The 329,378-nt window shown below is 63.3% G+C and carries 320 protein-coding genes, 3 tRNA genes and 1 other annotated feature; of the genes, 169 read left to right on the plus strand and 154 right to left on the minus strand.

Annotated elements, in window-relative coordinates; all coding sequences use genetic code 11:
- Positions 1-146 precede the first annotated feature (146 nt).
- The 12 genes from fusA to P0X85_RS04070 all read right to left on the minus strand — a co-directional run bounded on the left by fusA (position 147) and on the right by P0X85_RS04070 (position 15,741).
- Complete coding sequence (fusA, locus tag P0X85_RS04015; protein WP_275808836.1) at positions 147-2,264, minus strand: elongation factor G; 2,118 nt, start codon at positions 2,262-2,264, stop codon at positions 147-149.
- An 18-nt stretch (positions 2,265-2,282) separates the two neighbouring features.
- Positions 2,283-2,753 carry a 30S ribosomal protein S7 gene (gene rpsG, locus P0X85_RS04020; RefSeq protein ID WP_275808839.1) on the minus strand — a complete coding sequence of 157 codons (471 nt, stop codon included), beginning with the start codon at positions 2,751-2,753 and terminating at the stop codon, positions 2,283-2,285.
- 12 nt (positions 2,754-2,765) lie between these two features.
- Positions 2,766-3,137: a 30S ribosomal protein S12 gene (rpsL, locus tag P0X85_RS04025; protein WP_038074720.1), complete on the minus strand. Its 372-nt coding sequence runs from the start codon at positions 3,135-3,137 to the stop codon at positions 2,766-2,768.
- Between the two features lie 373 nt (positions 3,138-3,510).
- Positions 3,511-7,740, minus strand: coding sequence for a DNA-directed RNA polymerase subunit beta' (gene rpoC, locus P0X85_RS04030; protein WP_275808859.1), 4,230 nt, complete (start codon positions 7,738-7,740; stop codon positions 3,511-3,513).
- Between the two features lie 50 nt (positions 7,741-7,790).
- Positions 7,791-11,927: a DNA-directed RNA polymerase subunit beta gene (rpoB, locus tag P0X85_RS04035; protein ID WP_275808862.1), complete on the minus strand. Its 4,137-nt coding sequence runs from the start codon at positions 11,925-11,927 to the stop codon at positions 7,791-7,793.
- Positions 11,928-12,171: 244 nt separating this feature from the next.
- Positions 12,172-12,543: a 50S ribosomal protein L7/L12 gene (gene rplL, locus P0X85_RS04040; protein WP_275808865.1), complete on the minus strand. Its 372-nt coding sequence runs from the start codon at positions 12,541-12,543 to the stop codon at positions 12,172-12,174.
- A gap of 66 nt (positions 12,544-12,609) precedes the next feature.
- Positions 12,610-13,122 (minus strand): 50S ribosomal protein L10, encoded by a 513-nt coding sequence (gene rplJ, locus P0X85_RS04045; RefSeq protein ID WP_275808868.1) that lies wholly within the window; start codon positions 13,120-13,122, stop codon positions 12,610-12,612.
- A gap of 226 nt (positions 13,123-13,348) precedes the next feature.
- Positions 13,349-14,047, minus strand: coding sequence for a 50S ribosomal protein L1 (gene rplA / locus P0X85_RS04050; RefSeq protein WP_275808871.1), 699 nt, complete (start codon positions 14,045-14,047; stop codon positions 13,349-13,351).
- A 3-nt stretch (positions 14,048-14,050) separates the two neighbouring features.
- Entirely contained in the window at positions 14,051-14,503 is a 453-nt protein-coding gene (gene rplK / locus P0X85_RS04055; protein ID WP_275808874.1) for a 50S ribosomal protein L11, read from the minus strand.
- A gap of 89 nt (positions 14,504-14,592) precedes the next feature.
- Positions 14,593-15,132, minus strand: a complete 540-nt coding sequence (gene nusG / locus P0X85_RS04060; RefSeq protein WP_275808877.1) for a transcription termination/antitermination protein NusG — start codon at positions 15,130-15,132, stop codon at positions 14,593-14,595.
- 218 nt (positions 15,133-15,350) lie between these two features.
- On the minus strand, positions 15,351-15,539 hold the full coding sequence (secE, locus tag P0X85_RS04065) for a preprotein translocase subunit SecE (RefSeq protein ID WP_275808880.1): 189 nt from the start codon (positions 15,537-15,539) through the stop codon (positions 15,351-15,353).
- A 126-nt stretch (positions 15,540-15,665) separates the two neighbouring features.
- A tRNA-Trp gene (locus tag P0X85_RS04070) sits at positions 15,666-15,741 on the minus strand.
- A gap of 133 nt (positions 15,742-15,874) precedes the next feature.
- On the opposite strand from P0X85_RS04070, the gene P0X85_RS04075 reads away from it, so the two are divergent.
- Positions 15,875-16,726, plus strand: coding sequence for a class I SAM-dependent methyltransferase (locus tag P0X85_RS04075; protein ID WP_275808883.1), 852 nt, complete (start codon positions 15,875-15,877; stop codon positions 16,724-16,726).
- A 19-nt stretch (positions 16,727-16,745) separates the two neighbouring features.
- Here the strand turns inward: P0X85_RS04075 and P0X85_RS04080 are convergent, their stop codons facing one another.
- Positions 16,746-18,197, minus strand: coding sequence for a UbiA family prenyltransferase (locus P0X85_RS04080; RefSeq protein WP_275808886.1), 1,452 nt, complete (start codon positions 18,195-18,197; stop codon positions 16,746-16,748).
- Positions 18,198-18,206: 9 nt separating this feature from the next.
- Positions 18,207-19,052: a lytic transglycosylase domain-containing protein gene (locus P0X85_RS04085; RefSeq protein ID WP_275808890.1), complete on the minus strand. Its 846-nt coding sequence runs from the start codon at positions 19,050-19,052 to the stop codon at positions 18,207-18,209.
- Between the two features lie 357 nt (positions 19,053-19,409).
- Here P0X85_RS04085 and P0X85_RS04090 point away from each other — a divergent pair, with 357 nt between their 5' ends.
- The 14 genes from P0X85_RS04090 (at position 19,410) to P0X85_RS04155 (ending at position 31,252) form a co-directional block, all read left to right on the plus strand.
- Positions 19,410-19,604 carry a hypothetical protein gene (locus tag P0X85_RS04090; RefSeq protein WP_275808893.1) on the plus strand — a complete coding sequence of 65 codons (195 nt, stop codon included), beginning with the start codon at positions 19,410-19,412 and terminating at the stop codon, positions 19,602-19,604.
- Positions 19,605-19,861: 257 nt separating this feature from the next.
- Complete coding sequence (locus tag P0X85_RS04095) at positions 19,862-20,056, plus strand: hypothetical protein (protein ID WP_275808896.1); 195 nt, start codon at positions 19,862-19,864, stop codon at positions 20,054-20,056.
- 272 nt (positions 20,057-20,328) lie between these two features.
- Positions 20,329-20,523, plus strand: a complete 195-nt coding sequence (locus tag P0X85_RS04100; RefSeq protein WP_275808893.1) for a hypothetical protein — start codon at positions 20,329-20,331, stop codon at positions 20,521-20,523.
- 210 nt (positions 20,524-20,733) lie between these two features.
- A complete protein-coding gene (locus tag P0X85_RS04105) occupies positions 20,734-20,919 on the plus strand; it encodes a hypothetical protein (RefSeq protein WP_338030514.1) in 186 nt (61 codons plus the stop codon).
- Between the two features lie 130 nt (positions 20,920-21,049).
- On the plus strand, positions 21,050-21,919 hold the full coding sequence (cpaB, locus tag P0X85_RS04110) for a Flp pilus assembly protein CpaB (RefSeq protein ID WP_275808900.1): 870 nt from the start codon (positions 21,050-21,052) through the stop codon (positions 21,917-21,919).
- A 215-nt stretch (positions 21,920-22,134) separates the two neighbouring features.
- Positions 22,135-23,556: a type II and III secretion system protein family protein gene (locus P0X85_RS04115; RefSeq protein WP_275808904.1), complete on the plus strand. Its 1,422-nt coding sequence runs from the start codon at positions 22,135-22,137 to the stop codon at positions 23,554-23,556.
- Between the two features lie 24 nt (positions 23,557-23,580).
- Complete coding sequence (locus P0X85_RS04120) at positions 23,581-24,237, plus strand: OmpA family protein (RefSeq protein WP_275808906.1); 657 nt, start codon at positions 23,581-23,583, stop codon at positions 24,235-24,237.
- A gap of 255 nt (positions 24,238-24,492) precedes the next feature.
- The gene (locus tag P0X85_RS04125; RefSeq protein ID WP_275808909.1) at positions 24,493-25,761 is read left to right on the plus strand and encodes a CpaE/TadZ family protein; all 1,269 of its coding nucleotides are present in this window, start codon (positions 24,493-24,495) and stop codon (positions 25,759-25,761) included.
- Positions 25,762-25,786: 25 nt separating this feature from the next.
- Complete coding sequence (locus P0X85_RS04130) at positions 25,787-27,250, plus strand: TadA family conjugal transfer-associated ATPase (RefSeq protein WP_275808912.1); 1,464 nt, start codon at positions 25,787-25,789, stop codon at positions 27,248-27,250.
- 12 nt (positions 27,251-27,262) lie between these two features.
- Entirely contained in the window at positions 27,263-28,231 is a 969-nt protein-coding gene (locus P0X85_RS04135; protein WP_275808914.1) for a type II secretion system F family protein, read from the plus strand.
- Between the two features lie 10 nt (positions 28,232-28,241).
- Positions 28,242-29,249: a type II secretion system F family protein gene (locus P0X85_RS04140; RefSeq protein ID WP_275808917.1), complete on the plus strand. Its 1,008-nt coding sequence runs from the start codon at positions 28,242-28,244 to the stop codon at positions 29,247-29,249.
- 37 nt (positions 29,250-29,286) lie between these two features.
- Positions 29,287-29,856 (plus strand): tetratricopeptide repeat protein, encoded by a 570-nt coding sequence (locus tag P0X85_RS04145; protein WP_275808920.1) that lies wholly within the window; start codon positions 29,287-29,289, stop codon positions 29,854-29,856.
- Between the two features lie 24 nt (positions 29,857-29,880).
- Complete coding sequence (locus tag P0X85_RS04150; protein WP_275808923.1) at positions 29,881-30,744, plus strand: tetratricopeptide repeat protein; 864 nt, start codon at positions 29,881-29,883, stop codon at positions 30,742-30,744.
- 4 nt (positions 30,745-30,748) lie between these two features.
- Positions 30,749-31,252 carry a prepilin peptidase gene (locus P0X85_RS04155; RefSeq protein ID WP_275808927.1) on the plus strand — a complete coding sequence of 168 codons (504 nt, stop codon included), beginning with the start codon at positions 30,749-30,751 and terminating at the stop codon, positions 31,250-31,252.
- A gap of 108 nt (positions 31,253-31,360) precedes the next feature.
- Here the strand turns inward: P0X85_RS04155 and P0X85_RS04160 are convergent, their stop codons facing one another.
- A complete protein-coding gene (locus P0X85_RS04160) occupies positions 31,361-32,989 on the minus strand; it encodes a hypothetical protein (RefSeq protein WP_275808931.1) in 1,629 nt (542 codons plus the stop codon).
- 179 nt (positions 32,990-33,168) lie between these two features.
- On the opposite strand from P0X85_RS04160, the gene P0X85_RS04165 reads away from it, so the two are divergent.
- On the plus strand, positions 33,169-34,479 hold the full coding sequence (locus tag P0X85_RS04165) for an ATPase (protein ID WP_275808934.1): 1,311 nt from the start codon (positions 33,169-33,171) through the stop codon (positions 34,477-34,479).
- 12 nt (positions 34,480-34,491) lie between these two features.
- Here the strand turns inward: P0X85_RS04165 and P0X85_RS04170 are convergent, their stop codons facing one another.
- The 16 genes from P0X85_RS04170 to P0X85_RS04245 form a co-directional block, all read right to left on the minus strand.
- Positions 34,492-35,277 (minus strand): LytTR family DNA-binding domain-containing protein, encoded by a 786-nt coding sequence (locus P0X85_RS04170; protein WP_275808937.1) that lies wholly within the window; start codon positions 35,275-35,277, stop codon positions 34,492-34,494.
- Positions 35,278-35,365: 88 nt separating this feature from the next.
- Complete coding sequence (gene folD, locus P0X85_RS04175) at positions 35,366-36,256, minus strand: bifunctional methylenetetrahydrofolate dehydrogenase/methenyltetrahydrofolate cyclohydrolase FolD (protein WP_275808940.1); 891 nt, start codon at positions 36,254-36,256, stop codon at positions 35,366-35,368.
- Positions 36,253-36,558: a chorismate mutase gene (locus P0X85_RS04180; RefSeq protein ID WP_275808943.1), complete on the minus strand. Its 306-nt coding sequence runs from the start codon at positions 36,556-36,558 to the stop codon at positions 36,253-36,255. The genes folD and P0X85_RS04180 overlap by 4 nt, the downstream gene beginning before the upstream one ends.
- Positions 36,559-36,635: 77 nt before the next feature.
- The gene (locus P0X85_RS04185; protein WP_275808946.1) at positions 36,636-38,303 is read right to left on the minus strand and encodes a formate--tetrahydrofolate ligase; all 1,668 of its coding nucleotides are present in this window, start codon (positions 38,301-38,303) and stop codon (positions 36,636-36,638) included.
- 90 nt (positions 38,304-38,393) lie between these two features.
- On the minus strand, positions 38,394-38,987 hold the full coding sequence (locus P0X85_RS04190; protein WP_275808949.1) for an MOSC domain-containing protein: 594 nt from the start codon (positions 38,985-38,987) through the stop codon (positions 38,394-38,396).
- Positions 38,987-39,793 carry a methyltransferase domain-containing protein gene (locus tag P0X85_RS04195; protein WP_275808952.1) on the minus strand — a complete coding sequence of 269 codons (807 nt, stop codon included), beginning with the start codon at positions 39,791-39,793 and terminating at the stop codon, positions 38,987-38,989. Before P0X85_RS04195 ends, P0X85_RS04190 begins: the two co-directional genes overlap by 1 nt.
- Positions 39,794-39,795: 2 nt before the next feature.
- Positions 39,796-41,697 carry an ATP-dependent zinc metalloprotease FtsH gene (gene ftsH, locus P0X85_RS04200; RefSeq protein WP_275808955.1) on the minus strand — a complete coding sequence of 634 codons (1,902 nt, stop codon included), beginning with the start codon at positions 41,695-41,697 and terminating at the stop codon, positions 39,796-39,798.
- A gap of 78 nt (positions 41,698-41,775) precedes the next feature.
- A complete protein-coding gene (tilS, locus tag P0X85_RS04205; RefSeq protein ID WP_275808958.1) occupies positions 41,776-43,071 on the minus strand; it encodes a tRNA lysidine(34) synthetase TilS in 1,296 nt (431 codons plus the stop codon).
- Positions 43,068-43,895: a tol-pal system protein YbgF gene (ybgF, locus tag P0X85_RS04210; RefSeq protein ID WP_275809786.1), complete on the minus strand. Its 828-nt coding sequence runs from the start codon at positions 43,893-43,895 to the stop codon at positions 43,068-43,070. Before ybgF ends, tilS begins: the two co-directional genes overlap by 4 nt.
- Before the next feature lie 6 nt (positions 43,896-43,901).
- A complete protein-coding gene (pal, locus tag P0X85_RS04215) occupies positions 43,902-44,423 on the minus strand; it encodes a peptidoglycan-associated lipoprotein Pal (protein WP_275808960.1) in 522 nt (173 codons plus the stop codon).
- Positions 44,424-44,498: 75 nt separating this feature from the next.
- Complete coding sequence (tolB, locus tag P0X85_RS04220; RefSeq protein ID WP_420851788.1) at positions 44,499-45,827, minus strand: Tol-Pal system beta propeller repeat protein TolB; 1,329 nt, start codon at positions 45,825-45,827, stop codon at positions 44,499-44,501.
- A 101-nt stretch (positions 45,828-45,928) separates the two neighbouring features.
- Positions 45,929-47,110 (minus strand): cell envelope biogenesis protein TolA, encoded by a 1,182-nt coding sequence (locus P0X85_RS04225; protein WP_275808963.1) that lies wholly within the window; start codon positions 47,108-47,110, stop codon positions 45,929-45,931.
- Between the two features lie 21 nt (positions 47,111-47,131).
- On the minus strand, positions 47,132-47,614 hold the full coding sequence (locus P0X85_RS04230; protein ID WP_275808966.1) for an ExbD/TolR family protein: 483 nt from the start codon (positions 47,612-47,614) through the stop codon (positions 47,132-47,134).
- A 3-nt stretch (positions 47,615-47,617) separates the two neighbouring features.
- Complete coding sequence (gene tolQ, locus P0X85_RS04235) at positions 47,618-48,313, minus strand: protein TolQ (protein WP_275808969.1); 696 nt, start codon at positions 48,311-48,313, stop codon at positions 47,618-47,620.
- A 117-nt stretch (positions 48,314-48,430) separates the two neighbouring features.
- Positions 48,431-48,832 (minus strand): tol-pal system-associated acyl-CoA thioesterase, encoded by a 402-nt coding sequence (ybgC, locus tag P0X85_RS04240; RefSeq protein ID WP_275808972.1) that lies wholly within the window; start codon positions 48,830-48,832, stop codon positions 48,431-48,433.
- A gap of 66 nt (positions 48,833-48,898) precedes the next feature.
- The gene (locus P0X85_RS04245; RefSeq protein ID WP_275808975.1) at positions 48,899-49,540 is read right to left on the minus strand and encodes a hypothetical protein; all 642 of its coding nucleotides are present in this window, start codon (positions 49,538-49,540) and stop codon (positions 48,899-48,901) included.
- A 265-nt stretch (positions 49,541-49,805) separates the two neighbouring features.
- Between P0X85_RS04245 and ileS the strand changes: the two genes are divergently transcribed.
- A complete protein-coding gene (ileS, locus tag P0X85_RS04250) occupies positions 49,806-52,790 on the plus strand; it encodes an isoleucine--tRNA ligase (protein WP_275808978.1) in 2,985 nt (994 codons plus the stop codon).
- Positions 52,791-52,998: 208 nt separating this feature from the next.
- Complete coding sequence (locus tag P0X85_RS04255) at positions 52,999-53,835, plus strand: DMT family transporter (protein WP_275808982.1); 837 nt, start codon at positions 52,999-53,001, stop codon at positions 53,833-53,835.
- 4 nt (positions 53,836-53,839) lie between these two features.
- Here P0X85_RS04255 and P0X85_RS04260 read toward each other — a convergent pair whose 3' ends face one another.
- From P0X85_RS04260 to fsa, 4 genes are all read right to left on the minus strand, one after another.
- Entirely contained in the window at positions 53,840-54,535 is a 696-nt protein-coding gene (locus P0X85_RS04260; protein WP_275808985.1) for a CDP-alcohol phosphatidyltransferase family protein, read from the minus strand.
- A 53-nt stretch (positions 54,536-54,588) separates the two neighbouring features.
- Positions 54,589-55,509: a tyrosine recombinase XerC gene (locus P0X85_RS04265; RefSeq protein WP_275808988.1), complete on the minus strand. Its 921-nt coding sequence runs from the start codon at positions 55,507-55,509 to the stop codon at positions 54,589-54,591.
- On the minus strand, positions 55,509-56,213 hold the full coding sequence (locus tag P0X85_RS04270) for a DUF484 family protein (RefSeq protein WP_275808991.1): 705 nt from the start codon (positions 56,211-56,213) through the stop codon (positions 55,509-55,511). The genes P0X85_RS04265 and P0X85_RS04270 overlap by 1 nt, the downstream gene beginning before the upstream one ends.
- 127 nt (positions 56,214-56,340) lie before the next feature.
- The gene (gene fsa, locus P0X85_RS04275) at positions 56,341-56,994 is read right to left on the minus strand and encodes a fructose-6-phosphate aldolase (RefSeq protein WP_275808994.1); all 654 of its coding nucleotides are present in this window, start codon (positions 56,992-56,994) and stop codon (positions 56,341-56,343) included.
- 171 nt (positions 56,995-57,165) lie between these two features.
- Between fsa and P0X85_RS04280 the strand changes: the two genes are divergently transcribed.
- A complete protein-coding gene (locus tag P0X85_RS04280) occupies positions 57,166-59,355 on the plus strand; it encodes a primosomal protein N' (protein ID WP_275808997.1) in 2,190 nt (729 codons plus the stop codon).
- On the opposite strand, the gene P0X85_RS04285 is transcribed toward P0X85_RS04280, so the two are convergent.
- Positions 59,356-60,423, minus strand: a complete 1,068-nt coding sequence (locus P0X85_RS04285) for a YeeE/YedE family protein (protein WP_275809000.1) — start codon at positions 60,421-60,423, stop codon at positions 59,356-59,358.
- Between the two features lie 120 nt (positions 60,424-60,543).
- Here P0X85_RS04285 and P0X85_RS04290 point away from each other — a divergent pair, with 120 nt between their 5' ends.
- The 8 genes from P0X85_RS04290 (at position 60,544) to P0X85_RS04325 (ending at position 66,819) form a co-directional block, all read left to right on the plus strand.
- The gene (locus tag P0X85_RS04290) at positions 60,544-61,761 is read left to right on the plus strand and encodes an MFS transporter (RefSeq protein WP_275809004.1); all 1,218 of its coding nucleotides are present in this window, start codon (positions 60,544-60,546) and stop codon (positions 61,759-61,761) included.
- 62 nt (positions 61,762-61,823) lie between these two features.
- Entirely contained in the window at positions 61,824-62,477 is a 654-nt protein-coding gene (gene msrA, locus P0X85_RS04295) for a peptide-methionine (S)-S-oxide reductase MsrA (protein ID WP_275809007.1), read from the plus strand.
- A gap of 50 nt (positions 62,478-62,527) precedes the next feature.
- Positions 62,528-63,397 (plus strand): 50S ribosomal protein L11 methyltransferase, encoded by an 870-nt coding sequence (locus P0X85_RS04300; RefSeq protein ID WP_275809010.1) that lies wholly within the window; start codon positions 62,528-62,530, stop codon positions 63,395-63,397.
- 91 nt (positions 63,398-63,488) lie between these two features.
- Positions 63,489-63,833: a hypothetical protein gene (locus tag P0X85_RS04305; RefSeq protein WP_275809013.1), complete on the plus strand. Its 345-nt coding sequence runs from the start codon at positions 63,489-63,491 to the stop codon at positions 63,831-63,833.
- 155 nt (positions 63,834-63,988) lie between these two features.
- The gene (gene ruvC, locus P0X85_RS04310) at positions 63,989-64,540 is read left to right on the plus strand and encodes a crossover junction endodeoxyribonuclease RuvC (protein WP_275809016.1); all 552 of its coding nucleotides are present in this window, start codon (positions 63,989-63,991) and stop codon (positions 64,538-64,540) included.
- Positions 64,537-65,208 (plus strand): Holliday junction branch migration protein RuvA, encoded by a 672-nt coding sequence (gene ruvA / locus P0X85_RS04315; RefSeq protein ID WP_275809018.1) that lies wholly within the window; start codon positions 64,537-64,539, stop codon positions 65,206-65,208. The genes ruvC and ruvA overlap by 4 nt, the downstream gene beginning before the upstream one ends.
- Before the next feature lie 100 nt (positions 65,209-65,308).
- Positions 65,309-66,343: a Holliday junction branch migration DNA helicase RuvB gene (gene ruvB, locus P0X85_RS04320; protein WP_275809022.1), complete on the plus strand. Its 1,035-nt coding sequence runs from the start codon at positions 65,309-65,311 to the stop codon at positions 66,341-66,343.
- 68 nt (positions 66,344-66,411) lie between these two features.
- Positions 66,412-66,819 (plus strand): group III truncated hemoglobin, encoded by a 408-nt coding sequence (locus tag P0X85_RS04325; protein WP_275809025.1) that lies wholly within the window; start codon positions 66,412-66,414, stop codon positions 66,817-66,819.
- Here the strand turns inward: P0X85_RS04325 and P0X85_RS04330 are convergent.
- Together P0X85_RS04330 and P0X85_RS04335 are read right to left on the minus strand one after the other, a co-directional pair.
- Positions 66,816-67,832 (minus strand): YcjF family protein, encoded by a 1,017-nt coding sequence (locus P0X85_RS04330; protein WP_275809028.1) that lies wholly within the window; start codon positions 67,830-67,832, stop codon positions 66,816-66,818. The genes P0X85_RS04325 and P0X85_RS04330 overlap by 4 nt on opposite strands.
- Entirely contained in the window at positions 67,829-69,232 is a 1,404-nt protein-coding gene (locus tag P0X85_RS04335) for a YcjX family GTP-binding protein (protein WP_275809031.1), read from the minus strand. Before P0X85_RS04335 ends, P0X85_RS04330 begins: the two co-directional genes overlap by 4 nt.
- Positions 69,233-69,341: 109 nt before the next feature.
- Here P0X85_RS04335 and truA point away from each other — a divergent pair, with 109 nt between their 5' ends.
- Positions 69,342-70,112 carry a tRNA pseudouridine(38-40) synthase TruA gene (gene truA, locus P0X85_RS04340; RefSeq protein ID WP_275809034.1) on the plus strand — a complete coding sequence of 257 codons (771 nt, stop codon included), beginning with the start codon at positions 69,342-69,344 and terminating at the stop codon, positions 70,110-70,112.
- Here the strand turns inward: truA and P0X85_RS04345 are convergent, their stop codons facing one another.
- From P0X85_RS04345 to P0X85_RS04355, 3 genes are all read right to left on the minus strand, one after another.
- Positions 70,113-72,020, minus strand: a complete 1,908-nt coding sequence (locus P0X85_RS04345; RefSeq protein WP_275809037.1) for a polysaccharide biosynthesis protein — start codon at positions 72,018-72,020, stop codon at positions 70,113-70,115.
- A 93-nt stretch (positions 72,021-72,113) separates the two neighbouring features.
- Positions 72,114-72,749, minus strand: coding sequence for a sugar transferase (locus P0X85_RS04350; RefSeq protein WP_275809040.1), 636 nt, complete (start codon positions 72,747-72,749; stop codon positions 72,114-72,116).
- Positions 72,746-73,630 (minus strand): NAD-dependent epimerase/dehydratase family protein, encoded by an 885-nt coding sequence (locus tag P0X85_RS04355; RefSeq protein WP_275809043.1) that lies wholly within the window; start codon positions 73,628-73,630, stop codon positions 72,746-72,748. Before P0X85_RS04355 ends, P0X85_RS04350 begins: the two co-directional genes overlap by 4 nt.
- A gap of 85 nt (positions 73,631-73,715) precedes the next feature.
- Here P0X85_RS04355 and P0X85_RS04360 point away from each other — a divergent pair, with 85 nt between their 5' ends.
- The 15 genes from P0X85_RS04360 to P0X85_RS04430 all read left to right on the plus strand — a co-directional run bounded on the left by P0X85_RS04360 (position 73,716) and on the right by P0X85_RS04430 (position 87,070).
- Complete coding sequence (locus tag P0X85_RS04360) at positions 73,716-74,648, plus strand: IS5 family transposase (RefSeq protein ID WP_132464603.1); 933 nt, start codon at positions 73,716-73,718, stop codon at positions 74,646-74,648.
- Positions 74,649-74,772: 124 nt separating this feature from the next.
- Complete coding sequence (locus P0X85_RS04365) at positions 74,773-75,885, plus strand: polysaccharide biosynthesis/export family protein (protein ID WP_275809052.1); 1,113 nt, start codon at positions 74,773-74,775, stop codon at positions 75,883-75,885.
- 108 nt (positions 75,886-75,993) lie between these two features.
- Positions 75,994-76,485, plus strand: a complete 492-nt coding sequence (locus P0X85_RS04370; protein WP_275809054.1) for a VOC family protein — start codon at positions 75,994-75,996, stop codon at positions 76,483-76,485.
- Between the two features lie 71 nt (positions 76,486-76,556).
- A complete protein-coding gene (locus P0X85_RS04375) occupies positions 76,557-77,423 on the plus strand; it encodes a branched-chain amino acid aminotransferase (protein ID WP_275809057.1) in 867 nt (288 codons plus the stop codon).
- A 71-nt stretch (positions 77,424-77,494) separates the two neighbouring features.
- On the plus strand, positions 77,495-77,950 hold the full coding sequence (locus tag P0X85_RS04380; protein ID WP_275809060.1) for a universal stress protein: 456 nt from the start codon (positions 77,495-77,497) through the stop codon (positions 77,948-77,950).
- 98 nt (positions 77,951-78,048) lie between these two features.
- Positions 78,049-78,612 (plus strand): NifU family protein, encoded by a 564-nt coding sequence (locus P0X85_RS04385; RefSeq protein WP_275809063.1) that lies wholly within the window; start codon positions 78,049-78,051, stop codon positions 78,610-78,612.
- 7 nt (positions 78,613-78,619) lie between these two features.
- Complete coding sequence (tsaB, locus tag P0X85_RS04390; RefSeq protein WP_275809068.1) at positions 78,620-79,312, plus strand: tRNA (adenosine(37)-N6)-threonylcarbamoyltransferase complex dimerization subunit type 1 TsaB; 693 nt, start codon at positions 78,620-78,622, stop codon at positions 79,310-79,312.
- 1 nt (position 79,313) lies between these two features.
- Entirely contained in the window at positions 79,314-79,739 is a 426-nt protein-coding gene (locus P0X85_RS04395; protein WP_275809072.1) for a GNAT family N-acetyltransferase, read from the plus strand.
- Between the two features lie 156 nt (positions 79,740-79,895).
- Positions 79,896-80,885, plus strand: coding sequence for a BMP family lipoprotein (locus P0X85_RS04400; protein WP_275809075.1), 990 nt, complete (start codon positions 79,896-79,898; stop codon positions 80,883-80,885).
- Entirely contained in the window at positions 80,885-82,474 is a 1,590-nt protein-coding gene (locus P0X85_RS04405; protein ID WP_275809078.1) for an ABC transporter ATP-binding protein, read from the plus strand. The genes P0X85_RS04400 and P0X85_RS04405 overlap by 1 nt, the downstream gene beginning before the upstream one ends.
- A complete protein-coding gene (locus P0X85_RS04410; protein ID WP_275809084.1) occupies positions 82,474-83,565 on the plus strand; it encodes an ABC transporter permease in 1,092 nt (363 codons plus the stop codon). The genes P0X85_RS04405 and P0X85_RS04410 overlap by 1 nt, the downstream gene beginning before the upstream one ends.
- Positions 83,565-84,533, plus strand: a complete 969-nt coding sequence (locus tag P0X85_RS04415; protein WP_275809087.1) for an ABC transporter permease — start codon at positions 83,565-83,567, stop codon at positions 84,531-84,533. The genes P0X85_RS04410 and P0X85_RS04415 overlap by 1 nt, the downstream gene beginning before the upstream one ends.
- The gene (locus P0X85_RS04420) at positions 84,517-85,317 is read left to right on the plus strand and encodes a purine-nucleoside phosphorylase (RefSeq protein WP_275809090.1); all 801 of its coding nucleotides are present in this window, start codon (positions 84,517-84,519) and stop codon (positions 85,315-85,317) included. Before P0X85_RS04415 ends, P0X85_RS04420 begins: the two co-directional genes overlap by 17 nt.
- A 74-nt stretch (positions 85,318-85,391) precedes the next feature.
- Positions 85,392-86,306: a sulfite exporter TauE/SafE family protein gene (locus P0X85_RS04425; protein ID WP_275809094.1), complete on the plus strand. Its 915-nt coding sequence runs from the start codon at positions 85,392-85,394 to the stop codon at positions 86,304-86,306.
- Positions 86,306-87,070 carry a TIGR02186 family protein gene (locus tag P0X85_RS04430; protein WP_275809097.1) on the plus strand — a complete coding sequence of 255 codons (765 nt, stop codon included), beginning with the start codon at positions 86,306-86,308 and terminating at the stop codon, positions 87,068-87,070. The genes P0X85_RS04425 and P0X85_RS04430 overlap by 1 nt, the downstream gene beginning before the upstream one ends.
- Here P0X85_RS04430 and P0X85_RS04435 read toward each other — a convergent pair whose 3' ends face one another.
- The 3 genes from P0X85_RS04435 to P0X85_RS04445 form a co-directional block, all read right to left on the minus strand.
- Positions 87,071-87,802 (minus strand): SDR family oxidoreductase, encoded by a 732-nt coding sequence (locus P0X85_RS04435; protein ID WP_275809100.1) that lies wholly within the window; start codon positions 87,800-87,802, stop codon positions 87,071-87,073. It lies immediately after the preceding gene.
- A 15-nt stretch (positions 87,803-87,817) separates the two neighbouring features.
- Positions 87,818-89,362, minus strand: a complete 1,545-nt coding sequence (locus tag P0X85_RS04440; RefSeq protein WP_275809102.1) for an ATP-dependent DNA helicase — start codon at positions 89,360-89,362, stop codon at positions 87,818-87,820.
- Positions 89,363-89,479: 117 nt separating this feature from the next.
- Positions 89,480-91,453 carry a protein meaA gene (locus P0X85_RS04445; protein ID WP_275809105.1) on the minus strand — a complete coding sequence of 658 codons (1,974 nt, stop codon included), beginning with the start codon at positions 91,451-91,453 and terminating at the stop codon, positions 89,480-89,482.
- A gap of 294 nt (positions 91,454-91,747) precedes the next feature.
- On the opposite strand from P0X85_RS04445, the gene ccrA reads away from it, so the two are divergent.
- The gene (gene ccrA / locus P0X85_RS04450; protein WP_275809108.1) at positions 91,748-93,040 is read left to right on the plus strand and encodes a crotonyl-CoA carboxylase/reductase; all 1,293 of its coding nucleotides are present in this window, start codon (positions 91,748-91,750) and stop codon (positions 93,038-93,040) included.
- 106 nt (positions 93,041-93,146) lie between these two features.
- On the opposite strand, the gene P0X85_RS04455 is transcribed toward ccrA, so the two are convergent.
- From P0X85_RS04455 to P0X85_RS04465, 3 genes are all read right to left on the minus strand, one after another.
- On the minus strand, positions 93,147-93,923 hold the full coding sequence (locus P0X85_RS04455) for an ATP-binding cassette domain-containing protein (protein WP_275809111.1): 777 nt from the start codon (positions 93,921-93,923) through the stop codon (positions 93,147-93,149).
- Positions 93,920-94,993 carry an ABC transporter permease gene (locus P0X85_RS04460; RefSeq protein ID WP_275809114.1) on the minus strand — a complete coding sequence of 358 codons (1,074 nt, stop codon included), beginning with the start codon at positions 94,991-94,993 and terminating at the stop codon, positions 93,920-93,922. Before P0X85_RS04460 ends, P0X85_RS04455 begins: the two co-directional genes overlap by 4 nt.
- A 97-nt stretch (positions 94,994-95,090) precedes the next feature.
- A complete protein-coding gene (locus tag P0X85_RS04465) occupies positions 95,091-96,107 on the minus strand; it encodes a sugar ABC transporter substrate-binding protein (protein WP_275809118.1) in 1,017 nt (338 codons plus the stop codon).
- A gap of 179 nt (positions 96,108-96,286) precedes the next feature.
- On the opposite strand from P0X85_RS04465, the gene P0X85_RS04470 reads away from it, so the two are divergent.
- Complete coding sequence (locus tag P0X85_RS04470) at positions 96,287-97,522, plus strand: ROK family transcriptional regulator (protein WP_275809121.1); 1,236 nt, start codon at positions 96,287-96,289, stop codon at positions 97,520-97,522.
- 6 nt (positions 97,523-97,528) lie between these two features.
- On the opposite strand, the gene P0X85_RS04475 is transcribed toward P0X85_RS04470, so the two are convergent.
- A complete protein-coding gene (locus P0X85_RS04475) occupies positions 97,529-98,290 on the minus strand; it encodes a DeoR/GlpR family DNA-binding transcription regulator (protein WP_275809124.1) in 762 nt (253 codons plus the stop codon).
- A gap of 249 nt (positions 98,291-98,539) precedes the next feature.
- Here P0X85_RS04475 and glpD point away from each other — a divergent pair, with 249 nt between their 5' ends.
- The 12 genes from glpD (at position 98,540) to P0X85_RS04535 (ending at position 111,538) form a co-directional block, all read left to right on the plus strand.
- Positions 98,540-100,138, plus strand: coding sequence for a glycerol-3-phosphate dehydrogenase (gene glpD / locus P0X85_RS04480; protein WP_275809127.1), 1,599 nt, complete (start codon positions 98,540-98,542; stop codon positions 100,136-100,138).
- Positions 100,139-100,151: 13 nt separating this feature from the next.
- Positions 100,152-101,240 carry an ABC transporter ATP-binding protein gene (locus P0X85_RS04485; protein ID WP_275809130.1) on the plus strand — a complete coding sequence of 363 codons (1,089 nt, stop codon included), beginning with the start codon at positions 100,152-100,154 and terminating at the stop codon, positions 101,238-101,240.
- An 11-nt stretch (positions 101,241-101,251) separates the two neighbouring features.
- On the plus strand, positions 101,252-102,328 hold the full coding sequence (locus tag P0X85_RS04490) for an ABC transporter ATP-binding protein (protein WP_275809133.1): 1,077 nt from the start codon (positions 101,252-101,254) through the stop codon (positions 102,326-102,328).
- Positions 102,328-103,197, plus strand: coding sequence for a carbohydrate ABC transporter permease (locus P0X85_RS04495; protein WP_275809136.1), 870 nt, complete (start codon positions 102,328-102,330; stop codon positions 103,195-103,197). The genes P0X85_RS04490 and P0X85_RS04495 overlap by 1 nt, the downstream gene beginning before the upstream one ends.
- 3 nt (positions 103,198-103,200) lie before the next feature.
- Entirely contained in the window at positions 103,201-104,055 is an 855-nt protein-coding gene (locus tag P0X85_RS04500; RefSeq protein ID WP_275809139.1) for a carbohydrate ABC transporter permease, read from the plus strand.
- Positions 104,056-104,079: 24 nt separating this feature from the next.
- Positions 104,080-104,352 (plus strand): DUF2160 domain-containing protein, encoded by a 273-nt coding sequence (locus P0X85_RS04505; RefSeq protein ID WP_275809142.1) that lies wholly within the window; start codon positions 104,080-104,082, stop codon positions 104,350-104,352.
- Positions 104,353-104,438: 86 nt separating this feature from the next.
- Positions 104,439-106,151 carry an ABC transporter substrate-binding protein gene (locus tag P0X85_RS04510; protein WP_275809145.1) on the plus strand — a complete coding sequence of 571 codons (1,713 nt, stop codon included), beginning with the start codon at positions 104,439-104,441 and terminating at the stop codon, positions 106,149-106,151.
- 103 nt (positions 106,152-106,254) lie between these two features.
- Complete coding sequence (glpK, locus tag P0X85_RS04515) at positions 106,255-107,739, plus strand: glycerol kinase GlpK (RefSeq protein WP_275809148.1); 1,485 nt, start codon at positions 106,255-106,257, stop codon at positions 107,737-107,739.
- Positions 107,703-108,884 (plus strand): iron-containing alcohol dehydrogenase, encoded by a 1,182-nt coding sequence (locus tag P0X85_RS04520; protein ID WP_275809151.1) that lies wholly within the window; start codon positions 107,703-107,705, stop codon positions 108,882-108,884. Before glpK ends, P0X85_RS04520 begins: the two co-directional genes overlap by 37 nt.
- 98 nt (positions 108,885-108,982) lie before the next feature.
- Positions 108,983-109,651: a class I SAM-dependent methyltransferase gene (locus P0X85_RS04525; RefSeq protein ID WP_275809154.1), complete on the plus strand. Its 669-nt coding sequence runs from the start codon at positions 108,983-108,985 to the stop codon at positions 109,649-109,651.
- A 58-nt stretch (positions 109,652-109,709) separates the two neighbouring features.
- Positions 109,710-110,543 (plus strand): arsenate reductase/protein-tyrosine-phosphatase family protein, encoded by an 834-nt coding sequence (locus tag P0X85_RS04530; RefSeq protein WP_275809792.1) that lies wholly within the window; start codon positions 109,710-109,712, stop codon positions 110,541-110,543.
- Positions 110,540-111,538: an ArsJ-associated glyceraldehyde-3-phosphate dehydrogenase gene (locus P0X85_RS04535; protein ID WP_275809157.1), complete on the plus strand. Its 999-nt coding sequence runs from the start codon at positions 110,540-110,542 to the stop codon at positions 111,536-111,538. The genes P0X85_RS04530 and P0X85_RS04535 overlap by 4 nt, the downstream gene beginning before the upstream one ends.
- 15 nt (positions 111,539-111,553) lie before the next feature.
- Here the strand turns inward: P0X85_RS04535 and P0X85_RS04540 are convergent, their stop codons facing one another.
- The 10 genes from P0X85_RS04540 to folK all read right to left on the minus strand — a co-directional run bounded on the left by P0X85_RS04540 (position 111,554) and on the right by folK (position 120,782).
- Positions 111,554-112,411, minus strand: a complete 858-nt coding sequence (locus P0X85_RS04540) for a universal stress protein (protein ID WP_275809160.1) — start codon at positions 112,409-112,411, stop codon at positions 111,554-111,556.
- A 14-nt stretch (positions 112,412-112,425) separates the two neighbouring features.
- Positions 112,426-113,916 (minus strand): SulP family inorganic anion transporter, encoded by a 1,491-nt coding sequence (locus P0X85_RS04545; protein WP_275809163.1) that lies wholly within the window; start codon positions 113,914-113,916, stop codon positions 112,426-112,428.
- A gap of 63 nt (positions 113,917-113,979) precedes the next feature.
- Positions 113,980-114,037 (minus strand) — a sequence feature (sul1 is cis-regulatory element that is thought to sense ions involved in sulfur or methionine metabolism; They are found in Alphaproteobacteria).
- 61 nt (positions 114,038-114,098) lie between these two features.
- Positions 114,099-114,752: a ribonuclease III gene (rnc, locus tag P0X85_RS04550; RefSeq protein ID WP_420851789.1), complete on the minus strand. Its 654-nt coding sequence runs from the start codon at positions 114,750-114,752 to the stop codon at positions 114,099-114,101.
- Between the two features lie 26 nt (positions 114,753-114,778).
- Positions 114,779-115,561, minus strand: a complete 783-nt coding sequence (gene lepB / locus P0X85_RS04555; RefSeq protein WP_275809169.1) for a signal peptidase I — start codon at positions 115,559-115,561, stop codon at positions 114,779-114,781.
- 55 nt (positions 115,562-115,616) lie between these two features.
- On the minus strand, positions 115,617-116,018 hold the full coding sequence (gene acpS, locus P0X85_RS04560; protein ID WP_275809172.1) for a holo-ACP synthase: 402 nt from the start codon (positions 116,016-116,018) through the stop codon (positions 115,617-115,619).
- Positions 116,015-116,758, minus strand: coding sequence for a pyridoxine 5'-phosphate synthase (locus tag P0X85_RS04565; protein ID WP_275809175.1), 744 nt, complete (start codon positions 116,756-116,758; stop codon positions 116,015-116,017). Before P0X85_RS04565 ends, acpS begins: the two co-directional genes overlap by 4 nt.
- Positions 116,759-116,908: 150 nt before the next feature.
- Positions 116,909-117,580, minus strand: a complete 672-nt coding sequence (locus P0X85_RS04570) for a DUF2062 domain-containing protein (RefSeq protein WP_275809178.1) — start codon at positions 117,578-117,580, stop codon at positions 116,909-116,911.
- 32 nt (positions 117,581-117,612) lie between these two features.
- Positions 117,613-119,730, minus strand: a complete 2,118-nt coding sequence (locus tag P0X85_RS04575; protein ID WP_275809181.1) for a RelA/SpoT family protein — start codon at positions 119,728-119,730, stop codon at positions 117,613-117,615.
- 37 nt (positions 119,731-119,767) lie between these two features.
- Complete coding sequence (rpoZ, locus tag P0X85_RS04580; RefSeq protein ID WP_275809184.1) at positions 119,768-120,124, minus strand: DNA-directed RNA polymerase subunit omega; 357 nt, start codon at positions 120,122-120,124, stop codon at positions 119,768-119,770.
- Positions 120,125-120,194: 70 nt separating this feature from the next.
- The gene (gene folK, locus P0X85_RS04585) at positions 120,195-120,782 is read right to left on the minus strand and encodes a 2-amino-4-hydroxy-6-hydroxymethyldihydropteridine diphosphokinase (RefSeq protein ID WP_275809187.1); all 588 of its coding nucleotides are present in this window, start codon (positions 120,780-120,782) and stop codon (positions 120,195-120,197) included.
- Between the two features lie 132 nt (positions 120,783-120,914).
- On the opposite strand from folK, the gene P0X85_RS04590 reads away from it, so the two are divergent.
- The 7 genes from P0X85_RS04590 to P0X85_RS04620 all read left to right on the plus strand — a co-directional run bounded on the left by P0X85_RS04590 (position 120,915) and on the right by P0X85_RS04620 (position 125,415).
- Positions 120,915-121,478 (plus strand): LabA-like NYN domain-containing protein, encoded by a 564-nt coding sequence (locus tag P0X85_RS04590; RefSeq protein WP_275809190.1) that lies wholly within the window; start codon positions 120,915-120,917, stop codon positions 121,476-121,478.
- Between the two features lie 72 nt (positions 121,479-121,550).
- The gene (locus P0X85_RS04595; protein WP_275809193.1) at positions 121,551-121,997 is read left to right on the plus strand and encodes a YqaA family protein; all 447 of its coding nucleotides are present in this window, start codon (positions 121,551-121,553) and stop codon (positions 121,995-121,997) included.
- A gap of 118 nt (positions 121,998-122,115) precedes the next feature.
- A complete protein-coding gene (gene ispH / locus P0X85_RS04600) occupies positions 122,116-123,069 on the plus strand; it encodes a 4-hydroxy-3-methylbut-2-enyl diphosphate reductase (RefSeq protein ID WP_275809196.1) in 954 nt (317 codons plus the stop codon).
- A 13-nt stretch (positions 123,070-123,082) separates the two neighbouring features.
- Positions 123,083-123,688, plus strand: coding sequence for a glutathione S-transferase family protein (locus P0X85_RS04605; protein WP_275809200.1), 606 nt, complete (start codon positions 123,083-123,085; stop codon positions 123,686-123,688).
- 4 nt (positions 123,689-123,692) lie between these two features.
- A complete protein-coding gene (locus P0X85_RS04610) occupies positions 123,693-124,295 on the plus strand; it encodes a LysE family translocator (protein WP_275809203.1) in 603 nt (200 codons plus the stop codon).
- On the plus strand, positions 124,292-124,756 hold the full coding sequence (gene rnhA / locus P0X85_RS04615; protein ID WP_275809795.1) for a ribonuclease HI: 465 nt from the start codon (positions 124,292-124,294) through the stop codon (positions 124,754-124,756). The genes P0X85_RS04610 and rnhA overlap by 4 nt, the downstream gene beginning before the upstream one ends.
- Complete coding sequence (locus P0X85_RS04620; protein WP_275809206.1) at positions 124,753-125,415, plus strand: trimeric intracellular cation channel family protein; 663 nt, start codon at positions 124,753-124,755, stop codon at positions 125,413-125,415. Before rnhA ends, P0X85_RS04620 begins: the two co-directional genes overlap by 4 nt.
- Here P0X85_RS04620 and P0X85_RS04625 read toward each other — a convergent pair.
- From P0X85_RS04625 to P0X85_RS04635, 3 genes are all read right to left on the minus strand, one after another.
- The gene (locus P0X85_RS04625) at positions 125,412-126,128 is read right to left on the minus strand and encodes an LrgB family protein (protein ID WP_275809210.1); all 717 of its coding nucleotides are present in this window, start codon (positions 126,126-126,128) and stop codon (positions 125,412-125,414) included. The genes P0X85_RS04620 and P0X85_RS04625 overlap by 4 nt on opposite strands.
- Positions 126,121-126,477 carry a CidA/LrgA family protein gene (locus P0X85_RS04630; protein ID WP_275809213.1) on the minus strand — a complete coding sequence of 119 codons (357 nt, stop codon included), beginning with the start codon at positions 126,475-126,477 and terminating at the stop codon, positions 126,121-126,123. The genes P0X85_RS04625 and P0X85_RS04630 overlap by 8 nt, the downstream gene beginning before the upstream one ends.
- Before the next feature lie 97 nt (positions 126,478-126,574).
- The gene (locus P0X85_RS04635; RefSeq protein ID WP_275809216.1) at positions 126,575-127,780 is read right to left on the minus strand and encodes a TsoY family (seleno)protein; all 1,206 of its coding nucleotides are present in this window, start codon (positions 127,778-127,780) and stop codon (positions 126,575-126,577) included.
- A 246-nt stretch (positions 127,781-128,026) separates the two neighbouring features.
- On the opposite strand from P0X85_RS04635, the gene smc reads away from it, so the two are divergent.
- The 7 genes from smc to P0X85_RS04670 all read left to right on the plus strand — a co-directional run bounded on the left by smc (position 128,027) and on the right by P0X85_RS04670 (position 135,836).
- Positions 128,027-131,485: a chromosome segregation protein SMC gene (gene smc / locus P0X85_RS04640; protein ID WP_275809219.1), complete on the plus strand. Its 3,459-nt coding sequence runs from the start codon at positions 128,027-128,029 to the stop codon at positions 131,483-131,485.
- Between the two features lie 96 nt (positions 131,486-131,581).
- The gene (locus P0X85_RS04645) at positions 131,582-132,043 is read left to right on the plus strand and encodes a YbjN domain-containing protein (protein ID WP_275809222.1); all 462 of its coding nucleotides are present in this window, start codon (positions 131,582-131,584) and stop codon (positions 132,041-132,043) included.
- A 24-nt stretch (positions 132,044-132,067) separates the two neighbouring features.
- On the plus strand, positions 132,068-132,529 hold the full coding sequence (locus P0X85_RS04650; protein WP_275809225.1) for a RidA family protein: 462 nt from the start codon (positions 132,068-132,070) through the stop codon (positions 132,527-132,529).
- Positions 132,529-133,317: a glycerophosphodiester phosphodiesterase family protein gene (locus P0X85_RS04655; protein WP_275809228.1), complete on the plus strand. Its 789-nt coding sequence runs from the start codon at positions 132,529-132,531 to the stop codon at positions 133,315-133,317. Before P0X85_RS04650 ends, P0X85_RS04655 begins: the two co-directional genes overlap by 1 nt.
- 41 nt (positions 133,318-133,358) lie before the next feature.
- Positions 133,359-134,528 carry a GNAT family N-acetyltransferase gene (locus P0X85_RS04660; RefSeq protein WP_275809231.1) on the plus strand — a complete coding sequence of 390 codons (1,170 nt, stop codon included), beginning with the start codon at positions 133,359-133,361 and terminating at the stop codon, positions 134,526-134,528.
- Positions 134,529-134,588: 60 nt separating this feature from the next.
- Positions 134,589-135,464, plus strand: a complete 876-nt coding sequence (locus P0X85_RS04665; protein ID WP_275809234.1) for a mechanosensitive ion channel family protein — start codon at positions 134,589-134,591, stop codon at positions 135,462-135,464.
- Between the two features lie 12 nt (positions 135,465-135,476).
- Entirely contained in the window at positions 135,477-135,836 is a 360-nt protein-coding gene (locus tag P0X85_RS04670; RefSeq protein WP_275809237.1) for a 4a-hydroxytetrahydrobiopterin dehydratase, read from the plus strand.
- Between the two features lie 52 nt (positions 135,837-135,888).
- Here P0X85_RS04670 and P0X85_RS04675 read toward each other — a convergent pair whose 3' ends face one another.
- A complete protein-coding gene (locus P0X85_RS04675) occupies positions 135,889-136,377 on the minus strand; it encodes a peroxiredoxin (protein WP_275809240.1) in 489 nt (162 codons plus the stop codon).
- Between the two features lie 76 nt (positions 136,378-136,453).
- Between P0X85_RS04675 and P0X85_RS04680 the strand changes: the two genes are divergently transcribed.
- The 3 genes from P0X85_RS04680 to P0X85_RS04690 are packed head-to-tail and all read left to right on the plus strand — an operon-like array spanning position 136,454 to position 138,857.
- Complete coding sequence (locus tag P0X85_RS04680; protein WP_275809243.1) at positions 136,454-137,650, plus strand: NAD(P)/FAD-dependent oxidoreductase; 1,197 nt, start codon at positions 136,454-136,456, stop codon at positions 137,648-137,650.
- Positions 137,647-138,210, plus strand: a complete 564-nt coding sequence (gene rsmD, locus P0X85_RS04685) for a 16S rRNA (guanine(966)-N(2))-methyltransferase RsmD (RefSeq protein WP_275809246.1) — start codon at positions 137,647-137,649, stop codon at positions 138,208-138,210. Before P0X85_RS04680 ends, rsmD begins: the two co-directional genes overlap by 4 nt.
- Complete coding sequence (locus tag P0X85_RS04690; protein ID WP_275809798.1) at positions 138,210-138,857, plus strand: HAD family hydrolase; 648 nt, start codon at positions 138,210-138,212, stop codon at positions 138,855-138,857. The genes rsmD and P0X85_RS04690 overlap by 1 nt, the downstream gene beginning before the upstream one ends.
- A gap of 126 nt (positions 138,858-138,983) precedes the next feature.
- Here P0X85_RS04690 and P0X85_RS04695 read toward each other — a convergent pair whose 3' ends face one another.
- On the minus strand, positions 138,984-140,999 hold the full coding sequence (locus P0X85_RS04695; RefSeq protein ID WP_275809249.1) for an NADPH-dependent 2,4-dienoyl-CoA reductase: 2,016 nt from the start codon (positions 140,997-140,999) through the stop codon (positions 138,984-138,986).
- A 275-nt stretch (positions 141,000-141,274) separates the two neighbouring features.
- Here P0X85_RS04695 and P0X85_RS04700 point away from each other — a divergent pair, with 275 nt between their 5' ends.
- Entirely contained in the window at positions 141,275-142,180 is a 906-nt protein-coding gene (locus P0X85_RS04700) for a LysR family transcriptional regulator (RefSeq protein WP_275809251.1), read from the plus strand.
- A gap of 42 nt (positions 142,181-142,222) precedes the next feature.
- Here the strand turns inward: P0X85_RS04700 and P0X85_RS04705 are convergent, their stop codons facing one another.
- From P0X85_RS04705 to P0X85_RS04715, 3 genes are read right to left on the minus strand one after another with little or no spacing between them, the layout of a single operon-like run.
- The gene (locus P0X85_RS04705; RefSeq protein ID WP_275809253.1) at positions 142,223-143,212 is read right to left on the minus strand and encodes an OmpA family protein; all 990 of its coding nucleotides are present in this window, start codon (positions 143,210-143,212) and stop codon (positions 142,223-142,225) included.
- The gene (locus tag P0X85_RS04710) at positions 143,209-143,916 is read right to left on the minus strand and encodes a GNAT family N-acetyltransferase (RefSeq protein ID WP_275809255.1); all 708 of its coding nucleotides are present in this window, start codon (positions 143,914-143,916) and stop codon (positions 143,209-143,211) included. The genes P0X85_RS04705 and P0X85_RS04710 overlap by 4 nt, the downstream gene beginning before the upstream one ends.
- Positions 143,913-144,641 carry a competence/damage-inducible protein A gene (locus P0X85_RS04715; RefSeq protein ID WP_275809257.1) on the minus strand — a complete coding sequence of 243 codons (729 nt, stop codon included), beginning with the start codon at positions 144,639-144,641 and terminating at the stop codon, positions 143,913-143,915. The genes P0X85_RS04710 and P0X85_RS04715 overlap by 4 nt, the downstream gene beginning before the upstream one ends.
- A gap of 112 nt (positions 144,642-144,753) precedes the next feature.
- On the opposite strand from P0X85_RS04715, the gene map reads away from it, so the two are divergent.
- Complete coding sequence (gene map / locus P0X85_RS04720) at positions 144,754-145,563, plus strand: type I methionyl aminopeptidase (RefSeq protein WP_275809259.1); 810 nt, start codon at positions 144,754-144,756, stop codon at positions 145,561-145,563.
- A gap of 93 nt (positions 145,564-145,656) precedes the next feature.
- Here map and P0X85_RS04725 read toward each other — a convergent pair whose 3' ends face one another.
- From P0X85_RS04725 to P0X85_RS04760, 8 genes are all read right to left on the minus strand, one after another.
- Positions 145,657-146,010, minus strand: coding sequence for a hypothetical protein (locus tag P0X85_RS04725; protein ID WP_275809261.1), 354 nt, complete (start codon positions 146,008-146,010; stop codon positions 145,657-145,659).
- Between the two features lie 11 nt (positions 146,011-146,021).
- Positions 146,022-146,795 carry a DUF6478 family protein gene (locus P0X85_RS04730; protein ID WP_275809263.1) on the minus strand — a complete coding sequence of 258 codons (774 nt, stop codon included), beginning with the start codon at positions 146,793-146,795 and terminating at the stop codon, positions 146,022-146,024.
- A gap of 167 nt (positions 146,796-146,962) precedes the next feature.
- Positions 146,963-147,625 (minus strand): hypothetical protein, encoded by a 663-nt coding sequence (locus P0X85_RS04735; RefSeq protein WP_275809265.1) that lies wholly within the window; start codon positions 147,623-147,625, stop codon positions 146,963-146,965.
- 88 nt (positions 147,626-147,713) lie between these two features.
- Positions 147,714-148,349 (minus strand): ATP-binding cassette domain-containing protein, encoded by a 636-nt coding sequence (locus tag P0X85_RS04740; RefSeq protein WP_275809268.1) that lies wholly within the window; start codon positions 148,347-148,349, stop codon positions 147,714-147,716.
- Positions 148,339-149,997 (minus strand): ABC transporter permease, encoded by a 1,659-nt coding sequence (locus tag P0X85_RS04745; RefSeq protein WP_275809271.1) that lies wholly within the window; start codon positions 149,995-149,997, stop codon positions 148,339-148,341. The genes P0X85_RS04740 and P0X85_RS04745 overlap by 11 nt, the downstream gene beginning before the upstream one ends.
- 7 nt (positions 149,998-150,004) lie before the next feature.
- Positions 150,005-151,189, minus strand: a complete 1,185-nt coding sequence (locus P0X85_RS04750) for an ABC transporter substrate-binding protein (protein ID WP_275809274.1) — start codon at positions 151,187-151,189, stop codon at positions 150,005-150,007.
- Positions 151,190-151,191: 2 nt separating this feature from the next.
- A complete protein-coding gene (locus P0X85_RS04755; RefSeq protein WP_275809277.1) occupies positions 151,192-151,800 on the minus strand; it encodes a CDP-alcohol phosphatidyltransferase family protein in 609 nt (202 codons plus the stop codon).
- The gene (locus tag P0X85_RS04760) at positions 151,797-153,911 is read right to left on the minus strand and encodes an FAD-dependent oxidoreductase (protein ID WP_275809280.1); all 2,115 of its coding nucleotides are present in this window, start codon (positions 153,909-153,911) and stop codon (positions 151,797-151,799) included. Before P0X85_RS04760 ends, P0X85_RS04755 begins: the two co-directional genes overlap by 4 nt.
- A 190-nt stretch (positions 153,912-154,101) precedes the next feature.
- Here P0X85_RS04760 and P0X85_RS04765 point away from each other — a divergent pair, with 190 nt between their 5' ends.
- Both P0X85_RS04765 and nagA read left to right on the plus strand, forming a co-directional pair.
- Entirely contained in the window at positions 154,102-154,932 is an 831-nt protein-coding gene (locus P0X85_RS04765) for a glucosamine kinase nucleotide-binding domain-containing protein (protein WP_275809283.1), read from the plus strand.
- Positions 154,920-156,077 carry an N-acetylglucosamine-6-phosphate deacetylase gene (nagA, locus tag P0X85_RS04770; RefSeq protein WP_275809286.1) on the plus strand — a complete coding sequence of 386 codons (1,158 nt, stop codon included), beginning with the start codon at positions 154,920-154,922 and terminating at the stop codon, positions 156,075-156,077. Before P0X85_RS04765 ends, nagA begins: the two co-directional genes overlap by 13 nt.
- Here the strand turns inward: nagA and serB are convergent.
- Both serB and P0X85_RS04780 read right to left on the minus strand, forming a co-directional pair.
- On the minus strand, positions 156,053-156,925 hold the full coding sequence (gene serB / locus P0X85_RS04775) for a phosphoserine phosphatase SerB (protein WP_275809289.1): 873 nt from the start codon (positions 156,923-156,925) through the stop codon (positions 156,053-156,055). The two genes, nagA and serB, sit on opposite strands and share 25 nt — an antisense overlap.
- A 9-nt stretch (positions 156,926-156,934) precedes the next feature.
- Positions 156,935-157,819: a Stf0 family sulfotransferase gene (locus tag P0X85_RS04780; protein WP_275809292.1), complete on the minus strand. Its 885-nt coding sequence runs from the start codon at positions 157,817-157,819 to the stop codon at positions 156,935-156,937.
- Between the two features lie 150 nt (positions 157,820-157,969).
- On the opposite strand from P0X85_RS04780, the gene P0X85_RS04785 reads away from it, so the two are divergent.
- The 5 genes from P0X85_RS04785 to P0X85_RS04805 all read left to right on the plus strand — a co-directional run bounded on the left by P0X85_RS04785 (position 157,970) and on the right by P0X85_RS04805 (position 165,256).
- Complete coding sequence (locus tag P0X85_RS04785) at positions 157,970-159,115, plus strand: phosphoserine transaminase (RefSeq protein WP_275809295.1); 1,146 nt, start codon at positions 157,970-157,972, stop codon at positions 159,113-159,115.
- A 69-nt stretch (positions 159,116-159,184) separates the two neighbouring features.
- Positions 159,185-160,777: a phosphoglycerate dehydrogenase gene (serA, locus tag P0X85_RS04790; protein ID WP_275809299.1), complete on the plus strand. Its 1,593-nt coding sequence runs from the start codon at positions 159,185-159,187 to the stop codon at positions 160,775-160,777.
- Positions 160,778-160,872: 95 nt separating this feature from the next.
- Positions 160,873-161,610: a metallophosphoesterase family protein gene (locus tag P0X85_RS04795; RefSeq protein ID WP_275809302.1), complete on the plus strand. Its 738-nt coding sequence runs from the start codon at positions 160,873-160,875 to the stop codon at positions 161,608-161,610.
- 105 nt (positions 161,611-161,715) lie between these two features.
- On the plus strand, positions 161,716-162,891 hold the full coding sequence (locus P0X85_RS04800; RefSeq protein ID WP_275809305.1) for an acetyl-CoA C-acyltransferase family protein: 1,176 nt from the start codon (positions 161,716-161,718) through the stop codon (positions 162,889-162,891).
- Between the two features lie 133 nt (positions 162,892-163,024).
- Positions 163,025-165,256, plus strand: a complete 2,232-nt coding sequence (locus tag P0X85_RS04805; protein ID WP_275809308.1) for a response regulator — start codon at positions 163,025-163,027, stop codon at positions 165,254-165,256.
- On the opposite strand, the gene recQ is transcribed toward P0X85_RS04805, so the two are convergent.
- Both recQ and P0X85_RS04815 read right to left on the minus strand, forming a co-directional pair.
- A complete protein-coding gene (gene recQ, locus P0X85_RS04810) occupies positions 165,253-167,319 on the minus strand; it encodes a DNA helicase RecQ (RefSeq protein WP_275809311.1) in 2,067 nt (688 codons plus the stop codon). The two genes, P0X85_RS04805 and recQ, sit on opposite strands and share 4 nt — an antisense overlap.
- A gap of 3 nt (positions 167,320-167,322) precedes the next feature.
- Positions 167,323-167,616, minus strand: a complete 294-nt coding sequence (locus P0X85_RS04815; RefSeq protein WP_275809314.1) for a YggT family protein — start codon at positions 167,614-167,616, stop codon at positions 167,323-167,325.
- A 154-nt stretch (positions 167,617-167,770) separates the two neighbouring features.
- Here P0X85_RS04815 and P0X85_RS04820 point away from each other — a divergent pair, with 154 nt between their 5' ends.
- The 8 genes from P0X85_RS04820 (at position 167,771) to dxs (ending at position 175,594) form a co-directional block, all read left to right on the plus strand.
- Complete coding sequence (locus P0X85_RS04820) at positions 167,771-168,301, plus strand: acyl-CoA thioesterase (RefSeq protein WP_275809317.1); 531 nt, start codon at positions 167,771-167,773, stop codon at positions 168,299-168,301.
- Between the two features lie 66 nt (positions 168,302-168,367).
- A complete protein-coding gene (locus P0X85_RS04825; protein WP_275809320.1) occupies positions 168,368-169,729 on the plus strand; it encodes an MFS transporter in 1,362 nt (453 codons plus the stop codon).
- Positions 169,726-170,622, plus strand: a complete 897-nt coding sequence (mepA, locus tag P0X85_RS04830; protein WP_275809323.1) for a penicillin-insensitive murein endopeptidase — start codon at positions 169,726-169,728, stop codon at positions 170,620-170,622. The genes P0X85_RS04825 and mepA overlap by 4 nt, the downstream gene beginning before the upstream one ends.
- Positions 170,595-171,521, plus strand: coding sequence for an esterase-like activity of phytase family protein (locus tag P0X85_RS04835; protein ID WP_275809326.1), 927 nt, complete (start codon positions 170,595-170,597; stop codon positions 171,519-171,521). The genes mepA and P0X85_RS04835 overlap by 28 nt, the downstream gene beginning before the upstream one ends.
- A 95-nt stretch (positions 171,522-171,616) precedes the next feature.
- Complete coding sequence (locus tag P0X85_RS04840; protein WP_275809329.1) at positions 171,617-172,237, plus strand: queuosine precursor transporter; 621 nt, start codon at positions 171,617-171,619, stop codon at positions 172,235-172,237.
- A 309-nt stretch (positions 172,238-172,546) separates the two neighbouring features.
- Positions 172,547-172,789, plus strand: coding sequence for an exodeoxyribonuclease VII small subunit (locus P0X85_RS04845; protein ID WP_275809332.1), 243 nt, complete (start codon positions 172,547-172,549; stop codon positions 172,787-172,789).
- The gene (locus P0X85_RS04850; RefSeq protein ID WP_275809335.1) at positions 172,789-173,655 is read left to right on the plus strand and encodes a polyprenyl synthetase family protein; all 867 of its coding nucleotides are present in this window, start codon (positions 172,789-172,791) and stop codon (positions 173,653-173,655) included. The genes P0X85_RS04845 and P0X85_RS04850 overlap by 1 nt, the downstream gene beginning before the upstream one ends.
- A gap of 28 nt (positions 173,656-173,683) precedes the next feature.
- Positions 173,684-175,594: a 1-deoxy-D-xylulose-5-phosphate synthase gene (gene dxs / locus P0X85_RS04855; RefSeq protein ID WP_275809338.1), complete on the plus strand. Its 1,911-nt coding sequence runs from the start codon at positions 173,684-173,686 to the stop codon at positions 175,592-175,594.
- Here the strand turns inward: dxs and P0X85_RS04860 are convergent.
- The 6 genes from P0X85_RS04860 to mbfA all read right to left on the minus strand — a co-directional run bounded on the left by P0X85_RS04860 (position 175,591) and on the right by mbfA (position 180,404).
- Positions 175,591-176,505, minus strand: a complete 915-nt coding sequence (locus tag P0X85_RS04860) for an ornithine cyclodeaminase family protein (RefSeq protein ID WP_275809341.1) — start codon at positions 176,503-176,505, stop codon at positions 175,591-175,593. The two genes, dxs and P0X85_RS04860, sit on opposite strands and share 4 nt — an antisense overlap.
- A complete protein-coding gene (locus P0X85_RS04865; protein ID WP_275809343.1) occupies positions 176,502-177,119 on the minus strand; it encodes an HAD family hydrolase in 618 nt (205 codons plus the stop codon). Before P0X85_RS04865 ends, P0X85_RS04860 begins: the two co-directional genes overlap by 4 nt.
- Complete coding sequence (locus P0X85_RS04870; RefSeq protein WP_275809347.1) at positions 177,112-177,570, minus strand: YaiI/YqxD family protein; 459 nt, start codon at positions 177,568-177,570, stop codon at positions 177,112-177,114. The genes P0X85_RS04865 and P0X85_RS04870 overlap by 8 nt, the downstream gene beginning before the upstream one ends.
- On the minus strand, positions 177,567-178,397 hold the full coding sequence (fghA, locus tag P0X85_RS04875) for an S-formylglutathione hydrolase (protein WP_275809350.1): 831 nt from the start codon (positions 178,395-178,397) through the stop codon (positions 177,567-177,569). Before fghA ends, P0X85_RS04870 begins: the two co-directional genes overlap by 4 nt.
- 10 nt (positions 178,398-178,407) lie before the next feature.
- Entirely contained in the window at positions 178,408-179,325 is a 918-nt protein-coding gene (locus P0X85_RS04880) for an AEC family transporter (RefSeq protein ID WP_275809353.1), read from the minus strand.
- Positions 179,326-179,426: 101 nt separating this feature from the next.
- A complete protein-coding gene (gene mbfA / locus P0X85_RS04885) occupies positions 179,427-180,404 on the minus strand; it encodes an iron exporter MbfA (protein WP_275809356.1) in 978 nt (325 codons plus the stop codon).
- A 152-nt stretch (positions 180,405-180,556) separates the two neighbouring features.
- Here mbfA and P0X85_RS04890 point away from each other — a divergent pair, with 152 nt between their 5' ends.
- On the plus strand, positions 180,557-180,718 hold the full coding sequence (locus tag P0X85_RS04890) for a hypothetical protein (RefSeq protein ID WP_275809359.1): 162 nt from the start codon (positions 180,557-180,559) through the stop codon (positions 180,716-180,718).
- Here P0X85_RS04890 and trhO read toward each other — a convergent pair.
- The gene (trhO, locus tag P0X85_RS04895; protein WP_275809362.1) at positions 180,715-181,620 is read right to left on the minus strand and encodes an oxygen-dependent tRNA uridine(34) hydroxylase TrhO; all 906 of its coding nucleotides are present in this window, start codon (positions 181,618-181,620) and stop codon (positions 180,715-180,717) included. The genes P0X85_RS04890 and trhO overlap by 4 nt on opposite strands.
- Before the next feature lie 97 nt (positions 181,621-181,717).
- Here trhO and pncA point away from each other — a divergent pair, with 97 nt between their 5' ends.
- Positions 181,718-182,323: a bifunctional nicotinamidase/pyrazinamidase gene (gene pncA / locus P0X85_RS04900; RefSeq protein ID WP_275809365.1), complete on the plus strand. Its 606-nt coding sequence runs from the start codon at positions 181,718-181,720 to the stop codon at positions 182,321-182,323.
- Positions 182,324-182,342: 19 nt separating this feature from the next.
- Positions 182,343-183,650 (plus strand): nicotinate phosphoribosyltransferase, encoded by a 1,308-nt coding sequence (pncB, locus tag P0X85_RS04905; RefSeq protein ID WP_275809802.1) that lies wholly within the window; start codon positions 182,343-182,345, stop codon positions 183,648-183,650.
- Positions 183,651-183,652: 2 nt separating this feature from the next.
- Here pncB and P0X85_RS04910 read toward each other — a convergent pair whose 3' ends face one another.
- The 7 genes from P0X85_RS04910 to dapF all read right to left on the minus strand — a co-directional run bounded on the left by P0X85_RS04910 (position 183,653) and on the right by dapF (position 190,553).
- Positions 183,653-185,134, minus strand: a complete 1,482-nt coding sequence (locus tag P0X85_RS04910; protein ID WP_275809369.1) for an inorganic phosphate transporter — start codon at positions 185,132-185,134, stop codon at positions 183,653-183,655.
- A gap of 81 nt (positions 185,135-185,215) precedes the next feature.
- The gene (locus P0X85_RS04915) at positions 185,216-185,659 is read right to left on the minus strand and encodes an NUDIX hydrolase (protein WP_275809372.1); all 444 of its coding nucleotides are present in this window, start codon (positions 185,657-185,659) and stop codon (positions 185,216-185,218) included.
- Positions 185,656-186,633 (minus strand): phosphotransferase enzyme family protein, encoded by a 978-nt coding sequence (locus P0X85_RS04920; RefSeq protein ID WP_275809375.1) that lies wholly within the window; start codon positions 186,631-186,633, stop codon positions 185,656-185,658. Before P0X85_RS04920 ends, P0X85_RS04915 begins: the two co-directional genes overlap by 4 nt.
- Positions 186,626-187,894, minus strand: coding sequence for an aspartate aminotransferase family protein (locus P0X85_RS04925; RefSeq protein WP_275809804.1), 1,269 nt, complete (start codon positions 187,892-187,894; stop codon positions 186,626-186,628). The genes P0X85_RS04920 and P0X85_RS04925 overlap by 8 nt, the downstream gene beginning before the upstream one ends.
- The gene (arfB, locus tag P0X85_RS04930; protein ID WP_275809378.1) at positions 187,887-188,309 is read right to left on the minus strand and encodes an alternative ribosome rescue aminoacyl-tRNA hydrolase ArfB; all 423 of its coding nucleotides are present in this window, start codon (positions 188,307-188,309) and stop codon (positions 187,887-187,889) included. The genes P0X85_RS04925 and arfB overlap by 8 nt, the downstream gene beginning before the upstream one ends.
- A gap of 145 nt (positions 188,310-188,454) precedes the next feature.
- A complete protein-coding gene (gene mtaB, locus P0X85_RS04935; RefSeq protein WP_275809381.1) occupies positions 188,455-189,717 on the minus strand; it encodes a tRNA (N(6)-L-threonylcarbamoyladenosine(37)-C(2))-methylthiotransferase MtaB in 1,263 nt (420 codons plus the stop codon).
- Positions 189,714-190,553, minus strand: coding sequence for a diaminopimelate epimerase (gene dapF / locus P0X85_RS04940; RefSeq protein ID WP_275809807.1), 840 nt, complete (start codon positions 190,551-190,553; stop codon positions 189,714-189,716). Before dapF ends, mtaB begins: the two co-directional genes overlap by 4 nt.
- 104 nt (positions 190,554-190,657) lie before the next feature.
- On the opposite strand from dapF, the gene P0X85_RS04945 reads away from it, so the two are divergent.
- Positions 190,658-190,733 (plus strand) — tRNA-Lys (locus P0X85_RS04945).
- Positions 190,734-190,798: 65 nt separating this feature from the next.
- Here the strand turns inward: P0X85_RS04945 and P0X85_RS04950 are convergent.
- Positions 190,799-192,127, minus strand: a complete 1,329-nt coding sequence (locus P0X85_RS04950) for a FliI/YscN family ATPase (RefSeq protein ID WP_275809383.1) — start codon at positions 192,125-192,127, stop codon at positions 190,799-190,801.
- Between the two features lie 81 nt (positions 192,128-192,208).
- Here P0X85_RS04950 and P0X85_RS04955 point away from each other — a divergent pair, with 81 nt between their 5' ends.
- The 9 genes from P0X85_RS04955 to P0X85_RS04995 are packed head-to-tail and all read left to right on the plus strand — an operon-like array spanning position 192,209 to position 196,747.
- Positions 192,209-192,592, plus strand: a complete 384-nt coding sequence (locus P0X85_RS04955) for a FlgB family protein (protein WP_275809386.1) — start codon at positions 192,209-192,211, stop codon at positions 192,590-192,592.
- Between the two features lie 2 nt (positions 192,593-192,594).
- Positions 192,595-192,987, plus strand: a complete 393-nt coding sequence (gene flgC, locus P0X85_RS04960; protein WP_275809388.1) for a flagellar basal body rod protein FlgC — start codon at positions 192,595-192,597, stop codon at positions 192,985-192,987.
- A 17-nt stretch (positions 192,988-193,004) separates the two neighbouring features.
- Entirely contained in the window at positions 193,005-193,298 is a 294-nt protein-coding gene (gene fliE, locus P0X85_RS04965) for a flagellar hook-basal body complex protein FliE (RefSeq protein ID WP_275809391.1), read from the plus strand.
- A complete protein-coding gene (locus P0X85_RS04970) occupies positions 193,298-193,567 on the plus strand; it encodes a flagellar biosynthetic protein FliQ (protein WP_275809394.1) in 270 nt (89 codons plus the stop codon). The genes fliE and P0X85_RS04970 overlap by 1 nt, the downstream gene beginning before the upstream one ends.
- A 2-nt stretch (positions 193,568-193,569) precedes the next feature.
- A complete protein-coding gene (locus P0X85_RS04975) occupies positions 193,570-194,286 on the plus strand; it encodes a flagellar hook-basal body complex protein (RefSeq protein WP_275809398.1) in 717 nt (238 codons plus the stop codon).
- A gap of 12 nt (positions 194,287-194,298) precedes the next feature.
- Complete coding sequence (gene flgG, locus P0X85_RS04980; protein WP_275809401.1) at positions 194,299-195,084, plus strand: flagellar basal-body rod protein FlgG; 786 nt, start codon at positions 194,299-194,301, stop codon at positions 195,082-195,084.
- The gene (flgA, locus tag P0X85_RS04985) at positions 195,084-195,512 is read left to right on the plus strand and encodes a flagellar basal body P-ring formation chaperone FlgA (RefSeq protein ID WP_275809404.1); all 429 of its coding nucleotides are present in this window, start codon (positions 195,084-195,086) and stop codon (positions 195,510-195,512) included. Before flgG ends, flgA begins: the two co-directional genes overlap by 1 nt.
- Positions 195,513-195,521: 9 nt before the next feature.
- A complete protein-coding gene (flgH, locus tag P0X85_RS04990; RefSeq protein ID WP_275809407.1) occupies positions 195,522-196,247 on the plus strand; it encodes a flagellar basal body L-ring protein FlgH in 726 nt (241 codons plus the stop codon).
- 8 nt (positions 196,248-196,255) lie between these two features.
- Positions 196,256-196,747 (plus strand): flagellar basal body-associated FliL family protein, encoded by a 492-nt coding sequence (locus P0X85_RS04995; RefSeq protein WP_275809410.1) that lies wholly within the window; start codon positions 196,256-196,258, stop codon positions 196,745-196,747.
- Positions 196,748-196,762: 15 nt separating this feature from the next.
- Here the strand turns inward: P0X85_RS04995 and P0X85_RS05000 are convergent, their stop codons facing one another.
- The 10 genes from P0X85_RS05000 to P0X85_RS05045 all read right to left on the minus strand — a co-directional run bounded on the left by P0X85_RS05000 (position 196,763) and on the right by P0X85_RS05045 (position 207,786).
- Positions 196,763-197,128: a hypothetical protein gene (locus P0X85_RS05000; protein WP_275809413.1), complete on the minus strand. Its 366-nt coding sequence runs from the start codon at positions 197,126-197,128 to the stop codon at positions 196,763-196,765.
- Positions 197,125-198,210, minus strand: a complete 1,086-nt coding sequence (gene flhB / locus P0X85_RS05005) for a flagellar type III secretion system protein FlhB (RefSeq protein ID WP_275809416.1) — start codon at positions 198,208-198,210, stop codon at positions 197,125-197,127. Before flhB ends, P0X85_RS05000 begins: the two co-directional genes overlap by 4 nt.
- Positions 198,207-198,983 (minus strand): flagellar biosynthetic protein FliR, encoded by a 777-nt coding sequence (locus P0X85_RS05010; RefSeq protein ID WP_275809420.1) that lies wholly within the window; start codon positions 198,981-198,983, stop codon positions 198,207-198,209. Before P0X85_RS05010 ends, flhB begins: the two co-directional genes overlap by 4 nt.
- Positions 198,980-201,067, minus strand: a complete 2,088-nt coding sequence (flhA, locus tag P0X85_RS05015; protein WP_275809423.1) for a flagellar biosynthesis protein FlhA — start codon at positions 201,065-201,067, stop codon at positions 198,980-198,982. The genes P0X85_RS05010 and flhA overlap by 4 nt, the downstream gene beginning before the upstream one ends.
- Complete coding sequence (locus tag P0X85_RS05020) at positions 201,067-201,837, minus strand: lytic transglycosylase domain-containing protein (RefSeq protein WP_275809426.1); 771 nt, start codon at positions 201,835-201,837, stop codon at positions 201,067-201,069. Before P0X85_RS05020 ends, flhA begins: the two co-directional genes overlap by 1 nt.
- 104 nt (positions 201,838-201,941) lie before the next feature.
- Positions 201,942-203,039: a flagellar basal body P-ring protein FlgI gene (locus P0X85_RS05025; RefSeq protein WP_275809429.1), complete on the minus strand. Its 1,098-nt coding sequence runs from the start codon at positions 203,037-203,039 to the stop codon at positions 201,942-201,944.
- Positions 203,039-204,052 carry a flagellin gene (locus P0X85_RS05030; RefSeq protein WP_275809431.1) on the minus strand — a complete coding sequence of 338 codons (1,014 nt, stop codon included), beginning with the start codon at positions 204,050-204,052 and terminating at the stop codon, positions 203,039-203,041. The genes P0X85_RS05025 and P0X85_RS05030 overlap by 1 nt, the downstream gene beginning before the upstream one ends.
- Before the next feature lies 1 nt (position 204,053).
- Positions 204,054-205,508 carry a flagellar hook-associated protein FlgK gene (gene flgK / locus P0X85_RS05035; RefSeq protein WP_275809434.1) on the minus strand — a complete coding sequence of 485 codons (1,455 nt, stop codon included), beginning with the start codon at positions 205,506-205,508 and terminating at the stop codon, positions 204,054-204,056.
- Positions 205,509-205,534: 26 nt separating this feature from the next.
- Positions 205,535-206,842: a flagellar hook protein FlgE gene (locus P0X85_RS05040; protein ID WP_275809437.1), complete on the minus strand. Its 1,308-nt coding sequence runs from the start codon at positions 206,840-206,842 to the stop codon at positions 205,535-205,537.
- Between the two features lie 95 nt (positions 206,843-206,937).
- Entirely contained in the window at positions 206,938-207,786 is an 849-nt protein-coding gene (locus P0X85_RS05045) for a flagellar motor protein MotB (RefSeq protein ID WP_275809440.1), read from the minus strand.
- Positions 207,787-207,911: 125 nt separating this feature from the next.
- Between P0X85_RS05045 and P0X85_RS05050 the strand changes: the two genes are divergently transcribed.
- The 4 genes from P0X85_RS05050 to P0X85_RS05065 are packed head-to-tail and all read left to right on the plus strand — an operon-like array spanning position 207,912 to position 211,755.
- A complete protein-coding gene (locus P0X85_RS05050) occupies positions 207,912-208,550 on the plus strand; it encodes a paraquat-inducible protein A (protein ID WP_275809443.1) in 639 nt (212 codons plus the stop codon).
- Entirely contained in the window at positions 208,526-209,164 is a 639-nt protein-coding gene (locus tag P0X85_RS05055) for a paraquat-inducible protein A (protein ID WP_275809446.1), read from the plus strand. Before P0X85_RS05050 ends, P0X85_RS05055 begins: the two co-directional genes overlap by 25 nt.
- A complete protein-coding gene (locus tag P0X85_RS05060; RefSeq protein WP_275809449.1) occupies positions 209,161-211,179 on the plus strand; it encodes a PqiB family protein in 2,019 nt (672 codons plus the stop codon). Before P0X85_RS05055 ends, P0X85_RS05060 begins: the two co-directional genes overlap by 4 nt.
- 12 nt (positions 211,180-211,191) lie before the next feature.
- The gene (locus P0X85_RS05065) at positions 211,192-211,755 is read left to right on the plus strand and encodes a PqiC family protein (protein ID WP_275809452.1); all 564 of its coding nucleotides are present in this window, start codon (positions 211,192-211,194) and stop codon (positions 211,753-211,755) included.
- On the opposite strand, the gene P0X85_RS05070 is transcribed toward P0X85_RS05065, so the two are convergent.
- The 4 genes from P0X85_RS05070 to P0X85_RS05085 form a co-directional block, all read right to left on the minus strand.
- Positions 211,752-212,306, minus strand: coding sequence for a flavin reductase family protein (locus P0X85_RS05070; protein WP_275809455.1), 555 nt, complete (start codon positions 212,304-212,306; stop codon positions 211,752-211,754). The genes P0X85_RS05065 and P0X85_RS05070 overlap by 4 nt on opposite strands.
- Before the next feature lie 49 nt (positions 212,307-212,355).
- On the minus strand, positions 212,356-213,156 hold the full coding sequence (locus P0X85_RS05075; RefSeq protein ID WP_275809458.1) for a 3'(2'),5'-bisphosphate nucleotidase CysQ: 801 nt from the start codon (positions 213,154-213,156) through the stop codon (positions 212,356-212,358).
- A complete protein-coding gene (locus P0X85_RS05080; protein WP_275809462.1) occupies positions 213,143-214,492 on the minus strand; it encodes a TldD/PmbA family protein in 1,350 nt (449 codons plus the stop codon). The genes P0X85_RS05075 and P0X85_RS05080 overlap by 14 nt, the downstream gene beginning before the upstream one ends.
- A 75-nt stretch (positions 214,493-214,567) precedes the next feature.
- Positions 214,568-216,061, minus strand: coding sequence for a DUF2125 domain-containing protein (locus tag P0X85_RS05085; RefSeq protein ID WP_275809465.1), 1,494 nt, complete (start codon positions 216,059-216,061; stop codon positions 214,568-214,570).
- Between the two features lie 113 nt (positions 216,062-216,174).
- Between P0X85_RS05085 and P0X85_RS05090 the strand changes: the two genes are divergently transcribed.
- A complete protein-coding gene (locus P0X85_RS05090; RefSeq protein WP_275809467.1) occupies positions 216,175-216,786 on the plus strand; it encodes an enoyl-CoA hydratase/isomerase family protein in 612 nt (203 codons plus the stop codon).
- A gap of 108 nt (positions 216,787-216,894) precedes the next feature.
- Here P0X85_RS05090 and P0X85_RS05095 read toward each other — a convergent pair whose 3' ends face one another.
- The 4 genes from P0X85_RS05095 to P0X85_RS05110 all read right to left on the minus strand — a co-directional run bounded on the left by P0X85_RS05095 (position 216,895) and on the right by P0X85_RS05110 (position 220,010).
- Complete coding sequence (locus P0X85_RS05095; protein WP_275809470.1) at positions 216,895-217,236, minus strand: DUF2853 family protein; 342 nt, start codon at positions 217,234-217,236, stop codon at positions 216,895-216,897.
- Positions 217,237-217,367: 131 nt separating this feature from the next.
- Complete coding sequence (locus P0X85_RS05100; protein ID WP_275809473.1) at positions 217,368-217,928, minus strand: class I SAM-dependent methyltransferase; 561 nt, start codon at positions 217,926-217,928, stop codon at positions 217,368-217,370.
- 139 nt (positions 217,929-218,067) lie between these two features.
- A complete protein-coding gene (gene ahcY / locus P0X85_RS05105) occupies positions 218,068-219,459 on the minus strand; it encodes an adenosylhomocysteinase (protein WP_275809476.1) in 1,392 nt (463 codons plus the stop codon).
- A 71-nt stretch (positions 219,460-219,530) separates the two neighbouring features.
- Entirely contained in the window at positions 219,531-220,010 is a 480-nt protein-coding gene (locus P0X85_RS05110; protein WP_275809479.1) for a hypothetical protein, read from the minus strand.
- Between the two features lie 129 nt (positions 220,011-220,139).
- On the opposite strand from P0X85_RS05110, the gene P0X85_RS05115 reads away from it, so the two are divergent.
- The gene (locus tag P0X85_RS05115) at positions 220,140-220,724 is read left to right on the plus strand and encodes an HD family hydrolase (protein ID WP_275809482.1); all 585 of its coding nucleotides are present in this window, start codon (positions 220,140-220,142) and stop codon (positions 220,722-220,724) included.
- 18 nt (positions 220,725-220,742) lie between these two features.
- Here the strand turns inward: P0X85_RS05115 and P0X85_RS05120 are convergent, their stop codons facing one another.
- The 3 genes from P0X85_RS05120 to P0X85_RS05130 all read right to left on the minus strand — a co-directional run bounded on the left by P0X85_RS05120 (position 220,743) and on the right by P0X85_RS05130 (position 222,394).
- Entirely contained in the window at positions 220,743-221,051 is a 309-nt protein-coding gene (locus P0X85_RS05120; protein ID WP_275809485.1) for an H-NS histone family protein, read from the minus strand.
- 77 nt (positions 221,052-221,128) lie between these two features.
- Positions 221,129-221,683, minus strand: a complete 555-nt coding sequence (locus tag P0X85_RS05125) for an ActR/PrrA/RegA family redox response regulator transcription factor (protein WP_275809488.1) — start codon at positions 221,681-221,683, stop codon at positions 221,129-221,131.
- A 69-nt stretch (positions 221,684-221,752) separates the two neighbouring features.
- Entirely contained in the window at positions 221,753-222,394 is a 642-nt protein-coding gene (locus P0X85_RS05130; RefSeq protein ID WP_275809491.1) for an SCO family protein, read from the minus strand.
- Between the two features lie 93 nt (positions 222,395-222,487).
- On the opposite strand from P0X85_RS05130, the gene regB reads away from it, so the two are divergent.
- The 8 genes from regB to trxA all read left to right on the plus strand — a co-directional run bounded on the left by regB (position 222,488) and on the right by trxA (position 234,458).
- A complete protein-coding gene (gene regB, locus P0X85_RS05135) occupies positions 222,488-223,891 on the plus strand; it encodes a sensor histidine kinase RegB (protein WP_420851782.1) in 1,404 nt (467 codons plus the stop codon).
- Positions 223,892-223,987: 96 nt separating this feature from the next.
- The gene (locus tag P0X85_RS05140) at positions 223,988-225,589 is read left to right on the plus strand and encodes a PAS-domain containing protein (RefSeq protein WP_275809494.1); all 1,602 of its coding nucleotides are present in this window, start codon (positions 223,988-223,990) and stop codon (positions 225,587-225,589) included.
- Between the two features lie 42 nt (positions 225,590-225,631).
- On the plus strand, positions 225,632-226,120 hold the full coding sequence (gene tsaE / locus P0X85_RS05145) for a tRNA (adenosine(37)-N6)-threonylcarbamoyltransferase complex ATPase subunit type 1 TsaE (protein ID WP_275809497.1): 489 nt from the start codon (positions 225,632-225,634) through the stop codon (positions 226,118-226,120).
- Positions 226,113-227,114 carry an aminoglycoside phosphotransferase family protein gene (locus P0X85_RS05150; RefSeq protein ID WP_275809500.1) on the plus strand — a complete coding sequence of 334 codons (1,002 nt, stop codon included), beginning with the start codon at positions 226,113-226,115 and terminating at the stop codon, positions 227,112-227,114. The genes tsaE and P0X85_RS05150 overlap by 8 nt, the downstream gene beginning before the upstream one ends.
- On the plus strand, positions 227,090-227,782 hold the full coding sequence (locus P0X85_RS05155; RefSeq protein ID WP_275809503.1) for a nucleotidyltransferase family protein: 693 nt from the start codon (positions 227,090-227,092) through the stop codon (positions 227,780-227,782). The genes P0X85_RS05150 and P0X85_RS05155 overlap by 25 nt, the downstream gene beginning before the upstream one ends.
- Complete coding sequence (addB, locus tag P0X85_RS05160; RefSeq protein ID WP_275809507.1) at positions 227,775-230,708, plus strand: double-strand break repair protein AddB; 2,934 nt, start codon at positions 227,775-227,777, stop codon at positions 230,706-230,708. The genes P0X85_RS05155 and addB overlap by 8 nt, the downstream gene beginning before the upstream one ends.
- Entirely contained in the window at positions 230,705-234,082 is a 3,378-nt protein-coding gene (gene addA, locus P0X85_RS05165; protein ID WP_275809510.1) for a double-strand break repair helicase AddA, read from the plus strand. Before addB ends, addA begins: the two co-directional genes overlap by 4 nt.
- A gap of 55 nt (positions 234,083-234,137) precedes the next feature.
- Positions 234,138-234,458 (plus strand): thioredoxin, encoded by a 321-nt coding sequence (gene trxA / locus P0X85_RS05170; RefSeq protein WP_275809513.1) that lies wholly within the window; start codon positions 234,138-234,140, stop codon positions 234,456-234,458.
- Positions 234,459-234,499: 41 nt separating this feature from the next.
- Here trxA and P0X85_RS05175 read toward each other — a convergent pair whose 3' ends face one another.
- Complete coding sequence (locus tag P0X85_RS05175) at positions 234,500-235,444, minus strand: aminoglycoside phosphotransferase family protein (RefSeq protein ID WP_275809516.1); 945 nt, start codon at positions 235,442-235,444, stop codon at positions 234,500-234,502.
- Between the two features lie 71 nt (positions 235,445-235,515).
- Between P0X85_RS05175 and hslV the strand changes: the two genes are divergently transcribed.
- The 4 genes from hslV to P0X85_RS05195 are packed head-to-tail and all read left to right on the plus strand — an operon-like array spanning position 235,516 to position 239,581.
- A complete protein-coding gene (gene hslV, locus P0X85_RS05180) occupies positions 235,516-236,073 on the plus strand; it encodes an ATP-dependent protease subunit HslV (protein WP_275809519.1) in 558 nt (185 codons plus the stop codon).
- Entirely contained in the window at positions 236,066-237,124 is a 1,059-nt protein-coding gene (locus P0X85_RS05185) for a hypothetical protein (protein ID WP_275809522.1), read from the plus strand. The genes hslV and P0X85_RS05185 overlap by 8 nt, the downstream gene beginning before the upstream one ends.
- 3 nt (positions 237,125-237,127) lie before the next feature.
- The gene (gene hslU, locus P0X85_RS05190; protein ID WP_275809525.1) at positions 237,128-238,432 is read left to right on the plus strand and encodes an ATP-dependent protease ATPase subunit HslU; all 1,305 of its coding nucleotides are present in this window, start codon (positions 237,128-237,130) and stop codon (positions 238,430-238,432) included.
- Positions 238,433-238,492: 60 nt separating this feature from the next.
- A complete protein-coding gene (locus tag P0X85_RS05195) occupies positions 238,493-239,581 on the plus strand; it encodes an alpha/beta hydrolase (protein ID WP_275809528.1) in 1,089 nt (362 codons plus the stop codon).
- Here the strand turns inward: P0X85_RS05195 and P0X85_RS05200 are convergent.
- The 3 genes from P0X85_RS05200 to P0X85_RS05210 are packed head-to-tail and all read right to left on the minus strand — an operon-like array spanning position 239,578 to position 241,727.
- Positions 239,578-240,177: a Smr/MutS family protein gene (locus P0X85_RS05200; protein WP_275809531.1), complete on the minus strand. Its 600-nt coding sequence runs from the start codon at positions 240,175-240,177 to the stop codon at positions 239,578-239,580. The genes P0X85_RS05195 and P0X85_RS05200 overlap by 4 nt on opposite strands.
- The gene (gene mltA / locus P0X85_RS05205; RefSeq protein WP_275809534.1) at positions 240,174-241,064 is read right to left on the minus strand and encodes a murein transglycosylase A; all 891 of its coding nucleotides are present in this window, start codon (positions 241,062-241,064) and stop codon (positions 240,174-240,176) included. Before mltA ends, P0X85_RS05200 begins: the two co-directional genes overlap by 4 nt.
- Before the next feature lie 3 nt (positions 241,065-241,067).
- Positions 241,068-241,727: a Tim44/TimA family putative adaptor protein gene (locus P0X85_RS05210; RefSeq protein ID WP_275809537.1), complete on the minus strand. Its 660-nt coding sequence runs from the start codon at positions 241,725-241,727 to the stop codon at positions 241,068-241,070.
- A 119-nt stretch (positions 241,728-241,846) separates the two neighbouring features.
- Between P0X85_RS05210 and P0X85_RS05215 the strand changes: the two genes are divergently transcribed.
- The 5 genes from P0X85_RS05215 (at position 241,847) to P0X85_RS05235 (ending at position 249,037) form a co-directional block, all read left to right on the plus strand.
- Positions 241,847-242,332, plus strand: a complete 486-nt coding sequence (locus P0X85_RS05215; RefSeq protein WP_275809540.1) for an FxsA family protein — start codon at positions 241,847-241,849, stop codon at positions 242,330-242,332.
- A 51-nt stretch (positions 242,333-242,383) separates the two neighbouring features.
- Positions 242,384-242,887 carry a protein-export chaperone SecB gene (secB, locus tag P0X85_RS05220; protein WP_275809544.1) on the plus strand — a complete coding sequence of 168 codons (504 nt, stop codon included), beginning with the start codon at positions 242,384-242,386 and terminating at the stop codon, positions 242,885-242,887.
- Between the two features lie 122 nt (positions 242,888-243,009).
- A complete protein-coding gene (gene idi, locus P0X85_RS05225; RefSeq protein WP_275809547.1) occupies positions 243,010-243,537 on the plus strand; it encodes an isopentenyl-diphosphate Delta-isomerase in 528 nt (175 codons plus the stop codon).
- 116 nt (positions 243,538-243,653) lie between these two features.
- Positions 243,654-245,453 carry an autotransporter assembly complex protein TamA gene (locus tag P0X85_RS05230; RefSeq protein WP_275809550.1) on the plus strand — a complete coding sequence of 600 codons (1,800 nt, stop codon included), beginning with the start codon at positions 243,654-243,656 and terminating at the stop codon, positions 245,451-245,453.
- Complete coding sequence (locus tag P0X85_RS05235; protein ID WP_275809553.1) at positions 245,453-249,037, plus strand: translocation/assembly module TamB domain-containing protein; 3,585 nt, start codon at positions 245,453-245,455, stop codon at positions 249,035-249,037. The genes P0X85_RS05230 and P0X85_RS05235 overlap by 1 nt, the downstream gene beginning before the upstream one ends.
- On the opposite strand, the gene P0X85_RS05240 is transcribed toward P0X85_RS05235, so the two are convergent.
- A complete protein-coding gene (locus P0X85_RS05240; RefSeq protein ID WP_275809556.1) occupies positions 249,031-249,876 on the minus strand; it encodes a YihY/virulence factor BrkB family protein in 846 nt (281 codons plus the stop codon). The genes P0X85_RS05235 and P0X85_RS05240 overlap by 7 nt on opposite strands.
- Before the next feature lie 100 nt (positions 249,877-249,976).
- Between P0X85_RS05240 and mgrA the strand changes: the two genes are divergently transcribed.
- On the plus strand, positions 249,977-251,008 hold the full coding sequence (gene mgrA / locus P0X85_RS05245) for an L-glyceraldehyde 3-phosphate reductase (protein WP_275809559.1): 1,032 nt from the start codon (positions 249,977-249,979) through the stop codon (positions 251,006-251,008).
- Positions 250,981-252,315, plus strand: a complete 1,335-nt coding sequence (locus P0X85_RS05250; protein WP_275809562.1) for a cytochrome-c peroxidase — start codon at positions 250,981-250,983, stop codon at positions 252,313-252,315. Before mgrA ends, P0X85_RS05250 begins: the two co-directional genes overlap by 28 nt.
- On the opposite strand, the gene P0X85_RS05255 is transcribed toward P0X85_RS05250, so the two are convergent.
- Positions 252,312-253,817, minus strand: coding sequence for a CRTAC1 family protein (locus P0X85_RS05255; RefSeq protein WP_275809565.1), 1,506 nt, complete (start codon positions 253,815-253,817; stop codon positions 252,312-252,314). The genes P0X85_RS05250 and P0X85_RS05255 overlap by 4 nt on opposite strands.
- The gene (locus P0X85_RS05260; protein WP_275809568.1) at positions 253,814-255,082 is read right to left on the minus strand and encodes an ROK family transcriptional regulator; all 1,269 of its coding nucleotides are present in this window, start codon (positions 255,080-255,082) and stop codon (positions 253,814-253,816) included. The genes P0X85_RS05255 and P0X85_RS05260 overlap by 4 nt, the downstream gene beginning before the upstream one ends.
- A 222-nt stretch (positions 255,083-255,304) precedes the next feature.
- Here P0X85_RS05260 and xylF point away from each other — a divergent pair, with 222 nt between their 5' ends.
- From xylF to P0X85_RS05290, 6 genes are all read left to right on the plus strand, one after another.
- Complete coding sequence (gene xylF / locus P0X85_RS05265; RefSeq protein ID WP_275809571.1) at positions 255,305-256,324, plus strand: D-xylose ABC transporter substrate-binding protein; 1,020 nt, start codon at positions 255,305-255,307, stop codon at positions 256,322-256,324.
- Between the two features lie 89 nt (positions 256,325-256,413).
- A complete protein-coding gene (locus P0X85_RS05270) occupies positions 256,414-257,703 on the plus strand; it encodes a sugar ABC transporter permease (RefSeq protein ID WP_275809574.1) in 1,290 nt (429 codons plus the stop codon).
- Positions 257,700-258,473, plus strand: coding sequence for an ATP-binding cassette domain-containing protein (locus P0X85_RS05275; protein ID WP_275809577.1), 774 nt, complete (start codon positions 257,700-257,702; stop codon positions 258,471-258,473). Before P0X85_RS05270 ends, P0X85_RS05275 begins: the two co-directional genes overlap by 4 nt.
- Positions 258,473-259,909, plus strand: coding sequence for a xylulokinase (gene xylB, locus P0X85_RS05280; RefSeq protein WP_275809580.1), 1,437 nt, complete (start codon positions 258,473-258,475; stop codon positions 259,907-259,909). The genes P0X85_RS05275 and xylB overlap by 1 nt, the downstream gene beginning before the upstream one ends.
- On the plus strand, positions 259,906-261,207 hold the full coding sequence (xylA, locus tag P0X85_RS05285; RefSeq protein ID WP_275809583.1) for a xylose isomerase: 1,302 nt from the start codon (positions 259,906-259,908) through the stop codon (positions 261,205-261,207). Before xylB ends, xylA begins: the two co-directional genes overlap by 4 nt.
- Before the next feature lie 127 nt (positions 261,208-261,334).
- Positions 261,335-261,829 (plus strand): Dps family protein, encoded by a 495-nt coding sequence (locus tag P0X85_RS05290; RefSeq protein ID WP_275809586.1) that lies wholly within the window; start codon positions 261,335-261,337, stop codon positions 261,827-261,829.
- Positions 261,830-261,939: 110 nt separating this feature from the next.
- Here P0X85_RS05290 and P0X85_RS05295 read toward each other — a convergent pair whose 3' ends face one another.
- Both P0X85_RS05295 and P0X85_RS05300 read right to left on the minus strand, forming a co-directional pair.
- The gene (locus tag P0X85_RS05295) at positions 261,940-262,437 is read right to left on the minus strand and encodes a hypothetical protein (RefSeq protein WP_275809589.1); all 498 of its coding nucleotides are present in this window, start codon (positions 262,435-262,437) and stop codon (positions 261,940-261,942) included.
- A 134-nt stretch (positions 262,438-262,571) separates the two neighbouring features.
- Positions 262,572-263,369 (minus strand): response regulator, encoded by a 798-nt coding sequence (locus P0X85_RS05300; protein ID WP_275809592.1) that lies wholly within the window; start codon positions 263,367-263,369, stop codon positions 262,572-262,574.
- Between the two features lie 104 nt (positions 263,370-263,473).
- On the opposite strand from P0X85_RS05300, the gene P0X85_RS05305 reads away from it, so the two are divergent.
- From P0X85_RS05305 to P0X85_RS05320, 4 genes are all read left to right on the plus strand, one after another.
- The gene (locus tag P0X85_RS05305; protein ID WP_275809595.1) at positions 263,474-263,620 is read left to right on the plus strand and encodes a NepR family anti-sigma factor; all 147 of its coding nucleotides are present in this window, start codon (positions 263,474-263,476) and stop codon (positions 263,618-263,620) included.
- Positions 263,617-264,207 carry an RNA polymerase sigma factor gene (locus P0X85_RS05310; RefSeq protein WP_275809598.1) on the plus strand — a complete coding sequence of 197 codons (591 nt, stop codon included), beginning with the start codon at positions 263,617-263,619 and terminating at the stop codon, positions 264,205-264,207. The genes P0X85_RS05305 and P0X85_RS05310 overlap by 4 nt, the downstream gene beginning before the upstream one ends.
- The gene (locus P0X85_RS05315) at positions 264,204-266,000 is read left to right on the plus strand and encodes a histidine kinase dimerization/phosphoacceptor domain -containing protein (RefSeq protein WP_275809601.1); all 1,797 of its coding nucleotides are present in this window, start codon (positions 264,204-264,206) and stop codon (positions 265,998-266,000) included. Before P0X85_RS05310 ends, P0X85_RS05315 begins: the two co-directional genes overlap by 4 nt.
- A gap of 78 nt (positions 266,001-266,078) precedes the next feature.
- Positions 266,079-267,653, plus strand: coding sequence for a phospholipase D family protein (locus P0X85_RS05320; protein ID WP_275809603.1), 1,575 nt, complete (start codon positions 266,079-266,081; stop codon positions 267,651-267,653).
- A gap of 3 nt (positions 267,654-267,656) precedes the next feature.
- Here the strand turns inward: P0X85_RS05320 and P0X85_RS05325 are convergent, their stop codons facing one another.
- The 3 genes from P0X85_RS05325 to P0X85_RS05335 all read right to left on the minus strand — a co-directional run bounded on the left by P0X85_RS05325 (position 267,657) and on the right by P0X85_RS05335 (position 270,219).
- Positions 267,657-268,697: an AI-2E family transporter gene (locus tag P0X85_RS05325; protein WP_275809604.1), complete on the minus strand. Its 1,041-nt coding sequence runs from the start codon at positions 268,695-268,697 to the stop codon at positions 267,657-267,659.
- Positions 268,698-268,813: 116 nt separating this feature from the next.
- Positions 268,814-269,800 (minus strand): hypothetical protein, encoded by a 987-nt coding sequence (locus P0X85_RS05330; RefSeq protein ID WP_275809606.1) that lies wholly within the window; start codon positions 269,798-269,800, stop codon positions 268,814-268,816.
- 35 nt (positions 269,801-269,835) lie between these two features.
- A complete protein-coding gene (locus P0X85_RS05335; RefSeq protein WP_275809609.1) occupies positions 269,836-270,219 on the minus strand; it encodes a phage holin family protein in 384 nt (127 codons plus the stop codon).
- A gap of 173 nt (positions 270,220-270,392) precedes the next feature.
- On the opposite strand from P0X85_RS05335, the gene P0X85_RS05340 reads away from it, so the two are divergent.
- Complete coding sequence (locus tag P0X85_RS05340) at positions 270,393-270,566, plus strand: DUF1328 domain-containing protein (protein ID WP_250043918.1); 174 nt, start codon at positions 270,393-270,395, stop codon at positions 270,564-270,566.
- Positions 270,567-270,648: 82 nt separating this feature from the next.
- Here the strand turns inward: P0X85_RS05340 and P0X85_RS05345 are convergent, their stop codons facing one another.
- The 6 genes from P0X85_RS05345 to P0X85_RS05370 all read right to left on the minus strand — a co-directional run bounded on the left by P0X85_RS05345 (position 270,649) and on the right by P0X85_RS05370 (position 275,330).
- Positions 270,649-271,422, minus strand: coding sequence for a TonB family protein (locus P0X85_RS05345; RefSeq protein ID WP_275809616.1), 774 nt, complete (start codon positions 271,420-271,422; stop codon positions 270,649-270,651).
- A complete protein-coding gene (locus P0X85_RS05350; protein ID WP_275809620.1) occupies positions 271,419-271,802 on the minus strand; it encodes an ExbD/TolR family protein in 384 nt (127 codons plus the stop codon). Before P0X85_RS05350 ends, P0X85_RS05345 begins: the two co-directional genes overlap by 4 nt.
- A gap of 4 nt (positions 271,803-271,806) precedes the next feature.
- Complete coding sequence (locus tag P0X85_RS05355; RefSeq protein WP_275809622.1) at positions 271,807-272,163, minus strand: ExbD/TolR family protein; 357 nt, start codon at positions 272,161-272,163, stop codon at positions 271,807-271,809.
- Between the two features lies 1 nt (position 272,164).
- Positions 272,165-272,836, minus strand: a complete 672-nt coding sequence (locus P0X85_RS05360) for a MotA/TolQ/ExbB proton channel family protein (RefSeq protein WP_275809625.1) — start codon at positions 272,834-272,836, stop codon at positions 272,165-272,167.
- Positions 272,833-273,171, minus strand: a complete 339-nt coding sequence (locus P0X85_RS05365; protein ID WP_275809627.1) for a hypothetical protein — start codon at positions 273,169-273,171, stop codon at positions 272,833-272,835. The genes P0X85_RS05360 and P0X85_RS05365 overlap by 4 nt, the downstream gene beginning before the upstream one ends.
- A gap of 62 nt (positions 273,172-273,233) precedes the next feature.
- The gene (locus tag P0X85_RS05370) at positions 273,234-275,330 is read right to left on the minus strand and encodes a TonB-dependent receptor domain-containing protein (protein WP_275809630.1); all 2,097 of its coding nucleotides are present in this window, start codon (positions 275,328-275,330) and stop codon (positions 273,234-273,236) included.
- Positions 275,331-275,529: 199 nt separating this feature from the next.
- Between P0X85_RS05370 and P0X85_RS05375 the strand changes: the two genes are divergently transcribed.
- The 6 genes from P0X85_RS05375 to P0X85_RS05400 all read left to right on the plus strand — a co-directional run bounded on the left by P0X85_RS05375 (position 275,530) and on the right by P0X85_RS05400 (position 280,964).
- Positions 275,530-276,573: a hemin-degrading factor gene (locus P0X85_RS05375; RefSeq protein WP_275809633.1), complete on the plus strand. Its 1,044-nt coding sequence runs from the start codon at positions 275,530-275,532 to the stop codon at positions 276,571-276,573.
- Positions 276,570-277,415 carry a heme/hemin ABC transporter substrate-binding protein gene (locus tag P0X85_RS05380; protein ID WP_275809636.1) on the plus strand — a complete coding sequence of 282 codons (846 nt, stop codon included), beginning with the start codon at positions 276,570-276,572 and terminating at the stop codon, positions 277,413-277,415. Before P0X85_RS05375 ends, P0X85_RS05380 begins: the two co-directional genes overlap by 4 nt.
- 7 nt (positions 277,416-277,422) lie before the next feature.
- Positions 277,423-278,478, plus strand: coding sequence for a FecCD family ABC transporter permease (locus P0X85_RS05385; RefSeq protein WP_275809639.1), 1,056 nt, complete (start codon positions 277,423-277,425; stop codon positions 278,476-278,478).
- Position 278,479: 1 nt separating this feature from the next.
- Positions 278,480-279,250: a heme ABC transporter ATP-binding protein gene (locus P0X85_RS05390; RefSeq protein WP_275809642.1), complete on the plus strand. Its 771-nt coding sequence runs from the start codon at positions 278,480-278,482 to the stop codon at positions 279,248-279,250.
- Between the two features lie 170 nt (positions 279,251-279,420).
- Complete coding sequence (locus P0X85_RS05395) at positions 279,421-280,074, plus strand: DUF1007 family protein (RefSeq protein WP_275809645.1); 654 nt, start codon at positions 279,421-279,423, stop codon at positions 280,072-280,074.
- A gap of 41 nt (positions 280,075-280,115) precedes the next feature.
- The gene (locus P0X85_RS05400) at positions 280,116-280,964 is read left to right on the plus strand and encodes a nickel/cobalt transporter (RefSeq protein WP_275809648.1); all 849 of its coding nucleotides are present in this window, start codon (positions 280,116-280,118) and stop codon (positions 280,962-280,964) included.
- A 116-nt stretch (positions 280,965-281,080) separates the two neighbouring features.
- Here P0X85_RS05400 and P0X85_RS05405 read toward each other — a convergent pair.
- The 4 genes from P0X85_RS05405 to P0X85_RS05420 form a co-directional block, all read right to left on the minus strand.
- Positions 281,081-281,156, minus strand: a tRNA-Thr gene (locus tag P0X85_RS05405).
- A 77-nt stretch (positions 281,157-281,233) separates the two neighbouring features.
- Positions 281,234-282,712, minus strand: a complete 1,479-nt coding sequence (locus P0X85_RS05410) for a heme biosynthesis protein HemY (RefSeq protein ID WP_275809651.1) — start codon at positions 282,710-282,712, stop codon at positions 281,234-281,236.
- A 10-nt stretch (positions 282,713-282,722) separates the two neighbouring features.
- A complete protein-coding gene (locus tag P0X85_RS05415; RefSeq protein WP_275809655.1) occupies positions 282,723-283,979 on the minus strand; it encodes a COG4223 family protein in 1,257 nt (418 codons plus the stop codon).
- A gap of 69 nt (positions 283,980-284,048) precedes the next feature.
- A complete protein-coding gene (locus tag P0X85_RS05420; protein ID WP_275809658.1) occupies positions 284,049-284,663 on the minus strand; it encodes a uroporphyrinogen-III synthase in 615 nt (204 codons plus the stop codon).
- 181 nt (positions 284,664-284,844) lie between these two features.
- On the opposite strand from P0X85_RS05420, the gene tsaD reads away from it, so the two are divergent.
- From tsaD to phoB, 11 genes are all read left to right on the plus strand, one after another.
- Positions 284,845-285,939, plus strand: coding sequence for a tRNA (adenosine(37)-N6)-threonylcarbamoyltransferase complex transferase subunit TsaD (tsaD, locus tag P0X85_RS05425; RefSeq protein ID WP_275809661.1), 1,095 nt, complete (start codon positions 284,845-284,847; stop codon positions 285,937-285,939).
- On the plus strand, positions 285,936-286,898 hold the full coding sequence (locus P0X85_RS05430) for an NAD(P)H-dependent glycerol-3-phosphate dehydrogenase (protein WP_275809664.1): 963 nt from the start codon (positions 285,936-285,938) through the stop codon (positions 286,896-286,898). The genes tsaD and P0X85_RS05430 overlap by 4 nt, the downstream gene beginning before the upstream one ends.
- A gap of 1 nt (position 286,899) precedes the next feature.
- Positions 286,900-287,169 (plus strand): YciI family protein, encoded by a 270-nt coding sequence (locus P0X85_RS05435; RefSeq protein WP_275809668.1) that lies wholly within the window; start codon positions 286,900-286,902, stop codon positions 287,167-287,169.
- Entirely contained in the window at positions 287,169-287,588 is a 420-nt protein-coding gene (locus P0X85_RS05440) for an EVE domain-containing protein (protein WP_275809670.1), read from the plus strand. Before P0X85_RS05435 ends, P0X85_RS05440 begins: the two co-directional genes overlap by 1 nt.
- 256 nt (positions 287,589-287,844) lie before the next feature.
- The gene (locus P0X85_RS05445) at positions 287,845-288,531 is read left to right on the plus strand and encodes a sirohydrochlorin chelatase (protein ID WP_275809672.1); all 687 of its coding nucleotides are present in this window, start codon (positions 287,845-287,847) and stop codon (positions 288,529-288,531) included.
- A 120-nt stretch (positions 288,532-288,651) separates the two neighbouring features.
- Complete coding sequence (locus P0X85_RS05450; RefSeq protein ID WP_275809675.1) at positions 288,652-289,692, plus strand: PstS family phosphate ABC transporter substrate-binding protein; 1,041 nt, start codon at positions 288,652-288,654, stop codon at positions 289,690-289,692.
- Positions 289,693-289,749: 57 nt separating this feature from the next.
- Positions 289,750-291,210, plus strand: a complete 1,461-nt coding sequence (gene pstC / locus P0X85_RS05455) for a phosphate ABC transporter permease subunit PstC (protein ID WP_275809678.1) — start codon at positions 289,750-289,752, stop codon at positions 291,208-291,210.
- On the plus strand, positions 291,207-292,535 hold the full coding sequence (pstA, locus tag P0X85_RS05460) for a phosphate ABC transporter permease PstA (protein ID WP_275809681.1): 1,329 nt from the start codon (positions 291,207-291,209) through the stop codon (positions 292,533-292,535). Before pstC ends, pstA begins: the two co-directional genes overlap by 4 nt.
- Before the next feature lie 11 nt (positions 292,536-292,546).
- Entirely contained in the window at positions 292,547-293,344 is a 798-nt protein-coding gene (gene pstB / locus P0X85_RS05465) for a phosphate ABC transporter ATP-binding protein PstB (protein WP_275809684.1), read from the plus strand.
- 11 nt (positions 293,345-293,355) lie between these two features.
- Positions 293,356-294,066 (plus strand): phosphate signaling complex protein PhoU, encoded by a 711-nt coding sequence (phoU, locus tag P0X85_RS05470; RefSeq protein ID WP_275809687.1) that lies wholly within the window; start codon positions 293,356-293,358, stop codon positions 294,064-294,066.
- 3 nt (positions 294,067-294,069) lie between these two features.
- Positions 294,070-294,762 carry a phosphate regulon transcriptional regulator PhoB gene (phoB, locus tag P0X85_RS05475; protein ID WP_275809690.1) on the plus strand — a complete coding sequence of 231 codons (693 nt, stop codon included), beginning with the start codon at positions 294,070-294,072 and terminating at the stop codon, positions 294,760-294,762.
- Here the strand turns inward: phoB and P0X85_RS05480 are convergent.
- Together P0X85_RS05480 and P0X85_RS05485 are read right to left on the minus strand one after the other, a co-directional pair.
- Positions 294,747-295,634, minus strand: a complete 888-nt coding sequence (locus P0X85_RS05480) for a ribokinase (RefSeq protein WP_275809693.1) — start codon at positions 295,632-295,634, stop codon at positions 294,747-294,749. The two genes, phoB and P0X85_RS05480, sit on opposite strands and share 16 nt — an antisense overlap.
- A gap of 65 nt (positions 295,635-295,699) precedes the next feature.
- A complete protein-coding gene (locus P0X85_RS05485; protein ID WP_275809696.1) occupies positions 295,700-297,967 on the minus strand; it encodes an NADP-dependent malic enzyme in 2,268 nt (755 codons plus the stop codon).
- 117 nt (positions 297,968-298,084) lie between these two features.
- On the opposite strand from P0X85_RS05485, the gene mutS reads away from it, so the two are divergent.
- Positions 298,085-300,730 (plus strand): DNA mismatch repair protein MutS, encoded by a 2,646-nt coding sequence (mutS, locus tag P0X85_RS05490; RefSeq protein WP_275809699.1) that lies wholly within the window; start codon positions 298,085-298,087, stop codon positions 300,728-300,730.
- Between the two features lie 62 nt (positions 300,731-300,792).
- On the opposite strand, the gene P0X85_RS05495 is transcribed toward mutS, so the two are convergent.
- The gene (locus P0X85_RS05495; RefSeq protein WP_275809702.1) at positions 300,793-301,341 is read right to left on the minus strand and encodes a nucleotide exchange factor GrpE; all 549 of its coding nucleotides are present in this window, start codon (positions 301,339-301,341) and stop codon (positions 300,793-300,795) included.
- 5 nt (positions 301,342-301,346) lie between these two features.
- Positions 301,347-302,408, minus strand: coding sequence for a heat-inducible transcriptional repressor HrcA (gene hrcA, locus P0X85_RS05500; RefSeq protein WP_275809705.1), 1,062 nt, complete (start codon positions 302,406-302,408; stop codon positions 301,347-301,349).
- A 120-nt stretch (positions 302,409-302,528) separates the two neighbouring features.
- Here hrcA and rph point away from each other — a divergent pair, with 120 nt between their 5' ends.
- The 5 genes from rph to P0X85_RS05525 are packed head-to-tail and all read left to right on the plus strand — an operon-like array spanning position 302,529 to position 305,736.
- On the plus strand, positions 302,529-303,242 hold the full coding sequence (gene rph / locus P0X85_RS05505; RefSeq protein ID WP_275809708.1) for a ribonuclease PH: 714 nt from the start codon (positions 302,529-302,531) through the stop codon (positions 303,240-303,242).
- Positions 303,239-303,847: an RdgB/HAM1 family non-canonical purine NTP pyrophosphatase gene (gene rdgB, locus P0X85_RS05510; protein WP_275809711.1), complete on the plus strand. Its 609-nt coding sequence runs from the start codon at positions 303,239-303,241 to the stop codon at positions 303,845-303,847. The genes rph and rdgB overlap by 4 nt, the downstream gene beginning before the upstream one ends.
- Before the next feature lie 10 nt (positions 303,848-303,857).
- Positions 303,858-304,229, plus strand: coding sequence for a RidA family protein (locus P0X85_RS05515; RefSeq protein WP_275809813.1), 372 nt, complete (start codon positions 303,858-303,860; stop codon positions 304,227-304,229).
- Positions 304,226-305,383 carry a radical SAM family heme chaperone HemW gene (hemW, locus tag P0X85_RS05520; protein ID WP_275809715.1) on the plus strand — a complete coding sequence of 386 codons (1,158 nt, stop codon included), beginning with the start codon at positions 304,226-304,228 and terminating at the stop codon, positions 305,381-305,383. Before P0X85_RS05515 ends, hemW begins: the two co-directional genes overlap by 4 nt.
- A complete protein-coding gene (locus P0X85_RS05525) occupies positions 305,383-305,736 on the plus strand; it encodes a YbaN family protein (RefSeq protein ID WP_275809816.1) in 354 nt (117 codons plus the stop codon). Before hemW ends, P0X85_RS05525 begins: the two co-directional genes overlap by 1 nt.
- Here the strand turns inward: P0X85_RS05525 and P0X85_RS05530 are convergent, their stop codons facing one another.
- The 7 genes from P0X85_RS05530 to P0X85_RS05560 form a co-directional block, all read right to left on the minus strand.
- Complete coding sequence (locus P0X85_RS05530; RefSeq protein ID WP_275809719.1) at positions 305,737-306,621, minus strand: ParB/RepB/Spo0J family partition protein; 885 nt, start codon at positions 306,619-306,621, stop codon at positions 305,737-305,739.
- Between the two features lie 4 nt (positions 306,622-306,625).
- Positions 306,626-307,441: a ParA family protein gene (locus P0X85_RS05535; protein ID WP_275809722.1), complete on the minus strand. Its 816-nt coding sequence runs from the start codon at positions 307,439-307,441 to the stop codon at positions 306,626-306,628.
- Positions 307,434-308,063, minus strand: a complete 630-nt coding sequence (rsmG, locus tag P0X85_RS05540) for a 16S rRNA (guanine(527)-N(7))-methyltransferase RsmG (RefSeq protein ID WP_275809725.1) — start codon at positions 308,061-308,063, stop codon at positions 307,434-307,436. The genes P0X85_RS05535 and rsmG overlap by 8 nt, the downstream gene beginning before the upstream one ends.
- Positions 308,060-309,931, minus strand: a complete 1,872-nt coding sequence (gene mnmG / locus P0X85_RS05545) for a tRNA uridine-5-carboxymethylaminomethyl(34) synthesis enzyme MnmG (protein WP_275809728.1) — start codon at positions 309,929-309,931, stop codon at positions 308,060-308,062. The genes rsmG and mnmG overlap by 4 nt, the downstream gene beginning before the upstream one ends.
- 3 nt (positions 309,932-309,934) lie before the next feature.
- Positions 309,935-311,218 (minus strand): tRNA uridine-5-carboxymethylaminomethyl(34) synthesis GTPase MnmE, encoded by a 1,284-nt coding sequence (mnmE, locus tag P0X85_RS05550; protein ID WP_275809732.1) that lies wholly within the window; start codon positions 311,216-311,218, stop codon positions 309,935-309,937.
- 33 nt (positions 311,219-311,251) lie between these two features.
- The gene (gene rho, locus P0X85_RS05555) at positions 311,252-312,523 is read right to left on the minus strand and encodes a transcription termination factor Rho (protein WP_275809735.1); all 1,272 of its coding nucleotides are present in this window, start codon (positions 312,521-312,523) and stop codon (positions 311,252-311,254) included.
- A gap of 135 nt (positions 312,524-312,658) precedes the next feature.
- Positions 312,659-313,123, minus strand: coding sequence for a CopD family protein (locus tag P0X85_RS05560; protein ID WP_275809738.1), 465 nt, complete (start codon positions 313,121-313,123; stop codon positions 312,659-312,661).
- A 395-nt stretch (positions 313,124-313,518) separates the two neighbouring features.
- On the opposite strand from P0X85_RS05560, the gene P0X85_RS05565 reads away from it, so the two are divergent.
- Genes P0X85_RS05565 through dnaQ form a run of 4 tightly spaced genes read left to right on the plus strand, consistent with a single transcriptional unit; the run spans position 313,519 to position 316,241 of the window.
- On the plus strand, positions 313,519-314,118 hold the full coding sequence (locus P0X85_RS05565; RefSeq protein WP_275809741.1) for a Maf family protein: 600 nt from the start codon (positions 313,519-313,521) through the stop codon (positions 314,116-314,118).
- Positions 314,115-314,954, plus strand: a complete 840-nt coding sequence (locus tag P0X85_RS05570) for a shikimate dehydrogenase (protein WP_275809745.1) — start codon at positions 314,115-314,117, stop codon at positions 314,952-314,954. Before P0X85_RS05565 ends, P0X85_RS05570 begins: the two co-directional genes overlap by 4 nt.
- Complete coding sequence (gene coaE / locus P0X85_RS05575) at positions 314,951-315,547, plus strand: dephospho-CoA kinase (protein WP_275809748.1); 597 nt, start codon at positions 314,951-314,953, stop codon at positions 315,545-315,547. Before P0X85_RS05570 ends, coaE begins: the two co-directional genes overlap by 4 nt.
- Positions 315,540-316,241: a DNA polymerase III subunit epsilon gene (gene dnaQ / locus P0X85_RS05580; RefSeq protein ID WP_275809751.1), complete on the plus strand. Its 702-nt coding sequence runs from the start codon at positions 315,540-315,542 to the stop codon at positions 316,239-316,241. Before coaE ends, dnaQ begins: the two co-directional genes overlap by 8 nt.
- A 33-nt stretch (positions 316,242-316,274) precedes the next feature.
- Here the strand turns inward: dnaQ and P0X85_RS05585 are convergent, their stop codons facing one another.
- The gene (locus tag P0X85_RS05585) at positions 316,275-318,683 is read right to left on the minus strand and encodes a M10 family metallopeptidase (RefSeq protein ID WP_275809753.1); all 2,409 of its coding nucleotides are present in this window, start codon (positions 318,681-318,683) and stop codon (positions 316,275-316,277) included.
- Between the two features lie 242 nt (positions 318,684-318,925).
- On the opposite strand from P0X85_RS05585, the gene P0X85_RS05590 reads away from it, so the two are divergent.
- On the plus strand, positions 318,926-321,628 hold the full coding sequence (locus tag P0X85_RS05590; RefSeq protein WP_275809756.1) for a calcium-binding protein: 2,703 nt from the start codon (positions 318,926-318,928) through the stop codon (positions 321,626-321,628).
- Between the two features lie 3 nt (positions 321,629-321,631).
- On the opposite strand, the gene P0X85_RS05595 is transcribed toward P0X85_RS05590, so the two are convergent.
- The 3 genes from P0X85_RS05595 to P0X85_RS05605 are packed head-to-tail and all read right to left on the minus strand — an operon-like array spanning position 321,632 to position 324,460.
- The gene (locus P0X85_RS05595; RefSeq protein ID WP_275809759.1) at positions 321,632-322,453 is read right to left on the minus strand and encodes an ABC transporter permease; all 822 of its coding nucleotides are present in this window, start codon (positions 322,451-322,453) and stop codon (positions 321,632-321,634) included.
- A 9-nt stretch (positions 322,454-322,462) separates the two neighbouring features.
- The gene (locus P0X85_RS05600) at positions 322,463-323,122 is read right to left on the minus strand and encodes an ABC transporter ATP-binding protein (protein WP_275809763.1); all 660 of its coding nucleotides are present in this window, start codon (positions 323,120-323,122) and stop codon (positions 322,463-322,465) included.
- A gap of 9 nt (positions 323,123-323,131) precedes the next feature.
- Positions 323,132-324,460: a KpsE/RkpR family capsule polysaccharide export protein gene (locus P0X85_RS05605; protein ID WP_275809766.1), complete on the minus strand. Its 1,329-nt coding sequence runs from the start codon at positions 324,458-324,460 to the stop codon at positions 323,132-323,134.
- A 78-nt stretch (positions 324,461-324,538) separates the two neighbouring features.
- Between P0X85_RS05605 and P0X85_RS05610 the strand changes: the two genes are divergently transcribed.
- Positions 324,539-325,480 (plus strand): glycosyltransferase, encoded by a 942-nt coding sequence (locus P0X85_RS05610; RefSeq protein ID WP_275809769.1) that lies wholly within the window; start codon positions 324,539-324,541, stop codon positions 325,478-325,480.
- On the opposite strand, the gene P0X85_RS05615 is transcribed toward P0X85_RS05610, so the two are convergent.
- The 3 genes from P0X85_RS05615 to P0X85_RS05625 are packed head-to-tail and all read right to left on the minus strand — an operon-like array spanning position 325,477 to position 328,900.
- On the minus strand, positions 325,477-326,223 hold the full coding sequence (locus P0X85_RS05615) for a sulfotransferase family 2 domain-containing protein (protein WP_275809772.1): 747 nt from the start codon (positions 326,221-326,223) through the stop codon (positions 325,477-325,479). The two genes, P0X85_RS05610 and P0X85_RS05615, sit on opposite strands and share 4 nt — an antisense overlap.
- Positions 326,220-326,948, minus strand: a complete 729-nt coding sequence (locus tag P0X85_RS05620) for a CatB-related O-acetyltransferase (RefSeq protein ID WP_275809775.1) — start codon at positions 326,946-326,948, stop codon at positions 326,220-326,222. Before P0X85_RS05620 ends, P0X85_RS05615 begins: the two co-directional genes overlap by 4 nt.
- The gene (locus P0X85_RS05625; RefSeq protein WP_275809778.1) at positions 326,945-328,900 is read right to left on the minus strand and encodes a glycosyltransferase; all 1,956 of its coding nucleotides are present in this window, start codon (positions 328,898-328,900) and stop codon (positions 326,945-326,947) included. The genes P0X85_RS05620 and P0X85_RS05625 overlap by 4 nt, the downstream gene beginning before the upstream one ends.
- Positions 328,901-329,378: the final 478 nt, after the last annotated feature.

Below are 329,378 nucleotides of genomic sequence, written 5' to 3' on the forward strand. Positions count from 1 at the left end.
GTTTTGCCGTGGTCAACGTGGCCGATCGTGCCGATGTTGACGTGCGGTTTCGTACGTTCAAACTTTTCCTTTGCCATTATGGCCTCCTGTCATTTCAAGCACGTAATCGGGTGCGCCCGAAGGAGTCTCCCCCGGGCGCCCGGTGATTACGCGTATTTCGCCTGGATCTCGTCCGAGATGTTCTGCGGCACGGCTTCGTAGTGATCGAAGATCATGGTGAAGACCGCACGGCCCGAGGACATCGAACGCAGCGTGTTGATGTAGCCGAACATGTTCGCGAGCGGCACGAAGGCGTTGATGACGATCGCGTTGCCGCGGGTCTCTTGGCCTTGGACCATGCCCCGACGCGAAGTCAGGTCGCCGATGATACCGCCGGTATATTCTTCCGGGGTCACCACTTCGACCTTCATCATCGGCTCGAGCAGCTTCGCGCCGGCCTTCTTGAGACCTTCACGCATTGCGGCGCGGGTCGCGATTTCGAAGGCGAGCACCGAGGAGTCGACGTCGTGGAACGCACCGTCGATCAGCGCGACCTTGAAGTCGATCACCGGGAAGCCAGCGAGCGGACCGGAGTCCATAACCGACTGGATGCCCTTTTCGACGCCCGGGATGTATTCCTTCGGAACAGCACCGCCGACGATTTTCGACTCGAACGAGTAGCCTTCGCCCGGCTCGGTCGGATCGATCACGAGCTTCACGCGTGCGAACTGGCCGGTACCACCGGTCTGTTTCTTGTGCGTGTAGTCGATCTCTGCCGAACGCGAGATGGTCTCACGGTAAGCCACCTGCGGCGCACCGATATTCGCCTCGACCTTGAACTCGCGACGCATACGGTCGACGAGGATGTCGAGGTGAAGTTCGCCCATGCCCTTCATGATGGTCTGACCGGACTCGAAGTTGGTCTCGACGCGGAAGGACGGGTCTTCGGCTGCCAGGCGAGCGAGGGCGATACCCATCTTCTCCTGGTCGGCTTTCGACTTCGGCTCCACGGCGATCTCGATCACCGGATCGGGGAAGGTCATGGTTTCGAGAACGACCGGCGCGTTGACCGCGCAGAGCGTGTCACCGGTGGTGGTCTCTTTGAGACCGGCCAGCGCGATGATGTCGCCTGCGAATGCTTCCTCGATTTCCTCGCGGTTGTTCGAGTGCATCATCATCATACGACCGACGCGCTCTTTCTTGCCCTTGGTCGAGTTCAGGATCGAGTCACCCTTCTTGATGACGCCCGAATAAATCCGGGTGAAGGTCAGCGAACCGACGAAGGGGTCGTTCATGATCTTGAACGCCAGAGCCGAGAAGGGCTGCGCGTCATCGGCCGAACGGGCGATGTTACGCTCTTCCGTCTCGTCGCCCGGCTCGAAGCCCATGTAGGCGGGCACGTCGAGCGGCGAGGGCAGGAAGTCGATCACGGCGTTGAGCAGGGGCTGAACGCCCTTGTTCTTGAACGCCGAACCGCCCAGAACCGGAACGAACGAAAGCGACAGGGTGCCTTTGCGGACCAGCTTCTTGAGCGTCTCCGCGTCCGGCTCTTCGCCTTCGAGGTAGGCCATCATGGCGTCGTCGTCTTGCTCGACCGCGTTTTCGATCAGGATCGCGCGCCATTCGTCGGCGGTATCCTTGAGCTCATCGCGGATCGGCTGACGGACCCAGCTTGCGCCGAGGTCTTCGCCCTGCCACACCCACTCTTCCATCTCGATCAGGTCAACAATGCCCTCGAGGTTCTCTTCCGAACCGATCGGGAAGTTGACCGGAACCGGGGTGGCGCCGGTGCGGTCCTTGATCATGTGCACGCACTTGAAGAAGTCGGCACCGATCTTGTCCATCTTGTTGACGAACACGAGACGCGGAACCTTGTAGCGGTCAGCCTGACGCCACACGGTTTCGGTCTGCGGTTCGACACCGGCGTTCGCGTCGAGCAGCGCAACCGCGCCGTCGAGAACCGCGAGCGAACGTTCCACCTCGATGGTGAAGTCCACGTGGCCGGGGGTGTCGATGATGTTGAAGCGGTGCTTCGGCGTTTGCGGGTTGGCGCCATCGACGGTGCGTTCCCAGAAGGTGGTCGTCGCAGCCGAGGTGATGGTGATCCCGCGCTCTTGCTCCTGCTCCATCCAGTCCATGGTCGCAGCGCCATCGTGCACTTCACCGATTTTGTGCGATTTGCCGGTGTAGTACAGGATGCGCTCGGTCGTCGTGGTTTTACCCGCGTCGATATGCGCCATGATCCCGAAGTTGCGGTAGAAGTTAAGCGGATAATCGCGAGCCATAATAGGCGTCCTTCCTTATTACCAGCGGTAGTGGCTGAACGCTTTGTTCGCGTCGGCCATCTTGTGGGTGTCTTCCCGCTTCTTGACAGCGGAACCACGCGAGTTCACCGCATCCAGAAGCTCGCCGGCGAGGCGCTCTTCCATGGTGTTCTCGTTGCGGGCGCGCGCAGCGTTGATGAGCCAGCGGATAGCCAGCGCTTCGCGGCGGGTCGGGCGGACTTCGACCGGAACCTGGTAGGTCGCACCACCGACGCGGCGCGAACGCACTTCGACGGACGGTTTCACGTTGTCGAGGGCTTCGTGGAAGACTTCAACCGGCTCGCGCTTGAGCTTCGACTCGACGCGCTCGAGCGCGTTGTAGACGATTTTCTCGGCGGCCGATTTCTTGCCGTCGATCATCAGGTTGTTCATGAATTTGGTCAGCACGCGATCGCCATATTTGGCGTCGGGCAGAACTTCGCGCTTTTCAGCGGCGTGACGACGAGACATCTGGTGATCTCCTTACTTCGGACGCTTCGCGCCGTATTTCGAACGACGTTGACGACGGTCTTTAACACCTTGGGTATCCAGCACACCGCGCAGGATGTGGTAACGGACACCCGGAAGGTCTTTGACGCGGCCGCCGCGGATCAGAACAACCGAGTGCTCTTGCAGGTTGTGCTTTTCGCCCGGGATGTAGGAGATGACCTCGAAGCCATTCGTCAGGCGCACCTTGGCGACCTTACGCATAGCGGAGTTCGGTTTCTTCGGCGTCGTGGTGTAGACGCGCGTGCAGACGCCACGCTTCTGCGGGCACTCTTGAAGGTGTTGCGACTTCGAGCGCTTCACCTTGGGCTGCCGCGGCTTGCGGATCAGCTGTTGGATAGTAGGCATTCCGGTTCCCCGTATTTGCTCTGTCAATACTCGCACCCCGATCAGGGTGCGCCACTTCTCGACGGCGCGTTGCGCGTATCGCAAAACGCCAAATCGCATTCCGCCCCGGCTTTTGGCTGGGGTGAATGCGTTGAAATCCAGAGGATCGAGGCATCAGGCCCGGATCTTGACCACTGAGTTTCGGTGTCCCGCAAGACGCACTGCGCCCGTTGGGATGCGCGGGCTATAGGGGGAGTCGCGTGGGATGTCAACACAGGCAGGCCCGGCGCCCCGAATTGCGGCTCACCACGCTCCGCACCGGACCCGGTCCCGCCCGCAATGAAAAAGGCCCCGCCGAAGCGGGGCCTTCTGTCTCAGTGGCGTGACGTCACGATCAATCGCGGCTTTCCGGCGTTTCCACCGGGCCGAAATCCTCGGCTTCGACCTCGACCGGAGCGGCAAGGGCCGCTGCGGCTTCGGCTTCGGCACGACGCTCTTCGATCACCTTGTGGTCGCGGTCGGCTGCGATCTTGCGCACGCGAGTGGTTGCGCCACCCGTGCCGGCAGGGATCAGACGACCCACAATCACGTTCTCCTTGAGACCCACGAGCTTGTCGCGCTTGCCCTGCACCGAAGCCTCGGTGAGAACGCGGGTGGTCTCTTGGAACGAGGCTGCCGAGATGAACGAGCGGGTTTGCAGCGATGCCTTGGTGATCCCAAGCAGCACCGGCTCGCCCGTCGCGGCACGACCGCCGCGCGCTTCGACCTTGGCGTTCTCTTCTTCGAACTCCGCCTTGTCGATGTGCTCGCCCTTGAGCAGCGTGGTATCGCCCGAGTCGAGGATCTCGATCTTTTGCAGCATCTGGCGAACGATCACCTCGATGTGCTTGTCGTTGATCTTCACACCTTGCAGACGATAGACGTCCTGCACTTCGTCGATGAGGTAGTCGGCCAGAGCCTCAATCCCCATGATGCGCAGAATGTCGTGCGGTGCCGGGTTGCCGTCCATGATGTAGTCACCCTTCTGCACGAAGTCGCCCTCCTGCACCGGGATGTGCTTGCCTTTCGGCACCATGTATTCGACGGGCTCCAGACCTTCCTCACGCGGCTCGATCGCGATGCGGCGCTTGTTCTTGTAGTCCTTGCCGAAGCGCACATAGCCGTCGATTTCCGCGATGATCGCGTGGTCCTTGGGACGACGCGCCTCGAAGAGTTCGGCCACGCGCGGAAGACCACCGGTAATGTCCTTGGTCTTCGCACCTTCGCGCGGAATACGCGCCACAACGTCACCAGCTTTCACGTCCTGACCGTCTTCGACCGAGAGGATCGCATCCACCGACATCTGATAGGTCACCGGGTTGCCCGCTTCGTTGCGGACCGGCTCGCCATCGGCGCCGACAATGATGATCTCCGGCTTCAGGTCGTTGCCCTTCGGCGCCGAACGCCAGTCGGACACGATCTTCTGCGTCATGCCGGTAGCATCGTCGGTCTCTTCGCGCACCGAGATGCCCGAAACGAGGTCGACGAAGCGCGCGACACCGGCCTTCTCGGCGATGATCGGCAGGGTGTAGGGGTCCCATTCGTAGAGCTTGGCGCCACGTTTGACGGCCTCACCCTCTTTCACGAAGACCTTCGAGCCGTAGGTGAGCTTGTGGCTGGCACGCTCTTCACCGTGCTCGTCCACGATCACGACCTGCATGTTGCGGCCCATGACGATCTGCTCGCCCGCTTCGTTCACCAGAAGGTTCGCGTTGCGGAACTCGATCTTGCCCTCTTGGCTGGCTTCCTGGAACGACTGCGAGCCACCCTGTGCGATACCGCCGATGTGGAAGGTCCGCATCGTCAGCTGCGTGCCGGGTTCCCCGATCGACTGTGCGGCGATGATGCCGACAGCTTCGCCCTGGTTCACCAGCGTGCCGCGTGCAAGGTCACGACCGTAGCAGAGCGCGCAAACGCCCTCTTCGGCCTCACAGGTCAGAGCCGAGCGGATCCGCACTGAGGCGATGCCCGCCTGGTCGATCTGGTCGGCCTTGCGCTCGTCGATCAGCTCGTTCTTGCGCACCAGCACCTCGTCGGTGCCCGGAACCAGAACGTCGTCTGCCGCCACACGGCCCAGAACGCGCTCGGAGAGCGGCGCCACGACTTCACCGTCATTGACGGCTGCGGTCGCGTTGATCGCACGCTCGGTACCGCAATCGTGCGAACGCACGATGCAGTCCTGCGCCACGTCCACCAGACGACGGGTCAGGTAACCCGAGTTCGCCGTCTTCAGCGCCGTATCGGCCAGACCCTTACGGGCGCCGTGGGTCGAGTTGAAGTATTCAAGAACGGTCAGACCTTCCTTGAAGTTCGAGATGATCGGCGTCTCGATGATCTCGCCGGACGGTTTGGCCATCAGGCCGCGCATACCGCCAAGCTGCTTCATCTGAGCGGGCGAACCCCGCGCCCCGGAGTGCGACATCATGTAGACCGAGTTCGGTTCCATTTCGGCACCGGCATCGTCCACGCGCACGGCGGAGATTTCCTTCATCATCTCGGCCGCAACCGCGTCCGAGCATTTCGACCAGGCGTCGACAACTTTGTTGTACTTTTCGCCCTGAGTGATCAGGCCGTCCATGTACTGTTGCTCGAACTCTTTGACCTGATCGCGCACGCCGTTCACGATGTCCCACTTGGTATCCGGGATCACCATGTCGTCCTTGCCGAACGAGATGCCGGCGCGGAATGCCTCGCGGAAGCCCATGCCCATGATCTGGTCACAGAAGATGACCGACTCTTTCTGACCGCAATAGCGGTAGACGGTGTCGATGACGTTTTGCACGTCTTTCTTCCGCAGCAGACGGTTCACAAGCTCGAACGGTGCTTTCGCGTTGAGCGGCAGCAGCGCGCCAAGGCGCACACGGCCCGGCGTGGTCTCGAAGCGTTTGAAGACTTCGTTGCCCTCTTCGTCGATCTGCTTCACGCGCGCCGAGATTTTGGTGTGCATGTGCACGACACCGGCGTTGAGCGCGTGTTCGACCTCTTCGACCGAACCGAAGACCATGCCTTCGCCCTTCATGCCTTTGCGCTCCATGGTCACGTAGTAGAGACCAAGGACCATGTCCTGCGAAGGAACGATGATCGGCGCGCCGTTGGCGGGCGAGAGAACGTTGTTGGTCGACATCATCAGCACGCGCGCTTCAAGCTGGGCTTCCAGCGAGAGCGGCACGTGGACGGCCATCTGGTCACCGTCGAAGTCGGCGTTGAAGGCCGAGCAGACGAGCGGGTGCAGCTGGATCGCCTTACCTTCGATGAGGATCGGTTCGAACGCCTGAATGCCCAGACGGTGCAGCGTCGGCGCACGGTTCAGCAGAACCGGGTGCTCGCGGATCACCTCGTCGAGGATATCCCAGACTTCGGGACGCTCTTTCTCGACCAGCTTCTTCGCTTGCTTGACGGTCGACGACAGGCCCTTCGCTTCAAGACGCGAGTAGATGAACGGCTTGAACAGTTCGAGCGCCATCTTCTTCGGCAGACCGCACTGGTGCAGCTTGAGTTCCGGACCGGTCACGATGACCGAACGGCCCGAGAAGTCGACGCGCTTACCCAGAAGGTTCTGACGGAAGCGGCCCTGCTTACCCTTGAGCATGTCCGAGAGCGACTTCAGCGGGCGCTTGTTGGTGCCCGTGATGACGCGGCCGCGACGGCCGTTGTCGAACAGGGCGTCCACCGACTCTTGCAGCATCCGCTTTTCGTTGCGCACGATGATATCGGGCGCACGCAGTTCGATCAGGCGCTTCAGACGGTTGTTCCGGTTGATGACGCGGCGATACAGATCGTTGAGATCCGAGGTCGCGAAGCGGCCACCATCGAGCGGCACGAGCGGACGCAGTTCCGGCGGGATCACCGGAAGAACGGTCAGCACCATCCATTCCGGGCGGTTGCCGGATTCGATGAAGCTTTCGACGATCTTCAGACGCTTGATGATCTTCTTCGGCTTGAGTTCGCCGGTCGCCTCTTTCAGCTCTTCGCGCAGTTGCTCCGCGGTGGCTTCGAGGTCGATCGCCTGCAGCATCTCACGGATGGCTTCCGCGCCGATATTGGCGGTGAAGGCGTCCGCGCCATACATGTCCTGCGCGTCGAGATACTCTTCCTCGGTCATAAGCTGCCCATAGGACAGGTCGGTCAGACCCGGCTCGATGACAACGTAGTTTTCGAAGTAGAGGATGCGCTCGAGATCGCGCAGCGTCATGTCCAGCATCAGGCCGATGCGCGAGGGCAGCGACTTGAGGAACCAGATATGGGCCACGGGCGAGGCCAGCTCGATGTGGCCCATGCGCTCACGACGGACCTTTTGCAGCGTGACTTCGACGCCGCATTTCTCGCAGACGACGCCGCGATATTTCATGCGCTTATATTTGCCGCAGAGGCATTCGTAATCCTTGATCGGGCCAAAGATACGCGCGCAGAACAGGCCGTCACGCTCGGGCTTGAACGTGCGGTAGTTGATGGTCTCGGGCTTTTTGATTTCGCCATAGGACCACGACAGAATCCGCTCCGGCGAAGCCAGCGAGATCTTGATCTCGTCGAATTGCTTCGGCGCCGCGAGCGGGTTGAACGGGTTTTGGGTCAGTTCCTGGTTCATCTGTTATTCCTTGAATGAGGGCAGAGGGGAGGGAATGAGGGGCGAACCCCTCACTCCTCGTCCTCCGCATCCAGGAGTTCCATGTTGAGGCCGAGGCCCCGGACCTCTTTGACGAGAACGTTGAACGACTCGGGCACGCCCGCTTCGAAGTTGTCCTCGCCCTTGACGATCGACTCGTAGACCTTGGTCCGGCCAGCCACGTCATCCGACTTGACCGTGAGCATCTCTTGGAGCGTGTAGGCGGCGCCGTAAGCTTCGAGCGCCCAGACCTCCATCTCCCCGAGACGCTGACCACCGAACTGCGCCTTACCACCCAGCGGCTGCTGCGTGACGAGCGAGTACGGACCGGTCGAGCGCGCGTGCATCTTGTCGTCGACAAGGTGGTGCAGCTTGAGGACGTACTTCATCCCCACGGTGACCTTACGCGCGAACTGCTCGCCGGTGCGGCCATCGAAGACCACCGACTGACCAGACTGATCGAAGCCCGCACGACGCAGAGCGTCGTTCACATCGGCCTCTTTCGCGCCGTCGAAGACGGGCGTCGCGATCGGAATACCGCCGCGCACCGCTTCGGCACTTTCGATCAGGTCTTCGTCCGACTTGGACGCGATCAGGTCATCATAGGTCTCGTCGCCGTAGCCCAGACGCATCGCCTCGCGCACCGGGGTCAGGTCGCCCGACTTGCGATAGGCTTGCAGCGCATCGTCGATCTGCAGGCCCAGACCACGTGCGGCCCAGCCCATATGCGTCTCGAGGATCTGACCCACGTTCATCCGCGAGGGCACGCCCAGCGGGTTGAGCACGAGGTCGACCGGCGTGCCATCGGCGAGGAAGGGCATGTCTTCCATCGGAACGACTTTGGACACGACACCCTTGTTCCCGTGACGACCGGCCATCTTGTCGCCCGCTTGCAGCTTGCGCTTCACGGCGACGAAGACCTTGACCATCTTCATCACGCCCGGAGGCAGGTCGTCGCCCTGACGGACTTTCTCGACCTTGTCTTCGAACCGGTGCTCAAGCGCGCGTTTCTGCGCGTTGAACTGGTCGTTGAGCGCCTCGACCTCTTTGGCATCGCCCTCGTCCTCGAGCGCGAGTTGCCACCATTGGCCACGGCTCAGCGTGCCGAGCAGTTCGTCATTGATCTCGGAGCCGCCCTTGACGCCCTTCGGACCCTTCACCGCGGTCTTGCCGAGGATCAGCGTCTTCAGACGCGCGTAGATGTTGCGCTCAAGGATCGCCATCTCGTCGTCCCGGTCACGGGCCAGACGTTCGACTTCCTCACGCTCGATCTGAAGCGCACGCTCGTCCTTGTCGACACCGTGACGGTTGAAGACGCGGACTTCGACGATCGTGCCATAGGCACCCGGCGGCAGGCGGAGCGAGGTATCGCGCACGTCCGACGCTTTCTCACCGAAGATGGCGCGCAGAAGCTTTTCTTCCGGCGTCATCGGGCTTTCGCCCTTCGGCGTGATCTTACCGACGAGAATATCGCCCGGGCCGACTTCGGCACCGATATAGACGATGCCCGCTTCGTCGAGGTTGCGCAGGGCTTCCTCGCCGACGTTCGGGATGTCGCGGGTGATCTCTTCCGGGCCGAGCTTGGTATCGCGGGCCGCCACTTCGTATTCGTCGATATGGATCGAGGTGAACACGTCGTCGCGGTGGATGCGCTCGGAGATCAGGATCGAGTCTTCGTAGTTGTAACCGTTCCACGGCATGAAGGCCACGATCACGTTCCGGCCGATAGCCAGTTCGCCCTGATCGGTCGAGGGACCGTCAGCGATAACCTGCCCCTTCACCACCACGTCGCCCACTTTCACGATGGGACGCTGGTTGATGGTCGAGGACTGGTTCGAACGCTTGAACTTGCGCAGACGGTAGATGTCGACGCCGGCATCGCCGGTGCCCAGATCTTCGTTCGCGCGCACAACGATACGCTGCGCGTCGACCTGGTCGATCACGCCACCGCGCGTCGCCATGATCGCCGCACCCGAGTCGCGCGCCACGACAGCTTCCATGCCGGTGCCCACGAAGGGGGCCTCGGCGCGCAGAAGCGGCACGGCCTGACGTTGCATGTTCGAGCCCATCAGAGCGCGGTTGGCGTCGTCGTTTTCGAGGAACGGGATCAGCGCCGCGGCGACCGAAACGAGCTGTTTCGGCGACACGTCGATGAGGTCCACCGAGTCCGCCGGGTTCAGCGAGTATTCGCCGGACTGACGGGTCGACACCAGATCGTTCACGAACTTGCCGTTCTCATCGAGCGTCGCGTTCGCCTGCGCCACGGTGTGACGCATCTCTTCGGTCGCGGACATGTAGACCACCTCATCGGTGACCTGACCGGCGTTGACCTTGCGATACGGAGTCTCGATGAAGCCGTATTTGTTCACCCGCGCGAAGGTGGCGAGCGAGTTGATCAGACCGATGTTCTGACCTTCTGGCGTTTCAATCGGGCACATCCGACCATAGTGGGTCGGGTGAACGTCGCGCACCTCGAAGCCAGCGCGCTCACGGGTCAGACCGCCCGGCCCGAGAGCCGAAAGACGACGCTTGTGCGTGACTTCCGACAGCGGGTTGGTTTGGTCCATGAACTGCGACAGCTGCGAGGAGCCGAAGAATTCACGCACAGCCGCCGCTGCGGGTTTCGCGTTGATGAGATCCTGCGGCATGACCGTGTCGATCTCGACCGAGGACATGCGTTCCTTGATGGCGCGTTCCATGCGCAGGAGACCCACGCGATACTGGTTCTCCATCAGCTCGCCGACCGAACGCACCCGGCGGTTGCCGAGGTGGTCGATGTCGTCGATCTCGCCCTTACCGTCGCGCAGTTCCACCAGCCCGCGGATACAGGCGATGATGTCTTCACGGCGCAGCGTGCGTTGGGTGTCCGGCGCATCGAGGTCGAGACGCATGTTCATCTTCACGCGACCAACAGCCGAAAGATCGTAGCGCTCGGCGTCGAAGAACAGCGTGTCGAAGAGCGCCGAAGCCGCCTCGACGGTCGGCGGTTCACCCGGACGCATCACGCGGTAGATGTCCATGAGCGCGGTATCGCGGTTCATGTTCTTGTCTGCCGCCATGGTGTTGCGGATGTAGGGACCGACATTGACGTTATCGATGTCGAGGATCGGAATATCGGTGATCCCGTTGTCGATCAGCGTCTTGATCGAACCGCCAGTCACCTCACCGTCTTTATCGTAATCAGCGGTCAGCTCATCGCCCGCTTCGATATAGATGAAGCCGGTGTCCTCGTTGATGATGTCCTTGGCGCAGTACCGGCCGAGGATATGCTCGAACGGTACGAGAAGCTCGGTGATCTTGCCCTCGTCGATGATCTTCTTGACGGCGCGCGGCGTCATCTTGTCGCCGGCCTTGCAGATCACCTCGCCGGTGGCGGCGTCGACCAGATCGTAGGTCGGACGGGTGCCGCGCACGCGCTCGGGGAAGAACTTGGTCACCCAGCCGCGCTTGCCCTCGGCACGGTAGGTCACGGTGTCGTAATAGGCATCCATGATGCCTTCCTGATCGAGACCAAGCGCATAGAGCAGCGTGGTCACCGGCAGTTTGCGGCGGCGGTCGATACGCGCGAACACGAGGTCCTTGGCATCGAACTCGAAGTCCAGCCACGAGCCGCGATAGGGAATGATGCGGCATGCGAACAGCAGCTTGCCCGACGAATGGGTCTTGCCGCGGTCGTGGTCGAAGAACACGCCCGGGCTCCGGTGCATCTGGCTCACGATGACCCGCTCGGTCCCGTTCACGATGAACGTGCCGTTCTTCGTCATGAGTGGCATGTCACCCATGAACACGTCTTGTTCTTTGATATCCTTGACCGAGCGTGCGCCCGTGGTCTCGTCGACATCGAACACGATCAGGCGCAGAGTGACCTTCAGCGGGGCCGAATAGGTCATGTCGCGCTGCTGACATTCATCAACGTCGTATTTCGGCTTTTCCAGCTCGTATTTCACGAATTCGAGGATCGCGTTGTCGTTGAAATCCTTGATCGGGAAAACCGACTGGAACACGCCCTGGAGGCCTTCACCGTCAGTCGGTTGTTCTGCCTCGCCCGAGCGCAGGAACAGATCATAAGAGGATTTCTGAACCTCGATGAGGTTCGGCATTTCAAGGACTTCGCGGATTTTGCCGTAGTAGCGGCGGATACGCTTCTGACCAACGTAAGCTTGAGCCATGCTCGTCGTCACCTTTCGTCTTTTCGCAGGCTGCACAGTGTCGGGGCCCACTGCGCGGCGCTTGGCGATAAGGGGGGCGGTTCCATTCATGTCTCCCCTCCCACAGGGAAACTCCCGAACCGCGAACGCCGCCTTGGAGAGGGCTCAGGGCAACCAAGCCCTCTCCGAGACAGGTTCGGCTGGGCCCGGGAGCGCCCCGGACCCAGCCCATTTTTCAGATCGGATGCAGTCGCATCCGGCTCGATTACTTGAGCTCGACTTTCGCGCCGGCTGCTTCGAGCTTGGTTTTGATGTCTTCGGCTTCTGCTTTTGCAGCGCCTTCTTTGACTTTGCCGCCAGCCTCGACGAGGTCTTTGGCTTCTTTGAGGCCCAGGCCGGTGATGCCGCGGACTTCTTTGATGACGTTGATTTTGTTGGCACCAGCGTCAACGAGAACGACGTCGAATTCGTCTTTCTCTTCAACGGCTTCAGCAGCCGCTGCCGGGCCAGCCATCATGACGGCGCCACCGGCGGCCGGCTCGATGCCGTATTCGTCTTTCAGGATGTTTTTCAGTTCCTGCGCTTCCAGAAGCGTCAGGCCCACGATTTCTTCGGCGAGTTTTTTCAGGTCAGCCATTTCTCAGTTTCCTAATTTGGGTATTCCAACGACGGGCTTCATGCCCACGAAGGGATGTTGGTTTGCTCAAGCAGCTTTCTCTTCGATGGTCGAGAGAATGCTCGCGATGTTCGAAGCAGGCGCGCCAATGGCACCGGCGATGTTCGAAGCAGGCGCCCCGATGCACGACACGATCGAAGCGATGAGCTCCTCACGCGACGGCATAGCGGCGACGGCTTTAACACCGGCGACGTCAAGTGCCGTGTCGCCCATCGAACCGCCAAGGATCACGAACTTGTCGTTCGTTTTCGCATAGGCGTCGACCACCTTCGCCGCAGCGACGGGGTCTTCCGAGTAGGACAGCACGGTCATGCCCGTCAGGTATTCAGCAATGCTTGCGCAGGGCTGACCTTCGAGGGCGATCTTGGCGAGCTTGTTCTTGGCAACGCGAACGGACCCACCCGCTTCACGCATTTTCGCGCGCAGGTCCTGCATCTGAGCAACCGTCATGCCTTCGTAGTGAGCAACCACCACGACGCCAGAGCTTGCGAAGATCTGGCCGAGTTCCTCGACCACTTTCTCTTTCTGGGCTCTATCCACAGTTACACTCCAAGTATGGGGGTTTCCCCCCGGCTCTCATTTTCCCCGGCTTGCACCGGGGGTCGGGTCCAAGTGGTTCCCGAGAAGATCGCCCGAGGTCAGATACCCCGGAAATTCTCGTTCCCCATCTCAGGAAGGATATTAAGGGGTCACCCCCACCCTCCGTCTCGGACAGGACGGGGCGCACTGAACGCCCCGTCATTCGCCGGGTTACCCCGGCAAATTCTTAGTTGCCGGTCGCCGACGTCAGGTCGAGCGACACGCCCGGGCCCATGGTCGAGCTGAGCGACACCTTCTTGAGGTAGGTGCCTTTCGCGCCCGTGGGCTTGGCTTTCGACACGGCTTCGACGAAGGCGCGAACGTTTTGCGCCAGCGCTTCATCCGAGAAGGACACCTTGCCGATACCGCCGTGGATCACGCCGGCTTTTTCGACCTTGAACTGGACTTCGCCGCCTTTTGCCGCTTCGACAGCCGCTTTCACGTCCATCGTCACGGTGCCGACTTTCGGGTTCGGCATCAGGTTGCGCGGGCCGAGGACCTTACCCAGACGGCCGACGATCGGCATCATGTCCGGGGTCGCGATGCAGCGATCGAACTCGATCTTGCCGCCTTGCACGATTTCCATCAGGTCCTCTGCACCGACGATATCGGCGCCAGCGGCCTTGGCTTCTTCGGCTTTCGGGCCGCGTGCGAACACAGCGACGCGAACCGTTTTACCGGTGCCGTTCGGCAGCGAGACAACGCCACGGACCATCTGGTCCGCGTGACGCGGGTCAACGCCGAGGTTCATTGCGATTTCGAGCGTCTCGTCGAATTTCGCCGAAGCGGCCGATTTGATCAGCGCGACTGCGTCCTCAACCGAGAGGTTCTCTTTGCCGACGAAGGCTTCGCGGGCGGCTTTGGTGCGTTTACCGAGCTTTGCCATGACTTAGCCTTTCACCTCGATGCCGATCGAGCGGGCCGAGCCGAGGATGATTTGCATCGCGGCTTCGACGTCGTTCGCGGACAGGTCTTTCATTTTCGCTTCGGCGATCTCGCGGACCTGAGCGACGGTCACGGTGCCAGCGACTTCGCGGCCCGGTTTCTCCGACCCTTTCGGGCGGTTGCGCTTGCCAACCGGCTTCAGGCCAGCGGCTTTTTTCAGGTAGAACGAAGCCGGAGCGGTCTTCAGCTCGAAGGTGAACGACTTGTCGGCGTAGTACGTGATGACGCACGGCACCGGCATGTCTTTTTCCATTTCCTGCGTCTTGGCGTTGAACGCCTTGCAGAATTCCATGATGTTGATGCCGCGCTGACCGAGCGCGGGACCGACCGGCGGGGACGGGTTGGCGCCGCCAGCCTTAATTTGCAGCTTCAGCTGCCCGATAACTTTCTTGGCCATGTGGCCTCTCCTTTATCACTGTCACATCCAAGGATGCGAAGTTTAGTGGTTCGGTCCGGACCGTAGCCCTCGCCTCCCACGGTTCACACTCAGGCGGTTTTCTGCACCTGAGTGAATTCCAGCTCGACCGGCGTCGGACGACCAAAGATCGAGACGGTGACCTTCAGGCGGCCCGACACGTCGTCGACTTCTTCGACCATGCCCGAGAAGCCCTCGAACGGGCCGTCGGTCACGCTCACATTTTCGCCCACGTCGAAGCGGATCAGGTTGCGCGGCGCAACCGCTTCACCCGACTCGTCGGCGCGTTTCAGGATCTGGTTCACCTCACCGTCGCGCATCGGCATCGGCTTGCCCTGCGGGCCGAGGAAACCGGTCACCCGGTTAATCGAGTTGATCAGGTGGTAGCCCCGATCGGTCATGTCCATCCGCACGAGCACATAGCCCGGCATGAAGCGGCGCTCCGAGGTGACTTTCTTGCCACGACGGATCTCGATCACCTCTTCGGTCGGGACCAGAACTTCTTCGATCTGATCCTCGAGGCCCTGCTCGACCACAGCCTGACGGATTTGCTCGGCCACTTTCTTCTCGAAGTTCGAGAGAACGCTCACCGAATACCAACGCTTCGCCATGCTTGCCTCAGCCCTCTGCCACCGACGGGTAACCGTCGCAAAATTCCAATTCATTCAATGGGTTGCCCCATCGCACCCAGAACAAAAAACAGCGTGCATACCGAATCGATGCACGCCGGTTCCGGGAAAGTCCCGCCCCTTTACCCCTGTCGGCCCATGAATTCAAGACCGTAGCGGGGTTTTGCGACGACCCGCAGGACAGCGGCGGCGGGCTTCCCTCAGCCGATGATCTGGCTGACGCCGAAGCGGATGACCCAGTCGACCAGCGCAAAGAACAGCGCGGTCAGAGCGGCCATGACGAACACCATACCGGTGGTGAGCATCACCTCACGGCGGCTCGGCCAGGTGATCTTGCCCACTTCCGAGCGAACCTGTTGCAGGAACTGAAGGGGGTTTGCCATGCGCATCATCCTCTTGTCGCAGGCGCGGCACCCTTGCCGCGCGACCGGGGTCAGATACGCGCTCGGGACCGCGATTTCAAGCGTTTTGCCGCGTGAAGCGGCGATCCGTTCGTCAGGTGTGGAAAAGCGGCCTGGCAGGGGCAGGGGGACTCGAACCCACGACCCTCGGTTTTGGAGACCGATGCTCTACCAACTGAGCTATACCCCTAGGCCGTGGGCGGGTGCTACGGCACCTCGGCGGCGAAATCAAGGGCCATTCTGCATCTATTTGCGTTCCCGCGTATGGCCGATGGTCACCGGACACTGGCCATGTCAGCCCTTGCGATGCTAACCCTGCACCCATGAGCTCCGACCCTGATTACACCGACGCCGAACGCCTGTTCGCCGCCCGCCCCTGGATCGGCGCGGATGCGGCCCTGCCCGAGGCTGCACGGGCGGTGCCGACCATGCTCGCCACCGAGGAGACGCAGCTTTACTATTGGCTCGCGCGGCATTGGGCCAAGGGGGCGGGGGTGATCGTCGATCTGGGCTCGTTCATCGGCGGTTCGACCGCACGGCTTGCCGCGGGCCAGGCCGATGCCGGGCGCGCCCTGCCCGTCTTTGCCTATGACAATTTCACAGCCTCGGAAGAGTTGAAAGCCAAGCTTCTCTATCCGGCGGGTATCCCTCCGTTCGCGGGCAACGATATCCTGCTCGAAGCGCATCGCCTGCTGACACCCTGGAAACCCGCGATCACCCTTCGGCAGGGGGATATTCTCGAACAAGGCTGGCATGGCGAACCAATCGAGCTGTTGGCCATCGACGCCGCGAAATCGGCTGCTCTGACCGATCACATCGCGGCGGAGTTCTTTCCCGCGCTCATCCCCGGGCGCTCCATCGTGATCCATCAGGACTTTTTGCATCGGGTGCAGCCTTGGCTCCCCGCGCAGATGACGCGGCTCAGGCGCTATTTCAAACCGCTGTCCCGCGTCGCACGCGACTGCGTCGTCTTCCTGTGCACCGAGGTCCCCTCGCCCGAAGCCCTCCGGGACGCGCGGGTCTCGGAGCTGAGCGACCGCGACCTCGCCCGTCTGGTGCGCACCGCTGCCAGCCGCTATTCACGAATGGCAGGGCGCTATTACTTTGCCTCGATGGTGCGCAAGATCAACGCCAACCCCGAAGAACGGATCGCCTGGCGCATGTGGCGCAACTGAGCGCGATTTGACGACGGAGTTAGCCCCCGAACCAATGCCCCCACAGCCCCGCGGCCCAGAACATCAGGCTCAGGATGATCATCAGGATACCCAGACCCAGCTTATCCTTGAGCGCAAAGACGATCGGGTCGTAATCCTGCTTGCCATACCAACCGAGCATCACCATGCGGATCAGCCACCATGCCATCGGGATCATCGCAAGCCACATGAGCCATGTGTCAGGATAGAGCACCCGGCCCTGATCGGACACCGAATAGAGAAAAAAGATCACCAGTGCGCCAAACACCCCGATACCGGCCACGTTCAACAGATCCCCCCGATCCGCGCGACCGTAGCCACGCCCCGGAAGGCGCTCATCCCCTTGTGCGAGTGTCAGTTCAGTCAGACGCTTCACACAGCCCAGCGCGATGAAAACCGGGAAGATGAAGATCAGCATGAAGATCGAGACATCGACTTGCCCCGCAGCCGCACCCGCGACCACCCGGATCGTGTAGAGCGAGGCCAGCGTCGTGATGTCGACCCAGCGCATCCGCTTGAGTTTGAGCGAATAGGCGAGCGACGTGAGCGTGTAGAGTACGATCACGCCGAAGAAGCCCCAGTTGAGCGCCGCCGCAATCCCGAGGGAGAGCGCCAGCAATCCGACAAAGGCGAGCATGCCCACCGGAATCGGAACGTCCCCACTTGCGAATGGACGGCGGTTCTTGGTCGGGTGGAGGCGGTCCGCTTCCAGATCGAGAAGATCGTTGATGATATAGATCGAGCTGGCCGCCCCCGAAAATGCGACGATGCCCAGAAGGATCGGGATCAAAGTCTCCAGATCGAACCGATGCGACGCGATAAGGGGCAGCAACAGCAGGACATTTTTAACCCATTGATGCGGGCGCAACGCCTTGAGCAGCTTGCGGGCGGTCCACCCCCCCGGCAGACGTATGACCTCATGCCCGCCTTCAGGCAGCGTCGTTGCGACCGCGACCTTGCCAACCACCAGCGCGGTGTCGGCATGCTCCCAGACCTGCATGTCCACCGCGGCATTCCCTGCGTAATCGAACCCACGCGGGCCGAAATCGCGGGTCAAGGCGGCAGCCTTCGCCTGCCCCTTAAGGTTCGTTTGACCATCCGAGGCATAGTAGCGCTCGGATAGCCCGTAATGCTCGGCAAGCTGGGCGACCTGATCCTGATCGGAGGCGGAAGCGAGGATCACCTCCCGCCCTTCGGCCTTGGCACTCTCTGCCGCCTCCAGCACCGCCGCGTTCACCGGCATCAGGTCAAGCCGTAGATCGGCGATCTGTGCCAGTTCCTGTTTAAGCCGCGCACGATCCCCCAGATGCGCCGCAGTCGCGCGGATCACCCCAATCGGATCTTTCGCAAGCCCGGCCCAGAAGCTTTCGAACAAGAGATCGGTCCGCAGCAGCGTGCCATCGACATCCAGAACCAGCGGCTTCGCCCGTGCGGCGCTTTCGGTATTCGGCAAGCTGACCCCCTAGCCCTTGACCGCGAAGACGCAACCATCGGTCACAAGCTCTGGCCGTGACAGGCACAGACCACGCGCGACCTCCCATGCCGCCAGCACTTTGGGCACATAGCCGCGCGTCTCGGCAAAGGGCGGAACGCCCCCGTTTTTCTTCACCGCATTCTCGCCGGCATTATAGGCTGCGATCACCATCAGCGGATCGCGGTCAAATTCCTTCATCAACCAGTCCAAATAGGCAACGCCGCCCTTGATGTTCTGGATCGGGTCACGGCTGTCGGACACCTTGAAGCGTTCGGCGGTTGCCGGAATAAGTTGCATCAACCCCACCGCACCCGCCTTGGAAACCGCATCCGCGCGCCCCCCGGATTCGGTCGCGATGACCGCCAGCACGAGCGCGGGCGACACCTCGGTGCCGATCGTCGCTGCGAGGATTTGGGCGCCATGACGTTCCGCGATCTGCTGAAGATGCGACAGGCGCGGCGCCGAAACGGATTTTCCCTGCGGCCCTTGGCTGAGCGCCGAGATCGCCTTGGTGAAGCGCCCGTCCCGCGCCCCAAGTGCCGGCGAGACAAGCCCCCAATACCATTCATAGCCACTGACCTGCGGCGCGACCGGCTTGCCGTCATCTGGCGTCTTTGTCATCGGCTCGAATGGCTTCTGCGCAGCGATTGCAAGACCGCGACGTTGTTCCTCGGGGTCAATCTGGATCGTCAGGAACCGCGTCGTGCCCGGCTTGGGCGGGACCACACGCTTAGGCTTGAAATGATGCACCGTCGGCGTCTGGGTCTCTGCCCCAGACGGTGCGACAAGACATGCCGCGAAAATCGCGATGAGTAAAACCTGTAACCCGCGCATCTGCGCTTTCCTGCTCTTTTGGGGTTTTCCCCTTTGCGCCTTTATCCCGGAAACGGGTGCAAAAATCCAGTCCGACAGGAAAATCCGGGGGTTTTTGCGGGGGATTCGCGTCCAATTCGACACAGAAAACGGGCCGGAACCCTATAACTGCAAAAATTTTTGGAAATTTTATTCATTAAAATCAAAGCAATACACAGATTTCAACCTAAAGGTTTACAATTCGTAAAAACGCCCAGAGGGCGCCCCAATCTTGCCACCTTCCAGCAGTCATATGTAGCCATGCCGCGATGCAGAGGCCCAGGTCAGAGGTGGCTGACGGTAACGCGGACCGACATTCAGACCCCAAGGAGAGATCCAATGAAACTGTTCAAACTGACCCGCAAGTTCCGCAACGAAGAAGACGGCGCTGTGACCGTTGACTGGGTTGTGCTCACCGCTGCTGTCGTCGGCCTCGGCGCCGCCGCCCTCGCGCTGATCCGCACCGAAACCGAGACCCTGACCCAAGACATCGCCGACTACCTGGCGACCGCGTCGGTCAAGACCTCGTTCTAAGAATATCGCAAGCCCCGGCTTGCAAGGCCGCGCCTCAGGGCGCGGCCTTTTCTGTGGCTTGGGGCGCGGCGCAACCCAATCGAGCTGATGTTGCGGCACCATCTGTCAATTGTTGCAAACGCCCCCAAGACTTCCCGAACGCGCCAAATTCAGGACATTATTTACCACGATAACATCGTCATACCGCGATGAAGGGCCAAGCAGAGCCGCCCAAGACGCTGCGGGGCGACCCGCAGGGCTAAACTACGGAGAATGACATGAAACTGTTCAAACTGACCCGCAAGTTCCGCAACGAAGAAGACGGCGCCGTGACCGTTGACTGGGTTGTGCTCACCGCCGCCGTCGTCGGCCTCGGCGCCGCCGCCCTCGCGCTGATCCGCACCGAAACCGAGACCCTGACCCAAGACATCGCCGACTACCTGGCGACCTCGTCGGTCAAGACCTCGTTCTAAGAATATCGCAAGCCCCGGCTTGCAAGGCCGCGCCCAAGGGTGCGGCCTTTTCTGTTGTTGCACGTCGATGTCAGGCCGCGCGCGGCAAGAAGCATCAGGTTGACGTTAAGGTAATCTTAAAATCATCCCCTAAAAGCCCCGAACAATTCTTCAACCCGCCCCATTCAAGACACGATTCACCGCGATAACAGGGCCATACCGCGATGCAGGGCCAGCAGAGATGCCCAAGACGCTCCGCGGCGACCCTGCAAACTTAAGCTCTGGAGAGTGACATGAAACTGTTCAAACTGACCCGCAAGTTCCGCAACGAAGAAGACGGCGCCGTGACCGTTGACTGGGTTGTGCTCACCGCCGCCGTCGTCGGCCTCGGCGCCGCCGCCCTCGCGCTGATCCGCACCGAAACCGAGACCCTGACCCAAGACATCGCCGACTACCTGGCGACCGCGTCGGTCAAGACCTCGTTCTAAGAATATCGCAAGCCCCGGCTTGCAAGGCCGCGCCCAAGGGCGCGGCCTTTTCTGTTGCTTGGGGTGCGAATTTTCTGCCCCTGGGAACCGCAAAGCCCAAACAAATCCCGAATTCGCCCCATTTCCGCCGCACGCGCCCCCGATAAAGGGTGCAAGTGGGCGGTCAACCGCCACAGTGACACAAGAAAGGTCTGAAGGATGAGCATGGAAATGGGACAGCTCCGCAAACGTTTCGCCGAGGAAGACGGCGCCGTGACAGTTGACTGGGTCGTTCTGACCGCATCGATCGTCTCCCTGGGGATGATTGTGGGCGGCGTGATCTGGGGTGAAGCCGACAACGCCGCGATGGATGTCGCCTCGTTCCTCGGCAGCCAATCGGTTTCGACCAGCTTCTGAAGCACGCCCACGATTGTATCGGGCCCAAAATTGTTGCCCGAGCGTCAACAATTTGCCGCATTTGGCGGTGAGACTCGTTTTCGAGGCGTGAACTCTGTCGCGTTCGCCTCAAACGTGGAAGGGACTGACGATGCGTATGGTATTTGCTTTATTTCTGGCGGTCGGGCTCGGGCTCGCGGGGATTGCGGTCTACATGGCCCAAAATCAGATCTCCCGCTATCAGGCCGAACGTGACTATCTGCGCGAGGCGCAGAAGAACGCGCCGCTTCTCGTCGATGTCGTCGTGACCAAACGCCCGCTGAAATACGGCGAACGCTTTAGTGTGACCGATCTTGAAGTGATCAAGGTGCAGGCCAAGAAAGTGCCCGAAGGTACCTTTGCCCGCATCACCGCGCCGCAAGAATCCCCTGAAGCCGCCCGCGCCGTGTTCTTCGAGGGCGAGACCCGCCCCCGCGCCGCGCTGCGCTCCTATGAAATGTTTGAACCGGTTCTGGCGAAGAAAATAACCCAGCCGGGTGTCGATGCCGGCATCACCGCGAACCTCTCACCCAACATGCGCGCCTTCACGATTCAGGTTGACGTTGCCTCGGGCGTGTCCGGTTTCCTGCGCCCTGGCGACCGGGTCGATGTCTACTGGTCAGGTAAAGCCAACAACATGCCGGTGACCAAACTCATCGACACCAACCTGCGCCTGATCGCCATCGACCAGAGTGCCGACGCCGATCGCTCGGAAGAAACCAAGATCGCACGCACGGTGACCGCCGAAGTCTCGCCCGAACAGGTCGCCGCGCTGACGCTCGCGCAATCGACCGGACGACTGACCCTCTCGCTGGTCGGGATGGCCGATACGACCGAGGTCGGTGCCATTGAAATTGACTCCAACACGCTCTTGGGGATTGAGGAAGCCGAAGCCGTGGTCATTCAGCAAGAGAAAGTCTGCACCATTCGCAACCGCAAGGGCGGCGAACTGGTCGAAGTGGAAATTCCCTGCACGAACTGACCTTTAGGTTACTTGTGAACAAGATCACAGGCTCGCCCCTCGGGGCGGGCCTTCGTGTATCTGTGACCAGTTATCCACAGCAGAAGCTGCCTCCAAACGTTTGATTCTTGCAATAAAACCCGATTTCTTGCATGGTGCGAAAAGTATAGAGCGGAAAAATCGCAAAAGCAGGCGTCAGACCTGTGAAATGGCGTGATCGGAGAGGCAGGATCACAATGGCAATGAGAACCATCTTCAAGGCATGTCTTCTGGGCGTTGCACTTGGCACTTCGGCAATGACGCCGGTGCATTCGGAAACCCTGCGCGTCATGTCGGGCTCCACGTCGAGTCCCCTGAACGTCCCCATGAACCGCGCTGTTGTCGTCGAAAGCGATGTTCCCTTCGCGGAATTGTCGATCGCGAATCCCGGTATTGCCGACATCACGACACTGTCGGATCGCACGATTTATCTCCTGGGCAAGCTGCCGGGCCGGACGACGATGACCATCGTCGGCGCGGACGGGAAGCTGATCACCAATGTCGAAGTTCAGGTGACGCCCGATATCGGCGAGTTCAAAGAACGCCTCAAACAGATCCTGCCCGGCGAAAATATCGAGGTGCGCACCGCGAATGACGGTATCGTGCTCTCCGGGACGGTCTCCTCGACCGCCAAGCTCGACCGGGCACTCGACCTTGCCAAACGTTACGCCCCCGATCGCGTCTCGAACCTGATGACCGTCGGCGGGACGCAACAGGTTATGCTGAAGGTCCGCTTTGCAGAGATGCAGCGCTCGGTCTCGAAGAACCTGTCCTCATCGCTGGCGCTGCGTGGCACCGTGGGCGGTGGCTCGGCGGCGACCGGACTGATCGGCGGCACCGGCAACTTCACGCAAGACGGTGCGGTCACCGGCGCGTTCAACAGCGGCGCGATCCCGATCTCGGGCGACCGTGGTGCTTTGGGCGTCGGCTTCACCGCTGGCAACATGGAATTCGCCATTCTTCTCGAAGCTCTGGAATCGAAGGGCGTGGTTCGCACACTTGCGGAACCGAACCTGACCGCCTTGTCGGGCCAGGTCGCCAAGTTCCTCGCAGGTGGCGAATACCCGATCCCGGTGGTCGGCGACGACAACGGAATTTCCATTGAATACAAACCCTTCGGTGTGGAAATGGCGTTTACGCCCCGCGTCGTGGATGGGGACCTTATCAACCTTGAAATCGCAGCGGCCGTCTCGGCCATCGACACCTCTGTAACGATGCAATCGGGTGGCTTCTCGGTGAACGCGTTCAAGCGCCGCGAAACCTCGACCACGGTCGAGATGCGCGACGGCGAGAGTTTTGCGATCGCCGGTCTGCTTCAGGATGACTTCAACGATCTGAACGACCAGATCCCGTGGCTCGGCGATGTGCCGGTGCTGGGGGCGCTGTTCCGCTCGGCGCAGTATGAGCGCAAGCAATCCGAATTGGTGATCATCGTCACCCCGCATCTGGTGACGCCCACCCGTGGCGAGGCGCTGGCGCTGCCGACGGATCGTGTACGCCCGCCATCGGAGGCCGATCTGTTCCTCTTCGGCAAGACCGAGGCTACCCCGCGCAGTGGGGCCGCCGCAGAAGTGGCCAAGCAGGACTTCTCGGGGTCCTACGGCTATGTGATGGAGTGAGCCATGAAGAGTCAGGGGCAGGCCATGAACGCAACGAAACTCTTCGCGCTGACACTCTGTGCGGGTCTCGCGCTCGCAGGCTGTAACAAGCAAACCGTGCGGGCCTTCTACTCGGAGGCCGGCGGGCAGCTCGATCAGTCGGGCTTTGGCAATTCGACCATGAACAACACGCTGGTGCAGTCGGGCGCGCGCGACTACGCGATCTCGCTCACCAAGCGCTTTGCGGCGGATGTGCCCAACACGGTCAATTTCGCCTTTAACCAATCGACCCTGACCCCCGAGGCACAGGCCATTCTGCGCCGTCAGGCGGATTGGATCCGCCAGTTCCCCGAGGTACGGTTCCGCGTCTACGGTCACACTGATCTGGTTGGCTCGAACGCCTACAACAAATCGCTCGGCCTGCGCCGTGCGCAAGCGGTCGTCGCCTACCTTTCGACGCAGGGCATCTCGCGCTCGCGGCTCGAAGCGGTTGTTTCCTACGGCGAAACGCAACCTCTGGTTTACACGCAGGCACCGAACGAACAAAACCGCCGCACCGTGACCGAGGTGTCGGGCTTCGTCTCCTCGCACCCCTCCGTGCTTAACGGCAAGTATGCAGAGGTAATTTTCCGCGAATACGTGCAGTCCGCCTCGGTTCTGCCGATCACGAAAATCGACGGATCGACCACCAGCGGCGAATGATTCGCCTTCTGGCATTGTTTCCAGTTGAAGCGGGCTTTGGAAAACAAAGCCCGCTTTTTTCGTCCATCGTGTCCCAAATCCCCACAATTAAAACAATCTGGCCCCAATCTCGCCAACTTTGAACGCGAGATTTGACGATGAGAGAACAGGCATGACCCCGAGTCGTGCATTGGTCTGCTTCGGTCCGGGGGCTTTTCAGCCATTCACCCCTCCCCGATCGCCACGGCAGGCCGAATAGAAAAGGACCTGAGGCCCATGAGTGCAGCTGCAGTCTTGACCCCGGAACCGGCACCGATCCTCGCTTGCACGGTGTCGCGCGACGTGTCGAATTTCGATCTGCTGATCGAAGACATGGAAACCGAACTCGGCGAAAGCTGGGGCGATCTGACTTTTGACGACGCGGTGCTGTTCCTGACGCAGCCCGATGCGGAACATCTCGAATTCATCGCGATCGCCGTCGATGGCGAGGACGAGGACGACCTGCAACGCATTTCCGGGATCATCTCGACCGCCAAGGAAAAGGGCATCCGCGTCATTCTGATCGCGGAAGAGGTCAGCCCCATCGCGCTGCATCAGCTTCTGCGCCTCGGCGCCGATGACTTCGTGCCCTACCCGCTTCCCGAAGGCGCCCTGCACGACGCGATCGAGCGTCTGGGGCAAGGCGATGCCCCGGCAGAGCTTCCCGAGCACGCCCAACAGCCCACCTTCAACGCCACCGGCGGCAAGGATGGCGTGGTGCTGGCGGTTCATGGGCTGGCGGGCGGCGTGGGTGCCACGACCTTCGCGGTCAACCTCGCATGGGAACTGGCCAGCCTGCATGACGGAAACAAGAAAGCGACCGGGCACCCGCCGCGTGTCTGCCTGCTCGATCTCGACCTGCAATTCGGCTCGACCGCGACCTATCTCGACCTGCCCCGCCGCGAACTGGTCTACGAGTTGCTCTCGGACACCGCGCATATGGATGCCGAAGCGTTCAAGCAGGCTCTGCTGAGTTTCAACGACAAGCTGCATGTGCTGACCGCCCCCGTGGATATGCTGCCGCTCGATCTGCTGACCGCCGAAGACGTGGAGCGGGTGATCGACATGGCGCGGGCGAATTTCGATTTCGTCGTCGTCGACATGCCCTCGACCGTGATTTCCTGGACGGAAACGGTGCTCAACCACGCGCATGTCTATTTCGCGATGATGGAGCTCGACATGCGCTCGGCGCAAAACACGCTGCGGATGCTCCGCGCGCTGCGCTCCGAGGGGCTTCCGGCAGAAAAGCTTCGTTATGTGCTGAACCGCGCGCCGAAATTTACGGACCTGACCGGGAAATCGCGCGTCAAGCGCATGGCAGAAAGCCTCGACATTGCGATCGAGGTGCTGCTGAGCGATGGCGGCAAGGCCATCACCCAGGCGAATGACCATGGCCTACCGCTGGCCGCGACAATCGCCAAACATCCGCTCCGCAAGGAAATTCAGAAACTTGCGCAATCCATCGCCGAACTGAACGACGCCGCAGAGGCCGTTGCGCAGGGGTGATCCCTAGTTGAGGTAAGAGGCCGCCATGTTCTCGCGCTACAAGAAACCGGGTCCGCAAACCGCCCAGCCCAAAGGGTCGTCCGCGCCACTGTCGGCTGTTGCCCCGCAAGCGGCGGCAAGCCCGAGGGCTGCGACCCCCGCCTCGGCACCGGTGCACCGCAAACCGCTGAGCCCGGCCGCCGTGGCCGCAGCGCCCGCAGGCGACAAAGAGCGGAAGCGCAAGGAGCGCATGTCGGAGATCAAGGTCGCGCTGCACAAGCGACTCCTCGAAAACCTGAACCTCGCCGCACTGGAAAACGCCCCCGAGAAAGAGCTGCGCGCGGAAATCGCGGCAATCTCGAGCGAAGCGCTGGCCGAGATGACAGTGGCACTCAACGCCTCCGACCGGCAGGCGCTGAACCAGGAACTCTATGACGAGGTGATGGGTCTTGGCCCGCTCGAGCCGCTACTCAAGGACGAAACGGTCAACGATATTCTCGTGAACGGCCCGCAGCAAATTTTCGTCGAACGCGCCGGCAAGCTCGAACTCACCGACATCACCTTCAAGGACGAACGCCACCTGCTGCGGATCATCGACAAGATCGTGTCCGCTGTGGGACGCCGCGTCGATGAATCGAACCCCTATGTCGACGCCCGTCTTGCCGACGGCTCGCGTTTCAACGCGATGGTGCCGCCAATTGCGGTGGATGGCTCGCTGGTCTCCATCCGGAAGTTCAAGAAAGACAAGCTGGGGATCGACGATCTCGTTCGCTTCGGGGCCTTCACCGAGGAAATGGCCGCCTATCTTCAGGCCGCCGTGTCGACCCGCCTCAACGTGATCGTGTCGGGCGGGACGGGTTCGGGTAAGACCACGACGCTCAACGCGCTGTCATCGTTCATCGACAACTCCGAGCGAATCCTGACGATCGAAGACACGGCCGAACTTCAGCTTCAGCAGATCCATGTGGGCCGGATGGAAAGCCGCCCGCCAAACGTCGAGGGCAAGGGTGCCGTGACGCAGCGCGACTGTCTGCGCAACGCACTGCGGATGCGTCCGGACCGGATCATCGTGGGCGAAACCCGCGGTGAAGAGGTCATCGACATGCTGCAAGCCATGAACACGGGCCACGACGGTTCGATGACCACGATCCACGCGAACTCCGCGCGCGATGGTATTTCGCGTCTGGAAAACATGGTTTCGATGGCCGGCATCGAGATGCCTATCAAGGCGATGCGCTCTCAGATCGCCTCGGCTGTGAACCTCATCGTGCAGGCCTCGCGTCTGCAAGACGGCTCGCGCCGGATGACCTCGATCACCGAGATCACTGGCATGGAAGGCGACGTGATCTCGATGCAGGAAATCTTCCGCTACGAGCGTCTGGGCCTTGCCCCCGATGGCAAGATCATCGGCCGCTTCACCGCGACCGGCGTGCGCTCGCACTATTCGGATCGCTTCCGCCAATGGGGCTACGACCTGCCGGCCTCGATCTACGAACCGGTTCAGGACTAAGGAGAGCCGCCGATGATCATTTCACCGACACCCATCATCTACGCGCTGATCTTCGTCGCGGTCATCCTGCTGGTCGAGGGCATCTATGTGCTCGTCTTCGGCAAGTCGATCTCGCTCAACAAACGGGTGAACCGCCGGCTTGAACTGCTCGACAAGGGCGGTCGCCGCGAAGATGTGCTCGAGCAGCTTCGCAAAGAGGCCAATCAGCACCGCGACAGCAAGGGCATCCCGCTTTACTCGCTGCTTGCCACCAAGGCGCAGCGGGCGAATATCGCCTTTTCGCCGCCGATGCTGCTGGCGATGATGGGGGTCGCAACCGTCGTCGCCTTTCTCGGGTTGTCGATTGCCACGCAGGCCGGCCTGATCATGCGCATCGCGCTCGCTGTCGGGATGGGCGTGGGCGGGATCTATTTCTGGGTTGCCAGCAAAGCGAAGAAACGGCTCTCGCTCGCCGAGGAACAGCTCCCCGACGCGGTGGAGCTGATGGTGCGCTCACTGCGCGTCGGTCACCCCTTCGCCTCCGCCATTCAGGCCGTCGCCAAGGAGATCCCCGACCCGCTCGGCTCTGAATTCGGGATCATCGCGGACGAAGCCGCCTATGGGCGCAACGTGGCGGACAGTATCCGCGACCTCGCCGAACGTCTCGACATGCAGGATTTGCGCTTCCTCGCCGTGGCCGTCTCGATTCAGCAAACCTCGGGCGGCAACCTCGCCGAGGTGCTCGAAGGTCTCGCCAAGGTGATCCGTTCACGCTTCCGGCTGTTCCGCCGTGTGCGGGCCATCACCGCCGAACCGAAATGGTCCGGTATGTTCCTGTCGGGCTTTCCCGTCGCCGTTCTCGTGGTGATCCAGGTGGTCGCCCCGAACTATTACGACGCCGTCAAGGAAACCCCCGCCTTCATGCCCGCCGCTATCATCGTCTTTGCGCTTCTGGGCGCCAACGTCATCTTCATGAAGGTGATGACAACAATTAAGGTCTGAGGATTTTTCCATGGATATCAATGCCATCATGACCATGTTGACCGACACCCTCGGCCCGCTCGGGCCGGTCATCGCGATGGCCGCGATTGGCGGGGTGATGGTGCTGGCGACGCTGCCGATCCTGCTCAAGAAACGCGTGGACCCGCTCGACAAGCTGCGCAGCGCCGCAGCCCATCCGGGCGGCACGGCCGATGGCAAGGGTAAGGACAAAGCGCCGCAAAAGCTGCGCCATGGCGGCGGCTCGGACAAGCTTGAGAAATACGCAGGCTTCCTCGAACCCAAGAATACCGAGGAACTCTCGGAATCGCGCAAATGGCTGCAACGCGCGGGCTATCGCGACCCGAATGCGGTGCGGACCTTCCACGCGATCCAATTCGCCATGGGCCTTGGGTTTCTGGCGCTTGGCGTGGGCTACGTCATCATCGCAAACGCCTCGGAGAGCGGCGGGCTTTCGACGACCATGTCGATTGTCGCTGTCCTGATGCCGGGCGCTTTTGGCTATTACGCGCCCAAACGTTGGGTGAACCAACGCGTAGAGGCGCGCCGCGCCGAAATCCAGAACGGCTTCCCCGACGCACTCGACATGCTGCTGGTCTGCGTCGAGGCGGGACAGTCGCTCGACCAAGGGATCATTCGCGTCTCGAAAGAGCTCGCAACGTCCTACCCCGCGATGTCCGAAGAATTCGCAACCGTCGCGCATGAGATCAAGGCCGGTCTCGACAAGCCGACGGTTCTGCGCAGCTTCGGCGAGCGCACGGGCGTGCCGGACGTGCAGAGCTTCGTGACCGTGATGATCCAGTCGCAACAATTCGGTACGTCGATTGCCGAGGCACTCCGCCTCTACGCCGCCGACATGCGCGACAAGCGGATCATGCGCGCCGAAGAGGCTGCGAACAAGATCCCGACGAAAATGACGCTGGGCACCATGATGTTCACGGTTCCCCCGCTGCTCATCATCCTTGTCGGTCCCTCGGTCCATGATATGCTTGAGAACTTCAAGATGATTGGCGCCCACTGAACGCATAACGCGCAGGGCCCACGGAACAGGCGAACCCATGTCCCAAGCCCTGCGCGGCCCCCTTCTGATCGCATTGCTTTCAGCCAGTCTGGCCGCCTGTTCATCGGGCGGCCTCACGCCATTGAAGGGTAGCCCCTACGCCCCGGGCACCACCGAACGCGGCGAGGCCATCGACGGGCTGACCGTCGGACACAGGCTGATGGCGGCAGGCGAACATGAGCTCGCGCTCAAGGCCTATTACCGCGCCGCAGCCGACAAGGGGATGACGGTCGATGTGCTCTCGGCGATCGGCTCCGCGAACCTGAAATTGGGGCGCTTGGGGCAGGCCGAACAAATCCTGCGCCGCGCCATCGAAGCGGACGAGCGCTTCGTCCCCGCTTGGAACAACCTCGGCGTCGTGCTGATGGAAAAGGGCGAAACCGCAGAGGCGGCGCGCGTCTTTGAAACCGCCTATGCGCTTGATAGTGGCCAATCTGACTCGATCCGGCAAAACCTGCGACTGGCGCTCGCAAAAAACCAGAATCCGGGTTATGTTGCCGATGAGGACAAGAGTTTCTCGCTCGTCAGGCGGGGTGCAGGCGAATATCTCCTTCTGACGCAGCTGTGAGGCACGAGCAAAAGGACGCGAAACATGCGCCACCCGATCTTTATCGCCGCCCTTCTGGGCAGCGCCGTAGCCCTGTCGGGCTGCGTGAAGAATAACGAAGCCGAAGAAGTCACGCGCGCCATGGAAAGCGTGAACGCCATCGACGGCACGAACCTCTCGGACATCATGCTGACGGTGGGCGACCCGGAAGAGGCCGTCGCCTATTTCACCCGCAGCGCGAACGAAAACCCCGACCGGATCGACCTGCGCCGCGGTCTGGCCAAGTCGCTTGTGCGCGCGAACAAACCCGCCCAAGCCGCGAAAGTCTGGGACCAGGTCCTCGGCATGGAGGGCGCGAACGATTCCGACCGCGTCGCCAAGGCCGATGCGCAGATCCGCGCCAATGACTGGGACGGGGCCGAAGCGACACTGAACACGATCCCGCCAACCTACGAGACCTTCGAGCGCTACAAGCTTGAAGCGATGGTCGCAGATTCCAAGAAACAGTGGAAGAAGGCCGACAGCTTTTATGAAGTGGCGACTGGCCTGACGACCCGTCCGGGTGGCGTACTCAACAACTGGGGCTATTCCAAGCTGACCCGCGGCGATGCGAAAGGGGCCGAGAAGCTCTTTGCCGAGGCGCTGACCTACGATCCGTCGAAATTCACCACCAAGAACAACCTCGTTCTCGCCCGCGCCAGCCAGCGCAAATATGACATGCCGGTCATCGACATGAGCCAGACGGAGCGCGCACAACTGCTTTACACGGCGGCGCTTTCGGCGATCAAACAGGGCGATGTCACGATCGGGCGGGGCCTCTTGCAAGAGGCCGTGGATACCCATCCGCAGCATTTCGACGAGGCCGCGCGCGCCCTTGCCGCCCTTGACGCGAACGTGGCCAAAGGCTGATCCGGTGCTTGGACTGACGCCGTCACAATCCGCCCTCGCCTTTCTGATCCTCGTCACCCCGATCTGTGCCTGGGTGGCCTATACGGATCTGAAATACATGAAGATCCGCAACACGGCGGTCATGGCGCTGGTGGCCGTTTTCGCCATCGCCGGGCCGTTCCTGCTGCCGCTCGATGTCTATGCGTGGCGCTGGACGCATCTGGTGATCGTACTGGTGATTGGCTTCGTGCTGAACCTGATCGCGCATTTCGGGGCGGGCGACGCCAAGTTCGCCGCCGCCGCCGCGCCCTTCTTCTCGTCCAACAGTTCGCATATCTCGCTGACCGTGATGCTCTTGACCGCGTTCCTGCTCGGCGCCTTCGCCGCGCATCGCGTCATGCGCTCGATCCCGGCTGTGCGCGCCATGGCCCCCGATTGGGTGAGCTGGACCCGCAAGGATTTCCCGCTGGGCCTTGCACTCGTCGGCACGCTTTGGAGCTATCTGCTGATCATCGCGCTGACGACCTGAGTGCAGCGAGGGCGCGCTGCCCCCTCTGGGCTTTGCCCATTGGCTTCCAGAGTATTCCAGGCTTGATGAAGATGATAAGGGAGCCATCACGATGGCTCCCTTGGCTTTTCAACCCTTGCTCGGTCGATAGAGGATGAAGGTCTCGGTCCGCATCTCTTCGGACAGCGTCCAGCCCCCGGTCTCGATCGCCTTAAGGATCTCGGCACGGCGCGGCAGGTTGGTGGGGCAAAGCGGCACGAGAACGTGGTCCGCCACATCCAGACCCGGCGTGCCCGCGTAATACCAAGGCGCCCCGCCTTCGAGCGGCTTGAAGTCGCCATAGAGCCAGAGCGCCGAGAAGAGATCCGCCACCAGAATGCCCGAGCCGCCATAGCCCGCACCTTCAAGCGTGCGGGCGGTGGTCTCGAACCACGCATTATAGCCGGTGCTGAGTTCGCAATCCGCGAGGGTCTCGCCGTTGATCGCCAAGGGCGGGGTGTCCTCATCACCGAGCGGGACGACATAGTCGCTATAGGTGTCAAGCTCGTCCCAGCCCATCTGGTTCATCACCACCCGATAGACACGGGGCTTGCCAACCAGAATGTCGTGATGCTGCGGGCGCTGCGACAGGAGCGGCACCACCTCTTCGGCAGTCGAGAAATAGAGCCGGAACGGGCTCCAGATCATGTTGATCGCCGAGGCCGCGCCAAGCGCGAGCGCGAAAGTTCCCGCCACGAGCAATGCCTGATCGAGCCGGATACCAAGCGCGTTCGTCCGCGTCGTTTCCGGGCGCAGTCCAAGCGCCAAGAGCGCAAGCAGGATCAGCCACTGCGGATCGTTGCCAAAGTTCTGATAGGTCACATAGACGAAGCCCGGCATGAGAAAAAGCAGCACCAACCCCGCCACCATCGCGCCCGACTGGCGCAGGAAAATCACGCTCGCCAGAACCGCGAATGTACCCGCCATGTAGGCCGGCGCGACGAGGATACCGCCCAGCGAGAGACCGGGGGCCGCCCGCGTGGCGGAGGTCGCCACGGTGAACAGGTCGCGCAGATAGGCGAACCAGAACCGCGTGGTAAAAATGCCGGTCACCGCCGCCGCGACCGTAAGACCCGCCAGCAGCGCGACGAGCAGTGTTTTCCAATCACGTCGGGCGAGCAGCGCGATGACGATAGCCGGGAAAAAGGCCGCAAAATAGGTGACCTTGATCAGCGCCATGGCAGCGAGCGCGAGACCGATCAGCGTGCCGTCAAGAAGTGGACGACGCGGACCCAGCGGCTCCAGCATGGCCAGCGGAATAGCGATATAGGCCAGCGCCCAAGCCCAGCGGTTATAGTGCATGGAGACAGAAATCGCCGGGTTCGCCTCGCCATGCACAAGCGCCAAGACCAGCACGATCACATAGGCCGCAAAGCCCCATGCGAACCAGCCGGTGAAGCGCGAGAGCGCCGTGCGCAGGATCGGCCCGAACAGAACAAGCGCCAGCGCCGCCTGCGCGGCGAGAAATGCCATCCCGATCCCAAGACCTGCTTGAACGAAGACTGCAATCGGCCAGATCGACAGAATCCCAAGCGGCGTCATGAAGTCGAAATGGGGGATCTGCCCCGCCTCGGCCATGCGCAGAACCAGATCGGCGAGGTGCAGGGTGTCGCCCTCATGCTTGGCGACGATCAACTCTCCCTTGAGGAGCGGCAGCACCGCCATCACAAGGGCCACAAGCCCCATGACGACACCTAGGCGCAGCGAATTCGCGCGCATTCCACCCATTCTCGCCATCAATTCCCAGCCTCTCCGCTCTTTTTCCCATTTTTGGCCACAATAGCCGCGCATCTTGGCGCTGTGAATCCGTTTAGCGGAGAATTGCGGTGCGTAAATGGCACGCCAGAGGCAAAGCCGCGAAACCGCTGAACGCGCGCCAGAGCAGATAGGACAGGCAGATGAACATGATTGCGTCGAATGTGATCGCCCCCTCGCAACCCAAGAGCCTCGCCGAGGTCGGGCTGACGACGGTGATGATGCGGGACATCCTGCTCAAAACGATGTTCCGGACCAATATCGACACCGCCTCGGGACTCTCGAAAGTGATCTGCCTGCCGATCACGCTGACGCAGGAACTGATCGACCTGTGCCGGACGCAGCGGCTCGTCGAAGCGACGGGGACGCTGCACGCAAACTCGGGCGGGGAAATGGGCTACCAACTGTCTGATGCCGGCAAGGCACGCGCGCTCGATGCGCTCTCGCAGTCGGAATATTACGGCGCGATGCCGGTGCCGTTGACGGATTACCAGCAGCAGATGAAGCGCCAGTCGATCCGCAACATCCAACTCACGCGCCAACAGCTTCTCAAGGCGATGGGGCACCTGATCCTGCCGCCCGATCTGATCGACCAACTCGGCCCGGCGGTCGGTTCGGGGCGCTCGATCCTGATGTATGGCCCGCCCGGCAACGGGAAATCCTCGATCTCGAACGGTATCCGCGACGCTTTGGGCGATTTCATCTACATTCCGCGCTCGGTCGAATATTCCGGGCAGGTCATCACGGTGTTCGACCCGATCGTGCACACGCCGGCGCCGCAGCCCGAAGAAGACCCGACAAGCCTGCGCAAGAAAGGGATGCAGTTCGACCAGCGCTACATCTATTCCGAGCGCCCGACCGTGATCACCGGCGGTGAATTGTCGCTCGAAATGCTCGACTTGACCTACAACCCGACCGCGCGCACCTATACCGCGCCCCTGCAAATGAAATCGTCGGGCGGCGTCTTCATCGTGGACGACCTTGGTCGTCAGGCCGAACCGCCGCAAAAGCTCGTCAACCGCTGGATCGTGCCGCTCGAAGAAAGCCGCGATATTCTGGCCCTGCAATCGGGCGAGAAATTCGAGGTGCCCTTCGACACGCTGGTGATCTTCTCGACCAACTTCCACCCCAACGAGATCTTCGATAAAGCGGCACTGCGCCGGATCTTCTTCAAGATCAAGATCGATGGGCCGAACCAATCGGACTTCCTCAAGATCTTCTCGATGGTCGCCAAGAAGCGGAAGATGCCGCTCAACGAAAAGGCGCTCGTGCACCTGCTCAAGGTGAAATACCCCACCATCGACAATATCTATGCGAACTATCAGCCGATCTTCCTGATCGACCAGATGATCTCGATCTGCGAGTTCGAGGGCATCCCCTATCAGATGACGCCCGAATTGGTGGATCGCGCCTGGTCCAACATGTTCGTGCGCGAAGAAAAGATCGAGCACTGACCTTCACGGCGGCTACTCAGCCGCCGCTTGCTTTTCCGGCAGGTCAATCGCCTCGACATCGGATATATAGGTGCGCGAGACCGGGATCAGCGCGCCATCGGTTGTGCGCAGAAACATCTTCGAGCGCTCCCGTCGCACCGCGAGGATCGCATCCGTCGCCACCCAATGCGAGCGGTGCACCCGCAGGCCGGGAATGCCCTCGGCCTCGGCAATGGCATCTGCGAAGCGGATGAGAACGCTCTCCGTGCCCGATGGGCGCACCACATCGACATAGTGATCGCGCACCTGCATCCGAAGGATCGGCTGCGTCTGATCTCCGCTCAGCCGGTCATAAATGCGCGGCGGCCCCTCACTGTTCCGCACCTCGCTACGCTGTGCAATCGCGCTCTCCGAAGCGAGCGCGTGGCGCAGCGTCGAGGTGGCCATGGAGGTGATGAACACATAAGCCGCCATTTCAAGCGCATTGGGCGCAGATGCAGGATCACTCGTCGCGAGCGCGGCGCAGATCAGGTAGAAGGGCGGGGTCAGCACCAGCGTCGCCAGCACCGCAAGCGAGAACGACTCTGGCAGGTAACGGCGCAGCCCAAGATAGTCCTGCACGATCACGCGCAGCGCCGCCCCGATCAGGATCGCCACGGCCAGAATGACCGGCCAGAAGATCAGACGGTTGAAAAAGCTCTGGCTGACGATTGTTCCAAACGGTCCCGCAACAACCCCAATGACCGATGTCACCACCCAGATCACCGGAAGCACCGGCAGCATGACCGCCGCCTTGTAGAGAGACCAGAACCGCAACATCTGGCAGCACCGTATTAACCATTACCAAAGGCATAGCTATCCAATGGGATAGGCGCTGACAATGCGATATATCTTCGGAAATTCCCCCTTAGGCGGTCAGCCCCTCGGGCTCGCGCAACCCGTTTGCGCGGCAGCAGGCGGTGACGGTGTTGGCGAGCAGGCAAGCGATGGTCATCGGACCGACGCCGCCCGGGACCGGGGTGATCGCACCGGCCACCGCGGCCGCGCTCTCGAAATGCACGTCACCCACGAGCTTTTTCTTGCCGCCCCGCTCGATCCGGTTGATGCCCACGTCGATCACCGTTGCACCGGGTTTGACCCAGTCGCCGGGGATCATTTCAGGGCGCCCAACCGCCGCCACAAGGATATCCGCGCCCTTGCAGACCGCCGCCAAATCCTTGGTCCGGCTATGCGCGATCGTCACCGTGCAGCTATCGCCCAGAAGAAGCTGCGCCATCGGTTTGCCGACGATATTCGAGCGCCCCACCACCACGGCGTTCAGCCCCGACAGGCTCCCGTGATGGTCGCGCAGCATCATCAGGCAGCCCAGCGGCGTGCAGGGCACCATCGACTTCTGACCTGTGCCGAGCAACCCGACATTCGAGATATGGAACCCGTCCACATCCTTGCCCGGCGCGATCGAGTTGATCACCAGATCACTGTTGAGATGTGCGGGCAGCGGCAGTTGCACGAGGATACCATGCACCGCCGGATCGTTATTCAGGCGCTCAATCAGCGCAAGCAAATCGGCTTCCGAGGTCTCCGCCGGCAGCTTGTGCTCGAAGGAATTCATCCCGACCTCGAGCGTCTGCTTGCCCTTGTTGCGCACATAAACCTCGGAGGCCGGGTCGTCGCCTACAAGCACCACCGCAAGACCGGGCGTCACCCCCTGCACTTCCTTAAGCCGCGCCACATGCGCCGCAACCTTCTCACGCACCTGCGCCGCAAATGCCTTGCCGTCGATGATCTTGGCCGTCATGCCGGGTCCCCTTTGCCCAAAACCTGTTCTTCCTGCGCAATGAAATGCTCGATCATCTCACGCCACAGGCGCTCGGCCAGACCCGGGTCCAAACCCGCGACCTCGGCCTTTGCGCAAACCTTTGCCACCACATCCTCGACCCGCTCGGGAATTCGGGCTGGCAGCTTCTCGCCTTGCTTGAGCTGTGCGGCGCGCGCGATATACCGCGTGCGTCGCGCCAGCAGTTCAACGATCTGCTCGTCGAGCGCGTCGATCTCGACGCGCAGTTCAAGCATGGTTCCGATCTGATCGGGCTCTTTCATAGGGCCTCCACGACTAGGGTGCGTGCGCACCGCTGCTATCGCAGTTTATGCCGCCCTGCTCAAGCCTTGCACCCCGATCAGAACAAGCCTTCGGTCTCGCCTGCGGCATTCAGCCGGATCGAGGCCGCCGCCGGCACGCGCGGAAGGCCCGGCATAGTCATGATCTCACCGCAGATCACCACGATGAACCCTGCCCCCGCGCTCAGCCGCACCTCGCGGATCGGAACAGTGTGACCAGAAGGCGCACCCCGCAGATTCGGGTCAGTCGAGAATGAATATTGCGTCTTGGCCATGCAGATCGGCAACTTGCCATGGCCCGCCGCCTCCCACTCGCGCAACTGGTCGCGGATCTTCTTGTCCGCGATCACCTCGCCTGCGTGATAGATGCGGCGTGCAATCGTATCGATCTTGTCGAACAAGCTCATGTCATCCGGGTAGAGCGGCGCAAAGTGGCTCTCGACTTCGGTGAGCGCCACAACCCTACGTGCGAGATCCTCGGCCCCAGCGCCGCCATCGGCCCAGTGCTTGCACACGATCGCTTCGGCACCCTGGCTCGCGGCATAGTCCTTGACCGCCTGAATCTCGGCTTCGGTATCGGTGGTGAAGTGGTTGATCGCCACGACCACCGGAACGCCAAAGCTCTTGGTGTTGGCGATGTGGCGGCCCAGATTCGGACAGCCCCTGACGACGGCCTCGACATTCTCGGTGCCCAGATCGGCCTTGGCCACGCCGCCGTTCATCTTCATCGCGCGCACGGTCGCAACGATAACCGCCGCCGCCGGCTTCAGACCCGCCTTGCGGCACTTGATGTCGAAGAACTTCTCGGCGCCCAAATCGGCCCCGAAGCCTGCTTCGGTCACGACATAATCCGCCAGTTTCAGCGCGGTTTGCGTGGCGATGACCGAGTTGCAGCCATGCGCGATGTTCGCGAACGGGCCGCCATGGACGAAAGCCGGGGTGTGCTCGAGCGTCTGCACGAGGTTCGGCTGCATCGCCTCCTTGAGCAGCACAACCATTGCGCCATCAGCACCGATTTGCGCGCAGGTGATCGGCGTGCGGTCGCGCCGATAGGCCACCACGATCCGCCCCAGGCGCTCTTGCAGGTCATCGAGATCCTTGGACAGGCACAGGCAAGCCATGACCTCGGAGGCCACGGTGATATCGAACCCGGTCTGACGCGCAAAGCCGTTGGACACACCGCCCAGACCGACCACTACGTCGCGCAAAGCACGATCGTTCATGTCCATGACCCGCTTCCACGTGATCCGGCGCTCGTCGATCTCGAGCTCATTGCCCCAATAAATGTGATTGTCGATCATCGCGGAAAGCAGGTTATGCGCCGCCGTGATCGCGTGGAAATCGCCGGTGAAGTGGAGGTTCATCTCCTCCATCGGCACGATCTGCGCGTAACCGCCCCCCGCGGCCCCCCCCTTCATCCCGAAATTCGGGCCAAGGCTCGCCTCGCGGATACAGATCGCGGTTTTCTTGCCGATCCGCTGGAGCCCGTCTCCCAAGCCGACCGTGGTCGTCGTCTTGCCCTCGCCAGCGGGCGTCGGGTTGATCGCCGTCACGAGGATCAGCTTGCCGTCCGTCCTGCCGTTCAAGCCTGTGATAAATTGCGCATCTACCTTGGCCTTGTCACGTCCGTAGGGGATCAGCGAGTCTTCGGGAATTCCAAGTTTGGCGCCGATCTCTGTCATCGGGCGTTTGGCGGCGGCACGGGCGATCTCGATATCTGTCAGCATAAGGCTCCTCCTGATGCGCAGAGCCTAACGGCATCGCGCGCGCCGGTGACGGATCGGAAGCGACCTATTCACGACGTAAATCGCCGCAGATCAGCCGCGCGCCTCATCGAAATGCGACCAGATACGTTGATCGGGGATATGCAGGCGCAGGCTTTGCCCAAGTTCGAGCGTGCCGGGCCGCTCCACCCATGCGGTCACCCCGCGCCGCCCTGACGCGGCGGGCTTGTAGCGCGCGCCGAAGCCCTCGTGCTGCGCTTCGATCACCTTGCCGGGCAAAACGCAGGCCCGGTTTTCCATATCGACGATGAGACTGACGCCGTCCGGCCCCTGCAAGCGCGAGGAAGGCGGCAGATGCGTCAGATCGGGCAGTCCGCGCAGAACGATCGAAGCCCCAACCCATTGCGGGTCGATCTCGGGGAGTTCCATCGCGATCGCGGTCTTGGCGAGTTCTTCAGACGACAGGATCGTCAACTGGCGCGTGTTCGCGATCTCCGTGCCGCGCGGATGTTGCGCCAGAACACGCGAGCAAGAGAGCCGCGTGCGCCCGCCATGTGCCTCACCCTCGGCCCCATCGAAGCCCAGCACCAAACGCTCGCAAGCGACGGAGGCCAATCCCGCATCGCTCGGGACACGCCCCAAAAATACGATTTCACCAGAAAATTCGGTCGGCTTGAGCGCAGCCATCAACGCACCTGCAAAACGATAAACACCCGCCGGAAGGGGAACAGAACCGAGCCATCGGCCTCGGCAGGATAGGCGGCCTCAAGTGCCGCATCGTAGCGTTTCACGAAGCGTGCGGCCTCTGCCTCGTCGAGTTTCTCGAGGAAGGGGCGCATTGCGGTCGCCTCGGTGAAGCGGCGCACCGGGTGAACATCACCCTCGCGCTCGAGCCGCTGGACATAGTCGGTCTGCCAGATGTCGAGGGCACCAAGCCCGCCGAGCATCCGCGCGTAATCCGTGGGCGAGGCGACAGGCGCTTGCCACCGCTCCAGATCAAAGCGGTCGGGGAACATCTCGGCGGCGAACTCGCGCAGGAAACGGTGCGACGGCGCGCCATATTGGCGAGGCATCTGCACCGCCAGAACGCCGCCCGGGCGCAGCATCCCCGCCAAGCGCGGCAGCAGCGCGCCATGATTGCCCAGCCATTGTAGCGCCGCGTTCGAAAAGATCAGTGCAGGTTGCTTGTTGCTGTCCCAAACCGAGATGTCAGCCAGATCACAACGATCATAGGCCCCGGTCGCCGCCGCCTTCTTGAGCATCGCAGGCGAGCCATCTACGCCCACCAGCTTGCGCTTGGGGTAGCGGTGGTTCAACGCCTCGGCCACCGCGCCCGAGCCACAGCCGAGATCAATGATCCGGCCTTTCTCGGGCAGCGCTGGCACGCGCGCCAGAAGGTCAAGCGCCGGGCGCAGGCGCAGGTCCTTGAAACGCCCATAGGTTTCAGGCGACCAGTCCCCGACGATCCCGTCCTTACCCAGCGCCTTTGCCATGCTCAGGCACTCGGTTCGGGGGCGGCATCGCCACCCTTCTTCTTCGGCTTGGTCTTGGGCAGCGCGGTCACCGAGGGAACATCGCCCGAGGGGCCGTCATCCTGATCGTCGCCGCCAAGGGGTTCGCCCGCGATCACCTTCTTGATCTCGTCACCAGTCAGCGTCTCGTATTCCAGAAGGCCCTGAGCCAGACGCTCCCATTCGGCCTGACGCTCCTCAAGGATGCGCCGCGCCTCCTGATAGCCGGTTTCGATCAGCTCACGAACCTCGCTTTCGATCAGTTCCTTGGTCGTCGCCGACACCGAGAAGCCACCGGTATTGCCCTGATAGCCCTCATGGGCCTCGGAGTAGTCGATATTGCCGACCTTGTCCGACATGCCCCAGCGCATCACCATCGCGCGCGCAATCGCAGACGCCTGCATGATGTCGCCTGCCGGGCCGTTCGAGACATGCTCCTCGCCCCATTTCAGGATCTCGGCCGCCTTGCCCGCCATGGTCATGGCGATCTTCTGCTTGGCCTCGTCCTTGTGATAGTTGAGCTTGTCCATCTCGGGCAGCGAAACCACCATGCCCAGCGCCTGACCGCGCGGAATGATCGTCGCCTTATAGACCGGGTCACATTTCGGCAGCGAGAGTCCAACAATCGCGTGGCCGGCCTCGTGATAGGCGGTCATCTCTTTCTGCTCGGGCGTCAGCACCATCGAGCGCCGCTCGACCCCCAGCATCACCTTGTCCTTGGCGTTCTCGAAATCCTCCATCGTGACAAACCGACGCCCGACGCGCGCCGCCATCAGCGCCGCCTCGTTCACAAGGTTCATCAGGTCCGCCCCCGAGAAGCCCGGCGTGCCGCGCGCGATCACGCGCAGATCGACATCGGGACCGGTCGGCACTTTGCGTGCGTGCACGGTAAGGATCTTTTCGCGGCCTTTGATGTCCGGGTTCGGCACGTGGATCTGACGGTCGAAGCGGCCGGGACGCAGCAGCGCCGGGTCGAGCACGTCTTTGCGGTTCGTCGCGGCGATGATGATGATGCCTTCGTTCGCCTCGAACCCGTCCATCTCGACCAGAAGCTGGTTCAGCGTCTGCTCGCGTTCGTCGTTGCCGCCGCCGATGCCGACACCACGGGCACGCCCCACGGCGTCAATCTCGTCGATGAAGACGATGCACGGCGCGTTCTTCTTCGCCTGTTCGAACATGTCTCGCACGCGGCTCGCACCCACACCCACGAACATCTCGACGAAATCCGAGCCCGAGATGGTGAAGAAGGGCACGCCCGCCTCGCCCGCGATAGCGCGCGCCAAAAGGGTTTTACCAGTGCCGGGCGGGCCGACCAGCAGCGCGCCTTTCGGGATCTTGCCGCCGAGGCGCGAGAACTTCTGCGGGTTGCGCAGGAACTCGACGATTTCCTCAAGCTCTTCCTTGGCCTCATCAATGCCCGCCACATCGTCAAAGGTCACGCGGCCATGCTTTTCGGTCAGCAGTTTGGCCTTCGATTTGCCAAAGCCCATCGCGCCGCCTTTGCCGCCGCCCTGCATCCGGTTCATGAAGAAGATCCAGATCCCGATCAGCACGAGGAAGGGCAGCCACACGCCCAGCAACGACATGAAGCCCGATTGCTCCTGCTTGACCACGCGCACTTGCACACCGCGGTCGATCAGCTTCTCGGCGATCTCGTCGGAGAAGGGTTTGACGGTCGAGAAATTCCCCTCGCTCGTCTGATAGCGCACGTCTTCGCCGTCGATCGTAACCGAGGTGACCTTGCCGTCATTCACCGAGGTCATGAACTCCGAATAGCTTTTCGCGGTTGCGTTCATGTTGCTCTGCCCGTCACCGAAAAGCTGGAACAGCGCCAGGATCAGCAGGAACAGAACAGCCCAGAAGGCAAGATTGCGCGCGTTACCCAAGGGGAATCCTCCAAATATTTCGGGTGCCGCAGCGAGGCGACACCTTTGCAAGAGAAAATAGGGATTACGCGGGCAGGTTCAACGTCTGAATAGCGAAGAGTGAAAAGAGCCGCAGTCAATCCGCGCTTTCCAGCCGTTTTCGAGCCCTGCGAGGGGAGCGGCGACCAGATTTTCACCCTGCCAAACCGCCGGAGAGGCCAATAGCGAGGCGCGCGGGATACCAGTTTCGCGCCAATCGGGGCAGTGGCGCAGCCCCTCGGCGCCGAGAGCGGCGATTTCCTGCCCCGCCTTGGCCGGACCTTCCAGCCGCCAGCGATCCCAGATTTGGCCAACCGGCGCGCGCAACTCGGCCACGGCTTTCGCCTCACGGGTCAGACGCATTTCAGTGTCGGTGACCGTGATCCGGCAGCCATGCAAGGTTCGGTCCGGGCGTTCGCCCCAGCTCATCAGGAAATCGCTCACCTTAGACGCGCGGGGGGCATAGTCCGCGCCGGACACCCAACGCAAGGCGGCCACGATGAGGCGGCGCTGCATCTCGGGATTGCTGCGCCGAAAGGCCATCGCGTCGATCACGACATCGCCCGCAGGCGTCTTGACCGCGGCCTCGGCAAAATCATGGAGGCAGGCGTTCAGCGCGCCCTCGGCCATCGCCAGATGGTGCACAACCGAATTGATCTTCTCGGCGTCGATCCCCAGCGGCTTGAGCGCCGCGAGCGCGTTGCGCGCCTTCACCCGATCAAACCGCGCATTGCTGTTCGAAGGGTCATCGACCCAGCCAATGCCATGCCGGGTGAGATAACCACGCAGCTCGGCCCGGCTTTGCATCAGGAACGGCCGCACCCAGAGGATGCCCTCGGCCTCGAACCGCGCGTGCATACCGGCCAGCCCCTCCAGCCCCGCTTCGCGCGACAGGCGCATAAGAAATGTCTCCGCCTGATCGTCGGACGTATGGCCAAGCGCCACCGACGCGATCCCCCGCGCCCGCGCCCAGTCTCCGATCAGCCGCAACCGCGCGCGCCGCGCCTGATCCATCAGGTTGCCGCTCGGCGCGGGGCCGTCCCAGCGCAACGTGGTGTGGGGAATGTCATGCGTGGCGCAGAACCGGGCCACGAAAGCCGCCTCGTCCGCCGCCTCGGGCCGCAACCCGTGATCCACCGTCACGGCTTCGACGGTGTGAAACTTGGCCAGTAGCGCCAGCGTCGCCATCGAATCCGACCCGCCGGATACCGCCACGCCAATCCGGTCGGTCGGGTAGCGCGGATGCGGGGGAAAGGCGCTGTCCGCCCAATGATAGAGCCACGCATCCTCGGGCGTCATATCGCCCGCAGCCACGGCTGCCTGACGCGCCGCGCTGCCGGTCTCGAAATCGCTCACTGGCAGTTGAGCCGCGTCAAAGCGGCTTGCGCCTCACCAGCAGCCGGGGCCGCGGGGAAGCGCAGCGGCACTTCGGCGAGCGTCGCGCAAGCCTCGACCTGCTGACCCAGATCACCAAGTGCCGTTCCCAGCATCAAAAGCGAATCCGGCGCGCGATTGCCCGTTGGATCGGCAGAGAACGCATCGAGCCACGCCCGCGCCGCCGCCGACGTCTCGCCCGATTGCTTGAGCGCCTCGCCGCGCAGATAAAGCGCCTCGCCGGTCAGGGGGCCGCCCGGGTAGGTTTCGGCAAAGGTCTTAAAGAGGTCAGCGGCGCCGCGAAAGTCACCCTGATCGAGCACCCCCTTGGCCCGATCAAAGTCCGCCTGTTCGTTCATGGCCAGCGATGCACCGGCAGGTGCAGGCGTCGAATTCGGTGCGGGCGCCGTCACCGGATTGGCAGGGGCCGCCGAACCGCCCAAGCTCGCGGTCTGACCGATGCTGCCGATATCGCAGCCCGGTTCCAACTCGCACAGGCGGAATTCGAGATCACCAACCCGGTTCGTCCCGTCCGAAACAACCTGATTGACCCGGTTCTCCAGCGCCTCGGTCCGCGAGGTCAGCCGGCTGAGCTGCGCCTCCATCGAGTCCATCCGCTCAAGCGCCGAGGCACCGCCCGCCGCCTGAATACCCTGCGCGCCCGAAGCCACCAGCTCTTGTCGCAGACCCTGGATCTGCGCCGACAACTGACCCAGCTCTGCCCGGATATCGGCCAGCGTCTGGGCATCCTGCGCCGCGACGGGCAAAGCCGTCACAAGCGCCGCACTCAGCATCAGGGCGCGCAGCATGCCTTAGCTCCCCGCGCCGAGCGAGATCACCGTCACCGCGCGGCGGTTCTTGGCGTAGCAATCCTCGGTCGAACACACTTCGAGCGGGCGCTCCTTGCCGTAGGACACGGTGCGCAGGCGCGAGCCGGCCACACCTTGCGAGATCAGGTATTCCTGCACCGAGTTGGCCCGGCGGGCCCCCAGCGCAAGGTTGTATTCGCGGGTGCCTTGCTCGTCGGCATGGCCTTCGATGATCGCGGCATATTGCGGATGCTGCGAAAGCCACTGCGCCTGCCCCGACAGGGTGGTGCGGGCCTCGGGGCTCAGGGTCGACTGATCGACCGCGAAGAGCACTTTGTCGCCGATCGTCTGGCTGAAATAGGCCGGCGAGTTCGGATCGTTGATACCGCCTTGCGTGATCCCGCCATCGCCATAAGCGCCGCCCGGATCAACCACGCCTGCACCGCCGGCATATTTGTCCGGATTGTTACATGCCGCGAGCGCGAGCCCGGCCAGCACGATCACTGCCTTGGTTCCCAGTTTCATTGTATTACCGCCTTTATTACAGCCCCTTTGGGGTCAAAGATTAACAGGTTCGTGGCCGATTGGAAGCCGCCCACCTCAGGGCAGAAGCGGAGACCAAGCCGGGTCGGAGGCCGCGCCCCCGGTATTCACCGCCTTCAGGTTGCGGCCCGAGATATCGACCGAATAAAGTTGCGCGCCACCCGCCGCACCGGGGCTTTCGCGGGTGAACATGATCACGCGGCCATTGGGCGACCAGGTCGGGCCTTCATCGAGGAATGAAGCCGTCAGCAGCCGCTCTTCCGAGCCATCCGTGCGCATCACGCCGATATGGAAGCGGCCCGCATGCTGCTTGGTGAAGGCGATCAGGTCCCCGCGCGGCGACCAGACGGGCGTGCCGTAGCGGCCCTCACCGAAGGAGATCCGGGTCGGCTCGCCGCCCGAGGCCGACATGATGTAAAGCTGCTGCGTGCCCGAGCGGTCGCTCTCAAAGACGATCCGGCCACCATCGGGCGAATAGCTCGGCGCGGTCTCGATCGAGGGGCTGTTGGTCAGGCGTTGCGCGCCACCGCCATTGACGCCCATCTTCCACAGGTCGGTATTGCCGCCCTGCTCCATCGAGTAGACGATCGCGCCACCATCGGGCGAGAAGCGCGGCGCGAAAGTCATCGTGCCCGGCACTTCGGGGAGAAGCTGCGCGCTGACATTGCCCACGTTCAGCATCTTGATCCGCGGGAAGCCGGTCTCGAAGGTCGTGTAAAGCACCCGGTCGCCATTCGGAGAGAAGCGCGGGGCCAGCACGATGGTCGAGCTGTCGGTGAGGTATTGGATATTCGCGCCGTCGTAATCCATGATCGCAAGCCGCTTCTGGCGCGCGTTCTTGGGGCCTGATTCCGAGACATAGACCACACGGCTGTCGAAATAACCGCTCTCGCCGGTAATCCGGCTGTAGATCACATCTGCCACCTTATGCGCGAGCCGACGCCAGCTGCCGACCGAGGCCGCAAGCTGCTGACCGTCGCCGAGCTGCTGACCCGAATAGACGTCGAAGAGGCGGAACTTCACCACCACCTTGTCGCCCTGCATCGCAACCGCGCCGACAATCAGCGCCTGCGCGTTGATCGCGGTCCAGTCGGAATAGGACACGGGCGTGTCGAACGCGCCAAAACGCTGGATATGGGCGTCTTGCGGGATCTCGCGGAAAAGGCCGGTGCCGCTCAGGTCCGCGCCGATCACGCGGGTAATATCGGCAGCCATGCCGCCCGCATCACCCGTTTCGGCGATGAAGCCGGGCAGCGCGTAGGGCAAGGGCTCGATCACACCGTCGGTGATCTCGATCCGCAGCGGGCCGTTCTGGGCGAAACTCGCCACCGGAGCCAGGATCAGGGCCGCAAGGGCCGCCATCAGCACACGCATCATCATTCGCATTCCCTTCATGGGCGTTTTGCACTTGTAACGGATTTCAGGCCGCCCGCGCATCACAAGCGCCGGAGCAGTCGCGGTAATTTGCCGATCGGACATGTCGCGGGTCATCGCATCCTCATCTTCTCGGGGTTGAAGACGATCTCGATCTCGCGCCAGTGATCGAATTTCTCGCCGGGCAGCGGGAACCCATCCGAGCCGCAGCGCACAATGGCGCGGCGCCCGGCCTCATAGGCCTGACGCGCAGCGGCATCCGACCCGCCCTCAGAACCCAAAAGCCGGATCGAGCCGATATCGGGGGTGCCATCGGGGCGCATCGTCACGCCGACCGTCACGGTGGTGCGCAGGGCCTCGGAGGAGAGCGCGCCGACGTTCCAGCAGCGTTTAACATCGACGATCAGCGCGTCCTTCTCGCCGCTGGTGAGCGGCGGGCCAGAGGGCGCGCGGCCCGACCCACCCGTGCCGGTGCCACCTTCGGCCGCCAGCGCCTCGGCGAGCGCATCCGCCACCGCGTCGCGCGTCTGCGCGGGCTGCGTCGCGGCAGGGGCCGCAGGTTTCGGCTCTGCCGGTGCAGGTGCCGGGCGAGAGGGCTTCGTGCGCGGTTTGGGCGAGGAAAGCGGCGCAGAGGTTTTCGCGACCTCCTCGGTCTCGGTCGCCTCGGTCACAATCTCGGTCGTCGCCTCGGGAGGCGCGGCCTCTTGGGTCGGCTCTTTGATGATCGGCTCGGCCTCGTCGCTTTCTTCGGGACGGGTCTCGGCCTGCGCAAGGTCAGAGACCTGCGCATCCGGCTCGGGCGCTTCGGCGGGCGTCGGCGCGACGCGTGGCGCAGGCTTCGGCACCGGGCGCGGGCTGAACTCGGGCGCGATCGTGTCCTGCGGGATCTCGACCGGCGGCATCATCTCGGGCGGAACCTCGACGACCTCGGCGGGCTCCGGCGGGGTCGTCAGATCGGTCATGTCGGGCTGCGGCTCGGGCACCGGGTCGGGCTCTGGCAAAGGCTCTGGCTCCGGCTCGGGCGTGACGACCGCCTCAGGCTCGGGCGCTTCGGCGGTGACCGGTTCGGCGCTTGGCGCTTCGGGCTGGGTGACTTCGGTCTCGGCAGGCGCGGGCGCCGCCGCCATCATCGCGGCGAACTCCGCCTCGGAGATCACCGAGACCTCGCTAATGGCAATCGGATCGGAGGGCGTGGGCTTGAACCACTGGCCACCCAGCAAAACCCAGCCGATCACCCCCAGATGGAGTGCGGCGGAAATGCCAGTGCCAATCTTGTCTGCCCGATCCATGCGCATGATCCGCGCCTAACCCTTCGGTTACTGTTCGCCCGCAGGCTTGCCCGACAGCGTCGGCCCGCCCGCATCGGTGACCAGCGTAATATTGGCGAAGCCACCCGCATTGAGCGCGCCCATCACCTCGACCACGCGCGCATATTCGATGCCGCCATCCGCCCGCAGGAAGACCTTGTCGCTCTCACGCTCCTGCGCGACGGCCTGAAGCCGCCCGACCAATTCTTCCATCGGCACGGGGCTGTTCATCATCGACACCGTCCCGTCGAGTTGCAGCGACACCGTCAGCGGCTCTTCCTGCTCGGTCGGCACCGCCTTGGCCGCCGTTTTGGGGAGTTCAAGCGGCACGCCTACGGTCATCATCGGAGCGGCCACCATGAAGATGATGAGCAGCACCAGCATGACGTCCACCATCGGCGTCACGTTGATTTCGGCCATGGCCTGGTGGCGCGCGCCGCGCCCCCGGCGCCGCCGTCCGCCGCTCGCCTTTTTCATCACACCGCCGCCCATGGCTCAGGAGTCCAGCTGGCGCGACAGGATGGTCGAGAACTCGTCCGCAAAGGCCGAATAGCCACCCGCGATCTTGTCCGCATCGGCGGAGAGCTTGTTGTAGAAGATCACCGCCGGGATGGCCGCGAGAAGACCGAGCGCCGTTGCCACCAGCGCCTCGGAGATACCGGGCGCCACAACCGCAAGCGAGGTGTTCTGCGAAATCGCGATTTCCTCAAAGGCGACCTTGATCCCCCAGACCGTGCCGAACAGGCCGACGAAAGGCGCGGTCGAACCGACCGTCGCCAGGAAGGAAAGGCCCGCGTTCAGGTGCTCTTCGGCCTTGGCGATAGCCACGTCCATGGACCGCTCGATCCGGGCCTGCGCGCCCGCGATCAGCTCACCGTCCTGCCGGTGGCTGCGCCGCCATTCAAGCATCCCCGCCGCGAAAATCTGCTGGCTCGCACCATCCGGCGCGGGGCCGATCTGATCGAACAGCTCATCGAGCGGCTCGCCCGACCAAAAGGCACGGTCGAAATGCTCCGCCTCCGTGCGCGCCGCACGGAAGGTCAGGAATTTGCGGATGATGATGGACCATGACCAGAAGCTGGACAGGATCAGCAAGATCACCACGAGTTTTACGGTAAGGGAGGCGCGCGCAAAAAGCGCGAGCAAGGAGAAATCCATCTCCTGCGCCATCGCAAGGGCTTCTGTTTCCATAGATCACTGCTCGCCGGTTGGGCCACGTTTTCGCGGCTCTGATTAGCAGTAATTCTAACGCAGGTTCAGGGGGAAAGCCATAACAACTGCGTCATTCCGAGGGGGGAATTGTTACAGTCAATGCACCGCCGGCACGAGTTTGCGCCGGATATCGGCAGGAAGCCGCGCAACCGTGCCCTCAAGTGTCATGCAGACCAGCACAACCATCGCCGCAAAGAGCTTTTCCTCGCCCCGCCAGACCGCCTGTTCAAGCGTGATCCGAGCGCCGGTTTCGCTCACCAATTCGGTGGTCACGCGCAGCATATCATCAAACCTGGCAGAGCGCAGGTAATCCGCCTCGACCCGGCGCACAGCAAAGACGATGTTGTGATCGTCGCGCAAAGCCGTCTGATCGACACCCAGATCGCGGATCCACTCACTCCGGCCCCGCTCGATGAATTTCAGATAGTTGGCGTAGTAGACGATGCCCGCAAGATCGGTATCTTCGTAATAGACACGGATCGGGAATTCGTGGGGCATGGGATGCTCCTTCGGGTCTGCGGCACCTGCGCGCCCTGCATAACCGCTTGACCGAACAATGACAATTCAGTCCGGCGCGGTCAGACGTGCAGCAAGTCGCAGCGCGTGGCTCGGGTCCTTGGCGACCGCCGGAAGCACCCGATCATAGGCCGCCGCGATCACCGCAGCGATCTCGGGACGCAGAACGGTCACGCCCTTGGCCTGCGCCAGCGGCGAGGTCTCGGCAAAGGCCTGATCGGACCACAGAAGGATCAGCTGCACCGCCTGTTGCAGCGCGATGGTCTCGGCGGGCACCTCGTCGAGCGCCGCATCCATCCGCACGAAGGCAAAACACGCCCGGATCGCGCCGTCTTTGTCAAAACGGAACACGCGATATTGGTTCGCCCCCGCATCGTCGAGCCGCACCACGAGGTCCTGAAGACCGTCGATCATCTGATCGAGGTTCGGCACCTCCAGAAGCTCCTGCCAGTCGCGGAAGAAGAACACCATGACATTGGCGCCCAATTCCGGGTCGGTCTCTGCCATCTGATGCCCGGCCAGCACGACAACCGCCTCGATCGCGCCCTTCACCGTCGCCAGCGTGGGCGCATCCACCCCGAAGATCACCGGAACGATCGGTCGCCCCCAGCGCGCAAAGAGATACTCGCCCCCGGATCGGGTGAACAGCGCCTCGACCTGTTCGGGCGTGAGCATCGCGGGATCGGACATATCGGGCCTCCGGTCGGATTCAGTCTGCGCCCCGAGCCTATGCGAGATGGGAGACGGTTGAAAGGCCCCCTCCGCGGCCCGTTTCCCCGCTTGCCGCCCCCTGCCCCCGCGCCTATAAGGCGGGCATGACTCATGTTGATCACAGCCTGCGAATTACCGGCCCGGCGCTCTGACGCGTCAGGGTAGCCGGGGATGCTGTGAACGGGTCGCACATACTGCGACCGATCCGGGGCGACGCCCCACCCTTTCCAAGGACCATCACGCCATGTGTGCCGACACGCCTGAAAACTCTGCCGATTACCGCAATACCGTCTTCCTGCCCGAGACCGATTTCCCGATGCGCGCGGGCCTGCCCGACCGCGAGCCGGAATGGCTCGCGCATTGGGCGAAGATCGGCATCTACGACCGCCTGCGCGACAAGGCCAAGGATGGCAGCCGCAAGCCCTTTACGCTGCATGACGGCCCTCCCTATGCCAACGGCCACCTGCATATCGGCCACGCGCTGAACAAGACGATCAAGGACTTCATCACGCGCTCGCACCAGATGATGGGCTTTGACGCGCGCTACGTTCCGGGCTGGGACTGCCACGGCCTGCCGATCGAATGGAAGATCGAAGAGCAATACCGCGCCAAGGGTCTCGATAAGGACGCCGTGGACACGGTCGCCTTCCGTCAGGAATGCCGCAAATTCGCCGAAGGCTGGGTTGATATCCAGCGCGAGGAATTCAAGCGCCTCGGCGTCTATGGTAACTGGGACGATCCCTACTTGACCATGAATTTCCACGCCGAGCGCGTGATCGCCGAGGAATTCATGAAGTTCCTGATGAACGGCTCGCTCTATCAGGGCTCGAAGCCCGTGATGTGGTCGCCGGTCGAGAAAACCGCGTTGGCCGAAGCCGAGGTCGAGTATCACGACCATACGAGCCATCAGATCTGGGTGCGCTTCAAGGTGCGGCGCGGCGGCAATGCCGTAATGCCGGTCGAGGATGCAGTCGAATATGACGGCGCGGATCAGGCGCTGCTCGCCGACCAGCTTCACGCCGCGAGCGTCGTGATCTGGACCACGACGCCTTGGACCATCCCGCAAAACCGCGCGGTCGCGTTCAGCCCGTCCATCGAATACGGCCTTTACGAGGTCACCGAAGCCCCCGAAGGCTCGACCGCCGTTGCTGGCGAATACCTCGTGCTCGCCGACAAGCTGGCGGGTGGCGTGCTGACTTCGGCCAAGCTCGAGGACAGCATGTATCGCCGTGTGCGCACGGTGAGCGCGCAAGAACTTGAAGGGCTGACCCTCTCGCACCCCTATGCGGGCGTCGAGAACGGCGCGGGCGAGTGGGACTTTGACGTCCCCTGCCTGCCGGGCGACCACGTGACCGACGATGCGGGGACGGGCTTTGTCCACACCGCACCCAGCCACGGCGACGACGACTATCAGCTTGGCCTGAAATTCGGCCTTCCGATGACCTACAATGTCGAGCCGGACGGCAGCTACCGTGCCGACCTGCCGCTCTTTGGCGGTCAGCACATCATCCTGCCCGATGGCAAGGAAGGCCCGGCCAACGTCTCGAACATCAAGCAACTCGCATGGGCGGGCGCGCTTCTGGCCAAGGGCAAGATGAAGCACTCCTATCCGCATTCGTGGCGCTCCAAGGCCCCGGTGATCTATCGCAACACGCCGCAATGGTTCGCCGCCATCGACGCCAAACTCGATGACGGGATGGGCGCCTACGGCGACACGATCCGCGCCCGCGCGCTCACCTCGATCAAGGAACTGGTGAAGTTCACCCCAGAGACCGGCAAGAACCGCCTGTTCTCGATGATCGAGAACCGCCCCGACTGGGTGCTCTCGCGCCAACGCGCCTGGGGCGTGCCGCTGACCTGCTTCACCAAACGCGGTGCGAAGCCCACCGACCCGGACTTCCTGCTCAAGGACCCCGAGGTCAACGCTCGCATCACCGCCGCCTTCGAAGAGGCCGGTGCCGATGTCTGGTATGAAGAGGGCTTCAAGGAGAAAGTGCTCGCCAATTCCGTGAACCCCGAAGACTACGATCAGGTCTTCGACGTGCTCGACGTGTGGTTCGACTCTGGCTCGACCCATGCCTTCGTGCTGCGCGACCGCGAGGACGGAACGGCGGACGGCATCGCCGATGTCTATCTCGAAGGCACTGACCAACACCGTGGCTGGTTCCACTCCTCGATGCTGCAAGCCTGCGCGACCAAGGGCCGCGCGCCCTATCGCAACGTGGTGACGCATGGCTTCACCCTCGACGAGAAGGGCATGAAGATGTCCAAGTCGATCGGCAACACCATCGCCCCCGAGGACGTCATCAAGGAATATGGCGCGGACATCCTGCGTCTCTGGGTGGCGCAGACCGATTACACCAACGACCAGCGGATCGGGCCGAAAATTCTCAAGGGCACGGCGGACAGCTACCGGCGCCTGCGCAACACGCTGCGCTTCATGCTTGGCAACCTGCATGGCTTCACCGAGGCCGAGCGCCTCGATCTGGCCGAGATGCCGGAGCTGGAGCAATGGGTGCTGCACCGCCTCGCGGCGCTCGATCATCAGGTCCGCAAAGGCTATGCCGCCTTCGACTTCCAGGGTGTGTTCCAGGCGCTGTTCAACTTCTGCACGGTGGACCTCTCGGCGCTCTATTTCGACATCCGCAAGGATGCGCTCTATTGCGACGCCGCAGACAGCACGCGCCGCCGCGCGACCCGCACGGTGCTGGACCTGCTGTTCCATCGCCTGACCACGTGGCTCGCGCCGCTCCTGCCCTTCACCATGGAGGACGTGTGGCTCTCACGCTTCCCCGGCGAGGACAGCTCGGTCCACCTGCAAGACTTCCCGGCAACGCCCGCAGACTGGCTCAATGAGCCGCTGGCCGAGAAATGGGACGGCATCCGCCGGGCGCGCCGCACCGTGACCGCCGCGCTGGAAATCCAGCGCAGCGAAAAGGTGATCGGCGCGTCGCTCGAAGCAGCGCCGGTGATCCATGTCGAGGACGCCGCAATCCTCGCCGCGCTCAAATCGGTGCCCTTCGCTGACCTGTGCATTACCTCGGACCTGCAGCTGACCGCGGACCCCGCCCCGAACGAGGCCTTCCGCCTGCCCGAAGTGCCGGGCGTCGCGGTCGTGTTCGAACGCGCGGAAGGCGAGAAATGCGAGCGCTGCTGGAAAATCCTGCCAGATGTCGGCAGCCACAAGCACCCGGGAACCTGCAAACGCTGCAACGATGCGCTGAGCTAAGATGAAGAAGGTGGGCGCTGCCCCCCTCTTTACTTCGTAAATTCACCCCCCGGGATATTTCCGGCGATTGGAAGCCAAAGCACCTTGCGTCCAATCGCGTCAAATATCCCGGGGGAGTCTGCCGCAGGCAGGCGGGGGCAGAGCCCCCTTGCCCCGCTCCACCGCCTCGGATAGCGCTTAGGGGTTCAATCCTGACAGGGGTCCCGCGATGAGCGTCACCGTCCTGCTGGCGGTGCTGGCCGCGGCGTTCTTACATGCGCTCTGGAATGCGCTGATCCGTCTGGGCGGGTCGAAGATCCGCGCAATGGTGATGCTTTCGCTGGCCGAGGCGGGCGTCGGCGTGGCGGTCGTCGTGACGCGCCCGATGCCGATCCCCGAGGCCTGGCCATGGATCATCGGGGCGGGTTTCGTGCATTTCGCCTACAAGTTCTTTCTGGCCCACGCCTATGAGCAAGGCGACCTGAGCCGCGTCTATCCCATCGCACGCGGCGCGGCGCCGATGATGGTCGCCATCGTCTCGGCGCTGTTCGCGCTCGATCACATCGAACCCTCCGGCTATGCGGGCATCGCGGTTTTGGGTCTCGGGATTCTGTTGATGGCGCGGGGCGTCTTCACCGATGGCGAGAGCCGCCGCCTGCTGCCCTTCGCGCTTGGATCGGCCGTGGCGACCGCGACCTATACGATTGTGGACGGGATGGGCGCGCGGGTCGCGGGCGATGCGCCCGGCTATGTCGGTTGGCTGATGATTGGCGGGGGCTTGGGCTTTGCGCTCTTGATGATCGCGCAGCGGGGCACGCGGTATCTGATTTCGCCGCCCCGCGATTGGGGTTTGGCGGTCTTGGGGGCGGGGGCGTCTTATGGCGCTTATGCGATCTCGATCTGGGCGATGACGGTCGCACCGATTGCGCTTGTCGCGGTGCTGCGCGAGACCTCGATCCTGTTTGCAGTGCTGATCGGATGGCTGGTGTTCCGCGAGCGGATGACCCGGCACAAGGCGCTCGCGGCCGGTCTCATCGTGTGCGGCGTGGTCCTGACCCGGCTGTAGCGCCTCAGGCGGCTTTCTCGGGGACGATCTGCTGCACGATCCCGACCAGGAGCAAGTAGATCGAGGTCACCATCAGACCCCAATGCGCCCAGCTTTCCGGGTGGAAATCGACCCAGGCCGCCCAGCCCGCGAATACAGTCCAGGCAAGCGCCACCGGCAGGCTGACCGCGCGCCAGCGCAGCGTCCGGGTCGGGTGGATGAACTTGAGCGGGAAGAACATCGCAACCGCCAGCGCCAGCACCACGCCGAGCGTCACCCAATAGCCCGGCTCGAGCGCGAACAGCACCAGCACCACCATGTTCCAACAGGCCGGGAAGCCCGAGAACGAGTTGTCCTTGGTCTTCATCCGCGTATCCGAGAAATAGATCACGCTGGCATAGGTGATCGCGATGATCGCAAGCCACCCGGTCCAGCCCGGCAGCAGGCCGGATTCGAAGAGCGCGAAGGCCGGGATGAAAACATAGGTGAGGTAATCGACGATCAGGTCCATCAGGACGCCGTCATAGATCGGGAAGTTCGTCTTGACGGCGTAGCGCCGCGCCAGCGGACCGTCGATCCCATCGACGAAAAGCGCCACCACCAGCCAGAGGAACATGATGCTCCAGTTCTCATCGACCGCGGCCAGCATGGCCAGCATCGAAAGCACCGCGCCCGTCGCAGTCAGCAGGTGAACCAGAAGGGCTTTGAAGCGAATATCCATGGGCATCTGATGCCTTAAAAGCCAGTGGGGTTCAAGGCGAAGCCGCCCCTGCGTCATGCGCGCGGATGGGCGTCGCGGTAAACCTCCATCAGGCGGGCCTGATCGACGGCGGTATAGATTTGCGTGGTGGCAAGGCTCGCGTGCCCCAGCAGTTCCTGAATGGCGCGCAGATCACCTCCGGCAGCCAGAAGATGCGTCGCGAAGCTGTGGCGCATCGCGTGGGGCGTGGCGCTGGCGGGCAAGCCGAGCGATAGTCGCGCCTGTTCCATTGCGCGAGAGATCAGACGCGGATTGAGGGCGCCACCGCGCTTGCCGCGAAACAGCGGCAGACCCGGCTCGGGCGGATAGGGGCACAGCCGGACATAGTCCGCGACGGCATCGCGGGCCGCGGGGAGCACGGGCACAAGCCGCTCCTTGTCGCCTTTGCCACGAATGCGCAGCACCTCGGGCAACGGGTGGCTCTCACCCAGAAGACCCAACGCCTCGGAGATCCGCAAACCGCAGCCATAGAGCAGCGTCACCACGGCGGCGTCGCGCGCGGCGATCCACGGCTCCATCGCCTGGGTATCGACCTGTTCGATCATCGCCTGCGCGGCATCCACGGCCAACGGGCGCGGCAACTTGCGCTGGAACTTGGGCGCGCGGGCCGCGAGCACATGGGTCGCATCGAACCCTTCGCGATCCGCCAGCCAGCGAATGAAATTCTTGACCGATGACAGCGCCCGCGCGAGCGAGCGCGCCGAAAGGCCCCGGCCCCGCTCATGCGCCATCCAGGCGCGCATGTCGGATTGGGTGACTTGCGACAGGCGAGAAACCCCGAGGCTCTCGCCATGGTGGCCATGCAGAAAGCCAAGGAACTCAGCAACGTCCGTCTGATAGGCCTTGAGCGTGTTTTCGGAGGCACCATCCAGCGCGCGCAGGTGATCGAGCCAGCGCGCCAGAAGGTCTCCCGCGCCTGCCGAAAACCCCGCCATCAGCTTAGCCAGCGGCGCATCGCACGTTCGAACACGCCTGCGAAGAAGCCCAGAAGATCGGTCCCCTGCGAGGGCTTGAACTGATGCGGGTCCTCGGCGCCCATCACCAAGAGGCCGGGCAGACGGCCCTCGCCCAGATCGAGCCGCATCAGCGCCTCTGAACGGATCCAGGTCGCGGCCTCGCCGTAGATCGCTTCGGATTGCGGCATGGTCTGGCGCAAGATCACCGAGCGCGGCTGCGCCGAGCGCCCAGCGCGCATGTATTCGTTGATGAAACCGGGTTCGGCCACACAAAGCACGTCGCCCAGATGCCGCAGCGCCGGGTCACTTTCCGAATGCAGGCTTTCGAGCACCAGCCGCACGGAATCGACACGCAGGATCTCGGAGACCTCGGTGCCGAGATTGCGCAGGAAGCCTTCGAAATCGGTGGGGTCGAGCATCTTGAGCACGGCGCGGTGCACCTGATTGGTGCCTGCGAGGTTCTCGTAGGCCGCCGCGATCACCGAACGGTGCGTGTCTTCCAGACGGTCGAGCCGCGCTTCGAGACGCTCCATCGCGACGCCGCGCAGATCGACGATATTCGATCCCATCGCGCGTTCATTTGCAGCAATCAGCGCCCGCATCAGGTCGCGGTCTTCGAGAATGACTTCGGGATCGGAAATGATTTTCTCGCGCAGGGTCTCTGCGAGTGCGGTTTCGGTCATGCCTGTCTCTTCGCCCGGATCGGTTTTCATTTTTTGGCACCCTCGCACAAATCAGCGGCAAAATCAGCCCAAACTTGCTCGCGATATGAAAAGGCCCGCCAGTGTGGCGGGCCGATCATGGTCTGGCTCAGACGATCTTTTGCCCGGTCTTGGCCCAGTCCTTGAGGAACTGCTCGAGGCCCTTGTCGGTCAGCACATGGTTCGCCATCGCCTTGATCACGGCGGGCGGCGCCGTGATCACGTCGGCGCCGATGCGGGCAACATCGGTGATGTGGTTCACCGAACGGATCGAAGCCGCGAGGATCTCGGTGCGGAAATCGTAATTGTCATAGATCGTGCGAATGTCCTCGATCAGTTGCACGCCATCGAGGTTGATATCGTCGAGACGACCGATGAAGGGCGAGATAAAGGTCGCGCCCGCCTTGGCGGCGAGGATCGCTTGCGCCGCCGAGAAGCAGAGCGTGACATTGACCATGTGGCCTTCGGATGCGAAAGCCTTACAGGCGGTCAGGCCATCCCAGGTGAGCGGAACCTTGATCGCGATATTGGGGGCGATCTTGGCGAGCTTCAGACCTTCTTCGATCATGGCTTTGGATTCGGTGGCCACGACCTCGGCCGAGACCGGACCCTCGACCATGTCGCAGATTTCCTTGGTTACTTCGAGAATGTCGCGGCCCGATTTCAGGATCAGCGACGGGTTCGTGGTCACGCCATCGACCATGCCCAGATCGTTGAGTTCCTTGATCGCGGCAACATCGGCGGTATCGACGAAAAATTTCATGGAGGGTCTCCGTTTCGGCAACTGCGCGCCTGATAGCGCAAACCCGCCCGATTGCCCAGAGCGGAATCGGCATGTGCGCGGGCGAGCCGAACGGGGGGCTGCCTGCACCCCGCGCCCCTGCGGCACTGCTCCCCGAGAGTATTTCGGGTTTGATGAAAAAGGACTTGCGCGATGAATGGGCCAAGCTGGTTCGAGGCGGGCGCGCGCCTTGCCGTGCTGACCGCCGAGCCGATCGGGCGACCGCTCGATTACCTCGCGCCCGAGGGTGGGTGTTTCACAGGCGCCTTCGTCGAGGTGCCGCTCGGTCCGCGCAAGGTGATGGGCGTTGTCTGGGGTCCGGGCGACGGGCGCTTCGATGCGGCCAAGCTGCGCCCCGTCATCCGGGTGCTCGATGTCGCCCCGATGCGCGACGAGTTGCGCGAATTCCTGATCCGGATGGGCGCCTACACGATGACCTCGCTGCCCGCGATGCTGCGGCTGGCGACCCGCACGCCGGGGCTGTTCGATGCGCCGGGCATGCGCAAGGTCTATCGGCTGGGGGACCGCCTGCCCGAGCGGATGACCGAGGCGCGCGAGAAGGTTCTCGGCGTGCTGCACGATCATGGTGGCGCGGGATTCTACCTCAATGAACTGGCGCAGCTGGCGGGCGTGACGCCGCAGGTGGTGAAGGGGCTTGCGCAGGCCGGCGCGATCATCGAGGCGGAGGTGCCGCGCGATGCGCCCTACCCGCGCCTTGACCCAACCCTGCCGGGCAAGGCGCTCTCAGACGATCAGGAAACGGGCGCCAAGGCCTTGCGCGCGGGGGCCGGGCGATACGGGACCTATCTGCTCAAGGGTGTGACCGGATCGGGCAAGACCGAGGTCTATCTCGAGGCGGTCGCGGAATGTCTGCGGCAGGGACGGCAGGCGTTGGTCCTGTTGCCGGAAATCGCGCTGACGAGTGAATTCCTGACGCGGGTCGAGGCGCGCTTTGGCGCACGCCCCGGCGAGTGGCATTCGGGCGCCACCCAAAGCGAGCGGCGGCGGCTGTGGAAAATGTGCGGCGAGGGCGGCGTGCAGCTTGTCGTCGGTGCGCGCTCGGCGCTGTTCCTGCCCTTCCGCGACCTTGGACTGATCGTCGTCGATGAAGAACACGACACCTCCTACAAGCAGGAAGAGGGCGCGCTTTACTCGGCGCGGGATATGGCGGTGCTGCGCGCCTCGCTCTGCGGGGCGCAGGTGGTGCTGGCCTCGGCCACGCCCAGCCTTGAAAGCTGGGTGAATGCCGAGCAGGGCAAATATACCCGCGTCGATCTGAAGTCACGCTTCGGGGCGAGCGAGTTGCCCGAGATGGCGGCAATCGACATGCGCAAGGAGCGGATCGAGGCGGCACATTGGATCTCGCCCCGGCTGGTCGGAGAGGTGCTTCAGCGCATCCGCAATGGCGAGCAGGCGATGCTCTTCCTGAACCGGCGTGGCTATGCGCCGGTCACGATCTGCCGTGCCTGCGGGCATCAGATCGGCTGCGATCACTGTGACGCGCGGATGGTCGAGCACCGTTTCCTGAAGCGCCTCGTCTGCCACCAATGCGGCGAGACCAAACCGATCCCGACCGAATGCCCGTCCTGCAAGGCCGAGGGTCGGCTCGCCCCCGTTGGTCCGGGGGTCGAGCGGCTCGCCGAGGAGGTGGCCGAGCGCTTCCCCGATGCGCGGCTGGCGGTTCTGTCCTCGGATCTCTTCGGGTCCGCCCGCGCGTTGAAGGATGCGATCGGCACGATTGCCGAGGGCGGTGCGGACATCATTATCGGCACGCAGATCGTCGCCAAGGGGCATAACTTTCCCAAGCTGACGCTGGTCGGGGTGATCGACGCCGATCTCGGGCTGCAAGGCTCTGACTTGCGCGCGGCGGAGCGGACGTTTCAACTTATGCGGCAGGTGGCAGGCCGCGCGGGCCGGGCCGAGAAGCCGGGCGTCGCGCTGTTGCAGACCTATCAGCCCGAACACCCCGTGATCCGCGCGATCCTTGGCGGCGACGAGGAGGCGTTCTGGCGCGAGGAGGCAGAGGCCCGGCGTGCGCAGGGCGTGCCGCCTTATGGTCGGATGGCAGGGATCATCCTGTCAGGGCCCGAGGTCGAACCGCTGTTTCAGATCGGGTCAGAACTGGCCCGGCGTGCAGAGCCGCTCACTCGGATCGGCGCGCAGCTTTTCGGCCCGGCGCCGGCCCCCATCGCGCGGGTGCGCGGGCGGCACCGGGTGCGGATGCTGGTCAAGGCCGACAAAACCGCGCCCCTGCAAGCGGCGCTCAAGGCATGGGTGCGGCAGGTAAAGCTGCCCAATGCGGTGCGGCTTCAGATCGACATCGACCCGCAGAGTTTCCTCTGATCAGCAGGCGGCGGCTGGCGACAGGTTACGTTGATCCAGCAGGTAATCGGTCGTCATCGCGCCGATCCACATGCAGAAAAGCGCCAGCCACGCGGTCGCGGCAAAGACCGACCCGCCCGTGACGCCCGCGCCAATCGCGCAGCCACCCGCCAGCATCGCCCCAAAGCCCATGAGCACGGCCCCGATCATCGAGCGTCGCATGACCGGCACGCTGTCAAACGCCTGCCACGCGAATTCACGGGCGAGCAGCGAGGACAGGAACGCCCCGATCACCACGCCGGGAACCAGCCCCACGTCGAACTCCAACACCGCATTGCGGTCGAGGAAGAACATCAGCGTGTTTGCGGACGGCCCCGAGAAGGTCGCCGAAGTGACCGGCACCGGCTCGAACGCAACCTGTGCGAGCGACCAGGTCAGCACCCAGCCGACGGCCACCGAAAAGCCAACCCCCGAGGCAAAGATCAAAACCTTCGGCCCGATCCGGTTCTTGCGCGCCAACACCAGCGCGAGCACCGCCACGGCGACGCCGAAGGCAAGGCCAAACCATTCAGGCAGCCGAAGCATCGTCAGCAGCGAGACATTCTCACCGCCCGGCGTGACCCACAGCCCCGCCAGCGTGTCGCGGTAAGGGGCGAGGATGCCCTTGAGGCTCATTTGCGCGGTCACCGCAAAGATCAGGCCAGACACGACCGAGCGCAGGTTTCCCGTCGAGGCCAGCACCAGAAGCCGCCCCGAGCAGCCGCGCGACAGCACCATGCCCGCGCCGAACATCAGCCCGCCGATGATCGCACCCGACCAGCTTCCGGGCACCGACATGATCCGGCTGTCCACGCCCCGGAACAGGCCAAGCATCTGCGCGCCCTGAACCCAGACGACTGCGGTCGAAAACGTCAGAAGCCACACCGCCACCTTGCTGCCCATCCGGCCACGGGCGAATTCGACCGTCGCTGCGCGCAGGCAGAAATTCGACCGCTGCGCCGCGACGCCAAAGACGATTCCGGTGATAAGGCCGAACAGCGCCGCCGTGGGGCCTTCGCCAATGCTTTCGATGATTTCGACAATATCCATGGAGCAATCCCCCCGCGCGTGTCTCCCTGACGCAGAGTCTATGCCATTTTCCGAATATGTTCCGCCTTGATCTAAGTCAGGACGCTTGATGCCGCCTGCGGGGCGGCGTATCGGGCATGAATGACCTTGCGCGAAATTTCCATGGCCGAAGCGCGGGCACTGCCACGCTGGCGGCGCCCCGAAACGCTGCTTTACCTGATGGCGGCGGCGATGCCGATTGCCTTTGCCACATGGTCGGCGCTTCTGAACAATTTTGTCATTGAAGCAGCGGGGTTTACCGGGCGCGAGATCGGCTGGCTCCACAGCCTGCGCGAGGTGCCGGGCTTTCTGGCGATCGGCGTGATCGTGCTGCTTTGGGTGCTGCGCGAACAGGTGCTCGCGCTCTCGGCGCTGATGCTTCTGGGGGCCGCCACCGCGGTCACGGCGCTCTTCCCAAGTTTTTCCGGCCTGATGCTGGTCACGCTCTTTTCCTCGATCGGGTTCCATTATTTCGAGACGGTGAATCAGTCCCTACAACTGCAATGGATCGAGAAATCCCGTGCCCCCGAAGTGCTGGGCCGGATCGTGGCGGTCGGCTCGGGGGCGGCCTTGGTCGCCTATGGACTTCTTGTTGTGACGTGGAAGAGCTTCGATCTGAGCTACGGCTTCGTCTACGGCGTCGCCGGCGGGACGACGGTCGTGATGGCGGTCGCAGCGATGCTGCTCTATCCGCAATTTCGCGCGGATGAGCCGCAGCTCAAGACCTTCGTGCTGCGCCGCCGCTACTGGCTCTATTACGCGCTGCAAATGATGGCAGGCGCCCGGCGCCAGATCTTCACCGTCTTTGCCGCCTTCATGATGGTCGAGAAATACGGGTTCGAAGTGCATGAGGTGACCGCGCTGTTTCTCGTGAACTTCCTCGCCAACATGGTCTTCGCGCCCTTCATGGGGCGGATGGTCGGCCGCTTTGGCGAACGGGCGGCGTTGGTCTTCGAATATGCGGGGCTTGCCACGGTCTTTGCACTCTATGGCGGGCTGTATCTGTTCGATTGGCCGGTCTGGGTGGCGGCAACGCTTTACGTGGTCGATCACATCTTCTTCGCGCTGGCCTTCGCCATGAAGACCTATTTCCAAAAGATCGCAGACCCGGGCGACATCGCCCCCACCGCCGCCGTGGCCTTCACCATCAACCACATCGCGGCGGTCTTTCTGCCGGCGCTGCTGGGCTATCTTTGGGTCCAGTCGCCGACATGGGTCTTCGTGCTTGCCGCCGGGATGGCGCTGGTGTCACTTATGCTCGCGACCCTGATCCCGCGCCACCCCGAGAAGGGGCTTGAGACGATCCTGATCGGGCGCTGAACCGCTGGACAATCGCGACGGCGCCCCTATCTCATGGGCGAGACCCGACAGGAGCGCCCGCGATGTTCTTCAAACCCGCCACTCTGCCCTCTGCCGCCGACGCCCTGCCCGGGCGCGACACCGAAATGCCGCTGACCGAGCCGCATTTCCTGTCTGGCCGCGACCTGCGCGCGCCCGTCCCAACGGGCATGGAAGAGGCGATGTTCGGCATGGGCTGCTTCTGGGGCGTCGAGCGGATCTTCTGGAAGCTGCCTGGCGTCTGGCTGACCATGGTCGGCTATGCGGGCGGGCATACCCCCAACCCGACTTACAAAGAGGTCTGCACCGGCATGACCGGCCACAACGAGGTCGTGCGTGTGATCTACGACCCTGCCGTCATCAGCTACGACGCGCTCCTGCGGACCTTCTGGGAGAACCACGACCCGACTCAGGGCATGCGGCAGGGCAATGACCGGGGCACGCAGTATCGCTCGGGCATCTACACCTATAGCCCCGCGCAGGCCGAAGCGGCGCAGGCCAGCCGCACGGCGTTTGCGCCCAAGCTGCAAGCGGCGGGCTATGGGGCGATCACCACCGAGATCCTGCCAGCGCCCGCCTTCTACTACGCCGAGGATTATCACCAGCAATACCTCGCCAAGAACCCGAACGGTTATTGCGGCATTGGCGGGACCGGCGTGAGTTGTCCGATCGGCACCGGAACCCCGGCTGCGGGTTGACCTGCGGGGCGGAACAGGCCAAAGCGGGCCAAGCCCATAAGGAGCCCGCCATGACCACCTTCACCGCTTTCACCACGCTGTCCGACCGCGATCAGGCCGAGGCCCTCTCGGAACGCGTCGAGGATCTCGACCCCGCGCCCTATGGCGTTGGCGTCTTCGAGATCGAGGATGGGTCGGAACGCTGGGAAGTCGGCGCCTATTTCCTTGAACACCCCGATGAGGTCACGCTCGCCCTGCTCGCGGCAGCGCATGGGGCCGCGCCCTTCGCCGTCTCGGAATTGCCCGATCAGGACTGGGTCGCCCATGTGCGCCGCGAACTCGCCCCGGTCGAGGCCGGGCGCTTCTTCGTCTATGGCAGCCATGACGCCGACAAGGTCCCCGCCGACTGCATCCCGCTGCGCATCGACGCGGCGATGGCGTTCGGCACCGGCCATCACGGCACCACGCTCGGCTGCCTCAAGGCGCTCGACGACCTCGAGCGCGGCGGTCTGCGTGCAACCAATGTGATCGACGTGGGCTGCGGGACGGCGGTGCTCGCCATGGCGGCAGCGAAACTCTGGCCCGAAGTCGTGCTGGCCTCGGATATCGACCCGATCGCTGTCGAGACCGCAGAGGCGAATGTCGAAACGAACGATCTCAAGGACAAAGTGCTCTGCATCGAGGCCGCGGGCTTTGAGCATCCGCACCTTAAGGCCGTCGCGCCCTACGACCTTATTTTTGCGAATATTCTCAAGGGCCCGCTGATCACTCTGGCACCTGACATGGCGAAATACTGCGCCGAATCGGGGCATCTGATCCTGTCCGGAATCCTCCACGAACAAGCCGATGAGGTGATTTCCGCCTATGAATCCCACGATTTCCGTCTCATTTCGCGAAACGAGCACGCGGAATGGACGACATTGGTGATGCAGAAGGCCTAATCTGCCAAATTTTACGCACATTCATCTCGCGCTGTGGTTTAATATTTCTTAACGAGTGGCTGTACGTCATTTTGAGTAAAGGTGGAGTGTCATGGATCGCGGATTGAGAGATTTCGAGAGCCGGCTGGGTCGCATCGAAAAGATCCACGAGGCTGGCGGTGCGTTCGAGGCGAACGGCGCGCTGGGCCGTAGCTACTTTGACTCCGTCCGCCCGCGTCCTGCGCGACACATCCCGTGGCGCGGTCTCGCGCTGGTGCTGTCTGGCGTCATTCTCCTGAAGGCAACCCTGCTCGGTCAAATCGGCGCAGAGGCCTATGGTGAGCGGGTCAACTCGCTCGCCGCTGGCAATATCGGCGAAAAGACCCTCGGTTGGATCCTCGAAGCCGGTCCCCTGACCCAGAAGCTCGCAGGCTTCATCCAGTCCGTTCTGTACTGAGCGGCACGCCCTGCCAAGAATTCAGACGCCGTGCGCAGCGCCCTGCGCGCGGCGTTTTCATGTCCGGCCCGGCGCACTGCCAATCTTAAGACTGGCCGATGTTCACTTTTCGTGCTAATTCTTGCGAAAGAGAACAGATGGGGCGCAGGGGCAAGATGCGGGTAATCGGAATCGACCCGGGGCTGAGGAATCTCGGCTGGGGTGTGATTGAGGCAGAGGGCACGCGCCTGCGCCATATCGCAAATGGCACGATCCACTCGGAAGGCAGCGATCTGGCCGCCCGCCTGGTCACCTTGCATGACGGGCTCCGCGCGGTGATCGAGGCGCACACACCCGATACGGCCGCCGTTGAACAGACCTTCGTCAACAAGGATGCGGTAGCAACGCTCAAGCTTGGACAGGCGCGCGGCATCGCCCTTCTGGTCCCTGCGCAGGCGGGTCTGAGCGTTGGGGAATACGCGCCCAATGCCGTCAAAAAGACCGTGGTCGGCGTCGGCCATGCGGACAAGGTTCAGGTGCAGCATATGGTCCGCCATCAACTGCCCGGCGTGCAGTTCGACAGCCCCGACGCTGCCGACGCGCTTGCCATCGCCATTTGCCATGCGTTCCACTCGCAAAGCGCCGCCCGCCTGAATGCGGCGCAGCTTGGCCGCTCCGCACTCGAGGTCACTGCCGGTCAGGCCCGTATCCGGAGGGCACGCGCATGATCGGACGGATCGCCGGCATCATCCTGCACCGTGCCATGGACCACGTGCTGATCGACGTGCGCGGCGTGGGCTATGTCGTCCATGTCAGCCCGCGCACCGCGCAATCGCTCCCGCCGGTGGGCGAGGCCTGCGCGCTCTATACGGACCTCCTCGTGCGCGAGGACCTGCTGCAACTCTTCGGTTTCCCGACCCTGCTCGAAAAGGAATGGCACCGGCTTTTGACCTCGGTCCAAGGTATCGGCGCCAAGGCCTCGCTTGCGATCCTCGGCACGCTCGGCCCCGAAGGCGTCGGCCGCGCCATCGCACTTGGCGACGCGGGCGCGATCAAATCGGCCCCCGGGGTCGGCCCGAAACTCGCCCAGCGCGTGGTGTTGGAACTCAAGGATAAGGCGCCCACCGTCATGGCGCTCGGTGCCGATCTTTCCGTCGATACCGCGCCAGGCGATGATGTGATCGAGGCTCCGGTCGCCAAGCCCCGCAAAGCCGCAGCTCCCGCCGCACAGCCCAAGACCAATTTCACCGCCGAGGCGCTCTCGGCCCTCACCAATCTTGGCTATTCGCCCGCCGATGCCGCCGCCGCCGTGGCCCGTGCCTCCGACGACCCAGACGCAACCGACACGGCCAAACTGATCCGCATCGCGCTGCGCGCGCTCGCTCCCAAGGACTGATGCTGTCATCAAACGCGAAATCCTCCGGGAGGCTGCGGCAGGCAGTGGGGGCGACGCCCTCTGCTTGCGCCGGGTCCCTCGCTCAGCGTAACACTCAACCATGACCACGGAACCCGATCCTACGCTCCGCCCCGACCGCCTCCCCGAGGATGCGGACCGCGCCCTGCGCCCGCAGGCGCTCGAAGAGTTCGTGGGACAGGCCGAAGCGCGCGCCAACCTGCGTGTCTTCATCGAAAGCGCCAAGCTGCGCGGGCAAGCGATGGACCACACTCTGTTCCACGGCCCGCCGGGCTTGGGCAAAACCACGCTCGCGCAGATCATGGCGCGCGAGCTGGGCGTGAACTTCAAAATGACCTCCGGCCCGGTCCTGGCCAAAGCGGGCGACCTCGCCGCGATCCTGACCAATCTCGAAGCGCGCGACGTGCTGTTCATCGACGAAATCCACCGCCTCAATCCCGCCGTCGAAGAGGTGCTTTATCCCGCGATGGAGGATTTCGAGCTTGACCTCGTGATCGGGGAAGGCCCCGCCGCGCGCACCGTCCGGATCGAGCTGCAACCCTTCACGCTGGTCGGTGCCACGACCCGGCTCGGACTCTTGACCACGCCGCTCCGCGACCGATTTGGCATCCCGACGCGGCTGCAATTCTACACCGAGGACGAGTTGGACAGCATCGTCTCACGCGGCGCGCGGCTGCTTGGCATCCCCGCCGATCCGGCTGGCACGCGCGAGATCGCGCGCCGTGCGCGCGGCACTCCGCGCATCGCCGGGCGGCTCCTGCGGCGCGTCGTCGATTTCGCGCTGGTCGAGGGCGACGGCCGCCTGACGCAGGCCATCGCGGACCGCGCACTGACGCGGCTGGGTGTGGACAAGCTCGGCCTCGACGGGGCGGACCGGCGCTACATGATGCTCATGGCCGAGCATTACGGCGGCGGGCCGGTCGGCGTCGAAACGCTCTCTGCCGCACTTTCGGAAAGCCGCGACGCCATCGAAGAGGTGATCGAACCCTACCTGCTGCAACAAGGCCTTGTGAGCAGGACACCACGCGGACGGATGCTGGCGCCGCGCGCGTGGAAGCATCTCGGCCTTAACGCGCCGCGCCCGGCGCAACCGGGCGACCTGTTCGGCGACGGCTGAGCCTGCGGCAACCCGCGCCTTGCGCCGGACCGGTCGCCGACCTATCTGCTGGGCCAAAGGAGACCTGCATGTCCGCCCTGCCGCCCCGCTTCGAGATTTCCGCCGAAGAGATCGACCGCGTCGTTGCGCGCTTCTACGCGCGGGTGCGTGCGCATCACATGCTCGGCCCGATCTTTGCCACCCATGTCACCGACTGGCCGGAACACGAGGCCAAGATCGCGCGTTTCTGGAAGGGCGCGATCCTGCATGAGCCGGGCTATGAGGGGTCCCCGATGATGGCGCATCGCCGTGCTGGCAATGTGGGCGCGGCGCATTTCCCGATCTGGCTTGGCCTCTTCGATGACACGCTGCGCCAAACGCTCGACCCGCTCGCGGCGGCGGGCTGGTCGGCGCTGGCGCATCGGATCGGGCAAGGCCTGCGGATGGGGGTCGAAGATGTCGGCCGCCCCACGGGCGAGGTGCCCAGCCTGCGTTAATCGCCCTCGGCTGGGGTCGGTTTCTTACGGTCGAACAGCCCGGTCAGAGAGCGACTGACGAGGTTCGTCACGCGCGGCTTGGGCAGCGCTTGAAACGGCATCGGGCGGCAGACCTCGATCGCGGCGATGCCCACGCGCGCGGTGAGGGCGCCGTTCACTACCCCCTCGCCGAAACGGCGCGAAAGCTTGGATAGGATACCACCGCCCGCCATCGTCTCGATCAGGTCATCGCCAGCAGCCACCGCGCCGGTCGCCACCAGATGCGTCATGACCGTGCGCGCGAGGCGCAACGAGCCGAATGATCCCGCACGCCCGCCATAGATTTCGGCGATGCGCCGGATCATCCGCAGGTTCGCCGTCAGCGCCGCGAACACATCCGCAAGCGCCAGCGGAACCAGTGCCGTGACCGTCGCGACCGTGCGCGACGCGGCCTCGACCTCAAGGCGTGCGGCCGCATCGAGCGGCGTCATCAGTTCCGTTTCGGCCAGATGCAACAGCGTCGGGGTGTCGAGTTGTTCATCCGCCCGCTCGGCCAACCGCGCGCGCGACCAGTCCATGTCCCGCCGCGCGGCATAGAGCCCCGACAGATGCGCAACGACCTTGCGCGCGCGCGACAGATCATCCGCCTTGCCCGCGTCGAGCACTTCCTTATGCACCTTGTCGAGCCGCCTCAGCCGGGCAAAGGCCGTCAATTCTCGCAGCGCCATCAGACTTGCCGCCACAAGGAAGGCGACAAAGAGGGCCATACCAACCCAGCCAAGGATGGGGTTCGCGGCAAAGAGACCTTCGACGAAACGCCATGCCGCGACCGAGGCCAGAAACCCGACCAACGCCACAAGCGCGCGCCAGAAAAACCGCGTGAGCGCGGAACTGCGCCGCGCGGCAAGCCGGGTGGCGATCTGCATCGCGCGGCCTTCAAGGGGCTGATCGACGGCGGGAAGATCGGTGACCGGCGGAGCCTCTGCGGGCGAGGCCGGGGCCTCGTCCAACTCGATCAGAACGGGTTTCTTCATAGCTTGTCCCCGATGAGAAATTCGGCGGCCTTGTCGAGCCGGATATGCGGCGGCCCTTCACCCGGGCGCAAGGTGATCGGCGCCGGGGCAAAGGCCATGATGTCGAAATCCGCATCCAGCCAATGCTGTGCCCCACCCCGCGCAGGCGCAAGAAGTTGTGCCGGATCAGAGGGCAGATCGCCCGGATAAAGCGCCGCGTTGCGCCCGTCCATAAGCCGACCGCGCACCGCCGGAAGCTCGCCTCCGTCATGGCTGACCATTTCCTCGGTCGTGGCGCGCAAAGCCGCAATCGAAAGCGCCAGTGTCTCGGCCCCTGCGAAATCCGCGCGGTCCTTGGCCTCGCGCAGAAGGGCTCCGGTGATGGCGGTCAGGCGGGCATGCTGCATGTGGTGCAGATGGTCGGCCTTGGTTGCAGCGAAGAGGATTTTCTCGACGCGCCGCGCGCCCAGAAGCGAGGCAAGAAACCCTGCCGTTCCGGGGCGGAAAGCCTGAAGGATGCCGGCCATCGACTGCCGCAGGTCTTCGAGCGCGGCAGGCCCGGCATGAATCGCGCCGAGCACATCGACCAGCACGATCTGCCGGTCGATCCGCGCGAAGTGATCGCGGAAGAAGGGCTTCACCACCTGCGCTTTATAGGCGTCATAACGGCGCTCCATCTCGCGGGCGAGCGAGCCGCGCGGGGCCTCGCCCTTGGGCAGGGGTGCGAAGGTCAGAACCGGAGAACCCGCCAGATCGCCCGGCAGCAGGAAGCGCCCCGGTGAGCAATCCGAATACCCCGCCTCGCGCGCGGCATTCAGATGCGTGGTGAACACCTCTGCCAGACGCTTGGCGGTGGGTTCGTCGAGCTTGGCGCTCGCGTCTGTCTCGGCCAGCAGCGCGAGATAATCCGCGCCACCCGGACGGGCACTCATCCGCCCGAGAACGCCCTCGGACCATTGCGCATAACTCTTGTCCATGAGCCCCAGATCGAGCAGCCACTCGCCCGGGTAATCCACGATGTCGAGATGGATCGTGCGAGGCCCCCTCAACCCGCCCAAAAGGCCAGAGGGCTGCACCCGGAAGGACAGGCGCAGTTCGGAGACCGTGCGGGTACCCTCAGGCCAATGCGGCGTAGGGCCGGTCAGCGCGGCGAGGTGATCCTCATAGGCAAAGCGCGCAACGGTATCGTCGGGCTGCGGCTGAAGGAAAGCGGCCGTGATATCGCCCCCGCGCGTCAGCCCGGGCATCCGGCCACGGTCCAGCAGGTTGGCGACCAGCGAGGTGATGAACACCGTCTTGCCCGCACGCGAGAGGCCAGTGACACCTAGCCGAATGACCGGCTCGAACAGCGCCTCGGAGACCGATGCGCCGATCCCCTCGATCCCGCGGCTCAGCCCATCGGCAATATCGGAAATCCCCACGCTCTTCGCCTCACTCTGACACACTGCGTTCAACATAAGCATCCGCCCGGTGACTTGGTAGGGGCCGAAAGGGATTGCGGGGCCGAGGCGCGCGGGCTATGCGCGAGACATGCCCAGATATGCGTTCAAGATCGAGTATGACGGCGGCCCCTTCGCGGGCTGGCAGCGGCAAGCCGACCAGCCCTCGGTGCAAGGCGCGATCGAGGCCGCGTTGGCGAAGCTTGAGCCGCGCGAGCACACGATTGCCGCCGCCGGTCGCACGGATGCAGGCGTCCACGCCACCGCGCAGGTCGCCCATGCCGACCTGAAAAAAGACTGGGACCCGTTCCGTCTGTCTGAAGCACTGAACTTCCACCTCAAGCCCGCCCCGGTCGCAATTCTGGCCTGCGCGCAGGTCGCGGATGACTGGCACGCGCGGTTTTCAGCGACCGAGCGGCGCTACTTGTTTCGGCTGGTGCAGCGTCGCGCACCGATGACCCATGATCGCGGACTCGTCTGGCGCGTGAACAACCTGCTCGATGCCGAAGCGATGCGCGAAGGCGCCGCCCATCTGATCGGGCATCACGACTTCACCAGCTTTCGCAGTTCGATCTGTCAGGCAGCGAGCCCCCTCAAAACGCTCGACGAAATCCGCATCGAAGAGATCGAGATCCCCCACGGGCGCGAGTTCCGCTTTCACCTGCGCGCGCGCAGCTTTCTGCACAATCAGGTGCGCTCGATCGTGGGCACGCTGGAGCGGGTTGGCGCGGGCGCTTGGGCGCCTGTGCAGGTCAAAGAGGCGCTCGAAGCCCGTGACCGCGCGGCTTGCGGTCCGGTCTGCCCGCCCGACGGACTTTATCTTTGCGGTGTCGGCTACCCGAAGGACCCGTTCGCGGGCTGATCACTCCGCCGGCGTATCGCCCGCGTCACGGGACGCCACAGCGCGCATCTGCGGGGCGCTATCGGGCAGGCCTTGCGGCGCATATTCGCGCACGGTCCGGGCCACCACCGAAATCACCGCCTCATCCGAACCGCTCTCGACCGCATCGCGCAGGCTGCGCAGTGCCGCGGCCATCTCGATTTCCGACAGGTGATGCTCGCGCACGCGGATGATCTTGGGGTGCGCTGTGGTCTGCGCGCCCTGCCGGTAGGACAGCTCCTCGTGCAGCTTCTCACCGCGACGCAAGCCGGTCGTGACAATCTCGATATCGCCTTCGGGATTGGCTGCGTCGCGCACCGTATATCCCGCCGCCTCGATCATCTTGCGGGCCAGATCGCCGATGCGGATCGGCTTGCCCATATCGAGCACAAAGACCTCTCCGCCTTCGGCGAAGGAGCCAGCCAGAAGCACCAGTCGCGAGGCCTCTTCGATCGTCATGAAATAGCGTGTGACCCGCTCATTCGTGAGCGTCACCGGCCCGCCCCGCGCAATCTGCTCGCGGAATTTCGGGATCACGGACCCCGACGAGCCCAGCACGTTTCCGAACCGCACGATAGAGAAGATCGTGCGTTCCGACCGCGTGGCGAGATCCTGCACGATGAGTTCCGCAAAGCGCTTGGACGCCCCCATGAGGTTGCCCGGCCGGACCGCCTTGTCCGAAGAAACCAGAACAAAGCGCTTCACGCCCGCATCGCGTGCCGCTCGCGCCAGCACCGCCGTCCCGAGACTATTATTGGCCAGACCGACACGCGCATTCGCTTCGACGATGGGAACATGCTTGTAGGCCGCGGCATGCAACACGACATCGACATCATGCCGGGCCAGAGCTTGCGCAACATGCTGCTGATCCGCGATGGAGCCAAGCACCGTCACGATCTCGACGCCGACCGTATCGGCCAGCACCCGCATCTCGGCCTCGGCAGTATAAAGCGCGAATTCCGAAATATCGAACAGGATCAGGCGTGCTGGCCGGCAGGTCATGATCTGGCGACACAGTTCCAGACCGATGGAACCGCCCGCCCCCGTAATCATCACATTTGCCGCCCGATAGGCCGCGCAGCCCGTATCCATCCGCTGATCGAGCGGGTCACGCGCCAGCAGCGAAGCCGGGGTTGACGGCATCAACTTGCTGATCAGAGCATCGCCGCCAAAGATCTGCGCGAAGGCTGGCAAGGTTTGCACCTCGAACCCCAGATCGCCCAGCCGTGTCGCCAGAAAGGTCTGTTTGTCGAGCGACAGTGAGGGCATCGCAAGGATGATCCGGTTGACGTTGAAATGCTCTTTGAGCTTGGCCGCATGGACACCGGAATAGACCGGCAACCCATTGAGCACCATGCCCTCCATCGAGGCGTTATCGTCCAGAAAGGCATAGGCCATGATGTCGTCGGAATGGCGCAACTCATTGGCCAGCGCCATCCCGGTGCGGCCGGTGCCATAGATCGCCACGCGGGTCACGATATGCGAACGGCGATAAAGCTGTGTCAGCGTGCTAAGCATCAACTGGCGAGCGCCGACATAACCGATGAAGTAGATCACCGCGAGAATGAAATGAAAGCCGTTCGGAAGGCGGAGATCTCCGAATTTCGCAAGCAGCGCCGAGGTGACGCCAAGGATCGCCGCGACCCATACGGTCTGCACGATCGCCTGGCCCTGATATTGCTTGAGCCGCACCCGGTGCAGCCCGATCAGGACAATCGCGACTGCCGCAACCGCCATCAACAGCGGCACCAGCCCCCAATTTGCGCGCAGCGGCAAAAGCGGCCAGACGCGCGAATACTGCAATTGCAGGGCGACGAAGAAGGTGGCGGGCACCAGAGTCAGGTCGAACGCCAGAAGGAGAGCGCTCTTCTGTGGCCGGGTGAGGGACATATACCGTCTGAACATGGCCATATAATCACACCATACGATGGCGGTTTTCACGCCGCCCAATGTCCGCCCTCTTAGGAATTAAGACTAGCCCGATCAACCTTTTGGTGTGGGCATGCGCCGTTTTCTGCCTAAGACGCGCTTAATTGTGCGCCAGACGAGAACGAAATCGAAGCAAACAGAAGACTGCTTTTGATACATCAGGTCCAGACGGGCCTTCGCGGGAATGCAGATGTCGCAATAGACCCGGTCGGTTTCCTCGGGGGTCGCGCAGCGCGCCAGCAGGCGCTCCTCTTTGCGGTGATAATAGAGCGAGGCGATCCCGGTCACGCCGGGCGGGGTTCGCAAAACCTCGGAATAAATTGCCGGGAACCGTTCGACATACTCGCGCAATGGCGGACGCGGCCCGACAAAGCTCAGATCACCCTTGAAGATATTCCACAGTTGCGGAAGCTCATCGCCGCGCGTCCGGCGCAGAATGCGTCCGATGCGGGTGATCCGCGCCTGCTTATCGCCCCCCGAAACCCCGGCATCTTCATCGACCACGGTCATGGTGCGGAACTTCCAGAGCCGGAAGCTTTGGGTCGGGGATTTCATCCGCTCCGCCGCATAGAAGAAGGGGCGCCCCTCGGTGAAGATCAGCGTCACGATGACCACGAGCATCAGCGTGCCGAGAATCGGGAGCAGGAACAGGCCCAGCCCGATATCGAACAATCGTTTCGAGAGTCTCACGGGCGCATTCCCTTGCAACCTTGCAGATCGGCGACCACCGCCTCGGCGCGAACCGGCGTGTCGGGGACGAGCCCTAACCGCAATGCACGCGAAACATCAAGCTCGACGCGCGGGATTGTGCCCGCGGGCGCAGGCGCAGAGGTCCAGCGCTCGCCCGCCGCCGCCAATAGCGCGTCCATCCCGACCACTCCCGGCAAAGCGAGATTGAGACATTTTGGCAGCTCCAGCCCCGCCGCCGCGAGGCGCACCAGCCGCTCCAGCGCCTGCGCGAGCGCCTGCGGACCGATATAGCTGCGCTCCAGCGCACGCCCATCCGGCGTCACATGCAATACGCGCCCGCCCTCGGGCGCGGCACGCCCCAAGAGCGCATCCGCCCCGGCGATATTGCCGATACGGATCACCACCGCGTTGGGGACCGCATGAAGCGCCGCCTCCATCTCGATCTTTGCGCGGCCATAAGCGCTGTCTGGCGTGGTCGAGCCGTCTTCGCTCAAGGCCCCGCCCGCCGCCGCTTGCGCCCCATACACCGCCGCACTCGATGCGGCCAGAATCGGGACCGCGCCACCCGCCGCCTGAACCACGGCCTCGGCCAAAACACGGTTCGCGGAAAGCTCCTCCGGCATCCCGCGCGTCGGCCCGGCAAGGTTGAGCACCACATCGCAGGCGGCGACCGCAGAGGCGAGGGCCTGTGGCTCCGCCAGCGGATCGAAGACGACCTGCGCGCCGGCCCCGTGACGCCGCGCCTGCCAGATCGGCCGGATACCCGACGCCGCATCCGGGCGCCTCCAGACCGCCCGCAGCAAACCGCCCACGCGCCCCGAGCCACCCAGCACCAGAACGCGCGGATTCAACGTCTTGAGAATTTCCGTCGTTTTCTGCATACCCGTTGTTACCAAATAATCGGGCTTGTTGCACATATCGGTGAGAGGGATTCATCTCGGGAATCCTGATGGTTAGATCGATGGCATGCCCAAGCCTGCCAACACCCGCTACCGCACGACGAACTGGTCCGACTATAACGCCGCCCTGAAACGGCGAGGATCGCTGGCCATCTGGTTCGATCCGGCAATGCCCTGGAAGGCAGGCCGAAGCGGCAAGCGTGGCCATCCCGAGACCTTCTCCGACAGCGCCATTCAGACCTGTCTCACGCTGAAAGTCCTGTTCGGCCTGCCGCTTCGGCAGACCGTCGGCCTCGTTGCGAGCTTGATCGAGATGGCCGGTCTCGACTGGCCTGTGCCCGACTATTCGACGCTATGCCGGCGTCAGGCACGGATCCAGGTGCAGATCCCGTATCGGCGCTTGGGCCAGCCACTGAACCTCCTAATCGACAGCACAGGCATCCGTTTTCGCGGCGACGGCGAATGGCTGTCGCGCAAGCATGGCGCGACGCGCAGACGCGAATGGCGCAAGGTCCATCTGGCGATGGACACGGCCACAGGCGACATCCGTGCGGTCGAATTCACCTCGAGCAGGCAGGGTGACAGCCCGATCCTTCCGGAGCTGCTGGCGCAGATCCCGGCGGGCGAAGAAATCGACACTGTCACCGCCGACGGCGCCTATGACACGCGCCGCTGCCATGCCGCGATCCTCGAGCATGGAGCCGACCCGATCATACCGATCCGCCGCAATGGACGCGCCTGGAAACCCGATTGTCCCGCCGCGATATCTCGAAACGAGATCCTGCAAGCGACACAATGTCTGGGTCGGTCCATCTGGAAGAAATGGGCCGGCTATCACGCCCGAAGTCGTGTCGAAGCCCAAATGAACCGCCTCAAGCTTTTCGGCGACCGGATCATGTCACGAGATCCCGACCGCCAGACCGCCGAAATCCAGATCCGTATCGCCATCATGAACCGCTGCTCGGCCCTGGGACGGGCCGAGATCGAAGCCATCGCCTGAAACAGGCGGGGAAAGGGGCTGATCATCCTGGCGTCCGATTAGTGCAACAAGGTCCAAATAATCGACTCGCCCTGCCAGGCGAGGCTTAGCACCGGCTGCCACGGTGCGGAATGGGGGAACAGAAATGGGTTTGACGCTCCGCATGACCGCGGCATTCATGCTGTGTTGCGCGCTTGGCGCTTGTTCTTTGCCTCGCGGTGCGGCGCTTCAAAGCGAAATCGTCGGTGTCGGACAGGACGAAACCCCTGAATTCGCTCATTATCAGGTCACCCGTGATCTGCTCCCCGGCATCGCCAGCTGGCCCGCCGGAAAACATGCGAGCAAAAAGCGTAACTGGATCAAGGGCGGACGTGGCGCTTCTGGCCCGATCCTCGCGGCTGGCGATATCGTCAAGATCGCGATCTGGGAAAATGGCGAGAACAAGCTGCTGACCACAGAGGGCGTGCCCTCTGCCAATCTACAGACCATGCGCGTGTCCAGCTCGGGCAACCTCTTCGTGCCTTATGTCGGTCAGGTGCGCGTCGCCGGGATGAGCCCCGATGCCGCCCGCGCCAAGATCGAAGAGATGCTCACCCCGCTGATCCCGGCGGCGCAGGTGCAGCTTGATTCCGAGCCCGGTCAGGGCAACGCGGTCGATCTGGTCAGCGGCGTGATGCGCCCCGGCAGCGTCCCGATGCAAGACCGCTCGATGACCGTTCTGGGGCTCATCTCTCAGGGCGGCGGCGTGCAACCCAGCATCGAGAACCCGCAACTGCGCCTGATCCGAGGCTCTTCGGTCTACGAAATCTCGATGCAGCGCGTTCTGGACGAACCCTCGCTCGACACCGGGCTGCGTCCCGGCGACAAGCTGATCGTCGAAAAGGACCCGCGCTATTTCATGGCGCTCGGCGCCTCGGGGCGCGAAGAAATCATCCCCTTCCCGCAAGATGAGGTCACCGCGCTCGAGGCCGTGACGCTGGCCGGGGGTATCTCGGATACCCGCGCCAATCCGCGCGGCATCCTGATCCTGCGCGAATATCCGTCCTCTGCCGTGCGCGCCGAGGGTCTTGGCGGCCCCGAGCATGAGCGGGTGGTGTTCTCGATCGACCTGACGTCGACGGATGGGCTGTTCTCGGCACAGAACTTCCACGTCCAGCCCAAGGATCTTGTGCTCGCCACCGAAAGTTCGGCCACCTCGCTGCGCACGATCCTGCAACTGGTCGGCACCTCGATCGGCGTCGCCAACCGGCTCGACTGATCCAACGGCTGCGCATCCCCGCTCAGACTCTGTGCGGGGATGGGCCTCACATGGCACCCGCCGTGCGACTATGTTCCCGACAACGGAATTCAGTCACAGGAGGGCGCCATGACCCAACCTATCCACCCCGAAGCCCGCATCGGGCATGTCCATCTCAAGGTCGCTGACCTCGAACGCGCCATCGGCTTTTATGCGGGCGTGCTCGGCTTCGAGTTGCAACAGCGCTTCGGCACGCAGGCGGCTTTTCTGGGCGCGGGCGGGTATCACCACCATATCGGCCTGAACACCTGGGAAAGCAAAGGCGGCCACCCGCCGCCGCGCGGCACCACGGGGCTCTATCACACGGCGTTTCTGTATCCCGACCGGGCAAGCCTTGGCGATGCGCTGCGCCGGGTTCTGGAAGCCGGGGTCGATCTTGAAGGGGCCGCCGATCATGGTGTCTCCGAGGCGATCTACCTGCGCGACCCCGATGGCAACGGGGTCGAACTCTACCGCGACCGCGCGCCAGAGGACTGGCCCCGCAACAGCGCGGGCGAGTTGCGGATGGTGAACGCACCGCTCGACCTTCAGGCACTGCTGGCGGAGGCACGCCCGAATTGATCGGGTGACAATGCGGCACTGGACCTGTCTTCGGCGCGGTGATTAGATCGCGCCGAACTCAGGAGGCCCCGATGGCATTTGGCAAGAATATCCGCACCTATTTCGAAGGCAGCTGGCACGAAGGCGACATCCCCGTCATGCGTGCCGCCGATCACGGGATCTGGCAGGGCAGCTCTGTTTTCGACGGGGCGCGGATGTTCGACGGGCTGGTCCCCGATCTCGAAGCGCATTGCGCGCGCACCAACCGCTCGGCCAAGGCGCTGATGATCGCACCGTCGGTCGAGGCGGCGGAAATGGTCGAAATTGCCCGCGAGGGCCTGCGCAAATACGCCAAGGGCGCAGCGGTCTATGTCCGGCCGATGTATTGGGCGATCCATGGCTCCGATCTGGGCGTGGCGCCGCTCGAAGGCGTGACGGGCTTCGCGCTTTGCCTTGAAGAGGTGGCGATGCCCGACCCGACGGCCACGACCACACTCACCACCACGCAGTTCCGCCGCCCCGTGCTCGCGGATAATGTCTGCAACGCCAAAGCAGGCTGCCTATACCCGAACAACGCCCGGATGCTGGTCGAGGCCAAATCCAAGGGTTTCGGTAATGCGCTCGTGCAGGACGCGATGGGCAATGTCGCCGAAAGCGCCACCGCCAACGTCTTCATGGTGCGCGATGGCGTCGTCTTCACCCCGATCGCCAATGGCACCTTCCTGTCGGGGATCACGCGGGCGCGGCACATCTCGAACCTGCGCGCAGCGGGTGTCGACGTGGTGGAGACCGTCCTCACGCTCGACGATTTCCGCGCCGCCGATGAGGTGTTCCTTTCGGGCAACTTCGCCAAGGTCACGCCGGTCACCGCCTTTGACGACACGCGCTACGCGCATGGCCCCGTCACCAAACGCGTGCGCGAAATCTATTGGGACTGGGCACTTTCCAGCCCGCTCTGATCGGACCAGTTGCCAAAGCGCCGGACGCGCGCGATGATCGCCGCGTCCTGCCATGGGCCCTCGGAGGGAAGATGCGGAAGTTTCTGGTCGTTCTGGACGATACGCGCGAATGCCTCAACGCGATGCGCTTCGCGGCAATGCGCGCGGCCCATACGGGTGGCGGTGTTGCGATCCTGTCGGTGATCCCGCCCGAGGAATATCAGCACTGGATCGGCGTGGCCGAGATCATGCGCGCCGAAGCCCGCGAGCAGATCGAGGCGCATTTCGAGGTCTTCGCCAAATGGATGCGGGACCGTCAGGGCGTCGACCCCGAACTGGTGATCCGCGAGGGTGAACCCCTGAACGAGATCCTGAACCTCATCAAGGAAGACCCCGAGATCGGCGTTCTTGTTCTGGGCGCAGGCACCGATAAGGCGGGGCCGGGGCCTCTTGTGACGCAACTGAGCCGCAATTCGGGCTCTTTGCCCTGCCCCCTGACCATCGTGCCGGGCGATATGTCCAAAGAGCGCCTTGAAGCGATCACCTGAAGCACGCGGCATTTTGACGAGACAGGGTCCGCGCACCCTGCGATACTTGATTCATTCGCTCGGAAAGCGCATATCTGCCCCAAGCCAAGGAGGCGCCGATGTTTATCCAGACCGAAACCACCCCGAACCCCGCAACGCTGAAATTCCTGCCCGGCCAGACCGTGCTTGAGGCCGGGACCGCCGATTTCCCCACCGCCGAGGCGGCGCAGAAATCGCCGCTGGCCAAGCGTATCTTCGCGGTGCCAGGCGTGACAGGCGTGTTCTTCGGTTCGGATTTCGTGACGGTGACCAAGGACGGGGCGACCTCGTGGGACCATGCGAAGCCCGCGATCCTCGGTGCGATCATGGAGCATTTCCAGTCCGGCGCGCCGGTGATGGAGGGCGAAGGCCAGCCGGCGGGCGGTCATGCCGAGCATAGCGGCCCCGACGCCGCGATCGTCTCGCAGATCAAGGAACTGCTCGACACGCGCGTGCGTCCGGCTGTGGCCCAGGATGGCGGCGACATCACCTTCCACGGGTTCGAGCGCGGCGTTGTCTACCTGCACATGCAAGGCGCCTGCGCGGGCTGCCCCTCCTCAACGCTCACGCTCAAGATGGGCATCGAGAACCTGCTGCGCCATTACATCCCCGAGGTGACCGAGGTGCGCCCGGTCGCGGGCTGACCTGCGGATGAGCACACCGCAACACTGGACCGTTCTCGGTTTCGATACCTCCGGGCCGCACATCGCTGCGGCCCTTTGGCATGGCGACCGCGTGATCGGCCAGCGCATGGTCGAAACCGCACGCGGGCAGGCGGAACACCTGATGCCGGTGCTCGAACAGCTCTTGTCGGATGCGGGGATGGCATGGCGCGACCTGAACCTGTTGGGCGTCGGTATCGGGCCGGGCAATTTCACCGGTGTTCGGATTGCGGTGTCGGCGGCGCGCGGGCTGCGGCTCAGCCTCGGCATCCCGGCATTTGGTGTGTCCAGTTTTGAACTGATGCGTGACCCCGAAGCGCTCGGCGCGCATGCCGCCGAACTGGTCAGCATCGAGGCCCCGCGCGGGCAGGGCTATGTGCAGGCGTTCCGCTATGGCGCCCCGCAAAGCCCGCCCGAGCTGATCGACCCGGCCACCCCGCCCGAGGCGGTCCGGCTCGGCACCGACATGCGCGTCACCGGCTTTCGCGCGGCGGAAATAGCCCAACCCTTCGGCGCGGAATGGGAAGATCGGCTCCCCGAAGAGATCGGCCCGCGCTTGTGCCGCATCGTCGATTGGCGCGCACATCATCTGGGGGAAACCCCGGACCGGCCGACGCCGCTTTACGTGCGCCCGGCGGATGCAGCGCCCCCCTCCGATCCGCCGCCTGTGATCCTCGACTGAGATGACCCCCGCCGCACTCGCCACGCTTCACACCCGGTGTTTCACCACGCCCCGCCCATGGTCCGAGGCCGAGTTCGCGGCGCTTCTCGCCTCGCCGCATGTCTTTCTCGAAACCGAATCGAAAGGCTTCGTGCTGGGCCGCGTCATCGCGGGCGAGGCCGAGCTTCTGACCATCGCCGTCGACCCCGACGCCCGCCGCGAGGGCCGCGCCCGCGCTTTATTGGGGCAGTTTGTGAGGGCCGCGCAGACGCGGGGAGCCGAGCGGGCCTTTCTCGAAGTCGCCGAGGATAACACCGCTGCCCGCGCCGCCTATCGCAGCGCAGGCTGGCAGGAATCGGGACGGCGCAAGGGATATTACCGAATGCCCGACGGAAACCGCGTCGACGCAATCGTCCTGACGCTCGCTCTGTCGGCGCCGCCGATCTGACCAATTGCTCAAATTCCCGCCGGGCGACACTACGGCAAGTCAAAAACGCGCTTGACCACTCCGGGCTGGTCTGCCCAAATTCCTTTGGTCTGCGGGCCATTTGCCCGCCAACAAGGCTTTCGCAACGGAAAGCCAATTCATGACCGGGAGTGACCCATGACCCTAATGAAAACCTTCCTCGGCGCGGCTGCGACGCTGGCGCTTGGCGCGGGGGCCGCACTGGCCGATCCGGCGCTGATCTACGATCTCGGCGGCAAATTCGACAAGAGCTTCAACGAAGCGGCCTATGGCGGCGCGATGCGTTGGGTCGAAGAGACCGGCGGCAGCTACAAAGAGCTGGAGATGCAATCCGAAGCGCAGCGCGAGCAGGCGCTGAGCCGTCTGGCCGAGTCGGGCGCAAACCCGATCGTGATGACCGGCTTCGCCTTTGGCGACGTGCTCAACTCGGTCGCGCCGGAATACCCGGACACCAAATTCGTCATCATCGACATGGTCGTCGATCAGCCCAACGTGCGCTCGATCGTCTTCACCGAAGAGCAAGGCTCCTATCTGGTCGGCATGATGGCCGCCAAGGCGTCGAAGACCGGCACGGTCGGCTTCATCGGCGGCATGGACATCCCGCTGATCCGCAAATTCGCCTGCGGCTATGTGCAAGGGGTCAAGGCCGCGAACCCCGATGCGGTCATCGTTCAGAACATGACCGGCACCACGCCGAGCGCCTGGAATGACCCGGTCAAAGGTTCGGAATTGACCAAGGCGCAGATCAGCCAGGGCGCGGACGTGATCTACGCAGCCGCCGGCGGCACCGGGATCGGTGTTCTGCAAACCGCGGCGGACGAGGGCATCCTCTCGATCGGCGTGGACAGCAACCAGAACCACCTGCATCCGGGCAAAGTCCTGACCTCGATGGTCAAGCGCGTCGACAACGCCGTCTATGAATCCTTCATGGCAGGCGAAGCGGTCGAGCCGGGCATCGCAGTCATGGACCTCGCCGCAGGCGGTGTCGGCTTTGCGATGGATGACAACAATGCCGAACTGGTCAGCGAAGAGATGAAGGCTGCGGTCGATGAAGCCGCCGCCAAGATCATCGCCGGCGAGATTTCGGTGCATGATTACATGTCGGACAACACCTGCCCGGTCGAGTAATGACCGGCGCGCAAGATAGCGGGGCGCGGCAGGCAACTGCCGCCCCCACCTCTGCCCCCCCCGCAATCGAATTGCGCGGGATTTCCAAGGCCTTTGGTAGCGTTCAGGCCAATAAGGACATCTCGATCCGGGTCATGCCCGGCACGATCCACGGCATTATCGGAGAGAACGGCGCGGGCAAATCCACGCTCATGTCGATCCTTTACGGCTTCTACAAGGCCGATGCGGGTGAGATCCTCATTGACGGCAAGCCCACGCAAATCCCCGACAGCCAGGCCGCGATCCGCGCCGGTATCGGGATGGTGTTCCAGCACTTCAAACTGGTCCAGAATTTCACGGTCCTCGAGAATATAATCCTCGGTGTCGAGGATGGCCCACTCCTGCGGCCGTCGCTCTCCAAGGCCCGCAAGGAACTCAAGCGCCTCGCCGAGGAATATGAGCTGCATGTCGATCCCGACGAGACGATCGAGGAGCTTTCGGTCGGCCACCAGCAACGCGTCGAAATCCTCAAGGCGCTTTATCGTCAGGCGGATATCCTGATCCTTGACGAGCCGACCGGCGTGCTCACCCCCGCCGAAGCCGACCACCTGTTCCGCATCCTCGATAATCTGCGTCAGCAGGGCAAGACGATCATCCTCATCACCCATAAGCTGCGCGAGATCATGGAAATCACCGACACGGTCTCGGTGATGCGGCGCGGCGAGATGACCGCCACCGTCAAGACCTCCGAGACCAGCCCCGAGCAACTTGCCGAGCTGATGGTCGGGCGCAAGGTCCTGCTGCATGTGCCAAAAGGCCCCGCCAATCCGGGCGAGACAGTGCTCGAAATCGAGAACCTGCGCGTCGTCGACGAGGATAAGGTCGAGCGGCTGAAGGGCGTCGACCTGACGATCCGTGCGGGCGAAATCCTCGGGATCGCGGGCGTGTCGGGTAACGGCCAGTCGGAACTGCTCGAAGTGCTTGGCGGCTATGCGCGCGCGACCGGCACGATCCGCATCAACGGTCAGGAGATCGACCTGACCGGCAAGCATTCCGACGCGCAATCGCGCCGCCATCGCGGCATCGCCCACGTGCCCGAGGACCGTCACCATTACGGGCTGATCCTCGATTTCGCGGCGTGGGAGAACATGGTCTTCGGCTATCACAACGAGCCGGAATACCAGAAGAACGCGATGATCATGGACAATGACGGAATCGTCGAAAAGACCGCCGCCGCGATGGAGCATTTCGACGTGCGCCCGCCGATCCCGACGCTGCCCGCCAAGAGCTTCTCGGGCGGCAACCAGCAAAAGATCGTGCTCGCCCGCGAGATCGAACGCAACCCGGACCTGTTGCTTGTCGGTCAGCCGACGCGCGGCGTGGACATCGGCGCGATCGAGTTCATTCACAAGCGCATCGTGGAGCTGCGCGATGCGGGCAAGGCCGTGCTTCTCGTCTCGGTCGAGCTGGACGAGATCATGTCCCTTTCGGACCGCATCGCCGTGATGTTCGACGGCCAGATCATGGGCGAGCGCCTGCCCGACGAGACCAATGAACGCGAGCTGGGCCTGCTGATGGCGGGCATCCGCGACACCAAGGGAGCCGCGTGATGGACAAGCTTCCGGCCTGGGCCGATATCGTTCTGGTGCCGCTGATCTCGCTGCTTCTGGCGGCGGTGATTTCGGCTATCGTGATCCTCGCCATCGGGCAGGACCCCTGGGAGGCCGTCCGCGTGATGGTGCAGGGCGCACTCGGCTCGTCCTATGGCTGGGGCTACACGCTTTATTACACGACCTCCTTCATCTTCACCGGGCTGGCCGTGACGGTCGCCTACCATGCCAGCCAGTTCAATATCGGCGGCGAGGGGCAGGCACAGATCGGCGGGCTGGGCGTGGCGCTCGTCTGCCTTGCGGTGCCGTGGCCGCACTGGACGCTCGCGCTTCCGGCAGCGATGGTGGGTGCGGCGCTTTTCGGCGCGGCATGGGCGGCAATCCCGGCCTATCTGCAAGCCAAGCGCGGCAGCCATATCGTGATCACCACGATCATGTTCAACTATATCGCCTCGGCGCTGATCGTGTATCTGCTGGTCGAGGTGCTCCGCCCCGCCGGGCAGATGGACCCGGCCACCGCGCGCTTCCCGGCCGGGGCCGCCCTGCCGACCTTCAAGGATATTCCGGGCCTCAACCTGATCTTCGACAAGAAAGTGCCCGCGAACGTCACCTTCTTCATCGCCATCGCCGCCTGTTTCGCGGTGTGGATTTTGCTGTGGCGCACCCGGCTCGGCTACCAGATCCGCGCCTATGGCAAATCAGAACGCGCCGCGATCTACGCGGGCATTTCGCCGGTCAAGGTGATCATGATCGCGATGCTGATCTCGGGCGGCCTCGCCGGGATGATGGCGATCAACAACGTCATGGGCGAGGCGGAACGTCTGTTGCAGAACTCCGCCGAGGGCGCAGGTTTCATCGGGATCGCGGTGGCGCTGATGGGGCGCAACCACCCGCTGGGCGTCTTCCTCGCGGCGCTCTTGTTCGGGTTCCTCTATCAGGGTGGGGCCGAAATGGGCCTCTGGACCTCGATTCCGATTGAGCTGCGGCTGCTGCTTCAGGGTCTCGTGATCCTGTTCACCGGTGCGCTCGATAACATGGTGCGCATGATGCTGGTGCCGTTCTTCCGCAACCGTGCGAAGGAGGCTGCCTGATGGATTATGCAACCCTGATCCAAGTGCTCGACTCGGCGCTGCGGCTTGCCACGCCGCTGCTGCTGGCCTGTCTTGCGGGTCTGTTCTCGGAGCGCGGAGGCATCTTCGACATCGGTCTTGAAGGCAAGATGCTAATGGCAGGCATGGCATCCGGCGCCGTGGCCTTCCTGACCGGGTTGGTCTGGCTGGGCGTGGGCGCGGCGATTGGTGCCTCGATCCTGTTCTCGATGATCCACGGGCTGGCCTCGATCACCTTCCGGGGCAACCAGTTGATTTCCGGCGTCGCGCTGAACTTCCTCGCCTCCGGGATGACAGTCCTGATCGCGCAGGCGCTGTTCCGGCAGGGCGGGCGCACGCCGCCGCTGACCGGCAACGCCCGTTTCTCGCCTATCGATCTTCCGTTTGCCGAGGCGATGGCCGATGTGCCGATCATCGGCCCGCTTTATGCCGAGGTGCTCTCGGGCCACTCGACGCTGGTCTATGTCGCGCTGCTGGCCGTGCCGGTGACGTGGTGGGTGCTCTATCGCACGCGCTTCGGTCTGCGGCTGCGCGCGGTTGGCGAAAACCCGGAATCGGTCGACACCGCCGGGATTTCGGTTGTCCGCCTGCGCTATTCGGCACTGGTCATCACCGGGATTCTCTGCGGCCTTGCGGGCGCCTATATGGCCACCGCGCTGCAAGCGGGCTTTGGCCGCGAGATGACCGCAGGGCGGGGCTACATCGCACTCGCGGCGTTGATCTTCGCGAAATGGCGGCCCTGGTATGCGCTTGGCGCGACCTTCCTCTTCGGCTTCCTGCAAGCGCTGGCGCTGCGTCCCGATGTGATCGAGCGCAGCTTCGGCATGGCGATCCCCGTGCCCGCGCTCGACGCGCTGCCTTATATCCTCACCGTGATCGTGCTCGCCGGTTTTGTCGGCAAGGCGATCCCACCCCGCGCCGGAGGCCAGCCCTATGTCAAAGAGCGCTGAACTCGCCACCCTGATCCGGTCTCGGGCGGGCGATGCGCCGCCGGTGCTCGGGCTGATCCTCGGGTCGGGCCTCGGGCATTTGGCCGAGGAAGTCGACGGCGTGGCGATCCCCTACGACGACCTGCCGGGCTTTCCTCATGCGGGTGTCTCGGGACACAATCCCAAGCTGGTGATCGGCACCCTCGAAGGCGTGCGTGTCGCGGTGTTTGGCGGGCGCGCGCATTACTACGAGCACGGCAATCCCGCCGAGATGCGTGTGCCGCTCGAAGTCCTGAAGGCGCTTGGCTGCACGCAGCTTCTGCTGACCAATGCCGCCGGAAGCCTGCGCCCGGATATTCCGCCGGGCGATCTGATGATGCTCAACGACCACATCGCCTTCGCGGGCGCCAACCCGCTGATCGGCGAGCCGTCGGACGCACGCTTCGTGCCGCTGACCGAGGCGCATGACGCCGAAATCCGCGCGGGCCTGTCCCGCGCCGCCGAGGCCGAGGGCATCCCGCTGCCGCAAGGCGTCTATTGCTGGTTCTCGGGGCCCTCCTTCGAGACCCCCGCCGAAATCCGCGCGGCCAAGGTACTGGGCGCCGATGCGGTTGGCATGTCCACCGTCCCCGAGGTGATCCTCGCGCGGTTCCTCGGTCTGCGGGTGGCGGCGATCTCAGTCATCACCAATATGGGGGCGGGCATGGCGGACGAGCAGATCAGCCACGAGCAGACCAAGGCGATGGCGCCGCTGGGCGCGGCCAAGCTTGAACGTATTCTCCGACGATATCTGCGTGCGCTCTGACCCCGACGCGAGCGGGGTTTGACACCGTGCCGCCTGCGCGGCAAGACTGAAGACCCAACGTCAACCGGACGCCCATGCAGATCTACCTGCCCATCGCCGAAGTTTCGGTCAACCTGTTCCTCCTGCTGGGGCTTGGCGGCATGGTCGGGCTTTTGTCGGGGCTCTTTGGCGTAGGCGGCGGCTTCCTAATCACCCCGCTTCTGTTCTTCATCGGCATTCCGCCCACCGTGGCCGTGGCGACCGGCGCCAATCAGGTCGTCGCGTCCTCTGTCTCCGGGGTGCTCGCGCAGTTCAAACGCAAAGCGGTCGACGTGCCGATGGGGATCGTGCTGCTGATCGGCGGCCTGGTCGGCTCTGGTCTGGGCATCTGGGTGTTCAACCTGCTGACCGAGCTGGGCCAGATCGACCTCGTCGTGCAGCTCTCCTATGTCGTCTTCCTCGGCTCCATCGGGCTGTTGATGCTGCAAGAGGCCATCCGCGCGATGCAGCGCGACAAGAAGGGCGTGAAGCGCGGCAAACGCCATACCCATATCTGGGTCCACAAACTGCCCTTCAAAGTGAAGTTCCGCGCCTCCGGGCTCTATATCTCGCTGATCCCGCCGCTTCTGGTGGGTGTCATCGTCGGCATCCTCGCGGCTATCATGGGCGTAGGCGGCGGCTTTATCATGGTGCCTGCGATGATCTACCTGCTGGGCATGCCGACGAAGGTCGTGATCGGCACCTCGCTGTTCCAGATCCTGTTCGTGTCCGCCTTTACGACGATGCTGCACGCCATCACAAACCAGTCGGTCGATGTGCTGCTCGCGCTCATGCTGATCGTCGGCGGCGTGATCGGCGCACAGATCGGCTCGCGGCTGGGCGCGCGGCTCAAGGCCGAACAACTTCGCATCCTGCTGGCGCTGCTGGTGATCGCAGTGGCGGTGAAACTCGGGCTTGACCTGCTGATCCGCCCGAAAGAACTGTTCTCGCTGTTTGCAGGGGGGCTGTGATGCGCCGCTTCGCCCTCCTGATCGCCGCGGCACTGGCCGTCGCCACACCAACCCGCGCCGAAGAGGTCGTGGCTGGCCTCAGTCAGGACAATATCGGCATCACCGCCTCCTTCGACGGCTCCGAGATTCTGATCTACGGCGCGGTGAAACGCTACGCGCCCGAACCCGCGACCGGCCCGCTCGAAATCATCGTGACGCTCGAAGGGCCTGTTGGCCCGGTCACGATCCGCCGCAAATCGCGCGAGATGGGGATCTGGGTGAATACAGATGCCGTCGAGGTTGGGGCCGCGCCCAGCTTCTACGCGGTTGCCACCTCGGGGCCGATGCATCTTATCCTTGACCCGGTGATCGACGTACGCGAGCGCATCTCGATCCCGCTCGCCGTGCGCGCCTTCGCCGGCCCGATCGAGGTCTCGGACGTGCGGCCCTTCACCGAAGCGCTGCTCCGCATCCGAAAGGACGAAGGGCTCTACCAGCTGGACGAAGGCGCGGTCCATATCGTCGAAGGCACGCTGTTTCGGGCCGATTTCGAATTGCCCGCCAACCTGACCGAAGGCGATTACAAAACGCGTATCTTCCTCTTGCGCGACGGCAACGTGATCGACCAGCATCGCGCCGCAATCTATGTGCGCAAAGTCGGGCTGGAACGCTGGCTCTTTGCCCTGTCGCGCGACTACGCGCCGATTTATGGCGCGCTATCGCTGGCGCTCGCGGTGTTCTCGGGCTGGGCCGCAGCCGCGGTGTTCCGGCTGATCCGAAGCTGATCAGCCCCGCCCGACGAAGGGCATCTCGGTCGCCATCACGGTCATCTGCAACACGTTCGCGCCCGGCGGCAGCGACGCCATATGGAGCACCGCCCGCGCCGCCTCGCGCGCATCCATCATCGGCTCCGGGCGGATCGAGCCATCGGCCTGCGGCACGCCCTTCTCCATCTGCGCGGCGAGGTCCGTGCGCGCGTTGCCAATATCGATCTGACCCGCCGCAATGCCAAACCCGCGCCCGTCGAGCGCAAGCTGCTTGGTCAGCCCGGTGATCGCATGTTTCGTCACCGAATAGGCCAGCGAACGGGGCCGCGGCACCTGCGCGGCAATCGAGCCGTTATTGATGATGCGCCCGCCTTGCGGGTCCTGCGCGCGCATCTGTGCGAATGCCGCCCGCGCGCAGAGAAACATCCCCGTCAGGTTCACATCCACCACCTGCTGCCACTCGGCGAGCGAAACCTCATCGGGCAAGGCGCTCTTCGGGAACATGCCCGCGTTGTTGAAGAGCACGTCGATCCGGCCAAAGGCCCCGACCGTCTGCGCGAAGGCATCGCTCACTTGCTCTTCCGACGTCACATCGCAGGGCAGCGCAAGCCCCGCGCCCATCGCCGCGATCTCTTGCAAAGGCGCGGCCCGACGCGCGAGGCATGCCACCTGCCAGCCCTCGGCCAAGGCCATCTCCGCGACCGCCCGGCCAATCCCGGCACTCGCCCCCGTCACCAGCATCACCGCCATGATCGCCTCCCCGCGCTAAACACCCTGTTCTTCCGCCTCGAGCGAGAGCGTCGCTCCGCCCTTCGGTAAATCGTCAATCGAGAGCGGCTGCGTGGGCCGCGCAAGCCGCGCGCGCGTCACCCAAAGCAGCCGATGCTCGGCCCGCGTGATCGCAACATAAGCGAGCCGCTTCCAAAGAGGGATGCCCGCCTCGGTCCGCCCGGCGCGATAGGCCGCGTAAAGGTCGGGCGCAAAGACCTGCACGGTCTCCCACTGGCTGCCCTGCGCTTTGTGGATCGTGACTGCCGCGCCATGCAGGAACGCCGCCCCCATCCGCGCGGCATAGGGAATAAACGGCTCCTCCTCGTCCGGCATCTCGATCTTGACGATCGAGGCCGCCGACAGTCGTGGGTCCTCCGCCCCCATGACATGCAGCCGCGAAAACCCCGGCTTCTTGCCTGGCCCCAGATAAACCACCTGCGCACCCTTGATGAGGCCGCGCGCCTCAAGGTCGATCCGGCGCTTGCGATGCTTGAGGGGCAATTCAATCCCATCGCAGATCAGCGGCTCGCCGGGCAAAAGCGCATCCGCAGGCGCATGATGGGCGGCACGAAAGGCATGGATCAGCCGGATACGTGTCGCATTGCGCCAGACCAGAACCGGCGAACGCGCCATCAGATCGCTCTCAACGCGCTCAGCCCAAACCACGCGCGGATCGCGCGCGGCGGCGTCGCGGATCATCTGCTCGAATGCCTCAAAGCCAAGGCTTTCATCCGACAGTGCATGGGCGAGGTCGAGGATCGGGTTATCCTGCGTCTGCCGGTGGATGCGGTGCAGGATGTGCTTGCTCTTCTCGGGCAGCCGTTCGAACACCATCTGCCCCGACTGGTTCACCGGGGCCAACTGAGCGGGATCGCCAAACAGCACCAGCGTCGGAAAAATCTCACGCAGATCGTCGAACTGACGCTCGTCCAGCATCGAGGCCTCGTCGACGAACCCGATATCGAGCGGGTCCTCACGCCGTTTCCAGCCCTGAATGAAATCCGACCCGCGCAACCCCGCCGAGGCCAAAGCCGCCGGGATCGACTTGTATTGATCGTAAAACGCCTTGGCCCGGTCCAGCGCCTCATCCGTCAGCCCGTTGATCCCCAGCAGGTCGAGCTTGGGGCGCTCGCCCTGCCCGGCCAGCCATTCGGCGATCCGCTCATATTCGGGATCATAAACCGGGGTATAGAGAATGCGGTGGATCGTGGTCGCAGGCACGCCACGCCCGCGCAGCACGCTCGCCGCCTTGTTCGTGGGGGCGAGGATCGCCAGCGTCCGCCGCTCCTTACGCCGCTTGCCCTCGAAATCGCCGCTGATCAGGTCGACACCGGCCTCTTCCAGCGCCTTATACAGCGCCGCAAGCAGCATCGTCTTGCCCGAGCCCGCCTTGCCGATCACCGAGAGCACCCGGTTCCCACCGCCATCCGGGCTCAGATGCCCTTCGAGAATATCGACACCCGCCGCCTCCAGCGCCTCGGCTACGGCATCCCAGGCCTCGGCCTGATCGTCGGAAAACTGGATCGCGGGGGTCGTCATGCGCGCGACCTTACAGGCGGGTCCACGAATGCGAAAGGGGCGCCGGACACGCCCCTTTTCATCAAACTTGAAATACTCTGCGGAGGTCCGGGGGCGCAAAGCCCCCGGCTTGCATGGTCAGGCCGCCGCAGGCTTCGGCTCGGCCAGCGCCACGATATCCATCATGATGCGGTTCAGCTCGAAATCCTTCGGCGTGTAGACGCGCGCGACACCATAGGACAGGAGCTTCACAGCGTCCTCGTCGGGGATGATCCCGCCGACCAGCACCGGCACATGATCCAGACCCGCCTTGCGCATCCGCTCCATCAACTCCTCGACCAGCGGGATATGCGAGCCGGACAGGATCGACAGACCCACGACATGGGCCTCTTCCTCAAGCGCCTTCGCGACGATCTGCTCGGGCGTCAGGCGAATGCCGTCATAGGTGATGTCCATGCCGCAATCGCGGGCGCGGAAAGCGATTTGCTCGGCGCCGTTCGAGTGGCCGTCGAGGCCAGGCTTGCCCACAAGGAACTTGAGGCGGCGGCCCAGCTTGCCCGAAACCATGTCTACAGCCTCGCGGATATCGTCGAGCCCTTCGGTCTTGTTCGAGGGCGATTTCGAGACGCCGGTCGGGCCGCGATATTCACCATGCACGCCGCGCATGATGCCGGCCCATTCACCCGTGGTCGCGCCCGCCTTTGCTGCCGCGATCGAGGCCGGCATGACATTCTCGCCCGCCTTCGCAGCCGCCCGCAGAGCGCCCAGCGCAAGCTGCACCGCGCCCTCGTCACGCTCGGCGCGCCATGCCTCAAGCCGTTCGATCTGCTCTGCTTCCACAGCCGGATCGACGACCATGATGCCGCCATCTCCCGCAGTCAGCGGCGAGGGCTCGCCCTGCTGCCAACGGTTCACGCCGACAACGATGGTCTCTTCGGCTTCGATCTTGTTGATCCGCTCGGCATTCGACTCGACCAGACGACCCTTCATGTAGTCGATCGCCGCAATCGCACCGCCCATCGAGTCGATGGTGGCCAACTCTTGCCGCGCGCCTTCCTTGAGGTCTTCGACCTTGGCAGTCACAGCGGGGTTGCCGTCGAACAGATCGCCATATTCGAGCAGGTCGGTCTCATATGCCATGATTTGCTGCATGCGCAGCGACCACTGCTGATCCCACGGGCGCGGCAAGCCAAGCGCCTCGTTCCACGCGGGGAGCTGAACGGCACGCGCACGCGCGTTTTTCGAAAGCGTCACCGCCAGCATCTCGATCAGGATGCGGTAGACGTTGTTTTCCGGCTGCTGCTCGGTCAGGCCGAGCGAGTTCACCTGCACGCCATACCGGAAGCGGCGATATTTCGCGTCCTCGATCCCGTAGCGCTCGCGGCAGATTTCATCCCAAAGCTCGGTGAAGGCGCGCATCTTGCACATCTCGGTGACGAAACGGATGCCCGCGTTCACGAAGAACGAGATACGGCCAACCATTTCCGGGAAGGCCTCGGTCGGGACTTTGGTCTTGAGATCGTCCAGAACCGCAATCGCGGTCGCCAGCGCGAAGGCGAGTTCCTGCTCGGGCGTCGCACCGGCCTCTTGCAGGTGGTAGGAACAGACGTTCATCGGGTTCCATTTCGGCAGATGCTCACGCGTGTAGGCGGCGACATCGGTGATCATCGCAAGCGAGGGCTTGGGCGGACAGATATAGGTCCCGCGCGAGAGGTATTCCTTGACCAGATCGTTCTGCACCGTGCCTTGCAGCTTCGACACATCCGCGCCCTGCTCCTCCGCGACCGCGATATAAAGCGACAAGAGCCACGGCGCGGTCGCGTTGATCGTCATCGAGGTGTTCATCTGTTCGAGCGGGATCTGATCGAAGAGCGCGCGCATGTCGCCCAGATGGCAGACCGGCACGCCGACCTTGCCGACTTCACCGCGCGCCAGAACGTGATCCGAATCATAGCCCGTTTGGGTCGGCAGATCGAAAGCCACCGAGAGGCCCGTCTGCCCCTTGGAAAGGTTCGTGCGATAGAGCTCGTTCGACTTTTTCGCGGTCGAGTGACCCGCATAGGTGCGGAACAGCCACGGCTTGTCTTTGGCGGGGGTTTTCTTGTCGGTCATGGCGGCCTCCGGGTCCACGGTCGATTCTCAATTCGCAACAAAATTGCGGGTTAACACCTGATAGGCGAAAGAATGTGTCCCTGTCAATTCGCCGCAGCGCGGCATAACGCGCGACCCCGCGTCGCTATATATATTTGCCTGTATACAAGTGTTTTTCAGAGGCAAGCCCGCGACAACAAGACAGAAAATTACAAAAACCTTACGTCAGGCATTGCATTGTTGCGCGACCGTTAGTATCTCCATTTTCGAACCCCGCCCGATTCTGCGGCGCGGCGACAAGAACAGGAGACGCTCATGGCCCTTGACGTGCAAACCGAAATCGCGCCCTACGACGCGCCCGAGAAAGATCTGTACGAGATCGGCGAAATGCCGCCCCTCGGCTACGTTCCGAAGAACATGTATGCTTGGGCGATCCGCCGTGAGCGTCATGGCGAGCCGGACAAATCCTTCGAGGTCGAAGTCGTGCCCACCTGGGAAATTGACAGCCACGAAGTGCTCGTGCTCGTGATGGCGGCTGGCGTGAACTACAACGGCGTCTGGGCCGGTCTCGGCGTTCCGATCTCGCCCTTCGACGGCCACAAGCAGCCCTACCACATTGCTGGCTCCGATGCCTCGGGCATCGTCTGGGCCGTGGGCGACAAGGTGAAGAACTGGAAAGTGGGCGACGAGGTCGTGATCCACTGCAACCAGGACGATGGCGACGACGAAGAGTGCAACGGCGGCGACCCGATGTTCTCGCCCTCGCAGCGGATCTGGGGCTACGAGACCCATGACGGCTCCTTCGCGCAGTTCACCCGCGTGCAGGCGCAGCAGCTCATGCGCCGCCCCAAGCACCTGACCTGGGAAGAAAGCGCCTGCTACACGCTGACGCTGGCGACCGCCTACCGGATGCTCTTCGGCCACGAGCCGCATGACCTCAAGCCCGGCCAGAACGTGCTGGTCTGGGGTGCGTCGGGCGGCCTCGGCTCCTACGCGATCCAGCTCATCAACGCGGCGGGCGCCAACGCGATCGGCGTGATCTCGGAAGAGGACAAGCGCGACTTCGTCATGGGTTTGGGCGCGAAAGGCGTTATCAACCGCAAGGACTTCAAATGCTGGGGTCAACTCCCCAAGGTGAACTCGCCCGAATACGCAGAATGGCTCAAGGAAGCGCGTAAGTTCGGCAAGGCGATCTGGGACATCACCGGCAAGGGCGTGAACGTGGACATGGTCTTTGAACACCCCGGCGAGGCGACCTTCCCGGTCTCGACGCTGGTCGTGAAAAAGGGCGGTATGGTGGTGATCTGCGCCGGCACCTCGGGCTTCAACTGCACCTTCGACGTGCGTTACATGTGGATGCACCAGAAGCGCCTGCAAGGCTCGCACTTCGCGCACCTCAAGCAAGCCGCCTCGGCAAACCGCATGATGCTCGAGCGTCGTCTCGATCCCTGCATGTCCGAGGTCTTCCCCTGGGATCAGATTCCGGAAGCCCACATGAAGATGATGCGCAACCAGCACAAGCCGGGCAACATGGCCGTGCTCGTGCAAGCGCCCAAGACCGGGCTGCGCACCTTCGAAGATGCGCTGGAGGCTGGCCCCAAGGCGTAATTGCCTGGCTTTCGGCGATGGCCCGCGTCCCTTGGGGCGCGGGTTTTCCTTTGGCAAAATGAAAACGCCGGACCCCAGGTCCGGCGTTTGTCTTTTGGGGGTTGGGTCAGGCCGCCTTGTCGCCCGGCTCCTTGGCGCCGGTCATATAGGCCACCGCATCCGACATCGAATGTTCCTTCGGGTCGATGGTGCACAGCCTGCGGCCCAGCCGGTGGATGTGAATCCGGTCCGCCACCTCAAAGACATGCGGCATGTTGTGCGAGATGAGCACGATCGGGATTCCCCGCGAGCGCACATCGAGGATCAACTCCAGCACCCGGCGGCTTTCCTTGACCCCCAGCGCAGCGGTCGGTTCGTCGAGGATAATGACCTTCGACCCGAAAGCGGCCGCCCGCGCCACTGCGACGCCCTGCCGCTGACCGCCCGAGAGGGTCTCAACTTGCTGGTCGATATTCTGGATCGTCATCAGCCCCAGTTCCGACAGCTTCTCGCGGGCGAAGGCACGCATCGCAGGCTTGTCGAGCTGGCGCAGATATTGCCCCATGAAGCCCGGTTTTCGCAGTTCACGCCCGACGAACATATTGTCCACGATGGACAGCGCGGGCGAGAGCGCAAGCGTCTGATAAACAGTTGCAATCCCCGCGTCCTGCGCCTGAAGCGGCGAGGAGAAATGCACCGGTTTTCCGTCGAGAAGGATCTCGCCCTCATCGGGCTGCACCGCACCGGAGAGCGCCTTTATCAGCGAGGACTTCCCCGCACCGTTATCGCCGATCACAGCGAGAATCTCACCGGGGTAGAGGTCGAAATCCGCGTTATCGAGTGCCGTCACGCGACCATAGCGCTTTACGAGGCCACGGGCCTGAAGGATGGGGTGCGCGCTCATGCCGAAACCTTTCTGATCCATTGGTCGATGGCGACCGCGATAATGATGAGCCAGCCGATGGCGAAGACCTGCCAAAGCACATCGACGTTGGAAAGCCGCAGGCCCGATTGGAACACACCCACGATCAACGCACCGAACAATGCGCCGAGGATCGAGCCACGTCCGCCGAAGAGCGAGATGCCCCCGACCACCACGGCGGTGATGGATTGCAGGTTGCCTTCGTAGAAACTCTGCGGGCTGATCGAACCGACCCGGCCAATGGACGCCCAAGCTGCGATGGAGCAAACGAAACCAGCCAGCATATAGACCGACAGAAGTGTGCGGTCGGTGCGGATACCGGCGAGTTCCGCCGCCTCCTTGTCGTCGCCCACGGCGTAGACATGGCGGCCCCAGGCGGTGTGGTTGAGCATATACCAGAGCACCCCGAAGATCGCGATCATCAGGATCGAGCCGTAGGTGATCCGGGCACCGCCGAAGCTCAGCGCTTCACCGAAGAATTTAAGCAGGGGCGCATTGGCATCGATATCCTGCGAGCGGATCGACTGCGCGCCCGAAAGCCACAGGTTCAGCGCGTAGAAGATCGACCAGGTCCCGAGCGTCGTGATGAATGGGGGCAGCTTGACCTTTGTTACCAGTAGGCCGTTCATCAGGCCCGCCACCGTGCCACCAACGAAGGCGACCAGAAGCGCAATCGGCGCGGGCCAGCCGCTATAGACCGCGAGGTTCCCCGCGATCACCGACATCAGCACCATGATCGCCGCGACGGAGAGGTCGATCCCGGCCGTCAGGATGATCAGCGACTGCGCCGCCGCCAAGATCCCGATGATCGAGACCTGCTGCATGATAAGCGTCAGGTTGAAGGCCGAAAAGAACTTGCCGCCCGCGATCAGGCCGAAGACCGCGACGGAAACAAGAAGGACGATGACCGGAACCAGCGTCGGGTTGCCGTGCAGGATATGCTGAAGACGATGAAGGCCACCCTTGGAGTGTGCCTCGAAACTTGCGACGCGCTTGTCGCTTTTCTCGAGATCATGCTCGAAGGACTGGCCCTTGGGCGCGCTTTGGGTCATGCCGATCTTCCTTATACGTCAAAGGTGGCCGGACCCGAAGCCCGGCGCAGTGTGGCGCAGAGGGACGCGCGAACAGCCCCCTGCGCCAGGCAGGGGCTTAGCCCCAGCAGCGCTTGAGCGCTTCTTCCGAGGTGATCGAGGGGATGCCCTCGACCGGCTCGTCGGTCACAAGCTCAACGCCGGTGTTGAAGAAGTCGAGCCCCTCGGTATTCGCCGGCTTGGTGCCGTCCGCGGCAAAGGCGGCAATCGCCTCGATCCCCTTCGACGCCATCAGCAGCGGGAATTGCATCGAGGTGGCACCGATCACGCCATCCTTGACGTTCTGCACGCCCGGGCAGCCGCCATCGACCGAAACGATCAGAGCCTGGTTTTCGAGGCCGACAGCCTTGAGCGCCTCATAGGCACCGGCTGCTGCGGGTTCGTTGATCGTGTAGACCACGTTCACACCCGGATCTTTCTGGAGAAGGTTCTCCATCGCGGTGCGCCCACCTTCTTCGTTGCCGTTGGTCACGTCATTGCCGACGATGCGCGGATCATCCTCGTCGCCGATATCCTTGGGGTCCTTGATGTCAACGCCAAAGCCCTGAAGGAAGCCGTTGTTGCGCAGGTAATCCACCGAGATTTCCGAGGCGTTCAGGTCGAGCATGGCGATCTTGGCGCCAGAGGTGTCGCCCATCTTTGCTGCCGCCCATTGGCCGATCAGCTCGCCCGCGAGGAAGTTGTCGGTCGCGAAGGTTGCATCCGCCGTTTCCGGCGGCTCGAACGGAGTGTCGAGCGCGATCACCAGCAAACCGTTCTCGCGGGCCTGAGTCACGGCGGGTGCAAGCGCCCGGCTGTCGGACGGGGTGATCAGGATACCCTTCGCCCCGGCGGCAATGCAGCTTTCGACAGCAGCGATTTGGGTTTCGACATCACCGTCGATCTTGCCCGCAAAGGTGCTGAGCTGAATGCCCATCTCTTTCGCCTTGGCGGTCGCGCCTTCCTTCATCTTGACGAAGAAGGGGTTGGTGTCGGTTTTGGTGATCAGGCAGGCACCCACGTCGGCAGCTTGCGCCGCCCCCGCAAACGCGCTCAGCGCAATCGCAGTCGCGCCCAGATACACGGTTTTCTTCATCACGATTTCTCCTCCCATGGTACGTGATTCCCTCTCGGGCTGACCGGAAATTGCCCGAGCGAGGGGGAGTCGTCAATAATTAATTCATGTTTATTTATTTATTGACGCGCTTGCCTTCTACCCCCATCCTGCGCAAGGAAACACAGGCCCGCGACAGTGGCGGGAGGACGGGCGAGTCGATGAATACGCAAGACCAAAGGACGCGCGAAATCAGGGCGCAAGCCAAGCTCGGCTCGGATCACTCGGCGATGCGTGCACGCAATGAACGGCTCGTGCTGACACTCATTCGACGCCGCGGCGCGCTTCCCAAATCCGAGATCGCACGCCTGACCGGGCTTTCCGCGCAAACCGTCTCGGTGATCATGCGCGAACTTGAGGCGGACGGGCTCTTGGTCAAATGCGCCCCGGTGCGCGGCAAGGTCGGGCAACCCTCGGTGCCGATGGATCTTGCCGCCGATGGGGCGCTGTTCTTCGGCCTCAAGGTCGGGCGGCGGCGCACCGAAATGGTGCTCATCGACTTCGCCGGAGAGGTTCGCGCCCGCGCCGCCGTGCGCCATGACCACCCGACCCCAGACGCGACGCTTCGCTTCGCTCAGGACACAATCACGACGATGAGCGCCACGCTGACCGCGACCGAACGGGATCGCATCTGCGGGCTGGGAATTGGCCTGCCCTTCCAACTGTGGGATTGGGCCGAAGCACTCCGTGTGCCCGAGGATACGATGCGCCCCTGGCGCAGCCGCGACATCCGCTCCGAGTTGGCGGCCACACTCCCCTGGCCCGTCCTCATGGAGAACGACGCCTCCGCTGCCTGCAATGCGGAACTGATTTTCGGGGATGGCACGCTGCCACAGAACTTCCTCTATGCCTTTGTCGGCTTTTTCATCGGCGGCGGGCTGGTGCTCAATGGCACGATGTTCGCGGGCGCACATGGAAATGCCGGGGCGCTCGCCTCGATGCCAGTGCCGGACGGTCGGGGCGGTTCGCGGCAGCTCGTCGAGATCGCCTCTCTGCACCATCTAGAGGAACGCTTGCGCGCCACTGGCGGCGATGGCCGCTTCCTGTGGGAAAGTGTGGAGGGCTGGGATATCGCCCCCGAGATCATCGACCCGTGGATCGCCGAGGCCGCACGCGGGTTGGCGCATGTGACCGCCTCTGCGGTGGCGTTGTGCGATCTCGACGCGCTGGTGGTCGACGGCTGGCTGCCGACACCCCTGCGGGACCGGCTCTGCGTCGAGACTGCGGCCGAACTTGCACGTATCAACCTCTCCGGCATCGCCCCACCCGAGATCATCGCCGGTCAGGCAGGCCCGGAAGCCCGCGAATTCGGGGCCGCCAGCCTGCCACTCTCGGCGCGCTTCCTTCTGGAGCTTGGCAGCCTGCCCAACGACACCCCGCACCCCGGCGAGGCATGACACGGCTTAGCCTGCGCAGACGACTTCCGTCCCCCAGCCCTCGCAGGCCGCGGCCAGATCAGGCGGCAGCGGGCGATCGGTAAACACCCCGTCGAGGTCGGCCATAGAGGCAATCCGCGCAGGCGCGCTGCGGGCGAATTTCGTGTGATCGGCCACGAGGAAGGTCTTGCGCGACTGGCGCAGGATGGTCTGACTGACATTCACCTCCTGAATGTCGAAATCCAGCAAATCGCCATCACGGTCGAGCGCAGAGCACCCGATGACCGCAAGATCGAACTTGAACTGCCGGATCGTTTCGGCGGCAAGGTTTCCGATCAGCCCCCCATCCGCGCGGCGCAGATGACCACCGGTCACGATGATCTCGCATTTGCGATTGGCCACCAGAATATTGGCGACATTCATGTTGTTCGTCACCACCATCAGCCCCTCATGGTGCAAGAGCTCTTGCGCCACGGCCTCGGTCGAGGTGCCGATGTTGAGAAAAATCGAAATGCCGTTCGGGATACGTGCGGCACAGGCCCGCGCAATGGCCGCCTTGGCCGCAGAGTTGAGCGAGCGACGCTCCTCATAGCCGATATTCGTGGTCCCGGAGGGCAGCACCGCGCCACCATGCACCCGCTCCAGCCGTCCGGCCTCGGCCAGATCGGTCAAGTCGCGGCGGATGGTCTGAAGCGTCACCCCAAAATGTGAGGCCAGCCCCTCGACGGTCACCTTACCCTCGCGCCGAGCGATCTCGAGTATCTCGGGGTGCCGAAAGGTGGATGACATTGGTTACGGGTTCTCTGCTCGGAGACGCATGGGCGTCGCACATTCGGTTTACGTAAGGGATTTTCGCGAAAGCCCCCCGAAACGCAACCCGAAACGCTCATTGCATCGCTTTTCGGGTGCGAATTGCGGTTGTTTTCTTGGGTTTTCAACAAGACTGCGTGAAAACGAACAAAAACGAATACAAATTCATTGCGAAGTGAAATATCTCGCGCCATAAGAGTCGGGACAACGCGCTTGGAGGAGAATCGCGTGACTCACCCGACCGAAAGCCGGACGACGGACTTGTTCGTCATTGGCGGCGGCATCAATGGCTGCGGCATTGCGCGCGACGCTGCGGGTCGCGGGCTGTCGGTGACGCTGGCCGAGATGCACGACCTTGCCTCGGCGACCTCCTCCGCCTCGACCAAGCTGTTCCATGGCGGGCTGCGCTATCTCGAGTATTTCGAGTTCCGCCTTGTCCGCGAGGCACTGATCGAGCGCGAAGTGCTCTTGCGGGCAATGCCGCATATCAGCTGGCCCATGAGATTTGTGCTTCCTTATCATAAGGATATGCGATTTGAGTCGGATACGCCGACGTCCAAACTGCTAAGCCTCGTGATGCCGTGGATGAAGGGGCGGCGGCCTGCATGGCTGATCCGACTGGGGCTGTTCCTCTATGACCATCTCGGCGGACGAAAGCTGCTGCCCGGCACTTCGACAGTCGATCTGATCGGCACACCCGAGGGGGCACCGCTTCAGGAGCGCTTCGCCAAAGCCTATGAGTATTCGGATTGCTGGGTCGAGGATTCCCGTCTGGTCGTTCTCAATGCCCGCGACGCAGAAGCCCGTGGCGCGCGCATCATGACCCGCACCAAGGTCGTCTCGGCCACCCCCGAGGGCAATCTTTGGCGCATCGAAACGCGCAATAGCGAAAATGACACGGTCGAGATCCACCACGCCCGGATGCTGGTGAATGCCGGTGGCCCCTGGGTCGGTGACATCATCCAGACGAAGGTGCACCTGCGCTCGAACGAGGGCGTGCGGCTGGTGCGTGGCAGCCATATCGTGACGCGCCGCCTCTATGATCACGACAAATGCTACTTCTTCCAGGGCACGGACGGGCGCATCATCTTCGCCATTCCCTACGAAACCGATTTCACCCTGATCGGCACCACCGACGCCGAGCATGATGACCCCTCGCGCGCGCCCGTTTGCACGCCCGAAGAGCAGGATTACCTGCTCACCTTCGCCAATCAGTATTTCAAGCGGCAACTGACCCGCGGGGATGTGGTCTGGACCTATTCGGGCGTCCGTCCCCTCTACGATGATGGCGCGTCGAGCGCGACCGCAGCAACCCGCGACTACACGCTCAAGGTCGACACCAGCGCGGGCGCGCCGCTGCTCAATATCTTTGGCGGCAAGATCACCACCTATCGCCGCCTCGCCGAGAGCGCGTTGGACAAGATCGGCACGCAGCTTAGCTTGAAGCAGGGGAAATGGACGGCGGGTGTGCCGCTGCCCGGAGGAGATTTCCCGGTCGATGGTGTCAAGGCGCTGGCCCGAGAGCTGTGCGACCGCCACCCGTTCCTGACGGAGTTCTGGGCGCTGCGCCTCGTACGCGCTTACGGAACCGAGGCGACGAAACTGCTTGGCAATGCCCGCACTGCCGAAGATCTCGGGCGCGATTTCGGCGCAACGCTGACCGCGGCCGAGGTGAACTGGCTGATGGATTACGAATATGCCCGCACCGCCGAGGATGTGGTGTGGCGCCGCACCAAGCTGGGGTTGCGGCTGAGTGCCGAACAAATCCGCGATCTCGACGAATGGATGGCCGCACGCCATCACGCCGAGCCCGCGGCGGCGGAATGAGGAGGAGAGCCGGATGGCGCTGGAACTGAAAGGCGTGTCGAAAACGGTAGAGGGGCAAACCCATATCTACCCGACCGACCTGACCCTCGAAGCGGGCACGATGAACGTGCTGCTGGGGCCGACCCTGTCGGGCAAGACCTCGCTGATGCGGCTGATGGCCGGTCTCGATGCGCCCGCGACGGGCCGGATTTTCTGGAACGGCGCGGATGTCACCGGCCAGCGCGTGCAAGATCGCAAAGTCGCCATGGTCTACCAGCAGTTCATCAACTACCCCTCGATGACGGTCTATGAGAACATCGCCTCGCCGATGAAACTGCTGGGCGTCGACAAGGCCGAGATCGACCGCCGCGTGCGCGACTCCGCCGAGTTGATGAAGCTCACGCCGATGCTCGACCGCAAGCCGCTGGAGCTTTCGGGCGGGCAACAGCAGCGCTGCGCACTGGCGCGGGCGCTCGTGAAAAACGCGGGCCTTGTGCTGCTCGATGAGCCGCTGGCGAACCTCGATTACAAACTGCGCGAGGAATTGCGCGTCGAGATCCCGAAGATTTTCGAAGCCTCGGGCGCGATCTTCGTCTACGCCACGACGGAACCCGAAGAGGCGCTCCTTCTGGGCGGCAATACCGCGACGCTGTCCGAAGGCCGCGTCACGCAATTCGGCCCGACACTCGACGTCTACCGCCAGCCGGTCGATGCGACCACTGCGCGCGTTTTCAGTGATCCGCCGATGAACTTCATGCAGATTTCCAAGACCGGCAGCCGGATCATGTTCGGTGACGGGCAAAGCGCCCCTGCGGTCGGCGCGCTCGCGGAGCTGCCGGATGGGCGCTACAGCGCGGGCTTCCGCCCGAACCATCTGGAGATCGGCCAGCATTCCGCCGATGCCATGGAATTCCGCGCGAACCTGACCGTAACCGAACTCACCGGCTCCGAGACCTTCATCCATCTCGACCACCACGGCGAACGCTGGGTGGGGGTGATCCATGGCGTCCACGACCTGACGCTGGGCGAAGACCTCTCGGTCTGGCTCGACCCGCGTCACGTCTATGTCTTCGGCGAAAACGGCAAGCTGGTCGCACCCGCAGCCTATGCGCTCGCGGCCTGAGGGAGGGAACGATGGCCAAGATCACACTCGATAATCTCGCGCATTCCTACCTCCCCAATCCGGGGTCCGAGGATGACTATGCGCTCAAGGAACTGAACCACGTCTGGGACGATGGCGCGGCCTATGCGCTGCTTGGCTCGTCGGGCTGCGGCAAGTCCACCCTGCTCAACATCATCTCGGGTCTGCTGCAACCCTCGCAGGGGCGGATTCTGTTCGATGACCGGGACGTGACCCATGAACCGACCGCCGCGCGCAACATCGCGCAGGTGTTCCAGTTCCCGGTCGTCTACGACACGATGACGGTGCGCGACAACCTCGCCTTCCCGCTGCGCAACCGTGGCCGCGACGAGCGCTACATCGCCGAGCGCGTGCAAGAGATCGCCCGCATGATCGGCATGGAAGAGATGCTCAACCGCAAGGCGCGCGGGCTGACGGCGGATGCCAAGCAGAAGATCTCGCTCGGGCGTGGCATGGTGCGCAAGGACGTGAATGCCCTACTGTTCGACGAACCGCTGACCGTGATCGACCCGCATATGAAATGGGAGCTGCGCACCCAGCTCAAGAAGCTGCATCACGATTTCGGTCACACGATGATCTACGTCACCCATGACCAGACCGAGGCGCTGACCTTCGCCGACAAGGTGGTGGTGATGTATGACGGGCGCGTGGTGCAGATCGGCACGCCCGAGGAACTGTTCGAGCGCCCCGAGCACACCTTCGTCGGCTATTTCATCGGCTCGCCCGGCATGAACGTGATCCCGGCGCGGATCGACGGCAACAAGGCCTATGTGAACGGCTCTTATGTCGAACTCGCGCAGGGCTATGGCCCGCTCAACGGCAAGGTCGAGATCGGCGTGCGCCCGGAATACGCGCGGCTGAGCCAGACGGACGGCCTGCCGGTCAAGGTCCGCCGCGTCGAGGACGTCGGACGCCACAAGATCATCCGCGCCGAGTTCTTCGGCCATGACATCAACATCATCGCCGGCGAGGACGAGCGCATCAGCGCCGACATGAACCGCGTCAGCTTCGATGCGGCCCATGTGAACGTCTACGCCAATGACTGGCGCGTGCAGGGGGAGGCCGCGTGATGGAAAAGACCGTCAACCAAAAGGCATGGTTCCTTGTCCTTCCGGTGCTTTTGCTGGTCGCTTTCTCGGCGGTGATCCCGCTGATGACCGTGGTCAACTATTCGGTGCAGGACACGTTCGGCAACAACCAGTTCTTCTGGGCCGGGCTTGAATGGTTCCGCGAGATGCTCTCCTCCGAGCGCATGTGGGACGCGCTTGGTCGGCAGTTGATGTTCTCCGGGATCATCCTTGCGATCGAGGTGCCGCTGGGGATTTTCGTGGCGCTGAACATGCCCAAATCGGGCTTCTGGGCGTCCTTCTGCCTCGTGCTGATGTCGCTGCCGCTGTTGATCCCGTGGAACGTGGTCGGCACGATCTGGCAGATTTTCGGTCGCGTCGATATCGGGCTTCTGGGCTACACGCTCGACAAGCTCGGCATCAATTACAACTACACGCAGGACACGATTGCGGCATGGGTGACCATCGTCGTGATGGATGTCTGGCACTGGACCTCACTGGTGGCGCTTCTGGCCTATGCGGGTCTCAAGTCGATCCCCGATGCCTATTATCAGGCCGCCAAGATCGACCAGGCCTCGCGCTGGAAGGTGTTCCGCTTCATCGAACTGCCCAAGATGATGGGCGTTCTGATGATCGCGATCCTGCTGCGCTTCATGGACAGCTTCATGATCTACACCGAGCCCTTCGTCGTCACCGGCGGCGGTCCGGGCAATGCCACAACGCTCTTGTCGATCGACCTCGTGAAGATGGCGCTGGGGCAGTTCGACCTCGGCCCGGCGGCGGCCTTCTCGATCATGTATTTCCTCGTGATCCTTCTCATCTCGTGGGTGTTCTACACCGTGATGACCAACCTCGATAAGCGGGAGGGCTGAGCAATGGCCGACATGACCGTGACCCCAGCCGCCACCCAGCGCAAGCGCGCCCTGCCCCGGATCAACAGCCGCGCGGTGGTGATGGGGCTTTACCTTCTGTTCCTGCTGCTGCCGATCTACTGGCTGCTGAACATGAGCCTCAAGACCAATACAGAGATCCTGAACTCGTTCACCCTCTGGCCCAGCAACCTGACCTTTGCCAATTACGCCACGATCCTCACCGATCCGGCGTGGTACATGGGCTATGTGAACTCGCTGATCTACGTGGTGATGAACACGGTGATCTCGCTCACCGTGGCGCTGCCTGCGGCCTATGCCTTCTCGCGCTACAGCTTCATGGGCGACAAGCACCTGTTCTTCTGGCTGCTGACGAACCGCATGGCACCGCCCGCCGTTTTCGCGCTGCCCTTCTTCCAGCTTTACTCCTCGGTGGGGCTGTTCGACACGCATATCGCGGTGGCGCTGGCGCATTGCCTGTTCAACGTGCCGCTCGCGGTGTGGATCCTCGAAGGCTTCATGCGCGGCGTGCCCAAGGAGATCGACGAAACCGCCTATATCGACGGCTACAGCTTCGGGCGGTTCTTCGTGAAGATCTTCATGCCGCTGATCGCAAGCGGCATCGGGGTCGCGGCCTTCTTCTGCTTCATGTTCTCGTGGGTCGAGTTGCTGCTCTCGCGCACGCTCACCACCGTGGACGCCAAACCCATCGCCGCCATCATGACCCGGACCCAAGGCGCGTCCGGCATCGACTGGGGCGTGCTCGCCGCCGCCGGGGTGCTGACGATCGTGCCCGGCGCGCTCGTGATCTACTTCGTGCGCAACTACATCGCCAAGGGCTTTGCCCTCGGGCGCGTGTGACCCGCAAACAGGGAGGACACCATTATGGACTGGATGGCCTGGACCGTACCGACCGCAATCTTCTTCGCTGTCATCGCCACGTTGCTCATCACCTTCACTGTGCTTGCGATCAAGTTCCCCGAGACGCCGCGCACCGGCATCCTGCGGATCGAGACCACGCGCGGGGATCGTCTTTTTATTACCCTTCTCGGCTCGGCCTTCATCAATCTGGCCTGGCTTGGATTGGTCGGCGCATCGCAACCCTATGCGCTGATCCTCTGCCTGATCTACGCCGCAGCGGTGTTCCGCTGGGTGTGAGTGACGGAGACGCGGCGGCACAAAGCGGTCAGGGAAACCGTCACGCCGCCAAATAGCAACCAAGTTCCTATCAATGGGAGGAGACCATGAACTTGAAGCTGAAACTCTCAACGGCAGCGATGCTGGTCCTTGCGGGCCCTGCATTCGCCGACATGAACGCCGCACAGGCGTTCCTCGATGCGGAGATCGGCGATCTGTCGTCGCTTTCGCGCGCCGAGCAGGAAGCCGAGATGCAGTTCTTCATCGACGCCGCCAAGCCCTTTGCGGGCATGGAGATCAAGGTCGTCTCGGAGACCATCACCACCCACGAATATGAAAGCCAGGTTCTGGCCCCGGCCTTCACCGCGATCACCGGGATCAAGGTCACCCACGACCTGATCGGCGAAGGCGATGTGGTCGAAAAGCTGCAAACGCAGATGCAGTCGGGTGAGAACATCTATGACGGCTACATCAACGACTCCGACCTGATCGGCACCCACTGGCGCTATCAGCAGGTGCGCAACCTGACCGACTGGATCGCCGGCGAAGGCGCGGATGTCACACTGCCGACGCTCGATCTCGAAGACTTCATCGGGCTGAGCTTCACCACCGGGCCGGATGGCAAGGTCTATCAGCTTCCGACCCAGCAATTCGCGAACCTCTACTGGTTCCGCTACGACTGGTTCAACGACGAGAAGAACAAGGCCGACTTCAAGGCGGCTTATGGCTATGACCTCGGCGTGCCGGAGAACTGGACCGCTTACGAGGACATCGCAGAGTTCTTCACCGGCCGCGACCTGTCGCATATGGGCGTCGACGGCCCGGTCTATGGCAACATGGACTACGGCAAGAAAGACCCCTCGCTCGGCTGGCGTTACACCGACGCATGGATGTCGATGGCCGGTATGGGCGACGTGGGTGAGCCGAACGGCCTTCCGGTCGATGAATGGGGCATCCGCGTGAACGAGAATTCGCAGCCGACCGGCTCCTGCGTGGCACGCGGTGGTGCGACCAACTCGCCCGCAGCCGTCTACGCCGTGACCAAGGCGATCGAGTGGCTGCAGAAATACTCGCCGCCCGCCGCCGCTGGCATGACCTTCTCGGAGGCAGGCCCGATCCCGGCGCAGGGCAATGTCGCCCAGCAGATGTTCTGGTACACCGCCTTCACCGCCGACACCGTGAAGCCGGGCCTGCCGGTAATGAACGAGGACGGCACGCCCAAATGGCGCATGGCCCCCTCGCCGCATGGCGTCTACTGGAAAGAAGGCCAGAAGGTCGGCTATCAGGACGCTGGCTCCTGGACGCTGATGCAGTCCACCCCGGTGGATCGCGCCAAGGCCGCATGGCTCTATGCGCAATTCGTCACCTCCAAGACCGTGGACGTGAAGAAATCGCATGTCGGCCTGACCTTTATCCGCGAGTCGACCGTGCAGCATGACAGCTTCACCGAGCGCGCGAACAAGCTTGGCGGTCTGGTCGAGTTCTACCGCTCGCCCGCCCGCGTGGCATGGTCGCCGACCGGCACCAACGTTCCGGACTACCCGAAGCTCGCGCAGCTCTGGTGGCAAAATATCGGTGACGCGATGTCGGGTGCGAAGACCCCGCAAGAGGCGCTCGACGCGCTCTGCGCGGATCAGGAGCGCGTGCTTGAGCGTCTCGAACGTGCTGGCATTCAGGGCGATATCGGTCCCAAGCTGAACGAAGAGCAGGATGCGCAATACTGGTTCGACCAGCCGGGCGCGCCCTATCCGAAGCTTGAGAACGAAGACGAAGAGCCCAAGACCGTCAGCTACGACGAGCTGATCAAGTCCTGGCAATAAGCCTTCCTCCCGGTCGGGGCCTTTCGGGGCCTCGACCATTTTCGAACTCCGGTTATTCTCCGAACAACTGACACGACGACATCCAGCCCGAGGAGAGGCGCTCATGACCCATATTCTGGCCATAGATCAGGGCACCACCTCCAGCCGCGCCATTCTGTTCGACGCGGCCATGACCGTGATCGCCTCGGCGCAGGAAGAATTCCCGCAGCATTACCCCGATAGCGGCTGGGTCGAGCATGACCCCGCCGATCTGTGGTCAACCACAGCCGCCACCTGCCGCGCCGCCATCGAGAAGGCAGGCATCGACGCGGGCAGCATCGCCGCCATCGGCATCACCAACCAGCGCGAAACGACCCTTGTCTGGGACCGCAAGACCGGCAAGCCGATCCATAACGCCATCGTCTGGCAGGATCGCCGCACCTCCGAGATGTGCAAGAAACTCAAGGCCGAGGGATTCGAGGAGACCGTCACCGACCGCACCGGGCTTCTGCTTGACCCCTATTTCTCGGGGACGAAACTGGCGTGGCTTCTCGACAACGTCGAAGGCGCGCGCGCCCGCGCCGAAGCCGGGGAACTGGCCTTTGGAACGGTGGACACATGGCTCGTCTGGAACCTTACCGGCGGCAAGGTCCATGTGACGGATGCGACCAACGCCGCCCGCACCCTGCTTTATGACATCCGCAAGGGCCGCTGGTCGCAGACCATCTGCGCGGAGCTTGGCATCCCGATGTCGCTCTTGCCCGAGGTGCGCGACAGCGCCGCCGAGTTCGGCGTGACCCGCCCCGATCTCTTTGGCCGTCCGATCCCGATCCTCGGTATCGCGGGCGACCAGCAGGCCGCAACCGTCGGCCAAGCCTGCTTCCAGCCCGGCATGCTCAAATCGACCTACGGCACCGGCTGCTTCGCGCTTTTGAACACCGGGGATACGCCGGTGCGCTCGAACAACCGGCTGCTGACGACCATCGCCTATCAACTCGACGGCAAGCCGACCTATGCGCTCGAAGGCTCGATCTTCATCGCGGGCGCGGTGGTGCAATGGCTCCGCGACGGCATCAAGATCATCCGCGATGCCAAGGAAACCCAACCCCTCGCGGAGCGCGCGGATCCCACCCAGCAGGTCGTGCTCGTCCCCGCCTTCACCGGCCTCGGCGCACCCTATTGGAACGCCGAATGCCGGGGCGCGATCTTTGGCCTGACCCGAAACTCCGGCCCCGAGGAATTCGCCCGCGCCGCATTGGAGAGCGTCGGCTTTCAGACCCGCGACCTCTTGCGCGCGATGCAGGCCGACTGGCAGGGCAGCAGCGAAACCGCGCTCCGCGTCGATGGCGGCATGAGCGCGTCCGACTTCGCAATGCAGTTTCTGGCCGACATCATCGGCGCGCGGGTGGATCGCCCGAAAGTGCTGGAAACCACGGCAATGGGCGCTGCGTGGCTCGCGGGACAACGGGCCGGCGTCTATCCCGGCCAAGAGGAATTCGCCGCGCAATGGGCGCTTGAGCGTTGCTTCGAGCCGCAGATGCCGGAGGACAGGCGCAGCGCCAAATACGCGGCATGGCAACGGGCCATCGACGCGACGATGCGGTTCTGAATATGGTCGGCTTTTCGCTGAGCACCCCCGCCCGCAGCGTCTTTGGACGCGACACCCGGCATCAGGCCGCAAGTGAAATCGCCGCGCTCGGGCATCGCGTGGTGCTGGTCCGGGGACGCTCGGTTGCATGGGTGGACGAGCTCATTCAAAGCCTCACGGCGATGGGCATCGCTGTCGAAACCATCTTCTCGCGGGCTGAACCCGATCTGGATGCCGCCCGCGCGGGCGTCGCCGCGGCGCGCGCGTTTTCGGCGGATTGCGTGGTCGCGGTGGGCGGCGGGGCGGCCATCGATCTGGGCAAGGCCTTGGCCGGGCTGATCCCTTCCGAGGGCGACCCGGCCGACTATCTCGAAGTGATCAATGAAACCCCCCGCACGCTTTCCGAGCCACTCCCGTTTGTTGCGATACCGACCACCTCCGGGACCGGGGCGGAGGCCACCCGAAACGCGGTGATCTCGGTTCCCGAGCGACAGATCAAGGTCAGCCTGCGCGACCCGCGCCTTTTGCCCGCTCTGACGATTGTCGATCCGGCGCTGACCGGTGGCACGCCCAAAGGGGTGACCCTTGCGACCGGGCTCGATGCGATCACGCAACTGATCGAAAGCTACCTGTGCATCCGTGCGAACCCGGTGACGGATGCCTTCTGCCGCTCTGCCGTTCCGCCCGCGATTGCCGCGCTCAACCGGCTCATGCAAGCCGAAGACCCCGCCGCGCGCGACGCGATGGCGCGGGCAAGCTATCTCAGCGGGCTGGCGCTGGCGAATTCGGGCTTGGGCATCGTGCACGGTCTGGCCGCCGTGATCGGTGGGCGGGGCGGCGCGCATGGGGCGATCTGCGGGCGGCTTTTGCCAGATGCTCTGCGGATCAACCGCGCGGCGGTTGTGGAGCAGTCTGGCGCAACGGACCGCTTTGACGAGGTCGCGGGCTGGCTGGCCGAGGGGCTGTCTGCGCCCAACAGTGACGGCATCGCCGCGCTGCGCCGTTTTATCGACGCGAACGGCCTTCCGGGACTTGGCGATTTTCACCTGCCCGAAGCCGATTTCACCGAAGTGGCAGAGGCCGCGCGCCACGCCTCCTCGACCAAGGGGAACCCGGTCACGCTCCGCACCGATCAGATTGAGGCGATCCTGCGCGCGGCGGGATAGGCGTCTTTCGGGGCGCCCCCGCAGAACCGTCTTGACGGGACCCCGCAACCGGGCGCAATGACGCGATCCGGTCCACCCAGAGAAAGCGCTGCGCCCCCGTGTCCTCGAACCCCTATGAAGCGGTCGGCTTCTACGATGCCGCCATCGCCGCCGGACGCCACCGCGATGTCGTGGGCGGTCGCTGGGACGAAACGGGCCGCGTCCAGATGGAAATCCTGCGAGAGGCGGGGCTCCGGCCCGAGCACCACCTGCTCGATATCGGCGCGGGGTCCTTGCGGCTGGGCTGCAAAGCCGTGCCCTATCTCGAACCGGGTCATTACTGGGCGACGGACGCCTCGCGTGCGATCATGCAGGCGGGGCACCGGGCGGAACTCAGCGATCCGACGCGCCTTGACCCCAAGCACCTGATCGAGGACGCGCGCTTCGACTTCCCTGGCATTCCCGCGACGATCACCCACGCCATCGCCTTCGCGGTCTTCCCGCACCTGCCGATGCCCCATCTGCGTCGCGCCCTGACCAATCTGCACCGGTTTGAGCGGCTGGAGCGGTTCCTGTTCACGGTCTTTCTCGCCCCCGACGCCGCGAGCGCCGCGCAGCCCTACCGCCAGCCGGACGGGGTCGTCACCCATGACATCCGCCCGCCCTATCACCTGCTGGAGGAGGATGTGGTCCACTTCGCCCGCCTTACCGGCTGGACCCTCACCCGCAAGGACAAGATGCTCCCGCGAGGGCAGATTCTCTTCGTGGCAGAGCCCGCGCCGCGCTAACACGGCTGTCATGGAAACTTCATTAGCGTTACGCCAATATTTCGATTATTCTCGAAATATGGAAAGTCTGATCATAGAACAGCTTACAGCGCTCGGACACCCGCAACGGCTTGCGGTGTTTCGCCTCCTGATGCGTCGGTTTCCCGACCGTGTGCCAGCCGGAGAAATCGCGCAAAACCTCGGCATCAAGGGCAGCACGCTGTCGAGCTATCTCGCAACGCTACAACATGCAGGCCTCATTTCGCAGCACCGGGACGGGACATCATTGCTCTATGGCATCGATCAGTCACGATTGAGAGCGATGATGACATTCCTTGTCGCGGATTGCTGCAGGGGCCGACCGGGTCTCTGTCCGCCCCTCGATCAAGGAGCCACTGCCATGACGGACCGCCAATATAAAGTGCTGTTCATCTGCGTAGGCAATTCCGCCCGATCCATCTTTGCCGAAACGCTGTTGCGTGAAACTGCCGGTGACCGTTTCGACGTCTACTCAGCCGGGACACGCCCTGCCACAACGCTGAACCCAATCGCAATCAGCGTGTTACAGGATAAGGGGCACGATATCTCGCATCTGCGCGCAAAACACATCTCAGAGTTTACCGGCCCGAATGCGCCGCATTTCGATTTCGTTTTCACCGTATGCAATCAGGCCGCGAACGAGGAATGCCCGCCATGGGACGGGCAACCGATCAGCGGTCACTGGGGCATGCCCGACCCGGTAAAGGTGGAGGGTACCGAGGCCGAAAAGGCATTGGCATTCCAACAGGCCTATGGCGCATTGAAACATCGGATCGAAGCCTTCGCGGCACTGCCAGTCCAGAGCCTCGACCGCATCGCCCTGCAAACCGCCGTCGATGAAATCGGCCGCATGTCTTCGGAGACAGGAAAATGACCACCTATGCCCTCAATGGCCTTGGCCGTATCGGCAAGCTCGCCCTGCGCCCGCTGCTCGAACGCGGCGCCAGGATCGCATGGATCAACGACGCGGTGGGCGACCCCGAGATGCACGCGCATCTCTTGGAATTCGACACGGTGCATGGCCGGTGGAAAGCCGAATTCTCGCATGATGCCGACAGCGTCACCATTGACGGCACACGCCTGCCCTTCATCGGCACGCGCAACCTCTCGGACTTGCCGCTCGACGGTGTGGACGTGGTGATCGACTGCACGGGCGTCTTCAAGACCGAGGCCAAGCTCGCCCCCTATTTCGACGCTGGCGTGAAGAAGGTCATCGTCTCGGCCCCGGTCAAGGACGGCCCCACCGCCAATATCGTCTTCGGCGTGAACCACGAGACCTACGACCCCGCGCAGCACAAGATCGTGACGGCGGCGTCCTGCACGACCAACTGCCTCGCACCGGTGGTCAAGGTTATCCATGAGGCGCTCGGCATTCGTCATGGCTCGATCACGACGATTCATGACGTAACCAACACCCAGACCATCGTCGACCGCCCCGCCAAGGACCTGCGCCGCGCGCGATCCGCGCTGAACTCGCTGATCCCGACGACGACCGGCTCGGCCACGGCGATCACGCTGATCTATCCGGAACTCAAGGGCAGGCTGAACGGCCACGCTGTGCGGGTGCCTCTCTTGAACGCCTCGATCACCGATTGCGTCTTCGAGGTCGAGCGCGCCACCAGCGCCGAAGAGGTCAATGCGCTGTTCAAGGCCGCCGCCGAAGGCCCGCTCAACGGCATTCTGGGCTATGAGACCCGGCCCCTCGTCTCGGCGGATTACACCAATGACCGGCGCTCTTCGATTGTCGATGCGCCTTCGACCATGGTGATCAACGGCACGCAGGTCAAAATCTACGCCTGGTATGACAACGAGATGGGCTATGCCCACCGGCTCGTCGATGTGGCGCTGATGGTGGGCGGGTCGCTCTGACCCACCCAGCCGCACCTAGCGCATGATCAGCACCGGAACCCGGCACGAGCGGATCATCTCGGTCGTGGTGGAGCCGATGATGAGCGCGCGAATGCGGCTGTGGCCGTAGGCCCCCATCACCAACAGATCATGCCCGCCCTGTGCGGTGATCTCGGCCAGCACCTTTTCGGGTTCGCCAGCACGGATGATCGTTTCTGCCTCAAACCCGCCAGCGGCCAGCGTCGCCACCGCCGCATCAAGCACCTTGCGGGTCTCCGGCACGTCCTTGCCGGCGAACACGAGCGAGACCTTGAGCCCGGCAAAGAGCGGGCTGCGCGAAATGTAATCGACCGCCTTGAGCGCCGAAGGGCCACCGTCGAACGCCACCAGAACCCGCTCGATAGGCGCATAGGCGCGGTTGGCGATAAAGACCGGCTTATGGCTCGCGCGCACGATCCGCTCAAGGTTGGAGCCCAGATGCTCCATCGCCTGACCCGCCGCCTCGCCCCGCTTGCCGATCACGATCATCTCGGCCTGCGCTTCCTTGGCGGTCACGGTTTCCACCAGATCATCCTGCCGCAGCCGCGTTTCAACAGCGATATCACCCGCTGCTTCGATGATCGCCTTGGCGTCCTCAAGGATCGCGCGGCCATGCTCATGCGTGAGCTTCGCGCGCTCTGCATCCAGTTCTGACAACTGCTCCAGAAGTGCCGTGCGCGCACCCAGACGGATTTCCCCCGAAAGGTCCTGCCGATCGCTGCCCGCACGCCGCCCGATGACGTGGTAGAGCTTCACTTTCCAGTCGTTGCGCCCCGCAATCCACGCCGCGTGATGGCAGACGCTTTCCGAATAGGCCGAGCCATCGACGAGGGCGATGAGTGTGTTGGTCGTCATTCTCGGGTCCTCCCTCAATGGCCCATCAGCGCGTCGCCCGCGCCCGGCTTGTCATGGATCGCCAGCTTGTCGACGATGGTTTCCGAGGCCTCATTCAGCCCGATCACCTCGACCTCGGCCCCCTCACGGCGGAACTTGAGCACAGCCATGTCGAGCGCCGCAACGGACGAAATGTCCCAGATATGCGCGCGGCTAAGGTCGATAGTCACCTTCTCAGGGGCTTCCTTGAAGTCGAAGGCCTTCATGAAATCCTCCGACGAAGCGAAGAAAAGCTGCCCCTCAATGGTATAGGTGCGGTGGCTGCCATCCGGCGTGATCTCGGTGCGGACTCGGAAAAGCTGCGAGATTTTCCACGCGAAGAAAATCCCCGACAAGAGCACGCCCACCAGCACCCCGATGGCGAGGTTGTGGGTGTAGATCACGAAGAACACCGTCGCGAGCATCACGATCGAAGACGAGCGGGGATGTTCGCGCAGATTGCGGATCGAAGACCATGAGAAGGTCCCGATGGAGACCATGATCATGATCGCCACCAGCGCCGCCATCGGGATCAGCGCCACAACATCACCCAGTGCCACACAGAGGATCAGCAGGAAAATCCCGGCCACAAAGGTCGAGAGCCGCCCGCGCCCGCCCGATTTCACGTTGATGATCGACTGCCCGATCATCGCGCACCCCGCCATACCCCCGATGAACCCGGTCGCAGCATTTGCGAGGCCCTGCCCGATGCATTCCTGATTACGGTCGGAGCTTGTGTCGGTCAGATCGTCAACGATCTGCTGGGTCATCAGGCTCTCCAACAGGCCCACGACCGCGACCGCAACCGAATAGGGGAAGATGATCGCCAGCGTCTCGAAGGTAAAGGGGATCTGCGGAATGAGGAACACCGGCAGCGTATCGGGCAGCTCGCCCATATCGCCCACCGTGCGCACGTCCCAACCCATCAGGATACTGAGCACCGTCAGCACGATAATGGTGACCAGCGGCGAGGGGACCGCGCGGGTGATCCGCGGGAAGAGATAGATGATCGCCAGACCCGCCGCGACCAGCGCATAGGTCAACATCGGCACTTTGCGCGGATCCAGCTCGGGCAGTTGCGCCATGAAGATCAGGATCGCAAGCGCATTCACGAACCCCGTCATCACCGATTTCGACACGAAGCGCATGACGTAACCGAGCCGCAGGAACCCCGCACCGATTTGCAACAGCCCCGCCAGCACCGTCGCGGCCAGCAGGTATTGCAGCCCATGGTCGCGCACCAGCGTCACCATCAGCACCGCCGTCGCTGCCGTCGCCGCCGAGATCATCCCCGGCCGCCCGCCCGCAATTGCCGCGATCACGGCAATCGAGAACGACGCATAGAGCCCGACTTTAGGGTCCACGCCCGCGATGATCGAAAAGGCAATCGCCTCGGGGATCAGGGCCAGCGCCACGACGAGCCCGGACAGCAGGTCGCCGCGAATATTGAGCGTCCACTGACGCCGGTATTGTGCAAGAGAGATCATGGACAGGTCTTTATCCTTAGGCCGCAAGGGAGGTGCGGTCTTCGTCGATGTCATCGGTCGATCGGTTGTCCGGCGGATGGGCGGCCGGAAGAGCCAGCCGGGGCTTTCACCCGGCTCCTTGTTCGCTGCGCGCCTGATAGCGGGATATGCCCCGAATGCCAACCTTTAAGGCCAGCAAGGGCTTAATCGACGGACAAACGGTCCAGCAGCGCCTTGGCGGCGGCCTGCTCGGCCTGCCGTTTGGCGCCAGCGGTCGCACGCGCCTTCTCGCCCGTGTCAAGTTGCGCCTCGATGGTGAAGATGGGCGCATGATCGGGCCCCTCGCGCGAGATGATCACGTATTTCGGCGGGCGGATGCCCCGCGCCTGCGCCCATTCCTGAAGCGCCGTCTTGGCATCGCGGGCATCCTCTTCGACATGGTCGATCCGGTCGCCCCAAAGCCGCAGGATCAGATCGCGTGCAACCTCGAACCCGGCGTCCAGATAAACCGCCGCAATCACCGCTTCCATCGCATCGCCCAGCAGCGCCTCCTTGCGGCGTCCCCCGGTCAGCATCTCGGAGCGGCCCAGTTTCAGCACCGAACCAAGGTCGATCTGACGCGCCACATCGGCACAGCTTTCCTTGCGCACGAGCGCGTTGAAGCGCGGCGCAAGCTGGCCTTCGGAGGCGCTTTTGTCGGCGGCGAACAGCGCCTCGGCCATGGTCAGGCCCAGCACCCGGTCCCCCAGAAACTCCAGCCGCTGGTTGTCAGGCCGGTTCGGCGTCGCAATCGAGCTGTGCGTAAGCGCGCGCAGCAGCAGTTCGGGCCGGGAAAACTCGTGCCCGAGCCGCGTCATGAACTCGCGAATATCCGTGCCCAGTTTCACTCGATCGCCTTGAAGAAACGGTCGGACCGCCAGGTCCAGAAGAAGAAGAGCGACCGGCCCGCCGAGGAGAACATGATCCGGTCCGCGCGACCGATCAGATATTCCGACGGCACGAAGCCAAGCCCGCCCGACGCCGCCGGGAAGCGCGAATCCTGCGAGTTGTCGCGGTTGTCGCCCATGAAGAAATACTGGCCTTCGGGCACGGTAAAGACCGGCGTATTATCGGCCACCCAGTTGTCGGTGATATTCAGGATCGAATGGCTGGAGCCGCCCGGCAGGGTCTCGATCTTGCGCGACTTCACGCAAGTTCCGCCGGTGCCGACCGGGTCGTTCTCGCAGCGCGGCACAAGCCCTTGCGGACCCTGCTTGTCCTTGACCTCCTTGAACAGCCCACCATCGGCAAGCTGCACCGGCGCGCCATTGATTTGCAGCACGCCATTGATCACCTGCACCGTATCGCCCGGCAAACCCACCACGCGCTTGATGAAATCGACGCCGCGCGTCGGGTGACGGAACACGACCACATCGCCGCGCTCAGGCTCGGAACCAAAGAGCCGCCCCTCGATCGGGCAGGCCGAGAACGGACAGCTATGCTGCGAATAGCCATAGGCCATCTTGTTCACGAAGAGGAAGTCGCCGATCAGCAGCGTGTCCTTCATTGAGCCGGACGGAATCCAGAACGGCTGGAAGAACAGCGTGCGGAACACGCCCGCGATCAGAAGCGCCCAGACGATTGTCCGGATGGTTTCCATGATGCCGCCTTGCGCCTTGCCTGCCATGCTCTGCCCGTCCTTTTGATTTGCCCGCCTTCCTTGGCGGAGTGGCCCGCGCGAGTCAAGAAAGCGGGCGCGCCTCGATCACCACAAATGCCTGCGCCCACGGATGATCGTCGGTCAATGTGACGTGAATGATCGCCTCATGCGCGGGGGGCGTCATCGCGGCCAGCCGCTCGGCGGCCCAACCGGTCACCGCCATGACAGGCTGCCCGGTTTCGATATTGCTCACCGCCATGTCGCGCCACGAAATCCCCATGCGCAACCCGGTTCCCAGCGCCTTCGAGCACGCCTCTTTGGCGGCCCATCGCTTGGCATAAGTGCCCGCCACATCCTTGCGCCGCTCGGCCTTGGCCTGCTCGACCTCGGTGAAAACGCGGTTGCGAAAGCGGTCTCCGAACCGCGCAAGCGTCGCCTCGATACGCTCGATATTGGCCATGTCCGACCCGATACCAAGGATCATGCCCGCGCCGCCTCCATCAGATGGCGCATCTGTCCGATGGCCGGTCCAAGCCCGATGAACAGCGATTCACCGATCAGGAAATGCCCGATATTCAACTCACGCACCTGTTTCATCGCAGCCACGGGACCGACGGTTTCATAGGTCAGCCCATGGCCCGCATGGACCTCAAGGCCCAGAGAATCCGCATAGGCGGCCCCGGCCCGCAACGCCTCGAGCTCGGTGTCGCGCTCGGCAAAACGACCCTCATAATGCAGGTCGCAATAATGGCCGGTATGCAACTCGATCACCGCCGCCCCGATCTTCGCCGAGGCCTCGATCTGGCGCGGATCGTGGCCAATGAACATCGACACGCGAATGCCCGCCTCGTTCAGAACACCCACATAATCGGTCAGCCGCGCGACATCGCCCGCGACATCCAGCCCGCCCTCGGTCGTAACCTCCTCGCGCCGCTCCGGCACAAGGCAGACCGCATGCGGCGCAGTCGCCAGCACGATCTTTTGCATCTCGGCGGTCGCGGCCATCTCAAAATTCAGAGGGATCGAGATCGCTTCCTTGATCGCAGCCATATCCGCATCACGAATATGGCGCCGATCCTCGCGCAGATGCGCAGTGATCCCATCCGCACCCGCCTGTTCGGCCAGCAACGCCGCGCGCACCGGGTCGGGATAGGCCGTACCGCGCGCATTCCGCAGCGTGGCCACATGGTCGATATTCACACCCAAACGTAGCTTCTTAGGCATCCTGCCCTCCGCTCTGCATCGCGGCGGAGTATGCGCAAAGCCCGGTCCCGAGAAAAGGCCGATCTTGCCAAACCCCACCCTCTCAGTCTGCCCGAAATATCCCGGGGTGAGCCCGGAACGGGCGAGGGGCAGCGCCCCTGGTCGCAGCGATCAGATGTCCCGCCCCTTGTCGCCCTCAAGCGGCTTTTCCTTGCGCACCGGAAGCTTGGCGCGGATTTTCTCCAGCCGCGCCTTGAGCCGCATCCGGCGGCGCTTCTGATAGGCGGAAATGATCGGCAAGGATACGTAGTAGCAAATCGTCGCGGCGATCACGCCGGGGATCAGCCCGCCCACCATATAGGGCAACCAGACATCCGCGAAGAACCGCTCCAGCCCGCCCCACTCCGCATGGGCAGGGGTGAACATCGCCCAGAAATTATGCAGCAAATCATGGCTGGCCGCCTGAAAGGTCTGCAATATCCCTTCATGCACGCCCGGATCGAACCGGTCGCCCAGCAGGATATGCCCAAGCTTCGTGGACCCCACCGCGATCAGCGGGAAGGTCACCGGGTTGCCGAAGAAGGTCGCCAGGATCGCGGCAAGGATATTCCCGCGCATGATCCAGGCAATCGTCGCAGCCGACAGGAAATGGAACCCGAAGAGCGGCGTGAACGAGACGAACACCCCCGCAAACACCCCACGCGCAATGCGGTGCGGGCGGTCGGGCAGGCGGTTTACACGATGCTTGACGTAGTGAAAGGCGCGGGTCCAGCCCATCTTCGGCCAGAGCGCTTCACGGACCGATGCCCAGAAGCCTCGTCTGTCGCGCCGCTTGAAAACCACGTCCGTCCTTCCGCCCCGCGCGGGGCCCCCGTTCAGGGTTTGCGCGACAGGTCGCGCCAGCGTTCCACCTGCGCCACGTCGGATTCCGCCTCGAGCGCGGTCAGCAGCGTATGCAGATGCTCGACATCCCGAAGTTCGACTTCCACCACGAGCGAGTAAAAGTCCGGTTTCCGGTCGATAAAGTTCAGGTCCGAGATATTGGCCTTCTGCTGCCCGATCAAGGTGCAGATATGTCCCAGCACCCCTGCATCGTTCGCAATCGTGATCTTGAGCGACACCGAGTTATTCGCGCCGTGCTGCCCGGTGCTCCAGTGCAGATCGACCCAACGGCCCGGCTGCTCCTCGAATTCCTCAAGCGCGGGGCAGTCGATCGCATGGATCACCACGCCTTGCCCGCGATAGGTGATGCCGACGATCCGCTCGCCCGGTAACGGCTGACAGCAACTCGCCCGCTTGAAGGTCTGATCCGCGCCGAGTCCGATCACAGCCCGCGCGGGCTCGACCGTCTCGACACCCTTCGTCGCAAGCTCCGGGTAAAGCGCTTCGAGCACCTCCGAGGCGGCGAGCTCCGCCGAGCCGAGCTGCGCAAGCAATTCGATCTCATCGGGCAGGCCAAGCGTCTTGGCCGCCGTGCGCAGCGCCTTGTCCGAGACCTTGCGCCCGACATGCTCGAACGCCACCCGCGCCAACTCGCTGCCGAGTTTCACAAAGCGCGAGCGGTCCTCTTCGCGCAGGCTCTTGCGGATCGCGGCTCGCGCGCGGCCCGTCGCCACGATGTCGAGCCATGTCGCCTGCGGGCGCTGCCCGGCGGCGGTGATGATCTCGACCGATTGCCCATTCTTGAGCCGGGTCCAGAGCGGTACGCGGATGCCGTCCACCTTGGCGCCGACGCAGCTATTCCCGATCCGGGTGTGGATCGCGTAGGCGTAGTCGATAGGCGTCGCGCCCTTCGGCAGTTTCACCACATCGCCCTTGGGTGAGAAGCAGAAGACTTGATCCGAATACATCTCGAGTTTGACATTCTCGAGGAACTCGTCGTGATCGCCCTCGCCGAAGCGTTCGGTGAGCGTCGAAATCCACTTTGCCGGATCGACCGCAAACGGGTTCGCGGCGCGTTCACCATCGCGGTAGGACCAGTGCGCGGCAACGCCAGCCTCGGCCACCTCGTGCATCTGGCGGGTGCGGATCTGCACCTCCACGCGTTTGCCATCACGGCCCGACACCGTGGTGTGGATCGAGCGGTAGCCGTTGGTTTTCGGCTGACTGATATAGTCCTTGAACCGCCCCGGCACCGCGCGCCAGCGATGATGGATCAGCCCGAGCACCCGATAGCAATCCATCTCGGAGCGGGTGATGATGCGGAACCCGTAGATATCCGAGAGCCGTGAGAAGGTCAGCTGTTTCTCTTCCATCTTGCGCCAGATCGAATAGGGGCGCTTGGCGCGGCCGAACACGTCAGCCTCGATATTGGCGTCTTCGAGCAGGTGACGGATATCGGCGGTGATCTGCGGGATCACGTCGCCGGTTTCCTTTTGCAGGCTCACGAAGCGACGGATGATCGAGGTGCGCGCCTCGTGATTGAGAACCTTGAACGCAAGGTCCTCAAGCTCCTCGCGCATCCACTGCATCCCCATCCGCCCCGCCAGCGGCGCGAAGATTTCCATCGTCTCGCGCGCCTTCTGGGCCTGCTTCTCGGGCCGCATCGAGCGGATCGTGCGCATGTTGTGGAGCCGGTCCGCCAGCTTCACGAGGATCACCCGCAGGTCCTTGGACATCGCCATGAACAGCTTGCGGAAGTTCTCCGCCTGTTTGCTGGCCGAGGACGAGAGTTGCAGGTTGGTCAGCTTGGTCACCCCGTCCACGAGTTCCGCAATCTCGGGCCCGAACATCTCGGAGACCTCGGAATAGGTCGAGCGGGTGTCCTCGATCGTGTCGTGCAGAAGCGCGGTGATGATCGTCGCATCGTCGAGCCGTTGTTCCGTCAGGATCGCGGCGACAGCGACGGGATGGGTGAAATAGGGCTCGCCCGAGTGGCGAAACTGCCCGTCATGCATATCCTTTCCGTAGGCATAGGCCTTGCGGATCAGATCGGCGTTGGTGCGCGGATTGTAATTGCGAACGAGCGCGATCAGGTCTTCGACGTCGATCATCTGCGCGCGCGTTCGCCCCCTTTATCTCAGGCCCGGATTATTCGCGGCCCTGTGCATCCATCAGAGCGCGCAGCATGCGCTCTTCGGAGGAGTCGTCATCCACCGGACGGTCCGGCGTCTCGCCACCCATCAGCAGCGACATGGAGTCGTCTTCCGGCTCGTCGACTTCGATCTGGGTCTGGTTCGACTCGATCAGACGCTCGCGCAGCTCGTCCGCGGACTGGGTCTCTTCGGCGATTTCACGCAGAGCCACGACGGGGTTTTTGTCGTTGTCGCGGTCGATCGTCAGCGGCGCACCGGCAGCGACTTCGCGCGCACGATGTGCGGCGAGCATCACCAGCTCGAAGCGGTTCGGAACCTTGTCAACGCAATCTTCAACCGTCACGCGGGCCATAAGCATCTCCAATCGGACTTGGGAGGTGTGAAGCGCCTATTTAGGCCGGACCGCCCCGATTGACAAGCGCTCAATCCGCCCCGGCACGCTGAGAAAGCGGCCATATCTGCGCTTTTTCGGCCTCTGGCAGGGCCTTTGCCATGGTGGCCACGTTCTGCCCGGTGGCCGGATGGCGCCAGAGCGGCGCGATATCGGCAAGGGGAATCAGCACGAAGCCACGTTCGGACAGGCGCGGATGCGGCAGGATCAGCCGATCCGGCGCGACCTGTGCCTGCGTCTCGGGCGGCAGGTTGCGCCACTCCGCCTCGGTTGCGGGATCGGGCAGGATCGCGTCACCCATTGCCAACAGATCGAGGTCGATCACCCGCGCGCCCCAGCGTGTCAGGCGCACCCGTCCGAGATCGGCTTCGATCCCGTGAAGAACCGCGAGCACCGCCTCTGGATCGCGCCCACCCGGATCGACCGCCGCGCAGGCATTCACGAAATCAGGGCCGGACCCCGCGGGGAAGGCGGGCGTGCGAAAGAACCGGCTCACGGCACGCACAGGCAGCCCTGCCGCGCTCAATGCGGCAAGCGCCCTCACGATCATCTGAACCGGCGCGAGCCCCTCCGCCCCCAGATTGGCGCCGAGCGCGACCATAGCTGTGCTATTATACATTTATACAAATGTCCCTCTGCTGGACGGCTGGTCTATCAAGACCTTGGAAAGGCCTGTCTTCGTGACTGTTACCGGGTAAAGCCACGCAAGTATTTTTTGGCGGATTGCAGGCTGTTTTGAAAGGACATCTTGATGTTTTACAAAGACGAACGCCTTGCGCTGTTCATCGACGGGTCAAACCTTTACGCCGCCGCCAAGGCGCTCGGGTTCGACATCGACTACAAACTCCTGCGTCAGGAATTCGAGCGTCGCGGCAAGCTCTTGCGCGCCTTTTACTACACGGCCCTGCTGGAGAATGAGGAATATTCCCCGATCCGCCCGCTGGTGGATTGGCTGAATTACAACGGCTACGCGATGGTGACCAAACCCGCCAAGGAGTTCACCGACTCCATGGGCCGGCGCAAGGTCAAGGGCAATATGGATATCGAACTGGCCGTGGATGCGATGGAACTCGCGCCGCGGCTCGATCATATCGTGCTGTTCTCGGGCGATGGCGATTTCCGCCCGCTGGTCGAGGCGCTTCAGCGTCAGGGCTGCCGGGTCTCGGTCGTCTCGACGATCCGCTCGCAACCGCCGATGATCGCCGACGAGCTGCGCCGTCAGGCCGACAACTTCATCGAACTCGATGCGCTGCGCGACGTGATCGGTCGCCCGCCCCGCGAACCGCGCGAGGGCGAGGGGATGGCAGAGAGCTGATCCTGCGCTATATCCGGTCCTCAACAGGGCGCATGGCAAGCCGTGCGCCCTTTTTCACGACCGGAAGCCGCGATGTTCGAGAACCTCTCCCTCTTTGGCCTGTTCATCTCGGCGATGCTGGCAGCCTCGCCGGTGCCGCTGCAATCGGAGGTGGTCTTCGTCGCGCTGCAAACGGCGGGAGAGGTCGCGCTTTGGCAAATGGTGCTGGTCGCCGGGATCGGGAACACGCTGGGCGCGCTCATCACCTATTGGCTTGGCCGGGGCGTCAATCATTGGCGCGACCGCAAGTGGTTCCCCGCCAGCCCGGCCCAGCTTGAGCGCGGGCATCGCTGGTTCGAGCGCTGGGGCAAATGGGTGCTGTTGCTGAGCTGGGCACCGGGCGGCGATCTGGCCTGTCTGGTCGCAGGCGTGCTCCGGCTGTCCCTGTGGGAGTTCGTGCCCCTCGTCTTTCTGGCCAAGACCGGCCGCTATGCGGTTCTTGGCTGGGTGACGCAGCAGGCGCTGGCACTGACGGCCTGAGACGAGGGGGCGCTGCCCCCGCTGGCGCTGCCAGCCCCCCGGGATATTTCCGGCAGAGTGAAAGGGCTGGACCTTGCGCAGAGCACGGCTTAGCTCTGGGTCCGTGAAGGAGACCGCGATGAAGCCAGCACTGACTCTCTATCTTGCCGCACCGCGCGGTTTCTGCGCGGGCGTGGACCGCGCCATCAAGATCGTCGAAATGGCGATCGAGAAATGGGGCGCGCCGGTTTTTGTGCGCCATGAGATCGTCCACAACAAATTCGTCGTAGACAGCCTGCGCGACAAGGGGGCCGTCTTTGTCGAGGAACTGGACGAATGCCCCGATGACCGTCCGGTAATCTTTTCCGCCCATGGCGTGCCGAAATCCGTGCCCGCCGAGGCAGAGCGGCGCCAGATGGTTTATGTCGACGCCACCTGCCCGCTGGTCTCCAAGGTGCATATCGAGGCCGAGCGCCACCATGAGGCGGGGTTGCAAATGGTGATGATCGGCCACGCGGGCCACCCGGAGGTGCTTGGCACGATGGGGCAATTGCCCGAAGGCGAGGTGCTGCTGGTCGAAACCGTCGAGGATGTGGCGACACTTGCGCCCCGCGATCCCGAGCGGCTGGCCTTCATCACGCAGACCACCCTGTCGGTCGATGACACGGCCGGCATCGTGGCCGCACTTCAGGCGCGCTTCCCCAAGATCGTCGGCCCCGCGAAGGAAGACATCTGCTATGCCACGACCAACCGTCAGGCCGCCGTCAAAGCCATCGCCGACAAGATCGACGCGCTTCTGGTGATCGGGGCACCGAATTCGTCGAATTCCAAGCGGCTGGTCGAAGTGGGCAGCGCCAATGGCTGCGCCTATAGTCAGCTTGTGCAGCGCGCGACCGATATCGACTGGCGCGCGCTTGAGGGCATCCGTTCGGTCGGCATCACGGCGGGGGCCTCGGCGCCCGAGCTTTTGGTCAATGAGGTCATCGACGCTTTCCGCGCGCATTACGATGTGACGGTCGAGGTGGTCGAGACCGCCCGCGAAGACATCGAATTCAAGGTCCCGCGCGTGTTGCGCGCGGCCGCCGCATCCTGAGGAGCATTTCAGCATGAAACTTTATTCGATGCCTTCGTCGGGCAACAGCTACAAGGTCCGGCTGCTGCTCGCGCTGTTGGGGCGCGACTGTGAGATGATCGATGTCGAGTATCTGACCGCCGCGCTTGATGAGGCCAAGGCCACCGGCGCGCTGCCCTTCGGCAAGGCCCCGGTGCTGCATCTCGACGACGGGCGGGTTCTGGCAGAGTCAAACGCGATCCTGAACTGGCTGGGCGAAGGTACCGAGTTTCTGCCGGGCGACGCCTTTACCCGCGCGCAGATGCTGTCGTGGATGTTCTGGGAGCAAAACCAGCACGAGGGCGTCATCGCCGTGCGCGCCGCCCTGCGGAACTACCCGCATCGCGCGGCACAGGCGACGCCGGAGCGGATGGCCGAACTGCTGACGCGCGGCAATGAGCTGATGCAAATGATGGAAGACCACCTTGCCAAGAACGATTGGCTTGCCGGTGACCGGATCAGCCTCGCCGATATCTGCCTCTACGCCTACACCCACACCGCCGAAAGCCGGGTCGGCTACGATCTGGCGCCCTTCCCGGCGCTTCGCGCATGGCTCGCGCGGATCGCCGCGCTGCCCGGCTATATCGGACTGGAGGACTGATCCCGTGTCGCTGGCCTTCCTGCTGACCGCTATGGTGATTTGTTTCGCGCCGGGGATCGGCGTCGTCTACACGCTGTCAGTGGCGCTCGGGCAGGGGTTTCGGGCGGGCGTCTGGGCGGCCTTGGGCTGCTCGGTCGCCACGCTGGTGCATCTGGCGGTGGCGGTCGCGGGGCTGGCGGCGGTGCTGCATAGCTCGGCCATCCTGTTCCAGAGCGTGAAATACGCGGGCGTCGCCTATCTGCTCTGGATGGCATGGGGGACGCTTAAGGGCACCGGCGGATTGCAGGTCAGTGCCGCGGAGCGCGCGCCCGTCGCGCGCCTCGTCCGCCGGGGCATCATGCTCAACCTGCTGAACCCGAAACTGCCGATGTTCTTCATGGCCTTCCTGCCGCAATTCATGGCGCCAACCGATGGGACCGCGCAGATGGTGCTGCTCGGGTCGGTCTTTGCCGCGATCACCTTTGCCACCTTCGTCTTCTATGCGGCACTCGCCGCGACGGGGCGGGCGCGCGTGCTGGGCAATGAGCGGCTGATGACATGGCTGCGGCGCGCCTTTGCGGCCTCGTTTGCGGGGCTGGGCCTGAAGCTCGCGATGGAGCGCGCCTGATGGAACTGCATGCCTGGACCGATGGTGCCTGCTCGGGCAATCCCGGCCCCGGCGGCTGGGGCGTCCTGATCCGCGCGATGGAGGGCGATACGATCCTCAAGGAGCGTGAACTCAAGGGCGGCGAGGCCGACACCACCAACAACCGGATGGAGCTTCTGGCCGCGATCAATGCGCTCGAGGCACTGACCCGCGCGAGTGAGATCACCATCATCACCGACTCCGCCTATGTGAAAAACGGTGTCACCGGCTGGATTCACGGCTGGAAACGGAACGGCTGGAAGACCTCGAACAAGAAGCCGGTGAAGAATGTCGATCTGTGGCAGCGGCTCGAAGAGGCGCAGGCGCGCCATTCGGTGCGCTGGGAATGGATCAAGGGCCATGCGGGCCATCCCGAGAACGAGCGCGCCGATGAACTCGCCCGCGCCGGGATGGAGCCCTTCAAACCCGCAAAGTCGAAATGAACGGCGCGGGGCTCGACTGGCTGGCCGGCCTGCCGATCGGCGCCGTGCTCGACTATGCCTCCGTGCTGGTCTTCGCGCTGACCGGCGCTCTGGTCGCCAGCCGCCAGCAGCTTGACGTGGTCGGCTTCATCTTCATCGCGGCGCTCACCGCCGTGGGCGGTGGCACCTTGCGGGACCTGATGCTGGGCCGCGACCCGGTCTTTTGGGTCGGACGCCCGGAATTCATCGTGCTGATCGCCGCCGCCGCGATCCTTGTGTTCTTCACCGCGCATCTGCTGGAAAGCCGCTACCGCGCGCTCCTCTGGCTCGATGCCTGCGCGCTGTCGGTGGCGGTGCCTGCGGGGGTCGCGGTGACGCTGGCACAAGGCCATGGCCCGGTGATCGTGCTGATCATGGGGGTCGTGACCGGGAGTTTTGGCGGTCTGATGCGCGACGTCGTGTGTAACGAGGTGCCGCTGGTGCTCAAGCAAGGCGAGCTTTACCTGAGCTGTGCCTTTGCGGGCGCGGGGGCTGCGCTTGTGATGGGGGCTTTCGGCCTCGCGGGACTGCCCGCGCTGATCGCCTGCGGGGCGCTGACCTTTGCGTTGCGCGCCGGCTCGCTGCGCTGGGGCTGGAAGCTGCCCGTCTACAAGGCCCGCCCGCCGCGCACCCGCGGCTAGAGGAACAGCCGCAGCACCACGGGCGCTAGAAACGCGGTCAGCACCGCGTTCAACCCCATACCAATCGAGGCGAAGGCGCCCGCCGTTTCATGCACCTGAAACGCCCGCGCCGTGCCGATCCCATGCGCGGCCACGCCGACCGCAAAGCCCCGCGCGCGCCAATCCTTGAACCCGAACAGATTCAGAAGCGGTGTCACCACAATCGCCCCGATCATCCCGGTCAGCAGCACCAGAACGGCGGTCAGCGTAGGCTCTCCGCCCAGCGCCTCGGCGATCCCGATGGCCACCGGGGCCGTCGCGGATTTCGGCGCGAGCGAAGCGAGCAGTTCCGGCCCCGCCCCCAACCCCTTGGCCACACCGAGCGCAACCGCGACCGCCGTCAGCGACCCCATCACCAGCGCCACGAGGATCGGTACCAATGCACGGCGCAGCTTGCCCAGATTGGCGTGAAGCGGGATCGCAAGGCACACCGTCGCCGGACCCAGCATGAAGTGGACGAACTGCGCGCCCTCGAAATAGCTCTGATAGGGCGTGCCCGTCCCCCACAGCACGCAGGCCAGCAAGATCACCGCCAGCATCACCGGATTGGCCAGCGGGTTACGCCCGCTCGCGCGGAAAGCCCAATCCCCGGCCGCATAGGCAACGAGCGTCACCCACAGCCACAGAAGTTGCCCGGAGGAGAGATAGGACCAGAGCAGGAACCCCTCACTCATCGGCCTGCCCTCCCATCATCTTGTTGACCAAGGCGAAACTCGCCGCCCCCACAAGGATCGCCGCGATGGTCGAGACGACCAGCGCCGCCGCCAGCGCAAGCCCATGGCTTTGCAGCACCGGAAGATGCGCGACGACCCCGACACCGGCGGGCACGAAGAGAAGCGACAGATGCCCGAGAATGCCCTGCGCGGTCGGGCGGACAATCGCCTGAAGCCGCTCCGACAGGCTCAGCCCCACGAGCAGCAGGATCATCCCCAGAACCGGCCCCGGCAGCGGCAGATGCGCCCCGCGCGAGATCACCTCGCCGACGAGTTGGCAAAATAGGATCAGAACCAAAGCCGGGATCATGCGCGCCTCCTGTTGCGGTGAGGCGATGCTAGGGATCGGCGCGCAAAAGGAAAGGGCGGACCGTAGAGGGCCCGCCCACTTTGCCGTTTTGGCATCCTCACTCCGCCGGAACGGGAACCGCCTCGACCTTGCCGAAATGGCGGCGATTGAGATGCAGCACAAGCCAGACCGCCATCACCTGCGCCGCAAGCGCGATCAGTGTCAGAATCCAATAAGCCACCGAGAATTTCGCCAGCAACCCAGCCTGCACCAGTCCTGCATTGATCCAGAATTGGGTCATCACGCCAAAGGCCACCACCGGGCAGACCAGCGCATAGGCGCCGACCGAGTTCTCAGCCCCGAACAGGAAGCGCCGCACATAGCCCACGCGCCGCAGCATCTCGACCCCGAACAGCGCGAACAGGATCTGCACCGAGTAGGTCTTTGTCAGGAACATCAGCACCTCGGCGGCGGTGCCATGGGCCTCAAAGTTCACATGCAGCCCGTGATTGACCCGCATCCCGAGGATACCCAACACCGTTAAGATCGGGATCACCACCATGATCGTCGGAACGGATTCGACAGCCGCGCCATGGCTCAGCATCGAGTGAATCCCCAGCACCAATGCCACCAGCCCCACGATCAGCGCCGCCATCATGAAGAAGGTCGCCAGCATGATCCCGATGCCCGAGGTCAGCGGCACATGCGACAGGGCGCCCGGCGCAGCCAGGCCGACCCCAACCATCGACAGCGCGAAAGCGGGCAACATCTGCGCGAAGGACCCATTCGCCGTCCAATCGAAATTCCCGTCCGTTTTCACCCGCGCTAGGAACCCGCCAAGCTGACTCAGCGCGAGGATACCCGTCAGCGTGAAGGCCACGATGGCGAGCGGGAAGAGATATTCCACCACGCTCCACAGACCCGGTACGAACACCATGCCGAGGATGAAGCCGACATTGATCGTCATCGCAATCGCCAGCGGCATCGCGGTCAGTTGCGTCTCGGCATTCGAGGCGCGCAACTGCGCATAGGCCTCGGTCCGCTTGAACTGCGAAAGCTGGCGCAGGTTCCAGATGAGCAGGCGCACGTTGTGAAAGGCGAAGAATACGATCCCCGCCATGGCGCCAACGATCATCGCTTTCATCAGCGCGCCACCCCCGGTGAAAGCGGCGGCGATATCCTCGAAGACCGGGACCGGCTGGCCCGGGTGCTTCACCCAGAAATAGAGCCACAGGAAGAAGGTAACCGTCGTTCCGCCAGCCCCGAGCGAGGCGAGAAAGTAGAGGGGCGAATAGCGATCCGCCGGGCGTGTGAGGGTGCTCATGGCTGACCTCCTGGGCAATACATTCACGTTGTCGAATATGATGGGCCGCCCCCGCCGAAAGCGCCATGTGGCGTGGGGTCGCGCCATGAGCGACGCCGGTCGCCTCGCGTGAAATGCGCGCGGAAACGCCGATATCTTGTGGATAACCTGGCCCGGCCCTCCATATCGTGGGGTTCGGCGTTGACTCACTGAGGCCATGTCCCGACACTCCGGGGTTAACCCTGAGAGAATCGGAAAGGCACCGACTTGCGTTTTACCCGGTTACGACTGAACGGCTTCAAAAGCTTCGTGGACCCGACGGATCTCGTCATCCATGACGGCTTGACGGGCGTCGTGGGGCCGAACGGGTGCGGCAAGTCGAACCTCCTCGAAGCGCTGCGTTGGGTCATGGGCGAAAACCGCCCCTCGGCGATGCGCGGCGGCGGCATGGAGGACGTGATCTTCGCGGGCGCCGCCTCGCGGCCCGCGCGCAACTTCGCCGAAGTCTCTCTCCAGATCGACAATACCGAGCGGCTTGCGCCGTCTGGCTTCAACGACAGCGACGGGCTGGAAATCGTGCGTCGGATCACGCGCGACGCAGGCTCGGCCTACAAGGTCAACACCAAGGATGTGCGCGCCCGCGACGTGCAGATGCTGTTCGCGGATGCCTCGACCGGCGCGCATTCGCCCGCGCTCGTCCGGCAGGGCCAGATCGCTGAACTGATCAACGCCAAGCCCAAGGCGCGCCGCCGCATCCTTGAGGAAGCCGCAGGCATCTCGGGCCTTTACCAGCGCCGCCACGAGGCGGAGCTGAAGCTCAAGGGTGCCGAGCAGAACCTGCTCCGCGTCGATGACGTGATCGAACAGCTTGCCAATCAACTGGCCACCCTCGCCCGTCAGGCCCGGCAGGCCGCCCGCTACCGCGCCATTGGCGAAGAATTGCGTCAGGCCGAGGGGATGCTGCTGTATCGCCGTTGGCGCGAGGCGGATCAGGCCCGCGCCGAGGCCGAAGAGGGCTATACCGACCGCGTGAAGGCCGCCGCGCAGGCGGAACTCGCCGCCCGTGCCGCCGCCAAGGAGCGTGTGGCGCGCGAGGACGCGCTGCCGCCGCTCCGCGAGGAGGAAGCGATTGCCGGGGCCGTTCTGCAACGGCTTACCGTCCAGCGCGATGCGCTCTCCGATCAGGAAGATCAGGCCCTCGCCCGGATCGAGACCCTGAAATCGCGGATCGAACAGCTTGTGCGCGACATGGAGCGCGAGGCGGGTCTGAACCGCGACGCGGGCGAGACGATCCAGCGCCTCGAATGGGAACAGGGCCAGATCGCCAAGGCCTCGGAGGGGCATGACGACAAGCTCGCCGCCGCCGCCGAAGCCTCGGCCGAAGCCGCAACTGTGCTGCAAGACCGCGAGGCGCAGCTGTCCGAGCTGACCGAGGACGTGGCCCGCCTTGCCGCCCGCCACCAATCCGCCCAGCGGCTTTTGGGCGACAGCCGCTCGACCGCTGAAAAGGCCGAAGCCGCCGCTGAGAACGCCAAGCTGAGCGCGGCGGATGCAGAAACCGCGCTCGACAAGGCCTCTGAGGATTACGAAACCGCGCAAGCCGCGCAGGAAGAGGCGCAAGCCGCGGCTGAAGAGGCCGAAGAGCGCCTCGCCGCCGCCGAAGAGGCCCGCGCCACCGTGCAGGCCCGCGAAAGCGCCGCCCGTGCCGCCCGCTCCGAGGCAGAGGGCGAAGCAGGCGCGCTCCGGGCCGAGGTGTCGGCGCTCGCGCGTCTGGTGGAGCGCGAGGCTGCGACGGGCAAGCAACTGCTTGACCGCGTGCGCGTGGACAAGGGCTTCGAGGCGGCGCTTGGTGCAGCCTTGGCGGACGACCTGCGTGCCCCCGAGATCGAGGCGGATACCGCGACGGGCTGGGGCCTCCTGCCCGATTACGACAGCGCCCAACCACTGCCGCCGGGTGCCGAGCCGCTGACGCATCATGTCGATGTGCCGGACGTGCTGCGCCGCCGTATCTCACAAATCGGCCTCGTGCAGGATTACGATGACGGCACCCGTTTGCAGCCGCTTCTGAAACCGGGCCAACGTCTCGTTTCGATCGAGGGCGATCTGTGGCGTTGGGACGGCTTCCGTGCGGGCGCCGAGGATGCGCCGTCGGCCGCCGCGCTTCGCCTGCAACAGTTGAACCGTCTTGTGGAACTCAAGCGCGACCTTGAGGAAATCGAAGCGAAAGCGGCAGGCGCACGTCAGGCCCACGAAGCCCTGACCCGCAACCTGCAAGAGGCGACCGCCGCCGACGCGAGCGCCCGCGAGGCGCGCCGTCTGGCCGATCAGCGCCTGGCCGAAGCGGGCCGCGCCCTGTCGCGCGCCGAAGCGGACCGCTCCATCACTGCGTCCAAGCTGGAATCCGCGCGGCTCGCCGTGGCGCGCCACGAGGAAGAGGCGATGTCCGGACGCAAGGCGCTTCTGGAGGCCGAACGCGCGCTGGAGGCTCTGCCCGATCTCGACGCTGCGCGCTCGGCTGGGGAGTCGGTGAAAATCACCGTCGAAGCCGCCCGCGTGACCATGATGACCCGCCGCTCCGGCCATGACGAAATCCGTCGCGAAGGCGAGGCCCGCACCCGCCGCCGTCAGGAAATCATGAAGGAAATCTCGGGCTGGCGTCACCGTCTGGAGACCGCCGAGAAGCGCTCTGCCGAACTGGCCGAACGCAAGGCCGAGAGCGAGGCGGAACTCAAAGACGCCTCCGCCCGCCCCGAGGAACTCGCCGCGAAACGCGAGGAGCTGTCCGAGGCGATCGAAACCGCCGAAGCGCGCAAAGCCCGCGCGAGCGATGCGCTGGCCGGGGCCGAAAGCACCTTGCGCGACGCGCAGATCGCCGAGCGCGAGGCCGAGCGTCTGGCCGGGGAGGCCCGCGAGGCCCGCGCCCGTGCCGAAGCCCGTGTCGATGCCGCCCGCGAAACCGTCGCCTATGCCGCCGAGCGCATCGTCGAAGAGACGGAAAAGACCCCGCAAGAGCTTTTGGAAAGCCTCGACACCGATCCAGACAAGATGCCTAGCGCAGACACGCTTGATGTCGAGGTCGGCCGCCTGAAACGTCAGCGCGAGGCGCTTGGCGCGGTCAACCTGCGCGCCGAGGAAGATGCCCGCGAGGTGCAGGAAGAGCACGACACACTGGTGCAGGAGAAGGCCGATCTCGAAGAGGCGATCCGCAAGCTGCGCGCTGGTATCTCGGGCCTGAACCGCGAGGGCCGCGAGCGCCTCCTGACCGCCTTCGAGCAGGTGAACGAAAGCTTCCGGACGCTCTTTACCCACCTCTTCGGCGGCGGCTCCGCCAACCTGCAACTGGTGGAATCCGACGACCCGCTCGAAGCGGGCCTCGAAATCATGTGCCAGCCGCCCGGCAAGAAGCTCTCGACCCTGTCGCTCTTGTCCGGGGGCGAGCAGACACTGACCGCGATGGCGCTTATCTTCGCCGTGTTTCTTGCGAACCCCGCGCCGATCTGCGTGCTCGACGAGGTGGACGCGCCGCTCGATGATGCCAACGTCACCCGGTTCTGCGACCTGCTCGACGAGATGACGCGCCGCACCGACACGCGCTTCCTCATCATCACGCACCACGCCGTGACCATGAGCCGGATGGACCGCCTGTTCGGCGTCACCATGCAGGAACAGGGCGTGAGCCAACTTGTTTCGGTCGATCTCAAGCGTGCCGAGCAGCTTGTGGCCTGATTTCACACCTGTTTTTTGACCAGAAGGTCGGGTTCGCCCTTGGCCTGTGGGGTTCGCTGGGCCATACCTTGGGGCGAATGGATGAAAGGACCCGACATGACACGATTGCTCACCACCTCTTTTCTCGCGCTCGGCCTCGGTTTCGGCGCAGCACAGGCGCAGGTCGTCGGTGACATCGATGTCATCGCGAATTTCATGACCGATTACGGGCTGCCGGTCGAAAAGACCAAAGACAGCGATGGCGATCCGAAAATCGAAAGCCGGATCGAGGGCACGAATTTCTCGGTCTATTTCTATGGCTGTGATGTGGGTCAGCCCTGCGACTCGATGCAATTCTCGGCGGGCTTCAACCTCAATGATCCGCTCTCGATGGACACCGTGAACGACTGGAACCGCGGCAAGCGCTTCGGCAAGGTCTATATCGACGAGGACGGCGACCCCTTCATCGAATACGATATCAATCTTGACTTCGATGGGGTCGGCGCCAAGAACTTCGACGATACGATTGATCTGTGGCGGGTCATCCTTGGCCAGTTCCGCGATCATATCGACTGGTAATCCACGGGCACAAAGGAGCCTTCCATGACCGGCAAAATCGAGACCCGCCTTGCAGAGCTCGGCATCACCCTGCCCGATGCACCTGCACCGGCGGCGAATTACGTGCCCTTCGTGCAAACTGGGTCGCAGCTTTTCGTGTCGGGTCAGATTTCCGCCGGTCCCGAAGGCATGATCAAGGGGCGGCTTGGCGCGGATATGGACGTGGCCGAGGGCGCGATTGCCGCGCGGTTCTGCGGGCTGTCTCTGATCGCACAGGCCCGGGCAGTACTGGGCGATCTGGACCGGGTGAAACGGGTGGTGAAGCTCACGGGCTTCGTCAATTCCACCGCCGATTTCACCGATCAGCCAGAGGTCGTCAACGGCTGCTCGAACCTGATGGTCGAGGTCTTTGGCGAGGCAGGCCGGCACGCTCGTTCGGCCGTCTCCGCCGTCAGCCTGCCGCGTGGCGTGGCGGTCGAGATCGAGGCGATCTTCGAGATCGAATGATGGCTCCGCGCCTGTCTCCCGCGCCGGCGCTCGACCGGGCCTTCCTCGGTGCACCGCTCGCCCACCGGGCGCTGCATGACATCACGCAGGGCCGCCCGGAAAACAGCCGCGCGGCGATCCGCGCGGCCATCGCGGCGGGCTATGGGATCGAGATCGACATTCAGCCCTCCTCGGATGGCGTTGCGATGGTCTTTCACGATTACGCGCTGCACCGGCTCACCGCCGAGACCGGACCAGTGCGCACCCGCAGCGCAGCGGACCTTGGGGCGATCGCGCTGCGTCACGGGGATGAAGGCATCCCGACGCTGCGCGAGGTGCTCGACCTTGTCGCAGGCCAGGTTCCGCTGCTCATCGAGATCAAGGATCAGGACGGCGCGATGGGACCGGATGTCGGTCCACTCGAAGCCGCCGTCGCCGACGAACTTGCGGGCTATACCGGCCCGGTCGCGGTCATGTCCTTCAACCCCCATTCTATTGCCGCGATCCGGGCTGTGGCCCCCGGCCTCTCTGCCGGGCTGACGACTTCGGCCTATACCGCCGAGGACTGGCCGCTCCTGCCCGAAGCGCGCCGGAGCGCCCTGCGTCCGATCCCCGACTTCGAACCCTTGGGGGCGCGCTTCATCTCGCATGAGGTCGCGGACCTGCCCGCCCCCCGCGTAGCAGAGCTGAAGGCGGCAGGTCACCCGATCCTGTGCTGGACCGTGCGCAGCCCCGCGCAAGAGGCCGAGGCGCGCAAGATCGCGGACAATATCACCTTCGAGGGATACGCAGCGCCGCTCGCCCCTTGACCGCGCGTTTCGTCGCGCCAGTTTCAGGGCCGGGAGACGCCATGCCGGACACGATAGAGCTTTCACTGATCCCTGCCATCGACCAGATCGACCCGCGCGATTGGGATCTCTGCGCTTGTCCTGAAACACAGGACGGCGGGCGGCCTTTCGATCCGTTCACGACGCATCGCTTCCTCAGCGCGCTCGAAGAGTCCGGCTCGGTCGGGCCGGGCACGGGCTGGGCACCCCGTCATATCGTGGCTCGCGCGGGTGGGGCGCTGATCGCGGTTGCTCCACTCTATCTCAAATCCCATTCGCAGGGCGAATATGTCTTCGATCACGGCTGGGCCGATGCGTTCGAGCGCGCGGGCGGGCAGTATTACCCCAAGCTGCAAGGCGCGGTGCCCTTCTCACCGGTCGCGGGGCGGCGCTTGCTGACCGCGCCCGGCTTTGAGGTCACCGGGCGGGCAGCGCTTCTGGATGGCATGGCCCAGATCGCCGCCGAGGCCGGCCTGTCCTCCGTTCACCTGACCTTCTGCGCCGAAGACGAGGCGCGAATTGCCGAAGGCGCGGGCTGGCTCCACCGGATCGGGCAGCAATTCCACTGGTTCAACCGGGGCTACCCCAGTTTCGAGGCGTTCCTCGCCGACCTCTCCTCCCGCAAGCGCAAGGCGATCCGCAAGGAACGTGAGCGCGCCAACGCCTTTGGCGGCACGATCCGCGCGCTGACCGGGGACGAGATCACCCCCGCGCATTGGGATGCCTTCTGGACCTTTTATCAAGACACCGGCAGCCGCAAATGGGGCCGCCCCTACCTCACCCGCGCGTTTTTCGACCGCCTCCATGAGATGCGGGACGATGTTCTCCTGTTCCTTGCCGAACGCGACGGTCGCCCGGTCGCGGGGGCGCTCAACCTGATCGGGCGCGACACGCTGTTCGGGCGCTATTGGGGCTGCGTCGAGGACCACCCGTTCCTGCATTTCGAACTCTGCTACCACCGCGCCGTGGAGTGGGCGATTGCGCAGGGCCTCGCCCGCGTCGAGGCAGGCGCGCAGGGCGAACACAAGCTCGCACGCGGCTACCTGCCCGTGCCGACCCATTCCGCGCATTGGATCGGCCATCCCGGCCTGCGCGACGCCGTTGCACGGTTCCTCGACGCAGAGCGTGCAGCCGTCGATGAGGATATCGAGATCCTGACCGACCTCGGCCCCTTCCGCCGCGTCGGAAGCTGACACGGGAACCCACCCGCCCCCCTCCGCGTTGACCCGCAAAAGAAACGAACAGAGGGTTCCATGGATAATCTTTCGCTCGACAGCCTTCAGGGCTGGATCACGCCCGACCGCGTGGACGCCGCCATCCTGCTGGCGCTGAATGTGCTTTATGCGATCGTCATCTTGCTGGTGGCACTGATGGTGTCGGGATGGGCACGGCGCAAAATCACGGCTGCGGGCGAGAAACATGCACGGCTCGACCCGACGCTGTTCGGCTTTTTGGGGAACCTCGCGAAATATGCGGTCCTCGCCATGGCGGTCATTTTCGTGCTCAACCGCTTTGGGATTCAGACGACCTCTCTGGTCGCGCTGATCGGTGCTGCGGGCCTGGCCATCGGTCTGGCGCTTCAGGGAACGCTCTCGAACCTTGCGGCCGGAGTGATGATTATCCTGTTCCGCCCCTTCCGTGTCGGCCACTATATCGAAGCCGGATCGGAAGCGGGCACGGTGCGGGAAATCTCGCTGTTCTATACCGAGCTGAAAACCTATGACGGCCTCCAGATCATCGTGCCGAACGGCGATATCTGGGCTTCTGCGATCACCAACTACTCGGTGAACGATACGCGGATGATCGACCTGACCGTGGGCGTCGCCTATGACGCCGATCTCAAGCGCGCAGAAACGATCCTGCGCCGCATCGCCGAGAGCGATCCCCGCAGCCTGTCCGACCCCGCGCCCTTCGTGAAGGTCAAGTCACTGGGCGACAGTTCGGTGGATTTCGTCTACCGTGTCTGGACCAAGACCAGCGATTACTGGGTCACCCGCTGCGAGATGACCGAAGCGATCAAGCTGGAATTCGACAAGGCCGGGATCGGCATCCCGTTTCCCACCCGCACGCTGGTTCTCGAATCCGGCGTGAGCGAGACGGATGAAACGCCCAAGCCGCGCCTTGCCTGACAGGAGGATGAGATGGCCAGCCGACTAACCCCAGAGGAACGCCGCGCGCTTCTGCCCGCCCTGGGCGAAAGCGGCTGGGGCGCCGCCCCCGAACGCGATGCGATCTGCAAGACGTGGCGGTTCGGGGATTTCAGCGAAGCCTTTGGCTTCATGGCACGGGTCGCGCTCTGCGCCGAAAAGATGGATCACCATCCCGATTGGCGCAATGTCTGGAACCGCGTGGAAATCACGCTGAGCACCCATTCCTGCGACGGGCTAAGTGTTCTGGATATCGAACTGGCGGGCTGCATCGACGCGATGGAGGCCGGTCAGACGGGCAAGCCTGTGACGGGCGCGCGCCCGATCTCGGCACTGATGCCCGAGGCGGGCTGAGGCCGGGGGCGCTGCCCCCGGACCCCCGGGATATTTCCGGCAGACTGAAAGATCAGATCGCCGCGAGCAGGCTTTCGCCCGCCGACGCCTCGCAGGTGCCGGGGCTTTCTTCCTTGTGGAGCACCTTGACCACACCGTCTTCGGCCAGAAGCGCATAGCGCGCGGAGCGGTCGATCAGCCCGGCGGGCGGCGCGGTGAAGTCCATTCCGATCGCCTTGGTAAAGGCAGCTTCGGCATCGGCGAGCATCGCGATCCCGGCCGCATCGGCCCCGGTCGACTCGCCCCAGGCTTTCATCACGAACGGATCATTCACCGAAATGCAGAGGATCTCATCCACGCCCTTGGCGGCGAATTTCTCCGCCGTGCGGATGAAGCTCGGGACATGGGCAGTGGTGCACACGCCGGTATAGGCACCCGGCACCGCGAAGATCACCACCTTGCGCCCCTTGAGCTTGCCGGCCAGATCGACCGCCTCGGGACCGTTTTCGCCCATCACCAGAAGGCTGGCGCCGGGAAGGGTGTCACCGACCGTAATACTCATGCTGTTCTCCTGTCGCGTTGCACATGATCGTGCGGACGATATAGGGTGACGCGTGCGTCGGACCAGAGGAAATCGGATGTCGGGAATTGTGATTGTGGGCGGCGGGCAAGCAGCGGCCTCGATGGCGGCCAAACTGCGTGCCAAGGGCTACGAGGGCAGCGTGACGATCATCGGCGAAGAACCGGTTCCGCCCTATCAGCGGCCGCCTCTGTCAAAGGCCTATCTGTTGGGCGAGATGCCCTTGGAGCGGCTTACACTGCGCGGGGACGACTGGTGGGCGGAGAACGGAATTACGCTGTGGCTTGGCACGCAGGTGACCAGCATCGACCCGGTCGCACATACTGTGTCCGTGGATGGCGAAACGCTCGCCTATGACGAGCTGGCGCTGTGCACCGGCGCCCCGCCACGCCGCCTGCCGGACGCAATCGGAGGCGCGTTGGATGGCGTCTATACCGTCCGCACGCTTGCGGATGTCGACAGGATGCAGCCCGAGTTCCGTCCCGGCGCGCGGCTTGTCGTGATCGGCGGCGGCTATATCGGGCTGGAAGCGGCGGCCGTCGCGCGCAAGCTCGGTCTTGAGGTCACGCTGGTCGAGGCCGCCCCGCGCATTCTGGGCCGGGTCGCCTGTGCCGAAACCGCCGACGCGATCCGGGCCTTGCATCAGACCCATGGCGTGACGATCCGCGAAGGCGTGGGCGTGGCGCGGATCACCGGCGACACCCGCGCAAACGGCGTCGAACTTGCGACCGGAGAGGTGCTGGCCGCCGATTTCGTGATCGTGGGCATCGGCGTTCTGCCGGCAGTGGCCCTTGCTGAAGCCGCCGGGCTGGTAATCGAGAACGGCATCGCCGTGGACCCGCAGGGCCGCACGTCCGATCCGCATATCTGGGCCGCAGGCGATTGCGCCAGCTTCGATCTCGATGGCACCCGAATCCGCATCGAGTCGGTCGGCAATGCGATCGACATGGCAGAGCTGGTGGCCGAGAACATGCTCGGCGCCGGGCGCGACTATGTGCCAAAGCCTTGGTTCTGGTCGGACCAATTCGACGCGAAGCTGCAAATTGCCGGGCTCAACACCGATTATGACCAGATCGCAACCCGCGCCGATGATGGCCAGAGCTTCTGGTATTTCCGCGAGGGGCGGCTGATCGCCGTCGACGCACTCAACGATGCCAAGGCCTATATGGTCGGCAAACGCCTGATCGAGGGCGGCAAGCTCATCACGCCCGAGGCCCTAACCAACGCGACCGTTCTGCGGGACCTGATGAAATGAGGATCATCGGCGGCGAGAAGCGCGGCCTCAAGCTGGCCGAGGTCGGAGAGGGCGACGCCCGTGCGCATCTGCGCCCCACCACCGACCGCGTGCGCGAGTCGATCTTCAACCTGCTGGTGAACGGCACCCATGGCAATCCGATCCCCGGCGCGCGGGTGCTCGACCTGTTCGCGGGGACCGGGGCGCTTGGGCTCGAAGCGCTCTCGCGCGGGGCGGCGCGGGTCGCTTTCGTCGATGACGGAACGGCGGCGCGCGCGCTCTTGAGGCAGAACATCGAGAAGATGCGCGCCATGGGCGTCACCGATGTCTGGCGCCGCGATGCGACCCGCATGGGGCCATGCCGGAGCGCAGGCTATGACCTGATCTTCCTCGATCCGCCCTATGGCAAGGGCTTGGGCGAGCAGGCGCTGGCCTCCTGTCTGGCCGAGGGCTGGATCGCGCCCGGCGCGATGGTGGTCTGGGAAGAGAACGCCCCGCCCGCCGTGCCCGCACCGCTCGAGCAGATCGACCAGCGCAGCTATGGCGATACGGTCGTCACGCTTGCCCGGATGCCCGTATGATCCCCGCGGCGGTTCTCTTTGATTGCGACGGCGTGCTCGTCGATAGCGAGCCCGCGACCTTCGAACTCATCCAGCAGGAATTTGCACGCTACGGGCTGCACCGTACGATCTCCGAGCTTGAGGACATGTTCATCGGCGGCACCATCGAGGCGGTGGCCGAGACCGCGCGCAGCCTTGGCGCGCCACTGCCGCCAAACTGGGCGGAAACCTACTACAAGAGCCTCTACGCAGTGCTGCGCGCGGGCACGCCGCTGATGCCGGGTGTTCCCGAACTTCTGGACCGGCTCGACGCGGCGGGCATCCCCTTCGTCGTCGGCTCGAACGGGCGGAGCGCCAAGATGGAGGCGACGCTTGGCCAGCACCCTGAGATCCGCGCGCGTCTCGACGGGCTTTTGTTCTCAGGGCAGGAACTGGGCTGCCCTAAACCGCAACCGGGGCTCTATCTGCATTGCGCCAAGGTGCTTGGCGTCGAGCCCGCGCGCTGCGTCGTGATCGAGGACAGCCCGACCGGCGCCCGTGCGGCCCGCGCCGCCGGCATGCGCTGCCTTGGTTACGCACCGCATGGCCCGAACCGCAGGCTCGCCGCCGAGGGCGCCGAACTCTTTGCGGATATGCACGCGGTTCCCGGGCTCATCGGGTTGTCCTGACCCGTCATCAGGCTCTAAATGCGCCACGGGGGTCCGAGGGGTGCGAAAGCCCAGGACTGGCCGCCCGTGCGAAGGCCGGGGGCGCTGCCCCCGGACCCCCGGGATATTTCACGCGATTGGAAAGGATCAGAGTGCCGCGCCGAGCCGGGTGCCTTGGTCGATCGCACGTTTCGCATCAAGCTCGCCCGCCACGTCCGCGCCGCCGATCACATGCTGTTTGCGGCCCGCCGCGATCAGCTGATCGGCAAGGCTGCGTTCGGAGAGCTGGCCCGCGCAAAGCACCACCGTATCCGCCTCGATCAGCGTCGGGTTCTCGCGCGCCTCGCCGTAGCTCACATGCAGGCCTTCAGGGGTCACACGCTCGTAATTCACGCCGCCGATCATCTTCACGCCCTTTGCATGAAGCGCGGCGCGATGAATCCAGCCCGTGGTCTTGCCAAGCCGGCGGCCCGGTCGTTCGGCCTTGCGTTGCAGAAGGGTAACCTTTCGCGTGGGCGGCTCAGGGTTCGGGGAGGCCAGACCGCCCGGCGCCTCAGCCGGATCACCCACGCCCCATTCGCGTTTCCACTCTTCAAGATCGAGCGTCGGGCTGTCATCGACCGTCAGGAATTCGGCCACGTCAAAACCGATGCCCCCCGCGCCGACGATGGCGACGCGCGGACCAGCAGTCACCCGGCCCGTCAGGATGTCGATATAGCTCACCACCTGTCCGCCCTCGACCACGATGCCGGGATCACGCGGAGTGACGCCAGTTGCGATGATCACCTCATCGAAGGGCGCGAGCAGGTCGGGCGTCGCCTCGGTGCCGAGGCGTTGTTCGACGCCCGTGCGCTCCAGCATCGTCGCGAACCAGTCGGTGAGACCGTAGAACTCTTCCTTGCCGGGGATGCGGCGCGCCATGGTCAGCTGCCCGCCAATCTCGGACGCACGATCAAAGAGCGTCACGCGATGACCGCGCCCCGCCGCCGTGATTGCCGCCGAGAGACCCGCAGGCCCCGCCCCCACAACCGCGATGGTTTTCGGGCGGTCGGTCGGCGCGATGGTCAGTTCGGTCTCATGGCCCGCAACCGGGTTGACCAGACACGAGCTGATCTTGCCTTGGAACGTATGATCGAGGCAGGCCTGATTGCAGGCGATACAGGGCGCGATCTCATCCGCGCGCCCAGCCTCGGCTTTCGCCACGAAATCAGGATCGGCGAGGAAGGGCCGCGCAAGCGAGACCATATCCGCCTGCCCGCCCGCAAGGATCTCTTCGGCGACCTCGGGCGTGTTGATACGGTTCGAGGTGATGACCGGGATCGAGACTTCGGGCCGCAACCGCGCGGTCAGCCAAGTGAAGGCCGCGCGCGGCACGGAGGTCGCGATGGTCGGCACCCGCGCCTCATGCCAGCCGATACCCGTGTTGAGCAGGCTCGCACCCGCCGCCTCGATCGCCTTGGCCAGCAGCACGACCTCGTCCCAGGTGGAACCATCGGGCACGAGGTCGATCAGCGAAATGCGATAGATCACGATGAAGTCCGGGCCGACCGCCTCGCGGACGCGGCGCACCACCTCGACAGGCAGGCGCATCCGGTTCTCATAGGCCCCGCCCCAGTCGTCGGTGCGCTTGTTGGTGTGACGCACGAGGAACTGGTTCAGGAAATAGCCCTCGGAGCCCATCACCTCGACGCCGTCATAGCCCGCCTCGCGCGCACGGGTGGCGGCAGTCACGATATCGGCGATTTGTTTCTCGATCCCCTCGGCATCAAGCTCTTTCGGCGGGAAGGGCGAGATCGGCGACTTGATCGGCGAGGCCGAGACGCATTCCGGCCCGTAGGCGTAGCGCCCGGCATGCAGGATCTGCATCGCGATCCGCCCGCCAGCCTCATGCACGCGGTCCGTCACCATCCGGTGATTGGCAATGTCCTTCTCCGAGAACAGCCCCGCGGCGCCGGGAAATACGCCCCCCTCGCGGTTCGGCGCCATGCCGCCCGTCACCATCAGCCCCACACCCCCGCGCGCCCGCGCAGCATAGAATTCGGCAACCCGGTTCCAGTCGCCGGTTTCCTCGAGATTGGTGTGCATCGATCCCATCAGCACGCGATTCTTCAGCGTGACATGGCCCAGATCGAGCGGCGCGAGCATATGCGGATAATGGCTCATAGGTTCCTCCCATTGGCGCTGGTCAATCTGCGCGCGCCGCGCGCGCCTGTCATCCAAAACGCCGCGTCATCTGTCGTGCGCAGGGTCGAAGGTGACCGCAATAGACACTCGAAACCGAACAGTATCATGCGCTTGGCCCGCTCCAGAGATCGTTTCGCCGGGATCATCAACCGCAGGATTTCCCCGGTATTGTCCCCCCTAGGCCCCATTTGCGCCCGATTTAGCCCCGAGAACTGAGACCAACGACACTGAATTTGACTCCGGAAGGGTGCGCAATGGATCGCCTGACTGAAATGGAAGCCTTCGCCACAGTCGTGGACCAAGGGGGCTTCACGGACGCCGCGAAAAAGATGGGGATTTCCAAATCCGCCGTCTCCAAACATGTCTCCGCACTGGAGGCTCGTCTGGGTGCGCGCCTGCTCAACCGGACGACGCGCCGTGTCTCCCCGACCGAGATCGGCCTCGCCTATTACGACCGCGCGCGCCGCGTTCTGAATGACGCTGGCGAAGCCGACGCGCTTGTCACCTCGATGCAGATCGCGCCCTCGGGGCTGCTGCGCATCTCGGTTGCGACCGATTTTGGAGTGAACCTTCTGTCCCCGGTGCTGGGCGACTTCCTTCAGGAATTTCCCGACATCACCGTCAACATGGTCCTCAACAACCGCTATGTCGAACTGATCTCCGAGGGCTTCGACATGGCGATCCGCGTCGGCGAACTTGAAGACTCGACGCTGCGCGCCCGCAAACTGACCGAGACCGCGCGCCGGATGATTGCGGCCCCGTCCTATTTCGAGAAATACGGGCGCCCGCAGCGCATCGACGATCTGAACGAACACAAGCTGCTGCATTACTCCAACCAGTCGGCGGGCAATGTCTGGAAGATCACCGCCCCCTCGGGCGAGCGCCGTCAGGTGCGCTCGGCGGGGTGGCTCACGGTGAATGACGGGCAATCGCTCCTGCACGCGGCCATCGCGGGCCTCGGCATCGCCTACCTGCCCTCGTTCCTTTATGCGGATGCGATGAAAAAGGGCCTCGTCGAAGAGGCCATCCCGGATCTGCCGATGGAAACGCTCGGCATCTACGCGGTCTATCCTCCGGGGCGCTTCACGCAGCCCAAAGTCCGCGCCTTCATCGACTTCCTCGCGCATACCTTCGCGGACAAAGGTCCCGACAACTGGTAAGCGCGAAGCATCTTCCCCGTGGCTGGGTTTCCGTCCCCGCCGCTACCTCTGGGTCGAAGTGAGAACCGCTTCGACCCGTCTGTTTTTCTCGCGCCCCTCGGGCGTCAGGTTCGAGGCCCGCGGCGCAAGCCAGCCCGCCCCTTCAGCCGTCACCTGATCGGCGGGCGCATCGTAATCGGACAAAAGCCGCGCCCGCACCGCCTCGGCACGCCGCTTCGAGAGCGCGATATTCCCAGACAGCGATCCCTCGGCATCGGTGTGTCCCACAAGCGCCACGCGGGCCTGCGGATTGGCGCGCAGATAGTCCGCGAGAGACGCGAGCGAGCCGAATACCCCTGCGCCAAGCGTGGCCGATCCGCTTTCAAAAACCAGATCGTCGAGCGGTGCCGCGCCAAATTGCTCCAGCGCCCCGGCGAGACCCTGCGTCGAGAGCGGTCGCGCGCCGATTGGCGGCACCGCCGTCCCGCTTTGCGGCGCAAGCGCGCTGCCGCCGCCACCCGCCGCCAACAGATCGTTGGACGTCTGCGCCAGCGCCACTTCCTGCGCCTGCATCGTGGTCAGATGAATAAAGCCCGACTCGCTCGACCGCGACACCATCACGCCCAGATAGCTGTCGCCCCGGCGTGCCGCGAGATAGCGGAAATCGCCAAGGTCCACATGCATTTCCGGCTCTGGCAAAAGATCAACCGCATAGCGGAAATCAAAGCCGCCACAGTCATCGGTCGCACATTCGAACAGGACCGCATAGCCATCGGCAACGATCTGCTCGCGCAGCGGCACAAGCAACTGCAAGGTCGTCGCCTGATTGGCCCGCAGCCGCCACGCCGTATCGGTGCGCGCGCCTTCAAGCATCTTGCGCGGCACCGCATCCTGCGCCCAAGGCCCGGTGATGAAACCCATACTCGTCGCCGGTGAGCCGCGCTCGGCAGAGATAGCCGCGCCCTGCGGCACCGCCAGATCGTAACCCGGCTGCGCCACGGCGGGGCCGGCACTCAGCACTGCGGCGAGCGCGATACCGAGAGCGCGCCTCATGCCGCGGCCACCCGGTAGTGATAGCGCGCGATTTGCTGCATCCCCAAGGCGCGATAGAGCGTGTTGGCTGGCGCGTTTTCCTCGGTCACGACAAGCATCATCCGCTCTGCACCCTGCGCCTGCGCCCAGCGCGCCGCCTCATGCATCATCGCCCGCGCCAGCCCCCTGCGCCGCATCGCGGGCTGGATCACCAGCGCATGCACCATCGCAATCCGGTCATGGATCGCCACAAAGCCCGCCCCCGCCGCACGATCCTGCATCCGGCCCAGCACGCAGGTCTTGGGCGGACAGGACCGCGCCATAACGGCCTGCCGTTCGGCCCCGATCCCCAGCTCGACCCAGAGATCGCGCGCGATCTGCAACGGCGGCCAATGCGCGAAGGCGGTCACGGGCGGCACCTCGCCCTGCACCGCTTCGATCGGCGCCTCATAGCACAGCGTCACATCCCGAATGTCATAGCCCCGCGCCGCCAGAGCCGCATCAAGCGCATCCTCACCCGGACGGATCATGAATTTCGGCACTTGGCCCAGCGCTCGGTGCTGCGCCTCGGCGGCGGCGATATCGGCGGTCTCGAACGACCCGGCGAGGCTCGCGGCACTCACGCGGCTACCCCCGCCCGCACCTTCGCGCACCACGAATCCCCCCGCCTCGTGGCACGAAACCGGGGGCCACGTCGTGGCGATCACCTCGAACACATCGCTCATTTTCCCTCCGGAAACGCGGCCTGCAACGCCGCATAACCCGCCTCCAGAGCCACCGCATCCGTGCCTCGCACCACGAGATTGGTACCGTAATGCCCCTCCTGAACGAAGGGATAAGACCCAAAGCCAAGCGCGGGATGCGCCTCGGCGAGCGCGCGCAACGCATCCGCGATACTCGCCTCCGGCACCATCACCATCCAGTTGCGGCTGAGCAGCGGTTGCCCACCCGTCAGACCCGGCAGCAGCCCTGCGACCATCGCCTGAAAGATGTTCGGCACCCCCGCCATCACATGGCAATTCCCAAGGCTGAAACCGGGTGCCCCCGAGACCGGATTGTCGATCAGCCGCGCCCCATCCGGGATGCGCGCCATCCGCAGACGCGCGGGGGTGAACTCGGTGCCGCGCGCCGCGTAATGCGCAGCGAGGATTTCGCGCGCATCCTCGCGCACATCGAGCGCGGCCCCAAAGGCTTCGGCCACCGCATCGGCGGTGATGTCGTCATGCGTGGGCCCAATGCCGCCGCTTGTGAACAGATGGTCATGCCCCGCCGACAACTCGCGCACCGCCGCCACGATCGTCGCGTGATCGTCGGAAATCACCCGGATCTGGCGCAGATCAATCCCGACCTTGACCAGCTCGCCAGCCAGAAAATGCGCATTCCCCTCACGGGTGCGCCCGGTCAGGATCTCATCCCCGATAATCAGGATCGCAGCAGTCGGATTGGGCATCTCGGGCCTCCTTTGGCCCAAGGTATAGAGCGGCCTGCGTCCCCGGAAAAGCCCGGTCTGGCAAAGCCGCGCTTTTGCGACTATCTAAGAGCCAAAGATCAGGAGATGAGCCTTGGACGAGACTGGTGGCCGCGTGACGAAAGACGGTATCCGCATCTATGAAGCCGCGGATTTCGAAGGGATGCAGGCGGCGGGCCACTGCGCGGCGCGCATTCTGGACGAGGTCGCCGAACTGGTGAGCCCCGGCGTCACCACCGGCGCGCTCGACGACTTCATCCGCAACCGGGTCGAGGAACTCGGCGCGAAATCGGCGACCATCGGCTATCGCGGCTATCAGCATGCAAGCTGCATCTCGGTCAATCACGTGGTCTGCCACGGCATCCCGAGCGATAAAGTCGTCAAGGACGGCGATATCCTGAATATCGACGTGACCGTCATCCTTGACGGTTGGTTTGGCGACACCTCGCGGATGTATGTCGCGGGCAACCTCTCGCGCAAGGCAGAGCGGCTGATCCAGGTCACCCATGACGCGCTGATGATCGGCATCGAACAGGTCAAGCCGGGCAACACCTTTGGCGATATCGGCCATGCCATCCAGAAATATGTCGAGGGTCACCGGATGTCCGTCGTGCGCGACTTCTGCGGCCACGGTCTGGGCCGCGTCTTCCACGCGCCTCCGAACGTGCTCCATTACGGGCGCAAAGGCTCGGGCGCGGTGCTCGAAGAAGGCATGTTCTTCACCATCGAACCGATGGTCAATCTGGGCCGCCCGGAAACCAAAGTGCTCTCGGATGACTGGACCGCCGTGACCCGCGACAAGTCGCTCTCGGCGCAGTTCGAACATTCGGTCGGCGTGACAGCAGATGGTTGCGAGATCTTCACCCTCTCGCCCGCGAACCGCTTCCACCCCACTTGGGGCTGAGCCCGCGCATCGAACCCGACACATTCTGTATGTGACAAGGCCGGGGGCGCTGCCCCCGGACCCCCGGGATATTTTCGGCAGAATGAAAGAGGCTCAGGCGCCGGTTTCGGCGCAATGGCGACGGAAGGCGCGTTTGAGCATGTCGAGTTCGGCGCGCAACAGGTTCAGTTCGGCGCGAATATCCTCGTCGAGCGGCACACCCGCAACCAGCGTGAAGCTGCCCATCACGGTCTGATCCTTGAGGTCATGCAGCACGAAGTTCTGCACACCATCGGTAATCGCCTCGGTCGGGATCGGCAGGGTCAGTTGCCATTTGCCCGCCTCGAGCGCCGTGATTTCAAGGCCAGGCTGCGGGCGGTCGAGATAGAGCACCTCGGCCTCGGGCATGTCCTCAGCGAGAACGATGCCTTCCCAACGGCCGTTACGAATGCGCGACAGTTCCAGCATGCGCTCTCTCCTCAGATTTCCGCGCGCGGATGGCGCGACATGGTCAGGTCGCGCAGCACGATCTGGTTCATTTGCGGCCCTTCGAAGATCAGATCGACCCAGGCCTTCTCGACCCGTTTCTCGTTCAGCTTCGTATAGGCCAGATCGAATTCGACGAAGCTTTCGCCGCCACCGAGCGGCAATTCGCGCACGACCTGTTCGGTGTTGGGTCCGTGCTTCACGTTGAGCCGGCAGAAGATTTCCAGCGGGCGTTCGAGTTCGACGATCATGTCGAGCCGTACCAGATGGTTGAGCTTCAGCCCGCGCACGCCCTGATCGGGCAGATCGAGCACGAGCGAGAGGAACGATCCGTCGAAGCGGAACACATCCATACGCAGCCCATAGGGCGCGACATCCGCCTCACGCGTGTTTCGGATCTGGCGCAGCGTCAGTTCGCTGTGTTTGCAGTCATGGAAGAGCGTGATGTCATGGCCCATCCGGGTGCGGCTTTCGGCAGCAGCGAAGCCTTGCGGAAAGACCGGCCCACGCCACAGATCGGGGCGCCATGTCCAGTCGCTGCGCGGCGGCGCGGTGATCGCGTCGTTGCCCTCCATCGGCAGCGCCAGCCGCCCCTCGGCCTCGTGCAAGACGCGGTCGAGCTCATGGCGCAGCTTGCGCGCCTCGGAGCGCAGCTTGCGCAGGGTTCCCAGATCGAGCGCGCGGGCCATCCGCGCAGCTTGCGACCAGCGGCGCAGCGCACGGCCTTGCGCGAAACGATCAAGGAAGGACAGTTCGGATTTCGACATTGGATCAGGCTTTTGGCCGTTCTGTTTGGGTGGGACGCGCTGAATCGTTCCCGTTACAGAAACAGTTAACGGTTATCTTTTTGTTACGCAAAGGCGAGAGCCGCTGAAAAACAGGAATTTTTCAAGGTATCGTTAGGTCAGGGCCGATATGCGCGCATGGTGTGGCGTCAGTTTGCCGCGTGCAGCCGTTCGGCAAAGCGACGCAAGAGCGCGATCTGCGCCTCGTCTGAAACCGCGCCATCCGCAACCGGCATGACCGTCAGGATTGCCATCCGGCCCGCCACCCCCGTCAGCGCGCGCCAATAGCTCTGCGCCGTCGGCAATTGCCCCACGGCAGAGCGGTCGCGGATGTGCAGGAACAGCAGGTTCCCCTCGATGCGGTGGCTCAGCAGGTCGACATCTTCGGATTTTCCCGACCGCGCCAAAGTAGACTGCCCCAGCTCGGTCTCGAAGAACGCCGCGATCCGTTCAAGCCGTGCTGCATCGGTCTTTCCTTCGGCATCAGGGCCAAAGGTTGCGCTCAGAAGCGCGCGATGATCGGGGCGTGGATCTTCGGGATTGCCACTCATCGCAGCGCAATGACCAAACAGCACGAAGCCCGCCGCTTCGGTATCGCGCAGGGTCTTGGTATCGACGCAGAAGCCGGCGGGCGCTTCGACCGACACCCCGGTCTTGGCAAGCGTCACGGTCTGCGCGGGACGCGCACGGCCGCCCCCCAGATCGGGCGTCACGCAGCCGCTCAGCGCCAGCCCGGCAAGACAAAGACCCAGCAGAACGCGCCAGCGGGGCGCGGCCTGAACGGTAACGGGGCGGCGGGACGAGGGCAGCATGGGTACTGGCACTCCTGAAACGGTTGCGCGCAAGGGATAGCGGCTTGGGTTTTGCAGGACAAGGCTTGGTCAGCCCCGCGCGCGGGCTTCAGCCGAGCGTGACCACGCGTCCGACCGCATCGGCATCGGCGGCATCATGGCTCACCAGCAGCGCGGGGATCGCCTCGGCCCGGATGTGATCGAGCACGAAGCTGCGGATTTCGCCGCGTAGCCCGGCGTCGAGCCGCGAGAACGGCTCGTCCAGCAAGATCGCCGCCGGCTTCGCCACAAGCGCGCGCAGAAGCGCCACCCGCACCCGCTGCCCGCCCGAAAGCGTGGCCGGATCACGCGGACCAAAGCCTGCCAGCCCCGCACGCTCCAACGCCACCTCGATCCGGGCCTGCCGCGCGGCGCGGCCCCGAATATCGGGGGACAGACCAAAGCCCAGATTGCCCGCCACGCTCAGATGCGGAAAGAGCGGGGCATCCTGAAACAGAACGCCAATGCGGCGCATCTCGGCGCTGCGGCTCAGGATATCCGTGCCGTTAAGTCGCACCGCGCCCGACCAGTGGAAGCCCGGACCGAGATGCCCGCCGATCAGCGCGATCAGGCTCGATTTGCCGACACCCGACGGCCCCATGACGCAGACCGTCTCGCCCGGCTCGACCCGCAGGCTCAGCGGCGCGAACATCGGCGCGGACGCGCCCGGCGCGGTCAGCGTCACCTCGTCCAGTTCAAGCGCCATGCCCGCCCCCTCGCAATCCGGCCCGGTCCCGATAGAGCCATGCCGGCAGCCCAAGCGCCAGCGCATATGCGACCAGTGGAAGGGCGGCGAGGGCCAGTGCCTGCACCGCCGCGATGCGCCGATCCGCGCCCGATGACAGCGCCACCGCCTCTGTTGCCAGCACCCGCACGCGCCCCGCACCCGGCAGCAGCACGGCCAGATATTGCGCCGCAGCAACCGCGAAGCCGACCGCCGCCGCGACCATCAGCGGGCGCAGCAGGATCGGCAGTTTCACCGCCCAAAGCCTGCGCCCCGACCCCGCACCAAGGCTCGCCGCGCTTCGGATTTGCGCGGGATCGAGCGCCCGCCACGGCCCCGCCAGAGCGATCATCACATAAGGGAAGACAAACAGGCTGAGCGCCCAGAGCACCGCGACCCGACCGGGCGGCAGACCCAGCCAGATGAAGCCAGAGGTCAGCCCTTGCAGGAACCCGATCTGCGGCAAGAGCAGGGGTAAGACAATCACCGCCCCAAGCCCCGCGCGGGTGCCGCTCCGGTCCTCGGTCTCCAGCCAGACCACAGCCAAGAGCAGCGAAAGCGCCACCGCCGCCGCGCCCAGCCCTAGCGTCTCAGCCGCCGGGGCGAGCCATGCGCCCTCGGCCCAGCGCGCAAGGCTCCAGCTCTCGGGCAAGATCGAAGGAAACGGCCAGCGCCGCGCCAGTGACCAAAGCGCCAGCGCCCCAAACGCGCCCAAGCCCAGCATCGCGCCCAAACCCATCGGCACGCGCACGTCCAGCCCGCCCCGCGGCCGCCCGCGCGCCCCTTGCGCGATCACCTCGGACCCGAAGCGCGCGATCACCCTCTCGGCCAGAAACCACAGGAGAACCGCCGCCCCCATCACCACCAAAAGCCCCACGGCCAACGCACTGGCGACCACCGCCTGCGCCGGGTCCGGATCGGCAAAGCGCCGCAGGATCAGAACGGCCAGCGTCGGCGGATGCCCCGGACCCAGCACCAGCGCGACATCCACCACCGAGAGCGAAAACGCGAGCACGATGAAGATGGGCAGGCGCAGGCTCGGGTAGAGAACCGGCCAGATGCCGCGCACCCAGACGCGGGCGGGCGGATAGCCAAGGCTCCGCCCCGCCGCCATCTGTGCTGCCACCGGCTGCTGCGCCGCCGCCGCCAGCGTGACCAACACAAGAAACGGCACCTCCTTGAGCATCAGCCCGAGGATCAGCGCGACGCCTGCCGGATCGCCCACCGTGACAAACGCGGGCGGCACCTCCCACCCCGCCAGCGGCGCGAGCATCCGCGCGATCCAGCCCGAGGGCGCAAGCAGGAAAGCCAGCCCGATTGCCAGCGCCGCATGGGGCACCGCAAGCCACGGCGCGAGCCAACCGGCCCCGCGCCCGCGCGACACGACCCATCGCGCAATCGGGATCGACAGCGCCAGCGACAAGATGCTCGCCCCGATCCCGGTCAACAGCGTCAGCCGCAGACTCGTCCACAGCCCCGGCACCGCCAGAGCCTGCTCAAACCCCGCGAGTGACAGCTCTGTGCGCCCAAATGCAGGCTGCCATCCGAGCGCCGTCAACAGCGTCATCCCCGCCCCGGCCAGAACCGGCGCACCGATGAGCAACAGTGCCAGAACCCGCAGCGAGATCATCGCGCCGTCACGGAGCGGTCCGCGCGGCCCAATCCTCGGTCAACCGCGTCATCCAGCTTGCATGCGGCTCGGGCAGGGTCGGCCCAAGATCCTCGAGCTTCGGCAAAGCGGGCGCGCTCGGCAGCGCGGCGAACAACGCGGCCTCGTCAGGCGACAGCCGCGCCGGGTCCAGCACCGAATAACTGCCCAGAACCGTCACATCCTGCATATGCGCCTGCGCCTCGGGCGAGATCAGGAAGTCCGCGACCACCATCGCTCCCGCCCGGTTCGCCGCATTGCGCGGGATCGCAACAAAGGAGATATTCCCGATGCTCCCCGCCTCGGGCACGAAAACCCGCACGCTCTCGGGGAGGATATCCTGCTCGATCAGCGCGGCAGGCGCGGCCGGATCGAAGAACATCGCAATATCGACCTCGCCATCGGCCAGAAGTTGGGCCTGCATGCTTTCATTCTCGGGGAAGGCCTGACCCTCACGCCACAGGTTCGGGCGCAGCGCGTCATACCATGCCCAAAGTGGCGCGGTCTGCGCGGCATAAGCCGCGTCAGTCACCGGCTGGCCCAGCACCGCCGGATCGGGCGCAAGCTCGACCAGCGCCTGCTTGAGGAAACTCGCCCCCATGAAGTTCGACACGGTCGGATGCGTCATCCGACCCGCATTCGCCGCCGCCCAGTCCACGAACGCCGCCATCGTCGCGGGCGGCTCGGCGACCCGCGCACTATCATAGGCGAAAACGAACTTCGCGAGCCGCCACGGCGACTCATAGCCTTCGACCGGCACCGTGAAATCGATACTCGCAGGCGCCTCGGGCGAGAGGTCCAGATAGCGGGCATTCGGCAGATCGGCGGTGAACGGCCCGTGCAAGAGCCCCGCCTCTTTCATCGCCAGAAAATTCGGCCCGTTGATCCAGATAAGGTCCACCGCGCCGCCGCTCTCCTGCCCGGCCGCGATCTCGGCCTGAACCCGCGCGACGGCCTCGGCGGTGTCGGTTAGCTTCACCTGCTCTACGCGCACGCCATAGGCGGCTTCGGTCTGATCGGACACCCATTCGATGAACCCGTTGGTGCGCGCATCACCGCCCCACGCATACCAATACACCGTCTGGCCCCGCGCCTCCTCCAGCACCTCGGCCCAATCCGCCGCCGCCGGACCCGCCGCCGCCATCATCGCCAGAACCGCAATCGCCTTACGCATGCTCACTCCCTTCCAAATGCGCGCCACCCCATGAGCCAGCGCGTGAACGTGGTGACCGCACAAGCGGCCGCAAACAGATAGGCCAACGGCACAAACAGCCCCGGCCAGAGACAAACCACAACGAAGAACCCGATGGTCTCGGCCCCTTCGGTCAGCCCGCCCAGGTAATAGATACCCTTGGTCGGAAAGGCCTCGGCCCGCAGCCCGCGCTGCGCCGCAATCGTGGCAAAGGCCAGAAAGCTCGACCCAGTGCCGACAAAGGCCACGACCAGAACCAGCGCCGCCATCGCATTGCCCGGATCGGCCAGCGCAAAGCCCAAAGGCACCAGCGCATAGAACAGAAAATCGAGCGCGATATCGAGAAACGCGCCCCGGTCGGTGGGCCCGTTGATCCGCGCGATGGCTCCGTCCAGCCCATCGGCCAGCCGGTTCGCCAGAATGAAGCCCAGCGCAAGCCCATAGGCCCCCATCGCCAGCGCAGGTATCGCAAGGAGGCCTATCCCAAACCCGGCCAACGTCACATGATCCGCGCGCAACCCGCGCGCCGCCAGCATCTCTGCCGGACCCTGCATCAACCGCCGCTGCACCGGAAGGATCATCGCGTCGATCATCCCCGCCTCCATGCCATGAAGCGCTCGGCCAGCCGCAACAGGCGCGGATTTACATGCCCCTGCCGCCAACGCCCGGCACTGTTCTTCGCCGCCTCCGACCAGCTTGGATAGATATGCGGCGTGGCGAGGATCTTGCCCAGCCCCATCCCGTGCCGCATCGCCAGTGTGAACTCCGCCAGCACCTCGGCGGCATGCGCGCCCAGAACCGTGACGCCCAGAATCCTGTCGCTGCCCGCCCGCGTCAAGATCCGCACAAAGCCGCCGGTCTCGCCCTCGGCAATCGCCCGGTCGAGATGCGAAAGCGGGTAATCCACCACCTCATGCGCGATGCCCTGCGCCTCGGCCTCCGCCTGCGTGAGGCCCACCCGCGCGACCTCTGGGGTGGTGAAAACTGCCGCCGGGATCGGCGCGGCATGGGCCTTGAACCGCCAGAACGGCGCGGCCAGTGCATTCGCCGCCGCGATCCAGCCCTGATGCCCAGCGGCATTGGTCAGCTGCATCGGCCCCACCGCATCGCCCGCCGCAAAGATGTGCGGCATCACGGTTTGCAGATAGTCGTTGGTCTCGATCACGCGCCCCGTCGGAATCCCAAGTTCCTCCAGCCCATAGCCCTCCAACCGGGCCTTACGCCCGATGGCAACCAGCACCGCGTCGAACCCGATCTCGCGCCCGTTCGACAGCCGCACCTTGCGCCCGCCCTCGTCACTGAAGGCTTCGGCGCTCAGCCCCGTCAACACCTCGACCCCATCCGCACGCAGCGCCTCGGCGACGGCTTCCGAAACCTCTGGCTCCTCGCGCGGCAGGAGGCGGTCCCCCGCCTCGACCAGAACCACGCCCGATCCAAGCCGTGCGAGCGCCTGCGCGATCTCGCAGCCAATCGGCCCGCCACCCACGATCAGCATCCGCGCGGGCGCCACCTCGCAGCCCGCCAGATAGTCCCAGAGCGTGTCCGAGGTCAGCGCGCCCACCCGGTCCAGCCCCGGGATCGGCGGCATCAAAGGCGCCGCCCCGGTCGCCAGCACGATAGACCGCGCGTTTAGCCGCTGGCCGTTCACCTCGACCACCCAGGGATCGACCAGCCGCGCATAGCCTTTGATGACCTCGACGCCCAACCCCTCATAGCGCTCGACCGAGTCATTCGGCTCAATCGCCGCGATCACCTCGCGCAGCCGCGCCATCACTCGCGGGAAATCGACGCGGGTCTCCACCTCGACCCCCAATTCACGCGCGGCCTTTGCCGCCCCCACCGCACGGGCCGAGGCAATCAGCGCTTTTGAGGGCACGCAACCGGTGTTCAGGCAATCGCCGCCCATCCGTTCGGCCTCGACCAGCGTCACGCGCGCCTTGGCCTGCGCCGCGACATAGGCCGCGACCAGCCCTGCCGCCCCCGCGCCGATCACGATCAGGTTGCGGTCGAACGTCGCGGGACGCTGATGCCCGCGATAGGCCCGCCGCCGGGCAATCAGCGCCAAGACCCAGCGCGCGATCCACGGGAACACCCCAATCGCCACGAAGGCCGCGATCAGCCCCGGCGACACGATATCCGAAAGGCTCTCAAGCTGGCCAAGCTGTGCGCCCGCCGCGACATAGGCCGCCGTGCCGGGCAGCATCCCGATCTGGCTCACGCCATAGAACCGCGCCGCCCGCATCCCCGTCAGCCCGAAGGCGAGGTTGATGACGAAGAACGGCACCACCGGGATCAGCCGCAGCGAGAACAGATAGAACGCCCCGTCCCGCGCCACGCCCCGCTCGATCGCGGCCATCCGCCCGCCGACCTTCGCGCGCACCCAGTCGCGCATCAGGTAACGCGCGACCAGAAACGCCAGAAGCGCCCCGATGCTCGACGCGAACGAGATCACCACCAGCCCGGTCCAGAACCCGAACACAGCCGCGCCAAGCAGCGTGAGCCACACCGCAAAGGGCAGGCTCAGCGCCGTCACCGCGATGTAAACCGCCGCGAACCCAAGGATCGCCGCCACCGGATGCCCCGCGCGCCAATCCGCAGCCTGATCCCGCCACAGCCGCAACTGCGCGAAATCGGGCTCCGCGACCAAAAGCGTCACCAGAACCGCCAGCCCGATCAGGGCGATGAAAAAGACAGGTTTGCGCACGGGCTCCGTTCCTGTTGGCTTCTCACGTGAATATCGGGCGAACCGCCCCCAAGTCCATCTTGCTCTTTCACTAGTCGTTCCCGGCAGGCCATCCGTTACAGACGGTTACCTGTCTTTTCCGACAGGTCAGAACGATTCCAACTTTTACGCATCCCAACGCTTTGGCATGATTGAGGAAAGGGGAAACGACATGCTGTTTCTGGGACTCGATGGCGGCGGCACGGGATGCCGCGCGCGCCTCGTAGACGGTGCGGGTACCACCCTGCGCGAGGCGAGCGCGGGGCCCGCGAATGTCGCGACCGACCCCGAGGGCGCGCTGACCAATATCCGCACCGCCGTGACCGAGGCGCTGAACGGCACCGAACCGGGCGGGCTGCGTGCCGTCTTCGGGCTGGCGGGCACCAATCTCTCGGGCGCAGGCCCGCGGATCGAAGCCGCCTTCGACTTTCCCACCCATGTCGTGCAGGACGTGACCACCACGCTGCGCGGCGCCCTTCGGCATCAGGACGGTATCGTTGCGGCCATTGGCACCGGCTCTGTCTTTGCGCGCCAGATGGACGGGCATACCCGTGTAATCGGCGGCTGGGGCCTGCGCCTCGGCGACGAGGCTTCGGGCGCGTGGATGGGCCGCGCCCTGCTCATTCGGGTGACGCAGATGCTTGACGGGTTGGTCACGCCCACGCCGCTTCTGGCCGAGATCGGCGGCGAGCTGGGCGGCGCGCCGGGCGTCGTCCGGTTCAGCCTGCAAGCGGCACCCGCCGATTACGCCGCCTTCATGCCGCGCATCCTTGCCGCCCGCGAAGACCCCGCCGCCCGCGCGATCCTCGACGCCGCCCGCGCCGAGATCCGCCGCGCTATCACCCGCCTGCAACCGACCGACCGCGCGCCCCTGCCGGTCACCTGGACCGGCGGCCTCGGTCCGGTTCTCGCACTGTCGGACTGGCCAAGCCTGCCTGCCCGTGGCACATCTCTGGACGGAGCCGTCTGGATGGCCCGGCAGGAGGAAACATGGAGCAACTGATCCTGTGTGGCGCGCGGGTGTTCGACGGCACCCGGCTGCATGACGACCGAGCCGTGGTGATCGAAGGCGACCGCATCGCGGCCCTCGCACCGCTGTCCGCCCTGCCCGACAGCGCACCAAGGGTCACGCTCGATGGCGGCGTGATCGCCCCCGGCCTCGTCGATCTGCAAGTCAATGGCGGCGGCGGCGTGATGCTCGACGGCACCGCCACGGTCGAGCAAATCCGCACGATCTGCGCGGCCCATGCCCGGCTTGGCGCGACCTCGATCCTGCCCACCCTCATCACCGACACGGCGGGCGCGACCCGCTCGGTGCTGGCTGCCGGCATCGCCGCCGTGCCGCGCGTGCCGGGCTTTGCGGGGATGCATCTCGAAGGGCCGCATCTCGACCCGCGCCGCGCGGGCGCGCATGATCCCACGCTGATCAGGCCGATGGATCAGGACGATCTCGAAACCCTGCTCGAAGCCAAAACCGGCCTGCCTGCGCTGATCGTGACGCTGGCCCCCGGCGCCGCCACGCCCGAGCAAATCCGCGCCATGACCGATAACGGCATCCTCATCAGCCTCGGCCATAGCGACTGCACGCGCGACGAGGCCGAGACCGCGCATCTGTCAGGCGCGCGCCTCGTGACCCATCTCTTCAACGCCATGAGCCAGCTTGGCTCGCGCGAGCCGGGGCTGGTGGGTGCGGCCCTCTCGCTGCCGCTCCATGCCGGGCTGATCGCGGATGGCATCCATGTCCACCCCGAGACCATCCGCCTTGCGCTTCAGGCCAAGACCGAGGGCGAGATTTTCCTCGTCTCGGACGCAATGGCCTGCGCGGGCACCGACCAGACCGAGTTCACCCTCGGCGGGCGGCGCATCCTGCGCCAAGACGGCAGCCTGCGGCTGGAGACCGGAACGCTCGCGGGCGCGGACCTCTCCCTGCCCGACGCGATCCGCTTCATGGTGACCGAGATCGGTCTGCCGCCCGAACGCGCGCTCGCCATGGCCAGCCGCATCCCCGCCGGTCTGATCGGATCACAGGCCGGACGCATCGCGCCGGGCCTGCCCGCCGACCTGATTCACCTTGGCGAGGACTGGCACCTCGCCGCCGTCTGGCAGGCGGGCAAACCGCTCGCTCAGCCGAAATCCTCGACCGCGTAACCCTGAATATAGAGCAGCGCGCTCAGGTCGCCGTGGTTGATGCGGATATCGCACTGCGCCGCGACCGAGGGCTTGGCGTGCAGCGCGACACCCGCGCCCGCCATGCCTAGCATCCCCAGGTCGTTGGCCCCATCGCCCACGGCCATCACCGCGTCATGCCCGATGCCCAGCCGCTCCGAAATCTCGACCAGCGCCTGCATCTTGGCCTCACGCCCAAGGATCGGCCGCGCCACCTCGCCCGTCAGATGACCATCCGCCACCAAAAGCGTATTGGCCCGGTTCTCGTCAAAGCCCAGAACCCCCGCGACATGGCCCGTGAACGCCGTGAACCCGCCCGAGACCAGCGCCGCATAGGCGCCGTTCGCGCGCATGACGCGCAGCAGATCGTGGCCGCCCGGCATGAAGGTGATCCGCGTCTCGATGACCTCGGCAATCACACTCTCGGGCAGACCCTTGAGCAACCCCACACGCTCGGTCAGCGCCCCCTCGAAATCCAGCTCGCCATTCATCGCCCGCGCGGTGATGTCCTTCACCCGCTCGCCTACGCCCGCGACATCGGCCAGCTCGTCGATGCATTCCTGCTGGATCATCGTGCTGTCCATATCCGCCAGCAGCATCTTCTTGCGCCGCCCCGCCTCGGGCTGCACGACCAGATCGAACCCCATCCCTTGCAGGCTCTCCCAGACATCCCAGCGATTGTCCGGCACCGCGCCGATGGCGAACTCCGCCGCGATATTCGGGTTGAGCCAGCGCGCCTCGCCGCCGCCCCATGCATTGCGCAGCGACTCCACGGTCGGAGCATCCAGAGTGGCCGCCGTAGGCGCGGCGAGAAGGGTGACGATATACATGGCGGTGCCCTAGCTTTGCTCGGGGGAATGAAGGCGCGCTATCCGGTCGGCCCGGCGGCGGGTGATTTCTGCGACAAAGGGCGCGTGCTCACGGCGGAAACGTTCCGCGAACTCCTTGGCCTTAGTCCCCTTTAGCTTTCTGTGTGAAGAGGGTGGATGGTCCATTTCCGGCAGATCGACCCCGACATGGCGGGCGATCCGCGCCACGGTCTCGTGCTCGGGCCGCGCGACGGTCTGCTCATAACTGATCCGCAGCGGCACGATACCGTGGGCGGACATCATCGCCTCGATTCGATCCTCTTGCAGGCAATAACTCGCCATCGCATACATTATCTGATTTGGATCATATTCGAAGCGAGCCTCCGCAACTTCCTGCGCCGCATCATCAGCCTTAACGGAGTGAGAAACGGCAGTCTGGCCCATCTTAGAAATCGAAATCGCCTGCGCGACGACATCTTCGCGGATCAGCCATGTATATGAAGTCGGCCGCAACAAGCTCAGCATGTTTTCGGCACCGTGCAGTGTATTGTTCAGATGCGCGTATGTCATCTCGACGCCAAACGTGCCTGACGTGTTGCGCCGCCGCATGAGAACATTGGTATACGTTGCCAAGTCACGCGCTTGAAACGCTTGCGCCATCTTGGGCACAAATGCAGGATTAAACGCTTCGCCGGGCTGGCTCATCACGCCCGTTCGGGAAAGTAGTTCCGTCAGCCGCGAGCTGCCCGAGCGTGGAGTAAAAAAAACGACATAGCGACGTTCGGGTTCCGGTAACCCCAATAGTCGCGATAGCTTGTCTTCATCAACCTGAACTTCGTCAAACAAACCTTGCCAATGCCGTTCCAGCCCGGGATTTGGATTCGCCAAAATGGCCTGATACTTCAATGCAGTCATTACTTTCCACACCTTCGGTCCTGTGCTCAGAGTATTCCCGCGCTTCGCTTAGACGAATTTTCCCTCTTGCGCCAGTGACGTTGCCCGCGTATCTCCGGCGGCGGGACACCCTTCCCCAACGAAGGGCATATATCTGGAAGGATACCAGCAATGGCTATTCAAGCTCCGGCGACGCGGCCGGCTAACCCGCGTTTCTCCTCGGGCCCCTGCTCGAAGATCCCCGGCTTCTCCCTCGACCAGCTTTCCGATGCCCCCCTGGGCCGCTCGCACCGTGCCGCTGTCGGCAAGGCCAAGCTGAAAGAGGCGATCGAAACCACCCGTGAAATTCTCGGCGTGCCCGCGGATTACCGCATCGGCATCGTCCCCGCCTCCGACACCGGCGCCGTGGAAATGGCGCTCTGGTCGCTGCTCGGCGCCCGCCCCGTCACCATGTGCGCATGGGAAAGCTTCGGCGCTGGCTGGGTCACCGACGTCGTGAAACAGCTCAAGCTCGACGCGACCGTGAAGACCGCCGAATACGGCGAGATCGTCGATTTCGGCACCGTCGATTTCAACACGGATGTCGTCTTCACCTGGAACGGCACCACCTCGGGCGTGCGCCTGCCGAATGGCGACGCGATCCCGGCGGACCGCGAAGGCCTGACCATCTGCGACGCGACCTCGGCGGCCTTTGCGATGGAGCTGCCCTGGGACAAGCTCGACGTCACCACCTTCTCCTGGCAGAAAGTGCTGGGCGGCGAAGGCGGCCACGGCGTGCTGATCCTGTCGCCCCGCGCGGTCGAGCGCCTTGAATCCTACACCCCCGCATGGCCGCTGCCGAAAATCTTCCGCATGACCAAGGGCGGCAAGCTGATCGAAGGCATCTTCAAGGGTGAGACCATCAACACCCCCTCGATGCTCTGCGTCGAAGATTACCTCGTTGCGCTGAACTGGGCGAAATCGGTGGGCGGCCTCAAGGGCCTCGTGGGCCGCGCCGCCGCCAACGCACAAACCGTCTGGGATTTCTGCGCCGCCAAACCGTGGATCGAAAACCTCGCCACCGACCCGGCGACCGCCTCGACCACCAGCGTTTGCCTGAAGTTCAACGACGCGCGCATCAAGGATGGCGCGGCCTTCGCCAAGGCCGTGGCCAAGCGCCTCGAAGCCGAAGGCGTGGCGCTCGACATCGGTGCTTATCGTGACGCGCCCGCCGGTCTGCGGATCTGGTGCGGCTCGACCATCGAGCAAGCCGACATTGCGGCGATGCTGCCTTGGCTCGAATTCGCCTTCGAGGCGGAAATCGAAGCGCAAGCCTGATTGATCGAAAGCGGCGGGCCGCCCAAGGCCCGCCCCCCTTTCCCCCCATTTTGACATAGGAGCCCCATCATGGCCCCCAAGGTTCTCATCTCAGACAAACTCTCGGACGCAGCCGTTCAGATCTTCAAGGATCGCGGCATCGACGTCGATTTCCGCCCGGACCTGGGCAAGGACAAGGACGCGCTCGCGGCCGAAATCGGCAAATATGACGGTCTCGCCATCCGCTCGGCGACCAAAGTCACCGCGAAGCTTCTCGAAAACGCGACCAACCTGAAAGTCGTCGGCCGCGCCGGGATCGGCACCGACAACGTCGACAAGGAAGCCGCGTCGAAAAAAGGCGTGATCGTCATGAACACGCCGTTCGGCAACATGATCACCACCGCCGAGCACGCCATCGCGATGATGTTCGCCGTCGCCCGCCAGATCCCCGAAGCCTCGGCCTCGACCCATGCCGGCAAATGGGAAAAGTCGAAATTCATGGGTGTGGAACTGACCGCCAAAACGCTGGGCGTGATCGGCGCCGGCAATATCGGCGGCATCGTCTGCGACCGCGCCAAAGGCCTCAAGATGAAGGTCATCGCCTACGATCCCTTCCTCTCGGAAGAGAAAGCCGAGAAAATGGGCGTCGAAAAGGTCGAGCTGGAGACCCTGCTCAAGCGCGCCGATTTCATCACCCTGCACGTCCCGCTGACGGATTCGACTCGCAACATCCTCTCGCGCGAAAACCTCGAGAAGACCAAAAAAGGCGTGCGCATCATCAACTGTGCCCGCGGCGGTCTGGTCGATGAAGAAGCGCTGGCGGACCTGCTGAAATCGGGCCATGTCGCGGGCGCGGCCTTCGACGTGTTCTCGGTCGAACCGGCCACCGAAAACCCGCTCTTCAACCTGCCCAACGTGGTCTGCACCCCGCACCTCGGCGCATCGACCACCGAAGCGCAGGAAAACGTGGCGCTGCAAGTTGCCGAGCAAATGGCGAATTACCTGCTCGACGGCGCGGTCGAAAACGCGCTGAACATGCCGTCCATGACCGCCGAAGAAGCGAAAACCATGGGCCCGTGGGTCAAGCTCGCCGAGCATCTCGGCTCGTTCATCGGCCAGATGACCGACGACGCGATCAAGGCGATCAACATCACCTATGACGGCATCGTCTCGGAGATGAACCTCAAGGCGCTCGACGCGGCCGTGATCGCGGGCGTGATGAAAGCCTCGCAGCCCGACATGAACATGGTCTCGGCCCCGGTCATCGCCAAAGAGCGCGGGATTCAGATCTCGACCACCTCGCAGGACAAGACCGGCGTGTTCGACGGCTATATCAAGGTGACCATGGTCTCCGAGTCGAAAGAGCGCTCCATCGCGGGCACCTGCTTCTCGGATGGCAAACCGCGCTTCATCCAGATCAAGGGCATCAATATCGACGCCGAAGTCGGGAACCACATGCTCTACACCACCAACGCCGACGTGCCGGGCATCATCGGCAAACTCGGCGCGGTGCTGGGCGATCACGGCGCGAACGTCGCGAACTTCACGCTGGGCCGCTCCAAGGCCGGCGGCGAAGCCATCGCGATTGCCTATCTCGACGACTCGGTCGAGGCGGGCGTCATCAAGGAACTCAAGGCCACCGGCCTGTTCCAGCAAGTCAAGGCGCTCGAGTTCAACCTCTAAACCCGACCCCGCTGAACCGACCCCCGGTGGCCCCGCGCCGCCGGGGGTTTTTCTTTGCCCGTTGCATGCCGCCCGCGCGCGCCTAGATTAATCCCATGAGTGACCTCACCTATGCCATCGGCGACATTCACGGCCAGCTCGACAAGCTGCGCCACGCGCAAGAACTGATCGCAGCCGACCGCGCCCGCAGCGGCAACGCGGCCCCGATCGTGCATCTGGGCGATCTCGTCGACCGCGGGCCAGATTCGCGCGGGGTGGTCGCGCATCTGATGGCCGGTCAGGCACGCGGCGAGAACTGGGTGGTGCTCAAGGGCAATCACGACCGGATGCTGCTGAACTTCCTCGCCGATCCCGAAATCCCCGATCCCGGCCTCTCGCGGCCGCTGCCCTATACGTGGAAGAATATCGGCGGCGCGGATACGCTCGACAGCTACGGCGTGCCCGGCGGCCTTGAACGCCCGCTCGGCGATCTGCACGCCGAGGCCCTCCGGGCCGTGCCGCAATCGCATCGTGACTGGCTCGCATCCCTGCCGCTCTGGCATCGTCGTGCAGAGGCGCTATTCGTCCATGCGGGCATCCGCCCCGGTATCGCGCTGGCGGCCCAGACCGAAGACGACCTGATCTGGATTCGCGGCGCCTTCCTCGACGATCCGCGCGACCACGGTTTCCTCGTCGTTCACGGGCATACCGCGATTGATGCGGCGACCCATTACGGCAACCGGCTCAATCTCGATACCAAGGCGGGCTATGGCGGCCCGGTCACCGCCGCCGTGATCGAGGGCCGCCGCGCCTGGCGTCTCACCGAGCACGGGCGCGAGGAAATCGCCCCGTGACGTGCCGTCCGGACATATAACGTTCCGTCACTTCCCAAGCGTCACCTAGCGCGAAGCCCGCCGCCCGCATAGGCTCCTCCCAACGGATTTTCAGGAGGAACCCCCATGACCGGCATCGTCATTCTTTCCGGCGCGCGCACCGCTATCGGCGGCTTCGGCGGCAGCCTCTCGGGCTTTGCCCCGATCGAGCTTGGCACCATCGCCGCCAAGGCCGCGATGGAGCGCGCAGGCGTCGCGCCCGAGCAGATCGGGCAGGTCGTCTTCGGCCATGTGCTCAACACCGAACCGCGCGACATGTATCTCAGCCGCGTCGCCGCTCTGGAGGCGGGCATCCCGAACGGCACGCCCTGCATGAACGTCAACCGGCTCTGCGGCTCTGGCGCGCAGGCCATCGTCTCTGCGGCACAGGCGCTGATGCTGGGCGACGCCGATTTCGCCCTCGCAGGCGGTGCCGAATCCATGAGCCGCGCGCCCTACATCCTGCAAACCGCCCGCTTCGGCCAGAAGATGGGCGACACCCGGATGCTTGACATGATGACCGGCGCGCTGACCTGCCCGTTCGGCACCGGACATATGGGCGTCACCGCCGAAAACGTCGCCGCCGAGCACGACATCACCCGCGCCGCGCAGGACGACTTCGCGCTCGAAAGCCAGCGCCGCGCCGCCGCCGCCATCGAAGCGGGCGTCTTCCGCGACGAGATCATCCCGGTCGAGATCAAGACCCGCAAAGGCGTGACCGTTTTCGACACCGACGAACACCCCAAATCCACCACTGCCGAAGCCCTCGCCGGTCTGCGCGCCGTGTTCCAGAAGGACGGCACCGTGACGGCGGGCAACGCGTCGGGCATCAATGACGGCGCAGGCGCGCTCGTGCTCGCCCGCGAAGAGGCCGCCGCCGCCGCGGGCCTCACGCCCCGCGCGCGCATCGTCGGCTACGCCGTCGCGGGCGTGCGCCCCGAAGTCATGGGCATCGGCCCGGTCCCGGCAGTGCAGAAGCTCTGCGAGAAAACCGGCCTCAAGGTTTCGGATTTCGACGTGATCGAGTCGAATGAAGCCTTCGCCGCGCAGGCGCTCGCCGTGTCCAAGGAGCTTGGCCTCGACCCCGCCAAGGTGAACCCGAACGGGGGCGCCATCGCACTTGGCCACCCGGTCGGCGCGACCGGCGCGATCATCACGGTCAAGGCACTGCACCACCTTGAGCGGACCGGCGGCAAGCTGGGCCTCGTGACGATGTGCATCGGCGGCGGGCAGGGCATCGCACTCGCCATCGAGCGCCTCTGAGGGGTGACCAGTCCCCCGATCTATTTCGGATTTTAACAAACATCCGGCCCCGTTTGCGGGCCGGATTAAGCGTTAATTCACACGCAGCCGCCAATCATGGCCCCGACTCGAACCGGGGGAACTGGCGGCACGCATGGCCTTCAGCATCGCAGATAAACTCGCCCATGAACGGCGGGCCAGACTCGCAGCCGAGCGGCTGCTCGAGCAAAAGAAACGCGAACTCTTCGCCGCCAATCAGAAACTTGCGCTGCATGCCCGTGCGCTCTCGGATCAGATCGTCGAACAGCGCAACGGCCTCGTGCGCGCCCTGAACGAGGCAGAGACACTGAAAGGCGAAAACAGCCGGGTGCTCAGCGATCTGGAGCGCGCGAATTCCGTGGCCCTCATCGCGCAACGACGGCTTTGGGACGCGCTCGAAACCATCGAGGACGGCTTCGCCGTCTATGATGCCGACCTGCGTCTCGTCGTCGCCAATCAGGCCTATCTCTCCTTCTTCAAGGGTGAGATCGCTGTCGCCCCCGGCGTCACCTATGACTCCGTTTTGCGCATCGTCGCGCGCCACGGCCTCGTCGATCTGGAGGGGCGCGACCCGCTCGACTGGCATCATGACATGGTCGCCCGTATCCGCCGCGATCAGATCGCCCCTTTCACGCTGCGCACCCGGAACGGCCACCATCTGCGCCTGATCGACCGCTGGGGCGAGGATGGCGATCTCGTCTGCCTCGCACAGGACATCACCGACACGATCCGCCGCGAAGAGGAGCTGCGCGACGCCCGCGACAAGGCGGAGGCCGCGAACCGCGCCAAATCCGCCTTCCTCGCCAATATGAGCCATGAGATCCGCACCCCTATGAACGGGGTGGTCGGCATGGCGGAACTGCTCTCGGACACCGACCTCAGCGAAGACCAACGCCTCTACGCCGAGACCATCCGCTCCTCGGGCGAGGCGCTCCTCACCATCATCAACGACGTGCTCGACTACTCCAAGATAGAGGCCGAACGCCTCCGTCTCTACCCCGAGGAATTCGATCTCGAACGCTGCGTCCACGAGGTCATGGTCCTGCTGCAACCCTCGGCGCGCGACAAGGGCATCAAGCTGCTCGTCGATTACGACCTGTTCCTGCCGACCCGCTTCATGGCCGATCCGGGCCGGATGCGGCAGATCCTCACCAATTTGCTCGGCAACGCGGTCAAATTCACCACCGACGGGCATGTCCTCGCCCGCATCGTCGGCTTCGAGAAGGGCGATGGCCTGTATGAGCTGCATATCACGGTCGAGGATACCGGCATCGGCATCGCCGCCGACCAGATCGAGCATGTGTTTGGCGAATTCAATCAGGTCGAAAGCGCGCAGAACCGCAAGTTCGAGGGCACCGGGCTGGGGCTGGCGATCACCCGCCAGCTCATCGAATTGATGGAGGGGTCGGTCTGGGTCGATAGCGAATTGGGGCGCGGCTCATGTTTCGGGTTCAAGATCCTCGTGCCCCGCGCCGAACCCGCCGAACCGATCGACGCGCCCAGCCCGCCGATCACGCTCAAGGCCGCGCTCGTGGTCGATGATCTGCTGGTGAACCGTGTGATCCTTGAACGTCAGCTTCAGACCTACGGGCTTGATGTCACGCTGTGCCGCACCGGGGCAGAGGCGCTGAACGTGATCGAGGATGGCGGGCGTTTCGACATCGTTCTGACCGATCATCAGATGCCCGAGATGGACGGGGTGCAACTCGCGCAAAAGCTCCAGGAGGCAGGGATCGACACGCCGATCCTGCTGCTGACCTCGGATTCCGAAGCCTATGAGCAGGCCCGCGACCGATGCGCCCTTGCGGGTTGCCTTGAAAAGCCGGTGCTGCGCTCGGACCTGTTTCATACATTGCAAACGCTCTCCGCCCCGCCACCGGACGAGGCGACCCCGCCCGAGACGACCGCCGCCCCCATCGCGCCGCCGCCCCCGGACCGGCCAATGCGCATTCTGGCCGCCGAGGATAACCGCACCAACCAGCTTGTGCTGAGCAAGATGATCAAGGAGTGCGACATCGAACTGACCTTCGCCAATAACGGGCGCGAAGCGCTGGACATGTGGCATCGCCTACAGCCCGATTTCATCTTCATGGACATTTCCATGCCCGAAATGGACGGGAAAGAGGCCGCCCGCGCGATCCGACTCGCCGAAGCGGGCACCGGCCGCCATGTCCCGATCTGCGCACTGACGGCCCACGCGATGGAGGGCGACAGCGAGGGAATTCTGGCCTCCGGGATCGACGACTACCTGACCAAGCCACTCAAGAAGACCGCGCTGATCGAACGGATGGAACATCACCGCACCCAAGGCACGCGCCCGATCCGGCCAGAGGCCGGGCCCGGCTAGTCGCTTTCTTCGATGATCTCGAGGAACCGCTCGGCGAAGCGCTCCAGCCGCGCCTCGTTCAACCCACCGACCCGCGCCAGATCGGCACGTGACCGGGGTTTCATTTCGGCGATCTTGCGCAACGCCCCCGTCGAAAGGCTCAGCGGCCGCTCGGTGCCGTCCGCGCCACGCTGCAAATCAAGCTGCGCCTGCGCGAGCCGATCGAACAGCGCCCCGGCATCGCGCCCCGCCAGCTTGCGACGCGCCGGATGCATCGGCGCAACCTCGCCAGCGATCACCTCCAGAAACGCGTCGCCATAGCTCTCCAGCTTTTTCGCGCCCACACCGTTGATCCGCGCCATCGCGTCCACCGTCATCGGGCGCGTCTCGGCCATCTCGATCAGCGTCTTGTCGTTGAAGATCATATAGGCCGGCAGTCCCGCCGCCTCGGCCAGCGCGCGCCGCTTCGCCTTGAGCGCGGACAAGAGCGGCGCATCTTCGTCGGAAACCAGCGTGCGCACCACCGGACCCGTTCGCGCCGTGCGCACGAGATCGCGGCGCAGCGTGATCCGCTCCTCGCCGCGCAGGATCGGATGGGCGCGCTTCGTCATCACCAAGGCCCCGTGCCGCGACAGGTCGGGCCGCATCAGATCGTGTCCCAGCATCTGCCGGAACACCGCCTGCCACTGCACCCGGCTCAAGTCCTTGCCGACCCCGAAGGTCGGGAGCCGGTCATGCCCGCGCGAGGTGATCCGCTCATTCGTCTGCCCCAGCAGGATCTCGATCAGATGCCCCGCGCCATAGCTTTCTTCCGTCCGCAACGCCGCCGAAAGCGCCTTGCGCACCGGTTCGGTCGCATCGAACAGCTCGGGCGGCGTCTCGCACAGATCGCAATGCCCACAAGGCGTCTCCAGCACCTCGCCGAAATAGCCCAAAAGTTGCACCCGCCGACAAGCGGTCGCCTCGGCCAGCCCCAACAGCGCGTTCAGCCGCCCGTGATCCGCCGCCTTGCGATCGGGCGGCGCGAGGCCCTCGTCGATCTGCGCGCGCCGCAGCCGGATATCCTCGGGCCCATAAAGCGTCAGCGTCTCGGCGGGCGCGCCATCGCGCCCCGCGCGACCGATCTCCTGATAATAGCCCTCGATGGATTTCGGCAGATCGGCATGGGCGACCCAGCGAATATCGGGTTTGTCGATCCCCATCCCGAAGGCCACGGTCGCCACCACGATCAGCCCGTCCTCACGCTGGAACCGTGCCTCGACCGCGCGGCGGTCGTCGGCCTCCATGCCGCCGTGATAATGGCAGGCCGCGTGACCCGCCTCGACCAGCGCCTTGGCCAGCGCCTCGGTCTTGGCCCGCGAGGCGCAATAGACGATCCCCGACTGTCCCTTGCGCGCCTCGGCAAAGCGCAAGATCTGCTGGCGCGGCTGGTTCTTGGGCTCGAACGCCAGGTGAATATTCGGCCGGTCGAATCCGCGCAGAAACGTCTCGGGCGCGCGCCCATCGAACAGCCGCGTGACGATCTCGGTCCGGGTTTCCTCGTCGGCGGTGGCGGTAAAGGCCGCAAGCGGCACGCCCAGCGCGCGTTTCAGATCGCCGATCCGCAGGTAATCGGGGCGGAAATCATGACCCCACTGGCTCACGCAATGGGCCTCATCGACGGCGATCAGGCTCACCTCATTGCGCCGAAGCAGCGCCAGCGCCGCCCCCGAGGCCAGCCGCTCGGGCGCCATATAGAGCAGCTTGAGCCGTTTCTCATCGAGCGCGGCAAAGACCTCTTCGGTCTCTTCTTCCGTATTGCCCGAGGTCAGCGCCCCCGCCTCGACACCCGCCTCACGCAGCCCCCGCACCTGATCGCGCATCAGCGCAATCAGCGGCGAAATGACCACCGTCAGCCCGGGCAAACACAGCGCAGGCAATTGAAAACACAGTGATTTTCCACCACCCGTCGGCATGATCGCCAGCGTATCCCGCCCCGCGATCACCGCGCGAACGATATCTTCCTGTCCGGGGCGAAAGCTCTGAAACCCAAAGACCGAGGCCAAAAGCCCCTCGGGTGTCGCCGCTGTCAGCCCATCCGCCATGCCTCAGTAGCCGTAAAAGAAGCCCTGATTGTTATAGAGCGCCTGCCGGATGATGATCAGGATGATGAAGGCCACCAGCGGCGCAAGGTCGATACCGGGTGTTGCGGGCAGGAACCGGCGGATGCGCGAATAAAGCGGCTCCAGCAGGTTGTTCAGCCCATACCAGATCTGCGCGACGAGCGGCTGGCGCAGGTTGAGCACCTGAAAATTGATCAGCCAGCTCATCACGATATGCGCGATCATGATGAACCAGACGACCTGCAGGATCAGCGAAATGGCCTGATAGAGCGTAACCATGCGAAATCTCCGGTTGGGTCTGCCCTAGGTATGCCAGAGCGGCGCGCCTTGCAACCGCGGCCAAATCGCCAATTCGAACAATTGCCCGCCTGCCGTCACGTTTCCGTTGACCCTCTCGCTGCGACGCGGCACCCATGGCACACAGGAGACCGCCATGTATCCCATCTTCCGCTTTGCCAAAGTCATGCTTCAGGCCCGCCGGATGGCACCGCTGCCAATCCTCGGCACGCATGTCAGCCACCATATCTGCTGGCCATGGGACATCGACCCGTGGATGGAGCTGAACAACGGGCGCACGCTCACACTCTACGATCTGGGGCGGATGCCGCTGGCGATGCGCACGGGGCTGGCGGGCGTGCTGCGGCGCAATCGCTGGGGCATCGTCGTGGCCGGCGCCTCGATCCGCTACCGCCGCCGGGTGCAGGCGTTCCAACGCTTCGAGATGCGCTCGCGCTGCGTGGGCTGGGACAACCGGTTCCTCTATATGGACCAGAGCATGTGGCGCAACGGCGAGTGTTCGAGCCAAGTGTTGATCCGGGGCGCGGTTACCTCGTCCAAGGGCATGGTCCCGCCCGAGCGCCTGCTCGAAGCGCTTGGCTCCGACGCCCAAAGCCCGCCGCTCCCCGCTTGGGTGCAGGGCTGGATCGACGCCGACAACACCCGCCCCTGGCCGCCCGAGGCGTGACGGCCCAAGCCCGGCCTTGCGCGCCGACCCGAAATCGGGCTTGATCTGCGCAAAGGGGAGGCGGGCATGATCACAACGCGCAAACGCATCTGGGGCTGGTTCTTCTTCGACTGGGCGAGCCAACCCTACAATACGCTGATCATCACCTTCATCTTCGCCCCCTTCATGAAAGACCTGCTCGGCGACGGCACGGCGGCACAGACCGTCTGGGGTTATGGCGTGGGGTTTGCGGGCATCATCATCGCGCTGTCCTCCCCCTTCCTTGGCGCGATCGCGGACCGCTCGGGGCGGCGTATCCCGTTCATCTGGATCTTCTCGGCGATGTATGTGATCGGCGCGGCGGGGCTGTGGTATGCGGCACCGGGCAGCTTCAGCCTCACCTTCGTGATGACCTCCTTCATCATCGGCCTGATCGGGATGGAATTCGCCACCACCTTCACCAACGCGATGCTGCCCGACCTCGCGCCGCGCTCCGAGATCGGCAAGGTCTCGGGGTCGGGCTGGGCCTTCGGCTATCTCGGCGGGATGCTGTTGCTGATCGTCATGCTGGCGCTGTTCCAGATCAACCCCGACACCGGCAGGACGCTCGTCGGTCTGCCCCCGCTCTTTGGCCTCGACCTCGCCGCGCGCGAGGATACCCGCATCGTCGGCCCGCTCACCGCCCTCTGGTATGCGGTCTTCATGATCCCGTTCTTCCTCTGGGTGCGCGAGCCCCATCACGCGGGCGCCATCCCGATCCGTCAGGCCGCCCGTGGCGCTTGGCCCGAGTTGAAATCGACGCTGAAAACCCTGCCCGGCCAGCGCAGCCTGTTCTCCTACCTGCTCTCCTCGATGTTTTACCGCGACGCGCTGAACGGCATCTACACCTTCGGCGGCATCTACGCGGCGGGGGTGCTCGGCTGGTCGATCATCCAGATCGGCATATTCGGCATCCTCGGCACCATCACGGGCGCGATTTTCGCATGGCTCGGCGGCAAGGCCGATGACCGCTTTGGCCCGAAACCCGTCATCATCGCCACCGTGCTTCTGCTGACCGCCGTCGTCGTGGGCGTCGTCTTCATCTCACGCACATCGGTCTTCGGCATCGCCACCGGCCCCGACAGTGCGCTGCCCGACATCGCCTTCTACGTCATGGGCGGCCTGATCGGCGCGGGCGGCGGCGTGCTGCAATCGGCGAGCCGCACGATGATGGTGCGTCAGGCCGACCCCGCCAAGATCACCGAGCATTTCGGCCTCTACGCGCTGTCGGGCAAGGCCACCGCCTTCATCGCACCGCTCAGTATCGGCGCGATGACCCAACTGACCCAAAGCCAATCCGCAGGGATCACGCCGATCATCGTCCTTTTCCTCATCGGCCTGATCCTGCTAGGCTTCGTCAAAGCCAATGGTGACCACCGCCCCACCCCGGAAGGAGGAACCGCCCCGTGATCCGCACCCTCGCCACGACCCTCGCCCTGTCCCTTTCCCTGACGCTCCCGGCCTCCGCCGAACAGCTCGCCCGCCACCTCTTCGGTGCGGCCAAGACCGCCTCCGCGCAAGAGGCGCAACCGATCGGCTTTTACTCCAAGGGCTGTGCCGCCGGCATGGTACAACTCCCCGAGACCGGCCCGACATGGCAGGCCATGCGCCTCTCACGCAACCGCAACTGGGGCCAGCCCGAGATGATCGCCTTCCTCCAGGACCTCTCGCGCAAGGCCGCCGCCCTGCCCGGCTGGAGCGGGCTCTATATCGGTGACATCAGCCAGCCGCGCGGCGGCCCGATGTCGTCTGGCCATGCGAGCCACCAGATCGGCCTCGACGCCGATATCTGGATGCTGCCGCCCCGCCGCCTGAACCTCAGCCGGGGCGAGCGCGAAAAGCTCAGCTCGATCTCCGTCCGCAGCGAGGACCAGCGCCGCGTCAATGGCAACTGGACCCCGCAGCATATGGAATTGCTGAAGATGGCGGCCTCCGATCCGCGCGTGGACCGCGTTTTCGTCACCGCGCCCGCCAAGATCGAGATGTGCCGCACGGCGCCCCGCGGCGACCGCAAATGGCTGCAAAAGATCCGCCCGATCTACGGCCACAACTACCACTTCCACGTCCGCCTGAAATGCCCCCCCGGCGCGCGCTTCTGCGAGACGCAAAAGCCCACCGTCGCCTCGCTGTCGAAGGGCGGGGACGGCTGCGACGAGACCCTGAACTGGTGGGTGACCGACTATCTCAACCCGCCCCCGGCAACCAAGAAAAAGAAACCGAGCGGCCCGCCCAAGCGCACCGCCAAGACCTACACGATGTCGGACCTGCCCAAGCAATGCCAAAGCGTTCTCGCATCGCGCTGATCGGGGGGCTGATCGGCGCGGCATTCGGGTTCGGACTGGTGTCCACCGGCGCGCAGGATACCCCGCGCGCCGAATTCATCTCGAGCACCGAATGGGACGCCCCAGAGCGTGACGACGCGCTCTTTGGCGGCTTTTCGGGGCTGGAAACGGATGAGACCGGCACCCGGTTCACCGCGCTTTCCGACCGCGCAACCATCTGGCAGGGCCGCTTCACGCGCGATGCCGAGGGCCGCATCGCCAGCATCGAAACCCTGGACGAGCCCTTCCCGCTCCATGACCGCGACGGCGTGCGCCTGACCCGCTTTACCGCCGATTCCGAGGGCCTCGCCATCGCGCCGGACGGTCAACTCTTCGTCAGCTTCGAGGGCCTCCACCGCGTCGCCCGCTACGACCTCTCCCGCCTCCCCTCGGACCCGCTGCCGCGCCCCGACGCCTTCGACGCGCTTCAGGCCAATTCCTCCCTCGAAGCGCTGGCCGTCGACGAGAGCGGCACGCTCTACACGCTGCCCGAACGCTCCGGCCTCCTGAACCGCCCCTTTCCGGTGTTTCGCTACCGGAACGGCACATGGGACCAACCCTTCTCGATCCCCCGCGATGGCGACTGGCTTCCGGTTGGCGCGGATTTCGGCCCGGACGGGCGGTTCTATCTCCTCGAACGCGACTTCTGGGGCCTGCTCGGCTTTCTCACCCGTGTCCGCGTCTTCACCGTCGAAGGCGACCGCCTCGGCGGCGGCGAGGTGCTTCTGGAAACCCGCGCGGGCCGCCACGACAATCTCGAAGGTCTCGCGGTCTGGCGCGACAGCCAGGGCGCGATCCGGCTGACCATGGTCTCGGACGACAATTTCCGCCTCCTGCAACGCACCGAATTCGTCGAATACCGCCTGCGCGACGGCGAATAAGCGTTGACTCAAGACCCCCCGCGGGCGTAAGGCCCGCGCTGCCCGCGATCCGCGCGGGCCATGTCCCCGCTACCATGTAAAAACGGTGAAACATCATGACCCGCTTTCTTCCTGGCATCCTTGCCATGGCCATCATCGTTGTGGCCTCGAATATCCTCGTGCAGTTCCTGCTCGGTGACTGGCTCACCTGGGGGGCCTTCACCTATCCCTTCGCCTTCCTCGTCACCGACGTGATGAACCGCGTCTATGGCGTGGCCGCCGCGCGCCGCGTGGTGATCGCTGGCTTCGTCGTCGGCGTGATCTGCTCGCTGATCGGCTCTCAGATCGTGGGCGAGTTCGGCCCGCTCGTCACGCTGCGCATCGCGATCGGCTCCGGCCTTGCCTTCCTGACCGCGCAGATGATGGACGTGGCGATCTTCGACCGCCTGCGCGCCGGCATCTGGTGGAAGGCCCCGCTCGTCTCGACGCTGGTCGGCTCCTCGCTCGACACGCTGATCTTCTTCTCGGTCGCTTTCGCGGCGCAATTCGCCTTCCTCGAACCGGCCAATGACGTGTCCTGGGCGAACGAGGCCGTGCCGCTTCTGGGCCTTGGTCCGATGGCGCCTTTGTGGGTGTCTCTGGGCGTCGCGGACTGGCTTGTGAAGCTTGCTCTTTCCTTGGTCGCGCTGCTGCCTTTTCGGGCAATTGTCACGAAACTATCGCCAAAGGTTGCGTGAAAGTTTTTGACAAACACAAAATATGTGGCAGCCTGTGGATAACGGCAGCGCAATGAAAGGAGGTGGTCCAGTGTCTAGAGTGATATTGGAGAGAGGTTTTGGGACAGTCAGGGGGGCCGGGGTCTGAGGGCAATCCCACAGGCAAAAGAGCTCTGACTGGGCCGGCTGGATCGACCAGACCCTAACCGGACCATCTCCGTAGATCTCGGGGGCCGCTTGTCTGACAAGCGGCCCTTTCTATTGCGTGAAACACTGGACCTCTTCGGCGTTTGGTGGCATCGACAATCTGGCAATGCGAAGGAGGCAGCGATGAGCGACACCGATATTTCCGCCATGAGCTTCGAGCAGGCGATGAAAGAGCTTGAGGGCGTCGTCGGTCAGCTTGAACGCGGCGAAGTGCCGCTCGATCAATCCATCGCACTTTACGAACGCGGCGCCGCGCTCAAGGCGCATTGCGCGAAACTTCTCAAGGCCGCCGAGGAGCGCGTCGAAAAGATCACGCTTGGCCAGGATGGCCAGCCCACCGGCAGCACGCCCGTCGAAGGTCTCTGATGTTCGAAACCCGCCTGCAAGAGGTTCAGGACGCGGTGCAGATCGCGCTCGACACGGCGATTGCGCGCCTGCCCGACGGCCCGCTCCGCGATGCGATCGGCTATGCCGCACAGGGCGGCAAACGCCTGCGCGCCTTCCTCGTGCTCGAAAGCGCCGCCCTTTTCGGCATCCCCCAAGCCGCAGCCATGCCCGCCGCTGCCGCGGTCGAGGCGCTCCATGCCTATTCGCTCGTCCATGACGACATGCCCTGCATGGATGATGACGACCTGCGCCGGGGCCAGCCCACGGTTCATGTGAAATGGGACGAGGCGACCGCCGTTCTGGCCGGCGATGCACTTCAGACGCTGGCATTTGAACTCTGCTGCGACCCCGCTCTCGGGCCTGCGGAGCGCCGGATCGCGCTGGTCGCGGCACTGGCCCGCGCCTCTGGCGCCGAAGGCATGGTCTATGGCCAAGCACTCGACATCGCCGCCGAGACCGCCGCGCAACCCCTGACGCTCGACGAAATCATCCGCCTGCAAGCGGGCAAGACCGGCGCGCTGATCGGGTTTGCCTGCGAGGCGGGCGCGATCCTTGCCGGGGCCGACCGTGCGCCGCTGGCCGCCTACGCCAGGGCCATCGGTCTTGCCTTTCAGATCGCCGACGACATCTTGGATGTAGAAGGCTCCGAAGAGGCCGCCGGCAAGCGCGTCGGCAAGGACGCCGAGGCGGGCAAGGCGACCTTCGTCTCGCTTCTCGGTCTTGACGGCGCCAAGCAACGCGCCGCCGATCTGGTGGCCGAAGCCGATCGCGCCCTTGAACCCTATGGGACAAAGGCGCAAAACTTGCGGGATGCCGCGCATTTCGTTATTGCGCGCAAGAATTGACACAGCACGCGCGCGCCCCGGAGGGCCGATGACCGAGACCCCGACCACCCCGATCCTCGACCGCGTCCGGCTCCCCTCGGATATGAAGGGCCTGACCGACCGCGAGCTGAAACGCCTCGCCGACGAGCTGCGCGCCGAAACCATCTCGGCCGTCTCCGTCACGGGCGGACATCTCGGCGCGGGTCTGGGCGTGGTGGAACTCACCGTGGCGCTCCATGCCGTGTTCGACGCGCCCCGCGACAAGATCATCTGGGACGTGGGCCACCAATGCTACCCGCACAAGATCCTCACCGGACGCCGCGACCGCATCCGCACGCTGCGCGCAGGCGGCGGGCTTTCGGGTTTCACCAAACGTTCCGAAAGCCCCTATGACCCGTTCGGCGCGGGCCACAGCTCGACCTCGATCTCGGCGGCGGTGGGCTTTGCCATGGCGCGCGAACTCGGCGCGGAAACCGGCGACGCCATCGCGGTGATCGGGGATGGCGCCATGTCCGGCGGCATGGCCTTCGAGGCGCTCAACCACGGCGGCCATCTCGGCAAACGCGTCTTCGTCGTGCTCAATGACAACGAAATGTCCATCGCGCCCCCGGTCGGCGCGCTGTCGAGCTACCTCACCCGGCTTTATGCCGAAGGCCCGGTCCAGGACCTCAAGGCCGCCGCCAAGGGCGCGCTTGGCCTCTTGCCCGAACCCTTCCAGGAGGGCGCCCGCCGCGCCAAGGAAATGCTCAAGGGCATGGCGATGGGCGGCACCTTGTTCGAGGAACTCGGCTTCACCTATGTCGGCCCGGTCGATGGCCATGACCTCGACCAACTGCTGCCGCTCCTGCGGATGCTCAAGGACCGCGCCAAGGGCCCGGTCCTGATCCACGCGCTCACCCGCAAGGGCAAGGGCTACGCCCCCGCCGAGAGCCGCCCCGATGGCGGCCACGCCACCGCGCGCTTCAACGTCTCGACCGGCGAGCAGCAAAAGGCGACCTCGAACGCGCCGAGCTACACCAAGGTCTTCGCCGAAAGCCTCGTGGCCGAGGCCGAGTGCGACGAAAAGATCGTCGCCGTCACCGCCGCGATGCCGGATGGCACCGGGCTGAACCTCTTTGCCGACCGCTTCCCGCGCCGCTGCTTCGACGTGGGCATCGCCGAGCAACACGCGGTGACCTTCTCCGCCGGGCTCGCCGCCGCAGGCATGAAACCCTTCTGCGCGATCTACTCGACCTTCCTGCAACGCGGTTACGACCAGATCGTCCACGATGTCGCGATTCAGCGCCTGCCCGTCCGCTTCGCCATCGACCGCGCAGGTCTGGTCGGCGCGGATGGCGCGACCCACGCGGGCAGCTACGATATCGCCTTCCTCGCGAACCTGCCCGGCATGGTCGTGATGGCCGCCGCCGACGAGGCCGAACTCGTCCACATGGTCGCCACCGCCGCCGTGCATGACGATGGCCCCATCGCCTTCCGCTACCCGCGCGGCGACGGCATGGGCGTCGATATGCCCCAGAAGGGTCAACCGCTCGAAATCGGCAGGGGCCGCATCCTGGCCGAAGGCGCACGCGTGGCGATCCTCAGCTTCGGCACCCGCCTCGCCGAAGTCCTCAAAGCGCGCGAGTCTCTCTCCGCCCGCGGCATCGCCCCCACCGTCGCGGATGCCCGCTTCGCCAAGCCGCTCGATACCGACCTGATCCTGCGCCTCGTCGCGGATCACGAGGCGCTGATCTGCATCGAAGAGGGCGCGGTTGGCGGCTTTGGCAGCCATGTCGCGCAATTCCTCGCCGAACAGGGCGTCTTCGACCGGGGCTACAAGTTCCGCTCGATGGTGCTGCCTGACACCTTCATCGACCACAACTCGCCCGAGAAAATGTATGCGGCCGCCGCCATGAACGCCGCCGATATCGAGGCGAAAGTGCTCGAAACGCTGGGTGTCGCGCTCGCCAAACGGGCCTAACGCATCCGCCAACTTTGCAAGATGTATTGCGCGGTCATCAGGTCGAGATGCGCGCCGCCCCCATTCTTCGAGATGGTAATCTCGTCGGCACTCTGGCGCGCGAACAGCCCCGCCGCGATATCGTAGTAATCCGCCACGATATCCTCGGGCGTGATGACCCCCGCCGCGATCGGGCGCTTGAACTCGCCGATATGGGCAATCGTCGTCGCGCGCGCATCGCAAAACAGCCGCGCCCGTTTCAGCGCCACGTCATCCACCTCGCGCATGTCGGGGCGATAGGCCCCGATCAGGTCGAGATGCGTGCCCGGCGCGATCCACTCGCCGCGCAGATAAGGCTCGGTCGCCATCGTCGTGGTGGCGATGATTTCGGCCCCCGCGACCGCCTCGGCCAGATCGCCCGCGACCCGCGCGCCGACCTTGGTGGCCAGCGCCTCGGCCCGGTCCGGGCTGCGGTTCCAGATCGTGATCTGCGCGCCCGGAAAGCCCGCGCGATAGGCCGCGCACATCGCCTCGGCGACATTGCCCGCGCCGCAGATCAGCACCCGCCGCGCCTCGGGTCGCGCCAGCCTGCGCGCCGCCACCAGACTATCGCCCGCCGTCTTCCACTTGGTCACCAGATGGAAATCGACGATGGCCTCCAACTGCCCGGTGCGGTCGTCCATCAGGTTCACCGCGCCGTTCACATTCGGCAGCCCCTCGGCGGCATTGCCCGGATTGACCGTGACCACCTTCACCGCCTGCCCCAGCCCGTCGATCCAGGCCGAGCGCGTCAGCAGCGTATCGGCGCCTCGATAGAGGAAACTGTCGGCGATCTCGGCGCGCGGCAGGCGATGCCCTGCCTCCAGCGCCTCGCTCAGCGTGATCCAATCCAGAAGCGCCTCGGCCTCCGGCCCGATGATCTCGATGCTCATATCGCCTCCTGCTCGGTCAAAAGCCCCTCATCCACCAGCCGGTTCGCCCAGCCGTCCGGCCCGGTGAACAGATGCGTCTTCCAGCCGCGCAGATGCGCCGCGCCGATATTGTCCGCCCGGTCATCGGTGAACAGCAACTCCGCCCCCGAGAACCCGCAGTCCTCCTCGACCATCTCGTAAATCCGCCCCTCGGGTTTGATGACGCCCATATGGCCCGAGATATAGGCCCGGTCGAACTCGGTCAGGAACGGGTAGAAGCCGGTCGCATAATCGAAGCTGCCGATCCCGAAATTGGTCAGCGCATAGACCGGCACACCCCGCGCCTGAAGCGCCTTCATCAGCCGCACCGAGTGCGGGATCGCGGGCCTCGCCATCTCGATCCAGTCGTCATGCCAGCGCCGGATCGCATCGCGCCAGCGCGGGTAGCGCTCGGCCCAGTCATAGATGGTGCCGCGAAAATCGCCGCCCCGATCCACCACGTCATTCATCCCGTGCAGATCGACCTCGGCGAACATCGCCTCGCGCTCGGCCACCGGCATCACCGTGTCGTAATAGCGCTCGGGTTGCCACTCGATCAGCACATTGCCGATGTCGAAGATCACCGCCTTAACCATTCTCCGCCTCCCGTGCCGCCGCCCGCGCCACCCGGTCCAGCGCATCGAGGAACCGCGAGCGGTCCGCCTTGGAGAACGGCCGCCCACCACCCTGCCGGAACGGATCGGCCGAGCGCAGATCCGCCATGAGATCCCGCGTCGCCAGCACATTGCCGATATTGGCGGGCGTCAGCGCCTCGCCGTCATGCTTGAGAACGCGCGCGCCCGCCTCGACGCATTTGGCCGCCAGCGGAATATCCGCCGTCACCACGACATCGCCGCGGCCTGCGCGCTCGGCGATCCATTTGTCGGCCTCGTCGGGGCCGTCGGGGACATAGACCATCTCGACCAGCGGATTGGCCGAGGGACGCAGCCCCCCATTCGACACGATCACCAGCCGCACGCCCAGCCGGGTCGCCACCCGCTCGGCCTCGGTTTTCACGGGGCAGGCATCCGCGTCGAGATAGATCACGCCCAGAGCGCCTCTGCGTGGAAGGCGATATGATCGGGGATGAAGCTCTGGACGAAGTAATAGCTGTGGTCATAGCCCGGCTGCATCCGGAAGGTGCCGGGCTGACGCCGCGCCGCCATCGCCCCCGCCAGCGCCTCGGGGCGCAGCAGATCAAGGAACTGGTCGCTCGCACCTTGGTCGATCAGCACCTCGCCCTCGAACCCTTGCGCGGCCATCAAGAGGCTCGCATCATGCGCGGCCCATGCCTCGCTTTCGGTGCCCAGATAGGCCGCCAATTGCTTGCGGCCCCAATCGGATTGCGTCGGATTGGCAATCGGCGCAAAGGCCGAGACCGACCGGAACCGCCCCGGCAGGCGCATCGCCAGCGTCAGCGCCCCGTGCCCGCCCATCGAGTGCCCGGTGATCGACTGGCGCTCTTCGTCCACGGCGAAATTCGCGGTCACGATGCGCGGCAGTTCGTCCGCGATATAGGACCACATACGGTAATGCGGCGCCCAGGGCGCCTCGGTGGCGTCCACGTAGAACCCGGCGCCTTGCCCCAGATCATCGGCCTCGTCATCGGCCACATCCGCGCCGCGCGGCGAGGTGTCAGGAAAGACCAGCGCGATGCCATGCTCGGCCGCCCAAGCCTGCGCTCCCGCCTTGGTCATCGCGTTCTCATGCGTGCAGGTCAGCCCCGAGAGATACCACAGCACCGGCACCGCCATGTCCTCGGCTTCCTCGGGCAGAAACAGCCCGAAGGTCATCTCGCAGCCGGTCGCCTCGGAAGCATGGGCATAGACACCCTGAACCCCGCCAAAACAACGATTCTCGGAAATGGTGCGCATAGGTTTCTCCTTATCCGGTGACCCAGGCGATCACCGCCGGAATGGTCAGAATACTGATCGCCGTCGAAATCAGGATCGCGGCGGAGACACGTTGCGGGGCAACGTTGTAATGGCTCGCAAGGATATAGACATTGCCCGCCACAGGCAAAGCGGCCGCCGCGATCATCACGCCCGCCGCGAAGGGCTCGACATCAAAGATCATCAGCGCGGCCACCGCAATCGCCACCGGATGCAGCACCAGCTTGGCAAAGGACAACCACGCCGCCGGACCGATCCGCTCGGCATTCTTATCCGCCAGCGAAGCACCGATGGCGAACAGCGCGCCGGGCGTCGCAGCCGCCCCAAGAATCGAAACGAATTCCTGCAACGGCCCCGGCATCGGGATGTGCAGCCCGGCCCAAAGCAACCCCGCCACCATCGACACGATCATCGGGTTCTTGAGCAACCCCTTCACGAGCGGCACAAGGCTCACCCGGCCATGCCGCGCCCCCGTAATGAGCAAGGTGATCAGCGAGGAAAACACGATCAGGTCGATGGCGAGCACCATCAGCACCGGCCCCACGGCCTGCGCCCCGAGCAGCACGACCAGCATCGGCACGCCCAGAAAACCCGTGTTCCCGGTCATGCCGGTATGTGCCTCCATCGCCGCGCTCGACAGGTCCAGCCCGCGTGCCTTGGCCACCGCAAAGCCGATCACCCAGACCAGCGCCGAACCCAGCAGATAGGCGAGGAAGAAATCGAGATCGAACAGCTCTTCCAGCGGCAGTGTTGCGGTAAAGCGAAACAGCATCGCCGAGAGCGCGAAGTAAAAGACGAATTTCGTCAGCCACGCCGTCGCCTCGGCGGGGAAAAACCGGATCCGCCCGGCGAACCAGCCAAGCCCGATCAGGCCGAAGAAGGGAAGCGTCTTGAGGAAAATCTCGAGCATGGCCAATCGCTAGCACGCGACGCGCGCGCCTGCCAGAGCGCGCATGCGTCCGGCGTGCGGATGCCTCCGGCGGGCGTATTTCGGGTTTGACGAACGCGGGATCAGCCGCCCCCGATCAGCGCCCCCGCCGCAAAGACCAGCGCGCCGCCCAGAACCACCTGCAACGCGGCGCGGACGAAGGGGGTCTCCATATATTTGTTCTGAATCCACGCAATTGCCCACAGTTCGACAAAGACGACGATCATCGCAATCGTGGTCGCGGTCCAGAATTCGGGGATCAGATAGGGCAGCGCGTGCCCCATGCCGCCCAGCGTCGTCATCACCCCCGAGGCCAGCCCGCGCTTCCACGGGCTACCCCGCCCCGACAGCACGCCGTCATCATGCGCAGCCTCGGTAAAGCCCATCGAGATGCCCGCACCGACCGACGCGGCGGTGCCCACAAGGAAGGTCGTCCAGGTGTCCTGCGTCGCAAAAGCGGTCGCAAAGATCGGCGCCAGCGTCGAGACCGAGCCGTCCATCAGCCCCGCCAGACCGGGCTGCACCCAGGTCAGGATGAATTGCCGATGCGCCGCGCGGTCTTCTTCGGATTTCGCCTCGTCGGTGAGATGCGTGTCGGCCAGTTCCTCGGCCCGCTTCTCATGCCCCATCTCCGCCGCCGCCAGATCGCCCAAAAGCTTGCGGGTCGCGGCGTCCGAACTGTGCTGCGCGGCCAGTTTGTAGAACTTGCCCGCCTCGCGCTCCATCGCTTCTGCCTCGCCGCGGATCGTCTCGAGCGACAGGTTCTGGGCAAGCCAGACGGGCTTGCGCGCATAAAACCCCGAGACATGCTCACGCCGGATCAGCGGGATCACCTCGCCAAAGCGTTCGCGGTGACGCTCGATCAACTGGCGCCGGTGGCCATCCTCTTCGGCGGCCATGCCCTCGAAAATCTGCGCGGAGGCCGGATAGTCCGCGCGCAGGCGTTCGGCATAGTTGCGGTAGATCTGCGCATCGTCCTCCTCGGAGGAAATCGCAAGCGCCAGCACCTCCTGCTCGGAGAGATCGGCAAAGCGGCGGCGCGTGGCGAGTCCGGGGATCATGGCAGGCTCCTTTTAGAATGATTCTAATATACTGAGGCTTGCAGGCGGCGCAATCCAGATATGTGAACTGATCGGTTCATTTTCTGTTGCCAAACTGAACGACTCGGTTCATATACGTAACTGAACCAACCAGTTCAGTTGTGGAGAACACCATGAAACGCATTGCTCTGAGCCTCGCACTCGTCATCACGACCGCCACCTCGGCCATGGCCGGGGGCGTCAGCTTCGATCTTCCGCGAATGGATTTCGGCGGGCAAGGTGGGGAAGTGACGCAAGGCTGCAATAGCCTCACGCAGACCTGCGCAGACGATTAAGCCGCGCCCAGATGCCGCTCGCCGCGTTTCTCGGCGAGCCGCACCTGGCGCTCGCGTTCGCGGAATCGCGCGCGATCCTCTTCGCAGTATTCGCCGATGCAGTGATGGCACGAGACACCCTCTTCGTAATCCGGGTGGCTCTTGTCGGCGGGTGAGATGGGCCGGCGACACGCGTGACAGCTGTCGTAATTCCCCTTCTTCAGTCCATGGCGCAGGCTCACCCGCCCATCGAACACGAAGCAGTCGCCATGCCAGAGGCTGTCTTCCTCGGGCACCTCTTCGAGATATTTCAGGATCCCGCCCTTGAGGTGGAACACGTCCTCAACCCCTTCGGACAGAAGAAAATTCGTCGATTTCTCGCAGCGGATACCGCCGGTGCAGAACATCGCCACGCGCTTGTTGTGGAACCGGTGCGCGTTGTCGCGCCACCATTGTGGGAACTCGCGGAAGCTCTTGGTCTGCGGGTCAATCGCGCCCTCGAAGGTCCCGATCTCGATTTCGTAATCGTTGCGCGTGTCGATCACCACGACATCGGGCGCCGAGATCAGCGCATTCCACTCAGTCGCCTCGACATAATGGCCGACGCGCGCCTTGGGATCGACATCCGGCACGCCCATCGTCACGATCTCGGTCTTGAGCCGCACCTTCATCCGGCCAAACGGCATCTCGGCCGCATCGCTTTCCTTCCACTCCAGATCGGCGCAACCGGGCAGCCCGCGGATATGCGCGAGCACCGCGTCGATACCGGCGCGCGGCCCCGCGATGGTGCCGTTGATCCCCTCGCGGGCGATCAGCAAAGAGCCTTTGACCCCGACGCTCTCGGCCAGCGCCCGCAAGGGCGCGCGCAACGCATCGGGATCGGGGAAGCGGGTGAAGTGGTAGAGTGCAGCAACGATAAACATGGATTTTCCATACGCCCGACTCACGTGGCACCGCAAGGGCGCGATTGACCTGCCCGCGCCCGCGCCCTACCCATTGGGAATAGCGAAAGGGGGCCCCATGACCCGGAACGGCGCACTGATCGTCATCGACATGCAAAACGACTTCTGCCCCGGCGGCAAGCTGGCGGTCGCGGGCGGGGACGAGGTGATCCCCCGCATCAACGCGCTCATGCAGGAATTCCCGGTCGTGGTGCTGACGCAGGACTGGCACCCGCCGAACCACGCCTCCTTTGCCTCGAACCACGACGGCGCCGCCCCCTTCAGCGTCATCGAAATGCCCTACGGACCCCAGACCCTCTGGCCCGACCATTGCATCTGGGGCACCGAGGGCGCGCGCCTGCACCCGGACCTGCACACCGACCCCGCCGACCTCATCATCCGCAAGGGCTTCCGCGCCGGGATCGACAGCTACTCGGCCTTCTTCGAAAACGACAAGACCACCCGCACCGGGCTCGACGGCTACCTGCGCGACCGGGGCGTGACCGAGCTGACCTTCGTCGGCCTCGCGCTCGATTTTTGCGTGGCATGGTCCGCGCTCGACGCCGCCAGACTGGGCTTCACCACCCGCGTCCTCGAAGGCGCCTGCCGCGCCATCGACCTCGACGGCTCGCTGCACAATGCCCGTCAGGCGATGATCGCCGCGGGCGTCACGCTCGAAGACTGATATGAGCTGGAGCCCCGAGATGGTCGATATCGCCACCCGCGTCTATAACCACAAATGGCAGATCGACCCGATTGTCCGGTCGCTGATCGACACCGATTTCTACAAGCTCCTGATGTGCCAGTCGGTGTTCCGCAACAAGCGCGACACCCAAGTCACCTTCAGCCTCATCAACCGCACCAAATCCATCCGCCTCGCCGAACTGATCGACGAGGGCGAGCTGCGCGAACAGCTCGACTATGCGCGCGGGCTGCGGCTCACACGCGGCGAAAGCACATGGCTGCGCGGCAACACATTCTATGGCAAACGCCAGATGTTCCGCTCCGATTTCATGGAGTGGTTCGAAAACTTCCAGCTTCCGCCCTACCATCTCGAAAAACGCGACGGGCAATATGAACTCACCTTCGAGGGTGCGTGGCCCGAGGTGATGCTCTGGGAAATCCCCGCGCTTGCGATCCTCATGGAACTGCGCTCGCGCGCGGTGCTCAAGACCATGGGCCGGTTCGAACTTCAGGTCCTCTATGCCCGCGCCATGACCCGCGTCTGGGAGAAAATTCAGGCACTGCGCGAGGTCGAGGGCCTGCGCATCGCCGATTTCGGCACCCGCCGCCGCCACTCCTTCCTCTGGCAGGATTGGTGTGTGCAGGCGATGCTCGAAGGCTTGGGCGACACTGCGCAAGGCGGCGCGTTCACCGGCACCTCGAACTGCCTCATCGCCATGCGCCGCGACATCGAAGCCATCGGCACCAACGCGCATGAACTGCCGATGGTCTATGCCGCGCTCGCGGAAACCGACGCGGAGCTTCGGCAGGCCCCCTACAAGGTGCTCGCCGATTGGCACGAAGAGCACGACGGCAATCTGCGCATCATCCTGCCCGACACCTACGGCACCAAGGGCTTCCTCGAACACGCGCCCGACTGGCTTGCGGGCTGGACCGGCATCCGCATCGACTCGGGCGACCCGGCGGCGGGGGCGGAAACCGCCATCAACTGGTGGAAATCCCGTGGCGAGGACCCGCGCGATAAACTGGTGATCTTTTCAGACGGTCTCGATGTTGCGAAAATCCGTGAGCTCCACGCGCAATTCGCGGGCCGGGTCAAAGTCAGCTTCGGCTGGGGCACGCTGCTGACCAACGATTTCCGGGGCTTCGTGCCGAATGACGGGCTCGCGCCCTTCAGCCTCGTGTGCAAGGCCGTCGCTGCCAATGGCCGCCCGACCGTCAAACTCTCGGACAACCCGCAAAAGGCGATGGGCCCGGCCGAGGAAATCGCCCGCTACAAACGTGTCTTCGACATCGGCGCGCAGCAGACGATGGACGTGATAGTCTAGGCTCAGCCCGCGACGGCGTTCAGGATCAGGTAAAGCACTGCCGCCAGCGCCGCCGAGGCGGGCACCGTGATGACCCAAGCCGCCGCCACCGTAAGCATGTGCGAGCGGCGCACCAGCAGGCGGCGCTTGCGTTCCTCGGGCGGCACGACCTTACCCTTTTGCAGGCCAAGCTGACGCGCACGCCGTTCCGCATGCCATTCCCGATAGAAGCCCACGCCAAAGATACCGCCCACCGCGATATGCGTGGACGACACCGGCAGACCCAGCCACGACGCCACGATCACCGTGATCGCCGCCGAGAGCGCGACACAATAGGCGCGCATCGGGTTCAGCTTGGTGATCTGCGAGCCGACCATGCGGATCAGCTTCGGTCCGAACAGGAGCAGACCCACCGAAATACCCACCGCGCCCGTCAGCATCACCCAAAGCGGGATGTTCACCTTCTCGGCAATGTCGCCCGCCTCGATCGTGTGGACGATGGCCGCCAGCGGCCCGACCGCGTTGGCCACGTCATTCGCGCCATGCGCAAAAGACAACAGCGCCGCCGACACCACCAGCGGCATCGAGAACAGCGCCTTGAGCGACTTCTTGCGGTTCTCCATGCCTTCCGACTGTTTGCGGATCATCGGCACAGAGACCGCCCATGCCGCGACGCCCACCACGATGCCGATGATGACCGCATGCAGCATCGAAATCTTGATGAGTTGCTTGAGCCCCTTCAGTGCAAGATAGGCAGCAAAGGCCCCCGCCATGATCCCGATCAGGATCGGCACCCATTTGCGGGCCGCCGCGATCTTGTCATCGACATAGATGATCTTGGTCTTGATGAGCGCAAGGAAGGCCGCCGCGATCACGCCCCCTAAGACGGGCGAGATCACCCAGCTTGCAGCGATGGTGCCAAGCCCGGCCCAATCGACCGCGCCAAAACCCGCCGCGACGATCCCCGCACCGACGACACCGCCCACGATGGAATGCGTGGTCGAGACCGGCGCACCCAGCCATGTCGCAAGGTTCAGCCACAGCGCCGCCGCCAGCAGCGCCGACATCATCGCCCAGACGAAATGCGCCGCATCCGAGACCGCGCTCGGGTCGATGATCCCCTTGGCCACGGTCTTGACCACGTCGCCGCCCGCGATCAGCGCACCTGCCGTCTCGAAAATCGCCGCGATGATCAGCGCGCCGCCCAGCGTCAGCGCATTCGCCCCCACCGCCGGACCCATGTTGTTGGCCACATCGTTCGCGCCGATATTGAGCGCCATATAGGCCCCGATCACCGCCGCCGCGACAACGATGAAATTGACCGGATAGCTCCCCATCAGCAGCGTCGCCGCGATCCCCGCGAGCACGATGAAGGCCAGCGCGATCCCCGGTGCGATCAGCGGACGAGAGACGAACATCGTCGCCTCTTCCAGCCGGCCAATGCGCTTGAGATCCTTGTCGAGGGTCTTCCACTGGTTCACGGGTTTCTTCGGAGCTGCGGCCACTGTCACGATCCTGTCATCAGGCTGTTACGTTTCGCCCTGCGCCCTAAAGCGTTTTAGCCTTTGAAACAACCGTGGAATCGGTCACAGGCCCAGCAAAATCGCCTTCAGCCCCGGCTCGTCCACCCGTTCGGCCGCTTCCGCCGGGGAAAACCACTTGCGGCGGCGCTGACCTGCCTCCGGGTAAGCCTCGGCAAGGCTCTCCGTCTTGAGCCGATAGACCAGCACCTCGACCCGGATCGCACCGCCCTGATCCAGCCCCTTGTCGTAGTGATAGCTCCCGCAGGGATCGGGCGCGACCTTGCCCTTGATCCCGGCCTCTTCCCACGCCTCCTGCCGCGCCGCCCCCGCCAGCGAGCGCCCGCGCATCGGCCAGCCCTTGGGGATGATCCAGCGCCCGGTGCCCCGCGACGAAATCAAAAGCACCTGCACCGCCCCATCGCGTTTGCGCAGACACAGCGCACCCACCTGAAGATAGGCCGGTCGCCGCCCCAGCAGCCCCGATACGATCTCGCCAAATGCGCTCATGCGATGGGCCGCTCCCAAGGCGCGCGCCCCTCTTGCAGCGCCCGCGCCATCACAAGCGCCCGCTCCGCATATCCCCGCAGGCGCGGATCATCCGCCCCGCCCCGGCTGATGATCCAGCCCGCCGAGGCAAACGCCCGAAGCGCCACGAAAACCGGCAGGAGCGCCGCCTGATCCTCGGGCAGGTCGCGCCCTCCGCGATAGCCCGCCAGCAACCCCTCGACGAAATCGGGCAGCAGCGGATCGCCAATCCCCTGAATGATGCACGACGCCAGATCGTAAAGCCGATAGCCCGGCCCGCAATCGTCGAAATCAATGAGTGACAGCCCCGCAGGCCCACGCAGCACATTCTCGCGCAGGATATCGGCATGGATCGGCCCGTAATCCACGGCCCCCGCGATCCGCTCCCGCGCCATCTCGCGCGCCGCCAAGAGCGCATCCCGCTCCTCGCCGCTCAGGCTCGGATTCTCCCAGAACCGCCCCCAGCGTGGGCGCGCCCCCAAAAGACCTTCCGCATCCCACGGCTTGCGCGCGAACCCCGCCATATCCAGACCGTCGGTCACACCATGCAGCCGCGCCACCAAGGCCCCCAGCGCCTCCGCCTCGGCGCGCACCGCACCCGCATCCGGGCCCAGCGCCTCATCGCCCGCCCCAATCGGCGCACCATCGAGCCAAACGACACAGGACACGACCGAGCGATCCACCATAGCCGTCAATCGCCCGTTGCGCGCCGCTACCGGCGCGGGCGCGGGAAACCCCGCCTCGGCCAAAGCCGCGCACCAGCGCAGCTCTACCTCCACCGCCGCCCGACTCTGATAGCCCGGACGATGCAGCCGCAACGCCACATGCGCGCCCCCCTCCAGACGCGCTTCGAAAACCACATTCTCCCGGTTCTTGATCAGCCGGGGCGGCCCTGCGGCCTTGCCCCAATAGACCAGCGCCGCCTGCGCCATCGCCTCGGCCCGCGCGTCATGCATCTTCGGGGGTCTCCTTCAATACCTCGGCCAGCACCTCGGCCAGCATGTCCACATGCGCCCGCCCAAATGGCATCGGCGGCCGCATCTTGAGGATATGCTGCGCCCGCCCCACGCGTCCAAGCAGGATACCACGGTCCTTCATCCGTTCCGTGACAGTCTCGCAAAAACTGCTCGCCGGCACACCGTCACGCGCGAACTCTATCCCGAAGAACAGCCCGACGCCGCGCACATCCGCGATCAACGGATGCGAGAGACCGCGCAACTGTTCCAGCGCATAGGCGCCCACGTCATGCGCATTCGCAACCAGCCCCTCCTCCTCGATCACCTCGATCACCGCCAAGGCCGCCGCACAGGAGACCGGGTTGCCGCCATAGGTGTTGAAGTAACCGAATGCCTCGCGGAAGGCGCGCATCACATCCGGGCGCGCCACCACCGCCGCCACCGGATGCCCGTTCCCCATCGGCTTGCCAAGCGTCACCACATCGGGCGCGAACCCAAGGTAATCATGCCCCCACCACGCAGCCCCCACCCGGCCAAAGCCCGGCTGCACCTCGTCGCACAGGATCAGCCCGCCCGCCCGGCGCACCACATCCACCGTCGGATCGAGGAACCCCGGCGCAACCCCCGGCATCCCCTCATTGGCGAAGATCGGGCAAACCATCAGCCCTGCAAAGCCATGCCCCGCATCCTCCAACTCCTCAATGGCGCGGGCCACATGGACGGCAAAGGCCTCGGGCTGCGCGGGCAAACTCCCGCCCAGCGGCTCAAGGCTGTCCGGCGCGGGCACCCGGCGCACATGATCGGGCCACCCCCCGATCGGCGGACGCCGCGTCGAAAGATGCGACACCGCCGTGGTATTGCCGTGATAGGTGTTGTCCGTGGCGATGAACCCGGTCTTGCCGGTCACCGCCTGCGCCATCCGCAGCGCCACGTCATTCGCCTCCGACCCGGTGCAGACCACGATCATCTGCTCCAGATCATGGCCGAACTTCTCGATCAGCCGCTCGCCATAGGTCAGGATGCCCTCATGCAGATAGCGGGTATGGGTGTTCAGGATCGCGGCCTGCTCGGCAATCGCCTCGACCACCTTGGGATGGCAATGCCCGACATGGGCCACGTTGTTGTAGCAATCCAGATAGCGCCGCCCGTCCGCATCCCAAAGCCAGACATCCGCCCCGCGCACGATATGCACGGGCGTCTTGTAGAAGGTCGGCACGTTCGGCCCCAAAAGCGCCGCGCGCCGCGCCAGCATGTCAGTCATCATCGCTCACCCTCCCCCGCAGCGCCTTGACCGCACCGCGTTCCGACTTGGCCTTGAGCCGCCGCCGCTGACTGCCGAGGGTCGGCTTCGTCGCAATCCGCCGTTTTGGCGCGACCAGCGCCTTGCGGATCAACTCGGCCAACCGCTCGCGCGCGATCTCGCGGTTGCGCGCCTGAGAGCGGGTCTCCTCGCAGCGGATCAGCACCGCGCCATCCTGCGTCCAGCGACTCCCCGCCAGCCGCTTTAGCCGGGTCTTCACCGGACCCGGCAAATGCGGCGAGCGCTCCGCCTCAAAGCGCAGCTCCACCGCCGTCGAGACCTTGTTCACGTTCTGCCCGCCCGGCCCCTGCGCACGGGTAAAGCTCTCGCTCAGCTCCCAGTCGGCAATCGCCAGCGTGTCGTTGATCCTCAGCATGACCGGAGCCTAGCGCGCCCGGCGGAAAGTGAAAGGGCGAAGCGAGGGACCAAGGCGCGGATTCGACCCGCGCCGGGCCGGAAAGCGATCTGGCGCAAAGCTGGCGGAAAGCTGGCTGAAAACCAGCTTTCGGTTTTGGGGAGTCTTACAGCGGCTGGCCCAGAAGCCGCGTGCCGTCATGACCAGTGATACGAACCCGCATCAGGCTGCCTTCCGGCTGATCCGTATCGAAAGAAACTTCCGTGAAATACTCGGTCCGGCCCAGTCGTGGCCCCTCGGTCAGGATCAACCGCTCGGCCCCGATTTCCGCCTGCAAATGCCGCTCCAGCGCCTCTTGCCCGGCAGCCCGAAGCCGCGCCGCGCGCGCCTTGATATCGGGCCCCTGAACCCGCGGCATCCGCGCCGCCGGCGTCCCCTTGCGGGCCGAAAACGGGAAGACATGCAGGAAGGTCAGCCCACATTCTTCAACCAATTTCAAGGAGTTGGCGAACATCTCCTCGGTCTCGGTCGGAAAGCCCGCGATGATATCCGCCCCAAACACGATCCCCGGCCGCAACCGCCGCGCCTCTTCGCAGAATCGGATCGCATCATCCCGCAGATGGCGCCGCTTCATCCGCTTGAGGATCATGTCGTCGCCGTGCTGAAGGCTCAGGTGCAGATGCGGCATCAGGCGCGGCTCGCTGGCAATCGCCAGCATCAGGTTCTCATCCGCCTCGATACTGTCGATCGAGGAAATCCGCAGCCGTGGCAGGTCCGGCACCAGCCGCAGGATCCGCATCACCAGATCCCCAAGCCGTGGTGTGCCGGGCAGGTCCGCACCCCAAGATGTAAGGTCCACCCCCGTCAGCACGACCTCGTTGAAGCCCCGCTCGACCAGCCGTTTGATCTGTTCGACGACGACACCCGCTGGCACCGAACGCGAGTTCCCCCGGCCATAAGGAATGATGCAAAACGTGCAGCGATGGTCGCACCCGTTCTGCACCTGCACATAGGCGCGGTGGCGCCCGAACCCGTCGATCAGATGCCCTGCGGTCTCCTTCACCGACATGATGTCGTCGACCTGAACCTTCTCGGTCTCCCCGATCAGGTCCGGCGCCGCGATCCCCTGCCAGGTCTCGGCCTGCATCTTCTCGTGGTTGCCAATAACCCGCGTCACTTCTTCCATCGCAGCGAAGGTCTCGGGCTCGGTCTGGGCTGCGCAGCCGGTCACGATGATGGCGGCATCCGGGTTTTCGCGCCGCAGCTTGCGGATCTCTTGCTTGGCCTTGCGGACCGCCTCGGCGGTCACGGCACAAGTGTTTACGATCACAGCATTTTCAAGGCCCGCCTGCGCGGAAAGCTCTTTCATCGCCTCGGTCTCATAGGCGTTGAGTCGGCATCCCAGCGTCGCAAAAACAGGCGGTTTCATAGCGCGGCCAGAAACGTGTCCGAGAGCACGCCCTCGAAAACCATCATCGTGGGACCGGTCATCCAGACCCCATCGTCGCGCCAGTCGATTTCCAGTTGCCCGCCATCCACATCGACCAGAACCTTGCGCCCGGTCAGCCCGCGCAGATGCGCCGCAACCGCCGTCGCACAGGTCCCCGACCCGCATGCAAGCGTAATCCCCGTGCCGCGCTCCCAAACCCGCATCCGCAGGTGGTCCGGCCCCATGAGCGAGGCGAATTCGACATTGGTTCGCTCTGGGAACAGAGAGTCATGCTCGATCTTGGGCCCGATGGACTCGACCGGAATCGTCTCGGCATTCTCGACGAAGAACACGCAATGCGGATTGCCCATGCCAACCGCGACCGGATCGCCCTCGATCGGCAGGTGCTCCACCGACACCTCACGCGCCAGCGGCACCGATTGCCAGTCGAGAATCGGCGCGCCCATGTTGACGCTCACCAGCCCATCCGCCCGCCGCACCGCCGAAAGCCGCCCACGCGTCGTGATGAGTGACACCGCATCCTTGCCGAGTTGCGTCATCATCCAGTCCGACACACAGCGCGTCGCATTCCCGCAAGCGCCTGCCCGCGTGCCGTCCGAATTCCAGAAATCCAAAGTGAAATCAGCGCCTTCAGCCGGTTTGATCACTGCGAGCTGATCGAAACCAACCCCACGATGCCGATCACCAAGGGCCCGCGCCAAGGCAGGTGTCACCGGATCGCTGCCCGTCCGGGCGTCGATCACGACGAAGTCGTTGCCCAGCCCGTGCATCTTCATGAATGCAAGACCGGTCCCGTTATGCGCGCGCTGTTCCATGGCGGGCATATACGCCCGCCCATAGGTTTTTTCCAGTGGCACGATTTTTCCCGATTTTCTCTATTGACCCCCCCGCCCGGGCTTTATAGAGAGGCGCCCACAGTGGGCCGTTAGCTCAGTTGGTAGAGCAACTGACTTTTAATCAGTGGGTCGCAGGTTCGAATCCTGCACGGCTCACCACTTGCCAAAAATGCCGATCAGAAAACCCGTCCGGGGTCCGTTCATCGTTTGTGTGCGTACAACGATTACGCGGGATGCGCTTCTGCGAGCAGGTCGAACAAGTCAGCGAAGCTCGACGCGGTATCATTGGCCTCGCTTTCTCCGATATACTGATCCAGTCGCGGCCAGACGCGGATCGCCGCGTCAATCAATGGATCGGAACCCGTGACATAAAGTCCCGCCTGGATCATCATCTCCGAGCGCTCATACGCGCCGAGATACTTGCGCGCTTGCGCGATCATCGCATTTTCAGCCGACGAGGCCGCCGCAGGCAATGACCGAGAGACCGATCTGAGCAAATCAACCGCCGGGAAACGTCCGCGTTCTGCAATGGATCGGTCAAGCACGACATGCCCGTCCAGCACCCCACGTAAAATATCGGCTACAGGCTCATCCATATCCGACCCGGCCACCAGAACCGAAAAGACGGCCGTGATATCGCCACTGCCTTCACGCCCCGGTCCCGCCCGCTCCGCCAAAGACATCACCTGATGCGAGAGCGAGGGCGGAAAGCCACGCAGGCTTGCCGGCTCGCCCCCCGCAACGGCAACCTCACGATGCGCCTCGGCAAAGCGAGTGATGCTATCGGCCAGAAACAGGACATGCTGCCCCCGATCCCGGAAATGCTCCGCCACCGCCATTGCGGCCCAGGCACAGCGACGCCGCACCAGCGGAGACTGATCCGAGGTCGCCGCAACAACCACCGCACGCGCCATCCCCTCGGGGCCCAGAACCGACTCCACGAATTCACGCAACTCGCGCCCACGTTCGCCGATCAGCGCGATAACGACCACGTCCGCCGCCACGCCAGTTGCGAATTTTGCCAGCAATGAGGACTTGCCAACCCCGGACCCGGCAAACAGCCCGATCCGTTGACCGCGCACCAACGGCAGCAGCGTATTGAATGCCTTGAGGCCGGTTTCCAACCGCGCCCCGAGGCGTCCCCGCTCCGCCGCAGGCGGCGGATCATTGCGCAACGGGCGCTCTGTCTCGCCCCGTTCAAGAGGACGACCGTCCAGAGGCCGGCCGAACGGGTCGACCACCCGACCGATCCAACTGTCGCTCGGCGCGATTCCAGTCTGCCCCAGCAGTTCAACGCGATCCCCGATGGCTACACCCTCCGCAGAGCGATCCGGCAGGATCATGACTCTGCCCGCCTGCAAGGCAAGCACCTCTCCGCCGAGCACAGCGCCTTGATCAAAGTAAACCGTCACGCGATCCCCAAGGGCCGCCACCCCCGACAAGCCGGAAACGGTGATCGTCCCGCCCCCGACCGCAACCACGCGCCCGACCGGTCGCACAAGCCCAAAGGACGAAATTTCCGCCCGCAACATCTCAAAATCAGCGAGTGCCATTCTGGCCTCCATGTGTTCTCGAAACGTTTTCTAAATGATTCTCTCTTAAGCCTTGATTGATAGCTCGGAGGAGAAACCCCGATGTTCGAGAAAATTGATGTATTTCAGATGGCGCGGGCGATGGCCTCGCATGCTGCGTTCCGACAAAACGCCATCAACCAAAACATCGCGAATGCCGACACACCCGGCTATGCCGCGCGGGATGTGGAATCGTTTTCGGAAACCTATGGCAGCGGCGATGCCCCGGCGCTTCGCGCGACTCGTTCGGGGCATATTGGCGCCGATCTGACCACCCGCGCCGAAATGACTGTTCGACTGAACGCGGGCACCGCTTCACCAGATGGCAACAATGTCTCGATCGAAGATGAAATGGTCAAAGCGGTCGAGGTGAAACGCCAGCACGATCTGGCGCTTAGCATCTACAAATCCTCCCTGAACATCATGCGCGCAAGTCTCGGGAGGTAACGATGAGCGACTTTTCCAACGCCTTTTCGATCGCGGCATCCGGCATGAAGGCGCAGGCGATGCGCCTGCGTCATGTTTCTGAGAACATCGCGAATGTCGACACCCCCGGCTACCACCGCAAGACCGTCAGCCTCGAGGAGGCCATGCATGATGGCGCGCCGAGCGGCGCCGTCAGCCTGGGCGAGATGCAACTCGACCGACGCGAACCTGCACGAATCTATGACCCCGGCCATCCGATGGCGGATGAAAGCGGCTACTACGACGGCTCGAATGTCGATCTGGTAGTCGAAATCGCTGACGCGCGCGAAGCGCAGCGCAGCTACGAGGCGAACCTCCGAATGTTCGATCAGACACGGCAAATGTCGTCGGCTCTGCTCGATCTGTTGCGCCGATAACCCCGAGGAGATCCAGAATGGATTTGAGAACCTCTTTTGCATCCCAAAGCTACGCCCAGGCCCGCGCCGCGGCCGCACCGAGCCCACAAGCGGGCGGGCCTGGACAATCAACGTTTGCATCGGCCGCAGAGAGCTTCGCGGACACGCTGAAAAGCGGAGAAGAGACCGCGCGTGCGGCGATGGTTGGCGGGGCGGACCCGCATGCCCTCGTGCAAGCGCTCGCACAAACCGAATTGGCCGTCGAAACCGCCGTGACCGTCCGCAACAAGGTCGTCGAGGCCTATCAGGAAATCCTGAGGATGCCGGTCTGATGCTAGAAGAAGCCGTCTTTTTCGACACGATGCGCCAAGGTCTTTGGGCCGCCGTCATGATCTCTGCACCGATGCTCACCGTCGCACTGGTCGCAGGCGTGGCCATCGGCCTGTTTCAGGCGCTGACCTCCGTTCAGGAAATGACGCTCACGTTCGTGCCCAAGGTGGGCGCGATGCTGATCGTCTTCTGGGCGTCGATGTCCTTCATGTCCGGGACGCTGGTCGACTTTTTTCAGGGGCGCATCATCCCCATGATCGTCGGAGGCTGAGCATGGACAACGCCATCTATTCCGCCCTGACCCGCCAATCGGGGTTGATGCAGGAAATGCGCGCGGTTGCGAACAATATTTCCAATATCTCAACCACCGGATTTCGGCGGGAGGGCGTGATCTTCTCGGAATATGTTTCCGGTCTCGGCGGCGAGGAACCCTCGCTTTCAATGGGGTTCGCCCATGGTCGGCATATCGATCTGGCACAAGGCCCGCTGAACCAGACTGGCGGCACCTTTGACTTCGCTATCGAGGGGCAAGGGTTCTTCATGATCGAGACACCGCAAGGTCCGCAACTCACCCGCGCGGGGAGTTTCACCCCATCGCCCGAGGGCGAGCTGGTGACACCGGACGGATACCGTCTGCTCGACCAGGGGGGCGGTCCGATTTTCGTGCCGACCGGTGCGGGACCCGTCTCGCTGGCGCAAGACGGCACACTGTCGGCAAACGGCACACCCATCGCGCAGATCGGGATGTTCATGCCTGCCGACCCTAACGACCTCAAGCATGTGGGCGGCACACGGTTCTCAGCCGAAGGCGGCGCGGTTCCGGTGGAAACTGCCACGATTCTTCAAGGCTATGTCGAGGAATCTAACGTCGATCCGGTCTCGGAAATCGCCCGTATGATCGAAGTGCAACGCGCTTATGAAATGGGCCAGACCTTTCTCGACCGGGAGGATCAGCGCATCCGTTCCGTGATCTCGACCCTCGTGAAATAAGGAGTTCGACCGATGCGAGCCCTACAGATTGCAGCCACCGGGATGAGCGCGCAGCAAATGCGCGTCGAAGTCATCTCGAACAACCTCGCGAACATGTCGACGACGGGATACAACGCCCGGCGCGCCGAGTTTGCAGATCTCCATTACCAGCAGATGACGCGCCCCGGCACGATTTCCGCAAGCGACGGCACGGTCATTCCGGCCGGTGTTCAGCTTGGCCTCGGGGTGCGGCCGACAGCAGTTACCGTCAATCTCTCACAAGGCTCGCTCAGCGCCACGAATGGCGATCTGGATGTAGCCATCGACGGGATCGGCTACCTTGAAGTGACGATGCCTTCGGGTGTGTCGGGCTATACGCGTGACGGCGGTCTCAAGCGATCGCCAGACGGTTTGATCGTAACGTCGGACGGTTATCCCGTCGTGCCGGGCGTGACCATTCCCGCCGATGCCCGCGCGCTTGCGATCAATGCCTCGGGCGAGATCTACGCCTACTTCACCGATCGGGTTGAACCACAGCTTCTTGGGCAGTTCACGCTCGCCAGTTTCACCAATGAAAAAGGGCTCGAAGCGGTTGGCTCGAACCTCTTTCTGGAAACCGGGGCCTCTGGGCCGCCGCTTGTCTCAACACCGGGGCAGGATGGGCTTGGCACCCTGCGGCAGGGCTATCTCGAGGAAAGTTCGGTCGATCCGGTGCGTGAAATCACCGAACTGATCAAGGCGCAGCGCGGGTATGAGCTGAATGCCAAAGTCATTACCGCCGCCGATCAGATGCTCGGTGCAACGACGCAGGTGCGCTGATGCGTCTGATCCTTCCCACCGTCATCGCCTTCGGCGCAATGACCAGCCTCGCCTGCGCCGACACCCTGATCGCCAACCGCAATATCCGTGCTCAAACCGTGATCCAGCCCGAAGATCTCGCCCTGTCGCACGAGCCCTTTGCCGGGGCACTGTCAGCGCCGGAACACGCGATCGGGCTTGAAACGAAAATCGCGATCTACGCCGGTCGCCCGATCCGCCCGGAGGATATCGGTCCCCCTGCCATCGTTCAGCGCAATCAGATCATTTCGCTCGCATTCACGCGCGGAGCGCTCCGAATAGAGGCCGAAGGTCGCGCCCTTGAACGCGCGGCGGTCGGCGATGTGATCCGCGTTATGAACGCATCCTCCAAATCCATTGTGACCGCCCGCATCGGCTCGGATGGTACGGGCTTTGTCAACGCTCAATAAAGGTTTCACATGCGCAAGCTTCTCATTATCACCCTGTCTCTCGGACTGATCGGCTGTCAGCGGCTCGAAGACGTCGGAAAGGCGCCGGCATTCACACCGGTCGAGAACGGCAATGAGTTCCATGCCATGTCGAGTCCGCCAATGCCGGACACGATTTCACCTCAGATGCCCGGTAGCGAGGCTTCACTCTGGTCCGGGTCTCGCGTCTCACTTCTCGGGGACCGCAGGGCCGCAGAACGTGGCGATATTCTGACCGTCGTAATCGAGATTGATGATGAAGCGCAGATTTCGAATTCCAGCGGGCGCAGCCGCTCGGGCAGCGATGCGATGGGAATTCCATCCCTTCTTGGCATCCCGCAGCGGTTGAACGAACGCTTGCCACAGGGCGCGTCGATGGCCGAGGCCTATTCGACGAATTCCAGCAGTTCGTATCAGGGCGATGGCTCGGTCGCGCGCAAAGAGAAACTCACCCTGCGCATTGCCGCGACGATCACCGAACGCTTGCCAAACGGTGTGTTGCGGATTCAGGGGAGCCAGGAAGTCCGCGTGAACTTTGAGGTGCGCGAGTTGATCGTGACAGGCTTCGTACGCCCCGAAGATGTCAGCCGTCAGAATGAAATAACCTATGACAAGATCGCCGGCGCGCGCATCTCCTACGGCGGGCGTGGTCAGATCACCGATGTGCAGCAACCGCGGATCGGCCAGCAAGTCGCCGACATCCTGCTTCCGTTCTGAGGTGCGCCATGGGTAAACTCATTCCGATCCTGCTTGCCCTGATCGGGCTCGCCGCGGGCGGAGGGGCGGGGTATTTCCTGCGCCCCCCCCCGCAAGACGAAACCGCCACTGATGTTTGCGCCGAACTTCCCTCGAAGCCCGATCTCACTGAGGATATCCCCGAAGGCGAGCCCACCGTCGAATATGTCAAGCTGAACAATCAATTCGTCGTGCCGGTCGTGAATTCGGGCACAGTCTCGGCGCTGGTCATCATGTCCCTCAGTCTTGAGGTCGACATCGGGTCGACCGAAGCGGTCTACCGCGCGGAACCCAAGATCCGGGACGCGCTGCTGCAAGTCCTGTTCGACCATGCCAATGCGGGCGGCTTCGATGGCGCCTTTACCGGATCGGCGAATATGGATGTACTCCGCCGCGCGTTGCTGGAGGCCTGCCGGAGTATTCTCGGTGAAAACGTCCGGAACGTGTTGATTTCCGACATTGTACGTCAGGACACGGCGTGAAAAACGCCGCTGACCTCAGCGGCGTTTTTTAATCTCCGCGGCAGATAGCTGTTCGTGCAAGCGTCTCAGGACATCCGCGCGCGCAAAAGCTTGCGCAGCTTTCGCATGCTGTTCTGCGCGCAGCTCTTGCAAACCCTTCAGGTCATTCTGCGCCCGCTCGATTTCCTTTGCCGCCCAGCGCTCGAAAAGCTCGATCCTGGCAGTAAGACCAAAATCCGCTCCAGAGTCATGACGCACTGAGGCAAGCGTCTGACGGCGCGCCGCGATCTCATCGAGACAGGCAGACTCTCTGCGACGAATATCAGCCAAAGCTCCCAGTGCCCCATCCGAACGCATCTGCGCGATGCGCTGCAACTGTCTGAGATTGTCCAAACTGGTCATCGCCGCCCCATCGCCCGCGCGGCGCGACGAATCCTCTCTGCAAACCGGATTGCAGCGGCAACCGCTTTATAGTGCTCGGGCCGGATCTCGGCGCCAACCTCGATCGTCGCATAAAGAGCCCGGGCCGTGGGCGGGTCCGAATGAATCGGAACGCCAGACTCCGCGGCGATCTCACGGATCCGTGCCGCCAGTTCATCAACACCTTTCGCCACACAAACGGGCGCGCGACCTCCTGCTCGATCCCACTTCAAGGCAACGGCATAGTGTGTCGGGTTGACAACTACGACATCAGCCGTCGCGACATCACCAAGCATCTGCTTCGTCGCAAGCTCAATCCCTTTTTGGCGCCGCTGTGCCTTCATATGCGGGTCGCCCTCGGACTGCTTCATCTGGTCAGTCAGTTCCTTACGCGACATCCGATTGCGCCGAAGAAACTCCGCCCTTTGCCATAGATAATCGATGGCGCCCATGACCGCGGCGATAATCAAGATCAACAGGAGAAAATCACCAATGATCTCGGCCAAGCTGATGACCACCTGAGCGGCGGGCAAGTATTGCGCGGTCAAAATTTCATCCATTCGATCCATGAGAAAGACGCCCAGGACCACAGCGATGATTGTCAATTTGATCGCGCTCTTCAGAAATTCGAAGAAACCGTTCCGCCCGAATTTTTGCCCTGCATTCTTTATCGGGTCGATACGGTTCATTTTTGGCATGAGTTTTTCGGGCGCAAAAACGATTGCGCGCTGCGCCATGAGAGCCCCCAAAACAAATAAAAGCGGGACGAGGAACCAAGGCGACAAGGGACCCAACAGATTGAGCATTAGAGCACCGGTTGCGCCGGACCCCGCAATAAAGAACTGTTCCGAGAACGTGTCCGAATTCTCGATGAGCGAGGACAGCACGCGACCAAACCCCGAGGCAAGCGTCGCTCCGAGCCCCAGCAAAACAATCAACAATCCTCCGTAGGATGCCGCCACGCTGATCTCGGCCGACTTGACCAGATCACCTTTCTTGCGCGCCTCTTCAAGTTTCTGCGGAGTTGGCTCGAACTCCTTTTCGCTATCGTCTTCCTCACTCATCGCATGCCCTCAAGTGGCGCGACGAGAAACGCGGTGAAAGCCTCGTGCCAGACAGAAAGCGCAATCGGGGCCGAAAGAGCCAGCAAAACCAACCCGCCTGCGGTCAGGGCAGGCGCGCCAACAAAAGCAACCATAAGCTGTGGCATGGCCCGGTTAATCGCACCAAGCGCAACGTTATAGATCAGCCCGGCAATTACAAACGGCCCGGCAATGGTAAACCCCAGACCGAACACTCGCGCCACGCCCGCAACGCCCCATTCCAAGGCGAACGTTCCCACGATTCTGAGACCTGGCGGGAAGGCTTCGTAGGACGCGATCAGAAACTCGATAAGGCGAGTGTGCAGACCAAGACCCATCGCAAGCGCTATCCCCCCGACGACAAGCAGGTTTCCGACCGCGGGCTGAGGCTCGCCCGCCGATCCGCCAAAAAGCTGAGACAGTGACATCGCTTGAGCGGCAATCGTGCCAGCAATTTGCAACGCCGCAACAAACAGGCGAAGAACAGCGCCCATAAGAAGACCCGCGACAACCTCCATCAACATGAGGCCCGGCACTGGCACTGCATTGAGCGCAACCAGAAGATCGGCGGCGATAACGGGTGCGACAACGACGCTCAGCGCCAACGCGAGCACCAACTTAACCCGCGCGGGAATCGAGCTTTCGCGAAGACCCGGCGCCATGGCCGCCATCGCTCCCACGCGCAGAAACACCAAAAACCAGATCAAGAGCACCTGATTGGAGATCTGTAGAAGATCGGCAAGCTGCGCGGTCATGCCGGCACCACGCCAACCATCGCAGGCCGCGCGTCGAACCCGATTTCATCGAAGCTGAGCACTGGCACCGAAATGCCTTTGGCACCCAGAATGGCCTTGATAAAACGGCGACGACGCGCGGTTGTGACAAGAGCCGGAAAAATTCCTACCTCCCCAGCTTTCGACACCTTGTCGGCGATGCCATTCGTTAATTTATTGAACATCTCAGGCGGAAGTGCCACGTCGGTCTGCCCACGATCACCCTGAACCTGGTAGGCAGCGAAAGTCTCCTCCCATTCGGCAGCAAGCTGGATAAGCGGGATGGACCCGTCTTCTCGACGCACATCAGAGATCAGCTGAAATCCAAGCCGCTGACGCACATATTCGCAAATCGCCTCTGGCGACTGAAGATGCCGCGCCTCGGCAATGGCTTCGACGATCAACAGCAGGTTTCGGATCGAGACCTGCTCTTCCAGCAAAAGCCGCAGCACAGACAGCAAGAGATCGACGGGAACCTTGTCCGGTATCAACTCATCGAGAATACGGCGATTGGAATCGGCGCGCGTCGGGTCGGAAAGGTTGCAGGTCTCATCCAACAGTCGGCGCAGCGCGCGCAAAGTCATCAGTCGCCCGAAATTACGCTTGATGACTTCCAGCAAATGCGTGGCCAGCACTTCTGTCGGCCCTACGACAGTCGAGCCCGCCAAGGCTGCATCTTCCTGATCCGCCGTGGTGACCCAGCGTGCTGGCGCCCCATATACCGGCTCTTTCACATCAGCCCCATTGGGGAGCAAATCGCGATTATCCGCGATCAGGGCGAGCACTTTCTCGGGATATAGGCGGTCTTTGGCCTGTTCCGCCCCCTGAATACGAATGCGATAAGTGCCCGCGGGCAGTGCGGCATCATCGGTTAACCGGATTTCAGGCAATATTAGGCCATAGTGTGCGGCAACATGATTGCGCATATTCACAATCCGCGCGTCCAACCCCGTTGCAGGGTCGAGTGCCATCGCCACAAGATCCGGCGCGAATTCAACGTGAATATCATCGACATCAAGAACATCCCCGATCGATTTTTTCCGAGGCGTCTCAGCCGGGGCAGGCATTTTCATCGCCTCACGCCGAAGCCTTTTGTGCTCTGCTCTGAACAACGCAAATGCCGAGGCGCCCAGAACGACGGCGCCTGCCATGAACGGGATGAAAGGCAATCCAGGAACGAGACCAAAGAGCGCCATCAGAATTGCCACCGTCGCAAGCGCCTGCGGAAATTTTCCAAGCTGGCGGAACAGTTCCAGATCCGCAGAACCTTTGGACCCACCTCGGGCCAGCAGGATCGCAGAGGCGATCGAGATAATGACCGCAGGGATCTGACTCACGAGACCATCGCCGACCGTCAGAATGGCGTAGGTCTCCAACGCGCGGCCAATTTCCATTCCATGCACCAGCGTACCAATCATCAGGCCGACGATGAGGTTGAGCATCGTGATAAGGAGCCCTGCGACCGCATCGCCCTTCACAAATTTAGACGCGCCATCGAGCGATCCGAAAAAGGTCGTTTCCGCTTGCTCTCGTTCGCGCCGCGCGCGGGCCTCGGCGTGGTCAATAGCACCCGCATTCATGTCACTGTCGATAGCGAGCTGCTTGCCTGGCATCGCATCGAGGGCAAAGCGGGCACCAACCTCTGCCATACGCCCGGCCCCCTTTGTAATGACGATGAAGTTGACGATCAAAATGACGCAGAACACCACCAGACCAATGAGGACGGAACCGCCCATAATGAAATTTGCGAAACCCTGAATAACGTTTCCCGCCGCGCCCGCACCCTTGTGCCCCTGCCCAATAATAAGCTTGGTCGATGAGACGTTTAGCGAAAGCCGGAGCATCAGTGAGGCTAGCAGAACGGTCGGGAACGCAGAGAAATCCAGCGGGCGCTCGACAAAGAGGGTGATCGTGAAAATGAGGATCGCAATCGAGAATGAGGCCGCGAGCCCGACGTCAAGGATCCAGGCGGGAACGGGCAAAATCATCATCACGATGACGGCCATAAGTGCGAGCGAAAGCAGTATGGTCGGCTGAAACAGCGTCGTCAGCGTGAGCTTGACCATCACTCCGACTCCTGTCCTGAGAGTGCGGCGGCGAACAGGCTGGCACCGGCAGCAATGCCCATCCCTGCCCGAGACGGGCCTTCCCGGACAAATAACGGATAGGTGTTCACCCTCTCCCGGACTGCGGCGCGACCTTGTCCCGACAATGCGACGATATCCGGAATGTCAGGGATTGCAGCATAGCCTGCTCCCGCGCGATCCGTCTCCGAACTGTCTTCGCCAGCGAATTTCGCGCGAAACGAGGCAAACCGCTGCGCATATTTGTCCGCATATTTCGGCGTTCGGGAATGATAGGCGCCAGCAGCTTCTCTCCAAGAGCCTTTCTCTTGAAACAGCTCACGTAGGAATTTCGCAGCATATCGGCCATTGGCAAGGGGATCGAACATCTCATCAATCGATGAAAACGCCTGCCCGTGCCATTTGTAGTTGATTTGAAAGCAACCAACATCGAAGCTACGGGCTCCGCGCTTGAATTCCTTGAAGACATAAGCTCGGGCTTCGTCAAGCGTATCGAACCAATGTCCTTTTCCCTCCATGTTGACGGTCCATGCCCAAGGGCGAAATTGGCCATCGCGCTTACGCCCTGTTTCGTTCAGCGAGATCGCCTTGAGCACTGAAACCGGAACATCGGTTTCTTTCGCCACGCGTTCAGCGGCAGCTTCACAAAGTGCCGCAAAATCCCCGGATTGTGAGGCTGCGGCATCGCTGACGGCAAAGGCCGCGCTCAAAAGCACCAGCAGTCGTAACGTGACAGATCTTCCAATCCGCATGGGTTTCACCCTGTAATTGCAATTCTTGCAACATCAGGAATAGCCCGCACGTCTTTAGAAATGGTTTCCGACAAACGGGCCGAAGAGAACTTCTTCTAACTTATTTAGTTTACAATGAAATCCGCGTGCAGAGCCCCGGCTGCATTGATGCTTTTGAGGATGTCGATCATATCTCTCGGACTTACACCCAACGCATTCAAACCCGCGACCACTTCGGACAAGGTGCTACCTTCGTCGACCTCGGCCATCTGCAGACCGGGCTCCTCCGTGATCGACGCTTCCGAGCGCGGAACCACCACGGTCTCCCCCTGTGCAAAAGGATTGGGCTGCACGACGATCGGCGCTTCTTGAATACGCAGCGTAAGGTTCCCCTGACTGACCGCGACCCGAGAAATCCGCACATCCTGTCCCATGACGATCGTGCCAGAGCGCTGATCAACGACAACTCTAGCCCGCTGTTCCGGCTCAACCGCCAGATTTTCGATCCGGCCAATCAAATGCGCCGCAGAGCGCATGTTTGCAGCCTGCACGCTGAGGGCAACGGTACCAGCATCCTGCATCACCGCAACGCGCTTGCCGAATTCACCGTTGATCACCTTCTCAATACGACCAGCCGTCGTAAAATCAGGGCTGCGAAGCGCCAATCTGATCGTATTCAGGCTGTTCAACTCGAACGATATCTCGCGCTCGATACGCCCACCGGACGGGATGCTCCCCGATGTAGGCACCCCTTGGATAACAGACGCCGCATCGCCCTCGGCGGAGGCCCCCCCCGCAATGATCTGACCCTGAGCGACGGCATAGATATCACCATCAGCCGCCTTGAGCGGTGTCATGATGAGGGTACCACCCAGCAGGCTTTTCGCATCGCCAATCGCCGCGACAGACACATCGATCTGGCTTCCGGAGCGTGCAAAAGGCGGGAGTGTCGCCGTTACGAGAACTGCCGCCACGTTCTTGGGTCGAAACTGCTCTCCGGTAACGTTAACGCCCAGCCTTTCGAGGATATTGGACATGATCTCCTCGGTGAAGGGCGCATTTCGGATTCCGTCTCCCGTCCCATTCAGACCGACCACCAAACCATAACCAACCAGATCATTGCCGCGTACGCCATCAAACTCGACAAGATCCTTGAGTCGAATCTGCCCGGCAAGCAAAACCTGCGGAAGGATGCACAGCAAGAACGTCAAAATATGCTTCATCAGATGTAATCCACGAGTGAGAGTCCCGACAGGCGCGCAGTGAGCGTGTAGAGCGTTTCGAGCTGGGTCTGCACGGCCTCAAGTGCCGTTGCCGCTTCATACGGATCGACGGCAAGCATCTCGGTGCGCACGATTTGCAAACTGGATGCCTGCGCTTGGTTTCGGGCTTGCGCGGCAGATATCGATGCTTCATGCGTGCCGATCTCGGCCCGCAGCGCCGACAAAGACCCCTCCGCCGTTAGCATGAATTCGCCGGCAGAGTTGGTAAGACTTGTGCGGGCCGCAGGATCACCATCAAACAGTCCGTCGTGAACCAGCGCCGCAAGCGCAAACCCCTTCATCGCATCGCGAATACGGTGATCCGCAGCATTCGCTCCAACAGTCAGGTTCTCACCCTCTGCGATACGCAGGGGACCGATCGCCTGATCGCTGCCTGAATAGGCCAAATCAAGAAATCCACCGCCACCAACAGGGGCATCAAACCAATCTACGAGGGCTTGAACTGCATCCTGAGGTGTGGAAGCCGCCCCGACAAGTGGCTGCAGGATTCCAATAATTTGCTGGGAATCCATCACCGGCGGCGCCCCTGTCTCGGCCCCCCCGAAAATGTAACGCCCTGCGACATTCGTGTTGAGCGCGGACACCAGGGCACCGAACTTTTCCCGTGCATCATTCGTCGACGTCTGAACCAAAATCGGGCTCGCGCTGGTCGCCGCTGACAGAAGCAACGGACCCAACTCGCCGGACAAATCCTGAATCAAACCAAGGCTCGCTTGCATTGTCGAGGTCAGGACTCCGGCTTCGGAGGCAACCACCTCATAGGCATCAATCACGTTTAGACTGCGGTCAATACCCGCGAGGATCGTGACATCGCCGCCGAGTTTCTCCGCGACGTCTTGTGCCTGCCCCGTCACAACCTCTTCCGATAAACGATTGAGCACCGTTTTAAGCTGAACGTTGTGCTGACGAAGTTGAAAGCTCTGCGCCATATCGCCGATCGAAACGTAGTTCATCTCATAGCTCCAACATCTGCGAAATGAGCGCGTCGATCGTCTGGATCACACGTGCATTAGCGGCATAGGCTTGCTCCACTTTCAGCAGCATTTGCATCTCATGATCCGTGTCGACCCCGTCCGCGAGCGACAGTTGTGTCAAGCTCTCCTGGCGCGACAAAGCATATGCTTCGCGAGTTTCCGCAGAGAGCCGATCACCCGCGACCTGCGAGGCGAGGTGTCCGACCAGTGACGATGCGGAAAATGGCCCCCCCGAAAACTCCCCGGAAGATGGGAGCCTGTCTTGCGACAAAGCCGATATCATGCCGTTCAGAATATCCGCATTGCCCGATACGCCCTCGGTCACTGCGCCCAGGCCATCTCGCAGCCGCCAGGCTTCTCCGCCTTGCAAGGGATCAACCGATGCGTTCAATTGCAGTCGGCCAGCCAAGCCCACTTCGAGCAGTGGATCTAAAGCCCCGCCATTGTCGGTGAACAGGCCGGGCGCACCCGGCGGGATGGTCGGATCAATTGAGCTATCGGAGAAACGTTCGATCAGGTCGCGCGCAACCGCGTCTATTTGTCCCTGGGCCGAGGGCGCCAGCTCATCGCGAATGGCAAACAGCGCCCCCAATGCGCCGCCACCGAGAACACCGTCATCCGCGCTTGAGATCGGCATGCCATTCAACGTCAGCCCGGACAACGCACCCGATGCCTGCGTCATATCCGCAGTTATTACGCCCACCGTGTCAAAACCGATAACCGCCGCATTTCCTTCGAGAAGGATCGCACCGCCGGTGGTAAAGAGCGATATCTGGTCGTGATCGCGGTTCACCTGACGCACCGGAACGATCTGTGCTATCTCATCTACGAGCGCTTGCCGCTGATCCATCAATGCGGTCGCGTCCCGCCCGGAACTGCGCTGCGCAAGAATGACAGCATTCAACTCATCGACCTGCGCCAAGCTTTCGTTCAGACGTTTGACCTGTGCTCCAATGCTTTGGTCCGCCTCTACGCGGATCGTCGATAGCTCTCGATCAAGCGAATTTACCTGTGTCACGATCGAGCGAGCCGACTCCAGAACAGAGGCGAGCCGTGATGCACTATCCGGACGCGAGGATGCCTCAATCAGCGCCGACTCAAACGCAGCAAACCGCGCCGAGAGTGATTGTGGATCATCAGAGTTGCCAATCCGCCCCTCCAGTCGGGACAAAAAATCGGACCGTATCTCAGCATTCGAAACCGCCGCATCGGATAAACGACGATCTTGCAGGACGACCTCGTTGGTGACGCGGTTTACACCAACGACGCGTACGCCCGCACCGGTCCCACCCATGGATTGCGACGCAAGCTCCAGCTCGCGCCGCGCATATCCTTCGGTCATCGCATTTGCCGTGTTGGAGGCAACGACATCCGCCATCCGCGCCGCGGCGGTTAGCCCCGACAATGCATTGGACAGTGAGCTCGAAATACTCATGTCGTTTCCTCCTCAGGCGAACCGGATCATCGCTTGATGTTGGTCGTCTCTTGCAACATCTCGTCGACCGTTTGGATCACCTTGGCGTTGGATGAATAAGCGCGTTGCGTTTGAATCAGGTTGGTAAGCTCCTGCGCGACATCGACGGCAGAGCCCTCACGCGCGTAGCCCTCGACCGAGCCCGTCGGACCGTCGCCCGCATCCCACAGGAAGAACGAACCCGAGGTCGGCGATACCTGGAAGGTCTGGTTGTCCAGGGCAATCAGACCGTTCTGATTGGGCACATCGACCAACGGAATTTGATACACCGTGCGAATGAACCCGGTGTCATAGGTCGCCTTGATATAGCCGTTCTCATCCACTTCGACGGCCGTCAGATTCCCCACGGGCGAGCCATCCTTGGTGATCGCCGTTGGAGCAAAGCTGTCGGAGAGTTGAGTCAGGCCATTGGTATCGCCGATACGACCAATCGTCATGCTGAGCGGCCCGCCCGCAACGGTAAGATCAAGCGTGCCCGTCGCACTGTCATAAGCCCCGCCGGAGACAACGCTCACCGACGCAAGGGTACCGCCGCTGCCACGGCTATCGTCGAATGTCAGCGTGTACTCACCGATTACAGCACCAGCCTGTGCAGAGTCGGTGATAACCATCGTCCATTCATTGGAAGACCCGGATGCCGGCACGGTCGGAGTGAAGGTAATCCCAAGCGTCTCTGATGTGCCAAGATTGCCGAAATACTCGACCGAGAGCGGCAACGCTTCCCCGCTGGAGCCGGCCTCGGTATCGACGGCGGGCAGATTGACCCCGAGATTCATGGAAGTCGTCGGGTCACCCGCAGTCTGGTTCGCGTTGATCACAACTGGCTGCAAACCCGACACGGTATCACGCGGCAGAACCGGGATCGTCCCATCCGCATTGGCAGGCCACCCCAAAAGCACCAACCCCGACTCCGTGCGCAAGGTGCCATCGGCATCGGTGCGGAATGCGCCCGTTGTGGTCATCATCAGCGGCTGCTCACCCATCTGATTATCGAGCGTCACCGAAGGAATAACAGGAAGCATCCCGCGCCCCGACACCGCAATGTCGAGCGCGTTCGATGTCGCAACCAGAGATCCCCGCTCTTCGATAAGGCGCGTCGTCGATGCGCGCACGCCGCCAGCCGAATAGACACCGGCACCACGCGCCTGATTGATGACCATGCTTTCGAAATCGGCAACGGCCCGTTTATAGCCATAGGTGCCCGAGTTCGCGATATTGTCGGAAATCGCCGCCAATCGCGTGGCATTCGCCGCAAGCCCGGCAACACCAGCGTTGAGCGAAGAGGAAATGGACATGAATGCGCCTTTCTGCTGCTACGTCCCTCGTTCAACAGCAAGATTGCGCGATGACCCCTTAACATCCCCCTAACAGCTAAAATGCGAGCTTTTCTTCACAGTCGACTGCGCAGCAATATCATCTCGATCCGGTTGTTGCGCACTGACATCGGCCGGCCATCTACGGGTTTGCGATCCGCAAAACCGGTCACGCGCTGAATGCGGCGCTTGTCGAGTCCAGCCTCCTCAAGCAGCGTGCGTATTGCCTCTGCCCGGTCCATCGACAGCGCCCAAACAGGATCGACGCGGAGCATCTCGGGGTAGGCGCGCGTATGCCCGTTCACTGCGATCTCATTCCCGACCAATGCAAAAACACGCGCAACCATCGCGGCGAGATCACGGGTAAGTCGCGTCGGCTCTGCCGTGTCTTCGCTAAACAGCGGCACCCCGTCGAGATCGAAAAACTCGACGATCAGCCCCTCGTCGGTGACACGCGTTACAATATGCCGGGCGAGGTGTTCGGACACCATCGACTCGCCGCCAACCCCCATCAACGCCTGCTCAAGATCGCGCGCGATCTCTTCGAATTTCGCGCTGTCGGTATCGTTCTTGTCCTCGGCGGAGTTCTGCCCGCGCGCCTGACGCGCCTCGGTCGCAGCGCGCGCCGTCGCCCCCATGCCCGTTTGCGCAACCTGATCCTCGGAGAAGACGGAGTCGCCCCCAAAGGCCCCCTCGCCACCGCCCGAGATCCGATTGATCGGGATTGTCGGATTGAAGTAATCCGCAATCCCCTTGCGTTGCTTTTCGGTCGTCGCGTTCAGCAACCACATCAACATGAAGAACGCCATCATCGCGGTCACGAAGTCGGCATAGGCCACTTTCCAGGCGCCGCCATGATGCCCGTCGCCGCCGGAAACCTTCTTCCGCTTGATGATGATTGGCGCGGCATTGTCCCGCGTGCTCATCCCACCACCTCATTTTCACCCGGGATCAGGGATAGCACGCGGCGCTTAAGGCACACTTAACATGTAAAATGGAAGCGACTTTCCCGATCGCTTGCAGGCCCTTTGGCCAAGACTATGTTCTGCCCATGAACGAGTCGGTTGACCACATGTCCGAGTTGCCCCTGTCCGAGTTGATCGTCTGTCCGAAATGCGACGCGCTTCATCGGATCAGCGAGGTTGGCCCCGACGAACAGGCGGCCTGCGCGCGGTGCGGCACGTTGCTCATCACGCCCCGACCGCTGTCATTCCTGCATGTGATCGCGCTGTCTTTCACTGCGATGATCCTGATGATCGGCGCGATCTTCTTCCCCTTCCTGAGAATCTCGGCGCAGGGTCTATCGCATAACAGTTCGATCTTCGGCGCGGCGATGGCCTTTTCCGAGGGCTTTCTCGCCCCGCTCGCCTTCGCGGTGCTGCTGATGATCGTGGCGCTCCCCGCCCTGCGCTTCGCAGCCTTGATCTACACACTCTGGCCACTTGCCGCGAACCGCCCGGCATGGCCCCGCTCGGCACAGGCCTTTCGGCTTGCCGAGGCGCTGCAACCGTGGTCGATGGCAGAGATTTTCGTGGTCGGCACGGCAGTCGCGCTGGTGAAGGTCGCAGGCGTCGCCAGCATCTCCTTCGGACCTGCCTTCTGGGCCTTTGGCACGCTTATTATCGTCACGGCGTTGAAAAACGCATTCATGAGCAAATGGAGCATATGGGAAGCGATCGGACCGAGATGAACGTGCTCACGGCGCGCGCGGCCGGTCTGATCGGCTGCACCCGCTGCGGTCGCGTCTGGCCCGGCGAGGCGAGCCATTGTGGTCGCTGTGGCGCCCCTTTGGCACCCGTCACCACGATCAGCCTTCAGCGGGTCTGGGCCTGGTGGTTCGCCGGGCTGATCGCCTATGTCCCGGCGAACATGCTGCCAATGCTTCGAACGGCAACGCTTGGACACGAACAGGCAAATACGATTTTGGGCGGCGTCATCGAGCTCGTCGCGCATCACAATTACGGCGTGGCGGCGATCGTGTTCATAGCGTCGATCATGATCCCCGTCGCCAAGTTCATCGCGATCGGCTATCTCGCCCTGATCGTCGCGCATGAGAAATTCGCTGGCTCACACCGACACCTGCATCTCTACGAGGTGGTCGAGTTCATCGGGCGATGGTCGATGATCGACGTCTTCGTCGTCGCGATCCTCTCGGCCCTCGTGCAGCTGGGTTTCGTCGCCTCGATACACCCCGGACCCGCCGCCGCGTCCTTTGCGCTATCGGTTGCATTCACGATGCTCTCGGCCCAAAACTTCGACCCCAGACTGATCTGGCTGCCCCCTCTCGGAACGGATAAGGCATGAACGACACCCCGCAACCCGCAGAGCTTCACACCACGCCCGCGCCGCCGCCAATCTGGTCGCGTGTCTCGGTGATCTGGCTGGTGCCGCTGATCGCGCTCGCTGTGACGCTTGGCGTCGCATGGAAAAGCTATTCCGACCGTGGCGTCCTGATCGAGATCGATTTTGCCGACGCCACCGGCATCCGTCCCGGTGAAACCGCGCTCAAATTCCGCGAGGTCGAGATCGGCACGGTCGAGGCCGTCTCCTTCAGCCCGGACCTGACCTCTGTCCGCGTGGGCGTGCGCGTCGACAAGACGATCGCCCCGTTCATCGACGACGAGGCAAAGTTCTGGCTGGTCCGCCCCGAAGTGTCAGCCCAGGGGATCTCGCGGCTCGACACCGTGCTGTCGGGCACCTTCATCGAAGGGTTCTGGGATGCGGCCCCGACCGAGCAAACCTATCAGTTCACCGGGCTGGACCGCGCGCCTGTCTCGCCCGACCCCACCAAGGGCACATGGGTCGAGCTGCGCGCCGAAGACGCCGGCGGTCTGGCCGAAGGTGCGCCCGTCATCTTCCGCGGCATCACCGTAGGACGGCTGCAAAACCTGCGCCTGTCTCCTGCGGGGGGCGTGCTGGTCGATGCCTTCATCGACGCCCCCCATGATAAACGCCTCTCCAGCCAGACCCGTTTCTGGGACACATCCGGGTTTTCCGTCTCGCTTGGCGCGGGCGGCGTGAGTCTCGATGTGCGCTCGCTCGCCTCGCTGGTGCAAGGCGGCGTCGAGTTCGAAACCTTCTCGACCGGGGGAAGCACCGTGCAAAACGGACGCCCCTTCCGCTTGTTTGCCTCTGTCGAAGCCGCGCGCAATTCGATCTTTGGCAATGATCTGGTCGATCCGGTCCGCTTCACGCTTTTGTTCGATGACGCCATCGAGGGTATCGCCCGCGGCACAAAGGTGCATTTCCGAGGGGTGGAGGCCGGCGAGGTCACCGACATTTCCGTGCGCATGCAAGCCGACAGCGTGGGCAATCAATTCGCACGCCAACAAGTCGTGATCGCTCTGGCCCCTGCGCGGCTTGGGCTGGATGAAAGCACCGAGGCCGAGGTCGTGACCGAATTCCTCTCCGGCGAGGTCGAAAACGGTCTGCGCGCCCGCATCGCCGGGATTGGCCTGCTTGGAACGACCCGGATCATCGACCTGACTGACGTCCCCGACCAGCCCGAGGCGCGCGTAAATCCCGATCTGGAGCCTTTCCCCTCGATCCCGACCGCCCCCCCCGCCGCCAATGAACTCGCCGCCTCTGCGGAGGATGTTTTTGAACGCGTGCAGGCGCTTCCGATCGAAGAACTGATGGCCTCTGCAATCCGTGCGATGGACTCGATCTCGGTCGTGGCCGAGGACGAAAAAACCCGCGCCGTCCCCGGTGAGCTTGCCGGGCTGCTGGAAGAATTGCGCACGCTTGTGGACGGGCTCAATGCCGAGGGCGCGGCACAGAAGACGATCTCTGCGCTGGATCGCGTCACATCTGCCGCCGATTCTGTGCTGACCGAGATCGAAGGGCTGGGCGAGATGCTGGCCTCGACCGATCAGGCCGCGCAAACCTTTGCGGAGTTGCCGATGGGCGAGATTGGGGAAAAGATCGACGGTATCCTCGGCGATCTGCGCTCAATGCTCGGTTCGGAAGATGCCGAGCGCCTGCCCCGCGCGCTCTCGGATACGCTCGAGGAATCCGCCGCATTGCTGGCCGAGTTGCGCGCGGGCGGCGCGGCAGAGAAGCTGAACGGCACGCTCGACGCTACCCAAGACGCCGCGCGTGCGGTCGGCGATGCAACCGAACGCCTTCCCGAACTCAGTCGCAAGCTCGAAACGCTGGTCAGCCGCGCCGAGGGTCTGGTGGCCGCCTATGGCGACCGCTCGGCCTTCAACAACGAGATCCTGACGACGATCCGGGAATTGCGCCGCGCGACCTCCTCTTTCGGTTCGCTTGCGCGTATGATCGAACGTAACCCGCGCGCCTTCATCCTTGGCCGCTGATCGGAGAGCCCCATGACCCCGACCCGCTTCCTGACCCTTGGCCTTCTGGCACTTGCTGCCTGCTCGGACCCCACCGCGACCGGGCGTTATACGGTCGATCCGGCCCAGGCGGAAAAGACGCTGCCGAACAAGCTTGGCTATGCCGAACTGCGGGAGGTCTCGCTGCCGCAATATGCGGCCGGACAGGAAATCATCTGGCAGACCGAGGATGGTGCGCTGCGCTCCTCCCCGGACAATGTCTGGGCGGATGACCCGGCGCGTGCCGTGACGCTAAGCCTCGCACGGCAAATCTCGGATCGGTCCGGCGCCACGGTGATCGCCGAGCCCTGGCCGCTCGCTCAGGAACCCGCGCGCCGGATCGAAGTCCGGATTGAGCAGATGCTGCCGCGCGCGGATCAGGTCATGCAGTTGAGCGGCGTCTATTTCGTCTCGCCCGCAGGCTACGGTTCAGGCCGCGATATCGTGCGCCGCTTCGATCTGGCCGTGCCGATCGAAGCCGAAGGCCCCGCCGCCATCGCGCGCGCGCAATCGCAGGCCATCGCGCTCTTGTCGCAGAAAATCGCGGCGCTCGATTAATCAAGACCGGGCGAAAACCGCCCGTAGGAGCCATGCGCGAAGACAAGCGGCGCACCCTGCTCGACGCTCTCGAAACGGGTCACACGACCGATGATGATCGTGTGATCCCCCCCGTCATGACGCGCCTCGGTGTCACATTCGAACCGGGCCAGCGCGTGATCGAGAACCGGAACGCCCCGTTCATTGAGAGAATACCCAAGACCGTCAAACCCATGCCCCTGCCGGGCAAAACGCTCTGCCAGTGCCTTTTGGTCCTCCGCCAGAACATGAATCGCAAAAGCCTCTGCCTCGGCGAAATGGGCATAGCGCAGCGACGATCGCGCCGCCGACCAAAGCACCAGCGGCGGCTCAAGCGAAACCGAAGCAAAGCTGTTCACCGTCATTCCGACCGGCGCGCCATCACTCTCACGCGTGGTGACGATCGTGACGCCGGTTGCAAAGCGACCCAACGCCGTGCGCAGCCGCCTCTGGGCCGCCGCATCTGGTCGGCGCCCGTGACTGGCCTGTTCCGCCCGCTCGATCGCGGTCTCGATATTGCTGCTCTCGGTCATGTCGCTCCTCTGAGGGCATGAGATAAACCCTCCGGCCCAAAGGGCAAGCCTAGATCGGCCAATCTCGCAACTGGCTCAGGAAAGCGGCATGCAGCGCCGGGTTGGCGACCACAAGGCCGCGTGATTGCGGGATGGCATTGTTAAACCGCAGTCGCTCTCCACGCTGATCCGTGCAAATTGCGCCCGCCCGCTCTGAAATCAGGCTTGCCGCAGCGGTATCCCATTCCCATGCGGGTCGCAGCGAAATCGTCGCGTCAAAGCGACCCTCCGCTACCAGGCACAGCCGCCATGCCAGAGAAGGCCGCAGGCTTCGGCGATAATCAGGGCGCTGCCCCTGTCGCCAATGCCCCGGATCGTCGGAGAGTTTGGAGGTCAGAACCGTGCTTCCGTCGATTTCGGCGCGGCTGTTGGGCTGGATCGGCGCACCGTTGAGCAGTGCCGCACCATCCCGCGTGGCGGCATAGGTCAGCCCGACCACAGGCAGATGCACCACCCCGGCAACGACTTCGCCATTCTCGACCACCGAAAGCGCATGCGCAAAACTGCCATCCTCGGCCAGAAACGCCCGCGTTCCGTCGATCGGATCGACGATAAAAACCCTCCCGGCCTCAAGGCGCGCGGGGTCATCGGTGCTTTCCTCTGACAGCCATCCATAATCGGGGCGCGCACCGCGCAACTCGGCCTCAAGCATCGCATTGACTGCAAGGTCTGCCTCGGAAACCGGCCCGGCCCCGTCCCCCTTGTCCCAGGCATCGGGCCCTTTGCGCCAATACCCCAACGCAATTTCGCCCGCGGCACGGGCGGCATCGGTCAGCAGCGTCAGATCCGTTTCGAAATCACTGGCCGGCAAGCGTGAGTCCCTCGACCAGAAGCGACGGCACGACTTGCGTCAGGTGCATCCGCGCATCATTTGCCGGCGTGATCCGCAACAGCATCTCGCGCAGGTTTCCGGCAATCGTGCATTCGTTGACCGGATATTGGATCTCGCCGTTCTCGACCCAGAAGCCGGACGCCCCGCGCGAGTAATCCCCCGTCGTCGGGTTGATGGTCGAGCCGATAAACGAGGTCACCAGAAGCCCCGTGCCCATCTCACGGATCAGGTCTTCGCGCGACCGGCAGCCTTGGGTCAGCATCGTATTGCCCGTCCCCGGCGAGGGCGGCGAAGAGGTGCCCCGCGACGCGCTCGCGGTGCTTTGCATCCCCAGTTTTCGTGCGGTGGCAAGGTCAAGGGTCCAGCCGGTCAGCACGCCGTTCTCGACAATAGCGCGCCGGGTCGTCGGCAACCCCTCGGCATCGAAGGGCCGCGAGCCAGAGACCCGCGCGCGATGCGGGTCTTCGATCAATGAAATCCCTTCGGGCAGAACCTGTGCGCCCAGCGCATCACGTAGCCACGACGCGCCCCGCGCGATCGCGCTGCCGTTCACCGCGGCGGTCAAATGTCCGATCAGGCTCCCGGCGATCCGCTCGTCCAAGAGCACCGGATAAGCGCCGGTCCTGGGGCGGCGCGGTTGGGCCCGCTCGACCGCGCGCTGCCCGGCGAGGTGCCCGACCTCCTCGGCGCTTGGCAGATCGGCCTGAAAAATCCGGCTCTCGGCGGCCCAGTCACGCTCCATCGAGAGGCCTTCGCCTGAAATCGCGACCGCGGAAACCGACCGCGACGAGCGCCCATAGCCGCCCGAAAACCCGTTGCTCGTCGCCAGATGCATCCGGCGGCGCGAATAGGACGCCGAGGCCGATTGCACCTGCGCAACACCTTCGACCGCAAGTGCCGCCGCCTCTGCCGCACGGGCATCCGCCTCCAGATCGGCTGCGGCCGGTTCGGGGCTGGTGTCTTCCAGTTCAAGCGAAGCAATGTCCCAATCGCGCGCAAGCTGCGACGGATCGGCCAAGCCGATATACGGATCTTGCGGCGCCTCACGCGCCATCGCAACCGCGCGCTCCGCCATCTCTCCAATGGTCCGCGCCGAAAGGTCAGAGGCCGAGACACAGGCCTGCCGCCCGTCCATCAGGACGCGCAGGCCAAGCTCGATCCCCTCCGACCGCTCCGCCTGTTCAAGCGCACCTCCGCGCACATCAATCGAAACGGACCGCCCATCCACCACAAGCGCATCCGCCGCTTCCGCACCCGCGCTGCGGGCGGCATCGAGAAGGGCTTCGGTCAGATCCGAAAGGTGAGGCTGCGTCATCGTGTCTCCAGACCCTGCGCTGAAAATCACGGGCCGCCCGGTTTCTGCCGGGCGGCCCGCCGTCATGTGTCGTCTTTACTGGATGCGCTGACCGTTGGCGAGGATTTCCCCGCCCTCCTTGAACTCGATGGTCGAGCTCAGTTCGTCATCGCCGGTCGGACGCGCATAAAGCCCCAACATCATCTGCGCGAACATCACCTGATCCTGTGGCAGCAAGCCCATATTCACCAGCTTGCCCATCAAACCATTGGCGCCAGCCAAACGCAGGTCGATCTGCCCCACGGGCATTGGCATCGGCATGGAATTGTCGAACGCCATTGCACCGGAGCCATCCAGCTCGACCCCGACCGCATCCAGACGCAGCTTGTTGATGCTGAGCGTCTCAACCTCGAAGGGCATCGGCGCATCCATCATCATTTCCGGCTCGGGCGCGAAGAAGTCCATCGTCGCGCGACCCTCGCCGCTCAGGTCTACGGTCAGCGTCGCCGGGTCACGCGGCAGCTGCCCGGTCGGATCGAACATCGCCCAAAGCTGATCGGCAATGGTCAGCCCCTCAAGGCTCAGCTTGCCGACAAACGCGCTCGGCTCTTCGTTCGGCGCGACCGGGAAACCGACATCAAAGACCACCGCATCCATCGCCGCCGACATCGGCAGCGGCATCGCATCTGCACGCGCAGCCATGGTAATACCTTGACCCGAAGTCGCGTAGCGCAGGGTTTCTTCGGACATTTTCATGCCAAATGTGCCACTTTGCGACTGCGCGTCGATCGTCACGTTTCCGTCGGGACCGGACAGGTCCATCTTGAAGCTCGACGGGCCCTGCGTCATGTCCATCGAGGCGTCCATCCCCGCCGCAAGCGCCACGCCCATATCGACGTAATCGACCCCTTCGGGCAGGAACGCATCCGACACCGCCTTCAAATCGACCATGCGGCCTTCCATCTGGAAGGTCGACCCGGTTTCAGGATCGGCGCCGGAGGCCGTCATCCGCAGACCCGCGAGGTCGAAATCAGAGGTGATCCGCTGACCGCCATCTTCCTTGACAACATAGGTCCCCTTGCCACCGCTCAGCGACATCCAGACCTTCGCCGGAACCGACACATCGCCTTCCGTCACAAGCTGATCCATCTCGATGACGAATTCCGGCATCGTGATATCATAGGCAAGGTTCGCGGGCGTGCCGGAGACGATCATGAGCGTGTCGGCCTGCCGCATCATGATATCCATGGTCATCGGCACCTGCTCGTCGATCTGCGACTTGGCGACGGCGGTCATCTCCTTGGCAAAGCTCGCCTCCACGGTGCCGTTCCCCAGATCGCGCAACGTGATCTGCGGGATGTTCACGACCATGGACGAGCCTTCGATATCCTGAGTCAGCGCAACCTCGTTGAGCCGCAGAGCGCCCGCAGAAGACTCCTCGGAGCCGACCGAAACGTCATAGCCATAGAGCTTGTACTGCGACTTCCAAGCGTCCCAGACCTGCCCCGGGCTGACCTCGGCGAAAACGGCACCCGTGTTAAGCGCTGCTGCGCATACCATTCCCGCCGAAACGGCCATAATGCGACCCATGTCATACCTCTTTGCACATATGAATTCGCCAATAGCATCCCGCCCCCCGTCGCAATGGTCAAGGGCTCGCGGGGCTGCTAGGACATAACGAAACCATGAGGAGAGACTGCGCCATGATCGAGGTGAGCCAGGACGCCGGGCTGTGGACCGTGACAATCGACCGGCAGGACAAAGCCAATTCGCTGACCCGCGAGATGCTGAGCACGATCGCGGATGCGGCAGAGAGCGCCGGGCGTGAGGGGGCGCGTGTATTCGTCCTGCGCGGGCGCGGCAAAGTGTTCTCGGCTGGCGCCGATCTGGACGAGGCCCGCGCGGGTCTTGCGACCGACCCCGTCTGGGAACGTCTGTCGGGCGCAATTGCCGCCCTGCCCTGCCTGAGCATCGCGGCACTCAATGGAACCCTCGCGGGGGGGGCGATGGGGATGGTGCTGGCCTGTGACCTGCGCATCGCGGTGCCGGGCGCGAAATTCTTCTATCCGGTCATGAAGCTTGGCTTCCTGCCGCAACCCTCCGATCCGAAGCGGATGGCCGCGCTGATCGGACCGGCGCGGGCCAAGATGATCCTGATGGCCGGGCAAAAGATCGAGACGCCCGAAGCACTGTCTTGGGGTCTGATCGACCGGATCGTCGAGACCGATGCGCTCGATGAGACCATCGCGACGCTCGCTGCGGATGCGCGTTCGGCCACGCCCGAGCATGTCGCGGGGATCAAGGGTCTAATCTGAGCGCAGTCGCATCAGGCGCTTCGTCAACTCATCTCTGATGTGATGAACGCCAAAAAGAAAAAGGGCGCATGAAATATGCGCCCTTTTCTGAATTCGGTTTCTAACGGCTCAGGCGTAGACGCCCTCTTTGCCGAAATGCTTCACGAGCATGTAATAGATCACAACGCGATACTTGTTGCGCTCCGACTTGCCATAGGTCTCGATGACAGCATTGATCGCGTCCATCAGCTGCGGGCCATCGGCAAGGCCGAGCTTCTTGATGAGGAAGTTGTTCTTAACGGTCTCAAGCTCGGAAGCCTGGCTGCCTGCGACGGTCGAGGCGTCGGCATTGTAGATCGCCGGACCGCAGCCGATCGTGACCTTGGTCAGCAGCGCCATATCCGGGGTCATGCCGCATTTGTTCTTGAGGTCATCGGCGTATTTCGCGATCAGCTCGTCTCTCTTACCCATTTGTTCACTCCCACCTGTGAATAATACCTGGTTTTTGTCATCCGGCGCCAAAGGGCGTCACGACATGCGCAGAGCCTAATGTGAAGACTCCCGCGACACCAAGGGAAAAATCCGTGCCGCTTCCCCGTCGCTCACCCACGTTTCAGGCGGATGATATACTGGTTGGCCATCACCTGAAGCTCCGCCCGCGGACCAAGCAGCGTTACCACCGCCTCAACCGCACGTTTGACCGGTGCTCCGAGATTGTCCGACTGCCAGTTGAAATCGTCACCCGCGATGATGCCATCCGGCTTCACCTTGCGCAGGCAGATCTCGAGGTCCTGATTGATAAACGGCTCATTATGGTTGCCGTCGATATAGACCCAGTCGAGCGTGCCGTCGGGAAGCGTTTCCAGCGCGGCTTCGGACATCGCACGATGAATTTTCACGCGCGCGTCCGAGCGGAATTTCTCGACCACCGAGAGGTATTTCTCCTCCATCAGATGTTCGTTCTTCTTGCGGCCAAAGCCGGTATTGCCAAATTCCGGCTGGTAGAGCCACGGATCAATGAGATGGAGTTCCGCCGGTTCGGTCTCTGCAAGGATACGTTCCGAGAAATTCCCCTCCCAGACACCGATCTCTGCGCAGACTCCACCTTTTGGCATCAATGCCAGCAAGCGGCCACGCACACGGTCACGTTTCGAAGATTCCATACTGCCCTCAGATACGATTAAAGGCCCCAAAGGGCGCTGTGAATGCGCGGATTCTACCGTGCGGCTTGAACCAAGCAACAGAAAGCGGGCGAAGGTTGCCCTTCGCCCGCATTTCCTTGGTCAGTGATGCTGCCGCGACTCAGTAGCGGTAGTGATCCGCCTTGAACGGGCCTTCGACCGTGACGCCGATATAGGAGGCCTGATCAGGACGCAGCGTGGTGAGCTTGACGCCGATCCGGTCGAGATGCAGGCGCGCCACCTTTTCGTCGAGATGCTTGGGCAGGATGTAGACGCCCGGCGCATACTCTTCGCCCTTGGTCCACAGTTCGATCTGCGCGAGAACCTGGTTGGTGAAGCTCGCTGACATCACGAAGCTCGGGTGGCCGGTGGCGTTGCCGAGGTTCAGCAGGCGGCCTTCGGAGAGCAGGATGATCCGCGCGCCCGAGGGCATCTCGATCATGTCCACCTGATCCTTGATGTTGGTCCATTTGTGGTTCTTGAGCGCGGCGACCTGAATTTCGTTGTCGAAATGGCCGATGTTGCCGACGATCGCCATGTCCTTCATCTCGCGCATATGCTCGATGCGGATCACGTCCTTGTTGCCGGTGGTGGTGATGAAGATGTCGGCGCTGGAAACCACATCCTCGAGCACGACGACCTCGAACCCGTCCATCGCAGCTTGCAGCGCGCAGATCGGATCGACTTCGGTCACTTTCACGCGGGCACCGGCGCCACGCAGCGACGCGGCGGATCCTTTGCCCACATCGCCATAGCCGCAGACGACAGCGACCTTGCCTGCCATCATCACGTCAGTCGCGCGACGGATACCGTCCACGAGAGATTCCTTGCAGCCGTATTTGTTGTCGAATTTCGACTTGGTGACGGAGTCGTTCACGTTGATCGCCGGGAAGGGCAGAAGGCCCTTTTTGTGCAGATCATAGAGACGGTGCACGCCCGTGGTCGTCTCTTCAGAGACACCTTTGATCGCGTCGCGCTGCTTGGTGAACCAGCCGGGGCTTTCGGCAAGGCGCTTCTTGATCTGATTGAAGAGGCATACTTCTTCTTCCGAGGTCGGCACTTCGATCAGGTCGGTTTCGCCAGCCTCGACGCGCGCGCCGAGCAGGATGTAAAGCGTCGCATCCCCGCCATCGTCGAGGATCATATTGCAGGTGCCTTCGTCGAACTGGAAAATCTTGTCGGTGTAGGCCCAATATTCCTCAAGCGTCTCACCCTTGACCGCGAAGACAGGCGTGCCACCCGCAGCAATCGCCGCTGCCGCATGATCCTGCGTCGAGAAGATGTTGCACGAGGCCCAACGCACGTCCGCGCCCAGCGCCTTGAGCGTCTCGATCAGCACAGCGGTTTGTACGGTCATGTGCAGCGAACCCGCAATGCGCGCGCCTTTGAGCGGCTGGCTCTCGCCATATTCCGCGCGGCACGCCATCAGGCCCGGCATTTCGGTTTCGGCGATATCGAGTTCCTTGCGGCCAAATTCCGCAAGCGAGATATCTTTGATGATGTAATCGGCCATAAGAGGCTCCCCAAATTCACATTTGAGGCGTCTTTATCATCGGGACCCTTAACGGGCAATGAGCGCGCGCATTACCCTGCGGGCAATATCCCTTCGGCTTCAAGCAGGGCGAGCGGGCTTTGCCCGGCCGCCCAACCAAGACCCGACGACACCACGCAGGAAACATTGTCAGAACGCGTGTAGACCGCGGTCCAGGTTCCCATGATTTCCGAGGCCCAGAGTTCTACAGATCGACCCTGTTCCAGCGGAACATGAGTTTTCTTATGCTCTGCAAAGTCGTGCTTGAGCGTGGAAACTAGCTGGGCGCGCTGATCGCAATAGGGCACATTGACATCCTGCGCCGCACCAAACTCCTCGACCGCGTCGAAGACCGACAGATCGCCATAGGGGATCGCGGAGCCGTGATCATCCATGGGCCGACCGTATTCCGCAAAATCGTCGATCTTGGGCGGCCGCTCATCGGGCAGCACCATGGAGGCCGCAAAACCGACTGGCAGGGCAGCCCCGATCACGGTCAACGCGATCATCGCAAATGTTGTTTTCTTGGTCATCGGAGCGGTCTCCGTCTGTTTAGGTCTGCCGGAACAACCACCAAACCCCGCATCGGTTCCCAAACGGACCGATCTCACGTTTACAGACGGTCAGGCATTGGATAGCTCTGAGGCCAATCAGGAGGACCCATGAAACGCGCTTGGCAACGGATGCTCTCGGGGCGCAGGCTCGACCTGCTCGACCCGACACCGATGGATATAGAGGTGGAGGACATCGCCCATGGACTGGCCTTTGTCGCGCGCTGGAACGGTCAGACGCTGGGCGACTGGCCCTATTCGGTCGCAGAGCATTCGCTGCTGGTCGAAGAGATTTTCGCCCGTCAGAATCCGGGGATCGGGGCGCGCTGGCGCTTGGCGGCCCTGCTGCATGATGCACCGGAATATGTGCTGGGTGACATGATCAGCCCGGTAAAGGCGGCCATCGGCAGCGGTTATGGAGAGCTGGACGCGCGGCTGACTGCGGCGATCCACCTGCGGTTCGGACTTCCGACAAGCCTGCCCACGCCGATCAAGAAAGCGATCAAGGCTGCGGATATCGTCTCTGCCCGGCTCGAAGCCGAACAAATTGCCGGCTTCTCCACCGATGAGGCCGACAAGCTGTTTGGAAAACTCGACCCGAATGTCGCGCGCGGCCTCACCATCCGCCTCAGACCGCCGGCGGACGTGCGTGCGGACTACACCGCACGCTATGCATCCCTCATGGCCGAGGTCTAAGCGACGACCACGGGCCGGTCAGATCGCAAGATCGTCGAGCGTCTTGCCATCGGCCAGCGCGGCCTGCACCCAAAGCGGCTTGCGACCGCGCCCGGTCCAGGTTTGGCTGGCATCGGCGGGATTGGCATATTTCGGACGCACTGGTTTGCGCGTCTTGGTTTGCGCGGCCTCGGTCAGTTCCGCGAGCGTAAAACCCTTTTCGCGAGCGATTTCCTCGACCGCTTTCAGCGCTTCTTTTTTCTTACGCTCTTCAAACGAGTTAATGGCGCGATCGACGCGGGCACGCAACGACTTCAACTCGGCAAGGGAAAGAGTGTCGATATCCATTAGGGACTCCGTTTATTCAGACGAGTTGGTTCTAGCCTGAATAAACGAGAGCACAATATTTATTTTGCAAATTGCAATTAACGCGGGCTTCTTTTGGCCAAAATCCGCTGCAATGTGCGCCGATGCATATTTAAGCGGCGTGCCGTTTCCGAAACATTTCGGTCGCAGAGCTCATAAACGCGCTGAATATGCTCCCAGCGGACGCGATCCGCGCTCATCGGATTTTCGGGCGGCGGCGGCAGCGTTTCGCCTTTGGCCAGAAGCGCATTGGTGATGTCGGTCGCATCGGCGGGCTTCGACAGATAGTCTGTCGCGCCGATCTTCACCGCCGCAACCGCAGTTGCGATGGCGCCATAGCCCGTCAGGACAACGATCCGCGCACCGGGGCGCCGCTCCCGCAACGCCTCTACCACGTCAAGCCCGTTACCATCTTCGAGACGCAGGTCGATAACCGCGTAGGCCGGCGGGCGCGATTGCGCGATTGCCTTGCCCGCCGCCACGGTTTCCGCCGTAACAGTCTCGAATCCGCGCTTCTCCATGGCCCGCGCCAGACGGCTTAGGAATGGCACATCGTCATCGACCAGAAGCAGCGTCCGATCCGCGCCCAGTTCGACAAACTCATCTTCGGCCATGGCTCATTCCTCTGTTCTCTCCTGAGATGTTTTAGGCGCTTCCGCCCAAAGCGTCAAACGCCCGAAAGATCACTTTGCCGCGTTATAGGCATCGACAAAGCAGGCGACCTGATCGGCCATTTGTTCGGTGGTTGTGTCGCGATTGAAGAACTCGACGAAACCGATCTCGGGAAAGACCAGATAGGTCTGCGTCGAGTGGTCGATGAGCGTGTAGGGATCGCCCGGATTCTGCACCTTGTAATAGGTGCGATAGGCCTGCGACGCCGCTTTGATCTGCTCCGGCGAGCCCGTCAGGCCAAGCATGCGCGGATGCATGATATCGGTAAATTCCGCCAGCGTTTCCGGAGTATCACGCTCGCTATCGACGGAAATAAACACGGGCGTCACGTTATATCCGCGCTCGTCGAGCAGAAAAACCGCCTCGGCATTTCGGGTATTATCAAGCGGACAGACATCCGGACAATACGTATAGCCGAAATAGAGCAGGCTCGGCCCGGTCACGACATCCTTGTCCGTCACCGTCTCGCCGGTTTCAGAGACAAGCGTGAACGGCCCGCCAAGCTGGCCGCTGCCCCCCACAACACCGCGGCGGCATTGCGCGAAGATGTCTTCGGACCCGGCGGAAAACTGAGTTACGCCCCAAGTCAGGCCAAGACCTGCCGCGGCGGCCACTGCGGCAATGATGGCATAGGTGCGAGTGGAAATCGGCATTGGCTTATCCTGTGTTCTGGTCTTTCATTGATCGCGCGGCGTGAGGCTACTATCAAGGCTCGGTCGTTTAAATGTGACAACCGGACCCATCTTTTGACAGATCAAGCCCAGCAAAGCTTTGCGACAGATCAAATCGCGCCCGAGGCCCATTATGACTGGGTGCGGTTGCGCACGCTGATTTACCTGCGATGGACCGCCATTGCGGGTCAGCTTGCAGCGCTTTTTGTCGCGTGGTGCTGTTATGAGATCGCGCTCGACTTGCCGCTGTGTCTGGCAACCGTCGGTGCGGCCGTTGCGGCGAACCTCGTCGCCATCTTCCTGTTCCCCGAAAACCGCCGTCTGACGCAGGCCGAAGTCACCGCGACACTGCTGTTCGATACGGCCCAGCTTGCCCTGCTGCTGGCGCTGACCGGCGGTCTCAACAATCCGTTCTCGCTGTTGATCCTCGTCCCGGTGACGATCGCAGCCACCGCACTCGAACGGCGCCCGACGATCCTGCTTGGTCTTGCGACGATGGGCATGATCACGCTTGCCGAACTGTATCACCTGCCGCTCGTGACCCGCGCCGGAGAGGTGATCAGCGTCCCGCCGGTGCTGGAATTCGGCTACTGGATCGCAATCATCATTGGCGTCGCCTTTCTTGGGCTTTACGCCCACCGCATCGCGCAAGAGATTCACACGATGGGCGATGCGCTTCTGGCGACTCAGCTTGCCTTGGCGCGTGAGCAGAAGCTCACCGATCTTGGCGGGGTCGTCGCGGCGGCGGCGCATGAACTGGGCACGCCACTGGCGACGATCAAGCTTGTCTCCTCCGAGCTTGCCGATGAGTTGGACGACCGCGAGGATTTGCGGGGCGATGCGCTGCTGATCCGCGAGCAGGCGGATCGCTGTCGGGACATTCTTCATTCTATGGGCCGCGCGGGCAAGGACGACCTGCATCTGCGCACCGCGCCCCTGCTTGCCGTGCTCCGCGAAGCCGCAGAGCCCCATATGGAGCGCGGCAAGGAAATCTATTTTGACACGACGCCGGGCGAGGGCGGGTCAGACAAACTGCCCACCGTTTATCGCTATCCCGCGCTCATCCACGCCTTGCGCAATCTGATCCAGAACGCCGTCGACTTCGCCCAAAGCACCGTCTGGGTCGATGCTGAATGGACCGACAAGACCATCACCGTGCGCATTTCGGATGACGGGCGGGGCTATGCGCCGACCGTCATCAACCGGATCGGCGATCCCTTTTTGCACAGTCGCGGCACCCCCCCCGATCGCAGCCAGCGCCCGGAATATGAAGGTATGGGGCTAGGCTTGTTCATCGCCAAGACCCTGCTCGAACGTACCGGAGCACGGCTGGGTTTTGCCAACGGGACAGAGCCTTTTTCCGCGAACCGCGCTCAGCCGACACGATCTGGAGCGGTGGTCACGGTCACTTGGCCGATCCAACGCCTCGCGCCGCCCGAAGCCGGGCCACTGGGCGAGAATCAGCCCTTTGTCATCTGATGGTGTGCAGATCGAGAGAATTAGATCTATTCGCTTAACCGGCCATTAACTATTGCCCCGCAAAACTGGCCTCGGGACAGGTTAAGAGGCCAAGAAATGCAAGAGCAATGGCTACAGGCACTCCTGATCGGGCTGACATCGGTTGGCTCGGCAGTACTGGCGTTGATGGTGATGTCGGTTGTGCTCAGTCGACGCGCCAAACCAACGGTGCGCAGTCACGCGCATCCAGAGCTGGAAGAAACTGTTTTCCTCTTTGACGATCAGGACTTGGTCGACGCCACCGCACCGGCACGCACGCTGCTCGACGCGACTCCCGTCGCCGGCAGCGATTGGGCGCGGCTTTCCACCTTCATCGCTCCGCGCTTCGAGAAATTCGCAGAGGCAATGTCCACATTGGCGGCCAATGGCCGGCTGGAGCTGACCGAGAAGCCGGGCGACGATGGCAAGGCGCAACTGCGCCTGATTGCTGAAGACATCGCCGGGCTGGCCCGCATCACGCTCATCGACCCGGAGGCTGAGGGGCGCGGGATCATGGTGGACGGCCTCTCTCAGCGGGCCCTCGAAGATGAGCTGGACCTGCTGCGCCAGACGCTCGATAAATCGCCCGCACTCATCTGGCGCGAGGATGCGAACGGCGATGTCACCTGGGCCAACCGCGCCTATATCCTGCGCTCTCACGCGCTTGAAACCGCGGATGAGACCCTGATCTGGCCGCTGCCCAAGATGTTCGCGGTGCCGCAAGGAGCGCTACAGCATGGTCCCCGGCGACTGCGGATCGAGGGAGAGGGCGAAACCGCCATCTGGTTCGACACGCACAGTTTTCCAATCGAGAGTGGGACGCTCTACTTCGCGCTACCTGCCGACGCGACGGTGCGTGCCGAGAAAGCGTTGCGCGACTTCGTGCAGACCCTGACCAAGACCTTCGCCGATCTGCCCATCGGGCTTGCTATTTTTGATCGGCAGCGACAGTTGCAACTGTTCAACCCGGCGTTGCTGGACCTCACGCAGCTTGGACCGGAATTCCTCTCGGGGCGACCCACGCTCTACGCCTTCCTCGACCGGCTCCGTGAGGCGCGCATGATGCCCGAACCCAAGGACTACCGCAGTTGGCGCCAGCAGATGACCGAACTGGAGAAAGCCGCGGCCGCCGGTTTCCACACCGAGACATGGAGCCTGCCGAGCGGACAGACCTATCGGGTCACGGGACGCCCCCATCCAGACGGCGCGGTCGCCTTCTTGTTCGAGGATATCTCGTCCGAAATGTCTCTGACCCGGCGTTTCCGCGCCGAGATCGAGATGACCCACGAAATGCTCGACCAGATGACCGAGGCGGTCGCCGTTTTCCAAGCCTCGGGTGAGATGGCCCTGTCCAATGCGGCCTATGGCGCGCTCTGGCGGGTAGAGCCGGAAACCACGCTTGGACAAGTGACGCTGCTGGACGCGCTCAAGCTATGGCAAAACGACTGTGATCCCGACCCGATCTGGGCGCGGCTGCGCGATTACGCACTGCGCCTCGGCGACAAGACCCCGCTGAGCGGGCAGGTTCGGCTCAAATCGGGCAATCAGATCGACTGCCGCTTTTCGATCCTTCATGGCGGTGCGCTGATGGCCCGCTTTTCCACGGGACATCGGCAAGAGCCCCTGCCGGCACAACAGATCGGTGGCTCGACTGACCGCCCCCTGCTCAACGCCGAGTGATCCTCGCTTGCAGAGCGCATCGGAGGCGGTAAAACTGCTGCCATGCCCGATGCGCTCTTTTCCCTTCTGCTTGACGATGCCGATGCTACGGATCGCCTCGGTGCGGCCTTCGCCCGGCTCTTGCGCGCTGGCGACGTGCTGTTGCTTGAGGGGCAAATCGGTGCGGGCAAGACACATTTCGCTCGCGCCGTCATTCGCACCTTGCTCGCGGCCAATGGGGCGCAAGAAGACATCCCCTCGCCAACCTTCACGCTGGTGCAAACCTATGATGCAGGCACGGAAATCTGGCACAGCGACCTCTATCGGCTGACCAGCCCCGACGAGGCGATCGAGCTTGGCCTCGAAGAGGCGTTCGACAGCGCAATCTGTCTTGTGGAATGGCCCGACCGGCTTGGCGATCTGGCCCCGGACCGTGCCCTCACCTTGCGATTTTCCTACGAGAATGAGGGGCAGTCGCGCCGCGTCGAGGGCTTTGGCGATCGTACATGGCGGGGGCGTTTGGTCGCGTTTCTAGAGGACTCTGATGGCTGAGCGGCACACCTATATCGACGCGTTCCTGACACAGGCCGGTTGGGGAAACGCTGCGCGTCATCCGCTCGCGGGCGATGCCTCTGCACGTCGGTATCTGCGGCTGACGCAAAACGGACAGAGCGCGATCCTGATGGACTCCCCCTCCGGCCCCGAGACGCAGCGTTTCGTCCGGATCGGAACCTGGCTCACCGAAGCCGGCTTTTCTGCGCCCCGCCTCCTTGCCGAAAATGCAGGTCAGGGCCTGTTGCTCCTTGAGGATCTGGGCGATGATCTGATCGCCCAACTCGTCGCCAAAGACCCCGCCCAAGAAGCCCCGCTCTATGCTGCGATCACCGATTTTCTAACCGCGCTGCACCGCGTCCCTGCGCCCGATTTCCTGCCAGATCTGGGCGCTATGGAACTGGCCGATCTCGTAAGGATCGTCCCGGATTGGTATCCGTGCCGCTCAGCGACGGCAGCCGACGAGGTTCCTGAGCGGATCGCGGCGCTCTATTCCGGGCTCAACCGCGAGGCGCCCGTGATGTGCCTGCGCGATTTCCATGCGGAGAACATCCTTTGGCTACCGGATCGCGCGGGGCCCGCCCGTCTGGGGCTTCTGGATTTTCAAGACGCCGTACGCGCCCATCCCGCCTATGACCTCGTCTCGGTGTTGCAAGATGCCCGGCGCGCTGTCTCCGCCCAGACCGAGACCGCCGAGCGCCAGCGCTATGCGAGGCAAAATATGCTGGAACAGGATCGATTTGATACGATCTACGCTCTGCTCGGCGCACAACGCTCCCTGCGTATTGTCGGCATTTTCGCCCGGCTCTGCATGGCCATGGGCAAAGCGCATTACGTCGATCTGATCCCGCGAAGCTGGTCCTATATCGAGCGCAATCTGAGCCATCCCGCACTCGAGCCGCTCGCCCGCGTCATTCTCGCCGCCTATCCAAGGCCAGACCAAGACATTTTGAACAGGATCAAAGACAAATGCGGCACGCTCCCGATGCGCTGATGCTATTCGCGGCCGGCTTCGGCACGCGCATGGGCGCTCTCACACAGGATCGCCCCAAGCCTTTGGTCGAAGTGGCCGGACGCCCGCTGATCGACCACGCGCTGGATCTTGTCGAGAAGGCGCAGATCGCGCGAACGGTTGCGAATATCCACTATCGCGGCGCCCAAATCGTTGATCACCTCTCCGGGCGGCCCATTCGGATTTCCGATGAAACCGACCGGATTCTCGAAACCGGCGGGGGGTTGCGCAAAGCGCTGCCTCTGCTTGGCTCGGGGCCTGTTTTCACACTGAACACCGATGCCATCTGGACCGGAGCGAATATCCTGCGCCAGCTCCGTGACGCTTGGACGGGGTCGGAGATGTCCGCGCTGCTTGCTCTCGTTCCGCCCGAGAACGCCCGTGGACACCAGGGCAAAGGCGATTTCTCGGTGGCACCCGACGGTCGCATCAGCCGCGGCACCGGCTACGTTTACACCGGCGCCCAGATCATCAATCCCGCTGGAATAGAGACGATTCAAGAGGATGTCTTCTCACTCAATCTTCTTTGGGACAAGCTGATCGCGGAAGGTCGCGTCTTTGGCCTGATCCATCAGGGCGGCTGGTGCGATGTCGGGCGCCCGGAGAGCATTCCGCTCGCAGAGGCGATGTTGGAGGAAGGCGATGTTTGAACCGGGCCTCCACGCGCTGCCCATCGGTGTCGATTTTCCCGACGCCCTCGTGCGCGGGTTGATCACGCGTTTCAGCGATGAACCGCCCGAGGCCATGGCTCGGGTCACGCTCTATCTGAACGCGGGCCGGATGCAGCGCGCGGTCAAAGAGGCATTCGATCGGCACGGGGATGGTTTCGTGCCGCGCATTCGCCTGATTACGGATCTGGGCAATCTGCCGATGCCGGGCCTGCCCGCGCCTATCCCAAAACTTCGCCGTCGCCTTGAGCTGGCGCAACTCGTCGAACAATTCATCGGGCGGCTTCCCGGTTTTGAGAGCGGCGCCGGGATCTTCGCACTCGCAGACAGTCTCGCGGAGTTGATGGCGGAGATGCAGGTCGAGGGGGTAACGCCCGACGATCTTGCTGCGCTTGAAATCGAAAGCAGCCATGCCGCGCATTGGCAATTCAGTCTCGCGTTTATTCGTATCGTGGCGCGTTATTTTGCAGATTCGGCCGAGCTCGACGCCGAAGCGCGCCAGCGCAAAGTCGTCGAGACCCTTACCGAACGGTGGCGTGCCGCACCGCCCGCAGACCCCGTGATCGTCGCCGGATCTACCGGATCGCGGGGCAGCACTTCGCTTTTCATGGAGCTTGTGGCGTCACTGCCGAATGGGGCGGTCATCCTGCCGGGGTTTGACTTCGATATGCCCATTTCTGGCTGGACTAGTCTCTGCTCTGGCCAAATCCCGGCCGAAGATCATCCGCAATATCGCTTCAAGGCTCTGATGGATCGCCTCGGCCTGGGCCCGAGTGATGTAAAGCTCTGGACAGATGCGCGCCCCCATGCGCCGGATCGCAATGCACTCGTTTCGCTGGCAATGCGTCCCGCACCGGTCACCGATCAGTGGCTGAGCGAGGGGAAAAATCTTGCGCTTTTGCCCGAAACCACCCGCGATCTGACCCTGATCGCGGCGCCCGACCCACGCAAAGAGGCCCTGGCCATCGCGCTGGTCCTGCGCGACGCATTGGAACGGGGCGAGACTGCGGCCCTGATCACGCCCGACCGGCTTTTGACGCGGCGCGTGGCAGCGGCGCTTGACCGCTGGGGCATCCGCCCCGACGACAGCGGCGGGCAACCGCTCCATCTGTCGGCCCCAGGCCGGTTGCTGCGCCATGTCGCCGAGGCGCGTGGCGCCACGCTCTCGATCGAAGACCTGATAATCCTTCTAAAGCACCCGCTTGTGGCGACTGGATCAACCGGGCGAGGCGACCACCTGCGACTGACCCGAGATCTCGAACTGCACCTGCGCCGCTATGGGCCCGCCTTTCCCGACCGAGCCTCCCTGACGCAATGGGCCGCGCGCAAGGCAGACGATCGCACCGTTTGGGCGGACTGGCTCTCTGAGTTCATCGAGTCCTTACAGGCTGCGCCGAAACAATCTCTGTCTGCCGTTATAGAGGCCCATATCGGCAGCACTGCGCACCTCGTGGCAGGGCCGGGCGGCAAAATCGAAGCGAGCCCGTTCTGGAGCGGACCGGGTGGTGCGGAGTGTCGCGCGATCATTTCTGAGCTGGCAGAACAGGCCCCATTCGGCGGCGAATACGCCGCTGCGGATTATGCAGATCTGCTTCGGCGGCTGCTTCAGGGCGGCATGATCCGGCGCACAGAGATCGTGAATCCCAACGTGATGATCTGGGGGACGCTGGAGGCGCGCGTTCAAGGCGCGGATCTTGCGGTGCTTGCCGGGCTGAACGAAGGAAGTTGGCCCGAAGCGACCGCTCCGGACCCATGGCTGAGCCGTAAAATGCGGCTCGATGCGGGTCTGTTACTGCCTGAAAGGCAGATTGGCCTCTCGGCGCATGACTTTCAGCAAGCCGTTGGCGCGCGCCGTGTCGTGCTGACCCGCGCCAGCCGGGATGCAGAGGCTGAAACGGTGCCCTCGCGCTGGCTCAATCGGCTAACGAACCTGATCAACGGCCTTCCCGAGCGACAGGGGCCAGAAGCCTATCGCGCGATGTGCGCGCGTGGCGATGACTGGCTGCGTATGGTCGAGACGATGGAGCGGCCGGCATTCACCATCCCGCCCGCACGACGCCCCTCCCCCCGGCCACCCGTCGAAACCCGCCCGCGCGAGCTTCCCGTCACGTCCATCAAGACACTGATCCGCGATCCTTACGAAATTTACGCACGCAGGATCTTGCGCCTGCGCAAACTTGATCCGCTGCGGGCGGAGCCCGATCCGCGCCTGCGGGGGCAGGTCCTGCACGACGTGATCGAACGCTTCGTCAAGTCGTTTGACCCAAACCTTCCGCCGGAGTGCTTGCAGGAACAGCTCTTGCTCGCGGCGCAGGAGGTCTTTGAAGCTGAAATTCCCTTCCCGAGCGCACAGCGACTCTGGCTCGCGCGCATCCGCAAGATCGCAGAGAGTTTCGTGGCCGACGAGTTTGTGCGCCGCACAGAAGGCACGCCCGCCATCATGGAAGAAAAAGACTCCATTTCACTGAAAATGCCGGTTTTTACGCTTACCGCCAAACCCGACCGGATCGATATTCTCCACGACGGACGAGCCCGCATTCTTGACTATAAATCCGGGACTGTGCCCTCGAAGAAGCAAATGCGCAGCTTCGACAAGCAACTGCTGCTGGAGGCCGCGATGGCCGAGCGCGGCGCATTTACGAAGATCGGGCCGGTTGCGGTCGCTGATATGACCTATATCCGCCTTGGCGGGGACGGCGAGACACAGGTTATCGAGCCAGAAACCGGCGAACTGGACGAGGTTTGGGTCAAATTCACCAAGCTGATCGCCCGCTATTTCAACCCCGAGCAAGGTTACACCGCGCGGCGCGCGATGCATTCGGTCGACGCGACAAGTGATTACGATCAGCTATCCCGCTTTGGCGAATGGGAATTGACCGATCCCAGCCATGCCGAGGTGCTTGAATGACCCGTTTCAACGCCGCGACCGAGCGCCAGATTGCCGCGTCCAACCCGGTTGAATCTGTCTGGCTCTCCGCGAATGCCGGGTCGGGCAAGACCAAGGTGCTCACCGACCGGGTTGCGCGCCTGCTTTTGGCAGGAACAGAGCCGCAAAAAGTGCTCTGCCTCACCTATACCAAAGCCGCCGCAACCGAGATGCAGAACCGGCTTCTCAAGCGGCTGGGCGGCTGGGCGATGCTTCCCGAAGCCAAGCTGCGCGATGAGTTGGGCCAGCTTGGGCTTGATACCGATCTAACGGACGAGCGGCTGGCCGAGGCGCGGCGGCTCTTTGCCAAGGCGATCGAGACGCCGGGCGGGCTCAGGATTCAGACGATCCACTCTTTCTGTGCGTCTCTACTCAGGCGGTTTCCGCTTGAAGCAGGGGTGCCACACGGCTTCACCGAAATGGACGAGCGGGCAGGTGTCCTGCTGCAACAGGATATCGTCGAAGAGATTGCCGCCGGGCCGGAACGCACAGTTCTCGACAGCGTCGCGCGCTTCCTTTCGGGCGACAAGCTGACCCCTTTGATCAAGGATATTCTGAAATATCGGACAGGGTTTTCCGAACCCCTGGCCTTGGGCGATATCCTGCGCCGCCTCGGCGAGGACCCCCAGCTCACGCCCGACGCCTTTGTCGAGCGTACACTTAAGCAGCGTGATATAGAGATGCTGCATGCGCTTGCGCGGCTCATGGCGACGAGCAGCAGCAACGACGTCAGGGCGGCGGCAAAGCTGCTCGCCGTGCAGCGGCCTTCGATGGAAGCGATCGGGGCGCTGGAGACCGTTCTCTTGTTTGGAGAGAATACAAAAAATCCATTCGGGCCCAAGATTGGCTCTCTCCCCACCAAGCCGATTGCCGAGGGTCCCGGCGCCAAGTTCATCCCCGAGCTACACGAGTTGATGGAGCGGATTGCCGATGCAAGACAGACCCGACTCCACCTTCTTTTGGCGGAGCGAACACTTGCGCTGCACACATTCGCACAGTGTTTTCTTCCCCGGTTCGAAGCTCAGAAACGGGCGCGGGGCTGGCTCAATTTCGACGATTTGATCGAGCGGGCGGGGGCACTTTTGTCAAACCCGTCGGTGGCGCAATGGGTGCTCTACCGGCTTGATGGCGGAATCGACCATATTCTGGTCGATGAGGCGCAAGATACGAGTCCGGGCCAATGGCAGGTGATCGAGAAACTCGCAGACGAGTTCACCGCCGGAGAGACCGCGCATGAGGCACCCAGGACGATCTTTGTCGTGGGCGACCGCAAGCAGTCGATCTACTCTTTCCAAGGGGCCGATCTTGTGCGTTTTCAGGCGATGCAGAGCCATTTTTCGACGAAATTCGGCGCGATCAACCGCCCGCTCAAGATCCGTGAGATGGAGCATTCGTTCCGGTCGTCGGCCGCGGTTCTGGACATGGTGGATCGGAGCTTTGCCGGACCCGCGCAAGGCGGGCTCGGGGGGGCACCGGAGCACGTCGCGTTTCACGACATGCCGGGGCGGGTCGATCTTTGGCCCGTGATCGAAGGCGTCAAGCAACCCGATGACGAGAATTGGGAGAATCCGGTCGATCTGGTGTCGCCGGGAGAGGCCAACAGCATCCTGGCGCATACGATTGCAGCCGAAATCAGTGCGATGATCGAACGCGGTGTGCAGATCGAGAGCAAAGACGGCCCGCGCCCCATCCATGAGGGCGATATCCTGATCCTCGTGCGCCGACGCAGCGCGCTTTTTACCGAAATCATCCGCGCTTGCAAAATGCGAGGGCTGGCTATCGCGGGTGCGGATCGGCTCAAGCTTAGTGCGGAACTGGCGGTCAAGGATATCCGCTCGACCCTCGCCTTCCTTGCCACACCCGAGGACGATCTCTCGCTGGCCGAGGCGCTGCGCTCACCGCTTTTCGGGTGGAACGAGCAAGAGCTGTTCAGTCTCGCACAGCCTCGGGAGGGCTATCTCTGGGAGGCGTTGCGCAAAACCGAAAATCACCCTGAAACAGTCTCTATCCTTCAGGATTTGCGAGATAATGCCGATTTCTTGCGGCCCTTCGAACTGATCGAGCGCCTTCTGACGCGCCACCGGGGGCGAGAGCGGCTGATTGCACGGCTGGGGCACGAAGCCGAGGACGGGATTGACGAGTTGCTCTCTCAAGCCATGACCGTCGAACAATCGGAAACGCCAAGCCTGACCGGTTTTCTGGGCTGGCTGTCGACCGACGATGTGGTGGTCAAGCGGCAAGCGGAAAGTCAGGGGCGCTCTATCCGGGTGATGACAGTGCACGGCGCCAAGGGTCTCGAGGCCCCAATCGTCATTCTCCCCGAGACGCAGATCCGCACGGATCGGGCCGACAAACCGGTCTACCTGTTGGATGACGGCCTGCCTGTCTGGAAACCCACCAAGGGCCATATCCCCGACGCGCTGAACGCGGTGCTTGGTGACGCCAAATGCGACACCGAGGATGAGTCGATGCGTCTGCTCTACGTGGCAATGACCCGCGCCGAGAAATGGCTGATCGTCGCGGGCGCAGGGAAAGTCGGCACCGGCACGGATAGCTGGTATTCCATCGTGCAAGAGGCGTTGGATTCCGCAGAAATAGAGACGGTTTCTGGCTATTCTGATGCTCTTGTAGAGCTTGGACCGGTCAAGCGGTTTGCAGTCGGTTCCTGGCCCGCAGATGACCCGACGCGGCATGCGCCCGGCACCGTCGATGAAGTGCCGCTGCCAGCATGGATTTCGGCGCCTGCCCCGCCCCCGGTCGACGAAACGCCAGTTCTGTCGCCCTCACAGCTTGGTGGGGCAAAGGCCATGCCCGGCGATTACAGCCTGATCGACACCGAAGCGGCGCTCGCGCGCGGGAGCGCGCTCCACGCCCTGCTCGAGCATCTCCCGCAATTCCCGCGCGATACTTGGCAAGAGGTCGCACAGTCGGTTCTTCAGGCCGGAGATGGGGCGCAAACGCAAGACGATCTTGACGCGCTGCTCAGCGAGGCAACCCGTGTGCTCGACCACCCGGAAATGGCGCCCTTCCTCCAACCGCAGAGCCTTGCCGAGGCGGAAATCACTGTCGAACTTGAGGAACTGGGCGGCAGGATTCACGGTGCCATAGACCGTCTCCTGGTCGAAGCGGACCACATCCGCATTCTCGATTTCAAATCGAACGCCATCGTGCCCGAGACCGCCGCACAAACGCCTCTCGGGATTACGCGGCAAATGGCGGCTTACCGCGCCGCGCTGCGCCGGATCTATCCCGACCGCCCGATCTCTTGCTTCATCTTCTGGACGGTGACGGGCACGATGATGGAGCTGCCAACCGCACAACTTGATGCGTCACTGTGCACAGATACCGCATCTTGACGCATCCGGGGGCGGGGCCTACGTTCTGCTCAACCCAATTCCGCAGGAGAACCCCATGGCTACCGTTGCAGTTACCGACGCCACTTTCGACGAAGAAGTGCGCAACGCCCCGATCCCCGTTGTCGTCGACTTCTGGGCAGAATGGTGCGGCCCCTGCCGCCAGATCGGCCCGGCACTCGAAGAGCTGTCCAACGAACTGGAAGGCAAGGTAAAAATCGTCAAGATCAACGTCGACGAAAACCCCGACAGCCCCGCCGTTCTGGGTGTACGCGGCATTCCGGCGCTGTTCCTGTTCAAGGACGGCCAAGTCGTGTCGAACAAGGTTGGCGCGGCTCCGAAAGCGGCGCTGCAAAGCTGGATCGAATCGGCGATCTGATCCTCGACAGATCCAATTGAGGGCGCCATTCGGCGCCCTTTTTATTGCGCCATCGCCATGAGCCGCTGCAATCGAATGTCGTGAAGCAGCTTTCGTTGTCCCGGATCGGCGGGAATACGTGCCCAATCGGCAAGGATCTGGTTTCGGCGCTGAAACTGAACCGTGGCATCGCTGGCCGGGGTAAATCGATAGCCATCGAAAAAGGCCGCGACGCGCTGATCCCCCTCGGCTTCCGGTTCGAACAGCGCGCCATAATCGAGCAGCAAGCGCGCCACATCGAACCCCGCCGGGCTGATCCGGGCGGGCGTGAAGTCGATCGCCGCGATCTGGCCCTGTGCGATAAGAACGTTGCGCAGATTGAAGTCGCCGTGAAGCCGCGTGCGGCGGGTTGGCTTTCCTGCCAAGGCCGCCCCAAGCCGCAAAACCTCCTGCGAGAAGTCGACGAAGGCCTCGGGCTCTGCGATCATGACCGACCCGGCCCGAATATCGGCCATGCGCTGTTCGATGAAGCGGAGCACTGGGGTCGGGTTGAACGGATGTTCCCCGGCATCGAACCGCGCGTGAAAACAAGACAGCCACACCCCGGCCTGACGAAGCACCGCATCAATCTCATCAGACTGCGCACTGCTCTCGATCAGTCCGGACGCGCTCTCTCCCGGCGCCAACTCCGTGACAAGCACCCCCATTTCGGGCGCCGACCACAGAACCCGCGGGACGTAACAATTCGCGTCGCCCGCCAGCGCCTCTGCGGCCTCGTCTTGCGCCTGCGCCTGCCGGGCCAAAGCCTCGGCCGTGAAGCCCCCGAACGTCTGCTTGAGCACGGCGCCTTCGGTTGGAAAAGCAAGGACAACACGCTGAACCCCGCCCTCATTGCGCAGGCTCAGCACCCGATGCGACGCCTCCGGCGCGCGTCCGATCTGCCGCGCCAGTCCGGCCCAGGATCGCAACGCCCGTTCAGTGAATTCCTCACGCCAGATCTGGGTCATCGCTCCCTCGGGGTTGCCGGGCGCGCCGCTGCCGCCCATATAGGTTCTGACAGATTGGCAGGAAGGTAGCTATGGCGGAAGACAAGTTTCCCGGCTGGCACGGCACGACGATCATCGGCGTGCGCAAGGGTGGAAAGGTGGTGGTCGCGGGCGACGGGCAGGTGAGCCTTGGCCAGACTGTCATCAAGGGAACCGCGCGCAAGGTGCGCAGGCTGTCCCCCGGTGGACACGATGTTGTGGCGGGCTTCGCAGGCTCGACCGCCGATGCCTTTACCCTGCTCGAACGGCTGGAGAAAAAGCTCGAAGCCGCGCCGGGGCAACTCGCACGCGCCTGCGTCGAGCTGGCAAAGGACTGGCGCATGGACAAATACCTGCGCAACCTCGAAGCGATGCTGATCGTCACCGATGGCAAGGACCTGTTCGTGCTGACCGGCGCCGGAGACGTGCTGGAACCCGAACACGGGATTGCCGCGATCGGCTCGGGCGGCAACTACGCGCTCGCCGCTGCACGCGGCTTGATCGAGGGCGATCTCGATGCCGAGACCGTGGCCCGCAAAGCCATGGCGATTGCGGCCGATATCTGTGTCTATACCAACGGAAATCTCACCGTGGAGACCATTGGTGGTTGATGTCACACGCGACGACCTGCGCGCCGCCGTTGCCGCCGGTCATCTGACCGAAGCACAAGCGGCAGATGTGCTCGCTCTTGCGCAGGTGCGCGCCGGCGTCCGCGTTGCTGAAGACGAACCGTTTGAACTGTTCCGTGGCTTCTCCGAGGTCTTCGTGGCCGTCGGTCTGTCGATCCTGATCACCGGCGCCTTCGGGCTGACGGCACTTTTGGGCAATCCTGGACTGATTACAGGGATTTGGGCAGGTATTGCCTGGATACTCGCGCGGTATTTCACGCTGAAGCGACGCATGATGCTGCCCTCCATCGTGCTGGTGACGGCCTTTGCGGCAGCGGCCTTTGGCACGGCGGGGTGGTTTTTTGCACGCGGCCTTGATGACATCGCGTCGGTCCGGGGTGGGCTTTTGCTGTCCCTCGCCGCCACCGCCGCTGCGCTGATCGCGTGGTATCGCCAGTTCCGCCTCCCCTTCACGATGTTCCTCATTGGCGCCACAGGTTTTGTGGCCACGCTCGTCATGCTCGGGGATGCGGGCGCGGGCCTACGAGGGCTGCGGGGCTGGCAGTCGCTCTTTGACCTGCGCCAGGGCGGCTCTATCGCCCTTGGCACGCTGATTTTCGGCTTGCTCGCGCTCGCCGGAGGCCTGTGGTTCGACATGCGCGACCCGCACCGCCTGGGCCGCAACTCGGCCTCTGGCTTCTGGTTGCATCTGACCGCAGCCCCCGCGCTGGTAAACACCGTCGCTCTCACCTTCTACCGGATGGGGCCGGGCACAGGCTACGCGCTGCTCGCCCTCTCGCTCGCCGCCATCGCCCTGCTCGCGCTGATCATCGACCGCAGGTCTTTCCTCACAGCCGGCATCGGCTACCTCATCTTCCTGATCGGCTATGTGACCCATGAGCCGGGCGATCCCCGCTCGTGGGCGAGCGTGCTTCTGATCGTCGGCCTCGGTCTTACCGCCCTTGGCACCTTCTGGACGGATATGCGCACACGACTGATGCGCGCGCTACCCGATTTTCCCGGCAAATCCCGGCTCCCCCCTTATTCGGAGTAACCCATGACCAACCTCACCCCGCGCGAGATCGTCTCGGAACTCGATCGCTTCATCATTGGCCAGAAGGACGCAAAGCGCGCCGTGGCCGTGGCCCTTCGCAACCGCTGGCGGCGCAAGCAACTATCCGACGATCTGCGTGAAGAGGTCTACCCCAAGAACATCCTGATGATCGGCCCGACCGGCGTCGGCAAGACCGAGATTTCTCGTCGTCTGGCCAAGCTTGCCAAGGCGCCGTTCCTCAAGGTGGAGGCCACAAAATTCACCGAGGTCGGCTATGTCGGACGTGATGTGGAACAGATCATCCGCGATCTGACCGATGCCGCGATGATCGAGACCCGCGAGCGGATGCGTGAAGAGGTCAAGGCTCGTGCCCATCGCGCCGCCGAGGATCGTGTCATCGCCGCGCTCGCCGGGCCGGATGCCCGGGAAGGCACGCGCGACATGTTCCGCAACAAGCTGAAATCCGGCGAGCTGGACGACAAGGTGATCGAGCTGGACGTGGCCGATCAGACCGGGCCGATGCCGATGATGGGGATGGGCGGTCAAGGCATGGAAATGCAGATGCAGGGTCTTCAGGACCTGTTCAAAGCCTTCGGCGGCGCCCGCACGACCCGGCGCAAGATGACCGTGGCCGAAAGCTATGAGGTGTTGATCTCTGAAGAGGCGGACAAGCTGCTGGATGACGAAGCGGTCAAGACCGCGGCACTCGAAGCCGTGCAGGAATCGGGCATCGTCTTTATCGACGAGATCGACAAGGTCGCCGCCCGCGCCGAGGCGCGGGGCGCCGATGTGTCCCGCGAGGGCGTGCAACGTGACCTGCTGCCGCTGATCGAGGGCACGACCGTCAGCACGAAATACGGTCCGGTGAAGACCGATCATATCCTGTTCATTGCTTCGGGCGCCTTCCATATTGCCAAACCCTCGGATCTGCTGCCCGAATTGCAGGGCCGTTTGCCGATCCGGGTGGAGCTTCAGGCGCTGACCGAGGAAGATTTCATCCGCATCCTGACCGAGACCGATAACGCCCTGACCCGGCAATACACCGCTCTGATGCAGACCGAAGAAGTCTCCGTCAGCTTCACGCCGGACGGGATCGCGGCGCTTGCCCGCATCGCCGCCGAGGTGAACCGTTCGGTGGAGAATATCGGCGCGAGAAGGCTCTATACCGTCATGGAGCGCGTCTTCGAGGAACTGTCTTTCACCGCACCCGACCGCTCTGGCGACCAGATCACGGTGGATGCGTCCTTCGTTGAAACCCATCTCGGGGCGCTCGCCGCGTCGACCGATCTGAGCCGTTACGTTCTCTGATCTCCGCTGGCGCGCAAGGCCCGGCGTGCTATCGTGGCGCGAACCAAACCGGAGTCACGCGTGTTGCGTCATCTGCTGTTGATCGCGATCTTCGTCACCGGGGCCTGCGCGCCCCGTGGCGACCTCGTGCTCGTGCCCAACCCAGAGGCGGAAACGCGCGCGATTTTCATCGGCTCCACCCGCGCGGAAGATCCTGAAAGTGGCGAGTCCTTCGGTGTGGAGCGGAGCGAATCCCTCCGCCTCGCCCGCTTCGAGGTCGCCATCCCGCCAGAACGCGGTCTTGGAGAGCTGCGTTACCCGCTCAAAGGGGAGAAGATCGACCCGAACAAAGAGTTTACGGTCTCGGACGGTCAGATTTACGAGACCCAGGCCAGCTTTCGTAGCGACCTCCGGAAGGCCCTCCTCCGACAGAACGGCGAGGCGATCGTCTTCGTGCATGGCTACAACACGAACTTTGCCGAAGGCCTTTATCGTTTCGCGCAACTCAGCGAAGACTTCGACCTGCCGGGCGTGCTCGTCCACTATTCCTGGCCCTCGCGCGCGCATGTCATGGGTTACGCCTACGACCGTGACTCGGCGTTGTTCGCCCGCGATGGGTTTGAAGACCTCCTGCGTGAACTGCGGCTGTCGGGCGCGCGCAAGATCCTGATCGTCGGCCACTCGATGGGCTCCGCGCTAACGATGGAAACGCTTCGTCAACTCGTGATTTCTGGTGATACAGAGACGTTTTCACGGGTTTCAGGCGTGGTTCTTGTCTCGCCGGACATCGACATCGACGTGTTCCGCGCACAAGCCGCCCGAGTGGGTAAGCTGCCGCAGCCTTTCATCGTCTTCACCTCACAGCGCGACAAAGCCCTTGGCCTTTCGGCGCGCATCTCGGGCGAGTCAGAGCGGCTGGGCAATCTGGAGGATGTGGAACGCGTTGCGGACCTGCGCCTGACCCTCATCGACACAGCCGCCTTCAGCATCGAGGGCGGACATTTCAACGTGGGCGACTCGCCCGCGCTGATCGCGCTGCTTCAAGCCACAGGACAAGTTGCAGCGACGCTCGAGGGCGACCAGAACACACGGCGTGACCTTGCGGCGGGCGTGGTGATCAGCGTGGAGAACGTCACCCGGATCATTCTGTCCCCGATCAGCGGTGGCTAACGCGTGCGCCGCAGGTAAACGTAATAAGCCCCGGCACCCCCATGCTTGAGATGCGCTTGGCTGACCTGCATCACTGCCGGCCCCAGCGGTGGCATCCGAAGCCATTGCGGCACCTGATGGCGTAAAACGCCCTGCCGCTGCGGGATAGGGCCGTCGTCATGGGACATCTTGCCCTTGCCTGTGATCACAAGCACCAACCGCCGCCCGCGATCCTGCGAATTGAGGATAAAGCGGATCAGTTCGGGATGAGCCTCGGCCAGCGTCATGCCGTGCAGGTCGATCTTTGCCTCGGGTTCCAGCTTACCGCTGGTCATCTTGCGATGCGCTTTGCGGTCCATCACAACCGGCTGCCGTGCGAGATGCTCGCCAATCGAAGGGCTGAGATCATGACCACGATGCGCGCTTTGCACCTGCTGACCGATCCGAAACTCGCGCAGCTCAGCAGCGCTGCGAGGATGATGAACCTTGGGTCCCGGCTTTAGAACAGGCTCTGTTTCGGCGCAAACCGGCTTTTCACTGCGGATCGCCCGCGTGCTCGACGCAACACGCGCCCAGAGTTCACGCTCTTCGGGGCTGAGCTTGCGGCGCCGGGTCATGACCGCCTCCGGAGAACGATCATGCGGCCGGTCTGGTTGATCGCCCCGGCTTGGCGGCCTGCTTCGTCACCGGTTCCAACGAATATGTCCCCGCGCCCGAGTCCTTTGATCGCAGAACCGATATCCTGCGCACTCATCAAACGGCCCGGCACAGATTCGCAGTCAATCCAGACGGGACTACCAAGTGTGATCACATCCGGGTCCACAGCAAGTGATCGCCCCGCCGTCACAGGTCGGCCCAGCGCGCCAATCGGCCCGGATGTCTCGGGCAGATCGAGTTCACGGAAAAAGACGAATGACGGATTGGTGTCGAGCAACTCCTCCACCAGATCAGGGTTCATCGAGCACCAACCGCGAATGAAATCCGTGGTCATCTCGGCAACGGTGGCGACGCCACGGATCACCAGTTCCTTGCCAATGGAATGATAGGGCTGCCCATTCTTGCCAGCGAAGCCAAGACGGACACTCCCACCCTCCGTCAATCTGACCCGGATCGAGCCTTGGACCTGCGCCAGAAACGCCTCGATCGCGCTGTCGAGGTAGACGATTTCCTGCCCGGCCAGGAGGTTCCGTTCCCGGATCTCCGCGCGCGGGAACCATGGCTGATCGGGCTCTATTCCATCAGGTTTTGCGTAAAGAGGATGCGTGAACGCCCCCCCGCGCTGACGCGAACCGATGACCTCTGGCTCGTAATAACCGGTGAAATGTGCCACGCCAGAGGGAGCGATCTCAACCGGCTCAAACTGCGCTTCGAAAAAAGCACGCGCTTGCGAGGGCTCCACCTCGACCGCCATTCCGAACAGATCCGCTGTCACGGAAAACGCCGCCAAGGCGGCGGCGTGATCGTCGGTTGTCCAACCGGGAATATCGGCCCAGCGCAGCGCCACCGGTCAGCCGCCGGTGGCGTCGAGTTGCCAGTTCGGGTCGGAGCTGCCCATCTGACGACCAAAGGTCCAGACATCGCGCTGTTTGCGCGGCGCTTTCGGGTCGCCCTCGACCACATTTCCCGCCGCGTCGCGTGCCACCGAGATCAGCTCGCCGCCGAAGCGCACGGTGATCTCCGCCTCCTGCGTCGCGTGGTCGAATTCGGCATCCGTCAGGGTCATTTCCCGCAAACCAAGGAATTCGGCGTGAACCTCCAGCCCCCGCTCCGCCCGTGCCGCAATCGCAGCCTCAAAGGCTTCGGCAACATCTTCGGACAGGAACGGGCGCACCTTGGAGAGATCGCCGGTCTCGAACGCCATGAGGATCATCTCATAGGCCCCGCGCGCACCCTTGAGGAACTCGGACACGCTGAAGGACGGCTCGATCTTTTTCATCGCAGCCAGCGCGCGCGCCGCATCGGACCCCTCGGGGACGTTGTCGATGATGTCGTGATCGGGGCCGCCCTCGATCACCTCGAAGCCACGCCGGGCCGTAGGCTCGGGGGCGGCATCAGGCACAATGGGCTTTTCATAGCCTTCGCGCGTGCCAAGCACGTTTTTCAGCCGCAAGATCAGGAAGATCGCGATCCCGGCGAGGACAATGAGCTGAATAACGGCGTTCGACATCTGTAACCCTTTGCGGCCCACGCGGTTGGTATTTTACTGAACTCCACTTATGTAGGACACGGGCGCGTTCAAGTCCACCAGCGCCCCGACATTCTGACAAAGACGGGAAAGCGTGGAATATGTGGATTTTTCTGGCCTTTCTGGCCGTCCCTTTGATCGAAATTGGGCTCTTTATTCAGATCGGTGGCTGGATCGGGCTTTGGCCGACGCTTGGGATGGTCGTTCTGACGGCGATTGTCGGGACGACGCTTGTGCGCTCTCAGGGGCGGCAGGCGATGAATGACCTGCGCCGTTCGATGGCGGAGCTGGACAATCCTTCACGCCCGCTTGCGCATGGGGCGATGATCATCTTCGCAGGCGCATTGCTGCTTACGCCCGGGTTCTTTACCGATGCCGCCGGCATCGCGCTGCTGATCCCGCAGGTGCGCGACGCGCTGATGCGCTACATCTCGAAACGCGTGGAGGTGCAGAGTTTCTCCATGGGCGGCGCGCAGTATCGTGAGACACGCCATCCCGCCGATCCGACCATCATCGAGGGGGAATGCACCGAAATCGACCCGGAAAACCCGCCGCAAAAGGGTGACTCCGGCTGGACCCGCCATTGAGGCGCCCGCAGTGCGGTGATACACCCTGCGCAAACGGAACTGGAGAAACCCATGAGCGAAGAAACGAACGGCGCCGCACCGCAGGCCCAGCCGCAACTCAAGATGAACATCCTCGCACAATTCGTGCGTGACATGTCCTTTGAAAACGCGGTTGCCCAGAAGGGCCTGCAATCGGCCGAAGTTCAGCCCGAGATGCAGGTTCAGGTGAGCCTCGACGCCCGCAAACGCGGGCAGGAAAACCAATATGAGGTGATCACCAAGTTCAAGATCACCGCGACCAACAAATCGAACAACACGCCTCTCTACCTGCTCGAGGTGGACTACGGCGGCATCTTCCACATCGAAGGCGTGCCGGAAGACCAGATGCACCCATTCCTTTTGATCGAGTGTCCGCGTCAGCTTTTCCCCTTCGTGCGCCGGATTGTCTCGGATGTGACGCGCGACGGCGGCTTCCCGCCCTTCAACCTCGATATGGTGGACTTTGTAGCGCTCTACCGCGCCGAACTCGCCCGCCGTGCCGACGCGCAGCTTGCGGAGGCCAAGCCCGTTTCCTGAGCATTTTGCGCCGCCGCGCCGTTTTTCTGGCGCGGCACGCTGTCTCAGGGACAAGCTGACCAAGTGACCCGGTCGCCGCCGTAGTTCATGCTTCGGCGGCGTTTGATTTAGGCCGGAACCGTATGACCGAACAAATTCCCGCATGGGTTGGAGACAAACTGACCCCTGTCGACAAGATGGAAGTCCACCGTAAGGGGCTCCGCCACAAGGCGGTGTCCATCTTTGTCGTGGATCAGGGGAAAGTGCTCATTCAACGCCGCGCCAAAGAAAAATATCATTCGGCGGGGCTTTGGGCGAATACGTGCTGCACGCATCCGAACTGGGATGAAAAGCCCGAAGACTGTGCCGTGCGCCGGTTGCGCGAGGAATTGGGCATCGTCGGACTTTATCCGGCCCATGCCGACCGGCTCGAATACCGGGCCGATGTTGGCCAGGGTCTGATTGAGCACGAGGTGGTCGATATCTACCTCGCCTATGCACGGCCCGAGATGGAAATCCGCCCCAACCCGGATGAGGTCTGCGAAACGCGCTGGATCGAGCTTTACGACCTCGCCGCAGAGGTCAAACGCCACCCCGAGCGGTTCTCGAAGTGGCTGTCGATCTACCTGTCGAGCCATATGGACCGGATATTCGGCGCCATGCTGCGCTAAGCGCGATCACTTTTCCGCCGATTGGTCGCCTTTAGCCGGATATCGGGCATCGGCACTCTGGCATTTCCCTTCCGATGCTGCGAATCTGGGCATTGGGGAATGTAAGAGGTGGCGGGTTGCGACGGAGTAGCACAGCGCTGTTGGTGACGCTTCTGGTGTCGCAGATCGGAAGCGTGACGCATGCCGAAGTGCCGCTGCGTTTCGATACGCCGGGCGCGAGCGACGATTTGCGCGCCGTTCTTCAAGCTGCATCCGCGACCCGCGAAACCGCCGCCAAAGATGTCAGCACCGCGCAGGACCTCGTGGCGGCGGCGCGGGCGGATTATACCCGTATTCTCGCCGCGCTTTACGACCAGGGCTATTATTCCGGTCGGATCTCGATCCGGCTTGACGGGCGCGAGGCTGCGACGATCCCACCCCTCGATGCGCCGGATCGCATTGGTTCGATCGCCATCCTGATCGAATCCGGCGCCCCGTTTCGTTTCGGCGCCGCCGAGATCGGTCCGCTCGCACCGGAAACAGAGCTTCCCCCCGCGTTTCAGCCCGGCGGGCGCGCCGCTTCCGGCACGATCGTCGAGTCCGCCCGCGCCGGCGTCGAAGGCTGGCGTCAATACGGGCATGCCAAGGCCGAAGTGTCGGGTCAGTCGATCCGCGCCAATCACGCCACGCAAACGCTCGATGCCCGCGTGGTGCTCGATCCCGGTCCCCGACTGACTTTTGGCACGATGTCCATGCGCAGCTATGAGCGCATGAAACCCCGCCGCCTCGCCAAGATCGCGGGCTACCCGACCGGTAAGCGCTTTGATCCCGACAAGCTTGACGAGGTGCGCGCGCGCCTGCGCCGAACGGGCATCTTCAGCTCGGTCTCACTGGTTGAATCAGAGACTATTTCACCCGGAAACACGCTCGATGCCGAGCTGATCGTCACCGAGGCGAAGCCCCGTCGTATCGGTTTCGGCGCAGAGCTTTCGAGCAATGACGGGGTGGATCTGTCCGGCTATTGGCTACATCGCAATCTCTGGGGCGGCGGCGAGCGGCTGCGCTTTGACGCCGAGATCACCGGACTTGGTGGCACGGCAGGGGGCGCGGATTATTCGCTTGGCGCGCGGATCGAACGGCCCGCCACGCTCAGCCCGGATACCTCCGCCTATATCGAAACCAAGCTCGAGAAGCGGGACGAAGAGGACTACACCGAAGACAGCTTCAGCCTTGCGTTCGGTCTCTCTCATATCTTCAACGACCGGCTCACCGGCGAATTGGCGATCGAGTACAATTGGGCCGAAATCGCGGATGTGACCGGCACCCGGCAGTTTCGGCAGGTTGCTCTGCCCATGGGGCTGGAGTGGGACAATCGGGACGACCCGCTCGACGCGACCGAAGGCTATTACGGAGCGCTCGATGTGACGCCTTACAAGGGTCTGGGCGATACCGGCTCCGGGGCGCAGATCAAGGGCGACTTCCGCACCTATCGCGGGTTCGGCACGGATGACCGCTTTGTTCTTGCGGGCCGTGCGCAGTTCGGCGCGGTCTATGGGTCGGGCTTGGCTGAAACGCCGCGCGAATACCTGTTCTATTCGGGCGGCGGTGGCTCGGTTCGGGGGCAGCCCTATCAGACCCTCGGCGTGTCGGTGCTCAATGGCGGGACGCTGCATACCGGGGGTAAGAAATATCTTGCCTTCTCGGGCGAGCTGCGCGGCAAGGTCACCGATAGCATCGGGCTCGTTGGCTTTTACGACGTGGGATATATCGCGGCCGAAGATTTCTTCGACGGCGTCGATGGCTGGCACTCTGGCGCGGGCATCGGGCTGCGCTACCTGACCGGTATCGGGCCGATCCGGCTTGATCTGGCGGCGCCCGTAGATGGCGACACAGGCGACGGGATGCAGATTTATCTCGGGATCGGGCAGGCGTTCTGATGCGGCACTTCCTCCTCTCCTGCGTTCTTTGCCTTTTGCCGCTCGGTGCTTTGGCACAGGATGCGTCACTGCCCGAAGCGATACCGCCCGAGCAAACGGAACGCGACCGCAGCTATCTGACCGGTCTAATCGAGGACAACCTGTCGGGCACTGATCGCGTCGTCCGCATCGAGGGGTTCGCCGGCGCGCTTTCATCGAAAGCGACCTTTGAGACATTGACGATCTCGGATGCCGAGGGTGTCTGGATCACGATTTCGGAGGGCGTGCTGAGCTGGAACCGCTCTGCGATCCTGTCCGGGCGGATCGAAATCAATGAACTGTCTGCCACTGCGATAGATTTGCCGCGGCTGCCCGTGCCAGCCGAAAGCACGGATGTAAGCCCCGAGGTGCGCCCCTTCGCCCTGCCGGAGCTTCCCGTTTCGGTCGATATCGGCAAGGTCAGGGTCGAAAAGGTCACTCTCGGAGAGGCCCTCTTCGGTGAGGCGGCAGAGGTGTCGCTCGACGGCTCCATGACGCTCAACGGTGGCGAGGGGGATGCGCAGCTTGCCATCGCGCGGGTCGATGGCCAGCGCGGCAAGCTGACACTGACCGGGCGCTATGCGAATACGACGCGGCAGCTTGAACTCGACCTGCTCGTGGACGAGGCCAAGGATGGCATCGCCGCCAATCTGATCGGGCTTCCGGGGCGACCTGCGATCACCCTTGCGGTGGCCGGGGCCGGGCCGATCGACGATTTCACCGCTGACATCATCCTGAGCACCGATGGCGTTCAGCGCCTCACCGGACAGGTGAGCCAGATCGCGACCCTGCCCGAAGGTGCCGCGCCCGGCGCTGCACCCGAGCGCCGCTTCCGCGTGCGGATCGACGGGGATATCTCTCCGATTCTGCCGATGGAATACCGGGATTTCTTTGGCGAGCAGGTGAGCCTTTTGGCGGAAGGCCGCCGCGATCTGACCGGTGCAACACAGCTTTCCGCGCTTGATATTCAGGCCGAAGCCCTATCGCTCAAGGGGCGCGCGACCCTGCACCCCAACAACATGCCGCAAGATTTCGCGCTCGACCTGCGGATGGGTCTGGCCGATGGTCAGGACGTTTTGCTGCCGGTCGCGGGCGGCGAGACACTGCTCCGTAGCGCCAATCTTCATCTCGAATACGATCAGCGCAACGGGGACGGCTGGCAACTCAGCGGGCTGATCAATCGGCTGCGCCATGGCGATCTCGCGGTGCTCGCAACGCGGCTGAACGGCTCGGGGCGCATTCGTCCGGGCGGTGCGGCCCTACCGGCGGTTGGGGGGACAATTCGGGTTTCTGTTGGTGGAATAGAGACGAATAATCCCGCACTGGCCGATGCGATCGGACCGTTTGCGTCGCTCAAGACCACCTTCAACTGGACCGAAGGTCAGCCGCTGCGACTCTCCAAGTTGAATGCCGTCGGTCGCGGCTATGCCGCGAATGGTAACCTGCGCCTGTCGAATTTCGCGCAGGGCATAGATCTTGCCGGAGCGCTGGACCTGAGCCTGTCTGATCTTGCCAAATACTCCAAGCTGGCCAAGCGCAGCCTGAGCGGCGCAGCGAAGGGCACTGTAAGCGGTGAAATCACCCTCTTGACCGGCGCTTTCGACGGTGAAGCCAAGCTGATCGGGCAGGATATCACACTCGATCAGCCCGACCTCGACGCGCTGCTCGCGGGTGAGTCGACCATAGCTGCATCCGCGAAACGCGATGAAACCGGGCTCACGATCCGTGCGCTCACGGCCGAAGCACGCGCGCTGACCGCGTCGATGGACGGTGTGCTGCGAAGCGCGGATAGCGACATTAGGGCACAGGCGAGAATGTCGGATCTGGCCGTTCTCGGGCGTGGGCTGCGGGGCGGCATCTCCGTCGAGGCCACGCTGCGGGATGAGAATGGTGCGCGACTGATCACGGCGAATGGCGCCGGGCGGAACCTTGGCACCGGGCAAGCTGAGCTCAATCGACTGCTGGCGGGGGAAAACACCTTCTCGCTTCTGGCCGAACAGGTCGGGAGTCGCATCCGCCTGCGCAGTTTCGACTTTGCCTCCCCGCAACTGAAAGTGCAGGCACAGGGTCTTATTGAAGACGCTATTCGGCGGATCACGCTTGATGCACGGCTTACCAATACGGCGATCCTTGCCCCCGGTTTTCCGGGGCCGACGGTCGTTGAGGGCACCGTCACCGATGACGGGTCCGGCTATGGGGTGGACCTGCGCGGCTCCGGGCCGGGCGGAACACAAGCCCGCGTTACGGGTCGCATTGCGCCGAATGGCTCGGACATGGATCTGAACATCAGCGGCACGACCGAAGCCGCGCTGGCCAATGCGTTCATCGCGCCGCGCTCGCTCAACGGGGCGATCAACTTCGACCTGCGCTTGGCGGGAGCGCCGCGGCTGCAATCGCTGAGCGGGCAGATCGGGGCAGGAAACCTGCGGCTTGTCGCGCCCAATCTGGGCCTTGTTCTTGAGGATATGTCGGTTCAGTCGCAACTGACCGGCGGGCGGGCGAATCTGCAGGCACAGGCTCGATTGAGAAGCGGTGGGACGCTTGCGCTCTCTGGTCCGGTGACGCTTTCGGCACCCTTTGACAGTGACCTGAGCGTCACCTTCAATCGCACCCGGTTCCGCGACCCGGAGCTCTACGATACCCAGGTTTCAGGGACGCTGGCCATCAATGGCCCTCTCCGGGGCGGCGCACGTATTTCGGGTGACCTCGCTCTGGCCGAGACCGAGCTTCAGGTGCCCTCGACCGGGATTGGCGGGGCGGGTGAGATTCCAGAAATCACCCATGTGAACGAACCCGCCGCCGTGCGCGCGACACGCGAGCGCGCCGGGCTACTGGGCAACGGATCGGGTGCCGAGCAGCGCTCGGGCGCCGCCTTCCCGCTCGATGTCGCCATCCGTGCCGAGCGTGGCATCTTTGTCCGAGGCCGCGGACTCGATGCCGAACTGGGCGGGACATTGCGTGTTGGCGGCACAACGCAGGACGTGGTTCCGGTGGGTGAGTTCAACCTCATTCGCGGGCGGCTCGACATTCTGGGCAAACGCTTCGTGCTCGATCAGGGTCGCGTAGCCCTTCAGGGCGCACTCATCCCGTGGATCTTGTTCAGCGCCTCGACACAGCAGGACGACTACACCACCACGATCTCGATCGAGGGGCGTGCGACCGAGCCTGAAATCCGCTTCACCTCCTCGCCCGAACTCCCAGAAGAAGAAGTGCTCGCGCGGCTTTTGTTCAACCGGGACCTGAACAGCATCTCCCCGCTTCAGGCGGCCCAGCTTGCCTCTGCGGTTGCAACCCTTGCCGGCAAAGGTGGCGGCGGCATCGTCAACCGACTGCGCGAATCCACCGGGCTTGACGATCTCGACATTTCGACCGATGCCGAGGGAAACACCTCGCTCAAGGCCGGGAAATACATCTCCGAGAACCTCTATACCGACGTGACCGTGGATAGTGGCGGCGAAACCGAGATCAACCTGAACCTCGACCTGACACCGAACCTCACCGCACGCGGCTCGGTCGATTCGGCGGGACAAACCGGGATCGGGGTTTTCTTTGAGAAGGACTATTGAGCCTTGGCCGGGGAAGCCTCGCGGCGGCGCCAGTCAGCAATCTCTGCATTGAGCGCGGCACCCAGAAGAACCGAAAAAGCGCTGAGATAGAGCCACATCAGAAGCGCAATCACCGCGCCGATAGAGCCGTACACCTTATTATACGAGCCAAAACTCGTGAGATAATAGGTCAGCGCCAGAGAGGCTGCACCCCAGACCAGCGTTGCCACCACTGCGCCGGGGGTAACGAACGGGTCTCTGTTGCCGCGCGTGTTAGGGCCGTAGCGGTAGAGAATACCGAGCGTGGTGAGCATTAACAGCAGCATCCCACCCCACGGCAAACCCGACATCAGCCACGAAGACATCTGATGGAAGGGCAGGACATTGATGAAGACCGGCGCCACGACCACCGTCGCCAGCGCCACCAGCATCACCCCGACAAGCGCGAGCGTCATGATATACCCGACGAGAAAGCTCCAAAGTGTCGCCCGCGGCTTGGTCGCGTGGATCACATTGAGCCCCAGGATCAGCGCCCCGACACCCGCGCGGGCCGAAAACAGCGTTACCGCCAGCGACAGAACCGTCCCGAGTCCAAGCGCCGTTCGTGGCCCAATCAGAAGCGACATGATCTGATCATGGAGGATCGCATAGGCCTGCGGCGGAATGAAATCGTCCGCAACGGCGAGATAGGTGCGGATCGCAGCCGGATCGGCGAACGCACTCCAGATGGCAATCGTCGCGGATATTCCGGGAAACACCGCAAGCATCGCATAGAATGCAACCCCGGCAGAGATCAGGCTTATATTCGTGTCGAGCAATCGCCCCAGAAGGCTCAGCGAAAATTTGATTGTCGCGCGCACTGCTATCCCCTTTTCGGCAGCATCGCCCAACCGGGCTGAATGCGCAACTTGCACCGCAGCGCGCGCTATGATCTGTTTGCGCTAACCGGGAGGGGTGACGATGACCTATGTTCCAGCGGCGGACCGCTATGAGCGGATGATCTATCGCAGATGCGGGCGTTCGGGGCTCAGGCTGCCGGCGGTTTCGTTGGGGCTGTGGCACAATTTCGGCGAGGACACCGCGCATGAAACCAAGCGCGCGATTTGCCGGACCGCCTTTGACCACGGAATCACCCATTTCGATCTTGCGAATAACTACGGCCCACCGCCCGGCTCTGCTGAAACCGCCTTTGGGGACATCCTGCGTACCGATTTCGCGGGTCACAGGGATGAGCTGATCATCTCATCGAAGGCCGGTTACGATATGTGGCCCGGTCCCTATGGCGAATGGGGCAGCCGGAAATACCTGATCGCGTCCTGCGATCAGTCGCTCAAACGCATGGGGCTCGATTACGTCGATATCTTCTATTCCCACCGTTTTGATCCCGAGACGCCGCTGGAGGAAACCATGGGGGCGCTCGATCATATCGTTCGCTCGGGGCGCGCGCTGTATGTCGGGATCTCATCCTACAATTCGCAGCGAACCCGTGAGGCGGTGGCAATCCTGAAGGATCTCGGCACCCCCTGCCTGATTCATCAGCCGAGTTACAACATGCTCAACCGCTGGGTCGAGCGCGATGGTCTCAAGGACACGCTGCAAGATCTGGGCGTCGGCTCGATCGCCTTTACTCCGCTGGCTCAGGGTCTTTTGACACAAAAGTATCTTGGCGGAATCCCCGAGGGTTCGCGCGCGGCGCAGGGAAAATCGCTCGACCCGCAGACCCTCAGCGATGCCGCGTTGGACAAGATCAGGGCGCTGAACGACATCGCCGGGCGGCGCGGCCAAACGTTGGCGCAGATGGCCATCGCCTGGGTTCTGCGCGATGGCGGCATCACAACGGCATTGATCGGCGCCTCCAAACCCGAACAGGTCACGGATTGTGCCGGCGCAATCGGGAATCTGGATTTTACCGAAGCGGAGTTGGCCGAGATCGACCGCTACGCACAAGATGAGGCGATCAACCTATGGGCGCGATCCTCCGAAACAGCCTGAGCTTCCTCGCGCTGACTTGCGCCAGCGCATCGCATGCGGCCCCGCTGCATTTGCCGCCCGCCGTCACCGATGCAGATTACGCACCCGTCAATATCGACGAGGCGCGACTTGGTCAGCTTTTGTTTTTCGACCCTATCCTTGCGGGAAATCGCAATATTTCTTGTGCGAGCTGCCACCATCCACGCTTTGCGACCTCGGACGGCCTCAGCCTCGGACTTGGCGAAGGTGCGGTGGGGCTTGGACCGAAACGCCATGTGGTTGCCGACAATCCGCCGGAGCAGCGTATCCCTCGGAACTCGCCAGCACTGTTCAATCTCGGAGCGCATGAGTTCACCCGAATGTTCCACGATGGCCGCATAGAGGCCGATCCGTCGCGCCCGACCGGGCTACGCACGCCGATGGAAGATGAGATGGTCGCGGGTTTCGTCTCGATCCTGTCCGCTCAGACGATGTTCCCTGTGCTATCACCCGACGAGATGGCCGGGCATTATGGGGAGAACGAGGTCTCCAAGGCGGTGCGATCGGGTCTGATAACCGGGCCGGGCGGCGCGTGGGACCTGATCTCTCAGCGGGTTTCCGCGCTCCCCGAATATCAGAAAAAATTCGGCTCTGTTTATGCGGAAATAGGGCAAGGTCGGGCCATAGGCTTCACCGATATTTCGAACGCGATCGCGGCCTTCATCGCATTCGAGTGGCGTTCCGATCAAAGCCATTTCGATGCGGTTCTGCGGGGCGACGCGGTGCTTGATGGCGAGGCCTTGCGCGGAGCGGAAATCTTCTATCGAGAGGCTAACTGCGTCGCCTGCCACAGCGGACCATTTCTGACCGATCATGGATTTCACGCGATGGGTGCGCCACAGATCGGTCCGGGCAAGGCGGAACGGTTCGAAAGCCATTCACGCGACGATGGCCGCTTTCGCGTCACCGGCAAAGAGGAAGATCGCTACGCGTTCCGGACACCCTCGCTGCGCAACGTGACCCGGACCGGACCATGGGGGCATGCCGGGGGTGCAAGCGACCTTCACGCGTTTCTGGCACAACATAGCGGCAGTATAGATTTGCCCGATATGAGCGGTGTAGAGCCTGTTTTGCCACCGATTGGTTCAACCAAGCCAGACTTTGTCATTCTGGAGGACCCCGAAGCGAGTGCCGCGATTCAAGCTGCGCAAAGCTATCGTCATCCGTTGTCCGCGACCGATATTGACGCGCTGATCGCTTTCCTGACGACGCTTGAAGACCCCGTCGCGCTCTCAGGTCGGCTTGGCATACCCGAAAGCGTGCCAAGCGGGTTGCCCGTCGATCGCTAGTTCGACGCGCGGCGCAATGTATTGCGCGCGTTTAGGGTCAGCGGCTCCCACGGACCGATCGTGCCATCGGGCCAGATCACACGCGCCTCCGCCGCAAGTACGGACCCGAGGCCAAAATGCAACGGCCCGGCGGTGCCTCCGGCATGCCCACCGCCCACCGTAACCTCTTGGGCCTGCACCCGGTCACCCGCGCGGACTTCGACCCACGCGCCAACCGCGCTGGGATTAGTCGCGGGCTGAATCGGCTCTATCGCTGCCCAATTTCCGGTTTCAGACGTGACATTTCGCCAAATCTCCAGCGGTGCCCGGCGGTTGACCACCACCAGATCAAGCAGCCCATCCCCATTCAGGTCGGTCAGCGCGGCACCGCGCGAGCGATCCGTTGTCGCAATCCCCGCCTGTTGGCCAAATTCGGTGAAACGTCCCGTGGCCGACTGCATCAAGAGATTATTCGGATCATGGATCGCATTGGAGGGCATCTGATCGACGTTGCCCTTCGCAATGAAAATATCGGTTAGCCCGTCGTTGTCGACATCGCCGAACTCGACATGCCAGCCAGTCGAAGGCCGCCCGTCATCCCCGAAATAGGGGCGCTGCGCATAGGTGCCGAGCGCATAATCGGCGTTGCGGAACCCCTCGCCGGTATTGATCTGCAACAGTTGATCGCCCATCGAGGTCATCATCACCTCGGGCAGCCCATCCCCCGTGATATCCCGGCTGGCAATCCCCATACCCCAAAGTGATACGTGCGGCCAGTCCTGGCGCTCTGTGAGCGTCTGTAGATCGAGCATCTGCTCATAGCCGCCGCGCACGTAGTAGTGTCGATCGTTGGACAGCCGAAGCTCAGGCTTCCCGGTTCTTTGCCAATCCGAAATAAGCGCCGACAGCGTGCAATAGCCCGGCTGAATTGTCTCTATATCACCATATTTCTGTCCATCGGGTCGTAGGTAGACATGGCTGTCACAGGCCTCGAACGGACCATCTGGGTCGCTACGATCCACGTAATTCCCGAAAAACAGGCTCGGCCAGTCTTTGCCCGGTTCCCATGTGGCCGTGAAGGCGGTGGTCCAGCGGTCATCCGATGGCAGCCCCCAATCGCCGGTCGCATCCACAAAACGGCACCCGCCAAGCCCGCGCCACAGACGGTTGTCCCCAACCCGCAGGATCGCCAGATCCATCTGCCCGTCAGAATCCATATCAAGCGGATAGGCGCCCGTCACCCGTGTCAGCGTCTCGACACTCCCCGCATCGAAGCTGATCGCGCGCCCTTGCTCACTTCGGTTCACAAAGAGCGACGCCGGGCCTTCTCCACCCGCAACGAAAAGATCCGGCCGCGCATCCGCGTTGCAGTCGAAGACAGCGGCGCCACCGCCGACAAAATGCTCCCAGCCACCGATATAGCTGTGCGGATGAGGCAAGCCTGCGCGGTCGTCGACAAAGCGCGGCTCTGCCGAAGCGGCCTGGGCCACGCAGATCGCCGCAATCGCCAACCTTCCCGTCATTGCGCGGCGATCTCGCGGGTCGTGCCCAGGATGCGCTCGCTCACCTCGTGAAGCGCGAGCGCCGCCGCGCCATGCGCCCAAAGCAGGTCGCCCCAGGCATGAATCTCGATCTCGGGCGCAGGACGGCCGTTATCAAGACAAAGCTCCTTCATTTCGGCCAGTGTCTCCTTGGCGTAGAGATAGTCGAAGCGAAGCCGCTCCCCCGACAGGATAATCAGCTGGGGGTCGAAGAGATTCACGATGTTCGAGAGCCCCAGCGACAAATAGCGCCCCGCCCGATGAAAGATCGACCGCGCGGCGCTATTGCCCGCCTTCGCATGGTCGTAGAGGCTCTCAAGGAGCGCACCAACCGACTGCGCATCCCGGCTCGTCAGGTTCAGCGCGGTCTGCGCCTCGCGCACCAGCGCATAATCGGCGACATAGGCTTCCAGACAGCCCCGCTGCCCACAGCGACACAGCGCGCCATCAAGCTGCACCTTGGTGTGGCCAAGCTCCATGCCCATGCCCAGAGAACCACGGAAGATACGGTGATTGATGACGAAACCCATGCCAACGCCATGCTCGATCGTCACGACTGCGAAATCTGACAGCTCACGACCGACACCGAACCACAGCTCTGCCAGCGTCACGAGATTCGCATCGTTGTCGATATAGGTGACAAGCCCGGTGCGCTCAGCCACCTTGGCGGCGAGTGGCACGTGACGACGATTCAGGATCGGGGACCAACGCACCATACCCGCCGGACAATCGACAAAACCCGGCACGCCGAGTCCCATCGCCGCCAGTGCAGAACGCTCTATTCCGGCCTTTGCGCAGACCCGATCAACCAGCAGATCGGTCGCGTCCAGCAGATCATCGAGATCCATCGCCCCCGGCGCCCGCGGGATGGTTTCTCCCGCCATCAGGTTGCCCGCGAAATCGACGATCACGGCGGTGTGCTCCCGGTCCGAAAGCTTGATTCCCGCCACCAGATGCGCAGCGGCCCGCACCCCCAGCGCGACGGCAGGGCGGCCACGCCCGCTATCGCTTTCGCGCGGCGCGCTGACCTCCTCGAGCAACCCGGAGTCGATCAGCTCCGAGGTGATTGTCGTGACCGAGGCGGGGCTGACGCAAAGCTCTTTGGCGAGTTGCACGCGCGCAATCTGTCCTGCCGCCCTTACACGTTCGAATATCTGCTGCCGCAACGGACGAGAGGTTTCACTCAGCGGCGCAATAAGCGGCCCGCATCCGGCAATCGCCTGCCTGATCTGCGGAACTTTCTTCATGGCCTCTGACCTTTCTTCACGTCCTGAACTTATTTCTGCATCAGCATTGGGATTTACCCGGTTTTTTCGCCGCAACGCGGCGTCATTGCCCGCATTTCCCCCATTCGCCGAGTTTGTCTGCGTATTTTTATTTTGACAACTAAAATTATTCTATTCATCCTTGCTGCAACCTGGCGATTCCGTCGGGGCGGTCCGCACGGGCCAACTATTGGGAGGAGAAACATGTATAAGTCCATTCTTGCCGCCGTCGCACTGACGGCTGGCCTCGCGACCTCAGCCTATGCCGAGATGACCGTGGGCGTTTCCTGGTCGAACTTCCAGGAAGAACGCTGGAAAACCGATGAGGCCGCGATCAAGAGCGCGCTCGAAGCGGCTGGCGCGACCTATGTCTCGGCGGATGCGCAATCGTCCTCGGCCAAACAACTGTCCGACATCGAAAGCCTCATGGCGCAAGGCGTGAACGCGCTGATCGTGCTCGCGCAGGATGCTGCGGCCATTGGCCCGGCCGTGCAGGCCGCAGCCGATGAAGGCATCCCGGTCATCGCCTATGACCGTCTGATCGAAGACCCGCGCGCCTTCTACCTGACCTTCGACAACGTCGAGGTCGGTCGCATGCAGGCCCGCGCCGTGCTCGAAGCCGCGCCCAAAGGCAACTATGTGATGATCAAGGGCTCGCCGACCGACCCGAACGCTGACTTCCTGCGCGGCGGTCAGCAAGAGGTGCTGCAAGCCGCGATCGACGCGGGCGACATCACCATCGTGGGTGAAGCCTACACCGACCAATGGCTCCCGGCCAACGCCCAGCGCAACATGGAACAGATCCTGACGGCCAACGACAACAACGTCGACGCGGTCGTGGCCTCGAACGACGGCACCGCTGGCGGCGCCGTGGCTGCCCTCGCCGCGCAAGGCATGGTGGTTCCGGTTTCGGGTCAGGATGGCGACCATGCCGCTCTGAACCGTGTGGCCCTTGGCACGCAGACGGTTTCGGTCTGGAAAGACGCGCGTGAGCTTGGCAAGGCTGCTGGCGAAATCGCCGTGGCTCTGGCCGGTGGCACCGCGATGGCAGACGTGGACGGCGCGATCGAATGGACCTCGCCCGCAGGAACCACGATGACTGCGAAGTTCCTCGCACCGATGCCGATCACCAAGGACAACCTCACGGCGGTTGTCGACGCAGGCTGGATCACCCAAGACGCGCTGTGCCAAGGCGTTTCGAACGGCCCGGCCCCGTGCAACTGATCTGATCCGGGGCGCGCGCGCACGCATCCGTGTTGCGCGCCCCATTTCGCCGTCGGCCCAACGGCAGCAAAATATCTCGGGACAAATCCATGACAAAACCGCCCAAAGCGAGCGCGCCCGCGAAGCCCTCGTTGTTCAAGACGCTTGAGATCGACACGCGACTGCTTGGCATGATCGGTGCCTTCGTCGTCATCTGCCTCGTGTTCAACATCATCACGGATGGGCGCTTTTTGACGGCGCGCAACCTGTTCAACCTCTCGATCCAGACCGTATCGGTGGCAATCATGGCGACCGGCATGGTCTTCGTGATCGTGACGCGCCACATCGACCTCTCGGTCGGCGCGCTTCTGGCGACATGTTCCGCCGTGATGGGCGTAATGCAGGTGCAAATGCTGCCCGGCATCCTTGGGCTTGGCAGTCCTCTGATCGCACCGCTGGCGATTCTGGGCGGGCTCTTGGCCGGCGCTTTGATCGGAGCCTTCAACGGCTGGCTGATCGGCTATCAGCGTATCCCCGCCTTCATCGTGACGCTTGGCGGGCTTCTGGTCTGGCGCAATGTCGGCTGGTATATGACAGACGGCCAAACGCTTGGCCCACTCGATCAGAATTTTCTTCTGCTTGGCGGGGTCGAAGGCACTATCGGTGCGACCGGCTCATGGATTCTGGGCGTGCTCTTCTCGCTCGCGGCGATCTGGGCGATCTGGCGCGCCCGCGCAGCCAAGATCCAGCACGAATTCCCGGTCAAGCCGCTCTGGGCCGAGGGCGCGCTCATGGCGATCTCGGTCGGCGCAATCATGGGGTTCGTCGCCATTCTGAACAGCTATGAGGTCCCGATCGGCCGTCTCAAGCGCGAATTCGAGGCGCGCGGAGAAGTTCTCCCCGAGGGCTATTCCGAGGTCTACGGCCTTCCGATCTCGGTGCTGATCCTGATCTTCGTCGCAATTGCGATGACAGTTCTCGCACGGCGCACGCGCCTTGGCCGCTATATCTTTGCAACCGGCGGCAACCCTGACGCGGCAGAGCTTTCCGGGATCAACACCCGCATGCTCACCGTCAAGATTTTTGCGCTGATGGGCTTCCTCTGCGGGCTCTCGGCCATGGTCGCGCAGGCCCGCCTTGCCAACCACACCAACGATATCGGCACGCTGGACGAGCTGCGCGTCATCGCCGCCGCCGTCATCGGGGGCACCGCGCTCGCAGGCGGCATCGGCACGATCTACGGCGCGATCCTTGGCGCGATCATCATGCAATCGCTGCAATCGGGCATGGCGATGGTCGGCGTGGACGCACCCTTCCAGAACATCGTCGTGGGCGCGTTGCTCGTCCTCGCAGTCTGGATCGACATTCAGTACCGTAAACGCACGGGGGAAAAAGTATGAGCCAGTCCACCGAAAACCGCGGCACGCCGCTGGTCGAGCTGCGCGACATCTCGATCTCCTTTGGCGGCATCAAGGCGGTAGATCACGTCACCGTGGATCTTTATCCCGGAGAGGTTGTTGGCCTGTTGGGGCATAACGGCGCGGGGAAATCGACCCTCATCAAGTGTCTTTCGGGTGCTTACCAGATGGATGCAGGCGAGATTTTCATCAACGGCGACAAGGCCGAGATCCGCAATCCGCGCGATGCCCGTGCCTATAACATCGAGACGATCTATCAGACGCTCGCACTGGCCGATAACCTCGATGCAGCCTCGAACCTGTTCCTCGGACGCGAGCTGGTGACGCCTGCGGGCTTCGTGGACGACGCCAGGATGGAGGCCGAAACGCGCAAGATCATGGGTCGTCTCAACCCGAACTTCCGCAAGTTCAAAGACCCGGTGAAGGCGCTTTCCGGTGGGCAGCGGCAATCCGTGGCCATCGCGCGGGCGGTCTATTTCAACGCCAAGATCCTGATCATGGACGAGCCGACCGCAGCCCTCGGCCCGCACGAAACGCAGATGGTCGCGGAACTGATTCAGGAACTGAAGGCCCAAGGCCTCGGGATTTTCCTGATCGAGCACGACATCCACAACGTAATGAAGCTCTGCGACCGCGCTTCGGTGATGAAGAACGGCCAGCTTGTCGGGACCGTTAATGTGGATGAGGTCACCGACGAGGACATCCTCGGGATGATCATCCTCGGCAAGACGCCCGAGGGGGTGTCCGCCTGATGTATATCGGTCTCGACCTTGGCACCTCTGGCCTCAAGGGCATCCTGATTGATGGCGATCAGCGCGTGCTCGCAGAGGCCAGCGCGCCGCTTGAGGCGATCCGTCCCCATGACGGCTGGTCCGAGCAATCGCCGGCCGACTGGATCACCGCCGCGGAAATCGTTCTTGAAAAACTCGCGGCGCATGGTCTCTCGGCGGTGCGTGGCATCGGGCTTTCGGGGCAAATGCACGGTGCGACGCTGCTCTCAGCCTCGGATGACGTGCTGCGGCCCTGCATCCTGTGGAACGACACCCGTGCCCATGCCGAAGCCGCCGCGCTCGACGCTGAGCCGCGCTTCCGCAAGATCACGGGAAATATCGTCTTTCCGGGCTTCACCGCGCCAAAACTTGCGTGGGTCGCCAAGCATGAACCGGCGATATTCGATCAGGTGGCGAAGGTTCTCCTGCCCAAGGATTACCTGCGGCTCTGGCTGACCGGGGAGCATGTGGCAGAGATGTCGGATGCGGCGGGCACGAGTTGGCTCGATACGGGTGCGCGCGATTGGTCGGATGCGCTGCTGAGTGCAACCGGCATGACGCGCGCGCAGATGCCACGCCTGATCGAGGGGTCCGAGGTCTCGGGTACGCTCCGCGCCCATCTGGCCGAGCGCTTCGGCATGCCCAAATCTGTGGTCGTGGCGGGCGGCGGCGGTGACAACGCAGCCTCGGGGATCGGGGTCGGTGTGGTCAAAGCCGGGCAGGCCTTTGTCAGCCTTGGCACCTCGGGTGTGCTCTTTGCGGCCAATGACGGCTACCAGCCCGATGCCGCGACCGCCGTCCACACCTTCTGCCACGCGCTGCCGGGGACATGGCACCAGATGGGCGTGATCCTCGCCGCGACCGATGCGCTGAACTGGTTTGCGCGGCTCGCAGGCAGCTCGGCCCAGACAATGACGAGCGATCTGGGCGCCTTGAAGGCCCCCGGAAAGACCCTGTTCCTGCCTTATCTGGGCGGAGAGCGCACCCCGTTGAACGATGCCTCGATCCGCGGCGCCTTCATCGGCCTCGAACACGCAACCGACCGACAAGCCGCGACCCGCGCGGTGCTGGAGGGCGTGACTTTCGCGATTCGCGACTGCCGCGATGCATTGGCCGCCACCGGAACGCGGATCGAGTCGCTGCTGGCCGTCGGTGGTGGCTCCCGCTCCGACTATTGGCTGCAAGCCATCGCCACGGCACTTGGCACGCCCGTCTCTCTGCCCGTAGCGGGCGACTTCGGTGGCGCATTTGGGGCCGCGCGGCTCGGCCTCATGGCAGCGACTGGCGCAGGTGCAGAAATCGCCACGCAGCCTGCGATTTCCCGTGTTGTAGAGCCTGTTTCTTCTCTTTCAGACGCGTTTGGCGCGGCCCATGCCCGCTACCGCGCCGCTGCTGACTCCATCAAGGACCTGACATGACCGACTTCTTCAAAGGCATCCCGCAACTCCGCTACGAAGGCTCCGACACCACAAACGAGTTCGCCTTCCGCCACTACAACCCCGACGAGGTCGTCGGCGGCAAGCGGATGGAAGACCACCTGCGCTTTGCCGTCGCCTATTGGCACAGCTTCGCGTGGCCCGGCGGTGACCCGTTCGGCGGTCAAACCTTCGAGCGCCCCTGGTTCGGAGACACTGTCGCGCTGGCAAAACTGAAAGCCGACGTCGCGTTTGAAATGTTCGACATCCTGCAAGCGCCTTTCTTCTGCTTCCACGACGCCGATGTGCGCCCCGAAGGCGCGGATTTCGCCGAAAACACCCGTAATCTGGAGGAAATCGTCGATTATATCGGCGAGAAGATGCAGAGCTCCAAGACCCGGCTTCTGTGGGGCACCGCCAACCTGTTCTCCAACCGCCGCTTCATGGCGGGCGCGGCGACCAATCCGGACCCCGAGGTCTTTGCATGGTCGGCGGCAACCGTGAAAACCTGCATGGATGCGACGCTGAAGCTTGGCGGCGAGAATTATGTCCTGTGGGGCGGGCGCGAAGGCTATGAGACCCTGCTCAACACTGATCTGGGCCGCGAGGCCGAACAGATGGGGCGCTTCCTGAGCATGGTGGTCGATTACAAACACAAGATCGGCTTCAAGGGCGCGATCCTGATCGAGCCGAAACCGCAGGAGCCGTCAAAGCATCAGTATGACTACGACGTGGCGACCGTTTATGGCTTCCTCAAGCGCTTTGGCCTTGAGAACGAGGTGAAGGTGAATATCGAGCAAGGTCACGCGATCCTTGCGGGCCACAGCTTCGAGCACGAAATCGCGCTGGCCGCGTCGCTGGGCATTTTCGGGTCCATCGACATGAATCGGAACGACTATCAGTCGGGCTGGGATACCGACCAGTTCCCCGATTCCGTCCCCGAGATGGCCCGCGCCTATTATGAGATCCTGCGGGCGGGTGGGTTTACGACCGGCGGAACCAATTTCGACGCGAAACTGCGCCGTCAGTCGCTCGACCCCGAAGACCTGATCCTTGCCCATGCCGGCGCGATGGATGTCTGCGCCCGGGCGCTCAAGGCGGCCCATGCGCTGCTCGAAGACGGCGCGCTCGAGGCGAACCGTCAGGCGCGCTATGCGGGTTGGGACGCACCTGAGGCGCAGGCGATGCTGACCTCGGACCTCGCTGCGCTCGAAGCGAAGGTGCGCGCCGAAGCGATCAATCCGCAGCCGCGTTCGGGCCGTCAGGAACGGCTCGAAAACCTGTGGAACCGCTTCGTGTGATCTGCGCGCGGTGACCCACCGCTTCTCCTGCCGGGCGGAACCCATCTGGCGCTGACACGTTGTCACGCCAGAGGGGTTTCACCCCTATTTTCACGCGGGGCCACCCGCACAGGAGAAAGGATTTGTCATGTCCGCAGTCATGGACGTCACCCCGAAAACCGACAAGATCGACACCGGCGTCAAAGACCCCAAGGCAGTCGCCAAAGCGCTGGGCGAAGCGCTCGCCGATACCTACCGGCTGCTCTTCAAATCGCACGCCTATCACTGGAATGTGGAAGGCCCGCTGTTTTATTCGCTGCACACGCTGACTGAGGCCCAATATCAGGATTTGTTCGCAGCAGCAGACGAATTGGCAGAGCGCATCCGCGCCTTGGGCCAACTTGCCCCCGCGACCTTTGACGAACTGACGGAGATGTCCACGATCAAGGACCTCAAGTCGATGCCCAGCGCGCAGGAGATGATCGAGGACCTCGCCAGCGACCACGAGATGCTCGCCAAGAAGATGCATGCGGTGGCAGAACTGGCCGAGAAGCACAAGGATATCGTCACCGCCGATATGGTGACCGCGCGCTCCGGCACGCATGAGAAAGCCGCATGGATGTTGCGCGCGACCGCCAGCTAATCCAACCGAGAAACGTCAAAGCCGGGCCTTGCGCCCGGCTTTTTCATGCGCGGATGCGTGCCGCATGAAAAAGGCCCCGCTGAGCGGGGCCTTTGAAGATGATGCGAGGGTTACTTCAGATGCGTCACGATATGATCGGCAACGGCGGTCAGCATCGCCTCGTAGTAAATGTCGCTGTCCATCGTGAGGCTGGACGCATCCGCGCCTTCGGGCAGGAAGACGAGCACGTCCGGGTAGGCCACGCTCAGCGTGTAGTTGTCGAACTTCGAATGGTCATCCTCGGAGCTGACATTGACGAGAGCCGCGATCTTGGACTCCGCGAAATCGGCTTGGTTCGCCCAGGTGCTCGCCAGTTCCAATTCGTCGATATCGACCGAAATCTTCACACCTTCGGCGTCCGCTCCGACGAGATTTTCGGGGGTCAGAAGCTCTGCGATCCGCCCTTCGAGGTCGGTTTCGAGCGTCGCGAAATGGGCAGCGGCCGCCGGGTTCTCGATCGCTGCGAGATCGGCCTCGACGTCGATTTCCTTGACCGGGGTTTCAGCCGCAAGAGCCGTGGTGCCGATCAGAGCAGCACCCAGCGCGAGAGTCATGGTCTTCGTGAACATAGTGGTTCTCCTGTTGCTGGCGGAGTGGTCCGCCTGATTCAGGAAGAACGTGTGAGAAACCCCAAAGTTCCAGATAATATACTGATATAAAATAAAAACCCCGGCGTGTTGCCGGGGTTTTGATAGGCTAGTTATCAGGCCATTAAGGTCTCTGTGGACGAGAAGAACATCGCCTGACTGACGGCGGATTGCACCTGCGTCTCGGTATAGGGCTTGGTGATGAGGAAGGCTGGCTCAGGCCGCTCGCCGGTCAGAAGCCGCTCGGGGAAGGCCGTGATGAAAACGACCGGCAGCGCGTCGAACTGACCGAGAATGTCATTCACCGCGTCAATGCCGGACGAGTTATCCGCCAGTTGAATATCGGCAAGGATCAGATCGGGACGCTCGGTCCCCGCCAGCGCGACCGCCTCGGCGCGAGTGCGCGCAACGCCGGTGACCTTGTGGCCCATTTCCTCGACAATCGCGCGGATATCCATCGCGATAATCGCCTCGTCCTCGATGATCATGACCTTACCCGCGACCGAAGCCTGCATCTCGCGGATCGCAATCTCGATCAACTCTTCAGCCTCTTTCGCCTCAAGCTGCATGATCGCCGCGATTTCCTCGATCCGGAAGCCCTCGATCGAGTGCAGCAGCAGCGCCTCGCGCGTGTTCGGCGTCAGCTTCGCCAAATGATCCTGCGCCCGCGCGGAAAGCGAACTGTCCGGCTCGCCGAGCGGCGCTCCCGCCGAAGCCCAAACGAGATGGAACGCATGGAACAAGGCGAGTTTCGGGTCCGTTTGGCCCTCGAAAGGCGCGGTATCGGTCAAGATCGCCTCAAGCGTCGCCGCCGCGTAATTGTCGCCGGTGGTCTGGTTCCCGGTAAGCGCGCGGGCGTATCGACGCAGGTAGGGCAGATTGGCACCGATGGCACCAGAAATATCTGCGGGCATGAAAAACTCCCCTCTTTCGAACTTTTCTGGGAACCGAACGTGCTGGCCCCGCGTTTGGTTCCATGTAAAAATCGAGAAATCGGAACCAGGATATGTACGAAGACATGGCTGATGATAATTCGAAAGCCAGCATCAGGGAACAGATCAACGAGAACCTCAAGCGGGTCTATGAAGACGCGCTGAACGAAGAGGTTCCGGATCGGTTCAAGGATCTTCTGGCGCAGCTCAAGGCGAAGGAGGGCTCCAAATGAGCGGGCTCTCCGACGCCAAGAGCGTTTCCGATCCGCAGGACCCGCGCGAAGAGTTGCCCGAGCATTTGGCCGCCTTGCGCGCCTTCGCCTTATCCCTGACGCGCAATTCCAGTGCCGCCGACGATCTCGTGCAAGACACGATCGTGAAAGCTTGGAGCAATATCGAGAAGTTTCAGGCCGGAACGAATCTGCGCGCGTGGCTGTTCACGATTTTGCGCAATACGTTCTACTCCGACCGCCGCAAGCGCAAGCGTGAGGTCTCGGACCCGGAGGGCACACATGCAGCGACGCTTTACGAAAAGCCCGCGCATGACGGGCGCCTCGCAATGGGCGAATTCGTGGTGGCCTTCGATCAGCTTAGCCCGGAACACCGCGAGGTTCTGATCCTCGTCGGCGCCTCCGGCTTTTCCTATGAGGAAGCGGCGGAGATGATGGGCGTGAAAGTCGGCACCGTCAAAAGCCGCGCCAATCGGGCCCGCGCCCGCCTGTGCGAGTTGCTTCATCTCGAAGAGGGCGAGGATATTCTGGCCGAGGTTGACCGAAATTCGGCCGCTGTCATGGGCCGCTCGGGGGTCGCCGCTGCATGATCGCGCAGGACCCCGCGCAAGCACCAAACGAATTGACGCCTCCGGCGGAGACTGGCCGGGGGCGTTGGTTTGACGGGCTGGGCACCCGGCTTGCGATCCTGCTGGCGATTGCCCTGATGCCGCTTCTGGTGATCTCGGTGCTTCAATCCATGTCGGTTCTGCGCGAGGCGCAGGCCCGCTCGGAGGCGGCGTTGATGGGCGATACCTTGCGTGCTGTTGCGGGCGAAACCCGGCTTATCCAACAGGCGCAATCCGCCGCGGGCGTGATCGCCAACATGATCCTGCCTTTCGTGGGTGATCTCGAAACCTGCAATCTCGAGATGGCGGCGCTTGCACGCCAGAATCCGGAATACTCGCTGGTGGCCTTCGTGCCGCCCGACGGCATCATGCGGTGCTCGAACACGGGGCGCGACTATGACTTCAACGCGGACCCGACCTATCGGAAAATCGCGGATACGGTCGAGCCGGTGTTCTTTGTGAACCGAACCGCGCCGGTTTCCGGCACTTCTGTCATGGGGGTAAGCCATCCGGTCATCGGTCCTGATGGCGAATATCTGGGCTTCGTCGCCATCTCGATCCCGCACATGACCCTCGCGCTGATCGAGGACAGCTCCGCGCCGGAGGTGGAGCGACCCCTCGTCATCATGACGTTCGACCGCGACGGCAATATCCTGACCTCCTCGGGCGGGCTTGATGCGGCGGCGGGACAACTGCCCGAAAATCGCGCGCTCGCCGCCCTTGTGGGCGCGGACTCCGTGACCTTTAAGGCGCGCTCCGTGGAAGGGCCGGAACGGCTCTATTCCATTGTCGAACTCGCGCCGAACGAACTCTATGCGCTTGGAAGCTGGCCGGTGACCGCCGCCGCCTCTCTGGGGCCGTTCGCCGACATCTCGCCACTGCTGTTTCCCACGCTGATGTGGGCCGGATCACTTTTCGTCGCCTATTTTGCGATGGAACGCCTGGTCATCGGCAATATCCGGCGTCTGGCCCGCGACATGAGCGGCTTTGCCTCGGGCAACCGTATCGTCAGCGCCGCGAGCTTCTCGCATGCCCCGCGTGAGCTGCGCGAACTGACGGACTCTTATGCGCGGATGACCGAGACAATCCTCCATGACGAGGCCGAGCTGGAGGATATGGTCCACCACAAAGAAGTGCTTCTGCGCGAGGTTCATCACCGCGTGAAGAACAACCTGCAACTGATCGCCTCGATCATCAACATGCAGATCCGTCAGGCACGCTCGCCCGAGTCGAAAGCCCTGATGAAGGGCTTGCAGGACCGCGTCATCAGCCTGGCCACAATCCACCGCGGCCTGTATCAGACCACCGGCCTCACAGATATTCTGGCCAGCGAATTGCTGCCCGATATCGTGCGCCAGATCACCCGGCTGGGCACCGGCCCCGGCAACCGGATCGCCGTGGATTGCGAGATTGCACCGATCCATCTGACTCCCGATCAGGCGGTGCCGCTGGCGCTCTTCCTGACCGAAGCGATGACCAATGCGCTGAAATACGGGGCAAGTGCCGATGACGCACCCCGGATCAGCGTGAGCCTGCGCCGGGTCGAGGAAAATCGCGCCGAGATCATCATCCGGAATACGATCGCACCGGCCTCAGCCACGCGGCCCGAGATCGACGGCACTGGTCTTGGATCACAGCTTATCAACGCTTTCGTGCAGCAGGTGGGTGGCAAGCTGGTCTCGGAACAAACCGATACGCATTACACGGTTTCGACCCAATTCGATCTGCGTCCGCTGGCCGAAAGCGAGGCGCGCCATCAGGAACAGGTAAGTTAATCCGACGCCTGTGGAACCGGGGCTCAAGATCGCGCGTTATCCGCATGGGCAGGGGTAGAAACGCAGACTGGACAAACAATGGAGCGGCTGAGGAAAGCGGGAATTCATGCGAAAGGCAGGACGCAACTTCTGCTCACCGCTGCCGAGGCCTATCCAGCCCTCGAGGCGGCGTTTCTCGATTCCCGCAAGGAGATTCACGCAAGCTTTCGGATCTTCGACCTTGATGCCGAGCTGCGCTCCGCGCGTGCGCGTGTGATCGGGCGCAGATGGTTCGATCTGATCGTGGACACGTTGCGCCGTGGTGTGGCGCTGCATTTCACACTGGCCGATTTCGACCCATGCGCGCGCCCGAAACTGCATCGTCTGACCTGGCAATCGCTGCGCCAGTTTCACGCCGCTGCCGAGCTTGCGGGGCCTCAGGCGAAACTCCATGCGCGCGCCGCGATGCACCCCGCCGAGACCGGAATCCTGCCGCGGCTCGCCTTTTGGCCTCTCGCGCTTCACCGGCTTCGCAAACAGGCCGCCGAGATGAACGGTTGGCCCGCGAACGAGCGCGCGGCGGCGCTGCGCGACATGCCGGGCCTGCTCCCCTATGTCGAAGTCGCCCCGGACGGGCATATCTCCGTGCCGCTCACGCGCCTGCCGCGCCTGCGCCCGGCAACACATCACCAGAAGCTTGCCGTGTTTGATCGCAAGAAACTTTATATCGGCGGGCTCGACCTGAACGACCGGCGCTATGATACGCCACGCCATGACCGGCCCGGCGATGAGACATGGCAGGATGTGCAACTGATGATGGAGGGGCCGGTCGTCGCCGAGGCCCAGCATCACCTTGAAAGCTTTGAAGACATTTGCGCCGGACGCGCGATGCCACTGCCACCCCGGCGACTGTTGCGCACGCTCTCGGCGCGACGGGGCAACCCGGCCTGTCATATCGGCCCGAAGACGATCACCAACGAGATCGAGTCCGCGCATGGCATGCTGGCGCGGCGCAGCAAACGGCTGATCTATCTCGAAACCCAGTATTTCCGCAGCCGCGACCTCGCCCGAACACTGGCCACGATCGGACGAGAGAACCCGCAGCTTTCACTGATCCTGATCCTGCCCGCGGCCCCCGACGAGATCGCGTTCGACGCCTCGGATGACATGGATGCGCGCATGGGTGAGCATCTTCAGGCCCGCGCGCTTAAGATTCTGCGCAAAGGCTTTGGCTCCAGGCTGTTCATAGGCGGCGCGGCTCAGCCTCGACGCCCGAAGCCCGGCGAGGCCGAGAACGGCCGCGACACGCTCGCCGGCGCACCGCTTGTATATATTCACGCGAAAGTCTCGATTTTTGACGATGATGCGGCGATCGTTTCCTCGGCCAATCTCAACGGCCGCTCGCTGCGTTGGGATACCGAGGCGGGTGTCTACCTGCGCCGCAATGACGGGATTGCAGAGTTGCGCAAACGGATCTTTGGCCATTGGCTGCCCGCCGATGCTTCGGACGCGTTTTTCGATCCTGTACGGGCTGTTTCGGCATGGCGTGAACTTGCGCTGAGCAATCTGCGCTGCGCCCCCGAAGGGCGGCGCGGCTTCATTCTTCCCTATGACACGAAAGAGGCCGAGGCTTATGGAATCCCCGCGCCCGGCATTCCCGACGAGATGGTCTGACCCTTAGCCGGACGCCCGCAGCACCGGGTTCGGCAGCGCATCGACCAGCACCAGAACCCAAAGCAGCAACGGAATAGCGACGACCCCGCCAAGCGGCCCCCAAAGCCAGATGCCGAAAGTCAGGGCCACGAACACCAAAAGCGGATTGAGCGCCATCTGCCGCCCCACCAAGGCGGGCGTCACGAATTGCGCTTCGGTGCCGTTATAAACCAGAAAAACCGCCGCAGGCACGATGGCCAACACACCGTCGAACGCCGCAATACCTGCAAAAAGCAACGCCACCGTCACCATGGCCGGTCCAAGATAGACCACGAAATTCAACAGAAAAACGAGCGCCCCCCACAGCAGCGCGCCGGGCATTCCCAGCACCTGCAAAGTCACCCCGGTCACCAGCCCAAGTCCGGCATTGATCATCGTGATGGTCACGAAATAGCGTGACACCCGCCGTTCGGCCTGCCGTAACCGACTGACGGTCGTCGCACGTTCAGAGGTTTCCGCAAGATGCCGGGCGGCCCAAAGGTAGATGTCGTTGCGGGTCAGCAAGAAGAAGAACAGCGCCCCCGCATAGACAAGAACCTGTGCGACGATACTCGGCGCAAGCAACAGCGCATCGGTCACGTCCGGCACGGCGACCTCAGAGCTTCCTTCCGTGGCGGCGCTGGCGGTGCCGGGCTCGATGGCTTCCTTCAGGTCCGCCGTCACAGAACGCATCCCGTCGATCATCCCCCGCACCGAGACAATGGTCTCGCGCAGATCGGCCCATACCTTGGGCGCCTGATCGACCAACTGAACCACAAGCGGGTAAAACAGAAAGGCCAGTCCTGCGAGCAACACAAGCGTCATCGCCAGAGAACTCAGCGCGCCCCACACGGCGGGAAACCCAAGCCGCTCCCACGCGTCGGAAATCGGGGAGAGCACGACACCCGTCACAAGCGCGAGCGTGAGCGGGGCGAAAATGCTCTCGACCTGATCGAGCGCGAAGAAAAGCGCGACCGCTCCCATGATGATGAGCGAAAGACGCGCGAGTGAATCGAGGCGTTGCATGATGGTGATCCCTGTCCCCTACGAGGTGCAACGCCCATGCGGCACTCCGGGTTCCTTCCCATGCGAAAAGGGCCGGGACAATCCCGGCCCTCTTCGTGATCCATCGCGCGCCAGCCTCAGCGTGCGCGACCATTCGCACGCAAATGGCTTCCGATATTCTTGGCCGCCCGCGATGCCTCGGCGGCAAGCTCACGCGCGATGCGATCGCTAAGATCCTGCCCAAGCTCCACGGCCTGATCGCTCGCCTCCGCCGCCGTTTTGCGCAGCTCACCCGACACACGCGCGGCCAGATCGCGCGCCCGAGCCTTCTCCTCGGCATAGATCGCGCGGGCTTCGCGCAGAAGCCGGTCGGCATGAGATTCGAGCGGCGTGCCCGTAAGATCGGGCTTCGGCATCGCCTTCACGATCACGGCGCCGATTGCGATGCCAAGCGCGGTGGCGATCAGCGGATGATCCTTTGCCATCTGCTTGCCCGAACGACCCGCGGAAGCCGCGGCCTCCTGCGCCGACAGCCGCGCCGAAAGTGCCGCCTCACGCGCCTTGAGGACTTTGTCGCGCGCCTCGTCAGAGAGATCCGCAAGCCCCGCGCCCAGCTTTGCGCGCAGATCGGAGGCAAAATCGCTCACCATGTGGGCGCGCTCTGAAACATAGTCGCGCGCGTCATCGGACTTTTCAGCGGCCTCGGCCTCCAGCGCATGCAGCCTGTCGCTCGCCGTTGCGCGCAGGCGGTCGATCTCTTGGGCCCACTCGTCGTCAAGGGCGACATCCGATGCCTGAGTGCCGACCGGCGCAGGTCGCCCGCCCTCATCTTCCCAGCGAGCAATCGTCTGCGGTCGAGGCTCCGCCGTGTCCGAGGAGCTGCGCCCCAGCAACAGCCACGCCAGCCCCGCCCCCGCCACGGCGAAAGCGACCGGGTTCGCGCGCACGGCGGCCTCGGCCTTGCGCGCCGCCGGGGCGGCATAGTCGCGCAGCATGTCGGAGAGCTTGCCCGCGACGTAATCGGGGCCGACACGTTCGGCGAAATCCCCGATCAGCGCCGCCAGATCCGCACGCTCGTTTTTCAAACGGTCTTCGAATTCCTTGATGGTGGTTTGTTCGGTCATCGTAACCTCCTTTTCGCCATCGAAGTGGCATGGATTCAGTTCTTTCGGGTAAGGCTGAGCGCGTGCTCGATCCGCTCTGAGGCCCAAAGCCCGAACAAGATCGCCACAATCAGCAAGATCGCCCCCGCGACGAGGGACGCAGGCCCCGCCCCAAGACCAAAGGACATCACGCCAAGCACTGCGGCGTCTGTCAGCGGTCCCATTGCGGCAATCCCCAGAACGGTCGCACAAAGCGCCATGACGATCGCCAATCGGATCGCCCGAAGCCGTGCCCGCGCCTGAGCCCGCAGCAGCTCGGCCTCGGCCTGTGCTACGTCTTTCACGCGCTCGGAAATCTGGCTCAACAGACCCTGAACATGCGAATCCGTGCGGTGGCCATCGGCCTTGCGCGCGGTGCTTTCCTTCGCCTCGTGATCCATCGAATTACCCTCTGTCCTCCGGGCGAATGACGCTCGCCCACATGACCTATCAACGTTCGAGACCGTGCCGGGTTCCACGGAAAAAAACGGGAACCGATGCGCGAAGATGCACGTTTGACCCTCATGAGACGCACTCGCGTCACCACTTGAACACCATTCGAAGGAGACCTGTGATGCTTGGTTGGGCCCTGACTTTTCTCGTGATTGCACTGATCGCCGCTGCTCTTGGTTTCGGCGGGATCGCCGGTGCCTCGGCGGGGATTGCGCAAATCCTCTTTGTGATCTTCCTGATCCTTTTCGTCGTCGCGATGATCGCGCGCGCGGTGCGCGGCAAGCCGCCGGTCTGATCCGCGCGACCGCCATTCCAGACATGAATAAGCCGCGCCCAAGCGCGGCTTATTCGCATTTGTGGCTCACGCCGGGCCAGTCTCAGTTCCTGGCGACGAACTCGAACGAAAAACGCGCGGGCCCGTCGGGCGGCGGTGCGAAGGGCGCAGCCCGGCGGATATGGTCGAGCGCCGCCGCATCCAGTGCTGCCGACCCAGAACTGCGCAGGAGTCGCACCTGCCCAAGCCCACCATCCGCGCGAATTCCAAACCCCACCAGCGCCTTTCCTCGACCAGCGCCGCGACGTTGTGGCGTGCTGCGGATCTTGCGGATGACCAGCGCTGCATAGCGTTCTGCCGCAGCCTGTGCGGCTGCCGCCGTGGCCGGACCACCGGATGAGCCCTTGCGGGTTGCGGATCGCCCTGTATCGCGCCCCTCGGCATCACCCCGTTTTGCATCCCGCTCGGCATTGCCTCGGGTCCGGGACGCCATCGCCGGTTCCGGAGACGCACTCTGCGACCGCATGACCGCGCGTGGCGGACGCGGGGCCGGGCGCGGGCTCGTCTTGCGCTCCGCATCGGGCAGCGCGGCGAGGCGCGTGCTGGTCGCCACGGGCCGCAAAGTCTGTCCCGGGGACGCGGTAACCGCGTCGGAGGGATGCGCGACAGACGAATGCGCAGGCGCCACAGCGACGGCCCCACCCGCCGCGAGATCGGCAAACGCGTTCCCAAGCAGCGCGACCTCTGGCTGCCGCGCGCCACTGCCCGACACCGCGTCAGGCGTGACGGGAGGCACCCCCGCAAGCACCAGCGCATGCACCGCCCCGGACAGGCAAAGCGCCCCCAATGCGATGAGACGGCCGGGCCAACCGCTCATGGCTCCACCCTCGTCTCGGCCAGGAGCCGCACCTCCACGGCCCCGGCCTCCTGTAATGCGCGGGCCAGTGCGACAAGCGCCTGCGCAGGCGCCGCCCGGTCGGGAAGGATACGCGCGACACGAGGGGCATCCTCCGGCAATCCAGCCACGACCCCAGCCGCCTCTGTCACCCCATCCGGCCAGGCCACCGTCCCATCCGCATACAGCACAACCACGTCGCGCAACGGTGCAGCCGTGCCATCGGAGAGCGAAACGAGCCGCAGAGTCTCTGGGGGCCTTTGAGCAAGCGTGCCCGCAACAAGGAAAAAGGCCAGCAGCAGAAAGACCACATTGATCAACGTGATCGTTGGCTCGGCGCGGCGGCGGATCAGACGTGCCATTCGCTCACCCCAAAACCTGAACCTGCATCTCGGGGACACGCCGCAGGACGACCAGCAAATCGGCAAGCCGCTGGCTATCGACACCCGGCGCGAGGCTGACCAGCACCCGTGGACGCGAAGGAAGGGCAGCCTCCAGCGCCGCCGGTAGGATTTCGCGCCCGTTCAGCCGGATCGCCTCGGGCGAGAGTTGCAAGAATAGCGCCTGCCGAGCAGTCGCGGTGCCGCCACCGCTTTGCGCAAAGAGCGCAATCTCGGTCCCGCGCGAAAAACTCGACGCCAGCATGAAGAACATCAGCAACAGGAAAATCACGTCGATCAACGAGGTCATCGACAGGCTTCGGCGTCGAAAGGGCGGGCGCATCTCAGATCTCCTTGCGACGCGGCGCGGCTGGCTGCCCGGTCGTGGCCACTGGCAACACGGGTCCGCAGAGTTGCTCGACCATCAGCGCCCCAATCTGCGCCTCTCGCGCGATGCGCCCCTCTGTCCAGCTTAGGAACAGCGAAACCGGCATGGCGATACCAAGCCCCATCGCCGTCGTCAAAAGAGCCACCCAAATGCCACCTGCAAGCTGCGCGGGATCGACCGTTGCGCCGCCGGCCTGCAATGCCTGAAATGCCTCGATCATGCCCAGCACCGTGCCGAACAGACCCAGCAGCGGCGCAGTCTGCGCGACGGCATCCAAGAGCCGCATTCCGACTTCGGCGCGTGCAGCATGGGCCTCTGCCTCGGCCTGTAGGCGGGGGCGCAACGAGTCCGGAGCCTCGGCAAGCATCGCGCGCAGCGCCAGACGCGCCAATGGGTTCCGCGCTTGCGTCAAAGTTTGCCGCGCTGCCTCGCGTTGGCCGTCTTGCCAAAGCGCCAGCGCCGCCTCCAGCGCGGAATTTCTCCCAAGCCGCAGCACCATCAGATGCCACAGCTTCCACAGCACGGTAGCCCCCGCCAGAACCGACACGGCAAGCAATAGCCCCACAACCCAGCCGCCCAGCGCCACGAAATCCGCCACCGCGGCTTGCACGCTATAAATCCAGCTCATCCCGTCACCTCCAGCCCCTCGACGCGCGAGCCGGGCACGAGTGCGGCGATGCAGTGGCCCTCTGGCGCACCTGCACATTGATCGGCACCGTTTATAAGGATTTGACCCAGCGCACCGCAGTCCGTGCCGGTCAGATCGAACTGGCGCAGGCGGGATTTGTCCTTGGGCAGGTCGCGGAATTCAAGCAACATGAGTCGCTCGACCCCGCCTTGGCGGGTAAAGACCACCGCCTCAAGCGTGAGCGCCGAAAGCGCTACCCCAAGCCCGTTTTCCGCCAGAAAGCTCAGCCGGCAGGCGTCGCCAACCTGATCCGCCCCGGCAAGCGTCAGGCCCAATCGGGGTCTTTCCTGCGCGTTTCCGACAACCGGGAGCAGCGCGAGACACAGAAGCGCGGCCCTTACCATGTGATTGCCCGTGCAAGCGCGATCTTGACATTGCGCCCGGGCGCATTGTCGAGCGACAGATTGCTGCGATAGGCCCGATCAAAGACATTCTCGACCGTGAGATTGACCTCGATCCCTTCCAGCGCACCGTCTTGTGGCTGCCAGCTCAGGAAGGCGTCATGCACCGCATATCCCGGTGCCGAGGTGGTCGCGGAGGCCGTCGTGATCGCATCGAATCCCTGCACCCGCCAGCCCAGACGCAGCCCGTGATCGGGCAGCTTGGCCCCCAGCGTAAGCGCGACATTCTCCGCGGGCGTATCGGCCAGCGTCAGCCCCGTTGCCTTGTCGCGCGATTTCACCTGCGACCAGGCAAGCTGACCAAACCAGCGGTCCGCCTCATAGGCGGCCTCCAGCTCGGCGCCCCAGATTTTCGCGGAACCGACATTGTAGAAATAGGGCAGGCCCGCAGACCCGGCGGGATTCGCCGCGATCAGATCGCTCAGGTCGTTGTGGAACAGTGTCGCCTTCGCGGTCAGGCTGTCACCCTCGGACCAAAGATCCTGCCCCTGCCATGTCACACCGACCTCAACCGTGGTGGCCTGCTCCTTGCGCAAGTTGAGGCTCGCGGTCCGCCCCGCGGCCCCGACGCCATCGGTCGAATACAGCTCGTCGAGCGTCGGCATCCGCTCCGTGCGCGCGAGCGAGCCGAACAGCCCCCATTGCTCGTCGATCTTCCAGAGCGCGGCGATCTTGGGCGAAACTGCTGTGCCGGACTGTTTGGTGCCACCGGCGGCGGCGGCCGTCGCGTCCGGGCTGAGCCAGGACCGATCCACACGCAGGCCAGGCGTGATCGTCAGCCGGTCATTCCAGACGAACTCACCCTGGACATAGACACCAAGCTTGTCCTCTTCGCCGCCCGGATGAAAGGCCAGCGCACCGACCGAGGAGGTCGCAAACCGATCCTGATGCGAAAGCTGCGTGCCGAAAGTGATATAGTTTTCCCACGCCCCGGCACTTGCCTCGACGGTGTTTTCCAGCTTGATTGCGGTCGTTTCATAGCTGGCCTCGTTCGGACACAAAACCTGCATCCGCCCCGAGCCGCACAGGAAGCCGTAGGAAAAGTTATCCCGCTCGGTGGAGGTTCTGGAATAGCTGAGCTGCGCTTCGAGATCGAGCCACGGGTTCCCTGAACCCTCATGCGCATAGGTCAGGCTGATCGTGTCATCAATCGCGCGCAGGTCCGAGGTCCCGAAGGCGGTGGCGACGGCGCCGCCCGTCTGAGCCACGGCCGCATCCGCAAGGTCGCTATCCGTGCGGGACAGGCTCAGAGTCAGGCGCTGGTCGTGATCCGTGCCGAACCAGTAATTGCCCTTGATCAAACCCGACCAGCGGTCGCCCTCGGTCGAGGGGATGGTCGCGCCCGCCCCATCCTTCATATCCCCCGAGCGACCCAGCGAGAAACTCGCCAGCAGATCGGCATCCGCGCCGATCCGCTGCGCAAGCGTGACCGTCCCGATATTGCCCGCACCGTTGGTGTCATGCGCAAACTTGAACTTCACGCTGCCAGTCCCCGCATCAGCGAGAAAATCGCTTGCGTCCTTGGTGGTGAAGTTCACGACGCCGCCGATGGCGCCCGAACCGTAAAGCGTCGAAGAGGCGGGACCGCGCAGCACTTCGACACGTTTGTAAAGCTCCGGGTCGCCAAAGAACGAGCCGGTCCGGTATTGCTCGAAGAACTTCACCGCACCGTCCACAGTGACGATGATCCGGTTCTGGCTGCCAGCCTGTTCGGCGTTGCCGATGCCACGGATATTGAAGGCCTGTCCAAGTGCGCGCGCCGAGGCCCCGGCCGTCTGCACGCCCGGCACATTGGCGAAGAGCTCGCCGATCGTGCGCGGCTGTTCGCTGTCCAGATCCTCTTGCTCAAGGACAGATACCGCCTGCGGCGTGTCGATGGCCACTTTCGGCGCACCCCAGCCAAAGACCATGCGGCCCAGAAGCGTGAACACATCCCCCGGCTCCTGTGCCGCAGCGGGCGCCGGAACCGCAAGCAGCGCGGCGAAGGTAACAGATGTAAGAAGTTGCCCGCGACGGGCGATATGACGTGCCATGATGTCCCCTATGTCTTTCTGCCGGGGGCTGGCACGAAGCTGGCGGTGCAGAATCTGTCTTGATCTCTCTGTGCCGGGGGGATAGAGAATCTGACAAATACAGTCAAGTATATCTGCGAGATATATTTCCCATTCTGCGCCCAGCCCGAGGCCCCGCCTCACGCCAGATCAGCGCCAGCATCTGACGAGAGGACCGACCATGGCCGCCGATGGCACTGCACCTGAACTGCTGACCCCCGCCCGAATCCGCATGCTGCGGGATCAGGATCAAAATCTGCGCGCGCGTGATTTCGCGGCCCGCCACGGCTTGGCCGAGGCCGAACTGATCGCCGCGCAGGTTGGCCACGGCGCCACAGCAATCGCCGCCCATCCGGATGCGCTGATCCCTCTGGTGCGTGAGATGGGCGACGTTCTGGCGCTGACGCGCAACGAGGCCTGCGTGATCGAGCGGCGCGGGATCTATACGGATTACCACTCGGGCGCGCATGCCCAGATGGTGCTTGGACCGGAAATCGACCTGCGCATCTTTGCGAAACACTGGGTTCATGCCTTCGCGCTCAGCGAGGGAGAAAAGCGCTCCGTGCAGGTGTTCGACGCCGCAGGGGATGCGGTTCACAAGGTGCATCTGAAACCCGAAAGCGATGTCGCCGCCTTTGACCGGCTAGTCGCGGCACTGGCCCTGCCGGAGCAAAGCGACCGGATTGATCTTACTCCCCGCGCCCAGGTTGAAGCCGCCAAAGCGGACCCGACCAAAGCCGAGACCCTGCGGTCCGAATGGGCGCAGATGACCGACATCCATCAGTTCCTGCGCCTTGTGAGCAAGCTCAAAATGAACCGGCTCGGCGCGTATCGCGTGGCGGGGGCGCCGCTGGCGACGCCGATGGCGCCCCCGTCCGTGCGCGCACTGCTGGAGACCTGCGCCTCGCAGGCGATCCCGCTGATGATTTTCGTCGGCAATATGGGCTGCATCGAGATTCACGGCGGCCTGATCGAAACCGTCGCCCCGATGGGCCCGTGGATCAACGTCATGGACCCACGCTTCAACCTGCATCTGCGCGATGACCAAATCTCCGAAGTCTGGCTGGTGGATAAACCGACCAAAAACGGCCCCGCGCGCAGCCTCGAAGCCTTCGATGCGAAGGGGGGCCTGATCCTCCAGATTTTCGCCTCACGCAAGGATGGCGGCGTTGCAGAGTTCAACGCGATGCTGGAAGGGCTGGCCCGCCTCGGAGGCACAGCATGAGGGCGCTCACACTTATCGCGCTGCTGCTGGGCGCTGGCCCCGCGCAGGCCGAGCCTGAGCGCATCGTCGCCCTTGGCGGGGCCGTGACCGAGATCGTCGTGGCGCTCGGAGCACAGGACCGACTTGTCGGGCGCGATACGACCTCGACCTATCCGCCCTCTGTCACCGATCTGCCCGATGTCGGCTATGTGCGCGCGCTTTCGCCGGAAGGCGTGCTGGCGCTCGGCCCCGATCTGATCCTTGCCGAGGCGACAGCGGGTCCACCCGAAGCGATCGAGGTGCTCCGGGCGGCGGGCGTGAACTATGTCGCCCTGCCCGAAACCAACTCGCCCGATGGCGTTCTGGAGAAATTCTCCGTGGTCGGAGCCGCGCTGGGGCGCACCGCCGAAGCCGAGGCCCTGAGCGCCGATTTCCGTCAGGACATGGACGCCCTGCACATCAAGGCGCAGTCGGTTTCCAAACAGCGTCGCGTTCTGTTCGTTCTAAGCATTCAGGGCGGGCGCGTGATGGTCGGCGGCGAAGGCTCCTCTGCCGGCGCGATCATCGCGCTGGCCGGGGGCATCAACGCGGTGAGCGACCTCAAGGGTTACAAGCAGATCACCGATGAAGCCCTCCTCGAAGCCGCGCCCGATGTCATTCTGATGATGGACCGCGAGGGCGATCTGGCGCTGACCGAGGCCGATATTCGCACCCATCCCGCGCTGGGCGCGACACCGGCAGCGCAGGCCGGTGCGATCCTGCGGATGGACGGGATGAAACTGCTGGGGTTTGGCCCGCGCACGCCCGAAGCCGCCGCAGACCTGTTGGACGCACTTTATCCCGCGACCGGGGGGCAAGGCTGAGATGGCGATGGCAAGCCTTGACCTGATGGCCCGGCCCGAGCGCATGCGCGGTGGGTTGCGCCCCGCATTGATCGCACTCTTGATGTTGGCCTCGATCCTGTCAGTGACCACCGGGGCTGCGGGTGTTTCGCTCGCCCATGTCACTGCGGACTGGATCACAGGGAAAGAGATCGGCCTGCGCGAAAGGGTGGTGCTGTTCGACATCCGGCTGCCACGACTCGCTATGGCCGTGATGGTGGGTGCGGCGCTCGCGGTGGCGGGCGCGGTGATGCAGGGGCTGTTTCGGAACCCTCTCGCCGATCCGGGGATCGTCGGTGTCGGCGCTGGGGCCGGACTGGGCGCGGTGGCTTCGATCGTCTTGGGCGGTATGCTGCCCGGCGCGCTTGCCGCGACGCTTGGTCCGCATCTCGTCCCGGTCGCAGCCTTCCTCGGCGCTTGGGCCGCAACGTTGTTGCTCTACCGCGTCGCAAGCCGGGCCGGGCGCACCTCGGTCGCAACGCTGCTTCTGGCGGGGATCGCCATGGCGGCGATGGCGGGTGCGTTGACCGGGGTGCTGACCTATCTGGCCGATGACCAGCAACTCCGCGATCTGACTTTCTGGGGCATGGGGTCTCTGGCGGGCGCAAGCTGGTCGAAGCTCGCAGTGGCGACGGGACTGATCGTGCCCGCGCTGATCCTCGCGCCGCAGCTGGCGCGGGGTCTCAATGCACTGGCACTCGGCGAAGCGGCTGCCGCGCATATGGGCACGGATGTTGAACGGCTCAAACGCCACTGCGTCCTCGCCGTGGCTGCGCTGGCCGGCGCATCCGTCGCGCTGGCGGGTGGGATCGGCTTTGTCGGGATCGTCGTGCCGCATCTGCTGCGCCTCATCGCCGGACCCGATCACCGGCGCCTTCTGGTCGATTCAGCGCTGCTCGGAGCCGCGCTGCTGGTGCTGGCAGATCTGATCGCCCGCCTCATCGTGAGCCCCGCCGAGATGCCAATCGGGATCGTCACCGCCATCCTCGGCGCCCCCGTCTTCCTGTGGATCTTGCTCCAGCGGCGCAGCTTCGGGAGCCTCTGACATGCTGCGCATCTCGGATTTGCATCTAAGCCTTGGTCGCACAAAGCTTTTGCACGGGCTCGATCTTGACGCGCATCCCGGAGAGATTACCGCGATCCTCGGCCCCAACGGATCGGGCAAATCAACGCTTCTGCGCGCCTGCGCGGGCGAATTGCCCTATACTGGTTCAATCAGGCTACAAGGTCATGAGATCGCGCAGACAGCGCCATGGCGGCTGGCGGCGCTGCGCGGGGTGCTTGAACAATCACCCTCGGTCGCGTTTCCCTTCACGCTGCGCGAACTCGTCCAGCTTGGGCTTCACGCGGGGATCGAGGCAGAACAGGACGAGATCGTGATCGCCGCACTCGCAGAAGTCGGCTTGGCTGGCATGGCGGACCGCCCGATCCACGCGCTGTCGGGCGGACAACAGGCGCGCGCGCATCTGGCGCGTGTACGGGCGCAAATCTGGCGCGCCCAAAGCCATTCCGGCCCACGATGGCTTTTGCTGGACGAGCCGATGGCAAGCCTCGACATCGGCCACCAGATGGCGCTCGTTGCGATCCTGCGCCGCTTCGCAGCCGAGGGCGGCGGCGTGGTTACGGTCATGCACGACCTCAACCTGAGCGCGCAAATCGCGGATCGCATGGTTCTCATGGCGAAAGGAAAGGTCGTCGCCTCGGGTCCACCCCGCGCCGTGATGCGCGATGAGATCCTCTCAGCGGTCTATGGGTGCCCGCTGCGTGTCGGCGTCAGCCCGGCGACCTTGCCATGGCTGGTCCCGGCCTTTGTCTGAGCCGGGCAAGACCGCCTGTTCACGCCACGTCTCCGGCGGCGCGACAATGGACGGGGGCGTCTGACTTGAGCGCGACATCGCATGCGCGTTATAAAATAACATCTCTGAGAGCCAGGCCCAACCGTCTTGCCGCGCGACGCCAAGGCACGATACATCAAGCCATGATTCAGATGCGTTCCTTGCTCCTTGCGGCCTCGCTTTGCCTGCTGACAGTGCCCTCGGCACAAGCCCATCCGCATCTCTTCGTCGATGTCTCTCACACGCTTTTGTTCGACGATCAGGGTCGACTTATCGGGCTGCGCGCGCGCTGGAGCTACGACGAGATGTTCTCCCTGCTGATGGTCGAGGACGGGGAATATGACAGCGATGGAGATGGCCGCGTGACCGGGGCCGAGCTGGCACGGTTTCAGCTCTGGGATGCCGATTGGCCAGCGGACTATGGCGGCGATGTGGAGATCACGCTCGACGGGCGCGCGGTGCCACTACAGGGGCCGGACGACTGGGCAGCGGAGTGGCAAGAGGGCCGCGCTGTTTCGATTCATACCCGACGGCTCGCCATCCCGCTCGACATAACCGGGGCCGAACTGGAAATTCGCCCCTACGATCCCGACTTCTATGTCGATTACTCGATTGTCGATGCGCCTGCCTATTCTGGCCGCGACGATTGCGCGGGCGATATCTATGAACCCGATCCCGACGCGGTTCCTCAAGAGCTGGCCGATGCCATCGCGGAGCTTGGAGCCGAGACGACCCCCGGAGAGGCAGGACTTCCCGCCGTCGGCAGGCTTTACGCGGAACTGGAGCGCATCCGGTGCGGCAACTAAGCGCTATCGTTCTCACGGTAACATTGGCCGGGATTGTCTGGGTGGCATGGTCAATGGGGCTGTTTGCGTTCTTGCGCAGCGAGCTGATCGAGGCGCAACGCGCCTTTCAGTCAGTTCTGGCAGGCACGGTCCGAGCCCTCAAGGCGGACGAGCCCGGCGCGGCTCTTGCGCTTGTCGCAATCGGGTTCCTGTACGGCCTCCTCCATGCGGCAGGACCCGGTCATGGAAAGGTCGTGCTCGGTGCATGGGCATTTTCGACGCGCGCGCGCCTCGCCAAAGTCGCAGTCATCACCCTGATGGCAAGTCTCGCGCAATCCATCGTTGCCATCGTGCTGGTGCTGGCTGGGGCGTGGCTGTTCGAGATGGGCCGCACAGAGCTCACCGCACTTTCGGACGATGCCCTGCCGAAGATCGGCAACTGGGTTCTGGTGGGACTGGGCCTGTGGTTGATTCTGCGCGCGGGCTGGAGCGTCAGGCGCCTTTGGACTGCTAGACCCGGCACCGATGAGCGCAGGGCCATACCCGCAGCGCCGGGGGACGACCAGCCCGGCGGGTGCGGCTGCGGCCACGCGCATGCGCCCGCGCCCGAGATCGCCGCGCGCGCCTCGCTGCCCGAGGCGCTTCTGCTGGTTGCCGGTATCGCGCTAAGGCCCTGCACCGGGGCGGTGTTCGTCATGCTGCTCACCGTGCTGATCGGCGCACCGATGATCGGTGCCCTCTCCGTTATGGCGATGGGTCTTGGGACCGCCCTGATCACGCTCGTCATTGCGATAGGCAGCTCAAGCCTCGGCAGCCGTGCCCTCGCACCTGGTCAGGCCCGTATCCTCCAACATGCGAGCGCATTTGCACAAGCCGTCATCGGCGGGATTATCGTGGTTCTCTATATCTGAACGCAGCCCAAAGACCCCCGCCCAACCCTACGGTTCCGCAGCGGTTCCATGCCGAGAAGCAAAGAAAAAGGCCACCCCGTGTCGGGTGGCCTTTTTCTTTTATACCACAGTGTTAGTGGTGCCGGTGAAGGGACTCGAACCCCCGACCCCATCATTACGAATGACGTGCTCTACCAGCTGAGCTACACCGGCCCGGTGGCGCGCCGATTAGCATGCCCTCGCAGCGATGTGTAGCCCCAAATTGCATTCAGGACCATGATCGGGGCAGATCACGCTTTCCCGGCGGTTTCGGACTCCACGATGAGATCGGCCTCCAGAACCGGATCGGCATCCTCGACTTCGCCAAGTATATCGTCTTCGTGCGCTGGTTCGGGCTTGCCCACGATCAGCGGCAGCATTTCGGCCCCATGCGGAAGCGGCGCGGGCGCCTGGACCGGCTCACGCCAGCTCAGCGTATCGAACCCGCCGCAATTATCGCAGACCGGCCCCCATTCCGCCTGAATATTCTGGCAATTGTCACAGCACCATTGCGGGCCGCGCGGCGCGGTAAGCGCACGGGCGAGCCAGCCGCGGACCACCGCATCATCAGCCCCCTCGCCACGTTCGACCGCAGCCATGATCGTCAGAACGCGCGCCGTGGGATGCGTATCCACCAGATCGCCCAGCGCGCGCCGTGCGGCGGGGAAATCCTCCGCCGCGATGTTCAGTTCCGCGCGCAGCAGGCGGGTTTCCTCGTGGTCGGGCCGCAGCTTGAGCAAGCCCGCAAACCGCTTGAGACGCGCGCTCGCCGCCTCATCCGGTGCAATCTCTGCGAAAGCCGCGGCCAGATCGGGATGCGGCTGCGCCTCCCAAGCCTTGAGGATCACACGGGCGGCATTCTTGGGCTTGCCCTTGGCGATATAGGCCCGCGCCGCCATCACCGCCGCCGGAATCAGATCGGGCGACGATTTGTTGGCGGCGATCGCGGCCTCTTGCGCCTCGATCGACGCACCCTCGTCCAGCACGCCCTTGGCCTCTTGCAACGCAAGCACAGCATCGCGGCGACGATGCACGTCTTTCGGCAGCGCCCCCTGGCGCACCTTGGTCTGAAGCACACCGCGCGCGCCCTTCCAGTCGCCTTGCCGGGTCTGCAACTCCAGCAGCGTATCCTGAACTTCCTGATGCTTGGGCTTGAGCGCATAGGCCTTTTCCGCAAGCTTCAGCGCGGTCGCGGTGTCACCCTCGGCCAGCTTTTGTTTCATAAGTCCGCGCACACCGACGAAGCGCGTGCGGTCGTCGGTAAGGAGCTGCTTGTAGACAGCCGTCGCCTTTTTCGTATCGCCTGCGACCTCTGCCGCCTGCGCGGTCAGCAGGTTGGTCAGCTCTGGGCGGTTCAGGAACCGCTCCGCGCGCGAGGCTTTGGACAAGGCCAGCCGCCCCTCGCCAGAGGCGACCGCCATCATCCCCTCGGCCAGTGCCTCATAGCCCTTGCGCTCGCGGTTGCGGTCGAAATACCGGCTGATCGCGGTTTCATCGCCATTGAGAAACCGCAGGAAAGCAACGATCAACCCGATGATCCGAATGGTAAGCCAGATCGCGGCAAAAATCACGAGCGCCGCAATCACGGCGGTCAGCGGGCCAAGCATGAATTCCCGGCCAAGCGCCTCGATACGGATCGCTTCTCCGGTTTGGATCAGGTGGGTGGCGCCCAGCGTCGCCGCGGCAACCAGCACAAGAAACAGCGCGATTTTGATGAATGACCAGATCATGGCTGTCCCCTCAGTTCAACGACGCGGCAAGCGCATTCAGTGCATCGCCAGCCGCAACCCGCGCCTGCGCCTGCGCAACCCAATCGGCCATCTCGGCCTGCGGAGCCGCGTCCAGCACGCCGATCTCCGTCAGCGCCGCCGCAAGATCACCATTCATCACCGCAGCGCGCGCGCGCGACAGAACCGCGTCGGCATCATCACCCTCTTGCGGCGTGAGAGAACGGGCCCCTGTCTGCGCCAGAAGGAACGCGCCCAGCCGATCCCCAACCGAACCATCCGTGGCCTGAAGTCGCGCTGTGTTCAGCGCCGCGCGCGCGGCCGGATCGAACCCGTCCTGAAGCGCGGCAAGGCTCGGCACTTCGCCCTGAAGCACCGCCGGCACATCCACCCCCGCGCCGCTGAGATCCGCGACAATCGGCGCAATCGGCGCGCCCGAATCGAGCGCCGCGGCCAGACGGCTCAGCGCGGCTTGCGCAATCGCCTTGCGCGCGCCCGCCTCGGCCTCCGCACGCAGGGCGGCGGCCTCTTCTTCGGCAGCGGCAATCTTGGCCTGCGCCGCTGCGGCGGCCGCCTCGATCTCTTGCTGGGTCTGGCTGCCCGCAGCGCGATTTTCTTCGACCAACGCGCGGAGATCCTGCATCTCACGCTCGAACGCCTCCAGCGCCGTCGCCGAGGCGCCACCGCCTTCGACGGGACGTTTCTCAAGCGCATTCACACGCTGATCCAACCCGGCCAGCGCCGCACCAAGGTCCGCAGCTTGCTGTTCCAGCGGGGTCAAATCGACATTCGGCGCAGGCGTGGCACGCAGGGTCTCAAGCTCTGCCGCAAGCGCCTCGATCCGGGCCGCTTGCGTGTCGACCAGTGCCCTCATGGCCGCCGCATCGGCTTCACCCTCGGCTTGCGGCAGGAAGCCGGCCAGTTGCGGCGGCAGCTTGGGCAGCGCGTAAACCACCGCGCCCGCCCCCAAGGCCGCGGCGCAAACACCGCCAAGCACCATCGGCCAGAAACTTGCACGGCGCGCGCGCGGGTCCGCAGGGGCCTGCAAAACCACATCTTCGGACACCGAATCTTCGGGTGGGGCATCCACTTCGGTCACCGGCTCCTCCGCGACGACCGGCTCGGACTCTTCCGCGATCGACTCGGGCGTGTCTGGCACGCTTTCCTGCGAGGTCGCATCCTCGGTTACAGTCGCAACGACTTCTGCCTCGGGGATGTCTGCTTCGGTGGCCTCCGGTGTCGTCGTTTTCCGGGTTCTCGGTTTCGCCATGGCCACTCCTCTACGCTCGCAAGAAAATTGCGCGAATATCTCTCAATCTAATGAGCGGGCGGCTATTGCTCAACCCGCCTTTAGGCCGCACAGAACCGTCGCAGCCGCATCGAGCATAGCCTCCGCGTCAGGAGAGGACGCAACGGCAATTTCGGCGCATTTTTCCCCCTCGGATCGCGCCGCAACGGCAGCGCTGATCGCGATCACATGGGCCGATGCCCCTAAATCGTCCGCCGCCGCAAAGAACCGCACAGCGCTTTGCGGCGAAAACAGCGGCACAATAGTAGGCTGCCCCCGAGCCAAGACCTCGCGGCCTTCATGGCTCAAATCCGCGTCCCGTTGGGCGTAAACAACAGCCTCAAACGTCTCTATTCCAGCGGCATTAAGGGGGTGAGAAATGGCACGTGCCACGGTTTCCCCCCGAGCGTGCAGAAGCGCACCCGTCGGGTGTTCCTGCAAGATCATCGCCAGCAGCGACTCGGCATCCCCACCGGCCGCGACCGCACGGAATCCAGCAGCCTGCGCACCATCCGCCGTCTTTGCACCAACGCAGTAGGCCCGCCGCCCGCGCGCCGGTTCAATCGCGCAAAACGCATCAACCGCATGTTGAGAGGTGAAGATCAGGGTGTCTGACGCGGGAATCTCGGGGCGCAAGAAGACGATCCGGGTCAGCGGAGCGATCACGACCGGCCAATCCGCGCCGAATCTGTTCCGAAAGGCCTGCGCGAAGCGCTCCGAGCCCTCGTGCGGGCGGGTCAGAAGCAGTGTCGGTCGCGGATCGTCAGGCATGGGCTGCCCGCCTCGGGATTGTGTGAAGCCTGTCACGGTGTTACCTGCGAAGGACCCGACACGCAACCGAACCGACATGCCCGACACCCTGACCTTCCTCGGCCTCGAATCAAGCTGCGACGACACCGCGGCGGCGGTTGTGCGCGCTGGACCGGGCGGAAATACCGTGCTCGCTTCGGTTGTCGCGGGGCAAACGGCACTGCACGCGCCCTTCGGGGGGGTCGTGCCCGAAATTGCAGCCCGCGCCCATGCCGAAAAGCTTGATCTTTGCGTCGAAGAGGCGCTGGAGGCCGCGGGACTGGCACTCACCGATCTCGACGCCATCGCCGTAACGGCGGGGCCGGGGCTAATCGGCGGCGTGATGTCGGGCGTGATGTGCGCCAAGGGCCTCGCGGCGGGGAGCGGCCTGCCGCTCGTCGGGGTCAATCACCTCGCGGGCCATGCCCTGACGCCCCGGCTGACCGACGATCTGCCCTTCCCCTACCTGATGCTGCTGGTTTCGGGGGGTCACTGCCAGTTTCTGCTGGTCCACGGCCCGGAAGAGTTTAGCCGACTTGGCGGCACGATTGACGACGCGCCCGGCGAGGCTTTCGACAAGACGGCCAAGATTCTTGGCCTGCCGCAACCGGGCGGCCCCGCCGTCGAACGCGAAGCGGCAATCGGTGACACCAAGGCGTTCAAGCTCCCCCGACCGCTTCTCGACCGACCCGGCTGTGATATGTCCTTTTCGGGCCTCAAGACCGCCGTCTTGCGCGCGCGCGACGAGATCATCGCAAAGCATGGCGGCCTTCCCCGACAAGCCCGCGCCGATCTCTGTGCTGCTTTTCAGATGGCCGTCGCGGATGTCCTGCACGAGAAATCTCGCCGGGCGCTCGAAGCCTATATGGCGCTGCGACCCGCGCATCCCGCACTTGCTGTTGCGGGCGGAGTCGCCGCGAATAGCGCGATCCGCGAGCGGTTGCAGGCGCTTTGCGCGGAAACAGGCGTCACCTTCACGGCACCACCGCTTGCACTTTGCACCGATAACGCCGCGATGATCGCCTATGCGGGAATCGAGCGCTTCCGACAGGGTCACAGCGACGACATGACACTGGTTGCCCGGCCCCGCTGGCCGCTCGACCAATCCGCGCCCGCGCTTTTGGGGTCTGGCAAGAAGGGGGCCAAGGCATGAGCATCTCGATCATCGGCGCTGGCGCGTTCGGGACGGCACTTGCCGTGGCGCTCGCCCAGAACGGGCCTGTCACGCTCTGGGCGCGCGATGCGGACCATGTGCGCGAGATGCAGAAAACGGGCCGGAATTCGCAGCGCCTTGCCGGAGTTGCTCTCCCTGAAAACGTCTCTGTTACAGCCGAAATTGGCCGGGCGCTTGCGCCGGATGTGATCCTGCTTGCGATCCCGATGCAGCAGACTGCGGGGTTTCTTGAGCAGCATCGCACCGCGTTGGCGGGCAAGCTTCTTGTGTCCTGCTCCAAGGGGATCGACCTTGCGACCCTGCGCGGTCCAACCGCGCTGATTGAAGAAATCTGTCCCAAGGCGACGCCCGCAATTCTGACGGGTCCAAGCTTTGCCGCCGATATCGCGCGGGGCTTACCCACGGCCCTCACGCTGGCCTGCGCGAACGGCGAAGCCGGAAGCGCGCTACAGGCACAGCTTTCAACCCCCGTGCTTCGGCTCTATCGCAGCACGGACCCAAAAGGAGCCGAGCTTGGCGGCGCGCTGAAAAACGTGATCGCCATTGCTGCTGGCGTAGTAATCGGCGCCGGACTTGGCGATTCCGCGCGCGCCGCGCTTATCACGCGTGGTTTCGCGGAAATGACGCGCCTTGCCGAACGGTTCGGGGGCAAGGCGGAAACGCTTGCCGGGCTCTCGGGTCTCGGCGATCTGGTGCTCACCTGCACCTCCGAGCAATCGCGCAACTTCCGGTTCGGCGCGACGCTTGGTCGTGGCGAAATTTTTGATCCCTCCATCACCGTAGAGGGGGCCGCGACGGCCAAGGCGGTCTCGGCGATCGCGCTCAAACATGCGATCGAGATGCCCATCGCCCATATGGTCTCGGCGCTCGTCGATCAGAAAATTACCGTGGATGCCGCCGTATCCGCGCTCATGTCTCGCCCACTGAAGGAGGAATAACATGCTCTACGCCGTCATTTGCCGCGACAAACCCGGCCACCTGCAAACCCGGCTCGACACCCGCGCTGCCCATCTTGGCTATATCAAAGAAACCGGGATCGTCGCCATGGCGGGACCGTTCATCGAGAATGGAGAGATGTGCGGCTCGCTGGTGATTCTCGACACGGACAGCCTCGCCGCAGCGCAGGCTTGGGCGGATGGCGACCCCTACGCAGCAGCGGGACTGTTCGAGTCGGTCAGTGTGACGGAATGGAAGAAGGTGATTGGCTGATGGCGAAGTGGCTTTTCAAATCAGAGCCGAACAAGTGGTCCTGGGATCAACAGGTCGCCAAGGGTGAAACCGGCGAAGAGTGGGACGGCGTTCGCAACTATCTGGCGCGCAACAACATGCGCGCGATGAAGGTGGGCGATCAGGGCTTCTTCTACCACTCGAATATCGGCAAAGAGATCATCGGCATCGTCGAGGTCTGCCGCGAGTCGCACCCCGATTCGACGACCGACGACCCGCGTTGGGATTGCGTGGATATCAAAGCCGTGCGCCCGCTCAAGACGCCGGTGACACTGGCGCAGGTCAAGGACGATCCGCGCCTGCAAGAGATGGCGCTCGTGACCTCTATGCGGCTTTCGGTTCAGCCGGTGACCGAAGAGGAATGGCGCATCATCTGCGACCTTGGCGGTATTGAGCCATAAATAAAAAGGAGGGTCCCGGCACCCCTACCAGGACCCTCCTCACCCCACGTGCTCCCCTAAGCACCACACGTGAAACTCTATTTGGGACCTGGCCATCCTGGCCGGTAGGTTTGTTCTACGGAAGCATCCGATTCGACGCAACGTCGATATTCCAACAAAACCTCGCAAATCCAAAGTGTTAGATAAACATCTGGTTAACCGTGCCTGCGGCAGGCCGGACCATTGCCTTGGGCGCAGTTCCCGCTAGCTTGGGGTCATGAAACAAATTGTCCTCGTGGCGCATGGCTCGCCCTCTGATCCCGAACCGCAAGAAGACACGATGCGGCGTCTGGCCGAAGCGGTCGCGGCGCAATCGCCCGGCTCCCTGATCCGGGGCGCCACTCTTGCGATGCCCGGCTCGCTCGAAGGCGCTCTTGCGGGTCTCGACGCGCCGATCATCTACCCGTTCTTCATGGCCGAGGGCTGGTTCACCAAGCGCGAACTGCCCCGCCGCTTGAAGGAAATTGGCGTCGAGGCGTGGCATATGGATCCGTTTGGCGTTGATCCGGCCCTTCCTGAGCTGATTACCCAAGCTTGCCTGCAAGCGGCTAGTTCCGCAGGAATAGAGCCTGAATCTGCCGATCTCATCTTGACCGCGCACGGCTCCAAGGTTGCGCGAAAGTCGAAGAATTCTGCCTATGACATGGCGGCGCTGCTACGGCGCAAGACGCCATTCTGGCGCGTGCAGGTCGCGCTGATCGAAGAGCCGCCATTCCTCGAAGATATCGCCCGACAATCGAACGGCGGCATCTGCCTGCCCTTCTTCGCCCTGCGCGCGGGCCATGTGCTCGACGACATCCCCGACGCGCTCGACGCCGCCAGCTTCCACGGCGAGCTCTTGCCCCCGATCGGCGAACACCCCGAGGTGCCCGCCCTGATCGCGGCAGCCATTGCGCGCCTCTGATCACAAATCCTGAATTGTCACACAGGCGTTACACAACGTTTGCATAAGCGTCACCGAGCGCCCCTAGGCAGAGCGCCGAGGCCACTGTCGGCCCCAGTGACAGACATTCAGGAGTGATCCATGAACACCGTTAAGCTCACCGCTTCGACCCTGGCGATCGTTGTCGCCTCGACCTCGGGCGCCTTTGCTCGCGACAACATCCAAACCGCCGGTTCCTCGACGGTTCTGCCCTATGCAACCATCGTCGCCGAAGCCTTTGGCGAGAACTTCGACTTCCCGACCCCGGTCGTGGAATCGGGTGGCTCGGGCGCTGGCCGCAAGAAACTCTGCGAAGGTGTGGGCGAAAACACCATCGACATCGCGAACTCCTCCTCGCGCATCAAGCAATCGGACATCGACCTCTGCGCCTCGAATGGCGTGAACGAGATCATGGAAGTCCGCATCGGCTATGACGGCATCGTCTTCGCTTCGGACATCAACGGCGCAGACTTCGCCTTCACCCCGGCTGACTGGTTCAAGGCACTCGCCGCCGAAGTCGTCGTCGATGGTGCAGTCGTCGCCAACCCGAACAAGACCTGGGCCGAAGTGAACGGCGATCTGCCGGCGCAAGACATCCTCGCCTTCATCCCGGGCACCAAGCACGGCACCCGTGAAGTGTTCGACGAGAAGGTGATTCTCAAGGGCTGTGAAGAAACCGGTGCGTTCGAAGTGTTCGCCGCGGCCGCAGGTGGCGATGAAGACGCCGCCGAAGAGAAGTGCATGGCGCTGCGTACCGATGGCGTTTCGGTCGATATCGACGGCGACTACACCGAGACCCTGTCGCGCATCGACGCGAACAAGAACGCAATCGGCGTGTTCGGCCTGTCCTTCTACCAGAACAACACCGACAAGCTGAAAGTCGCGACCATGTCGGGCGTCGTTCCGACCGTCGACTCGATCGCCGCTGGTGGCTACCCGGTCTCGCGCCCGCTCTACTTCTACGTCAAGAAAGCGCATCTGGGCGTGATCCCGGGCCTCAAGGAATACATCGAGTTCTTCGTGTCCGACGACATGGCTGGCCCGGACGGCCCGCTGGCGGAATACGGCCTCGTGTCCGACCCCGAACTGGCCGCGACCCAGGAAATGGTCGCCTCGGAAACCCCGATGGCCCCGCTGAACTAAGCAAAACACGGGTGGCGCCTTCGGGCGCCACCTCCCTTTGACAAGCCGGACGCTGCCATGAGCCTTGGTCTTCTGATACTCGTCGTGATCGCACTGGCCGGAGCCGGCTTCGTGATCGGTCGTCAACGCGCCCTCGCCCAAGCGGGTGGCGATCCGCGCATTCTGCACTCTCTGCCCGGCTATTACGGGCAATCGGTGTTCCTCTTTGCGGCCGTTCCCGCTCTGCTCCTGCTGCTTGGCTGGCTGCTGATCCAGCCCCTCGCTATCGAATCCCGTGTGAGCGCGATGCTCACCCCCGCCGATATCCCCGAAGGCTCCTCCAGCGCGCTGGTGATGAGCGATGTCCGCCGGATTGCCGATGGCTTCGACGCGATGATCGCCCAAGGCCGCATGACCGAAGACGCGTTGCGCGCCATGGATGCGAATACGGTCGATGTGCGCGCCCAGCTTGCAGAAGCAGGCATTGCGCTTGGATCTGACGTGGCGCCGAACGTCTTTGAAACCGCCAAGAGCTATCGCAACCTTGCCCATACTGGTCGCCTTGCGCTGACGGTTGCGGTGATCGTGACCGCGCTGGCCGGGTTCGCCTTCGCGCTGAGCCGCATCCAGCCGGATTACCGCGCCCGCAACGTGTCTGAGCGCTTCGTCCGCACCCTGCTGATCGGCGCGTCCATGGTCGCCATCCTGACGACCGTCGGTATCATCCTCTCGCTCGTCTTCGAGACCGTCCATTTCTTCCGGCTCTACCCGGCAAAAGAGTTCTTCCTGTCGCTGACCTGGAACCCGCAATTCCGGGGCGGCTCAGACCTTGGCATCTGGCCGCTCCTTTGGGGCACGCTGTATGTCTCCTTCATCGCGCTCCTCGTCTCGGTGCCGGTCGGTATCTTCGCGGCGATCTACCTTGCGGAATATGCCTCCAAGAAGACCCGCGCCGTGGCGAAACCGCTGCTCGAGATCCTCGCCGGGATCCCGACCATCGTCTACGGTCTCTTCGCGCTGATCACCGTCGGCCCGATGCTGAGGGATTACTTCGCCCAGCCGCTCGGCCTTGGTGCAAGCTCCAGTTCGGTGATGACGGCGGGCCTCGTGATGGGGATCATGCTGATCCCGTTCGTCTCCTCGCTGTCCGACGATATCATCAACGCGGTGCCGCAAGCGATGCGCGATGGCTCCTTCGGTCTAGGCGCGACCCATTCCGAAACCGTGAAACAAGTGATCCTGCCCGCCGCCCTTCCGGGGATTGTCGGTGCGATCCTGCTCGCCGCCTCGCGTGCCATCGGTGAGACGATGATCGTGGTGCTGGGCGCGGGGGCGGCGGCGAAAATGTCGCTCAACCCGTTCGAGGCGATGACCACCGTCACGGTGAAGATCGTCTCGCAGCTCACCGGCGACACCGAGTTCGCCAGCCCCGAAACGCTGGTCGCCTTTGCCCTTGGCCTGACGCTGTTTGTCTTCACGCTCGGCCTCAATGTGCTCGCGCTCTACATCGTGCGCAAATACCGGGAGCAATACGAATGAGCACCGCCTCCACCAATTCTTCGCTCTACACGCTGGACGCGCGCACAAAGCGCCGCAACGCCGCCGAAAAACGGTTTCGCCTTTACGGCATGGCCGCGGTCGCCTTTGGCGTGCTGGCGCTGGTCGTTCTGCTGAGCTCGGTTCTGGGCACCGGTCTGAGCGCCTTTCGCCAGACCTTTCTGACAACCGAAATCACGCTGGACGAGAAGGCCCTCGACAAGAGCGGCACCCGCGATCCCGAGGTCATGGCCAAGGTCACGACCATTGGGTACGCCAAGGTCCTGCAAAATGCGCTGGTGGACGAACTGACCGCCAAGGGCCTCTTGCCCGAGGGCATGAAGGCCAAGGATGTCGGCGGCATGATCTCCAAAGAAGCGCCCGCGCAACTGCGGGACCGCGTGCTCGCCAATCCCGATCTGATCGGCCAGACGATCACCATGAACGTGCTCGCGAATGGCCGGATCGACGGCTATTTCAAAGGCCGCGTGACGATGGAAAGTGCGGCGCTGGATAGCAACGTCAGCCCCGAGCAGCTCCAGCTTGCCGAAGCCATGCGCGATGCAGGCATGCTGGATCTGAAATTCAACTGGGGCTTTATCTTCGGACCGGATGCTTCGGAACTGCGCCCCGAGGCGGCAGGTCTGGGCGTGGCGATCATCGGCTCGGCCTATATGATGCTGATCGTGCTGGCCCTCGCGCTGCCGATTGGCGTGGCCGCCTCGATCTACCTTGAGGAATTCGCGCCGCAGAACCGCCTCACCGACCTGATCGAGGTGAATATCTCGAACCTCGCGGCGGTGCCCTCCATCGTCTTCGGTATCCTCGGCCTTGCGGTCTTCATCAACTTCGCGGGCCTGCCGCAAAGCTCGCCGCTGGTCGGTGGCCTTGTGCTCTCGCTGATGACGCTGCCGACGATCATCATCGCGACCCGCGCCGCGCTCAAGGCCGTGCCGCCCTCGATCAAGGATGCGGCGCTCGGGATCGGTGCCTCGAAAATGCAGACCGTGTTCCACCACATCCTGCCGCTCGCGATGCCCGGCATCCTCACCGGCACGATCATCGGCCTCGCCCAAGCGCTTGGCGAAACCGCGCCGCTGCTTCTGATCGGGATGGTCGCCTTTGTCCGTGATTACCCCGGCGCACCGCCCGAAGGCTTCACCGATCCCGCCGCCGCGCTACCGGTTCAGGTCTACAACTTCACCCAACGGGCCGATCCGGCCTTTATCGAACGCGCTTCCGGGGCCATCATTGTGCTGATGGTGTTCCTGCTGGCGATGAACATTCTGGCGATCATTCTGCGCCGCCGCTTTGAACGGCGCTGGTAAGGACCCGACCCATGAACGACATGACACTGACGGAGAGAGCTGTGAGCGCTCAGGACATCAAGATCGCCGCCAAGGACGTCCAGGTTTTTTATGGCGATACGCATGCCATCAAGGATGTCAGCGTGGACATCCTCGACAAGACGGTCACCGCCTTCATCGGCCCCTCGGGCTGCGGGAAATCCACCTTCCTGCGCACGCTCAACCGGATGAATGACACAATCGACATCTGCCGCGTCGAGGGCGATATCCTGCTCGATGGCGAGGATATCTACGACAAAAAGGTGGACCCGGTGCAACTGCGCGCCAAGGTCGGCATGGTCTTCCAAAAGCCGAACCCCTTCCCCAAGTCGATCTACGACAACGTGGCCTATGGACCCAAGATCCACGGTCTCACCCGCTCCAAGGCGGAGCTCGACGAGGTCGTCGAAAGCTCGCTCAAAAAGGCCGCGCTCTGGAACGAAGTAAAGGATCGCCTGCACGCGCCGGGCACCGGGCTTTCCGGCGGCCAGCAACAACGCCTTTGCATCGCCCGCGCCGTGGCGACCTCGCCGGAAGTGCTGCTGATGGACGAGCCCTGCTCGGCGCTTGACCCGATTGCGACCGCTCAGGTCGAAGAACTGATCGACGAGCTGCGCGAGAACTTCTCGGTCGTGATCGTGACCCACTCGATGCAACAAGCCGCCCGCGTGAGTCAGCGCACGGCCTTTTTCCACCTCGGCAATCTCGTGGAATTCGGTGAGACCGGACAGATCTTCACCAACCCGCAGGACCCGCGGACGGAAAGCTATATCACCGGCCGGATCGGCTGACGGAGGACCAGATGAGCCAGCATATTCTTTCGGCATTCGACCGCGATCTCGAAGCGGTTCAGGCCCTTGTCGTCAAGATGGGCGGCATGGTCGAGGAGCAGATCCTCGATGCCGCCAAGGCCCTTGAAACCCGCGACGAAGATCTCGCCGAAGAGGTCCGCAAACGCGACAAGGCCATCGACGCGCTCGAAGAACGCATCAATGAAGAGGCCGCCCGCCTGATCGCGCTCCGCGCCCCCGCCGCAAGCGACCTGCGTGTCGCCCTCTCGGTCATCAAGATCTCGGCCAGCCTCGAACGCGCGGGCGATTATGCCAAGAACATCGCGAAACGCTCGAAACTGCTGATCGAGCTTCCGGCGATCAACGGCTCCACCGGCGCGATCCGCCGCATGGCGCAAGCGGTCGAGGCGATGCTCAAGGACTCGCTCGACAGCTACATCCAGCGCGATGCCGGACTGGCCCATGACGTGCGCGACCGCGATGTCGAGGTCGACCAGATGTATAACGCGCTCTTCCGCGAATTCCTGACCTACATGCTCGAAGACCCGCGCAATATCACCGCTTGCATGCACCTGCATTTCATCGCGAAGAACATTGAACGGATGGGCGACCACGCGACCTCGATCGCAGAGCAGGTCATCTATCTCGTCACCGGCGAAATGCCCGACGAGGCGCGACCCAAGACCGATAGCGTCACCGCCTTCCAGGAAGCGGAGGACTGATCCATGTCGCCTGCCCAGCAACCCTGCGTGCTTGTGGTCGAAGACGAATCCGCCCAGCGCGAGGTTTTGCAATACAACCTCGAAGCCGAGGGCTTCCGTGTGGCGATGGCCGTGAATGGCGATGAGGCGCTGTTGATGGTCAAGGAAGAAAAGCCTGACCTGATCGTGCTCGACTGGATGCTGCCGAATGTCTCGGGGATCGAGATTTGCCGCCGCGTGAAGGCCAATCCCGAGACCCGCAACATCCCGATCATCATGCTCTCCGCCCGCTCTGAAGAAACCGACCGCGTCCGGGGACTCGAAACCGGGGCCGACGATTACGTCGTCAAACCCTACTCGGTCGTCGAGCTGATGGCGCGCCTGCGCACCCAACTGCGCCGCACCCGGCCCGCCGCGATGGGCGAACGGCTGGTCTATGAGGACATCATCCTCGACGCCGCCGAGCACCGGGTCTTCCGCGATGACAAGCCGCTGAAACTCGGCCCGACCGAGTTTCGTTTGCTCTCGACACTGATGGAAAAGCCGGGCCGGGTCTGGACCCGCGATCAACTGCTCGACCGGGTTTGGGGGCGCGACATCTATGTCGATACGCGCACCATCGACGTGCATGTCGGGCGGCTACGCAAGGCACTGATGGCGCATGGCGGCGACGATCCGGTGCGCACGGTGCGCGGCACGGGTTACGCGCTCGGCTGATCGCTCAGGAAAGTCTCGACCTCGGCGCGCGCAGGGATGGCATCCGCCGTGCCCGCGCGCGTCACCTTGAGCGCCGCCGCGCCCGACGCCAGCCGCAGCGCATCGGCCACGGTCAAACCCTCGGTCAGGCCAGCCACAAGATAGCCCGCGAACGTATCGCCTGCCCCGGTCGTATCGACAGGTTCAACCGGGAAAACCGGCGCCCGCGTCTCGGTTCCCGCGCGCAGGTCGTAATAGCTCGCGCCATCCTTGCCGCGGGTCACACAAACCGCCGGAACCGGCAGGTCCGACAGGCCAACGCCCAGCGCCGCGCAAAGCTGAGACGCCTCGACCTCGTTCAAAAGCAGCAGTGACACGAAAGGCAGCACAGCCTCAACCGCAGCCGCATCGAAAGGGGCTGCGGAATAGGCCACGAACAGACCCTGCTCCTGCGCAAAACGTGCCGCTTCAACCTGTGCGTTCGTCTCGTTCTGAAGGATCAGCGCATCGCCAGATCCGGCCTCACGCAGAGCGTCCGCGACCATATCCAGCGGAATTTCCCGGTTCGCGCCCGGATAGAGGACGATCGCATTCTCGCCCGCCTCATCGACCGCGATCATCGCATGCCCAGAGGCCACATCCAGCGTCACGACTGACTGGCAATCGACGCCCAGCGCCTCGAGCCGCGCAAGCATCCACGCGCCGTCCGCGCCCACGGCCCCCAAATGCGCAACCCGTGCCCCGGCCCGAGCCGCACCGACAGACTGGTTTGCCCCCTTGCCCCCAAGACCGCGCGTATATGCGCTGGCCGCCAAAGTCTCCCCCGGCGCTGGCAGATGCGGCAAGCGATAGAAATGATCGGCATTGATTGACCCAAGACAGTAAATCATCAAGGCCTCCTCATTCTGCCGCAAATATCCTGCGGGGGTCCGGGGGTGCAAAACCCCCGGCGCGCGGGTTACTTTGGCTGCCCGATCCGGCAGGCCGCGATCGCCGCCATGTTCAGGATGTCATTCACCGTCGACACGGTCGAGCAGATCTGGATCGGCGCCGAGATGCCGGTCAGGATCGGCCCGATCACAGTCGCGCCCCCCATCTCCTGCATCATCTTCACCGAGATCGAGGCCGAATGCCGCGCCGGAACCACCAACACGTTCGCCGGACCGCTCAGGCGACAGAAGGGATAATGCGCCATCTGTTCAGCATTCAGCGCCACATCCACGGTCATCTCGCCATCATATTCGAAATCGACCCCGCGCTTGTCGAGCACCAACGGCGCGATATGCATCTTGGTCGCACGCTCCGAGACCGGATAACCAAAGGTCGAGAAAGAGCAAAACGCCACACGCGGTTCGAGACCCAGCGCGCGGGCCACCTGCGCGCCACGGGTTGCGATATCGGCAAGGTCATTCTCATCCGGCCATTCGTGCACCAGCGTGTCGCCCATAAGCACGATGCGTCCCTTGTTCAGGATCGCCGTAATGCCGACCGCGCCATCGGACGGGTTCGCATCCACCACCTTGTTGATCAGCTCCATGACATGGGCCGCCTTGCGGGTTGCCCCGGTCACCATGCCGTCGCCATGGCCGTGCGCCAGCATCAGCGCCGCAAAAACGTGCCGATCTCGGGTCGAGAGCTTATGGGCGTCCTTCTGGTCGAAGCCCTTGCGCTGCAAACGCCGGTAGAGGAAGTCTTTATATTCGTCGATATGCTTGGAATTGGCCGAGTTGACCACCCGCAGCTCGCGATAAGCATCACCGATACCGGCCGCCTCCAGCTTCTCTTTCACATCGGCCTCACGTCCGACCACGATCGAGCGCCCCATGCCGCCGCGTTGATAGGCCACCGCCGCACGCAGCACGCGCGGATCGTCACCCTCGGCAAAGATCATCGTCGCCTGCGCCTGCTTGGCCCGCGCATGAATACCCTGAAGGATTGAGGCGGTCGGGTCCATCCGCGCCTTGAGGCTCTGGGCGTAGCCTTCCATGTCGATGATCGGACGGCGCGCAACGCCCGTGTCCATCCCCGCCTTTGCCACGGCCGGCGGGATCACATGGATCAGGCGCGGGTCAAACGGCGTCGGAATGATGTAATCGCGCCCGAAGGTCAGCTTGCGACCATAGGCCATCGCGACCTCGTCCGGCACGTCCTCGCGCGCCAGTTCGGCCAGCGCCTTGGCGCAGGCGATCTTCATCTCGTCATTGATCGCGCGCGCATGGATGTCGAGCGCCCCACGGAACAGATAGGGGAAGCCCAGAACGTTATTCACCTGGTTCGGATAGTCCGAGCGCCCGGTCGCGACGATTGCATCCTCGCGCACCTCATGCGCCTCTTCCGGGGTGATCTCCGGGTCCGGATTCGCCATTGCGAAAATCACCGGGTTATCCGCCATCGAGGCGACCATATCCTGCGTCACCGCCCCTTTGGCCGAAACGCCAAGGAACACATCGGCCCCCTTCATCGCCTCTTCGAGCGTGCGCGCCTCGGTCACCGCAGCATGGGCCGATTTCCACTGGTTCATGCCCTCGGTGCGGCCCTGATAGATCACGCCCTTGGTGTCACACATTATGCAGTTGTCATGCTTGGCACCCATCGCCTTGACCAGCTCAAGACACGCAATCCCCGCCGCACCCGCGCCGTTTAGCACGATCTTGCAGTCTTCGATCTTCTTGCCCGACAGTTCCAGCGCGTTGATGAGACCCGCGGCACAAATCACCGCCGTGCCATGCTGGTCATCGTGGAACACCGGAATGTCCATCAGCTCTTTCAGGCGCTGTTCGATGATGAAACATTCGGGCGCCTTGATGTCCTCAAGGTTGATTCCGCCGAAGGTCGGCCCCATCAGCTTCACGGCCTGAATGATCTCGTCCGGGTCTTCGGTGTCGAGTTCGATATCGATCGCGTTCACGTCTGCAAATCGCTTGAACAGGACGGCCTTGCCCTCCATCACCGGCTTCGAAGCGAGCGCACCGAGGTTCCCCAGCCCAAGGATCGCCGTGCCGTTCGACACAACCGCCACCATGTTGCCCTTGACCGTGTAGTCATAGGCCGTCTCGGGGCGCTCGGCGATAGCCTCCACGGGAACCGCAACGCCGGGGCTATAGGCCAGCGACAGATCGCGCTGGGTCGTCATCGCCTTGGTCGCGGTGATCTCGTATTTCCCCGGACGCGGATCGAGGTGATAAGCCAGCGCCTCTTCGGGCGTGATGCGGTTTTTGGTGGACATTGGGCCGATTTCCTCCTGAAAGCCCGCCCCTCTTAGCGATTGTCGCTAAATCCCTCAATGGATTTGCACCTGTTTTGCGGCTTTTGTAGGCTCGCGCGCAATCAGGTGGGGAAACACATGTCAGAGCAGACCGTCACGCCCATGATGGCGCAGTATCTCGGGATCAAAGAGGCCAATCCGGGCGCGCTTCTTTTCTATCGGATGGGCGATTTCTACGAGATGTTCTTCGATGATGCGGTCGCGGCGGCAGCAGCACTCGACATTGCGCTCACGAAACGCGGCAAACACGAGGGCGAGGACATCCCGATGTGCGGGGTTCCAGTCCATGCCGCCGAGGGCTATCTGCTGACGCTGATCCGCAAAGGGTTCCGCGTGGCCATTGCCGAGCAGCTCGAAGATCCGGCCGAGGCCAAGAAGCGCGGCTATAAAGCGGTAGTGAAGCGCGATGTCGTCCGTCTCGTCACGCCCGGCACACTGACCGAGGAATCTCTGCTCGAAGCGCGCCGCCACAACTTCCTCGCAGCCTGGGCCGAAGTCCGCGACGAAGCGGCGCTGGCATGGGTCGACATCTCGACGGGCGATTTCCGGGTAATGCCGTGTCCGCTGACGCGGCTCGGGCCGGAACTCGCGCGCCTTGCCCCGCGCGAGGTGCTGGCGAGCGAGACAAAAGAGGCAGATATTGGTGAAATAGTCTCTGATTTGCGCGCCTCTCTGACGCCGCTTCCCCGCGCGAGCTTCGATAGCCAATCCGCTGAAAAGCGCCTGTGCGAGCTGTATGAGGTCGGATCACTCGACGCTTTCGGCGGCTTCTCGCGCGCCGAGATTGCCGCGATGGGCGCCATCGTCGATTACCTCGATCTGACCCAGCGCGGGAAACTGCCCCTGCTGCGCAGGCCCCATCGTGAGGACGCAGGCGATCTCATGCAGATCGACGCTGCGACGCGCCGCAACCTCGAACTGACGCAAGCGCTGTCCGGCGGGCGCGAGGGCTCTCTCCTGAATGCCATCGACCGCACCGTGACCGCAGGCGGCGCGCGATTGCTCGAACGCCGGATCTCTGCCCCGTCGCGCAATCTCTCCCAGATCCATGCTCGCCATGAATCTGTGCGTTTTCTGCTGGAACAGAGCCGTTTTTACGCCGATCTCCGCGAAGATCTGAAGCGCTGCCCCGACATGGATCGCGCGCTCTCCCGGCTTGCGCTGGATCGAGGCGGCCCGCGTGACATGGCCGCAATTCGCAATGGTCTTGGTCAAGCGCTTATGATTGCAGAGCGCCTCAACAACTCCGAGGCACCGCCCCTTCTGAAATCCGCGGCCCAGGCGCTGATCGGTCACGATGACCTCGTCGCACTCCTTGATGCCGCGCTCATTGCCGAGCCCCCACTCCTTGCCCGCGATGGCGGCTTCATCGCTCCGGGTTACGAGCCCGATCTGGACGAAACCCGTCAACTTCGCGACGAAGGCCGCGGCGTGATCGCCCGCCTGCAGGCGAAATATGCCGAAGAGACAGGGATTCAGAGCCTGAAGGTCAAGCACAACAACGTGCTCGGATATTTCATCGAAGTGACCTCGACCCATGCCGAAAAGATGCTCGCAGCACCCCTATCGGAGCGCTTCATTCATCGCCAGACCACCGCCAACCAAGTGCGCTTTACGACCGTCGAACTCAGTGAGATGGAAACCCGCATCCTGAACGCTGGCAACCGGGCGCTTGAGATCGAAAAGCGGCTCTATGACAGCTTGAAACGGGCCATTTTGAATCAGGCCGGGCCAATCAATGAGGCCTCGCGCGCGCTCGCGGAAATCGACCTCTCCACCGCCTTTGCGGACATCGCCTCCGGCGAAAACTGGACCGAACCGACCGTCGACAACTCGCGCGCCTTCGAGATCGACTCGGGGCGTCATCCCGTGGTCGAGGCCGCCCTCAAACGCACGGGCGAGCCCTTCATTGCGAATAGCTGCGAGCTCACCCCGGACGCGACACCGGCCATCTGGCTGCTCACCGGCCCAAACATGGCCGGTAAATCGACCTTCCTGCGCCAAAACGCAATCATCGCCCTTCTCGCGCAAGCGGGGAGCTTCGTTCCGGCCAAGCGCGCGCATATCGGGCTGGTCTCGCAACTCTTCAGCCGCGTGGGCGCCGCCGACGATCTGGCGCGCGGACGCTCGACCTTCATGGTGGAAATGGTCGAGACCGCCGCGATCCTGAATCAAGCCGATGACCGCGCGCTGGTGATCCTCGACGAAATCGGTCGGGGCACGGCGACCTATGACGGCCTCTCGATTGCCTGGGCGGTGATGGAGCACCTGCACGGCGTGAACCGTTGCCGCGCGCTTTTCGCCACCCATTACCACGAAATGACAGCCCTTTCCGCAAAGCTGGACGGCGTCGAAAACGCCACCGTCGCGGTCAAGGAATGGGAAGGCGAGGTCATCTTCCTGCACGAGGTCCGCAAGGGCGCGGCTGATCGCAGCTACGGGGTGCAGGTCGCGCGGCTGGCGGGTCTCCCGGATGCGGTGGTTTCGCGGGCCCGCGTCGTGCTGGATGCGTTGGAAAAAGGCGAACGCGAGGGCGGGACGCAGAAGCGAGCGATCATCGACGATCTGCCGCTCTTCGCGGTCTCGCAATCGCCGCAGCCTACGCAAAAGGCCACGGCATCCTCCGAGGTCGAAGACCGTCTCCGCGACATGATCCCGGACGACATGACACCCAAAGACGCCCTCGTTGCGCTCTACGAATTGCGCGGGCTTCTCAAGGACTGAATTTCGTCAGGCCAAAAATACGCTCGGGGGTCCGGGGGCAGACGGCCCCCGGCTTCCAGGTCTCAGGATTTCGGCATCGAACTCACGCCGACCTTGGCCGGACGGAGCAGCCGGTCATGGAGCATAAAGCCCTTTTCCATGACCTGAATGATGTCGCCCGCAACCGTATTCGGCACAGGCGCCTCGAACATCGCTTCGTGGATCTGCGGATCGAACTTCTCACCGACTTCAGGCGCAAGCGCCTTGATCCCGTGGCGCGCGAAAACGTTCAGCAATTCGCGCTGCGTGAGCTCCACGCCCTCTATCATCGGGCCAGCGGCCGCGCGAACCTCGTCCGTCGCCGCCTCAAGCGCGCGATGCAGCGCGTCGAACACGGGCAGCATGTCGCGCGCCAGCTTGGAGCCACCGTAATTCTCAGCTTCGCGGCGCTCTTTATCCGCACGCTTGCGCGCGTTCTCGGCATCGGCCAGCGCGCGCATGAACCGGTCGCGCAGTTCGTCGCGCTCTGCACGCAGCGCCTCCAGCTCGTCGATTTCCTCAGCGAGAACGTCCTCGAAGGTTTCGTCCACCTGCGCCTGATCCTCGAAGATCTCGTCTTTCTTGTCGCTCATGCGTCTCATCCTTTGCCCCGGCCGGACAGCATCCGCCCGACCAGTTGCGCTGTATAATCCACGATCGGCACGATCCGTCCGTAATTGAGCCGCGTGGGCCCGATAACGCCGATAGCGCCGATGATCTTACGATCAGCGTTCATATAGGGAGAGACCACCAAAGAGGAACCCGAAAGTGAAAAGAGTTTGTTCTCCGAGCCGATAAAAATGCGCACACCGTCGCCCTCATCGGTCAGTTGAAGAAACTCGGCGATGTCGCGCTTGCGCTCGAGATCGTCAAACAGATCACGAATGCGGCTGACATCGTAATCCTCATCCAGAAGATTCGAGCGCCCGCGGACGATGAGCCGCTCAAACGGTTGCCCTTCATCCTCCCACTGCGCCAGACCGCTTTCGACAAGCGCCGCGGCGAGCGTATCAAGCTCCTGCCGATGCGCCGCGATCTGTGTCTTGATGTGCTCGCGCAGCTCGGTCAGCGTCCGGCCTTCGGCGAGCGAGTTCAGGAAATTCGCCGCCTCTCTCATCGACGACGGCGTCTGCCCGGTCGGCGGCGTGAAAACACGGTTCTCGACCTGCCCATCCGCAAAGACCAGAACCACCAGCGCCCGGTCGGGCGCGAGAGAGACAAACTCGATATGGCGGATTGGTGCCTCGTGCTTGGGCGCGAGCACAAGGCTTGCCCCATGCGTGATCCCGGAGAGCGCGGATCCAACCCGGTCCAGAAGCGAGCCGACATCGGGATCATTGACCCCCATCGTCGCCTCAAGCGCCTGCCGGTCAGAGACGTCAAGTTTTGAGACTTCCATCAACCCATCGACGAACATCCGCAGCCCCATCTGCGTGGGCACGCGCCCCGCCGAGACATGCGGGCTTCCCAGCAGGCCCAGATACTCAAGGTCCTGCATCACGTTGCGGATCGTCGCTGCCGAGAGCTTTTCGCTCATCATCCGGGTCAGCGTGCGCGACCCCACCGGATCGCCGGTCTCCAGATAGCCTTCGACCACCCGGCGAAACACCTCGCGCGAGCGGTCGTTCATTTCAGATAGAATTTTGCTCTGCTCACTCATCTGTCTGGCCATTTGGCGCGGTTCCGCAACGCTGCGCAAGAGCGTGAATTTGCCTTCGGGGTTGCATCGGGCGTTTCGCGGCCTCAAATGGTGCCCAAACACCCGAGGAAAGGAACGATCATGCGCCCCTCCGGCCGGAATTTAAGCGAAATGCGCTCGATTTCAATCGAGACGAACGTGACCAAACACGCCGAGGGCTCGTGCCTCATCAAGATGGGCGATACGCATGTTCTGTGCACCGCCACGATCGAGGATCGCGCGCCGTCTTTCCTGAAAGGCTCGGGGCTGGGCTGGGTCACCGCCGAATATGGCATGCTGCCCCGCGCGACCAACACGCGAAACCGTCGTGAAGCGGCCGCCGGCAAGCAATCGGGCCGCACGCAGGAGATCCAACGCCTGATCGGGCGTTCGCTGCGCGCGGGCATCGACCGGGTTGCCCTTGGCGAGCGTCAGATCGTCGTCGATTGCGACGTGATCCAGGCCGATGGCGGCACGCGCTGTGCCTCGATCACGGGGGGCTGGGTCGCGCTGCGCCTCGCGGTTAACAAACTGCTGAAAACCGGCGTTTGCACCTCGGACCCGCTGATCGACCACGTCGCGGCGCTGTCTTGCGGGATCTACGCAGGCCAGCCGGTCTGTGACCTCGATTATGCCGAGGATTCGGAGGCGGGCACCGATGGCAATTTCATCATGACCGGCTCGGGCAAGCTGATCGAAGTTCAGATGTCCGCCGAGGGGGCCACCTTCTCGCGCGATCAGATGAACGAACTGCTCGATCTGGCCGAGGCGGGCGTGCGTGAACTCGTCGCCGCTCAAAAGGCCGCCACCGAATGAGAAAGTTCTCGGACAAGAAGCTGCTGGTTGCGACCCATAACAAGGGCAAGCTCGAAGAGATCGCAGCGCTTCTGGCCCCCTTCGAGATCGAAGTGGTCGGCGCAGGTGAAATGAATCTGCCCGAGCCCGAGGAAACCGAGACCACCTTCGTCGGCAATGCGCGAATCAAGGCCCATGCCGCCGCAAAGGCGACCGGCCTGCCTGCGCTCTCCGATGATTCCGGGATCGAGGTCGATTGCCTGAACGGCGCGCCGGGCGTTTACACAGCCGATTGGGCCGAAACGCCCAACGGGCGCGATTTCGAGATGGCGATGACCAAGACCTGGGCCGCGTGCGAGAAAATCGTCGCCCCCATGCCGCGCACCGCCCGGTTCCGCTCGACTCTCGTTCTCGCCTGGCCGGACGGGCATGACGAAGTGTTCGACGGCAAGGTCGAGGGACAACTTGTCTGGCCAATGCGCGGAGCGCAGGGCCATGGCTACGACCCGATGTTCCAGCCTGACGGCTATACTCAAACCTTCGCCGAGATGGACCCGGCCAAGAAAAACGACATCAGCCACCGCGCCGATGCCTTCCGTAAACTGATCACCTGCTTTGAGGTCTGACATGACTGAAGTGACACGCATCTCGACCGGCTCTCCCTTCGAGAAAACCATGGGCTACTCCCGCGCCATCGTGAAAGGCCCGTGGTGCTTTGTCTCCGGCGTGACCGGCTACGACTATGCCACGATGGAGATGCCCGAAAGCATCGCCGATCAGGCGCGCAACTGCTTCAAGACAATCGCTGGCGTGCTCGATCAAGCGGGCTTCGCTATGTCGGACATCGTTCGAGTGCAATACACCGTGACCGACACCGCCCTCGTGGACGAACTGATCCCGGCCCTCGGCGAAGCGCTCTCCGACGTGCGCCCCGCCGCGACCATGGTCATCGCTGGGCTCATCAAACCCGAGATGAAGGTCGAGATCGAGGTTACGGCGCTCAAATGACCGAAGATTGGCGGCATGGCGGGTTCGGGCTTTACCTGCACTGGCCCTTCTGTGCCGCCAAGTGTCCCTATTGCGATTTCAACTCGCATGTTGCGGACAAAATCGACCAAAACCGCTGGAACAGAGCCTATCTGTCAGAGATTCGCCGGCTTGGCACAGAGACCGGTGATCGCGTTCTGAACTCGGTTTTCTTTGGCGGCGGCACGCCGTCCCTGATGGACCCGGATCTGGTTCACGCCATTCTCGACGAGGTCCGCGCGACCTGGCGACTTGCAAATGACATCGAGATCACGCTCGAAGCCAACCCCACCAGCATCGAGGCCGGTCGTTTTCGCGGCTATGCCGAGGCTGGCGTCAATCGCGTCTCGATGGGGATGCAGGCGCTGAACGATACCGATCTGCGCAGGCTCGGTCGGATGCACAGCGCCGCCGAGGGGCGCAAGGCCTTTGACATCGCGCGCAATCAGTTCGACCGGGTGAGTTTTGACCTGATCTACGCGCGCCAGGATCAGGATGAGGCGGCTTGGGAGGCTGAACTACGCGAGGCACTCTCGATGGCGGTCGATCACTTCTCGCTCTATCAGCTGACGATCGAGGACGGCACTGTGTTCGGCGCACGCCACGCTGCTGGCAAGCTAAAAGGCTTGCCGGATGATGACTCCTCGGCAGATATGTATCTGAAAACACAAGAGATCTGTGACGCCGCCGGTCTGCCCGCCTACGAGATCTCAAATCACGCGCATCCCGGCTCTGAAAGCCGCCACAACCTGATCTATTGGCGCTACGGCGATTACGCGGGGATCGGCCCGGGAGCCCACGGGCGGCTCACACTGAACGGTCAGCGTCAGGCGACCGAGGCCCCCCAATTGCCAAACGCCTGGCTTGAGATGGTCGAGACGACCGGGAACGGCGAATCCCCCCGCGAGGCGCTGTCACGAGAAGAGCAAGCCATCGAATTTCTGCTTTTCGGCCTACGCCTGTCCGAAGGGATTTCCGCCCAGCGCTATGAGGCGCTTTCCGGTGTGGCGCTGCCACGGGCAAAGCTGGATGAATTATGCGATTTGGGCCTTATTCAGGCGGAACAGGGTCGAATTGCAGCCACCACCGCCGGTCGGCCAGTGCTGAACGGCATACTGCGGGAGCTGATCCCATGATGCGTTTCGTCTGGCTTGGTTGCGGTCTGTTCTCTCTCAGCCTGGGCGTGCTAGGCGCCTTCGTCCCACTTCTGCCGACGGTACCGCTTCTTTTGCTCGCCGCATTCTTCTTCGCAAAATCCTCGGATCGCCTGCATGATTGGCTGATCTCGCACCCAAAATTCGGCCCCGCGATCAGTGATTGGCGAGAACGCGGGGCAATTTCCCGACGCGCGAAATGGGCTGCGAGCCTGTCCATCCTCGCCAGCCTTGGCATAACCCTCACGCTTGGGGTGCCACTCACGATTATCGCGATTCAACTCACCACACTGGCCGCGGTCAGTCTGTTCATCTGGAGTCGACCCGAGATTTGATTAGCGCAGGCCGCTCAGCGCCTGACACAGAAGGTCGAGATCGTCCAAAGACTTGTAGCTGATCGAGATCTGGCCACCCTCTCCCCGGTGGTCGATCTGCACCTTCATGCCCGTTGCCGCCGACAGATCGGCCTCGAGCGCGCGCGTATCGGCATCCTTTGTCGAGGCCTTTTCCGCAGGCTTAGAGCCGTTTTTGTTGGGCTTCTTGGCCAATCGCTCCACGTCACGGACCGACAGACCGCGGGACACCACCTGCGCCGCAAGGCCGCGGGGATCGTCCGCCGTCAGCAGCGCCCGCGCGTGACCCGCCGTCAAACGGCCATCCCGCAGCATATCCTGTAAATCATCGGGAAGCTGAAGCAGGCGAAGCAGGTTCGCAATATGACTGCGGCTCTTGGAGAGCGCCTCGGCGAGCCGCTCTTGCGTATGACCAAAGCGGTCCATGAGTTGGCGATAACCAAGCGCCTCCTCAAGCGGATTGAGTTCTGCGCGCTGGATATTCTCGATGATTGCGATTTCAAGCACTTCCGTATCGCTGAAGTCGCGCACGATAACCGGCAATTCGTGGAGCTGCGCGATCTGCGACGCACGCCAGCGGCGCTCACCCGCCACGATTTCGTAGTGATCCGGCTTGCTCGGATGCTTGCGCACGATAAGCGGCTGGATCACCCCCTTCTCACGGATCGACGCGGCGAGCTCCTCAAGCGCCTCCGGCTCAAACGTACGCCGCGGCTGATCGGGATTTGGCTCGAGGCGCTCAAGCGGCACACGCATTTCTGCGCGACGCGGCGCGGCTTCGGGCTCTTTTGGGTTCAGATTCACGTCAGCCATCAGCGCGGACAATCCCCGCCCAAGGCCCCGGCGATCCGTTTTCTTGTCGCTCATCCGCTCATCCTCGATTCTGCGCAGCTTCGTGCCGCATCAGCATTTCTTTTGCCAGCGCACGATAAGCCTCCGCGCCGCGCGATGCGCTATCATAACTGAGAACCGGCTGCGCGAAAGAGGGTGCCTCTGAAACGCGGACATTGCGGGGAATCATCGTTCTGAACACGATCTCACCCAGCGTCGCACGCGCATCTGCCTCTACATGTTGCGATAGGTTGTTGCGAACATCATACATCGTGAGGACAACCCCCTCAATCCGGAGCGTTGGGTTTGCGGTTTGGCGAACCTCCCGAACTGTCAGCATGAGTTGTGAAAGCCCCTCAAGAGCAAAGAACTCCGCCTGAAGCGGCACCAGAACCGATTGCGAGGCCACCATAGCGTTAACCGTCAAGAGGCTCAGCGATGGCGGGCAGTCGATTAAGATATAGTCGAGCGCGTAGCTATCAATATCTGGTTGCCGCAAAGCATCATGCAGCAAGAAGCTGCGCTTTTCCGTCGATACAAGCTCCATGTCCGCCGAGGAAAGATCTGTTGTCGCGGGGCAAAGCCAAAGTCCGGCGACATCCGTCGGTACGATCACGTCACGCAGCGGCGCATCATCGAGCAGCAAATCATAAGTGCTGAACTTGCGGTCTTCGGGCTCAACGCCAAGCCCGGTTGACGCGTTGCCCTGCGGATCGAGATCGACCAGCAGAACGCGCCGCCCCTGTTCGGCAAGCGCCGCCGCAAGATTGATGGCCGTTGTGGTCTTGCCGACGCCGCCCTTCTGGTTGGCGATTGAAATAATTTTCGGGCCCTTCGGGCGCGTAGGATCAGGCACGCGATACCTCGGTGATTGTTAGGATGGCCGCTTCGGACTCGGTCTCACTTGGAGACATTTGATACTTAAAGGACCAGCTTTCCTGAGCGGTCGCAAGCTCTTGTCGCCAACCAGCCCCCTTGGGGAAAATCGCGAGTCCATCGGGCGACAGATGCCGATTTGCGAACCCGAGCAGTTTGTCGAGGGGGGCCAAGGCGCGCGCGCTCACTACGGCTGCACCCAGCGCCGGGATGGCCTCAATCCGCTCCGCGAGTACGGTCACATTCAGAGATAGCTCACGCGCAACCGTTGAAAGAAAGGCAGATTTCCGCTTGTCACTTTCCACGAGCAGAACCTCAAGCGCTGGACATTTCTCCAGGGCAAGAATTGCAACCACCAATCCTGGAAATCCACCACCAGAACCAAGATCAACCCAACGACCATGGGCCGGGGCACCTATTGAAAAAAGTTGAGCCGAATCCAGAAAATGCCTCTCCCACACCCCAGCCAGCGTCGCTGGAGAAACCAGATTGATCGCCGGATTCCATTTGCGCAGTAGCGCCTCATAGGCGTCCAGCCGCGAGATTGTTTCACGTGAAACATTGAGCTGATCCTGAAAACGGGCTTTATGGTCCGCTGTCATGCGCTTTTCGCTCTTTGAATTTGCTTAAGGCGGGCGAGGATCAGGGTCAGCGCCGCGGGCGTCACCCCCTCTACACGGGCGGCGTGGCCAAGCGTTTGCGGTCGCGCACGCTCAAGCTTGCCTTTAAGCTCATTCGACAGACCCGGCAGTGCGCCGTAATCGAAATCTGCGGGTATCAACCAGCCCTCATCCCGCTTAATGGCCTCGGCATCAGCCTCCTGACGCTCAACATAGTTCGCGTAAAGCGCCTCACGGCAGAGCTGCTCGACCACATCGAGATCAATGTCAGCTAATTCGGGCAAAGCGCCCACCAAATCGGAAAAGGCGATATCCGGATAGGAAAGCAAAGCGAAAGCACTGCGCCGAGTGCCATCCTGATTAACGCGAAGGCCGTGCTCCGCAGCTTGCGCAGGCGACAGCGTGGCGCCCATCAGTACATCGCGGCCAGCAGAAAGTGCCCCCATTTTCGCCCCGAATGCAGCGGCGCGCCGCTCGCCGACGCAGCCCAAGCGAAGACCAATGCCCGTCAACCGCTGATCTGCATTGTCCGCACGCAGCGACAGCCGGAACTCGGCACGTGACGTGAACATCCGGTAAGGCTCCGACACCCCCCGCGTGATCAAATCATCAATCATTACACCGATATAGGATTGCGACCGACTGAAAATCTCTGGATCTCTCCCCAAGATACTGAGCGCAGCATTGAGTCCCGCTACCATACCTTGTGCAGCGGCCTCCTCATATCCGGTGGTTCCGTTGATCTGCCCGGCAAGATAGAGTCCGGGTTGATCGCGTAATTCCAAGGTCGCCCTAAGGGCGCGCGGATCAACGTAGTCATACTCAATTGCATATCCCGGTTGAAGAATCTTGACTTCTTCCAGGCCAAAAATAGAGCGCACGTAGGACTCTTGGACATCGATGGGTAACGATGTCGAAATTCCGTTCGGATAGACCGTGTGATCGTCCAGCCCTTCAGGCTCAAGAAAGATCTGGTGCGATGTCTTATCCGCAAATCGCACCACCTTGTCCTCGATCGAGGGGCAATAGCGCGGGCCGACGCCCTCAATATGCCCCCCATACATCGCCGAGCGGGTGAGGTTTTCGCGGATCACCTCATGCGTTCGCTCATTCGTATGCGTGATGCCACAGGCGATCTGGCGAACTGCCGGCGCCTTGTTAAGGAAGGAAAACATGACCGGCTCGGCATCGCCCGGCTGCATCTCCAGCGCATCCCAGCGAATTGTACGGCCGTCCAGTCGCGGCGGCGTGCCGGTTTTAAGTCGCCCAAGCGGCAAATCAAGCGCTGCAAGTCGTTCCGCAAGAGCAATCGACGGACGGTCGCCCATCCGCCCACCCGCATGACTTTGGTCGCCGATGTGAATCAATCCGTTAAGGAACGTTCCTGAAGTCAAGATCACGGCCCCAGCACGAATCTCTGCTCCATCCGCTAGGATGACTCCTGAAACCCGCCCGCCTTGCATGATGAAGTCGGCGGCCTCTCCCTCGATAACATCAAGGTTGGACTGAGCGGCGGTCAAAAGCGCCATGGCTTCCCGATACAGCTTGCGATCAGCCTGAGCACGAGGCCCCTGAACCGCAGGACCTTTGCGACGATTCAACAGTCGAAACTGAATTCCCGCCATATCAGCGGCCCGCCCCATGACACCGTCCAGCGCATCGATTTCGCGAACAAGATGCCCCTTACCCAACCCCCCGATGGCCGGGTTGCAGGACATGACACCAATCGCATCGGCGCGCAGCGTTACAAGAGCCGTACGCACACCCATGCGTGCGGCGGCATGCGCGGCCTCGGTTCCCGCATGTCCGCCCCCAACAACGATGACGTCAAAATGTTTCACGTGAAACACTCCTCACTTGCCGATGCAGAAGCTGGCAAAGATTTCATCCAGCAGATGTTCGACATCCACACGCCCAACCAGCGATTCAAGCGCCCGCGCAGCCTGCCGAAGTGATTCCGCCGCAAGCTCTGCGCGGTCAGACCCGCGCAATACCTCATTTCGCGCCGATTCCATAGCCTCAACCGCATCCATCAACGAGATGCGATGACGTTCGCGCGACATAACGCTTGCAGAGGCAGCTTGCCCCTCAAGCCGCTCCGTCATCAACGTAACAAGCGTGTCGACGCCCTCCCCGGTCTTGCCAGAAACAGCAAGACCATCCTGCGCCCCAAGGTCCGCCTTACCGTGCACGATGAGATCCCCCGCAGAGGGCGCAATAAGCGGCACATCCGCACCATCAAGCAAGAAGATACGCAGATCGGCGGCCCTTGCACGCTCCAGGGCCCGCTCGATCCCGATCGTTTCAATTCGGTCTTCGGTCTCGCGCAGGCCCGCCGTATCAAGCACGGTCACAGGCAGCCCCCGAAGATCCATCCGGACCTCGATCACGTCACGCGTCGTGCCTGCAATCTCGGAGGTGATCGCCGCCTCGCGGCCCGCCAGAGCATTCAGAAGCGTTGATTTGCCAGCATTCGGCCGCCCCACGATCGCAACCTCGAACCCCTCTCGCACCCGTTCGCCAGCGGAAACACCACGTAATTCGTGCGCAATCCCTGCCTTCACGCAGTCGATCAGTTCCAAGACCTCGGGCGATACATCGACGGGAACATCCTCATCTGCAAAGTCAATCGTCGCCTCAATGAGTGCCGCAGCCCGCACCAGCTTGGCCCGCCAGCCATCAACCAAGGATCCTACGGCACCCGAGAGAACCTTCAACGCTTGCTTGCGTTGCGCCTCGGTTTCCGCGTCTATCAGATCCGACAAGCCCTCCACCTGCGCGAGGTCGAGCCGGCCGTTTTCTAGGGCCCGCCGAGTAAACTCACCGGGCTCGGCCAGCCGAAGCCCGTCGATATCGCCAAGCGCCCGCAACACCGCCGAGACGGTCGCAATCGCCCCGTGGATATGAAGCTCGGCGACCTCTTCACCGGTAAAGCTTTTCCCGCGCTCAAAGCAAAGCACAACCGCCTCATCCAGTGCCGAGCCGTCAAGCTGCAGCACGCGCAAGCCGGTCTGGCGCGGTGGCGGCAGGACGCCCGCGAGCCGCTCTGCCGCCAACCAGGCGCAAGGCCCTGAAATACGGATAACCGCAACCCCCGCCTTGCCGCGGGCGGTTGCCAATGCAAAGATCGTGTCCATCGTAACCCCTTAGGGATAAACGATAAATCAGCCTCAGCCGTTCATCGAGTCGAAGAATTCCGAGTTCGTCTTGGTCTGCTTGAGCTTCGAGATCAGGAACTCGATCGCATCGGTCGTCCCCATCGGGTTCAGGATGCGGCGCAACAGATAGGTCTTCTGAAGATCCTTCGAATCGACCAGCAAGTCCTCTTTCCGGGTCCCGGACTTGAGAATATCCATCGCCGGGAAGACGCGCTTATCGGCGACTTTACGGTCGAGCACGATTTCCGAGTTACCGGTGCCCTTGAATTCTTCGAAGATCACCTCGTCCATCCGCGAGCCGGTATCGATCAGCGCCGTCGCAATGATGGTCAGCGAGCCACCCTCTTCAATGTTGCGCGCGGCACCGAAGAAGCGCTTCGGACGTTGCAGAGCGTTCGCATCCACACCACCGGTCAGAACCTTGCCCGAGCTCGGCACCGTGGTGTTATAGGCGCGGCCCAGACGGGTGATCGAGTCGAGCAGGATCACGACGTCGCGCTTATGCTCCACCAGGCGTTTGGCCTTCTCGATGACCATCTCGGCCACCGCGACGTGACGCGTTGCCGGTTCGTCGAAGGTCGAGGACACAACCTCACCCTTCACCGAACGCTGCATGTCGGTCACCTCTTCGGGACGTTCGTCGATCAGCAGGACGATCAGGTAGCATTCCGGGTGGTTGCGCTCGATCGAATGGGCGATGTTTTGCAGAAGAACCGTCTTACCGGTGCGCGGCGGCGCCACGATCAGCGAACGCTGGCCTTTCCCGATCGGCGACACGAGGTCGATGATCCGGGCCGAGCGATCCTTGATCGTCGGGTCCTCGATTTCCATCTTCAGCCGCTCATCAGGGTAAAGGGGCGTGAGGTTGTCGAAGGCGACCTTGTGGCGCGCCTTCTCCGGGTCCTCGTAATTGATCTTCTCAACCTTGGTCAGCGCGAAATAGCGCTCATTCTCACCCGGCGCGCGGATGATCCCCTCGACCGTGTCACCGGTGCGCAGGCTGTGCTGGCGGATCATGTCGGGCGAGACGTAAATATCGTCCGGACCCGGCAGGTAGTTCGCCTCGGTCGAGCGCAGGAAACCGAAGCCATCCTGAAGCACCTCGAGCACACCATCGCCGCCGATCTCGATATCTTCTTCGGCATGTTCCTTGAGCAGCGAGAACATCATCTCGCCTTTGCGCATGGTCGAGGCGTTCTCGATCTCCCACTCCTCGGCCATCGCCAAGAGATCCTTGGGGCTCTTCGCCTTGAGGTCCGAAAGGTTCAAACGTTCCTTGGTCATGGGAGTCCCACTTTCATGCGCGAAAGCACCCCGCTCGGGGCGCTCATCTTTGGTTCTGTCTCGAAAAACCGGTCGGCCGGACGGCCGGGGCTTGGACAGCACTTACGTGCAAAGCCCTTCAGAGTCAATGAATGCTCAGAATTTCACGATCACGGAGAGCACGATCACGATCATGAAAACCGTCGGCACTTCGTTCATCATCCGGTATTGGCGTCCGGTCAGCGCATTACTGTCCTCGACGAACTGTTTCCGTTTGGCACCGCACCACATGTGAAACCACGTCATTCCGATCACGCCGGCCGCCTTGGTCCAGGGCCAGATGCTCGACCAATCCACGATCCCCGGAGTGAACACCAGCATAAGCCCGAACAGCCAGCTGGAAATCATCGCAGGGTTCATGATCGCTTTCATCAGCAGGCGTTCCTGATGCTGGAACAGCAAATCCATGTCGGAGCCGCGCACCACACCCTGCTTCTTCAGTCCTTCGACGTGATACACATAGAGCCGTGGCAAATAGAACAGCCCTGCCATCCAAGCGAGGATCGACATCACATGCATGGATTTGATCCATGGGTAGAAATCAGCGAGGAGGTCGGTCATGGGGGCTCCCTTTGTCTTCGCCCTTCTTAAATAAAATAAAGATTAAAAGAAAAGATGATGATGATGTAAGGCCTGTGGATCATGTGGATTATAGACCTCTCCACATGTCGTTATCGCGCACTCAGAAGGCCCGTCATGATGCCCGCCATCCTGTGAGTATCTCATAATTTCATTTTAAAACAGATACTTAATCTCACCTTAGGATTTCCGGCCTCTGTGGACAAGTTTTGGATGATAAGGGCTGACGCGGCAAATCCCCACATGTCGAAAATCGCGTTTCCACAGGTGGAAAAGCTTTACCAAATCTTGATAGAACTTAACGGAACTGTGGAGGGATCGACACCCGGTCACCGACCCACAGAGTTACCCGACGCTTTCTCCGACAGGTTATCCACATGCCTTCGCCCCTCATTCTCGCCTCTGCATCGGAAATCCGAGCGAGTTTGCTGCGTAACGCTGGGTTCGATGTCGAGGTCACGCCGGCCCGGATCGACGAAGAGGCTATCCGTCTTGGCCTCGAAGCCGAAGGCGCGACGCCCCGAGATGTCGCCAACGCTTTGGCCGAGATGAAGGCCGCGAAAATCTCGACGCGGCGGCCCGGCGCGATGGTCCTTGGTGCCGACCAGGTGCTTGAATGTCAGGGGCAGATCTTCGCAAAACCCGGCACGCCCGAAGCTGCCATGGAGCAACTCCGTGCGCTGTCGGGCAAGACTCACCGTTTGCTCTCGGCCTTGGTCGTGATCCGCGACGGCCAGCCGCTATGGCGCCATGTCGCGACGGTTCGCCTGACCATGCACGACCTGACCGACCCTTTCATCGAAGACTATGTCGCGCGGAACTGGGACAGCATTCGCTGGTCCGTTGGAAGCTACAAACTCGAAGAAGAGGGCGTTCGGCTTTTCTCTGCTGTCGAAGGCGATTACTTTGCCGTCTTGGGCTTGCCGCTCATCGAATTGTTGAATTGGTTGCGTATCCGAGGAGAGCTGACCACATGACCGACCATCCCCGCATCCCGCTGGCTGGCGTGATCGGCTCGCCCATCGCGCATTCCAAGTCGCCGATCCTGCATGGACACTGGCTTAAGACCTATGGCATCCGCGGCTATTACATCCCGATCGACATCGCAGGCGAGGACCTCGAGACGGTGCTCCGCGCGCTGCCCAAGGCGGGTTTTGTTGGCTGCAACGTGACCATTCCCCACAAAGAAGCGGTGTTGGCGATTGCCGATGTCGTCTCGGATCGGGCGGCCTTGATCGGCGCGGCCAATACGCTGATCTTCCGCCCGGATGGCAAGATTCATGCAGATAATACAGACGGTTACGGTTTCATCGCCAATGTGAAACAGGCGATCCCGGATTGGCATCCGAACGAAGGCCCGGCAGCGGTGTTCGGCGCAGGCGGTGCTGCGCGGGCCGTGCTTGCGTCGCTGCTCGAAATGGGCTGCCCCGAAATCCGTATCTCGAACCGGACCAAGGCGCGGGCCGAGAACCTCCGCACCGAGTTTGGGGCGCGGATCGTGGTCTATGACTGGGTTCAGGCGGGCAATATGCTTGAAGGTGCTGCCACGGTGGTCAACACGACCTCGCTGGGGATGGTCGGCAAGCCGGAGTTCCGCGTGCCTCTCGACGCCCTGATGCCAGGGGCGGTCGTGAATGATATCGTCTACACGCCGCTCGAAACCGACCTGCTGCGCACCGCGAAAGAGGCGGGTTGCCGGACGGTCGACGGGCTTGGGATGCTGCTTCATCAGGCGGTTCCGGGGTTTGAGCGCTGGTTCGGCCATCGCCCCGAAGTTACCGAAGACCTGCGCAACCGGATTCTCAACGCATGACGCGGCCCTTTCTCCTTGGGCTGACCGGCTCCATCGGGATGGGGAAGTCGACCACGGCGAAGATGTTCGCCGAAGAAGGCGTGCCGGTCTGGGATGCGGACGCGACGGTCCATGCGCTCTATGCGCGTGGCGGGGCTGCGGTCGCGCCCATCGGCGCGCTCTTTCCGCAGGCGATCAAGGATGGCGCAGTGGATCGCGGGGCGCTCAAGGCGATCCTGTCAGAGCAAAAACAGGCTCTATCACATCTGGAATCGATCGTTCACCCGCTGACGGCAGAGTCCCGAGCCGCGTTTATCCGCGATCATTCCGACGCCCCGCTGATCGTGCTCGATATTCCACTGCTCTATGAAACCGGCGCGCAGACGGCTTGCGATGCGGTGCTTGTCGTCAGCGCGCCGCCCGAGGTGCAGCGCGCCCGCGTCCTTGACCGTGGCACGATGGACGAAGCGCAGCTCGACATGATCCTCGCGCGGCAGATGCCTGATGCCGAAAAACGTGCCCGCGCCGATTACGTCATCGAAACCCTCACCCTTGAGCAGACCCGCGCGGATGTGCGACATCTGATTGCGACACTGGAGGGCAAAGATGCGTGAGATCGTTCTGGATACCGAGACCACCGGGTTCGAGCCGTCAGAAGGCCACCGCATCGTGGAGATCGGCGCGGTCGAGCTGTTCAATCACGTGCCCACCGGTCGGACCTATCACCAATATATCAACCCCGAGCGCTCCATGCCAAAGGAGGCTTTCGAGGTGCACGGGCTGGGCGATGAGTTCCTTTCGGACAAGCCGAAATTCCATGAAGTCGCGCAGGATTTCCTCGATTTCATCGGGCCGGACGCCAAGCTGGTGATCCATAACGCCGCCTTTGACATGAAATTCCTTAACGCCGAGCTTGGCTGGGTGAAAAAACCGCTGATCGGCAATGATCGCGCGGTCGATACGCTGATGATGGCGCGGCGCAAGTTTCCCGGCTCGCCCGCCTCGCTTGACGCGCTGTGCCGGCGCTTCAATATCGACAACTCGTCGCGGACGCTCCACGGCGCATTGCTCGACTCCGAAATTCTGGCCGAGGTCTATCTGGAGCTGATCGGGGGCCGTCAGCCGGGCTTTGGTCTCTCTGTCGAACCCTCGAGCGGGCCCGCCACTCAGGGCGGAGCCTCGGAGGACTGGCGCCCGCGCCCGCGTCCGACACCCCTGCCCGCGCGCCTGACCGAAGCCGAGGCCGAGGCGCATGCCGCAATGGTCGCCAAAATGGGAGAGGCCGCGATCTGGAATCGCGGCCGCTAGAACGGGACCGAAGCCCCACCATATCTGTGGTCCTCAGACGAGAACGATATCGTCGAACAGGATGTTGACGTTCGTCACCCCGTTCAGCGTCAGCGTATCGCCGCCGCCGAAATCCAGCACCAGATTGCCTCCGACAACCGTTGCGATGTCGCCAAGGTCTTCGATGGCCATCGTACCCATCAGGTCCGCGTCGATCCAGATCGTATCGAGGTCGTTCTGGAAATCGCCGATGACATCGGCGTCGTCGCCAAGGTTGAACCGGAACGTGTCACCCAGCATGCCGCCGAACATGGTGTCGTTCCCATCCTGCCCTGCAAGATAGTCCTCGCCGCCATTGCCCTCGATATAGTCCGCGCCGGCACCGCCCCGGATCGTATCCAGACCGTTGCCGCCATAAATGTCGTCATTGCCACCCTCGCCCAGCAGCAGGTCATCGAAATTCCCGCCATTGATCGAGTCGTCGCCGAGGCCGCCATAAATGGTGTCGGCGCCGCCGTTGCCGATCAGCGTGTCGTTGTCATTCCCACCATCGATGAAATCGTTCCCATCGCCCCCCACAATCGTATCAAGGCCTGCATCACCCTGAAGCGAGTCAGAGTAAATACCGCCGTTGATCGAGTCGTTCCCATCGCCCCCGATCATCGTGTCCTGACCGATATTGCCGATGAGCGTATCATTGCCCGCGCCACCATCCATCGAGTCGTTCCCGGTCCACCCGACGATAGAGTCGTTGCCCCCGCTTCCGAGAAGCGTGTCGGAGGACGTTCCGCCAAGGATCGTGTCGTCGCCGAGGCCGCCATTGATCGTATCCCGGCCTTCATGGCCGCGCAGATCGTCATTGCCGCCCTCGCCGATGATCGAATCGTGCCCCAGCAAGCCAAGGATCACATCGTCATTGCCGCCGCCGTTCATCGTGTCGTTGCCAGCGCCGCCGTCGATCGTGTCGTTGCCAAGGCCACCAAGGATCAGGTCGCTCCAGCCACCGCCGCTGACGCTGTCATTGCCGACCCCGGCATCAATCGTATCCGCGCCATTCGCGGCCTCGATCGTGTCATGGCCGTTCCCGGCGATGATATTGTTGCTGGCGTTGTTGCCAATGACAGAGTCGTTGCCGCTGCCGAGGATCAGGTTTTCGATCACCGTGCCGCGTGCGATCAGCAGGTTTCCTGCAACGCCATCGACGTCCGAAATACCCTCGCTCAGCATGTTGATGGTCGAGTTGCCGGTGATCAGCGACAAGTCGATCGTGTCGATCCCGCCCTCGTCAAAGATGGTGAGTGCAATCGGCCCGCCGCTATAGAGCGCATTGCCACCCGCGGCCACCGCGTCGAACAGATCGCTCAGATAGTTGTCGATGTTGGAGTTGAACCCCCAAGTGGTCGCGCCCGCGGTCACACCGCCCGACGCGGCCCCGTAAAGGTCCTGAATTGCGATGATATCGACCAGCATCGCCGTGGTCAGCGCGGCATAATCCGCCTCGACATAGGGGTTCTGGGTCTGGTCGAAATAGGACATGATCGAAAGCTGCCAGCTATCGTCGAGCCAGACGGCCTCGGTGTAGTAGTCGCCGGTGCCGTTATAGTTGCCCATATGCCCAAGTCCGAGCGCATGGCCCAGCTCGTGGACATAGGTCGAGAACGAATAGCTGTCGATCGCGGTGCCGTAATAGTTGGTCCAGGCCGAGGTGATGATGATTTCGGCGCCATCGCCCGGCTGGGTGGTGTAGGCCGAGAAGGTCTCGCCGTAAGAGGTGTCGGTATTGCCGAAGGTCAGCGCAGCGGTCCCGCTGACTTCGACAAAATCCAGATCGGCGACCATTTCCCATGCTTCAAAGGCCCAGCGCGCAAGCTGTTGCTCGGCGGCGGTCAGCCCGGTGATGTTCACCGTGATCTGGTTGCCGGAGGTGGTGCTGAACTGCCCCGGCACGGTCCCGGCGTCATACCAGAACCCGTCCGTCAGGTAATAAGCCATGTCGTCATAAGTACCCGCAGGCGGCGGTGTCACCGGCGAGCCATAGGAGACAGTGACTGAGTAATCCCCGTTCTCTCCAATATAGCCTGCGCGTTGATCGAACGTGTTGATAACAACGTATATTAACCCGGTGTAGGTCGCCGAATAGGTATACTGCGAATAGTATCCGGGGCCGCCGTCGTCATCCTGTCCGACCAGAGCCCCCTGATCGTTCAGCACATACATATAGGTGTCGTAGATCGGGTCGGAGCCATAACCAGCAACATCAATCGTATATTGGTTGCCAGCAGTCACACTGATGGCAACGATATCCAAGTCGCCGGGATTCGTGGCTTGTGTCAGCCTGCCGGTGAACGTATCGCCCGGATTGAGCGTGTAGCGATCATCCAGAACCGGATTGTTCGGATCGAAATTCGTATCCGTGGTCTCCGTGATGGTCGCAAAGAGCATATTGTCTTGGGCAATCGTCATCGTGGCAGCTTTCTCAAAACCGGGGATGGGGTCAAATGCAGACAGCGGCTTTGATGCCGCTGCCCGACCAAAAGTATAGGAATCGTTAACGCCTTGCTAGCCCTGCTCTTGCCCCGACGGCAGGTAATTGTCTTAATTTATAGGAGAATTGATCCCAAACGCCGCCCTTTTGCCACGATGCGGCACCGATTCCCGGCAAGCCTCGGGCGCAGCCTGCCCTTGGTGGTTGACTGGGGGCGAGTATGGGGATGCTCAATATTTCTTATGTCACCGTGACCCAGGGCAACGAGGGGGGCTCGTTGCAAGGGGTAAACGATGTGATGGTGCGCGAGACGGCGGCCGGGACCGTGGTTTATGTGTTGAATGCTGCGGCGACCTCGGCGCTGGTGTCCTACCTGCTGAACGCGGATGGCAGCCTTACGGTGATCGACACGCAGTCGGTCGGGGCCTTCACGCAGCCGGGTGTGCTGCGGACCCTGACCGAGCTGGACATCCGGGGCTATGATTTCGTGCTGTGCACCGGGCTGGGCTATGGCGGGGTGGGCCTGTATCGCCTCGGCTCGGGCGGCTCTATAGACAGCCCCTATCGCCTGGATGGCGAGTTGCTGCCCAATGACCTCGGCCTCGTGGAGGCTGTTCCCGATGGGAATGGCGGCGCCTTTCTGATCGGTGCGGGGGATGGCGATCTTGGCCTGTCGACCTGGCATATCGACAACATGGGCGTGGTCAGCCGCCTTGCGATCGGCCAGATGGGCGAGAGCGGTTCCGGCTTGCGGGCCCTTGGCCTGACTGCACAAGGTATCGTTGTCGCCGCCGATGCGAGCGATAACTCCATCGTCACATACCGGGTCGAGTCCTCTGGCGCGGTGACAGAGATCGCCCGGCTTGGCGCGGCTGACGGTATCGGCATCAACGACCCCTCCGTGCTCGAAATCGTCGAGATCGGGGGCCAGAGTTTTGCGCTTCTGGGTGCGTCCGGTTCCGGCTCCATCAGTGTCTTTGCCATTGATGAGACCGGCGCGCTGACCAATACCGATCATGTCCTCGATTCGCTCGATACCCGCTTTGCCGATGCAAGCGTGATGGACAGCATCACACTCAACGGCCGGACATTCGTAGCGGTTGCGGGGTCTGATGACGGGGTGACGCTTCTCGAACTCATGCCCAACGGACACCTGATCTTTCTGGAGCAACTGGTCGACACCGATCAGACCACCCTCGACAACATCTCTAGCTTGACGTTCGTCGAAACGGGCGGAACGCTGACGCTTCTTGTCACCAGCGGGTCCGAGGCGGGCCTGACCGCCATCGGGGTCGCCACCGGGGCGCTGGGCCTTTTGGTCGAGGCCGATCCCAATGGCGGCCTTACGACCGGGCGCGAGGGGGCGGATCTCGTGTTCGGCGGCGCGGGCGACGATTTTCTGATCGGCGAAGATGGCAGCGATGTTCTGTTTGACGGCGCGGGCATCGACACGATGCGCGGGGGTGCCGGGGCCGATCTGTTCGTGCTCGCCGCCGATGGCAGCAATGATGTGATTGCGGATTTCGAATTTGGCGTGGACCGCCTCGATCTGTCGCAATGGCCCTTCCTGCGCAATCTCTCGCAACTCGATGTGACCTTCCTGTCGAATGGGGTCGTCCTGCGCTTCCGGGACGAAGAATTGCGTATTCTTTCCGCCACGGGAACAGCCCCGCACGTGACGGCGCTCGAGCTTCTGGATCTGATCGGCCTCGACCGGGTTCTGGCCGACTGGTTCGTCGAGATCGAACCGCTGCCCCCCGAACCCCCGTCCGAACCTCCGCCGGTTGACCCCCCGCCGGTCGAGCCGCCCCCCCAGACCGCGACGCGGATTCTCGGGGATGCCGGGAACAACTTTCTCGTCGGCACCTACCGGCCCGAGGAAATTCTGGGGTCGGGTGGACAGGATACCCTTGATGGCGGAGCCGGGCATGACACGCTTTTCGGCGAAGACGGGAACGACTCTCTGATCGGCTATGCGGGTCATGACCTGCTCTATGGCGGGGATGGCAACGACATCATCCGCGCCGGTATCGGGCTCGACACGCTCTATGGCGGGACCGGGCGCGATACGCTTGATGGCATGGGGGGGAACGACACGATCTACGGCGAGAACGATGACGATCTGCTGATCGGCTATGCTGGCCATGACGCGCTTTACGGCGGCGCTGGCGATGACGATCTGCGCGGCGGCAAGGGCTATGACACGCTCTATGGCGGGATCGGCGACGACACGCTCGATGGCATGGGGGACCATGACACGCTCTATGGCGATGGCGGCAATGACTTGCTCATCGGCTATGCCGGAAATGACGTGATCTATGGCGGCAGCGGCAATGATACCGTCTATGGCGGTGTCGGCTGGGATACGATCCATGGCGAAGATGGTGCGGACCTGATCAACGCGATGAATGGCCATGATGTGATTACCGGCGGCAGCGGCAATGACACGATCTTCGGCAATGCCGGACCGGACCTGATCCATGGTGATGAGGGTGACGACCTGCTGCGCGGGGGGATTGACCTCGACACGATCCATGGTGGCGCGGGAAATGACGTGATCCTTGGCGAGCGAGGCTATGACCTGCTTTTTGGCGATGCGGGCGACGATCTTCTGGGTGGCAGCACGGGGCGCGATACGCTCGATGGCGGGGCCGGCAACGATACGCTTGTCGGCGGGCTGCACCCGGATCAATTCATCTTCAACGGTGGCCATGATGTGATCCGCGACTTCGAGGATAACGTGGACACGCTCGCGATTGATCTGACCTTGCTGCTGTCCTCGGGCCTCTCACCCGCGACGCTGCTGGATCACGTGCAGGAAACCGATGAGGGGCTGCTCATTACCTTCGGCGCGCAGGACAGCCTGTTGGTGATCGGTCTCGACGCGGCCAGCCAGTTGGTGAATGACCTGATCTACGTTTGACCGTCAGAGTTCGCGCAGGTCCTTGTTGTAGCGGCGCAGGAAGATCAGCCCAAGCAGACCCGCCCCGGCGGCGATCGAGAACACGTAGCTCGGCGATACATAGGTCGCGTCATAGCTGTAATAGAACCCGGCCCGCATTTCGGCGGTGATATGCATCAGCGGGTTCCACAGCAGGTAATCGCCATAGGGTTGCGGGATGTTCTCGTAAATGAAGATCACCCCCGAGATCAGAAAGGCGGGGCGCATGATGATCGACCATGCGCGCTGCCAGATCTGGTAGCGCGAGATCAGCAGGCAGTTCATGATCCCGATCCCCGCCCCCAGCGAAATCGCCATCGCATAGGCGGTGAAGATCCGGTCGAACTTGAGCACGGTGCGCGTTTCAAAAACCGTGACGATCAGCGTGAACAGGATGATGCCCACCAGAAGCTGGGTCACCGTGGCAAGGATCAATCGCGCGAGGATCGTGTCGATGAAAGTCACCCGAGGATAGGCCAGCAGCGCGCGCGCGTTATTGATCGACTGCGAGACGTTATTGGCGATGATCTGAAACATGAAGAACGGCAAAAGACCGCTTGCGTAGAAGATCGGGAAGTTCGTGCCAAGCGGCGGAGTGCGAAAGCCCAGCGAGAACACAGCCGTCAGCAGCGCGATCCCCAGCACCGGCTCGAGGATCATCCACGCATAGCCCCCCGGCGAGCGGCCATAGGTCGTCGACATCTCCCGCAGGATCAGCGCCATGATCACTCGTAACGAGGCAAAGCGCAGCGGCGCGCGGACGCGGCGCAGCTTGCGGTTTCCGGTGGTGTTCGGATTCAGGCTCACGGGCGCACCTCAGGAATGCTCCATGTTGAACATATGAACCTCGATCGCCTCTTCGACATCGTCGAAATAGGTCAGCTTGCCACCCTCGAGAACTGCGCCCGCGCTGCACATCTCGCGCACCTGTCCCAGCGAGTGGCTCACGAACAGCGCCCCCGCGCGCTCCAGCCGCTCATAGAACACCTCGCGGCTCTTCTTCTTGAAGCGCGCGTCACCCACAGCGGTGATCTCGTCGATCAGGTAGGTGTCGAAGCGCAGCCCCATCGACACGCCGAACGCGAGGCGCGATTTCATCCCTGACGAATAGGACCGCAGCGGCATGTGGAAATGCCCGCCCAACTCCGCGAACTCTGCGACGAACGCCATCAGCTCATCGGAATCGACGCCATAGATGCGCGCGATGAAGCGGGTGTTCTGCGCGCCGGTCATGTCCTTGTGGAACGATCCCGCAAAGCCCACCGGAAAGGAAATCTCTCCATCCGACAGGATCATCCCCGAGGTCGGATCGACCGACCCGGCGATCATCCGCAAGAGCGTGGACTTGCCCGCGCCGTTGCGCCCGAGGATCGCGATCGAGGTCCTGGAGGGAAACACGATATTGAGATTGTCCGCGACAACCTTCTTCCGGTTTCCCATCCAGTAGACCTTGTTCAGATCGCGGAGCTCGATCATGGCGGCGGCTCAGCGGCGATCTTTGAGGGCGTAATAGGTCAGAACGGCCATGCCCCAGAACAGGAACGAGAACAGCGCGATCAGGCCGATCGTCATCGGGCGATCCGGCTTGGTCGACGTTTCCGCGCGGGTCGGATGGACATGCGCGGCCAGATAGCGGGTCTTGCGCCGCGCCTCCGCCGAAGCCGCGTCATAAGCCGTCAGCGCCGCGACATAGGCCTGCTCGGCAAAATCCTGATCCACCGCCAGCTCCTCGTAGCGCCCCACCAGCTCGGCAAAGACCTGGCCATCGCCACCCAGCCCGTCCACCGGCCCGTCAAGGCCCAGCTTGTCGCGTTCGGCCTGAATCTGCTTGCGGATCACCTCCACGCGCAGTTCGACCTGCACCACGCGCGGGTCGTTTGCGCGGGTGGTCTGGCGCAGCGTGTCGAGGTCGATCAGGGTGCTGGCAAGCTGCATCTGAAGCGAGGACAGCAGGCCCATCTGGCTCTGGATGCTGGCGCTGGGATCGACGATCTGCGTCTCATTGCGGAACCGGGTCAGCGCGGCGCGGGCCTGTTTCAGCCGCCGCACCGCATCCGTCAGCTCGTCGCGGGCATAGCTGATCGAGTCCTCGCGCGCGATGGCGGACAGCTCGTTCACCAACGCCGCGCTTTCATCGTAGATCGCCTGCGCGATGCGCTGCGCATCCTCGGGGGTAAAGGCCTGCACCTCAAGGTCGATAAGCCCGGTCCCGGAGTCGTTATAGACCTTCACCATACGCTGCCAGTACTCGACCAGATCCTCGATCGTGCCGGGCGGGTCATACGCATAGATAAAGTCGATATTCGGATTGCCCTTCGCCCAAAGCTGGCGAAGGCCCAGCTTGGCATCGAGCCGCGCGACAAGTTCCTGGCTCTGGATGAACTTGTAGATGATATCGGTATCGGCCGAACTCGACCCCGAGAACTCCGCGATCCCGCCCAGAAGTTCCACGGCCGAGCCGCTCTCTTCCTTGCGCACCGAAAATCCGACGAGCGAGACATAACGATCCGCGGCCATGGCATAGAGATAGAAGGATGAGATCACGACGGGCGCGACGCAGAGCAGGAAGAAGCTCGCGATCACCCCAAGGTGACGCGCCCGCAGATGCGCGCGAGACGGCATCTTGCGCCGGGCCACCGCCCCCGCGGTTTCACGCGCCGCGCGTTTCATCTGCGACATGAGCGACCCGATATCCGAGCCGGGCTTTTGTGCCGCCGCCTTGCGTTGCTGATTTGGACCCGCCCCGGCCCGTGCCGGGCCCCGGTTCACACCATCCTGCGCCGCGCCCTTCGGGCCATTGTTTTCACTGCTCACTGAGTTTGACCATTCGATTGCGCCAAGATGGTTCTCAATACATATATACGGCATGAATTTCCAGAGCCGGAGCGCCCCGTGGCCCAGCCGCCCCTGACCATCCTGATGTGCACCTATCAGGGTGTGGACCATCTTCCGGCGCAGTTGCGGTCGTTTCTCGATCAGAGCCATCGTAACTGGCGCCTGTTCGTGTCGGATGATGGATCGAGCGATGGCACGCGCGAGATGCTTGCCACATGGGGGGCGCGCAATCCCGATGCCGAATTGCGGCTTGTCGATGGTCCGGGCGCAGGCCAAAGCGCTGCGAATTTTCTGAGCCTTCTCGCCCGCACCACGCCCGAGGATGGCTATTTGGCCTTCGCCGATCAGGATGACGTCTGGTTGCCGCAAAAGCTTGAACGCGCCTGCGCGAAGATTGCGGCCTTGCCCGATCCCGAGGCCCCGGCGGTCTATTCCAGCCGCAGCCTGCACCTTCTGCCCGGACGCGCGCGTCCCGTTCCGTCACGGCGTTTTGGTCGTCCGCCCGCCTTTGGAAATGCGCTCGTCCAGAACATCCTTAGCGGTCATGCGCTGGTGATGAACCCGGCGGCGGCGTGTATCCTTCGTGCCTCGGTGCCCGCGGCGCTTTCGGCGCGCGTGCCGTATCACGATTGGTGGTTCTATCAGATTGCGACGGGGGCGGGCATGCAGGTCGTGATCGACGATGAACCGATGCTGCTCTATCGCCAGCATGACGCGAATGAGCTGGGCGGCAATCGGGGCTTCGGCTCGGGTCTTGCGCGGATCGGAATGCTTTGGAGCGAACGGTTCGCAGGCTGGATCGACCGCAACCTCGAAGGCTTGGCGGCCTGTGACGATCTGCTCAACCCGGAAGCGCGAGAAATGCGGGACGCGTTCGCAGCCTGGCGGCGCTCGGGGCGCAACCGGCTTTTGCGCGGCCCGCATGCGCTTGGGCTGTATCGTCAGTCCCGCGGCGCCGGTGTCGCGCTGGAACTGATGGGACGCCTTGGTCGGATCTAGAAACCAAGCTTCGCCATGAACTCCGCGTCGCGCTCGGCAAAGGCTTCGAGCCGCGCGATATTGGCGTCACTCTCGATCCGCTCGATCAGAAGCGGCCAGCGCTTCTTGTCGGTCGGAGCCGACCCGGCATTGACGAATTTCCGGGTGACGCTGATCGGCTTGCCGGTCACCCGTTCGATATCGACCTCCAGCGGCGCGAGGTTCTCGACCGAGTAAATCGCATCGAGCGAGCGGGCATGCCGCAGTGCCCGGCGCATCACAACCTCGGGTTCCAGCTTCTCGCGCTGCACCCATCCACGCATCCGCTTGGTGGCGAAGTAGCTGCAATAGAAATTGTCGTAATGGTCGTGGATGAACTTCTGCCAGTTTGGCGGACCGTTGAAGAAATAGTCATCCGCCGATTGCCGCAGGATCGTCCGCTTGCCGGTATTGGTGGGCTGCTCAAGCTCTTTGGGGCCAAGCGCCTGCGCCTCTTTCAGCAGGTAAAGGTAGAAAGACGCAATCCTCTCGCGCGGGTCACGCAGCACCGAAAACACGAAGCGATCCTCGGGGACGTCATCGAGCGCGATCCAGTCGATATGGCCAGAATACAGCGCAAAACCAGACGGAAACTGGGTTTGCGGCGTGGCCTGTGTGTGCACCCGGATGGGCGAGACGTTTTTCTCGCCAACGATCCGGGCGAGTTCGGAGTGGACGGTCTGCCCGGCGGTTTTCGGAATGTGCAGAAAGACGAGTGTCGTCATTTCGCGCTGTCCCGCAGGTCGAAAACATCGGCTTTGAACTCGGGCTCGTCCTTCATCTCGTTGACGCCCTGAATGAATTTCGTGGGCGTCGCAGGATCGAGATGCTGAAGCTGCCACGGCGCGAACCGCCACCAGCGGCTGCGCAGCATCGGCGAGATCAGCGTCGGCGGCACCCGGAATTTCTTGATGACCGCCGGGTTGCCCGCGACCACCGCATAGGGCGGAACGTCTTTGGTAACAACGGCATGGGCCGCAACCACGGCCCCGTCGCCAATCGTCACCCCCGCTCCGATCAGCGCACCATGCCCGATCCAGACATCGTTCCCGATTGTCGTGATCTTGGCCCTCGTCGCCGGGCGCGAGGTGTTGAACTTGAAGTTCTGATATTGGTCAGAGCCTGCGAAATCCCCTTTGGCCTCAATCGCGCGCGCGCCGGTGTAGAACATCGGGCTGGTCGAGATCCAATCCATCGGATGGTTCTGCCGCCCGATCTGCACGTTCTCGCCAAACGAGCAATAGCGCCCGATCCGCGCCGCGAAACAATAGCCCGAGACCTGATAGGAAAACGCCCCCAACGCGATCGAGTGCTGAATCTCTGTCCACTTCAGGCTGCACGGCGCCTCAAGGACTGTGTTCTTGGGCAGGTTCAGCGTGTTCGAAGGGCGATTGAGCACCTCGATCCCTTTGCTGCGCAAGGTCGAAAGGCTCACCGGAATAGTACTCATACTGTCGGCTCCTGGGTCGTCGTATCGCCCCGCAGGGCGTCAATAATGGTTTGGGCCAGATCGGCCTCGGGGTCAAATGGCAGGGCGATGCCGTTAGGGGCGGCACGCAACGTATCGCCCTGCGCGCCCAGATCGAAGCCATAGACCGGCAGGCCCGTCGCAAGCGCCTCATGGGTCGTGTAGGAGAAGGTCTCGGGCCAGATCGAAGGGATCAGCAAGTCGGTGACCTGATAGCGGGCAAGCAGGCTCGGCAGGTCCTCGATCTTGTAGCTGCCATGGACCGGCGCGCTGGATGCCAGCGCATAGGCCGGGTCGATATTGCCGATCAACACCAGCCGCAGATCGCTCGCCCGACCCAGTTTTTGCGCCATGTCGCGCAGAACGGCGGCGCCTTTCTGCTGACCGATATTGCCCAGCGCGGCGATCGTGCGGGTATCGTGTTTCAGCGGGCGGATCTTTGGCACATGCGCAAGAATACGATGCGGGCGCACCCGCAGCTTGGGCGCGACGCCCGGATAGCTTGCAAGCACCTGACGGTAACTATCTTCGGAAAAAACGGTCAGATGCGCGGCACGGGTCAGCAACTTGCCCCATTCGGCTTGCCATTCCGCCAGCGTGTGATGACGACCGCCCTTGGCGCGCGCCATATGGGCGGAGTCCGGGTTCTTGGCGGTGAGCGGGCCGCGATAGACCCCATCGGCATCGAGCAAGGTGTAGGAGGGCGAGAGCGGGTAGAAATCGTGGAACAGCACCTCGATCGGGTAATCCCCGGCCTCGGCGATCTCGATGAGCCGCGCCGGGAGCGAGATCGGGTCGGGATAGCCCACGCCGCAGGAATAGATCAGCCGGGCGTCATCCAAGGGGCGCAGCACGGCTAGAACCTCGTCGAAATCGTTCGTCTGTGCGGCGATCTTTCCGTTCGTCAGGTGCAATTCGACCTGCCAGTCCTCATGCCCGCCCACGCGCAGCACGATACTCGGCAGATCATGCGCCTTGAGGTTCTGCGCAATCTCGCGTTCGAGCCAGTGATCCGCGCCGCCGCCCATGGCATGCGCAAGGTAGATCGGCACCTGCCCCTTGGTCGCAGCCCAGGCCATCGCCAGGAGAAACCGCGCATTCCACGCCGGATCGTTCTGGATGAAGGACTGAACCTCGAGGTCGTAGCCGGGGTAGCGCTTTTCGACGATCTGGTTGTTCTGCGCGACGAGCCGCAGTTTTTCGGCAGAGCCAAAGCTTTCGCCGCCGCGATGCTCGACAAAGAGATTGGCGATCCCGAGATGCCGCCCGCCGATCTGACGCGCGCGCTGGCACCAATCGACCTCTTCACCGTAGCCACGCCCGAAAACCGTGTCGAAACTAGGCAGTTTCGCAAGAAACTCGCCACCCATCGCCATGCAGAAGCCGACCCCCGTCGGGGCTTCGAAGGTGGTGCGGGCGGGGTCGATCTGCTGTGCGAGCGTGTCGATCCGGTCGGCGGCGCCAGCGCTCAGAACGCGGCGTTCGCAAATCCGGGGGGCGGTGAAAATCTCGGCGTCGTTCGACATTGGCGTGACGGTGGCCACGCTTGCGTCCGACACCATCGGCGCAAGCAACCGCGAGGCCCAGCCCGCAGGCACAAAAGCGTCCGAGTTCAACAGAACCACCGGCCCGCCATGCTCCAGCGCCATCTCAAAACCGCGATTGACCGAGCGGATAAACCCCAGGTTCTGTGGGTTTTCGAGCAGCGTGATCTCATGCCCCGCCGCCCTTTCCCGCGCGACCCAATCGGCCAGCCATGGGCGCACCTCCGGATCGGTCGAGCAATCCTCGATCACGATCAGCCGCCACGGCAGATCGGTGTTGTCCCGAACCCGCTGCAAGACCTCGGGCAAAAGATCGAAGGCGTTATAGACCGGCAGGATGATCGACAGGGTTTTGCTGCGATCAACGGTCCAAAGCTGTTTGACCCTCAAGCCATCTTTTGCGGCTTTGATATTGAGGTTGAGGCCATCCTTTATCTTCGAGCGATAAAACGGATCTTTGGTTGCTAGCCATTTGGCAGCCGCCGGCGCTACGCCTAAAAGCCGAATCAGGAAAGCCAAACGACACCGAAGCAATTTCAGTTGAAAGCCCCTTATGGGCAGAGGTGAGAGTATTTCCTCCCCCCCAGCCTTAATCCCGATCCCTGGGAAGCGTCGCGCAAAAAGGTCCTCAATGCCGACAGGCACCGTCAAATCAAATCCAACTGCGGGGTCGATTCCCAACGCCAAATGGACATCTTCACGTCGAATATGCGGCCTAGTTTTATCGATACTGCCGGACTGGAACAGTGCGACTTCATCCGCAAGCGCCCAACCGCTCACCCTGATCCGCCGGTAGCGTCCGTCAAGGTGGTGTAATTTCCCAGATGGCCTGAGGTCATGATCAGGCGGCTTTCGTGGTTATGCTGAG

Origin of the sequence: Pseudothioclava nitratireducens (assembly GCF_029210495.1) — a bacterium.
GTDB lineage: Bacteria > Pseudomonadota > Alphaproteobacteria > Rhodobacterales > Rhodobacteraceae > Pseudothioclava > Pseudothioclava nitratireducens.

What these genes read in the sequence shown, in the direction of transcription:
- fusA (WP_275808836.1), bottom strand. Translation starts at nt 2,264, where the DNA reads ATGGCTCGCGATTATCCGCTTAACTTCTACCGCAACTTCGGGATCATG.
- rpsG (WP_275808839.1), bottom strand. Translation starts at nt 2,753, where the DNA reads ATGTCTCGTCGTCACGCCGCTGAAAAGCGCGAAGTTCTGCCCGACGCC.
- rpsL (WP_038074720.1), bottom strand. Translation starts at nt 3,137, where the DNA reads ATGCCTACTATCCAACAGCTGATCCGCAAGCCGCGGCAGCCCAAGGTG.
- rpoC (WP_275808859.1), bottom strand. Translation starts at nt 7,740, where the DNA reads ATGAACCAGGAACTGACCCAAAACCCGTTCAACCCGCTCGCGGCGCCG.
- rpoB (WP_275808862.1), bottom strand. Translation starts at nt 11,927, where the DNA reads ATGGCTCAAGCTTACGTTGGTCAGAAGCGTATCCGCCGCTACTACGGC.
- rplL (WP_275808865.1), bottom strand. Translation starts at nt 12,543, where the DNA reads ATGGCTGACCTGAAAAAACTCGCCGAAGAAATCGTGGGCCTGACGCTT.
- rplA (WP_275808871.1), bottom strand. Translation starts at nt 14,047, where the DNA reads ATGGCAAAGCTCGGTAAACGCACCAAAGCCGCCCGCGAAGCCTTCGTC.
- rplK (WP_275808874.1), bottom strand. Translation starts at nt 14,503, where the DNA reads ATGGCCAAGAAAGTTATCGGGCAGCTGAAGCTGCAAATTAAGGCTGGC.
- nusG (WP_275808877.1), bottom strand. Translation starts at nt 15,132, where the DNA reads ATGGCGAAGCGTTGGTATTCGGTGAGCGTTCTCTCGAACTTCGAGAAG.
- secE (WP_275808880.1), bottom strand. Translation starts at nt 15,539, where the DNA reads ATGCGCATGGCAAACCCCCTTCAGTTCCTGCAACAGGTTCGCTCGGAA.
- P0X85_RS04075 (WP_275808883.1), top strand. Translation starts at nt 15,875, where the DNA reads ATGAGCTCCGACCCTGATTACACCGACGCCGAACGCCTGTTCGCCGCC.
- P0X85_RS04085 (WP_275808890.1), bottom strand. Translation starts at nt 19,052, where the DNA reads ATGCGCGGGTTACAGGTTTTACTCATCGCGATTTTCGCGGCATGTCTT.
- P0X85_RS04090 (WP_275808893.1), top strand. Translation starts at nt 19,410, where the DNA reads ATGAAACTGTTCAAACTGACCCGCAAGTTCCGCAACGAAGAAGACGGC.
- P0X85_RS04095 (WP_275808896.1), top strand. Translation starts at nt 19,862, where the DNA reads ATGAAACTGTTCAAACTGACCCGCAAGTTCCGCAACGAAGAAGACGGC.
- P0X85_RS04100 (WP_275808893.1), top strand. Translation starts at nt 20,329, where the DNA reads ATGAAACTGTTCAAACTGACCCGCAAGTTCCGCAACGAAGAAGACGGC.
- P0X85_RS04105 (WP_338030514.1), top strand. Translation starts at nt 20,734, where the DNA reads ATGGGACAGCTCCGCAAACGTTTCGCCGAGGAAGACGGCGCCGTGACA.
- cpaB (WP_275808900.1), top strand. Translation starts at nt 21,050, where the DNA reads ATGCGTATGGTATTTGCTTTATTTCTGGCGGTCGGGCTCGGGCTCGCG.
- P0X85_RS04115 (WP_275808904.1), top strand. Translation starts at nt 22,135, where the DNA reads ATGGCAATGAGAACCATCTTCAAGGCATGTCTTCTGGGCGTTGCACTT.
- P0X85_RS04120 (WP_275808906.1), top strand. Translation starts at nt 23,581, where the DNA reads ATGAACGCAACGAAACTCTTCGCGCTGACACTCTGTGCGGGTCTCGCG.
- P0X85_RS04125 (WP_275808909.1), top strand. Translation starts at nt 24,493, where the DNA reads ATGAGTGCAGCTGCAGTCTTGACCCCGGAACCGGCACCGATCCTCGCT.
- P0X85_RS04130 (WP_275808912.1), top strand. Translation starts at nt 25,787, where the DNA reads ATGTTCTCGCGCTACAAGAAACCGGGTCCGCAAACCGCCCAGCCCAAA.
- P0X85_RS04135 (WP_275808914.1), top strand. Translation starts at nt 27,263, where the DNA reads ATGATCATTTCACCGACACCCATCATCTACGCGCTGATCTTCGTCGCG.
- P0X85_RS04140 (WP_275808917.1), top strand. Translation starts at nt 28,242, where the DNA reads ATGGATATCAATGCCATCATGACCATGTTGACCGACACCCTCGGCCCG.
- P0X85_RS04145 (WP_275808920.1), top strand. Translation starts at nt 29,287, where the DNA reads ATGTCCCAAGCCCTGCGCGGCCCCCTTCTGATCGCATTGCTTTCAGCC.
- P0X85_RS04150 (WP_275808923.1), top strand. Translation starts at nt 29,881, where the DNA reads ATGCGCCACCCGATCTTTATCGCCGCCCTTCTGGGCAGCGCCGTAGCC.
- P0X85_RS04160 (WP_275808931.1), bottom strand. Translation starts at nt 32,989, where the DNA reads ATGCGCGCGAATTCGCTGCGCCTAGGTGTCGTCATGGGGCTTGTGGCC.
- P0X85_RS04165 (WP_275808934.1), top strand. Translation starts at nt 33,169, where the DNA reads ATGAACATGATTGCGTCGAATGTGATCGCCCCCTCGCAACCCAAGAGC.
- P0X85_RS04170 (WP_275808937.1), bottom strand. Translation starts at nt 35,277, where the DNA reads ATGTTGCGGTTCTGGTCTCTCTACAAGGCGGCGGTCATGCTGCCGGTG.
- folD (WP_275808940.1), bottom strand. Translation starts at nt 36,256, where the DNA reads ATGACGGCCAAGATCATCGACGGCAAGGCATTTGCGGCGCAGGTGCGT.
- P0X85_RS04180 (WP_275808943.1), bottom strand. Translation starts at nt 36,558, where the DNA reads ATGAAAGAGCCCGATCAGATCGGAACCATGCTTGAACTGCGCGTCGAG.
- P0X85_RS04185 (WP_275808946.1), bottom strand. Translation starts at nt 38,303, where the DNA reads ATGCTGACAGATATCGAGATCGCCCGTGCCGCCGCCAAACGCCCGATG.
- P0X85_RS04190 (WP_275808949.1), bottom strand. Translation starts at nt 38,987, where the DNA reads ATGGCTGCGCTCAAGCCGACCGAATTTTCTGGTGAAATCGTATTTTTG.
- P0X85_RS04195 (WP_275808952.1), bottom strand. Translation starts at nt 39,793, where the DNA reads ATGGCAAAGGCGCTGGGTAAGGACGGGATCGTCGGGGACTGGTCGCCT.
- pal (WP_275808960.1), bottom strand. Translation starts at nt 44,423, where the DNA reads ATGAAACTGGGAACCAAGGCAGTGATCGTGCTGGCCGGGCTCGCGCTC.
- tolB (WP_420851788.1), bottom strand. Translation starts at nt 45,827, where the DNA reads ATGCGAATGATGATGCGTGTGCTGATGGCGGCCCTTGCGGCCCTGATC.
- P0X85_RS04225 (WP_275808963.1), bottom strand. Translation starts at nt 47,110, where the DNA reads ATGCGCATGGATCGGGCAGACAAGATTGGCACTGGCATTTCCGCCGCA.
- P0X85_RS04230 (WP_275808966.1), bottom strand. Translation starts at nt 47,614, where the DNA reads ATGGGCGGCGGTGTGATGAAAAAGGCGAGCGGCGGACGGCGGCGCCGG.
- tolQ (WP_275808969.1), bottom strand. Translation starts at nt 48,313, where the DNA reads ATGGAAACAGAAGCCCTTGCGATGGCGCAGGAGATGGATTTCTCCTTG.
- ybgC (WP_275808972.1), bottom strand. Translation starts at nt 48,832, where the DNA reads ATGCCCCACGAATTCCCGATCCGTGTCTATTACGAAGATACCGATCTT.
- P0X85_RS04245 (WP_275808975.1), bottom strand. Translation starts at nt 49,540, where the DNA reads ATGTCCGATCCCGCGATGCTCACGCCCGAACAGGTCGAGGCGCTGTTC.
- ileS (WP_275808978.1), top strand. Translation starts at nt 49,806, where the DNA reads ATGTGTGCCGACACGCCTGAAAACTCTGCCGATTACCGCAATACCGTC.
- P0X85_RS04255 (WP_275808982.1), top strand. Translation starts at nt 52,999, where the DNA reads ATGAGCGTCACCGTCCTGCTGGCGGTGCTGGCCGCGGCGTTCTTACAT.
- P0X85_RS04260 (WP_275808985.1), bottom strand. Translation starts at nt 54,535, where the DNA reads ATGGATATTCGCTTCAAAGCCCTTCTGGTTCACCTGCTGACTGCGACG.
- P0X85_RS04265 (WP_275808988.1), bottom strand. Translation starts at nt 55,509, where the DNA reads ATGGCGGGGTTTTCGGCAGGCGCGGGAGACCTTCTGGCGCGCTGGCTC.
- P0X85_RS04270 (WP_275808991.1), bottom strand. Translation starts at nt 56,213, where the DNA reads ATGACCGAAACCGCACTCGCAGAGACCCTGCGCGAGAAAATCATTTCC.
- fsa (WP_275808994.1), bottom strand. Translation starts at nt 56,994, where the DNA reads ATGAAATTTTTCGTCGATACCGCCGATGTTGCCGCGATCAAGGAACTC.
- P0X85_RS04280 (WP_275808997.1), top strand. Translation starts at nt 57,166, where the DNA reads ATGAATGGGCCAAGCTGGTTCGAGGCGGGCGCGCGCCTTGCCGTGCTG.
- P0X85_RS04285 (WP_275809000.1), bottom strand. Translation starts at nt 60,423, where the DNA reads ATGGATATTGTCGAAATCATCGAAAGCATTGGCGAAGGCCCCACGGCG.
- P0X85_RS04290 (WP_275809004.1), top strand. Translation starts at nt 60,544, where the DNA reads ATGACCTTGCGCGAAATTTCCATGGCCGAAGCGCGGGCACTGCCACGC.
- msrA (WP_275809007.1), top strand. Translation starts at nt 61,824, where the DNA reads ATGTTCTTCAAACCCGCCACTCTGCCCTCTGCCGCCGACGCCCTGCCC.
- P0X85_RS04300 (WP_275809010.1), top strand. Translation starts at nt 62,528, where the DNA reads ATGACCACCTTCACCGCTTTCACCACGCTGTCCGACCGCGATCAGGCC.
- P0X85_RS04305 (WP_275809013.1), top strand. Translation starts at nt 63,489, where the DNA reads ATGGATCGCGGATTGAGAGATTTCGAGAGCCGGCTGGGTCGCATCGAA.
- ruvC (WP_275809016.1), top strand. Translation starts at nt 63,989, where the DNA reads ATGCGGGTAATCGGAATCGACCCGGGGCTGAGGAATCTCGGCTGGGGT.
- ruvA (WP_275809018.1), top strand. Translation starts at nt 64,537, where the DNA reads ATGATCGGACGGATCGCCGGCATCATCCTGCACCGTGCCATGGACCAC.
- ruvB (WP_275809022.1), top strand. Translation starts at nt 65,309, where the DNA reads ATGACCACGGAACCCGATCCTACGCTCCGCCCCGACCGCCTCCCCGAG.
- P0X85_RS04325 (WP_275809025.1), top strand. Translation starts at nt 66,412, where the DNA reads ATGTCCGCCCTGCCGCCCCGCTTCGAGATTTCCGCCGAAGAGATCGAC.
- P0X85_RS04330 (WP_275809028.1), bottom strand. Translation starts at nt 67,832, where the DNA reads ATGAAGAAACCCGTTCTGATCGAGTTGGACGAGGCCCCGGCCTCGCCC.
- truA (WP_275809034.1), top strand. Translation starts at nt 69,342, where the DNA reads ATGCCCAGATATGCGTTCAAGATCGAGTATGACGGCGGCCCCTTCGCG.
- P0X85_RS04345 (WP_275809037.1), bottom strand. Translation starts at nt 72,020, where the DNA reads ATGTCCCTCACCCGGCCACAGAAGAGCGCTCTCCTTCTGGCGTTCGAC.
- P0X85_RS04355 (WP_275809043.1), bottom strand. Translation starts at nt 73,630, where the DNA reads ATGCAGAAAACGACGGAAATTCTCAAGACGTTGAATCCGCGCGTTCTG.
- P0X85_RS04360 (WP_132464603.1), top strand. Translation starts at nt 73,716, where the DNA reads ATGCCCAAGCCTGCCAACACCCGCTACCGCACGACGAACTGGTCCGAC.
- P0X85_RS04365 (WP_275809052.1), top strand. Translation starts at nt 74,773, where the DNA reads ATGGGTTTGACGCTCCGCATGACCGCGGCATTCATGCTGTGTTGCGCG.
- P0X85_RS04370 (WP_275809054.1), top strand. Translation starts at nt 75,994, where the DNA reads ATGACCCAACCTATCCACCCCGAAGCCCGCATCGGGCATGTCCATCTC.
- P0X85_RS04375 (WP_275809057.1), top strand. Translation starts at nt 76,557, where the DNA reads ATGGCATTTGGCAAGAATATCCGCACCTATTTCGAAGGCAGCTGGCAC.
- P0X85_RS04380 (WP_275809060.1), top strand. Translation starts at nt 77,495, where the DNA reads ATGCGGAAGTTTCTGGTCGTTCTGGACGATACGCGCGAATGCCTCAAC.
- P0X85_RS04385 (WP_275809063.1), top strand. Translation starts at nt 78,049, where the DNA reads ATGTTTATCCAGACCGAAACCACCCCGAACCCCGCAACGCTGAAATTC.
- tsaB (WP_275809068.1), top strand. Translation starts at nt 78,620, where the DNA reads ATGAGCACACCGCAACACTGGACCGTTCTCGGTTTCGATACCTCCGGG.
- P0X85_RS04395 (WP_275809072.1), top strand. Translation starts at nt 79,314, where the DNA reads ATGACCCCCGCCGCACTCGCCACGCTTCACACCCGGTGTTTCACCACG.
- P0X85_RS04400 (WP_275809075.1), top strand. Translation starts at nt 79,896, where the DNA reads ATGACCCTAATGAAAACCTTCCTCGGCGCGGCTGCGACGCTGGCGCTT.
- P0X85_RS04405 (WP_275809078.1), top strand. Translation starts at nt 80,885, where the DNA reads ATGACCGGCGCGCAAGATAGCGGGGCGCGGCAGGCAACTGCCGCCCCC.
- P0X85_RS04410 (WP_275809084.1), top strand. Translation starts at nt 82,474, where the DNA reads ATGGACAAGCTTCCGGCCTGGGCCGATATCGTTCTGGTGCCGCTGATC.
- P0X85_RS04415 (WP_275809087.1), top strand. Translation starts at nt 83,565, where the DNA reads ATGGATTATGCAACCCTGATCCAAGTGCTCGACTCGGCGCTGCGGCTT.
- P0X85_RS04420 (WP_275809090.1), top strand. Translation starts at nt 84,517, where the DNA reads ATGTCAAAGAGCGCTGAACTCGCCACCCTGATCCGGTCTCGGGCGGGC.
- P0X85_RS04425 (WP_275809094.1), top strand. Translation starts at nt 85,392, where the DNA reads ATGCAGATCTACCTGCCCATCGCCGAAGTTTCGGTCAACCTGTTCCTC.
- P0X85_RS04430 (WP_275809097.1), top strand. Translation starts at nt 86,306, where the DNA reads ATGCGCCGCTTCGCCCTCCTGATCGCCGCGGCACTGGCCGTCGCCACA.
- P0X85_RS04435 (WP_275809100.1), bottom strand. Translation starts at nt 87,802, where the DNA reads ATGGCGGTGATGCTGGTGACGGGGGCGAGTGCCGGGATTGGCCGGGCG.
- P0X85_RS04440 (WP_275809102.1), bottom strand. Translation starts at nt 89,362, where the DNA reads ATGACGACCCCCGCGATCCAGTTTTCCGACGATCAGGCCGAGGCCTGG.
- P0X85_RS04445 (WP_275809105.1), bottom strand. Translation starts at nt 91,453, where the DNA reads ATGACCGACAAGAAAACCCCCGCCAAAGACAAGCCGTGGCTGTTCCGC.
- ccrA (WP_275809108.1), top strand. Translation starts at nt 91,748, where the DNA reads ATGGCCCTTGACGTGCAAACCGAAATCGCGCCCTACGACGCGCCCGAG.
- P0X85_RS04455 (WP_275809111.1), bottom strand. Translation starts at nt 93,923, where the DNA reads ATGAGCGCGCACCCCATCCTTCAGGCCCGTGGCCTCGTAAAGCGCTAT.
- P0X85_RS04460 (WP_275809114.1), bottom strand. Translation starts at nt 94,993, where the DNA reads ATGACCCAAAGCGCGCCCAAGGGCCAGTCCTTCGAGCATGATCTCGAG.
- P0X85_RS04465 (WP_275809118.1), bottom strand. Translation starts at nt 96,107, where the DNA reads ATGAAGAAAACCGTGTATCTGGGCGCGACTGCGATTGCGCTGAGCGCG.
- P0X85_RS04470 (WP_275809121.1), top strand. Translation starts at nt 96,287, where the DNA reads ATGAATACGCAAGACCAAAGGACGCGCGAAATCAGGGCGCAAGCCAAG.
- P0X85_RS04475 (WP_275809124.1), bottom strand. Translation starts at nt 98,290, where the DNA reads ATGTCATCCACCTTTCGGCACCCCGAGATACTCGAGATCGCTCGGCGC.
- P0X85_RS04485 (WP_275809130.1), top strand. Translation starts at nt 100,152, where the DNA reads ATGGCGCTGGAACTGAAAGGCGTGTCGAAAACGGTAGAGGGGCAAACC.
- P0X85_RS04490 (WP_275809133.1), top strand. Translation starts at nt 101,252, where the DNA reads ATGGCCAAGATCACACTCGATAATCTCGCGCATTCCTACCTCCCCAAT.
- P0X85_RS04495 (WP_275809136.1), top strand. Translation starts at nt 102,328, where the DNA reads ATGGAAAAGACCGTCAACCAAAAGGCATGGTTCCTTGTCCTTCCGGTG.
- P0X85_RS04500 (WP_275809139.1), top strand. Translation starts at nt 103,201, where the DNA reads ATGGCCGACATGACCGTGACCCCAGCCGCCACCCAGCGCAAGCGCGCC.
- P0X85_RS04505 (WP_275809142.1), top strand. Translation starts at nt 104,080, where the DNA reads ATGGACTGGATGGCCTGGACCGTACCGACCGCAATCTTCTTCGCTGTC.
- P0X85_RS04510 (WP_275809145.1), top strand. Translation starts at nt 104,439, where the DNA reads ATGAACTTGAAGCTGAAACTCTCAACGGCAGCGATGCTGGTCCTTGCG.
- glpK (WP_275809148.1), top strand. Translation starts at nt 106,255, where the DNA reads ATGACCCATATTCTGGCCATAGATCAGGGCACCACCTCCAGCCGCGCC.
- P0X85_RS04520 (WP_275809151.1), top strand. Translation starts at nt 107,703, where the DNA reads ATGGCAACGGGCCATCGACGCGACGATGCGGTTCTGAATATGGTCGGC.
- P0X85_RS04530 (WP_275809792.1), top strand. Translation starts at nt 109,710, where the DNA reads ATGGAAAGTCTGATCATAGAACAGCTTACAGCGCTCGGACACCCGCAA.
- P0X85_RS04535 (WP_275809157.1), top strand. Translation starts at nt 110,540, where the DNA reads ATGACCACCTATGCCCTCAATGGCCTTGGCCGTATCGGCAAGCTCGCC.
- P0X85_RS04540 (WP_275809160.1), bottom strand. Translation starts at nt 112,411, where the DNA reads ATGACGACCAACACACTCATCGCCCTCGTCGATGGCTCGGCCTATTCG.
- P0X85_RS04545 (WP_275809163.1), bottom strand. Translation starts at nt 113,916, where the DNA reads ATGATCTCTCTTGCACAATACCGGCGTCAGTGGACGCTCAATATTCGC.
- rnc (WP_420851789.1), bottom strand. Translation starts at nt 114,752, where the DNA reads ATGACGCGGCTCGGGCACGAGTTTTCCCGGCCCGAACTGCTGCTGCGC.
- lepB (WP_275809169.1), bottom strand. Translation starts at nt 115,561, where the DNA reads ATGGCAGGCAAGGCGCAAGGCGGCATCATGGAAACCATCCGGACAATC.
- acpS (WP_275809172.1), bottom strand. Translation starts at nt 116,018, where the DNA reads ATGATCCTTGGTATCGGGTCGGACATGGCCAATATCGAGCGTATCGAG.
- P0X85_RS04565 (WP_275809175.1), bottom strand. Translation starts at nt 116,758, where the DNA reads ATGCCTAAGAAGCTACGTTTGGGTGTGAATATCGACCATGTGGCCACG.
- P0X85_RS04575 (WP_275809181.1), bottom strand. Translation starts at nt 119,730, where the DNA reads ATGATCGACGTCGAAGACCTGATCGCGCTCGTTCGCAATTACAATCCG.
- rpoZ (WP_275809184.1), bottom strand. Translation starts at nt 120,124, where the DNA reads ATGGCCCGCGTGACGGTTGAAGATTGCGTTGACAAGGTTCCGAACCGC.
- folK (WP_275809187.1), bottom strand. Translation starts at nt 120,782, where the DNA reads ATGTATAATAGCACAGCTATGGTCGCGCTCGGCGCCAATCTGGGGGCG.
- P0X85_RS04590 (WP_275809190.1), top strand. Translation starts at nt 120,915, where the DNA reads ATGTTTTACAAAGACGAACGCCTTGCGCTGTTCATCGACGGGTCAAAC.
- P0X85_RS04595 (WP_275809193.1), top strand. Translation starts at nt 121,551, where the DNA reads ATGTTCGAGAACCTCTCCCTCTTTGGCCTGTTCATCTCGGCGATGCTG.
- ispH (WP_275809196.1), top strand. Translation starts at nt 122,116, where the DNA reads ATGAAGCCAGCACTGACTCTCTATCTTGCCGCACCGCGCGGTTTCTGC.
- P0X85_RS04605 (WP_275809200.1), top strand. Translation starts at nt 123,083, where the DNA reads ATGAAACTTTATTCGATGCCTTCGTCGGGCAACAGCTACAAGGTCCGG.
- P0X85_RS04620 (WP_275809206.1), top strand. Translation starts at nt 124,753, where the DNA reads ATGAACGGCGCGGGGCTCGACTGGCTGGCCGGCCTGCCGATCGGCGCC.
- P0X85_RS04625 (WP_275809210.1), bottom strand. Translation starts at nt 126,128, where the DNA reads ATGAGTGAGGGGTTCCTGCTCTGGTCCTATCTCTCCTCCGGGCAACTT.
- P0X85_RS04630 (WP_275809213.1), bottom strand. Translation starts at nt 126,477, where the DNA reads ATGATCCCGGCTTTGGTTCTGATCCTATTTTGCCAACTCGTCGGCGAG.
- P0X85_RS04635 (WP_275809216.1), bottom strand. Translation starts at nt 127,780, where the DNA reads ATGAGCACCCTCACACGCCCGGCGGATCGCTATTCGCCCCTCTACTTT.
- P0X85_RS04645 (WP_275809222.1), top strand. Translation starts at nt 131,582, where the DNA reads ATGACACGATTGCTCACCACCTCTTTTCTCGCGCTCGGCCTCGGTTTC.
- P0X85_RS04650 (WP_275809225.1), top strand. Translation starts at nt 132,068, where the DNA reads ATGACCGGCAAAATCGAGACCCGCCTTGCAGAGCTCGGCATCACCCTG.
- P0X85_RS04655 (WP_275809228.1), top strand. Translation starts at nt 132,529, where the DNA reads ATGGCTCCGCGCCTGTCTCCCGCGCCGGCGCTCGACCGGGCCTTCCTC.
- P0X85_RS04660 (WP_275809231.1), top strand. Translation starts at nt 133,359, where the DNA reads ATGCCGGACACGATAGAGCTTTCACTGATCCCTGCCATCGACCAGATC.
- P0X85_RS04665 (WP_275809234.1), top strand. Translation starts at nt 134,589, where the DNA reads ATGGATAATCTTTCGCTCGACAGCCTTCAGGGCTGGATCACGCCCGAC.
- P0X85_RS04670 (WP_275809237.1), top strand. Translation starts at nt 135,477, where the DNA reads ATGGCCAGCCGACTAACCCCAGAGGAACGCCGCGCGCTTCTGCCCGCC.
- P0X85_RS04675 (WP_275809240.1), bottom strand. Translation starts at nt 136,377, where the DNA reads ATGAGTATTACGGTCGGTGACACCCTTCCCGGCGCCAGCCTTCTGGTG.
- P0X85_RS04680 (WP_275809243.1), top strand. Translation starts at nt 136,454, where the DNA reads ATGTCGGGAATTGTGATTGTGGGCGGCGGGCAAGCAGCGGCCTCGATG.
- rsmD (WP_275809246.1), top strand. Translation starts at nt 137,647, where the DNA reads ATGAGGATCATCGGCGGCGAGAAGCGCGGCCTCAAGCTGGCCGAGGTC.
- P0X85_RS04695 (WP_275809249.1), bottom strand. Translation starts at nt 140,999, where the DNA reads ATGAGCCATTATCCGCATATGCTCGCGCCGCTCGATCTGGGCCATGTC.
- P0X85_RS04700 (WP_275809251.1), top strand. Translation starts at nt 141,275, where the DNA reads ATGGATCGCCTGACTGAAATGGAAGCCTTCGCCACAGTCGTGGACCAA.
- P0X85_RS04705 (WP_275809253.1), bottom strand. Translation starts at nt 143,212, where the DNA reads ATGAGGCGCGCTCTCGGTATCGCGCTCGCCGCAGTGCTGAGTGCCGGC.
- P0X85_RS04710 (WP_275809255.1), bottom strand. Translation starts at nt 143,916, where the DNA reads ATGAGCGATGTGTTCGAGGTGATCGCCACGACGTGGCCCCCGGTTTCG.
- P0X85_RS04715 (WP_275809257.1), bottom strand. Translation starts at nt 144,641, where the DNA reads ATGCCCAATCCGACTGCTGCGATCCTGATTATCGGGGATGAGATCCTG.
- P0X85_RS04725 (WP_275809261.1), bottom strand. Translation starts at nt 146,010, where the DNA reads ATGCTGGAACTGTCGCGCATTCGTAACGGCCGTTGGGAAGGCATCGTT.
- P0X85_RS04730 (WP_275809263.1), bottom strand. Translation starts at nt 146,795, where the DNA reads ATGTCGAAATCCGAACTGTCCTTCCTTGATCGTTTCGCGCAAGGCCGT.
- P0X85_RS04735 (WP_275809265.1), bottom strand. Translation starts at nt 147,625, where the DNA reads ATGCTGCCCTCGTCCCGCCGCCCCGTTACCGTTCAGGCCGCGCCCCGC.
- P0X85_RS04740 (WP_275809268.1), bottom strand. Translation starts at nt 148,349, where the DNA reads ATGGCGCTTGAACTGGACGAGGTGACGCTGACCGCGCCGGGCGCGTCC.
- P0X85_RS04745 (WP_275809271.1), bottom strand. Translation starts at nt 149,997, where the DNA reads ATGATCTCGCTGCGGGTTCTGGCACTGTTGCTCATCGGTGCGCCGGTT.
- P0X85_RS04750 (WP_275809274.1), bottom strand. Translation starts at nt 151,189, where the DNA reads ATGCGTAAGGCGATTGCGGTTCTGGCGATGATGGCGGCGGCGGGTCCG.
- P0X85_RS04755 (WP_275809277.1), bottom strand. Translation starts at nt 151,800, where the DNA reads ATGATCGACGCGATGATCCTTCCGGTGCAGCGGCGGTTGATGCAGGGT.
- P0X85_RS04765 (WP_275809283.1), top strand. Translation starts at nt 154,102, where the DNA reads ATGCTGTTTCTGGGACTCGATGGCGGCGGCACGGGATGCCGCGCGCGC.
- nagA (WP_275809286.1), top strand. Translation starts at nt 154,920, where the DNA reads ATGGAGCAACTGATCCTGTGTGGCGCGCGGGTGTTCGACGGCACCCGG.
- serB (WP_275809289.1), bottom strand. Translation starts at nt 156,925, where the DNA reads ATGTATATCGTCACCCTTCTCGCCGCGCCTACGGCGGCCACTCTGGAT.
- P0X85_RS04780 (WP_275809292.1), bottom strand. Translation starts at nt 157,819, where the DNA reads ATGACTGCATTGAAGTATCAGGCCATTTTGGCGAATCCAAATCCCGGG.
- P0X85_RS04785 (WP_275809295.1), top strand. Translation starts at nt 157,970, where the DNA reads ATGGCTATTCAAGCTCCGGCGACGCGGCCGGCTAACCCGCGTTTCTCC.
- serA (WP_275809299.1), top strand. Translation starts at nt 159,185, where the DNA reads ATGGCCCCCAAGGTTCTCATCTCAGACAAACTCTCGGACGCAGCCGTT.
- P0X85_RS04795 (WP_275809302.1), top strand. Translation starts at nt 160,873, where the DNA reads ATGAGTGACCTCACCTATGCCATCGGCGACATTCACGGCCAGCTCGAC.
- P0X85_RS04800 (WP_275809305.1), top strand. Translation starts at nt 161,716, where the DNA reads ATGACCGGCATCGTCATTCTTTCCGGCGCGCGCACCGCTATCGGCGGC.
- P0X85_RS04805 (WP_275809308.1), top strand. Translation starts at nt 163,025, where the DNA reads ATGGCCTTCAGCATCGCAGATAAACTCGCCCATGAACGGCGGGCCAGA.
- recQ (WP_275809311.1), bottom strand. Translation starts at nt 167,319, where the DNA reads ATGGCGGATGGGCTGACAGCGGCGACACCCGAGGGGCTTTTGGCCTCG.
- P0X85_RS04815 (WP_275809314.1), bottom strand. Translation starts at nt 167,616, where the DNA reads ATGGTTACGCTCTATCAGGCCATTTCGCTGATCCTGCAGGTCGTCTGG.
- P0X85_RS04820 (WP_275809317.1), top strand. Translation starts at nt 167,771, where the DNA reads ATGTATCCCATCTTCCGCTTTGCCAAAGTCATGCTTCAGGCCCGCCGG.
- P0X85_RS04825 (WP_275809320.1), top strand. Translation starts at nt 168,368, where the DNA reads ATGATCACAACGCGCAAACGCATCTGGGGCTGGTTCTTCTTCGACTGG.
- P0X85_RS04835 (WP_275809326.1), top strand. Translation starts at nt 170,595, where the DNA reads ATGCCAAAGCGTTCTCGCATCGCGCTGATCGGGGGGCTGATCGGCGCG.
- P0X85_RS04840 (WP_275809329.1), top strand. Translation starts at nt 171,617, where the DNA reads ATGACCCGCTTTCTTCCTGGCATCCTTGCCATGGCCATCATCGTTGTG.
- P0X85_RS04845 (WP_275809332.1), top strand. Translation starts at nt 172,547, where the DNA reads ATGAGCGACACCGATATTTCCGCCATGAGCTTCGAGCAGGCGATGAAA.
- P0X85_RS04850 (WP_275809335.1), top strand. Translation starts at nt 172,789, where the DNA reads ATGTTCGAAACCCGCCTGCAAGAGGTTCAGGACGCGGTGCAGATCGCG.
- dxs (WP_275809338.1), top strand. Translation starts at nt 173,684, where the DNA reads ATGACCGAGACCCCGACCACCCCGATCCTCGACCGCGTCCGGCTCCCC.
- P0X85_RS04860 (WP_275809341.1), bottom strand. Translation starts at nt 176,505, where the DNA reads ATGAGCATCGAGATCATCGGGCCGGAGGCCGAGGCGCTTCTGGATTGG.
- P0X85_RS04865 (WP_275809343.1), bottom strand. Translation starts at nt 177,119, where the DNA reads ATGGTTAAGGCGGTGATCTTCGACATCGGCAATGTGCTGATCGAGTGG.
- fghA (WP_275809350.1), bottom strand. Translation starts at nt 178,397, where the DNA reads ATGCGCACCATTTCCGAGAATCGTTGTTTTGGCGGGGTTCAGGGTGTC.
- P0X85_RS04880 (WP_275809353.1), bottom strand. Translation starts at nt 179,325, where the DNA reads ATGCTCGAGATTTTCCTCAAGACGCTTCCCTTCTTCGGCCTGATCGGG.
- mbfA (WP_275809356.1), bottom strand. Translation starts at nt 180,404, where the DNA reads ATGATCCCCGGACTCGCCACGCGCCGCCGCTTTGCCGATCTCTCCGAG.
- P0X85_RS04890 (WP_275809359.1), top strand. Translation starts at nt 180,557, where the DNA reads ATGAAACGCATTGCTCTGAGCCTCGCACTCGTCATCACGACCGCCACC.
- trhO (WP_275809362.1), bottom strand. Translation starts at nt 181,620, where the DNA reads ATGTTTATCGTTGCTGCACTCTACCACTTCACCCGCTTCCCCGATCCC.
- pncA (WP_275809365.1), top strand. Translation starts at nt 181,718, where the DNA reads ATGACCCGGAACGGCGCACTGATCGTCATCGACATGCAAAACGACTTC.
- pncB (WP_275809802.1), top strand. Translation starts at nt 182,343, where the DNA reads ATGGTCGATATCGCCACCCGCGTCTATAACCACAAATGGCAGATCGAC.
- P0X85_RS04915 (WP_275809372.1), bottom strand. Translation starts at nt 185,659, where the DNA reads ATGAGCGCATTTGGCGAGATCGTATCGGGGCTGCTGGGGCGGCGACCG.
- P0X85_RS04920 (WP_275809375.1), bottom strand. Translation starts at nt 186,633, where the DNA reads ATGCATGACGCGCGGGCCGAGGCGATGGCGCAGGCGGCGCTGGTCTAT.
- P0X85_RS04925 (WP_275809804.1), bottom strand. Translation starts at nt 187,894, where the DNA reads ATGACTGACATGCTGGCGCGGCGCGCGGCGCTTTTGGGGCCGAACGTG.
- arfB (WP_275809378.1), bottom strand. Translation starts at nt 188,309, where the DNA reads ATGCTGAGGATCAACGACACGCTGGCGATTGCCGACTGGGAGCTGAGC.
- mtaB (WP_275809381.1), bottom strand. Translation starts at nt 189,717, where the DNA reads ATGAAACCGCCTGTTTTTGCGACGCTGGGATGCCGACTCAACGCCTAT.
- dapF (WP_275809807.1), bottom strand. Translation starts at nt 190,553, where the DNA reads ATGGAACAGCGCGCGCATAACGGGACCGGTCTTGCATTCATGAAGATG.
- P0X85_RS04950 (WP_275809383.1), bottom strand. Translation starts at nt 192,127, where the DNA reads ATGGCACTCGCTGATTTTGAGATGTTGCGGGCGGAAATTTCGTCCTTT.
- P0X85_RS04955 (WP_275809386.1), top strand. Translation starts at nt 192,209, where the DNA reads ATGTTCGAGAAAATTGATGTATTTCAGATGGCGCGGGCGATGGCCTCG.
- flgC (WP_275809388.1), top strand. Translation starts at nt 192,595, where the DNA reads ATGAGCGACTTTTCCAACGCCTTTTCGATCGCGGCATCCGGCATGAAG.
- fliE (WP_275809391.1), top strand. Translation starts at nt 193,005, where the DNA reads ATGGATTTGAGAACCTCTTTTGCATCCCAAAGCTACGCCCAGGCCCGC.
- P0X85_RS04970 (WP_275809394.1), top strand. Translation starts at nt 193,298, where the DNA reads ATGCTAGAAGAAGCCGTCTTTTTCGACACGATGCGCCAAGGTCTTTGG.
- P0X85_RS04975 (WP_275809398.1), top strand. Translation starts at nt 193,570, where the DNA reads ATGGACAACGCCATCTATTCCGCCCTGACCCGCCAATCGGGGTTGATG.
- flgG (WP_275809401.1), top strand. Translation starts at nt 194,299, where the DNA reads ATGCGAGCCCTACAGATTGCAGCCACCGGGATGAGCGCGCAGCAAATG.
- flgA (WP_275809404.1), top strand. Translation starts at nt 195,084, where the DNA reads ATGCGTCTGATCCTTCCCACCGTCATCGCCTTCGGCGCAATGACCAGC.
- flgH (WP_275809407.1), top strand. Translation starts at nt 195,522, where the DNA reads ATGCGCAAGCTTCTCATTATCACCCTGTCTCTCGGACTGATCGGCTGT.
- P0X85_RS04995 (WP_275809410.1), top strand. Translation starts at nt 196,256, where the DNA reads ATGGGTAAACTCATTCCGATCCTGCTTGCCCTGATCGGGCTCGCCGCG.
- P0X85_RS05000 (WP_275809413.1), bottom strand. Translation starts at nt 197,128, where the DNA reads ATGACCAGTTTGGACAATCTCAGACAGTTGCAGCGCATCGCGCAGATG.
- flhB (WP_275809416.1), bottom strand. Translation starts at nt 198,210, where the DNA reads ATGAGTGAGGAAGACGATAGCGAAAAGGAGTTCGAGCCAACTCCGCAG.
- P0X85_RS05010 (WP_275809420.1), bottom strand. Translation starts at nt 198,983, where the DNA reads ATGACCGCGCAGCTTGCCGATCTTCTACAGATCTCCAATCAGGTGCTC.
- flhA (WP_275809423.1), bottom strand. Translation starts at nt 201,067, where the DNA reads ATGGTCAAGCTCACGCTGACGACGCTGTTTCAGCCGACCATACTGCTT.
- P0X85_RS05020 (WP_275809426.1), bottom strand. Translation starts at nt 201,837, where the DNA reads ATGCGGATTGGAAGATCTGTCACGTTACGACTGCTGGTGCTTTTGAGC.
- P0X85_RS05025 (WP_275809429.1), bottom strand. Translation starts at nt 203,039, where the DNA reads ATGAAGCATATTTTGACGTTCTTGCTGTGCATCCTTCCGCAGGTTTTG.
- P0X85_RS05030 (WP_275809431.1), bottom strand. Translation starts at nt 204,052, where the DNA reads ATGAACTACGTTTCGATCGGCGATATGGCGCAGAGCTTTCAACTTCGT.
- flgK (WP_275809434.1), bottom strand. Translation starts at nt 205,508, where the DNA reads ATGAGTATTTCGAGCTCACTGTCCAATGCATTGTCGGGGCTAACCGCC.
- P0X85_RS05040 (WP_275809437.1), bottom strand. Translation starts at nt 206,842, where the DNA reads ATGTCCATTTCCTCTTCGCTCAACGCTGGTGTTGCCGGGCTTGCGGCG.
- P0X85_RS05045 (WP_275809440.1), bottom strand. Translation starts at nt 207,786, where the DNA reads ATGAGCACGCGGGACAATGCCGCGCCAATCATCATCAAGCGGAAGAAG.
- P0X85_RS05050 (WP_275809443.1), top strand. Translation starts at nt 207,912, where the DNA reads ATGAACGAGTCGGTTGACCACATGTCCGAGTTGCCCCTGTCCGAGTTG.
- P0X85_RS05055 (WP_275809446.1), top strand. Translation starts at nt 208,526, where the DNA reads ATGGGAAGCGATCGGACCGAGATGAACGTGCTCACGGCGCGCGCGGCC.
- P0X85_RS05060 (WP_275809449.1), top strand. Translation starts at nt 209,161, where the DNA reads ATGAACGACACCCCGCAACCCGCAGAGCTTCACACCACGCCCGCGCCG.
- P0X85_RS05065 (WP_275809452.1), top strand. Translation starts at nt 211,192, where the DNA reads ATGACCCCGACCCGCTTCCTGACCCTTGGCCTTCTGGCACTTGCTGCC.
- P0X85_RS05070 (WP_275809455.1), bottom strand. Translation starts at nt 212,306, where the DNA reads ATGACCGAGAGCAGCAATATCGAGACCGCGATCGAGCGGGCGGAACAG.
- P0X85_RS05080 (WP_275809462.1), bottom strand. Translation starts at nt 214,492, where the DNA reads ATGACGCAGCCTCACCTTTCGGATCTGACCGAAGCCCTTCTCGATGCC.
- P0X85_RS05085 (WP_275809465.1), bottom strand. Translation starts at nt 216,061, where the DNA reads ATGGGTCGCATTATGGCCGTTTCGGCGGGAATGGTATGCGCAGCAGCG.
- P0X85_RS05090 (WP_275809467.1), top strand. Translation starts at nt 216,175, where the DNA reads ATGATCGAGGTGAGCCAGGACGCCGGGCTGTGGACCGTGACAATCGAC.
- P0X85_RS05095 (WP_275809470.1), bottom strand. Translation starts at nt 217,236, where the DNA reads ATGGGTAAGAGAGACGAGCTGATCGCGAAATACGCCGATGACCTCAAG.
- P0X85_RS05100 (WP_275809473.1), bottom strand. Translation starts at nt 217,928, where the DNA reads ATGGAATCTTCGAAACGTGACCGTGTGCGTGGCCGCTTGCTGGCATTG.
- ahcY (WP_275809476.1), bottom strand. Translation starts at nt 219,459, where the DNA reads ATGGCCGATTACATCATCAAAGATATCTCGCTTGCGGAATTTGGCCGC.
- P0X85_RS05110 (WP_275809479.1), bottom strand. Translation starts at nt 220,010, where the DNA reads ATGACCAAGAAAACAACATTTGCGATGATCGCGTTGACCGTGATCGGG.
- P0X85_RS05115 (WP_275809482.1), top strand. Translation starts at nt 220,140, where the DNA reads ATGAAACGCGCTTGGCAACGGATGCTCTCGGGGCGCAGGCTCGACCTG.
- P0X85_RS05120 (WP_275809485.1), bottom strand. Translation starts at nt 221,051, where the DNA reads ATGGATATCGACACTCTTTCCCTTGCCGAGTTGAAGTCGTTGCGTGCC.
- P0X85_RS05125 (WP_275809488.1), bottom strand. Translation starts at nt 221,683, where the DNA reads ATGGCCGAAGATGAGTTTGTCGAACTGGGCGCGGATCGGACGCTGCTT.
- P0X85_RS05130 (WP_275809491.1), bottom strand. Translation starts at nt 222,394, where the DNA reads ATGCCGATTTCCACTCGCACCTATGCCATCATTGCCGCAGTGGCCGCC.
- P0X85_RS05140 (WP_275809494.1), top strand. Translation starts at nt 223,988, where the DNA reads ATGCAAGAGCAATGGCTACAGGCACTCCTGATCGGGCTGACATCGGTT.
- tsaE (WP_275809497.1), top strand. Translation starts at nt 225,632, where the DNA reads ATGCCCGATGCGCTCTTTTCCCTTCTGCTTGACGATGCCGATGCTACG.
- P0X85_RS05150 (WP_275809500.1), top strand. Translation starts at nt 226,113, where the DNA reads ATGGCTGAGCGGCACACCTATATCGACGCGTTCCTGACACAGGCCGGT.
- P0X85_RS05155 (WP_275809503.1), top strand. Translation starts at nt 227,090, where the DNA reads ATGCGGCACGCTCCCGATGCGCTGATGCTATTCGCGGCCGGCTTCGGC.
- addB (WP_275809507.1), top strand. Translation starts at nt 227,775, where the DNA reads ATGTTTGAACCGGGCCTCCACGCGCTGCCCATCGGTGTCGATTTTCCC.
- addA (WP_275809510.1), top strand. Translation starts at nt 230,705, where the DNA reads ATGACCCGTTTCAACGCCGCGACCGAGCGCCAGATTGCCGCGTCCAAC.
- trxA (WP_275809513.1), top strand. Translation starts at nt 234,138, where the DNA reads ATGGCTACCGTTGCAGTTACCGACGCCACTTTCGACGAAGAAGTGCGC.
- P0X85_RS05175 (WP_275809516.1), bottom strand. Translation starts at nt 235,444, where the DNA reads ATGACCCAGATCTGGCGTGAGGAATTCACTGAACGGGCGTTGCGATCC.
- hslV (WP_275809519.1), top strand. Translation starts at nt 235,516, where the DNA reads ATGGCGGAAGACAAGTTTCCCGGCTGGCACGGCACGACGATCATCGGC.
- hslU (WP_275809525.1), top strand. Translation starts at nt 237,128, where the DNA reads ATGACCAACCTCACCCCGCGCGAGATCGTCTCGGAACTCGATCGCTTC.
- P0X85_RS05200 (WP_275809531.1), bottom strand. Translation starts at nt 240,177, where the DNA reads ATGACCCGGCGCCGCAAGCTCAGCCCCGAAGAGCGTGAACTCTGGGCG.
- P0X85_RS05210 (WP_275809537.1), bottom strand. Translation starts at nt 241,727, where the DNA reads ATGTCGAACGCCGTTATTCAGCTCATTGTCCTCGCCGGGATCGCGATC.
- P0X85_RS05215 (WP_275809540.1), top strand. Translation starts at nt 241,847, where the DNA reads ATGTGGATTTTTCTGGCCTTTCTGGCCGTCCCTTTGATCGAAATTGGG.
- secB (WP_275809544.1), top strand. Translation starts at nt 242,384, where the DNA reads ATGAGCGAAGAAACGAACGGCGCCGCACCGCAGGCCCAGCCGCAACTC.
- idi (WP_275809547.1), top strand. Translation starts at nt 243,010, where the DNA reads ATGACCGAACAAATTCCCGCATGGGTTGGAGACAAACTGACCCCTGTC.
- P0X85_RS05235 (WP_275809553.1), top strand. Translation starts at nt 245,453, where the DNA reads ATGCGGCACTTCCTCCTCTCCTGCGTTCTTTGCCTTTTGCCGCTCGGT.
- mgrA (WP_275809559.1), top strand. Translation starts at nt 249,977, where the DNA reads ATGACCTATGTTCCAGCGGCGGACCGCTATGAGCGGATGATCTATCGC.
- P0X85_RS05250 (WP_275809562.1), top strand. Translation starts at nt 250,981, where the DNA reads ATGGGCGCGATCCTCCGAAACAGCCTGAGCTTCCTCGCGCTGACTTGC.
- P0X85_RS05255 (WP_275809565.1), bottom strand. Translation starts at nt 253,817, where the DNA reads ATGACGGGAAGGTTGGCGATTGCGGCGATCTGCGTGGCCCAGGCCGCT.
- P0X85_RS05260 (WP_275809568.1), bottom strand. Translation starts at nt 255,082, where the DNA reads ATGAAGAAAGTTCCGCAGATCAGGCAGGCGATTGCCGGATGCGGGCCG.
- xylF (WP_275809571.1), top strand. Translation starts at nt 255,305, where the DNA reads ATGTATAAGTCCATTCTTGCCGCCGTCGCACTGACGGCTGGCCTCGCG.
- P0X85_RS05270 (WP_275809574.1), top strand. Translation starts at nt 256,414, where the DNA reads ATGACAAAACCGCCCAAAGCGAGCGCGCCCGCGAAGCCCTCGTTGTTC.
- P0X85_RS05275 (WP_275809577.1), top strand. Translation starts at nt 257,700, where the DNA reads ATGAGCCAGTCCACCGAAAACCGCGGCACGCCGCTGGTCGAGCTGCGC.
- xylB (WP_275809580.1), top strand. Translation starts at nt 258,473, where the DNA reads ATGTATATCGGTCTCGACCTTGGCACCTCTGGCCTCAAGGGCATCCTG.
- xylA (WP_275809583.1), top strand. Translation starts at nt 259,906, where the DNA reads ATGACCGACTTCTTCAAAGGCATCCCGCAACTCCGCTACGAAGGCTCC.
- P0X85_RS05290 (WP_275809586.1), top strand. Translation starts at nt 261,335, where the DNA reads ATGTCCGCAGTCATGGACGTCACCCCGAAAACCGACAAGATCGACACC.
- P0X85_RS05295 (WP_275809589.1), bottom strand. Translation starts at nt 262,437, where the DNA reads ATGTTCACGAAGACCATGACTCTCGCGCTGGGTGCTGCTCTGATCGGC.
- P0X85_RS05300 (WP_275809592.1), bottom strand. Translation starts at nt 263,369, where the DNA reads ATGCCCGCAGATATTTCTGGTGCCATCGGTGCCAATCTGCCCTACCTG.
- P0X85_RS05305 (WP_275809595.1), top strand. Translation starts at nt 263,474, where the DNA reads ATGGCTGATGATAATTCGAAAGCCAGCATCAGGGAACAGATCAACGAG.
- P0X85_RS05310 (WP_275809598.1), top strand. Translation starts at nt 263,617, where the DNA reads ATGAGCGGGCTCTCCGACGCCAAGAGCGTTTCCGATCCGCAGGACCCG.
- P0X85_RS05315 (WP_275809601.1), top strand. Translation starts at nt 264,204, where the DNA reads ATGATCGCGCAGGACCCCGCGCAAGCACCAAACGAATTGACGCCTCCG.
- P0X85_RS05320 (WP_275809603.1), top strand. Translation starts at nt 266,079, where the DNA reads ATGGAGCGGCTGAGGAAAGCGGGAATTCATGCGAAAGGCAGGACGCAA.
- P0X85_RS05325 (WP_275809604.1), bottom strand. Translation starts at nt 268,697, where the DNA reads ATGCAACGCCTCGATTCACTCGCGCGTCTTTCGCTCATCATCATGGGA.
- P0X85_RS05330 (WP_275809606.1), bottom strand. Translation starts at nt 269,800, where the DNA reads ATGACCGAACAAACCACCATCAAGGAATTCGAAGACCGTTTGAAAAAC.
- P0X85_RS05335 (WP_275809609.1), bottom strand. Translation starts at nt 270,219, where the DNA reads ATGGATCACGAGGCGAAGGAAAGCACCGCGCGCAAGGCCGATGGCCAC.
- P0X85_RS05340 (WP_250043918.1), top strand. Translation starts at nt 270,393, where the DNA reads ATGCTTGGTTGGGCCCTGACTTTTCTCGTGATTGCACTGATCGCCGCT.
- P0X85_RS05345 (WP_275809616.1), bottom strand. Translation starts at nt 271,422, where the DNA reads ATGAGCGGTTGGCCCGGCCGTCTCATCGCATTGGGGGCGCTTTGCCTG.
- P0X85_RS05350 (WP_275809620.1), bottom strand. Translation starts at nt 271,802, where the DNA reads ATGGCACGTCTGATCCGCCGCCGCGCCGAGCCAACGATCACGTTGATC.
- P0X85_RS05355 (WP_275809622.1), bottom strand. Translation starts at nt 272,163, where the DNA reads ATGCGCCCGCCCTTTCGACGCCGAAGCCTGTCGATGACCTCGTTGATC.
- P0X85_RS05360 (WP_275809625.1), bottom strand. Translation starts at nt 272,836, where the DNA reads ATGAGCTGGATTTATAGCGTGCAAGCCGCGGTGGCGGATTTCGTGGCG.
- P0X85_RS05370 (WP_275809630.1), bottom strand. Translation starts at nt 275,330, where the DNA reads ATGGCACGTCATATCGCCCGTCGCGGGCAACTTCTTACATCTGTTACC.
- P0X85_RS05375 (WP_275809633.1), top strand. Translation starts at nt 275,530, where the DNA reads ATGGCCGCCGATGGCACTGCACCTGAACTGCTGACCCCCGCCCGAATC.
- P0X85_RS05380 (WP_275809636.1), top strand. Translation starts at nt 276,570, where the DNA reads ATGAGGGCGCTCACACTTATCGCGCTGCTGCTGGGCGCTGGCCCCGCG.
- P0X85_RS05385 (WP_275809639.1), top strand. Translation starts at nt 277,423, where the DNA reads ATGGCAAGCCTTGACCTGATGGCCCGGCCCGAGCGCATGCGCGGTGGG.
- P0X85_RS05390 (WP_275809642.1), top strand. Translation starts at nt 278,480, where the DNA reads ATGCTGCGCATCTCGGATTTGCATCTAAGCCTTGGTCGCACAAAGCTT.
- P0X85_RS05395 (WP_275809645.1), top strand. Translation starts at nt 279,421, where the DNA reads ATGCGTTCCTTGCTCCTTGCGGCCTCGCTTTGCCTGCTGACAGTGCCC.
- P0X85_RS05410 (WP_275809651.1), bottom strand. Translation starts at nt 282,712, where the DNA reads ATGATCTGGTCATTCATCAAAATCGCGCTGTTTCTTGTGCTGGTTGCC.
- P0X85_RS05415 (WP_275809655.1), bottom strand. Translation starts at nt 283,979, where the DNA reads ATGGCGAAACCGAGAACCCGGAAAACGACGACACCGGAGGCCACCGAA.
- tsaD (WP_275809661.1), top strand. Translation starts at nt 284,845, where the DNA reads ATGCCCGACACCCTGACCTTCCTCGGCCTCGAATCAAGCTGCGACGAC.
- P0X85_RS05430 (WP_275809664.1), top strand. Translation starts at nt 285,936, where the DNA reads ATGAGCATCTCGATCATCGGCGCTGGCGCGTTCGGGACGGCACTTGCC.
- P0X85_RS05435 (WP_275809668.1), top strand. Translation starts at nt 286,900, where the DNA reads ATGCTCTACGCCGTCATTTGCCGCGACAAACCCGGCCACCTGCAAACC.
- P0X85_RS05440 (WP_275809670.1), top strand. Translation starts at nt 287,169, where the DNA reads ATGGCGAAGTGGCTTTTCAAATCAGAGCCGAACAAGTGGTCCTGGGAT.
- P0X85_RS05445 (WP_275809672.1), top strand. Translation starts at nt 287,845, where the DNA reads ATGAAACAAATTGTCCTCGTGGCGCATGGCTCGCCCTCTGATCCCGAA.
- P0X85_RS05450 (WP_275809675.1), top strand. Translation starts at nt 288,652, where the DNA reads ATGAACACCGTTAAGCTCACCGCTTCGACCCTGGCGATCGTTGTCGCC.
- pstC (WP_275809678.1), top strand. Translation starts at nt 289,750, where the DNA reads ATGAGCCTTGGTCTTCTGATACTCGTCGTGATCGCACTGGCCGGAGCC.
- pstA (WP_275809681.1), top strand. Translation starts at nt 291,207, where the DNA reads ATGAGCACCGCCTCCACCAATTCTTCGCTCTACACGCTGGACGCGCGC.
- pstB (WP_275809684.1), top strand. Translation starts at nt 292,547, where the DNA reads ATGAACGACATGACACTGACGGAGAGAGCTGTGAGCGCTCAGGACATC.
- phoU (WP_275809687.1), top strand. Translation starts at nt 293,356, where the DNA reads ATGAGCCAGCATATTCTTTCGGCATTCGACCGCGATCTCGAAGCGGTT.
- phoB (WP_275809690.1), top strand. Translation starts at nt 294,070, where the DNA reads ATGTCGCCTGCCCAGCAACCCTGCGTGCTTGTGGTCGAAGACGAATCC.
- P0X85_RS05485 (WP_275809696.1), bottom strand. Translation starts at nt 297,967, where the DNA reads ATGTCCACCAAAAACCGCATCACGCCCGAAGAGGCGCTGGCTTATCAC.
- mutS (WP_275809699.1), top strand. Translation starts at nt 298,085, where the DNA reads ATGTCAGAGCAGACCGTCACGCCCATGATGGCGCAGTATCTCGGGATC.
- P0X85_RS05495 (WP_275809702.1), bottom strand. Translation starts at nt 301,341, where the DNA reads ATGAGCGACAAGAAAGACGAGATCTTCGAGGATCAGGCGCAGGTGGAC.
- hrcA (WP_275809705.1), bottom strand. Translation starts at nt 302,408, where the DNA reads ATGAGTGAGCAGAGCAAAATTCTATCTGAAATGAACGACCGCTCGCGC.
- rph (WP_275809708.1), top strand. Translation starts at nt 302,529, where the DNA reads ATGCGCCCCTCCGGCCGGAATTTAAGCGAAATGCGCTCGATTTCAATC.
- rdgB (WP_275809711.1), top strand. Translation starts at nt 303,239, where the DNA reads ATGAGAAAGTTCTCGGACAAGAAGCTGCTGGTTGCGACCCATAACAAG.
- hemW (WP_275809715.1), top strand. Translation starts at nt 304,226, where the DNA reads ATGACCGAAGATTGGCGGCATGGCGGGTTCGGGCTTTACCTGCACTGG.
- P0X85_RS05525 (WP_275809816.1), top strand. Translation starts at nt 305,383, where the DNA reads ATGCGTTTCGTCTGGCTTGGTTGCGGTCTGTTCTCTCTCAGCCTGGGC.
- P0X85_RS05530 (WP_275809719.1), bottom strand. Translation starts at nt 306,621, where the DNA reads ATGAGCGACAAGAAAACGGATCGCCGGGGCCTTGGGCGGGGATTGTCC.
- rsmG (WP_275809725.1), bottom strand. Translation starts at nt 308,063, where the DNA reads ATGACAGCGGACCATAAAGCCCGTTTTCAGGATCAGCTCAATGTTTCA.
- mnmE (WP_275809732.1), bottom strand. Translation starts at nt 311,218, where the DNA reads ATGGACACGATCTTTGCATTGGCAACCGCCCGCGGCAAGGCGGGGGTT.
- rho (WP_275809735.1), bottom strand. Translation starts at nt 312,523, where the DNA reads ATGACCAAGGAACGTTTGAACCTTTCGGACCTCAAGGCGAAGAGCCCC.
- P0X85_RS05560 (WP_275809738.1), bottom strand. Translation starts at nt 313,123, where the DNA reads ATGACCGACCTCCTCGCTGATTTCTACCCATGGATCAAATCCATGCAT.
- P0X85_RS05565 (WP_275809741.1), top strand. Translation starts at nt 313,519, where the DNA reads ATGCCTTCGCCCCTCATTCTCGCCTCTGCATCGGAAATCCGAGCGAGT.
- P0X85_RS05570 (WP_275809745.1), top strand. Translation starts at nt 314,115, where the DNA reads ATGACCGACCATCCCCGCATCCCGCTGGCTGGCGTGATCGGCTCGCCC.
- coaE (WP_275809748.1), top strand. Translation starts at nt 314,951, where the DNA reads ATGACGCGGCCCTTTCTCCTTGGGCTGACCGGCTCCATCGGGATGGGG.
- dnaQ (WP_275809751.1), top strand. Translation starts at nt 315,540, where the DNA reads ATGCGTGAGATCGTTCTGGATACCGAGACCACCGGGTTCGAGCCGTCA.
- P0X85_RS05585 (WP_275809753.1), bottom strand. Translation starts at nt 318,683, where the DNA reads ATGACGATTGCCCAAGACAATATGCTCTTTGCGACCATCACGGAGACC.
- P0X85_RS05590 (WP_275809756.1), top strand. Translation starts at nt 318,926, where the DNA reads ATGGGGATGCTCAATATTTCTTATGTCACCGTGACCCAGGGCAACGAG.
- P0X85_RS05600 (WP_275809763.1), bottom strand. Translation starts at nt 323,122, where the DNA reads ATGATCGAGCTCCGCGATCTGAACAAGGTCTACTGGATGGGAAACCGG.
- P0X85_RS05615 (WP_275809772.1), bottom strand. Translation starts at nt 326,223, where the DNA reads ATGACGACACTCGTCTTTCTGCACATTCCGAAAACCGCCGGGCAGACC.
- P0X85_RS05620 (WP_275809775.1), bottom strand. Translation starts at nt 326,948, where the DNA reads ATGAGTACTATTCCGGTGAGCCTTTCGACCTTGCGCAGCAAAGGGATC.